Origin of the sequence: Ruminococcus sp. OA3, assembly GCF_022440845.1 — a bacterium.
In the GTDB taxonomy this organism is placed as follows: Bacteria; Bacillota; Clostridia; order Lachnospirales; family Lachnospiraceae; genus Ruminococcus_G.
Genome location: NZ_JAKNTO010000001.1, coordinates 1,843,608 through 2,304,980, shown reverse-complemented (window position 1 = coordinate 2,304,980; position 461,373 = coordinate 1,843,608). Strand labels below are relative to the sequence as shown.

The 461,373-nt window shown below is 45.9% G+C and carries 394 protein-coding genes, 3 tRNA genes, 6 rRNA genes, 2 pseudogenes, 3 riboswitches and 1 other annotated feature (2 of these 409 running past the window's edge); of the genes and pseudogenes, 46 read left to right on the top strand and 359 right to left on the bottom strand.

Features of this window, described 5'->3' with window-relative positions:
- The 11 genes from MCG98_RS10445 to MCG98_RS10395 all read right to left on the bottom strand — a co-directional run.
- A protein-coding gene (locus tag MCG98_RS10445; RefSeq protein WP_240301925.1) for an HD domain-containing phosphohydrolase crosses the window boundary here: on the bottom strand, positions 1-114 show its beginning. The gene continues 480 nt to the left of window position 1, outside the view; the window shows 114 of its 594 coding nt (coding positions 1-114); its start codon is at positions 112-114; its stop codon lies beyond the left edge, outside the window.
- A complete protein-coding gene (gene hemZ / locus MCG98_RS10440) occupies positions 102-1,574 on the bottom strand; it encodes a coproporphyrinogen dehydrogenase HemZ (protein ID WP_345891643.1) in 1,473 nt (490 codons plus the stop codon). Before hemZ ends, MCG98_RS10445 begins: the two co-directional genes overlap by 13 nt.
- Positions 1,567-2,193: an MBL fold metallo-hydrolase gene (locus MCG98_RS10435; protein ID WP_240301923.1), complete on the bottom strand. Its 627-nt coding sequence runs from the start codon at positions 2,191-2,193 to the stop codon at positions 1,567-1,569. Before MCG98_RS10435 ends, hemZ begins: the two co-directional genes overlap by 8 nt.
- A gap of 465 nt (positions 2,194-2,658) precedes the next feature.
- Positions 2,659-4,968: a bifunctional (p)ppGpp synthetase/guanosine-3',5'-bis(diphosphate) 3'-pyrophosphohydrolase gene (locus tag MCG98_RS10430; RefSeq protein ID WP_240301922.1), complete on the bottom strand. Its 2,310-nt coding sequence runs from the start codon at positions 4,966-4,968 to the stop codon at positions 2,659-2,661.
- Positions 4,969-4,987: 19 nt separating this feature from the next.
- Complete coding sequence (locus MCG98_RS10425) at positions 4,988-5,512, bottom strand: adenine phosphoribosyltransferase (RefSeq protein WP_240301921.1); 525 nt, start codon at positions 5,510-5,512, stop codon at positions 4,988-4,990.
- 89 nt (positions 5,513-5,601) lie between these two features.
- Complete coding sequence (gene recJ / locus MCG98_RS10420; RefSeq protein WP_345891642.1) at positions 5,602-7,344, bottom strand: single-stranded-DNA-specific exonuclease RecJ; 1,743 nt, start codon at positions 7,342-7,344, stop codon at positions 5,602-5,604.
- A gap of 20 nt (positions 7,345-7,364) precedes the next feature.
- Entirely contained in the window at positions 7,365-9,509 is a 2,145-nt protein-coding gene (gene secD / locus MCG98_RS10415; RefSeq protein WP_240301920.1) for a protein translocase subunit SecD, read from the bottom strand.
- Between the two features lie 20 nt (positions 9,510-9,529).
- Positions 9,530-10,888, bottom strand: a complete 1,359-nt coding sequence (scfB, locus tag MCG98_RS10410; RefSeq protein WP_240301919.1) for a thioether cross-link-forming SCIFF peptide maturase — start codon at positions 10,886-10,888, stop codon at positions 9,530-9,532.
- Positions 10,889-11,000: 112 nt separating this feature from the next.
- A complete protein-coding gene (scfA, locus tag MCG98_RS10405) occupies positions 11,001-11,144 on the bottom strand; it encodes a six-cysteine ranthipeptide SCIFF (protein WP_240301918.1) in 144 nt (47 codons plus the stop codon).
- Between the two features lie 70 nt (positions 11,145-11,214).
- A complete protein-coding gene (locus MCG98_RS10400) occupies positions 11,215-11,589 on the bottom strand; it encodes a TIGR04086 family membrane protein (protein ID WP_240301917.1) in 375 nt (124 codons plus the stop codon).
- 47 nt (positions 11,590-11,636) lie between these two features.
- Complete coding sequence (locus MCG98_RS10395) at positions 11,637-13,475, bottom strand: procyclic acidic repetitive family protein (protein ID WP_240301916.1); 1,839 nt, start codon at positions 13,473-13,475, stop codon at positions 11,637-11,639.
- 197 nt (positions 13,476-13,672) lie between these two features.
- Between MCG98_RS10395 and MCG98_RS10390 the strand changes: the two genes are divergently transcribed.
- On the top strand, positions 13,673-14,956 hold the full coding sequence (locus tag MCG98_RS10390; protein ID WP_240301915.1) for a hemolysin family protein: 1,284 nt from the start codon (positions 13,673-13,675) through the stop codon (positions 14,954-14,956).
- Between the two features lie 63 nt (positions 14,957-15,019).
- On the opposite strand, the gene MCG98_RS10385 is transcribed toward MCG98_RS10390, so the two are convergent.
- From MCG98_RS10385 to MCG98_RS10360, 6 genes are all read right to left on the bottom strand, one after another.
- A complete protein-coding gene (locus MCG98_RS10385) occupies positions 15,020-15,643 on the bottom strand; it encodes a YdcF family protein (protein WP_240301914.1) in 624 nt (207 codons plus the stop codon).
- 142 nt (positions 15,644-15,785) lie between these two features.
- Complete coding sequence (locus MCG98_RS10380) at positions 15,786-16,556, bottom strand: N-acetylmuramoyl-L-alanine amidase (RefSeq protein WP_345891641.1); 771 nt, start codon at positions 16,554-16,556, stop codon at positions 15,786-15,788.
- Positions 16,557-16,635: 79 nt separating this feature from the next.
- Entirely contained in the window at positions 16,636-16,881 is a 246-nt protein-coding gene (locus MCG98_RS10375) for a hypothetical protein (RefSeq protein ID WP_240301912.1), read from the bottom strand.
- A gap of 102 nt (positions 16,882-16,983) precedes the next feature.
- Positions 16,984-17,634, bottom strand: a complete 651-nt coding sequence (locus MCG98_RS10370; protein ID WP_044983567.1) for a TrkA family potassium uptake protein — start codon at positions 17,632-17,634, stop codon at positions 16,984-16,986.
- 25 nt (positions 17,635-17,659) lie between these two features.
- A complete protein-coding gene (locus tag MCG98_RS10365) occupies positions 17,660-19,018 on the bottom strand; it encodes a potassium transporter TrkG (RefSeq protein WP_240301911.1) in 1,359 nt (452 codons plus the stop codon).
- Positions 19,019-19,028: 10 nt separating this feature from the next.
- The gene (locus tag MCG98_RS10360; RefSeq protein WP_240301910.1) at positions 19,029-19,943 is read right to left on the bottom strand and encodes a DMT family transporter; all 915 of its coding nucleotides are present in this window, start codon (positions 19,941-19,943) and stop codon (positions 19,029-19,031) included.
- A 145-nt stretch (positions 19,944-20,088) separates the two neighbouring features.
- On the opposite strand from MCG98_RS10360, the gene MCG98_RS10355 reads away from it, so the two are divergent.
- Positions 20,089-21,798 carry an ABC-ATPase domain-containing protein gene (locus MCG98_RS10355; protein WP_240301909.1) on the top strand — a complete coding sequence of 570 codons (1,710 nt, stop codon included), beginning with the start codon at positions 20,089-20,091 and terminating at the stop codon, positions 21,796-21,798.
- A 25-nt stretch (positions 21,799-21,823) separates the two neighbouring features.
- Here MCG98_RS10355 and glgX read toward each other — a convergent pair whose 3' ends face one another.
- The 67 genes from glgX to MCG98_RS10020 all read right to left on the bottom strand — a co-directional run bounded on the left by glgX (position 21,824) and on the right by MCG98_RS10020 (position 92,046).
- Positions 21,824-23,929 carry a glycogen debranching protein GlgX gene (gene glgX / locus MCG98_RS10350; protein ID WP_240301908.1) on the bottom strand — a complete coding sequence of 702 codons (2,106 nt, stop codon included), beginning with the start codon at positions 23,927-23,929 and terminating at the stop codon, positions 21,824-21,826.
- Between the two features lie 3 nt (positions 23,930-23,932).
- Positions 23,933-25,057 (bottom strand): AI-2E family transporter, encoded by a 1,125-nt coding sequence (locus MCG98_RS10345; protein ID WP_240301907.1) that lies wholly within the window; start codon positions 25,055-25,057, stop codon positions 23,933-23,935.
- Between the two features lie 261 nt (positions 25,058-25,318).
- Positions 25,319-25,927 (bottom strand): LPXTG cell wall anchor domain-containing protein, encoded by a 609-nt coding sequence (locus MCG98_RS10340; RefSeq protein WP_240301906.1) that lies wholly within the window; start codon positions 25,925-25,927, stop codon positions 25,319-25,321.
- Between the two features lie 68 nt (positions 25,928-25,995).
- A complete protein-coding gene (locus MCG98_RS10335; protein WP_240301905.1) occupies positions 25,996-27,024 on the bottom strand; it encodes an LCP family protein in 1,029 nt (342 codons plus the stop codon).
- Positions 27,014-27,811 (bottom strand): class B sortase, encoded by a 798-nt coding sequence (gene srtB, locus MCG98_RS10330; RefSeq protein WP_240301904.1) that lies wholly within the window; start codon positions 27,809-27,811, stop codon positions 27,014-27,016. Before srtB ends, MCG98_RS10335 begins: the two co-directional genes overlap by 11 nt.
- Positions 27,801-28,547, bottom strand: a complete 747-nt coding sequence (locus tag MCG98_RS10325) for a Wzz/FepE/Etk N-terminal domain-containing protein (RefSeq protein WP_240301903.1) — start codon at positions 28,545-28,547, stop codon at positions 27,801-27,803. Before MCG98_RS10325 ends, srtB begins: the two co-directional genes overlap by 11 nt.
- 42 nt (positions 28,548-28,589) lie before the next feature.
- Positions 28,590-29,282, bottom strand: a complete 693-nt coding sequence (locus tag MCG98_RS10320) for a CpsD/CapB family tyrosine-protein kinase (protein ID WP_240301902.1) — start codon at positions 29,280-29,282, stop codon at positions 28,590-28,592.
- Positions 29,275-29,994 (bottom strand): CpsB/CapC family capsule biosynthesis tyrosine phosphatase, encoded by a 720-nt coding sequence (locus MCG98_RS10315; RefSeq protein ID WP_240301901.1) that lies wholly within the window; start codon positions 29,992-29,994, stop codon positions 29,275-29,277. Before MCG98_RS10315 ends, MCG98_RS10320 begins: the two co-directional genes overlap by 8 nt.
- 71 nt (positions 29,995-30,065) lie before the next feature.
- A complete protein-coding gene (locus MCG98_RS10310) occupies positions 30,066-30,839 on the bottom strand; it encodes an immunoglobulin-like domain-containing protein (RefSeq protein ID WP_240301900.1) in 774 nt (257 codons plus the stop codon).
- Positions 30,840-31,198: 359 nt separating this feature from the next.
- A complete protein-coding gene (rfbD, locus tag MCG98_RS10305) occupies positions 31,199-32,074 on the bottom strand; it encodes a dTDP-4-dehydrorhamnose reductase (RefSeq protein WP_240301899.1) in 876 nt (291 codons plus the stop codon).
- Between the two features lie 37 nt (positions 32,075-32,111).
- Complete coding sequence (gene rfbB, locus MCG98_RS10300; protein ID WP_240303414.1) at positions 32,112-33,131, bottom strand: dTDP-glucose 4,6-dehydratase; 1,020 nt, start codon at positions 33,129-33,131, stop codon at positions 32,112-32,114.
- Between the two features lie 45 nt (positions 33,132-33,176).
- The gene (rfbA, locus tag MCG98_RS10295; protein WP_240301898.1) at positions 33,177-34,073 is read right to left on the bottom strand and encodes a glucose-1-phosphate thymidylyltransferase RfbA; all 897 of its coding nucleotides are present in this window, start codon (positions 34,071-34,073) and stop codon (positions 33,177-33,179) included.
- A 79-nt stretch (positions 34,074-34,152) separates the two neighbouring features.
- Positions 34,153-35,349: a methyltransferase domain-containing protein gene (locus tag MCG98_RS10290; RefSeq protein ID WP_240301897.1), complete on the bottom strand. Its 1,197-nt coding sequence runs from the start codon at positions 35,347-35,349 to the stop codon at positions 34,153-34,155.
- Between the two features lie 14 nt (positions 35,350-35,363).
- Positions 35,364-35,906, bottom strand: a complete 543-nt coding sequence (locus tag MCG98_RS10285; protein ID WP_240301896.1) for a VanZ family protein — start codon at positions 35,904-35,906, stop codon at positions 35,364-35,366.
- A gap of 156 nt (positions 35,907-36,062) precedes the next feature.
- The gene (glmS, locus tag MCG98_RS10280) at positions 36,063-37,901 is read right to left on the bottom strand and encodes a glutamine--fructose-6-phosphate transaminase (isomerizing) (RefSeq protein WP_240301895.1); all 1,839 of its coding nucleotides are present in this window, start codon (positions 37,899-37,901) and stop codon (positions 36,063-36,065) included.
- A 3-nt stretch (positions 37,902-37,904) separates the two neighbouring features.
- A complete protein-coding gene (gene glmM / locus MCG98_RS10275; RefSeq protein ID WP_240301894.1) occupies positions 37,905-39,260 on the bottom strand; it encodes a phosphoglucosamine mutase in 1,356 nt (451 codons plus the stop codon).
- A 378-nt stretch (positions 39,261-39,638) separates the two neighbouring features.
- Positions 39,639-41,087: a lipopolysaccharide biosynthesis protein gene (locus MCG98_RS10270; RefSeq protein ID WP_240301893.1), complete on the bottom strand. Its 1,449-nt coding sequence runs from the start codon at positions 41,085-41,087 to the stop codon at positions 39,639-39,641.
- Positions 41,088-41,097: 10 nt separating this feature from the next.
- Positions 41,098-42,519: an O-antigen polysaccharide polymerase Wzy family protein gene (locus MCG98_RS10265; protein WP_240303413.1), complete on the bottom strand. Its 1,422-nt coding sequence runs from the start codon at positions 42,517-42,519 to the stop codon at positions 41,098-41,100.
- 11 nt (positions 42,520-42,530) lie between these two features.
- The gene (locus MCG98_RS10260) at positions 42,531-43,796 is read right to left on the bottom strand and encodes a glycosyltransferase (protein ID WP_240301892.1); all 1,266 of its coding nucleotides are present in this window, start codon (positions 43,794-43,796) and stop codon (positions 42,531-42,533) included.
- 31 nt (positions 43,797-43,827) lie between these two features.
- Positions 43,828-45,030: an ATP-grasp domain-containing protein gene (locus tag MCG98_RS10255; RefSeq protein WP_240301891.1), complete on the bottom strand. Its 1,203-nt coding sequence runs from the start codon at positions 45,028-45,030 to the stop codon at positions 43,828-43,830.
- A gap of 11 nt (positions 45,031-45,041) precedes the next feature.
- A complete protein-coding gene (locus tag MCG98_RS10250; RefSeq protein WP_240301890.1) occupies positions 45,042-45,659 on the bottom strand; it encodes a sugar transferase in 618 nt (205 codons plus the stop codon).
- A gap of 1 nt (position 45,660) precedes the next feature.
- Complete coding sequence (locus MCG98_RS10245; protein WP_240301889.1) at positions 45,661-46,851, bottom strand: ATP-grasp domain-containing protein; 1,191 nt, start codon at positions 46,849-46,851, stop codon at positions 45,661-45,663.
- Positions 46,852-46,858: 7 nt separating this feature from the next.
- The gene (locus tag MCG98_RS10240; protein ID WP_240301888.1) at positions 46,859-47,509 is read right to left on the bottom strand and encodes a PIG-L deacetylase family protein; all 651 of its coding nucleotides are present in this window, start codon (positions 47,507-47,509) and stop codon (positions 46,859-46,861) included.
- 20 nt (positions 47,510-47,529) lie between these two features.
- Complete coding sequence (locus MCG98_RS10235) at positions 47,530-48,291, bottom strand: UDP-3-O-(3-hydroxymyristoyl)glucosamine N-acyltransferase (RefSeq protein WP_240301887.1); 762 nt, start codon at positions 48,289-48,291, stop codon at positions 47,530-47,532.
- A gap of 163 nt (positions 48,292-48,454) precedes the next feature.
- Entirely contained in the window at positions 48,455-49,708 is a 1,254-nt protein-coding gene (locus MCG98_RS10230) for a DegT/DnrJ/EryC1/StrS family aminotransferase (RefSeq protein WP_240301886.1), read from the bottom strand.
- Between the two features lie 34 nt (positions 49,709-49,742).
- A complete protein-coding gene (locus MCG98_RS10225) occupies positions 49,743-50,249 on the bottom strand; it encodes a hypothetical protein (RefSeq protein ID WP_240301885.1) in 507 nt (168 codons plus the stop codon).
- 34 nt (positions 50,250-50,283) lie between these two features.
- On the bottom strand, positions 50,284-51,234 hold the full coding sequence (locus tag MCG98_RS10220; RefSeq protein ID WP_240301884.1) for a site-specific integrase: 951 nt from the start codon (positions 51,232-51,234) through the stop codon (positions 50,284-50,286).
- A gap of 439 nt (positions 51,235-51,673) precedes the next feature.
- A complete protein-coding gene (locus tag MCG98_RS10215) occupies positions 51,674-51,961 on the bottom strand; it encodes a hypothetical protein (RefSeq protein WP_240301883.1) in 288 nt (95 codons plus the stop codon).
- 223 nt (positions 51,962-52,184) lie between these two features.
- The gene (locus MCG98_RS10210; RefSeq protein ID WP_240301882.1) at positions 52,185-53,591 is read right to left on the bottom strand and encodes an oligosaccharide flippase family protein; all 1,407 of its coding nucleotides are present in this window, start codon (positions 53,589-53,591) and stop codon (positions 52,185-52,187) included.
- A gap of 59 nt (positions 53,592-53,650) precedes the next feature.
- Positions 53,651-54,829 carry a Coenzyme F420 hydrogenase/dehydrogenase, beta subunit C-terminal domain gene (locus MCG98_RS10205; RefSeq protein ID WP_275891322.1) on the bottom strand — a complete coding sequence of 393 codons (1,179 nt, stop codon included), beginning with the start codon at positions 54,827-54,829 and terminating at the stop codon, positions 53,651-53,653.
- A gap of 34 nt (positions 54,830-54,863) precedes the next feature.
- Positions 54,864-55,964 (bottom strand): polysaccharide pyruvyl transferase family protein, encoded by a 1,101-nt coding sequence (locus MCG98_RS10200; RefSeq protein ID WP_240301881.1) that lies wholly within the window; start codon positions 55,962-55,964, stop codon positions 54,864-54,866.
- Positions 55,930-57,171, bottom strand: coding sequence for an O-antigen ligase family protein (locus MCG98_RS10195; protein WP_240301880.1), 1,242 nt, complete (start codon positions 57,169-57,171; stop codon positions 55,930-55,932). Before MCG98_RS10195 ends, MCG98_RS10200 begins: the two co-directional genes overlap by 35 nt.
- A gap of 88 nt (positions 57,172-57,259) precedes the next feature.
- Positions 57,260-57,667 (bottom strand): adenylyltransferase/cytidyltransferase family protein, encoded by a 408-nt coding sequence (locus MCG98_RS10190; protein WP_240301879.1) that lies wholly within the window; start codon positions 57,665-57,667, stop codon positions 57,260-57,262.
- Between the two features lie 6 nt (positions 57,668-57,673).
- Complete coding sequence (locus MCG98_RS10185) at positions 57,674-58,741, bottom strand: glycosyltransferase family 2 protein (protein WP_240301878.1); 1,068 nt, start codon at positions 58,739-58,741, stop codon at positions 57,674-57,676.
- Positions 58,742-58,778: 37 nt separating this feature from the next.
- A complete protein-coding gene (locus tag MCG98_RS10180; protein WP_240301877.1) occupies positions 58,779-59,633 on the bottom strand; it encodes a hypothetical protein in 855 nt (284 codons plus the stop codon).
- Between the two features lie 12 nt (positions 59,634-59,645).
- Complete coding sequence (locus MCG98_RS10175) at positions 59,646-60,506, bottom strand: LicD family protein (protein ID WP_240301876.1); 861 nt, start codon at positions 60,504-60,506, stop codon at positions 59,646-59,648.
- A gap of 24 nt (positions 60,507-60,530) precedes the next feature.
- Positions 60,531-61,067, bottom strand: coding sequence for an acyltransferase (locus MCG98_RS10170; RefSeq protein ID WP_240301875.1), 537 nt, complete (start codon positions 61,065-61,067; stop codon positions 60,531-60,533).
- On the bottom strand, positions 61,067-61,837 hold the full coding sequence (locus tag MCG98_RS10165) for an SDR family oxidoreductase (protein WP_044983617.1): 771 nt from the start codon (positions 61,835-61,837) through the stop codon (positions 61,067-61,069). The genes MCG98_RS10170 and MCG98_RS10165 overlap by 1 nt, the downstream gene beginning before the upstream one ends.
- A 22-nt stretch (positions 61,838-61,859) precedes the next feature.
- A complete protein-coding gene (locus tag MCG98_RS10160; protein WP_240301874.1) occupies positions 61,860-63,152 on the bottom strand; it encodes a hypothetical protein in 1,293 nt (430 codons plus the stop codon).
- Between the two features lie 42 nt (positions 63,153-63,194).
- Positions 63,195-63,965 (bottom strand): MBL fold metallo-hydrolase, encoded by a 771-nt coding sequence (locus MCG98_RS10155; protein WP_240301873.1) that lies wholly within the window; start codon positions 63,963-63,965, stop codon positions 63,195-63,197.
- Between the two features lie 11 nt (positions 63,966-63,976).
- The gene (locus tag MCG98_RS10150) at positions 63,977-65,191 is read right to left on the bottom strand and encodes a glycosyltransferase family 2 protein (RefSeq protein WP_240301872.1); all 1,215 of its coding nucleotides are present in this window, start codon (positions 65,189-65,191) and stop codon (positions 63,977-63,979) included.
- Between the two features lie 9 nt (positions 65,192-65,200).
- Positions 65,201-65,965, bottom strand: a complete 765-nt coding sequence (locus MCG98_RS10145) for a sugar transferase (RefSeq protein WP_275891321.1) — start codon at positions 65,963-65,965, stop codon at positions 65,201-65,203.
- A 21-nt stretch (positions 65,966-65,986) separates the two neighbouring features.
- A complete protein-coding gene (locus tag MCG98_RS10140; protein ID WP_240301871.1) occupies positions 65,987-67,240 on the bottom strand; it encodes an aminotransferase class I/II-fold pyridoxal phosphate-dependent enzyme in 1,254 nt (417 codons plus the stop codon).
- 54 nt (positions 67,241-67,294) lie between these two features.
- On the bottom strand, positions 67,295-67,510 hold the full coding sequence (locus MCG98_RS10135) for a hypothetical protein (RefSeq protein ID WP_240301870.1): 216 nt from the start codon (positions 67,508-67,510) through the stop codon (positions 67,295-67,297).
- Positions 67,511-67,913: 403 nt separating this feature from the next.
- Complete coding sequence (locus MCG98_RS10130; RefSeq protein ID WP_240301869.1) at positions 67,914-69,038, bottom strand: site-specific integrase; 1,125 nt, start codon at positions 69,036-69,038, stop codon at positions 67,914-67,916.
- 937 nt (positions 69,039-69,975) lie between these two features.
- Positions 69,976-70,320, bottom strand: coding sequence for a holo-ACP synthase (locus tag MCG98_RS10125; protein WP_240301868.1), 345 nt, complete (start codon positions 70,318-70,320; stop codon positions 69,976-69,978).
- 368 nt (positions 70,321-70,688) lie between these two features.
- Entirely contained in the window at positions 70,689-70,934 is a 246-nt protein-coding gene (locus MCG98_RS10120; protein WP_345891716.1) for a hypothetical protein, read from the bottom strand.
- A 104-nt stretch (positions 70,935-71,038) separates the two neighbouring features.
- The gene (locus MCG98_RS10115) at positions 71,039-72,256 is read right to left on the bottom strand and encodes an acyl-CoA reductase (RefSeq protein ID WP_240301866.1); all 1,218 of its coding nucleotides are present in this window, start codon (positions 72,254-72,256) and stop codon (positions 71,039-71,041) included.
- A complete protein-coding gene (locus tag MCG98_RS10110) occupies positions 72,237-73,328 on the bottom strand; it encodes an acyl-protein synthetase (RefSeq protein ID WP_240301865.1) in 1,092 nt (363 codons plus the stop codon). Before MCG98_RS10110 ends, MCG98_RS10115 begins: the two co-directional genes overlap by 20 nt.
- Before the next feature lie 789 nt (positions 73,329-74,117).
- Complete coding sequence (locus MCG98_RS10105; protein WP_240303410.1) at positions 74,118-75,224, bottom strand: DegT/DnrJ/EryC1/StrS family aminotransferase; 1,107 nt, start codon at positions 75,222-75,224, stop codon at positions 74,118-74,120.
- Positions 75,225-75,390: 166 nt separating this feature from the next.
- Positions 75,391-76,098 (bottom strand): thioesterase domain-containing protein, encoded by a 708-nt coding sequence (locus MCG98_RS10100; protein ID WP_240301864.1) that lies wholly within the window; start codon positions 76,096-76,098, stop codon positions 75,391-75,393.
- Positions 76,091-77,521, bottom strand: coding sequence for an AMP-binding protein (locus MCG98_RS10095; protein WP_240301863.1), 1,431 nt, complete (start codon positions 77,519-77,521; stop codon positions 76,091-76,093). The genes MCG98_RS10100 and MCG98_RS10095 overlap by 8 nt, the downstream gene beginning before the upstream one ends.
- A gap of 25 nt (positions 77,522-77,546) precedes the next feature.
- Positions 77,547-77,786: an acyl carrier protein gene (locus MCG98_RS10090; protein ID WP_240301862.1), complete on the bottom strand. Its 240-nt coding sequence runs from the start codon at positions 77,784-77,786 to the stop codon at positions 77,547-77,549.
- Between the two features lie 61 nt (positions 77,787-77,847).
- Entirely contained in the window at positions 77,848-78,879 is a 1,032-nt protein-coding gene (locus MCG98_RS10085; RefSeq protein WP_240301861.1) for an N-acetylneuraminate synthase family protein, read from the bottom strand.
- Between the two features lie 39 nt (positions 78,880-78,918).
- Positions 78,919-79,479: an acyltransferase gene (locus MCG98_RS10080; protein ID WP_240301860.1), complete on the bottom strand. Its 561-nt coding sequence runs from the start codon at positions 79,477-79,479 to the stop codon at positions 78,919-78,921.
- 2 nt (positions 79,480-79,481) lie between these two features.
- Positions 79,482-80,945 carry a lipopolysaccharide biosynthesis protein gene (locus tag MCG98_RS10075; protein WP_240301859.1) on the bottom strand — a complete coding sequence of 488 codons (1,464 nt, stop codon included), beginning with the start codon at positions 80,943-80,945 and terminating at the stop codon, positions 79,482-79,484.
- Positions 80,923-82,050 (bottom strand): TDP-N-acetylfucosamine:lipid II N-acetylfucosaminyltransferase, encoded by a 1,128-nt coding sequence (locus MCG98_RS10070; RefSeq protein WP_240301858.1) that lies wholly within the window; start codon positions 82,048-82,050, stop codon positions 80,923-80,925. Before MCG98_RS10070 ends, MCG98_RS10075 begins: the two co-directional genes overlap by 23 nt.
- Positions 82,050-83,387 (bottom strand): O-antigen ligase family protein, encoded by a 1,338-nt coding sequence (locus MCG98_RS10065; RefSeq protein ID WP_240301857.1) that lies wholly within the window; start codon positions 83,385-83,387, stop codon positions 82,050-82,052. Before MCG98_RS10065 ends, MCG98_RS10070 begins: the two co-directional genes overlap by 1 nt.
- A 28-nt stretch (positions 83,388-83,415) precedes the next feature.
- Positions 83,416-84,087, bottom strand: a complete 672-nt coding sequence (locus tag MCG98_RS10060; protein WP_240301856.1) for a NeuD/PglB/VioB family sugar acetyltransferase — start codon at positions 84,085-84,087, stop codon at positions 83,416-83,418.
- Between the two features lies 1 nt (position 84,088).
- A complete protein-coding gene (locus MCG98_RS10055) occupies positions 84,089-84,835 on the bottom strand; it encodes an SDR family oxidoreductase (RefSeq protein ID WP_240301855.1) in 747 nt (248 codons plus the stop codon).
- Between the two features lie 53 nt (positions 84,836-84,888).
- Positions 84,889-85,587 (bottom strand): PIG-L deacetylase family protein, encoded by a 699-nt coding sequence (locus MCG98_RS10050; protein ID WP_240301854.1) that lies wholly within the window; start codon positions 85,585-85,587, stop codon positions 84,889-84,891.
- A 66-nt stretch (positions 85,588-85,653) separates the two neighbouring features.
- The gene (locus MCG98_RS10045) at positions 85,654-86,553 is read right to left on the bottom strand and encodes a methionyl-tRNA formyltransferase (RefSeq protein ID WP_240301853.1); all 900 of its coding nucleotides are present in this window, start codon (positions 86,551-86,553) and stop codon (positions 85,654-85,656) included.
- Positions 86,553-87,230 carry a sugar transferase gene (locus tag MCG98_RS10040; protein WP_240303409.1) on the bottom strand — a complete coding sequence of 226 codons (678 nt, stop codon included), beginning with the start codon at positions 87,228-87,230 and terminating at the stop codon, positions 86,553-86,555. The genes MCG98_RS10045 and MCG98_RS10040 overlap by 1 nt, the downstream gene beginning before the upstream one ends.
- Before the next feature lie 74 nt (positions 87,231-87,304).
- Positions 87,305-88,594, bottom strand: a complete 1,290-nt coding sequence (locus MCG98_RS10035; protein WP_240301852.1) for an aminotransferase class V-fold PLP-dependent enzyme — start codon at positions 88,592-88,594, stop codon at positions 87,305-87,307.
- A gap of 223 nt (positions 88,595-88,817) precedes the next feature.
- Positions 88,818-89,339, bottom strand: a complete 522-nt coding sequence (loaP, locus tag MCG98_RS10030; RefSeq protein WP_240301851.1) for an antiterminator LoaP — start codon at positions 89,337-89,339, stop codon at positions 88,818-88,820.
- A gap of 365 nt (positions 89,340-89,704) precedes the next feature.
- Positions 89,705-91,585, bottom strand: coding sequence for a nucleoside-diphosphate sugar epimerase/dehydratase (locus MCG98_RS10025; RefSeq protein WP_240301850.1), 1,881 nt, complete (start codon positions 91,583-91,585; stop codon positions 89,705-89,707).
- Positions 91,586-91,821: 236 nt separating this feature from the next.
- Positions 91,822-92,046, bottom strand: a complete 225-nt coding sequence (locus MCG98_RS10020; protein WP_240301849.1) for a hypothetical protein — start codon at positions 92,044-92,046, stop codon at positions 91,822-91,824.
- Positions 92,047-92,472: 426 nt separating this feature from the next.
- Here MCG98_RS10020 and MCG98_RS10015 point away from each other — a divergent pair, with 426 nt between their 5' ends.
- Positions 92,473-92,790: a helix-turn-helix transcriptional regulator gene (locus MCG98_RS10015; RefSeq protein ID WP_240301848.1), complete on the top strand. Its 318-nt coding sequence runs from the start codon at positions 92,473-92,475 to the stop codon at positions 92,788-92,790.
- Between the two features lie 164 nt (positions 92,791-92,954).
- Here the strand turns inward: MCG98_RS10015 and MCG98_RS10010 are convergent, their stop codons facing one another.
- Positions 92,955-94,406, bottom strand: coding sequence for an RNA-binding domain-containing protein (locus MCG98_RS10010; protein ID WP_240301847.1), 1,452 nt, complete (start codon positions 94,404-94,406; stop codon positions 92,955-92,957).
- Between the two features lie 180 nt (positions 94,407-94,586).
- Here MCG98_RS10010 and MCG98_RS10005 point away from each other — a divergent pair, with 180 nt between their 5' ends.
- Entirely contained in the window at positions 94,587-95,174 is a 588-nt protein-coding gene (locus MCG98_RS10005; RefSeq protein WP_345891640.1) for a recombinase family protein, read from the top strand.
- A gap of 219 nt (positions 95,175-95,393) precedes the next feature.
- Here the strand turns inward: MCG98_RS10005 and MCG98_RS10000 are convergent, their stop codons facing one another.
- The 10 genes from MCG98_RS10000 to MCG98_RS09955 form a co-directional block, all read right to left on the bottom strand.
- Entirely contained in the window at positions 95,394-96,269 is an 876-nt protein-coding gene (locus tag MCG98_RS10000; RefSeq protein WP_240301846.1) for a radical SAM protein, read from the bottom strand.
- Positions 96,270-96,590: 321 nt separating this feature from the next.
- On the bottom strand, positions 96,591-96,848 hold the full coding sequence (locus MCG98_RS09995; RefSeq protein WP_240301845.1) for a DUF4160 domain-containing protein: 258 nt from the start codon (positions 96,846-96,848) through the stop codon (positions 96,591-96,593).
- A complete protein-coding gene (locus MCG98_RS09990; protein WP_028530118.1) occupies positions 96,841-97,113 on the bottom strand; it encodes a hypothetical protein in 273 nt (90 codons plus the stop codon). Before MCG98_RS09990 ends, MCG98_RS09995 begins: the two co-directional genes overlap by 8 nt.
- Before the next feature lie 212 nt (positions 97,114-97,325).
- The gene (gene ppdK / locus MCG98_RS09985) at positions 97,326-99,950 is read right to left on the bottom strand and encodes a pyruvate, phosphate dikinase (protein WP_240301844.1); all 2,625 of its coding nucleotides are present in this window, start codon (positions 99,948-99,950) and stop codon (positions 97,326-97,328) included.
- Between the two features lie 239 nt (positions 99,951-100,189).
- Positions 100,190-101,443 (bottom strand): 6-phosphofructokinase, encoded by a 1,254-nt coding sequence (locus tag MCG98_RS09980; protein ID WP_345891715.1) that lies wholly within the window; start codon positions 101,441-101,443, stop codon positions 100,190-100,192.
- Positions 101,444-101,538: 95 nt separating this feature from the next.
- Positions 101,539-102,933, bottom strand: a complete 1,395-nt coding sequence (locus tag MCG98_RS09975) for a glycine--tRNA ligase (protein WP_028530298.1) — start codon at positions 102,931-102,933, stop codon at positions 101,539-101,541.
- 210 nt (positions 102,934-103,143) lie between these two features.
- Complete coding sequence (locus MCG98_RS09970) at positions 103,144-103,758, bottom strand: hypothetical protein (RefSeq protein ID WP_240301842.1); 615 nt, start codon at positions 103,756-103,758, stop codon at positions 103,144-103,146.
- Positions 103,759-103,821: 63 nt separating this feature from the next.
- On the bottom strand, positions 103,822-104,565 hold the full coding sequence (recO, locus tag MCG98_RS09965) for a DNA repair protein RecO (RefSeq protein WP_240301841.1): 744 nt from the start codon (positions 104,563-104,565) through the stop codon (positions 103,822-103,824).
- Between the two features lie 18 nt (positions 104,566-104,583).
- Positions 104,584-105,489: a GTPase Era gene (gene era, locus MCG98_RS09960; RefSeq protein ID WP_240301840.1), complete on the bottom strand. Its 906-nt coding sequence runs from the start codon at positions 105,487-105,489 to the stop codon at positions 104,584-104,586.
- Between the two features lie 29 nt (positions 105,490-105,518).
- On the bottom strand, positions 105,519-108,461 hold the full coding sequence (locus MCG98_RS09955; protein ID WP_240301839.1) for an insulinase family protein: 2,943 nt from the start codon (positions 108,459-108,461) through the stop codon (positions 105,519-105,521).
- Between the two features lie 149 nt (positions 108,462-108,610).
- Between MCG98_RS09955 and MCG98_RS09950 the strand changes: the two genes are divergently transcribed.
- Positions 108,611-109,315 (top strand): DUF4352 domain-containing protein, encoded by a 705-nt coding sequence (locus tag MCG98_RS09950; protein WP_240301838.1) that lies wholly within the window; start codon positions 108,611-108,613, stop codon positions 109,313-109,315.
- 54 nt (positions 109,316-109,369) lie between these two features.
- Here the strand turns inward: MCG98_RS09950 and MCG98_RS09945 are convergent, their stop codons facing one another.
- From MCG98_RS09945 to MCG98_RS09885, 13 genes are all read right to left on the bottom strand, one after another.
- Complete coding sequence (locus MCG98_RS09945) at positions 109,370-110,398, bottom strand: LacI family DNA-binding transcriptional regulator (RefSeq protein ID WP_240301837.1); 1,029 nt, start codon at positions 110,396-110,398, stop codon at positions 109,370-109,372.
- A 265-nt stretch (positions 110,399-110,663) separates the two neighbouring features.
- Positions 110,664-111,701: an alcohol dehydrogenase catalytic domain-containing protein gene (locus tag MCG98_RS09940; RefSeq protein ID WP_240301836.1), complete on the bottom strand. Its 1,038-nt coding sequence runs from the start codon at positions 111,699-111,701 to the stop codon at positions 110,664-110,666.
- Between the two features lie 14 nt (positions 111,702-111,715).
- Positions 111,716-112,537, bottom strand: a complete 822-nt coding sequence (locus MCG98_RS09935) for a sugar phosphate isomerase/epimerase family protein (RefSeq protein ID WP_240301835.1) — start codon at positions 112,535-112,537, stop codon at positions 111,716-111,718.
- Positions 112,538-112,591: 54 nt separating this feature from the next.
- Positions 112,592-113,629, bottom strand: coding sequence for a substrate-binding domain-containing protein (locus MCG98_RS09930; protein WP_240301834.1), 1,038 nt, complete (start codon positions 113,627-113,629; stop codon positions 112,592-112,594).
- 48 nt (positions 113,630-113,677) lie between these two features.
- Entirely contained in the window at positions 113,678-114,646 is a 969-nt protein-coding gene (locus MCG98_RS09925; protein ID WP_240301833.1) for an ABC transporter permease, read from the bottom strand.
- Between the two features lie 3 nt (positions 114,647-114,649).
- The gene (locus MCG98_RS09920) at positions 114,650-115,612 is read right to left on the bottom strand and encodes an ABC transporter permease (protein ID WP_240301832.1); all 963 of its coding nucleotides are present in this window, start codon (positions 115,610-115,612) and stop codon (positions 114,650-114,652) included.
- Positions 115,613-115,620: 8 nt separating this feature from the next.
- Positions 115,621-117,120, bottom strand: coding sequence for a sugar ABC transporter ATP-binding protein (locus tag MCG98_RS09915; RefSeq protein ID WP_240301831.1), 1,500 nt, complete (start codon positions 117,118-117,120; stop codon positions 115,621-115,623).
- A 319-nt stretch (positions 117,121-117,439) separates the two neighbouring features.
- On the bottom strand, positions 117,440-117,763 hold the full coding sequence (locus tag MCG98_RS09910) for a DUF1540 domain-containing protein (RefSeq protein WP_240301830.1): 324 nt from the start codon (positions 117,761-117,763) through the stop codon (positions 117,440-117,442).
- Positions 117,764-117,840: 77 nt separating this feature from the next.
- Positions 117,841-119,793, bottom strand: coding sequence for a threonine--tRNA ligase (gene thrS / locus MCG98_RS09905; protein WP_240301829.1), 1,953 nt, complete (start codon positions 119,791-119,793; stop codon positions 117,841-117,843).
- A 359-nt stretch (positions 119,794-120,152) separates the two neighbouring features.
- Positions 120,153-122,306, bottom strand: a complete 2,154-nt coding sequence (locus tag MCG98_RS09900; protein ID WP_240301828.1) for a DUF6449 domain-containing protein — start codon at positions 122,304-122,306, stop codon at positions 120,153-120,155.
- Complete coding sequence (locus MCG98_RS09895; RefSeq protein WP_240301827.1) at positions 122,281-123,183, bottom strand: ABC transporter ATP-binding protein; 903 nt, start codon at positions 123,181-123,183, stop codon at positions 122,281-122,283. Before MCG98_RS09895 ends, MCG98_RS09900 begins: the two co-directional genes overlap by 26 nt.
- Positions 123,180-123,551, bottom strand: a complete 372-nt coding sequence (locus MCG98_RS09890) for a GntR family transcriptional regulator (protein ID WP_240301826.1) — start codon at positions 123,549-123,551, stop codon at positions 123,180-123,182. The genes MCG98_RS09895 and MCG98_RS09890 overlap by 4 nt, the downstream gene beginning before the upstream one ends.
- A 164-nt stretch (positions 123,552-123,715) precedes the next feature.
- A complete protein-coding gene (locus MCG98_RS09885; RefSeq protein ID WP_240301825.1) occupies positions 123,716-124,216 on the bottom strand; it encodes an SEC-C metal-binding domain-containing protein in 501 nt (166 codons plus the stop codon).
- A 155-nt stretch (positions 124,217-124,371) separates the two neighbouring features.
- On the opposite strand from MCG98_RS09885, the gene MCG98_RS09880 reads away from it, so the two are divergent.
- Entirely contained in the window at positions 124,372-125,112 is a 741-nt protein-coding gene (locus MCG98_RS09880; protein ID WP_240301824.1) for a phosphatase, read from the top strand.
- Here the strand turns inward: MCG98_RS09880 and cytX are convergent.
- Genes cytX through thiM form a run of 5 tightly spaced genes read right to left on the bottom strand, consistent with a single transcriptional unit; the run spans position 125,053 to position 129,146 of the window.
- Positions 125,053-126,252, bottom strand: a complete 1,200-nt coding sequence (gene cytX, locus MCG98_RS09875) for a putative hydroxymethylpyrimidine transporter CytX (RefSeq protein WP_240301823.1) — start codon at positions 126,250-126,252, stop codon at positions 125,053-125,055. The genes MCG98_RS09880 and cytX overlap by 60 nt on opposite strands.
- Positions 126,253-126,272: 20 nt before the next feature.
- Entirely contained in the window at positions 126,273-127,052 is a 780-nt protein-coding gene (gene thiD, locus MCG98_RS09870; RefSeq protein WP_240301822.1) for a bifunctional hydroxymethylpyrimidine kinase/phosphomethylpyrimidine kinase, read from the bottom strand.
- On the bottom strand, positions 127,052-127,711 hold the full coding sequence (locus MCG98_RS09865; RefSeq protein WP_240301821.1) for an HAD family phosphatase: 660 nt from the start codon (positions 127,709-127,711) through the stop codon (positions 127,052-127,054). Before MCG98_RS09865 ends, thiD begins: the two co-directional genes overlap by 1 nt.
- A gap of 3 nt (positions 127,712-127,714) precedes the next feature.
- Complete coding sequence (thiE, locus tag MCG98_RS09860) at positions 127,715-128,344, bottom strand: thiamine phosphate synthase (protein ID WP_275891320.1); 630 nt, start codon at positions 128,342-128,344, stop codon at positions 127,715-127,717.
- Entirely contained in the window at positions 128,331-129,146 is an 816-nt protein-coding gene (thiM, locus tag MCG98_RS09855) for a hydroxyethylthiazole kinase (protein WP_240301820.1), read from the bottom strand. The genes thiE and thiM overlap by 14 nt, the downstream gene beginning before the upstream one ends.
- A 272-nt stretch (positions 129,147-129,418) precedes the next feature.
- A riboswitch (TPP riboswitch) is annotated at positions 129,419-129,531 on the bottom strand.
- Between the two features lie 161 nt (positions 129,532-129,692).
- Between thiM and MCG98_RS09850 the strand changes: the two genes are divergently transcribed.
- Positions 129,693-129,763 (top strand) — tRNA-Gly (locus MCG98_RS09850).
- Positions 129,764-129,860: 97 nt separating this feature from the next.
- Positions 129,861-131,201 (top strand): MATE family efflux transporter, encoded by a 1,341-nt coding sequence (locus tag MCG98_RS09845; protein WP_240301819.1) that lies wholly within the window; start codon positions 129,861-129,863, stop codon positions 131,199-131,201.
- A 132-nt stretch (positions 131,202-131,333) separates the two neighbouring features.
- Here the strand turns inward: MCG98_RS09845 and MCG98_RS09840 are convergent, their stop codons facing one another.
- The 13 genes and pseudogenes from MCG98_RS09840 to MCG98_RS09780 form a co-directional block, all read right to left on the bottom strand.
- On the bottom strand, positions 131,334-131,810 hold the full coding sequence (locus MCG98_RS09840) for a hypothetical protein (RefSeq protein ID WP_240301818.1): 477 nt from the start codon (positions 131,808-131,810) through the stop codon (positions 131,334-131,336).
- A gap of 127 nt (positions 131,811-131,937) precedes the next feature.
- Positions 131,938-132,621, bottom strand: coding sequence for an ABC transporter ATP-binding protein (locus tag MCG98_RS09835; protein WP_240301817.1), 684 nt, complete (start codon positions 132,619-132,621; stop codon positions 131,938-131,940).
- A 24-nt stretch (positions 132,622-132,645) separates the two neighbouring features.
- The gene (locus MCG98_RS09830; RefSeq protein ID WP_240301816.1) at positions 132,646-135,234 is read right to left on the bottom strand and encodes an ABC transporter permease; all 2,589 of its coding nucleotides are present in this window, start codon (positions 135,232-135,234) and stop codon (positions 132,646-132,648) included.
- A 145-nt stretch (positions 135,235-135,379) separates the two neighbouring features.
- Positions 135,380-136,048 carry an ABC transporter ATP-binding protein gene (locus MCG98_RS09825; protein ID WP_240301815.1) on the bottom strand — a complete coding sequence of 223 codons (669 nt, stop codon included), beginning with the start codon at positions 136,046-136,048 and terminating at the stop codon, positions 135,380-135,382.
- Positions 136,049-136,061: 13 nt separating this feature from the next.
- On the bottom strand, positions 136,062-137,084 hold the full coding sequence (locus MCG98_RS09820) for a HAMP domain-containing sensor histidine kinase (protein ID WP_240301814.1): 1,023 nt from the start codon (positions 137,082-137,084) through the stop codon (positions 136,062-136,064).
- Positions 137,081-137,767, bottom strand: coding sequence for a response regulator transcription factor (locus tag MCG98_RS09815; RefSeq protein WP_240301813.1), 687 nt, complete (start codon positions 137,765-137,767; stop codon positions 137,081-137,083). Before MCG98_RS09815 ends, MCG98_RS09820 begins: the two co-directional genes overlap by 4 nt.
- 217 nt (positions 137,768-137,984) lie before the next feature.
- Positions 137,985-138,326, bottom strand: coding sequence for a hypothetical protein (locus MCG98_RS09810; protein WP_240301812.1), 342 nt, complete (start codon positions 138,324-138,326; stop codon positions 137,985-137,987).
- A 50-nt stretch (positions 138,327-138,376) separates the two neighbouring features.
- A pseudogene (locus MCG98_RS09805) lies at positions 138,377-139,328 on the bottom strand (D-2-hydroxyacid dehydrogenase).
- A 15-nt stretch (positions 139,329-139,343) separates the two neighbouring features.
- The gene (locus MCG98_RS09800) at positions 139,344-139,916 is read right to left on the bottom strand and encodes an aldolase/citrate lyase family protein (RefSeq protein WP_345891714.1); all 573 of its coding nucleotides are present in this window, start codon (positions 139,914-139,916) and stop codon (positions 139,344-139,346) included.
- Between the two features lie 32 nt (positions 139,917-139,948).
- Positions 139,949-140,620 (bottom strand): annotated as a pseudogene (locus tag MCG98_RS09795) (NAD(P)-dependent oxidoreductase); the annotation flags it as partial.
- Positions 140,621-141,017: 397 nt separating this feature from the next.
- Positions 141,018-142,058, bottom strand: a complete 1,041-nt coding sequence (locus MCG98_RS09790; RefSeq protein WP_240301810.1) for a LacI family DNA-binding transcriptional regulator — start codon at positions 142,056-142,058, stop codon at positions 141,018-141,020.
- A 24-nt stretch (positions 142,059-142,082) separates the two neighbouring features.
- Positions 142,083-142,946 (bottom strand): NAD(P)-dependent oxidoreductase, encoded by an 864-nt coding sequence (locus MCG98_RS09785; protein ID WP_240303406.1) that lies wholly within the window; start codon positions 142,944-142,946, stop codon positions 142,083-142,085.
- Positions 142,947-143,206: 260 nt separating this feature from the next.
- On the bottom strand, positions 143,207-144,352 hold the full coding sequence (locus tag MCG98_RS09780) for a GntR family transcriptional regulator (protein WP_240301809.1): 1,146 nt from the start codon (positions 144,350-144,352) through the stop codon (positions 143,207-143,209).
- A gap of 231 nt (positions 144,353-144,583) precedes the next feature.
- Between MCG98_RS09780 and MCG98_RS09775 the strand changes: the two genes are divergently transcribed.
- Entirely contained in the window at positions 144,584-145,519 is a 936-nt protein-coding gene (locus MCG98_RS09775; protein ID WP_240286005.1) for a DDE-type integrase/transposase/recombinase, read from the top strand.
- A 78-nt stretch (positions 145,520-145,597) separates the two neighbouring features.
- Here MCG98_RS09775 and MCG98_RS09770 read toward each other — a convergent pair whose 3' ends face one another.
- From MCG98_RS09770 to MCG98_RS09725, 10 genes are all read right to left on the bottom strand, one after another.
- Entirely contained in the window at positions 145,598-146,848 is a 1,251-nt protein-coding gene (locus MCG98_RS09770; protein WP_240301808.1) for a substrate-binding domain-containing protein, read from the bottom strand.
- A 77-nt stretch (positions 146,849-146,925) separates the two neighbouring features.
- Positions 146,926-147,810 (bottom strand): radical SAM protein, encoded by an 885-nt coding sequence (locus tag MCG98_RS09765; RefSeq protein ID WP_240301807.1) that lies wholly within the window; start codon positions 147,808-147,810, stop codon positions 146,926-146,928.
- Between the two features lie 11 nt (positions 147,811-147,821).
- Positions 147,822-148,835, bottom strand: a complete 1,014-nt coding sequence (locus tag MCG98_RS09760; protein WP_240301806.1) for a Gfo/Idh/MocA family oxidoreductase — start codon at positions 148,833-148,835, stop codon at positions 147,822-147,824.
- A 23-nt stretch (positions 148,836-148,858) separates the two neighbouring features.
- Positions 148,859-149,905, bottom strand: coding sequence for an alcohol dehydrogenase catalytic domain-containing protein (locus MCG98_RS09755; protein ID WP_240301805.1), 1,047 nt, complete (start codon positions 149,903-149,905; stop codon positions 148,859-148,861).
- Positions 149,906-149,923: 18 nt separating this feature from the next.
- Positions 149,924-150,955, bottom strand: a complete 1,032-nt coding sequence (locus MCG98_RS09750) for an alcohol dehydrogenase catalytic domain-containing protein (protein ID WP_240301804.1) — start codon at positions 150,953-150,955, stop codon at positions 149,924-149,926.
- Positions 150,956-150,967: 12 nt separating this feature from the next.
- Positions 150,968-152,503 (bottom strand): type I 3-dehydroquinate dehydratase, encoded by a 1,536-nt coding sequence (locus MCG98_RS09745; RefSeq protein ID WP_240301803.1) that lies wholly within the window; start codon positions 152,501-152,503, stop codon positions 150,968-150,970.
- Positions 152,504-152,765: 262 nt separating this feature from the next.
- Positions 152,766-153,755, bottom strand: coding sequence for an ABC transporter permease (locus MCG98_RS09740; protein WP_240301802.1), 990 nt, complete (start codon positions 153,753-153,755; stop codon positions 152,766-152,768).
- A 10-nt stretch (positions 153,756-153,765) separates the two neighbouring features.
- Positions 153,766-155,262 (bottom strand): sugar ABC transporter ATP-binding protein, encoded by a 1,497-nt coding sequence (locus tag MCG98_RS09735; RefSeq protein WP_240301801.1) that lies wholly within the window; start codon positions 155,260-155,262, stop codon positions 153,766-153,768.
- Between the two features lie 28 nt (positions 155,263-155,290).
- Positions 155,291-156,262, bottom strand: coding sequence for an ABC transporter permease (locus MCG98_RS09730; protein WP_240301800.1), 972 nt, complete (start codon positions 156,260-156,262; stop codon positions 155,291-155,293).
- An 840-nt stretch (positions 156,263-157,102) separates the two neighbouring features.
- On the bottom strand, positions 157,103-157,321 hold the full coding sequence (locus tag MCG98_RS09725) for a helix-turn-helix transcriptional regulator (RefSeq protein ID WP_240301799.1): 219 nt from the start codon (positions 157,319-157,321) through the stop codon (positions 157,103-157,105).
- A gap of 93 nt (positions 157,322-157,414) precedes the next feature.
- On the opposite strand from MCG98_RS09725, the gene MCG98_RS09720 reads away from it, so the two are divergent.
- From MCG98_RS09720 to MCG98_RS09705, 4 genes are all read left to right on the top strand, one after another.
- Complete coding sequence (locus MCG98_RS09720; RefSeq protein ID WP_240301798.1) at positions 157,415-157,582, top strand: hypothetical protein; 168 nt, start codon at positions 157,415-157,417, stop codon at positions 157,580-157,582.
- 120 nt (positions 157,583-157,702) lie between these two features.
- Entirely contained in the window at positions 157,703-158,269 is a 567-nt protein-coding gene (locus tag MCG98_RS09715; protein ID WP_240301797.1) for a recombinase family protein, read from the top strand.
- A gap of 311 nt (positions 158,270-158,580) precedes the next feature.
- Complete coding sequence (locus tag MCG98_RS09710; protein ID WP_240301796.1) at positions 158,581-159,570, top strand: hypothetical protein; 990 nt, start codon at positions 158,581-158,583, stop codon at positions 159,568-159,570.
- 132 nt (positions 159,571-159,702) lie between these two features.
- Positions 159,703-160,860 (top strand): site-specific integrase, encoded by a 1,158-nt coding sequence (locus MCG98_RS09705; RefSeq protein ID WP_240301795.1) that lies wholly within the window; start codon positions 159,703-159,705, stop codon positions 160,858-160,860.
- Positions 160,861-161,139: 279 nt separating this feature from the next.
- Here MCG98_RS09705 and MCG98_RS09700 read toward each other — a convergent pair whose 3' ends face one another.
- From MCG98_RS09700 to MCG98_RS09680, 5 genes are all read right to left on the bottom strand, one after another.
- Positions 161,140-161,349 carry a hypothetical protein gene (locus MCG98_RS09700; RefSeq protein WP_240301794.1) on the bottom strand — a complete coding sequence of 70 codons (210 nt, stop codon included), beginning with the start codon at positions 161,347-161,349 and terminating at the stop codon, positions 161,140-161,142.
- A gap of 29 nt (positions 161,350-161,378) precedes the next feature.
- Complete coding sequence (locus MCG98_RS09695) at positions 161,379-161,999, bottom strand: J domain-containing protein (protein WP_240301793.1); 621 nt, start codon at positions 161,997-161,999, stop codon at positions 161,379-161,381.
- Entirely contained in the window at positions 161,999-162,829 is an 831-nt protein-coding gene (locus MCG98_RS09690) for a DUF5685 family protein (protein WP_240301792.1), read from the bottom strand. The genes MCG98_RS09695 and MCG98_RS09690 overlap by 1 nt, the downstream gene beginning before the upstream one ends.
- A 28-nt stretch (positions 162,830-162,857) precedes the next feature.
- On the bottom strand, positions 162,858-163,259 hold the full coding sequence (locus MCG98_RS09685) for a hypothetical protein (protein WP_240301791.1): 402 nt from the start codon (positions 163,257-163,259) through the stop codon (positions 162,858-162,860).
- A 157-nt stretch (positions 163,260-163,416) separates the two neighbouring features.
- A complete protein-coding gene (locus tag MCG98_RS09680; RefSeq protein ID WP_240301790.1) occupies positions 163,417-164,913 on the bottom strand; it encodes a Na+/H+ antiporter NhaC family protein in 1,497 nt (498 codons plus the stop codon).
- 281 nt (positions 164,914-165,194) lie between these two features.
- Between MCG98_RS09680 and MCG98_RS09675 the strand changes: the two genes are divergently transcribed.
- On the top strand, positions 165,195-165,416 hold the full coding sequence (locus MCG98_RS09675; protein ID WP_275891319.1) for a hypothetical protein: 222 nt from the start codon (positions 165,195-165,197) through the stop codon (positions 165,414-165,416).
- A 2-nt stretch (positions 165,417-165,418) separates the two neighbouring features.
- Here MCG98_RS09675 and MCG98_RS09670 read toward each other — a convergent pair whose 3' ends face one another.
- From MCG98_RS09670 to MCG98_RS09615, 12 genes are all read right to left on the bottom strand, one after another.
- Positions 165,419-167,167 carry a hypothetical protein gene (locus MCG98_RS09670; RefSeq protein WP_240301789.1) on the bottom strand — a complete coding sequence of 583 codons (1,749 nt, stop codon included), beginning with the start codon at positions 167,165-167,167 and terminating at the stop codon, positions 165,419-165,421.
- A gap of 167 nt (positions 167,168-167,334) precedes the next feature.
- Positions 167,335-168,609, bottom strand: a complete 1,275-nt coding sequence (locus MCG98_RS09665) for an adenylosuccinate synthase (RefSeq protein WP_240301788.1) — start codon at positions 168,607-168,609, stop codon at positions 167,335-167,337.
- A gap of 123 nt (positions 168,610-168,732) precedes the next feature.
- A complete protein-coding gene (locus MCG98_RS09660) occupies positions 168,733-170,040 on the bottom strand; it encodes a Na+/H+ antiporter NhaC family protein (protein WP_240301787.1) in 1,308 nt (435 codons plus the stop codon).
- A 101-nt stretch (positions 170,041-170,141) separates the two neighbouring features.
- Positions 170,142-171,575 carry an adenylosuccinate lyase gene (gene purB / locus MCG98_RS09655; RefSeq protein ID WP_240301786.1) on the bottom strand — a complete coding sequence of 478 codons (1,434 nt, stop codon included), beginning with the start codon at positions 171,573-171,575 and terminating at the stop codon, positions 170,142-170,144.
- A 33-nt stretch (positions 171,576-171,608) separates the two neighbouring features.
- Complete coding sequence (gene purF / locus MCG98_RS09650; RefSeq protein ID WP_345891713.1) at positions 171,609-173,054, bottom strand: amidophosphoribosyltransferase; 1,446 nt, start codon at positions 173,052-173,054, stop codon at positions 171,609-171,611.
- A 24-nt stretch (positions 173,055-173,078) separates the two neighbouring features.
- The gene (gene purC, locus MCG98_RS09645; RefSeq protein WP_240301784.1) at positions 173,079-173,786 is read right to left on the bottom strand and encodes a phosphoribosylaminoimidazolesuccinocarboxamide synthase; all 708 of its coding nucleotides are present in this window, start codon (positions 173,784-173,786) and stop codon (positions 173,079-173,081) included.
- A 239-nt stretch (positions 173,787-174,025) separates the two neighbouring features.
- Positions 174,026-174,787, bottom strand: coding sequence for an amino acid ABC transporter ATP-binding protein (locus MCG98_RS09640; RefSeq protein ID WP_240301783.1), 762 nt, complete (start codon positions 174,785-174,787; stop codon positions 174,026-174,028).
- 12 nt (positions 174,788-174,799) lie between these two features.
- Positions 174,800-175,450 carry an amino acid ABC transporter permease gene (locus MCG98_RS09635; protein ID WP_240301782.1) on the bottom strand — a complete coding sequence of 217 codons (651 nt, stop codon included), beginning with the start codon at positions 175,448-175,450 and terminating at the stop codon, positions 174,800-174,802.
- A gap of 86 nt (positions 175,451-175,536) precedes the next feature.
- Complete coding sequence (locus MCG98_RS09630) at positions 175,537-176,439, bottom strand: amino acid ABC transporter substrate-binding protein (RefSeq protein WP_345891639.1); 903 nt, start codon at positions 176,437-176,439, stop codon at positions 175,537-175,539.
- A gap of 115 nt (positions 176,440-176,554) precedes the next feature.
- On the bottom strand, positions 176,555-177,388 hold the full coding sequence (locus MCG98_RS09625; protein ID WP_240301781.1) for a tetratricopeptide repeat protein: 834 nt from the start codon (positions 177,386-177,388) through the stop codon (positions 176,555-176,557).
- Between the two features lie 13 nt (positions 177,389-177,401).
- A complete protein-coding gene (locus tag MCG98_RS09620; RefSeq protein ID WP_240301780.1) occupies positions 177,402-178,649 on the bottom strand; it encodes a DUF5716 family protein in 1,248 nt (415 codons plus the stop codon).
- Between the two features lie 31 nt (positions 178,650-178,680).
- Positions 178,681-182,226, bottom strand: a complete 3,546-nt coding sequence (locus tag MCG98_RS09615) for a DUF5717 family protein (RefSeq protein ID WP_240301779.1) — start codon at positions 182,224-182,226, stop codon at positions 178,681-178,683.
- 190 nt (positions 182,227-182,416) lie between these two features.
- Between MCG98_RS09615 and MCG98_RS09610 the strand changes: the two genes are divergently transcribed.
- On the top strand, positions 182,417-183,514 hold the full coding sequence (locus MCG98_RS09610) for a histidinol-phosphate transaminase (protein WP_240301778.1): 1,098 nt from the start codon (positions 182,417-182,419) through the stop codon (positions 183,512-183,514).
- 51 nt (positions 183,515-183,565) lie between these two features.
- On the opposite strand, the gene MCG98_RS09605 is transcribed toward MCG98_RS09610, so the two are convergent.
- The 6 genes from MCG98_RS09605 to thyA form a co-directional block, all read right to left on the bottom strand.
- On the bottom strand, positions 183,566-188,104 hold the full coding sequence (locus MCG98_RS09605; RefSeq protein ID WP_240301777.1) for a PolC-type DNA polymerase III: 4,539 nt from the start codon (positions 188,102-188,104) through the stop codon (positions 183,566-183,568).
- A 1-nt stretch (position 188,105) separates the two neighbouring features.
- Positions 188,106-189,161: a flavodoxin-dependent (E)-4-hydroxy-3-methylbut-2-enyl-diphosphate synthase gene (ispG, locus tag MCG98_RS09600; RefSeq protein WP_240301776.1), complete on the bottom strand. Its 1,056-nt coding sequence runs from the start codon at positions 189,159-189,161 to the stop codon at positions 188,106-188,108.
- Between the two features lie 62 nt (positions 189,162-189,223).
- Complete coding sequence (locus tag MCG98_RS09595) at positions 189,224-190,366, bottom strand: toxic anion resistance protein (protein ID WP_240301775.1); 1,143 nt, start codon at positions 190,364-190,366, stop codon at positions 189,224-189,226.
- Positions 190,367-190,380: 14 nt separating this feature from the next.
- Positions 190,381-191,625, bottom strand: coding sequence for a 5-bromo-4-chloroindolyl phosphate hydrolysis family protein (locus MCG98_RS09590; RefSeq protein WP_240301774.1), 1,245 nt, complete (start codon positions 191,623-191,625; stop codon positions 190,381-190,383).
- 25 nt (positions 191,626-191,650) lie between these two features.
- On the bottom strand, positions 191,651-192,151 hold the full coding sequence (locus tag MCG98_RS09585; RefSeq protein ID WP_240301773.1) for a dihydrofolate reductase: 501 nt from the start codon (positions 192,149-192,151) through the stop codon (positions 191,651-191,653).
- A gap of 24 nt (positions 192,152-192,175) precedes the next feature.
- The gene (thyA, locus tag MCG98_RS09580; protein WP_240303403.1) at positions 192,176-193,024 is read right to left on the bottom strand and encodes a thymidylate synthase; all 849 of its coding nucleotides are present in this window, start codon (positions 193,022-193,024) and stop codon (positions 192,176-192,178) included.
- A gap of 156 nt (positions 193,025-193,180) precedes the next feature.
- On the opposite strand from thyA, the gene MCG98_RS09575 reads away from it, so the two are divergent.
- Both MCG98_RS09575 and MCG98_RS09570 read left to right on the top strand, forming a co-directional pair.
- Positions 193,181-193,708, top strand: a complete 528-nt coding sequence (locus tag MCG98_RS09575; protein WP_240301772.1) for a VanZ family protein — start codon at positions 193,181-193,183, stop codon at positions 193,706-193,708.
- Positions 193,709-193,805: 97 nt separating this feature from the next.
- The gene (locus MCG98_RS09570; RefSeq protein WP_240301771.1) at positions 193,806-194,600 is read left to right on the top strand and encodes a 5-deoxy-glucuronate isomerase; all 795 of its coding nucleotides are present in this window, start codon (positions 193,806-193,808) and stop codon (positions 194,598-194,600) included.
- 282 nt (positions 194,601-194,882) lie between these two features.
- Here the strand turns inward: MCG98_RS09570 and MCG98_RS09565 are convergent, their stop codons facing one another.
- From MCG98_RS09565 to MCG98_RS09470, 20 genes are all read right to left on the bottom strand, one after another.
- The gene (locus MCG98_RS09565) at positions 194,883-195,245 is read right to left on the bottom strand and encodes a hypothetical protein (protein ID WP_240301770.1); all 363 of its coding nucleotides are present in this window, start codon (positions 195,243-195,245) and stop codon (positions 194,883-194,885) included.
- Between the two features lie 81 nt (positions 195,246-195,326).
- On the bottom strand, positions 195,327-196,097 hold the full coding sequence (phnX, locus tag MCG98_RS09560; protein WP_240301769.1) for a phosphonoacetaldehyde hydrolase: 771 nt from the start codon (positions 196,095-196,097) through the stop codon (positions 195,327-195,329).
- On the bottom strand, positions 196,087-197,190 hold the full coding sequence (gene phnW / locus MCG98_RS09555; RefSeq protein WP_240301768.1) for a 2-aminoethylphosphonate--pyruvate transaminase: 1,104 nt from the start codon (positions 197,188-197,190) through the stop codon (positions 196,087-196,089). The genes phnX and phnW overlap by 11 nt, the downstream gene beginning before the upstream one ends.
- Positions 197,191-197,210: 20 nt before the next feature.
- Positions 197,211-199,844, bottom strand: coding sequence for an extracellular solute-binding protein (locus MCG98_RS09550; protein WP_240301767.1), 2,634 nt, complete (start codon positions 199,842-199,844; stop codon positions 197,211-197,213).
- Between the two features lie 12 nt (positions 199,845-199,856).
- On the bottom strand, positions 199,857-200,624 hold the full coding sequence (locus tag MCG98_RS09545; protein WP_240301766.1) for an ABC transporter ATP-binding protein: 768 nt from the start codon (positions 200,622-200,624) through the stop codon (positions 199,857-199,859).
- A 272-nt stretch (positions 200,625-200,896) separates the two neighbouring features.
- Positions 200,897-201,445, bottom strand: coding sequence for a MurR/RpiR family transcriptional regulator (locus MCG98_RS09540; RefSeq protein ID WP_240301765.1), 549 nt, complete (start codon positions 201,443-201,445; stop codon positions 200,897-200,899).
- A gap of 266 nt (positions 201,446-201,711) precedes the next feature.
- The gene (locus MCG98_RS09535; RefSeq protein WP_240301764.1) at positions 201,712-203,451 is read right to left on the bottom strand and encodes an ABC transporter ATP-binding protein; all 1,740 of its coding nucleotides are present in this window, start codon (positions 203,449-203,451) and stop codon (positions 201,712-201,714) included.
- Positions 203,448-205,184 carry an ABC transporter ATP-binding protein gene (locus MCG98_RS09530; protein WP_240301763.1) on the bottom strand — a complete coding sequence of 579 codons (1,737 nt, stop codon included), beginning with the start codon at positions 205,182-205,184 and terminating at the stop codon, positions 203,448-203,450. Before MCG98_RS09530 ends, MCG98_RS09535 begins: the two co-directional genes overlap by 4 nt.
- Positions 205,185-205,201: 17 nt before the next feature.
- A complete protein-coding gene (gene malQ, locus MCG98_RS09525; RefSeq protein ID WP_240301762.1) occupies positions 205,202-206,677 on the bottom strand; it encodes a 4-alpha-glucanotransferase in 1,476 nt (491 codons plus the stop codon).
- Positions 206,674-207,612 carry an alpha/beta hydrolase gene (locus tag MCG98_RS09520; RefSeq protein WP_240301761.1) on the bottom strand — a complete coding sequence of 313 codons (939 nt, stop codon included), beginning with the start codon at positions 207,610-207,612 and terminating at the stop codon, positions 206,674-206,676. Before MCG98_RS09520 ends, malQ begins: the two co-directional genes overlap by 4 nt.
- Before the next feature lie 26 nt (positions 207,613-207,638).
- The gene (locus MCG98_RS09515; protein ID WP_240301760.1) at positions 207,639-208,463 is read right to left on the bottom strand and encodes a purine-nucleoside phosphorylase; all 825 of its coding nucleotides are present in this window, start codon (positions 208,461-208,463) and stop codon (positions 207,639-207,641) included.
- Positions 208,464-208,561: 98 nt separating this feature from the next.
- The gene (locus MCG98_RS09510; protein WP_240301759.1) at positions 208,562-208,873 is read right to left on the bottom strand and encodes a hypothetical protein; all 312 of its coding nucleotides are present in this window, start codon (positions 208,871-208,873) and stop codon (positions 208,562-208,564) included.
- A 63-nt stretch (positions 208,874-208,936) separates the two neighbouring features.
- Entirely contained in the window at positions 208,937-209,896 is a 960-nt protein-coding gene (locus MCG98_RS09505; RefSeq protein WP_240301758.1) for an SH3 domain-containing protein, read from the bottom strand.
- Positions 209,897-209,980: 84 nt separating this feature from the next.
- Positions 209,981-210,053 (bottom strand) — tRNA-Gly (locus MCG98_RS09500).
- Between the two features lie 56 nt (positions 210,054-210,109).
- Positions 210,110-210,874, bottom strand: a complete 765-nt coding sequence (locus tag MCG98_RS09495) for a nitroreductase family protein (protein ID WP_240301757.1) — start codon at positions 210,872-210,874, stop codon at positions 210,110-210,112.
- 95 nt (positions 210,875-210,969) lie between these two features.
- On the bottom strand, positions 210,970-211,353 hold the full coding sequence (locus tag MCG98_RS09490; RefSeq protein ID WP_240301756.1) for a transcriptional repressor: 384 nt from the start codon (positions 211,351-211,353) through the stop codon (positions 210,970-210,972).
- 20 nt (positions 211,354-211,373) lie between these two features.
- Complete coding sequence (locus MCG98_RS09485; RefSeq protein ID WP_240301755.1) at positions 211,374-211,550, bottom strand: FeoB-associated Cys-rich membrane protein; 177 nt, start codon at positions 211,548-211,550, stop codon at positions 211,374-211,376.
- 21 nt (positions 211,551-211,571) lie between these two features.
- Entirely contained in the window at positions 211,572-213,752 is a 2,181-nt protein-coding gene (gene feoB, locus MCG98_RS09480; protein WP_240301754.1) for a ferrous iron transport protein B, read from the bottom strand.
- A 119-nt stretch (positions 213,753-213,871) separates the two neighbouring features.
- Positions 213,872-214,093, bottom strand: coding sequence for a FeoA family protein (locus MCG98_RS09475; RefSeq protein WP_240301753.1), 222 nt, complete (start codon positions 214,091-214,093; stop codon positions 213,872-213,874).
- A 29-nt stretch (positions 214,094-214,122) separates the two neighbouring features.
- Positions 214,123-214,335, bottom strand: a complete 213-nt coding sequence (locus MCG98_RS09470; RefSeq protein WP_345891638.1) for a FeoA family protein — start codon at positions 214,333-214,335, stop codon at positions 214,123-214,125.
- 275 nt (positions 214,336-214,610) lie between these two features.
- Between MCG98_RS09470 and MCG98_RS09465 the strand changes: the two genes are divergently transcribed.
- Positions 214,611-214,991: a metal-dependent transcriptional regulator gene (locus tag MCG98_RS09465; RefSeq protein ID WP_240301752.1), complete on the top strand. Its 381-nt coding sequence runs from the start codon at positions 214,611-214,613 to the stop codon at positions 214,989-214,991.
- Positions 214,992-215,005: 14 nt separating this feature from the next.
- Here MCG98_RS09465 and MCG98_RS09460 read toward each other — a convergent pair whose 3' ends face one another.
- From MCG98_RS09460 to MCG98_RS09450, 3 genes are read right to left on the bottom strand one after another with little or no spacing between them, the layout of a single operon-like run.
- A complete protein-coding gene (locus MCG98_RS09460) occupies positions 215,006-215,287 on the bottom strand; it encodes a DUF2325 domain-containing protein (protein WP_028527326.1) in 282 nt (93 codons plus the stop codon).
- Positions 215,288-215,303: 16 nt separating this feature from the next.
- Entirely contained in the window at positions 215,304-215,750 is a 447-nt protein-coding gene (locus tag MCG98_RS09455; RefSeq protein ID WP_240301751.1) for a flavodoxin, read from the bottom strand.
- Between the two features lie 28 nt (positions 215,751-215,778).
- The gene (locus tag MCG98_RS09450; protein ID WP_240301750.1) at positions 215,779-216,357 is read right to left on the bottom strand and encodes a DUF3793 family protein; all 579 of its coding nucleotides are present in this window, start codon (positions 216,355-216,357) and stop codon (positions 215,779-215,781) included.
- Between the two features lie 183 nt (positions 216,358-216,540).
- Between MCG98_RS09450 and MCG98_RS09445 the strand changes: the two genes are divergently transcribed.
- Positions 216,541-218,742 carry a DNA topoisomerase III gene (locus tag MCG98_RS09445; RefSeq protein WP_240301749.1) on the top strand — a complete coding sequence of 734 codons (2,202 nt, stop codon included), beginning with the start codon at positions 216,541-216,543 and terminating at the stop codon, positions 218,740-218,742.
- A 91-nt stretch (positions 218,743-218,833) separates the two neighbouring features.
- Here the strand turns inward: MCG98_RS09445 and pepF are convergent, their stop codons facing one another.
- The 12 genes from pepF to MCG98_RS09385 all read right to left on the bottom strand — a co-directional run bounded on the left by pepF (position 218,834) and on the right by MCG98_RS09385 (position 233,647).
- Entirely contained in the window at positions 218,834-220,636 is a 1,803-nt protein-coding gene (gene pepF, locus MCG98_RS09440) for an oligoendopeptidase F (RefSeq protein WP_240301748.1), read from the bottom strand.
- Positions 220,637-220,715: 79 nt separating this feature from the next.
- Positions 220,716-221,894 carry a phosphoribosylaminoimidazolecarboxamide formyltransferase gene (locus tag MCG98_RS09435; protein WP_240301747.1) on the bottom strand — a complete coding sequence of 393 codons (1,179 nt, stop codon included), beginning with the start codon at positions 221,892-221,894 and terminating at the stop codon, positions 220,716-220,718.
- 22 nt (positions 221,895-221,916) lie between these two features.
- On the bottom strand, positions 221,917-222,630 hold the full coding sequence (locus MCG98_RS09430) for an IMP cyclohydrolase (protein WP_240301746.1): 714 nt from the start codon (positions 222,628-222,630) through the stop codon (positions 221,917-221,919).
- A gap of 174 nt (positions 222,631-222,804) precedes the next feature.
- Positions 222,805-223,209, bottom strand: coding sequence for a secondary thiamine-phosphate synthase enzyme YjbQ (locus MCG98_RS09425; protein WP_240301745.1), 405 nt, complete (start codon positions 223,207-223,209; stop codon positions 222,805-222,807).
- Complete coding sequence (locus tag MCG98_RS09420) at positions 223,196-223,909, bottom strand: peptidoglycan recognition family protein (protein ID WP_240301744.1); 714 nt, start codon at positions 223,907-223,909, stop codon at positions 223,196-223,198. Before MCG98_RS09420 ends, MCG98_RS09425 begins: the two co-directional genes overlap by 14 nt.
- A gap of 242 nt (positions 223,910-224,151) precedes the next feature.
- Positions 224,152-225,606, bottom strand: a complete 1,455-nt coding sequence (gene guaB / locus MCG98_RS09415) for an IMP dehydrogenase (protein WP_240301743.1) — start codon at positions 225,604-225,606, stop codon at positions 224,152-224,154.
- Positions 225,607-225,821: 215 nt separating this feature from the next.
- A complete protein-coding gene (gene groL / locus MCG98_RS09410) occupies positions 225,822-227,447 on the bottom strand; it encodes a chaperonin GroEL (protein WP_240301742.1) in 1,626 nt (541 codons plus the stop codon).
- Between the two features lie 23 nt (positions 227,448-227,470).
- A complete protein-coding gene (locus MCG98_RS09405) occupies positions 227,471-227,743 on the bottom strand; it encodes a co-chaperone GroES (protein WP_240301741.1) in 273 nt (90 codons plus the stop codon).
- Positions 227,744-228,037: 294 nt separating this feature from the next.
- Complete coding sequence (gene codY, locus MCG98_RS09400) at positions 228,038-228,841, bottom strand: GTP-sensing pleiotropic transcriptional regulator CodY (protein ID WP_240301740.1); 804 nt, start codon at positions 228,839-228,841, stop codon at positions 228,038-228,040.
- Positions 228,842-229,049: 208 nt separating this feature from the next.
- Complete coding sequence (gene topA / locus MCG98_RS09395; RefSeq protein ID WP_240301739.1) at positions 229,050-231,116, bottom strand: type I DNA topoisomerase; 2,067 nt, start codon at positions 231,114-231,116, stop codon at positions 229,050-229,052.
- Between the two features lie 124 nt (positions 231,117-231,240).
- Entirely contained in the window at positions 231,241-232,122 is an 882-nt protein-coding gene (dprA, locus tag MCG98_RS09390) for a DNA-processing protein DprA (protein WP_240301738.1), read from the bottom strand.
- Complete coding sequence (locus MCG98_RS09385) at positions 232,112-233,647, bottom strand: YifB family Mg chelatase-like AAA ATPase (protein WP_240301737.1); 1,536 nt, start codon at positions 233,645-233,647, stop codon at positions 232,112-232,114. The genes dprA and MCG98_RS09385 overlap by 11 nt, the downstream gene beginning before the upstream one ends.
- 181 nt (positions 233,648-233,828) lie before the next feature.
- On the opposite strand from MCG98_RS09385, the gene sigK reads away from it, so the two are divergent.
- Positions 233,829-234,455 (top strand): RNA polymerase sporulation sigma factor SigK, encoded by a 627-nt coding sequence (gene sigK / locus MCG98_RS09380; RefSeq protein WP_240301736.1) that lies wholly within the window; start codon positions 233,829-233,831, stop codon positions 234,453-234,455.
- Here the strand turns inward: sigK and MCG98_RS09375 are convergent.
- From MCG98_RS09375 to mtaB, 9 genes are all read right to left on the bottom strand, one after another.
- Positions 234,423-235,661 (bottom strand): U32 family peptidase, encoded by a 1,239-nt coding sequence (locus MCG98_RS09375; protein ID WP_240301735.1) that lies wholly within the window; start codon positions 235,659-235,661, stop codon positions 234,423-234,425. The two genes, sigK and MCG98_RS09375, sit on opposite strands and share 33 nt — an antisense overlap.
- Entirely contained in the window at positions 235,621-236,310 is a 690-nt protein-coding gene (locus MCG98_RS09370; RefSeq protein ID WP_240301734.1) for an O-methyltransferase, read from the bottom strand. Before MCG98_RS09370 ends, MCG98_RS09375 begins: the two co-directional genes overlap by 41 nt.
- Positions 236,307-236,711: an endolytic transglycosylase MltG gene (locus tag MCG98_RS09365; RefSeq protein ID WP_240301733.1), complete on the bottom strand. Its 405-nt coding sequence runs from the start codon at positions 236,709-236,711 to the stop codon at positions 236,307-236,309. The genes MCG98_RS09370 and MCG98_RS09365 overlap by 4 nt, the downstream gene beginning before the upstream one ends.
- A 21-nt stretch (positions 236,712-236,732) precedes the next feature.
- A complete protein-coding gene (locus MCG98_RS09360) occupies positions 236,733-237,071 on the bottom strand; it encodes a YlbF family regulator (RefSeq protein ID WP_028527346.1) in 339 nt (112 codons plus the stop codon).
- A gap of 6 nt (positions 237,072-237,077) precedes the next feature.
- Positions 237,078-238,742, bottom strand: a complete 1,665-nt coding sequence (locus MCG98_RS09355) for a ribonuclease J (protein WP_240301732.1) — start codon at positions 238,740-238,742, stop codon at positions 237,078-237,080.
- A gap of 29 nt (positions 238,743-238,771) precedes the next feature.
- Positions 238,772-239,032 (bottom strand): DUF1292 domain-containing protein, encoded by a 261-nt coding sequence (locus MCG98_RS09350; protein WP_028527348.1) that lies wholly within the window; start codon positions 239,030-239,032, stop codon positions 238,772-238,774.
- Between the two features lie 23 nt (positions 239,033-239,055).
- Complete coding sequence (gene ruvX, locus MCG98_RS09345) at positions 239,056-239,472, bottom strand: Holliday junction resolvase RuvX (protein ID WP_028527349.1); 417 nt, start codon at positions 239,470-239,472, stop codon at positions 239,056-239,058.
- Between the two features lie 4 nt (positions 239,473-239,476).
- Entirely contained in the window at positions 239,477-239,746 is a 270-nt protein-coding gene (locus MCG98_RS09340) for an IreB family regulatory phosphoprotein (protein ID WP_028527350.1), read from the bottom strand.
- Positions 239,747-239,828: 82 nt separating this feature from the next.
- Positions 239,829-241,142: a tRNA (N(6)-L-threonylcarbamoyladenosine(37)-C(2))-methylthiotransferase MtaB gene (gene mtaB / locus MCG98_RS09335; protein ID WP_345891637.1), complete on the bottom strand. Its 1,314-nt coding sequence runs from the start codon at positions 241,140-241,142 to the stop codon at positions 239,829-239,831.
- Positions 241,143-241,240: 98 nt separating this feature from the next.
- Here mtaB and MCG98_RS09330 point away from each other — a divergent pair, with 98 nt between their 5' ends.
- Positions 241,241-241,474 carry an HPr family phosphocarrier protein gene (locus tag MCG98_RS09330; RefSeq protein WP_240301731.1) on the top strand — a complete coding sequence of 78 codons (234 nt, stop codon included), beginning with the start codon at positions 241,241-241,243 and terminating at the stop codon, positions 241,472-241,474.
- A gap of 57 nt (positions 241,475-241,531) precedes the next feature.
- Here the strand turns inward: MCG98_RS09330 and thiI are convergent, their stop codons facing one another.
- The 13 genes from thiI to MCG98_RS09265 form a co-directional block, all read right to left on the bottom strand.
- The gene (thiI, locus tag MCG98_RS09325; protein WP_240301730.1) at positions 241,532-242,710 is read right to left on the bottom strand and encodes a tRNA uracil 4-sulfurtransferase ThiI; all 1,179 of its coding nucleotides are present in this window, start codon (positions 242,708-242,710) and stop codon (positions 241,532-241,534) included.
- A gap of 14 nt (positions 242,711-242,724) precedes the next feature.
- Positions 242,725-243,879: a cysteine desulfurase family protein gene (locus MCG98_RS09320; protein ID WP_240301729.1), complete on the bottom strand. Its 1,155-nt coding sequence runs from the start codon at positions 243,877-243,879 to the stop codon at positions 242,725-242,727.
- 9 nt (positions 243,880-243,888) lie between these two features.
- The gene (locus MCG98_RS09315; protein WP_240301728.1) at positions 243,889-244,626 is read right to left on the bottom strand and encodes a 16S rRNA (uracil(1498)-N(3))-methyltransferase; all 738 of its coding nucleotides are present in this window, start codon (positions 244,624-244,626) and stop codon (positions 243,889-243,891) included.
- An 8-nt stretch (positions 244,627-244,634) separates the two neighbouring features.
- Positions 244,635-245,588 (bottom strand): 50S ribosomal protein L11 methyltransferase, encoded by a 954-nt coding sequence (prmA, locus tag MCG98_RS09310; RefSeq protein WP_240301727.1) that lies wholly within the window; start codon positions 245,586-245,588, stop codon positions 244,635-244,637.
- 35 nt (positions 245,589-245,623) lie between these two features.
- Complete coding sequence (locus MCG98_RS09305) at positions 245,624-246,541, bottom strand: AEC family transporter (protein WP_240301726.1); 918 nt, start codon at positions 246,539-246,541, stop codon at positions 245,624-245,626.
- A gap of 112 nt (positions 246,542-246,653) precedes the next feature.
- Positions 246,654-247,829, bottom strand: coding sequence for a molecular chaperone DnaJ (gene dnaJ / locus MCG98_RS09300; RefSeq protein WP_240301725.1), 1,176 nt, complete (start codon positions 247,827-247,829; stop codon positions 246,654-246,656).
- 99 nt (positions 247,830-247,928) lie between these two features.
- Positions 247,929-249,800 carry a molecular chaperone DnaK gene (gene dnaK, locus MCG98_RS09295; protein ID WP_240301724.1) on the bottom strand — a complete coding sequence of 624 codons (1,872 nt, stop codon included), beginning with the start codon at positions 249,798-249,800 and terminating at the stop codon, positions 247,929-247,931.
- 417 nt (positions 249,801-250,217) lie between these two features.
- Positions 250,218-250,862: a nucleotide exchange factor GrpE gene (grpE, locus tag MCG98_RS09290; RefSeq protein ID WP_240301723.1), complete on the bottom strand. Its 645-nt coding sequence runs from the start codon at positions 250,860-250,862 to the stop codon at positions 250,218-250,220.
- Positions 250,863-250,899: 37 nt separating this feature from the next.
- Complete coding sequence (gene hrcA, locus MCG98_RS09285) at positions 250,900-251,943, bottom strand: heat-inducible transcriptional repressor HrcA (protein WP_240301722.1); 1,044 nt, start codon at positions 251,941-251,943, stop codon at positions 250,900-250,902.
- A gap of 216 nt (positions 251,944-252,159) precedes the next feature.
- Positions 252,160-253,176, bottom strand: coding sequence for an alcohol dehydrogenase catalytic domain-containing protein (locus MCG98_RS09280; protein ID WP_240301721.1), 1,017 nt, complete (start codon positions 253,174-253,176; stop codon positions 252,160-252,162).
- A 63-nt stretch (positions 253,177-253,239) separates the two neighbouring features.
- On the bottom strand, positions 253,240-254,244 hold the full coding sequence (locus tag MCG98_RS09275; RefSeq protein ID WP_240301720.1) for an ABC transporter permease: 1,005 nt from the start codon (positions 254,242-254,244) through the stop codon (positions 253,240-253,242).
- Complete coding sequence (locus tag MCG98_RS09270) at positions 254,237-255,745, bottom strand: sugar ABC transporter ATP-binding protein (protein ID WP_240301719.1); 1,509 nt, start codon at positions 255,743-255,745, stop codon at positions 254,237-254,239. Before MCG98_RS09270 ends, MCG98_RS09275 begins: the two co-directional genes overlap by 8 nt.
- A 149-nt stretch (positions 255,746-255,894) precedes the next feature.
- Positions 255,895-256,941, bottom strand: coding sequence for a sugar ABC transporter substrate-binding protein (locus MCG98_RS09265; RefSeq protein ID WP_240301718.1), 1,047 nt, complete (start codon positions 256,939-256,941; stop codon positions 255,895-255,897).
- Between the two features lie 381 nt (positions 256,942-257,322).
- Between MCG98_RS09265 and MCG98_RS09260 the strand changes: the two genes are divergently transcribed.
- Positions 257,323-258,381 carry a LacI family DNA-binding transcriptional regulator gene (locus tag MCG98_RS09260; RefSeq protein WP_240301717.1) on the top strand — a complete coding sequence of 353 codons (1,059 nt, stop codon included), beginning with the start codon at positions 257,323-257,325 and terminating at the stop codon, positions 258,379-258,381.
- A 77-nt stretch (positions 258,382-258,458) separates the two neighbouring features.
- Here MCG98_RS09260 and MCG98_RS09255 read toward each other — a convergent pair whose 3' ends face one another.
- The 21 genes from MCG98_RS09255 to MCG98_RS09155 form a co-directional block, all read right to left on the bottom strand.
- A complete protein-coding gene (locus MCG98_RS09255) occupies positions 258,459-259,418 on the bottom strand; it encodes a TIM barrel protein (protein ID WP_240301716.1) in 960 nt (319 codons plus the stop codon).
- Between the two features lie 87 nt (positions 259,419-259,505).
- On the bottom strand, positions 259,506-263,048 hold the full coding sequence (gene nifJ / locus MCG98_RS09250) for a pyruvate:ferredoxin (flavodoxin) oxidoreductase (RefSeq protein ID WP_240301715.1): 3,543 nt from the start codon (positions 263,046-263,048) through the stop codon (positions 259,506-259,508).
- 142 nt (positions 263,049-263,190) lie between these two features.
- On the bottom strand, positions 263,191-263,775 hold the full coding sequence (locus MCG98_RS09245; protein WP_240301714.1) for a biotin transporter BioY: 585 nt from the start codon (positions 263,773-263,775) through the stop codon (positions 263,191-263,193).
- A gap of 82 nt (positions 263,776-263,857) precedes the next feature.
- On the bottom strand, positions 263,858-264,655 hold the full coding sequence (gene trpA / locus MCG98_RS09240; RefSeq protein ID WP_240301713.1) for a tryptophan synthase subunit alpha: 798 nt from the start codon (positions 264,653-264,655) through the stop codon (positions 263,858-263,860).
- Positions 264,656-264,666: 11 nt separating this feature from the next.
- Positions 264,667-265,848, bottom strand: coding sequence for a tryptophan synthase subunit beta (gene trpB, locus MCG98_RS09235; RefSeq protein ID WP_240301712.1), 1,182 nt, complete (start codon positions 265,846-265,848; stop codon positions 264,667-264,669).
- A complete protein-coding gene (locus MCG98_RS09230; protein WP_240301711.1) occupies positions 265,841-266,455 on the bottom strand; it encodes a phosphoribosylanthranilate isomerase in 615 nt (204 codons plus the stop codon). The genes trpB and MCG98_RS09230 overlap by 8 nt, the downstream gene beginning before the upstream one ends.
- Positions 266,452-267,249: an indole-3-glycerol phosphate synthase TrpC gene (gene trpC, locus MCG98_RS09225; RefSeq protein ID WP_240301710.1), complete on the bottom strand. Its 798-nt coding sequence runs from the start codon at positions 267,247-267,249 to the stop codon at positions 266,452-266,454. Before trpC ends, MCG98_RS09230 begins: the two co-directional genes overlap by 4 nt.
- Positions 267,249-267,818, bottom strand: coding sequence for an aminodeoxychorismate/anthranilate synthase component II (locus tag MCG98_RS09220; RefSeq protein WP_240301709.1), 570 nt, complete (start codon positions 267,816-267,818; stop codon positions 267,249-267,251). Before MCG98_RS09220 ends, trpC begins: the two co-directional genes overlap by 1 nt.
- Positions 267,815-269,224, bottom strand: a complete 1,410-nt coding sequence (gene trpE, locus MCG98_RS09215) for an anthranilate synthase component I (protein ID WP_240301708.1) — start codon at positions 269,222-269,224, stop codon at positions 267,815-267,817. The genes MCG98_RS09220 and trpE overlap by 4 nt, the downstream gene beginning before the upstream one ends.
- 90 nt (positions 269,225-269,314) lie before the next feature.
- Positions 269,315-269,576: a binding site (T-box leader), on the bottom strand.
- 62 nt (positions 269,577-269,638) lie between these two features.
- Complete coding sequence (locus MCG98_RS09210) at positions 269,639-270,658, bottom strand: alcohol dehydrogenase catalytic domain-containing protein (protein WP_240301707.1); 1,020 nt, start codon at positions 270,656-270,658, stop codon at positions 269,639-269,641.
- A 165-nt stretch (positions 270,659-270,823) separates the two neighbouring features.
- Entirely contained in the window at positions 270,824-271,735 is a 912-nt protein-coding gene (locus MCG98_RS09205) for a sugar phosphate nucleotidyltransferase (RefSeq protein WP_240301706.1), read from the bottom strand.
- Positions 271,736-271,754: 19 nt separating this feature from the next.
- Positions 271,755-273,386: an ATP-binding cassette domain-containing protein gene (locus MCG98_RS09200; RefSeq protein ID WP_240301705.1), complete on the bottom strand. Its 1,632-nt coding sequence runs from the start codon at positions 273,384-273,386 to the stop codon at positions 271,755-271,757.
- Between the two features lie 148 nt (positions 273,387-273,534).
- The gene (locus tag MCG98_RS09195; RefSeq protein WP_240301704.1) at positions 273,535-274,677 is read right to left on the bottom strand and encodes a Gfo/Idh/MocA family oxidoreductase; all 1,143 of its coding nucleotides are present in this window, start codon (positions 274,675-274,677) and stop codon (positions 273,535-273,537) included.
- Between the two features lie 21 nt (positions 274,678-274,698).
- Complete coding sequence (locus tag MCG98_RS09190; RefSeq protein WP_240301703.1) at positions 274,699-275,832, bottom strand: Gfo/Idh/MocA family oxidoreductase; 1,134 nt, start codon at positions 275,830-275,832, stop codon at positions 274,699-274,701.
- A gap of 22 nt (positions 275,833-275,854) precedes the next feature.
- Complete coding sequence (locus MCG98_RS09185; RefSeq protein ID WP_240301702.1) at positions 275,855-276,874, bottom strand: alcohol dehydrogenase catalytic domain-containing protein; 1,020 nt, start codon at positions 276,872-276,874, stop codon at positions 275,855-275,857.
- A gap of 24 nt (positions 276,875-276,898) precedes the next feature.
- Positions 276,899-277,906 carry a Gfo/Idh/MocA family oxidoreductase gene (locus MCG98_RS09180; protein ID WP_240301701.1) on the bottom strand — a complete coding sequence of 336 codons (1,008 nt, stop codon included), beginning with the start codon at positions 277,904-277,906 and terminating at the stop codon, positions 276,899-276,901.
- Between the two features lie 17 nt (positions 277,907-277,923).
- Positions 277,924-279,441, bottom strand: a complete 1,518-nt coding sequence (locus tag MCG98_RS09175) for a sugar ABC transporter ATP-binding protein (RefSeq protein ID WP_240301700.1) — start codon at positions 279,439-279,441, stop codon at positions 277,924-277,926.
- A gap of 112 nt (positions 279,442-279,553) precedes the next feature.
- On the bottom strand, positions 279,554-280,540 hold the full coding sequence (locus tag MCG98_RS09170; RefSeq protein ID WP_240301699.1) for an ABC transporter permease: 987 nt from the start codon (positions 280,538-280,540) through the stop codon (positions 279,554-279,556).
- Between the two features lie 17 nt (positions 280,541-280,557).
- A complete protein-coding gene (locus MCG98_RS09165; protein WP_240301698.1) occupies positions 280,558-281,511 on the bottom strand; it encodes an ABC transporter permease in 954 nt (317 codons plus the stop codon).
- A 119-nt stretch (positions 281,512-281,630) separates the two neighbouring features.
- The gene (locus MCG98_RS09160; RefSeq protein WP_240301697.1) at positions 281,631-282,695 is read right to left on the bottom strand and encodes a sugar ABC transporter substrate-binding protein; all 1,065 of its coding nucleotides are present in this window, start codon (positions 282,693-282,695) and stop codon (positions 281,631-281,633) included.
- A 56-nt stretch (positions 282,696-282,751) separates the two neighbouring features.
- Positions 282,752-283,852, bottom strand: coding sequence for a uroporphyrinogen decarboxylase family protein (locus MCG98_RS09155; RefSeq protein WP_240301696.1), 1,101 nt, complete (start codon positions 283,850-283,852; stop codon positions 282,752-282,754).
- Between the two features lie 363 nt (positions 283,853-284,215).
- On the opposite strand from MCG98_RS09155, the gene MCG98_RS09150 reads away from it, so the two are divergent.
- Positions 284,216-285,289, top strand: a complete 1,074-nt coding sequence (locus MCG98_RS09150) for a GntR family transcriptional regulator (protein ID WP_240301695.1) — start codon at positions 284,216-284,218, stop codon at positions 285,287-285,289.
- Between the two features lie 15 nt (positions 285,290-285,304).
- Positions 285,305-286,147, top strand: a complete 843-nt coding sequence (locus MCG98_RS09145) for an AraC family transcriptional regulator (protein WP_240301694.1) — start codon at positions 285,305-285,307, stop codon at positions 286,145-286,147.
- 3 nt (positions 286,148-286,150) lie between these two features.
- Here MCG98_RS09145 and MCG98_RS09140 read toward each other — a convergent pair whose 3' ends face one another.
- The 3 genes from MCG98_RS09140 to MCG98_RS09130 are packed head-to-tail and all read right to left on the bottom strand — an operon-like array spanning position 286,151 to position 289,041.
- Positions 286,151-286,750: a TVP38/TMEM64 family protein gene (locus MCG98_RS09140; RefSeq protein WP_240301693.1), complete on the bottom strand. Its 600-nt coding sequence runs from the start codon at positions 286,748-286,750 to the stop codon at positions 286,151-286,153.
- Positions 286,751-286,780: 30 nt separating this feature from the next.
- Positions 286,781-287,830 carry a glycosyltransferase family 4 protein gene (locus MCG98_RS09135; RefSeq protein WP_240301692.1) on the bottom strand — a complete coding sequence of 350 codons (1,050 nt, stop codon included), beginning with the start codon at positions 287,828-287,830 and terminating at the stop codon, positions 286,781-286,783.
- A complete protein-coding gene (locus MCG98_RS09130; RefSeq protein WP_240301691.1) occupies positions 287,812-289,041 on the bottom strand; it encodes a glycosyltransferase family 4 protein in 1,230 nt (409 codons plus the stop codon). The genes MCG98_RS09135 and MCG98_RS09130 overlap by 19 nt, the downstream gene beginning before the upstream one ends.
- Before the next feature lie 240 nt (positions 289,042-289,281).
- Here MCG98_RS09130 and MCG98_RS09125 point away from each other — a divergent pair, with 240 nt between their 5' ends.
- The gene (locus MCG98_RS09125; RefSeq protein WP_240301690.1) at positions 289,282-289,815 is read left to right on the top strand and encodes an isochorismatase family cysteine hydrolase; all 534 of its coding nucleotides are present in this window, start codon (positions 289,282-289,284) and stop codon (positions 289,813-289,815) included.
- A 55-nt stretch (positions 289,816-289,870) separates the two neighbouring features.
- Here the strand turns inward: MCG98_RS09125 and MCG98_RS09120 are convergent, their stop codons facing one another.
- The 4 genes from MCG98_RS09120 to MCG98_RS09105 form a co-directional block, all read right to left on the bottom strand.
- The gene (locus MCG98_RS09120; RefSeq protein ID WP_240301689.1) at positions 289,871-290,917 is read right to left on the bottom strand and encodes an aldose epimerase family protein; all 1,047 of its coding nucleotides are present in this window, start codon (positions 290,915-290,917) and stop codon (positions 289,871-289,873) included.
- Between the two features lie 78 nt (positions 290,918-290,995).
- Positions 290,996-293,602, bottom strand: a complete 2,607-nt coding sequence (locus tag MCG98_RS09115; protein WP_345891636.1) for a cation-translocating P-type ATPase — start codon at positions 293,600-293,602, stop codon at positions 290,996-290,998.
- Positions 293,603-293,895: 293 nt separating this feature from the next.
- The gene (locus MCG98_RS09110; protein WP_240301688.1) at positions 293,896-294,207 is read right to left on the bottom strand and encodes an AzlD domain-containing protein; all 312 of its coding nucleotides are present in this window, start codon (positions 294,205-294,207) and stop codon (positions 293,896-293,898) included.
- Complete coding sequence (locus tag MCG98_RS09105) at positions 294,197-294,901, bottom strand: AzlC family ABC transporter permease (protein ID WP_240301687.1); 705 nt, start codon at positions 294,899-294,901, stop codon at positions 294,197-294,199. Before MCG98_RS09105 ends, MCG98_RS09110 begins: the two co-directional genes overlap by 11 nt.
- 221 nt (positions 294,902-295,122) lie before the next feature.
- Here MCG98_RS09105 and MCG98_RS09100 point away from each other — a divergent pair, with 221 nt between their 5' ends.
- Positions 295,123-298,323 carry an ATP-binding protein gene (locus tag MCG98_RS09100; protein ID WP_240301686.1) on the top strand — a complete coding sequence of 1,067 codons (3,201 nt, stop codon included), beginning with the start codon at positions 295,123-295,125 and terminating at the stop codon, positions 298,321-298,323.
- 48 nt (positions 298,324-298,371) lie between these two features.
- Here the strand turns inward: MCG98_RS09100 and MCG98_RS09095 are convergent, their stop codons facing one another.
- From MCG98_RS09095 to MCG98_RS09020, 16 genes are all read right to left on the bottom strand, one after another.
- On the bottom strand, positions 298,372-298,947 hold the full coding sequence (locus MCG98_RS09095; protein ID WP_240301685.1) for a zf-HC2 domain-containing protein: 576 nt from the start codon (positions 298,945-298,947) through the stop codon (positions 298,372-298,374).
- Complete coding sequence (locus MCG98_RS09090; RefSeq protein WP_240301684.1) at positions 298,937-299,425, bottom strand: sigma-70 family RNA polymerase sigma factor; 489 nt, start codon at positions 299,423-299,425, stop codon at positions 298,937-298,939. Before MCG98_RS09090 ends, MCG98_RS09095 begins: the two co-directional genes overlap by 11 nt.
- A 561-nt stretch (positions 299,426-299,986) precedes the next feature.
- Entirely contained in the window at positions 299,987-300,298 is a 312-nt protein-coding gene (locus MCG98_RS09085) for a type II toxin-antitoxin system RelE/ParE family toxin (protein WP_240301683.1), read from the bottom strand.
- Complete coding sequence (locus tag MCG98_RS09080; protein WP_240301682.1) at positions 300,295-300,573, bottom strand: type II toxin-antitoxin system Phd/YefM family antitoxin; 279 nt, start codon at positions 300,571-300,573, stop codon at positions 300,295-300,297. Before MCG98_RS09080 ends, MCG98_RS09085 begins: the two co-directional genes overlap by 4 nt.
- Before the next feature lie 1,092 nt (positions 300,574-301,665).
- Positions 301,666-303,084: a zinc ribbon domain-containing protein gene (locus MCG98_RS09075; RefSeq protein WP_240301681.1), complete on the bottom strand. Its 1,419-nt coding sequence runs from the start codon at positions 303,082-303,084 to the stop codon at positions 301,666-301,668.
- Positions 303,085-303,165: 81 nt separating this feature from the next.
- A complete protein-coding gene (locus tag MCG98_RS09070) occupies positions 303,166-306,057 on the bottom strand; it encodes a leucine-rich repeat protein (protein ID WP_240301680.1) in 2,892 nt (963 codons plus the stop codon).
- Between the two features lie 99 nt (positions 306,058-306,156).
- The gene (locus tag MCG98_RS09065) at positions 306,157-307,272 is read right to left on the bottom strand and encodes a YbjQ family protein (protein ID WP_240301679.1); all 1,116 of its coding nucleotides are present in this window, start codon (positions 307,270-307,272) and stop codon (positions 306,157-306,159) included.
- 68 nt (positions 307,273-307,340) lie between these two features.
- Positions 307,341-307,423, bottom strand: a riboswitch (cyclic di-GMP riboswitch).
- 287 nt (positions 307,424-307,710) lie between these two features.
- Positions 307,711-308,964: an AP2 domain-containing protein gene (locus tag MCG98_RS09060; protein WP_240301678.1), complete on the bottom strand. Its 1,254-nt coding sequence runs from the start codon at positions 308,962-308,964 to the stop codon at positions 307,711-307,713.
- A gap of 154 nt (positions 308,965-309,118) precedes the next feature.
- Entirely contained in the window at positions 309,119-309,361 is a 243-nt protein-coding gene (locus tag MCG98_RS09055; protein ID WP_240301677.1) for an HU family DNA-binding protein, read from the bottom strand.
- Positions 309,362-309,801: 440 nt separating this feature from the next.
- Positions 309,802-310,722, bottom strand: coding sequence for a homoserine O-succinyltransferase (gene metA / locus MCG98_RS09050; RefSeq protein ID WP_240301676.1), 921 nt, complete (start codon positions 310,720-310,722; stop codon positions 309,802-309,804).
- Between the two features lie 41 nt (positions 310,723-310,763).
- Positions 310,764-312,356, bottom strand: a complete 1,593-nt coding sequence (gene cls / locus MCG98_RS09045; RefSeq protein ID WP_240301675.1) for a cardiolipin synthase — start codon at positions 312,354-312,356, stop codon at positions 310,764-310,766.
- 91 nt (positions 312,357-312,447) lie between these two features.
- On the bottom strand, positions 312,448-314,397 hold the full coding sequence (gene ligA, locus MCG98_RS09040; protein ID WP_240301674.1) for an NAD-dependent DNA ligase LigA: 1,950 nt from the start codon (positions 314,395-314,397) through the stop codon (positions 312,448-312,450).
- A complete protein-coding gene (locus MCG98_RS09035) occupies positions 314,394-315,128 on the bottom strand; it encodes a pseudouridine synthase (protein WP_240301673.1) in 735 nt (244 codons plus the stop codon). The genes ligA and MCG98_RS09035 overlap by 4 nt, the downstream gene beginning before the upstream one ends.
- A gap of 163 nt (positions 315,129-315,291) precedes the next feature.
- Positions 315,292-316,455 carry an ABC transporter permease gene (locus MCG98_RS09030; RefSeq protein WP_240301672.1) on the bottom strand — a complete coding sequence of 388 codons (1,164 nt, stop codon included), beginning with the start codon at positions 316,453-316,455 and terminating at the stop codon, positions 315,292-315,294.
- On the bottom strand, positions 316,442-317,557 hold the full coding sequence (locus tag MCG98_RS09025) for an ABC transporter permease (RefSeq protein ID WP_240301671.1): 1,116 nt from the start codon (positions 317,555-317,557) through the stop codon (positions 316,442-316,444). Before MCG98_RS09025 ends, MCG98_RS09030 begins: the two co-directional genes overlap by 14 nt.
- Positions 317,558-317,569: 12 nt before the next feature.
- A complete protein-coding gene (locus tag MCG98_RS09020; RefSeq protein WP_345891635.1) occupies positions 317,570-318,502 on the bottom strand; it encodes an ABC transporter ATP-binding protein in 933 nt (310 codons plus the stop codon).
- A gap of 228 nt (positions 318,503-318,730) precedes the next feature.
- Here MCG98_RS09020 and MCG98_RS09015 point away from each other — a divergent pair, with 228 nt between their 5' ends.
- The 3 genes from MCG98_RS09015 to MCG98_RS09005 all read left to right on the top strand — a co-directional run bounded on the left by MCG98_RS09015 (position 318,731) and on the right by MCG98_RS09005 (position 322,014).
- Positions 318,731-319,792 (top strand): histidine kinase, encoded by a 1,062-nt coding sequence (locus tag MCG98_RS09015; RefSeq protein ID WP_240301670.1) that lies wholly within the window; start codon positions 318,731-318,733, stop codon positions 319,790-319,792.
- A 14-nt stretch (positions 319,793-319,806) separates the two neighbouring features.
- On the top strand, positions 319,807-320,427 hold the full coding sequence (locus tag MCG98_RS09010) for a response regulator transcription factor (RefSeq protein WP_240301669.1): 621 nt from the start codon (positions 319,807-319,809) through the stop codon (positions 320,425-320,427).
- 87 nt (positions 320,428-320,514) lie between these two features.
- Positions 320,515-322,014, top strand: a complete 1,500-nt coding sequence (locus MCG98_RS09005; protein WP_240301668.1) for a polysaccharide deacetylase family protein — start codon at positions 320,515-320,517, stop codon at positions 322,012-322,014.
- Positions 322,015-322,146: 132 nt separating this feature from the next.
- On the opposite strand, the gene MCG98_RS09000 is transcribed toward MCG98_RS09005, so the two are convergent.
- From MCG98_RS09000 to MCG98_RS08990, 3 genes are read right to left on the bottom strand one after another with little or no spacing between them, the layout of a single operon-like run.
- On the bottom strand, positions 322,147-323,493 hold the full coding sequence (locus tag MCG98_RS09000) for an ATP-binding protein (protein WP_240301667.1): 1,347 nt from the start codon (positions 323,491-323,493) through the stop codon (positions 322,147-322,149).
- A gap of 15 nt (positions 323,494-323,508) precedes the next feature.
- Positions 323,509-324,189: a response regulator transcription factor gene (locus MCG98_RS08995; protein WP_240301666.1), complete on the bottom strand. Its 681-nt coding sequence runs from the start codon at positions 324,187-324,189 to the stop codon at positions 323,509-323,511.
- A 31-nt stretch (positions 324,190-324,220) separates the two neighbouring features.
- The gene (locus tag MCG98_RS08990) at positions 324,221-325,990 is read right to left on the bottom strand and encodes a Na/Pi cotransporter family protein (RefSeq protein ID WP_240301665.1); all 1,770 of its coding nucleotides are present in this window, start codon (positions 325,988-325,990) and stop codon (positions 324,221-324,223) included.
- Between the two features lie 364 nt (positions 325,991-326,354).
- On the opposite strand from MCG98_RS08990, the gene MCG98_RS08985 reads away from it, so the two are divergent.
- Positions 326,355-326,540, top strand: coding sequence for a hypothetical protein (locus MCG98_RS08985; protein ID WP_240301664.1), 186 nt, complete (start codon positions 326,355-326,357; stop codon positions 326,538-326,540).
- 82 nt (positions 326,541-326,622) lie between these two features.
- Here MCG98_RS08985 and MCG98_RS08980 read toward each other — a convergent pair whose 3' ends face one another.
- The 9 genes from MCG98_RS08980 to MCG98_RS08940 all read right to left on the bottom strand — a co-directional run bounded on the left by MCG98_RS08980 (position 326,623) and on the right by MCG98_RS08940 (position 337,062).
- Entirely contained in the window at positions 326,623-327,543 is a 921-nt protein-coding gene (locus tag MCG98_RS08980; protein WP_240301663.1) for an ABC transporter ATP-binding protein, read from the bottom strand.
- Positions 327,543-328,487 carry an ABC transporter ATP-binding protein gene (locus tag MCG98_RS08975; protein WP_240301662.1) on the bottom strand — a complete coding sequence of 315 codons (945 nt, stop codon included), beginning with the start codon at positions 328,485-328,487 and terminating at the stop codon, positions 327,543-327,545. Before MCG98_RS08975 ends, MCG98_RS08980 begins: the two co-directional genes overlap by 1 nt.
- Before the next feature lie 12 nt (positions 328,488-328,499).
- Positions 328,500-330,083 (bottom strand): ABC transporter substrate-binding protein, encoded by a 1,584-nt coding sequence (locus MCG98_RS08970; RefSeq protein ID WP_240301661.1) that lies wholly within the window; start codon positions 330,081-330,083, stop codon positions 328,500-328,502.
- A 45-nt stretch (positions 330,084-330,128) separates the two neighbouring features.
- Positions 330,129-330,959, bottom strand: coding sequence for an ABC transporter permease (locus MCG98_RS08965; RefSeq protein WP_240301660.1), 831 nt, complete (start codon positions 330,957-330,959; stop codon positions 330,129-330,131).
- Positions 330,956-331,918: an ABC transporter permease gene (locus MCG98_RS08960; RefSeq protein WP_240301659.1), complete on the bottom strand. Its 963-nt coding sequence runs from the start codon at positions 331,916-331,918 to the stop codon at positions 330,956-330,958. The genes MCG98_RS08965 and MCG98_RS08960 overlap by 4 nt, the downstream gene beginning before the upstream one ends.
- 13 nt (positions 331,919-331,931) lie before the next feature.
- On the bottom strand, positions 331,932-332,666 hold the full coding sequence (locus MCG98_RS08955; protein ID WP_028527423.1) for a class I SAM-dependent methyltransferase: 735 nt from the start codon (positions 332,664-332,666) through the stop codon (positions 331,932-331,934).
- Between the two features lie 95 nt (positions 332,667-332,761).
- Positions 332,762-334,630, bottom strand: coding sequence for a cation-translocating P-type ATPase (locus tag MCG98_RS08950; RefSeq protein WP_240301658.1), 1,869 nt, complete (start codon positions 334,628-334,630; stop codon positions 332,762-332,764).
- A gap of 163 nt (positions 334,631-334,793) precedes the next feature.
- Positions 334,794-336,386, bottom strand: a complete 1,593-nt coding sequence (gene hcp, locus MCG98_RS08945; RefSeq protein WP_240301657.1) for a hydroxylamine reductase — start codon at positions 336,384-336,386, stop codon at positions 334,794-334,796.
- A 40-nt stretch (positions 336,387-336,426) separates the two neighbouring features.
- On the bottom strand, positions 336,427-337,062 hold the full coding sequence (locus MCG98_RS08940) for a 4Fe-4S binding protein (protein WP_240301656.1): 636 nt from the start codon (positions 337,060-337,062) through the stop codon (positions 336,427-336,429).
- 96 nt (positions 337,063-337,158) lie between these two features.
- Between MCG98_RS08940 and MCG98_RS08935 the strand changes: the two genes are divergently transcribed.
- Positions 337,159-337,839: a Crp/Fnr family transcriptional regulator gene (locus MCG98_RS08935; protein ID WP_240301655.1), complete on the top strand. Its 681-nt coding sequence runs from the start codon at positions 337,159-337,161 to the stop codon at positions 337,837-337,839.
- Positions 337,840-337,892: 53 nt separating this feature from the next.
- Here MCG98_RS08935 and MCG98_RS08930 read toward each other — a convergent pair whose 3' ends face one another.
- From MCG98_RS08930 to MCG98_RS08920, 3 genes are all read right to left on the bottom strand, one after another.
- On the bottom strand, positions 337,893-338,552 hold the full coding sequence (locus tag MCG98_RS08930) for an energy-coupled thiamine transporter ThiT (protein WP_240301654.1): 660 nt from the start codon (positions 338,550-338,552) through the stop codon (positions 337,893-337,895).
- A gap of 38 nt (positions 338,553-338,590) precedes the next feature.
- A riboswitch (TPP riboswitch) is annotated at positions 338,591-338,691 on the bottom strand.
- Positions 338,692-338,754: 63 nt separating this feature from the next.
- Positions 338,755-339,003 carry a DUF3781 domain-containing protein gene (locus tag MCG98_RS08925; RefSeq protein ID WP_240301653.1) on the bottom strand — a complete coding sequence of 83 codons (249 nt, stop codon included), beginning with the start codon at positions 339,001-339,003 and terminating at the stop codon, positions 338,755-338,757.
- A 50-nt stretch (positions 339,004-339,053) separates the two neighbouring features.
- The gene (locus tag MCG98_RS08920; protein ID WP_240301652.1) at positions 339,054-341,297 is read right to left on the bottom strand and encodes an excinuclease ABC subunit UvrA; all 2,244 of its coding nucleotides are present in this window, start codon (positions 341,295-341,297) and stop codon (positions 339,054-339,056) included.
- Between the two features lie 138 nt (positions 341,298-341,435).
- On the opposite strand from MCG98_RS08920, the gene MCG98_RS08915 reads away from it, so the two are divergent.
- On the top strand, positions 341,436-342,299 hold the full coding sequence (locus MCG98_RS08915) for an AraC family transcriptional regulator (RefSeq protein WP_240301651.1): 864 nt from the start codon (positions 341,436-341,438) through the stop codon (positions 342,297-342,299).
- Between the two features lie 26 nt (positions 342,300-342,325).
- Here the strand turns inward: MCG98_RS08915 and MCG98_RS08910 are convergent, their stop codons facing one another.
- The 9 genes from MCG98_RS08910 to MCG98_RS08870 all read right to left on the bottom strand — a co-directional run bounded on the left by MCG98_RS08910 (position 342,326) and on the right by MCG98_RS08870 (position 353,965).
- A complete protein-coding gene (locus tag MCG98_RS08910) occupies positions 342,326-343,687 on the bottom strand; it encodes an ATP-binding cassette domain-containing protein (protein WP_240301650.1) in 1,362 nt (453 codons plus the stop codon).
- The gene (locus MCG98_RS08905; protein ID WP_240301649.1) at positions 343,638-344,684 is read right to left on the bottom strand and encodes a histidine kinase; all 1,047 of its coding nucleotides are present in this window, start codon (positions 344,682-344,684) and stop codon (positions 343,638-343,640) included. Before MCG98_RS08905 ends, MCG98_RS08910 begins: the two co-directional genes overlap by 50 nt.
- An 8-nt stretch (positions 344,685-344,692) precedes the next feature.
- On the bottom strand, positions 344,693-346,270 hold the full coding sequence (locus MCG98_RS08900) for a response regulator (RefSeq protein ID WP_240301648.1): 1,578 nt from the start codon (positions 346,268-346,270) through the stop codon (positions 344,693-344,695).
- Positions 346,271-346,292: 22 nt separating this feature from the next.
- Positions 346,293-346,706, bottom strand: a complete 414-nt coding sequence (locus tag MCG98_RS08895) for a hypothetical protein (RefSeq protein WP_240301647.1) — start codon at positions 346,704-346,706, stop codon at positions 346,293-346,295.
- A 42-nt stretch (positions 346,707-346,748) separates the two neighbouring features.
- Complete coding sequence (locus MCG98_RS08890; protein WP_240301646.1) at positions 346,749-348,536, bottom strand: PHB depolymerase family esterase; 1,788 nt, start codon at positions 348,534-348,536, stop codon at positions 346,749-346,751.
- Between the two features lie 18 nt (positions 348,537-348,554).
- Positions 348,555-350,303 (bottom strand): PHB depolymerase family esterase, encoded by a 1,749-nt coding sequence (locus MCG98_RS08885; protein WP_240301645.1) that lies wholly within the window; start codon positions 350,301-350,303, stop codon positions 348,555-348,557.
- 69 nt (positions 350,304-350,372) lie between these two features.
- Positions 350,373-351,386 (bottom strand): sugar ABC transporter substrate-binding protein, encoded by a 1,014-nt coding sequence (locus MCG98_RS08880; protein WP_240301644.1) that lies wholly within the window; start codon positions 351,384-351,386, stop codon positions 350,373-350,375.
- Positions 351,387-351,447: 61 nt separating this feature from the next.
- A complete protein-coding gene (locus MCG98_RS08875) occupies positions 351,448-352,446 on the bottom strand; it encodes an ABC transporter permease (protein ID WP_240301643.1) in 999 nt (332 codons plus the stop codon).
- A gap of 25 nt (positions 352,447-352,471) precedes the next feature.
- Positions 352,472-353,965, bottom strand: coding sequence for a sugar ABC transporter ATP-binding protein (locus MCG98_RS08870; protein WP_240301642.1), 1,494 nt, complete (start codon positions 353,963-353,965; stop codon positions 352,472-352,474).
- A gap of 302 nt (positions 353,966-354,267) precedes the next feature.
- On the opposite strand from MCG98_RS08870, the gene MCG98_RS08865 reads away from it, so the two are divergent.
- A complete protein-coding gene (locus MCG98_RS08865) occupies positions 354,268-354,735 on the top strand; it encodes a hypothetical protein (RefSeq protein WP_240301641.1) in 468 nt (155 codons plus the stop codon).
- 80 nt (positions 354,736-354,815) lie between these two features.
- Here the strand turns inward: MCG98_RS08865 and MCG98_RS08860 are convergent, their stop codons facing one another.
- The gene (locus MCG98_RS08860) at positions 354,816-355,916 is read right to left on the bottom strand and encodes a Gfo/Idh/MocA family oxidoreductase (RefSeq protein WP_240301640.1); all 1,101 of its coding nucleotides are present in this window, start codon (positions 355,914-355,916) and stop codon (positions 354,816-354,818) included.
- Between the two features lie 179 nt (positions 355,917-356,095).
- Here MCG98_RS08860 and MCG98_RS08855 point away from each other — a divergent pair, with 179 nt between their 5' ends.
- Positions 356,096-356,953 (top strand): AraC family transcriptional regulator, encoded by an 858-nt coding sequence (locus MCG98_RS08855; RefSeq protein ID WP_240301639.1) that lies wholly within the window; start codon positions 356,096-356,098, stop codon positions 356,951-356,953.
- A gap of 91 nt (positions 356,954-357,044) precedes the next feature.
- Positions 357,045-357,902: an AraC family transcriptional regulator gene (locus MCG98_RS08850; protein WP_240301638.1), complete on the top strand. Its 858-nt coding sequence runs from the start codon at positions 357,045-357,047 to the stop codon at positions 357,900-357,902.
- A gap of 65 nt (positions 357,903-357,967) precedes the next feature.
- Here the strand turns inward: MCG98_RS08850 and MCG98_RS08845 are convergent, their stop codons facing one another.
- The 4 genes from MCG98_RS08845 to MCG98_RS08830 form a co-directional block, all read right to left on the bottom strand.
- Positions 357,968-359,005 (bottom strand): sugar ABC transporter substrate-binding protein, encoded by a 1,038-nt coding sequence (locus MCG98_RS08845; RefSeq protein ID WP_240301637.1) that lies wholly within the window; start codon positions 359,003-359,005, stop codon positions 357,968-357,970.
- Between the two features lie 66 nt (positions 359,006-359,071).
- On the bottom strand, positions 359,072-360,034 hold the full coding sequence (locus tag MCG98_RS08840) for an ABC transporter permease (protein WP_240301636.1): 963 nt from the start codon (positions 360,032-360,034) through the stop codon (positions 359,072-359,074).
- Positions 360,031-361,557: a sugar ABC transporter ATP-binding protein gene (locus MCG98_RS08835; protein ID WP_240301635.1), complete on the bottom strand. Its 1,527-nt coding sequence runs from the start codon at positions 361,555-361,557 to the stop codon at positions 360,031-360,033. Before MCG98_RS08835 ends, MCG98_RS08840 begins: the two co-directional genes overlap by 4 nt.
- Positions 361,558-361,581: 24 nt before the next feature.
- Positions 361,582-362,679, bottom strand: coding sequence for a uroporphyrinogen decarboxylase family protein (locus MCG98_RS08830; protein ID WP_240301634.1), 1,098 nt, complete (start codon positions 362,677-362,679; stop codon positions 361,582-361,584).
- Between the two features lie 678 nt (positions 362,680-363,357).
- Between MCG98_RS08830 and MCG98_RS08820 the strand changes: the two genes are divergently transcribed.
- Positions 363,358-363,585: a hypothetical protein gene (locus MCG98_RS08820; RefSeq protein ID WP_240301632.1), complete on the top strand. Its 228-nt coding sequence runs from the start codon at positions 363,358-363,360 to the stop codon at positions 363,583-363,585.
- 195 nt (positions 363,586-363,780) lie between these two features.
- Here the strand turns inward: MCG98_RS08820 and MCG98_RS08815 are convergent, their stop codons facing one another.
- The 10 genes from MCG98_RS08815 to MCG98_RS08770 form a co-directional block, all read right to left on the bottom strand.
- Positions 363,781-364,917, bottom strand: a complete 1,137-nt coding sequence (locus tag MCG98_RS08815; protein ID WP_240301631.1) for a Gfo/Idh/MocA family oxidoreductase — start codon at positions 364,915-364,917, stop codon at positions 363,781-363,783.
- An 18-nt stretch (positions 364,918-364,935) separates the two neighbouring features.
- Entirely contained in the window at positions 364,936-365,955 is a 1,020-nt protein-coding gene (gene iolG, locus MCG98_RS08810; protein WP_240301630.1) for an inositol 2-dehydrogenase, read from the bottom strand.
- A gap of 233 nt (positions 365,956-366,188) precedes the next feature.
- Positions 366,189-366,731, bottom strand: a complete 543-nt coding sequence (gene rbr / locus MCG98_RS08805) for a rubrerythrin (protein ID WP_240301629.1) — start codon at positions 366,729-366,731, stop codon at positions 366,189-366,191.
- Positions 366,732-366,796: 65 nt separating this feature from the next.
- Complete coding sequence (locus MCG98_RS08800; RefSeq protein WP_240301628.1) at positions 366,797-367,441, bottom strand: flavin reductase; 645 nt, start codon at positions 367,439-367,441, stop codon at positions 366,797-366,799.
- Positions 367,442-367,638: 197 nt separating this feature from the next.
- Positions 367,639-367,869 carry an acyl carrier protein gene (locus MCG98_RS08795; RefSeq protein ID WP_028527464.1) on the bottom strand — a complete coding sequence of 77 codons (231 nt, stop codon included), beginning with the start codon at positions 367,867-367,869 and terminating at the stop codon, positions 367,639-367,641.
- A 13-nt stretch (positions 367,870-367,882) separates the two neighbouring features.
- Positions 367,883-369,529, bottom strand: a complete 1,647-nt coding sequence (locus MCG98_RS08790; protein ID WP_240301627.1) for an AMP-binding protein — start codon at positions 369,527-369,529, stop codon at positions 367,883-367,885.
- 3 nt (positions 369,530-369,532) lie between these two features.
- Positions 369,533-371,023, bottom strand: coding sequence for an HD domain-containing response regulator (locus MCG98_RS08785; RefSeq protein WP_240301626.1), 1,491 nt, complete (start codon positions 371,021-371,023; stop codon positions 369,533-369,535).
- A complete protein-coding gene (locus MCG98_RS08780; protein ID WP_240301625.1) occupies positions 371,010-372,896 on the bottom strand; it encodes a histidine kinase N-terminal 7TM domain-containing protein in 1,887 nt (628 codons plus the stop codon). The genes MCG98_RS08785 and MCG98_RS08780 overlap by 14 nt, the downstream gene beginning before the upstream one ends.
- Positions 372,897-372,914: 18 nt before the next feature.
- Positions 372,915-380,267, bottom strand: coding sequence for a non-ribosomal peptide synthetase (locus MCG98_RS08775; RefSeq protein WP_240301624.1), 7,353 nt, complete (start codon positions 380,265-380,267; stop codon positions 372,915-372,917).
- A gap of 249 nt (positions 380,268-380,516) precedes the next feature.
- On the bottom strand, positions 380,517-380,792 hold the full coding sequence (locus tag MCG98_RS08770; RefSeq protein ID WP_240286136.1) for a DUF1294 domain-containing protein: 276 nt from the start codon (positions 380,790-380,792) through the stop codon (positions 380,517-380,519).
- An 83-nt stretch (positions 380,793-380,875) separates the two neighbouring features.
- On the opposite strand from MCG98_RS08770, the gene MCG98_RS08765 reads away from it, so the two are divergent.
- From MCG98_RS08765 to MCG98_RS08755, 3 genes are read left to right on the top strand one after another with little or no spacing between them, the layout of a single operon-like run.
- Positions 380,876-381,796 carry a diacylglycerol kinase family protein gene (locus tag MCG98_RS08765; RefSeq protein ID WP_240286138.1) on the top strand — a complete coding sequence of 307 codons (921 nt, stop codon included), beginning with the start codon at positions 380,876-380,878 and terminating at the stop codon, positions 381,794-381,796.
- 18 nt (positions 381,797-381,814) lie between these two features.
- On the top strand, positions 381,815-382,669 hold the full coding sequence (locus tag MCG98_RS08760) for a glycerophosphodiester phosphodiesterase (protein ID WP_240286140.1): 855 nt from the start codon (positions 381,815-381,817) through the stop codon (positions 382,667-382,669).
- Positions 382,670-382,674: 5 nt separating this feature from the next.
- A complete protein-coding gene (locus tag MCG98_RS08755; protein WP_263858358.1) occupies positions 382,675-383,316 on the top strand; it encodes a phosphatase PAP2 family protein in 642 nt (213 codons plus the stop codon).
- Here MCG98_RS08755 and MCG98_RS08750 read toward each other — a convergent pair.
- Positions 383,309-384,325 carry a glycosyltransferase family 2 protein gene (locus MCG98_RS08750; protein ID WP_240286144.1) on the bottom strand — a complete coding sequence of 339 codons (1,017 nt, stop codon included), beginning with the start codon at positions 384,323-384,325 and terminating at the stop codon, positions 383,309-383,311. The genes MCG98_RS08755 and MCG98_RS08750 overlap by 8 nt on opposite strands.
- On the bottom strand, positions 384,322-385,428 hold the full coding sequence (gene mutY, locus MCG98_RS08745) for an A/G-specific adenine glycosylase (protein ID WP_240286146.1): 1,107 nt from the start codon (positions 385,426-385,428) through the stop codon (positions 384,322-384,324). Before mutY ends, MCG98_RS08750 begins: the two co-directional genes overlap by 4 nt.
- A gap of 202 nt (positions 385,429-385,630) precedes the next feature.
- Here mutY and MCG98_RS08740 point away from each other — a divergent pair, with 202 nt between their 5' ends.
- The 3 genes from MCG98_RS08740 (at position 385,631) to MCG98_RS08730 (ending at position 388,755) form a co-directional block, all read left to right on the top strand.
- A complete protein-coding gene (locus tag MCG98_RS08740; protein ID WP_240286148.1) occupies positions 385,631-386,257 on the top strand; it encodes an HAD family hydrolase in 627 nt (208 codons plus the stop codon).
- A 22-nt stretch (positions 386,258-386,279) separates the two neighbouring features.
- Positions 386,280-386,846 (top strand): TetR/AcrR family transcriptional regulator, encoded by a 567-nt coding sequence (locus MCG98_RS08735; protein WP_240286150.1) that lies wholly within the window; start codon positions 386,280-386,282, stop codon positions 386,844-386,846.
- 139 nt (positions 386,847-386,985) lie between these two features.
- Positions 386,986-388,755, top strand: a complete 1,770-nt coding sequence (locus MCG98_RS08730; RefSeq protein WP_240286152.1) for an oleate hydratase — start codon at positions 386,986-386,988, stop codon at positions 388,753-388,755.
- A gap of 32 nt (positions 388,756-388,787) precedes the next feature.
- Here MCG98_RS08730 and MCG98_RS08725 read toward each other — a convergent pair whose 3' ends face one another.
- The 5 genes from MCG98_RS08725 to MCG98_RS08705 form a co-directional block, all read right to left on the bottom strand.
- Positions 388,788-389,660: a phosphatidylserine decarboxylase gene (locus MCG98_RS08725; protein WP_240286154.1), complete on the bottom strand. Its 873-nt coding sequence runs from the start codon at positions 389,658-389,660 to the stop codon at positions 388,788-388,790.
- Positions 389,661-389,680: 20 nt separating this feature from the next.
- Positions 389,681-390,358, bottom strand: coding sequence for a CDP-alcohol phosphatidyltransferase family protein (locus MCG98_RS08720; protein ID WP_240286170.1), 678 nt, complete (start codon positions 390,356-390,358; stop codon positions 389,681-389,683).
- A gap of 18 nt (positions 390,359-390,376) precedes the next feature.
- On the bottom strand, positions 390,377-391,411 hold the full coding sequence (locus MCG98_RS08715; RefSeq protein WP_240286157.1) for a lysylphosphatidylglycerol synthase transmembrane domain-containing protein: 1,035 nt from the start codon (positions 391,409-391,411) through the stop codon (positions 390,377-390,379).
- Positions 391,408-392,121, bottom strand: coding sequence for a phosphatase PAP2 family protein (locus tag MCG98_RS08710; protein WP_240286158.1), 714 nt, complete (start codon positions 392,119-392,121; stop codon positions 391,408-391,410). The genes MCG98_RS08715 and MCG98_RS08710 overlap by 4 nt, the downstream gene beginning before the upstream one ends.
- Before the next feature lie 208 nt (positions 392,122-392,329).
- Positions 392,330-394,024 carry a L,D-transpeptidase family protein gene (locus tag MCG98_RS08705; protein WP_240286160.1) on the bottom strand — a complete coding sequence of 565 codons (1,695 nt, stop codon included), beginning with the start codon at positions 394,022-394,024 and terminating at the stop codon, positions 392,330-392,332.
- 713 nt (positions 394,025-394,737) lie between these two features.
- On the opposite strand from MCG98_RS08705, the gene MCG98_RS08700 reads away from it, so the two are divergent.
- Positions 394,738-394,938: a cold-shock protein gene (locus MCG98_RS08700; RefSeq protein ID WP_240286162.1), complete on the top strand. Its 201-nt coding sequence runs from the start codon at positions 394,738-394,740 to the stop codon at positions 394,936-394,938.
- Positions 394,939-395,057: 119 nt separating this feature from the next.
- Here MCG98_RS08700 and MCG98_RS08695 read toward each other — a convergent pair whose 3' ends face one another.
- Together MCG98_RS08695 and MCG98_RS08690 are read right to left on the bottom strand one after the other, a co-directional pair.
- Positions 395,058-396,398, bottom strand: coding sequence for a glycosyltransferase (locus MCG98_RS08695; RefSeq protein WP_240286165.1), 1,341 nt, complete (start codon positions 396,396-396,398; stop codon positions 395,058-395,060).
- 43 nt (positions 396,399-396,441) lie between these two features.
- Entirely contained in the window at positions 396,442-398,238 is a 1,797-nt protein-coding gene (locus tag MCG98_RS08690; protein ID WP_240301623.1) for a glycerophosphodiester phosphodiesterase family protein, read from the bottom strand.
- Positions 398,239-398,612: 374 nt separating this feature from the next.
- Between MCG98_RS08690 and MCG98_RS08685 the strand changes: the two genes are divergently transcribed.
- A complete protein-coding gene (locus tag MCG98_RS08685) occupies positions 398,613-399,434 on the top strand; it encodes an AraC family transcriptional regulator (protein ID WP_240301622.1) in 822 nt (273 codons plus the stop codon).
- A gap of 835 nt (positions 399,435-400,269) precedes the next feature.
- Complete coding sequence (locus MCG98_RS08680) at positions 400,270-400,818, top strand: hypothetical protein (protein WP_240301621.1); 549 nt, start codon at positions 400,270-400,272, stop codon at positions 400,816-400,818.
- A gap of 283 nt (positions 400,819-401,101) precedes the next feature.
- Here MCG98_RS08680 and MCG98_RS08675 read toward each other — a convergent pair whose 3' ends face one another.
- From MCG98_RS08675 to MCG98_RS08540, 28 genes are all read right to left on the bottom strand, one after another.
- Positions 401,102-401,266 carry a hypothetical protein gene (locus tag MCG98_RS08675; RefSeq protein WP_240301620.1) on the bottom strand — a complete coding sequence of 55 codons (165 nt, stop codon included), beginning with the start codon at positions 401,264-401,266 and terminating at the stop codon, positions 401,102-401,104.
- A gap of 290 nt (positions 401,267-401,556) precedes the next feature.
- Positions 401,557-402,393 carry an ADP-ribosylglycohydrolase family protein gene (locus MCG98_RS08670; RefSeq protein ID WP_240301619.1) on the bottom strand — a complete coding sequence of 279 codons (837 nt, stop codon included), beginning with the start codon at positions 402,391-402,393 and terminating at the stop codon, positions 401,557-401,559.
- Between the two features lie 267 nt (positions 402,394-402,660).
- Positions 402,661-402,731 (bottom strand) — tRNA-Trp (locus tag MCG98_RS08665).
- Between the two features lie 221 nt (positions 402,732-402,952).
- Positions 402,953-405,846: ribosomal RNA gene (locus tag MCG98_RS08660) — 23S ribosomal RNA — on the bottom strand.
- A gap of 536 nt (positions 405,847-406,382) precedes the next feature.
- Positions 406,383-406,500: ribosomal RNA gene (gene rrf / locus MCG98_RS08655) — 5S ribosomal RNA — on the bottom strand.
- Positions 406,501-406,789: 289 nt separating this feature from the next.
- A 16S ribosomal RNA gene (locus MCG98_RS08650) occupies positions 406,790-408,323 on the bottom strand.
- Together the 16S, 23S and 5S rRNA genes with 1 tRNA gene alongside form the textbook arrangement of a ribosomal RNA operon.
- Before the next feature lie 525 nt (positions 408,324-408,848).
- Positions 408,849-409,544 (bottom strand): L-ribulose-5-phosphate 4-epimerase, encoded by a 696-nt coding sequence (locus tag MCG98_RS08645; protein WP_240301618.1) that lies wholly within the window; start codon positions 409,542-409,544, stop codon positions 408,849-408,851.
- 25 nt (positions 409,545-409,569) lie between these two features.
- Entirely contained in the window at positions 409,570-411,150 is a 1,581-nt protein-coding gene (locus MCG98_RS08640; protein ID WP_240301617.1) for an FGGY-family carbohydrate kinase, read from the bottom strand.
- A gap of 75 nt (positions 411,151-411,225) precedes the next feature.
- The gene (ugpC, locus tag MCG98_RS08635) at positions 411,226-412,320 is read right to left on the bottom strand and encodes a sn-glycerol-3-phosphate ABC transporter ATP-binding protein UgpC (protein ID WP_240301616.1); all 1,095 of its coding nucleotides are present in this window, start codon (positions 412,318-412,320) and stop codon (positions 411,226-411,228) included.
- A 12-nt stretch (positions 412,321-412,332) separates the two neighbouring features.
- Positions 412,333-414,270 (bottom strand): beta-L-arabinofuranosidase domain-containing protein, encoded by a 1,938-nt coding sequence (locus MCG98_RS08630; protein ID WP_240301615.1) that lies wholly within the window; start codon positions 414,268-414,270, stop codon positions 412,333-412,335.
- Between the two features lie 35 nt (positions 414,271-414,305).
- A complete protein-coding gene (locus MCG98_RS08625) occupies positions 414,306-416,318 on the bottom strand; it encodes a TIM-barrel domain-containing protein (RefSeq protein ID WP_240301614.1) in 2,013 nt (670 codons plus the stop codon).
- A 25-nt stretch (positions 416,319-416,343) separates the two neighbouring features.
- The gene (locus MCG98_RS08620; protein ID WP_240301613.1) at positions 416,344-417,186 is read right to left on the bottom strand and encodes a carbohydrate ABC transporter permease; all 843 of its coding nucleotides are present in this window, start codon (positions 417,184-417,186) and stop codon (positions 416,344-416,346) included.
- A 4-nt stretch (positions 417,187-417,190) separates the two neighbouring features.
- Entirely contained in the window at positions 417,191-418,102 is a 912-nt protein-coding gene (locus MCG98_RS08615) for a sugar ABC transporter permease (protein WP_240301612.1), read from the bottom strand.
- Positions 418,103-418,174: 72 nt separating this feature from the next.
- Positions 418,175-419,467, bottom strand: a complete 1,293-nt coding sequence (locus MCG98_RS08610; RefSeq protein WP_240301611.1) for a sugar ABC transporter substrate-binding protein — start codon at positions 419,465-419,467, stop codon at positions 418,175-418,177.
- A gap of 143 nt (positions 419,468-419,610) precedes the next feature.
- A complete protein-coding gene (locus MCG98_RS08605) occupies positions 419,611-420,348 on the bottom strand; it encodes a response regulator (RefSeq protein ID WP_240301610.1) in 738 nt (245 codons plus the stop codon).
- Between the two features lie 3 nt (positions 420,349-420,351).
- Entirely contained in the window at positions 420,352-422,109 is a 1,758-nt protein-coding gene (locus MCG98_RS08600) for a histidine kinase (RefSeq protein ID WP_240301609.1), read from the bottom strand.
- A 162-nt stretch (positions 422,110-422,271) separates the two neighbouring features.
- Positions 422,272-423,015, bottom strand: a complete 744-nt coding sequence (locus MCG98_RS08595; protein WP_240301608.1) for an ABC transporter permease — start codon at positions 423,013-423,015, stop codon at positions 422,272-422,274.
- A complete protein-coding gene (locus MCG98_RS08590; protein ID WP_240301607.1) occupies positions 423,002-423,736 on the bottom strand; it encodes an ABC transporter ATP-binding protein in 735 nt (244 codons plus the stop codon). The genes MCG98_RS08595 and MCG98_RS08590 overlap by 14 nt, the downstream gene beginning before the upstream one ends.
- 71 nt (positions 423,737-423,807) lie before the next feature.
- Complete coding sequence (locus MCG98_RS08585; RefSeq protein WP_240301606.1) at positions 423,808-424,551, bottom strand: MerR family transcriptional regulator; 744 nt, start codon at positions 424,549-424,551, stop codon at positions 423,808-423,810.
- 257 nt (positions 424,552-424,808) lie between these two features.
- On the bottom strand, positions 424,809-425,804 hold the full coding sequence (locus tag MCG98_RS08580) for an ABC transporter permease (RefSeq protein ID WP_240301605.1): 996 nt from the start codon (positions 425,802-425,804) through the stop codon (positions 424,809-424,811).
- Positions 425,804-427,303 (bottom strand): sugar ABC transporter ATP-binding protein, encoded by a 1,500-nt coding sequence (locus MCG98_RS08575; RefSeq protein ID WP_240301604.1) that lies wholly within the window; start codon positions 427,301-427,303, stop codon positions 425,804-425,806. Before MCG98_RS08575 ends, MCG98_RS08580 begins: the two co-directional genes overlap by 1 nt.
- Positions 427,304-427,478: 175 nt before the next feature.
- Positions 427,479-428,546, bottom strand: coding sequence for a sugar ABC transporter substrate-binding protein (locus MCG98_RS08570; RefSeq protein ID WP_240301603.1), 1,068 nt, complete (start codon positions 428,544-428,546; stop codon positions 427,479-427,481).
- A gap of 275 nt (positions 428,547-428,821) precedes the next feature.
- The gene (locus tag MCG98_RS08565; protein WP_240301602.1) at positions 428,822-429,670 is read right to left on the bottom strand and encodes an AraC family transcriptional regulator; all 849 of its coding nucleotides are present in this window, start codon (positions 429,668-429,670) and stop codon (positions 428,822-428,824) included.
- A 1,235-nt stretch (positions 429,671-430,905) separates the two neighbouring features.
- A complete protein-coding gene (locus tag MCG98_RS08560) occupies positions 430,906-431,271 on the bottom strand; it encodes an SdpI family protein (protein ID WP_240301601.1) in 366 nt (121 codons plus the stop codon).
- Positions 431,272-431,855: 584 nt separating this feature from the next.
- Positions 431,856-434,749, bottom strand: a 23S ribosomal RNA gene (locus MCG98_RS08555).
- 532 nt (positions 434,750-435,281) lie between these two features.
- Positions 435,282-435,399, bottom strand: a 5S ribosomal RNA gene (gene rrf / locus MCG98_RS08550).
- 292 nt (positions 435,400-435,691) lie between these two features.
- Positions 435,692-437,323, bottom strand: a 16S ribosomal RNA gene (locus MCG98_RS08545).
- Positions 437,324-437,705: 382 nt separating this feature from the next.
- Entirely contained in the window at positions 437,706-438,788 is a 1,083-nt protein-coding gene (locus MCG98_RS08540) for an NlpC/P60 family protein (protein WP_240301600.1), read from the bottom strand.
- A 537-nt stretch (positions 438,789-439,325) separates the two neighbouring features.
- Between MCG98_RS08540 and MCG98_RS08535 the strand changes: the two genes are divergently transcribed.
- Positions 439,326-439,532, top strand: a complete 207-nt coding sequence (locus tag MCG98_RS08535) for a hypothetical protein (protein ID WP_240301599.1) — start codon at positions 439,326-439,328, stop codon at positions 439,530-439,532.
- Positions 439,533-439,599: 67 nt separating this feature from the next.
- On the opposite strand, the gene MCG98_RS08530 is transcribed toward MCG98_RS08535, so the two are convergent.
- From MCG98_RS08530 to MCG98_RS08420, 23 genes are all read right to left on the bottom strand, one after another.
- Positions 439,600-440,820, bottom strand: coding sequence for an FAD-dependent oxidoreductase (locus tag MCG98_RS08530; protein WP_240301598.1), 1,221 nt, complete (start codon positions 440,818-440,820; stop codon positions 439,600-439,602).
- Positions 440,817-441,269 (bottom strand): 4Fe-4S dicluster domain-containing protein, encoded by a 453-nt coding sequence (locus MCG98_RS08525; RefSeq protein WP_240301597.1) that lies wholly within the window; start codon positions 441,267-441,269, stop codon positions 440,817-440,819. The genes MCG98_RS08530 and MCG98_RS08525 overlap by 4 nt, the downstream gene beginning before the upstream one ends.
- Before the next feature lie 12 nt (positions 441,270-441,281).
- Positions 441,282-443,165, bottom strand: a complete 1,884-nt coding sequence (gene cooS, locus MCG98_RS08520) for an anaerobic carbon-monoxide dehydrogenase catalytic subunit (RefSeq protein ID WP_240301596.1) — start codon at positions 443,163-443,165, stop codon at positions 441,282-441,284.
- 107 nt (positions 443,166-443,272) lie between these two features.
- Positions 443,273-444,634 carry a DNA repair protein RadA gene (gene radA / locus MCG98_RS08515; RefSeq protein ID WP_240301595.1) on the bottom strand — a complete coding sequence of 454 codons (1,362 nt, stop codon included), beginning with the start codon at positions 444,632-444,634 and terminating at the stop codon, positions 443,273-443,275.
- An 82-nt stretch (positions 444,635-444,716) separates the two neighbouring features.
- On the bottom strand, positions 444,717-445,130 hold the full coding sequence (locus MCG98_RS08510; protein ID WP_240301594.1) for an endosialidase: 414 nt from the start codon (positions 445,128-445,130) through the stop codon (positions 444,717-444,719).
- Positions 445,131-445,234: 104 nt separating this feature from the next.
- Positions 445,235-447,688: an ATP-dependent Clp protease ATP-binding subunit gene (locus MCG98_RS08505; RefSeq protein WP_240301593.1), complete on the bottom strand. Its 2,454-nt coding sequence runs from the start codon at positions 447,686-447,688 to the stop codon at positions 445,235-445,237.
- A 14-nt stretch (positions 447,689-447,702) separates the two neighbouring features.
- The gene (locus MCG98_RS08500) at positions 447,703-448,080 is read right to left on the bottom strand and encodes a GntR family transcriptional regulator (RefSeq protein WP_240301592.1); all 378 of its coding nucleotides are present in this window, start codon (positions 448,078-448,080) and stop codon (positions 447,703-447,705) included.
- Positions 448,081-448,279: 199 nt separating this feature from the next.
- Positions 448,280-449,212, bottom strand: coding sequence for a cysteine synthase A (gene cysK, locus MCG98_RS08495; RefSeq protein ID WP_240301591.1), 933 nt, complete (start codon positions 449,210-449,212; stop codon positions 448,280-448,282).
- A gap of 87 nt (positions 449,213-449,299) precedes the next feature.
- Positions 449,300-450,571, bottom strand: coding sequence for a phosphoribosylamine--glycine ligase (gene purD, locus MCG98_RS08490; RefSeq protein ID WP_240301590.1), 1,272 nt, complete (start codon positions 450,569-450,571; stop codon positions 449,300-449,302).
- The gene (gene purN, locus MCG98_RS08485; RefSeq protein ID WP_240301589.1) at positions 450,568-451,236 is read right to left on the bottom strand and encodes a phosphoribosylglycinamide formyltransferase; all 669 of its coding nucleotides are present in this window, start codon (positions 451,234-451,236) and stop codon (positions 450,568-450,570) included. The genes purD and purN overlap by 4 nt, the downstream gene beginning before the upstream one ends.
- The gene (purM, locus tag MCG98_RS08480) at positions 451,230-452,255 is read right to left on the bottom strand and encodes a phosphoribosylformylglycinamidine cyclo-ligase (RefSeq protein WP_345891712.1); all 1,026 of its coding nucleotides are present in this window, start codon (positions 452,253-452,255) and stop codon (positions 451,230-451,232) included. Before purM ends, purN begins: the two co-directional genes overlap by 7 nt.
- A 25-nt stretch (positions 452,256-452,280) precedes the next feature.
- Entirely contained in the window at positions 452,281-452,445 is a 165-nt protein-coding gene (locus MCG98_RS08475; protein ID WP_240301587.1) for a hypothetical protein, read from the bottom strand.
- A 43-nt stretch (positions 452,446-452,488) separates the two neighbouring features.
- A complete protein-coding gene (purE, locus tag MCG98_RS08470; protein ID WP_240301586.1) occupies positions 452,489-452,995 on the bottom strand; it encodes a 5-(carboxyamino)imidazole ribonucleotide mutase in 507 nt (168 codons plus the stop codon).
- A gap of 57 nt (positions 452,996-453,052) precedes the next feature.
- The gene (locus MCG98_RS08465) at positions 453,053-455,140 is read right to left on the bottom strand and encodes an aminopeptidase (protein WP_240301585.1); all 2,088 of its coding nucleotides are present in this window, start codon (positions 455,138-455,140) and stop codon (positions 453,053-453,055) included.
- Entirely contained in the window at positions 455,133-455,723 is a 591-nt protein-coding gene (locus MCG98_RS08460; protein ID WP_240301584.1) for an HD domain-containing protein, read from the bottom strand. The genes MCG98_RS08465 and MCG98_RS08460 overlap by 8 nt, the downstream gene beginning before the upstream one ends.
- 2 nt (positions 455,724-455,725) lie before the next feature.
- Entirely contained in the window at positions 455,726-456,043 is a 318-nt protein-coding gene (locus tag MCG98_RS08455) for a hypothetical protein (protein WP_240301583.1), read from the bottom strand.
- Positions 456,027-456,500 (bottom strand): VanZ family protein, encoded by a 474-nt coding sequence (locus tag MCG98_RS08450; RefSeq protein ID WP_240301582.1) that lies wholly within the window; start codon positions 456,498-456,500, stop codon positions 456,027-456,029. Before MCG98_RS08450 ends, MCG98_RS08455 begins: the two co-directional genes overlap by 17 nt.
- Positions 456,501-456,559: 59 nt before the next feature.
- The gene (locus MCG98_RS08445; protein ID WP_240301581.1) at positions 456,560-456,712 is read right to left on the bottom strand and encodes a hypothetical protein; all 153 of its coding nucleotides are present in this window, start codon (positions 456,710-456,712) and stop codon (positions 456,560-456,562) included.
- A 14-nt stretch (positions 456,713-456,726) separates the two neighbouring features.
- Positions 456,727-457,404, bottom strand: coding sequence for an orotate phosphoribosyltransferase (gene pyrE, locus MCG98_RS08440; protein ID WP_240301580.1), 678 nt, complete (start codon positions 457,402-457,404; stop codon positions 456,727-456,729).
- A 347-nt stretch (positions 457,405-457,751) separates the two neighbouring features.
- Positions 457,752-458,654 carry a dihydroorotate dehydrogenase gene (locus MCG98_RS08435; protein WP_240301579.1) on the bottom strand — a complete coding sequence of 301 codons (903 nt, stop codon included), beginning with the start codon at positions 458,652-458,654 and terminating at the stop codon, positions 457,752-457,754.
- Positions 458,651-459,424 carry a dihydroorotate dehydrogenase electron transfer subunit gene (locus tag MCG98_RS08430; protein WP_240301578.1) on the bottom strand — a complete coding sequence of 258 codons (774 nt, stop codon included), beginning with the start codon at positions 459,422-459,424 and terminating at the stop codon, positions 458,651-458,653. The genes MCG98_RS08435 and MCG98_RS08430 overlap by 4 nt, the downstream gene beginning before the upstream one ends.
- A 6-nt stretch (positions 459,425-459,430) precedes the next feature.
- The gene (gene pyrF / locus MCG98_RS08425) at positions 459,431-460,363 is read right to left on the bottom strand and encodes an orotidine-5'-phosphate decarboxylase (RefSeq protein ID WP_240301577.1); all 933 of its coding nucleotides are present in this window, start codon (positions 460,361-460,363) and stop codon (positions 459,431-459,433) included.
- An 11-nt stretch (positions 460,364-460,374) separates the two neighbouring features.
- A protein-coding gene (locus tag MCG98_RS08420) for a dihydroorotase (protein WP_240301576.1) crosses the window boundary here: on the bottom strand, positions 460,375-461,373 show its 3' portion. 282 nt of this gene lie beyond the right edge of the window; 999 of the gene's 1,281 nt are visible here — the last part of the coding sequence; its start codon lies beyond the right edge, outside the window; its stop codon occupies positions 460,375-460,377.

Sequence of the window (461,373 nt, the reverse complement as noted above, 5' to 3'; positions counted from 1 at the left end):
TACCGAATACGAAAGGTTGCTGACGAGCATGGCGTGCACGATCTGATCATCCAGCGTATACGTCAGAAGATGTTTCTCATTGATATACTTTTTAGTCTTATCTATTTCAACCACTTTTCTATTCCTGTTTTCTTTCGTTCAATCATCTCATCGATACGAGAAATGTAATGGGTGACATCCTTCACATTTTCCACACGTTCAATCCGGCTGCCATGATCAAAGACCAGCTTCGTTGAGGCGCCTGCGCCCACAGCCAGGATTGATTGTTTCTCTTCCATAATCAGTATATTGTAAATTCCCGCTTTGTCAACCTTTGCATACCCTACATTTTCAAAATTTCCGGCAATATTTTTCTGACGATACAGATAATAGGGGTGCATGTCAAGTCTCATTGCAGATTTTTCCGCCATTTCCATGATTTCCTGGCTGTTCTCGAAAGATATCTCCTCATATTGATCCTTAAACAAATGCAGCCTGGTGGCTCTCTTCAGCGAGAGGGAATGCACGGTGATGCTGTCCGGATGCAGTGCCTCGATCTCACGGAGCGTCTCCTCTACTTCCGCCTTTCCCTCGCCCGGCAGTCCAATGATCAGATCCATATTAATATTGTCGAAGGACAGTTTCCTGGCAAGCACAAACGCGTCCCTGACCTGTTCCACTGTATGCCCTCTCCCGATAAGATCAAGCGTTTTCTGATGCATCGTCTGTGGGTTAATGGAAATACGATTTACCGGAAATTCCTTAAGCAGCATCAGCTTTTCTTCTGTTATACTGTCCGGGCGCCCGGCTTCCACTGTAAATTCCTGCAGTTCCTGAAAATCAAAACATCCTGTAATATGGCGCAGCAGTCTTCTCATCTGTTCCGGCTCCAGCGTCGTCGGTGTACCCCCGCCGATATAGACCGTATTGAGCTTTTTATCCCGAAATTCCCGGCTTACAAAAGTAATCTCTTTCATCAGCGCATCCAGGTATTCTTCCATCCTGTCTCTCCACTTTGCAAGCGGATGAGAACCAAATGAGCAATACAGGCAGATGCTCGGACAGAAAGGAATTCCTACATACAGACTGTAGCCATTTTCATAGTCAATGTCTTTTAGGATTGCCCGTTCTCTGTTTGCGATCGCGATCGCCAGCGCCGTTTTTTCATTTCCTGCGTAATAAGTGCTGCGCATGTATTCCGCGATCTGCGGGTTTTTCCATCCTTCTTCCAGAAGATGCATGGGAATCTTCGTAGGACGTATCCCCGTAAGTGTCCCCCACGGAAGTGTCCTTTGGCTTACCTCGGACAAGCCGCGGTAGACCAGCTGCTTCAGCCGATTCTTTGTCTCCGGCCGTTCCTTATAAAAATCGATGTCCTCCTTACCGCAGAATTTCTCTTCTCCGCTCATGTAAATCCTGCAGTCAATCCCGTCCCCGCGGTATCCCAGGGCAAGCAGACATTCAAATTCCCCGGCCGGTTCCTCTTCTCCCAGCACGTACATATGTACATTACTCGCCGGGTAAAAGGCGCGGACCAGGGAATAGACATCATATTCGAAATTTCTTTCCGAGAATTGTATACCTATGTTAAGCAAAGGGATTATACCTCTTTTCATGTCCGATCGTTGTACTCTGTTCATGCCCCGGCCAGACCTCAACATCCTCCGGAAGCTTAAGAAGCCGCTTGATACTGGCGCTCATATCCGCAGCGCTGGACGTTGGAAAATCCATCCTTCCGACAGACCCTGCAAACAATGTATCACCGCTCACCAGAACCTTTTCTTTTTCCAGATAATAACAGCAGCTGCCATGCGTATGTCCCGGTGTATAAAGTACGGTAATCTCAAACCCTGCCAGTATCAGTTTCTCATGATCCTTTACATACACATCAGCTTTCGTCGTAAACGCATGATCCCAGGCGGCAGAAAGATTCAGCAGAGAATCTTCCAGTACATCCTGCTCCTTTTCATAAGCATAGACAGGTATTTCATACAGATCCCGAAGATCATCCACAGCCAGAATATGATCGAAATGACCGTGCGTCAGCAGCACCGCTACCGGCTTCCCGTTCAGCTTTGTCACTGCCTGTGAAATAGTCCCCGCGTTGTCTGCAGGATCTACGATCAGCATCTCCCCTGTCTCACTGTTCTTTATCAGCAGGCAGTTCGTTCCCACCTGACCCAGGACCAGATTTTGTATTACTGCTTTGTTCATATTTTTTCCTCCACTGAGTTGGTTTAATGATAATATAGGTATCATCCCTCAACTAAACTCGTGCTTCGCACTCGTTAAGGTTCGGGATGGGCCTCGCACTAAGTTCAGCTTTCGCCTTCGGCTCGGCTTCACTAAGTTGCTTCAAATCGGATTCATCCCTCAACTAAGTTCGCGCCTGCTGCGCTCTCTAAGGTTCGGGATGGGCCTCGCACTAAGCTCACGCTTCGCCTTCGGCTCGCGTTCACTAAGTTGCTTTCGGCCTCAACTAAGTTCGCGCCTGCTGCGCTCTCTAAGGTTCGGGATGGGCCTCGCACTAAGCTCACGCTTCGCCTTCGGCTCGCGTTCACTAAGTTGCTTTCGGCCTCAACTAAGTTCGCGCCTGCTGCGCTCTCTAAGGTTCGGGATGGGCCTCGCACTAAGTTCACGCTTCGCCTGTGGCTCGCGTTCACTAAGTTGCTTTCGGCCTCATCCGGTTGTTCGTTCTATGTCAAGTACGCTTTCTACCTGCTGCAGTTTATTCACGAGCTGGTTCAGTTCCTCGATACTGTGTACGTCAAACGACATGGAAATAGTGGCAGTCCCCTGCTTGCTGGTCCTCACATTGATTGATGCAATATCGATCTTCCGCTCGGTGAACAGTTTCGAGATATCCACCAGAAGTCCCGTTCTGTTGTTTGCATAGACATTGATCTCCGCCGTAAATAACTGATCCGGAATTTCACTGCCCTGCCACTCCGCATCGATCAGACGGATCCTCTCAGTCTCATCCATATGGATAATATTGACACAGTCCGTGCGGTGTATCGTAACGCCCCGGCCCCGTGTCACATAACCAACAATCTCATCTCCCGGAATCGGATTGCAGCACTTTGCAAAACGGACCGCCACATCGTGAATACCCTTGACGATAATACTTCCCTGCGGGGATTTCCCCACATGAAGTTTATCTTTTGCCTCCGCTTTTGCCTCAAGTATCGTCTTGTCTGTAATCTCCGATTTGTGTGCCTTGTCATAGCACTCTACCAGTTTATTCAGTACCTGGCCTTCCTTCAGGCCGCCGTGGCCGATCGCGGCAAGCACAGAATCCCAGTCTCGGAAACCGTACTTGCGCATCACCGGTTCCTGATACTCCATCTTCAGATAGCTGGAAAGTGTCTTGTTCTTCTCCTTCGCATACTGCGCCAGCATATCTTTCCCCTTCAGAATATTATCTTCCTTCAGTTCCTGACGGAACCACTGATTGATCTTATTCTTCGCCTGGGTACTCTTAACGATCTTCAGCCAGTCACGGCTGGGGCCCTTTGAGTTCTGTGAGGTGATAATCTCCACACGGTCACCATTCTGGATGACATACTCGATCGGCACAAGCTTTCCATTTACTCTCGCACCCACCATCTTATTGCCGACGGCGCTGTGCACACTGTATGCAAAGTCGATCGGTGTGGAACCTGCCGGAAGCGTTTTGACGTCTCCTGCCGGACTAAAACAGTAGACATTGTCCGCGAAAAGATCCAGGTCACTTTTCAGCAGACTCATGAACTCTTTGTTGTCTGACATATCCCGCTGCCACTCCAGAATCTGGCGCAGCCAGCTCAGCTTTTCTTCCTCTTTCTGTGCATCCGTCTTCTTGCCGTCAGATGCCTCCTTATATTTCCAATGAGCAGCAATCCCGTATTCTGCTGTCTTATGCATCTCAAATGTACGGATCTGAATCTCAAACGGCTGTCCCTGAGGTCCGATCAGCGTCGTATGCAGAGACTGATACATATTGGGCTTCGGCATTGCGATATAGTCTTTGAAACGCCCCGGTATCGGCTTATACATCTCGTGAATGATACCGAGCGCCGCATAGCAGTCTTTCACCGTATCTACGATAATACGAACTGCAAACAGATCATATATCTGATCCAGTGTTTTTCCCTGGTTCACCATCTTTTTATAGATACTGAAGAAATGTTTCACCCTGCCATCCACTTCAGCGGTAATGTTCGACTTTTCCATATGAGACTGTACTTCCGATACGATTTTTGATACAAATGCCTCCCGCTCACTCTTGCGGACGGCAATCTTGTCAACAAGATCGTAATAAACCTCCGGCTGGAGATATTTCAGCGACAGGTCATCAAGCTCTATTTTAATCTTCGAAATGCCGAGGCGCTGAGCAATGGGTGCATAGATATCCATCGTCTCCCGCGCCTTATCTTTCTGCTTCTTCTCCGGCATGTATTTCAATGTCCGCATGTTATGCAGACGGTCCGCCAGTTTGATCAGTATCACACGAATATCTTTCGCCATGGCAAGAAACATTTTCCTGAGATTTTCTGCCTGTACCTCCAGCTTATCCTTTGAATAATTCAGCTGCCCCAGCTTTGTAACGCCGTCCACGAGAAGTGCCACTTCCGAACCGAAGATTTCTTCCAGTTCTTTGTAAGTCATAACCGTATCTTCCAGCACATCATGCAGGATTCCGGAAATGATCGTTTCTTTATCAAGCTCCAGATCAGCCAGTATGATCGCAACACACAGCGGATGGATAATATACGGTTCGCCTGATTTCCGGACCTGTCCGTTATGTGCTTTGTCAGCAATCTGATAAGCTTTTTCAATCATGTGAACGCTGTCGGACGGATGATATTTTTTCACACTCGAAATAAGCTCTTCATAGAGTATCGAAGGGCTTGTAAAATCATCCATGGCTTTCACACTTTTTTCAACCTCACGGATGTTCTGTATTTTTGCATGTGCATCCTGAACCTGTGCGTTTTCTCCACCCATATCTATCCCTCTTTACCTGTTATTTTCCATCATAGCAGATTATGGATTCCACATCATATTCCTTCAGACGTTCTCTGCCTTTTAGTCCTGCCAGTTCCATAAGAAATACGATCTTCTCCACGTGGCCGCCCAGCGATTCGATCATCCTGGCACATGCCTCAACAGTACCTCCTGTCGCGATCAGGTCATCGATGATCACGACACGCTGTCCCGGCAAAATGGAATCTCTGTGCATCTCTATTACCGCGCTTCCGTATTCCAGTTCATAGCTCTGCTCAATTGTCTCACGCGGAAGCTTTCCTTTTTTCCTGACCGGAATAAACGGTTTATGCAGATTATACGCAATCGGCACGCCAAAGATAAAACCTCTGGACTCTGTGCCCGCTACAATATCAAAATCAAGTCCACTGATACACTCCTGCATGGAATCGATCGCCAGATGCAGTCCGTCAGCATCCTGCAGTATGCTGGTGACATCCCGGAAAATAATTCCCGGTTCCGGAAAATCAGGTATGTTTCGGACATAATCTTCTATTTTCTTCATTCTTGCGTTCCTCCATCCGCTATTTCTCGACATTTATGACAATAAGTATATCACCATTCCAATGCATTTGTAAATATATTCCGATGCATTCACTGGTAATGTGTGATAACAACCTGCAGATTTTCCTTTCCACGGTAAGAATTGACGGATGGGTAATAAACGACGTTCAATCTTCCTTTGTCTTTTACATCATTTACAAAGCTGTCCCCATCGCCAAAATATACACCGTCAATGGAATACCCCTGATCATCCATCACTTTCATTTTGACCACATTTCTATTCTTCCCAAAAATTCTGCATTCCAACATCCTGACCTGCCTCAGTGCGAACAATGGTCTGGTATTTCCTTTTCCAAAAGGCTCCAGAAGCTCGAATTCCTGCACCAGGTCTTTGCGTATGTATCCGATCGGCATCGCAGCATCTATGACAACTTTTTCTGCAAGATCTTCTTCCCGGAGAGTACAGAGCTCATTCAGCCGTTTTCGAAATCCCGGCACATTCGCCTCCTCCAGCGAAAGCCCTGCTGCCATCGGGTGTCCTCCAAACTTTATCAGAAGATCTTTTACCTTAACCAGTTCCTCATACATGGAATACGCCTCAATCGACCTCCCGGAGCCCTTGACTCCCTCCTGCGTCCGTGTGAGGACAATCGACGGCTTGTGGTACCGTTCACGCAGTCGTCCCGCAATGATGCCTGCCAGACTCTCATGACATTCCGGAAGGTAGACCACAAGCACCCGGTCCCCGCTCAGCGAACTGTTTTCCACCATCTCGACTGCCCGGGCGACGCCCTGCTCCGTCAGGTCTTTTCGTTCATCGTTCAGCGCCTTCAGGTCTGCCGCCAGCCTCACCGCCTCCTCCTGCGTTTCTGCATTCAGCAGTGCCAGTGATCGCCTGGCCGTATCCAGCCTGCCCCCAGCATTCAGGCATGGCCCGATGACAAATCCAATGTGATACGGCGACAGTTGTTCCGGTACCAGTCCATTTGCCTCAATCAGGGCCAGCAGCCCCATGTTCTTTGTGTGCCTCAGCCGATTCATTCCCTCTTTTACCAGGATCCTGTTATCCCCTGCCAGATCCATCACGTCCCCGATCGTTGCTATCGCAGCAAACTCCAGGAATTCTTCTATTTCTTTTTCATCGATCCCGAAACCGTCGTACAGCCCGGACACCAGCTGCATTCCGACACAGGCTCCGCACAGTTGTTTGAACGGATAATCACACCCCTCCTGCCGTGGATTGATGACGACATCAGCAGGCGGCAGAATAAACACTTTACCGTTTTCTCGCTCAATATACGGCACTTCATGATGATCCGTCACGATTACTGTCAGTCCGAGATCCTTTGCCGTCTGAATCTGTGCCGCAGCTGCAATACCATTATCACAGGTCACGATCGTATCAATGCCGTCCTGTGCGGCATCCGCGATCAGAGACTCATTGATACCATATCCGTCTGTGATCCGATCCGGAATCACCACATCTGCTCTTGCCCCGACTCTCTTAAGGCCGTTCTGAAGAATATAGGATGCCGTCACACCGTCAATATCATAATCCCCGATAATGCGCACCCGCCGTCCCATCCTGATCTTATCTTTCAGGATATCGACCGCCTCCGCGATCCCCTTCATCGACTTCCATGATGGCAGTTCGCTGATGTTTCCGTGGAGATAACGCCTGATGGCCTCCTCCCCGACCACATCCCGGTTTCTGATCAGACGAGCCGTCACCTGATCGATATGAAATAATTCAGCTGTCTTTTTAAAATCTGCTTTCTTTGCAGCAATTACCCACTTTTCCATAAGAATCTTAAAAGGGACGCCGTCCGGCATCCCCTTTGCTCCTTCTGATTTTATTGTTTTGCTTTTCTGACACGTGATTTCATCACATACCACAGGGCACCTGTGATGCATACGGAGGAATATGCTCCGCATACGATACCAACCATAATCGGAAGTGCAAAATCACGGATTGACGAAACCCCAAGGATGTAGAGTACTGCAACCATGATAAATGTCGTCAGTGATGTATAGATACTTCTCGTCAGTGTCTGTGTGATACTGCGGTTAACAACCTCTGCGAGTTCTTCTTTCTTCTTCACGCCACGCATATTCTCTCGGATTCGGTCGAAGATGACGATCGTCGCATTGATCGAGTAACCCACGATTGTCAGCATACATGCGATAAAAGTACTTCCCACAGATACACGGAACAGGGCATAAAATGCCAGTACTACCAGAACATCATGAACCAGTGCAAGTACCGCACTGGAAGCAAAACGGATATCCTTAAATCTCAGCCAGATATAGATCAGCATGAAAATTGTCGCCACTACAACGGCTATGAAGGCATCCATACGCATCTCTTTGCTGACCGTCGATGAAATCGTCTCCGCGGAAATATGATTCTCATCCACTTCAAACTCTTCCTTCAACTTCTGATTGAAAGTCTCGCGCTCATCAACATCCAGGCTGCGCGTCTTGATGATAACCTGGCTGCTTCCTACTACCTGCTGGAACTGGACATTGCTGTCCCCGGTTACCTCCTCGATGACCGGTCTCACATCTTCTTCCAGTTCATTCAATGTAAATTCCTCATTGAAAGTAACTGTCGTCGACGTACCTCCGATAAATTCAAGGCTGTAGTTCAGAGCCTTGCCGTCTTTGGCAGAGAAAATCCCCATGCCGATCGGCGCCAGAAGTACCAGTACAATGGATATTGCAAAAAATATTTTTCTCTTTCCCACAAAGTCAATGACTTTGCGTTCTTTCTGCTGTCCGTAAAGCTTCGGATCCTGAAGTCCCACCGTATATAAGGCATTGATCAGAAGCCGTGAGATCACGAGTGCTGTGAACATGGACAGAACAATACCGAGTGCGAGCGTCATGGCAAAACCTTTGACACTTCCGCTTCCCAGCAGTCCAAGAACTGCAGCTGCAATCAGCGTCGTGATATTACCGTCCAGGATCGCTGACAGGGCTTTCTGAAATCCAGATTTAATTGCATTTCTGACACTTTTTCCTACCGCAATTTCTTCTCTGATACGGGCATAAATGATAACATTGGCGTCTACAGCCATACCGATGGAAAGTACGATACCGGCAATTCCTGGAAGCGTCAATGTCAGGTCAAATGCATTCAGCATTACAAGCATCAGGCCTGTATAGATCAACAGTGACAGTGCTGCGACCACTCCCGGGAGCAGATACACCACGATCATGAACACCATGACGATTGCCATGCCGATTGCCGCAGCGATCAGACTCGTCTTAATCGCTTCCTGTCCGAGCTGTGCGCCGACTACGTTGGAACGCATTTCCTCAAGCTCCAGAGACAGGGATCCGATACGGATCGTCGATGCCAGTTCTCTTGCATCTTCAATGGAACTCATTCCTGTGATCTGGGCTTTTCCGTCTGATATCACAGACTGAACAGTCGGTGCGCTGATAGTCTCGCCGTCATAGATGATGGCTATCTGTTTTCCCAGATTCTCTTCTGTCGCTTCTGCGAATTTCTTCGTTCCCTCTGCCGTCAGCTGAAGCGATACTACATACTGGTTGTTTCCCGTGTCATCCTGTGTGATCCCGCCCTCAGCAGTTTCCACGTCGGTACCGTCAAGTACGGTATTCCCCTCTGCATCTGTAAATTCCAGCGAACCCGGTTTACCAAGCTCTTCCAGAATCGCATTTGCATCGGATACACCTGGAATTTCAATGTTGATCCGGTTGCTGCCTTCCTGATACACCTGAGCTTCTTCACTGTAATTCTCCACACGTTTCTGGAGTTTATAAATCGTATCCGACATATCTTCCGATGAAGGATTATCATCCTTCGCCTGATACGTGATACTGACACCTCCTGCCAGATCCAGACCCGTCTTAATGTTTTTAGCCGATCCTGTCCCCGTTGGCCCGAATCCTGCCGCCGTCGTGAAAATCAACAGTCCTATCAGGACGGCCGCCAGGATAATGACGACAACGCCTTGCTTTTTCTTCATGTTTACCTCCCGTTGTTGTTTTATTCTTCCGCCTGCGCTGCTTTAATCATCAGCGCGCATTCGACACGTTTTCTCTGCAGTTCGCAACCAATCTCGTAGACGTCATCTATCCTGCCCGTGAAATTGAAAGAATTCGCCGCACAGCCGCCACTGCAGTAGAACCTTGCAAAACAATCCCGGCACTTCTCTTTCGCATAGACATTGCAGCCTTTGAACTCGCTGCAGATCTCCTGCCGGGTAATGCCCTCATCCACATTTCCCATCAAAAATCTGTCTTCACCGACAAACTGATGGCATGGATAGAGATCTCCCCACGGCGTCACAGCCAGGTATTCCGTACCCGAACCGCAGCCTGAGAGTCTTTTATATACACAGGGACCGCCTGTCAGGTCGATCATAAAATGAAAGAAATTAAATCCCCGTCCCTCTTTTTCCCTTTTTATCATTTCTCTCGCCAGGATATCATACTGTTCACATATCTTCGGGATATCCTCCTCGCGCAGCGCATAATCCTCTTTTGGATCAGCGACCACCGGCTCTACGGAAATCTGTTTAAAGCCCAGATCAGCCAGATGCAGCACATCTGAGGCAAAATCCATATTATACCGGGTAAATGTTCCCCTGACATAATACCTGTCCTGATTTCGGCTTTCAGCAAATTTCTGGAATTTCGGCACAATCAGGTCATAACTTCCCGCCCCTTTACAAAACGGCCGCATATGATCATGCACCTCTTTCCTGCCGTCTATACTCAGCACTACATTTCCCATCTCACGATTCGCAAACTCCATCACCTCATCGTCAAGCAGTACGCCATTCGTTGTCAGTGTAAATCGGAAATTTTTATCATGGATTTTCTCCTGCTCTCTTCCGTATGCCACCAGGTCTTTTACCACCTGCCAGTTCATCAGAGGTTCTCCTCCGAAAAAATCCACTTCCAGGTTTCTTCTGCTTCCTGAATTTGCGATCAGAAAATCAAGCGCTTTTTTCCCCACCTCAAAGGACATCAGCGCCCTGCGTCCATGATATTCTCCTTCCTCCGCAAAGCAGTACCGACAGGCCAGATTGCAGTCATGGGCGATGTGCAGACATAGTGCTTTTACTACTGTCTGGCGGTCTTTAAAATGCTCAATGGCATCACGATAGATATCTTCGGTGAAAAGCATCCCCTGCTCTTCCAACTGTCTGCATTCTGAAAGTGCTGACTCAATATCTTCCTGGACATACGTTCCGCCAAGCTCATCTTTTATGACCCCGGCATCTTTTTTTTCTGACAGCAGACTGATACAGTCATAGACTACGTCATCCACGACATGGACAGAACCGCTGTTGATATCCAGAACAATATTATATCCATTGTTCCTGTACTGATGTATCACTGATATTCTCCCTTCCGCCTTCTCTCTTTTGTGCTCATAGAGGGGCTGCTGCAAAGTAATTTCTCACTTTGCAACAGCCCCTTCTACCTTGTGCAGCTACCTTAAAAGGTAATTATTTTTCATTTTCACAGCTCTGGTTTCCTACTGTACAGGAAGTTTTACAGGCTGACTGACAGGAAGTCTGGCATTCACCACATCCGCCTTTTTTCACTGTGTTCTGAAGTCCTTTTGTATTTAAAGTTTTGATATGCTTCATGGTATTGTCCTCCTCTTTTATCACTATGCCACATTATAGCATAGAATCTTCAGTTTTTAAAGAGTTTTTTTCAGGACAGCATCCCGCCCAGCATTCCTCCTCCGACGCAGAGCAGGACTGTCGTTACGATGTAGTCTCCTCCCGTCATTGCACCCGGCGATAGAATTGCCGATACACCGAGAAGCATCAGAAAATAACAGCCCCCTACGCATAAGCCCCACAGGAATTTTCTTTCCCTGATGCTCTTTCCCGCTGAAAACCCCCCTATAAAACAGGAGATTATGTAGATGGCCGCAATGCCTGCCGTTACCATTCCCTCCTTCAGTTCCAGCTTATAGAGAAGCAGCGCCAGAAGAAGCAGCAGCAATGCAGTAACTACAAAAGAAAAAATGAGTGCCTTCAGCATGGACATTATCTTTGGTGAGGATACTTCTGTCTTAGCCATAAAACAACCCTCCCATATAGTACTATATGGAAGGGTTGTACGTCCTATCACTCTTTATCGTTGTTTTTTTTGTTTTTTATTCTTCCGACAATGATCAGTATGATGATCAGAACCGCAGCCACACCGGCTACAACAAAATAAGGAATCAGGTTCGTCGTATCACCTGTATTCACAGCTTTCTTCACCATGATCCTGCTGCTGTTCTGACTGCTCGTCGAAGAGGAGGTCACTTTCTGCGATGCATTTCCCTGAGATGAACTTCCGGAAGTTCCCGAAGAACTGTTGTCTGAGATCGAACTGCCAGTGGAATTATTTCCCGTACTGCTGCCGCCTGTTGCCGAATTGTTGTTGTAAACAGCATCACCAGGTCCCACGATCACCTGACTTCCGGCTATATACCCTGAAGCCTGGCCCGAGATCGTATAAGGACTGAAGGATGAGGTCGTAAACCGGATGGCATTCCCCAGAATCTCCGGATATAACTCTTCATACGATCCGTCGCTGAAATAATGCAGGACAGAAACCTTTTCATAATCCGAAGCGTTCTTCACAGGAACGGTCACCGTTACTCTTCCGCCATTCAGACTGTACGGTGAATCATCCAGAAGGTTCCACAGCGACATCTCATAAGAACCCAGAAGTTCCCCGAGATCAAAATTAGCCGCATCCGCAATGCTTCCCCTGGATACCCTGAACTGTACATACCATGGAATGTCACCTTCCACTGTGATGCCGCTGCTCGTGTGATTGTACAGTTTACATACAGTCTGTGCTTTTTTCAGGCGGATCACAAGTTCATTCGGAACATTCATCTTCTCTTCTTCCGTGCATCCTTCATACCAGCGGAATGCATCGATCACTGCATCCACATCAGCCTGATTCTCCACTGTCACTTTCAGGTTCTGCAGTTTTGTCAGCATATCCCGGTCTTTGTCTTTACCCGGAACATTCTCCTGTACATCTTTATCAGGTGTCTCTGTTGCCTCCGGTTCTTTCGTCGGTTCCGGTGTCTCTGCTGCTTCCGGTTCCTTTGTTGGTTCCGGCGTCTCTGTTTCCTCCGGTTCCTTCGTCGGTTCCGGCGTCTCTGTTGCCTCCGGGTCCTTCGTCGGCTCCGGTGTCTCTGTTGCTTCCGGCTCCTTCGTCGGCTCCGGTGTCTCTGTTGCCTCCGGTTCTTTCGTCGGCTCCGGTGTCTCTGTTTCCTCCGGCTCCTTCGTCGGCTCCGGCGTCTCTGTTTCCTCCGGCTCCTTCGTCGGCTCCGGCGTCTCTGTTGCTTCCGGCTCTTTCGTCGGCTCCGGCGTCTCTGTTTCCTCCGGCTCCTTCGTCGGCTCCGGCGTCTCTGCTGCCTCCGGTTCTTTCGTCGGCTCCGGCGTCTCTGCTGCCTCCGGTTCTTTGGTCGGCTCCGGTGTTGCTGTTGCTTCCGGTTCTTTCGTCGGTTCCGGATCTTTTTTATTATTTTCTTTTCCGGCTATGGTACCGGATCCGCTGATATCAGAAGCAGATAAAGAAATATTATTTAACGTCAGCGTACCGGAAATATTTACGATGGCTCCGGAAAACCCTGAAGCACGCTTCAGGCTCACGCCGCCTGGCAGTGACCATGTCGTATCACCGGAAACGGAAACTGTTCCACACACCAGGATCTCACCGTCACTTCCCGCAAGCTCCTTGGCTTTTCCAAATGAACCAACGGCATCAGACTGGCTGGTCCCGCCGGCAGAATCACTTCCGCCGCTTCCGTTCAGATAAACACTCCTGCCGCCCGCTTCCGCATCCAGCGGCGGCTGTACCACCGCCGCTGATATTGCAAGCGTTACCACGATCAAAAGGCTCAGCGCCTTAAAAAAACCATGTTTGATACGTTCTTTTTTTCTCTTTACTGCTCTCATAATAAATCTCCTGTCTATGTAAAGCGGAAATACTTATCCACCAGTTTACTACGGGTGTTATTATATCATAAGTCTTCTTTTTTCGACACCCCTAAACGCAGTTTTTTTACATTTTTTGTAATACTTGCATTTCTGCTCAAAATCATGTATATTTCATAGTAAAACTATACGTAAAAGTAAGAAGGAGTTGACTGTACTTGGATTCAAGTGACGCCATACAATTCGCAGTCCTGTTTATACTGATCGGGCTCTCTGCATTTTTTTCATCCGCCGAGACCTCCCTCACTACGGTAAACAAGCTGCGCATCAAAACTTTACACGATGAGGGAAACAGAAGAGCCGGTAAACTGCTGAAGGTTGTTGAAAACCCCGGCAAGCTGCTGAGTACCATATTAATTGGTAATAACATTGTAAATATATCTGCCTCTTCGCTGGCAACCTCCCTTGCCATTCATCTGCTCGGCAATGCGGGAGTCGGAATTGCAACCGGTGTTATCACCCTGCTCGTCCTGATCTTCGGTGAGATCACCCCAAAGACCATGGCTGCTCTGTATGCAGAAAAGCTGTCCCTGTCTTATGCACCGGTCATCTATATACTGATGATACTGCTGACACCGGTCATTTTCATTGTAAATAAACTGTCTTACGCTATTCTGCTGCTGCTTCGCGTTGATCCGAATGGAAAGACGCAGCCGATGACAGAGAACGAACTGCGCACCATCGTAGATGTAAGTCATGAGGACGGCGTCATTGAGACGGAAGAACGTCAGATGATCTATAACGTATTTGATTTCGGAGATTCCGAGGCAAAGGATATTATGGTCCCCCGGATCGATATGACTTTTGTCCATGTGGACACTTCGTATGAAGATTTAATTCAGCTTTTCAAAGAAGAAACTTATACCCGATATCCGGTATATGAAGAAACAACAGACTCTATACTTGGGACTATCAATGTCAAAGATCTGATTGGTCTTGACAATACAGAACATTTTTCCATCCGCAGCATTCTCCGTGAACCATACTTCACGTATGAGCACAAATCTACCTCTTCTCTGCTTCTGGAGATGCGTGAGCAGTCCATCAACTTTGCAATCGTGCTGGACGAGTACGGTGCAACGGCTGGTCTTATCACACTGGAGGATTTACTGGAGGAGATTGTCGGAGAGATCCGAGATGAATACGATGAAGGTGAGGAAGAAATGCTGACTGCCATTATACCTGATCAGGAATATCTGGTACTGGGTTCTGCCAAACTTGAAGATCTGGACGAGGCCCTTGGTCTAGACCTTGAGTCTGAAGAGTATGATTCCATCGGCGGATATATCATCGAGCAGCTGGACCGCATCCCGGAACCTGGCGAGAGCCTTCAGCTGGAAAATGGCATTCGCCTTGTAGTGGACCAGCTGCAGAAAAACCGGATCGAACTGGTGCACCTCTATTTGCCGGAAAAAGATAGCACCGCAGAACATCAAATGTAATTACATGCGGGCGGGACAGGCTGCTTTCAGTTCTGTCCCGCCCGCTTTTGACGCTGTCATGTTTTAATTGGCATCTTCCCCCGTCATACTCCTCCTCATCTCCCGCAAAATCTCATGAAACTGACTTCCGCAGCGCTCCATTTCCCCCAACACCAGTTCTATGCCCGCCTCCGACAAATACCAGTTATCCCTGCGGATCCCCTGAATCTCCACTGCACATATCTGAAATTCAGTCTCCGGGTACAGCAGCTGATAATACATCAGACATCGCCGCGCATGGTAAGATTTGCAGCAGATAATGGCGCTGTGCACATCGATCCCGGCAGCATCCGTAACCCTGCGTGAATAAATTGCATTTTCGTAAGTGAACGTAGCCTGGTTTTCCTTTAGAACCGCTCGCTTTGGCACTGCACATCTTAGCAGTACATCATGAAGGAAATCCCATTCTGTATCGTACGCTCCGTCATATAACTCCTGTTTATCCTGCACACCCTCAAAGACGCCGCGCAGTCTGCCATACTTTCCGGAAGGCAGTATCAATGGTGCATGTCCCTCGTGATAAAGCTTCGCCGCGCGCTCCGCCATCTGCGGATACCCATTGCCCGGGACCATGATCATGTCTGCCCCGCCCGGTATGTCATTTACAAAAATAAAATCTGTAATCTGATCGAGAAATCTCTGGTTCATGTTATCCTCCGTAATTCTTTTCCCCATTGTATCATATATTGCCGGCATTGTAAGCACTGACTCTGACCCGGAGGCAGAATCATGGGCGCACATTCTTTTTTTCAAAGCTGTGCTGCCCGCTCTGCCATCTGCGGTGCGTTTCCTACGTTGTGATCATCGTACTGTATCCATCCTCGCGCAGTCTGCGCTCCATTGTAACCGCGTTGCCAAGCTGCTGAAATGCACCCACCTGCACTTTAAACAGTCCATCCTGGCTCAGGATAAACGCCGGATATCCTTTTTCCAGAAGCTCATACAGCTGATTATCCGCATATTGCCGTACACGGTATGCACCCACCTGCACACGGTAATATGTCGGATCCGTCACGGTCTCCTCATTTAATGTGCCGAGTATCGCATCTGCGATAGCCTGCGCGATTTCGTCAAATTTTGAATCAAACAGCTCATTGTCAGCATCACTGTTGATAAACCCAACTTCGACCAGAACCGCCGGCATATTTGTCCTTCTAAGTACCACAAGCCCCGGCCGCTCTTTTACGCCAAGGTCCTTGAACCCTACTTCACCGAGTGCACCGTTAATATTTTCCGCCAGCTGAAGTTTAATGCCGGACTTATCATAGATAAGGCTTTCCACTCCGGAATACTGATTTGGCCGCGGACTGGAATTGCGGTGTATGGAGATAAAAAAATCCGCACCCGACTGGTTCGCGATCTGCGCCTTTTCAAAAGGCGTCTGATAGACGTCCGTCGTCCTCGTATACTCAACGTCGACCCCATTATTCTCCAGAATCTGTCCGATTGCCAGTACGAGACGGAGCGTGTCGTCTTTTTCGTTTCGTCCCTGGTAGGTTGCTCCCGGGTCTCCCCCGCCGTGCCCTGCATCGAGCATAATTTTATACGGCAAAAAAAACACCTCTTTTACATATCTTTCATAATTAAGATATGCAAAGAAGTGCCTCCATGCCTCTTTATTTTATTGTAAGATGCCATGTCTACAGTTTTCTCATCAGATAGACGATGCCTCCCAGGAGACCAACAAATGCTCCGGAATATCCGGCAATGCAAACCATCAGCACATTTCTCTCCTCACCGCGCAGACCGAAGACCAGGCAGACCAGAAAACCAATCATGCCTGCAGACAGAGTCCAGAAAACTGTATGAAAAAACAAAAAAAGATATCCTTTATTTTCCCTGTTCTGCCTTATCAGCCGATTCGTAAGATTCCAAATACACGTCATATCATCGCCTCCTATTCCATCTTTACTTCTTTATATACAGAATAGTACAGCGATGTAAAATTGGTAACCGTATCTTTGTAAAACCGAAGTAAAATTATTCCGCTATTTCGTGAGGGGCTTGATATCCGCCGGACTTCCCATCACCATCAGGCTCTCACCTTCTGAAAACACGTGATCCGGATGCGGCAGCGGATAGATCTTACCGTTACGTTTTGTAGCCAGGATACTGACATGATACCTGGTGCGCACAGACTTCTCGACAATACTCTTGCCCAGCCACGAGTGCGGAACCTCAATCTCATAAATCGCATATTCAGGTGTCAGCTCGATGTAGTCAAATATATGCGGTGAACCATATTTAATAGCGAGGCGTTCTGCCATCTCACGCTCCGCATACACCACATGGTCTGCCCCGTTTCTGAGCAGCAGTTTCTTATGAACATCCCGCGTCGCGCGCGCCAGAACATATTTTGCTCCCATGTCTTTCAACAACACCGTCACTTCCAGCGCCGTCTGAAAGTTATCACCGATCGCAACCACGCAGAGATCAAAATTAGCGATCCCAAGAGACGAGATGAAATCTTCATTTGCAGCATCCCCAATGCGGATGTTCTGCACCAGATTCACCACACTGTCTGCACGCTCCTCGCTTTTTTCTATCGCCAGCACACTGTTCCCACACTCGATGAATTTTCTCGCGATATGCCTTCCGAACCTCCCCAGTCCAACCACCAATATTGATTTTGCAGCCATTTGAAATCTCCTTTTTCTCCTTCATTTATCCTATTTGTATCTCTTCCTTTGCCAGTTTCGACGCGATCGGCGTTCTGCCGGATGCAAATGCCAGCAGGATGGTAATGGATCCCACACGCCCAAACAGCATCAGAAGTGTCAGCAGTATCTCAGATATGGTGCCGAGTAAAGGTGTGACCCCGAATGACAGACCGACTGTCGCGATCGCAGACACACTCTCAAACATCGCTGTCAGGATCGGAATATGTTCCACACTCGATATCACCATTGTCACGGTCATAGACAGCAGCAGGTACAGCATGAACACACAGCTTGCCCTGCGCACTACGCCTTCTTCCAGTCTGCGGCCGAACACCTCAATGGATTTCCTCCTCCTGAACGTCGTAAAAATGCTGATGCACAGCACGGCAAATGTGGTCGTCTTGATCCCCCCTGCTGTTGAACCGGTTGAACCGCCGATCAGCATCAGGCAGATCATCAGAAACTGGCTCGACTGCGTCATTGCCCCGATATCCACTGTATTGAATCCCGCTGTCCTGACCGTCACCGACTGAAACATGGACGCCAGCAACTGCTCGGGGAGTGTCTTCCCATTGTAAGCCTGTCCGCCCTGTTCAAACAGGAAAATAGCCGCTGTGCCCGCCAGGATCAACGTTATGCTGATCGCGATCACCAGTCTGGAATGCACTCTCAGTTTTTTAAAATGAAATCGGTTGCGGAAAATATCGCTCCACACGAAGAAACCGAAACCGCCCATTACAATCAATGCCATAATGATAAGATTGACATACCAGTTTCCGGCAGCACCCGTAAGTGATGAAAATTCCGCCTCCGTTCCCATCAGATCAAATCCCGCATTGCAGAACGCTGAAACGGAATGAAATACAGAATAGTAAATTCCCTTACCAAGCCCCAGTTTCGGGCAAAAGTAAAATGCCAGCAGCAGCGCACCGGCTGTTTCCGTGAGGGCTGTTCCTATCAGGATTCCCCGCGTCATACGTACGATTCCGCCCATCTGCGGTGCCGCAATGGACTCCTGCATGATCATACGGCTTGCCAGTCCGATTTTCCGTTTTGTCAGACTGATTCCATAGATGGCCACGGTCATAAATCCCATTCCGCCTGTCTGTATCAGCGCCAGGATCACAAGCTGGCCGAACGTCGACCAGTACGTGTAGGTGTCGAACCGTACCAGCCCGGTCACACAGGTCGCGGAGGTCGCCGTAAAAAGTGCATCCAGAAATGGAGTCACTTTTCCCTCTCCTGTAGCCGCAGGGAGCATAAGCAGCGCGCTGCCTGCAAGAATGATCAGACAGTATCCCCAAAATATTATCTTCATCGGTGAAAGCTGCAGCAGCTTTCGTTTTATCTCTTCAATCTCCATATTACTCCTATTATGAACTGTATGCCGACTCCTCATTCCCGGCTTCCTGCAGTGTTTTTTTCTTTTTTTCCGGAATCTGCGCCAGAATGATCGCACCAAACATCAGAACGCATCCGGACAGTTCACGCACCGAGAGTTTCTCTCCGAGGATTATGAAGCCCGCCAGCACCGAAATGCAGGATTCCAGACTCAGGATCAGCGATGCGACCGCCGGGTTGACATTTTTCTGTCCCAGGATCTGCAGTGTGTAGGCAACCCCGCACGACAGCACACCGGCATACAGAATCGGCAGCCATGACTGCATAATACCGGAAACCTTCGGAGTCTCCAGCAGAAACATTGGAGCGGCTGAGAGTATGCCGCATACAAAGAACTGAATGCACGCCAACCGGACCCCATCCGCACGCGGTGAAAAATAATCAATCACCAGAATATGCAGGGCAAAAAGTACCGCGCCCAGGAACAGATACACGTCCCCTTTTCCCACTGTGAATTTTTCTGTCATACACAGAAAGTAAAGTCCCGCAAGAGCAATCACGACGGCGGCCCAGACTTTCAGGCCCGTCTTCTTCTTCAGCAGAATCCCGAACACCGGGACCAGCACGATATAACAGGCCGTGATAAATCCCGCCTTGCCCGCAGCTGTATACTGAATCCCAATCTGCTGCAGACTGCTGGCGGCAAACAGAAGTGTCCCGCAGCACAGGCCGCCGAGCCACAGTGTCCGGCTTCGCGGCGCCTTTTTTCCGTCTTCTTTTGTTCTGGACAGCGCGATAAACGGCAACAGTGTGATCCCTCCGATCAGACTGCGGACGGCATTAAACGTAAACGGACCCAGATAATCCATGCCGACACTCTGCGCCACAAAGGCAAATCCCCAGATAGCGGCTGTCAAAAGAAGCATACATGCATTTTTCGTTTTCATATCACTTTTTCTCCCGGTCTCCCCTCATATCAGTATCCACTATTGTACTCCCATACCCATCTGCGGGCAAGTGAAATTTTGCTGAATTCTGTCTTATTTTTTATGGTATAATGATAAGCAAATAAATGACAGTGAGGTAAGCATTATGAAAACTTCTGACCAGTTAAAGCAGCTTCTGTTATCGATCAATCACAGAAGCTATCCCGCCTATAAAGACACCAGGGGCAGCTACCGTTTTGACGGCTACCAGCTGAACATCGACCATGTACAGGGCGACCCTTTTGCCGCCCCTTCAAAAGTCAGTATCCTTGTGCCGGGCAGACAGGCCGCCTTTCCGGAAAAATACTATGATCTGCCCCACAGGCGCACCGCACTTGAAGATCACCTGACACGGCTGTTTGCTCACGAAACAGAGCAGTTTAATTTTAAAGCCAAAGGTTCCGGGAAAAGCGGACTGATCTCCACCAGCCGCTGCGGCCAGGAGATCCTGTCACGTACCGCGTGTACTGTTTTTCCTGAATCCGGAGACGTGGTTGTACGGATGGAAATCGGATTTCCGGCAAACGGACGCAGTATCAATTCCCCGGAGCTCATCAAAATCCTCTTTGATTTTCTTCCGCTGTGTGTCAGGCACACTCTTTACTGCAAATCCCTGGACGCAGGGAAACTGGCATCCGTTATCGAACTTGCCGAAGACCAGTATGCAGTCCGTAAGCTGCTGCCCAAACTGGGGCTTGTCGCTTTCATCGCAAACGGTTCTGTTCTCCCAAGGGAAAGCGGTGTATCCCAGAGACCAATGCGGGGCGCCACGCCGTTTCGCTCCCCGGCTTCCATGGAAATTACGCTCACCCTGCCCAACAGAGGCAACATCACCGGAATGGGAATCCGCCATGGCATTACGCTGATCATCGGCGGCGGATACCATGGCAAATCTACACTCCTGAAAGCACTGGAGCTCGGAGTGTACGATCATATCGCCGGTGATGGAAGAGAATTTGTCATAACAGACGAAACCGCAGTTAAAATCCGTGCCGAGGACGGACGCAGTATCCGCAGCACAGATATTTCCATGTTCATCAGTAACCTGCCCAATAAAAAAGACACCCGCCGTTTCAGCTCGGAAGATGCCAGCGGCAGTACCTCGCAGGCTGCCAATGTCATCGAAGCCATCGAGGCGGGTACTTCTCTGCTGCTCATCGATGAGGACACGTGTGCGACCAACTTTATGATCCGGGACGAACTGATGCAGCGTGTCGTACACAAGGACAAGGAACCCATCACACCGTTCATTGACCGGGTGCAAAGTCTCTACGAACAGAACGGAATTTCCTCTGTCATGGTAGCAGGAAGCTCCGGATCATATTTCCACGTGGCAGACCGTATCATCCAGATGGATTGCTACGTGCCGGCTGATATCACAGACTTTGCCCGGGAACAGGCAGCAAAATTCCCCATCCAGGAGAATATGGCAGGAACAGTCCCGCTTCCGGATTTTTCACGTGTGCCGAAACCTTCCCGGGATTTTCGGTCAGATAACCGAATTAAGATGAAGACTCTCGGACGCGATGCATTTTCCATCAACCGTGAGACCGTTGACCTGCGCTACGTGGAGCAGCTGGCCGACAGTGAGCAGACGACAGCTCTTTCCTATCTGCTCAAATACGCGATGACTCACCTGTGTGACGGAAAGAAGAACCTGCGCACTATTGTGGATGAGCTCGTCTCACTGACGCAAAAACAGGGCCTCGCCGCTGTCTGCGACAGCTCATGGCTGCCTGCAGGTCTGGCAATGCCCCGCCCTCAGGAAATCTATGCATGTTTTAACCGCTTCCGCGGACTGACACTGCAGAAATAATTTGTCGCTGCCGGCGCCTGTGTCTTCACTCGCCGGCAGTAAATATCATCACGCTTCGTCCGCTGATCGAGACTGCATCTGTCTGATTGAAATACGTATCTCTGATACTGTTCTCTTTCCCCGTATCCACATTAAGCTTCCAGCGGAATCTTCCTGCCGGAGGATACGGCAGCTGAAATTCCAGGGATTCCCAGTAGGCATTGACCGCAACAAACACGAGATCATCCCTGCTGTCAGACTCATCTCTTCCCGCATACAGGATACCGAGCAGCCTGGTATTTTCATCAAACTGATCGTTCCAAGGAATGCCTGAGTGGAAGCTGACATCAGGAAGCCCGCACAACGCACATTTTGTCTTTCTGCGCAGTACCGGATGACGCATCCGAAACGCATTCATCCAGCAGCAGAATGAGAACATATCCTGCTCGGTTTTCAAATTGTCCCAGTCCAGCCAGGAAATCTCATTATCCTGACAGTACGCATTGTTGTTTCCGTACTGTGTATTTCCGAACTCATCTCCCGCCCGCACCATCACAGCGCCGCGGCTGCACATCAGGACGGCGTACGCATTTTTCCGCAGCCGTTTTCTCAGTCTGAGGATTTCAGGGTCTTTGGTCTCACCTTCTGCTCCACAGTTCCAGCTGCGGTTATCCGCGTCACCATCCGTATTATTCCATCCATTTTTTTCATTATGCTTTTCATTGTATGCATAAAGGTCATACAGTGTAAACCCGTCATGGCAGGTGATAAAATTCACAGAAGCCTGATCTTCCCGCTCCGGAGCATGATAGAGATCCGGAGAGCCTATCATCCGCTGCGCCGCATTTGCAGCCATTCCACTGTCTCCTTTTAAAAAGGAGCGGATGTCATCTCTGTATTTCCCGTTCCATTCCGCCCACCGCCCAAATGACGGAAAGCTTCCGACCTGATAAAGCCCCGCCGCATCCCAGGCTTCAGCGATCAGCTTCACTTTGCTCAAAATAGGATCAGCACTCAGGCTCTCCAGAAGAGGGGGCTGCCGAAGCGGTGTCCCGTCTTCGCTCCGCCCCAGAATGGATGCCAGATCAAACCGAAATCCTGATACATGGTATTCGATCACCCAGTACCGCAGACAATCCAGTATCATCTGCCGCACCACAGGATGGTTGCAGTTGAGTGTATTGCCGCAGCCGCTGAAATTGTAGTAGTCCCCGTCCGGTGTCAGCATATAGTACACATTGTTGTCAATTCCTTTCAGTGAGAAGCACGGCCCGTACTGGTTTCCTTCCGCGGTATGATTGAACACAACATCCAATATAACCTCAATTCCGTTCTCATTCAGTTCGCGGATCAGTGTTTTCAGTTCACGGCCTTCCCGGTTATACTCAACAGCTGAGGTATAGCTGGTGTTAGGCGCAAAGAAACAGACTGGATTATAGCCCCAGTAATTATAAAGCGTCTCTCCATCCACGACCCGCATCTCTTCCATCTCGTCAAATTCAAAGATCGGCATCAGTTCCACCGCATTGACACCCAGCTGCTTCAGATACGGAATCTTTTCCCGCAGCCCCTCAAAGGTTCCGGGACATTTCACGCCGGAAGACGGATGTTTCGTAAATCCCCGCACATGCAGCTCATAGATGATCAGATCCGTAAACGGAATATCCAGACTGGAGGATTTTCCCCACGAAAACCGTTCTTCCACCACACGAGCCCTGTATGTCGGATAGTTCTCTGTTTTCTCCCCCCATTTGCTCTGTCCGACAACAGCCCGCGCATAAGGGTCCAGCAGATACTTTTCCTTATCGAACAGCAGGCCCTTCTTCGGGTCGTACGGACCGTCAAATCGAAATGCATATTCGGTTTCCTCTATATCCAGACCGAAAACAATCATGGAATATGTATTTCCGATACGATACTCCCCGGGAAACGGTATGACCGTATACGGCTCTTCCTGTCCCCTGTGGAACAGAGCAAGTTCACAGGAATATGCACCCAGCGAGTGTATTGTAAAGCTAACTCCACCCGGTAGAGCCAGCGCTCCCTGAACCAGGTACATTCCGGGGCGGATACCATATCCGCCCACCTGGTCAAGCGGTTTTAAAAGTCTTCTTAAGCTCTCAACACGTTTATCAACCAGCTTCTCAACCATAATCTACTCCCTTTCCAGCCTGTGCTCCCGCCTCAGCACATCATTTTTCAAAAAAATATACAGAACGGTCGTGACCGGAACGCCGATCAGCATACCCACAATTCCAAACATTCCGCCGCCGACCGTGATTCCAAGCAATACCCAAAGACCCGACAGGCCGATCTTATTTCCCACAACTCTTGGGTAGATCGCACTGTTCTCGACCTGCTGAAGGATCACCAGGAAAACCAGGAAAACTAATGCCTGCTTCGGCTCCACGAACAGCAAAAGCAGGACCGCCACTCCGCCTCCGATATACGCTCCCCAGATGGGAACCAGTGCAGTTACAGCGATGATGATGCTGATCAGTCCCGCATAACCGATGCCCAGAATAATCATCCCGATAAAGCAAAGACTGCCCAGAATCAGTGCCTCTGTCAGCTGGCCTACGACGTAATTGTCGAATACAACATTGATCGTACAGCAGACATTTTTTACTTTATGGCAGGCTTTATCCGGACAATACGTACGCAGCACTCTCTTACACTGACTGAGCAGCTTTTCTTTTCCGCTCATCAGATAAATGGACAGCACCAGAGAGATGATAATCTGGGCAAGCCCGGATATGGCGTTCGAAGTAATCTTCCAAATCTGTGGAAGCGTTCCCTCAAGTACCTGATCCAGTTTTCCCAGATAGCTGTTGATGGAGGCGATCACTTCAGACATATCAATCTGATTGATTCCCATCCTGTCCATAAACTGATTGAGTTCCTTCTGAATCATTGCGACATACTGATCCGCGCTGCTCACGAATGTTGATATATTCTCCGCGATCTGGGGAACCATAAAACGCACCAGCAGTACAATACCACCGATAACTGCCAGATAAACAGTCAGAATTGCAAGTACTTTTGCCGCACCCGGACGGTTTCCCATCTTCTTCCCATAGAGTACACGCAGTTTTTCATATGGCCTGTTCAGCACAAACGCGATCGCGATACCGATATAAAGCGGCTTTAAGTAGCCCATAAACGTCCAGATACCTTTTAAGATATCACGAAAATTAATGACGACCAGAACCAGAATCACTGCATACGTAATGACTACTATCCATTGTTTTACCCGGGAATCTTCCAAATTCAGTAACACACTCCTTATCATTTACTTACTGTATTATCAAGAGTATTCCTATCGTAGCACACTTTATACAAAAAAGATACTCGGTTCAGCAGTAATACACATCCGGGCACCCCCTCTTAGTTATCGTCGACATAAGGTACTTTCAGCTCGTACGTTTCCAGATACCCTGTAATTAAACTGTACGCTTTTATGAAACAGCCTCCTGCGCAAGATAAGAAAAGGTCCGGACTCTTTCGAATCCGAACCTTTCCGTATGTAATCATTTGTTAATTAAGCTGCTTTTCTTTTTTTATAGTAAGTAACACCCATACCAAGAGCTGCAACTACAGCGATCAGTCCAGCGTATGCTGCTGTTGCTGTCTCACCGGTTTTTGGTGATGTACTTGTTGTAACAGTTTTTGCTGCATCACCGTCAACTACGAATGCTACCGGTGACAGAGAATCGAAAGTTGCTTCAATTGTGCCTGCACCAGCTTTAGCTGTAACAACTTCCCATGCTTTCTTCTCTGTATCATAGTGAAGAACTGCTACTTTACTGTCTGCTTTTACGCCAGATACGTTAAAAGTAATTTTCAACGGGAATTTTGCACCTTCCGGAGCAACAACGTCTTTTACATCCACAACCTGCATGCCTTCTACAAAAGCATCTCCCAGCAGCTCTTTGACTTTATCAATATTCTTGATCTCATCTGCCGCTGCTTTGTACTCTGCCGGAATGTCTTTGATCGTTACATTAACTGCGTTTCCGTCAGCATCAGTTGCACTGTTTACCTTGGTTACAACGCCTGTCACCGACGGGCTTGGTGCTGCGAGTACGGTAGCAGCTGTTCCCAATGTCATCAGCGCTGCACATACTACTGCAATTACTTTTTTCATCATAAAAAAGTCCTCCTGTTTCTTATTCTTTTTCAAGAATAGTTGTTATTTCATTTTCTCTTATTCTACCATCAATTCTTCCGTTTGTAAAATGTTTTTAGCAATAAATCGTATAAATTTTCCTCATCCACATAAAATTCGTCATGTTCAGCGCCCTTCCGGACCTCTCCCGGCAGATATTGTGTCTCTTCCGACTTAAAATCATAGTTTGCAAAACTGTCAATCTGCTGTGCATTCATGTCAGTCACCATATATGGCTTCAGAAATGACGAAAAACGCTCATAATAACTGCCCTCTGCGCCGGCAGTACTCTTCAGTGCCTGTACAAGCGCCGTGATATACTGAACCTGGCGCTGCATCCTGCCGTTATTGCTCCCGGTCACATTCGTATCACGATAGCGGACATACCGTTCCGCCTGCTCGCCGGTCATCGTGACCACGGTCCCCTGTACAAACGCCGGATCAACCTCTGTATAATCCTCGGGAATCGTAAGTGTCACTCCTCCAACAGCATCATTCAAAGTACTGATTGAATCAATATTCAGAGAAATGTAAGCATCAATGGGCAATTCATATAACAGCTCCGATACGGTCTTCTCCATCGCCCAGCAGCTGCTCTTCTCACCGTTTCCATAGGCGTACTGTGTCGCGATCTGTGCCTCAACACTCGTATAGAAATTTCCATTCACATCGTAGATATCCACATCCGTCATGGTATCTCTGGAAATCTGCAGTACTTTTCCCGTCTGTGTCTTTTCATCCAGTGAAAGGATCATGATGCAGTCAGCCTGTCCCGCCGTTCCGGGAGTGTCCTGCAGAGTAACTTCTTCTTTCTTATCCACACCCATAAAAAGGATATTCGTAAGCTCCCTGTTGTATTCATATGTCTGTCCATGATATGTCACCGTCTGCGCATTACTGCTCTGTGTGACCTGTTCTTCCTGAACTTTGGCTTCCGCCACTTCCTGCCGGTGTTCCAGCAGGAGTTTTCCCGCCAGGATACCGAGCCCCCCGATAATTACCACCACACAGCCCACAAGGATCATGCTGCTGATACTCATAGCAGGGCTTTGGTGCTTATGTTTTTTCTCATTTTTCATCGATCAATACCGCCTCTACCAGAAAACGCTGTTCGCTGTTTCCGTTACATGTTGACAACGTGATGATCCGGTCATCCACCGTCGCCGTTGTTTCTGAGCTGAAATGACTGGCAATATTTCGCACCGACATCACAGAATCCAGAAATGCCTGAAACTGTGATTCATCATTACAGTCATACTGACCCAGAATATGCCGGTTATCGTACGTGACTGCCGCAAACACACGGTATGTATAAATGTGTTCCGGCGTATAAATGTAAATATCCGGATGTGCCTCCATGTATGCCGGATCCACGTACTGGTGAAGTCCTCCAAACATCGAACCGTCATTCATGTTATGCCCGTAGATCACCGTGTTTTTATCGGTAAAATCTATCCTGTTGATATTTTCTGTGTAGATAGAGCCGGGCAGCCCTTCCGCACCGTCCACCGTATGATCCAGATAATACATATTATCTGATGCGCTCTGCAGTACCGGATAGTCAACAATGGTATCCGGTATCTGTATCCACGCGTAAATGTCCGCATTGCGCTGTTGAAGTTTTTCAAAATCAACCGGAATTATTACTTCCGGTGTCGGTTCCGGAGTTACCTCCTCCGTCGCTTCCGGCGTTTTCGTCGGTTCAGCAGTCGGATCAGGCTCCGGTGTCGCTTTTACTTCCTCTGCCAGTTCCTCATATACCTGTTCCTTCTGTTTCTGTGTCGTATAATAGTAAACACAAAACCCTGCCGCAGCAAGAAAAACAATCAGGAATACACCAAATAAAATCTTATATCTATTTTTCATGTTCTTTCTTCATCTCTTTAAGTTCTTTCCTCTTGTCTGGTTTGCCTTTCTCCAAAGGAATGACAGCAAGAGTGCTCAGGCCCAGATATTTTTCAACGTCTTCCTGTGTCTTGATGTTGTCATTACGGATAAACTGGATCACCAGGTAAAGACCTACCAGCAGGATACCTGCCAGGATACCGATCACCGTGTTCTTCGTAACACTCGGGCTGATTGGTTCCACAGACACTTCCGCCTCCTCTACCGTTGTCGGAGGGTCAGATTTCATGATATATGCCATCTGGTCTGCCGTCTCTGAAGCCACGGCGTTCGCAACAATACAGGCACGCGTGGGATCTGCGTCCTGAGCTGTAATCACAAGGATACGCGTGTCGGACGTGTTCGAAACTGAAATCATCTCCTGAATCTCTTTTCTCGTCAGCGTGATCCCGTCTTCCTCCTGAATCTTTTCGATCGCTCCGTCGATAACCGGCATACTCGTCGCAATTACCTCAAAATCGGCGGTCAGCCCTGAACTGAGCTGCAGATCGGCAAATGATGTAACGCTGGTCGTCTTGGACAAAATGTACAGCATGGACTTCGACTCATACTGCGGTGTCAGCAGCACCAGCGTGACAATAATCGCGATCAGCCCTGCGATAACCCCACCTGCCACGAACATCCACCACTTCTGAAGCAGAGCCCGGATCAGGCTGCCCAGGTCTATTTCAATTTCATCATTCTCAAATCTTTCCATTGTTCACTCCTCTTTCACTTCCCTATATGATTCTGAAATTGCTTACGCATCATAACTGTAATAGCTGTCGTATCCGCCATAACGTCTTCCATAATAGCTGCCACGGCGGACATCAACTTTATTCAGAACAACTCCCAGCAGATTATTGTTTGCCGAACGGAGCTGCTCTGTTACAGTTTTTGCTACAACGCGCGATGAATTGTCTGCCGCCAGAACCAGAAGCGAAGCATCACACTCCTTAGCCACGACTGCCGCATCGATCACGTTGGAAAGCGGCGGTGTATCGATCAGTACGTAATCAAAAGTCTTCTTCAGAATAGGAAGCATCTGGGCAAAGCGCTCGTTTCCCAGAAGCTCTGTCGGATTCGTCGGAAACAGTCCGGATGGAAGCAGGAAAAGGTTCTTTCTGTTTGTGGAACAGATCACGTCCCCGATATTCTCCTGTCCCGACAGGTAATGGCTCAGCCCTTTCACAGAATCCTGAACCTGAAGCCGGTGAAACAATACGGACTTTCTCAGATCCGCATCTACCAGCAATGTTTTCTTTCCGCCATCCGCAAATGCACAGGCCAGATTATAAGAAACTGTCGTTTTTCCGTCATTCGGGGTACAGCTCGTGATCGCGATGGCCCGGTTTTCCACGCCTGTGAACTCGATATTTGTTCTCAGTGTCCGGTAGACCTCCTTCTCACGGTTTGTCCGGCTGGACTCCTCCCCGATGGTTATTCTATTCATCTATGTATTCCCTCCTGATAATTTTCCTTGCGTTCTCCCGGCATATCTGCCTTCTATATGTTTTATCTGTCTTTTTCTCAATATATGCCGCACACTTTTTCATCAATGGCCTGCGGTGTGCACTTCCGTGCGCATCCGTTCCGATAAAATGAATGTACCGTTTTTTCAGCAGCTGCAACAGGTATTTCTTGATATCCCGTCCTTCTCTCCCGATCACACTGCCGGCATTTACCTGAATGTAAGCCCCCATTCTGACCAGCTCTTCCACATTTTCTTCGATCAGAAGAGCGTCATATCGTTCTATATGAGCCAGAATCGGAAGATATCCATTATACTGCAGCGTCTGCACCGCCCGCCGGATATACGTAAATTCCACATAAGTGGCAAACTCGATCAGCACGTATTTACTGGCGTTCAGGGTCCATACATCCCCCATCATCAGGTCATCCACCGCTTCCTGGCTGTAATAAATCTCCGCCCCGGAAACAATATACAGATCAGGTGCAATGTCCTTTGCCATCGCAATCGTGGATGCCAGTGCAGCTCTTCTTTTTTTCCAGACCTCCGGTTTCATTCCACCGTGATAATGAGGCGTCGCAATGATACAGCGAATCCCCTCATTATAGGCGATCCGCAGCATTTTTTCTGTCTCCTGTGTATCCTTTGCCCCGTCATCCACACCGGGCAGTATATGGCAATGTATATCAATCAATTTTTTTCTCTCCATTTCGACAAAACCTGTTCATGCCATATTCTACACGATATTCGTCCATTTGAAAAGTGTTAATTAACGGTAACCGTCAGAATCTCGCGGTTTGAGCGGTTGCCATCGCTGTCTGCGGCATAATATGCCAGCTCGTACGTTCCGGGTTCATTTCTGTTCACATCACCTTCCACGCGGATGTCACGGAACAGACGGGATCTGTCATCCTTATCATCCGTAATGTCTTCCACCCAGGAGAGTTTATTGAACTCTTCACCGACATTGATCGTCACATAGTGCTGTTTCAGATAAAAACGCGGTGCACCTGGGGACAATGCCGCGATCGCCGCATCCCGCTGTGCCTGGGCCTGCTGTTCCAGTTCCTCCGGAGTCTGGGCCGCGGCATCTGTCTCTGCTGTCTGTTCTTCTGCAATGTCTCCCGCTTCCGTATCCTCCTGCGTATTTGCTTCAGCATCCGGCTGTCCTTCGGTCTGCTGTTCTGCTTCACCGGATGTATCTCCACCGGTGTCAGAATATCCGACTTTTCTGGTCGCTTTCGTTACATTGTGGCTGCTGTCCTTTGCCACATAAGTCACGACAGCCTCATCTCCCGTCGGCTGCGGCTTAATGGATTCTACGATCAAAGTATCTGTCACATCGCCGTCTTTATCATCCACCGCAGTCACTCCCTGAAGCAGGTCTGTCTTCTCCATATCGGTATGCCAGGAAATCTGCTGCGTCTCATCTATCGTAATTACCGGTCCCTCGCGATCCTGTGTAACAACTACCCATACGGCTCCCGCAGCCAGCAGTATCGCGACGACTGCAACGCCAACAAGGTAAAGTTTTCTCATGGAATCTCCTCCTCTTTCTCGAAAAATCATATACATCTCATAATAGCACAATTTCCCCCTGCTGTTCAATCCTATAATTGTATATAATAAGAAATAATAGAAAATTCCACATGGACAAACGGCTGAACACATAACCTGTTCTCCGGTTTTATCTCTTCCTATATTAATATTCCTACCTGGGGCTGTCGCACTAAGCAATTAGTGCGCAGCTCCTTTTCCGTGAAAAAAACGACTGCCAGACCTCGAAAGAATCCAGCAGTTGGTGTAAAATATAAGTATGCAAAAACCTGTTCCTTTACAAAAGAATTATACGAAAAATCAGAATGCATATCAATGAAAACTTCCATTTAATCTTGAAGCTAAAACTCAATCTCTTTCAGATAACGCGCCACCGCATCCTGCCATGACGGCAGCCTCTCAAAACCGTTCTCCGTCAGTTTCTCTTTGCTCATCCGGCTGTTGGAAGGTCGTTTCGCCTTAGAAGGGTAATGATCGGCAGTGACCGGCTCAACCGTCAGATGTTCTGGGTCATACTCACTGCGTCCCATCGCAGCTGCCTGGCGGAAGATCTCACAGGCAAATTCATACCAGGAGCAGATGCCCTCGTTTGTCGCATGATAGCGCCCGTATTTATCCGTCTCGATCATGTCCGCCAGTAAACGTGCCAGGTCATACGTATAAGTGGGACTTCCGATCTGATCGCAGACAACCGTCAGCTTATCATGATTTTTTCCCAGATTCAGCATCGTCTTGATAAAATTCTTACCGTTTACACCAAATACCCAGGCGATACGGACGATAAAATACTTGTCCAGCAGGTTTTCAATCGCGATCTCCCCCTCATATTTCGTCTGTCCGTACACGTTGAGCGGCTGACGATCCAGGTCGTCCGGTTCCCAGAAATTCGTTCCGGTTCCACTGAACACATAATCCGTGCTGATATACATCATTTTAATGTCCAGTTCCCTGCACAGTTTTGCCACATGTTCCGTGCCGGCTGCATTCACCATCCGTACTTTATCGACGCAGTCCTCCGCCGCATCGACTGCCGTCCATGCAGCACAGTGTACGACCGCATCCGGATTCACATCTTTTATTGTCTTCTCCACGGAAGCCAGATCGGTGATATCCATCTCCTCGATATCCACACCGACAGCCTCGTGCTGCCGTTTTGTGAGTTCGTCTACCACATCATGTCCAAGCTGTCCCTTAACACCGGTTACTAATACTTTCATTCTAACTCCTTTCCGTCAGATACTAAAACTGTCAGACCTATCGGTTCCCGTACATCGTCTCATAGTAATTCTGGTATTCCCCGGATATGATCGTCTCCCACCATTCCCTGTGTTCCAGATACCACCGGATTGTCTTCTTAATGCCCTCAGCAAACATAGTCTCCGGCAGCCAGCCGAGTTCCGTATGAATCTTTGCCGGATCGATCGCATAGCGCATATCATGGCCCTTTCGGTCCGTCACATACGTGATCAGGCTTTCCGGTTTTCCAAGTTCTTTACAGATCATCTTCACAATATCAATGTTTTTCATCTCATTGTGTCCGCCGATATTATAGACCTCGCCGGCACGTCCTTTATGAATAATCAGATCAATGGCTTTGCAGTGGTCCAGGACGTACAGCCAGTCGCGTACATTTTCGCCTTTTCCGTAGACTGGCAGCGGACGGTCGTTCAGCGCATTGGCGATCATCAGCGGGATCAGCTTTTCCGGGAAATGATACGGACCGTAATTGTTGGAGCAGCGGCTGATGGTCACCGGCAGTCCATACGTGCGGTGATATGCAAGCACCAGCAAATCCGCGCCCGCTTTGGAAGAACTGTAAGGACTGCTCGTATGAATCGGCGTCTCCTCCGTAAAGAACAGATCCGGCCGGTCCAGGGGCAGGTCGCCGTACACTTCATCTGTGGAAACCTGATGGTATCTCTGAATTCCGTATTTCCGGCAGGCATCCATGAGCACCGCCGTTCCCTTGATGTTGGTATCTAAAAATACTTCCGGATTCTCGATAGAACGGTCGACATGACTCTCTGCCGCAAAATTCACCACCATATCCGGATGTTCTTCTTCAAATAACCGATACACCGCCTCTCTGTCCGTAATGCTCTTTTTTACAAAGCGGAAATTCGGATTTTCCATCACCGGGGCGAGAGTCGAGAGATTCCCGGCGTAAGTCAGGCAGTCCAGACATACGATCCGGTAATCAGGATACTTTTCGAGCATATGAAAAATAAAGTTACTTCCGATAAAACCGGCACCGCCGGTCACGATAATCGTCATCATAATTTTCTTCCTTTTCTTATATTATGAGGTTTGAAGCAGCAGTTAATGCAGCACATCCAGATATTTTCCATCCAGAACGTCTTTCAGATACTGTCCATACTGATTCTTTTTCAGAACCTCATAGACTTTCCAGACTTCCTCTTTCGTAATCCAGCCGTTCAGGTATGCGATCTCTTCAAGGCAGGCGACCTTGCGGTGTTGATGCTGTTCCACCGTCTTTACGAAATTCGTCGCCTCCACGAGACTCTCATGCGTCCCTGTATCCAGCCAGGTAAAACCCTGCCCGAGCAGTTCCACATTCAGGTTCCCATTTTCCAGATAAATACGGTTCAGATCTGTGATTTCCAGCTCTCCGCGGGCACTCGGCTTCAGGTCTTTTGCATATTTCACAACATCGTTGTCGTAAAAATACAGACCGGTCACACAGTAATTACTTTTCGGATGTTCCGGTTTTTCTTCGATGGACACCGCTCTTCCCGCACTGTTAAATTCCACGATCCCGAAACGCTCCGGATCGTCCACGTAGTAGCCGAAAACGGTCGCACCTTTCCCCTGCTTTGCATTTTCCACCGCAGCTGTCAGCCGCTCTTTCAGGCCGTGTCCCGCGAATATATTATCGCCCAGGACCATCGCCGCCGTATCATTTCCAATAAAGTCACTTCCAATGATAAAGGCCTGCGCAAGCCCGTCCGGACTCGGCTGTACGGCATAGGAAAGACTGACCCCAAACTGGTGCCCGTCTCCTAAAAGCCTCTCAAACTGCGGAGTATCCTGCGGAGTCGAAATAATCAGTATGTCACGGATTCCGGCATTCATCAACACCGACATGGGATAATAGATCATCGGTTTGTCGTAAATGGGCAGCAGCTGTTTCGAAGTTACCATCGTCAGCGGGTAAAGCCTTGTTCCAGAACCGCCTGCTAAAATAATTCCCTTCAAATGTAATGCCTCCTGTCTTTTGTTTTAATCGAAACAATAAGTGTCTAACGACATTATAAAAGGTGACCTTAGGTCACCTTCAAGTGTTTTTTGATATAAACTTACAACTAAAAATCCCCGCCTCTTTCGTAATACGAAATCCCTTCCTTGTCTTTTTCTCCACAAAGAGACGGAATTCCTTATAGCGGTCCAGAATGTACTGATTCTGGTTTCCATGGCAGGACAGGATATACTCGATCAGCGGTTCCGGCGTATCCACCAATAAAGAATCTTCATATATTAATGTCTGGACATCGTCAAAATACGATTGAAGCAGTTTCCCACCGTTTTCCAGCCCAAACTGTTCATACAGCCGGTCCGCTGACAACGTAATCCTGTCATCAAATCTTCGCACCAGCTCATTGATTTCTTTCATATGATTCGCACTGTAAGTACTGCAGACCAGTCTGCCGCCGGACTTCAGTACACGTGCAATGCCGGAACACGCTTTTGGAACATCCTCACAATAGAACAGCAGATGATTGGCGATGACCAGATCAAAACTGGCATCCGGATAAGGAATCTGCTGACAGTCAAATACCTCAAATGTAAAACGTCTGTCCCCGGGACCAATCGCCCGCCTCGCATCACGGATCATCCCCTCCGAAATATCAGACAGGATCACCTCGATACCAGCGGGTATGGACTTCAGATTCTCCGTCCATAAGGCTCCATTGCCGCATCCAAGCTCGAGCACACGCATCCCCGGCCGCAGATTACACTGCGCAAAGATCCACGGGAACCATCCCTGTTTGTTCCGGGTATACAGCGTATGCAGGTTAATCCGCGCAGATATGTTTGTGGCGTTCTGATACTGGCTTTTGAGGCTTTTTTCCATGTTTGTCAGATGGATCAGCTCCAGCATCTGACTCCAGTCGATATAATGATCCGTCTCGATCACAGAAGTCGTATCCTGTATCGCCTTCTCCACCATCTGCAGTTGCTCGATCCGGTCGCGGATCAGTTTCAGCTGCAGGTTAAGCGAATTGATAAGAATATGAGAATCCGAATCATTGATCGTCATATTCCGGATATCGTCCAGTGAAAATCCAAGATATTTGAGCAGAAGAATCTGCTGAAGTCTTGCAAGATCCGAATCTGTATAGAAACGCTTGCCATAATCATTGACATAGGACGGTTTAAGCACATTCTGTTTGTCATAAAAACGGATCGTACGCACAGATACCCGTGCCATCCGGGCAAATTCACCGGATGTATAGTATTTTGACTGCTCCATGCCTCACCTTCCTCCTAATTCTTCCTGCCCGCTATATAGCGGCATGCTCTTCTGGCTATCACATAGCCGACCACACATCCAAGCGTATTGTGTATGATATCGTCCCACTCAAACAGTCCCCGGTGAAACACAAGCTGGCAGACTTCGATACAGGATGATACCACCAGTCCTGTCAGGCAGGCGAACCACACGCTCACCGGCTTGCCCAGCGCAAAAGGCAGCAGCACCCCGAGCGGCATCAGCAATACGCAGTTGAGCAGAATCTCTTCCAGCATTCCCACACTGTTGTTTTCCAGCACATATCGGTACGACCAGAATAACTGCAGATTATAGTTTGCCTCCGAAGTCGGAACCCTCGTAAATACCGTCGATGCGAACACAACAAACAGAAAGATATAAATCAGTAAAATCGCGGTCCCCTGCACACCCTTCAATTTTCTCTTTCGTATCAGCACAGCCACGGTTATAAAAAGCAGGCATAATAAAACTGCAAAACAAACGGTCTCCCTGGATGACCAGGGTGGGTTCTGGTGTATCAATATTTCATATAAGTCCATGGACAGCTCCTATCGTAAACTCAATACTATGATATCAAGCTTTTCCCTTATCACACAACTCCATGCAAAAAAGACTTCGCCCCGAAGCAATCTCCTGTGTAACAGAAAAGAACAGACCCGATCACACACACATCATCAAGTCTGCTCTCCTTTACGCTATTCCACTGTAACCGATTTTGCAAGGTTCCGTGGTTTATCCACATCCAGCCCTTTCGCGAGTGACACATAATATGCCAGCAGCTGCAGCGGGATCACCGCCAGGCTGTTTGCAAAACATTCCGCTGTTTTCGGCACATAGATGGTAAAATCCGCCGTATCTTCAATGGAATAGTTTCCATAAGAAGTCAGACCCATCACATAGGCACCGCGGCTCTTCACCTCAACCATGTTGCTGACTACTTTTTCAAATAATTCAGACTGCGTCGCAACGCCAACGACAAGCGTTCCGTTCTCGATCAAAGAGATCGTACCGTGTTTCAGTTCGCCTGCAGCATAAGCCTCAGAATGGATATAGGAAATCTCTTTCAGCTTCAGTGATCCTTCCATTGAAATTGCATAATCCAGTCCCCGGCCAATGAAGAAAATATCATGGCTGTGGGAAAACTTATTCGCAAACCACTGAATCCGCTCTTTCTCATCCAGTATCCTCTTGATTTTATCCGGAAGTTTCTGAAGCTCTTTCAGATAAGCCGCATAATCGTCCTCCGGCACCACGCCCCGGACCATCCCAAAGTGAATACCGATCAGATACATTGCTGCCAGCTGTGTGCTGTATGCCTTCGTCGTTGCCACCGATATCTCCGGACCAGCCCAGGTGTAGAATACACTGTCTGCCTCCCTTGCAATGGAGCTGCCGACTACATTTACGATCCCCAGCACCTTAAACCCACGTTTGTGGGCTTCCCTCAGCGCTGCCAGAGAATCTGCCGTCTCCCCGGACTGGCTGACTACGATGACAAGTGTGTTCTCTTCCATCACCGGTTTGCGGTACCGGAATTCACTTGCCAGATCCACATCCACTGCAATCTGCGTCATCTGCTCGAGAACGTATTTGGCACTCATGCAGACATGGTAAGCCGAACCGCAGGCTACCATCTGGATTCTGCGGATATCCTTAATCTCTTCCTCCGTCATCTCCAGTTCTTCAATGACGATCCGGTTATTCTTAATTCTCGGACTGATGGTGTCTGCAACAGCTTTCGGCTGTTCATAGATCTCTTTGAGCATAAAATGCGCAAATCCACCTTTTTCTGCTGCTTTGGCATCCCATTCAATCCTGCTGAAATCTTTATTGATCTCCTCCTGGTCAATATCGTAGAATTTAACGCCATCCGCTGTCAGCTTCGCAATCTCCATGTTCTGGATAAAACATACATCTTTCGTATATTTCAGAATCGCCGGCACATCAGATGCGATGAAGTTTCCTTCTGCGCTGCTTCCGATGATCATCGGACTGTCTTTTCTGACGGCATAGATCGTTCCCGGGAAATCCTGAAACAATACCCCCAATGCATAGGAACCACGGATACGTACCATAACCTTGGCAATCGCCTCCAGCGGGTTCCCATCATAATAGTAGTCCAGCAAATGTGCAAGAACCTCTGTATCTGTCTGAGAGACAAACTCATATCCCTTCTTCTCCAGATTTTCCCGCAGTTCCTGATAGTTTTCAATGATACCGTTATGCACGATAACAATCCGCTTATCCTTCGTAAAATGCGGATGGGCGTTCACGACAGAAGGTTCCCCATGTGTCGCCCACCTGGTGTGTCCAATCCCACAATTCCCGTTTACCGCCTTGCCGTTGTCTGTCATTTCACACAATGCCATCAGCGGACCCTTTGCCTTGATCACGTCGATAACATGCTGATCCTGTTTCGTACCGTCCACTGCAATTCCTGATGAATCATAGCCGCGGTACTCCAGTTTCGACAGACCATCCAACAGGATGGGGGCTGCTGCCTGGTGTCCTGTATACCCTACAATGCCGCACATAGATTAATCCTCCCTGTAGCCATTCTTGATAATGACATCCAGCACCTGGTCTACAAGCCTCTCACACTGCTCATATTCCGGCGCTTCCACCATCACTCGGACAACCGGCTCCGTTCCGCTCTCACGCACGAGGATACGGCCGTCATTGCCGAGCTCATCAGCTGCACTCTTCACCGCAGCCTGCACTGCAGTATCCGCCTGTGCCTGCGACTTGTCTGTCACCCTGATATTCTTCAGTACCTGAGGATAAATCGTAACCGGGGAAGCCAGAACACTGAGCGGTTTTTTCTTTTCCAGTATGACTTCCATCATCTTGAGCGCCGTCAGAATACCGTCACCCGTGGTCGCATATTTCCGGAAAATAATATGACCGGACTGCTCTCCGCCGATGCGATATCCGTTTTCCGCCATATTCTCATAGACATATTTATCACCGACAGCAGTCTTTTCATACTCAATCCCGGCCTCGTCAAGCGCCTTATAAAGACCAAAGTTCGACATTACCGTTGTCACGACTTTGTTGCCCACCAGTTTTCCGCGGTCCTTCATATAGCATCCATAGATATAGATGATCAGATCTCCATTGACAACATCTCCGTTTTCATCCACGCAGAGACAGCGGTCAGCATCCCCGTCAAATGCAAAGCCGACATCCAGCTTCTTCTCTTTCACGAGCTGCTGCAGTCCTTCCATATGAGTCGATCCGCACCCCATATTAATGTTGGTGCCGTCAGGTTCATTATTGATCACGTAAGTTTTGGCTCCAAGCGCATCAAATACGCTCTTGGCAATCATCCACGCACTGCCGTTCGCACAGTCAAGTCCAACGCGCATGTTCTTATAAGAACGTGTAGCCAGAGAGATCAGATATCCCACATAACGGTTTCTGCCTGCGGAATAATCCACGGTGCGTCCGATAATCTCCTTCGTAGCCAGCGGAATCTCTCCCGCAATGCCGTCTATGTAAGCCTCGACTTTCAGAATGGTCCCCTCATCCATCTTCTCGCCGTTGCTGTTGATCAGCTTTATTCCATTGTCATAGTACGGATTGTGGCTCGCCGAAATCATAATACCACAGTCAAAATCTTCCGTCCGTGCCACATAAGAGACACTTGGAGTCGTCGTCACATGCAGCAGATACGCATCCGCACCGGAAGCTGTCAGTCCCGCTGCCAGAGCATATTCAAACATATAGGAGGATCTTCTTGTGTCCTTGCCGATCACCGCCTTGCAGCGCTCATCTTTTTTATTTCTGCCGTAATACCAGCCCAGAAACCGGCCGATCTTGTATGCGTGCTCCACTGTCAAATTCACATTGGCCTCACCGCGGAAGCCGTCTGTTCCGAAATATTTTCCCATTTTACCTCCCCTGCCGCACTTGCTGCGGCTCAAATCAGGGATGGGTGAAAGTTTTCTTTCAACCTTATCCCCTTCTTTCCGTGTAAATAACCCTTGTTTCAAAGGCAATCAACTTAAAATCCCGGATATATTAATTTCATTTTATCCATTTTACACTATAGTGGAAAATAAGTGGCATGTCAAGAAATGGAACGGATAATTTTGCAGATTGGGGTTTAATTATGCAGTATAACATACATAGCTACGCAAATTAAACCTCACATGAAAATTTCAATCCGGCATTCATAACCTCAAATGGAATCTCATCGGGATTGCAGAGCTGAATTTTGTGAAGAAAATGATTTGTTGACCGTGATGAATACTTAAACTGACATTCATTTATTTCAAATTGTTATCTCTCATACCGCTGATACTCCTGGTTATCTGCCGCCTTGCAAAAATTGCGAGAAACGCAGTGTAAATTATCGTGCAAATGAAGATCGCAATTATATCGCCCGGTGTTCCCCTCAAAAATGTCTTCATGAAAACTGAACCTATGACCATACAGCCCGTTGCCAGACATGGCGTAATAAATGTTACGAAAAATTTATTGAGTGCCATCCCTATATACTTTTTCATGAAGATTACGCTTATAAACACCTGCCACAGAACACACAGGCACCTTGCATAGACCATGATCCAAAAGCCATACCCTGCACTCACGATACAGACTGGAATCAGTATGACCAGGTAAAGCATTTGAAACAAAAATAATACCTGGGGTATTCCTTTGGATTTATACAGTTCAGCCGGAAAACTGTAAAACGTTACGCTGCACAGCATCATTAATCCCCATGCTCCCACTATATTGGCTGCTTCCGACCATTGACTGCCGAACAAGAGAAGTGTTGCAGTATCTCTATATAGGAAAAGGCCTGCTCCCATAGGCAATATAAGATAGAGTATCAGATTGTAAATATTGAGAAACGCATCACTGTATTTTTCTTTTGAATTTTTCAGACGCGACAATGTGGACAGCAGAACAGGGCTCATGGATGCAGATATCATTCCCATAATAGACTGAACCATGTTGGTGGAATTTTTATAGAGCCCTAGCTGGTATTCTGAAAACACACTCCCGACAATGAACGTATCCACCCAGAAAATCGTCCAGTTTGCAAGCGCTTCACATAAGGACCAGAAACTATAATTAAACATTCTTTTTAGAATCGTTACCTTGTAAAAAAAACCTGGCCTCCATTTAGAAAACGCTGTCAGCACCATCGCATTCACCAATGCACCAGAAATATTTCCGATGATCAGTGCCCAAAACGAGCGCAATATGAGTGCCAGTGGCACTGTAATCATTAAAGGGGCTGCCGCAACTGAAATCCTGGCGACAAATAACTTTTTAAACTCAAATTCTCTCCTGAAAATCGCCGTTTGAATGCTGGAGACCGATGTAATTATCAATTGTACACTGGCTATTGCTATAACGTTGCCGTAATCTCTATGTCCCAAAAATGAAGCGATCGGGAACCGGAACAGAATAATCAGCACTGTCATCAGTACAGAGATGCCAAGATTGGTCCAAAATGATACGTCTGCATACTGACCTTTTTCTTCTTCACTTTCAAAATCATGCTGTACAAGGTACTTGCCAAAACCGGCATCTGTAATTAAGTCGACAAAGCTAACCAGCATATTGCAGACTGCTACCACACCGAATGCATCCGGAGTGAGCACCCGAGCCAGAATCATGTTTGTTACCGGAACAACAAATTTAACAGCCACCTCTGAAGAAAGAGACCAACCCATTGACTTTTGAATCGTATTATCTTTTGTCATTCATGATACCTCACGCCCCAGGTGTCAAACCTTTTAGTTTTTTATTTAACAGAAGCTGTGCTGAAACAAACACAAAAATAATAGTAACTAAAGTTGTGGGTGCAAAAAGCTGTGTGATAAATCCAGTGTAACTGCCTCGTATAGCCCACAGTAATTGAGTGATGATTATGAAACGAATAGCGGTCGATAACACCCTCTCATCCTTATTTCTGTTTGCAATCCTTGCAATCAAAAGAGAATAGAGAACATTTCCCAGTATAATACCTGTATAACCAAAATCCTGATATAACTCAGCAATATAACAGCTGCCCGTCCCCCTGCCTGATAAATACGCATCTCCCATCACGGTATAACCCAGCGCATGCGTAAAGCTTCCTCCGTATAATGCATGTTCAACCGTATTTCCGTGATACACTTTGATACCAAACAGCCGCGCAAAAATTCCGCTGTGCAGGAACTCCAAAATATATGTCTGATCTGACGGAATTTTATCACTGTACATGTAAGCTCTCTTCATGACATTGCCGGTAACACCCTGATCGTAAAAGAAGTTGATAAATCCATCCATAAATCTGATTCCGGATATCTCCCCTCCTTCACGCCAGATGCTATAGCCCGATGCAAATACCGCTAATAGTGGAACAGCTATGACTCCGGTTATCACCATTTTTTTTGTGATCCAGGACTCATCTGGATTAAGCCCCTGGCGATATACAAAATACACAAACAAAAACAGAATTCCCAGCATCGCTGTAGAGCGCTGTCCGCTGCCCAGGGATATCACGAGATAAACTACATAGAAGATGAGCGGACACTTTATCTGCTTTTTATTTGGCCGTGTTGCAAGATAGATATTCCACGCAACGGGCATAATCAATTCAATTTTACTGATAACATATAATATGGTGTTTCCGGTCAGATACTCGGAAAAATCCGTATAATAATCCGTAACCCCTCTTGCAGCTACAAAACTTCCAACTGCAATCTCAGATACGACTGCAAACACCCACGAAAAATAATAAACATACAGACTTATTTTTTTTATTAACGCAACCTTCTCAGTATTATTCACATAATCTACGTTTCGCTTTCTGCGTTTTTTTCCATATTTGGTGAATATATGATAACCTAAACCAAGAGTCAGTAACGTTACAAAATAGGAAATGTAAGCATGTGCCTGCACATCCTCTGGAAAACTTTCTGTTTTATAATCTATGAATTGCTGCAGAAAATCCCTTCCCAACAGAAAAACAAAAAAAGCAATTAAGAAAACAAACAGCATACTCCGGTCTTTGATATGATGATATGCATAGAACAGTAAAAACAGCCAGGCAGACAAAACAAGCAAAAACCAGCCTTCGACATTTGTCAGCAAACCGGCAATCAACATCACAGCTATTGCCAATAGTCCATATAACGATTTGATATTCACACGCAAACCTTTCACCTCTTACTATCGATCTGTTTGTTACTCCCCTGCCAGAATAATTCGTTGGTAAACCTCAGATAATTCTTCTCTGCATTATACTTATCATCCCACAATCTTCTTGCCTCTTTGCGGAATCGCAGATACTGATACCTGTCCAGCCTGCAAAACCTCGTAATCCGATCCGCCAGTTCCTGGTCCGAAACATCCGCACTTAAAAGAATACCATTGACACCATCAGTAATTATTTCTCTGGTCCCGCCGACATCAGTGGCAATACACGGTATGCCCACTGAAGATGATTCCATGATTGATACGGGAATACCCTCTGATGAACTGACGTTTAAGAACAAATAATAATTTTCTGTCATATAATCTTCAAGCAGTGCCGTATTATCGACATTTCCCTTAAATTCATATGTAACGTTAGCGCCAAGCATTTTTTCTGCAAGCGCTTTGATATCCTCCATTAGCAGTCCATCTCCATAATGAGTCCATTTAATTTCCACATCTCTGATCAAAGACATGGCGCGGATTAACTTATCCAGACGTTTTACCTTTACCACATTGGAGCAGGTTACAATCTCATATGGAAAATCTTTCCACTCATATTCCTTTATACCGCGGTCCAATGTACCCAGAAATTTTGTAGCCACCTTGTTTTTATATTCGGGATAACCATTTAGAATATAATCAGTTCCATCATCAGAACAGGGGTATACAAAATCTATCTCATCAAGGATTTCTTGTCGCATTGGGATATATGCACCGCGGTGTTCTTCTTCATATAGATCATATCTGTGTGCCCTGGCGACAATCCTGCAGTTCAAGTTCCACTTTTTTCTCAGAATCATTGCTACGTACGGCTGATATTCAAACCTGTAGGAATAAAAAACAACCTCTCCAACCAGTTTTTGATTTTTCATTTTCTTTTCAATAATACCTGCTTCATAATACGCCCGGCTAAAGAAAACAAACAGATTGATTAAATTCCTGATACAAAAACGCCTGCGTTTAACAAGACGCAGGAATTCTTTATAAAAGTCAGCGTCAAATACCGCTCGCAGCGCATTTATCAGATATGTGAGCCTGGAGGCATACCATACCGGAATAACACTCACGTTTTTTCCCACAGATCTCCTGACATTTTTATGTTCTTCGCGAATCTGCAATGCAAAAATCCATACTTTATCAAACTCATTATAAAATTTTATTTCTGTTTCCAGATAAGGTTCCCAGTTTCCATATGGAAAGGCATTCGTAAACAGGCATAACGTTTTCAATTATTTCTCCTTCTGAGACTGAACTCTAAATTCAGACATCTATCCTTATTTTTTCAATAATCTCATTTGATTTTCTTTTACAGTCATTCATCGTTTTGCCTTTCACAATAATCTGTCCTACACAATCATTGGAATTTTCAAACACCCGGATATCATCCCCCGGCTTCCTGAAGAAAGTTATCTCTACAATGTCATCACTCATCTGGCCTGTATAACAGATGTCCTTTAAAGTCCCCTTCTTTTCAGTGGAAAACAGCATTTTTGCAAGCCCTGCGGTTCTCACAGGGTTTCTCATTTCCCAGTATTCTAATGGATCAGCCCCAACGGCCATAGCAGCAATCATCTTATAGTATTCAACACCGTAATTGATCTCAACAAGCTCCGGCAGACAGTTCGCACCCACCCGTCCTGTAAGCTCGATCATATATACTTTGTTGTCCTTCAATATCAGATCCACATTGACCGCACAGTTGTTCAGACCAATTGCCCTGATCGCCTTCCTGACCACATCCTCTGTCTGCCTGTAAACATTCTCGTCGCATTCAAGTGGAACATAATGTCCAACCGGAACAGCTGTATGGCTCATGAATGTCTCATCTCCGTGGGGCATTACAAACAGTACCTCCCCCTGGTAAACAAACGCCTGTGCACCAAACTCCCAGCCTTCAATGAATTCTTCAACGATACAGTATGAACGTTTCGTCAATTTCATCGCGGAATGAAATCCCTCTAAAGCCGCTTCCCTTGTTTTGGAAATATAGATGCCGTTGCTCCCCTGAAGATCTGTCGCCTTGATAATAACAGGAAGATGAATTTTTTTCAGAGCATCTTCCAGTTCCTGATCACTGGAAATTTCAAAATACTGTGCCGTGCTGACTCCGTTTTCCATAAAAGCCTTCTTCATCTTAGATTTGTCATTGCACATGATCGCAGCATTTTCCCCAATGCCCGTCAGATTTAATGTGTCACAGGTTTTTCCCAGAGCAGAAATACCGGTATCCAGACAACAGGTTGCAACACCGTCTAACTCAAGCTCCCTGGCTTTTTCCACAACCTCATCCGGTTCAGCGATATTCATATATTTGATTTCGTCGGCCCGAAAAATACCCGGAAGATTGTCACCTGGCATTGTCCCTGCTATGGCTGTAATTCCCATCTCCCTTGCCGCCTTATAAAGTCCCACCTGTCCACGGCCTGCACCCAGGATCAGCAGCCTCTTACCTGCTACATTCATACTCTTTCTCCTTAAGTTCTCCATTGCTTTGGATCGTCAACGTTCATATAAATATTTTTTCTCAGTAAAACTGTCTCAACTGTTTTGATTAGTATTTTCACATCACCAATAAACGTGACCCGCCTGGCATAATCGGCATCTTTTTGTAATTTCTCTTCCTGAGAAACAGAATTTCGAAAATATGCCTGTGTATACCCCGTTATCCCCGGTCTGACGGTAAGTCTCACCCGTCTCTTTTCATCATAATCCGAAAGCGGTCTGTCCGTGGTCACCGGGCGAGGCCCGACAACGCTCATATTGCCTTTTAAGACATTTAAAAACTGAGGTATCTCATCGATGGATGTCTTGCGCAGAACGCTTCCTACTTTTGTTATTCTCGGGTCCTTTGGCGAATTGTAAGTGGAATTGTCTTTGTTTCGTATGTCAGGGGCGTTCATTTTCATGGATCTGTATTTATACATTACGAAAACTCTTCCGTTAAGCCCTCTTCTTTTTGCTCTGTAAAAAACACATCCTCGGTCTTCCAGGTATATGAATGGCGCCACAATTATCGTAATTACACATACAAACGGAAATGCAGCAATACCAATAATGATGTCAAACAACCGCTTCAAATAACGTTGGTACACGTCAGAGTTCCTCCCCCACAATAAACTTGATTTTTTTAACCGCCTGATCGCACAGTGTCTCTGCCTGTTCCGGGTTGTCCGCCTGAGCGATCACGTAGCCCGCCCTGTCCAGACTGCTGGTCAGCGGAGGGATTCTGTCACCAATAGTCCGCAGACATTCAACCTTCATGATGCCGGGAATCTTCGCGGCTTCGTCCATGCCCTCGATACCCCTGATGATTCCCTCCCCGGCAGGAATGAACCGAATCGCACTTCCCCTGTGGAATTTAGGCGTCATATCGGGTCTCTCTCCGCAGGCCACCTGAATCACCGCTTTCAGAAAATCAACTCCCGTAGCCAGCGGAACCAGGTCTGTGGTAATAAAATCCCCGCCGAGCCGTGCTCCCAGCTCCACCACCTTTGCTCCCTTCGATGTCACGATGATCTCGACATGTCCCGGGCCTTCAGCTGCCCCAACGGCAAGCATTGCCTGTTTTGCCAGTCTTTTTATTTTCTCAGTGATCTCAGCGCCGAGCCGTGACTGTTCACTGTGCCCCATCTCTATAAAATGCGGCGCACCTGTTGTCAGCTTATCCGTCACAGCCAGCACATTTGCCTCTCCCGAAAGCATCATCACCTCGACGCTCACTTCAGGCCCTGTCATATATTCTTCGACTATGATCCTTCCGTTCCGGGAATGACTGCGTGCATACGCAATTGCCCCCAGAGCATCTTGGCCGTTCTCTGCAAGCGATACCCCTCTGCTTCCGGAATTATCTGCCGGTTTCACAACACATGGATACTGTATCTTTCCCAATATGAATGCATCCGTATCATCGGGGGCAAACGCGTAGAACCACGGACTGCTCACGCCGGCCCTTTTGAACGCCTCCATCATTTTTTCCTTATCCGTTGCGTTCAAAGCTGCCTCCGGGGATATTCCGGGGATATGGAGTTCTCTGCAGGCTTCTGCCACAGCTCGCATCGGCATATCCGTCTGAACCGTGGTAATACCGTCCGGTTTATAATCTTTTGCCGCCCTCACGACCGCATCCGTATCAATCGTACTTGCGTGGTAGAATTTATCTGCATAAGGAATACCGACGGCCCTGTCATTGTAATCTACGACCGCCAGTTCATATCCCAGCTCCTTCACTTTTCTGATCATCGGCATCTGACCCGCAGAAGCTCCGAGTATCATAACTTTTTTCATAACAGCTTCACCTCTTAACACTTCTCACCGTCATAAACGCCTCAGCCGCTTCCATGGAGCACTGGTTCCCCCAGAAGTGTGCCGCATGCTCCAACGCTTTTGCAGACCTGGGATGCGGATATTCTCTCACCTCGCTGTGATAACTCAGGAATGCCGCAATCTTTTTTTCCAGTGTATCCGTGATGTCAATCCAGGTGTCCGGCGTAAAGGTCCTGGGAAATCCCCACTCTGTGCTGCTCGCCGTATAAAAAGCATATACGTCCTCGATCCAGCCGTCCAGAGGCCGAAAGGCCACATTTGCCGCCTGAAAAAGCAGCTGATGATCCATATTAATGTCTCCGCCATACTGGCAGTACACAATATTCGGCTTGAACTTATCGGAGATCTTTTCCAGCGGAGTAATGATCTCGGTCAGTGTAACGGTATCTAACCGCTGGTCGGGAAAACCTATCTGTCGTATCTCTTTGACGCCGAGGATCTTTCCCGCCTGGCTGATCGCCGTCTTCTGTCCCATATCTTTTTTGTAGCGCAGGGACTCGCCCTCGCACATGATGACAGACATGACTTCATCACCCTGACTGACGTGCCTTGCGACAGTTCCACCCACTCCAAGCAGCTCATCGTCCGGATGAGCAGCAACTACTAAAACCTTTTTCATAACAGTATCCTCCAGTCAGCTCATCTCGCCGGATTGCCTTTTACAACGGCACCATCCGGGACTGGTTTTACAACGACGGCGCCCATGCCAACCAGCGCTTTTTCTCCTATCCTTATACCGTCACGCACGCAGCAATTGCCGGAAATATATGCCTGTTTCCCTGTCGTGGCGCTTCCGAACACGATACTTTCCCCCACAACAAATGTATCTTCACCCAGAATCACGTTATGGGAAATGAAGCAACTGTTATCTATTTTGCTGCCTCTCTTCAGTACCGTATCATCGATTGCACCTCTTGCAACCACTGTCAGGGCGCCAATCTGCACGTCATCCTCGATAACCACACCGCCAAACTGAGGCATCGTGACTGCACGTCCCTCTTCGTCCCGGTTCGTCGATAATCCGTCTGCGCCGATAACGGCATTTTCGCGAATGACAACATGATTTCCGACCTTTATCCTGCCGACCAGCCTGGCTCCACTGCCCACATACACGTGATCCCCCAGTCTGACCTCACCCCCGATATAAGCACCCGGAAAAATCCTGCACTCTGATCCAATCACAGCTTTTGGAGAAATACAGGCCCCATTCACCAGATTGTATTCTTCGACTTCCGGATAATATGTAATCTCATTGTCTCTGTAAAACCTGCAGTATTCGGTTCTGGGATCTGCACTCGCTGCGACGGCATGTCTCTCATTGATCTCCGGTGGGACTTCAACTTCTTCCGGCCAGAAAACCAGGCAGTTTGTGCAGGTTTCCAGCGCGTTTACTAATCCCATGTATTCTCTCGTTATGAACATAACCGCATTGTCTTTCGGAAAATACAAAGACGCCGGCCTGAAAACGTCAAATGATCTGCAGGGAACATATTTTTTTACATTTATCTCAAAATACTTCATTCCATTTCTCTCATTTCTTCTGTGCAAAACATATGTGCAGCTTCTACAGTAACTCCGCGGAAACTCTCTTCACTGCCCATACCAGATAGTCTATATCCTCATCACTCAGGCTCGTATGCATCGGCAGCGTAATCTCATTCCTGAACTGCTCATACGCATTGGGGTAATCCCTGATATCGAATCCAAGCGCCTGATATCCCGTATGCATCGGCAGCGGCTTGTAATGAACATTTGTCGCCACACCCAGCTGCGCCATCCTGACAATAAAATCATTGCGGATTTCCGGTTCTATGGCAGCCTGCCCCTTAAAGAGACGCAGGATATAAAGATGCCCGGATGACTGCCATTCTTCTGTATAGTGCTTCACAGGTTCTGTCCCGCTACCACAAAACGCTCTATCCAGTCTCCCAATCATATTCTTCCTTCGGTTCAGCATGCTGTCATAACGCTTCATCTGACCGAGACCGATTCCGGCATGAACATCCGTCATATTACACTTAAACCAGAGTCCTGCGATGTCGTATTCCCAGGCGCCCGGTTTCGTCTTTGCCAGCGCGTCCCTGCTTTGGCCGTGAAGGCTCATCAGCATATAGGTGTGATAGAGCTCCTCATGATCAATTCCCGGAATGTCTCTCCACACAACTGCGCCGCCTTCCGAAGTCGTCAGATTTTTTACGGCATGGAACGAAAAGCAGGTGAAGTCTGCAAGGCTTCCCACAGGCATTCCTTTGTATGCCGCGCCAAAAGAATGGGCCGCATCCGCCATAACAATGATGCGGCCCATCGCCTGTTGGATCCTGTTATCGGACGGCTGAAATAAATGTTTCTTCCGCTCCACAATCTCGCAAATCCTGTCATACTCACAGGGAATACCAAAAAGATCCACGGGAACGATGACTTTTGTGTTTTCTGTAATAGAATCCTCCAGCTTTTCATAATCCATCGTGAATTTTCCGGGTTCGCAGTCGACCATCACGATCCTGGCGCCCACATGGTCCACCACAGATGCAGTAGCCGTGTACGTATAAGCCGGGACGATCACTTCGTCTCCCGGGCCAATGCCCAGGATACGAAGAGTCATCTCAGAGCAGGCCGTATTGGAGTTCAGACAGACTGCCCTCGAGGTCCCACACCGTTTCGCCGTCAGTCTTTCTAATTCTTTCGTCTTAGGTCCTGTGGTTATCCACCCTGAACGAAGCGTGTCCACCACCTCATTTATCTCATCCTCCGTAATATCCGGGGGACTAAACGGAATATCACGCTTTACAAACTTATTTTTCATCGCCGTACTTTCCATTCTCCTGTCCTCTTGCTGCCTGTCTGTCACATTTTTAGCTCTTGTAGAAAATTTCCAAACCCGCCCACATCGTATTATTTACATAATGCAACGGAACTTCCAGCCGCGCCATCCGTTTATGGCGGTCAATTTTTCTGATATAACACTCTAGTCCCCGAAGCGGTCCCTCGTCGATATGTGTTATCCCATCACAAATATATCCTCTGGATAACTTAAGGTGATGGGAAGAGTCACACAGCGAACGCAAAAATCTCTCTTCCTCCGGCAGCACCTTAAACAGTGTATTTGGAACATCCTCCGCTTTCACGAAATCCCAGCACTGCTTTAATTCATCAGAGTTGATGTCTTCATCTTTTGATTCCAGAAATATGTAATTGGGAAACATGAGAGCATTTTCTATATGCCACTGTCCCTGATAGCGTTTCATGCGATCAAATGTGAAGGTAAATATGTCCTGTATTTTCCCTTTTGTTATAAACCTTCGACTGAGCTGCAAAATATCAACCGCTTCACCAGAAGAACACCTGAGCGCATACCACATGAACAACACCTCCCTTTTCGCAGAATACCGAATTCTATGAAAGTGCAGTCAGAAGGTTCATCTGTTTTTTCTTAAATTCCAGCGAGGAATGAAAATAGTATTCCAGCGTTATTTTAATATCGGAATGCCCCAGAATCTCACTCAATGTTTTGGGATCCATCCCCGCCATGATGCACCGTGTGGCAAACGTATGGCGCAGCGTATGGAAATTCAGGTACCTTATATCCGCCTCCTGCAGACATTTTTTATAGCGGTACTGCATCGTGCGGGGTTCCATGGGAGACTGGCTGCCGGTGAGGACGTAATCGGGGTCCGTATAATTTCTCGCCAGCGTCTGTATAGATCCGTACAAAAACTCCGGTATGGGAATCATCCTTATGGAAAACGCACTCTTCGGTTCTGAGATAATCAGGTTTGTCTTTTTTTCAGATCTCAGGTTTTCCAGCGGCAGCCGCTGAACCGTGTGCTGTATATGAATGTAACTGCCTTCCAGGTCTATATCACACCAGCGCAAAGAACATACTTCTCCCAGCCGAAGCCCCGTATACAGGCACAGATAGATGCCAAACGTTGATAAATTCATGTTTTTCTTAATATAATTTTCCAGTTTGACCTGCTCCTCGTGGAGAAATACCCTGGCCACATTCTTTGCTTTTCCCAGTCTCAGAGACAGCGTGAGCGGCACGGAAATCAGATTCTTACTGTGCGCCAGCTGTAGCGTATGATTCATGATCATGATGATGCACCGGAGGTTTCCCGGAGAAACTGCCGGGCCTTGGGTACATCCGTCTTTTAATAAATGAAGACGAAAACATTCCAACATCCGGGGTGTTATCTGTGTAATTTCGATTCCTAAAAAAAACGGGAAAATATGGTTCTGACTCAGCTGCCTGTACTTCACATATGTGGACAATGCATTCCTGTCCTTTACACTCTGAAGCCAATAATGAACCACATCATTAAAATAAATTTCTTCTGTCGTCATAACTAGTTGTATGCCCCTTTCGCTTTTGGTTAGTATGGTAGATTGTATTACTGTAGTATTCTTATTATTATACATTTTTTCAAAAATACTGGGGAAAATTCAGAAATTTTATATTGATTTGATCATTTAGCATTTGCAATCTTTCTGTTGCATTCTTATTTCATCTGAGGTATAATGATTTAGATTTCATAGAATTCGGTATTCTGCGAAAAAAATGATATTGACGGAAAATAGAGATGAGTATTGACAGAAAAACAAAAAGGTCATAGAAACCAATGGCGTAATGACGTGGTTTCTATGACTTTTTTGTTTTATTTACATTTTCATGATATTGGTGAGTATTCTGCGACGCCGTAATATTCAAGGATTGCTCTCTGAAGCAGAAATACCTGCTCTGAAACTTAGGATTTAGGTGCTCCGAATTTCCGAAAAGAGTGCACTATTCAAACGGAATACTCCCCCCTTTTCGCCAGTTCACGGTGAATCCAAGCACAATCCGGTTCCAGATAAACGTTTGCTTTTTTCTGCCGTTCCGGATAAAGCAGATATAAAGCTGTGGATTAGTCATCTCCTCTCCGAGCGGCCATCGGATTCTTTTTTCATCTGCAAGCCTTTCCACTTCCCTAACGGTGTTGCGAGAGCTGTGCAGCGATCCGGCGATCTGTGAGATGTTGTGTCCAATGCTCTGAAGCCTCAGGATTTCACGATAATCTACCTTGATCATCATCCTCCTTAAATGATAGTCACACGAGAGTGTGCCATAATCATTATAAGAATGACTTTGGTCATCGTCTATCCCTCTTCGAGATCAGTGATCTAAATCTCCGTCAAAGGTGGTCAGTTTGGCCATGAAGGATGGTCAGCTTATCTGAAATATACAAGGAACCATTTTCACCGTAATATACATAATGACTTAGTTATCAATTACCATTCCCGATGACCCAGTTTAACTATCGCATTATTTTGGCTCTCATTGTTTTGATAATTTTCCAAACAATTTCTTTATTATTAAAATATCCCCAAACACAGACCAAAATTAGCACAAACAACATCAATATATGATTGTTAACAAAATAAACCACTCCAACGATAGTAAACATAACCAGTAATTGAAGTGTGAACCTTAATGGCAATCTTATTTTGACCATTCGTTCCGATACTTTCATTCGTGCGAAGAGTATTACTAAATATGATACAAGTGTAGAAACCGATGCCGCATATAAACCAATAACATTGATTAAACACAAATTTACAATTAAGTTTACAACTGCACCCAAAATGGTAGTAATACCCGTTGTTTTTGAATCCTTGAATCCAATAAATATTCCTCCATACATTGAGCACATTGAGTTAAAAAATACAGCAAGCAATAAGATAAAAATATGAGGATAGGCATCCCTATAATTTATACCTATTAAAATTTCAAACAGTAATGATGAACAACAAATTATTCCCAATACAAGAAAAGAAAAGAATCTGTATGATGATCCCATCATTCTATTCAAATAGCCATCTCTATCTTTATCTTTCATTGAAATAGTAACATTTTCTGTCCAAGCCAAGTTGAAAATTGTATAAATAGTTGTATAAATTGCAGGCAACTTATTTGCAGCAGCATAAATACCATTAAATGTACTACCAAGAAACACTAGTATCAAAACCCTGTCAGACATATTAGCAACCCACCATGAAACAGCGGTAGGCACAAGCGGAATTGAATAAGAGAGCATTTCCTTTAAATTGCTGATATCAACGGAATTAAACTGTATTTTTTTCCAGAGTTTCTCATATAAAAATACACTGATGCCACCAAAAAGATTCGAAACAAACAGCGCAATAAGAATAGCTTCTCCACCAAAATGAAATATTAAAATAAGTAAAATATTCGTAATCAATGCCACCACTGTAATTGCCGTGCTTACTATCGAATACATGCCATTATGACCATATCCGCGAAGTACGTTAAGCATAATATTGGTGAACGAATTCACCCAATATGCTGCAATAAGCAATATCACATGTGGTATTGGCCAAAATATATTTAAAATAACAATAGCAATGGTAAAAACTACAGATCCTGCCAAATAAACTAACATACCAGAGGACAAATATTCAATCTGTTTTTTTTCAACATTTCTATATTCAATTAAATACCGAAATATTGCAGCATCAACTTGTAATGTGACAATATATAGCGATAACGAAATTACTGTTTGCAAGACATCTATCGTTCCGTAGTCCTCGGGAAGTAAAACAGATGTATACAAAGGCAATAATAAAAACGTGAATAATTTAGCACTTAATTTACCTATTGCCAGTATGCCTGTGTTTTTTACAAGTTCTTTTTCTCTACTCATTATAAAAAAATCTTTCTGTTATTTTGAAATAATAATACATTTTACGCAATTACCATTACTTATCTATGACGTAATTTCCAAATTAAATTGTAAATAGGTATATATACTCCCAATTTGTAAAGTATTTTTTTGATTCTGCCATGTGAAATTTCAGGCATATTTGCCGACAAATTTTCTGAAATATTTAAAGTGTGCAAAGAATTAAAAAAAGAATCCCTTTTATTATTTCTCTTATGTTTTTCAACTAAAGGTGGATTCACTGTTATAACATTGTCTAAATTTTCCATCTCCCAATTGAATAATGATTCGATATCTGAAAATATTTTTTTCCCATTCAAAGTCAGTGGAATAACGACTGAGGCTCCCTTATTTTTACATCCCTTCATCATTTTTTTATTAATTCCCCAATGATCTCCTATAATGATATCGGTATTTAAAGAATTAATCTTAAAAGAGCATTCAAAACATGCCCCACAAATTGTCAAGCCCTTTACGTAATTTGCACCATAAATATTCTGCATAATAACTTCATGTATACTATTACCACTTTGGAAATCAAACTGCATATTAGCTACAAGCCACCCTTTAGATTTGCTGCGGTGATTAATATAAGTAATTTTACTTTGTTCTCTTTTTTCCAAATCCTCTTTATATAAACGCCAAACCTCCGGCGAAGGACATCCTCCGCATATTAGAGAAATGCTTAAAATATTATCTGTATCTTTTATACTATTTTTCAGTGCTGTAACTTGACAAGGCAGGCCACAAAACAATACTTTTCTTGTTTTTGAAATATTTTTGACTTCTTTTAAGCAATTACCAAGATCACTTTGGACATATTTCGAACCACGCATTTTTTCGACAATATTTAAATCATCTGTACAAACATGCTTTGCAACAAAATCTTTATCCCAAATACACCCGCAAACTGCACCTCCATCATGTATAATCCTCTTTGCCAGTTCATAAAAAACACCTCCAGAGGTGCTTTTCATCCTACTCTCTTCATCTAAAGTATAAGTTGCATAGCATTTTACCCCAGATAAATCTCTATCTATTGTGGATTTATTTAAAACTGGACATATTTTTTCACACAATCCACATTGTGTACATTTCTCAGTGTCAATAAAAGAAATATAAAATCCTTTTTCAGATTGTTTCATTTTTACGGCTCCATGTGAACATGTTGAATAACACGCCGTACACCCCATACACAGATTTTTATCAAAATCAAGCATAGCAGTACTCCTACATTCGTTTGTATATTGCCCATTATCCTATAATTGCATTTTTTAGCCACTGAAACGATTTATCTCTAAGCTGCTGCATTCTGAAATTAACTTGATCGTAATCTATCATATTCATTACCTCTTTCGGCTCCACATTTATAAGTTGTTCCAACCCCAAATTATCTAGGAGATTCTTTACTCTCTCTGGATTTTTCATATTAAGAATCGGGATAAATTTTTTATTTAAATTTAAAGAAAAGGCAACTCCATGAAATGAGTTTGTAATAATAAGTTCTGCATTATCCAAAAGGCTAAGGAATTCTCCAACTGTAGGTGCTTGAATTACTTGATCGACACCATTTGTCCTCTTAGAATGAGACTGAATATTCCAAATAGGCAAATTAAGTTCTTTAGCATATTTTTTAACCTCCTCCATATATAATGAAATACCACTCCAAACAAAAAAACATAAAATGTATTTCTGACTGTCCTTTTTCTTATAACTGAGCTCATCAGGAAAACACGCTTCCCAATCACCCCGATTTAATAACAGTGTCGGGTCACTGACAACTTGGATCTTTTTGTCCGTTAGACTTTGCAATTGTCTTTTAGCATGTTCCTCTCTAACACTAATTGCAGTAAAATTTTTTAAATAACTAGATAAAAGAATCTTCTCTCTATCGTTTATTTCATAGCTTCCCATACTTGCTGCGTAGGATATCCTTCTTTTCGCCTTACCGAAATCCAGCAAGAAAAATGGATCTATTTCTCCCATAATTTCCGGATTCCAAATTTGATCGCTTCCGCATACCAAAACATCATACTGTAAGTCCTTCAATTCAAAAACAGAATGATACTTTTTTGTAACGCATCCGTATAAAGAATCTAATTTTGATGAATCTCGATACGGATTTTTTCTCATATCATATAAATACATTCTGGCATAGAAATTAGCGCACTGCTTTATCTTTTTTATAAAGGAAACATTTTTGGTTTTCAGTTCTGTTTGCTCATAAATGTTTTCATAATTTATTATTTCTACTCTGTCACTGAAGTTTTGACACAGCTTAACCATCGCCACTGCCTGAAGGCATGCCCCATAACTGAATTTAGCATGATGAATTGTTGCTATGCCTATCTTCATAATACATTCTCCTCCCACGGTTATCTTGCTTATATAACAACGTTAGTATGTCATTTGTCTCTCTGCATTTTTTATAAACATATCTACATATTATCATCGGCATCCAAAATGTGGCGCACTCATAACCATTAACAAAAAATAGTGGCACAAAAAAGCAAATCATAAATCCGGCCATAAACACACCATTCCCCCTATTCACTTTTCTGTGTTCCCAAAAAATCCACAGAACAATAAAAGCTCCGATCAATCCCTGTCCAACTAAAATATCAATAAAACAATTATGTGTTTTCCATTGAGTATCCAACAGAGAATAATAAGACCCCGATTCAATCCCGCTTCCAATGACCGGTTTTGCAAAAAATCCATTCATTGCATACGTCCATATCGTAACCCTGGAGTTACTTGTATAATTATCAAAATCCATAGTTCTTGCAAAAATGGCACTTTTTGACACTATTACATAAAGAACTATCCCACCAATAATCAGAGCAGCTATAATTAATGGTTTGTTCATTTTATGCTCAGAATCAAAAACCATTTTAATAAATATAATACTCATGGTAAGCATCATTGCCATGAAGCATGCCCGTGAACCAGCAATGAACATAGCAACAAAGATAATTGCTGCCTTCATTAATAAACTTCTGCGTCTTGCAAATAGTCCTACATACAAATGATAAGCGAATGTCGGGAGTATAAATGCAGATAAATAATTTACATCTTTTGCAATTCCAAAATACTGAATAGTAACTCTTATATTACTGGCATTAAACACCTGTATTCCAACAGAAAATATGTAATTAAATATAAGCACCACACATAATAAAAAACCGAAATTCACATAAAACTTCAGAATCATATTAAACGTGTCATCCGACAAAACAACATTTGAGATAATCACGTAGGAAAGTATACAAAACTCTAAATTTATAAATGTTGATTGATTTAATTCAATTTTAGAAAGATATGTGGATAACGCCGCTGAAATCCCAAGAAAAACCACTAATAAATTTAACTTCCCTTGAAAGTGCTTTTTCATAAAAAAACTTGCACCAAGCAAAAGGAAACTTGGAAACCAAACAAAGGAAAGTCCGGCTAAATATATATTTCCATTGAATACCGTCATGATAATCATCAAATAAATACTTACCAGAAACAATGTTTCATTGGCCGTTCTTCTTTTAATTGTTAACCATGAATGATTCATTCCTGTACTCCTAAATACCCGTCTAATACATTCCTATTGTGCATATAAATTATCTCCTCAATATCATCTTAATTCTCTATAAATAATATTATTTTAAACTTTGTAACTGTTTCTTAATTTGTGAAGAGCAAATTCCTGGTGTCCTGGGCAGACGAATAACTCCCTTTCTATTTTTTTGACACCACTTTACTGCTCGCTGGAATCCTATATGATTTTGATCCTCGCCAATTGCAAAAACATCAAAGTCAACATCTGGCAATGTTTTATCAACATCTTCATAAATTATTACTTCATCTACAACTTTTAAAGCGCTTACCATATGCACTCTCTGCTCAGTAGTATACAAAACATTGGCATCAGGTTTTGTCTTCAAAATACAATCGCCATCTTGAACAGCAACAATCAGATAATCACCTAATTTTTTAGCATTCTCAAATACTCTTAGATGGCCAAGGTGAAAATAATCAAACACTCCTACGGTAATAACCTTTTTCATATTATTTTACTTCCTCTCACACATTTTTTTCCCATGCTTCCTGTTATATATATTTCTTGAAAAGTTCATAAGACCATAAAGCTTAAATCTCAACAGCCAAAATTTAATCTTACTATTTCTGTTTAAGTCGCCAGACTTAATATGCCTGTATATGTCTTTATATGGTGATTTTTTAAAGAAATCTATATTATCTTTCCACCGTTTAAATAGCCCATCCGGATTCTTGTCATTAAAGAATTTCTGACTTACACATCTTTGCATTGCTATAAATACCCTTAAATACAGAGTATCTATAAATGATTCCTTTTTTTGATGTTTTTTAGCAAACTGAAATATCTCTTTAACATATATATCCTGTTCATAGTCAGCATTTTTTCTAAACCCGTTAACCATACCTCCTTCTGTATCGCGGTAATGATATACTGGCCGTGAAACATATTCAACTATGTCGGCTTGTTCTACTGCGTATAAAAAATAAATACTATCTTCACCATATGGAACAATAGTAAAATAAAGATCATTTAAACGTATAAAATCTATATCAAATACCTTTGCCCATCCGGAGCCAATAAAAAGCTGATCACCATTGTTACGAGTTGGAACAAGACAGCACTCTTTCTGCAATTCCTCACGTTCTGCATAGGAAACGAATCTTTTTCCATCCTCATAATAGGGAGTACAGGCAACCTGCTGCTGCGCATAATTTCTATATCCATTATAAATATAAAAATCCGCTAGTTCTTTTTGGCTTTCAATTCTTCTCAAAAAAGATTCTGCGAAGTTTTTATCTACCCAATCATCGCCATCTACATAAGTAATCCATTTAGACTGGCATGCTTTCGTTCCCGCATTTCTAGCATCAGATAAACCACCGTTCTTTTTGTGGATCACTTTTATCCGTTCATCCTTTAGAGCATTTTCATCGCACAGTTTCCCACAATCATCAGGTGAACCATCATCAACAAGAATAAGCTCAATATTTTTATGCGTCTGTCCGATAATACTGTCTATACAATTTTGAAGCAAATCATATGGTACCTTATATACCGGCACAACAAAGCAAAAATCCATCATTTTAAACTCCTCTTACTCACTTCTATACATTTAAATATCAACGATACCTTAATTTGATATACACTTTTATAAATATTCTTTTAAGATAAGACATCATATAAAGTGGATACTGGTATATAATCCTGCCACCATCATACCTCTGAGCAATAATGTTGACACTCACACCTGCTCTTTTCAGTCTCATATCAAGCGTGTTATCTTTTGTCCTTGAGAAAACTGTTATTCCATTTTTTGAAAAATTTTCTATCTCCCCGGGATGCTTTAATGTACAGTACCAAGGATAAGAAATAAACCGAATATTTTTTTCCAACAACTCCTGAGGTGTTATTGTAGTCTTATCATCCTCATTCTTCTCAAATCGCACACATGCTATAATATTGGCCCTCGCCGTCACATTTTGAATGCCCATGACCATTTCCTTGTTATACGATTCAATCAAAAGTCTATCCCAGATTTCCACATTATTGCCAATATATTGCGATAAATTTTCTACAAACATAGCTGTCTCTTCACTCGTAAAGAGCCCAAACAAATCCAGCATCACAATCATATCGTTATATTTAATTAACAACTCAATAATAAGTCCCATAGATAATGGCTTTAATCCTTTTGTAGATATTGAAAATAACTTGTGTCCCATAAACCATTTAGAAGTACAATTCTCTGGCAAATCAAAAATTTCCAACCTTCGCAAATCTTTTTTGTTAAGATGATGGGCCACAGCTACATACTCACTATCAGACGTCTTAGCCATATCAATCTCAAAAATCCGGACACCTTTTCGGTACCAATAGATCAATGCATCTTCTGTATTCGTCTGTCGAAGTCCTTTATATGCACCATTTCCGTGCATAGCATACTGATATGTATCTTTTATCTTTAATAAATTCATAGTCTAGTCTCTCTAGTTGTACCACTTTATACAACTATCTGGAGAATCCATCATATTAACAGGATGCTCCGGCTTTCTTTTTCCCTCTGGCAATAACTTATTGTAGTCTCCATACATTTCTTTTAGAAATGTATGGGCATTCTTAATTGCCATTAACCTTTCACCACGAAAAAGTACATCTACATATCCGGAGTTATAACTTTCAATATTAAATCTTCTACTTGTTTCATACATCCTAGATGTATATCTAGTATACAGTCCTGATGATTGATGACTCTTAATGGCTACAGTCTTATCATTTAATTCAAAAACATCTCGCTTTCCAATCACAAGTATTGCAATCACTCTTAACACCGATTCCGCAATTTGTCGTAATATTCTATAGAATCTGTTGAACTTATCATGCCTGACATTTCTAACATTACTATTATTAAAGTATATACGTAGAAATTGCGTCTTAAACTTTTTCCACATAAATACAATAGAACTTTTAGGCATATCTTCATTGATGAACAAATCAATGTACACCTTTTTAATATCAAATCCTGGTGCGGTAATCCGATCTAAAAAATGAATCTTTAATAAGCGCACTGAGGAATCTTGTTGTATCGCTTTACGAATTTTATCATATTCCCCTCGAGTTACCATTACATCTGCATCGTCATCCCAAGGAATAAAATCCCCATGTCTGAAAGCTCCTAACAGAGTCCCATCAGCAAGAGAATAATAAATTTTATTTTTTCTGCAAAATGTATCAAAGATAAGCAATAATTCTAGCATTTCATCATGCGTTTCTTTTAACCTAAATTTTTCCTCATAATCCCCCATCTCACTATAAGGGTGTGGAATATTTATATTAGCCACCGCAGACATTTCGTATTCTCCTCATTAATAAATTTAGTCCGTATACTTTTTCTGAAATTCTTCCCATGCCTTTTCACAAGATGTGTATTTTCTGACCCTTTTCCGTTTTGCAACTAAATCATCAAAAGTTCCTATTATTTTTGCCGGACTTCCTGCAAAAACAGTTCCTCCCGGAATGTCCTTGGTAACCAGACTATTAGCCCCTATCACAACATTTGAACCTATTTTGACATTTCCAAGTATAATTGTTCCTGTGCCAATAAACACATTGTCCATAATCTCAATACAACCAAACTGTTCCGTGTACTCTTTACTCTCCTTAATTCCATGATATTTAAAATTCAATACCCCGTGAATGGCATCATGCACTACGAATTTAACACCCGATGCAACTTCAATATTATTATGAAACGAAATCAATTCTGCATGTAACGGTACAAGCATTGCAGGCAAACGTACATTTTTTCCCACATGATGAAATATTTTCTTTTTTCTGGCATAATTAGCTCTTTTCATTTGATCAAAAAACATAAAAAAACGTATTGATCTGACCATTCTGCTTATGTTCATTAGATATACTCTCCCGCTGTTACCCTAAATGTACTTCCGGTCATCATTGCACTCGCATCACTTAACATATAAATAATGGCTTCTACATAATCATTTCTTTCACACATACGTCCCAATGGGAGGATAGCAGCTGCTCTTTTTCGCAGTTCTGCTTCACTTTCACCCAGTCTTTTTCGTAGCTCCACCTCCCCTTCTGTAGGCGTCCATCCCAACGTCAGGTAATTACACCTTATCTGCTCTACCGCATAATTATGAGCAATGTGCTCCATTAGTGTACGTAACACACCCTTCGAGCACGCATATGCCGCTCTGTCTTTTTGTCCTCCCCATGCATGCGCGGAACCGGTAAGAACGATGCTACCACCGCCAGTCTTTCTCATATATTTGATTGCCTGCTGACAACAGAAGAAACATGATTTAAAATTCACATCCATAATCCAGTCAAATGTTTCCTCACTGCAGGAATCCAAAGGACTAACTGGAGTTACCCCTGCATAGTTAAAAAAACCATCAATTTTCCCATATGTTTCATATGCTTTATCAAATAGCTTCATGCAATCTTCAACCTTCAATAAATCTGTATGTACAAAAATCCCTTCCGAACCGAAAATTTTTACATTTCTTAATGCTTCTTTTGCTGCTTTTTCGTCTCTTCCGCCTATAACAACCTTTGCGCCTTCCCTTCCACAAACCTCCGCCATTGTTTTTCCGACACCTTTTGTTCCGCCTGAGATCACAATAACCTTGTCTTTTAATCTATGCAATTCCATGATTTCTCCCTATGAATTATGCTTACTTCAATTCCAACGCAATATCTACATCAAAACCATTAAGGACCATGTTGTTTCCGTTGACATCATAAACTTTCACTTTGTCCTGATACTCTTTTAAGCATTCTGCCAGTTCTTCTTTCGTATCGCATACCAGATACATCCTGGTCAATACCTGCTTCTCGTTTCCAATCCATTCTGGTACAACGACATCTCCTGCGTAAAGTCTTTGAATATTTGCCACAACTCTCTCGTCACCCTTGATATTGTCCAGACCTTCAATCTTAGCTATCCTTCCCTGCTTTAGCAGAAACCATAGCGTACTTGCCCATTTACCACGAAGCCTGGCCATATCATCTGTTTCCAGATCAATATTGCCTTCTGATCCGGTCAATGCAAAACAAATCAACATTTCTCTCTGGTCAAATCCATGAATTGCTTTCATGAGAAGATGCGGTGCTTCCCCCTGCAAACGAAATCCTGTATCATATACGTAAAACTCTCCGTTTTCATAAAATCCGGAAAGCATTAATACGCCATTCTTAATTCCAATTTCTTTAAACATCCGAACTGCATTTTCATGCATACGTAAAAAGTATTCATCAAGATGTTTAGAAGGATACGTGCCTCCCAAGCACACACGGCTCAATCCCGGCTGCTCATCTGTCGTATATCGGTCATAAATACAGGAAGCACTGCAGTAACCATCCTTAAACGTATAATACATTCCCATATCATCACAAAGCATATACTTTTCAACAATAAAACGCTTTTTGTTAGAGGCATCCAGAGCCTTTTTTACACCCTCTTTAAGTTCAGCTTCATTATATGCGACTGTCATCCCGACACCCCCACCATTATCAACCGGCTTTATCATGACCGGATATCTGATTTTATCCAAATCCTCCCTTTTCATCTCTGGATCCAGATAATATTCCGGAATACCATGCACTCCATATCTTTCACAGGTTGTTTTAAATACATCTTTAAATGCAAACACATCCACAATTTGCTGTGTTGCATAACATGGAAGTTCCAACGCATTACATACTTTGCAATAAGAAGGGACAAGCACGTCGGCAACACCTACAAGCACCCCATCTATCTGTTCATCTCTTGCCAGTGCAATCAGTCCCGGAACATCCATTCCATCCACATCATAGGATTTCCATGCTGCTTTTTTTGCCGGATCGGTATGTCTTCCACTAGATACGATTGTTTTAATTCCCATGCTATTCGCTATTTCCACAAGGGGAGTTGTCTCCGGATTTCCTCCAAGAATTAATAGTTTTTTTCCTTCAAATGCTTTATCCATACCGCTCTTCTCCTTTAAATCTATATTTTCTAATTTTACGGCTTATATTTCAACGCATTCTCCTTGCATCATAATCAGAAATTTGTTTAGTGTATATTCTTCCTTCATAATGTTAAAAAACATTCCGGGATCCCCTCCGTGTGATGCAAACATTCCATAATGGCATGGAACCAAAAACTTCGGCTTTAAAATATCCGCAAGCTGAGCACATTCCCGTTCATTTAAGTTTCCAAAAGCACCGTTGATTGGAGCTATCATTACATCAAACGGCCCCTCACTAAGATACTCGTCTTTTCTGTCAAGCCGCAAACAAGTATCTCCCACTTCCAGGATTTTTTTTCCATCAACCGTAACAACAACACCAACTGCATCCGGTACATCGACTCCGTGATCGCAATTTATAAAATGCAAAGAAAAATCTCCATTCACATAACTTTCACCCGATACCACGTACTGAATTCTTTCATCACTCATTTCTAATCTTCGGATATCTTTTTTACAATCTGCCGCTGCGTATAACTGTGTCCTTCTGTTTGCCATTAATAGTGGAATTGCATCAGAATCAAAATGATCTCTGTGTGAATGCGTTGTGATAATAACATCAAACTCCAATTCTGATGGGAATAAAATCTTAGGAAGCATTCTTTTGTATCCCATATGGCCTTCTACTCTTTCTACACAGTCTGTTAAGTACATATCAATTCCCAAAAGCTGCCCGCTGCTGCTTTTCACAATATATCCTGCCTGTCCTACAGAAAAAAGCCATGTTTTTCCCAAAGCTGCTGCAGATATCCTTCCTGCAAATTCATTCATCTCTCTCACCATCAATCCTTTAAATACTGTTTTATCAGCTCTTCTCTCTCATTTTCAGGACATTCCACAGTGAGAATCCTTTTTCTGGAAATACCATAATCAAGCAATCGTTTTGCTATTTTTTCTCCAACAATGTTATCTACCGTTGCAATCAAAACATAATCAAACGACCTCTGCGTGATACTCTCTACCGAATCCACATCCATACAGCAACGCCGGTATTCCCGATAATCATCATCTATCCAACCGATGACATTACAGTGTTTACTCTCCTTAAAACGATTTACAAGCTGCTGTCCAAATGTACCTGCACTGTAAACAACAACATTTTTACCATAGTAAGTATTGTCATATGTAGAGAAAGCATCAATGCATCGATCGACAGGAAGACCTCCGCCAGACCTCATAATACAGATTCCTAATACATAATCATTAATCTGTTCCTGTAATCTATAAACCTTATCATACTGGGCTGCAAAAGAACTCATAAATGCATATAAATGTTTCAGTTTCCGAGCCTCTGTCTCAAATCCCGCATTTTGTTTCAGCATGGAATCTTCTCTCTGACGGTAATGATACGCTACATTATCTGTGATACAGAGTCTTTCACATTTCATAAGAGCCGGATATGTCACTGCCGCGTCTTCACCTATTGATATTCTGTCGTCTACTTTCATCTGTACATCACATAAAATGTTTCGTTTGAATAGCTTGTTCCACACATATGTCATAATACCCGGTCTATAAAAATCACTATATGAAATCATTGTCTTTCTTACATCATCTAATCGGCTGCCTTCATAGACTCCAGCAGGAATACAATTATAAAAATGTTCGCTTTTTTCAAATAAATCCCTACTATGCCCCGCAGCTGTCAGATCCGCTTCTGATGCTATCATTTCCGTATATAGCATCTCATAAAAACCGGGACCTACCCAGTCATCTCCATCCACATAACCTATATATTCTCCAGTTGATGCTTCCAAACCAGCTTTTCTGGCAGATACTAAACCACCGTTCTCTTTGTGAACAACCTTTATACGCGAATCTTTTTTAGCATACAAATCGCATATTTCCGGACACCTGTCGGACGAACCGTCATCCACCAAAATAATTTCGAGATTTTCATATGTTTGATCAATCAAGCTCTCTATACATCTGCCAATATATCTATCAATTTTGTATATTGGAACAATTACACTAATCAAGGATTCTTCTTTGTGCATTTTTACTCCTTACACCTCCACATTATTCCTCATGTGCTTTATCTTTACATAATCTGCAAAATCTTCCATGGTAGCTGAAGTAGCCGATGAAATTCCTTCGCGCTTCAACACAGTTTTCACTGTCTGAAAGATAATTTTCCAATCTCCTAAAAAAGAAATATTGTCAACATAATGTACATCCATATCAAATTTTTCTTCCCATGTAACCGCATTTCTACCATGCACCTGTGCATATCCAGTAAATCCAGGTTTTACTTCATGCCTTCTTGCCTGTAATGAATTATAATAAGGAAGATATTTTATCAAGAGTGGCCTTGGACCAACAACCGCCATGTCGCCTTTGAGGATATTGATCAATTCCGGCAGCTCATCAAGAGATGTGGAACGGAGCCATTTTCCAAAAGAAGTGAGTCTGACTTCGTCCGATTGCAGTTCGCCGCTTTCATCTCTCTCATCCGTCATGGTACGGAACTTATATAAGGTAAAAATTTCTCCATGCAGCCCCGGACGCTTTTGTCTGAAGATCACCGGTGACCCTAATTTAATGCGGACCAGCATTGCGGTAACTGCCATTACCGGTGACAGAATAAGTACAGCAAGTAACGCGCAGCAAAAATCCTGCGACCGTTTTATGTGTTTTTCATAAAAGCTCTTTTTATGTGAGATCTCCTGCTCTTTCTTCTGTTTGTTTTTTGCGTTCTTTCTAATGAGATAAGCAACGCTTCCGACACCCGATCCAATAACAGCAGCGATTGCTGCGCTTTTCTTATTCATATCATTACTCCAACACGGATTTTACTCAAAACAACGCTTAACAATCTCACTCACCACATCCTGCTGCTCCGCCGTCATCTTATTATCACTCGGCAGACACAATCCCCTGTGGAAAATATCCATCCCCACATCCAGCGGCAATCCATCAGCCCCAACGCTCCCGCCACCAATATAAGCATTCGTCTTAGCCCTTCCATCGCCATCACGGGTGACAAATCCGTTGCTTCTGTAAATCGGCTGCATATGCATCGGTTTCCATACAGGCCTTCCCTCCGCGTTATATTTCGCCAGAGTTTCCAGAATCTCCGTCGGGCAGCTCTTTCCGGGTTCACTCACATAGAGTACCTCCTGTTCTCCACGCACCTGCTTACACATCGCTTCCGGGATAATTAACAGACAGGACAGCCAATAATTAGGCTCCGAATTTTCATCATCAAATGGATTCATCATCACCGGTAAATCTCTGAATCCTTCCTTATATCGCTCATAAATCACCTTTTTCTGCGCGATGTGTTCATCCAGATAAGGAAACTGTCCCCTCACCACCCCCGCGATCACATTGCTCATGCGGTAGTTATAACCCAGCTCCTCATGCTGGTACCACGGCGCCTGTTCCCTCGCCTGAGTGGACCATTTCCTGACCTTGTCCGCCGCCTCCTGATCATCGGTAAGCAGCATACCGCCGGCCGATCCCGTGATGATTTTATTTCCATTAAATGAGATCGCGTTATAAGATCCAAATGTCCCCGTCTGCACGCCTTTATATGTGGCTCCCAGAGATTCCGCCGCGTCTTCGATGATCACTGCATTATGTTTTGCACAAATATCTCTGATCTCATCAACCTTGCCGGGAGTTCCGTACAGATGTGCAAATACCACGACTCGCACGTCCGGATAAAGTTCAAATGCTTTCTCCAAAGCATTTGGATCCATGTTCCAGGTGTCATACTCAGTATCGATAAAGATCGGTACTCCGCCCTCATACACCACCGGATTGACCGTGGCGTCAAACGTCATATCCGAGCAGAACACCCTATCCCCCGGCTTCACGTCCGCCAGCTTCACAGCCATATGCAGAGCAGCAGTTCCTGAAGATAACGCAACACTGTATTTACATCCTGTTTTTTCGCAGGCAATCCGTTCCAGTTCATTGATATTTGCGCCCACCGTAGACATCCAGTTCGTCTCATATGCCTCCGTAACATATTTGAGCTCCGGTCCGTGCATAGTGGGTGAACTAAGCCAAACTTTTTCCGAAAATCCAGCAAATTTCATCTGTTTATCTCCTTGTGTTTCACCTTATTTGTTAATGGCATATTCCTTTATTCCTTAACTTTTCAAAATAATCTCCAGGCCAGCCTTAATTTCCTTCTCATGATTGGACACTCCCTCACCCAGCCTGGCAATTCTCTTATGACGGTCTATTTTCCGAATCATATTTTCCCTGCCCATCAGTGGACCCTCCGTCACATAGGTGATACCTTCCCTGATGACTCCTCTCGACATCGCCAGATGATGTTCCGGACCATACAACTTCTTCAGCAACTCTTCTTCCTCCGGTTTTAACACCATAAGCTCCGCTTCACTATCCAATCCTGCACATATATATGGATGATTTTCTATGCATGAGATCAATTTTTTAGGCATATTGCTTTCGAGAAATACATATCCTGGAAATAGAGGCAGTCGTTCCAGATGCCATTGTCCTTCATACTTTTTCAGACATTCATAGGAAAGCACGAATACATCCTGTAAAATCGATTGATCTATATTTTCCCTGAGACGACGGATATATTCCTCCTGGTTTTTCTCAGGGCATGAAATACCTAGCCAGATAATGCCACCTTCTTTCTTAGAGTAGAGTACTCAAAGAAAAAGGGCCGGAAATACTGAGTTTCTCAGCACTTCCGGCCCTGTTCTGACCAGTTTCCTGACGGAAAACAAAAATTTATAAATTTAGTTTTTTCATATTTCTGCGTTTCTGTTCTAACGATGTGTGTACATAACGGTTCAGCGTAATATTTACGCTGGAATGTCCCAGAATTTCACTCAAGGCTTTTATATCAAAGTTATTTTCAATGCATCTTGTCGCAAAAGTATGCCGAAGAACATGAAAATTTACATCGGGAATGTTTAAAATTTTTAATATATTTTTTAATTGATTACTCATGCAACGCGGTTCTACGTATTGTTCACTGCCTGTCAAAAAAAAGCAGCTTGGTGCAGGACCTGAAATATCCTTTATGTGTTTTTTTAAAAAATCGGGCAGCGGAATATCTCTATTTGAACATTTACTCTTAGGCGTAGAAATCAGAATTTTCGTTCTGGGTCCAGCAGTTTCCGGCTCATCCAAAGATTGTATCCTCTGCATCGTACAGCGTATTTGAATAATACCATCTTCACAGAGAATATTTCCCCATCTAAGAGCACACAGCTCCCCGATTCGTATACCAGAATACAGGCTTAGTAAAATACCATCGCAAACACGGTTGTCCTGGCTCAACAGATACCGTTCCAAGCGTTTTTGATCAGGCAAATTTAAGATGGTAATATCCTTTACTTCGGACTTTATCCTGATATTCTGAACCCGGCACGGCAGATGACAGTTTCTTCTTATTCCAAACTCCTGCACTAGTTTCACCACTGCCAAAATATCTTTTACAGATTTCGGAGCCATATTACCATGTCCGTTCTTTTTCCCATATTCAAACAGATATCTTACATAATCCTCTAATTTAGAATTTGTTATTTCTGCAACAGTAAGATTCCCCAGATCAGGACGTATGTGATTTTTTATAATGTTGTAGTATTTAATATAAGAAGAGTCTTTAATCTGAGGCTTTATATTCAACAACCACTGATCTAACATTTCGCTGAAACGTATCTCTGTTATCAGGTCTTTGTATTTGTTTTTTTCAAATTTCACCGTATGTAACTTACTTTTTACTTCCATGTAGGTTTTAGCATAAAGATATCCGTATCGTGCTTTCCCGGATAAATCATAATCTCTAATGTATCTCCCTTCCCATCTCCCATCTTTGCGTTTATAAATGTTTTCTCCTCTTCTCGGCATATGATTCTCCCTCTCTTTGACTAGGATTTGACGATGAATACAACTATTTTGTTCATCATAATTGAGAATATCATAATATAAAAATAAGTTTTTAGATAAATCGATCTGTTTTTGTTTGGATTTGCAAAAACCAAGATAGCAATTATATGAAATTAGTATTGAAATCTATTGAAAATAGGTTATAATAGATGAGTAGTGTATATTAATCGACATTATTTTCATGTTTAGAGTACTCTACTCTAAGAATTGTTTATGTGATAAACGAAAAAAAGACATTTATTTTGTGTACCCGGCATCAGAGCCTGAGTTGCAAAATAAATGTCTTTTTGTAATCATATACGGTAAACTTGTTCAGAAATCTGCTGGAATTCCTCTTGTGAGCGTGGTCATTGAAACCGATCGTTTTTCAGGCATTTATAATAGAAGGACAAATCCATCACCTTCCCAGTACAGTGCATTCAATCGGTTGCATTTACGTCCGCATAGAAGAACAGACTCTTTGGAACCGGAATTTCGATGACTGCGTTACCTATATAAATTGTAATCAAAACTAATTTGTAAGAATGATTTCTTTCCATAGAAATTTCAGCAAATGCCATTGGCATTGAAGCTGATTATTGCGGACTGCAGTGTTGATAAAACAGATGATTTTCTTGTAATATTTTCAATTTCCAGTTTTCGAATTTCTGAAAGCCAGTAGTAATAGCTTTTAAGTTGAATACCATTATCTTCGCATCATCGACAGTTGGAAAGTCCGCTGTCCCGGCAAAGATGGATGATATCCAGCCATTTCAGAATGTTCAATTGAGTTTTCAGGGATAATTCGTTCATAAGATTAGGCCTCTTATTTTACAGTTACTTATAAGAAAACCGAGAACTAAGAAAGACGCCCTAATACTTGGCACCTACAAATTATACTTTGAACTACTTAATTCAATTATTCTATTATACAAAAGGCAATTGCCATATTTACTTCAGTTGTAATACTTATATTGATTATATTCACCCCTGCTCTTTTCATCTGATCAGTTATTGTTACAACTGGTGCTCCATTTTCAAGGCTTAACGTTTCTATTGTTCTTAAATCAATCCTCATCAAACCAGATAAAGCTTTGAATACAGCCTCCTTACATGCGAATCTCCCTGCATAGTATTCATTGACATTACCGTGTTCATTTTTTATCTCATTATCCGTATAGATTGAATATTTAAAATGCTTTCGCTTCAATGCTTTTTCAATTCTTGAAATTTCGCATGCATCGACACCTACGCCTTTTACCATAACCAAACCTACTCCTCATTTTCATCTAAGGAAACCAGAACATTATGTACACTTCATACTGCATAAAGATACCTATATATCCACCTCTCACATCATATTCTTCCATCAACCTTGAAGAAACAGATGCGATAGTCGGTTTCATATTCAGCACTACATCTGAAATCAAACAGACACAGGTTAGGATACCATAATGTGTTTAACCTTTAGCATTAAGTATTACCTGCAATGCAACAAATAACTCTAGAAATTTCATGCATATAACCTGATTCAAACACCATACCATTTAGAAAACCCTTCCATTCATCAACTTTAAGAGTAATTATATCAACCTGATTAGAAATTGTAAGTATTGTATCCCTTGTACAATATTATTTGATAAAATCTTCAACTATTTTTGTAATCTTCACTTTTTCTTTCTTCAAATCTAATCCGGCTTCTCCCGGTTTTCTACCTCTTTCGGCAGTAATAATAATTAAATCACACTCTGTACAGTCTGTGCAATCGCCTGCGTAAAGATCTGTGGCGTCTATGATTACCAGGCCTTGTCTGATATTCATCACTTCACCATCAGCTTTTTTAAGATTTATATCATCCAGTGCAATTTCTGTTACTATATGATGAATTGCAGGGCATAAGCTATTGGAAAATCATCAAAATCTGCTCTTATGATTGTAACTTTACTATTTCCAACAATTACTTCTTTTCTAACCGGTTTCCTTTATTTCAAGACGATGTTTCTCGTCATACTTTCATACAAGTTATAACCATCCCATATTAAATCAAAGTCCATGGTTTTACCCATTGGTACAACTCTGTCAATACCAACAATTCCACTCATTACAAGAGGCTTAACAATCTCCTTATCTCCGATATACGATAATGTCTGACATCTTGTATCATTGCAAAAGTCTCTGATTTCCATAATATTACTGCAGTCATACTCAAAAAAATAACCAGAATTATCTTTAAGTTCCATAAGATCAGCGGTCAACGCAGGCACGCTCATTCTGATAATCAAGTTATCTTTAGATATAATCTTCTTTACACCATCTTTTACTGCAGCTAATATATATCCGCTAGTAAGCTTATTTATTGCTTGAACGCCTGAAATAATATACTTGCCATCAATAAAAGTATGAAGCTCGTTCCAGAACACTTCCTTAGCTTCAACAATCCTACTTCCCATCCAAACAACAGCTCTAGAAGATGTACATGCATTTTGATCTGTCAGATATGTATCGTTATAGAAATCCTGTGCAACCTTTGACTTATTATCAATAGTTAAATACGCATCAGAATCGATTACTGCTAACGAGTATCTATCTGCAAATGTAACTTCTACTGCTCTTGGTTTCATTTTAGATTTACGAAGTTCACTAATGGTGTTATCTCCTCCCCAAACAACCCTAACATCTGCAATTGCAGACATAGCATCATTAATTGTAGATTCATGACCATATTTCACAAGACAAATATATGGTTTCATTTCTGGCATATCAGTCAAGACTTTATTGAATGCTTTATTAATTATTCTTACCTGGTCAAACTCTTTAGATGGAATACGTACAACATTTTTATTCCCGCAAAGAAGCCCAGTAATAAGCGAATACGCATAGTTTACAGGAACATTAGATGGTGCAATGTGAAAAGCAACACCCCTTCCAAGTTTCATTATAGATTTATCTGAATGGGTAAATCTTTTCTTTAACTCTTCAATAGAAGCCTTTCTCATCCAAAATCCCAGTGTTACTACATCAGGATATCTTTTTGCTTCTCTATCCGATAAAAGTACTTTTGCTACTGCATTTAAAAATTCAACAACCGACTCGGCAAATGGAACCTTTGCCGGAGCACTTTGCATTTCACTCATGATGGGACCACTACCAACAGAATACTGAATATTTAGTTTGCTAAAATCATTTAAACTTTGCTGCATAAGTATCACTACACCCCCTTACCTCGGCATTCCTAAGTCTTCCCAAAATCTTAAAGTATTTACCTTTTCTTCCACAAGGACAATCATCCTCACCAAGAATAAATCCCTCATCCTCTGTCAGAAGTGAATGTCCTGGGTAAGATTCAGGAATCGCCGATACGACCTGAATAATTCCTGTTTCTCCTTCCTCACAAATGGAAAAGTCTTTTGGATTTCTGATAATTACATCAGAGAAGATACTTGCGTGTAAATGACCACATTCGCACTGCATATAGATACATCCAGTTTGTTCAACCATTCCATAATAATCGTGGATTGAATTAAGTCCACAGACATCTTTCAGCCTCTGATGGAATTCCTCTGGAGTAACCGCCTCACTAACAAGTTTCTTCCAACCACCACCATGAATCAAAATTCCCTTTGATAGATCAAACTTAATTCCTTCATCGGTCAATCGTACAAGTTCTTGATAAAAATGCTGCCATACCATAAATGTAAAGCCAAACATGAAAATCTTTTTGCCTTCATGTTTCTTAAGAAACGCCTGAATACTCTCGATGTCTAACTGCATATCATCATTTAGTGCATATGCTTTATCAGAGCCAAACATAGAAAATCCAAGAATTCCGGCTCCTCTTGCGGAAAACATCATTCTGTTTTTAACAACAGAGGGGCAGTCAATAATCAACATCGGCATTCTTCCTGCACCTGTAAAATCAGACACTATCTTTACCATGGTCTTCTGCTGATTACTAGCAGTTGTTCTATCTAGATAAATCTTTGATACTGCCTGCCCAGACGTTCCAGATGAAGTCAATGTTTTAAAGATTTTTTCCTGAGGAACACTTTTAAGCTCCATTTCCTTGAACAAACGAACCGGAATAAATGGATAGTCCTCAAATCCATTTGCCTTTTCTGGAACAAAATCGATGCTTTCCATCATTTTTCTGTAAGCCTCACAGTTTTCCATATGCTTTACTGTCAGATCTTTGATTCTCTCCGTAAGCATCTTCATTTTGTCTTTCTTATCCAACGAATATGGAGCAATGGAAAGGATTTTACTGTAATCCATAACCTTAACCTCCTTACATAATTGTTATTTACATTTTTCACCTTTTCTATATGAATGAAAACTACCCTATATAATGAAAACAAACATCATTTCAATTAAAAAACAGCCGATCTTTTATTTGTCCGCATACCTGCCCCGTTCCAGCTATATTATGATACATTCAAAAACCGAATCGCTTCTACAGAGAAAAATAAATATTCATTCACATTCAAAATAATTCTTAATAATCCACTTAACATATTCACCACCTGTGATCTCCTCTGCCCATTTTTAATCAAAGTCTGAAAGATACCAAGCAATTTTAAATTCTATACCTTCAGCAAACATCGTTGTAGGATTCCAACCAAGCTCTGCATTAGCTTGTGAAGAGTCAATTGGATATCTTAAATCATGACTAAGTCTATCTACTGCGTGTCCCAAGTTCTGAAAGAATAATTTTACTATTTCAACATAGCCGCCAAGATTCTTAATCTCACCATTTTTCCTCTTTTAAGAACTGCAAGTATTCCACGACAGTGATCTTTAACATATAAACAATCTCTTAAGTTCAAGCCTTCACAATAAACAAGAAGTACTTTTGCATATTTTTAGGAGAATTATGCAAGAATGCTTTGCACTTACAGGATCCTCAGCCAAAGTTTATATAATACAAAATATAACCTTATAGATAAGGCTGCAAACTCTAACGATGCTATTTAAAGTAACGTGGGTACACAAAAGAAAACGTCTTGTATTTCTATAGTTGCCTTTCAGATCACCCATCTTGCTCTTTCATCCTCTCTGTTTCCTTTAATTTAGAATACTTTCGCAAATTGTGTCAACAACATCCATTGATAAATCCGCATACAACGGAAGAGTCAATACTCTTAACGCTAAGTGCTGTGCTACAGGAGTTTTTTCTACTCCAGCAGTAGGATATGTACGGTAACACTCAAAACTGTTTGTAAGTGGATAAAAATATTTTCTTGTCATTATTCCTTGTTCATTGAGCATTTCAAAAACTTCGTTGCGAGTATACTTGTACCCATCAAAAACGACTGGAAAATATGCATAATTAGATTCTACATTCTCCTGCACTGGACAAAATTTAATGCCTTCGATTCCACTCAAGTTTTGCTTATATCTTTCAACTACTGACTTTCTCTTCTGTATTTCTTTGTCTAAATGTCTTAAATTGCATATACCCATCGCAGCATGAAATTCACTCATCTTAGCATTGCCACCAACATAAGATACCTCTTCCTGTCCACGAATACCAAAATTTTTCATGTCATTAAGAAGCTGAACCCAGCTATCATTCTTAAAGCAAACCGCTCCACCTTCAACTGTATTAAATACCTTTGTAGCATGAAAACTGAACATTGATGCATCGCCACAGTTGGCAATAGACACTCCTTTATACTTTACAGCAAACGCATGCGCTGCATCATAAATTACTTTTAATCCATATTTTTTTGCAATTCTATCTATTTCATCAACATTACAAATATTTCCATACACATGAACAGGAACAATCGCAACGGTTCTATCTGTAATTAAACTCTCCAGTATACACGTATCAATTGTAAAATCTTTATCATTTATATCACAAAACACAGGAACCAAACCATTTCTGACGATTGCATGAGCAGTTGATGCGAAAGTGAAAGGAGTTGTAATTACTTCTCCACCTTTTGGAAGATTAAATGCTGCAATTGCATTTTCTAATGCAAGGTGGCCATTGGTATAAAGAGTCACATGTGGCATCTCAAGATAAGTTTCTAATTCAGACTGAAGTTCCTTATGCTTCACTCCCATATTGGTAAGCCAGTGGCTATCCCATAATTCTTTTATTTCTTCAAAGTATTCTTCCATTTCAGGCATAGAAGAACGTGTGACTAATACTTTATTCTCCATATACACAATCCTTTCATTAGTCATTAAATACAAAATATTATTTTTAAGCAGTTCCATTATGTATCGGATACTTTTAAATAGATCTAAAAAATTTACATTTAATATATCCATTCCAGTCCGTTTTGAATATGAAATCATAACACCGGAACTAACAAACAGAATAAAGCTATTTGTTCCCAATACAAGAATTGACAATATCAGCAACCTCTTGCCAGTGGTCATTAATAAAGAAATGTGTACTTCCTAATTCAAAGTAATCAACATTTCCATTTACAATACACTTCCAGTCTTCCACTCCAGCCGATAATTTATCTTGAGGGCTATAGATTATCGTTGTATCACATGGGATTTTTCCTTCAACATATTTATATTCACCCCAAATTATGTAATCCGCTCTTACCTCTCTTAAAAAAATGCTCAAAAATCTTTTATTACTATAAATCCTTTCATCAATCCCACCTAATTCCTTCATACGATCAGCAAATTGTTCATCTGATAATTCTCTAAATTCTTGACTTTCTGTGTAGCGAAACAAACTACCTCTTGCACACGCAAATGCATGTGTGGGAAATCCTGATATCTTTTTCTGTGATAGAAGGTCATACATTACTGCACTACCTAAACTATATCCAAATAATGCATAGTTAACATCCTGATTTCGTTGTTCATTAATTACGTCAGAAACATCTTCAAGAAATTCATTATAATCTGTAATAAAATTTTCGCCTTTCCGTGTCCCTCTTCCAGCATATTCAATAGTGTGAAATTCGATACTTGGAGACAAACGCTTTTCGAGCTTCCTGAATGATGTTGAGTTTCCACCCGCAAAAGGCAATAGAAACAACTGTATTCTTTTACTATTTACATTAAACATAATACTTAGATAAATCCTTATATATTGTCTTTCCACTTTCGTTATGCGGAATACTGTCAACTTTTATCGTCTTAAAAGCAACCGCATTCAAACCCGTTTTTGCAACCAGAAACTTCTTCATAAGAGGAAGATTTCTTTCCTCAATGCCAAAAATGTATAGTTTATCATCCACACCACCGCAAGCTAAGTCTTCGTGAAATTCTTCTTTCAACATTCTCTCACAGTCATCCAAATTCACACGATTACCGTATATTTTCAGGAAACGCTTCTTCCTTCCAACAATATAGTAGAAACCTTCCTCATCCTTCATTGCCATATCTCCAGTTACATACTTTCCAAAACGCTCATCTGGTTTTTGCAAGTCTGAAGCGGATGTTGCATAGCCCAAAGTTACATTGTTTCCATAGTAAACAAGCTCTCCCACCTGATTCGGTATATCGAATACTTGATTATTTGTATCTATCAACTCAAATCTGCCCCCAGGGATTGCAATTCCCATTGACCCCTGCTTATCCAAAGCCTTTTGCGGGGGCAACCAGCCCATTCTCGCCGTTGCTTCACAAGCTCCGTACATAACAACAAACTCCTTATTATTAGTCTGAGCATACTCCGCAAATTCTTTATGCAATTCAGGTAATAGTTTTCCTCCCGCCTGTGTCATTGTTCTAAGGCTTGGCAAATCCATCCGCATGAATCTTAGGCGTTTCAACATTTCATATGTATAAGGAACTCCACCGAATGAAGTGGCACCTTCCCTTTTGAAAAAATCCCAAAATTCCCTCTGCATCAAGGTTTTATCTGTAAGTAGAATTGTAGCTCCCACATCTAAGTGTGTGTTTATAATGCTAATACCATATGTATAGTTCATTGGCAAAGTTGTAATAGGGCGTTCTGTTTCATCAAGATGCAAATACTCAACAATAGAATCTATATTTGCTCTGATGTTAGAATATGATTGGCGAACAAATTTAGGTGAACCTGTTGATCCTGAGGTCGTAAGCAATAACCCAAGGTCATCAGACAATTGTGCTTTCTTGTCAAAGGGTGTTTTTAGTAACACATAATCAAAGGCTTCATAAACTACTTTTAATCCACTAAATAACCGCCCGTATAAATCAGCTTTAGGAGCCCAGACATAAGCTGGCATATACTCTGTATACAAATCAATCAATAAATCCTCGTCAAGATCATGTTTGAGCATTACTGGAACTACAGTTCCGTTTAAGAATGAAACATAGCCGACTATAGATCCCATCACATTGTCACACATATTGAAGACGAGGCACCGTGCTTCATCCTTATTTTCTTCCGCAATTTCTCCACAAAGTATATTCCCTATTTTATCCAGTTCTTCGTATGATAACGAATTCCCACAATCATCGAGGATTGCTATTTTTTGTCCAAATTCACAAAAGTTCCACATGACTAAGCTCCTTTTTAAATTAAGATTAAATATCAATGCTATAATTATTTGCCAATAATTCTTTTCCCTTCTCAAACGAATCAAAATCAATGATATCATCTGTATCCATCATTATATCAAATGCATCTTCAATACCAGAAATTAAACTCATATGACCTACTGAATCCCAGGCCTCAATATCCTGATAATGTAATTTTTCTGCTGTTGTCGCATCTACTTCAAATAATTCGATAAAAAGATTTGTGTATTTTTCAAGATTGTTCATTTTTTCTCTCCTTTATTAACCAATGTTTTTTGAAAGTAATTATTTTTCGACGCAAAGAATTTTATTCAAAATCCTCTGGCATAAGCAATGTATCTGCTTCAATATCACGAGTTGTTTTCTTTCCTATAAGAATAGCTATTTTATCTGGGCAAATACCAGTGCCAGGTCTCTTAGCATAAAGATCCTCTTCTTTAATTACTGTACCCTTAGGCAGATCTCTAACTGCAATAATGCTACGCCTCATATTAGTACGCTGTTGGATTTCAGTTTCAGAAACAATACGCTCCTTAGTTCCCATTGCAATCTGAATTTCTCTGCACTTATTGACAAGTTCTTTGAAAGGTGTTGGTTCTGTAGCCATTCCATTGTCCATGCCGACTTTACTATGGTCCAATGTCAAATGTTTTTCTATTAATGCCGCACCTAATGCAGTAGCAGCAACCGCTGCAGCATCACCTTCGGTATGATCGGAAAATCCGATTGGAAACTCAGAAAATGCTTCACGCAATCCAATAATGTTATTCAAGTTAACAGTTGTAAGATCTGTTGGATAAATAGATACACAATGCAGAATCGTCATTTGAGTTGCTCCCGAATCTTTTAAATTCTTGACACCTCTCTGAATTTCTTCAATATCGCTCATACCTGTTGACAAAACAATCGGAACATTTTTACCCCCAATATAGCGTAAAAATTTAGGATTATTTAATTCCATAGAGGCGATTTTTATATAAGGAACATCACATTCATCAACAAGAAAATCAACTTCCTCCTCGGAATATGGTGTGGAAGAAAACTGAATCCCCTTAACTTTACAGTAATTGGCAAGCTCCTTCAATTGTTCAGGTCTTAATGAAAACTTTGTTACAAACCTCTTTGAAATAGGATTTAAATCATAGTATGTTTTAGAATATAAGCTTTCCACAGACCAAGACTGGAATTTAACACAATCGGCACCTATTTCAACAGCTGAATCAATCATTGCTTTAGCAACATCCATTTTTCCATTGTGACTACTATTCACCTCAGCAACAATATAAGGTCTCCCAAAGTCTGACACAACAGTACCATCCCTGAATATACAATTACTCATTTTTCATCTCCTTAACTAAATCTTATATGTATTTTTGTACTAAATATTAGCATTTCTGTAATTATTCTCAAAAATCTTCCAAGCTTTTTCTATTTCCTCCTTTGATATATTTTGATTTACTTTTACATACGTGTACTTATTACCTCGGCGTCGATTATATAACTCGTCAAATTTTCCACATTTCTTAGCTGGCATTCCCGCATATATACCGCCTGAAGGTAAATCTTTATTAACTACTGAATTAGCCCCAATAATTACATTGTTTCCTATTTTTACATTTGGTAGAATTGTTGCTCCATTTCCAATAAAAACATTATCTCCTATTTCTATACAGCCAATATATTCCATAAATTGTTCATTATTTATATTACTAAAAATGTAATGAATAGCATCATGTGTAATAAAACGGACATTAGAGCCAATCATAATATTATTTCCAAATTTTATCAATTTGGAATATAATGGAACAACTCTTGGTTGATAATAAAAGTGCTCTCCAACTGAAAGAAAAAGATTTTTATTTTTCAAGTATTCCCCTCTTGCAGTTGCCCCACCTCTTAAAAACAATCCTATTGTTAGTTTAATTCTAGTCCAATTCATTTTCATCTCCTCAATACGTTATTAAGCGTTTCTTTCACATATCTATAACATTCTAATTTTAGAACTTTAGCTATGGATACATATATCAATAATCCCAAAGGAATCTGAATAGAAAGCTTAATATAATCGGAAATATCCAATAAGTTAATTAGATATACACATAGTCCCATAAAAATACTAAGTAATGCACTAGGGATAATATCTCGAATCTGATCTAAAATACTATAGTCCAATAGTTTTCTATTTGGAATTGCATTTAAAAGCGATGCAATTACCGTATTAATGCAACGGCCAACCATCATCACCGTTAATCCGTATCTAATTGTTAGGATTAATGTAAGAATTCCTAATGTTTTTTTAATTATTTCCAACTTCAGATATACATCACTTCTTCCAATTGCACTGATTGCCTGCAAGTTAGAGGTATGAATTGGCCAAAATGCATAAATGAAACAGCAGAACTGAAGGAACGTAACTGATGGTAGCCACTTTTCCGTAAGCAATACTACAGTCAATGGCTTCGCAACTGCCGCCATTCCAGCCATACATGGAAAAATCACAAATGTACTTACACTTATTGATCGTCTCATCATCAATCGCACTTTTTCAAGATCACTTTGACTTCTTGAATATGCCGCAAACATGACAGACTGAATAGAAGAATTGATATTTGTAATTACCAATTGTGGAGTGTTCTTTCCTCTATTGTAGTATCCAAGTTCTTCTGCAGAATAAGCCTTTCCAATAGTCAGCGAATAAATATTATTATAAATCGTATCAATTAAGCTAGAACACAGTAACTTCCATCCGAAAGAAAAAAGAACCTTCAATCGCTCAATAGATATTGCTTTGCTCGGCCTCCATTTAATGGTAAACCAAAGTACTAAAGTATCAATTGTCTGATTGGTTAGCTGCTGAATAACCAAAGCCCACAAACCTGCTCCTGCCAAAGCTGAAGCAATTCCTGTAAAACCAGAAATAATAGTACCTATGAGTGTTGCAAAGAAGAATTTTTTAAAAATCATCTTTCTTGAAACGTAAGCCTGTTGGACACTATTTATTCCGGCTAAAAACAAACTTAATGATAATACTCGAACAACTGGAGTCAACTGTCCATCGGCTGCATAGTAACTATCAATCCAAGGTGCAACAAAAACCAGAAGAACACATAAAAAAGTACTGAATGCCAAATTGAAAAAGAAAACTGATGAAAAGTCTACTTGATCTGCATTCTTTTTTTGTATTAATGCGTTACCAAAACCACTTTGCACAAAAACTGTTATCACTGAAATAAAGACTGTAACTAATCCAACAAGGCCGTAATCAGAAGGACTTAAAATACGTGCAATGACAATAGTTACAATAAACTGAATACCTTGTGCACATACTCGTTCACCCAAACGCCAAATCAAACCACTCAAAACATTCCTTTTACTAATACTGTTACTCATATCTTTTTCTTCCACTCATTCCTTCGAAAATATTTCCCCATCTTTTTGTGTTTATTTCGACACTAGTATTCTCATATATAATTTGATAATTACATTCACGATCATTAACTGTTTGAAAAATAAATTCATCAAAGGAACTATCGCTAATACTATAGATATCATTTACGACATTGTTTCGGTCAACATAAGTGCTCCACATTGTCGTATCTTTACGTAAGAAAACCTTTGCGCCAGAAGCCATAAGAATTGCAATATTTCCCATTGCCTGCTGCCTGTTACAATTAAAAATACCAATATCCATTGTAGACAGTAGCTTTGAATAATCAGTGCCATCCATTTTGTTGTAAATGGGAACTATTTTTTCCTCACCAAAAAGATCAACAGCATATTCAACAACTTTTTTTCTATACTCCAAATAGTTTGTAATCAAACCATAACTTAAGGGAATATATATCTTAATATCTTCTCCCTTATATTTTTTTAATAAATCTAACGCTTCAAAATGCTGATTTGTCTCAGTTGCACTATTCCCAATAACGATATTCACGGGAAATTTTATTCCTTTATTTCTCTCATTTTTCTTTTCACATAATGCATCCAAAACTCCGACTCTAGTCAACGGAGTAGGATATTTAGTAAGAAATTTATGCCCTTTGAACCCATACCACTCTTTAAAAAGATCATAATCTTTTATAGTCAAAGTAGTAACGTAACCAATATTTTTTCCAATACAGATTTTTAAACGTTCTCTGACTTTTTCTTTCAACGACTTTTTTTCGGAGAGATGAGTATATATATCTCCCCCCCATACGACCCAATTACATTTTTTCAGCAACAATGGATTCAGTACAAGAAATGCTGTATACCAAATGTTAAACAATCCATGAATTATAATCCCATCACACGTATACACCTGACGCAAAAACTCGAAGGAGAGTGGACTATGCACCGGAATAAAAGAATCTGTTTGGGCTTTCTCATCATAAAAATTTTTTTTAAATTCTTCCGAACCGATTTTTACATAACTAAATATCACATGTTCATTAGAATTAAAATTGTTATTCAAAAAAGTGTAATAATCACGTGAATATATACTAGGTGCTAATAGATGTACTATCATTAGTAATCCCTCCTATATACCATATCGTCGACACTAATAATTGCCTGTTCTTTTTTAAGTTCTCTATACCTGCAAAAAGTAATTGCCAACAATCCCCAAAAAAACTTATCCCCCCAGAAAGTGCCGGAAAGAAACAATCTCCCACTCATTGATAAAAAAATTAACATTATTAAGAAATTTAATTTGCTGGATGAATTAAAAAGTCTCTTAATGGTAGTAATAAACAATACTATCAGCATAATTGCTCCTGGATATTTACCAAATGTAGCTTGGAACTCCAGAAAAATATTATGAACGTATCCCCAATAATAAACTTCTCCTGCATAGGGTCTGTCACCGTAAAATCCATGTCCCCAGAAAGATCCTTCATTAATTGCAGTTGATACTGCCTCAATTAAAAGACTCCTTCCAGAATCAGAAAACAGCTCTCCAGCTGCAAACATCTTAATTATACGTGAAGTAGAATTCGAATTAATAGCATATGTTGTCAATAATTTCATTAATGGGTCAAATCCGAATATCAAAATACAGGAGATTAAAACAAGTAAAATAATATATTGCAATTTTCTTTTTGAATTAGACATCCAAATTTTTCTAGCAAAATAGAAGGTTAGATAGATAACTATAACTAACATGGGGCCTCTAGATCCCCCTAGCAAAGTCATGACTAGTGTAATTACAACAGGTAAAAGATATACCTTACGCTTTTCCAATAAAAAACAGGTCAGGAAAATAATAAACACAAATACCGCCATATAGCCAAAGTCCAAACTGTAGTCTATCTGACCCAATTCACCGGTACTAGTCATGCCAACCCAATAGCCTAAACGTCGTGCATTGAAAAACTGATAGCTAACCAAGATAAAGTCGAAAATGCCAATCCATTTTAAGGAGTAATATAATCTCTCTTTGTTTATCAGAAGAGAGATCAAAAGATACGCATAAATTCCCCCTTGGTCAAGCCTGAATACCGTATCCCAAGCTCCATAGATTTCTCGATCAACCCAATACTGCAAATTTGAATTAGCTAATACTGAAAAATATACAAAAAAACATACTGCCACAAATAGTGCCAGAAACGACACGTTGAATCTGGTTTTTGATACGACATATTTTATAATCACCAATAAGACTGGAACAAAGACTAACACTGCAACAATAAAATTTTGTAAAGAATCTGTTGCAAGTGCTCCTAACAACTTTGATATGAGTAAACGAAAAAAGGATGACGAAAAAAAGACAATTATAGAAAAGCTTAATAAAGTCTGTGAATTCACTTTTATTGATGTTTTTATTTTACTAAACGAGTTTCTTTTTTGGTTTACTCTTATTTCCATTATAATATCACTCTCATTCCTTAATCACTTATTTCTTTGTAGAACTAAATACCGATGATTTGCCATTATTTTTTGCAATTACTCTTGCAGGGTTTCCCATCACAGTAACATCACTTTCCACATTTTTTAACACAACAGCGCCTGCAGAAATGACTGCATTATCGCCAATAATTAACTGTTCTCTTATTGGGCAATTTAACCCAACATATACACATTCTCCAAGTTGTGTTCCGCCTCCGATAACAGAATGCGTTGCAACCTGACAATGTTTACCTATTTTTACATTGTGACCAACAGCAACATATGCCTGTAATGTTGTATTATCTTGAACCATTGCTTCAGGGCTAATTAAAACTCCTCTTTTGACAATTAATCCTTTTCCAAGATTAGCATAAGAACTAATCTGACTTTCCGGACAAATTACATTTCCAAAGTTGAACCCCTTTTTCTGTATCATTTCAAAAATTTTCTTTTTCGTCGATGGCTCGCCTAATGCAATAACAAATTCAACATCTGTTTTAGAATACTCTTTTTCAACAGTATTAAAATGCAACCTTCTGATACCCATAAGCTGTCCTTCTGGACAATAATCATCGATAAAAATTATTTCGTTCCATTTTCCATTTATTTTATTGTCAAGTTCAGCAATTTCTTTTACTTCTTTTCCTTGACCACCAGCACCAAAAATACATAAAATCATATTACATTCTTCCTCCATCAACACTAATAATCTGGCCCGAAATATAGGATGACTTATCCGAAATCAAAAATGATACCACATTCGCAATCTCTTCTGGTCTAGCTGGTCTCTTAATATTGTTTATTTGAACATATCTCTGAACAGATTCTTCTGACCTTCTCAAAGTGCCCATTTTTGTCTCAGTTAATCCTGGAGCAATACCATTTACTCGGATATTGTATGCAGCCAATTCCTTTGCTGTTGCACGTGTTCCCCATGCAAGAGCAGCTTTACTGGAACCATACGCGTATGTACCTGAACGCACTTCCATTGCAGCACGAGAAATAATATTGACAATATATCCTTTTCTGTTTTTAATCATTACTCTTGAAACCAATTGTATGATATACGATGGAATCACGAAGTTAACTCGGAGCGTCTTTTCAAGATCTACCATTGAAGTCAAACTCAATGTTTTGTCGTACGGCATACCAGCATTGTTAACCAATACGCTGATATTTTTATCACTCTTAATAATTGCCTTAATTGCATCACTGATTAAATCCATATTCAGAAATTCAACTTCAACAATTTCAATTTCCACTTCATTTTTCTTTGCAACCTGATCAAATGTTTTTTCGATTTCCTCATTTTTATGATGCACTAAGGCCCAAACATTATACTTTTCACTTGCGAGTTGTTCTACGATTGCACATCCAATACCACCAGATGCACCTGTAACAACTGCGCTTTCTCTATTATCATTCATACAACTATCCTCCTTTAATAATAAGCACTCAGATAATACTGAATAATTAGATCTCAATTTATTTCTCTCACCAAGGAAAACGCCTCAGCTGCGTGCAGACGCATAGTCGCACCTCTATACAAAGCCAATGCTTTAACTGCTTCCAATGATCGAGAATTTGGAAAACTCTCCATCTGCATATTAAAATACGACAAAGCATGTAGCTTATGATCCAAAAAATACGAGATATCTTCATATGTATTCGGTATAAACTCATTTGTGGTATTTGGTATATCCCATCCTGTCTCCGAAAGAGTCTCATACATCAAAATCTTTTTAACAACATGATCATGTTTAGGTCTCAATGCAACCATTGCTGCATCAACGACTAGTTTGTGGTCTAGTTGCATATCGCCACGATGTGGTAGAAACACAATATCAGGATTAATTCTTTGAATCAAAGTATCAAACGCCGAATTAAACTGATATCGCGGTACGGTTTCTATCATCGATGCAGGGAAATCCATAAAAATTGTTTCTTTAACACCTAACATCGCATCTGCATCCTTACAATACTGTCTTGTTATCTCAGTACGTTCTTCAGAAAAAATAGGTTTCATCCCTTTTGTGACAATCGCGACAAATACCTCTGCACCTTGCTTTGCATATTTTGCGATTGTCCCCCCACATCCTAATACTTCATCATCTGGGTGGGGTGCAATTACTAATACTTTCATTTTTAAATAATGAGAACCATTAAAAAAATTTCTCATTTCCCCCTCTTATTATCTTCTTTATTAAATTCCATAGACAACTAAATGCAATAAAAAGCAAAAACTTTACCAGAATTTATGTCCTACTAATAGTTTGACGTCATCTGTGTTTTCCCAGTCCGTAATTCTCAATAAACCATCATTACACACAACATCTATATGCTTTGAATCTATCTGTGCGATCTGTCCTGGAAAGCCAATGTATTGTTCGTTTTTGTGCATCTCAGCTCTCCAAATAATCACTTTATGCCTGCCATCATAGTTTGAAAAAGCTCCGGGATAAGGTTTCGATATTGCACGAATCAAAAGATGAATTTTCTGAATGCTTTCAGACCAATTAATTCTCCCATCTTCAGGACTTCTTTTTAAGCAATATGTGGCCTTTGATTCATCCTGCTTCATTGCAACTAGCGAACCATCCATAATCTGATTTAATACTCTCTCTGCCAATACTTTTTCAGCATCTTTTATCTTTTTCCCAATATCACATTGATAGTCGGTTTCTTCAAAGGTATACTCTTCTTGTCCAAGAATATCACCTGAATCGATACCTTTATCAATGAAAAACATTGATACTTTTGATTTTTTTTCACCAAGAATCATTTGCCAAACATTAGCGGATCTTCCACGGTACTTAGGTAAAGGTGCCGGATGAAAACCAATAACACCAATTTTTGCAGAAGTAATAATATCTTTCTTTACTAACTGAGACAGGCCAATTACAAATATATAATCAGGTTCAATACTTTTAATCAAACGAACGTTTTGCTCATCATTTATATTTCTAAATTTTCTGTAATCAATGCCGTACTTTTGTGCCGTTTCGTGTATTGGATAATATCCAGATACATTCTCCAAGCCAGTATCATCTAACGAAAAAACACAATTTAACGGAAATCCAATTTTGACCATTGTCTCAAGCATTACATTGCTTGATCCAACTGCACCAATTAAAACTGACTTCATTATTTCTCATCCCCCATAAATTCACTATTCGTTGCGGATGTACCTCCTGTTTCATTGATTCCTTCCCTCTTTAGAACAATTTTTATTGTCCAAAGAATAATCTTAACATCTAATAAAAACGAAACATTATCAACATATTTTGTATCAAGTTCAAACTTCTTATTCCAACCAGCACTATTTCTAACACGTGACATCGCTAGCCCAGTCAAACCCGGCCGAACTTCATTTCTTCTGCGTTGCTCATCTGAATACCGGTCCAAATATCTAACCAAGAGAGGTCTTGGTCCTACAATCGCCATATCTCCTTTAACTATATTGAACAACTCAGGTAACTCATCTAATGATGTAGATCTTAAAAATTTACCAAATGCCGTCAAACGATAAATATCCTTTAACAAATTTCCATTTTCATCCCTTTTATCATTCATTGTTCTAAACTTATAAATCTTAAATATTCTATTGTCTAAACCGGGACGATCTTGCGTAAATAACACAGGTTTTCCTAATCTGGTTCTTACTGCAACTCCAGTTAACAAAATGATTGGTGATAAAGCAATCAAAGCACTTAGCGAAAGTATAAAATCTAAAGGTCTCTTAAAATACTTTTCATAAAAACCTTTTTTATGTGGAAATATTTCACTTCTTTTTCTGTAGAGACTATCATCATTTTTTATCATGGCTAAAACTACAAGAATAATGATTATGACTACGCATCCTAATCCAAAATACACCATACCCATCACGACTCCTATTATTTGAAGCAAGCATTTACCACTTCAATAATCCTATCCTGTTGTTTTTCTGTCATCTTGTTATCAGACGGCAAACACAACCCTCTGTGGAATATATCCATTCCCACATCCAAAGGTCTACCATCCACTCCCCCTAAACTAACATTTATGTAGGCATTGGTCTTAGCCCAACCATTGCCCTCTCTAGTGACAAACTCATTCATTCGATAAATCGGCTGCATATGCATTGGCTTCCAAATAGGTCTGCCCTCAGCATTGATACCACTGAGTGCTTCCAAAATCTCTGTCGGACAGCTCTTTCCATGCTCAGGATTATACAGTGCTTCGCACTCACCTCTGACCTGCTTACACATGGCATCTTCTTCAATGATCAAGCAGCTCAGCCAGAAGTTCGGCTCAGACTTCTCCGCATCATAAGGATTCATCTTCACCGGAATTCCTTTGAATCCTTCTTTATATCTCTCATATATAGTTTTTTTCTGTCCGATATGTTCCTCTAGATGCGGCATCTGTCCTCTTACCACCCCGGCAATCAAATTACTCATGCGATAGTTATAACCAAGCTCCTCGTGCTGATACCACGGAGCATTCTCCCGAGACTGTGTAGACCATTTTCTGACCTTATTCGCTGCCTCTTCATCATCAGTCAACAGCATACCGCCGGATGAACCAGAAATTATTTTATTCCCATTAAATGATATTGCATTATATGTTCCAAAACTACCTGTCTGTGTATCTACACCATGTGTACAAATACCTTGATATGTAGCACCAAAAGATTCCGCAGCATCTTCTACAATCACTGCACCATGTTTATCACAAATAGCCTTAATCTCGTCTATTTTTCCGGGAGTACCATAAAGATGTGCAACCACTACAACCCTTACATCAGGATAAATTTCAAACGCTTTCTCAATTGCCATTGGATCCATATTCCAGGTATCATATTCTGTATCAATAAATATCGGCACACCGCCTTCATAAACAACAGGATTGACCGTTGCATCAAAAGTCATATCGGAACAGAAAACCTTATCTCCCCGTTTCACACCCGCTAATTTCACTGCCATATGTAATGCTGCAGTTCCACAGGATAGTGCAACAGCGTATTTACAACCAACCTTTTCGCAAGCCATCTTCTCTACTTCACTGATGTTTTTTCCAACAGTACTCATCCAGTTAGTCTTGTAAGCCTCCATCACATAATCCATTGAATCCGGATACATGGTGGGTGAACTTAACCATACTTTCTTTTCAAATGGTTTATATTTTCCATCATTCCGATACATTTCTTTTTCTCCCTTTGATTGTCTCACTTGATTTTCTGATTATCTAAATTCTAGTCTTATTGTATCTAAATTGTAATGCCGTTAATAAAGCAATGCCACCTACCTGGACATCTAGTTTATCTTATATGCTTCCGTCACATATCCAAGCTCCGGTCCATGCATCGCCGGAGAACTGAGCCAAACCTTTGATTCAAATGGCTTAAACTTTTTATTGTCCTGATAATTATTCATTTACCTGCTGCTTCTTCTCCACAATCTCCAACCCAACCTGAGTCTCCACCAGCCGTCCCATCATCTCAATCCCCAGATATGCAACTCGCTTATGCCGGTCAATCTTTTTAATACAGCCTTCCAGTCCCTGCAGCGGTCCCCTGGTAACCACCACGTTCCCGCCTTCCATCACGCCTTCTGACACCTGAAGCACCTGCTCATCACAACCCAGTTGTCTCAGAAACTCAACTTCTTCCTGACTCAGAGGGATCACTTCATTCCCGGCACCGAGTATCTTCGTCAGGCCGATTACATTTTTCAGTTCAAAATAAAGCTCCTCAACCTCATCACTCACCATAAACACGTATCCCGGGAATAAAATTTTCTTTTCTTTATTCCACTTTCCCTGATACCGTTTCAATTGTTCGTAATAAGGAATAAAACATTTCTCAAGCACCGGAGATGAAATCGTACTCTGGCACTGCTGCCTGATATTTTCTTCCGTACCGCCCTTGACCTGAATCACATACCACACAGTTGCCACCTCCTGTTAGTAAAATAATGATCTATTGCAAAAATTTTGCACTAAAAAAAGAGCCTGACCACTCAGACTCTTTTCAACATTCCCAAATTAATATTCTATCATACACCGGATTTTATGCTTTCTTAAAAAATTTCCCGGCATAACCACAAAAGGGTATGCTTCGCCATTTCACCCATATTTCGACCGAATATGACATCTCATATCCAACGAAACTGCGTAAACAGCAACACAATATGACCTCCTGCATTTTTAAACGCGGCAATGCGACGATTTAAGCCTGCAATCGTTTTACTTCATTGATTCTAACACTTAACTTCTAATTTGTCTATTTTGTATTGATGATAATATTTGCTAAATTATGTTTCCCGATGATAAGTGGGCACAATCTCCGCCACGATCTCTTTTATATTATCGGCTTCGCGATAACTCGCTTCATCCAGCTGGCGCAGCTTTGTTTTGAACCACTCATCGTCCATATCGATTGGCTGACCGATATGGATCAGTTTGTTTTCTGTCTCCTGAAGACCTTCCTCATCCATCAGAAGTTCCTCATAGAGCTTCTCACCCGGACGGAGGCCGGTATATTCAATTTTGATATCCACATCGGGAACGTATCCCGAAAGACGGATCAGATTCTTCGCCATATCATCGATTTTTACAGGATCTCCCATATCCAGAACAAAGATTTCTCCACCCTTTGCATAGTAGGATGCCTGCAGCACCAGGGACACAGCTTCAGGTATTGTCATAAAATACCGGATGATTCGCGGATCGGTAACAGTCACCGGACCACCGTCGGCGATCTGCTTTTTGAACAGCGGAATCACACTTCCGTTGCTGCCCAGAACGTTGCCGAAGCGGACCGCCACAAAGTCTGTCTGTTCCGTCTTTCGGTTCATCATCTGTACGACCATCTCGCACAGACGCTTGGAAGCCCCCATGATATTCGTAGGGTTCACAGCTTTGTCTGTGGAAATCAATACGAAATTCTTAACACCGTATCGGGCGGCAGCTATCGCCGTCTTATATGTACCCAGTACATTGTTTTTGATCGCCTCGTTCGGACTGTCTTCCATCAGCGGCACGTGTTTGTGGGCCGCGGCGTGAAAGACAACATCCGGCCGGTATTTTTCCATCACACTGTTGATTCGGTTGGAATTTCTAACAGAACCGATCAGTGTTACCAGATGCAGCTGCGGATAGGTGCGGAGCAGTTCCTGCTGAATGTCGTAGGCGTTGTTCTCATAGATTTCGAAGATGATCAGCTGCTTCGGATCTGCGGATGCGATCTGCCGGCATAATTCACTGCCGATGGAACCTCCGCCTCCCGTGACAAGAACAGTCTTGCCTCCGATGACATTCAGGATCTCATCATTGTTGACCTTCAGCTGTTCCCTTCCAAGCAGGTCTGTGATCTCCACACTTCTCAGCTTGCTGACGCTCACTTCCTCATTCACCAGCTGGTAGATGCCCGGCACCGTCTGCAGCTTACAGTTACATTCCTTACAGATATTCAGGACTTCCTTTCGGTCCTGAACGCTGGCCGTCGGTATTGCGAAGATAATCCGGTCGATCTCGTGTTTTTTCACCAGATACGGAATATCATGGCGGTCACCCTCGATCAGGATGCCGTCCAGGATCTTTCCTCTCTTATAAGGGTTATCATCCACTACACAGCATACTTTAGAGTGCAGCTGACTGCTGCTCTGCAGTTCACGGATCAGAATCTGACCCGCAGCACCGGCGCCGATGATCATGATATGCTCCATTCGAATCCCTTCGACCCGCTGTCTGTGTCTGCTGGTATAGCTTCTCAGAAAGCGGTATGAAAACCGAATGGCGGTTGTCAGTCCATAGCTCAGCACACAGCCGATAAAATAATAAGACCGTGGCATGTGCAGGTTCATAATCAGAGAGCCAATGACATATAACGGCACCAGAACCAGATATGCCATCGTCATCCGAATTAATTCCGAGACACCTGCAAAGCTCCAGACGCTGTGATACAGCCGGAATGCATAGTAGATGACAACGGTAATGATAATCCAGTATGGAAGCGACCACACATAACCCTGGATATATTGTTCTGGTATGTGAGAATACGAAAAATCAAAACGCAGCAGCAGGGCCATGAAATATGAGCCCGCAATCAGGATGACATCCAGCAGCGCCAGTATCATTGCCCTGGCCCACCATTGTGCCGCGATATCTCTTTTTCTGGATTTATGTTTTTCCATGTTTCGTTCCTTATCCTAATATGTATTTTACTATGAAAGCCCCTGATAAGCGTCCATAAATGAACCATGCTTGCCAGCAAATTCATGGATTTTAAAGGGCAAGACGGTATGAGCAGGCAGCGCGAGAGCGTGCATAGCGAATATCGGCGGCGATTGCGGAAATTCGAAGGATGGAGCAATCGACTTTCATTTACAGTGGTAACACCGTCGGGCGTCATATCCATTTCGTTATGTATTTAAGATATACGAATCTTTCTTCCTGTCTTCCAGTTGCGCACAGCATACAGCAGAATACCGACCAATGCAGCCGAAAGCGCCGCTGCGGTTGCCATCACAGGATTGACACTGTCCGTCGTCCTCGCCAGTCCACTCACATGTTCAGCCATGAGAAGTACCGCTGTACATGCGGCCACACTCAAAAATATCACGGATATCAATGCCCGCTTTACATGTTTTTTCATCTCTTTTTCCTCCCCGCACCTTTTGGAACATATCTCCATATTATAAGAAGTTTCTCTATTGCCTTAAGCGTATAAAAAGACCAGCATTTGTTTCTTCACACGCCAGTCATTCTCCTTATCAGTTTACGATATGCAGTTTATATAATGTTAATTTGATTTTCTTCACTTTTTGCCCCTCTTAGTTCCTTATATATGATACCATATTATCAGGTTATGTCAACACGATACATCTTAAAAAGATGATTTTACGACTTTTTCGCACTATTATGACATAGTTTTCCAGTATAAGATCATTGATGAAATATCACAATTAATATAAGAACATTTTTGTTTATTTTCAGAACTTTTATTTCATCTTCTGACCCCTGTCAGTTCATTTCGACTTTTTCCGATACTTTGTATCATGTAGAATGGAGGTGTTATATAATGATAGACTTGGTTGAACTTGGAAATCGTATAAAGAAACAACGTGAATTGCTTGGTTACACGCGGGAGCATCTTGCCGAATTAGTAAATGTTACACCTCGGTTCTGTTATGACCTCGAACTCGGACTAAAAGGAATGTCACTGGAAACTTTATGCAACTTGAGCAGCGCTTTAAATATTTCGACCGATTATCTGCTCTTCGGTCCAAAAAAGGACGAAAACCTTACTTCGATCAACGCGTTGATTGCAACGTGTCCGCCTGAAAAACGGCCTCTGCTGGACGGCATCGTCAGCAACTTTATTCAGGCAGTGCGATAAACTACAAGTTTGCACGTGTATATTTATACCACATTTTCGACACAAATGCAACATCCACCAGGCAGCATTCACTACCTTAAATGCTGTCCTTTTGTTGTGAATGTATTTTTTCTTTCAAAAAAATACATATATTGCAGCATATCTGACATACCATGCCGTCTGTATCAGGATTTCAGACGGCATGTTGTTTTTCCGTGGATCTTTTCTGTCACCAGAATCTGTTCTTCGCACAGTTCCTGGATCAGCTGTAGGGCACCATCAGCCCTTATCATAAGCAGCTCTGCGATATCATCGGCTGTGGCCGTGATATTACGTGTAACGTAGTCGATGATCGCATCTTTTCTCATTTTGCGCAGTGTCATTTTACGTCTCCGGTCCCACTTCGGCGGATCCGGCTTCATATTCAGATTATTTTCATCAAACGTAAGTATCAGCGTGATACGCTCCGGATGGAAACTTTCACGGATTACGGGCTGCGGCCATTCCTTCTTTTGCCAAGTGTTGAAGATCCTGACCAGACCACCTCCGAGCCCTTCACACAATCCGATCAGCTTGAACAGACGGTTCATGATTGTATTTCTCGGATCTGAGACTCCTGCGCCTTTTGCTTTCTCCACATCCATTCGAAAACTCCCAGGATTGGAAAATACCAATGCCGTCGGCCTCTTCATCACGACAATACCGCCCTGACCATTGTAATCCGCATTGACAATGCAGTTGGCAAGCGCTTCTTTGAGCGCCATCGCCACCTCTGCCTCCTCCGGTGTATGCCGGAACTGGTACGTGAATAATTCCGACAGCCTGTAACAGACTTTAAAATAAAAATCATAAATGTTGCCGCTCCAGCCCCCTTCATCTGATGTAAAGCGGTAGGAAACCTCGTGTTCATAATCCAGCTCTCTGTATTCCAGATGATAATCCGGAAAGGCACTGCGGATCGCCTGTTCATTCCCAAACATTAACAGGCCTGCCTCCGTAGGGTGCAGCTCTCCGTCCTCACCCGGTTTCAGAACGCCTGCCCTTGTCAGAAATTCATCGTCTTCCAGACCTTCCCATAAGTGATTTGGCCGGCTGCACATCATCACAAACCGAAAGTGGTCGACTGCATCACGTTCCATGATACTCGACGGAAGGCTGCTGATGACCCGGCTGTCCGTATCTGTTTTTCCGGCATCGCGCAGCATCCGCTCAATCTCTTCCCGCGTACAGTGGTAATCCCCTTCGCCGTCTCTGCGGTAAGTTCCTGTATTCATATCACCGTCTACAAATACCGGACGGTCCCGGCGGTCTGCTCTGGGCACATCGATGGAAATGATTCGTTTGCCGTTTAACTTATGTATTTCTATGTCTCTTCTGGACAACACGTTGACACTCGCTTTGTTCACATCGTTCACAAGCTTCCAGAACTCATGGATCAGTCCGTCAGGGTCCGGAAGGTCGATCGCCTTCAGACTTTTGTCCGGCATCTCTTCCACACCGAGCAATATCATACCACCGATCGTATTTGCAAATGCAGAATACGTCTCCCAGATACTTTTCGGTAGTCCACCCAGGGCTCGCTTGGCTTCTATCCTGTTATTTTCCTGGTAATTTTCAAGATTTTTCAGGTCTATCATAGCATCTCTTCTCCACCTACCATTGCCGACGCATGGTTTATATACGCCTATCATATCACCAGTTGGAAATTTATGCCATGTTTTCCTTTTATTAAAATTTTCTTCCAGAATATACCATGTCATTTTTTCGATTTTTTCCTTACAATGATAATAAAAATATAATATCAGGAGGATCTGCTTATGACTTATGGATATATCCGTGTCTCTTCAAAAGACCAGAATGAAGAGCGACAGCTGATTGCAATGCGGGAATTTGGCGTCCCTCCGGAAAATATTTTTCTGGACAAGCAATCCGGCAAAGACTTTAACCGTCCGCAGTATCAACGTCTGCTGAACTCTCTGCGTGCAGACGATCTTCTTGTGGTCAAAAGCATCGACCGTCTTGGACGGAATTACGATGAAATCCTGCTGCAGTGGCGCGTAATCACCAAAGAGAAACTGACCTCGGTCGTTGTCCTTGATATGCCCCTTCTGGATACCCGCAGAGGACGTGATCTCACAGGAACACTGATCGCGGACATTGTGCTTCAGCTTCTCAGCTATATTGCAGAGACAGAACGCGACAACATCCGCCAGCGTCAGGCCGAAGGCATTGCCGCAGCCAAGTCCAGGGGTGTTCACCTGGGACGTCCGCGAATCGCGGTACCAGACTCTTTTGACATGGTAAAGCATGACTATCTCTCCGGAAAGATCACCTGCCGTCATGCTGCCAGACTGCTCAGCACCTCGCCTTCTACCTTTTTACGCTGGCTGAAAAGATCTTCTTAGCCGGTTTCCATTTTGTTCCAGAACGTACACCTTTTGGTACAAGCAAAATACGAGTCAAAATCTGCCTTCAGGCGGATTTTTTTTTGCTTTACAAGCAAAATGCGGTTGTTTTTTTAGGTGTACCTTTTGGTACAACATAAAATTCTTTTTAATTATATACCATTTTCTGGAAAAATGCAAATTGTTATTCTTTTCTTTTATAATAGGTAAAAACACATATTATAGATCAAATATCGACAGCTGTCTCCCCGCATATTTTTCCTCAAAGGTATTCAGATAAGCAAATATCTGAGCATTGTCGTGAAGCATTTCATTCTGCCTGCAGATTTCGTGAAACAAAGCCATCAGCTTCCGGCTGTTTGGACTCTCTATCATATATTGATCGCCGTATTTCCGAATATATTTTTCTTTCATACCCGGAAAGCTCCTGTCCAGTTGTCTGTAGAAGTATTCTCTGTTTCCATCGCGCAGCGTCAGTCCCATACCGAAACAGATGACGCCGTATACCTCTGCTCTGGCACAGTAATCCAGGATCCCCAGAATATTTTCCTCCGTATCGTTGATAAACGGCAGGATGGGACTGAGCCACACAACCGCTGGTATTCCGGCGCCGTGCAGCTCCTTCAGGACTTCAAACCGCTCCCGTGTCGTACTCACGTTGGGTTCAATCTTTCGGCACAGCTCTTCGTCATAGGTTGTCATCGTCATCTGGACCACGCATTTGGTGGTGTCGTTTATTTTCTTCAGAAGATCGATGTCCCTCAGAATGCGACTGGACTTTGTGATCACCGTAAACCCGTGGCCGTACTCGCAGACCAGCGCCATTGCCTTTCTGATATGTCCAAGTTCCATCTCCAGCGGAATGTAGGGGTCTGTCATGGCCCCCGTGCCGATCATACATTTCTTCCGTTTATGTTTCAGTGCAATCTCCAGAAGTTCAATAGCATTCTCCTTAATCTCAATATCCTCAAATTCGTGTTCCATATGGTAGCATTTACTCCTGGAATCACAGTAAATGCACCCGTGGGAACAGCCGCGGTAGAGATTCATCCCATTTTTTGCTGACAGGATTCCTTTTGCTTTCACGTAATGCATGTTCTGTCTCCTCTCATTTTTATGAATGGTACCATATGAACAAATAATTTTAAACATGCCAAACTTATAAATATTCTAACCATTAGAAAAAACGGCATCAGCTTCACGCCAATGCCTCTCTTTACCTAATTGTTCTGTTATAAAACCCCTGCTTTTTTAAGGCGACCCGCTGTGTCTTAGCAGACCGTTGTTCTCTCGTTCCCTCCTCATGGCAATTATTCGGATACTTTATGCCATCCTTCAATATCTGATATATAGATTGCCCTTTCAATTCTTCGATTGCCACTTTTAATTCAGATCTTATGTCACTCGTGTACATTATCAGGACCCAAAATACTCATACCATCGATTAACAATAATAGCTCTATTCGCACAAATATATTTCTGAATCTTTTTCAAGTCACTTTTAGGAATATTACCCCTGTTATGTTCCAATATAACACCATCTCTCTTTATCCAAAATTTTGTAGAACTTTCAGACGGTTTTCCTTTAGCTACATGAATATGAATAGGCTCTCCATTCTCATTTGAGTAAAAATAAAATGTATACCACAAAAAATCAAGTAACGCTTTAGGCACTTTGCTTGTCTCCTTTTTCGCTTGCAATCTCCCAAATAAGGAAGCTGTTATTTTTTAAATATTCCTGCATCTGCATCAGCTCATCTTCGGAAAATCCATAAGTTTTATAAATCTGGTTTTCCGGCAAAACCCCCTCAGCAAAGTCAAAGCCATTGTCATTAGTACGTTCAAAGCGAAATGTGATAGAGTCAAATCCATTTTTATCTTCTTCTACATCTGAAAATGTAAGTACAATATTGTCAATCGTGCTATAATAATTTTTCATATCATCTCACCGCCTTCTAAAAAGTATAATTACTATTTTATGACTATATTATATCATCAATTATTGTAGTTGTCATGTTGTTTCTTTGGGGCAGCATTCCTATACAAAAGTGCAGGAAAGACCTCAAGCCAAAAGATATCTCTAATGACTCAAGGTCTGTTTCTTATTTACTCAATCTGCTCTGTTTGCTTCAAAATCACACAAAGGTTCGGCTACCTCTGTTTTATCACTGCCTGTGCCGCCGCAAGCCGTGCGATCGGCACACGGTACGGGCTGCAGGATACATAGTCAAGCCCTACCTTCTGGCAGAACTCTACCGAGCTCGGGTCGCCCCCGTGCTCCCCGCAGATGCCCAGCTTGATGCCCGGGCGGCTCTTCCGCCCCTTCTCTGCCGCCATCTCCACCAGCTGCCCTACCCCGTTTAAGTCCAGGCGGGCGAACGGGTCGGATTCGTAGATTTTTGCCTTATAGTAGGCGTCCAGGAACTTCCCGGCGTCATCCCTCGAGAAGCCGAACGTCATCTGTGTCAGGTCGTTCGTACCGAACGAGAAGAACTCCGCTTCCTCCGCGATCTCATCCGCCAGCAGCGCCGCTCGCGGAATCTCGATCATCGTCCCGATATGGTACCCGATGTCCGAGCCTTTCTCCTCCTTCACTTTCTCCGCCGTCTCCACCACGATGTCCCTGACGAACTTCAGCTCCTTCTTCTCCCCCACCAGCGGGATCATGATCTCCGGCACGATGTCATAGCCCTGTTCCTCCTTCACCTCGATGGCAGCCTCCATCACCGCGCGTGTCTGCATCCGGGCGATCTCCGGGTATGTCACCGGCAGCCGGCAGCCCCGGTGCCCCATCATCGGGTTGAACTCATGCAGGTCCTCGCATTTCCCACGCACCTCTTCCTCCGTCAGACCCATCTCCTCTGCCAGCGCCCGGATATCCTCCTCCGACGTCGGCACAAACTCATGCAGCGGCGGGTCCAGGTAACGCACCGTCATCGGGCGCCCCGCAAGTGCCTCGTACATCGCCTTGAAGTCCCCTTTCTGGAACGGGATCAGCTCTGAGAGCGCCGCTTCCCTCGCCTCCGCCGTGCCGGACAGGATCATCTTGCGGATCTTCGGGATCCGCTCCGGCTCGAAGAACATGTGCTCCGTCCGGCACAGGCCGATGCCCTCCGCACCCAGTTCCACGGCTTTCCTGGTATCCGACGGGGTGTCCGCGTTCGTGCGCACCTTCATCTGGCGGTACTTGTCCGCCCAGTCCATGATCCGCTGGAAGTTCCCACCGATCTCGGCCTCCTTCGTCCGGATATCGCCCAGGTAGATCCTGCCGGTCGTCCCGTCCAGGGAAATGTAATCGCCCTCTTTGACCGTCTCGCCCCCCAGCTCGAAGTACCGCTCGTCTTCATTCATCCGGATCTCGCCGCAGCCGGAGACGCAGCAGGTTCCCATGCCCCTTGCGACCACCGCCGCATGGGAGGTCATGCCCCCGCGTGCCGTCAGGATGCCCTCCGCCGCGTGCATCCCCTCGATATCCTCCGGGGATGTCTCCAGGCGCACCAGGACCACGCGCTCGCCACGCTCATGTGCCAGCTTCGCCTCATCCGCCGTGAAATACACTTTTCCCGCGGCCGCACCCGGGGATGCCGGCAGCGCGCTGCCGATCACCTTCCCGGCTTTTAACGCCTCCGCGTCAAACGTCGGGTGCAGCAGCTGGTCCAGGGACTTCGCCTCGATGCGCAGCACCGCTTCCTCCTCCGTGATCTTCCCTTCGTCCACCAGTTCACAGGCGATCCGCAGCGCCGCCGGGGCTGTCCGCTTCCCGTTCCTCGTCTGCAGGAAGTACAGCTTCCCTTCCTGGATCGTAAATTCCATATCCTGCATATCCCGGTAGTGCTCCTCCAGCTTCATCGCAAGCTTCATAAACCCCGCATAGCACTCCGGCATGTCTTCTTCCAGTTTCGTAATCGGCTGCGGCGTGCGCACGCCGGCCACCACGTCTTCCCCCTGTGCGTTGATCAGGTATTCCCCGTAGATCCCCTTTTCCCCCGTCGACGGGTTCCTCGTAAAGGCAACTCCCGTTCCGGAAGTGTCCCCCATGTTCCCGAACACCATCGCCTGCACGTTCACCGCGGTCCCCCAGTCCCCCGGGATGTCGTTCATCCGGCGGTACACGATCGCACGCGGGTTGTCCCAAGAGCGGAACACCGCCTGCACCGCGCCCATCAGCTGCTCGCGCGGCTCCTGCGGGAATTCCTCCCCGCCCATCGCCTCTTTGTACACGGCTTTGAATCTGCCCACCAGTACTTTCAGGTCCTCCACCGTCAGTTCCGTATCGTAATGGACGCCTTTTTCCTCTTTGACCTCATCGATGATCTTCTCGAAGAAGGATTTCGGCACCTCCATCACCACGTCTGAATACATCTGGATGAACCGGCGGTAGGAGTCGTAGGCAAAACGGGGGTTCCCCGTCTTCTTCGCGAACCCTTCCACCGCCTCATCGTTCAGCCCCAGGTTCAGGATCGTGTCCATCATGCCCGGCATGGATGCGCGCGCACCGGAGCGCACGGATACCAGCAGCGGGTCGCCGACATCACCAAACGTCTTCCCCTGGAGCTGCTCCAGCTTTCCGAGCGCCCCAAAGATCTGCTGCCGGATCTCTTCCGAGATCTGTTTCCCGTTCTCATAGTAGTTGGTGCACGCTTCCGTCGTCACCGTGAACCCCTGCGGGATGGGAAGGCCGAGGTTTGTCATCTCTGCCAGGTTGGCGCCCTTGCCGCCCAGCAGGTCCCTCATGTCTGCATTTCCTTCCGTGAACATATAAACCCATTTCGCCATCGTATTTCCTCCTACTACCTTTTTAGTGGTATCATCGGGCAAAATACCTTTTGCCCCCTTCCATCATAATATCATCTTAACATATATGCCATTCTAGTCAAGAATATTTTTGGATTATTTGTGCAATTTACACAATTATTTCCATGCAGAAAAAAGACGCTTTCCGGCAATGTCTGCCGAAAAGCGTCGGTATAATAAGTCTTATGCAGTTTTATGATGCACAGGCATCTGAAACAACCTTATTTTCTGTAAGTAGATTTGTTTAAAACAAGGTGTCTTGGAAGACCTTCCACCATCATTGGTGTCAGCTCGCCCATGATCAGCGGACGCGCATATTTCACATATTCCTCGCTTACATCCGTACCATTGTTTACGATCCACTCAGCCGGTACCGGTCTCTCTACGTTTGCAATCGCATGGATATCGTAGATATTGTAAGCTACTTCATATGGGTCACGGTTTACAACTTCGATTGTCACCATCATGCCCGTCTTGCCTTCATCAGCTGCCTTGCATGCCAGGTATCCAACGGTAAATGCTTCGTTGATATCTGTCAGGGATGCCAGATGAGTAGCTGCTCTCTGCAGTGTTGAGTATTCGATGGCACGAGATTTCAGGCCCAGTTCAGACTGGATCTTATTTGTCAGCACAACTGCACATCCGGACAGCTGTTTATGTCCAAACGCATCCACATAGTCAGATGCGGAACCAAGTTCGCATACGAAACGTCCGTCAGCCAGTTTGATACCTTCGGATACAGCAATCACAACAGAACTCTTCTCTTCAGAGAGTTTTTTCACTCTTGCCATGAAATCATCCAGGTCAAAATCTGCTTCCGGAAGGTAGATCATATCAGGTCCTTCACAGTCTTCTCCTCTTGAAAGAGCAGCTGCAGCTGTCAGCCATCCCGCATGTCGTCCCATGATCTCAACTACAACCACAGTTGGTTTTTCGATACCGAAGCTGGAATTGTCACGGATCACTTCTTTTAAGGAAGCTGCGATATATTTAGCTGCGGAACCGTATCCCGGTGTATGGTCAGTGATCGGCAAATCATTGTCGATCGTCTTCGGAACACCCATGAATCTCTGCTTTTTGCCTTTTAATTCCGCATAGTCAGACAGCATTTTGATCGTATCCATGGAATCATTTCCGCCAATGTAGAACAGACATTCAATTTCATTTTTTTCCATGATCTCAAAAATCTTGTCATAGATTTCTTCATTTCCTTCAATTTTCGGAAGCTTGAAACGGCAGGATCCGAGGAATGCGGAAGGTGTTCTCTTCAGAAGCTCAATGTCATTTTTATCTTTTACATATTCAGAGATATCAACCAGATCTTCGTTCAGGAATCCCTGGATTCCGTGATGCATACCATAGATTTTGTCATAACCAAGATCTTTGGCAGCCGCAACTACACCTGCAAGACTGGAATTGATAACAGCAGTCGGTCCGCCGGACTGACCTACAACGATATTTCTCTGTGCCATAATAATTTCCTCCTAATTGTTAAAATCATCTATTTTCGATTATAGCAAAAACATTCGCCTTCGACAACTGTTTTTCAGCATTTCGCAAAAAGGCAGTATTAAAAACGGAACTTCTCCGCCATATAGCGCTCCAGATCTTCGATCTTCACGCGTTCCTGTTCCATTGTATCACGGTCGCGGACGGTTACCGCCCCGTCTTCCTCAGAATCGAAATCGTATGTCACGCAGAACGGAGTTCCGATCTCATCCTGGCGGCGGTAGCGTTTTCCGATATTCCCGCGGTCATCGAATTCACAGTTATATTCTCTCGACAGCATCTCAAATACCTTCAGTGCGCCGTCATTTAACTTTTTGGACAGCGGGAGCACACCGATCTTCACAGGCGCCAGCGCCGGGTGGAAATGAAGCACCGTGCGCACGTCGTTTTTCTCAGCATCCAGAACTTCCTCATCGTACGCGCTGCAGAGGAAGGCCAGTACCATGCGGTCCGCGCCGAGCGACGGCTCGATCACGTATGGGACGTATTTGATCTTCTTCTCATCATCAAAGTACGTCATATCCTGTCCGGATGTGTTCTGGTGCTGTGTCAGGTCATAGTCGGTACGGTCTGCGATTCCCCACAGTTCGCCCCAGCCGAACGGGAACATAAACTCCACGTCCGTCGTCGCCTTGCTGTAGAAGCTGAGCTCTTCCTTGTCATGGTCTCTGACGCGGATCTCCTCTTCTTTCAGCCCCAGCTCTTTCAGCCAGTCGAGGCAGAACTGTTTCCAGTAGGCGAACCATTCCAGATCGGTATCCGGTTCGCAGAAGAATTCCAGCTCCATCTGTTCGAACTCGCGGGTACGGAAGGTAAAGTTGCCCGGTGTGATCTCATTTCGGAAGGATTTTCCGATCTGGCCGATTCCGAACGGAATCTTCTTTCTCGAGGTGCGCTGTACATTTTTAAAGTTTACAAAGATGCCCTGCGCCGTCTCCGGTCTCAGATAAACGGTATTCTTGGCATCCTCTGTCACTCCCTGGAATGTCTTGAACATCAGGTTGAACTGACGGATATCTGTAAAGTTATGCTTGCCGCACGTCGGACATGGAATCTGGTGCTCGTCGATGAATGTGCGCATCTCCTCCTGTGACCACGCGTCAACGGAAGTCTTCAGCTCGATTCCGTGTTCGGCGCTGAAGTTCTCGATGATCTGGTCTGCACGGAAACGCTCATGGCATTCACGGCAGTCCATCAGCGGATCAGAGAAACCGCCCAGATGTCCTGATGCCACCCATGTCTGCGGATTCATCAGGATCGCACAGTCAACACCGACATTGTATGGGTTTTCCATGATGAATTTTTTCCACCACGCCCGCTTCACATTGTTTTTCAGTTCCACACCGAGATTTCCATAATCCCAGGTATTGGCAAGTCCTCCATAGATCTCGGATCCCGGATAGACGAATCCTCTCGACTTTGCCAGAGCAACGATTTTGTCCATTGTTTTTTCCATCATATTTCTCCTCTTTATATTCATGATGTTGGGGGCAAAAGCTTTTTTGACCCCATAATACCACGGATTGTTCCGCACTATGTGCTCCCCCAATCCTGAAAACATTCGAAATCCGCCCTGCTCGGGCTGCTTTCTCATGTTTTGCGGGTCCCAAAGTCATGCTTTTTCATGCAAGCATGAAACGCACGACCTTTTGACCCTGGTATCTATTCATTGATAGACGATATAAGCATAGCCCGCTATACTGGTCTGCGCATTTTCATTATCCTGGTTTTCCCCAGCTTCAACCCGGGCCTTTTTCTCACCCAGAATCTTTACATTTTCACTGACGCACAGAATTTTCCCGCGTGTCACCACATCCACAGGCTCATTCGTCACGGTCACACGCGCCTCAGGGTACTGGGTTCTGACTGCAGCGATATCTGTTTCATTTCCGCCTGCATCAAGAAATTTCCCCTCAAAATCATACGTCTCCCCGGCCTGTGTTATCGTCCCGTCAAACAGTGTTACCTGGTTGAATGCTTCATAATCGCTGCAGGAAGCGTATTCCATTTCCAGACGAATCTCCTGCTGCTTTTTGTCATACCTGCACTGTTTCATCGATACCTTCTCCGCATCCTGCTCTTTGTTGTAAGCAGCAACGGCTTTTTCCACCGTGCTTTCCAGCTTCTCCGTATCGTAATAGGACCTGTCAAAGCTGTCCACGATCACAGAGGTCACTCTCCCCTTTTTGTCGATCGTGACCGTGCTGTTGTCTGCCGCAGCCCCACAGCCCGTGAGCAATATGAACAGTATACCGGCCAAAAGCACTATGTATTTTTTCAACTTTTCTGCCTCCTGTGCCAGTTTTACTTCAAGTTTCAATTATAACCTCTGGAGCCCATATTTTCAACACATCATTTTCAGTATTTCAAGACTTTTAAACTTTTTATCCGTATAGAGCTCAACATACCGGTCCATCAGCCGTTCAAATTCCCGCAGGACCTCATCCGTCACGGTAAAACTGTACAGTTTACCGATGGGCGAAGCGATCACATACTGCATCGTATACAGGAGCGATGCGCTCACCGGCACGCCTGCCTTGTCTTCCCGGCAGCATTCCGTGCAGAGCACTCCGCTCTTCCCTAAGCTGAATGTCGCAAGATCTTCCTTACTCCCGCAGCGAACACACTCAAAAACCTGCGGATACTCACCGTTCAGGGTCATCAGCTTCAGCTCAAAAACCCGCCTCACCAGCGGGTTCGGTATCTTCGGATTTTCAAGGCTGCGAAGCGCAGCGTACAGCAGATTCACCATCGCGGCAGCGTCAACACCCTCGCGACCGTAATAATCCAGAAACTCAAGAAAATAGAATCCATAATACACACCCGGCTGTTCCCTGGCCAGCTCCGTGAAATGGTGTGAAACCTCAGCCGCAACCAGGCTGTATGCACTGCGCCCTTCATATACGCTGAACGCAGCAAATACAAATGGATTGGCCGCTGCCAGAAGTGCACTGGTGCTTTTCCGCGCCCCGCGTGCAAATGCTGTGATCTTTCCGCGCTCCCTGGTCAGCAGCACAACTCGCTTATCATATTCCCCCACCGGCGCTGCCAGGAGGACAACGCCGTTCACAGTTACCGGTCCGCTCATTTTTATTTATACTTCTTTCTATCGTTCTTTTTTATCGTATCCGAAATTCTTCATCAGAAAATCACTGTCACGCCAGTCTTTTTTCACTTTCACCCACAGCTTCAGATTGACTTTTCCTTCGATCATCTGCTCAATCTCGTAACGTGCATTCGTACCGATCTTCTTGAGCATCGCCCCCTGCTTTCCGATGATGATGCCCTTGTGCGATTCACGCTCACAGACGATCGTCGCTTCAATATCTGTGATATTCCCTTTCCTGCGTTCCTTCATCAGATCAATGGAGACCGCGATCCCGTGCGGTATCTCTTCGTCCAATGCATGCAGCGCTTTCTCACGTATAACCTCTGCTACGATCTGGCGCATCGGCTGGTCTGTCACCACGTCCTCGTCAAAATACTGTGGTCCGTACGGCAGATATTTGAATATGCTGTCGATGATATCACCCGTATTCTGTCCGCGCAGCGCGGAAGCCGGAATGATCTCGTCAAATTCATACAGCTTCCGATAAGCATCGATGAACAGAAGCACCTCTTCCTTCGGCACCGTGTCCACCTTATTGATCACCAGGATCACCGGAAGATTCAGCCCCGCAAGCTGCGCGGCGATATGCTTTTCCCCCGCTCCGATGAACGTCGACGGCTCCACGAGCCAGAGGATTACATCCACTTCTTTCAGCGTGCGCTGTGCCACATTGACCATATATTCACCCAGTTTGTTCTTCGCCTTGTGGATCCCCGGTGTGTCCAGGAACACGATCTGTCCCTGCTCGCAGCTGTAGACCGTCTGGATGCGGTTGCGGGTGGTCTGCGGCTTCTTGGATGTAATTGCAATCTTCTGCCCGATCAGCTGATTCATCAGCGTTGACTTGCCGACATTCGGTCGCCCGATAATCGCCACAAAACCGGATTTGTAATGTTCGTTCATATATCCTCCCGTTTTTCTCTCATTTATCTTTATGTTGTCTCTGCTGTGTTATCTCCGATCAAATGCCTGGTCACAAAGAATTTATTCTCATTTTCATCAATCGCCGCTTCACTTCCGATCACACAGATATTATTCTGTGAGAGCACAGACTCCACAATTTCTGCCAGGTTCCGAATATCCTGGACCCCCGCACTCAGTATCTCATCTCTTTCTTTCTGCAGATCTTCTTCAGTGATTCCCGAGAAAAACGCATTGAAGGACAGCATTCCTTTTCCCTGCGGCGTGAGCGGCGTATCCAGCCCGCTGATCGTCCCAATGATATACTTAGTCATCTCGTGTTCATCCGCGGTAAAGCTTTTCAGATACTCTGGCGTTCCATCAAAGACGGACAGGGTCTTGTCCAGATTCGGATCCCGGTAAGATACAAAATAGCTTTCCCCTGTTCGCTTGAAAGCGCTCATACAGCCGTACGCGCCGCCTTTCACACGGATATTCGTCCACAGATAATCATAACTCAGGATCAGCTTCAGAATCTGCAGGCTCCCCGTATAGGAGTAACCGTCTTTTCTGAAATTTCCGCCCTTCGCCACATACTGCACCTGTCCGGAAGTCTTAAAGCCTTCATTGCTCTGGTGTGGTGTAAAGGTAAACGGATCTTCAGCGACCGGATCCGTACACAGTATCTGTGAGAAATCCGGTACAGACTGTTCCAGCATCTGATAACCCTCTTCATCTGCCGTATAATTAATCATCATATTCTCCGGGCGGAACAGAAATTTCATCAGTTCTTTCAGGTTTGTGATAACAGTATCTTTTAGCGTCTCAAACTGCGCTTCCAGTCCTTCAATAAATTTATAATATCCGATGCCGCTGATCTCCTCCTGCATGCAGCCACTCGCCGAGTAATAGGATGTCACACGCGATACCGCAGATGCATGTCCGGAACTTGGAATCGACATCTGCATCCTCGATTTCTGCTGCGCGATGATCTCGTACAGCCGTTTCTCATCATCCAGTTTCGACGAAGTCAAAATTTCTGCAATCATTTCAAACACAAATCCCAACTGTGAATAGAGGCATTTTGCCTTGACGCCGAACAGTCCGATACAGGACTGAATATCATCCGCTTTCGTCAGAATATGGATCCCGCACAGAATCCCGCCGGAGTTGGCGTTGATCTCATTAAATAATTCCGCATAAGAAAACTGTTTCGTATCGACATATCCCAGCACGGACTTCAGCAGTCCCATATAGGGAACGAGCCTGCGCGGAACCCCTTTTGTGTCAAATAACAGGGTCAGATAACCGATCTGGTTGGTCGGAAGATTATGGAACAGCACCGGCATTCCGGAAAGTGTGCGCAGCTCATTGTACAGCTTCGCTGCCTCCCGCCCGATATCACTGCGTGTAAGCATCGGGATCGCAGCCAGTGCCTCCGCCGTCTCTTCCGCCGACTGATATTCTTCCAGCGCTTCTGTCCGGCTGATCAGCTCCTGTATCTCCTGTGCGGACAGCGACGCCTTATGGGCAGCCAGCCTCTCTGTTGTCTTCTGTTCCATTTCCTTTGCCAGTCCCTTTTTCGGCTCAACGACAACGATCGCTGAATGCGGATTTTCCAGAAGATATTCCCTGAGCAGACTTTCAAAATAACCGGTTTTTATTTTTTCTTTCAGAGATGCAAAAACATTCAGCTGATGCAGATAGGCAAATGGTTTTTCATCATCATAGAGCCAGCTGTCAAACACATCAAGACCATACATCAGTCCTTTTGGATAGGATGCATAATCCGCCTCCCGAAAGCGGAATTCAAAGTAATTGATCCCCGCTTCCAGTGCCTTTCGGTTGATCCCCTCATCTGCCAGCTGCCGAAGCGTTGTGCGGATGAGCTCAAGAAACCGCTCACGGTCTTCCGTCCTGGCGTTCTTTGCAACGACGGAAAAAAATGGCTGTAGGATTCCGTCTTCATAGGAACCCATGATATCTTTCCCGATCTTCGCGTCCAGCAGCGCCTGCCGGAGCGGAGCTCCCGGAGCCGAGAGCAGCGCATATTCCAGAATCTGAAACGCCATGTTCAGCTCCACATCCAGACTGTCGCCGACCACCACATTCCAGGTCAGGTAGGCATTTTCCTCCTCCGATTCATGATCCGCGATCGGATAATACAGTCTGCGCTCCACCGGCGCGTCAAATGCCTTCTGATACTGGACGGCAGAATCCGGCACAGACGCCTCAAAGGCACTCAGGTACTCCCTGTCCAGCCACTCCAGGCGTTCAGCCATATCCATATCACCGTACAGATAGATATAACTGTTTGACGGATGATAGTATTTTCTGTGAAAGTCCAGAAACTGTTCGTACGTCAGCTCCGGAATGTGTTCCGGATCCCCGCCTGATTCTACCCCGTAAGCTGTATCAGGAAACAGCGTATTGAAAATCTCACGGTCCATCATCTCCTCTGGTGAAGAAAACGCACCTTTCATCTCATTATATACAACACCGTTGTAGCACAGCGGGCTTTCTTCGTCCCGCAGCTCATAGTGCCAGCCCTCCTGGCGGAAAATCTCTTCTTTCTCATAAATGTTTGGATAAAAAACGGCATCCAGATACACGTGCATCAGGTTTTTAAAATCCTGATCATTGCAGCTGGCTACCGGGTACATCGTTTTATCCGGATATGTCATGGCATTTAAAAAGGTATTCAAAGAACCCTTGACCAACTCGACAAACGGGTCCTTCAGCGGAAATTGCCTTGAACCGCACAGTACGCTGTGCTCCAGAATGTGTGCCACGCCGGTGCTGTCTGCCGGAGGTGTGCGAAATGCAATATTAAATACTTTGTTATCATCTTCATTTTCAAGAAGCATCACCCGGGCCTGGCTTTTATTATGCACCAGAAGGTAACCTCTGGAGCCTATATCCTGAATGTCTTCCTCGGACAGTACGGTATATGCCTTTAATTCCTCAAATTTCATATAAGTCCTCCAATTCGTTCTTGCGTATAAACGTAGTATATCACATTTTGTTTATTTTTTTCACAATTTCTTTAGTTGTACTGCAGATTTATATCTGCTACAATAAATAAAACGGATATAAGGGAATCCGGGGAAGGATGTAAAGAGTTATGAGGAGAAAAAAATTATTATTAACAGTCTCACTCGCTGGTCTTCTGATGTTCGCGGCATATGGCTGCAGTTCAAAAGAAAATGCAGATGAGTCAAAAGAAAATACACCGGCGGCAGAGGCGACCAGTGAAGCTGATCCGACGAAAGCCCCCGAAAAAGAGGGAAAAGACGATGCTGCTGATCTAAAAGATACCGGAGACAGCACCGATGCGAAAGATGCCCCCGGTGATGACAGCGTCGATCAGACACCCGTCGAAGAGATCCAGGGAGAGGGAATGACCGATACGACAGTTCCTGATCTGGATTCCATAGAGTCAGCACCGACCGAACGGGAGTATTCCGTCACCGGCCAGTCCGGAGCCGAGCAGTATACACTGAGAATTGACGGTATATCTACAACGGATGAACGCGACTCCAACAACCCGAGCAATCCGGAAAATGTTGCAGTCATCGATTATACTTATAAAAACAGCTCTTCAGAAGCACTTCTGGTCGACGATATGAGCTTCAAATTGGTGGTTGGCGATACAGTATGTACTCCGTACTACTCCGGCTCTCTTGACTCTGCCGAACTGGTTGATGAAGGGGAATCCTGCTCCGCTCAGATCGCCTTTGAAGTCGGAAAAGATTTCAGGGAAGGTTCTCTGGTGTACACGGATGCCCAGACCCAGGAAGAGATTCAGTTTGACATTAAATTAAAATGAGGAAACGCAGGACAGTGGAACTCAGACGAAATCAATCGTCTGGGTTCCACTGTTTCATTTTACATTCTCTGCCGGTCCGGCAGTCTCTCTATGGATCAGCTTTGTCCCCACTGTCACTTTCAATATTTCCTGCCGGTCCTGTCCCGGTATCATCATCTGCAGCCGTTCGACGGCCAGCTCGCCCATCCGTTCCAGATCCGCATGGATCGTCGTCAGACCCGGGACGATCATATCGCAGATTCCGGAATCATCGAATCCGATCACCGAAATATCCTGCGGAACGCGGTATCCGAACCGCTGAAAGATCCCGATCGCGGCGATCGCCATCACATCGTTGCAGGCCAGAAATGCCGTCGGAAGTTCGGACTGATTTCTGATATAAGATTCCAGGCTTTTTTCCGCCTCTTCCCGCAGCATGTTCAGATACACCACATACTCCGGTTTTACTTCCAGCCCCAGCCGCTCCATGGCCTCGAAAAAGCTTCGCTTTCTGTGCTCCAGCGCTCCGGATTCCAGATCGCTTGTCAGGTATCCGATCCTCCGGTGTCCAAGCTGCATCAGATAACGGATCGCGGCGTGCAGGCTTCCGAGGTTGTCGATATTGACCGTATTGATCGGTTCCTCCTCAAAATAGCGGTCAATGCACACAAAGGGTACATCTTTGGGAACCATGATCTTATCCGCACGATGTGCAAACTCAGTTCCCAGGAAGATGATCCCGTCCGACTGCTCCCTTTTAATCTCCCTCAGCACCCTGCTCACATTGTCATAATTAGCGTTGATAATGGATATGGAACAATTGTATCTGGAGCATGCCCGCTCAACGCCGTCCAGGACCCTGATCAGAAAGTTGTCTTTCCGGTTTGCGATCCAGTTTGTACTTTTGTAATAGACAAAACATATATTTCTCTTATCAGGAGAACGCTCCGGCTGATTTTTCAGCGTATATCCGTTTTCCAGCAGCAGATGTTCGATCTGTTTCCGCATTTCCATACGTACTCCTGGTTTGCTGTTCAGTACCAGGGAGACGGATGACGGGGATGTGCCTGCCATTTTTGCAATGTCTCTTATCGTGACCTTCATTCTTTTCACCTCAGCAGTTATGATATGATGCCAGGGTAAAAGGTCATACAATGCTTGCATGCAATTGGATGACTTTGGGACCCGTAAAACATGAGAAATTAGCCCGATCAGGGCGGTTTTCGAATGTTTTAGGATTTCGGGAGCACGAAGTGCGGAGAAATCCGTAGGCATCAGGGGTCAAAATACCTTTTGACCCCAACATCATGATATAAGAATAAATGATTTTCACTGCAATTGCAAGCGCCCCATACATCCAAAATACAATTTATACGATGCCGTTCGGATAAATGACCACCCGGCACGCCTTCTGCTCGCGCAGAAGCTGTATGCCCGTCAGAATATCCTTTAACTCCAGCTTATGACTTACGATCTCCTCCAGCCCCAGCCTTTTGTCCTGAAGCAGGTCGATCGCATGCGGAAACGTATTGTGCGCACAGTACGTTCCCATCACGGTCAGCTCATTGCGCGTGATCACCGCGGGAGGTACCTGTGAGACCGCATTCGCGTTCTGGCCGAAGATCAGCAGTTTTCCTCCGGCATTCAGAAGCCGGACCGCCTCACCGAAGACCGCTCCGGCACCCACCGCATCGATCACGATGTCAAACAGGCCGCCCCATTTCCTCATCACCGTCTCGCCGACTGGTTTCCCGGACGGGTCGATCACCAGATCGGCTCCGCATTTTTGGGCCCACGCCCTCCGCTCTTCTGCCATCTCGCAGACCGCCAGCTGTTTTACGCCGTACAGTTTCAATACTTTGATAAACGTCAGGCCAATCGGTCCTGCACCGTACAGCAGCACGCGCTGTGACGGCATGGGATTTATTTTTCTCATGCCGTTCATGACACACGACAGCGGTTCGGTCTGCGCCGCCAGCTCCGGCTGCACCGATGCAGGCATATGAAACAGCTGAGCCTGTGGAATGACGGCATACTGCGCGAATCCCCCCGGCTTCGTCTGACCGTAAATTTCGGCATCCGGACACAGATTATCCATTCCCCGCCTGCAGTAATCACAGACATGACATTTTTCAATATTATCTACCACGACCGTGTCACCCGGCGCAAACTGCGTGACTTCATCGCCGATGGCATCCACGACTCCATAGAATTCATGCCCCATCACAGTCCCGGGCTTCGCGTACTGTGCCGGGGGAACATGCAGCACGTGCAGATCACTGCCGCAGATTCCCGCCGCCGTCACTTTCACTCGCACATCCGTGGGCTTTTCGATCTTTGGCATCTTACGTTCCTCCAGCTCAAGCACACCGTTTCCCTTAAATACCGCCGCCAACATCTTATCCATAGAGTCCTCCTTCATCACAATTCAAATATTCGTTTTACAATCTCCATATCTTTTTTCACAATTTCAAACTGATCCGCATCCAGCCGGCTCAAAGGCTCCTGATTGTAATAATTCTCCAGAAGCAGCCATTCACTGCACGCTGTCTCCCGGATCACCGCCGCCGTCTCCATAAATCCGCTCTCACCTGTCCCGAGAAGCGCACTGCTCAGCTTGCGGTGGTATCCGTCTTTCAGATGAATCTGCACCACATAGGGGGCCAGTTCCCTCAGATACTCTGCCGTGTCGGATACCCCGGCAAGAAAATAATTCTGTGTGTCAAACATCATCTTAAAGCCACTGCAGTTTACTTCCTCCATCATCCGCAGGCTGTCGCCAATGGAGAGTGCGTTTTCTGTCGCAAGGATAACCCCCGCACCCTCCGCATATTCGCACAGCAGCCGGATCTTTTCGCATGTGTTCAGAAATCCCTCCTCGTCCAGGATCGCCCCGTCGTTGAAACTGGGAAGCTGGACCACAGGAACCTCCATCTGCGCCGCCGCATCGATCGCACGCTGACACCCCTCCATGGCGATCATTCCCTTTCTGGTGTCCAGTGGATTGGTGAGGCCGTAACAGTTTAGAAGCTCAACCGCGATCGATGTGATCGCAATCCCAAAATCCCGGCTCACGTTCCGGTATTCATTTTGAATCCGTGGATTCGACAGCGGGTATCCGTTCTCATACGGTCCCAGATCGATCTCCGCGCCCGCAAATCCTATTTCCGCCGCCATCCGCACTCCGGTCGGTCCCTGCATAGGAAACCCCCACATGCAGATTCCCAGTTGAAATCCATTCATTTTACACACTCCTGTCACTGATCACAGCCGGCGGCGGCTTACCGCCGCCGTCGCTTATTCGTATTCAGCCGCATTGTCTTTGTCAATGATCCACTGATCCGTATAGATAATCTTCGTGGCCTCATCGTCATAGCCCGGAGCCTCCCCGTCCAGATTTTTCAGGAACACCTCCACAGACCCCGATCCCATGCCGTACGGATCCTGTGCAACCGTGCCGAGCACCGTACCGTTTTTGATCGGCTCGAATACGTTGGTCTGTGCATCATATCCAATAATATGTACATCCTCACCCGGTACGAGACCTGCATCGGCGACCGCCTGCGATGCCGAGATCGCCATCGGGTCATTGCTGCAGAATACGATCTCCACATCCGGATTTGCTGTAATGATATCCTGCATACAGGAATATGCGATATCCGGCTCTGACTGTCCGGACAGCTCTGCCACTACCTGCCATCCTGCCGCTTCCACAGTGTCTTTGAATCCGTCACTCCGCACAATATTTGTGTTGGACGGGTCCACGGTGATCATCGCCGCTTTCTTAGAATCATCCGTATCCGCCAGTTTTTCCACCGCATACTTTCCAGCCAGTACGCCTCCGTCATAATTATCTGATTTCAGACATGCCAGGTATCCCTGCGCCTCGGTACTGATATCTGCCAGCACGACCGGAATTCCCTTTTCTTCAGCGATCTTATAAATATTTGCAGCCGCCTCGGGTTTGCAGGGAGTCAGCACAAGACATGCGATGTTTTGATTGAGAAGGTCTGTACATCCCTGGATCATAATGCTCTGATCACTCTGCTGGTCATGCTCCACATAATCATACCCGGCTGCCTCCGCCGCCTCCTTTACGCCCTTTGCCAGCGTCACGTAATACTCCCAGCTCATGTTATAGCAGGAATACGCGATCACTCCCTTAGAATCCCCGCCGGCATCTTCTCCGCTCCCACCGTTGGCCGGCTTTGCTGTATCAGCCTGAGCGCTGTCACTCGCCTGTTCCTCCTGTTTTGACGGGGAACCACATCCGATGAGCCAAATCGCCAGGATCGTTATCAGGATTACCGCCAGCATTTTTTTAATTTTTTTCATATTCTTCTCCTTTGCTCGTCTTTCACTGTGTTTTTGCCTGCATTTGTGTCATGCACTCTGTGCTGTTTTTTTCTGAGAGTTTTCCCGCAGTCTGCTGACCGTACGCTGGATGAAATCAAAGGAGAATGCCAGCAGCAGGATGATTCCCATGCAGATTCTCTGCCATTTTGCATCCACGTGATACAGATTCAGGCAATTAGCCACACTCGCGTACAGGATCGCTGCGATCACTGTGTTAAAAATACTACCCTCCCCTCCTGTCAGTTTTGTTCCTCCCAGTACCACAACGGTTATCGCATCGAAATGAAAATTGGTCGCCACATCCGGGCTGGCACATGCCTGTCTCGCCGTCACAATCATCGTGGCTGCCGCTGTGCAAAATCCCATCAGCATGAACGCCAGTGTCTTTACCCTCTTCGTGTTGATCCCGCTGATTCTGCACGCCTCCATCGAATTTCCCAGAGCACGGACATTTCTGCCGTATACTGTCCGGTTTAGGATGACCGCTCCTGTCACAGCAAGCACGAGCAGCATGATAAACGGGATTGGTATGATGCCTATGCTTCCATTTCCAATCTGAAGAAATGAGGGTTTTGTGCACATGATCGTATTGGCATTATTCAGGATGTACGCCAGCGCCCGGAAACTGTAATACGTTCCCAGGGTTGTGATAAATGCCGGCACATTAAAATACGAAACGATCACTCCGTTGAGCAGCCCGCATATCACCCCGGCGATACACACAAGTATAAGAGACGGACCCATTCCGACAGAATTCATGGTGCCCGCCATCACGATGCCGAGGAAAGCCAGCATGGAACCGATGGACAGGTCAAAATCTCCCATGATAATGATAAATGTCATTCCAAGCGCCGCAATTCCCGTGGAAGACGCCTCCCTGAGAATACTTGCGAGATTATCTCCCATACGGAAGTTCCCGTTCAGTGCAAACATGATGATCCAGAAAACCGCCAGGATCAGCACAACGACGTGTTTTCCAACACTCACTTTTTTCATCTCCTAACCCTCCCTCCTGATCTGTTTTTCGTTCTTCATTGTCTTGACCCCGTTTACCACCAGCGCAAAGATCAGGATCACGCCGATCACAAGCTGCTGATAATAGGAATTCACATTATTGATGTTCAGTCCGTTCTTGATCACTGCGATCAGTATTGAAGCGATCAGAGTTCCTGTCAGGTTTCCTTTTCCCCCCGTGATGAGGGTCCCCCCGAGAATAACGGTCGTCATGACATCCAGCGCAAAGTCTTCCCCGATCGTCGCCTTTCCGAACATGACCTGCGCAGTCTTTATAAGACTCGAGAAGACTGCCGTCACTGCCGTCAGCACGAATGCCGCGATGATCATCCTGTTTGTATTGATGCCTGAAATACGCGATGCATCGGCGTTGGAACCGACACTCCGTATCTTCATCCCAAATGCCGTGGCATGGTAAATGAAGCAGGCACATCCATAGACGATTACGGTCAGCAGTATCGGAAACGGGATCCCGGCGACACTTCCCGATGAGATAAATTTGACGCTTGTCATGGAATAGAGCGGAACATCCGCGCCGTTTGCCAGAAGCACCGCGATCCCCCTAATCAGAATCATCGTTACGAGCGTCGCGGCAAACGCCTGAATCTGCAGCTTTGTCACAATCAAGCCATTGATGATTCCGACCGTCACGGCGATCACAAAAGCCGCCATTATCGCCGGAAACAGTCCTGCCGCGGTGGCAACTTTTGCCACCACCACGCTCACCAGAGCCAGGATCGATCCGATGGACATATCAAATACGCCCGCCGTGTAAGCAAACGTCATGCCCGCAGCGGCGATAGCCGTCAGCGAAACCTGAACCAGAATATTTTTAATATTGAATGCCGTCATCATGTTCGGCTGCATCACAGAGAATATGGCGAGCAGCACGATGATCACAATTCCCAGGCTGATGTTTTCGCTATGTCTGGATATGATTTTTTTCATCTTCCCGCTCACGCCTCCTTTCCTGATGCAAACGTCAGAATCCGTTCTTTGTTGAATTCGTCTCTCGTCAGGCCCCCCGTCACCCTCCCGTCGCAGAATACAATCACGCGGTCACAGACCTTGATCAGCTCATTCATATCAGAAAACACTGCGATGATTCCCATTCCGTTTCGTGCAAGCTCGGACAGCAGGTTGTAGATCTCTTCTTTCGCCCCGACGTCGATACCGCGGGTCGGCTCCAGCATGATGAACACTCTGTTGTCCAGCAGCAGGTCTCGCCCCAGAAGCGCCTTCTGCTGATTTCCTCCGCTCAGGTAGGAGATCTTTTGCTTTGCATTTGCGTATTTGATCGCCATAAAGTCCGTCATATTCCGAAGCTGTTCCTGCTCGCTTTTCGGATCGATATAAAAGCCAAATTTCTTCTTCAGGCTGCGTATGGAGATCAGGGTCACATTCTCCTCAACCGACATCATCGGAAGGATTCCCTTGTCCTTCCGGTCGTCCGTCAGGAAACAGACGCCGTGTTCGATGGCATCCTGCGGATTCTTAAACCGCACTTCTCTCCCGTCCAGGAACACCTGTCCGCTGTCATACTGGAACAGTCCGTAGATCGCAGACAGTACCTCTTCCCTTCCGCATCCCATCAGGCCGGCTGCACCCAGTATTTCCCCCTGATGGAGACAAAACGAAACGTCTTCAAATACATTTTTCAGAGTCAGTCCCCTGACCTCCAGCAGTACATGGTCCGTTGCATGGCAGGGGCGCACCTCACCATGATCGATCTCATGGCCTACCATCAGTTTGATGATATCCGCCTCCGTCAGTTTGCTGATCGGTTTCGTATCCACATACTCGCCGTTTCGCAGAACCGTGACGGTATCTGCCATATCAAACACCTCTTTCAGCCTGTGTGATATGTACAGGATCGTCTTGCCCTCATTCCTGAGCATATGCACGACCTCTTCCAGTTTTTCGACCTCCTCCTCATTCAGGGCTGCCGTCGGCTCGTCCATGATGATGATATCCGAATTCCTTGATATCGATTTTGCAATCTCCACCATCTGTTTTTCTGACACCGAAAGGTCTTTCACATACTCGTCAGGACCTACATTGATCTCCAGAAAATCCAGCAGTTCTTTTGCCTTTGCAGATCGCTTTTTCTTCTCCACGATTCCAAAAAAAGTCTTTTTCGGTATATCCGAGATAAAGATATTCTCCGCCACCGTCAGTTCGGGCACCAGATTAAATTCCTGGTAAATAACACTGATTCCGCACTCATCCGCATCCCTGACATTTTTGATGCTCCGCTCTCTGCCGCCAATACTGATCGTACCGCCGTCCGCCTGGTATGCCCCGCCCAGAATCTTCATCAGCGTACTTTTCCCCGCACCGTTCTCTCCCATGATGGCGTGGACACTGCCCTGTTCAATATCGAAGCTGATATCCCTCAGTGCGTACACACCGTAAAACTGTTTGCAGACATTGCGAATCTGAATATATGCCCCCACGCTTCCCCCTCCTTTAGTTTTATTTTTTGTTTTATGTTTTATCATTTGTTTTACTTTTTAACATTATGCATTATTCCACTTTTTTTGTCAATATTATCGGATTAATTTTTTATTTAATGGCATTTTTACCATATTTAAGCGTTATTTTATATATATATTTACAATTTACCGATTATTGTTTTTTGTTTATCATCGCATTTGTTTTATGTATTATAAAATATTTTTAATTCTGCATAAGAAAAACTTGAAATAAAAAATCCCGTCTATGATACGTGTGTCATAGACGGGATTTTTTATCATTTAAACAATACTTCTGTTATCAGCAATTTTCACAGCGAAAGCTTCCGCATTCTGTCTCTTCACATGAACAGGCATTGGAACCTTCGATTCCGATTTCTCTTGCTGTACATTTTTCATGGTCATTAAATGTACATTTACATGCCTCACAGCAGATATCGATGGTTGTACATCCGCAGCCGCCGTCAGCGCTGTTGCTCATGGAATCACTGCGCTCCACGAAACTTGCACAGCAGGTATCGTCCGGATGACGTGCATCGTCACCTGCGACTTTGATCTCTCCTTTTGAGCAGAGTTCGTCTTTGTTGTAAATGCATGTTGTTGCTGCACAACTTAATACTGGCATACATACTACCTCCTTTTCATTTTGGGATAGTATGTGCGCTTCCGTGCTTTTTATACATATTAAAATGCCATGTTTTTTTAATTTTCAACTTCAATTTTACGAATTTCTTTTGTTCGGATTTCGCGGCAGATGTCATCAATAAAAGTATCCAGTGTTTTCTGCCCCTCGTCTCCGAGATAACGGCTTCTGACAGAAACCACCCCCTCTTCCTCTTCCTGGGCGCCTGCGACCAGCATATACGGAACTTTCTGCAGTCTCGCTTCCCTGATCTTATAACCGATTTTTTCACTCCGGTTATCCAGAGAGCAGCGTATACCGTTTTCTTTCAGCTGTGCCTCCACTTTTACCGCATAATCCTGATATTTTTCAGAAATCGGAAGTACACGCACCTGTTCCGGACATAACCACGTCGGGAACAGACCGGCATATTTTTCAATCAGCCATGCCAGTGTTCTCTCATAGCATCCCATCGCCGTGCGGTGGATAATATACGGACGCTTCTTCTCTCCGTCTTTGTCCACAAAACTCATGTCAAAACGTTCTGCCAGGAACATATCCAGCTGAATCGTGATCATGGTATCTTCCTTGCCGTATACATTTTTCGCCTGAATATCCAGCTTGGGTCCATAGAACGCCGCTTCCCCTTCCGCCTCTGTGAAATCAATGCCGATATGACCCAGGATCTGGCGCATCGTATCCTGCACTTCATTCCACATCTCTTCTGTTCCCAGGTATTTTTCCTGATTCCTGGGATCCCAGAGTGAGAGGCGGTAAGTCACATCGTCCTGAAGTCCCAGGGTTGTCATGCAGTATTTAGCCAGATCCACACAGCCTTTAAACTCCTCCTCAACCTGATCAGGGCGAATGATCAGATGCCCCTCCGAGATCGTAAACTGACGGACACGCGTCAGTCCGTGCATCTCACCGGAATCCTCATTTCTGAAGAGCGTGGACGTCTCACCATATCGCAGCGGCAGTTCACGGTAGCTGTGCTGTTTTGCCTTGTATACATAGTACTGGAACGGACACGTCATCGGACGGAGTGCATAGACTTCCTCGTCTTTTTCTTCATCCCCCAGTACGAACATACCTTCTTTATAATGATTCCAGTGATCTGATATTACATACAGGTCTTTCTTTGCCATCAGAGGAGTTTTCGTCCTGATATAACCACGCTTTTCTTCCTCGTCCTCGATCCAGCGCTGCAGCGTCTGAATGATCGTCACACCATTGGGCATGATCAGCGGCAGACCCTGTCCAACTACATCAACAGTCGTAAAGATCTCCATCTCGCGCCCCAGCTTGTTGTGGTCTCTTTTTTTGGCCTCCTCCAGCTGATGCAGATACTCTTTCAGCTCCTCTTTTTTTGCAAATGCCGTTCCATAGATACGGGTCAGCATCTTATTTTTTTCACTGCCTCTCCAGTACGCGCCTGAGGAGGAGATCAGTTTAAATGCCTTTATTGATCTGGTGCTCATCAGATGCGGTCCGGCACAGAGGTCAACAAAGTCTCCCTGCGAATAGAAAGAAATCACTGCATCCTCCGGCAGGTCTTCTATCAGTTCAACCTTATACGGTTCATCTTTCTCCCGCATAAAAGCGATCGCTTCCGCTCTCGGCATTGTATAGCGCTCCAGCTTCGCACCTTCTTTGATGATCTTCTTCATTTCTTTTTCGATCGCATCCAGATCCTCTCTTGTAAAAGACTGACTGTCAAAATCGTAGTAAAATCCGGTGTCAATCGACGGTCCGATCGCCAGTTTTGCTTCCGGATACAGGCGCTTCACCGCTTCAGCCAGGACATGGGAAGTCGTATGACGAAGCGCCGCCAGACCTTCCGGCTCATTAGCCGTCAGAATGCTGAGAGTACAATCTGAATCCACAACCGTCCTCAGGTCCACAACCTCACCATTCACCAAGCCAGCCGTCGCAACACGCGCCAGTCCTTCACTGATATCAAGAGCTATGTCATAAACTGACATCGCCTGCCCATATTCCTTCACTGTTCCATCTTTCAATGTAATCTGCATTATAATTCTCCTCATTCCAATTGACTTTTTTTCCAACCTGACAGTAATTCATACCTGCCTGCCGCAATACGCTGTGACACATATCACAGCTAAAAAATCGCCCCGGTCTGCTCTCACAGACAGGGACGACTTACGCGCGGTTCCACCCTGATTGTACTGACGTCACTGCCAGTACCACTCAGCTGATGATAACGGAATCACCGGACCGGATCAGGGTCACTCAGAGTCAGTTTTCAAATGTTTCCCCATGAGATGCTTCCAGCATTTTGCATCTTTCTCTGAATGGTTGCCACATTTTACTCTTCTCTTCACTGTGATGACATAATAGTAATGTCATTATAGCATCCTGCATCTTTTTGTCAACCTTTGCCGGCCAATTTTTCTACTTCCTCCGCCACTCTGTCGAACGCCTCCGTCACACAGTCAGGAACCATGCCTCTCTTGAACGAATAGTACGACATCATTTTATTTCCGCTCTCATCAGTCCGTTCCATAACCATACTGATATTGTAACCCATTTCCTCGTAAAGGCTGCTGTTTCTGTTTATAATAGAATTATCCAGAATCTCCTGAATATCATTCGTCTCAGTGAACGTCACCGACCCGTCCTCATTTACCATCGCGATGGACGAATAGTCAGCCGTATCCATTGAGTAATCTTCTGTATAATTATAGATGGTGATCTGGTCCACTTCCGACACTTCCGGTTTACCCTGCATATCGTATCCCAATTCACTCAGCAGACTGCGTGTCTCTTCAAAGCTCTCATATACACTGCATGCTGTCGCAAGCTCCTCATAGGAATCTTTATAAAAATCCAAAACCCCGATGACCGCTTCCGGTTTTAAATCTTCATCAGATGCCTCCCTCAACTCATCCTGGTACACAGCAAGAAGCTTCTGCGCATCCTCTTTCGTGATACTCATAATCTCATTTGCATGATAGGCATCACTCAGTTCTACCTGTTTGATCTCAGGATTCTGTATATTCATGTTCAGAAGCGGATATTCTCCACCTTTAAATCCAGGCGTATTATACAGGGATGGGATTATTGATTCCAGATCTTCATCCCTCATGTGATAACTGCGGTACTTAACACCGCCTCCCTTCAGATAGAACTTCACACTCACCAGAGTCCAGTTTTCGCCTTTTGAATCCTTGTAGCCCTGCACTTTTTCATTCTCAACACCCTGTCTGACAAGCGCATAAGCGGCCTTGATGTCTTCCATCTTTCCGTATTTAAAGCGATACTCATCCATCGAATAGGAGTACAGCTGTTCTTCATCTGTCTGAACAGAATAGTTAATATAATCATCCAGTCCGCTTACAGACACAGCCATTGCCTCAACTTTATTCTCCTGTGGTATCCGCGTATCATAGCCAAAAATATCAAAACGGAATACAGCTGCAAACAACAGAACTACGCCAAGCGAGATGAAAAATGTAATCTTCTGAGACAGCACCTTTTTAAATTCATAGGAGTAGATCACTTCTACAATGCAGTGCAGAATAACTGCTCCGAATACAATCCCGAATACAGCCCAGAAATCCACTGCCTCCATTGCCATGCCAGCAAAAAACAGGCCGCATGCCGCAGAAAGAACTGTCAGCAGCAGAACTTTGATCACCGGTTTTGATTTCGGAAACACCATGGAGTGCAGTGCTGCTTCCGACGGACGCTTCTTATACAGCCAAAGCGCGACAACCAGCAATATCGCAGCAATCCCAATGACTGCAGCCAGCATGAACCAGTTTTCCAGCAAAACAGAGATACTGTTCTGTTCCTTTTCGTAAAAAACTGTCATATGGTTGATGTACATGGTGGCCGGTGATAAATACCCCAGTATCTTATGGAACAGACTGTTACCGGACATATAAAACGTATCAAAATACGTCTGATAATACCCGCATACGACTGCCTGCAGCACAGGAGCATAACCGAAAAACACAATGGTCCCGAACACACTGACCAGGATTCTCCCCGTCATCAGAATAGCAATGATCACCACATGGTAAAACAGCAGAAAATAGAACAGCTGAATGAAAATACCCACAATGAAACTGTTCATCACTGCAGCCGTGCAGACAGTACGTGTGATACACACGATCAGCATCAGCAGGATATTGACACCGTAAGGAATCAAAAAAATGAAAAGCCCGCTGACATACTGCATCCCAAACATCGTCTCACGCTTCACAGGAATACTGTGAAACAGATCCAGTTTATTCTTTGACTGCAGGTAGGAAAAACCAGTAAATGCAGCCAGTACCGCACTCACTACAATCCCTGCCGCAACCAGATAGTTATCCGCACTGACGTAACGCGCCGTCATCTCAAACAGATCCGCCGCCTTGATCCCGCCGTCTGCGAGCATCCTCTGGTAATTACCAACTTTCAGCATGCAGCCGAGAGGCAGCACGATAAAGAAGCCCAGGAACAAAAGTGCCATGACCCATATCCTTCGCTTCATATCACTTCGAACCATTTTAAAAAATGAGATTTTTGATGTCATATCCTGCCACCTCCGTTTCACTGATAAAGATCTCTTCCAGGGTCAGAGGAAGTATTTCGCAGAACAGTGGATTTTTGCGTTCCACCCGTTCCAGAATCTCACATTTTGACCCTCTTGCAGTAATCGTCAGCAGAGAACCGCTCCTTATACACTGCAGCACATCCAGCTCCTTGAGCAGCTGCTCCTCGTCAGCCGTGACCGGGATGACACACTGAACTTTATGAATCATGCATTTCATCTCTTCCAGGTCTCTTGAAAACAGGATTCCTCCCTGATGAAGAAGTCCGACATGATCACAGATATCTTCCAGCTCCCGAAGGTTGTGGGACGCTATCACCGGTGTAAAATCCCTGCCCATGATCTCTGACACAAACATGCTCTTTACTGCCTGGCGCATTACCGGATCAAGTCCGTCAAAGGTCTCATCACACAGCAGATACTTCGTATTGGCACATATTCCGAGCAATACTGATACCTGCCGTTTCATTCCTTTCGAAAATGTATTAATCTTTCTTTCCATATCCAGCCCGAATTTTTCAAGATACTCTTTGAACTTTCTTTTGTCAAAGTCCTGATAGATCATCGCATAATATTCCATCATATCTTTCGCAGAAGCATTCGGAAAATAATACTGGTCATCAGAAATGAAAAACAGTTTTTCCTTAGCAACCCTGTTCTCATATACAGGCGTTCCATCGATCAGCACTTCTCCGGTATCTGGTTTCAAAATACCGCTGACAATTCTCAGAAATGTACTTTTCCCGGCTCCGTTCGTTCCGACCAGTCCAAAAACTGCCCCCTCGCGAATATCTGCGCTCATATCATGAATCGCCTGTACATCGCCGAACTGCTTGCGGATATTCTTTATTTCAATCATCGGCTCCCCTCCTTATAGATTGTATCTACATGAGAATACATGTCTGTCTTTTCAATTCCCAAATCATATCCCTGCGCAAGCAGCATATCCAGGTCATCAAAGAAGCAGCGTCTTCTCTCGGTAATAAAACTCGTTCTGGAAGAAACAAAGTTCCCCCGTCCTTTAATGGGATAGATATATCCCTGCTGCTCAAGAAGCCCGTATGCCCTCTGGATAGTGTTTGGATTGATTGACAATTCCATGGCCAGATTTCTGACAGACGGCATCTGTTCGTTTTCTTTTAAAACCCCTTTAATGATTAACATCTGCAGTTTCTCGGTAATCTGTTCGTAAAGCGGCCTGCGGTCCTGATAATCCAACACAATCATGAATGCCTCCTTCCACCACTTGTGTATCAAGTGTACTAATGGTATTAATACACTTATACTATATAAAAACCCTGACACATTCGTCAAGGCTTTTATGATTTTTTTATATTTACTATGAAAGTTCCGGACAGCGTCTGTGCATCTGTGCAAGCAGACATGTCCGTTTACTTACCGCAGCATTTTTTATATTTTTTACCGCTTCCGCATGGACATGGATCGTTTCTTCCGACTTTGTGTCCCTTTACAATCGTACCGGATTTCTTCTGTTCCAGATACAGCTCTTTCATGTGCTCCGGTGTAAAGATATCATTCCATGCCGGGAGCTCATAAAGCCAGTCAGCTTTCGCATCAACCATGTTTTTATACAGCAGCTCTTTATCAAATCCCAGATTGACCGTGGTATCCTCATCCATCTCTTCGATTGGATTCGCTTCCTTCAGGCTGTCATTGATGCCGTCCAGAAAACCGACCATCGTCATCACATCGATCTCATATTTTTCGGCCAGCTCTTTTACCGTTCCGGTCACAACCTCATCCGGATCTGCAAGCAGCTGTTCATAGATTCCTTTTTCAACCAGAAAATATTCTGCCCAGAATTTCTGAAGTTTCCCCTTATCTGCGTTCTGATCATACGCAATTTTTCTCCACTGTTCTAATAAACTCATTTATACGTCCCTTCTTTCACTTCGTACTTCCACCACGCCCGTGATGCTAACAGATATAGTATATATGATACAGACTTTTTTTTCAACTGCTTTTATTTTATCTGATTTTCATTATAATAAGTGTAGATGCCCAACATCACAGGAGGAGAATAATCATGAAAGACGTATTAGACGCGCACACACACACCATCGTCAGCGGACACGCATACAACACCATGACAGAGATGATGCAGGCAGCTGCCGAAAAGAATCTCGAACTGCTTGCGATCACCGATCACGCCCCGGCAATGCCCGGCAGTACCCATCCGTATTATTTCAGTAATTCCGATATGATCGACCGGGAGTATTACCATGAAAAATTCGGCAAAATCACCCGGTACTTAATCGGCGTTGAGTTGAATATCCTGCCGGGAGGCGACATCGACCTCGGTCCAAAAGAACTGGCTAAAATGGATGTTGCCATCGCCAGTATCCACCCGCCATGCTATCCGTGTGGTGATATTGTCGAGAACACCCGCGCTTACCTGCGTGTAATGGAGCATCCATACATCAATATCATCGGTCATCCGGATGACGGCCGTTTTCCTGTACACATGGAAGCGCTGGTAGAGGGTGCCAGAAAACACGGCAAGGTTCTGGAGCTGAACAATCACTCCCTGGATTCAAGAACCACCCGCCGCGGCGCCCGTGATATCGACCGCGGGATGCTGCTGCTCTGCAAAAAATACGGCCAGCCGGTCATCGTCAACAGTGACGCCCATACGGATACTGAGATCGGCAATCACGCAGCTGCTTTTCAGCTGATTGAAGAAACCGGCTTTCCGGCAGATCTGGTATTAAACACATCCGTCAGTCTTTTTCTGAAATACACCAACCTTTCGCACAAGAACGCTTAACACGATGATGATCAGCATGACAGGAAGCGTCTGCCCGACCGGTGTGTCAATTTTCATAAACATCCGGTAGCCCAGAAAGCCTGTACCCCAGAGGATCAGATTCACCCAATCTGCACTGCAATCATCACGCTTACGTTTCAGGATAAAAAAATCTGCAATCTGGATTGCTATCATAGGCGCGAAGACAGATCCGATCAAATAAAGAAAACCCTCGAAGCTTTGAATCGGAGTAAAGACTGCGAGCAATATACCGATCACCGCCACACCGATCGCCATCGGCTTTTCCTTTAGTCTCCGCGAAATACTCTCTGCGCTCACACCTGCAGAAAATGCATCGAGATACGTCGTAGTCACCGTTGACACCACAAGAATGACAACACCTGCAATTCCGAGCCCCGCCTGGAGTAAAATCTTCGATATGTCTGTCTCCCCCGTAAAAATAGCGGCTCCCATTCCTATGGCGTACATCCAGCAGCTCCCCGCAAAATAAATAAGCGTACTGACCACGGTAGCCTGCCGTGGTTTTTTTGCATCCCGCGTATAATCCGATATAAGGGGCAGCCAGGACAGCGGCATCGCCGCACTCAGTTCTACAGCCGCACCGAAACTCAGGCTTTCCTCTGTGGATACTGCTGGTGTACCTTTGAATACGACCGTGCTTAAAATGACAGTCAGTATAAACAATGCTCCCATGGCAATATAGTTCAGCTTACTGATATTTTTAATGCCCACGGCGATCCACAGGATAATCAATGCGCCGATTGCCAGACACCATATCCATGCCTGGTCGATTCCCCACAGCTTGCCTGTGATAACAGTCGTCGCCAGTGCTCCGTTGATGATCATGATGGCAGTCCATCCCACCAGCTGCAGCACATTCAGTACAGCAAACAGCAGCGCCCCTCTGTTCCCGAACGACATTTTCACAGTCTCCATCGCACTTTTTCCCGTCCGGCCTCCGATGAGTCCGGCAAGGAAGAACAACAGACACCCGATCACATGTCCGAGCAGGATAGCTGCTGTTCCCTTCTGCATGCCCAGCGGTGCAATATAGGTACCCGTCAATATTTCAGCGATCGACACCGCAGCACCGAACCAGATCAGCCCATTGCCAAGCGTCGATGTTTTCTTTTCCTCCACTTCACGATTCCCCCTTTATATCAGATTTTAAACATGTGATTGAGCGGACCGCTGCCGCGCCCCAGGTTGAGATTGGCGCGCAATGCCCCCGATATATATGTCTTGGCAGATTTTACACTGTCAGTCAGCGTGTCCCCTTTTGCCAGACCGCACGCAATCGCAGAGGACAGTGTACACCCTGTTCCATGGGTGTTTGGATTGCTGATGCGCTCACCATTCAGCCATTCAAAACTGCCGTCCGCATACAGCAGGTCATTGGCATCATTCAGGTCATGACCGCCTTTTATCAGCACTGCTCCCTTTGTGAAATCTGCTATTTTCACAGCCGCTTTCTCCATATCTGCCGCTGATTTTATTTCCATCCCGCAGAGTACCTCCGCCTCCGGTATATTCGGTGTAATCACCTCTGCAAGCGGTATCAGCGTATGAATCAAAGTCTCGGAGGCATCCTCAGCCAGCAGCCGGCTTCCACTCGTTGATACCATCACGGGATCCGCCACAATATGGTGTGCCCTGTATTCGTTTAATTTATCTGCAATCACCTCGATCAGGGCCGCCGAAGATACCATCCCGATCTTTACGGCATCCGGATAAATATCTTTAAAAATACAGTCCAGCTGATTAGCCAGAAATTCCGGCGTCACTTCCATTATGCCATAGACTCCCGTAGTATTCTGTGCCGTCAGCGCCGTGATCGCACTCATGGCATACAGTCCGTGCGCCGTAACTGTCTTGATATCCGCCTGAATACCGGCGCCTCCGCTCGAATCACTGCCCGCAATCGTCAATACTGTTTTCATCAGATTTTATGTTCTCCTTCCATCATTTCCCCAAAGTCATAGATATACCGGTCAGCAAGCGCTATCATGGCATCCTTTTCGTATTCTGAGTACCGGTCATATACTCCGACTGCAAAAAATCCGCCCGCCCTGGCACCTTCGATTCCTTTTAAAATATCCTCAAACACGGCACATTCCTCCGGTTTTACATCCAGTCTAAAAGCTGCCTCCTCATATATATCCGGATAACCCTTTCCCCGTTTTACATCCCGGACCGTAACGATGTGTTCAAAGTACCCGTCAATTCCATTATTGAGAAGTGCCGGTCCAAACAGCTCATTATCCGACGATGTCGCCGCCGCGATCCGAATCCCCCTTTCTTTCAGCACCCTGAGATATTCCCGGACATACGGCTTCAACCCAACGGTATTTCGGTAGGCATCCTTCGCCATGGAGTACCACTCCTGTATGATCGCTTCCGGCTCTTCCTTTAATCCGAAACGTTTCACCGTATAATCGGCGGCCGCCTCAAATCCCATGGGTGTGATCGTTTCCAGGTAATCCCCAGGCAGGGAGAGATTCCGTTTTCCTAAAAATTCGATATCAACCGTTTCCCAGACCCCCATTGAATCCAGAAGTGTTCCGTCCAGGTCAAATATTGCCGCTTTAAACTCTTTCATCTTCTACTCCCTGAACATCGACACCATGTCTCTGGCAGCCTGTTCTATATCTTCTGCAGCGATAATAGCAGATACGACCGCCAGTCCGTTGATTCCGGTACCTTTAAAATGATGCACGGTTTTCTGATTGATCCCCCCGATGACAACAATCGGCAAGTCAACGGCACCGCGGATGCTCCTCAGTTCTTCCATCGTAACAGGACGTGCATCTGTCTTGGTATCCGTAGGATACATTGCTCCCACACCCAGGTAATCTGCACCGTCTCTCACAGCCTGTTCCGCTTCAGAGAGCCTGGCGGCGGATACGCCGACAATCTTATCCTCACCGATGATACTGCGCACAACCCTGGCAGGAAGGTCACTCTGTCCGACATGTACGCCGTCTGCATCGACAGCCAGCGCAATGTCCACACGGTCATTGATGATCAGCGGTACCTGATATCTTCTGGTGATCTCACGGATGTTCATTGCCGTCCGGTAAAACTCCATGGATGAACAATCCTTTTCCCTGAGCTGAATCACGGTGCATCCGCCTTTTATCGCTTTCTCCACCGCCTCTTCCAGCGTTTCCGTACTCATCAGTTCCCGATCTGTACACAGGTACAAAGTATAATCAATATTATGCTTCCTCAATTTTTCCCATCTCCTCTATCATCTGTTCATTCAGTATGGACAGCGCATCAATCAGTGCCACGTGAAAGCTGCCGGTTCCCGTGTGTCCTGCTTTTTCATATGCGATTTCTCCGGCAATTCCCATAGACATCACGCCTGCCGCTGCCGCTGTAAATGCATCCTGTCTCATTCCCGCATAACCGCCGGTAATTGCGCTCGCCATACATCCGGTTCCCGTAATCTTTGAAAGCATTGGATGTCCGTTAAAAATCCTGACAGCGCGGCTTGCGTCCGTTACGACATCAACGGCACCTGTGACGGCAACTGTGCAGGAGAGCTTCTCAGCCGCCGATTTTGCTACCGCCAGTGCGTCTTTATCGCTGTCCTCCTCTGATGTGTCTACCCCCTTGGTGGATGCTGACAGACCCGCAACAAAAGACACCTCCGAGAGGTTCCCACGCAAAATGCTGATCTCAACCTGCTCCAGAATTCTCTGTGTCGTCTCATTTCTAAGTTTTGACGCTCCCGCTCCCACCGGATCAAAGACAACGGGAATCCCCAGTTCATTCGCCTTTTTTCCCGCAAGGATCATGGACTCTATGGTTCTCTGATTCAGTGTTCCAATATTGATGACCAGCGCTGAGGAAATGGACGTGATATCGGCGGCTTCCAGAATATCATCCGCCATAATTGGAGAAGCTCCTATGGCAAGCAGGGCGTTCGCACAGTCATTGACTGTCACATAATTTGTAATGTTGTGGACAAGGGGGGCCGTATTTCTCATCCCGGTGTTCAGTTTTGCTGCTTCCTGTTTTACACTCATTTTTTTCTCTCCTTTTTCTCTTGAATTATAATTGCAAACGTAACAAAGTGAACAAGTCCACTTCAACTCCCTAAATCCCTCACTCATGAGGGACTTGTACACTTTGTGCGCCAATGTGCAGCTGCAAAGCAGCCTTCCTATGCACATTGTGTGCATCCCCCGGAGGGTTTTTGTATACCAGGAAAGTTATAGCTTTGCGCATAGAACAAATTGGAGTACTTTCCTGGTATATAAAAAAATGCCCGGGTGCAAATCCCCAGGCATTCTATTCCATACTGTGTTTGTTTGCTCCCTACGACGGTATTAACCGACAGGTTCAAAGGGTCAGGTGCGCCACTTGCTGTGCGCTGCCTTCTCAACTGCATCAGTTCCCCTGCAATTATAAAATTTTAATTGTATTATAGCAACATTGTCTTCTGTTTGCAAGCTTTGCAGAACATCTGAAAGGCAATGGTGTTGTTATTTCAGGAATAAATTCATTTTTTAAAATTCAAATCCTGCCTAAACACTTGATTTTTCAGGAAAAACTGTTATAATAAATGACATGCAGATATAGTTTATCGGTAGAATGCTAGCTTCCCAAGCTGGAGAGGGGGGTTCGATTCCCCTTATCTGCTGTCAGTTTGAAAGCGGAATAGCTTTCCTTTTTGGAGAGCTATTCCTTTTTACGTTATGCGTCAATTAGGATATGCAGTGAATCATGGGGAGGGTAGGATGACAAAAGAAAAGAACAGTGAAATTACATTTACGGAAGGTTCCGTTTTTCAGGCTATTGTACGGTTTGCTCTGCCTGTGTTGGGTGCACTGGTGCTTCAGGCAGCATACGGCGCGGTAGATTTGCTGGTAGTAGGCCAGTTTGGCGATGCGAGCAGCATATCTGCAGTCGGAACCGGAAGTGCATTCATGCAGATGGTAACTTTCATTATAACCAGTCTTGCCATGGGTGCAACGGTAGTGATCGGTCAGCATATCGGCGAAAAAAAACCAGAAGAAGCCGGTAATACGGTCGGTACCTCCATTGTACTGTTTGTGGTCATCGGTATTATAGCAACTATACTGCTGGAAGTATTCGCAGGGAACATTGCACACCTCCTGCAGGTACCGGCGGAATCGTTTGACAAAGCCGTCACCTATATCCGTATCTGCTCCGGCGGTATTCTGATCATTATCGCCTATAATGTCATCAGCAGTATCCTTCGCGGTGTCGGGAATGCCAATCTTCCTTTCCTGTTCGTCGGTATCGCATGCATCGTTAATATTATTGGAGACCTGTTGCTTGTCGGAGTTTTCAAGATGGACGTGGCAGGTGCTGCGCTGGCCACAATCGCCGCCCAGGGAGTGTCCGTGGCGGCTTCCCTGATCGTACTGAGACGTCAGGATCTTCCCATCTCGTTTTCCTTCAGACAGTGCAGGATAATCTCAAGGGAACTGCGGCTGATCCTGAAAATAGGGGTTCCCATCGCTCTTCAGGAAACCATGGTACAGATTTCCTTTCTGGTCATCAATTCCATCATCAATGGTATGGGACTGCAGCCTTCTGCCGGATATGGAGTTGCACAGAAAATCGTAACTTTTATCATGCTGGTTCCTTCTTCTGTCATGCAGAGTGTCTCCGCCTTTGTCGCACAAAATGTGGGCGCCGGAAAGATGGACCGCGCGAAAAAGGGATTCTATACTGCCATGCTTTCGGGGATAGCGGTTGGAATCGTGATGTTTATAGCCGGTTTCTTCGGCGGTGCCGGGCTGTCCACAGTTTTCACGTCCGACCAGGCGGTGATCGCACAGAGTGCCAGCTACCTGAGGGGCTTTTCGGCAGACTGTATTCTCACATGTATACTGTTCAGCAGCATCGGATATTTTAACGGCTGCGGCAAAAGCATTCCCGTTATGCTGCAGGGAATCACTTCCGCATTCTGTATCCGTATCCCGGTGTCCATTCTGATGTCCCGGCTTCCGGGCGCATCTCTGATGCTGGTTGGCCTCGCCACACCGATCACGACAGTATACGGCATCGTGTTTTTCCTGATTTGTTTCAAGCGGCTGAAACAAAAATAACCGTACCTGTCAAATGAGCCTGAATTACAGAAAGTCCGATTTCCGGTTACGGGGATTCTCCCTCTGAGGAAATCGGACTTTCTGTTACTCACTGTAACCCATGATACACCCCCTGCATTGCAATCATACTGTTCAGGCTACCCGGCACCTCAACATTCTCACTTCATGTTCCAGTACATTCAGCCTGATATTCTGCAGTTCCTCAGTTGCCCTGATGTCATTTGAGATCCGGATCGTCTCATTCAGATTTCGGCACAGGTCCAGGTGCCCCTCCGCGATAATCTTAACATTTCTGCAGATTTCATTCTCCAGCTTCAGTTCCATCCGGCTCATCCTGCTCTCAATACCATCCAGCCGGTAATTGATCGGGTCCAGTTTTGCGTCAAAATTTGTCTCAAGCTTCTCAAGTTTCTCATCAAACTTTGCTTCCAGCTCCTCAAATCTCCCGTCAAACTTTGCTTCCAGCTCCTCAAATCTCCCGTCAAACTTTGCTTCCAGTCTCTCAAGTTTCTCATCCAGCTTCACGTCCAGTTTTTCGTCTAATTTTTCCTCCAGCGCCGAATCAACAATCTGTGCGATCGCCTGCAGATCTTCTTTTGTCAGTGACATATGCATTCTCCTTCCTTTGGTATATGCATATTATATCATTGCATTTGCAGTCTGAAAAGCTTCATTTTGTTGCCCTGCCTGTCCTGAACGTTAAAACTTTTCCCAGTGTATGTTATTCAGTGACAGATCAGATAACATGATTTTCATTCACGATCTTCCCGTCCTCAATCCTCACGACCCGGTCTGCCATCTGTGCGATCTCTGGATTGTGTGTGATCATGACAATGGTCTGATGAAATTCCCTGCTCGTCATTTTCAGGAGCCCGATCACGTCGTCGCTGGTCCTGGTATCAAGATTGCCTGTCGGCTCATCCGCCAGAATGATCGACGGTTTGGAAGCCAATGCACGGGCAATCGCCACACGTTGCTGCTGACCGCCGGACAGATTGTTCGGCAGGCTGTCAAGCTTACGCTCAAGCCCCAGCAGCTGTACTACCTTCATAATGAATTTTTTATCCGGCTTCTGCCCGTCCATCGAGATCGGAAATACAATATTTTCCCATACACTAAGCACAGGTACAAGATTAAAGTTCTGAAAAACAAATCCAATCTGTTTTCGCCGAAAGACTGTAGCCTGTTCGCCGTCTAATTTTGACAGTTCTGTTGTCCCTATCTTAACACTTCCCGCTGTGGGGATATCCAGCCCGCCCAGCATATTCAGAAGTGTGGACTTTCCGCTTCCTGAGGTCCCGATGACCGCAGTGAATTTTCCTCTCTCGATTTCCAGATCTACACCGTCCAGCGCCCTGACCATCGTATCGCCTGTTCCGTAATACTTTTTTAAACCGGTTGTCTTTAAAATACATTCCATAAAATGATCCTCCATCTATCTGATTTAATCTGTCACACGCAGCTGTTCTACAATACTTCCTCTGTTAAATACCTTCAGTGCCAGAACCGGGACGATTACTGATACTATCAGCAACACGCCAGAAGTCAGCATTGCGGGCAGCAATGTAAAACGGAAGGTAAAATACCAGATTCCTCCTGTGATACTGCGCACCAGCGTCAGGTTTAAAATTACTGAAGCGATTACACCCAGACTGCAGGCGCCCAGCGCATAATAAACTCCCTCAAACATCATCATTTTTCTGAGCTGCCGACTCGTCATTCCGATGCTCTGCATGGTTGCAAATTCATGACGGCGGGTAAGTACCGTTGTAATCAGTGTATTCATAAGGTTCAACACCCCTGCAATTCCAAAGATGATGCCAACCAGGCCTCCCACGAAGTTGATCATATCCCGTGTCCCCTCAGCATTTGCACGCGCTGAATCAGCAGACAGGAACGTGATACTGTTATCCACGTTCTCCATGTAATCATTCAGAAAAGCTGTCACATCCTCTCTCTGATTCGGCTCTGCATTAAAAGAGTATTTATATACTGACGGCTGGTCGTACAGCTCGCGGTAAACACTAGCCGGAAGATAAAGGTAGACGCCATCTCCGCCCACTTTCATGGAACCTCCCACGGTAAAGCCGATCTCTTCATCATCGCCGTTCGTTGCCGCTTTTGCCAGCACCGGAAGGTTCATCACCGGCTGACCATTTTTATATACTTTGATCTCATCGCCGATATTCAGGAAATCAAATGTTTCATCTATCTTCATCGTCTGCCGGTCTGCCTGAATACCCAGCAGAACCCCTTCTCCATGTTTCATTTTTTCATAGAGGACCCGGACATCCGTTTCGCCTTCCTGAATATCCATACGGGCAATCGACGCTTCCTCCATACCATATACGTTGCAGATGGGTTTGCCGTCATCTCCAAGACCGAACCAGAAACCATCTTCGGTGATCCCCCTGTTCAGCCCCGTCTCAGTATCGGTACTGAAATTTGCGAAAGAAATACCGAAATCATAAGTGACATCTGTGTCTTCGAGCGTATTTTTGTAGACAGGATTTCCTTCTGTTACCCCGGGCCGGGCTGCAATATCCTTCATGGTCTTCTGTTTTAGTGCCTGCTCCCGGTTTGTAAAACCTTTCATGCCATCACTGGTGGCGGTATTGACCACGGCAAAGTCCGTGCGAATCATATAAGCCACCTGCTTTTCGATATCCAGACTGCTCGCTGCTGTACCGACACAGTTGAGCAGCACGACACACAGCATCAGAGATACGATAATAAAAACACTGCGCCGTCTGCTGCGTCCGAGATTCGACCACGCCAGCCGCGGCAGACTGGCGCTGATACTGCTCCTCTTTACTTTCTTTTTTCCTGTACTGCTCTCCACGTAGCGGAATGCCTCGAGTGGAGGTGTATTTGCGGCAACTCTGACTGGTTTGCGGGTGCTGAGATAAACGGTAAAAAATGTGAGCGCCGCCGCTCCCAGGAATATAACAGGGGAAGGTGAAACATCCACTGCAATGTTGCGGTATTCGACAGATAATGTAGACATAACGACAGGCAGGGCCGCACGGCCAATAAAGAACCCGCCGATCAGTCCGGCGGGAACCCCCAGACAGGAAAGCAGGAGTGCCTGCCGGTTGATAAGTTTTTTGACCTGGCCTCTGCTCATGCCGATGGTACGGTAAAGACCATAGCGTCGGATTTCACGCATGACCGCAATGTCAAACACGTTATAGATCAGCAGATATCCGCAGAGTATGAACAATACCACAAATGCTGCACCGGCCGCCATCATTTTAGGATCCGGTGCCGGATTCGTCATCGTATTGATGATGCCGGGAAGATAATGATCCGACTGCAAATCATCCGGATCACCGCCAACGCTCCGGGAAAACTCATCCATCTTTTCCTGCAGTCCCACGGTGCTGTCCGCCACAAAATCCGACCAGTAAGTTCCTGCGATTTCGCGGTCACTGTCATAGGTATATTGAAATATGTCCGGATATTCTCTGCAAAAAGCAGTGCCTGCAGCCATCATACTCGTCTGATCATTAGCTGCCTCATACCATCCCGACACGACCATCGGCAGACGGTACTCCTGTCCGTGAACAGTAAATTCGATCGTGACCTGTGCTCCGATCTCCGGCTCTGCCCCCAATTCGCGCAGCGCACGGTCGGAGGCGACAATCTCATTTGGCGCATCCGGCATTATGCCGTGACTGGGATTGCAGAACGTCAGCTCTGCCTGCACCTCATCCAGCACATCAAACTCGATGTTATGACGGTTCGTGTTGGTCAGGAATCCGACCGGCATCCGCTGACCTGCCTGCCTGATAAAGTCCGCCTGTTTCAGGGACTCAAACTGTCCGGCAGTCATATTTCGGAAATCTCCGTCAGACTTACTCCCTTTTTGCAGCTGCATCGTAAGTGTCATGGATTCCATGGTTCCCATGGCGATCGTAGTGACGGATGTAAATAAAATACCTGTGAGAGCAATAGCCAGAACGGCGATCAGATTGCGCACCTTACTGGCTGCAAAGCTGCGCTTCACAAGTGTATTCAGCATATCTTTCATGCGTGGTTCCTCCCTTGTTTTCTATCTGATATCAGCATATCACCTCTGTGTTACAGTAAAGGTACCGTAAAGGTACATTTTTGTACCATACAATCTTTTTCAGAAAGAAAACGCCCCGCTGTTATCGGGCGGGGCGCAAAAAATATTACGATTCCATTATCCGGCCATCCTGCAGGCGTACCACACGATCTGCAAGCTGTGCAAGTTCCAGGTCATGCGTGATCATAATCAGCGTCTGGTGAAAAACCGCACTTGTCATTTTCAAAAGCCCGGCAACATTTTGACTTGATCTGGCATCCAGGTTTCCGGTCGGCTCATCTGCCAGAACGATGACAGGTTTCGTAATCAGGGCACGGGCAATCGCCGCACATTGCTGTTCTCCCCCCGAGAGCATGTAGGGATACGCACTGAGCTTTTCCTCTAGCCCTAACATTTCTGCAATATCGGCAAAAAAACACTCATCTGGTCTGGAATCGTCCAGCGCCAGCGGGAACAGGATATTTTCCCGTATCGTCAGATCAGGCACCAGGTTATATCCCTGAAAGATAAACCCGACCTTCCTGCGCCGGAACACCGTAAGCTGTTCTTCCGTCAGATCTGCCAGATTCACCCCGTCGACGCTGACCGTTCCCCCTGTTGGTTTATACAGGCCTCCAATCAGATGAAGCAGCGTGGTCTTACCTGACCCGGATGCTCCTACGATTGCCGTAAATCTGCCTTTTTCAATGCCAAGGCTGACATCATCCAAAGCCTTCACCTGATGTGTCCTTTTTCCAAAATATTTCTTTAAATGATCTGTTGTTACGATATCCATAGATGTCTTCTCCTCAACTCGGCAGATAAACAGAAAATGTGCTGCCTCTGCCGATACAGGATGTTACGCTGATGTAACCCTTCTGCCGGGTAATAATACCACGGGCAAGGTACAATCCCAGGCCGACACCCTCCTGCGGCGCGGCCTCCTGCGCTCTGTAAAAACGCTGAAATACGTCATGATAGTGTTCTTTTGAAATGCCCATTCCGGTATCCGTAATGTCCACACGGGTGTAAAACTGCCAAGGGCGGACCGTCACATGGATATCCCCGCCCCGCGGGGTATACTTCACCGCATTATCGAGAATATTTCCCAGGGCTTCGGCAGTCCATTTTTCATCATGTCTCACAAGTACACAGCTGTCACATTCCACGTCAATCTGAATGTTTTTTCGCTCAGCCTTTGCCCAGACTGCGCCGACGGCTTCCGCAATTGTGGTGTACAGGTTCTTCTCTTCCATATGCAGCACAAATGTCCCTGTCTCCAGACGGGACATTTTAATCAGCGACTGCATCAGAAACTCCAGCTTATTGATCTGCCCCTCCATCATACCCAGAAATTCCATCCGTTTTTCGTCTGTCAGCCGGTGCTGCTGCAGAATGCCGGTAAACATCCTGATACTGGCAATGGGCGTTTTCACCTGATGCGAGATGTCACTGACCAGTTCCTGAATCGTCTGTTTATCCTGCACGCTCTGAAGCCGGCCGTCTTTCATCTTTTCATAGTACTGCAACAGTTTGCCCTGCACCTTAGAGACCGCTGAATCTTCATACGGCTGATAATTCTCCGGCTCACGTTCATCCATCAGTGCATCAAGCGTCTCGCAGATGTCATTTGCAAAATCAGACATTTGCCTCTTCTGATCCCAGTTCCACAAAGCGGCAAGAATCAAAACAGCGGCACCGGATGCAGGTATAAAATACCGTGCACCTTCAGCGGGAAGGTAATTCCACATGATCCCCCATAAGCAGAGCATCAGGCTGATGATGGTAAGAAGTGTTTTGACGGGCATACTTCTTCTGCGTGTTCTCATCATTTTCCTCCCATCCAGATATACCCCATTCCCCGCACGGTTTTGATATAGGTATGTGCTTCATCTTCTATTTTCGCACGCAGCCTGTTGATCGTCACAGTGAGCGTATGATCATCGATGTAATTGCCTTCGCAGTCCCACAGCTTCTCCAGCAGAACCTGACGCGTCACAATGTTTCCGGAACTGGCAGTCAGCACACGCAGCAGCTTATATTCATTCGGTGTGATCGACAGCTTATCACCGTTCCGGACAGCCGCCAGGGAGTCATAATCCAACTGCAGGTATCCATCATCATACCGGTTACAGGAGCTCTTTCCAGCCGTTTGGCTCCGTCTGAGCGCGACTTCTACTCTTCGTTTTAAAATCTGGATATTGAATGGTTTGGTGATATAGTCATCCGCACCCATGTCAAACCCGTTTAAAACATCCCGTTCCAGATCATTTGCCGTGAGAAAGATCACCTGCATATCCGGCAGCTCTGACTTAATTTCCCTGCAAAGCTCAAAGCCATTGCCGTCGGGAAGGTTCACATCCAGAACTGCCAGATCAAAGTGTTCACTGCCAAGCAGCAGGCGCGCCTTGCGGCAATTGTAGGCAGCCGCCGTCATATAACCGTTCGAATCTAATTCAAAGCAAAGCCCTGCACTCAATGCCAGGTCATCCTCAACCACTAAAATTTTTACCATTTTTCTGTCACCTCTGTATTTGCATATACTTTAAGATTATATCTTATCTTAAGTTGTCACGCAATTAAAAACCAAAACAAATACCCCGCGGCTGTGATAGTCACAGTTGCGGGGATTCATGCAAAACACAGATGAGCATATCATCCGATCACTTTTCTCATAATGGCAGACCACTCTGTCAGACGCCCCGGCTGATAGCAGACAGTCGAAATATCTTTTAATCGACCTCCAGGCCGTAGTGAAACCCGTGGATCACCTTTGGAATATAGAGGAACGGTTCATACACCCAGTCGTCCTGAATATGCTTATTTCTGTACAGGAGTCTTCTCAGGGTTGTCTCCATGTCCTGATAGAAGGGCTCCTCACAGCGCAATGTCAGTTCATCGTCGATGTTCATTTCATTCCAGGGGAATTCACCCAGCAAAAACATGGGCTTATCCACCTTACGGGCATTCAGGTGATACCACTGTTGTTTCTTCTCCTGTTGAACCGGAAGTGCGGAAAGCTCCGCCAGTTCCTCAGCCAAACCGCGCAGCACTTCTATATCTTTTTTTGGCATCTGTCTTTCCTTTCTTACACAATGTAATCTTTTGCATCTTTGTGCTCCTGTCAATTTACTACATTAACAGGGGTCCCCTTCAGAAACTGAGCCAGATTACCAGCCGCGATGTCCATCAGCCTCTGACGGCTCTCTCGGTGCCCAGGAAATATGCGGGGTGATCAGACAGTTCCTTGCCTTCAGAAGCGGATTATCTCCTCGTATTGGCTCTGTGCTTACAACATCCAGACCTGCCGCATATACCTTCCCACTGTTCAGTGCATCTGCCAGGTCCTGTTCAGCGATCAGCGGACCGCGGCTGTTATTCAGGATGATCACACCATTTTTCATCCGGGCAATCGTATCTCTGTTGATGATTTCTCTCGTCTCAGGGAACAGCGGACAGTGAAACGATATCACATCAGAAGACTCCAGGAGCGTATTGAATCCTACATACGTTCCGATCTTCCGGCCTGCCTCGTTCTCAAAACTGTCATAAGCCAGAACCTTCATTCCCAGCGCCCTGGCGATCCGCCCTGTCACTTGTCCGATCCGCCCAAAACCAATGATGCCCATGGTCTTCCCCGCCAGCTCGATCAGCGGATAATCCCAGAAACAGAAATCCGGGCAATCCTCCCATCTACCTTCCCGTACCGCCTGGCTGTGGTGTCCGATATGATGGCATATCTCCAGCAGCATCGAGATGGCAAACTGTCCCACCGCATCTGTGCCATATGTCGGAATGTTCGTTACCGGTATGCCCTTTTCTCTGGCATACTCATAATCGACCACATTATAACCTGTTGCCAGGACGCCGATATATCTGATACCCGGGCAGGCATCAATCGTCTCCCGGGTGACGGGTGTTTTATTCGTATAAATAATCTGGGCATCACCGATTCGCTCCGCCTCCAGCCCCGATGGCGTGCGGTCATACACTCTCAGCTCCCCAAGGGCATCAAATCCCTCCCAGGACAGGTCACCGGGATTTTCTGTATATCCATCAAGAATTACAATTTTCATATGCAAACTCCTCACTTATCTCACAAGAGCACTGACTTCACTGTATGCAGCGGCAGCTCCCGACATCGCATAGGAGACATCAGAGCCCACGAAGATATAATCAGCCCCCCGGTCAACCCACTGTTTCAGGTTTCCTCCGCCGGAACCGACATTGTATCCGGTGGATACGCCAAAGGGAACGCCTGCTTTCTTCGCCGCTTTCGCCACAGTGTCAAAGCACTTCACAACCTCCGGATGGTCTGTCTGTCCGAGAACTCCGAGAGAACCTGAAAGATCATTCGGACCCAGTACAATTCCGCTTAAATATTTTACCTTCAGGATCTCATCGATACAGCTGACGGCATCCACATGCTCAATCTGAACGACCCGGAATGTATCTTCGATATAGCTGTCAAAATATTCCTGGTTTCCCATCATGCCGTACCGGTTGGCGCGGATCGGACCGAATCCGCGGCATCCGCAGGGCGGATAAATACAGCTTTCCATCGCCCGCTGCACATCTTCCGCGGAACGGACATACGGAAAAATGATGCCGTCCGCACCCATCTCCAGTACCGGTTTTGCCAGCACCGGATCATTCCACGGAATTCTGACAATGGCAGCTGTGCCATTACGATATCTCCGCGGCTGGTATTGATCAGAAAGGCGGTCGGCTTCATCATTGCTAACAGACGTTTATTCCACATCCCGACGGTCTCGGGCGTTTTCGGCGTGTGCAGACTGACAAAGTCTGATTCTGCTGCAATCTCCTCGATCGTCGCCTGCTCGACGCCCAGCTTCCCTGCCGCCTCCCTGTCAAAACAAATGTCATACGCCAGGATACGGCAATGAAACCCCGAGAGATATTCCGCCAGCTTCTTCGCAATAGCTCCGAACCCTACCAACCCTACCGTTTTTCCATCGAGGCTGCCTTTCGCAGGTCCTGTAAACCATCCGTCTTCCCGCAGCTTTCTGTCGCAGAAGGCTATGCTTCTGGCTGTCGACAGAATCAGCGTCATCGTCAGTTCCGCTACCGGCATGGACATCGTTCCCGCCGTGTTCGTAACGGCGATCCCGAATTCACTTGCAGCTTCCAGGTCCACCTTGTCAAACCCGACACCAAACCTGGCGATAATCTTCAGTCTCCCGGCCTTTGCCAGTTCACTCAGAACATGCCGGTTATATTCGTCTCCTCCGGCAATCACTGCATCACAGTCTTTCAGCTTTTCAATCACCTCCCCGTCTGTCGAAAGGTGGTCATAAAAAACAGGCTCAAACCCGTGGTCACGAATCAGCTGTTGAAGTCTCAGCATCTCATAGCCCTCTCTCGCTTCCAGTGTCATCGCAATTTTGCGGCTCATACTTTTCCTCCTTCTTTCATTAAATCGTTTTTCTTACACAAATAATACCCCCGGCCCGGCGCAAAGTCAACATTAAATCGTTTTACTTATCGATTTTCTACAATTTGTCAAATTATTATTATATTTTTTTGTTAAATACGACAGCGTTTTTCTTGTTTTTACTGGATATACAATACATTAATATCAATTTCCAACGGTATTCATTGTTTTTTAATGGAATTTGCATAAATTAAATCGATTGTCTAATAACCCACAGAATCCCACCGGCAGGACTCCAAAAATATTTTCTATGAAGTAAAAGGAGAAGCGGCAAGTCACATACGACTCGCCGCTTCTCTGCAATCACTTTTTACTCTTTGACTCTTCCCGTGCTCTCACGCACAATAAAACGTGGTTCAATCTTAATATCACATTCAGGCTCACCGCGTTCACCGGCGTTTTCTTTCCCCTCAATGGCATCGATCAGCATCTTTGCCGCCAGTTCCCCCATATCTTTCATCCGGCTGTCAACCGTCGTCAGCCTTGGATATGTGTGTTCTGAGAGAATAGTATTATCATGTCCTACCACTGAAATATCATCCGGAATGCGAAGCCCCCTGTCCCGTATGGCACTCATGGCACCGAACGCCACCGTATCATTAAATGCAAACACGGCAGTGGGTGGTTCTTCAAGATTCAGCAGACGCATCATCGCGTCATAACTGCCCTTCTCTGTCTGATCTGACTCCTGTACATATTCCACCCGGTAGGGAATTCCATTCTCATATAAACCTTTTCTGTAACCTTCAAACCGTTTCAGTCCTGAACGTGAAAACAATTCGCCTGAGATATGGGCGATCTTCTGATGACCCAGTCCGATCAGATGTTCCATCACCATGGATACGCCGGCCAGTTCATCTGCCAGCATCCCCATCACACCGAATTCTCTGGAACTTCTGCGCAGCATAACCATCGGCACACTGGAATATTTCAGCTGCTGCAGAGTTTCTTCCCCAATGTAGGAGGAAGCCAGAATCGCTCCATCCATACCGTATTCATAAACCGTTTCGATACATTTGCTGCCTTTTTTTCTGTCCTCTTCCGTTGAAAAAACAGAGATAATATATCCTCTCTCCTCTGCTACCCATACGATTCCTTCCAGAATGGCTGTAAAATAAAGGTCACTGAATTTTGATATCAACACAGCAATCATCTTCGACTTTTTTGTGCGCAGCATCTTTGCCGTCCTGTTCGGACGGTAGTTCAGCTTAGCCGCTGCTTCCCATACCCGTTCTCTCGTCTCCTCCCGGACTTTTAACGTCAAATCTTTATTGAGTACCCGAGAAACAACGGATGGATTCACATCCGCTTCCCGGGCGACATCTTTTATCGTTATTTTCGTCTTTGGCATACACCTAATTCCTCTATTAAAGTTTTACTCTGTATAATACCTGATCAGCGCCTGTGTACCCAGGTCGCCTAAACCAGCTTCCTGCAGTGTTTCATAGCTGGCAAGTACCGTACTGAGCATCTGCAGATGCAGCCCCTTCTCCTCGGCCTGCTCCAGTGCAATTTTCATATCCTTGATAAAATGCTTCATATAAAATCCCGGCTCATAATCCCCCGCAAGAATCTTCTCGCCAAAGGCATCCAGCTGACTGCTTCCCGCCGCACCGGAGGACACTGATCTCAAAACCGCCGGGAGGTCAAGACCTCTGCTTTTGGCATACGCGAATGCCTCACAGATACCTGACATAGTTCCGGCGATCATAATCTGGTTCACCATCTTTGCATGTTGTCCGCTCCCTGCAGGTCCCTGATAATTGATATTTGTCCCCATCGTTTCAAAAACAGGACGGCAGATCTCATAATCTTCCCTGTCGCCCCCCACAAGGATCGACAGTGTACCGGATTTCGCACCGCTGTCACCTCCTGTGACCGGTGCATCCATCACATGAAGCCCCCGCATTTTTCCTTCACGGTAAATCTTCTCCGACAGCAGCGGACTTGTCGTCGTCATATCAATCAGATACATTCCTTTATCCGCACTATCCATAATATTTCCCTGTTCAAAATAGACCTCTTCCACATCTGCCGGAAATCCCACCATCGTGATCAGAACCTCACCGGCAGCCACACAGTCCGCTATTGATTCATGGAACACCGCCCCCTCTCGGATCACATCTTCAGCCTTTGCCCTCACTCTCGCATAAATATGAAGCTCATATCCTGCTTTCATGAGATTTCTTACCATAGATTTTCCCATAATGCCAACACCGATAAAACTAATCTTATTCATCATGCCACTTATTTCCTTTCCAGCTGTTATCAACATTATAATTGATATTCCGGAAAAATTCCAGAAGTAAATCGATTTAATTTGCAAGGAGCATATATCCTCCATAATTTTCCCGCCTTACAATGCAGGAATCGGCATAAATCATTGATGGCGGCGTCTTATACTTTAATTAAAAATGCCCTTATCTTATGGAAGACCAGTTGTTAAAAGAAACGGACCTCCCTAAGAATCGGGCATTTATTATACGATATAAAAAATAATTAATCCAATGATACTGCAGGAGGCGGTCCGGCAGAATCACGAATCACTAACTCCGGCTCAACAGAATAATGAGAAAAATCAACGCTTTCCGATGAATAAATCATCTGCAGCAATGCATCCGCCGCCATCTTTCCATATTCCGTTCCCGGATGTGTCACCGTAGTAATGGCAACACCCAATTGGGAATACAGACTGTTATCATACCCGACAACCGAAATATCTTCCGGTACACGAACCTGTTTTTTCTTAAGGTAACCAATCAATTTGCTTGCCACACGATCATCGTGACACATGATTGCAGTAACCTCTTTACGCATACGCTCCAGCGCAATGCATCCGTCCGCTTTAAAAAGATCGTTCATCCGTTCATGGAACATCCACACATTATCTTCCGGTATATGACGCAACTCATGTTCCCGCAGCGCATCCAAAAATCCTCTGTATCGGTTCTGTCCCGTATATTCATCAAACGCATACACCGTTCCGATTCTTTTATGACCCAGCGTAATCAAATAGTTGGCAAGCATTTTGGATCCCTGCCGATCATTAAGTGCTATAAACGGGAACTGCGGCACGGAGTCCATATGAATCATAAGTGCCGGAATTCTGGAAAACACTTCCTTGCAGAGCGGATAATTAACAGAAAGGAGTCCCGAACACACCGGTTCAAAGAGCAGTCCCGCCGGAGGATTCTGCAGCATATTTTCCAGGATCAGCTGCTCCTTATCATAGTCACCATCCGTGATCACAATATTCAGAATATAACCGTTCGCCGTCAGAACCTCCGATATTCCCTGCATGATATCCAAAAAGACATAACTCTTCCCGTTCATCATCACCAGGGTAATCGTACGATTCTCCCCTTCTGCCGCCGGAACTCTCACCGCATATTCCGGTGTATCTTTCCGAAGCTCTCCACTGGGGCATTCTTCTCGTTCACAAACATACGTACCACTTCCCTGAACCCGCCTCAGATATCCGGCCTCTTCCATCAGCGCTACCGCCTTGCGGAGTGTCTGTCTCCCCACATTGAACTGCTCACAAAGTTCAGGCTCTGTGGGAATTCGCTCACCGGGTTTAAATGTGCCTTCTCCAATGCAGACCCTCAGCTTATCTGCCACCTGTTTATATTTAAAATCAGCCATCCTGCTCCCTGCCTTAGGTTTTTAAAGTATGCCGCCTGTCTGGCGACATGATCTGAGTTAAATATTAAATGAAACCGCACTAAAAGTCAAGGAATCCTGCTCCAGGCGCCTGCACCCGGTTGTAGGATTACAATACATATGTTACAACTGAATAATTAAAATGCAGGGATCTCTCCTTTGTGTTATATTTTAGTCACCACAACCACAACATAAACAAAGGAGTTCCCTGCTATGGCTAGTATAACACAAGATATGAGATACCGTCTATCCCTGATCCGTTACGCTGAGAAGTATGGCGTTACCAAAGCTGCCGTTAAATATAAAACCAATCGGCAGTATATCTATCGCTGGAAACGTCGCTTTGACGGCTCTATGGAGTCCCTCCGTGAACGCTCCAGACGCCCACACAGCCATCCCAATCAGCATACGCCTCAGGAGATCAAAATGATTACCGATATGCGCAGACGTAATCCTGAGGCTGGTTTAGTCATCTTTTGGGTAAAACTTATGCAGCGCGGTTATTCCCGTTCTATTCCCGGGCTTTACCGTTTCCTTAGAAAACAGGGGATTATGGCTGTTCATCCTCCGAATCCCAAGTACATCCCTAAGCCTTATGAGCAGATGGCCTATCCCGGACAGCGGATTCAGATTGACGTGAAATTTGTCCCTTCTGCCTGTCTCATGAATGAAGCCAAAGACCAACGGTTTTATCAGTACACCGCCATTGATGAGTACTCCAGATGGCGGTTTGTGGAAGCATTTGAAGAACACAGCTCCTATTCCGCTGCCTTGTTCCTTGAGCATCTTATCAAAGCGTTTCCCTGCCCTGTCGAATGTGTCCAGACTGATAATGGTCAGGAATTTACCAAACGCTTCAGCTCTTACGGCGGTTCGGATAAACCTACCATCTTTCAAGTCCGGCTTAAGGAATACGGCATCAGGCACAAGCTGATACGTCCATTTACTCCAAGGCATAATGGCAAAGTGGAGCGAAGCCACAGGAAAGACAATGAGCGTTTCTATGCTGTCCACAGTTTTTACTCTTTTGAAGACTTCAGCAAACAGTTAAAACTCTATAACCGCAGAGATTATAATAACTTTCCTATGCGCCCACTTGGATGGAAAACCCCAAAACAGGTACTGGATAATTATCTGATGTCACTGTAACATATGTTTGACAAACCTACATCCTGCTCCAGGCGCCTGCACCCGGTAACTTCGGGTGCAGGCAGATGCCGGCAGCGTCTAGTCGTAAAGGTTCGGGGCAATCAACGGATCATCCATGTTCTCTGCATTATACCAGTACGCAGGAATGGGCAGATCGCCTGCCTCGTCACCATTATTATTTGCTACCAGTGTAGCAATAGAATAATACCCCATGGCGTATGGCATCTGTGTGACACATCCGTACAGTGTACCATTGGCAACGTTTTCCTTGATCGTAGCACCTGCGTCGAATCCGGTTCCGATGATGGATGTTTCCGGGTCAGCTCCCAACATCTGCAGGTTGTTGTTCGCCATGATGATTCCCTCTGTGACGGTCTGGTTCGTTCCGAATACTGCAACCGTATCTGTTTTATTACAGACCGCAGATACTTCACTTGCACAAAAATCCACCAGCGCCGTCGCGGGCACTCGGCACTCTACGATGATATCTGCCGTGCTTTCCTCCCCGACGTCAGAGCAATTCTTTGTAAACCATTCGTTTCCAATAACTGCGACACGGTATCCGTCCGCTTTTCCAAGCTCAACGATACCGTCTACAAATCCGAGACCACGCAGCGTATTGCTCGCAGATGTACTGTCATTTGCCACCATACCGATACGGATCGGACCATCGCTTACTTTATAAGAAACTGCTTTGTAAACGTTTTCCGCTCCGATACGGCCTGCTGCCACACTGTCTGTTGCCACCGTTCCCAGGACGGAGCCTTCCGGTGCATTTTCCACACCGCTGTCAAATAACACAACCGGAACACCTTTTTCTTTTGCCGTTTTCAGGGAGTCAAGAACCGCTGAGGCATCTGAAGGCGCAATTGCGACACCGTCCAGTCCGTTCAGGATTGCCGTATTGAACATATTCACCTGATCTGCGATATCTGACTCTGTATTTGGTCCATTGCAGGTAAGTTCAACACCCAGCTCTTCGGCCGCCGCTTCGGCTCCTTCTGCAACCGCCGTGAAAAAGCTCGCTGAGAAAGACTTTACAATCAGCTGATAACTGTATGCTTCATTTGCCGTCAGGCCTTCAAACGGGGAACCTGCCAGCATATCGTCCATGTTCATTACCCAGGCCTCGGCGTCACCTACCGTGGTCACTTCGGAGCCTTCTGCCTCATCGCTGCTCTCTTCTGTTGTTTCTTTTGCTGTTCCCTTTGCTGTTTCCTCTGCTGCGGCTTTATCTGCCGAAGCTGCTCCTTCTTCTTTTCCCCCGCATCCGAAAAGCGACAATGTCATAGCGAAGATAAGTCCCAGTGCCAATACTTTTTTTCTCATAAGATGTTTTCCTTTCTCTTACCTGTCCCCCTATGTCCTATGACTTTGAGGGTTCCCCTTGGTGATCCAATCCGTTTCTATACGCTTCTTCCGCTGCTCCTTTGCTTTGCAATCTGCTCTTCCTGATTCTCATCAAGCCCATCCACATACTTTCTCATAAAGGCAAGAAGTTCTTGCTTTTGCGGCTGCAAATCCACAAAGAAGGAAAAGGGCGTTGTGTTCGGTGCCGCAAAAATCGCGATCTCATGTTCCATGTCCTCCAGCATCGTGATGAACTCCAATACGAGCTCCCGCTCTCCCGCTTCCTGGAAAATGCCGCTTTCACGGTCTTCGTACAATTTTGTTCCCGGCAGTATCGATACGGAATTCAAATACATCAGATACGGATTCAGCTGATTCAGCAGACGCGCTGTCTTTTTTGCGGACGTTTCACATTTTCCTTTTCCAGCCAAACCGCCCAGAAAAATCAACCGATAATCAACTCCCGCTTCCTCTAATTTTTTACAGCCTGACAGGACGTCCGCTGATGTGTATCCCTTATTTACGTATGCAAGCGCCTCATCATCGCCCGTCTCAAAGCCTACAACCAAATCCTCGAATCCACATGTTCTCAGCAGTTTCATCTCTTCCACACTCTTTCGTGTAAGATCCGTAACTCTGGCATAAGCAGATATGCGGCTTTCCGGAAAATATGTTTTGATCAAATTTCCGATTCTGGCCAGTCTTTCTGTGCCGAGCGCATATGGATTTCCTCCGTTGGCCCAGATTTTTTTCGCCGCGGGGTATCTTCGGCTCGCCTCGATCAAATCCTCTTCAATCTGTTGCATTGATGCGACAGAAAAAGGATAGCCTTCATAAAAATTACAAAAACTGCATTGATTGTGAGTACAGCCCACGGTCACTTCAATAAAAATACTGTCTGCATCCGTCTGCGGCCGTACGATCGGTCCATTGTAATGCATAGCGTCTCCTTTTAGTTATAAAATTCCGGTTTTTCCGGAAGGACGATTTCCTTTGATGTTCCGCCTTCCTCGCGGCACTGTCCCAATATATTGGATGTCACACAGGCCACATAGCCGTCCCATGCAGAGGCGCCGACGAGCGGCTGCGCATTTTTCACGCGGTCAACCCAGTCCTGCATCTCAATGTTATATGCCTCGACAAAACGTGTTTCCCATCCCGGCATGATGCCTGCTGCACGGCTGCAATCCGTCTTCGTGATCACTCCTGGCGGATCCGGCAGCCTTGCTGTTCCCAGATCACCCACAACTTCACACTGAATATCATATCCGTATCCGGAACTCTGACTGATCTCCACGTCAATACAGATCCCTTGCTTCGTTCTCAGCATCATGATCTGCGGATCCTGTAGTCCCTCTTTGGCCGAAATGCGGCTCTGCCGCGGAAGAACGACCTGCCCTGATACATACTCATCATCCAGAAGCCAGCGCAGAACATCGATTTCATGAACGCCGGAGTTTTTGATGGACATCTCCGATGTCATCGTCGCCGCATGGGTCATATTTCTGTGACATGCATGGACGATCAGGGGCTGACCGATTTTTCCTTCCCCGATCGTTTTCTTCAGTTCCGTATAGCCCGGATCATAGCGGCGCATAAACCCGACCTGAACGATTTTTTTGCCGAATGCCTGCTCCGCCGCAAGAATCTTTTCACACTCTGCAGCCTCCGTTGCCAGCGGCTTCTCGCAGAACACATATTTTCCGGCCTTGATACTTGCCAGTACATACTGCGCATGAGCCGGATCCCATGTGGTAACCACCACCGCCTGAACTTCGGGGCTGTTGATCAATTCCTCCCCGTCCGCATAAAATTTTGCGCCGTACTGCTTTGCAACCCTGCGTCCGACTTCCTCATTTACTTCGGAAACAGCAACCACTTTACAGCCGGTGATCCGTTCATCAAAACGTTTGACATGATCTCTGCCGATCGCGCCGAGTCCCACTACTCCAATCGCTAATTCCATTTTTTCTCCTCTCCTGCTGTCCGCTACGCTTCCCCGGGGAGACCCCACGGGTACAGTATGACTTCCAGCGCCGTTCCGTTTCGCATCGCTTCCAGCCCTTCGTCAAACTGGTCAAATGTCAGTTTATGCGTGATCATATATTCGAAATCCAGCATCCCACTGTTCAGTCCGTTGGCAACCGCCTGAAGCACATTATTTCCGATGAAGCTGCCGATCACATTCACTCCCTTACGCGCGATGATGTGCTGGCTGATACTCTGATACTCATTTTCGCTCAATCCTTCCACGAGCACCGTTCCTCCCGGCCTGCAGCAATCGACACACGGACCAATCATGGTGCCGACACACTCAATCACAAGATCTGCACCGAGCGGCATCTCCTCATGCACCGCCGTCAGCAGATCTTCTTCCCGCGTATTGATGATGCGGTCTGCACCGCTCATTTCCAGATACTTTCTGCGGGACGGGGATCTCCCGGTCACAAGAACCTTGCCGGCTCCCATCTGCTTACACAGCTTTACAAAATACATGCCGATCGGACCGCCGCCGACGATCACCACATTGTCCCCCGGCATCATCTTTACTTTCTTCAGACCGCCGAATGCCACATTCAGCGGCTCTGCAAAGATTGCCCGCTCAAGCGGCACATCTTTGTTGATCTTTGCCAGGTTACTGTCCGGCGCCACACAGTACTGTGCAAACGTTCCGTCGATCTCCATGCCGATGGATTTCATATTCGGACAGACATTATAGTCTCCGAGCCTGCAGATCTCACACGTCCCACAGGCAATATTATTATCCATGATCACACGGTCGCCAGCCTGAAATTCGGTCACTTCGCTTCCGCATTCCACGACCTCACCCACCATCTCGTGACCGATGATCTTACCGGGCGTCGCCGGATACAGAGGCGGTGTTGCCAGAATATGTACATCAGTACCGCAGATGCTTGTGGCAAGTATCCTGATCAGTACATCGTGATTCTTTTCAATTTTCGGAATCGGTCTTTCCACATGTGCATACTTGCCTGTGCTGATAAAAGCAATTCCTTTCATCATTCCTTCTTTCATGGTCATCTCCCTTTCCGATCAGTCATTCCTGGGCAGCCCGTTCGGGTAGACCAATACGCGGCACGCCTTCTTATTTCGCATCAGCTCGATTCCTTTGTGAATATCTTCCAGTGTGAATCTATGGGTAATAAATTTTTCAAGTCCGAGTTCTTCATTTTGAAGCAATTCCAGAGCGCCCGGGAAATCCTTGCCAAGCGCGCCGACGATCATGATCTCGTCCAGTACGATTGCGCCCGGTGCAATTTCAGAGCGGGCGTTATTGTCCAGTCCAAAGAGAAGGATACGTCCCTGCGGGTTGATCAGTCTCATCGCCTCCGGAAGAACAGCGCCTCTTCCCACCGCATCGATGATCACGTCTGCTTTGAACGGCCAGTTTGCCTTTACAACGTCCTCAATATTTTCTTTTTCTACATCCACAACGATCTCTGCGCCGCATGCTTTTGCCTCCGCCACACGATCCTCACCCTTTGCCGTCATGATAAGGTTCTTCACGCCAAATGCTTTCAGTGTGCGCAGGAACGTCAGGCCGATGGGACCCGCACCGTATAGAATCACATAATCCATCGGTGTCGGATTTACTTTTTTAATCGAACTGACAACACATGCCAGCGGTTCTGTCTGGGCCGCAAGATCCGGGCTGACGCCGTCCGCCACATGATAGAGCTGTTTCGCGCTTGTCAGTGCATATTCTGCAAATCCGCCGTCCGCGAGCTGTCCGTAATGGTCAGAATTGGAACAGAGATCACCTCTTCCATGAGTGCACTCGTAGCAGCTTCCGCAGCGGACGCGCGGGTTGACAGCCACTCTGTCCCCAACTGCAAAACCCTTCACCTCAGCGCCGACCTCGGCAACCACACCGCTGAACTCGTGTCCGTAAATGATGCCGGGCTTCATGTACTGTCCCGGAGGCACTGCCAGTCCGTGAATATCGCTGCCGCAGATGCTGGCTGCCTCCACTTTAATAATGACATCGTCCGGCTTTGTGATCTTCGGCACCGGAATCTCTTTTACGGTAAGCGTACCTTCGCCTTCAAATATTGCTGCTTTCATTCTATATCCTCCTTAATATCCAAAAATTTCTGCCAGCTGATCAACGTAGCGGACGTCTTCTTCTTCTCCGCCTTTGATGCCGGTAACATCGATGAACTCGAAGTCAGCGCCCATGCAGCCACCAAGAGTCCTGGTGATCAATCCGGTATCTCCCATCGCACAGATAATGATCGGCATGTCCAGTTCTTCTTCTCTGAGTTTTTTCGTCACGACAGAGGTCCTGACTGCATCGTCATAGTTCGTCGCCATCAAATAGAATTTCGGAAGGTCCGCGCCCTTTTCAACACATTCTCTGAAGGTTGCAGCAATTTCCTCATTGCCCGGTGTTTCTGTCCATTTGTGCTGTGATACAACAAATTTTGTATTTGATTTCACACAGGCATCTTTCAGTGTGTTGATATAATCGATGTCATTGTCGATCTCACAGTCACAGTATTCAACCAATCCTGTACTTACCAGTGCGCAAGCCATTTTCAGACGAAGTGCGTCCGGATACCATGTCTTTCCACCCTCTTTTTTAACGCGGAAAGTCATAAGCATCGGTACATCCGGCAGGATTTCCTTGATCTCTTTCAGGGCATTTTTCCAATAATCTTCTGTAAATTTGCTGTTGTCCATCGGCAGACAGTAATCCACACGCCATTCAACCATCTCCGGATTGTAACGCGCCACATTTCTTGCCGCTTCCAGGATATCGTCCTTTGTTCTCTCTTTCAGCATAAAACAGCGAATGAAGCGTTCGCCGCCCATGATGTGTTTCTCACCCATGTTGAACTGAACTTTGCTCTGTATTTTTTTACAGCCGCCGTAAATCTCATACATTGCCCGATACTGTGCATAGCTTTCGAACAGGCCGTCTTCCGGCTCGGCGAGATGATAGAAACCAAAGTTATTTCCGCACCGCTCCGATAAGATCCGTGTCTGGAATCCGACTTCTCCCATCGGAAATACACAAGTCGGCACGCTGACCAGATTGTCCGCCGCGATTTTCTTTGCCGCGTAGCCCAGCACGATCACATCCGGGTCATCCTTTGCCATATACGCAAGGTAAATCATATCGGCACCTTTCGTCTGGGCAGCCTTTGCCGTATGTATGATTTCATCTTCCGCTGCAATTCCGTCAAAATTGATATAAGAAAGCATCAGTTTCACGCCGCCTTCCACCGTAATCTTCTTCATTGCCGCAACATATGTCTCAGATGCAAATGCCTCAGCACCGATGATATCAACGCTGCCTGCCTTTGCGGCTTCCTCTGCCGCCTGCAATTTCTCATCATCCGATGCTGCCGCATCGTAGCCTGTTGTATCCAGGTTAAGGATCACTGCCTGTCCTGCCATGTCATCTTTACATTCTTTTAAAACAGTAAGTGCGTCACCTATATTCGTGAGATTTCCAACTTTAATCTCAATCCCTGCTTCTCCTAATGCTGCCGCCTCTTTCATCTGGCATTTCATTTCTTCTGCACTTGATGGTGCGATTGTTATAAATCTTGTATAATCACTCCCACCTACGACTGTGTTTTTTACCTGTACCATTTTCTTTGTCAAAATCATTTTTGCTCCTTTCTGTTTGATCCCCCTGGTGATCAAAATTTTTAACATTTGATATCCAGATGAATACATTCCTGAAATACATTATTCATTCCTATGCATTTCTCTGTTTGACTGTTTTATAGTATGAATATACACTAATTCATTCTGTTTTTCAAGCATCTTTTTTATTTTCATGTGCTTTCTTCCTTTTGCACAATAAAATACATTCGTTATTGTGCAAAAGGTTCTATTTTTATACGAATGAATACCATGAGAACTAATGTGCCTTTGCAGCCCTTCTCTGTTTCACGATATCGATCAATACCGCCGCCAGCAACACAAGCCCCGTAATGATCTGCTGCCAGTTTGCATTCAGACCGACAAACGGCAGACCGACCTTTAACACCAGTATGACGCAGGTGCCTACCAATATACCGGGAATCGTCCCGTATCCGCCTGCTGCCGATACGCCGCCGACAATCGCACCGCCAATGGCATCCATCTCCATACCGGCGCCCTGACCCGGCTGAATGGTAGGCGTGGCAGCTGCGTACGCAAGAGCAGCAACACCGGTGAATAACCCGCAGACTGTATAAACCATTACATGGTAGAACCTGACATTGACACCGGACAGCATCGTTGCTTCCCGGTTGGATCCGATGGCAATCAGATAACGTCCGAATTTTGTACTGTTCAGCACGTAACGCAGAACAAACACCAGAATTAAAATCCAGATAAACCCGATCGGAATCAGGGTACCGGTTTCTGTTTTAATTTTGAACATATTATGAAACCATCCGCCCGGCTGAGATATCATCGGCCACGGAATCGCATAGTTGTTTGCCACAAGAGATCCCGCCCCGCGAACAATCATGCTGGTACACAGCGTTACCAGAAACGGCGGCAGATTCATAACACCCACCATAATGCCATTGGCAAGACCGAAAATCCCCGCTGCAAAGAGCGTTACCAGCATTCCCACGATCACCGGCGCCCCCAGAAACCGCATGACAGCTCCGCCGATCGCCGCGTAAGCTACCAACCCGGTACCGATAGAGAGATCAACACCTCCCGTAATCAACGTAAGCCCCACACCGAATGCCATCAGCATATAGAAACTCGCATAGTCTGACATGGTAACCAGCGTTGTATACCGTGCAAACTGCGGATTCACAGCACTGAATCCCACATACAACAAAATCAGTATGATAAATACAATGAATTCCTGGCTCGCCGCCAGCTTTTGAAATTTGCTTTTTTTGTTCATAACGCCCCTCCTAAGAAATATTTCTCGTCGCTTTGTCCATGATATTCTCCTGGGTAGCTTCCGAAATATCAAGTTCTCCCTTGATTTCACCCTCACACATCACGACAATCCGGTCACTCATACGGAGGATCTCTGTCATTTCCGAGGAAATCATAATGATTGATTTTCCTTCCGCAGCCAGCTGATTCATCAGCTTATAGATCTCATTTTTCGCGCCTACATCAATCCCTCTCGTCGGCTCGTCGAAAATAAGAATATCGCAGTCGCGGGTCAGCCATTTCGCGATAACGACTTTCTGCTGATTGCCTCCGGAGAGATTCACGACCAGTTCCTCTGAATTCGGCGTTTTCGTCGCCAGTCTCTCAATATAATCATCGGACGCTTTGTTTTCCGCTTTTTTATTGATCAAAAAACCGTTCAGGTAGTTTTCAAGACATGCCATCGTCGTATTTTCCGCAACAGATCTTCCTACGACGACGCCGTAGCGCTTTCTGTCTTCTGAAAGATAACCGATTCCGTGTCTGACGGCATCCTGCGGAGATTTAATCTCCACTTTTTCACCACCTATATAAATATTGCCGCTCTGTTTCGGATCTGCACCGAACAATGCCCGCGCCATCTCTGTGCGGCCCGCACCCATCAGCCCGGAAAATCCCAGTATTTCACCTTGATGCAGCTCAAAATTCACATTTTTTACCATCTTCCCGGCATTCAGATTCTCAACTTTCAGGACCACCGGTGCATCCGCCGGGCAGGCACTTTGCTGTTTCGGGTCTTCATAGATGATGCGTCCCACCATCATGTTGATGATGTCATCCTTCGTACTCTCCTTCGTAATCAGTGTTCCGACATATGTACCATCACGCATGACCGTCACTCTGTCCGTAATGACCTTAATCTCATCCATGCGGTGGGATATATAGACGATGCCAAGCTGGTCCTTACGCAGATCACAAATAATAGCAAACAAATCTTCAATCTCTTTTTCCGTGAGCGCCGCAGACGGTTCATCAAATATAATCACCTTCGCTTTATGGGAAATCGCCTTTGCAATTTCACACATCTGCTGTTTTCCCACGGTAAGATTACTCATTTTTGCCGCCGGATCAATATCGATTTTCAAGCGTTCAAAAAGCTCTCTCGAGTCTTTGATCATCTTTCTGTCATCGACACCGAATCCTTTTTTCGGTTCCCGTCCAAGGAAAATATTCTGTGCAACCGTAAGATCGCCCACCATGTTGAGCTCCTGATGCACGATAATGACGCCTGCATTCTGCGCTTCTCTTGCGCTGCGAAATTCAATCTCTTTTCCTTCATACACGATAGAACCGGAATCCTTCGTATAAATTCCTGTCAGAACTTTCATCAGTGTCGATTTACCGGCTCCGTTTTCTCCCATCAGCGCATGTACTTCTCCCCGTCTCACATCGAAGTCAACATGATCCAATGCATGAACGCCGGGAAACGATTTGTCAATTTGCTTCATTTCCAAAATTACTTCGCCCATTCTCTTCTCCTTTACCGTTGCCAGTCCATCAGTTCTTTCTGCGCCTTGCGGTAACATCAACGTAAACTGCCGCAATAACGATAATCGCCGTGATAATCAGCTGAATATCCTTGGTAAATTTCATCGCCAGGATACCCTCCTGAATCAGCGCAATGATCAGCGCCCCGATGACCGTACCTCCGATGGAAGCCAGCCCTCCAATCATGGATGTTCCGCCCATCACACATGCGGCAATTGCCTCGTTGTTATACTGGTCGCCGTATCCCGGCTGAACCGTCGAATACGCCGCTGCAAAGAAAATAGCAGCAATACCTGCCAAAGTACCGCAGATAATAAATGCGATCATCTCCCATTTCTTTGTATTAACCCCCGAAAGACGGACAGCTTCACGGTTGCTCCCCAGCCCGAGAATGTATCGCCCCGGTCTTGTGTTGTTCAGGATAACCGAACAAATCACTGCTGCAATCAGAAAGACCAGAAGTCCCACCGGGATATCTCCCACCTTCAAAAGGCTGCGGAACCATCCCCCCGGATCCGTACTCTGCGGCCAGCTCACAGTCGTTGTTTTTGTACAGACCGATGCAAGTCCTTTCGCAATATTCATGGATGCCATAGAAATAATGAATGGGGGCACCCTCCAATATGCAACCATATAACCGTTAAATACACCAAACAGCATTCCGACGAGAATACACATGACCAACGCCCCCGCCATCGGCAGTCCATACTGATTCATCGCATAACCGGAAACCAGCGCACAGCAGAACATGACCGGTCCGATGCTGAAATCAATACCTCCCGTTGCAATTACGAATGTTACCCCCAATGCCAGAAACCCAAGAAAACACGCATAATTCAGCATGCTCATCACATGGGACGGGCCGAAGAAATTAGGAATCAATACGCAGAAAATAACGTAGATTAAAACCATAACCAGAAATAACATGATTCTGTTGAACCCCAGTTTCTTGACAATTGGACTTTGTTTCATCTTTCTCATTGCTTAACCTCCTTGTACAATGCTTTTCAGGATGAATAAAAGTACTTTTTATTATATTCATTCTATTCTTCCTCCATTTTTAACATCTTTATAGTATGAATATATAACTATTCATACTTGTTTTCAAGCAGTTTTTGCACTTTTCATACCATTTCTACAAATCCCACAATTGAATCCCATCGTTATTGTGCAAATGGTCTGCTTTTGTTCATGTTGTATATTGCATCGTATCATTTATTTATGGTATGATTTTCAATAATCATATGAGGAGTAATGTGCGAATGCAGAAAAAAACTGAGAAACGGCATATTCTCACGAAACAAGACGCGTGAGCCGAAAAGAACTGTTAGATATCTGACAGCAGTTTGACAACACTTTGACAACACTTTGACAACACTTTTTCGGTACTTATCTTCTCAAAAACATTAAGAAACCCCCGAAAACTGCGGGTTTCCGCAGCCACGGGGGTTAAAGGGGAGGATAAGTATGTGCGGTATTTGACGCAAAAACTCCGAAAATACAAGGTTTTTTCTCACTAAAAATGCAACTGACAACAAGTTGACAGCACACTATGGAACGCATCTCTCTTATCTAGTCCCGATAGTTTACATCTATATCACTTATCCTGAAGTTACAATATCGTCTATGTGACACTCACAGACGTTATACATAAAATACATTACCGAACATGTTTTCGAACCATACTCATTTATGCTCAATCAAAAAAGCCTTGCTGCATAAGGCTTTATCGGATAACCAAATTTTTTATCACAAGTATAATACCCTCTGAAAACCGCTTGAAACGGGTGTTTTCCCGAACTTTCCCGACTGTTATCAGAATCATAGCTTTTGATCTTTATCCGATGGTATATACTCCATGATATTTTCCACCTTACAATGCAGAATTCGGCACAAATCATTGACTGTGGTGGTATTCAATGGCTTGTCCTTTCGAAGCTTGTCAATTGTAGAACTGGAAATATTGTGCATATGAATCAATGTATACGTTGTCTCACTGGATTCACTCAATGTAGCCCAAAATGGTTGATATGAAATCATATTTTCCCTCCATGTATATTATCATCATATGATGTAGTCTTATACTTGACTATAGTCGCTATCGAGACTATACTTGTGTCAGGAGGTGGACGCATGGAAAAAGAATGCTTCTTGTACGTAATATATGATGTACTCAATTGCAGCAGAAAAATAAAACTTGTGACTTTGGTCGTCGATGAAGCGACCTGCTCATTGAAACTGCAAACGATATGCGGTGATAAATATTGTCTGTCTCTCACGACCACAGATGAACAGCTTTAAAGCCTCATTTTGCATAAGCGGTGTCATAACTCAGAAGAATTGGCACAGTAATTGAGGAAACCATAAAACAGTACTTTACGCGGTATCATTACTTATATTCAAAAATCAAGGAGGAAAAGTATGATTTACGGCTACGCAAGAGTATCAACCAAACAACAGGCAAAGGACGGCAACAGCCTTGAAGCACAGGAACAAAAGCTAAGAGAACATGGAGCGGTAAAATTATTTGTCGACAGCTTTACAGGAACAAAGATGGAACGTCCAGAATTTAATCGTATGATGCTGGAATTGAAATCGGGGGATGCACTAATCGTCACTAAGCTCGACCGCTTTGCGAGAAGCGTTACACAGGCAAGTGATTTGATAACAACACTGATTGACAGAGGAATAACGGTACACGTACTGAATCTGGGTATATTGGACAATACCTCAGTGAGTACTTTGATGCGTAACATCCTGCTGAGCTTTGCACAGTTTGAACGGGATATGATCGTGGAACGTACACAGGAGGGAAAAGCAATCGCAAAACTGAAGCCCTCTTTCACAGAAGGGAGACCCAGAAAATACAAGAGGGAGCAGGTGAAACATGCTCTCCAACTGCTAAGCGATCATTCCTACAAGCAGGTGGAAGCCATGACCGGCATCAGCAAAAGTACTTTAATTCGGGCAAAACGTGATTATGCGTGACAAATCACTGTAAAAACTATACAAATATTTTTACATAAAAGCATCTGGCGGACAGCTGGGTGCTTTTATTGTGCAATATTTTCTACGATAAATCACATATATGCATAAAGCAAAGTAGTATTTTTCACGATTTTCAACATTCTTTTTAGTGTATATTGTCCAAAACAAATGTTTGTGTTTTTAATTATTTTCGTGCATTATGTATAGACAAACTAATTTTTTTATGTTATATTGTACATGTTGAGCATGTTTTACCAATTCCATGCTATAACAAGTAACTATTAACGATGTAATACACAGGAGGCAATTTATTGAACAAAAGTAACATGAACGATTATCATTTAAGAGGCAGTATCCACACACTGACCATCAAAAGCAACGGTATCGTCACAAATGTAGATGATGCGGTAAAACGATGCATCACAAGCATAACCACCACAAACAACGGACTTCGAACCAGCAGTAAGCTAAACCTGAACAATCTGACAGGTGATATCAATACATACCCTGATTTCCTCACAGCACTTGACACTGTGACCGCCGGGGCTGGAATCCATCAATACGATTTAGTACGAGTCGATATGCGTTTTGATTCATCCGATGATGACCATTATATAAAGTATGCGAAACTGAATCGTCTGCTAATCAGCATGCTGGCTTGTGCGTATCATGTACGCAACTGCTACAAGACGGTAGATTTATTTACGGAACAACAGCTAAGTGTTGCCATCAAAAACGATGACTTCGAAGTGGAGAACTATGATAAGCGTGCAGAAAGTGGGGGAACAGATACCGCCAAGAGTCGCTTGGAAATCCGCTCAAAACGAATGCGCGGACAAGATATCTCCTATGAATTCACCGTCAACTGGAACCGTCGCTGGGAAAAAGCACTACAACACTTCAGCACCATGCAACAGCGGTATAATGATGGACTGGAAAGAATCTATCACCAGAGCATCAATGCATATCCAAAAAAGTTCAAAAATATCACAGATTTTCTCATGCAGTATCAAAACTGTATTTTCTGTAAAGAGCAGATGATCGATTTGCTCCAACGTCTGAATACTAAAAATCCCGAAACTAAATTTCAAAATTACAAATCAAGATATGGCATTGACTTATTCACAATAACAGATGCCCGTCATGCAATCGGTGAAATACAGCGTGCGACCCGAACGTTTTTCGAACCATCAGAATTGATTGCAAAAAATAATTCGCTTATGCCAACAAAGTCAGATACCATGTTATCTATCGAACACCCTGAAACATCCTCATCACATAATATACATGTGACAGTATAACATCACAGGGGGGGAACACAGATTACGGATACAAATGCTCCACTAGATTCCGTATTGAATTCCCTCCTCCTTGATGGTACTATAACAGTAGATGAGATGCGTTCCCTCATTACGAAAGTAGGGATGGGAATCATGAGGATGCCAAAGGCAACCTACAGAGAGGGGGAAAATCGGTGGATGATGTATATTCCCGCCCCCCTCTCCGATACTGGAAAACGTAAACCTGTATACGGAAGTACTCAGGAGGAGGTTTTACGGAATTATCTATTAAAAGTTGAATTCAAAAAATCAGGCAACATACCCACGTTAGCGGAATTCACAGATGAAGTACTCAAGAATTTCGTCTGGGGAATCAAAGAAGACACCACATATGACAGATACGAAACGGTTTACCGGAATCATATTCAGGACAGTGAGATTGGCAAAAAACCGATAAACACGATCACTGACAGCGACCTGTCCAAATTTTTCAAGAAACAGATTGATGCAGGCTATGCAAAATCCTCTGTCAAATCATTACATACTATCCTGAACAAAGTATTCCTGAGGGCAGAGCAACGCAAGTACATCGATGCCAACGTCCTCAACTATGTGGAGATTCCTTATAAGCGATGCAAAAAGGCAGAAGAATCCAAGCAGGTATTCACTTTAGACGAACTGCAAAAGCTGGAACGTGCCGTCTACGATGCGTGGGAACAGGGACACCTCTTTATGTACAGTCCCATATTTTTAATCATGGCATTTACCGGGATGCGTCTGGGTGAAGCTATGGCGTTGAAATGGACAGATATCAATTTTAAACAGCACACCATATCCATTACCAAGCAGATAGCAGAAGGATATTCACGCGATGAGAACGGCAACAGGGCTGGGAAACAGCAATATGAAAAGCCCCCGAAATCGGATTCATCACACCGTATCATACCTATATCTGAACCTGTAGAAAAATGGATAAAGGAATTAAAACGCCGTTACCTCTCAACTGGCATCCTGTGTGATCTGGTGGTCTGCAACAGAAACAAACACATCCCTACAAAGTCAAATATCTATGATACATGGTCACGCTTAACCACATATGCAGGGATTGACTACGCCACCAGCCACAAACTCAGAAAGACCTTCGCGAGCGGTGCCATAACAGCCGGAGTAGATATCAGCATCGTGTCCGAAGCTCTGGGACACAGAGATGTCGGAATCACAATGGCGGTGTATTACAAATCACTTTCAAAGAATAATGATGAGCTGCGCAGCACCATGTCAACCATCTACAATAACAGCCACATTATCTGACCGTACCTTGACAATATCTGACAGCAGTTTGACAGCAATTTGACAGCAGATTTTCAATACTTATCTTCTCGAAAACATTAAGAAACCCCCGAAAACTGCGGGTTTCCGCAGCCACGGGGGTTAAAGGGGAGGATAAGTATTTCTTTTTGTCTTTCGTCACTCACCATTGGAGGGGGATTCCAATGTGATTCCTGGTAATCTACAAAGAAACGTCACGCCGTTGTGATCATCCCTCTGTAGATATTTATAGTATGACCGCAACGGCGTTTCTTATACACTTTATTTTCTTTTTTTTAAATTCTTTCGTTTTAACCGGTATTTTGCCTTCGTGTAGCGTACAGCTTCTTTTTCTTCCTGACGCTGAACTTTTCTGGCACGTTTTCTTTTTTCACTGATGTCCTGCCAGAATGTGAACAGAACGTAGACCAAAACCAGGACTGCCTGTACGGCAAACACAATTTTTCCCGCCCATTTCTCAGGAATTTTCATATCCTTATCCCTCTTTCATATGCCGGTCATCAGCACGGACGACCGCAGCAGCAGTTGCAGAACAGATTGACGGCAAGACACTGCCAGCAGCAGTTCCCCATTCCCGTCTGAGGACGCTCGTATCCGTAACCGGTGCCCATATTCTCATACCACTGGCCTCCGGACTGCAGCTGATTGACCAGCATCTGATATTTCATATTGTTCGGGTCGATGCGAAGAGCTTCTCTTGCGTCTTCCAGCGCGCTCACATTGTTTCCAAGTCCGGCATTCGCAACAGCATGAAGGTAAAACCAGTCTCCGCTGCGCCCTGTGATACCGTTCAGTACATTCATGGCTTCTCGAAAGTGCTGACTGTTGATGTAATTGGCTGCCGCCTGCATCTTGATCGTCTCCTCATCGCTGCCGTATGATGTCCTCTGCGTATCTCTGCCGTACCAGGAGTCATAATCACTGCTCCCACGCTCCCGCTCATTAAGAATCTGATTGTACGCTTCCTGTACCTGTTTGAATTTTTCTTCCGCCTGTTCCTTATTCGGATTATTTACATTGGCATCCGGATGATACGTGCGGCTTAACTTTCGGTACGCTTTCTTTATATCATCCATGCTGGCATTTGACGGAACTCCCAGCACGCTATATGGATCTAACATCAATGATTCTCCTTGGCTTTCTTCTTCAACATATCATATTTTGTCCAAATACCAGAATACAGGATATTTCGTAAAATGTCCACATTTTCTATAATCGGAAGTTTTTCAAATTCCCTGGCACATCCGCTCATCATCATGGTCAGAATCTGTTCACTCTCTGTGAGAAAGTCTTCCCGTTCACTCAGCTTCATCCACGGGTTGTAATTTCCTGTCTTCTTATCCTTCTCCACATCATCGTACGCATCCATAAGGTAGATGAATTTACCCAGGTAGAACCCGAGCTTGCGCAGTATGGTTGCCCATATATCCTCTTCATATACAAGTATCTCACCGAACAGATCCCCGGTAAGTCCTGCGCCCAGGTCCAGATTCTGACTGTTCTTCCGTTCGCATTCTCCCAGACGTTTCATATAGTGACGAATCGCCCGTGCCTGCCTTGGATATTGGCTGCAGACTTTCCTGAATTCAGAACGCACCAGTTTTGCAACCGTATATGGAATCAGTTTTTTCTCATCCAGCCAGTCATCCATCAGATTATAATAGCAAAGCAGCAGATTCATATCCGCTGCATAGCTTGTATAGGTGTTGCGAAGGCACCAGTGCTTTTTCACCGGATGTACGATACACCTGCACTGCTCATCTATGACCGGGCCCTCATACAGCCCGGTAAGAAGCACTGCCAGAAATGTCATATCATACGTCAGCGTAGACTGTGCCGCCATGCCGTGCCGGTCCTTCAGGTCCTGGCAGACTCCGCAGTAGTACGCCTGGTATCTCCGCACATCTTTGATTTTTAACTCGTCTTTATTGATCGTAACATATCCAAACATCGTTTTCTTTTACGATTTCCATCCTGCACTATGTACGTTTAATGAATTCCGCATGACATTTCGGACAACGGATGGAAATCTTTCCTTTCCCCTTCGGAACCCGGACTTTCTGTTTACATGCCGGGCATTTAAAATAACGGTGGTCTTTATCCTGCCCCTGATTTTTAAGTGCCGAAAACCTACCGCTTATCTTATGCTGCAAATTCAGGAATTTTCTGTTTTCCTCATAACGTTTGGAAACGTTTTTTGAAAATATGCGGAAGTATGCATAGATCAGGGCGGCGATAGCCAGAATGTATACAATCCGATACCGTATGAACATAGATAAGATCAGCAGGATCAATGATGCATAGACCAACACCCTTCCCAGATTATCCACGCCGTACCGTCCGATCATAAACCGTGCAAATTTGTCTCGTAATTTTCCCATTCTTTCCTCCCACGACGCATCTGCTGCGTCTTCGCTCAGGGATGGGTGAAAGTTTTCTTTCAGACTTTCACTCTTTTCCTCTTAGTATAGAATACTACTACTGTATTCCTTTTTATGCATAATATCAACCGGATATTCTATAAATTTTTTCTAAAAACTATGAACTTTTGGTGTTCTTTTCGTTTACCGTGATCACTGCAAGGATCACTGCAAGGCAGATAAGTCCTACAGCAAGCCCTGCCCATCCGTTTCCTGCAATCCCTGCCGTCAGGTAACCTGCAAAACAGCACGCCGCTACCAGGAGGGCATACGGTATCTGCGTGGAAACGTGGTTAATGTGATTACACTGAGCCCCCGCAGAGGCAAGAATCGTTGTATCCGAAATCGGTGAAATATGATCTCCGCAGACTGCCCCTGCCAGAATTGCTGCGACCGTGACAGACAGCGATGAGACATCACCCGTACCCAGTATTGCAAGTGCAATCGGTATTAAAATACCGAAGGTTCCCCAGGATGTTCCCGTAGAGAATGCCAGTCCTGTTGCGATCAGGAAGAACAGACACGGAAGCAGAATGCCGACCAGCGAACTCCCCGCTACCAGATTTCCTACGTAACCGCCAATATTCATATAGTCCGCACTGCAGACTCCTGACAGTGTCCATGCCAGACAAAGGATCATGATGGGCGGCGTCATCGAACGAAAACCCTGGACAAAGCTCTCGCAGAATGCTTCAAATGTCAGGATTTTTCTTCCCAGATAAAGGACAAAAGTAAATACCAGTGCAAAAAATGATCCCAATACCAGACTTAATGAAGAGTCACAGTTGGCAAATGCTGTAACAACATCTGCTCCTTCCAGTATACCTCCCGTATAAAGCATTGCGGAAATACACAGAATGACCAGTACCACGATCGGCAGGATCAGATCTTTCACCTTTCCTCTTCCCATGATCGGAAGTTCATCGGACCCGACTGTCGTCTCCTCTCCGTCCGCCAGTACTTTATCGTTATATCTCTTCATCGCGGCAAAATCAACCTTCCGGATGATCAGAAACAGCATGAAGATGATCGTGAGCAGAGCATACAGGTTAAACGGTATGGTACGCAGGAACAGGTTAAACCCGTCAATCCCGCTGTTCTCCGGAAGTGATGAACCTACCGCTGCTGCCCAGCTTGAAATCGGTGCGATGATACAGATCGGTGCAGCCGTGGCATCGATGATGTACGCAAGCTTCGCCCGGCTGATCTTATATTTATCCGTAACGGGACGCATCACGGTGCCAACTGTGAGGCAGTTAAAATAATCGTCGACAAAAATAAGCATCCCGAGAGCCGTCGTTGCAAGAAGAGCCCCGCGCTCTCCTTTTATCCTTGCAGTCGCCCATTCACCATAGGCTTTCGATGCACCTGATTTCGTGATCAGTGCGACCAGTATTCCCAGAAGCACAAGGAAAATCAGGATGTTGACATTGTCTCCGATCTTCATTCCCATGATTTCGACGGTTGTCTCCACCGCCGTCAGCACATGAAACTGAGTGAAAAGCAGTGAACCTGTCAGAATTCCAACCAGCAGCGAGAGGTAAACCTCTTTTGTGATAAGTGCAAGTGCTATTGCCACGATCGGCGGCAATAATGACCATATTGTTGCTGACATTTGTATCCCCCTTCATTTTTCTTATGTATCGTTCAGACAGCGCATCTTCTTGCCCGGCATATGCCGGACAAGAAGCATCGGATGAACTGTTACTTTTTATTATAGCATACCCCGAAATGACTATGCAATTACATAAGAAAGATGTATAATAAGAATTATTGTAACAAGTTCAGGACGGCGGGGGAATTGGTGCAAAAAGCTGCGTCAAGCTTGCTTGTAAGTCGCTTTCTGCACCAATTTCCACTACGAATTATTGTATTTTCTGAAGGAGGATAATCTGTATGAAACGAATTCTTGCGGTCATCGGTGTTGTTCTGATACTGTCCATGTATGGAGCTACCATGTTTTTTGCAGTCACAGACAGTCCGAACTCCGCCGGATGGTTCAAGGCATCTGTTTTCTGTACGGTTGCTGTTCCGGTACTGCTGTATGGATATACTCTTGTCTACCGTTACCTGAAAAACAGCAGAGACGGCTCTGACAAAAAGGAACACGACGAATAATTTTATTCGGCGGCAGGGGTCAGGCTTCCGCCGCCTGAAAGTTCAATCGTGCTGCCGCTTAGCCATGCATTCCCTTCTTCCGATGCATCATAATAAATCGTATGTCCATTTGACTCAATATTAGATAAGGAAGTGTTGTCATCTGTAATGACCGAGACATATGAATCGCCCGCTACATTCCATGTGCTTCCCGCATCCATGGAAATCTGTACATTCCCCGTATTATCGGCATCAATGCTTCCTGCAAATCTGGTATTGTCACTGAGCTTCATACTGACTGTACTGATCCCATCGCACAAAACACTCCCGTTCAGGATCTGATTTGCTGCCCTAAATGTCAGATCTCCCCCGTTATTTCCCGGTGTGCCCCAGTTGTTTGTCTCGTTCCCAGACACATTAATCAAAACACCGGAGCTGTAATTCAGACTCACATTGTTCAGATCAACCTGTGCCTCGGTGTTGGTGACATAAAACATCGGGCCATCAGAACTTGTTGTGAGCGAACTGTCTTTTACAGTCAGCACACCGGTCCCCTCTGCCGCATCACCGGAAGTACTCTGATAAAGCATTACGCCGTTCTCTCCGGCTCCACTCAGATCACATCCTGTGATCGTTATGGAATTCTTTCCCTCAATCACCATTGTCTGTGCTCCGGCAGCCTTCCCGGTAATATTCTCTGCGCTGATGTCACCCGTGGAGTAGATACAGGGAGAGCCCTCTCCTGATGTGCTGATTGTTCCATTGACTGCCTTTATCGTCCCCTCCCCCCGGTCCGTTGCCAGCCCCGCAGAGTGAGCTCCTTCCGTTGTGATATCAATGTTTTCAGCGGTTACCGTTCCCCCATATGTCGCATCCAGTCCTCTCGACGAATCCGCCATTGTATGAATGGTAATATGGTCGGCCCTGACCACCGCATTGCTGCCTGTGGCAAAAACTGCATTGGCACCTTCCGCATCGGAAATGATCTCTGTATCACTGACAGTGATCGTACTGTCTGCTGTCGCTGCTACAACAGCATTGACCGCGTAAAAATTACTCTCATCATCGCTTGTCGTATCACCGGTTTTGCTGAGTTTTGCTCCGCTCATCGTCAGGCTTCCGCCATTTTTCACAAGCACTGTGTTTTCGTTCGCATCTTCAGATGAATACGACTGATCTTCGGAGGACGCCACATCTCCGTCAACAGTATAGACACCGGCCAGTGTAATGCTTCCGGTCGATGAGCTGTTCATCTCCTGGCCCATTCTCTGACCCAGATCATCTGAACGAACCGTGATCTTAACCGCATTGCCATCTGTATCCAGAGTAATGGCAACCGTATCACCCTCCTTGATATCCTTCCATGTAATATCTTCTTCCCGCATCTCTCCTGCCGGCGGTTCACCCGGAACTTCCCCGTCTTCTGGCCTTTCTCCTGCGTCATCCGAACTCTCATCTCCTTCTGGTTTTTCAGGGGCTTCTTGTTCATCCATTTTACCTGGCCCCTGGCTTCTCACAATCTGTGTATTTTCGGTTATAGCGGCTGTCTGCTCCTGGCTGGAATCATCTTTTTCTCCTGCTGATTCCGGATCAGTCAGTCTGACCGTAATACTCTCTTTGTCTGTCGATATGACTTCACCCGTGATGCTCTCTTCCTGTTTATCTTCTTCCGCCTGAACTGTCTGTTTTCCCGCTTCCGTATTATCTGAACATCCTGTCACCGCAATTCCCAGCATGATACCGAGAATGAGTGCTGCATATTTTTTCTTCATTTTAAATATCCTTTCCACATCATTCTATTCTTGATTATGACAGGATATTGTGTTATTTATATGAATTTTCCGTGGTAAATTTGTCAAATATCGCCAAAGCAAAACAGAGCTGCCGCCGCACATCAAACGATGTACAGCAACAGCCCTGTAAAAATTCATTTTAGCCCTTAACGGTAGATGATATCATTTCTTCCCGGTCCATTGGAGATCATGGTAATCGGAAATTCAATTTTTTCTTCCACAAATTCAATGTATTTCCGGCAGTTTTCCGGAAGTTCTTCATACTTTTTGATGCCGCGGATATCGCATTTCCACCCCGGAAGCACCTCGATCACCGGTTTTGCCTTCTCCAGTTTTGAGGTCGTCGGGAAATCAGTCGTTACTTTTCCGTCGATCTCATAACCGACACATACCGGGATCTCCTCGAGATAGCCAAGAACATCGAGCACTGTGAAAGCCACGTCGGTGGTTCCCTGGATTCTGCAGCCATATTTGGATGCAACACAGTCGAACCATCCCATACGCCTCGGACGTCCTGTCGTAGCGCCGTACTCTCCGCCGTCACCTCCCCGTCTTCTGAGTTCATCTGCCTCTTCTCCGAAAATCTCGGAGACAAATGCACCTGCGCCTACGGCGCTTGAATATGCCTTGCAGACGGTAATGATCTTTTTAATCTCATACGGAGGAATACCTGCACCAATCGCGCCGTACGCTGCGAGTGTTGAGGAAGATGTCACCATCGGATAAATGCCGTGGTCCGGATCTTTCAGTGAACCGAGCTGGCCTTCCAGTAAAATCTCTTTTCCTTCTTTGATCGCATCCCATAAAAATGCTGAGACGTCACAGACATACGGCGCGATCATCTCTTTATAGTTCATAAGCTCCTTAAAAATATCCTCCGGTTTGATCGGATCTTTATGGTACAGATGCTCCAGAACGACATTCTTAGTCTCACAGATACGCCCCACTTTTTCTCTGAGTGTTACTTCGTCGAACAGTTCACTCACCTGAAATCCGATCTTCGCATACTTATCTGAGTAAAATGGTGCAATCCCTGATTTCGTGGATCCAAAAGATTTTCCCGCCAGGCGTTCTTCTTCGTACTGGTCAAACAGAATATGGTAAGACATCACCATCTGCACACGGTCAGAAACTTTGATTTTAGGCATCGGAACCCCCTGGTCCACAATCCCCTTGATTTCCTCCATCAATGTCGGAATATTTAATGCCACACCATTTCCAATGACACTCGTTGTGTGGTCATAGAATACTCCGGATGGCAAAGTATGCAGTGCAAATTTGCCGTAATCATTTACAATCGTATGACCTGCATTGGCTCCGCCCTGGAATCTTACGATAATGTCAGCTTCTTTCCCCAGCATATCGGTGATCTTGCCTTTTCCCTCGTCACCCCAGTTTGCTCCAACGACAGCTTTTACCATATTCGTTCCCTCCTGAATCATTTCCATAGCTCGTATTTTTAATCATTATATTTCTGCGGCAACATAACCGCTACCCTATTGAGTATACTACATTCTTTTTCATAAGTAAAACCTATATTTCTCTTAATTAGAAGAAATTTTTACATCTGTCTCCCTTTTTCGAAATAAAATAAAAAGCAGCGCGCTGACAGCCATCAGCACAGGATAAAACATATAGGGAAGTATATGAAACGGTGTCAGCTTCGTAAGCGCTGCAGCTGACAGGAGCTGTGCCCCATAAGGGATCAACCCCTGACCGACCGAAGCAAAGATGTCAAGCAGTGAAGCGCTTCTCCTGGGTGATATTCCGTATTCCTGACTGATTTCTTTGGCGATGGGTCCCGTCATGACAATCGCCACCGTATTGTTAGCTGTACAGCAGTCTACCAGCAGCACCAGCAGTGCAATCCCCAGTTCAGCACCGCGTTTGCCCCGCACACGCCGCTTGATCTTCGACAGTATAAATGTGATTCCGCCATTCGCTCTGACAAGCGCGACAATAAACGCGACGACGAGAGAGATCACCGTGATATCGTACATGGAAGTCACTCCATCGCCCAGCACCTGGAAAATCGCTGCAGGTTCTATGGAACCAGTTGCTACACCGACGATCAGCGACAGCAGAATCCCTGCCAGCAGTACCAGAAATACATTAAATCCAATGATCGCTCCAATCAAAACCACAAGATAAGGCACCACTTTCAGCAGGTTATAATCCAGATCGTCAAATGACGGAGCAGCTCCCCTCCCCGATACAAAAAAGAAAAGGACCGCAGTGATGATGGCTGCCGGAAGCACGATCAGGAAGTTTTCCCGAAACTTATCTTTCATCTCACATCCCTGCGTACGCACAGCAGCGATCGTCGTATCGGAGATCATCGACAGATTATCCCCGAACATGGCTCCGCACATGACTGCACCCACACAGATCGGCAGTGCGATACCGGCCTTTGTACTGATTCCTGCGGCGATGGGCGCCATTGCTGCAATAGTCCCCATCGATGTTCCCATCGACACGGAGATAAAGCAGCTGATCACAAACAGACCGACGACTGCCACATTTGCCGGCATGATGGACAGTCCGAGATGGACCGCACTCTCGGCGCCTCCCGCCATATCAACAGCCTTTGAAAATGCACCTGCGACGAGAAAGATCAGGCACATGGTCACGATATTCTCATCCGCGATTCCGTCCGTGATCAGTTTTATCTTTTTCTGAAAATCCACCTTCCTGTTCTGGAGAAATCCGACCAGCAGGGCGATCAGAAATCCCACAATCGCCGGCGTACTGTAAAAATCTCCGGTAATACACCCAAACCCCAGAAATATCAGCAAAAAAACTCCAATGGGCAGCAGCGCCCATACATTTCCCTGTTCTGTTTTCTTTTCCATCCCGAAAAACACCCCTCTCATACTGTAAAAGGGGATGAAGCGGCACCGCTCATCCCCTTTCTAACTGCATCGTTCCCCGATTTCAATCATCTATACAGAACTTATACATTAATCTCCGCTTTTACGCCCAGCAATTCCCCGTTCTGCTCCAATATCGGTCTGACAACCTTTATGAGGAACGAGTCCACCTGCTCTTTTGCCCTTCCGGTATATTTGGACGGATCCATCGTCTTCTGAAGATCTTCCAATGTCAGGTTAAATGCAGGATCCGCTGCAATCAGTTCCAGCAGATTGTTATCTTTTCCCTCGACCTTCACGTTTTTTCCGGCTTCCATGGAAAGCTCACGGATTCTCTCATGAAGTTCCTGACGGTCACCACCGGCTTTCACTGCATCCATCATGATGTTTTCTGTGGCCATGAACGGAAGTTCTGACATCAGACGCTTTTCGATGACTTTCGGATATACAACGAGTCCGTCAACAACATTCAGGCAGAGGTCCAGAATACCGTCTACAGAAAGGAATCCTTCCGGAATACTCAGCCGCTTATTGGCCGAATCGTCCAGAGTTCTCTCAAACCACTGTGTCGCAGATGTGATCGCCGGGTTGAGCGCATCTGCCATGACAAATCTGGAGAGTGAAGCAATGCGTTCACTTCTCATCGGATTTCTCTTATATGCCATTGCAGAAGAACCGATCTGGCTCTTTTCAAACGGCTCTTCCACTTCTTTTAAATGCTGAAGCAGACGAATATCATTAGAGAACTTATGTGCACTCGCCGCAATCCCTGCCAGAACGTTAACCACTCTGGTGTCCACTTTACGTGAATACGTCTGTCCCGACACAGGATAACAGTCTTTAAATCCCATTTTCTCAGCAATCATCGGATCGATCCGGTCAATTTTTTCATGGTCTCCGTCAAACAGCTCCAGGAAACTTGCCTGTGTGCCTGTCGTTCCTTTGGAACCAAGCAGCTTCATGCCGTTAAGCACGTAATCAACATCTTCCAGATCCAGCAGGAATTCCTGAATCCAGAGTGTGGCACGCTTTCCGACAGTCGTCGGCTGTGCCGGCTGAAAATGTGTAAAAGCCAGCGTCGGTTGTGCTTTATACTCATTCGCAAATTTAGCAAGCTCTGCGATCACATTCACCAGTTTTTTCTTTACCAGCTTAAGTCCCTCTGTCATAACAATAATATCTGTATTATCGCCCACATAACAGGAAGTCGCGCCCAGGTGAATGATTCCCTTTGCCTTCGGACACTGTACACCGTATGCATAGACATGTGACATCACATCATGGCGGACTTCTTTCTCTCTCGCCCTGGCAACGTCATAATTGATATCGTCAGCATATTCCTTCAGTTCATCTATCTGTTCCTGTGTAATATTCAGGCCAAGCTCTTTCTCCGTCTCAGCCAGAGCAATCCAGAGTTTTCTCCAGGTACGGAATTTCATGTCCGGTGAGAAGATATACTGCATTTCTTTGCTTGCATATCGTTCTGACAGCGGACTTTGGTATCTGTTTGTACTCATAAATTATAATCCTTTCTCTGCGGCACGTTTGTATCAGCGCTCGTATTCCCCGCGGATATCCTCCCTGGGAGGTTCCATCGGATATTTTCCATTAAAACACCCCGTACAGATCGGCAGGCCTTCTGCAATCCCGCTCAGTCGGTCAAGACCGAGATATGCCAGGGAATCAGCCCCGATGATCTGACGAATTTCATCAATCGAACGATTATAGGCGATCAGCTGCTCACGCGCCGGAACGTCTGTCCCAAAATAACACGGCCATAAAAATGGCGGCGAACTGACTCTCATATGGACTTCTGTCGCCCCCGCTTCTTTCAGCATGCTGACGATACGGTCACTTGTTGTTCCCCGCACGATCGAATCATCAATCATGACCACGCGTTTTCCGCACACAGCTTCTTTCAGCACATTCAGCTTCACCCGGACACTGGACTCCCTGCTGCTCTGTTTCGGTTTGATGAAGGTTCTTCCCACATACCCGTTCTTTACAAACGCAGTCCCGTATGGAATACCGGATTCCATGGAAAATCCGAGCGCAGCGGCATTTCCTGACTCCGGAACACCAACCACCAGATCAGCTTCCACCGGTGAATCCATTGCCAGAAATCTTCCGGCTTTGATGCGTGATCCATAGACACTGACGCCGTCAATATGGCTGTCAGGCCTTGAAAAATAGATATACTCAAAAATGCATCTTGCCTGTTCATCTCTGGACAGGCACATGCTGGTATCAGACGTTATTCCGTCTTTTGTAATTGTAACGATTTCTCCCGGTTCTACATCCCGGACAAATTCAGCCCCCAGAGTCTCAAGTGCGCATGTCTCAGAAGTGATCATATACGCATTGTCGCGCCTGCCGATACACAGCGGCTTAAACCCATAAGGGTCCCTGGCCCCTATCAGCTTGCGCGGCGACATGGCGATCAGTGAGTAGGCACCTTTCATTTTTTTCATCGCATTTCCGACAGCCTCCTGAACAGTTGCTGTATTGACACGTTCCCGTGCAATGTGGTAGGCGATGACTTCCGAATCTATGGTCGTCTGAAAGATTGCTCCTCCGTATTCCAGCTCTTTTCTCAGCTCCAGCGCATTGATCAGATTTCCATTATGTGCGAGAGCAAGTGTTCCCTTGATGTAGTTTAGCACGAGCGGCTGCGCATTTTCGCGCGTGCTCGCCCCGGCCGTTGAATAACGCACATGGCCGACCCCAATGTCGCCATGCAGATTATCCAGTGAGCCAGGCAGAAAAACTTCATTGACAAGCCCCATTCCCTTATAGGAACTCACCTTGCCTTTCGGTCCGTTTGTATCGCTGACTGCAATCCCGCAGCTCTCCTGGCCGCGGTGCTGCAGCGCAAATAACCCATAATAAATTGAAGAGGCAACGTCGCTGCCATTCAAGTCGTAGATGCCAAATACCCCACATTCTTCCCTGAGCTTATCTGTCACTTCCGTCTGTTTGTGTATCTTGTTATGCATCATGGATTTCGCCTCTTTCACGGATTAAAGTCCGAGACGGTTAAATACTTCGTTGTATGCTTCTTCCACATTTCCAAGATCTCTGCGGAAGCGGTCTTTATCCAGTTTTTCGTTGGTCTTGACATCCCACAGACGGCAGGTATCCGGTGATACCTCATCAGCCAGAATGATTGTCCCGTCCGGAAGCTTGCCAAATTCAATTTTAAAGTCGATCAGTTTCATTCCCGCATTCAGGAAATATTTTTTCATGATCTCATTGATCTTACGTGTATATGCTTTGATCGTATCGATCTCTTCCTGTGTTGCCAGTCCCAGTGCGAGTGCATAGTCATCATTGATGAAAGGGTCTCCCAGATCATCATCTTTATAACTGAATTCAATGATCGGACAAAGCAGTTCCTTGCCTTCTTCAATACCCATTCTCTTTGAAAAGCTTCCTGCTGCCACGTTGCGCACGATAACCTCAAGCGGAACAATATCAACTTTCTTCACTGCCGTCTCACGATCGCTTAATTCTTCAACCAGATGTGTCGGAACGCCTTCCTCCTCCATCAGTTTAAAAACACGATTCGTCATGCGGTTATTGATCACGCCTTTTCCAACGATTGTTCCTTTTTTTTCGCCATTGAACGCTGTAGCATCGTCTTTATAGTCCACGATAACGATCCCATCAACATCCGTTGCAAAAACCTTCTTCGCTTTTCCTTCGTATAACTGTTCTAACTTTTTCATGAGTCTGACGCCTTTCCTTATCCACATAGTATTTTACAAAGTTATCTGTATAATCGGTTTAGACGGCTATCTTCTTGCCATGCGTATGCCGGGCAAAAAGCATCGGATGTTTATCCGATGTGAAAATACAGAGAGAATCCGGCTTATAAGCAAGCTTAACGCCTGCTTCTCTCTGTATTTTTCCGCCGTCTGAACTGTTACGTCTAATTATATCTTACATGTTTTCCAAAAGCAATACCTTATCTCTGGTTGAATTTCCCCAGAAACTCTTTCATTCTTGTGTGTTCCGATGAAAAAACGGCAGCAGGAGTTCCCTCCAGTGCGATCACTCCTTTATCCATAAACACGATACGGTCTGAAATGTCTCTGGCAAATGCCATCTCATGCGTGACAATCACCATCGTAATGTCGAGATCCGCAAGTGAACGGATGACTTTGAGCACCTCACCAGTCAGTTCCGGGTCAAGCGCAGAAGTCGGCTCGTCAAAAAACAGGATTTTGGGGTTCAGTGCGAGTGCCCTCGCGATCGCCACGCGCTGGCACTGCCCGCCTGATAGCTGGCAGGGATACGCATCCTCTTTATCGGACAGTCCCATCTTCGCAAGAAGCTCTCTTGCTTCCTGATATACCTCGTCTTTATTCCGTTTCTGGTTGTTAATCGGAGCTTCTGTCAGGTTTTTCATCACAGAATAATGAGGAAACAGATTAAAGTTCTGAAACACAAGGCCAAAATAAGAGTGAATCCGCTTCATATCCTCTTTCTTCGGGTGGCATGCCTCCCCAAGGTCCCCTATCCAGGCAGCTTTCTCACCCATATAGGATATCTCCCCGCCATTGATCTCCTCGAGCATCGTCGCACATCTCAGCAACGTCGATTTTCCGGAACCGGAAGGTCCGATGATCGAAAGGATCTCCCCCTCTTTCACAGACAGGGAGATATCTTTGATGACTTCAAGGTTGTCAAATTTTTTATTAATATGGTTCATTTCCAACAGGTTCATTAAAAATCCTCCCTAGTGATAATAATTCAGCTTTTTCTCAAGACCTTCCATCACAACTGCTACCACCAGATTAAACACATAGTAGAAAACTGCCGCCACGATAAACGGGACAAAGGTTGTGTTCGCTGCCGCAATCTGTTTGGCAATGGTGAACATCTCCATGTAGGCAAGTGCAAATGCAAGGGAAGTATCCTTAACCAGCGTGATCACTTCATTGGTGACTGCCGGAAGGATCCTTTTGATCACCTGCGGAAGAATAATCTTCACGAACGTCTGCTGTTTGCTGTATCCAAGCACCTTTGCCGCCTCATACTGTCCCTTTGGCATGGATTCGATGCCTGAGCGGTAAATTTCCGCAAAATAGGCAGCATAGTTCAGTGAAAATCCGATGATGATCGCGATAAACCGATACGCCCCTCCGATTGACATCTGGAACAGGTAGAACGGTCCGAAATAAACCACCAGAAGCTGCAGCATCAGAGGCGTTCCGCGCATGAGTGAAATATATACCTTAAAAATTGTGCTGACCACTTTACTGCGGGACATCCTCCCAAAACAGATCAAAAGCCCCAGCGGCAGCGAAAACAACAGCGTCAGCACGAAAATTCCGATGGATTTAACCATTCCTCCTGCCAACTGTTGCAGCATCATTGAAAACTCCATATTTTTCTCTTCCTCCTGTAGTAAAAGCCAGGGAACCCCCGTGACCAGCCGCCAAAGCAGCAGATCCGGGGGTTATACGCTCCTGACTATTTTGCCTGCAGGCATACCATGTCTGACAGTTCGTATTTCTCTGCCAGTTCATCAAAAGTACCGTCCGCCAGCAGTTTCTGAAGATCTGCGTTCACTTTATCTCTCAGTTCTTCGTTGCCCTTTTTGAATCCGATCGCATACTGCTCGGTATTCAGTTTTTCATCCATGATCATGAATCCTTCGCCTCTGGACTTGATCTGGTACTGAGCTACTCCAATGTCCATTGCGATTGCATCGATGGAACCTGCCTGCAGTTCCACGAATGCACTGTTATAATCCGCAAATTCCTGAAGCTGTCCAAAGGTATCTGCCAGTTCCTTCTGCCCTTCCTCATCCTGAAGAAGCGTCAGTGCCGCGGATGCCGCCTGTACTCCGACAATTTTTCCTGACAGATCAGAAAGTGCTGCAATTCCTGCACTTTCAGATACCACCATAACCTGACTGTTGTCTACGTATGGATCTGACCACGTATAATCATCTACACGTCCGTTCATGGTAAATCCATTCCAGATACAGTCGATGGATCCGGAATTCAGTTCCATATCCTTGGAATCCCATGCAATCGGTGTTTTTACAAGTTCCCAGCCCTCCAGATCACAGACAGCCTGTGCCAGTTCCAGGTCAAATCCTGTGTATTCACCGTTTTCATCCATATATCCATACGGCGGGTATTCAGCATCAAATCCTACCGTAAATGTCGTTTTGTCACCTGACACAGCCTTATCTTCCCCCGCATCCCCGGCAGGTTCCTCTGCGGCGTCTTCTGCAGCGCCGTCCGCCTTATCCTCTGTCTTCGGCTCCTGGCTCTCCTGTGCCGCATCTTTCTTCGATCCGCAGCCTGCCAGCAGCGTCACAGCCATTGCGCAGGACAGCATCAAACATAACACTTTCTTTTTCACCTTTTCAATCCTCCTGATCTTTTTCGTTCATTAGCTCACTAGCACTCTACTAGGCTAAAACCATACGCATAATACTAGCATATCTGCCAATCTGTGTCAACCGATTCGGCAGTTTCTAAAACCCTGTATTTTTATGGTATTCCTCCGTCATTTCTTCCAGTATTTCATCCATTGTCCGGAGGTAGGTTTCCATATCCTGTGCCTCCCTGTTTTCCATTGCTCTCATGAAAGCTTCCTGCTTCCGCCCTTCTTTCGGCTTTTCCACGGTAATCTCCGTCTCAAGCTCTTTCAAAGTCGTACTGTCCACACCGAGCGCGGCCCCTTTCTGTAAAAAAGCTTCTCTGGATTCGCCAAGATAAATGCAGCTGAGATAACTCTTCAGCACCGTTTTCGTATGCATCATGGAATAAGCCTTCTCAAAACATTCCGATGCTTCACCCAGCTGAAACATTCTGGCATATGCGCAGCCCAGATTATGCCATACACTGCCTGTGAACTGCTCCCCAAGCGCTTTGTCAGGTTTCCCCGCCAGTACTTTTTCGTATACTTTGATCGCATTCCCGTATTTTCCGTATGCGACCAGTGCATCGCCCTTTTTTTTGGCGAGCGCCAGCAGCGGTTGTTCCTCCATACTTTTCACCTGAACAAGCAGTTCTTTGCTCTCTGCCTGTGACAGGTAATGGATCTCTCTGAATATGGGCATGACCAGTTCACTGACCGGTGACTGTTCCTCAAGCATTTTAAGAAAACGCTGCCCCAGTGCGGCAAGTCCCAGCTCTTTCACGATCCATTCCCCAAGCTCTTTATTCAAAATCGTCTCATCCAGCAAATACAGATTATTACTCATATAAAAACAAAGCTCTTCCATGGAAAAGATGCCTGTACTGATATTTTCAATATAGTACGGATGTTTTGCTCTTTTTTGCTGGCATAGTCGATATCCCGCCATTTGTTAGCCTCCTTTATCCTGTCACCACTTCGTTCCATTCCATCCCGCTTGCCGGAAACAGTTCGCCCAGTCCCAGATCTGTTACCCGGATCGTACACTGTTTTGGTGATTCATACTCCAGATGAAGCTTCAGCCTCGTAGCCTTCCTGGGTCTGTCCGGCAATCCCGGAAGCTTCATACAGTAACGCTTCATCTCATTCGTCTTCATCTTACCGACCAGAAAGATCAGTTCCCTGGCATCCTCCAGAAGGATTTCACAATCCTTCACAGCTTCGTACCAGTGAACGCCCGGTTCAACAAGAGGATAATAAGACTGAACCCCGGACACCAGCAGTTCCATTCCAATCCCTGTCAATACAAGATCATCCCCCAGATAGAGATAATCTTTGAGCCTGCGTTCCTCCACCTTCTCCAGCGCCGCATAGCAGGCGCCTTTGCTGTACAGATTATTTCCATAAAACACGTGCCGCTGATTCTTGCAGAGCAGAGGGACAGACCGCACCGCCCATTCCTTATCAAATCCGTTTCCGATCAGAAAAATGCTGGAATAGATATCATTTCCCAGTGATTCCTGTATCAATTCATAAAATTGAATATCCCGCTGTTCAGGCGCGGAATCAAGCGCGATCCGCTTTCCCCTCTGTATGGACGCCATCGCAGGCTTCGGCTGTCTGTCGATGGAAAGAGACTGAAAGTCAACCTCCTCCCTGTCGAAAGAAAACAATCCTACCTTACGGCTCCAGAAATCTGGTTTCTGCGACATCGCATAATAGTAAAAGCTCTCATCATAGTCCTGCAGAAAGCAGCGCCCTGCGGGGAAGCCCAGCATGGAAAAGGCAGTTCGCATGTTGTCGACAAATGCTTTGTTGAGTCTCGGAACAGTTACCATGATCCCGGAAATATTCTTAATGGGATTGTTGATTCCCAGCATCGAAAGCGCCTGCCGGAAAAATTCCGTCAGCAGGCGAGCCGGTTCCACCATCTGATCGTCCACCTCCAGTTCTCGTGTCAAAAGGCAGCACTCATACAGATTTTCAATCAGGATCTCATCGTGGTGTGAGGCAAAATACTCTGCCTCCATCCCATAATGATAAATCTCTTCTCCCGGTTTTTTGCTCAGATACGTCGGAAATGTATGCTGGCTGGTCCCGGCTTTCACGGCAAGGGATACCGGCTCCTTTTCACTCCGGTCATAATAGCAGAGCTGTGAAGTCGTTTCTCCAAGCTCAAATCCTACGATAATATTTCTGACTTCGTTCATATATCTATGCCTCCACTCATTCCCCGGGGAATCATTCTATAATCGTAAACAGCTGGCCGGTCTTTTGTTCCATCCAGAGATAGTCCTTCATCACCCGGACCAGATCCTGATCTTTGCCAAGCTTTTTGTCTGCCAGCATCTGATTAATGCGCTCATATTTCGTCGCTCCGTCAGTAGCGGGCGCCTCCGGCATCACGGTAACCGGTTCTGTCTGCCAGCTGTTCTGTCCTTCGTTCACCGTCAGGTAATACGTCAGCCGTTCCCCGTAGAACAGCAAAAATTCTCTTGAAAAAATCCCGTGAAATCTGTTCTTCATCGGCTCGCTGTGGAACACAGGCTCCTCCTCATTCGCATTCTGAAGTGCGTAATACAATGTCACCTGTGCACTTGGCGATACCTGCGTTTCAACAAAGATCTTATCCTCCAGCTGATAGCCGCGGATCAGCTCTGGCGGCAGTTCTTTAAGGAAGGCAAACCGCAGGTCCTTCTCCCGGCAGTGCTTCAGGATACTGCGCACATTTTTCTGCTGATAGCCGGTCAGCTTCTTACAGAAACGGTAACGCTTCAGCAGTGCAAGCTCGCAGATGATATCCAGCTCCCAGCCTCTTTCATAGACACTCTCCAGTCCTTTGAATACGAACATGTCAATTCTAAAATCCTGAAGAAAATATCCATAAGAGAGGAACGTAAACACTGCTGCTATCACAACTTCTTTCCCATGACTGCGGATATAACTCTCCAGAACCTTTGACAGTTTCGGAATATTGGTCCGCGTGTACATCGCGATGAGCAGGATTTCCTCCTCCAGCGTATAAGAATCCATCTGAAAACCGCGCAGCTTCTCCCAGAGCTTTATCATCTCCGCTGCCGGACCCATATAATTGTCTCTCAGGTATCCAAGAAGAACTTCGTCGTATTTTCCCTGCTCCACCACATACCAGGACAGATAGATCAGTTCTTCATGCTCCGTAAATTCCATATCCAGAATCATGCGCCGGCAGAGTTTAAACAGGTTTGCCGTATCGATCCCTTCATAACCGTACTGGAGGATCAGCTCAAATGCTTCTTTATAAAATCCATGGCGGATCAGTACATCCTGAAGCAGCAGGTAATCCACTTTATAAAATTCCTGATAATCCAGTCTGCCCAGATATTCGTTCAGGGTATCATCCCCTGCGTTTTGATCATAGTATTCCAGCAGCCTGCGCCGAATCATGCACCGGTACGAATCCTCAAACGCATCAGAGTCAGCAGCCAGCTGAAAACAGCCGAGGTTTTTCACCGTCACGCGTGCATGAAGCGGTTCATCCCCACACACGTACAGCAGCAGACCCGGATGCGCGATATTCATCGTCATACACTGGTACGCCAGCTCTTTACCGTCAAGCAGTTTCTGCAGATTATAATCAACTGTCGTCAGATATCTTCTGCGTTTTGAATCCTCAAAAATGATCTGGGATTCCTTCGAATACAGATTGATGTATGCCACCCCGTCGATGCATGGATAAGCCTCTTCCTGCTTCAGTGCACTGTGGCAAACGATGACATTTCGGACTTTCGGATCGTCACTGTAAAGGCGGTGCGTGAAAATCACATGCGCAGCAGCGTCTCCCTGCTTTTCATCCCTGATCTCCTCGACGAACTCCTGATACAGGACCGCATAGTCTTCATTGTTTTTTCCGTCCATAAGACTCTGCTCCGCAAACTTCTGCATTGCATCCCGGTACATCCGGTAAGTGTCCGGATCCTGCTCCTTATTATGAATAACTTTGGCATAAATAAATGCTTTCCGGCTGTTGCTCAGTGTATTGTTATATGAAAAATACAGCCGTACAGCTTTTGGGAGCATTTCCTGATAATTACGGCTCATCGTCTCTATATAAAATTCATATAACCTGGTAATGCGGATATCCTGTTCTACTGCCAGCGCATACCATTTGAAATACTCTTTTCTGCCTGGCTGTCCCAGCATGATCATTTTGCAGACAGCCTCAAGTGCATCCTTTCCGGGATACACCTCGTAGGCATCACAGAGGAGCCGGTATACACTGTTTCTGAACTCTTTTTCATGACGCGCCAGATAAGCGATCCGCATCCCCAGCTCTTTCGTCAAAAGCTTCCGTTTTCCGGCAAATGCCATCACCTGAATCATAAAAGGAGAAAGCTTTTTAAACTGGTTCTCATCTTTTCGTATGATCTCATATGCCTCCAGATACAAAAACGGGCTTCTGCAGCCAAGTTCATACTGCTGTTCCATGAGATGCAGCTGCTTAACCGGAGAGTTTTTGATCTCTTCATCCTCATGCAGCAGGATCGTGAGCAGTACCAGGCTTTCCGGGTTTCTGCGGTACAATGATCGTATCCGCTCACTGATATTGCTGAGTGCATCGGGGAGCAATCCTGTCTTCTTCATCAGATATAGATGCATCCCTTCTTCCTGTGTCTCCTCAGCCGAAAACTTCCGGTCTTCCAGCACCTTAAGCGCCGCCCGTGCATGTCCGATATCGTCATCTTCCAGATAGATACCCGCTTCATATAACTGCATCATCGCATCGTAATCACCGGCGTTTTTCAGCTCCTGCAGGCTGCTGACCGCCTTTTCCTTCCAGGTCCGGTAGTCCCAGACTCCGGTCCTTAGGTTCAGATACCCCTGAGTCAGATCCCGCTTCATCCGGCTTTCAAACGCGTGCATGCTGATCTGGTAATCCCGTTCGGCTGATGCCAGTATCTCAAAGTTCAGTACCCCATAAACACTTTTGATCTGGATACGTCCTCTGTGTCTGCCGCTTCCAAGCCTGTCTCTCAGGATGATATATTCCAGCCCGTAGACACTGCCGATAAAATCTTCCGAGGTGATAATCTTTTTGTCAACCTCCAGAAAGTCACCTTCAACTTCCACCTCCATACGGGTGTATCCCCAGGTGCTCCTGTAAATATAGACAGAATCTTTCATGGAACCACCGAGGCGGAATGCCTCTTTTCGCTCTTTATCAAGTGAAAGCTCTACAGGCTCTTTCTTACCGGCGCCAATGAGGAATTCTTCCATGTTCTGGTATGTCACCGGATTATGTGCCATCCCTTTGTATAACCCGATATATGCCCGTCTATCCTCTCCCAGAAAGTCTGAAAATTTTTCACTTGTAAACATACGGAATGCTTCCCGGTAGTCTGCTTTGGCAAGCGCTGCGAAATCATCCAGATTGTGAAGCTCTCCAAGCGAGGACTTTACCTGCCCCTTTTGTATCACGAACTGAATCCTGATCCGGTATTCCCCCAGATTGCTCAGAATGATGATCTCGGCTGCTTCCTCATTTCCAGCTTTCAGACCATTTGTGTCAATCCCATATGCGATATGTATGGTATCCCCTGCAAACCTGTCTTCCGATAACAGCACCCTGCGGTTGGAGGCCGTCAGCATTCCTTTGATCCTGCTGTTATCCTCCGCCGCGAAAAAGAACTCTCCGCGGTAAGCTTCGCCCTCCTGCAGCTGCAGACTGACAGCAGTTTCAGACAGGATAAGTTTCGGTGCCTTATATTCAAATGTTCCGCTGACTAACTCTTCTACTCTTTTTTTCATTCTATCTACCTGTACTATTTCCTTGACTATTCTTTGGCAAACGCTATAATAAATATACGTAAACTGTTTAAAACGGCGGGCTCAAAAGGTATTTTGACCTTTTGACCTGCATCTTACAATTATACACTACCAGACAATCTGATGCAAGAAAGGCCGAAAAGAATCTGATATTCCGGCGGAAAGGAAAAATATGTTAAAGCACAAAGACCACTTTCACGGAAGTGACCTGGAAAAAATCGAATCCATTTACCATATAAAAAGAGAGGATATCATAAGCTTCAGCGCCAATGTCAATCCTCTGGGGATTTCTTATCACTTAAAGAACACACTTGCCAACCAGCTGGACGCTATCACCAGCTATCCGGACCGTGAATATACAAAGCTGCGCCGCTGTATTGCCGAATATGCAGACAGCCAGCTGGAAAATATCATTGTAGGCAATGGTTCCACAGAGCTGATCTCCCTGTTTATCCAGACACAGCATCCCAAAAAAGCCATGATCCTCGGCCCTACTTATTCAGAGTATGAGCGTGAGATTACACTCGGCGGCGGCACAACGAATTACTACCCCCTGAGAGAGTGTGACAGTTTCCATCTCGACGCAGGCGACTTCTGCCGTCATCTGAACGATTCCATTGACCTTCTGGTGCTGTGCAATCCGAACAATCCGACCTCTACCTCCATCAACAGAGATGAGATGCGTCTGATCCTGGACACCTGCCTGCAGTACGGTATTTTTGTGATGGTGGACGAGACGTATGTGGAATTTGCACCGAAAGAAGCTCGCGTGAGCGCAGTCCCGCTGACGAACTACTATAACAATCTGATCATTCTGCGCGGCACTTCTAAATTTTTTGCAGCTCCCGGACTGCGTCTCGGCTATGCCGTCACAGGCAATCAGGATGTCTGCAAAGCGATCAACACCCGAAAAAACCCGTGGACGATCAACTCACTCGCTGAGATCGCCGGACGGCTGATGTTCTGCGACAACGAATATGTCCTGCAGACCCAGCAGCTGATCTCATCTGAGCGGACACGGCTGTTTGAAGAGCTGTCCTCCTGGGATACGGTAAAAGTCTATCAGCCTTCAGCAAATTTCATGCTCATGCAGATTTTAAAAGATGGCGTGACCTCCGATGAGCTCTTTGACCACTGTATCCGTAAATGTATGATGATACGGGATTGCTCCACCTTTCCCTTCCTGAATGACAAGTACGTCCGATTCTGTATCATGCATCCGGAGCAGAACGACCGTCTGCTCGAAGCGTTCTGTGAGATTTTGCAGTAATAGAAACTGCCGCACATTCCTCATTGACTGAGAAATGTGCGGCAGCTTTTATCAGCCCGTCTTAAAATCAAAAATAGAAATCTGATTGGAATCCGGAATATCTCCAAACAGATTCAGATCATCCATCAGGTCAATGACCGTCTTACTCACTTTCGTCCGGTTTCGGAAATCATCCTTAGACAGGAATTTTCCGTCTCGTGCAGCCAAAACCACGGCATCCGCAGCCTTGTCCCCCAGACCTTCAATTGTATCAAGTGCCGGCATCAGCTTGCCTTCTACGATCTGGAACCGGTGCGCCTGCGCCGTGTACAGATCGACCGGTATGAATTCAAATCCGCGTGCATACATTTCCTGCACAATCTTCATATCCTTGACTGTATCCTGCTCTTTATTGGTCAGTATATCACTGCGTTTTTTATAATCCGCCATATGATATTCCAGACGCTCTTTTCCAAGACACATCAGTTCATAAGAAAATGCTGAGGCGCGGATACTGAAATATGCCGCATAATACGCAAGCGGATGAAAGATCTTATAATAGGCGATGCGGTACGCCATCATAACATAAGCTGCCGCATGCGCCTTCGGAAACATATACTTGATTTTCTTGCACGACCAGATATACCAGTCCGGCACATCGTGTGCTTTCATATCCTCTTCCCAGTCGGGCCTGAGGCCTTTTCCCTTCCGCACGCTCTCCATGATCGTAAACGCCTGTTCGCTCTCGACTCCCTGGCGGATCAGATATGTCATGATATCATCACGCGTACAGATGGCGGTCGAGATCGTCGCCTTTCCCTCTTCGATCAAGGTCTGCGCATTTCCCAGCCATACGTCGGTGCCGTGTGACAGTCCCGAGATACGAACCAGATCGGAAAATGACTGCGGTTTCGTATCCTGAAGCATCTGGATCACGAACTCCGTTCCGAATTCCGGAATTCCCAGACAGCCCAGCGGACATCCGCCGATATCTTCCGGCGTGATGCCGAGCTCCTGTGTCCCTTTGAACAGGCTCATGACCTCCTGATTATCCAGCGGAATCTTCTGTGCATCCAGTCCCGTCAGGTCTTCCAGCATACGGATCATGGTCGGATCATCGTGTCCCAGTATATCGAGCTTCAGCAGATTCTCATCGATGGAGTGATAGTCAAAATGAGTCGTTACAATGTCCGTCGTCATATCATTCGCCGGATGCTGGACCGGCGTAAATGCATTGATATCCTCACCGATCGGAAGAACGATGATTCCTCCCGGATGCTGCCCTGTCGTTCTCCGGATCCCCGTACATCCTTCCACGATACGTTCAATCTCACAGTTTCGTTTATGAACGCCGTGTTCCTCATAGTACTTTTTCACATACCCAAACGCCGTCTTTGCAGCCAGCGTACCGATCGTCCCGGCGCGAAACGTCTGTCCTGCACCGAAGATAACTTCCGTGTACTTATGTGCCTTTCCCTGATAATCTCCGGAAAAGTTCAGGTCGATATCCGGTTCCTTGTTCCCCTTGAATCCCAGAAACGTCTCAAATGGTATATCAAACCCTTCCTTTCTGAGCGGTGCACCGCATTTCGGGCATACCGCATCCGGCATGTCACATCCGGCCATACCGGTATAGGCCCGCACGGCTTCGGAATCAAAGTCGTAATAATGACACTTTTCACAGTAATAGTGCGGACTTAATGGATTCACTTCCGTGATCCCTGCCATCGTCGCAACAAAAGACGAGCCAACCGAACCACGGGAGCCCACAAGGTATCCGTCCTCATTCGACTTCCAGACAAGTTTCTGTGCAATGATATACATGACGGCATAACCGTTGGAAATAATAGAGTTCAATTCTCGTTCCAGACGTTCCTCAACGATCTTGGGAAGGTTTTCTCCATAGATCTCATGGGCACGGTTATAACAGATCTGCCGCAGCATCTCATCGGATTTCTCAATGATCGGCGGGAATTTCCCGGCACGTATGGGAGAGATCTTCTCGCACATATCACATATAAGCTGCGTGTTCCTGATCACAACTTCCTCCGCCTTATCACCTCCAAGATACGAGAATTCCGTAAGCATTTCCTCTGTTGTACGCAGATAAAGCGGTGCCTGGTCATCCGCATCCGAGAATCCTTTTCCCGTCATGATGATTCGTCGGTACACCTCATCCTGCGGATCGATAAAATGTACATCACACGTCGCCACAACAGGCTTTTTGAACTGTTCTCCCAGCTTTACGATCTTCCGGTTTATATTTTTCAGATCTTCCTCCGAGCGGATGTCATCACGGTCTTCCCTGAGCATAAATGCATTATTCCCGAGCGGCTGTATCTCCAGATAGTCATAGAAGTCCACGAGACGTGCGATCTCATGTTCCGGGGCTCCCCCGAGCAGTGCCTGGTAGAGCTCTCCTGCCTCACAGGCAGAGCCGATGATCAGACCTTCCCGGTACTTCAGATAGAGACTTTTTGGAAGACGCGGCCTTCTGTTATAATACTCCAGATGTGACTGAGAAATCAGCCGGTACAGGTTCACACGTCCGGTCTCATTCTTCGCAAGCACGATTGCGTGGTACGTCGGCAGCTTCTTTAACGTGTTCGGCGAGAGCTGACCGCTTTCGTTCAGCGTGTTTAGATCTTCGATCTCCTTCTCCTCCAGCATCGCAAGAAACTTCAGAAAAATCTCAGCAGTGCAGGCTGCATCGTCCACGGCACGGTGATGGTTCAGGAGCGGCACATGAAGCGCCTTCGCCACCGTGTCCAGCTTGAACCGGTTCAGTCCGGGCAGCAGAAAGCGTGCCATGCCAACTGTATCCACCGATGTGAACTCACGCGCGATTCCCAGATTCTCACAGTTTTTTTCAATAAAGCTCATGTCAAATCCGGCATTATGAGCCACCATGACAGCCCCCTGGCAGAACTCCAGGAAATCCGGAAGCACCGTTTCAATTGTCGGAGCATCCAGGACCATATTATCATTGATTCCCGTCAGATTCTCAATACGGAACGAGATCGGCACCTGCGGATTGACAAAACTTGAAAAGCGTCCGGTTATTTTTCCATGTTCCACGCGGACGGCTCCAATCTCAATGATCTTATTCGTAAGCGGGCTGAATCCAGTGGTCTCAAGGTCAAATACCACAAAATCCCCGTCCAGTCTCTGTCCCCTGGGATTTGTGACCATTCCCTTCAGATCATCTACCAGATATGCCTCGACACCGTATATCACTTTGAAGGGGCTCGCTATCTTTTTCAGCTCCTGCTTTGATACATCCGGGTGCTCTTTCGCATACTGATCGCGATAAGCCCTGTCAATGTCCTCCATGGCGTGATTTGCCTCAGGAAATGCCTGCACAACGCCGTGATCTGTAATAGCAATCGCCGGATGTCCCCATGCATGCGCCCGCTTGACCAGCACCGCGGCGTCAGTCACCCCGTCCATATCGCTCATTTTCGTGTGGCAGTGCAGTTCCACCCGTTTTTCCGGACTGGTGTCCATTCTCGAGGACGTAAAATCTGCGATCTTTTTCACTCCGATCACAGAGCCGATCGTCAGCTCATGGTCAAATTTGTCAACGATTGTAACTCCTTTGATCTTGATAAACGCGCCTTTCTTTATGTTCTGCATCACATCCGGCACCTGCTCGTTGTGCAGAAACATTTTAACCGTGATTGTATCCGTAAAATCAGTAACATTAAACATGAGAATCGTCTTCTCGTTCCGAATTTCCCGGGAATCAAGCGACAAAATCTTTCCGCGGATCACAACATCTCCCATCTCACCAGCTATGCCGTCAATGGTGACAGCATCTTCGTCAAAATCTTTTCCGTACAATACATCCGGATTATCTGACTTTTTAATTCCAGGTCGGTAATCCCGCTTCTGGAAGTCCCGTTTCGTCCGCCTGCCGTTTTCCTGTCTGGCACTCCTGCTGTCACCGGATGATTTTTCTTTTCCGGAAGCGCCGTTCGCTGCCGTTTCCTGATCAGGTTCCACGTGAGCAGGCTTCCTGGCATGTGCCAGCGCGGAACGTTCCAGCACGTGTCGGGCTTCTTCCTGTATCTTCTGCTCACTGTTTCTGCGCGCTTTGCTCTCCCCGGCTTCCACATACTCCGGTACGATCTGAAGGCACAGTCCGCTGCGTTCACAGAAAATCTTGTCCAGGATGTCAATCAGCTCCTTGCCGCGTTCTTTTGAGATCACATTGTCCGGCATTGTGATCTCCAGCACATCTTCCTGCGGAAAGACAAGTTTGGCGCTGACAAAAAGGTTATACGTCAGCGCACTGTAGTTTTTTAATTCCAGCATGATACTGTCACGATAGACATCAAGGAATTTTTCCGGCGTATACTGCCGGGACAGTTCAAATTTTTCCATGATCTTTATCTCCATCGGCAGCCCCGCAAAAAACTGCTCCCGGATGGCCTGTTCCAAAAAATAGATATGTTTTTTATGTATCCACTGTTCACTGCGCAGGTAGACGCGCAGACGGGTCTTCTCCGGATTTGAAGATACCCGTGTCACTTTTGCATCCTCAATGAGTTCCCGCAGTTCTTCCTCTATTAACAGTTTAGGAAATACTTCAAAAAACTTTTTTTCCATATTATGACTTCCAATTCTCCAATTCTTCCCTCAGGCATGCCAGCAGTTCTGTCTCAGGTACTTTTCTGATGATTTCTCCCTTTTTGATCAGCAGACCTTCCCCTTTTCCGCCGGCAATCCCGATATCCGCCTCTTTTGCCTCACCAGGACCATTCACCACACATCCCATCACTGCAACCTTAATGTCCAGCGGAATATCCTGAACCATGCTTTCAACGGCGTTGGCAAGTCCGATCAGATCAATCCGGGTTCTTCCGCAGGTGGGACACGATACAACTTCGATTCCGCCTTTTCTGAGTCCCAGTGTTTTTAAGATACATTTTGCCGATTTAATTTCCTCCAGAGGATCTCCCGTAAGCGAGACACGGACCGTATCTCCGATTCCCTTCGACAGAATGATCGCAAGCCCTGCTGCTGACTTGATATTGCCTGAAAACAGCGTACCTGCCTCGGTGATCCCCACATGCAGCGGGTATCTCATCTTCTGTACAATCAGTTCGTGTGCTCTTGCACACATCATCACATCGGATGATTTAATGCTCACTACAAGATTGTCATATCCCAGTTCTTCTATCATATAAATCTTATCAAGTGCACTCTCTACCAGACCCTCAGCCGTCACACCCTGATATTTATCAACCAGTTCTTTTTCCAGGGAACCGCTGTTTACACCGACCCGGATGGGAATACTGCGTTCTCTGGCAGCGTTGACGACTTCACGGATCTTATTTCTGCCTCCGATGTTCCCCGGGTTGATCCGGATCTTATCAGCCCCGTTTTCTATCGCCGCGATTGCCAGTTTATAATCGAAATGTATATCAGCCACAAGCGGGATCTCGATTTCTTTTTTTATTTCCGCAAGGGCTTTCGCCGCCTCCATCGTCGGAACAGCACTGCGGATGATCTCGCAGCCCGCAGCCGTCAGTGCCCGTATCTGCTCCACTGTCGCTTTTACATCCTCTGTCTTTGTATTTGTCATGGACTGTATCAGGACCGTATTTCCGCCGCCGATAAAACGGTTTCCGATCTGTATTATCTTGGTTCTCTGCCGATACATGTTCTTCCCTCCTGCTAAAACAAGAGGATGCCGCATTTACTGACAACATCCTCTTTTGTCGCCTACTGCCTGATTTCCAGCAGTTTGCTCTTCAACTGGTTTTCCATACTCTGAAGCTCAGCTTCCGCTGCCCTGCGCTTTTCCCTTCCCTCAGTCTGAATCTTCATCACCTCATCCAGCGTCGAGATCAGAGACTCATTCGTATGTTTTAAGGTCTCAATATCCACAATGCCGCGCTCAGCCGCTTTTGCACTCTCAATCGTCGCCGTTTTCAGTGTATCTGCATTCCGTCTCAGAAGTTCATTCGTCATATTCGTCACTTCCTGCTGTGCTTTCGCCGCCTGCGTTGAATGTGCCACGCCGAGTGCGATCACCATCTGGCTTTTCCACAGCGGAATCGTATTCACAACCGTCGACTGAATCTTCTCCACCATCACAGTGTCACTGCTCTGTACAAGCCGGATCTGGGGCGCTGTCTGAATGGAGATCATACGTGTCAGTTCCAGGTCATGTATTTTCTTCTCAAAACGTCCGCACAGGGATTCCATGTCCTTCGCTGCCTGTGCGTCCTCCGGCAGCCCGCTCTGTTTTGCCTTCGCCATCAGCAGCGGCAGTTCTTCCCTCTGTACTTTCTGCAGTTTCTTTTTTCCTGCAAGAATGTACATGGAAAGTTCTTTAAAATATGTCAGGTTCAGATCGTACATTTTATCCAGAATCGCGATATCTTTCATCAGCTGAATCTGATGATCTTCCAGCACCTGACAGATTTTATTGACATTGACCTCTGCCTTGTCATACTTCACTTTCATCGCCGAAATTTTATTGGAAGTTTTTTTGAACAGACCGAGAAATCCTTTTTCCTCCTCCTGTACATCAAAACTTTTAAGCTCTGTCACTACGTTGGTGAGAAGGTCTCCCACTTCGCCAAGGTCCTTTGTTTTTACATTTTCCAGCGCCGTCTCAGAGAAGTCTGCCATTTTTTTCTGAGTTGCCGCTCCATACTGGAGGATCGCATTGGAATTATTCAGGTCAATCTTCTCTGAAAATTCCTCTACCATTTTCCGTTCTTCTTCGGTCAGGACACTGTCATCGAGTGGTTTCTCCTCCTGTACCTGCGATGCCTGTACGGCAGTTTCCTGCGGATCCGCCGGCACGTCAAAAGTCAGTGTCGGCGTTGTTGTAAATTCTTTAAATTCGTCACTCATTGCTGTTTTATTTCCTATCCTTTCGTCGAAGTCGGCATTTTCAGTCCTTCGTCAACCAGTCCTTCCTGCGCCAGCATGGACTTCATCACAGAGATATCCGATGAAATATCCCAGGCCGTATCCTGGAAAAAACGGTCGAGCAGTTTTTCAAACGCCTCGTTGATGGTGTCGAGTGTATCTTCAATTTCTTTTTTCGTCCCGGCAATATTTGCCCCTTCCACAGGCTGTTCATCCAGCTCCTGATAAGCATCGATCAGCTTCGTTGTGGTTGGAAGGTAATAGTTCATAAATTTATGCATCTCCGGTGCGATATCAGGATCTTTCTCCACCTGTGAGAAGATTTTCGTCATGATCAGCTCCAGCCTTGACAGCTTTTCCGACATCATATCATCCAGGATCGCATCATTTGCCTGATGAATACGTCGGATGTACCGCTGCCCCTCATCTAGGATCGTATCACATTCTTCAGACAGCTTTCTGTTTTCCGGAGTCTCCTTCCGCTCTGCGGCGGCCGTCTGCCGGCGCTCCAGCTCCTGCTGACTTGACAGATACTGCTCATAATCCTGTTGGGTCACGATCAGACATGTCTGCTGTTTATCAATATGGCCCTGCAGGAACATCCCCCTCTGAATCATTGCTTTAACATCTTTTTTTACAAATTCTTTTGATTTTCCAACCGCAGAACTCAGCTCCTGAAACGAACAGTATCCCCGGTCTCCCAGCTGGCGGATATATTTCTTAAACCGCCGGACTCTTCCGTACGCAGAAGCACCGACACTTCCAACGATCATGCCGGCGATCCCGAGCACAGTAAAAATCCCTCCGGTAAGTGTGATGCCAAAAGCTCCCGTGACAAGTCCCGTTGCCAGGAATGCCAGTGCCATCACGATAAAGATCCCGCCAAATGAAAATCCTGTCGCCGCCATGACCGGTCCTGCAATCCTGCCTTTTGGCGAGCGCGTAAACAACGCTGTATTGTAAGGTACGCCGCGTACAAGCTGCGTACTGTAATTCGCATTCCGGAAATTCCCCCTGACTTCTTTATTCGGGTACCGCTCATAATTCCGGGAATTCTGCGCCTCATATGCGTCCGATGCCTTCTTCATCCCCTGTCTGACACCGTCAACCGCGGAATCCACCGCTTTATTGATCGTGCTGCTGACTGTCTTATTCAGTTGGCTGAAGTCCTTGGAATCCACAGCAGACTGTACCATATCACGGATCTGCTCCCCCAGTTCATACCATTCATTGCTTTTCATGTATTAGCCTCTCATCGCCTGTCTTTCAGACTGTTTCCTTTTTCCGCTCGTATTTTACAAATGTAAATTCCAGATCAAAATACGTCTGTTCGTCACTTGTAGCCGTAACTTCCCATTCCGGCATGTCATCCAGATTCGGGAAATGCGTGTCCGCCTCATATGCAAAATTGATTTTGGTCACATGCACGGTATCGCAGTACGGAAGCATCATCCGATAGATACTCTCTCCCCCGATCACATAAATCTCATCATCCCGGTATTTCTTGAGCTCCTCCATCAGTTCTTCCCGGCTGCGGACAACAACAGCTCCTTTCACCTGAAAATCCGGATTCTGCGTCAGCACAATATTCGTTCGGTTTGCAAGCGGCATACCGTTCGGAAAGCTCTCCAGCGTCTTTCTGCCCATCACAACTACTTTTCCGGTCGTCTCCTCACGAAAAAACTTCATATCAGAGGGGATTGAAACAAGCAGTTTATTATTGCACCCGATCCCCCAGTTTAAGTCCGCCGACAATATCATATTCATAAGATTTCCCGTCCCTTTCTTTTTCTAAACCGCAATCGGAATATTCTTTATCTGTGGTCCCGCTTCATAACCCTCCACGTGAAGATCATCTACGGTAAAATCATAAAAATCCTTCACCTCAGGATTCAGCCATACTTTCGGTGCATCGTAAAACGGACGCGCAATCAGTTCTTTTACAAGCGGTATGTGGCGGTCATAAATATGTGCATCTGCGATCACATGCAGCAGTTCTCCCACCTTCATACCGCAGACCTGTGCAATCATCATCATGAGAAGTGAATACTGGCATACATTCCAGTTGTTGGCAGTCAGAACATCCTGTGAGCGTTGATTTAAAACTGCGTTCAGCGTCAGTCTGCTGCTTCCCTTTTCCTGCGTCACATTGAATGTCATCGAATATGCGCATGGATAAAGATTCATCTCATGCAGATCCTGATGCACATAGATGTTCGTCATAATACGCCGGCTGAAAGGATTGTTTTTCAGATCAAACAGGACGCGGTCCACCTGATCCATCCAGCCTTCTTTATATTCATGTTTTACGCCGAGCTGATATCCGTACGCCTTCCCAATGGACCCCTGTTCATCCGCCCAGCTATCCCAGATATGGCTGTTCAGCTCCTTAATATTGTTTGATTTTTTTTGCCAGATCCAGAGAATCTCATCAAACGCACTCTTCAATGCCGTCTTCCGCAGTGTGAGTGCCGGAAACTCTTTCGACAGATCGTACCTGTTTACCACGCCAAACCGTTTGACAGTGTAAGCCGAAGCTCCGTCCTCCCAAACGGGACGTACTTTTTCCCCCTCCGTACTAAAGCCGTTCTCTATAATATCCGTACACATGTCCGTGAATAAATGATCTGCTAAACTCATCATACCGCCCTTTCTGTGTTTCCATTCTTCTTTGATTATAATATACCCCCTGCCTGAATTCAAGTAAAAGGAATCTAAATGAATTTTTGCCTGATTTTTGACATCCGACCGCAGTCGTGCTATAGTGAAGGGCATAATTTTGGAGGAATTGAATTTATGAAGCGTTTTATATTATTTTTATTGAAACCCCTTTCTTTTCTCCCCGCCATTATCATGATGTATATCATTTTTACTTTTTCTGCAATGCCGGGGGAGGAGTCCAGCCAGCTTAGTTATAAAGTCAGCTATCAGATTGTAACAGTGGGAGCAAAGATTCTGGATAAGGACCTTTCCGCCAATGGTGTGGACTATTATATTGACAAGATTCACGTTTACGTCCGGAAGCTCGCACACATGGCAGTATATTTCTGTCTGGCAGTCGCGATTTCCTTTCCGCTTTACGTGTACGGACTGCGGGGATTTCCGCTGCTTGTAGTGGCGGGACTTATCTGTTTCGGCTTCGCATGCACCGACGAGTATCACCAGAGTCTGGTAGAGGGCAGAGGTCCGTCAAAGCGGGACGTCGCCATCGACTGTGTCGGCGCATTCTTCGGGATCACACTGGTCCGTATCGTCTGTTACACCGCACTGCTGGGCAGCAGTGACGGTAAAAAGAAAAAACACCGGAAAAAGAAGAAGCACTGACCGATTTACTCTTGACGTTCCTTTTATTCTCTGTCAAAATGTTACTAGTACATATATTTAGTACCAATCATATTTTAAGGAAAGGGAGGTATACATAATGTATATTTCAAAAGATCCTGTACGTGGTTATAATGAATATCTGCGTCTCGACGAAGGCGAAGGAATCAAGGCAATGATGGATGTAGCTCTCCTGCTTATGGAAGAGGGAGATACCTACACATTCCAGGAAACAGAAAAGGAAATGGCATGGATTATGTTTGAGGGAAAAGCCAAAGTGGAATTTGGCGGCAAGACGGTGGAGATGGACCGTCCAAACCCATTTGATTACAACCCTTACTGCCTGCACCTTTGCAAAGGCGATACCTGTACGATCACTGCTCATGCCAGCAGCGTATTCTATGTACAGAAAACTTTAAATGACCGGACATTCGAAGCTAAAATGTACATGCCGGAAGATACGGATACCTGGGCACGCGGTGTGGATGAACTGCAGGGAACAACAAGAAGAAATGTAAGAACCTGCTTCGACTATGAAAACGCTCCATACTCCAACATGGTGCTCGGCGAAGTTGTGAACCTGCCTGGACGCTGGTCAAGCTATCCGCCTCACTGGCATCCACAACCGGAAGTTTATTTCTTCCGTTTTGACAAACCACAGGGCTACGGGGCTGGCTGGGTAAACGGCGATGTTGTGGAGATCGGCCACAACGGACTGGCTGTCATCACAGAAAAACCGCATCCAATGGTTGCATGCCCTGGATACGCACTGTGCTATACCTGGGGAATTCGTCATATCGATGGTAATCCATGGGTAAAAACCCGTATCGATGACGAAACTCATGCATGGATGCTCGACCCGAACGCTGAGATCTGGGACGGCTCCAATATGTAATTAGTTCAGGACGGCGGGGAAATTGGTGCAGAAAGCTGCGTCAAGCTTGCTTGTTAGTCGCTTTCTGCACCAATTTCCACATCGGATGAACATCCGATGCTTCTTGACCGGCTTTTTCGGTCAAGAAAGATGCGCCGTCCTGAAGCTTTTTCGCTCAAGAAGATGCGCCGTCCTGAAGCTACATTCAATGTAAATAATACAGCCGCAGCACATAACTGTTTTTAGTTATGCCGCTGCGGCTTTTCATTGCAACGGACCGGTATGACCGGCCCGCAAACAGACTTATTGTTCAGTTTTTTCCTTATCCACATCTGACTGTTCTTCTACAACCTCCGCTGCCGAATCTTCCGGTACTTCCGCTGTCTGTTCTTCAATACCTTCCACAGTCTCTTCTCCCTGCTCTTCTTCTGCCTGGGCGGCCTCCTCGGCCTGCTGCTTACTGACCATCTTCATGCCGCGGACACCCCATACCATCAGAATTACTCCAATTATGATAAAAGCGACTGCACAAACTGACACCAGTACGCTGTGCCCCCCCGTTTCTCCATTCATTACAGCGCGCAGAATACTGTAAGACAGGTAACACAAATATGCCCCCGCCACCGTACGCAGAATGTAAGAAAATTTCTCATTACCACCTTGCATAATGTACCTTCCTTTGTAATTAGTCGATGGTAATCATTATACCTGTTTTCCTGAAGTTTGTAAATCTCTATTTGCGCATCATTAAATCAGATCCAGGAGCTCTTCCAGATGCAGGATCACCTGATCGGCACCGGCCGACAGAAATGTCTCACGGACTTTTTCTTCACGCTGTCTGCGCTCCTCTGAATCCAATGTCTCATACTCCTGCCGCGTAAGTCCCATCTCGGAACTGCCGCTGATCACGCCAACTGTCCATACACCGGCATGCTTTCCCTCTTTGATGTCGGATACGGTATCTCCGACCTTTATGACATTTCTGACATCCGTAAGGCCGAGTGCCTCCATATTCCGAAAGATCATATAGGGATATGGGCGCCCTTTCTGACCTGTAGAATCCGGAGTAAACCATACATCCGGCTCGTATCCTCTGCTCTGCGCAGCCGGTGCGACCACCTTCATCATCTCATCCGTATAGCCGGTTGTAGACCCGATGGCAATTCCCCGTGCGCGCAGTTCCTCCGTCAGCTGTGTAACGCCCGGCTTGGGCTCTGCAAAATCTTGCAGAATCCCAAACAGCTTTTCCTCAAACATTCCATACATGGCCTGCGCATGCCCGTCATCAGGAACGCTCCCATACTTCTGTACCCACTCCCGCCTGATTCTGGGCATCGAGAGCATTGTGCGTATATGATCGATCTTCAGCATGCCCATCGGCCTGCGCACCTCATCCATCGTCGGTTCCACCCCGTAATGTCTGAAAACTTCCACGAACGCCTGGACAGGTGCAAAGCATCCATAGTCAACCGTCGTTCCTGCCCAGTCAAAAATAATTCCTTCCAGTTTACCGTTCATTCCTTTTCTCCTCCAGAAATTCTTTTATAATACTGCACAGGCTTTCAATATCCGCCCTGTAAATCTCACCGATGTTTCCGATGCGGAATGTATCCGCCTCTGTCACCTTGCCCGGGTAAATGGCGTATCCCCGTTCTTTTACATAATGGTACATTTCCAAAAAGGAGAAGTTACAGTCTTTTGGATAAAAGAACGTGGTGATGATGGGCCCCTGATACTGATTTCTGATATACGGTTCAAATCCCATCTCCTTCATTTTTTCAATGAGCAGCCAGTTATTGTCCGCATACCGCCTGTTCCTCGCCGGTATACCGCCTTCGGCCTCCAGCTCTTCCATCGCCCTTGCAAACGCCAGCACCGTATGTGTCGGTGAAGTAAACCTCCATTTGCCGTCCACAGCCATTGTCTTCCACTGGTCATAGAGATCAAGAGAAAGACTCCTGGCTTTTCCTGCGCTTTCTTTCAGCAGGTCCAGCCTTGCTATGATAAATGAAAATCCCGGTACTCCCTGGATACATTTATTTGCACTGCTGATCAAAAAATCGATCCCCCATGCTTCCACCGGTATATCCACTCCGCCGAAGCTGCTCATAGCGTCTGCAATCATGACCTTTCCCGCTTCTTTTACGACTTTTGCGACCTCCTCGATATTGTTCAGGATCCCGGAAGTCGTCTCGCTGTGCACCATGGCAACGTGTGTCAGCTCTGGATGATCTGCAAGGATCTTTCTGACTTTACCCGCATCCGGAATACGGTTATACTCTTCCCTATAGACCTCATGCCGGATCCCTGCGTGTGAGGCAATGTCTGCCATACGTTCCCCGTACGCTCCGTTGGCCACCACCAGCAGTTTTTCATCTGCTCCAATGACACTCGTCAGCACGGATTCCACGCCGAAGCTTCCGCTGCCCTGCATCAGCACCGCCGTATACGTTTCCGGCGAAACGTGCGCCAGCTTCAACAGTCCGCTTCTGATCTTCTGCGTGATCTGTTTATAGTCATCATCCCAGGTACAATGATCAAACATCATTTCTTTTTTAACGGTCCCGGTTGTTGTCAGCGGTCCCGGTGTTAGTAACTTGTAATTTTTCATCAACATTCTCCCCGTATTGTCTATTTGCAGCTCTCTGATAATTCCTGATGCTCTTTCAGGAGAGCAACTGTCAGCTTCTCGTCGAATACCTTCGGATTGCCTGACTTGTTCTGGCTGTCTGTCGTCTCGCCTTCATAAATAGCGATCGGATAATATGTGATCAGCTCTTCTCTGGCATTTTTAATAATACACTCCGCCATCTCCATCGCTTTTGGATTCGTCTTATCGCCTTTGTCCACGACCGCCACTGACTCTGTCAGTGAGAAGTTTCCTTCTTTCGGATCTACAAAATCAATCGGAAGTCCCTCTTCTTTGTCGGCAACCGCCTGCTGTCTCAGTCCGAAACCAATAGCAACCTCTCCCGCACGTACTTTTTTCAGCGGTCCCGATCCCGATTCTTCTATATGCGGACCGGCGTTGTCATAAATGCCTGTCAGAACTTCTTTTGCCCCATCCTCGCCGTACTCCGATACCAGCGCCTGGATCAGCAGCCAGGCTGTCGATGAGGATGAGATATCCGTTACAGAGATCATATCCTTATACTCCGGTTTGGCAAGGTCTTTGATCGACTCCGGCACTGCCAGATCATTCTCCTCCATCATCTCCGTGTTGAGAATGATCGTGCCTTCCTGCGCAGTGATCGGAGCACAGTATGTCGGATATTCCTCCAGTGTCCCCACATCAAAGGTCAGGTCCATAAACATCTGATTCTGTTCACTCGCACTGTCGATATAGAATGTACTCATGGTTACAAGATCAGACTCAATGTCTGTCCCCTCCGCCAGCAGTTTTCCTCCCAGCTCCGAGGTCCCGAATGTCTGCAGGATATATTGCCCCTCATATCCATTTTTGTCCAGCGCATGTTTCATACACTCTACCGCTTCGTCGTCCGCATTGGAATAGATGACCACCTGATCATCATCGGACCTCCCGCAGCCCGTCATCGACAGTACTGATACGCCAAGTACCAGTGTGAGCATTCCCGCCATAGCCTTTTTCCGTCTCGTAAATTTAAACATTTTCAGATTCTCCTTATTTTCTGTGGATTTTGCAAGTCTGCCGAACAGCCATTTGCCGGCGGCATTAGTCAGCAGTATCAGCAGTGACAGCACAAATATCTCGTTGAATTTATTGTAATACTGCAGTTCTTTGATTTTCGTTGTGATGACCATGGTTCTGGCTCCCGCGATAAAGATCACAGCACTGATCGTCACCATTGCATTGACAAAGTAATAGCTGAAGACCTCCAGCAGTGTAGACAGAGCATTCGGCGTCACCACCCTCACTACTGTTTTGGTCCAGCTGTCCCCCATCAGCATCGCTGTCGTCTCCCAGGATGCATTCATTTTCACCAGCGAATTCTTCATCATCAGATACGGTGTCGAGAAAAAATGTACCACGTTGCATACAATGAGAATTCCAAAAGTATTCTGCATAAAACTTCCTGAGAAGCTAAACAGATAAGCGAGCCCCAGAACCATGCCCGGAATGGTATTTGTCACCAGTGCGATACCCTCGATGATGCCTTTCGTCTTTTTACCCAGTGTGCTTCTGGCCGTGATGAGCGCCGCCCCGTAAGATATCAGCGTCCCCGCTGCCGCAGTGATCAAGGCTACCACAACAGAGTTTGTATATACACCTGACAGCGCACTGTCTGAGAATACTGTTTTAAAATGTTCCAGCGTAAAATTCGTATAATACGGCCAGTCTTCCACGAACGGTATCACAAAAATAACCGCAAAGACCGATAGTACGCTGAGCATGATGACCGCACTCACAGCTGCAAATACTGTATCTCTGATCCCGCTTCGTTTGAGTTCAATTTCGGATATTCTGTTGTAACGGATATTGTACTTTTCAAGGAAACGCAGCACCGCAATGCTTACGACAGATGGTATCAGCATCACCAGTGCAACCACCGCGCCTCTGCCAAAATCCGGCACACTTCCCAGCATTTCGCTGTACAGTACACTTGAAATTACGTGAAATTCGCCGCCTACAGATGCCGGAATCCCAAAATCCGTAAAGCACAGAAAAAAGGTCTGTATAAAAGATGCCGCCAATGTCCCGAGCATCGGACGCAGGACGGTGACACTGAACGTCCGAAACGCCGAATCATTCATGATTCTGGAAACAACCATAAATTTTTTGTCGATATACCCCATCGTGTTATTAAGGAGCATAAAAGAAATTGGCAAAGTATAGATGACGTAGCCCAGCAGAAGTCCGTTAAATCCGTAGATCTCAAACAACTGTCTCCCGAACAGACGGCTTAACAGCCCCTGCTTTCCAAAAGAATAGATGATAGCGAAACCATATGTGATGGTGGGCAGCAGCATCGGCAGCACTGCAACCCGTTCGATCAGTTTTTTATATCTTCTGCCCAGATTGGTATAATGCACCGTGTAGGCAAGGATAAAGGCAAGCCCCGTCGTCAGCACCGCACTCACGGAAGACACCAGAAAACTGTTTCCGAGTGCCGTCAAAAAGCCTTTCTTCATTAACACCGATTGATAGTTGCTGACCCCCACTCCCGAATCCGCCAGAAATGATTTCAGCAGAAGCCTTGCAATCGGCACTGCCAGAAAAACCAGAAAGATAACCGTCAGCACCGTAAAAATAATTTTCAGTTCCCGTCTCTTTGTTTTCTGCATGACGTTCCCCCGCTAAAAAGCCTGCGCAGGATTGCTCTGGACAGAAAACAGGGAATAAATATTGTTTTTTTTGATCTCGAGCTGATTCAGGATAAAGGTCTTTACAAAACTGTTTTTCGGCGCCTTAATGATCTCTTCCGGTTTTCCGTACTGGGAGATCGCTCCCTCATTGACAATCATCACACGGTCAGACAGCGTCAGCGCTTCCTCCGGGTCATGCGTCACAATAATGGTCGTCAGGTCAAATTCTTTGGCAATCATCCTGATCCTGTCCTTGATGGATTCCTTGATCACACCGTCCAGCGCGCTCAAAGGCTCATCCATCAGCAGGATCTTCGGCTTCATCACCATCGTCCGTGCGAGTGCTACCCTCTGTTTCTGGCCGCCCGACAGCTGATCGATCTTCTTTCCCAGATGTTCTCCCAGCTCCAGCAGGGAAATCAGTTCATCTACCTCTTCTTTCGTAGATACATTTGGTTTGTTTCTCAGTCCGTATGTAATGTTTTTGTATACATTGTAATTCGGAAACAATGCATAATCCTGAAATACAATATTAAAACCGCGCTGCTCCATGGGAACATGTGTGATATCTTCTCCATTAAACAAAAGCGTTCCTTCATCTGCATCTGTGATACCGAGAATCAGATTTAACAGTGTCGTCTTTCCGCACCCCGACGGTCCCAGAATCGATACGATCTCACCGTCTGCAACCTCCATGCTGATATCTTCCAATATGGTCACCTTATCATAAGATTTTTTTACATGTTTTAATTCGAGCATACCTGAATCATTCTCCTTTTCTTTCCACTCATTCTTCAACTGGAATGCCGTCATTATATCAGCATGGATTTTCGCTGACTATCAAGTTCAGCTCAATTCTTTGTAAAGAAAATGTAAATGCAATAAAAAAAATTGTGTAGTATTTCTACACAACTTCTACTGTTTCAATTTTCCACTTCCCTGTTTATATGCCTTGCCCCGTATGATTTTGCTGCTGCGGTCCAGCTGCCTGACATACTTTTTATAGTCAGCTGCTATGATGCCCATATAGATCATATCCACAACCAGCAGCGTAGATAATTATCATCAAAGTGCCTGCAGTTCAGCCCCAGATACAAAAGCTTCGTCATCAGATCATTTGCTGTCGTATTCGAGTTTTCTACACTGTAGATATCGATTATCCTCGCATTTATGATAGCCTCCACCGCCTTTTGAAAAGTCTTTACCGAAATGCATTTAAGATTCCGCTCAATTATACCGGAAGTGGTTGCGACAATCTTTTCCGGGATATCCGCCGTACCGTCATGTTCAGAAATATGGTATCCGTATATAGCCTGAACAGTGTTTTCTTCGTTTTCCACACCGGCCATCCCCTCCACAATGTCATATTGGAATGCTTTGTATCCCTCATATCCCAGAGCCTTTAACATTCTGAGAATGGTAGGCTGACTTACTTTACAGCTCTTTGCCAGTTTATCCAGCGACAGTTTCCGGACTTCTTCCAGATGATCCGTTATATAATCTGCCGCCTTTTTTTCTGACGGACGCAAATCCTGGTACCCTTTTTCGATACTGTGCAGCACATGATTTTTCGTCTTCATTTTTTATGTATATCTCCCTGTAATTTTTCTACATATATGCCGTTTTTTTCATTATATCAATTCTCTCATTTTGCTGTTACCATCCTGCGTAAAATCTTTGTAAAGTTTATCTATTCATCGCCAGTCTCTTTTAATAACCGCATAAAATGTGAAAACAGGAAATCGATTCGGATAGCAAAAGTCTCATGGGGGATTGGGTTCCAGTTTTATGAGGATTGAAAAACGCCGTGCAGGATTTACAAATCACTGCACGGCGTTTTTCAGTTTCAGGAGCCCGCAAACTGACTCCTGTACAACTTCGCATAGCTCCCGGCTTTCTCCAGCAGTGTCTCATGATCCCCTGTCTCGATGATTTTACCGTCCTTCATCACGAGTATCATATCTGCCGTCTTGATTGTCGAGAGCCGGTGTGCCACGATAAAACTGGTACGTCCCTTCATCAGCTCCTCGAACGCCTTCTGAATCCGGATCTCTGTCATTGTGTCAATCGATGAGGTGGCTTCATCTAAAATCAGCATGGTCGGGTCCATCAGCATGACGCGTGCTATGCACAACAGCTGCTTCTGTCCCTGCGAGATGCTGCCTCCCTCCTCCGTCACATAGGTGTCATATCCGTCTTTCATTCTTTTTATGAAACTATGTGCATGTGCCCGTTTCGCCGCCTCTATCACCTGTGCTCTCGTCGCTTCAGGTTTTCCGTATGCAATATTTTCCAGAATCGTACCGGACTTCAGCCAGGTATCCTGCAGCACCATTCCAAAATTACTGCGCAGGCTGCCGCGGGTGATTTCATTGATCGGGTATCCGCTGACTCTGAGTTCCCCGCCCTGAATGTCATAAAAACGCATCAGAAGATTTATCAGCGTCGTCTTCCCGCATCCAGTCGGTCCGACGATGGCGATCCGTTGCCCCGGACGTACAGACAGGTTCAAGTCCGTGATCAGAGGTACATCCGGCCGGTATGAGAAGGCCGCATGTTCAAATACAACCGTACCGTCTGCCGGATCAAGCACCGCAGCATCCGGCGCGTCCGGCGCCTCGGCCGGCTCATCCATCAGTTCAAAAATCCGCCGTGCCGATGCGAGTGCGTTCTGAAGCTCTGTGATCACACCGGAAATCTCATTGAACGGCTTCGTATACTGGTTGGCATAGTTTAGAAAGCAGGACAACTGTCCGACGGACAGATTCCCTTTAATCGCCGATAGCGCGCCGAAGATCCCGACTCCCGTATAGACAAGGCTGTTGATAAATCTGGTTGAAGGATTCGTGATGGATGAAAAAAAGGTTGCTCTCACCCCGCACCTGTTCAGATGCTGATTGATTTTGTCAAACCGTTCCTCCGCACGTTCCTCGTAAGAAAATGCCTTTACCACTTTCTGATTGCCGACCATTTCCTCCACCAGCGACGTGAGGGTTCCCCGCGCCTCCGATTGTTCACGAAACATGGCAAATGTTCTTTTTGCGATAAAATTTGCCACAAAAAATGAAAGCGGTGTGATCACAACGACAACGGCCGTTATCTTAACATTGATCGAAAGCATAAAGCCAAAGGTTGCGATGATCGTCATAACACCAGTAAACAACTGTGTAAATCCCATCAAAAGTCCGTCCGCGAACTGGTCTACATCTGTGGAGATGCGGCTGATCATGTCTCCCGGCTGATTCCGGTCGAGATATGCAAAAGGAAGCTTCTGCATATGGACGAATGCATCATCGCGAAGCCCCTGTACGATCTCATATGTGATGTGATTTGTCACCAGTCCCATCAGCCACTGCGAAAGTGCAGTCACCGCCACAATGACAGCCAGTTTTACCACGATGGCTGTCAGGCCGGAAAACACTACATTGTCTTTTCCGATCAGATAATCCACTCCGTTTCCGATCAGAACAGGCGCATAAAGCGTTGTCATCACAGTCACGGTCGCCAGTATCAGTGTCAGGACAATCCAGGCCCCATACGGCCGGATCAGTGCCAGGACTCTTTTCGCCGTTTCTCTGCTCGTCATAACCCTGCCACCTCCTCCTTTGAAAACTGTGACAGACAAATCTCCCGGTAGACATCACACGTTTTTAACAGCTCCTGATGTTTCCCCTTTCCAACCATTTTTCCGTCATCCAGTACCAGGATACAGTCCGCATTCTTAACGGTGGCAGCTCTCTGCGATACCAGAAAAACCGTGGCATTCCCCGTATCCCGGCGGATGGCACTCCGAAGCGCCGCATCTGTAGCAAAATCAAGCGCCGATGCGCTGTCATCCAGTATCAGAATACCGGGCTTTCCGACGAATGCTCTGGCGATCGTAAGCCGCTGCCTCTGACCACCGGAAAAATTTCTGCCGCCCGCTGCCACCACAGTATCCAGCCCTTCCGGTTTTCCATAGACAAATTCTTTTGCCTGTGCTGTTTCCAGTGCATCATCCATCTCCTGCTGCGTGGCATCTTCTTTTCCCCAGCTCAGGTTCTCCCGAATCGTCCCCGCAAAAAGCATGGCCCGCTGTGGCACGATACCGATTTTTTTCCTGAGCTGAGAGAACGGATATTTTTTCACATCAATGCCGTCCACCAGCACGCTGCCTTCCCCGCAGTCATAAAATCTCGGAATCAGCTGAACCAGTGTTGATTTTCCGGAACCAGTACCTCCGATGATCCCAATGGTCTCACCTTTTTCGGCCTCAAATGAAATATCCATGAGCGACGGCTCTTTTGCATGGTGGTACGTAAAGGTCACGTGATCAAATACAACCCGGGGACCGTCTGTTTTCCCGGTCTGCTTTTTATTTTCTGAATCCGTCATGGTCGCGCTGAATGCAAACACTTCATTCACGCGCACAGCACTCGCACTGGCCCTCATTACGGTTACGATCAGATTTGCCAGTGCAACAAGTGCCAGCAGTATCTGCATCATGTAATTTACCAGCGCGATCACCTCGCCCTGTGTGATGCTTCCTCTGTACACTTCCCGGCTTCCAGCCAGCAGAATACATAGGATCGCAAGATTGACCAGCACATAAGTTGCGGGGTTCATCATTGCCGAGATGCGTCCTGCCGTAAGCTGCGTTTTTTTCAGATGTTCCGTCGTTCCCTGAAACTGCCGGACCTCCTCATCCTGTCTTGAAAAAGCGCGCACCACACGTGAACCCACATAGTTTTCCCTTGTCAGGAGCACAACCCGATCCAGTATATTCTGTGCCTTCCGGTATATCGGAATCGTCAGCCTGACGGCCAGAAATATGGCAAATCCGATCAGTGGGATCGCTGCCAGAAAAATCAGCGTCAGGCGCGGACTGATTGTAAATGCCATAACGACTGCACCAATGACGATAAACGGCGCACGCGAAAACAGACGCAGAAGCAGATTTACTCCATTCTGCACCTGATTCACATCACTTGTCATTCTCGTGATCAAAGTCGAGGTTCCGATCGCATCCAGTTCCTGGTAGGAAAAACGGTTGATATGGGCAAACAGATCTGTGCGCAGTTCTGTAGCAAATCCAAGAGCTGCCTTTGCCGCAAAATACTGTGCTGTCAGGGAACAGGTCAGCCCCAGCGCTCCCAGTCCTACCAGCACCAGACACATCTTCCAGATGTACCCCTGATTTCCCGTCTTGATACCGATGTCAATGATACCTGCCATCACAACCGGTACGACCAGCTCAAAACTGGCCTCCAGCATCTTAAAAAGCGGACCCACGATCGCCTGCAGTTTATAATGCCTCAGGTATTTTACTAACTTTCCCATAGCTGTCATCCTATTCTTTACAGTCTTCCATATACGGCGCTGACACTGCGGATCTTATCAGCCAGTTCATCTGTAAACTGCTCTTTTTGCAGTCTCCACTTCCAGTTGTTCCCCAGTGTGGACGGCACATTGATCCTGGCCTCTGTTCCCAGACAGAGATAATCCTGCATTGGAATGACTGCTCTCTCGGCAACACTGCCGAGAGCCAGGCGAATCAGCGCCCAGACCATTTTTTCAGTATCATCATCTTCCAGATCCAGATACGCCTTCGTATAGTTTCTGGTATGCTCTCCCATAGAAGCGATCCATCCTGCAAGCGTATCATTATCATGCGTTCCCGTATACACGATGCTGTTCTGTATAAAATTATGCGGCAGATAAAGACAGTCCGCCCCGTCATCAAAAGCAAACTCCAGCACCTTCATTCCCGGGTAACCGGTATCCTTGACAAGCTGCAGGACACTGTCTGTCAAAAATCCCAGATCTTCTGCGATGACACTCAGATTTTCCACTTTTTCCCTGAGTGCATGGAACAGTTCCAGACCTGGACCTTTTTCCCAGTGTCCGAATTCTGCTGTCTCATTTCCAAAGGGGACAGAATAATATTCGTCAAAACCGCGGAAATGATCGACACGGACCACATCATACAGGCGCAGACTGTGCTGCATCCGCTGTACCCACCAGCTGTATCCTGTCTCCCTGTGATATTCCCAGCTGTACAGCGGGTTACCCCAGAGCTGTCCTTTCGGAGCAAAATAATCCGGCGGACAGCCTGCTACAGCTACCGGCTGATTGTGCTCATCAAACTGAAACAAAAGGGGATTCGCCCATGCATCTGAGCTGTCAAAAGCTACATAGATCGGCATATCTCCAATGATCTGAATACCTTTATTATTAGCATATCGTTTTAGCTTATCCCACTGCGTATAAAATTTATACTGTTTGAACCGATAATACTGTATTTCAAATGCAAGCTCTTCACGTATTGCCTGAATCGCACTCGGCTGGCGATCCCTCAGTTCTTCCTCCCATTCCGTCCAGCTCCTGCCATCGCGGCTGTCTTTGATCGCCATGTACAGCGCATAATCTTCCAGCCAATATCCATTGCTCCTCGTAAACTCACCGAAATTATCATCCGGAACAAAACGCTCATACGCTTTACGCAGCAGAACATTGCGTGCATCAAACACTTTGTCATAGTCTATATATGCCGGATGGGTTCCATAGGTAAACGCATCACACTCCTCATCCGTCAGAAGCCCTTCCTCGATCAGTGTCTCGAGATTGATAAAATACGGGTTGCCGGCGTACGTAGAAAAAGACTGATACGGAGAATCCCCGTACCCTGTCGGTCCGAGCGGCAGGATCTGCCAGATTTTCTGTCCTGCCCTCTCAAGCTGATCTACAAATTCATACGCTTCCTTCGAAAAACTGCCGATGCCGTATTTCGACGGCAAAGATGCAACCGGCAGCAAAATACCACTACTTCTCATCTGTTTTCTCCATTCCGCAACTGTTTTTTCATGTATTTGCAGACGTCCGAAAAGACTTTCTGCTTATTTCCTTCATTTAAAATTTCATGGCGCATCCCCGGATATAATTTTCCCTTCACATTCCGGTATCCCGCCAGGCGCATCGACATCAGAGCTTTTTTAAATTTCCTGACATTCCCAATGCATGGATCATCCGCCCCTCCGATAAAAAGGATCGGCAGATCCGGCTTCCTGCAATTCCAGCCTTTTTCAGAATACACTTCACTCATCAGTTCAAACAGTGCAAGATATGCATCATCTGTAAATACAAATCCACACTCCGGAGAACGTTCATATTCCAGATAAACGTCTTTATCAGAACAGATCCACGCATACCTGTTCTTTTCCCCCGCAAACCGTCCTGCAAACCCCCCGAAAGAAAGAAATTCGATCAGACGGCTCTTATGACGGTCTCCAAATATAAACTTTTCTGCGTGAGCCACGCATTTTCCCAGACCCAGTGCCGAATTTGCTGAAGGCGACCCTGAGAGGATCAGCATATCCAGCTCAATGTCGTACTGTTTGGTATACGCGCGCGCTACCAGCGAACCCATGCTGTGTCCGAACAGGACCAATGGAAGACCCGGATATCTTTTTTTGCAGAGCGCCGTAATCTGATACGCATCTTCAGCCAGCGCCCGTCCCCCGCTCCCGTACATATAGCCGAGGTCCTCTTTCCGTTTCACACTGTTTCCGTGTCCGCGGTGGTCATGTATCACTGCAATAAATCCCTGATGATTCAGATATTCCATAAAAGGAAGGTAACGCTCCTTGTGCTCACTCATTCCGTGACATATCTGCACAATCCCCTGCGGTATTCCGGAGGGTTCGCCTATCAGCACATCCAGCAAAAGTCCGTCTGTCCCTGACCGTACTTTTCGTACTTCCATTCCCATGACTCATTCTCCCTTCGTTATCTCCATCATCCCAGTCGTTCCAGTACAGTACGCACCAGCTTCTGAAATGTATCGGTAACACGTCCAGATACCTCCTGCACCTCCTGATGGGAGAGCGGCCTGTCTGTCAAGCCGCATGCAAGATTCGTAATACAGGAAATCCCGCAGATTTTCATCCCCATATGGTTGGCGGCGACAGCTTCACATGCCGTACTCATACCAACTGCATCCGCACCCAGAAGCCTGCACATCTTCACTTCCTGCGGGGACTCATAGTTTGGCCCCGGAAGCTGAATATAGACCCCTTCCTTCAGCGCAATTCCCAGCTCATCAGCGCATTCTTTTACCAGATTTCCCAATGTCCTGTCATATATTTCACTCATATCCGGAAAACGCTCTCCGAGTTCTTCTATATTTTCTCCCCGCAGTACAGATGGTACAAAGGACGCGATCTGATCCGTGATCAGCATCAGGTTGCCGCCTTCGTACTCCGTGTTCAGTCCGCCCGCCGCGTTGGTGAGCAGCAGGGTATCTGCACCCAGAAGCTTCATCACACGGATTGGCAGCACCACATCCTGAATCGAATATCCCTCATAATAGTGTACCCTTCCCTGCATCACAACCACAGGAAGACTGCCCACATATCCGAACACAAACCGTCCCGCATGTCCCGGTACGCTCGATGTTGGAAAACCGGGAATATCGCAGTACGGTAAAACTGCACATACATCGATCGCCTCCGCAAAGCTGCCAAGACCGCTACCCAGAACAACCGCCGCTTTCGGTTTGAAATCCACCTGTTTTTGTATGAATTCCACACATTGTCTTAAACGCTCATACTCCTTTTGCATCGCTGCCTCCTCCACTTGAATACGCCGGGGCGTATTTGAAATTACAGATAAAATCAGGGACAGAGGAAATTAACTTTCCCACTATCCCCGGATTTCTTTTATCCATTATTCTTAAAAAATTTCACCAGTATGATCATAGAAATTACAATTACTACGATATAAATGATACTGGCAATTGCAGAATTACCGAAAAACAACAGCAGGAATTCGGCCAGCAGCCAGATTCCGGTCACATAACTCAGCTGTCTTCCCATCTTCTTTTCTTCTTCCGGAGTTCTGGTCTTCGTTGAGTTCCTGGACTTCAGCATAAATGATCCATTTCCTGTAAACAGCAATACTGTAATGACAGCCAGTGCAACAATCAGGAAAATTTCAAATGACCTGCTGAATAATATAGAAGTTGCTACCATCGTACGTCTCCTTTGTAATGTATATATATATTTCTTAAATATAGCACAATTTTATTTTTCTGTCTACTGCATATAGTCTTTACAGATGTACGCCGTAGATCCCTGATAAGAAATCTGATACCAGTTTCTGATTTCACCGGTGATGGTAACGGTATCCCCCTGCTCCAGACTGCCCAGAATCGCGCTCGCCGTATTCGGTCCGGTCCTCACATAGGCAGGTGAACTGCACACGCCGTCCCTGCTGAGCGCTGTCACATCTTCCGGCGAAACAGGCGCGGGCTCCGGTGTTGCTTCCTGCGGCGCTTCCTGCGTCGGCTCCGGCGTTGCCTCAGGTGTCGGTACCGGTGTTGTCTCCGGCGTTGCCTCAGGTGTCGGCTCAGATGTAGCTTCCGGCGTTATTTCTTTTGTCACCTCCGGTGTCACAATCTCATCATCTGCCGCCTTTGTCTCCTCAGGCTGCACCACCTCATCCGGTGTCCATTCGAAACCATATACAGCCTTTTTGATCCCCTCCAGGGTCGGTTTGTCATCACTGAGAACCATGGCACTCGCGAGATAGACATCGTCTCCCAGAATCGTTCCATAGAGCACACCGTACGTATAAGTCGATTTTTTATCCGTATAACGGATCACCGCTTTATAAGATTTCATGGAAGAAATCTGATTTTTTTCAAATTCTTCCACCTCATATCCTTCACTTATATATCCTTCCGCATCCAGAATTTTTTTCAGGTCCTGTTCTTCTTCCGGGAACATCTCCTCCCCTGCATTCGCCGTATGTGAAATCATGATCAGCCCGTCCACAGAAGTAAAAATATGCAGGTCACTGCTCTCTTCGTCTGTCGACCAGGTATCATCCGGCAGATAGATCACCATATTTTCATCTTTGGATACATATTTCTGAGGTTCCGCCGTTGTAACAGAAGCTGTGCCTTCCTCTTTATCCTTACAGCCGGTAACGAATGCAGCCATGCATCCAATCATCAGGACTGCCAACAGAAAATTCCTACTTCGTCTCATCATAAATACTCTCCTCTCTACTGCTATAATTAAAAACAAAAAGCCCTGAAATCCGCAACCTGCGTATTCCAAGACTCTCAACGTAAGAGCGCGAGACGGGACTCGAACCCGCGGCCTCGACCTTGGCAAGGTCGCGCTCCACCAACTGAGCCACTCGCGCCTGTCATTTACTGACCGATTTATAATATACTATAAATCCCATTACTTGTCAACACTTTATGCCCTTAAAATTACACTTAAAACATACTGACTGTTCGGAAATGTTTTCTGGCTGATTCCCTCCAGCCGGATCAGATCGACATCAAGCCAGAGTTCTTCCGCCACCGCCATCATATTGCTGAACAGAATACCAAAATTCAGCTCTGTATATTTTCCCAGCTGATTTGACTTATGCCGTTTAGAAAAAACATGGATCCTGTTATCATACACGACAAATCTCCACGGCTGTGAATTCATACTGGACGGCGCAAGCCTCCCTGCCTCCAGCAGCTGATTCATCCAAAGCCTTGGCTTCTCCTTATAGACGCAGAGCTCTTTCAGTTCCAGCCTTTTCGCTTCCGATATTTTGCGCGTATATCCCCCTTTGCTCTTTCCGAACGCCACAAGGCAGACAAGTGACTTATCATTTTTCTTTCTCATGGACGGCTTCATAACCTTCATGCCGACGTAGCAGCTCCCCAGCCCATGACTACAGAGGTAAAGAACCATCTGCTGCATAATATATCCGGCATTCATCATACATTTTTCCTGCTCTGTCGTATATAAAGCAAGATAGTAGGGGGCCCTGACACTCGCCAGGCCGATACCGCTTTTATTGTCTTTCCGCTTATCTACGATAACCAGATCGGTCTCGATACCGGTAAATAAACCCTCTACTTCCTGGTAAAATTTTTTAATTCCATCCAGCACTTTTGCGCTGACTACGTCCTGTGCAAAGCTGCGCACAGATTTTCTGGCATATACTGCCTCATATAAATTCATAATATCACCCTTATTATTTTGTAATATTATTGTAACATATCTTTCATTTATTTCAAGATGATATTTATGAATTTTTTCACAACAAACAATAAAATTTATGATTCAACACGAATGACTATACTAAACTCCTGGTCTTCCAGGCAGCCATTTTCCCGCAGAACACTTTCTATCTTCTGGCAGAGATCTTTGTTTTTCTCATCTGTTTTCCCCGGATGAAGTATGATGGAAACAGGTTCCTTATCCTCATTCACCATCTGATAGCTTCTGCGGTCGACCGCGCCGATCTCCTCCAGCACGTTTAGCATCCGGTAAACAGTCGCCATGCCAATGTTCTGCCCCTGTCGAACGGCCTCATAGTAAATTTCTTTGCTGGAAGTCCAGTCTGTTTCCAGAATAATTTCAATCAGTTCCCGGCGCTGCTGAGTCACCCGTTTTCCCCGCTTATGCAGTTCCTGAATGATTTCTTCCTGTGTCCACATTGTCTTCCCGCCTTCCTGTTTTACCTGACCTTTTTATTCGAGTGACATATCGATGCGCCTGAACACCCTTTGCAGCTACCGCAGGATTTGCCAGCCTTTTTATCCCTGCGGATGCTGCGCACGACCAACAGGATAATGCCCAGTAAGATAAGTCCTATGATGATTGTTGCCAGGTTATTTGTGATAAATCCGAGCATATTACCCCTTCTTTCTTAAACTCAGGCTTTTGCCTTCTTCATACCTTTCAAAGATATGTTCAATGTCTTGCTCTCTTTATACGGTCTGAAAAGCAGGTAGATAAATCCGATGATGAGCAGGATCGCAACTGCCGTTCCAATGGTAAATCCCCCTCCCGCAATACAGTTCCAGATCTGGTATACGCACAGAGATACCGCATATGCGAAAATTGTCTGATAGCCGATCGCAAACCAGGTCCATTTCGCACTGTTCATCTCACGTTTGATCGCTCCGATCGCTGCAAAACAAGGCGCACACAGAAGGTTGAATACCAGGAAAGAATACGCTGCGGCCGCAGTAAAGCTTGCTGAGAGTGTTCCCCAGACTTCCGCACCGTCCTCCGCTACTTCTGCAAAACCGTACAGAATGCCAAACGTACCGACAACATTCTCTTTGGCAACAAGACCCGTGATCGCTGCAACAGCCGCCTGCCAGTTGCCCCATCCCAGAGGTTTAAACAGCCATGCAAATACCGAACCAATCGCAGCCAGAAAACCGTCGCTTAAGTCTTCAACCATTCCCAGTTTACCATCTACGATTCCGAAATTGGAAGTAAACCAGATAAAGATTGTCGATAACAGAATAATCGTTCCCGCCTTTTTAATGAAAGACCATCCGCGCTCCCACATGCTGCGCAATACATTCCCAACAGTCGGCAGATGATATGCAGGAAGCTCCATAACGAACGGTGCAGGATCACCTACAAACATTTTTGTCTTCTTTAAAATAATTCCAGAACAGATGATTGCCGCTATGCCCACAAAGTAAGCGCTCGGTGCCACCCAGGAAGCTCCTCCGAACAGTGCACCAGCGATCAATGCGATGATCGGCAGCTTTGCACCACACGGAATAAATGTCGTTGTCATAATCGTCATCTTTCTGTCACGGTCATTTTCAATTGTTCTGGAAGCCATGACACCCGGAACACCGCAGCCGGTTCCGATCAGCATCGGAATAAACGATTTTCCGGAAAGTCCGAATCTGCGGAAGATACGGTCCATGATAAATGCGATACGCGCCATGTATCCGCATGCCTCCAGGAATGCCAGGAAGATAAACAGTACCAGCATCTGCGGAACAAAACCAAGCACCGCTCCGACACCGCCGATGATTCCGTCTACGATCAGTCCCTGCAGCCAGTCTGCACAGCCAATGGATGTCAGCAGATCACTCACAACGCCTGGTATACCCGGAATCTGAAGTCCAAATAAACTCCAGCCTTCGCCAAACACTCCGTCATTTGCCCAGTCAGTCGCCCAGGTTCCCACTGTCGTAACAGATACAAAATAGACGAGATACATGACCACCGCAAAGATCGGAATCGCCAGGAAACGATTTGTGACAATCCGGTCAATCTTATCCGACATCGTCAGTTTTTCTCTGTTCTTTTTTACATAACACTTTTTAATTACAGATGCAATATATATGTAACGTTCATTCGTAATGATACTCTCTGCATCATCCTCCATCACACGTTCCGTATCGAGGATGATATTTTCGACATCCGGCACATTTGACATTTGTTCCGTTATCTTATCATCCCGTTCAAACAGTTTCACCGCGTAAAAACGTTTCTGTTCAGCGGGAATGTCAGAGCCGAGCCGTGTCTGAATCTCTTCCAGCGCCGTCTCTGTCTCTTCTCCAAATGTGTGAATGGGCGGTTTGGCATTTTGGTCCTGCGCGAGACGCACTGCCTTTTCAGCCGCATTTTTCACACCGTCACCTTTCAGTGCAGAAATCTCTACGACCTCACATCCCAGTTCATTTGAAAGTTTTCGGATATCGATCTGATCTCCCTTTTTGCGCACCACATCGATCATGTTGATTGCCATAATTACCGGTATTCCCAGTTCCATGAGCTGTGTTGTGAGATAGAGATTTCTCTCCAGATTTGTTCCATCCACAATATTTAATATTGCATCCGGACGCTCTCCGATCAGATAGTTTCTTGCAACCACTTCTTCCAGCGTATACGGCGACAGGGAGTAGATTCCCGGAAGGTCCATAATCACAACATCTTTTTGACCCTTTAATTTTCCTTCCTTTTTCTCTACTGTTACGCCAGGCCAGTTTCCCACGAATTGATTCGATCCGGTCAACGCATTAAACAGTGTTGTTTTACCGCTGTTCGGGTTTCCCGCAAGCGCTATTTTAACTGACATATGCTGTTCTCCTCCTTAATATTTATTAGTCTTTCCTAACTTCTCGTCTTTAAAAATAGTTAGACAGATCTAACTATTTATCTTAAAAAAATACAGAGTTCACTCTGCCGCATCACGTCTTACTGCACTTCAATCATCTGTGCATCCGCTTTCCGCAGTGACAGTTCATACCCGCGCACATTGACTTCCACCGGGTCACCCAGCGGGGCTACCTTCCGAACAAATACCTCTGTTCCTTTTGTAATGCCCATATCCATGATCCGGCGTTTGACGGCGCCTTCACCATGGAGCCTTACAACGGAAACCGTCTGCCCGCATTTTACATCTTTTAATGTGTTCATAACCTATGATGTCTCCTTTCCCACTCATTTTATATCATAATCTTATTTGCCATTTCCCGACTGATCGCGACACGGGACTCTTTCACATTCACAATCACATTCCCGTTGTTCTCCGACACCACAGTTACAGAACTGCCTACTACGAACCCGAGATTCTCGAGAAAACGTTTTACCTCGTCTTTTCCGCCAATACGCTTGATGGAATTAATTTCGCCTGTTTTCGCCAATGTTAAAGGCATCATCTTCACTCCTTTTCCTAACGATAATATAATTCATCCATGTCAGGAAAGATTCTCAGTAAGCCGAGAAACTTTCTCGATAGTTAGCATTTTCTAACCACTTAAAGATTAGCACCAACTAACTAAAATGTCAATACCCTATTTCCAACTTTTTCTTTTTTTAAAAGGCAATCCCCCGCTTATCCTTTGATATTTTTTTGTTTCTATGTTATGCTATATACAACTGTAATTAAAGACCATAATTCAATTATTAGTAAAGGTAGCAAGGAGAGATTGAAGTGAAAATACAGGAATCTGCAGAGAATTATCTGGAAACTATTTATATGCTGAGCAGACAAAAACCGGAAGTGCGTTCGATCGATATCGTAAATGAGCTTCATTATTCAAAACCCAGTATCAGTGTGGCTATGAAAAACCTGCGGGAAAATGGTTATATTGAAATGGATAAAGACGGCTTTATCACTTTGACTGATGCAGGACGTGAGATTGCCACCACAATGTATGAGCGTCATACCATGCTGTCGGATTGGCTGGTACACCTTGGCGTATCCAAAGAGACTGCAATAGATGATGCATGCCGTATCGAGCATGTTATCAGCGCAGAGAGTTTTGAGGCCATCAAGACTCATGCGATACACGGTTTAAAAAAAGGGGAATGATCCCCTTTTTCGTTTTATACGCACTGCTTTTCCAGAATGTCTGTCAGCGCCGCTTTACTGCTTGTGTGGCAGCGAACTACCGGGATCTCATTTCTTTTCGCCTCCTCCATCGCACACTTCACCATCTTATGCGATACTGTATTCGTAAACAGCACCAGCAGATCCGGCGTGCCGATCTTTTTATTCAGATCTGCCGGCATCTGAGTAAATACTTTTGCTTTGCACCGATACTGTTTACAGATTTTTTTGTAATAGCAGACCATACGGTCATGACCGCCCACGATCACAACACTCATAGTTATTCCCTCCGTATTATGCTGCCTTTCCCACAAGACCGGCAAGCTGTCTTCCCAGATTCAGGCACATCTCTTTTGCCTGGTCGTCCGGCGCCTCCACGCAGATCGCATCCTCTCCTCCGTATACCGATGCCCCTGCATTCTCCATCCGCGTAACCCAATTGCGCATCCATTCACCATCACCCCATCCATAAGAGCCGAACAATGCGATCTTTTTGCCTCCTGCAAATCCTTCAACCTCATCTACAAAAGGTTCCATGATGGTTTCTTCCAGTTCCTCCGCACCCATCGACGGGCAGCCAAGTGCGAAGACCTGGTATTCTTTCAAATCTGCGGCTTTCATCTCTTCCACAGGTATCACACTCACGGACTGTCCTGCATCACGCACTCCCTGTCCGATCAGCTCTGCCATCTCCTGTGTGTTTCCTGTTCCGCTCCAATATGCTACAACTACCTGATTCATGATATGTTCCTCCTTATTTCTTTCAATTTTACACTGCCATTGCGGCATGATTCGGTATCATTTGCCATACATGTTTTCCCTGATACAGTTCTCTCAGCATCTGCTGTTTTACACTCGTATACACAGAAAACAGTTTGCGTGCCTCTGCTTCATTCTCGTAGACTTTCCAGTACCCGCAGTACAGAAAATCCCGGCCGCGATGCCGGATAAAGCCTTTGACATCGCCAAGAGGATATCCCAGGAAGATTCCCATCTCATGCGGAAATTCCATGCTTTTCTGTTTGTAGGACTGAAATCGTCGCCCGAGCAGCCAGAGTGCTTCCTCCACATCCTGGTACCGATATCCGAAACACCTCAGAAATTCCATCTTTGGTTTATCTGTCAATATCTTCTCCAGACTTTCTCTGCGATATAAAAGCCATACAGAATTTCCTCCCCCGCCTGACAACAGGCGGCAGCCCACCGGTGTTCCATCCAGCATCCGGGTGATTTCAGCAATATTACCGTCTTCAAGGATCAGAATATTGGATGGTTTCACGCCTGCCAGAACCGGAGCGCACTGCCTTGCGATCTGAATCTCAATACTCTCTGTCATCCAGTTATGCATGATATGTTACCTCCTGGCAATTCCATTAGTTAGCTTCAACTAACTTATGGATATCATAACCGCTTATACACCATATGTCAATATTTCTTATTGATAAAAAACACCGTATAGCGATTGCCAGTCTGTGCAAAGTATGCTATGTTAATCCTTGTATGAATAACGCAGCACTTTATGGAGGAATCAATGAAATCATTAGTAATAGCAGAAAAACCTTCGGTGGCAAGAGACATCGCACGTGTCCTTCACTGCCAGAAAAAGTTAAACGGTGCGCTGGAAGGCTCCCGGTATATCGTAACCTGGGCCCTTGGGCATCTTGTCACGCTCGCTGATCCGGAGGATTATGATAAGAAATATAAGGAATGGAAACTGGACGCGCTTCCCATGATGCCAAAGAAGATGGAGCTGGTCGTCATCAGGCAGACTGCCAAACAGTACAACGCTGTGAAAACTCTGTTGTTCCGCCAGGATGTGAATGATATCATCATCGCCACAGATGCCGGACGGGAGGGGGAACTCGTCGCCAGATGGATTCTGGAGAAATCCGGCTGCCGCAAACCCATCAAACGACTCTGGATATCCTCAGTCACAGACAAGGCGATCAGAGACGGCTTCGCCCACCTGAAAGACGGGAGGGAGTATGACAATCTGTACGCCGCTGCTGTCAGCCGTGCTGAAGCCGACTGGCTTGTCGGAATCAACGCAACCAGGGCACTCACCTGCAAATATAACGCCCAGCTCTCCTGCGGCCGTGTCCAGACCCCGACTCTCGCAATGATCGCAAAGAGGGAGGAAGAAATACGCAGCTTTAAACCCGAAGAATACTATTGTCTCAGTCTGTTGTCCGGCAAGGTGAAATGGTCATGGCAGGATATGAAAAGCGGAAGTTTCCGGACGTTCTCCAAAGAACGGATTGATACGATCGCCCAAAAAATCAAGGAGGGTAAGCTGACGGTAACTTCTGTTGAAAAGTCCGCCAAAAAAACGTATGCACCCGGTCTGTATGATCTGACGGAACTGCAGCGTGATGCCAACCGCCAGTTTGGATTCTCCGCCAAAGAGACTCTGAACATCATGCAGCGCCTGTATGAAAACCACAAGGTACTGACATATCCGAGGACAGATTCCCGCTATATCGGCACCGACGTGGTCGGTACCCTGAAAGACCGCCTGCGGGCATGCTCTGTAGGCCCGTACAAAAAGCTGGCCGGCAGTCTGATCATGAAACCGCTTGCCACAAATGCTTCCTTTGTCAATGACAAAAAAGTAAGCGACCATCACGCCATTATACCGACCGAGCAGTTTGTTCAGATGGAACATATGACGAATGAAGAGAAGAAAATATATAATCTTGTAGTGCGCCGTTTCCTGGCAGTACTCTATCCGCCTTTTGAATTCGAGCAGACAACTCTGTCAGCAGAAGCCTGCGGAGAACATTTCACAGCAAAAGGAAAAATAGTAATATCATCCGGCTGGAAGGCAGTCTACGAAAATCAGTTTAACGAGGAAGACGAGGATGAGGCACCGGAATCAGTTTTAACAGATCAGACTCTTCCCTCCCTTACAAAAGGAGAAGTTTATCCCATCCAGAATATTTCAGTGACTTCTGGAAAAACGAAGCCCCCGGCACCGTTCAACGAAGCCACTCTGCTGTCCGCAATGGAAAATCCTGTGAAGTATATGGAAAGCCGGGATGCGAAAGCGGCGAAAACACTGGGCGAGACGGGCGGACTCGGGACAGTTGCCACCCGTGCCGACATTATCGATAAACTGTTCAACAGTTTCCTGATGGAAAAGAGAGGTAAAGATATCTTTGTCACCTCCAAAGCCAGGCAGCTGCTGAAATTGGTACCGGAGGACCTGAAAAAACCGGAGCTGACAGCCGACTGGGAGATGCGCCTTTCCCGGATCGCCAAAGGCAGTCTGAAGAAAGAAACTTTTTTAAACGACATCAATGCTTACACGGTAGATATCATTCAGGAGATCAAGGCCGCCGACGGAACCTTCCGGCATGATAACCTGACGAATACAAAATGCCCTGAATGCGGAAAACGCATGCTGGCAGTCAACGGCAAGAACAGCCGGATGCTGGTCTGCCAGGACAGGGAATGCGGTCACCGGGAGACGATCTCACGCACCAGCAACGCGCGCTGTCCGAAATGTCATAAGAAGATGGAGCTCTACGTAAAGAGCGGTGAGGACACTTTCATCTGTCCGTGCGGTTACAGGGAAAAGCTGTCCGCGTTCAAAAACCGCCGGGAAAAAGAAGGCGCCGGCGTCAACAAAAAAGACGTCCAGCGCTATCTGAAACAGCAACAGAAAGAAGCGGAAGTTCCGATCAACAATCCTTTCGCATCTGCCTTTGCAAATCTGAAGATCGATGAGTAATCTGTGAAATTCATGGCGGCGGAAGTGAATTCCGCCTCCGTGATCTTAATCGAGAACTCTTTGTTCCCGAACCCTCCGCTGAGCAGCAGCCTTATACAAGTCCGGCGAATTCATCAAGATATTTCCTGAATACTTTCAGCGCCTCTTCTACCGGCTGGGAGCTGGTCATGTCTACTCCACAGATCTTCAGCAGATCGATCGGATCCTTTGAACTGCCGCCGCTTAAAAATTCTTTGTATTTTTCTACAATACCAGGTTCTTTCTTTATAATTTTACTGCTGATGGCAATCGCAGCAGAAAAGCCAGTCGCATACTGATAGACGTAAAACGGTGTGTAAAAATGAGGAATCCGCGCCCATTCCATAGCAATCTGTGGATCAATTACCATATCCTCCCCAAAATATTGACGGTTCAGTTCCAGATAATGTTCGCAGAGCACATCTGCCGTCAGGCTCTGTCCCTCCTGTCCCAGTCGATGAACCTTCTGTTCGAATTCAGCAAACATGGTCTGGCGGTAAAGCGTACCCTTGAACTGGTCCAGGAAATAATTGATCAGATATCTCTTTTCCTCTGCATCAGAAGCATGCTCCAGCAGATCGTGGATCAGCAGTGCTTCATTGCAGGTGGAAGCTACTTCTGCGACAAAAATGCGGTATCCGGCATATGGATACGGCTGTACCTGATCAGAGTAATGGCTGTGGATTGCATGCCCCATCTCATGCGCCAGTGTAAATACGTGATTCAGGCTTCCATTATAATTCAGCAGTACATACGGATGTGTTCCGTACGCTCCCCAGGAATACGCACCGCTTCTCTTTCCCTGATTTTCGTATACATCGATCCATCCATGTCCGAATCCCTCCTTCAGAAGGCTCAGATAATCTTCACCCAGCGGGGCAAGTCCCCTGAGTACGATCTGCTTCGCCTCCTCAAAAGTATACCGTTTATCCTTCTGAGCTACCAGCGGCACATAGACATCATACATGTGCAGTTCATCCACACCCATGATCTCTTTGCGCAGTGCTACGTAGCGGTGCATGATATCCATATGTTTATGAACCGCTTCGATCAGTTTTTCATACACGGAAACCGGAATATTGCCCCCGTCGAGTTCCATTTCCATTGAGGAACTGTAATTGCGCATCTCAGCAAAAAAACGTTCCTGCTGAACGTTTGCGTCAAATGCGGCAGCCAGCGTGTTCCTGAACTGTTCATATGAAGCATATATTCTTTCAAATGCCTCCTGGCGCACTCTCACGTCCTGGCTCTCCAGAAACTGTACATAACGGCTGTGCGTCAGCTGAACAGTCTTTCCGTCCTCATCTGTCACAGTGCCAAAATCCAGATCAGCATTGTTAAATACCTGAAAAATATTCTGGGGAGCTTTCCCCATATTTGCCGCCTTCGCGAGTACCCCTTCCATTTCTCTCGAAAGTACGTGCTCCCGCATCCTGCGCTTTTCCTGCAGATATCGTCTGTACAGATGCAATGGCTCATACTCAGCAAGAAAGCGCTCCATCACCTCATCCGGTATCCCCAGAATCTCCGGTTCCATAAATGAAAGTGCTTCCCCCACACGGCTCATCAATACCTGGGAACGCATCACAAGCTGCTGATACCTGCCATCCCCCATATCCTCATGATTTTTCTGTCCCGCATATACATAGACTTTTTCCAGAAGCATGGAGATCTCATCCTGCTCCTTCAATGCGTCGTACAACTGCCCGGCACTCTGTGACAGCTTACCCTCATGTCTTCCAAACTGAGATGCAAGCTTTTCCAGTTTTGAAAAATCCGCCTCCCAGTCAGCATCTGACGCATACAGATCCTCTATTTTCCACTTATCCTGCAAAGCGACCTCATCACGCTTTGGCAGCTGTTTTGTTTCTGGCATATTATCAGCCTCTCTTTCCTTTTAATCAGATCAGAGAGCCGTTGTAAATACACAACAGCTCTCTGATAGTTTGCTCTTATTAATGATGGAATAAACGGATTCCGGTAAATGCCATCACCATCTGATATTTATTGCAGCACTCGATCACCAGATCGTCTCTCACAGAGCCTCCCGGCTGTGCCACATATTTTACCCCGCTCTTTTTCGCACGTTCGATATTATCTGCAAACGGGAAGAACGCATCTGACCCGAGTGTTACACCGTTCATCTGATCCAGCCATGCACGCTTCTCTTCACGTGTAAATACCTCGGGTTTTACTTTGAAGATCTTTTCCCATGTGCCGTCTGCCAGTACATCCCTATATTCATCGCCAATATAGACATCGATCGCATTGTCGCGTTCCGGGCGGCTGATCGTATCTACAAACTGAAGGTTCAAAACATTCGGGCTCTGACGAAGCAGCCAGTTGTCCGCCTTCTGTCCAGCGAGTCGTGTGCAGTGCACGCGTGACTGCTGTCCCGCACCGATTCCAATCGCCTGGCCGCCTTTTACGTAACACACGGAGTTAGACTGTGTATATTTGAGCGTAATCAGCGCAATCTTCATATCTCTCAGCGCCTCTTTTGGTATCTCTTTGTTTTCTGTTACAATGTTGGAGAGAAGTGCATCATCGATCGGAAGTTCCTGACGTCCCTGCTCAAATGTAATGCCGTATACTTCTTTATGTTCCAGCGGAGCCGGGCAGTAACCTGTGTCAATCTGGATAATATTGTAATTTCCTTTTTTCTTTTCTTTCAGGATGGAAAGTGCCTCATCCGTATATCCGGGTGCGATCACACCGTCGGAAACTTCATGACGGATCAGTCCCGCAGTTTCTTTGTCACAGGTGTCTGACAACGCGATAAAATCACCGAAAGAGGACATTCTGTCCGCACCTCTGGCTCTCGCATACGCACAGGCAAGCGGTGTCAGCTCCTCTTTGTTTTCTACCCAGTAAATTGCTGCCATCGTATCATCCAGCGGAAGACCAACCGCTGCACCTGCCGGTGATACATGTTTAAAAGAAGTCGCTGCCGGAAGTCCTGTCGCCTCCTTCAGCTCTTTGACCAGCTGCCAGCCATTAAACGCATCCAGGAAGTTGATATATCCCGGTTTGCCGTTCAGTACGGTGATCGGAAGCTCGGAACCGTCTGCCATATAGATCTTAGACGGTTTCTGATTCGGGTTGCATCCATATTTTAATTCTAATTCTTTCATCTTCCATTCTCTCCTGTATCGACTACTGATTCTTGTTCATGATTTTTGTTTCATACGTTCCCGTTGCGATATCAATATAACGCACAAACAGTGACACCTTGTTATCCTCATTCAGACTGCTCCAGAGCATGTCAGTAAACGCATCCATATCATCCATGATCTCTACAGTCTTTGGCTCTCCCTCAAAACTTGGAAGAGGATTGCCGTCACACATGTACGTGTGAATAAAATGGCCTTCGCCAGCTGCCGGATTTTCATATGAAAAGGTGAATCTGCTGCAGCTGTCGGGACATCCATTGTTGCTTTTCAGAATAGACATCTCATAGCTGTATGCGCCGTCTTTCACATGCATCACACCCGAAATACGAGGTGTATAGTTCGGCGCATCCGGTTCAAACTCCCTGCTTCTCAGCGACTGTTCAAACGTCAGCCCCTTCTCCATTCCCTCATAAACGGTATCTGTCTGGTCTCCGTTTGTCACGATCGTCTTTTCATCCAGTACACGTACCGGTGCATAAATGATCAGACTTGGGTCTGTCAGTCTGGACGGGTCAAATGCCTGCGTCCGGATTCCTTTTCCTTCTTCAGCAAAAATACGGTTCCTGCTGTTTTCACTTCTTCCCATGATAAAATACGCCGTGACAGCTTTCGTTCCGTCTTTTGATCTTCCGATAACAATCCCCCTGCCCGGGTATACATTTCCTTTTAATTCCTTTTCCAATGAAATCATCTGCATGTTTTATCCTTTCTCCCTTGTGATAATATGCTGTTATATTCAAGTACGCGCTGGCGGACCTTCCATGACTTTGCTGCATAATTCGCCATTATGCGACCAATAATCTCATGTTACAGCAAAAACAGCGTTTTTGCAATAATATTACTCAAATCCATAAATCCATTACCTATTTTCTTAACCCTCTACAATTTTCACATAGAATTTGCGGTATCTGGGACCATCATACTCACAGAAATAGAGATCCTGCCATGTTCCGAGTATCAGTTTTCCTTCTTCCACAATGACCGTGGCAGACGCTCCCATTGCAGATGATTTCATATGAGCATGGCTGTTTCCTTCAAAATGACGGTAATTTCCATCCTGGCTCGGAAATACCTTTTCATACCCATACAGCAGATCACGCTGAACATCTGGATCTGCATTCTCATTGATCGTAATTCCCGCGGTCGTATGCGGACAAAAAATCACTGCGATCCCCGATGCGATTCCCGATTTTTTCAGGTCCTCACGCACATATTTTGTGATCTTCACCATCGTCTGCGGTGAAGCCACGTTAATTTCATGTTTAAACAGATTCATTCTTCCTGCTCTCCTCCACATCTTTCCGGAATTGTTTCCACGCGTCTTCATTCTCAACAAAGTATTTTGGACAGTCCTTTCCCGTCACATCATAGTGACGAATGACTTCATCCATCGGAACATCAAAACGGTTGCACAGCCAGGCTGTAAGTTTAACCAGAGAACTGTAGGTTTCATCCGTAAATTTTCCGGTCTCGTCAGGATGACAGCACTCGATAGACAGTGTGTCACCATTGCGGTCATTTGATGCATAGGAGATCTCCGTACTGGGAATGCACTGGATGATCTCCCCATCCAGGCCTATGACGAAATGACTGCTGACCTTTGTCGTATGTTCATCTTTCAGGCCCTCAAAGTAATTACGGTTCGCCTGTGCCGTACTGCCGGGATTTGCAGTATAATGAACAACGATCCCCTTCACCTTCTCAAGCGGTATTCCGGGTCTCGAATATTCATTGACCGTGAGAAGCTGCACATCCAGAGGAGGCGCTCCTTCCCAGTCTTCCTCACTCAGTATATCCGCTGATGCGCCCTGCGCCTCACCTTTCTTTGAAAATAACAGCCGATAACCGGCCATAACCACAATAATGACCGCCAGAGCTGAAAGTATCAACAGTAAGATCGCTCTGTTCCTCTGCCGTATTCTCTGTTGTCTCGTCATTCTCCGCCCCTGGTTCGTATACCCTCGTCCTTTGCTCATGCGTTTTCCTCTTTATGTCAGTCACGTAAAACGGCGACAACAATCTTTTCTTCAGATTCCCGTCGCCATTTTTATTCCATAATTGTAACTGTTCAGGACGGCGCATCTTCCTGACCAAAAAAATGGTCAGGAAGCATCGGATGTCCATCCGATGTAGAAATTGGTATAGAAAGCGACTTACAAGCAAGCCTGACGTTGCTCTCTACACCAATTTCCTCGCCGCCCTGAACTGTTACCCTTAATTATTCATCTACACTGTAGTTCGGAGCCTCTTTTGTAATATGAATATCATGCGGATGAGATTCTTTCAATGAAGCTGCTGAAATCTTAATAAATTTACCTGTCTCGATCATTGCCTGGATCGTCGGAGCTCCACAGTACCCCATACCGGAGCGCAGTCCGCCGATCAGCTGGAACACGGTATCTTCCACATGACCCTTATAGGCAACCCGTCCCTCGACGCCTTCCGGTACCAGTTTCTTTGCGTCTGTCTGAAAGTAACGGTCCTTACTTCCATTTTCCATGGCTGCTATAGATCCCATACCACGATATACCTTATATTTTCTTCCCTGATAGAGTTCAAATTCTCCAGGGCTTTCATCACATCCTGCAAAAATGCTTCCCATCATGCAAACGTTCGCACCTGCCGCAATCGCTTTCGTAATATCCCCTGAGTATTTGATACCTCCATCAGCGATGATCGGAATCCCGAACTCAGAAGCAGCTTTATAACAATCCATAACAGCTGTGATCTGAGGCACACCGATTCCCGCCACCACACGAGTCGTACAGATGGATCCGGGTCCGATTCCCACCTTGACACCATCAACGCCGGCTTTGATCAAATCTCTTGTCGCCTCTTCCGTAGCTACATTTCCGGCAATTACCTGAAGTTCCGGATATTTTTCCTTGATTTCACGCACTGTCTTCAAAATATTTGCAGAATGCCCATGTGCAGAATCAATTACGATAACATCAACTCTGGCATTCACGAGTGCATCCACACGCTCCATGAAATTGGAAGTGATTCCGACAGCCGCCCCGCAGAGAAGGCGTCCCTGCTCATCTTTTGCCGACAGCGGATATTTAATCTGCTTCTCGATATCTTTGATCGTAATAAGACCTTTCAGATTAAAATCTTTGTCTACGATCGGAAGCTTTTCTTTTCTCGCTTTGGCAAGGATTCTTTTGGCCTCATCCAGAGTAATACCCTCCAAAGCTGTGATCAGTCCGTCAGATGTCATGGATTCTTTGATCTTCTTTGAAAAATCCTCCTCAAATTTCAGATCCCGGTTTGTTATAATTCCTACTAGTTTGCGGCCCTCTGTTATTGGAACGCCGGAAATTCTGAATTTTGCCATCAGATTGTTAGCGTCCTCCAGTGTATGTTCGGGTGAAAGGAAAAATGGGTCTGTGATTACTCCGTTCTCAGAACGTTTTACTTTGTCTACCTCATCTGCCTGCTGTTCTATGGACATGTTTTTATGAATAATCCCAATACCGCCCTGTCTCGCCATCGCGATCGCCATACGATGCTCCGTAACGGTGTCCATCCCCGCACTCATCATCGGAATATTCAGCTTTACTTTTTTTGTCAGCCAGGTTGATAAATCTACCAGATTGGGAGTCACTTCTGAATATGCAGGCACCAGCAGCACATCATCAAAAGTAATTCCTTCCCCAATAATCTTTCCCATTTTTCATTCCTCCGTTTCTTACTTGTTCACTCGTGTTTTTACTGATTGTCCCTTAGTGTAACAAAAATCGAGTCCTGTGTCAATTGCCTTTCTATGCAGTATAACACAAAAAACATAAAGAATAAACCGGGACTCAAAAATCCTGTATCGGAACGCCCTACATGACTGATTCCGATACAGGATTCAATTTTAAACTTCTTTTGCCGCGGTAAGGATTACATCATACCCATTCCCTGTCCGCCGCCTGCCGGCATCGGAGGAACATCCTCTTTAATGATAGATACGACAGATTCAGTTGTCAGCAGAGTAGCAGCAACACTTGTTGCATTCTGCAGAGCACTTCTTGTTACTTTTACAGGATCCAGGATTCCGGCTTTCACCATATCCACGTATTCTTCGTTGTATGCGTCAAATCCGATGCCTGCTTCTGCTTCTTTTACTTTGTTAACGATGACAGATCCGTCAAGCCCCGCATTTGCTGCAATGTGATACAGTGGAGAAGTCAGTGCTTTTACGATGATCATAGCGCCGGTTTTCTCATCTCCGTCCAGCTCCTCAGCCAGTTTTGTAACTTCAGCCGTTGCGTGTACATAAGCAGATCCGCCGCCTGCAATGATGCCTTCCTCTACAGCTGCTCTTGTAGCTGCCAGAGCATCTTCCATACGCAGTTTCGCTTCTTTCATCTCTGTCTCTGTGGCAGCACCTACGCGGATAACTGCGACACCGCCTGCCAGTTTCGCAAGACGTTCCTGTAATTTTTCTTTGTCAAAGGAAGATGTCGTTGTCTCGATCTCGCCCTTGATCTGATTGACTCTTGCTTTGATCGCATCTTTATCGCCTGCGCCGTCAACGATGATGGTGCTCTCTTTTTTAACTTTAACGGATTTTGCCTGTCCCAGATCATCCATAGTGATTTCCTTCAGATCCAGTCCGACTTCTTCAGAGATCACTTTTCCGCCTGTCAGAATTGCAATGTCTTCGAGCATTGCTTTTCTTCTGTCACCGTAACCCGGAGCCTTCACTGCAGCTACTGCGAAAGTGCCTCTCAGTTTATTAACAATCAGAGTTGTCAGTGCTTCGCCTTCCACGTCTTCTGCGATAATCAGCAGTTTGTTTCCGGATTTAACGATCTGTTCCAGAATCGGGAGCAGGTCCTGAATGTTGGAGATTTTCTTGTCTGTGATCAGGATGTATGGATTATCCAGTACAGCTTCCATCTTATCCATATCTGTTGACATATATGCGGACAGGTAACCTCTGTCAAACTGCATTCCTTCAACCAGATCCAGTTCCGTCTGCATGGTTTTGGATTCTTCAATCGTGATAACACCGTCGTTTGATACTTTTTCCATTGCATCAGAAACAAGCTCTCCAACCTGGTCATCCCCGGAAGAAACAGCCGCTACTCTTGCGATCTGTTTTTTACCGTCAACTTTTTTGCCCATGGCAGCGATCACTTCCACCGCCTTATCTGTTGCTTTTTTCATACCCTTTCTCAGAACGATCGGGTTTGCGCCTGCTGCCAGGTTTTTGATTCCTTCGTTGATCATTGCCTGTGCAAGTACAGTTGCTGTAGTTGTACCATCACCTGCTACATCATTTGTTTTAGATGCAACTTCGCGGATGAGCTGTGCGCCCATGTTTTCAAAGCCGTCTTCCAGTTCGATTTCTTTAGCGATCGTAACACCATCGTTTGTGATAAGCGGATTGCCATAGGATTTATCAAGTACTACGTTTCTACCTTTCGGTCCCAGTGTCACCCTTACTGTATTTGCTAACTGATTAACGCCACTTTCCAGTGCTGCTCTCGCTTCTGCTCCAAATTTAATTGCTTTTGCCATAATTATCTGTTCCTCCAGTCTTCTTATTTAACTACAGCCAGGATATCCTGCTGTTTAATGATGATCAGTTCTTCTCCATCGATTTTCACTTCAGTTCCAGCATATTTTGAAAATACAACCTGATCGTCTACAGCCACTTCCATTTTCACATCTTCAGTTCCAGGTCCTACTGCAACTACAGCTGCCATCTGAGGTTTTTCCTGTGCCTGTCCCGGCAGCACGATTCCTGATGCTGTGGTCTCTTCTGCTACTAACTGTTTTAATACAACTCTGTCTCCTAATGGTACTAATTTCATTCTATATTGCCTCCTTTTTTAAATCTTTTTATTTTATTAGCACTCACTTGATTTGAGTGCTACTTGATAAATCATATATTAGTGAACCTGCGGATTTTTAGCAACTTTGTCTTTTGTCATAAATCAGAGTATAATCATTAATTAACTCTTCTATACTCTTTTTATCTCTTTTTTTCTCACTTTTACATTTTTTACGTTTTTTTCGGGAACATTCTATAGTATGAGCACTTTTTCAAAAAAAGAATACCGCCTCCGTAAATCTTAGTTACAGAGGCGGTATATTACCGGTTCATCTTATATCGTTTTTTCTCCATGCTTTCCGTTTTTGCTGTTTTTAAGTTCATCCAGCTCATCGAATATCACATCGTTCAGGACCTTAATATAAGTACCCTTCATTCCGCTGGATCTGGATTCTATCACACCTGCACTTTCGAATTTGCGAAGTGCATTGACGATGACAGAACGGGTGATCCCGACCCTGTCGGCAATTTTGCTTGCAACCAGAATTCCTTCATTTCCATCCAGCTCATCAAAAATATGAATAATTGCTTCCATCTCGGAAAAGGACAGTGTATTAAATGCCGACTTTACAACCTGTACTTTTCTGGCTTCCTCTGCGTTCTCCTCGTTAACAGAACGCATCATCTCCAACCCTACAACAGTAGTACCGTATTCACTCACTATAATGTCTTCAATATCATACGGCGCATTGCTCCGGTACATAAACACTGTTCCCAGGCGTTCGCCTGCGATATCGATCGGTGTGATGATCGCCTGATAACGGCTGACGTTATTGCTGATGAATCCAAGTGTCTCAAGATTGACATTTTCCTTGGTCGACAGAACACTTAAAAATCTGTCATTCAGCAGAGAATCAACGTATCCTCCCACACTGTCATCGATCAGCTCTGTAATCTCTTCCACACCCGGGCAAAGGCTGACTCCCAGTACCTTTCCTTTCCGGCTGATAACCAGAATATTGGAATCCAGGGTTTCCATCATAACCTTACAGATATCATTAAAGACTACTTTAGTAGAGTTGTTATTGTGTAATAGCTTATTAATTTTTCGAGTTTTATCTAGTAATTGTACACTCATTAGCGCTCCTTTCCTGCACCAGCATCTTATATTATTTATACTTTATCATATATTAAATGTAAAATCAATAATATTTCTTATATATTTTCATATTATTAAGTAATTTCTGACAATTGATATTGCATGTATGATATCGGCTGTTTTTTAAACATATCAACAGCTTTCATGGCAGAAAGAGCCGCCAGGCAACAGCTCTGACGGCTCTTTTTCATTTTTTCGTCACATAGCCACACTGTTCGTTATGGCATACCAGCTTATTGCCTTTTTCAACCATATAACCGCCGCATTCCGGACACGGCTGGTCAGATGGTTTCTGCCAGGACATAAATTCACACTCCGGATTATCCTCACATCCATAATACTTTCTTCCTTTTTTCGTTTTGCGCAGTACTACTTCCTTTCCGCAAACCGGACATTTCACACCAATCTTTTCCAGATATGGCTTCGTATTGCGGCATTCCGGAAATCCCGGGCACGCCAGAAATCTTCCGTGAGGACCGTATTTGATCACCATATTGCGTCCGCACTCCTCGCAGATGACCTCCGTCACCTCATCCTCTATCTTATATTCCTCCAGCTCCTTTTCCGCCTCGTCTACAGCCTGAGCAAGATCCGGATAGAAATTCCTGACGATTGTCTTCCAGAAGATGCTTCCATCCTCTACACCGTCAAGAAGTGCTTCCATATTAGCTGTAAAGTTCACGTCGACAATACTGGGGAACGCTTCCTTCATCATATTGTTGACCACTTCCCCAAGTTCTGTCATATAGAGATTTTTGTTCTCTTTTACCAGATATCTTCTGCCTAACAGTGTCGTGATCGTCGGTGCATACGTACTTGGTCTTCCGATACCGAGTTCCTCCATCACCTTGACAAGAGATGCTTCCGTATAATGTGCCGGAGGCTGAGTAAAATGTTGCTGGCTTATAAATTCTTCAAAATTCAGTTTTGTGTCTTCACCGATGCTGCGCACAAGTGCATTATTCTCTTCTTTTTCTTCATCACTCTGTACATAGACGGACATAAAACCATCAAATTTTATTCTGGATGCAGCAACTGTAAAATAATATTCACCGCCTGCAATCTTTACAGATACCGTCTCGTAAACTGCCGGCGTCATCCGGCTGGCGGTAAAACGTTTCCAGATCAGCTGATACAGGCGAAACTGGTCTCTTGTGAGAGACTCTTTTAACATAGCCGGAAGCCTTGTGACATCTGTCGGTCTTATGGCTTCATGCGCATCCTGCACATTGCTCTTTTCCTTCTGTGCCTGCTGCCCGGCATCCGCCGCATATTCTTTTCCATACTGCTCACTGATGTATTCGTAGGCCATTGCCTTCGCTTCCTCAGAAACTCTTGTTGAATCAGTACGCAGATAAGAGATAACACCGACGGTCCCGTTTCCTTTGATATCGATCCCTTCATATAACTGCTGTGCAAGTCTCATCGTCTTCTGAGTAGAGAAATTGAGTGTCTTTGCCGCTTCCTGCTGCAGTGTACTCGTGGTAAACGGCAGCGGGGCCTTTTTTACACGTTCACCCTTTTTTACCTCTGCCACATGATACGACACACCTTTTAAATGTCTCTGGATCTCTTCCAGCTCTTCCCTGGAGTTGATCGCAATTTTTTCCTTTTCTTTTCCATAAAACTTGGCTATCAGCGGTTTTTTTGCGCCGTCGACCTGAAACTGGGCATCCATACTCCAGTACTCCTGAGGGATAAATGCATTGATCTCATCCTCACGGTCCCCGATAATGCGCAGCGCAACGGACTGAACACGACCGGCACTAAGTCCGCGTTTGATCTTTGCCCAGAGCAGCGGGCTGATGCGATAACCCACCATACGGTCCAGCACACGTCTTGCCTGCTGTGCATCTACAAGTTTCATATCGATATCTCTCGCATGCTTGATAGATTCTTTAACGGCTGACTTTGTGATCTCGTTAAACGTAATCCTGCGCATTTTCTGGTCCTCCAGCTTCAATGCCTTGGACAGATGCCAGGAGATGGCTTCCCCTTCGCGGTCAGGGTCAGTCGCCAGATATACTTTGTCGGCCTTTTTGGCCGCTTTGCGAAGACCTGCCAGCAGCTCCCCTTTTCCTCTGATCGTTATATATTTCGGTTCGTAATCATTTTCTATATCAATACCGAGCTGACTTTTCGGTAAATCTCTTACATGTCCAAATGAAGCAGCAACTTCATAATTCGTTCCCAGGAACTTCTTCACTGTTTTTACTTTCGCTGGTGATTCTACAATCACAAGATATTTTGCCACAACAGCCTCCTATATCATATATTTATTATGAAAGTCCCGGACGGCGGCCATGTGAATGGGCAAGCTTGTTTGCAGCTTCACATTGGCACGGAGCAGCCGACCTTCATTCATAGTGAGGTCCACGTCAGCGGACGTCACCGTTTACTTTCACATACCAATTTCGGAATGGCTCGGATATTTTCCCCTCCAACCGCAGTTTCAACAAAATTTCCATCGTTTTTTCTGCTGAAAACGGCACTTCCTCTAAAATTGTATGTAAATCTTTCGGTTGTAAATCTACACAACTATACACCAAATCCAAATCTCTTGCAAGTCCCAATACTGTATTTTTCTCAGTACGCATGCGGTTTTCCTGCAAAATCCCAAATTGCTCAAGCAGCATCCCGGGACTGCATGCAATTCCCGCTCCCTGTGCGATCAGCCTGTTGCATCCAGCACTCAAGGCATCTCCAACTCGGCCCGGGACGGCAAATACATCCTTCCCCTGTTCCAGGGCGAAGTCAGCGGTGATGAGGGAACCGCTCTTTTCTTTCGCTTCTATCACCAGTACAATGTCTGCCAGTGCACTGATAATCCGGTTTCTCATGGGAAAATGACATCGAAGCGGTTTTGTACCCTCCGGAAATTCTGATATCAGTCCCCCTGCTTTCGGCATTTTTTCATACAGGTGGCGGTTGCATGCCGGGTAGCAGATATCGAGTCCGCATCCAAGCACAGCGTAAGTCGGGCCTCCTGCTTCCAGGGCTCCGTAGTGTGCACTCCCGTCTATCCCCTGCGCCATTCCGCTGATGACAGCCAAACCGTGAAGCGACAGTACACGCGCGAATTCCTGTGCCTGGATTCTTCCATACTGACTGCACATCCTTGCCCCCACAATAGCCACGGCAGGCTCCCGACCCGGTAACTCTCCTCTCACATAAAGTTCTTTGGGCATGCCTCTGTATTGCATCAGTTTATCCGGATACCCTGTTTTTCCCCTCTGCACGCAGCGGATCTTATCTTTCACTTTCGTACCCTCCTGACTTTTCGTCGAGACTCCTGTAGCATACAGCCTCACTGATGTGTGTTTTTCTTATGATATGACTTTCCTCCAGATCGGCCGCAGTTCTCGCGACCTTTATAATTTGATGATATGCTCTTACACTGAGCCTCATACATTGAAATGCCTGTCCCAGTAGCATTTCTGCTTCCTCATCCATAGGACAGAATTTACGGATTCCGGCCGCATCCAGATGAGCATTAAAACGGATCTTGTTGTTTTGATACCGTTTTCTCTGAATCTCGTGGACACGTATGACGTCCCTGCGCATTTCGGCAGACCCAAGACCTGACCTTTCACTCTTAAGCGCAACGTACGATACCAGTGGTACTTCCGCACACAGATCAATACGTTCCAACAGCGGCTGGCTGATCCTGCTTCTGTATCTGTGAATTTCCGCGTCCGTGCAGCTGCATCGGTTCATGTCAGGATAGCAGCCGCACGGACAGGGATTCATCGCGGCAAGAAAAAGAAAAGATGCCGGATATCTGAAAGTCCCGTTCAGCCTGGCAATGGTGATTTCATGTTCTTCAAGGGGCTGGCGCAGAATTTCAATACTTCTTCTGGACATTTCCGCCAGTTCATCCAGAAACAATACGCCGTGATGGGCAAGCGTTACTTCCCCCGGCTTCGGGACTCTTCCTCCTCCTGCGAGTGCCTGAGGGGATGCCGTATGATGCGGCGCACGGAACGGACGCTTCTGCAGGATTCCTCCACTCGGCAAAATGCCTGCAATACTGTGGATTTTCATAACCTCCAGACTCTCCTCCCTGCTCATCGGCGGAAGAATGGATGGCATCCTTTTTGCTATCATCGTCTTCCCTGAACCTGGCTGTCCACACAGAAGCAGGTTGTGAAAACCGGCTGCTGCCAGCAAAACAGCATGTTTCACTTCCTCCTGGCCGCTGATCTGTGCGTAATCGAGTTCCTCAGCCTCATCTTCCTGTATCTGCTGACAGCCCACACTGTGGACGGGCAGTATTCCGTGACAGGCAAAAGTGAGAAATTCCGCCAGACTGGAAATTCCGATTACCCGCATGCCCTCCACAAGGTTTCCCTCCGACTGATTCACAGCGGGAACAAGACACGTATGACACCCCTCTTTTCTGGCGGTGAGCACTGCCGGTAAAATACCGCTCACACCCCGGATGCAGCCATCCAGTCCCAGTTCGCCCATCACCATCACACCTTTCATCGAGGCCGGCGGAATTCTTCCGACTGCAAGCAATATTGCCGCTGCCACCGGCAGATCAAAACCACTCCCTTCTTTTCTCAAGTCTGCTGGTGCGAGATTGATTGTGACACGCTTCGGCGGAATAACAATGCCTGCATTACGCAGAGCCGTGCGGACACGCTCCTGGGCTTCTTTGACCTGCGCAGATGCATACCCTACAATCGTAAAACACGGAAGCCCGTTACTTACATCAGCCTCCACATAAACTTTCCGTGCCTCTACGCCCCATATAGCAGCCGATATTATGCTACTGAACATAGACGTCCTCCTGAATTATGTTGTAAAAAATGGGATCATCGTGCCGGAACCGGCAGATTCAGAATTATTGGTAGTTGGATTTTATCATACTGCCTGTCAAATTGCAACCGAAAACAGGTGGAAAAGCACGAAAAGGCTTTTCGCGACATAAGATAAAATAAATCCTTTCGAGGTGCTGTTTTTGAAAACATTTCAAAAGCCACTGACTATTGAGGAGGAACGACAATATTTCCAAAAATACAAACAGGGCGACATGGATGCTAAAAACATCCTGATCGAGCGCAACCTGCGGCTGGTTGCACATATTGTCAAAAAATACCAGGGAACAGACACCGACACGGATGATCTGATCTCCATCGGTACGATTGGCCTGATCAAAGCCATTTCCACGTTCGACAGCGACAAGGGGAACCGGCTTGCTACATACGCAGCACGTTGTATAGAGAATGAACTTCTCATGATGTTCAGGGGCAAAAAAAAGACCTCCAGGGAGGTCTCTCTTTATGAACCGATCGGTACTGACAAGGAGGGGAATGAAATTCACCTCCTGGATATCATTGAAAGCGGTAGCGCTGATGCAGCCGATACCTGCGCACTGAAAGAAGATATCGCAAAACTCTATGCACTGATGGACTCAGCCCTGTCCGAACAGGAATACTTTGTCCTGAAACTCCGCTATGGCCTGTACGGCGAATCAGAATACACGCAAAAAAAAATAGCAGAGAAGATGGGAATCAGCCGCTCTTATGTTTCCCGCATCGAAAAAAATGCGCTGTTAAAACTCAGGCGCTGCTTCCTGTCTCCTTAGAATATCGTAGCGTTCAAGCCTGATTCCGATATCGATCCATAAGCTTTGCTGAGGATGGGGTGCACTTTCCATCGCATTGCCTTCCTCATCAAAGATGGCCCGGACTGTAGCCGGAATATTTTCACCGTCCGGTTTCATCACTTCTATAAGTTCGCCGACGGAAAATTTATTTCTCTGAGAGATATGGAACTGGCCGCGTTCATTTTGTTCCCCTGCAATTCCCAGATACGTATACTCTTTTACATAAGTATTATTGTCATATATCTGCGCAGACTCATCCGGCTTGCCATAGAAAAATCCGGTAGTAAACTGCCGGTATGTGCAGTTCGAAATCTGATCCCGATACCAGTCCATATTCGCTTCATATAATGCGGGATCCTTTAGATAATCATCGATCGCCCTGCGGTATGTCCGTGCCACGGTGGCAACATACAACGCCGTTTTCATCCTGCCCTCTATTTTGAAGCTGTCGATACCGGCTTCGATCAGTTCAGGAATATGTTCAATCATGCAAAGGTCTTTGGAATTAAAGATATACGTACCGCGCTCATTTTCGTAGACGGGCAGATATTCTCCCGGGCGCTGCTCTTCCATCACATAGTATTTCCACCGGCAGGGATGTGTGCACGCTCCCTGATTCGCATCCCTGCCGGTAAAATAATTACTGAGCAGACAGCGCCCTGAATAAGATATACACATCGCTCCGTGCACAAATGTCTCAATCTCCATATCTTCCGGTATATTTCCACGAATTTCCCGGATCTCCTCAAGGGAAAGTTCACGTGCAGATACGACGCGCTTTGCCCCCAGTCCATACCAGAACTGATATGTTCCGTAATTCGTATTATTCGCCTGCGTACTGATATGAAGCTCCATTTCAGGACAAACCTCTTTTGCAATCATAAAAACGGCTGGATCCGCAATGATCAAACCGTCTGGTCCAAATTCTTTAAGCTCTTCAAAATACCTGCGCACACCCGGCAGATCCCTGTTATGTGCGAGGATATTCGCAGTCACATAGACTCTTACTCCATGCTCATGCGCAAACGCAATACCTTCCCGCATATCCTCCATGGAAAAATTCTTAGCTTTCGCCCGGAGGCCGAATGCCTCACCGCCGATATAGACAGCATCGGCGCCGAATACCACGGCAACTTTTAATACCTCAAGGCTGCTGGCAGGCACCAGCAATTCCGGTTTTCTCATCCTCGGTCCCCTTTCGCACACTGACTGTCACGCCATCTCCCAACGGGAGCACAGAAGTCACCAGCTCTTCACGGTGTTTCAATGCATACAGATATTCTCTCATGCGTCTATGAATGGTACGATTACGCCTCTCAACTGCAAAACGCGATTCGATAATATCCCCGTCCTGAAGCACATTGTCCGAGACGAGCAGTGCTTCCGGTGCCATCAGACGCAGGATCTGAGGCAAGAAATGAAGATACTGACCCTTTGCCGCATCCATGAAGATGAAGTCAAAAGGGCCATTCAGTGTCTCTAAAATTTCTGCTGCATCTCCCTGTATCAGGGTGATACAGTTCTCCCGCCCGGCACGCCGGAAATTCTCGCGTGCCAGCGGAATTCTTTTCTCATAATTTTCTATTGTTGTAATATGACATCTCTCCGGATTATACTCACACATAAGAAGCGCAGAAAATCCGACAGCAGTTCCCACTTCAAGGATCCGCGCAGGCCGTTTCAGTGCCAGCAATACTTTAAGAAAACTCTGCATCTCCCTTCTGATCACCGGAACATGATCCCGGCGTGCCTGACGCTCCAGCGTTTCCAGAAAAGGGGTGTTTCCGGTATCCAGCGAATTGATATATGTCGTCATTCTTTCATCCACAATCACTCTTCGCTTTCCTCCTCTTGTGCAGACATGATTTCGATCATCTCATCCGGTGTCTGTGCAGTGCTGAGCGTGTACCGGCCCGTCTTTATCTTACCACGGTAATCAGAAAGCTGCTCCTGTACCCAGAAGATCACCGGATCTTCGATCAGTCCCTTACTCTCCAGGAGTTTTCCGATCTGATATACAGACATGCCCTCCTGTACGATGACTTCTATCTCCTTTGCCCTCGCCTCCGAGGTCATGGGTTCCTGGTCAAAGACAGCGTATCCAAAACTGTATGCAGTTTTCCCGAGCAGCGCGATTGCCACGATCACCAGTACATAGATCAGAATACGTATCGTTTTCCCCGCATTTTTGACCGCAGAATGATGTCCGGCATTGCGCTTCTTCTTTTTTGCCATACTTTCTCCTGTCTCCTGGGTTTACAGCTCTGGGATCTGTACGTCGATCGCCATATTGATCATATCTTCCGTAGATTTCAGAAGTTTACACAGCTCATACTCAGCATCCAGAAAAGCATTTACTTCCGGTATTCTCCGAAGCTCTCTGTGTTCTCTTTCTATTTTATCTGTTTCATCATATAAATCCACTTCATCCAATTCATTATACATCCGGAACGTACGCGCACGGAATTCATCAAGCCTTCCTTTTACCTCCGGCTGTCTCACAACTTTCTCCAGGCTGTCCTCAAACGTCTTATAGTATTCGCTGTCTTTGATTGTCTGAATCAATTCATACGTTTTCTGCTCGATCGCATTCATGGTACCTTACGCCTCCATTATTATCGGAAGAATCATTGGACGTCTCTTTGTTCTCTTCCATACAAATTCACTCAACCCATCTTTAATGACGGTCTTTATTTTTCCCCAGTCAGAAACCTGTTTTTCAAGGCATCCATCCAGCGCGTCCTCCACTACAACTCTGGCTTCACCCATCAGATCTTCTGACTCCCGTACATATACAAATCCACGTGATACAATATCCGGACCGGCCAGCAGCTGGTTGCTGAATTTTTCCAGCGTGAGCACTACGATGATAATGCCATCCTCCGCCAGATGCTGGCGGTCACGAAGGACAATATTCCCGACATCTCCGACACCGAGCCCGTCTACCAGAATTGCACCCGTATGCACTTTTCCAACAATTTTTGCCTGTTCCTGGCTCATCTCCATGACTTCACCTGAAGTCATGATAAATACATTTTCTTTCGGCAGTCCCAGATTCTGTGCAATCTGTGCGTGTGCCTTCAGGTGACGGTATTCTCCATGCACCGGAATCGCATATTTCGGCCTTACAAGGGAGTAGATCAGCTTAATCTCCTCCTGGCAGGCATGCCCTGATACGTGTGCATCCTGGAATATAACGTCTGCCCCTTTCGCCGAAAGTTCATTGATCACCTTTGACACCGCTTTTTCATTCCCCGGGATCGGGTTGGAACTGAAAATAATCGTATCATTGGGTTTGATCGTAACTTTTCTGTGGATATCCGCTGCCATCCTGGACAGCGCCGCCATGGACTCACCCTGGCTTCCCGTCGTAATGAGTACCATCTGTTCATCCGGATAATTTTTCATCCGGTCAATATCAATTAAGGTTTTATCCGGGATATTCAGATATCCCAGTTCTGAGGCTGTTGAAATGACATTTACCATACTCCGCCCTTCCACAACAACCTTGCGTCCATATTTATATGCAGAATTGATGATCTGCTGTACGCGGTCAACATTCGAAGCAAATGTAGCGATGATGATCCGCGTATTTTTGTGTTCGGCAAATATATTATCAAATGTTTTTCCAACTGTGCGTTCTGACATAGTAAAACCGGGGCGTTCCGCGTTCGTACTGTCACACATCAGGGCCAGCACACCCTTTTTTCCAATCTCCGCAAAGCGCTGAAGATCGATCGCATCGCCGAAAACAGGCGTATAATCCACTTTAAAGTCTCCTGTATGAACAACGATTCCCGCCGGTGAATAGATCGCCAGGGCAGAAGCGTCTGCGATACTGTGGTTTGTTTTAATAAATTCGATACGGAAACAGCCAAGATTAATTGACTGGCCATGCTTTACGGTTTTTCTTTTGGTAGTTCGAAGAAGATTGTGTTCCTTTAATTTATTTTCAATTAATCCCTGCGTCAGTTTCGTCGCATAGATCGGTGCATTTAATTGTTTCAGCACATAAGGAAGCGCACCAATATGATCCTCATGTCCATGTGTGATGACAAAGCCTTTTACTTTATCTGCATTGTCTTTCAGATAAGTCACATCCGGGATCACCAGGTCAATGCCCAGCATATCGTCTTCCGGAAATGACAGCCCGCAGTCCACGACAACAATACTGTCTTCGCACTCAAAGGCAGTAATATTCATTCCAATCTGCTCCAGGCCGCCCAGCGGAATGATTTTCAATTTTGAATTATTAATTTTTTTCAAGAGTACCTCCACTCACTAATTTATATTTCTTATTCCAATTCGATGTCCACGTCCTCTAACATGTCCGCAAACAGACGTGATATCGTCTCCAGTTCCAGATCGTCTTCTACCATTACATATCTGGAATCCTGGTCTGTATCTTCGGATAAATCTTTCAGAATATAAGCACATGCCTCATCATCCAGAGATTCTGTCACCAGCAGGTAATTACATCCGTTCATCCTTGTCTGTTCTTCTACGTAAAATTCTGTTTCCGTTCCGTCTTCTTCTAAAAATATGATTTTTTCCATACCGTTTACCTTTTCTAAATGAATTACAGACTGTCGAGATAGTTCTGAAGAATCAGAACCGCAGCCAGTTCATCCACGCGCTCCTTGCGGTGTTCCCGCCGTACGCCCCCTTCCATCAGTACGCGCTCTGCTGCAACTGTCGTCAGCCGTTCATCCCACATGACAACGTCCAGACCTGTCCGTCTTTTTAAAGTCTGCTGAAACTCTAAAGACATGGCAGCCCTGTCCCCTATCGTGTTATTCATATTTTTGGGAAACCCAAGAACAATTTTTTCAACCTGGTATTCCCTTATCAGTTCCTCAATCCGTGCCAGTGTCTGACGCAGTTTGTTCTCAGACTTCCGCCAGATCGTCTCAACGCCCTGAGCAGTAATTCCGAGAGGATCGCTGACAGCCACCCCTACAGTTTTGGATCCATAATCCAGTCCCATTATCCGCATGAAATCAGTCTCTCTTCCAGGATTGATTCTCGATATAAGCTTTTAACAGCTCCTCTACCAGTTCATCCCGTTCTACTTTCATAATCATGCTTCTTGCGCCCTTGTAACTCGTAATGTAAGTCGGATCGCCGGACATAATATAGCCCACAATCTGATTGACCGGGTTATATCCTTTTTCAGCCATCGCGTTATACACCAGATCAAGCACATCCTTCACCTGTATTTCTGGTTCTGTTTTCACTTTAAAATACTGTGTATTACTAATATTTGCCATATTTTCACGCCCTTAATTTTGATATCTATCTTATTTTAATACAAAATCTCCAAAAATACAATGAAGAATTTATGAAGATTTCTCATGACACAGAAACAGCCAGCAGTATCTCATCTTCCAGCAGCCTGCAGGCCCTTATCAAAACCAACGTGTTTCTCGGGTTTCCCGGAAGCCTGACTGCTGCTTTCAGGTATTGTGGTGTATAACCCACCCAGTAGTTTTCCCCATCGATCACAGCCTGTTCTTCTATCAGAATTTCCAGGGTCTGTCCCAGAAACTGCTCCATATAGGCTTTCTTTTTTTCTTTTCCCATCTGAATCATGATATTACTTCGCAGCGTTTTATCCGCGTCAGAAACCTGATGTTCCATATCCGCCGCCTTTGTGCCTTCCCGCCTGGAATATTTAAAAATATGAGTTTCATAAAATGAGATTTCCTCCACAAATTTCCGGGATTCTTCAAATTCTTCAGGCGTCTCGCCCGGAAATCCTACGATCACATCCGTCGTCAGCGCCGGTTGTTTAAAGTATCTGCGCAGTACGGCACATTTGGTCTGATACTCTTTGGCATCGTACCTTCTGTTCATCCTCTTTAAGGTCCTGTCGCACCCGCTCTGCAAAGACAGGTGGAAATGCGGGCAGATCTTTGGCATCGCAGAGAGTGCTTCTGCAAATTCTTCCGTGATGATTCCCGGCTCCAGCGATCCCAGCCGAATGCGTTCGATCCCGCTTTCCTGATGTACAGTCCGTATCAGATCAAGCAGATCGCCGTCCTGAAGGTCCGTGCCGTAAGAGCTCAGATGAATGCCGGTCAGCACGATCTCCCTGCAGCCGGCCGCAGACAGACGACGCACCTCTCGCAGAACATCTTCTTTATGCCGGCTTCTGACTCTGCCTCTCGCATACGGAATAATGCAGTACGTGCAGAATTGATTGCAGCCGTCCTGAACCTTGATATAGGCCCTCGTATGTTCTGTCATATGTGATACGTAAAGCTCCTCATATTCTTTTGTATGACTGATATCGATCACACTATTCCTGTTTTCCAGTTTTTTCTCATGTTCCTTTAGAATGTAAATCAGGTCTTTCTTCTTATTATTCCCAATTATAATATCAATCGACGCATCTTTTTCTAATTTTTCTTTTCCTGCCTGTACGTAACAGCCGGCCGCGACGACCAGCGCCCGGGGATTCATCTTTTTGGCCTTGTGAATCATCTGGCGGGATTTTCTGTCTGCGATATTCGTCACCGTACAGGTGTTGATGATATAGATATCTGCACCCGGCGCAAAATCTACAATTTCATACCCGTTCTCCTGCAGAAGCTGCTGCATGGCCTCCGTCTCATACGCATTCACTTTACATCCCAGGTTATGCAGTGCCGCTTTTTTACCCACGTTTTACCTCCGTTTTATGTGTTTGCCCTTGACTTTCCCATCCATAAAATGTAAGATGTTCATATCATCATTAATAAATTAAGGGAGGGAACATTATTATGAAAAAAGTTCAGATTTCTTTAAACTCCATCGATAAAGTAAAATCCTTTGTAAATGAAATCTCCAAATTTGATTTTGACTTCGATCTCGTCTCCGGAAGGTATGTTATCGACGCCAAATCCATCATGGGAATCTTCAGCCTGGATCTTGCAAAACCGATCAACCTGAACATCCACGCCGAAGGCGAAGCTCTGGAAGAAGTATTAAAGAGCCTGGAACCATATATTATCTAAGATTATCAAAGGCTTCGCATTTAAGCAAAGCCTTTTTTATTTTCTCAAATGCACGTCCTAGAAAACAGTGATCACTTCTGCGGTGCCAATCGCCGTCTCCAGCATTTCATCAATTTTTTCCTGCAGCTTCATCTCCGAACGTTTGATCACATTCAGATTCGGTTTTGTCACCGGATGTTTTGCCACAAAAATCGTACAGCAGTCTTCAAACGGCTGAATCGATGTTTCATACGTATCGATCTTCAGCGCCACATCCACAATTTCCTGTTTATCAAATCCGATCACCGGGCGGAACACCGGCATGGTGCATACCTCATTCGTCGCAGCAAGGCTCTGAATGGTCTGACTTGCGACCTGCCCGATACTCTCTCCCGTAATCAGACCCAGGCAGCCTGTCTCTCTCCCAATGCGTTCCGCGATCTTCATCATATAACGGCGCATGATAATCGTAAGCTCATCATGCGGACACTGGTCGTAGATGTAAAGCTGTATGTCTGTAAAATTGACAATATGCAGTTTGATGGGGCCGCTGTAGCGTGACACCAGCCGTGCAAGATCCACCACTTTCTGTTTTGCACGCTCACTCGTATATGGAGGGGCATGAAAATAAACAGCTTCAATCTGAACACCGCGCTTCGCTATCATATAACCTGCCACAGGGCTGTCAATCCCTCCGGAGAGCAGAAGCATCGCCTTTCCGTTTGTTCCCACCGGCATCCCTCCGGGACCGGGAATGATATCAGAATAAATATAGATTCGATTCCGTATCTCTACATTGAGCATGATATCCGGCTTGTGTACATCCACTTTCAGTTCCGGAAATGCATCCAGTAATCTTCCGCCAAGCTCACTGTTGGCTTCCATGGAACTCATGGGATATGATTTCCGGGCACGTCTGACGTTCACTTTAAATGTCATGTTTTTATCCGGATACTGGCTGTCCATATACGCAGTGACGTCCTGTGCCAGCTTTTCAAATCCCTCATCCTCCACGATGACGACCGGGCATATGCCGGAGATTCCGAACACCCGTTTCAACGCCTCCACCGCCTCGTCGAAATCAAATGCACTCCCGGCATTGACATAGATCCGGCCCTGCTCCCTCGTCACATCAAATTCTCCTTCAACAGGCTTTAACGCAAACCGAATCTGCCTTACCAGCGCATCTTCAAACAGATACCTGTTCTTTCCTTTGATCCCGATCTCGGCATATTTTATTAAAAATGCTGTAAACATATTATTTTCTCCTTCTAACGTCTCATATACCGCCGCAGCATTGGCAGCAGCCCTTCGAGAACTTCCAGTGTATAGGTGATCTCCTCCGGCGTCGTCTCCTCCGAAAAGCTGAACCGTACCGCAGACTCCATTTCCTTGGCATCGGCACCGATGGCCGACAGCGTCGGGCTTTTACTTTTCCTGTGCGTTGAACATGCAGATCCGGCCGATACAAAGATTCCCTTCTCTTCGAGCGAATGCAGCAGCACTTCACTGCGCACGCCCAGAAAAGAAGCGTTCACAATATGCGGAGCTCCGTCAGATGTCTCCATTCCGTGAATCACCACATCTTCCATGCTGTTCAGGCCACCTGCAAGCTGCTGTTTCAGACCGTACATATATTCCACATTTTTTTCCAGTCCATTGCAGCATATCTCAGCCGCACATCCAAGTCCGGCGATTCCCGGCACATTATCCGTCCCGGAACGCATCCCATTCTGCTGGCCGCCCCCGTGGATGACCGGAAGAAGTTTTACGTTATTTCTCACATACAGAAATCCGACCCCCTTTGGCCCGTGAATCTTATGGCCGCTGACAGACAGCAGGTCAATTCCCATGCGTTCCGGATAGATCCGGTATTTCCCATACGCCTGGATCGCATCCACATGATAAACGACCTCAGGGTGCTGCGCTTTCAAGAAGGCTCCTATGGCCTCCACCGGCTGTACGGAACCGATCTCATTATTGACATACATCGTCGACACAAGGATCGTATCCTCCCGAACCGTCTCCCTGAGATCATCCAGAGAAATACAGCCCTGACTGTCTGCCGGCAGCCTTGTCACCTCAAACCCCTGCTCCTTGAGAAATGATGCCGGAGCCGAGACCGCCGGATGCTCGATATCCGTTGTGATGATATGCCTGCCGCGTCTTTTATGGGCTTCTGCCGTTCCGATCAGAGCCCAGTTGTCCGATTCCGTCCCGCCCGATGTAAAGTAGATCTCCTTTTCAGACGCCTTTAAAGTCACTGCAATCCGGGACGCTGCCTCTTTTACGTAGCGCTCCGCCTCCACGCCTTTTAAATGCATGGAAGATGGATTTCCAAAATCCTCGTACATCGTGCGGCTGACCATCTCACACACTTCCCAGTAGCACCGCGTGGTCGCCGAATTATCCAAATAAGCTTCCATATTCTATCCTTAATCCTCCAATAAAAACATCAGGATTGACAGCGTCGTCATTCCTGCTGTCTCCGTTCTTAAAATTCTCTTTCCCAGCGTGATGAGTTCCATCCCGCTCCCACGCGCAAGCTCTGCTTCCTCCCCGGCAAATCCACCCTCAGGTCCGATAAAGACCGCGATAGACTGTCCTTTGCTGATACCTGTCAGCAGCTCTTTTGTTTCTTTCATGCCGCTGGCCATTTCGTAAGGCATTAGTCTGACGTCACAGTCTGCCGCATATTCCAGAGCCTTCTCAAAGGTCAGTACCGGTCTTACTTCCGGGACGATCATACGCCCCGCCTGCTTTGCGGCACTCTCTGAAATGCTGTTCCAGCGCTTTCTTCTGCTCTCCTCTTTCTTCTGATCCAGCCTGACCACGCAGCGCTTCATCGCCACGGGGATAATCTGATATACGCCCAGTTCAACAGCCTTCTGGACAATGGTATCCATCTTATCACTTTTGGGGAGTCCCTGGAAGAGGTAAATACGCGATCCAAGTTCCAGCTTTTCTTCCTGCATATACTGTACTTCAAGCAGCACTTCACCTTCAGAAAATCCCAGAATACCACAGTGATATTCCATCTTTCCTCCATCCGAGACGCATACCTCATCTCCCGGTTTCAGCCGCAGTACATTTCTGATATGGTTCACGTCTCCTCCTGTGATATGAACCCTGTTTTCCCTGATCTGATTTTCATCCACAAAAAAACGATACATATCCGCTCCTACCGTTTCCGCGCTGTCACTGACACCCATTCTCCCTGATACGTCACTTCCTCTACAGTAAGCCCCGCATGGGATATTGCGTCTCTGACAACCCCTTCCTTTTCAGCCAGAATCCCTGATGTAATATAAATGCCTCCCGGTTTCATCTGTTTCACGATAACGGGCGTCAGCATAACCAGAACATCCGCCAGGATATTGGCTACTACAATGTCATATTTCTCATATCCGACCGCATCCTGCGTCTCTTTATTGTCGATAAGATTTCCGATCATCATGGTGAATGCGTCTCTGTCAATGCCATTAGCCGCCTTGTTCTCCTCAACCGCCGGAACCGCACAGACATCCAGGTCAGTCCCTACCGCATGGTGTGCGCCCAGCTTCAGCGCAACGATGGACAGAATTCCGCTTCCTGTCCCCACATCCAGCAATTCTGTCGCCGGAGTCACATACTTTTTCAGCTGGCGGATGCAAAGCTGCGTCGTCTCATGCATACCGGTGCCGAACGCTGTTCCCGGGTCAATGTGAATAATCAGTTTTCCCTTATCCTCCTCTTTGACCTCTTCCCAGGACGGAATGATCAGGATATCATCCACATAGAACTGGCGGAAATATTCCTTCCAGTTATTGATCCAGTCCTTGTCCTCTGTCTGAGATTCCTGGATGGTTGCCTCTCCGATGTCGATAAACATCCGCAGCTCCTCGAGTGCCTCTCTGACATTTGCCAGAATGCTCTCCTTGTCTTCCTTCTCATCCAGATAAAAATTCAGATAGGCGATCCCGTCATCCGCAGGAAAATCCGGCAGGATATCCACAAACATCTGCTGCTTGTCCGCCTCCGTGAGCGGCTGCCGGTCCTCAATCTCCACCCCCTGTATCCCCGCCTCAGCCAGTGTGGAAATTACAATGTCTTCCGCTTCCGTTCTTGTCTTCAATGTAAATTTATTCCATTTCATATTCTCTTCTCCTTTTTCCATCGTCTGATAACCGCTCAGATAAAGCCGGCGGACAGTGTAACACTGAAAATTGAAAGCAGTGTGGTCAAAATGATGCCTCTCGCCAATAACTTTGTATCCGTATTATATTCCTGTGCCAGCATCAGCGGCATATTTGCAACCGGAAGCGCCAGACAGAACACGGTAATCCCCCGTATCATATCATTTGCAATCAGTGGTTTCAGTATCACAGCAACCGCGATCGGTACCAGAAAAAATCGTATAACGGTAAAGAGGTACAGCTTCTTATCCCCAAACACTTCCCACACTGACATATTCGCAATCGAACCTCCCAAAACCAGCATTGACAAAAATGTGGTACATCCCCCAATATAGGAGATACTGTCAGAGAGTACCTGATGCACCGGCGGTTCTATCACGAAAATGAGTATCGTCAGAACTCCGGATATCGTTCCCACATTTATCATGCGCTTCCACTGAAAGCCGCTCCCCTGAGCCTCCGACGTTATCACCTGAATCCCATGTGTATAGATCAGAATATTAAACATCAGGATAAATACCGACAGGTAAATGAGCGCGGAACTCCCCAGAACAGCCGAGACAAGTGGAATTCCAATAAAACCGATATTGCCGTAAACCGTCATCATACTGTAAAACTTCTGTTCTGATCCCGCAATACACAAAATACGCGGCAGAATCCATCCCATCACCAGAAGCACCACATACATGACCGCCGCAACCAGGGCAGCTGTCATCACATCTTTCGCTGTAGCCTCCGCATTGTCACCGAATGCACTTCCTATCATAATCGCAGGATTACATACATTGGTGATCAGTCCCGAGAGGTCTTTCGAAGCCATACGCGAAAAACGGCCGGAGCGGAACATAAAAAAACCGACCGTAATCAAAATAAACACAACCAGCATTTGCTGGAATACAATCCATGTACTCATAATAAGTTTTGCTCCTGTCACTTAACATATCATACACGAAAAGAAAAAAAACCGCAATACCGTATGAAACACAGATTTGTCCAAAACGGAATTGCAGTTTTTCAGTTGTTAATCAGTCCTCAAATGTCTCTTTCAGCTTATCCATGAAGCTTTTCTTCTTCTCTGTATTCTTGGAATGCACCGGAGCCGGAGAATTTCCACAGGCTGCATCAAACTGGCGCAATGCCTCCCTGGCTTCTTCGTTCAGCTTGGTCGGTACCTGCACGACCAGGGTCACATAATGATCCCCGCGAACACTCTTATTGCGCAGTGACGGAATACCTTTTCCTTTCAGCCGGATTTTCGTATCTGTCTGTGTTCCGGGCTTCACCGTATACATCACGTCGCCGTCCACTGTACTGATCTTCACATCCCCGCCCAGCGCTGCCTGTGCATATGTGATCGGCGCAGTCGAGAATATATTCATATCCTGCCGCTGGAAGATCGGATGACGAGCAACCTGAACCTCTACCAGCAGATCACCCCGCGGACCGCCATTTCTACCCGGTTCTCCTTTTTCACGGATACGAATGCTCTGACCGTCATCGATACCTGCCGGCACCGTAACTTTAATCTTCTTTCGGTTTGTGTTATATCCCGTTCCGCGGCAGGATGTACATTTCTCCTTGATCACCTTACCTGTTCCGTTACACTCCGGACATGTCTGTACATTTCTCACCATTCCAAACATGGACTGCTGCGTATATACAACCTGGCCTTCACCGTTACATTTCGGGCATGTCTGCGGTTCTGTACCTGGTTTCGCACCCGTACCGTGACATGTTTCACATTCATCTTTCAGGTTGATTTCCAGCTCTTTTTCACATCCAAACACTGCCTCCTGGAATGTGATATGGATAACGGCGCGCAGATTTGCCCCCTTCATAGGACCGTTGTTCGCTCTCCTCCTGGAACCGCCTCCAAACAGATCACCGAACAGGTCACCGAAAATATCTCCCATATCCTGACCACTGAAATCAAAGCCGCCGAATCCACCGAATCCACCGCCTCCTGCACCGCCCTCAAATGCCGCATGACCGAATTGATCATACTGCTTTCTCTTCTCGGGATCACTCAATACTCCATACGCTTCTGTCGCTTCCTTGAATTTCTTCTCTGCCGCCTCATCTCCCGGGTTCATATCCGGATGATACTGTTTTGCGAGTTTTCGATATGCTTTTTTTAAAGTGGCGTCATCCGCACCACGGTCTACGCCCAGAACCTCATAGTAATCTCTCTTTTCTGCCATGATGTTCACCTTTCATTTTACGATTTTTAAGTACGCGTAACTGCAACTCACGAATACCTGCTGTATCCGTGAGTCGCTTTCGTCACTTACGCTTTTATTTTACACTTCTTTGTAATCAGCATCAACAACATCATCCGAATCGTATCCGGCTTCGGAACCTGCACCGGCTCCGGCGCCTCCCATGTTCGGGTCTGCACCTGCAGCCCCCTGTGTCTGCTCATACATTTTTGCAAACAGCTTCTGTGCACTCTGCATCAGTTTTTCCTGTGCTGCCTTAATTTCTGCAACCTGTGCTTCCGTAGCCTCTTCCGGTGTGGATTTTGCAAGAATTTCCTTCAGTGCTGTCAGATCAGCTTCCACTGCTGTTTTATCATTTGCATCAATCTTATCGCCCGCTTCTTCCAGTGCCTTTTCAGTCTGGAATACAAACGCATCTGCATCATTGCGAGCATCGATTGCTTCTTTACGTTTCTTATCCTGAGCCTCGAATTCAGCTGCCTCCCTCACTGCCTTATCAATATCGTCATCAGACATGTTGGAGCCAGCAGTGATCGTAATATGCTGCTCTTTACCTGTTCCAAGATCTTTCGCTGACACATTTACGATACCGTTTGCATCGATGTCAAATGTAACTTCAATCTGCGGCACGCCTCTTCTTGCAGGCGGGATGCCATCCAGACGGAACTGTCCAAGGGACTTATTGTCTTTCGCAAACTGTCTTTCACCCTGAACGACATTGATGTCAACGGCTGTCTGGTTATCTGCTGCCGTAGAGAAGATCTGACTCTTTTTGGTTGGGATCGTTGTATTTCTTTCTATCAGTCTCGTTGCCACACCACCCATGGTCTCAATTGACAGGGAAAGTGGTGTTACATCCAGAAGGAGAATGTCGCCTGCTCCTGCATCACCTGCAAGTTTTCCACCCTGAACGGAAGCTCCCAGTGCAACACATTCATCCGGATTCAGAGTCTTGCTCGGCTCATGTCCTGTCAGCTGTTTTACTTTATCCTGAACAGCCGGGATACGTGTGGAACCGCCTACCAGAAGAACCTTGCCCAGTTCAGATGCCGAGATACCTGCATCTGAGAGCGCACGTTTTACCGGCTCTGCTGTTTTCTCTACCAGATCATGTGTCAGTTCATCGAATTTTGCCTTAGTCAGGTTCATATCAAAGTGTTTCGGACCATCTGCTGTTGCTGTGATGAACGGCAGGTTGATATTCGTTGTTGTTGCGGAAGACAGTTCTTTTTTTGCTTTCTCTGCCGCTTCTTTCAGTCTCTGCAGCGCCATCTTGTCGTTTGACAGATCTACGCCTTCCTGTTTTTTAAATTCTGCGAGCATATAATCTGTGATCTTTGCATCAAAGTCATCTCCGCCCAGCTTGTTGTTTCCGGCTGTAGAGAGAACCTCGATTACACCGTCACCGATCTCAATGATGGAAACATCGAATGTACCGCCGCCAAGGTCGTAAACCATGATCTTCTGCTCTTTTTCATTGTCCAGACCGTATGCCAGTGCTGCAGCTGTCGGCTCGTTGATAATACGTTTTACTTCGAGTCCGGCAATCTTTCCGGCATCTTTTGTTGCCTGACGCTGAGCATCGTTAAAGTAAGCCGGCACTGTGATAACTGCTTCTGCCACTTTTTCTCCAAGGTATGCTTCTGCGTCCGCTTTCAGTTTCTGCAGGATCATTGCAGAGATTTCCTGAGGAGAATATTTTTTGCCATCGATCGTAACCCGGTAGTCCGTACCCATATGTCTTTTAATGGATGAAATCGTTTTGTCTGCATTCGTTACAGCCTGACGTTTCGCCGGCTCACCAACCAGTCTCTCACCGGTCTTTGTAAATGCCACAACAGATGGTGTTGTTCTTGCGCCTTCTGTATTCGCGATGACGGTCGGCTGACCGCCTTCCATTACAGCTACACAGCTGTTTGTTGTTCCAAGGTCGATACCAATAATTTTACTCATAATAAATTACCTCCTGATTATGATTTCTATTTATAGTTTTTGTACTGCTTTCTAATCATCACTCAACTAAACTTTAAGGTTGTCAGTTTTCCCCAGCCCTATCTTCTTGACTTTCAGTCAAGAAGCATCCTTCGCTTTGCTCAGTCAGCTCACGCTTCGCCTGCGGCTCGCGTTCACTAAGTTGCTTTAAATCGGATTCATCACTCAACTAAATTCGCGCCTGCTGCGCTCATTAAGGTTCGGGATGGACCTCGCACTAAGCTCACTCTTCGCCTGCGGCTCGCGTTCACTAAGTTGCTTTAAATCGGATTCATCCCTCAACTAAATTCGCGCCTGCTGCGCTCATTAAGGTTCGGGATGGACCTCGCACTAAGCTCACGCTTCGCCTGAGGCTCGCGTTCACTAAGTTGCTTTCGGTCAGTTCGCTACTTTTACCATGCTGTGTCTGACAACGAAATCTTTATACAGATATCCCTTCTGGAATTCCTCCACGATAATATTCTCACCGGCTTCTTCGTCTTCCACATGCATTACTGCATTGTGCAGGTCCGGGTTAAATTCCTGCCCGACCGCCTCAATCACTTTAACACCCATCTCTTCCAGTGCAGTCATCAGCTGCCTGTATATCTTATCCATGCCGTCCACGAAGGGATCTTCCTTCTGGTCATCCGGCACACTTGAAAGGCCGCGTTCAAAATTATCCACGATCGGAAGGATCTTTTCTACGATCTCTTTTGCCCCGATCACATACATGCTCGCCTTTTCTTTTTCTGTGCGTTTCCGGTAATTATCGAATTCCGCCATCTGGCGCTTCAGCTGATCTGTCAGCTCCTCGATCTTTTCATCCTTTTTGTCTTTCTTATCTTTCTTTTTTCCGAAGCGTTTCTTCGTCTCAGCCTCCTGCGGTTCTTGTTCTGCAGTGGCTTGCGAATCAGTTTCTGCACTGTTCTCGTTTTCAGGAGCGCTCTCCGTTTCCTGTGGCTCCGCCGATACCGCCTCTTCTTCCTGTGTCTCAGCCGTTTCTGCTGTATCCACCGCTTCTTTTTTTATCTCTTCTGCCATTCTCATTCCACCCTTCTGACAGCCACCTTACCGGCTGCTACTCTTTCTTAAATATCGAATCCAGCTGCGCTTTCAGCGTTTTCAGATTGTCTACTACGTTTTCATAATCCATCCGCTTCGGACCGATAATACCTATCGTGCCCTTCATGCCTTCTCCCAATTCATACGTAGCTGTCACGACACTGCAGTCCTTCATCGTCTGAACGGGTGATTCGCTTCCTATATATACCTGAATTCCAGTATTCTCCGCATCCTCATCTCCTACTGTCTCTTTCAGCATTTCAACCAGCTGCTCCTTCTCCTCAAAAGCAGAGATCAGTTCACTGGCTTTGCTGCTGTCAGAAAGCTCCGGATATCTGAAGATATTGGTAGCTCCGCTGGTAAAAACCGGGAACTCTTCATCGGTACTGGAGATCGTTTCCTCAAGTCCATCCAGCACACCACTCACAACTGCACTGTGTATACCTGCCTGCTCTTTGAGCGCCTTGATCATGCCAAGACTGATCTCCTCGATCGTCAGACCATTAAGCTGTGTATTCAGCAGCAGATTCAGTTTAAGTATCGTCTCATCATCCATAGGCTCTTCCAGATTGATGATCTGATTTTTCACCATATTGCCTTCCACAACAATCACGGCCAGAATCTGATCTTCCCGCAGCTTAGAAAGCTGAATGAATTTCACCTTCGTCCTGTGATAGGACGGACCGGTTATCAGGGTCGCATAGTTTGTATTTGAAGCGAGCATCTTCACCACCTGCTTCAGTACTTTTTCCATGCGGTCTGTTTTCTCGATCATAAGTTCTTTAATTTCTGATACTTCCTGATCTTTTTCTTTCATCATTTCATCAACATAAAGACGATATCCCTTATCAGAAGGGATCCTGCCTGCTGATGTATGCGGCTGAACAATATATCCCAGATCTTCCAGGTCAGACATTTCATTTCGGATCGTCGCCGAGCTCAGATTTAAATCGGTATATTTTGAAATCGTCCGGGAGCCCACTGGTTCGCCTGTTTCCAGGTATGTCTGGATTATAGCTTTCAAAATCTTATGTTTTCGTTCATCTAAGCGTTCTTCCATACATAGCCCCTTTCCGATTTTTTGTTAGCACTCATTTAGGTGGAGTGCTAACATCTAACGCTAATATACACCCAGCCTCTATCTTTGTCAAGAGTCTGGGTGTACTTTTTTTGATTTTTTTCAGTTAATATCAACATTTCCTTTCTGCATAATCTGCAGCCGGAAAATGAAATCATTTTAGTTATTTCCTATTAATAATGCGAAACACAAGAACACTTAACACCTTCCACCATTCGGATACAGGATAACTTCCAGCGCACTGCCATCTTTCATCGCGTCATAACCAACCGCAAAATCTTCCAGCGTCAGCCGATGCGTGATCATTTTTTCCAGCTGCATAGGGTCATGTTCCAACAGCCTGATCGTATCATGCCACGAATAACTGCCGATATAACTACCGGTCACGGTAAGCTCTTTTCTGGTGATAACGCTCTGGCAGATCTCCTGAGTTCTGGCAAAATTCTGCCCAAACAGCAGAACTCTCCCCGAACTCCTGACCCAGTCAAGAGCATCTTTGATACAGATGCCCACCGCATCCACAACGATGTCCGCTCCCACTGCAGCGATCTGTGGAAGTTTCTCTGCTTCAGCCGGTGAAACAACAATATCCGCCCCTACTTCTTTTGCCATCCTCCTGCGGAATTCGCTTGGCTCAGCTGCAATAACAGTTCCGGCTCCATTTTTCTTCAGCAGCTGAATGAAATACAGGCCGATGGGGCCTGCCCCGACCACCACCACAGTCTCACCCGGTATCATTCTGAGTTTATCCATGGCTCCCATCACACAATTCAACGGTTCTGCAAAGATCGCGATATCAAGAGGCAGATCCGGGCTGATTGCATAAGCGGAAGTATCCGGGATTAGTGCATACTGGGCAAAGAATCCGTCGCCGTTTACCCCGAGACACCTCACATGTTCACACATGTTGGCATGACCGCTGCGGCAGTAATAACACTGCCCGCAGGGTATATTATTGTCGCACACAATCCTGTCTCCAACAGCGAATGCCGTCACCTCACTGCCCATCCCGACAATCGTTCCCACCATTTCATGTCCTATCGTTGTGCCGGGCTTTGCCGGGTATCCCGGCGGATCACTCAGAATATGCATATCCGATCCGCAGATACTGCAGGCCTCAACTTTCACCAGCAGTTCATTCGCCTTTTTTATTTCGGGAACGGGCTTTTCCACGACCGCATATTTTCCTGTTTCTTTAAATATAACAGCTTTCATCCTATTTCTCTCCTTGACACTGCACGTTTCCTCTGCGCACAGCCTTATTTGCCCGGACTGGGATCACGCATTTTCACTGCTGGCCTGGGCCAGACGGCGTTTTTTCTCACTCTGCTGTGTTCTGGTCACATCCACAAGCACTGCCAGTATAATAACGATGCCGAGCACTACTTTCTGAACATCCTGAGAAGCTCCCAGCAGGTTCAGCCCATTGTTGACAACCGCGATAATCAATGCACCTACCAGTGTTCCGCCGACAGTTCCCTTTCCGCCGCTGAACGAAGCACCTCCGATCACACAGGCTGCAACCGCATCCATCTCATAGCCCTCACCTGCAAGCGGATAAGTGGATCCAACACGCCCTACCAGCACAATCGCTGCCAGTCCGCACATCAGTCCGGAAAGCGCATAAGTGGTCGTCAGCGTAAAGTCAACTTTAATCCCCGCGAGACGTGCCGCTTCCAGGTTTCCGCCTACCGAATAGATCTGCCGCCCCATGGGTGTCTTATTTAAAAAGATGCTGACAATTACTACGACGACAATGACCAGCAGAAAGCATACCGGAATACGAAAAATCGATGCAGATCCAACCCAGAGCACTGGTTTTGCAAATCCTGACACCGGCTTGGACTGTGTGATGATAAGCGTCACTCCTCGCAGCACCTGCATCATACCGAGTGTTGATACAAAGGGATGCGGCAGATGTAATTTCGTGAATACAAGACCGTTGATCAGGCCGCAGAGTGTTCCCACCACGATCGGCAGGACGATCATTAAAAATGAATTTTCAATACCATTCAAATATAAGAACGTGATGATTCCCATTGAAAAACCGACGATCGAACCCTGCGACAGGTCAATTCCGCCTGTCAGCAGGACAAACAGCATACCGAACGCGACCAGTGAATTTACCGATGTCTGCCTCATGATATTGAGAATGTTGTTCATCGTCAGAAACTTACTGGTTACAACAGACAGTACGATGGACAGCAAGATGACTGCCAGAATCGGCCCCCAAAGCGTGGAATGTTTCTTTTGTTTTCTATTTTTCACAATACTCTTACTCATGATCAATCTTCCCTCCCCATGCGGCTTTCATAATATCTTCCTGATTAAAGTACGTTTCTTTCCGGTCAATCTCACCCATTACGCTTCCCGTTCTCATTACGATCACACGGTCGCACATGCCCAGTATCTCCGGCAGCTCCGAGGAAATCATGATCACACAGTTGCCTTCCGCGGCCAGCCGGTTCATCACATGGTACACCTCCAGTTTTGCCCCTACGTCAATTCCGCGGGTCGGTTCATCAAAGATAAAGATATTGGAGTCTGTGTTCAGCCATTTTCCGATGACTACCTTCTGCTGATTGCCTCCCGAGAGGTTGATGACCTGTGCTTCGATGGAAGGTGTTTTGATCTTCAGCGCATCCACTGTCGTCTCCGCCTGCTCCTTCACACCTCTGTCATTGATCAGCAGGCTCTTCGCAAACTTTTTCAGATTAACCAGTGAGAGGTTGCGGGCCACCGATTCTTCCAGCACCAGCCCCTGGCCTTTCCGGTCTTCCGATACATACGCCATCCCCAGTCTGATGGCATCGCGTGTACCGCGGATATGTACTTTTTTGCCGTTCACATAGATCTCTCCGCTGTCCGGCGGGTCAACCCCGAACACACAGCGAAACACTTCCGTTCTCCCCGCTCCGACTAAACCGGAAAATCCCAGAATCTCTCCTTTTTTAGCTGTAAAACTTATATTTTCAAAGGAACCGTAACGTGTCAGATTCCTGACCTCAAGAGCCACCTCCCCCGGATTCGAAGTCTTCTCCGGATACATATTGCTCATTGTCCTTCCGACCATGTGCATGATCAGGGTATCTTTTGTCATATCCGATATCGGTGCCGTAATGATATGCTCTGCATCCCGCATCACCGTCACCACATCACAGAGTTCAAACAGCTCCTCCAGTTTATGTGATACGAAAAGTATCGCGATTCCTTTTTTCTTCAGTACCCGGATCGTTTTGAAAAGTTCCTGCACCTCTTTCTCACCCAGGCTGGAGGTCGGTTCGTCCAGGATCAGCACCTGTGCGTCCAGCAGAATGGCCTTTCCGATCTCGATCATCTGCCGCTGTCCCATGCCCAGCTCTGCACAGATTGTCTCCGGATCCACATCCTGATTCATATCCTGCATGATCTCGCGCACTCTTTTGTCCATAAAGGCATAGTCCAGAAAGCGTTTTCCCTTTGTCACATAATTCCCCATGAACATGTTGTCTGTCACGGACAGTTCTGAGACAATATTTAATTCCTGGTACACACAGGAAATCCCTTTTGCTTTGGCTTCATTCGGATTCCCAAATTTCACAGCCTCGCCCCCGACGATGATTTCTCCGCCGTCAGGCTTATAGACACCGGTCAGTACTTTTATCAGAGTCGATTTTCCTGCCCCGTTTTCTCCAATCAGTCCATGTACTTCCCCTTTTTTCAGCTGAATGCTCATATTCTTAAGCGCTGTCACGCCGGGGAAAAATTTCTTGATATCTCTTAATTCAACAACAACATCACTCACTGCAGATTCCACCCTCTTTCACGGACTGTTTTGATTTCAACGGGAAGAGGAAGCGGTTCAGAACTATTTTCCATTCTTCTGCGCCTCCTCTTTCCCTTTTATCCAGCTTCCATCAACAGTCCTCTATTATGAATTATATATAATTTTCATCAGAAACCTTTAAAATCCTTATAGTTTTCTGTCGTGATAAGGTCTGTGCCAACGTCGATAAAGTGTTCTTTCGGCTCTTCCCCTTTCGTCAGGATATTCACTGCATTCTCTACCGCCTGATATCCACAGTCATACGGATGCATACCTACAGTCATAGACATCTTGCCTTCTGCTATTGCGTCCAGGGCAACCTGGAACCCGCCGTATCCCATTATCTTCACGTTGTCGATCATTCCTGCCTGCTCCAGTGCCGTGATTGCTCCAAGTCCCATATCATCGGACGGAACCAGAACACCCTTAATATCATCTCCCTTGGAAGTAATAAAGTCCTCCATAGCCGCAGTTGTTTTGGCTGCTGTCCAGTCTGTGTACTGTGTGCCCAGCACTTCCATGCCATTCGCTTCACACGCCTCTGTCATACCTTTCAGACGATTTTCCCCATTTGTATCACCCTGATTTCCAGCGATAATGATAACGCCGTCCCCTTTCTCAAGGTAATCCTGACAGAATTTCTCGGCGCCTTCATAGGATGCCGTGTATTCATCCAGACCAATGGAACAGTTTGTAACATCGTTCAGCCCGCCTACGGAATCCACATCGATCACCACAACGCCTTCATCTTTTGCATTCTGCAGAGCCTGTTTAACAACATCCGATGAAATCGGATCGATAATGATAACATCCGCATCAAGAGACATAAAATCTTCAATCGCCTGTACCTGAGACTCCGCATTTTCCTGTGAATCAGCGTATACTACGGTTGGATCCGGCAGTCCCAGATCTTTACATGCCTCTTTCACACCGATACTCTGCTGTTCCAGCCATGCATTCTGTCCTTTATTTGAGAAACAGACTACAATGTCTTCCGCTTTCTTCAGCTCCCCATCTCCTGCGCTTTCCGCAGAATCTGTTTCCGCATCGTCCTTACTTTCGACCGCCTCTGTGCCGGAGGTCTCTTTGCTTTCTGCCGTATCGCCGCCTCCGCAGCCAATCATCGAAACTACCATAACGATTCCAACCAACAGTCCCAACACTTTTTTCTTCATACTTTCCTTCCTTTCTTCTTGCTTGCTTTTTATCTTGCACCAGCCACAGTGGTCACACTGTATACTGAATACTTTCATTTTATTTTGCTTTACATTTCAATTTACATTATGAGTAGTAATTTCTTCTTTTGATTTAGACTCATTTTATAATTATTGGTTTATTATGTCAATAAACAGTCGTATCTCTGGTTATTATTTATTTATTCTGCCATATTTTTCATTGTGTTCTCGTGAACGCATAATTTTATTCTGTGTATTTTTACGTTCATTTGAATAGAAACGAAACCAAGGTTACATTTTTAATTGACATTTAATTTCTTTGTATATACAATCATTATAAGTGATCAATCGCTAATCCAGGCAGATCAAGGAGGATACTATATGAAAATCACCACCCAGGCTATAGCAGAACTCGCCGGTGTATCTCGCGCAACGGTAGATAAAGTCATACATAACCGCCCCGGCGTGAGCGATGCGGTCCGCGAAAAAATAAAAACGATTATTATTGAGACAAATTACCAGCCTGTACATCTCAGAAAATATATGCAGGAGGAAAAGAAGCAGGTACGCATAGCTGTCATCATACCAGAACTCGTAGATGTCTTTATGAATTCACTCAAAGCAGGAATGGACACCTGTTACCTGGAGTATAAGCCTTACGGACTTCAGGTGGATTATTATCAATGCGCCAACTATGAACCACAGCAGCTGATTGCTATCTTAAAACATTTAAAAGAGCAGCCTATAGATGGCATCGCCCTGCGAGGCATACGAAACAAGCACATTACAGATCTTATCTCAGATTTTGCTGACAGAAATATTCCAATTTTTACTTACGATGCGGATCTGCCCAATAGCCGGCGTGTCAGTTTTATCGGCGAAGATCTGTACCGCACCGGACAGATTTCAGCTTCTCTGCTGTGCAAATCGATCGGCTACGAGGGGGAAATCGCGCTTCTGACCGGTTCCATGAACGTAAACTCCTGTATTAAAAGAATTGAAGGATTTACCGAATATCTGAAAGAGCGCGCTCCTTCAGTCCGTATCGTAGCCGTTGAAGAGACATTAAGCCAGCAAGTAATCACCTATCAGAAGACCGCATCGATTTTGAAAGCCCATCCTGATCTGAAAGGAATGTGGAATTGTGTCAGCTTTTCCGAAGATATGGCACAGGCGGTCATTGACGCCGGAAAGCAGGGAAAAGTAAAACTGGTCTCCCTGATTTTCGCACCAAAAGTCATGCATTATGTAAGAGAAGGTGTGATCGATTATACCATCGGACTGACGCCCTATAAATTGGGGAAAATCGTCATCAAATCACTTTATGAATATCTGATTTCCAACATTGCGCCACCGCCTGTCAACATCAGAACACCGATTTACATCGGAACCGATGCAAACATCGATATGTTTGAAGACGAACATATGAAAGAATTTTAGACACAAAAAAGCAGCAGACTTCTCTATTATTATTTAAAGAGAAATCTGCTGTTCTTTTATACCAGACGCTGCCGCCGCTATATCACGTTCTGCTGGCAGTCAATCATACGCCCCAGTTCATCAGGATCTCTGCTGATCAGCTCATGCGTCAGATACTCCGGCGCAATGTACTGAATAAGCTCATGCACTCCGGAATCAGAAAATGCCTGATGCTGATCCATCTGAAAAATATGAGAAAACACCTGACACCAGCGATCCCAGTATTTTTCCGCCAGAACAGGTTCTTTTCCCAGCACGCCTTCCACGTATTCACCCGAGAGTGAAGCGTTAAGATGCACTCCGCGGATGCAGGGCAGAAACTCTTCCTGCATCTTCAGAATCTGATAAATATACTGCACGGCCTGCTCCTGTGTGCGAAGAGCTGTATTACAGTTCATCAGATGCCCGGTGTCCAGCATCAGACCTTTTCTTTCATATCTGACGCCATCAAGCAGTCTCTTTACCATTTCCGGACGCTGATAGTTGAGCCCGGGCCACCAGAGATTTTCCATCAGGAATTCAAAGGATGCTTTTCTTCCTTCCATCAACATATTGATCAGTTCGCAGGAAGCATCGATAACTTCTTCATCAATATAGGCAAACCTTCGGTGATATGACTGAGGAATCGTAATTTCCGACACATGAAACACCACATATTTCGCCCCCAGCTCCTGCGCGATATTCAGCTCCCTGTCCAGTTTTTGAACCATGGCCTCCCGTGATGTTCCGCCGTAATACTCCTCCACGGTCTTCATGTCTCCGAATTCTTCCAACAATCCACTTTCATTTCCAAGCCACAGATCCATCCAGTTATTCCAGAAAGATAAATGAATTCCCTTCACCAGATTTTTGTCCATCCAGGTTTCCCGGGGATCCTGATACATTTGAAGTTCAATCCCAGAACAGCCATGTGCCAGTGCGAACCGACTCATATCCTCTGCTCCCCCAAACCGTTCAAGTTCATCATCGATGTTGGTAAAATTAAATATGTGTATCATAGGCTTCCTTTCGCTCATAAACACAAAAAGCGACCGCTATGACTTTTGAAAAATCACAGGCGGCCGCCTTTTTATTGTTTTACACTATTACTTCTCAGTTCCGTACAGAGTCGTCAGCTTCTTAAGATAATCATATCTCTCTTTCGCTTCTTCCTCAGATTTTGCAAACAGTTTTGCTGCTTTTTCAGGATTTGCACGCTTCAGTGAATTGTAACGTACCTCTCCGTCCAGGAAGTCCTGGTAGCTTTCTGTCGGCTCTTTGGAATCCAGGATAAATGCATCTTTCCCCTCTGCCTTAAGCGCCGGGTTAAAACGGAAGTTATGCCAGTAACCGGACTTAACTGCCAGCTCTTCTTCTGTCTGGGCTTTGCTCATACCCTTCTTGATACCATGGTTGATACATGGAGCATAAGCGATGATCAGGGATGGTCCCGGATATGCTTCAGCTTCTGCGATCGCCTTAACAGTCTGATTAAAGTCTGCTCCCATGGAGATCTGAGCAACATATACATAGCCATAGCTCATTGCGATGCTGGCCATATCTTTTTTCTTCACATCTTTACCACCGGCAGCAAACTGTGCGATCGCACCTGTCGGAGTGGATTTGGATGCCTGTCCGCCGGTATTTGAATATACCTCAGTGTCAAATACCATGACGTTGATATCTTTGCCGCTTGCCAGAACGTGATCAACGCCGCCAAATCCGATATCATAAGCCCATCCGTCACCGCCGAAAATCCACTGGGACTTCTTAGCCATAAAGTCTTTTTTCTTCAGCAGTTCTTTTGAGGTATCACATCCGCATGCTTCCAGAGCAGCAATCAGTTTATCTGTGGCTGCTCCGTTGGTTGCCCCACAGCTGTATGTCTCCAGCCATTCTTTGCCGGCTGCTTTCACATCTTCGTTCTGTCCATTCTCAACGACCTCTTCGATCTTCGCCTTAATTCCTTCGCGGATCGCATTCTGAGCCAGCAGCATACCGTATCCAAACTCAGCATTATCTTCAAACAGAGAGTTTGACCATGCCGGACCTTTTCCTGCCGCATTTACCGTATATGGTGTGGACGGTGAGGAGTTACCCCAGATCGAAGAACATCCGGTTGCGTTTGCTATATACATTCTGTCACCAAACAGCTGCGTGATCAGTTTTGCATATGGTGTCTCACCGCATCCTGCGCATGCTCCGGAGAACTCAAGCAGAGGAGTCTTAAACTGACTTCCCTTAACAGTAGCTTCTTTAAATTTGGCAATCACATCTTCTTTTTCCGGAAGTGTTACTGTGTAATCGAAGTATTTCTGTACTCCGGCATTTGCCTCCATGTTTTCCATGGCAAGTGCTTTCGCACCTTTTTTGCCCGGGCATACATTTACACAGGATCCACATCCCGTACAGTCCAGGGCAGAGACAGACATCGTAAAGCTGTATCCGTCCATACCGGTAAGCGGCAGTGTCTGGAGCCCTTCCGGAGCGTTTGCAACCTCATCCGCTGTCATAGCTGCCGGACGGATAACTGCGTGCGGACATACATAAGCACAGCGGTTACACTGAATACAGTTTTCCGGATTCCACATTGGGATATCAACTGCGATACCACGTTTTTCATATGCGGATGACCCTGAAGGGGTTGTACCGTCTACATAGTCTTTAAATGCAGATACAGGCAGGGAATTACCTTCCTGAGCGTTTACTTTCGCCTGGATATTGTTAACAAAATCAACAACATCTTTTCTTCCGCCTTCTGCATGTGTCATGGCAAGTCCTTCGTCTGCCGCATTCTTCCAGCTTTCCGGAACCTGAATCTCTACCACCTGTTTCGCACCGGCGTCGATCGCATCGTAATTCATCTGTACAATCGCATCACCTTTTCTTCCGTAAGTGGCTTTTGCAGCTGCTTTCATCAGGCTGATCGCCTCTTCTTCCGGAATGATATTCGCAAGTTTGAAGAATGCTGACTGAAGTACCGTATTGATACGTCCGCCAAGTCCGATCTCTTTACCGATCTTGATACCATCGATCACATAGAACTTGATATTATGGTTTGCCATGTAACTCTTAACCTGTCCCGGCAGATGTTTCTCAATTCCTTCCATATCCCATGGGCAGTTCAGAAGGAAAGTACCTCCGTCAACCAGTTCCTGAACCATATTGTATTTATCAATATAGGACGGATTGTGACATGCAACAAAGTTTGCCTGTCTGATCAGGTATGTAGATTTGATCGCCTTTTTACCAAAACGAAGGTGAGACATCGTAACACCGCCGGATTTCTTTGAATCATAGTCAAAGTATGCCTGTGCGTACATATCTGTGTTATCACCAATGATCTTGATCGAGTTTTTATTGGCACCTACGGTACCGTCTGCACCGAGTCCCCAGAACTTACAGTTGATCGTCCCTTCCGGAGTGGTGACAAGCGGAGCTCCCAGTTTCAGTGACAGGTTTGTCACATCATCTTCGATACCGATTGTAAACATTTTCTTTTCAGTATTCTCAAATACTGCAACGATCTGTGCAGGAGTTGTATCTTTGGAACCAAGCCCATAACGACCGGACAGTACCGGAACCGCATCAAATTTGGATCCTTTCAGTGCTGCCACAACATCCAGATACAGTGGCTCGCCAAGTGCACCCGGCTCTTTTGTTCTGTCAAGAACTGAAATCTGTTTTACAGAATCCGGAATGGCATCGATCAGTGCCTGTGCGCTGAATGGTCTGTAAAGACGTACTTTTACGACACCGACTTTTTTGCCTGCTGCCAGCATATAGTCAATCGTCTCTTCGATTGTATCGCAGGCAGAACCCATAGCAATAATTACGTGTTCAGCATCAGCTGCACCGTAGTAATTGAACAGTTTATAATCTGTACCAATCTTTTCATTTACTTTATCCATGTACTCCTGTACGATCGCCGGAAGCGCATCGTAATACGAGTTACATGCTTCTCTTGCCTGGAAGAAAATGTCAGGATTCTGTGCAGAACCTCTCTGACATGGGTGATTAGGATTCAGTGCATTCATGCGGAATGCATCGATTGCATCCATATCCACCATATCCTTCAGGTCTTCATAATCCCATGTTTCAATTTTCTGAATCTCGTGAGATGTACGGAAACCGTCGAAGAAGTTGATAAACGGAACTTTCCCCTTCAATGCTGCACAGTGTGCAACCGGAGTCAGGTCCATGACTTCCTGTACGCTGGATTCACAAAGCATTGCACAGCCTGTCTGACGACATGCGTATACATCGGAATGATCTCCGAAAATAGACAGTGCATGGCTTGCAAGTGCACGCGCGGATACGTTGAACACGCCTGGAAGCTGCTCGCCGGCAATTTTATAAAGGTTCGGTATCATCAGAAGTAATCCCTGAGATGCCGTATATGTAGTCGTGAGGGCACCTGCTGACAGAGAGCCGTGTACTGCACCTGCAGCACCCGCTTCAGACTGCATTTCTGTAACCTGTACTTCCTGTCCGAAAATGTTCTTTCTTCCCTGGGTTGCCCATTCGTCTGTCGCTTCAGCCATAACAGATGATGGTGTGATCGGGTAAATCGCTGCCACATCAGAGTACGCATAGGATGCATGAGCGGCTGCATGATTACCATCCATGGTTTTCATCTTTCTTGCCATTGCTTATATTTCCTCCTTATTTGGTATGAACAGACTGTAATTGCCTGTCATAGTCACTTTGTGCTTTATTATACCACCAAATATTCGCAATGTCCATTTGCTTGGGCAATTTATTCGTCATGTTTCCTGAAAAAAACAAACCTCACTCCTTATTCTTATTCAATATGCCTTTCCCCCGCATACGATCCCAAAAGCCCGCTTTATACAGCCTTTTTCTCAGCAGTCCTGCCGCCAGATGCGCTCCCGCCACTGACAGCATGTCTTTGATCAGATACGGAGCACTGACCAGTAAAAAAGATTCCGTTATCCTCTGCTTCATAAGAAAAGAAAACCATAACACACCTAAAAAATGGCAAACGGCAAGTCCCGCTATTCCAATCCCCATGCCGGCAGCCTTCCGCCTGATCAGAGATGCAGCTCCGCAGAGAACCGCCAGACCGAGAAAACCGATAATGAACCCTCCGGTAGGTCCCAGCAGTACACCAAATCCGCCCTTCATCCCGGAAAACACGGGTACTCCGGTAAGGCCCAGGATTATGTAGAGCAGTATGACCATAAAGCCACGCTTTGTTCCCAGAACGTACCCGGATAGCGCAACCACAAATGTCTGAAGTGTAAACGGTACACCCGACGGCGCGGGTATCTGCAGCACAGACAGCACCGCAAGGATTGCCGTAAACATCCCGACCATTACCATATCTCCAGTTGTAAATATCTTTTTTTCCATTGATTGTAAACTCCTTTTCATTTGTTAACCATTTTATACTATCAGTTTACAATCTTTTTGTCAACCCTCCAAACGCGTAGGTTTACAATCTGTTCAACTCTTTTTTAAAGGTGCGGATATACTGTTTCACAGCGTCAATATCATATTGGCTGTCTTCCAGCAGCCTGATAAAATGTGAACCGACGATAGCTCCATCGATCGTATCCGAAACCATTTTCACATCAGACGCTTCCCGAATACCAAATCCCATCATCACCGGAATACTGGATACGCGTTTTACTTCTTTTAAGTATTCTGCAACTTTTGAATAAAATGCCGCTTCCTGACCCGTCACTCCCATTGAGGAAACACAGTACACAAATCCCCGTGCCTCTTCCAGGATCATGGGGATCCTCTGTCCGGAAAGCGGTGACACGAGCTGTATGATCACAGGAGCTCCTTCCACCTCCATCAGTGCACATTTCAGCGGTCCCTGTTCCTCATACGGCAAATCCGGGATGATCAGACCGTCGACTCCGATTTCGGCACATCGCGCGGCAAAATTTTCCAGCCCATAATACAGGATGGTATTATAATACATCATAAATACGATCGGCACACGCAGACCTTCCCCACGCGCCTCACCGACGGCCTGAAATACGGATGTCAGATTCGTTCCATTTAGAATAGATCTGTACGAGGCCTCCTGAATCACAGGACCGTCCGCGACAGGATCGGAAAATGGAATACCCAGTTCGATAATATCAATGCCTGCTTCTTCCTGCGCCCGCATAATGTCCTTCATCCCCTGCATATCCGGGAGGCCTGCCGTCATATATGTGATAAACGCTTTCTCACCTTTTTCGTTCAGTTTCTGTAAATGATTTTCTATTCTGTTCATCGCTGACCTCCTTAGTATAAATACTCTTTGCCTTCCAGATAATCCGAAATTGTATGCACATCCTTGTCTCCGCGCCCGGACAGACACACGATGATGCTCTCATCCTTCGACATGTTTTTTGAAACTTTGAATACATGGGCAAGCGCATGTGCACTCTCGATCGCCGGAATAATTCCTTCCAGCCTGCACAGCTCCATCAGCGCATCCATCGCCTCCTGATCAGTCACGGACACATATTCCACTCTTTTCGTATCTTTCAGATATGCATGCTCAGGACCGACACCCGGGTAATCAAGACCGGCAGAAATGGAATGTGCCAGCTGCACGTTACCATTCTCATCCTGAAGAAGATATGACAGCATTCCATGCAGTGTCCCGGGCTTTCCAAGCGCCATCGCACTCGCGTGCCTGCCCGTCTCAATGCCGAGTCCCGCTGCTTCCACCCCGATCAGTTTCACATCCTGATCTTTGAGAAATTCTGCAAACATTCCGATGGAATTGGAGCCGCCTCCGACACATGCCATAACCATATTCGGAAGCTTCCCTTCTCTTTCCAGAAACTGCCGCTTTGCTTCCCGGCTGATAACACTCTGAAATGTTTTCACCATCCGGGGATACGGATGCGGTCCAACCGCTGATCCGATCACGTAAAAAGTATCCTCAGCCCTCTTTGCCCAGCTGCGGATTGCCTCATTCGTAGCATCCTTGAGCGTATTGCTCCCGGAGGTCACACTGACTACTTTGGCTCCGAGCATTTCCATGCGAAGGACATTCAGTTTCTGGCGCTCGATATCCTCCGCTCCCATATAAACCGTACACTCCATGCCGAACAGCGCCGCACCGGTGGCAGTTGCCACGCCGTGCTGACCCGCTCCCGTCTCAGCAATCACCTTTTTCTTTCCCATACGTCTGGCGAGCAGTATCTGCCCGATCACATTGTTGATCTTATGTGCTCCCGTATGATTCAGGTCCTCCCGTTTCAGATATATTTTAGGCCCGTATTTTTCCGTCAGGCGCTGTGCAAAATACAGCGGCGTTTCTCTTCCCACATACTCTTTCAGATAATACTCATACTCTTTCAAAAATTTCGGATCACTGATCGCCTCCTCAAACGCGTGTTCAAGCTCTGCAAGTGTATTCATCAGCGTCTCAGATACAAACTGTCCTCCGTACTGTCCGTAATACTTATCCATTCTTCCGCACCCTTTCCACAAAATTCCTGATTTTATCTTCGTCTTTTCCTTCTCCGTTTTTTCGTTCTACGTAAGAACTGACATCCACAATGTCCGGATCCATCGCTATGATCCCCTCCCTGACATTATCAGCAGTCAGTCCTCCTGCAAGCATCAGTTTTTTCCCGCCTCTGTCAAAGTTCTTCATCTCATTCCATTCAAACTTCTCACCGCTGCCGGCCACCGCCCCATCCAGCACATAGCCAATGATCTTATCGCTGTGCTCCGGCTGCACCTCATCCGGGTTGTGAACATTATAAGCCCGAAATACAGGCAGCCTTGTTGTGCTCAGCACTTCCCGGTTCAGCTCCCCGTGCACCTGGAGGATATCATACCCCATGTGCTCGATCATCTGCACCTGCTCTCTGGTCGGAGAGTCACAGACCGCAACCTTCTGAATCTGACTGCCGAGGGCAGCCGCCAGTTTCCAGGCGTTTTCCAGTGTATTATTTCTCCTGCTCTTATCACAAAACATCACGACACCGGCATAATCCACCTTGTATTTCAATACCAGCCTCACATCTCTCATCGTAGTCAGTCCGCATATTTTAATTTCCGGTATATTCATGTATCAGCAAACAACTCCTTCCATCTTCTTCCCAGCTCTTTCGGATGCCCGGACTCCATAAAAGCCCGCCCGATCAGCAGTGCGTCCACCTGACAGTCCTTCAGATACAGAATATCCGCCTCTTTCGACACGCCGCTCTCTGAAACAAAAATCCGGTCCTGAGGTACCATATCTGACAGACGTTTTGTCGTCTCCAGCCGGATGGTAAAGTCCTTCAGGTTTCTGTTATTAACGCCTATCACTCTTGTTCCGAGATTTAAAGCCCTCTGCATTTCATGTTCATCATGAACTTCCAGCAGAACATCAAGGGCGAGGCTTTCAGCAAGTTTATACAGTTCTTTCATCATATCATCATCCAGAATTGCAGCGATCAGCAGCACTGCGTCCGCACCGATGACCTTTGCCTCATATATCTGATACGGTTCAATGATAAAGTCTTTCCGTATCATCGGCAATTCACTCATCGATCTGACTTTCCGGAAGATTTCTGCACTGCCGTGAAAATAATCCTCCTCAGTCAGGCAGGAGATCGCATCCATCGCATCATTATACTGATCGATTCTGTCCAGCAGGTCGATCTTACTGTCGATAACCCCCATACTTGGCGAAGCCTTCTTGAACTCACCGATAATAGAAAGTCCCGGCCTGGCAAGGGCCTGATAAAAGAGATGTTCCTTTCGCTCTCCCTCTTCCACCAGCTTATGCGCCATCTGCCGCATCGTATCCTCATCTGTTTTCCTCTTTTGTTGTTTAAGCCGTAGCCGTTTCGCCTCAACAATTTCATCCAGTATCATCAGATCACCCCATTCACAAAATTTTCAATCAGTCGTTTTCCATGTTCTGTGTAAATTGATTCCGGGTGGAACTGCAGGCCCACCACAGCATGTTCTCTGTGTTTCATCGCCATGATCTCCCCATCATCTGCTGCAGCCAGTACCTTCAGACAGTCCGGAAGATTTTCCCCCAGTACTGCAAGTGAGTGATAACGTGCCACTTTAATCGGTGAATTGATTCCGGTAAAGATACTGCTCGCATCATGTGTGATCAGTGACTGTTTTCCATGGAACAGATTTTTAGCGTAAGAGACCGTCCCTCCGAGCGCCTCGCCAATGCACTGATGCCCCAGGCAGATGCCGAGTATCGGTTTTTTCCCCGTATACTCTCTGACTACATCCATACAGATTCCTGCCTCTTTTGGGTTCTTGGGACCGGGCGAAAGCACGATTTTTTCCGGATCCATAGATGCAATTTCCTGCAGTGTAATTTTATCATTTCTTACAACTTTAATATCCGGTGCGAAGATTCCCATATACTGATAAAGATTATACGTAAATGAGTCATAATTATCAATCAATAGTATCATAGGTGTTCCTCCTTTACCAATGTCTTCGCAAGTGCCATCACCTTGTTGCAGCATTCCGTATACTCCGATTCCGGAACAGAATCTGCTACGATTCCTGCCCCTGCCTGAAGATAGACTTTTTTCCCTTTTTTTATCATCGTCCGGATCGTGATACAGAAATCCATATTCCCGTTAAAATCAATGTAACCGACAGCACCGCCATAAAGGCCGCGCCTGGAATTCTCCAGCTCATCGATGATCTCCATCGCACGAATCTTAGGTGCGCCGCTCAAAGTACCTGCCGGAAGGAACGACGACGCCAGATCAAGCGGATGGTATTCTCCGTTTTTCTTCCCTTCAACCAGCGAAACCATATGCATTACATGCGAATAGTTCTGAACCTCCATAAACTGTGTCACCCTGACAGTCCCGAACTGCGCGATCCGTCCCATATCATTTCTGGCCAGATCCACAAGCATCACATGCTCTGCCTTTTCCTTCTCGTCTGCAAGCAGATTTTCTTTCAGTCGCTCATCCTCAGCCTCATCCTTTCCTCTCGGACGCGTGCCGGCGATCGGACAGGTATACACTTTATTATCCGTCTGCTTTACAAGCATCTCCGGTGAACTTCCGATTATCTCAAATTCGCCAAAATTAAAGTAATAAAGATACGGTGACGGGTTCAGGATCCGCAGTTCTTTATACAGATCCAGTCCGCTCCGCTTCGTCTCAATCGTCCAACGCTGCGAAAGTACCGTCTGAAAAATATGTCCTTCACGAATGTACTCTTTGATCTTTTCTACTTTTTCAGCATACTGCTTTCGTGAATCCGATTTTTTCTCCAGTACCCCGCTGTGATCATACGTGCACGGCACCTCTTTCATCTTCGCTCTTGCATCCGCCACGAGATTCTCGGCTTCCCGTTCTCCTTCCGTGCGTCCCTGCGCAGTGTCCTCCCTCAGGCAGACTCCTGTCAGAGTCTCCGCCACATGGTCGATCACAATATATTTCGTAGTCACCATGAACTGTACGGTCTCAATCCCGATCTCATCCGGATTTTCGTCCGGCAGTTCTTCTGAATATCTCACAAAGTCGTATCCCAGTGCCCCCACAAGTCCTCCGGTAAATGACAGTTCCCCATCATCTTTCGTGACCTGAAACTGATCATAATATGCCTTCAGCAGTTCAAGTGGATTTCCCTGCTGTGCGCTTGTGCTTCCGTCCCTGTATTCGATGACAATGCCGTCCTTGTCTGAACGGATGATTTCTTCCGGGTCCACTCCTATAAATGTATACCTGTCATAATTTTTGTCATAACTTTCGAGTAAAAATGCCTTTTTCCCTGCTGAAAGTCCCTCAAACAATGCGACACTGGATTCATTTACGATACTGACTGTTTTTCTGTACGCTCTCAATACTCGTTTCATTCTTTATTTCCTCCTGCTCTTAACATTCGGTCCGGGGGTGTTGTCGTGAGATGTCCTCTGTATATATAACAAAAAACGCCCCTGGCAAAAGCCAGGGACGACATATGCAAATACGCGTGGTACCACCCTAATTCAAGAATCCTTTGCCTTCCGGCAAAGACTCTCCTCTGACTCAGATACGGAAGTCCCCTTCGATATCCTTCCCCTGTAACGTGAGGACACGGCGTCAGCTACTGTAATTCACCTTGCATCTCCCAAACCCATTCCAGACATTTCCCCATGCCGGCTTCCACCATTACCGGCTCTCTGCAATGCTTCTGTTGTCTGTACTCTCTTTGTTCCTTGATTTTATCTTCTAATTTGTCTTAGTTTAGCACTTTACTGTAATACTGTCAATAGATCTTTTGTAAATCATTACGGATAGACGATCACCCTCGAAGCTTCCCTGCTGCGCATCAGCGCTATCCCTTCATTGATCTCCGAAAGCGGCAGTCTGTGGCTCACCAGCTCATCCAGGTCAAGTCTCCCCTCTGACAGCAATGAAAGTGCCGCCGGAAAATCTTTGCTTCTGGATCCCACAACCTGTATTTCTTTCACACAGAAATCTGCCGGCGCGATCTTTGATCTGGCCGACTTGTTAAATCCAAACAAAAGAATGCGGCCACCGCTGTTGATCATCTCCACCGCCTCTGGAAATATGGTTCCTGCACCGACAGCATCGATCACGGCATCCGGCTTCTGTCCCCATCTCTTCATCAGGATTTCCAGTATGCCTCCCTTTTGCGAATCTATCACGATTTCAGCCCCAAAATGCCTGGCCTCCTGTATTCGTCTTTCTCCCTTTGCACATACCGCAATATGTCTGATGCCAAGAGCCGCCAAAACCTTAATATACATCAGTCCAATCGGTCCGGCTCCGTACAGCAGAATATGTTCATCTGGCTTCGGCTGCAGTTTCGTGATACCGCCCATGATACAGGCCAGCGGTTCTGTCTGGGCCGCGGCATCCGCCGTAATCCCGTCAGGTACTTTATAAAGCTGGCTGCTCTCCACTACAAGATATTCTGCAAACCCTCCGTCACATGTCTGTCCGTAATGCGTGTTATGGTCACAGATTCCTTTATGTCCGTGTGTACATGCAAAACACGTTCCGCACGGTATGGCGGGATTGACCACGACAAGATCTCCGGTGACAAATCCACCCGCATTCTCACCGCATTCAATAATCTCACCGAAGAATTCATGGCCCATCACGATCCCCACCGGCAGATATTGAGCCGGAGGCACCATAAGTCCATGGAGATCACTGCCGCAGATGCTCGCCGCCTTGATTTTCACAAGGACCTGTGTCGGATATTTTATCACAGGGACAGGGATATCCTCTACGCTGAGGATTCCATTTCCTTTAAATACTGCTGCACGCATTGTTTTCATGTCACACTTCCTCCCGTTTTCTTTATATTGTAGCACGAAACAACTTATTTTTCTTTTGATTTCGTGTACAATACCGGACTTAAAAAAGGGACGGCTGGAATCAGATATTTTCCGATTCCGGCCGTCTGCCAGTTCTATTTCCGTTCTCTATAGCCCATCCGGTACCTAAATACCATCATAAAGTCCGCTCGCCTCAAGCTTTCGGATCGCCTCCACAACAACAGGCTTGTCTTCTTTATAAGTGACCCCGTACCATTTATCCGGTGATTTCAGTACCTGAACGGTCGCAGCCCTTTCTTTCAGAAGCTCACCTACTACGGAAGGGAGAAAATATTCTCCTTTCATGGGATTTTCTTTCAATGTGTTTTCCAGAAATTTTGGAAAACGCCTGCGCAGTTCAATCAGAAAACTCTCTGTAAATCCCCAGAGGTTCATGGATACTGTCGCATCATTCGCAAGTTCTGTCCAGGTCTCCCCGTCATCCTCCGTATATGCCGCACCGTCGCCGTGTTTTTCAATCCTGGTCCGTTCCTGTATGCCGGTAAGAAATCCGCTCTCGTCGGTCTCACATACGCCGCGTGCCACATGCCCGTTTTCAGTCAGAGTATTCTCCAGATGGTAACCGACCATGGCATACCGGTATGTCCCGTTGTCATCATGCGTCGTCAGATATTTATAAATCATGGAGAACGCCTTGCTTCCGTAATAATCATCAGCATTGATCACAGCAAACGGCCCGTTGATCTCATTTGCAGCGCTCAAAACCGCGTGTCCGGTTCCCCAGGGTTTCACGCGTCCTTTGGGAACCTGTATTCCGTCCGGGAGATTCGTCAGCTCCTGATAAACGTATGCCACTTTCATTTTCTTTGCCACACGGTCACCGATCGTCTCCCTGAAATCTGTTTCATTCTCTTTTTTAATAATAAAAATTACTTTTTCAAATCCGGCTTTTCTCGCATCGTGAATCGAAAAATCCATAATGATATGTCCCCGGTCATCGACCGGATCAATCTGTTTCAGCCCGCCATATCGGCTGCCCATTCCGGCTGCCATAATTACCAGTACCGGTTTCTTCATACGTCCATCCTCCGAAAATTCAATTATCCTCTTCCTGCATCGTGTAAATCTGACGTTTTCTAGCCATCTCGTCACTTGCAAGATATTCATCGTAAGTCGTAATCTTGTCGATCAGAACGCCACCCGGTACAATCTCCATGATACGGTTTGCCGTTGTCTCCACAAACTGATGGTCATGTGATGCAAAAAGGATAACTCCCGGGAACTTGATCAGCCCGTTATTCAGTGCCGTGATTGCCTCCATATCCAGATGGTTCGTCGGTTCATCCAAAATCAGTACATTGGAGCCTGAGATCATCATCTTGGAAAGCAGGCATCTGACTTTCTCTCCTCCGGACAGAACCTTAACTTTTTTCACCCCGTCTTCGCCCGCGAACAGCATACGTCCGAGAAAGCCGCGCACATACGTTGCATCCTTGATCTCCGAATACTGTGTCAGCCAGTCTGCGATCGTCAGATCATTGTCAAATTCCTGTGTGCTGTCTTTCGGAAAATACGCCTGACTGGTGGTAACACCCCATTTGTACGTCCCCTCATCCGGCTCGATTTCTCCCATCAGTATGCGAAACAGTGTTGTCTTGGCCAGCTCATTGCCGCCGACAAATGCCACTTTATCATTGCGCCCCAGAGTAAAAGTGATATTATCCAGTATCTTCTCTCCGTCGAGCGTTTTTGACAGTCCTTCCACCATCAGAACCTCATTTCCGATCTCACGGTTCGGGCGGAAATCAATATACGGGTATTTACGGCTGGACGGACGGATATCATCCAGCTGAATTTTTTCCAGCGCACGTTTACGTGAAGTCGCCTGTTTTGACTTGGATGCGTTTGCAGAGAACCTGGAGATAAATTCCTGCAGCTCCTTGATCTTCTCTTCCTTCTTTTTGTTGGCCTCCTTCATCTGTTTTACCAGCAGCTGGCTGGACTCGAACCAGAAATCATAATTTCCGGCATACAGCTGGATCTTGCCATAGTCAATGTCTGCCGTATGTGTGCAGACCTTATTCAGGAAATAACGGTCATGGGAGACCACGATAACCGTATTGTTAAAATTGATCAGGAACTCCTCCAGCCATGCGATAGCATCCAGATCCAGATGGTTCGTCGGCTCATCGAGCAGAAGGATATCTGGATTTCCAAATAATGCCTGTGCAAGCAGTACCTTGACTTTCTGGCTTCCCGTCAGGTCTGACATCATCGAATCATGCAATTCTGTCTCAATGCCAAGCCCATTCAGCAGCTGAGCCGCGTCGGATTCAGCCTCCCAGCCGTCCATCTCCGCAAACTCACCTTCCAGCTCGCTTGCACGGATTCCGTCCTCGTCCGTAAAATCCTCTTTGGCGTAGATCGCTTCTTTTTCTTTCATGATTTCATACAGACGGGCATTTCCCATAATGACGGTATCCAGTACCGGATAGGCATCGTATTTAAAATGATCCTGCTGCAGGAAAGAGAGACGCTGTCCCGGCGTGATGGTGATATCCCCCTTTGTCGTCTCCAGCTGACCGGAAAGAATCTTCAAAAATGTCGATTTTCCGGCACCGTTGGCTCCAATCAGCCCATAACAATTGCCTTCTGTGAATTTGATATTCACATCTTCAAAAAGCGCTTTCTTTCCTATTCTAAGAGTTACATTACTTGCTGCTATCATGTTCGTATTTACCTCATTTTTCTAAACTGACTAAATTTTTTCCAATGAATGTATTCTGACACAGCAAAAACAGGTTGTCAAGCATTTAGGCAACCTGCTTTGCTTATATTTTTATTTGGGTGGGTCCTGATTTTATATGCCGGTGCTGTTACCGGTCAATTTCTACCCAGATATTTCCCTTCCGATCACTCTCAACACACGCCTCTACAAACCGAAGTCCCTCCACACCGTCTTTCACATCAGCATATGTATATCGCGGATCTGGTTTTTCACCATTGTATCTGGCGATCAATGTCTGGCAGTACCCGCGATACATATTTGCAAACGCCTCATAATAACCTTCGATCACGCCCGCGCAGATTCTGGATTGTGCCTGCGCCGAGTCATACAGAAAGCTCCTTTGTGTCGTGTACAGCTGCGGCGGTTCATCCAGCTTCGTCACCCGTAGTGTGGAGGGCATATCATGATTCCATTCGATTGATCCTTTATCTCCGTAAATCCTTATCAGCACTGCACACTCACGCCCGATTGCTATCTGCGACGTCCAGAAGAATCCTTTTACACCGTTTTCATACTCCAGCATAATCTGCGAATCGTTGTCAATCTGCATCGTCTCCGGTATCTTGTTCAGCCGTGCAAGCACTTTTTGAATCTTCAGCCCGGTCATTTTATACACCGCATATTCCAGATGTGAACCGATGTCCGCTGTGGCGCCCGAGATGCCGGAGATTTTCGGATCCGTCCGCCACATCGCCTGGTCGGAATCTTCGCCGGCGAGCGCCACAGCCAGCCAGTCCTGCGGATACTCCGCCATGATCAGTTTCACATCACCGATCTCACCATTTGCTATCATCTGTCTCGCCTGTTCGATGATCGTATAATACCCATAGGTGAACGTCACGCCAAACTGAAGATTCTTTTCCCGCGCCAGACGCTTTAATTCCTGTCCCTCCTGCGAACTCATCGCAAGTGGCTTGTCGCACATCACATGGAATCCATGTTCCAGAAAACATTTTGCAATCGCATAATGTGTATTGTTCGGCGTCGCAATCGTGACGAAATCAATCCGGTCTTCCCGTCTGCTCTCTTCCTCCGCCATCGTCAGGTAATCCGGATAAATCCTGTCCCGGCTGACGCCCCATTTTTGCCCGCATTTTCTGTTTTCACTCTCGTTTCTGGTGAAACAGCCAGCCTTCAATTCGGCCAGATCATCAAACTCGGCGCCGTGACGGTGCACGTCACCGATAAAGGCTCCGTTCCCGCCGCCGATTATTCCGAATTTCAGTTTCATTGCACACCCCTTTTCCTCCTCTTACCGTTCAAGGTCTACCCACGCGTTGTTGTTTTCATTGCTCTTAACACATGCCTCGATAAACCTCATGCTGAGCAATCCGTCTTCGATCGTCGGAAAATGCAGTTCCTCCGGTCTTCTGCCTTCCTTTAACAACTTCAAATCTCCGCAGAAGTTTTGGAAAATATTTGCAAACGCCTCGTAGAATCCCTCCGGATGTCCTGCCGGAAGCCTGGCAAGTCTTCCCGCCTCTTCTCCCAGATAATTCCTTCCGCAGACCAACGTCTGCGACGGCTGGTTCAGAGGGTGGTAAATCAAACGGCTCGGATTCAAATGGCTCCACTCCAGAGACCCTCTGCTGCCAAACACCCGCAGTGCGATTCCGCAGTCGTTCCCTGCCGCCGCGATCGATGCCCACATCAGCCCCTGAATCTGATTTTCATAGTCGATCATCACCTGTGACTCCGTCTCCAGCGGAAGATTTCTCGGATACGTCTGAAAGCGTGCCAGTATCCTGCGCGGCTTCGCGCCCGTCACATACCGCATCAGATATTCCAGGTGTGTGCCGATATGTGCCGTACATCCCGCTTTCCCTGTTTTTTCCGGGTCCATCAGCCAGTCACTCATCACATCCGTGTCATCCGGCGTCAGGATCCAGTCCTGGGGATATTCTGCAACAATACTGAAGAGTTCTCCCAGCATACCCTCCCGGATCATTCTCCTTGCCTCCTGCAGGATGGCATAGTTTGCATACGTATAGCAGACACCGAACAGCAGTCCCCGTTCTTCCGCCAGACTGCAGAGTTCCTCCGCCTGTACGCTGTCCAGCGCCACAGGTTTATCACAGATCACATGAATGCCATGTTCCAGAAATGTCCTTGCAATCTCATAATGGGTAACGTTCGGCGTCGCGATGGATATAAAATCCACACCGTCCTCTCGATTTCCTTCTGCCTCCGCCATCTCCTGGAAAGATGAATACGTCCGCTCCGGCGTCACCCCCCACAGGGCGCCCGTCTGCCGATTGGCTTCCTGTTTTCTGGAAAAACATCCGGCACTCAGTTCGCAGGCAAAATCAAAGTCTGCCGCTCTTCTGTGCACCCCGCCGATAAATCCTCCGTTCCCTCCCCCGATCAGTCCGTATCTAAGCTTCATTTTCCACCTCCTTTTCTCTCCTTCATTCCGGATAGACAATGATTTTCGTCGCCTCTTTGCTTCTCATCATGTCAATCCCTTTTTCGATATCTGCCAGACGTATCTCATGCGAAATGATGTCCTCCAGTCTCAACGCCGGATGCTTCATCATCTCAAGTGCCGGCGGAAAACTGTTTTTCGTACTCAAAGTCGCACAGACCGTCAGTTCCTTCTGATTGATATCACCCGGCCGTATGGTAGATTTCTGCGTCATATTCTGGCCGAAGATAAGAATCCTTCCACCGCATTTCATGACGTCCACTGCCTGTTCCAGCACCGCACCGGCGCCCACAGCGTCGACCGCCAGGTCACAGTACTCCCCCCATGTTTCCACCATCCAGTCGCACAGGGAAATCTCAGCCGGATTCAACACATGATCCGCCCCACACTTTATCGCTTCCCTCTGTCGGTTCTCATCCATTTCACAGACTGCGACATTCATGACACCAAAGCATTTCAGCAGTTTAATAAAAATCAGCCCGATCGCACCGGCACCAAATACCATCACCTTTTCATGTGGCATCGGATTAGCCCGCATCATGCCGTTCATCACACACGCAAGCGGTTCGGCAAGTGCCGCCACCCGGTCTGAAATACCTTCCGGCACCCTATGCAGCTGACTTTGCGGGGCCACACAGTATTCAGCAAATCCGCCATTCTTCCACTGCCCCATATTCTGGGCATTCCTGCAGAGATTCTCTCTCCCGCTCCTGCATTCCGGGCAGATACCGCAGCGGATATTTGGTTCGATCACGACACGCATTCCCACATCAAACTGTATAACCGCTTCACCGATTTCCACAATTTCCGCCACAAACTCATGTCCCATGACTGTGCCCGGATCGCCCCGCTGACCGGGAGGTACACTCAAAATATGCAGATCACTCCCGCAGATGCTTGCCGCCTTCACTCTCACCAGAACCTCGTTGGGATATCTGATCTCAGGAGTCTGTACCTCCTCCACGGACAAGATTCCATTGCCTTTAAAAACTGCAGCTTTCATCACCTGTTCTCCCCTTTGTCTTTTTTAGTTATAGAAATCCGGTTTCTCGATCATATCAATCTTTACAACGCTGTCAGTCAGCCGGGCCTTTGTGCACGCTTCGGCAACAATAGCCGTAACATAACCATCCCATGCAGTCGGACAGCCGCTTAAATCATCCTTTAACACACAGCTAACCCATTCCTTCATCTCCGTCTCATATGCTTCCTCGAAGCGTTTTGCCCAGCCGGAACAGATCTCATAAGTGCGCCCGCCGTTTTTTCGGAAAATGGCGTTTGCCGGATCCGGCAACCGTACAGTCCCCTCCTCACCGACCACCTCACACTGAATATCATATCCGTAGCGGCAGTTCATATAGATTTCCAGATCAATATGGATTCCGGATCTTGTTTTCAAAATCACCATCTGCGGATCGACCAGATCCTCATCCGCATGTTTCGTACTCTTCGGACAGATCAGCTGTGCTGTCTCGTACTCATCATTCACCAGCCATCTTGTAATGTCAAATTCGTGTACCAGCGCGCCGTTTACCGACATTTCAGTGGTATGTTTCTCACCGGTAGGCGCAGCATTGCGGTGCTGTGCATGGACAAGCAGTGGTTCTCCAAGTTCTCTGTCCTCAATGGCTGCTTTCATCTGCCGGTAGCCTTTGTCATATCTCCTCATAAAACCTACCATCAGCAGCTTTTTCCCGCCTGCAATTTCTGCATCCATAATATTTTTACAGCCCTGTGATGTATTTGACAGCGGCTTCTCACAGAATACGTGTTTTCCTGCCCTGATCGCAGACACCACAAATTCTTCGTGTGTCCTGTCCCATGTCGTTACGATAACGGCATCCACATCCTGCGCGTTGATCAGTGCATGTGGATCCTTCTCACAGCGGACCCCATACAGCTGTGCCACCGCAAACGCCGACTCATCAGAAATATCATTAACGGCAACCACCTTTGCATCCGGGATGCAGGTTGCAATCCGCTCCACATGCGCCCGGCCGATTCCGCCGGTCCCTATCACTCCAACTCTGAGCATCGTACCATCTCCTTTTTCTATCCCAGTGTATTTGCCAGGATTCTCTCCTGCGTCATCATCTCTTTCTGCGTGATCTCCAAGGAAACGCAGCCTTTTCTCATAACGTAGATTCTGTCACTCATTCCAATTAGTTCCGGCAGCTCCGATGAAATCATCAGGATTGCCACACCCTGCCTGGCTATATTATCAATGATCTGATAGATCTCCGCTTTCGCATTGACATCGATCCCCCTGGTCGGTTCATCCAGCATCAGAAGATCCGGTTTACTGGTCAGCCACTTGGAAAACAATACTTTCTGCTGGTTTCCGCCGCTGAGTGTGCTCACAAGCTGATCCATACTGCGGCATATGACATTCAGTTCCTTGATTCCGGCTGCTGCTATCTCTTTTTCCATCTTCACATTGATGACATGATTTTTAAACAGCTGCGGCAGTGATGCAAGTGTGATGTTTTCCTTAATATTTTTGTCTGTGATCAGCCCGTCAATTTTCCGGTCCTCCGACAGATAAGCCATCCCCATCTCAATTGATTTAGACGGTGAAGCATTCGTATAATCTTTGCCCTTATAGATCACACGGCCGCCAAAGACCGGGCGGTCGCCAAATACACTCCTGGCCAGTTCGCTTCTGCCCGATCCCACCAGACCTCCAAGACCTACGATCTCCCCCCGGTTTACGACCAGATCCACTGGTTTGGTATTTGGTGAAATTTTTACACCTTCCAGCCTCAGGACTTCCTGATCCGTGACCTGATGAGTACAGTCAAACATATTTCCGATCGTACGGCCAACCATCAGTTTTACAATATTATCATAGTCAAAATCATCCATGGAGAGCGTCTTAACAGACTTCCCGTCTCGCAGCACCGTGATACGGTCCCCGATCTCCCTCAGTTCGTCAAAGCGATGTGAGATATAGATGATGCTGATCCCATCTCTCTTCATCTGCCTGATCAATTTAAACAGATGGTCGATCTCTTTCTGGGTAAGACTGGCTGTCGGCTCATCCATGATAATAATCTTCGACTTATAAGACATCGCCTTGACGATCTCCACCACCTGCTGACGCGCCGTGGACAGATCACGGATCATGGTCCTGGGATCAATGTCTTCGTATCCGAAGAAATCCAGGTACTCTCTGCTCTTTTGGTAAATCGTCTGATGGTCAACGAGACCGTTTTTTACGGGTTCTCTGCCCAGAAAAATGTTATGTGCTATATCCAGATTCAGACAGAGATTTAACTCCTGATGGATAAATGCAACTCCCTTTTCCCGTGCCTCTTTCGGGCCCCTCACTTCATACTTTTCATCGTTCAGCATTACAGTGCCCTCATCTGGAGGAATGATGCCTCCGATCACTTTCATCAGAGTCGACTTCCCGGCACCATTTTCTCCAACGATCACATGCACCTCGCCTTCCTGCAGGTCAAAATCTACATCCTCCAGAATTTTGACAGATGTATTCCGGATCGCTTTTCCATATTCATCGAAGATATATTTCGTGATGCCCTCCATCTTCAAAATTGTTTTTCCCATTTATTACCTTACCTCCTGTGCCGCACTCGCTGCGGCTTAATTCAGGGATGGGTGAAAGTTTTCTTTCAACCTTACCTCCTGTACCGCACTCGCTGCGGCTTAATTCAGGTTCCTACTGCAGAATCCGGTTTTTCAGATTTTCAAAAACAATTGCTGCAAGGATAATAATACTTAAGATCGCCGTATACATATAGTAGTTGACTCCCAGCAGACCCAGGCAGTTTTCAACAATATAGATGGTCATCACACCGAGTACAGAGCCCCAGGCGCTTCCCACTCCCCCGAACAGACTTGCTCCTCCCAGAATCGCCGCCGTTATCACCTGAAATGTAAACTCTGTTCCTCCCAGCGTCGGAACACAGTTGTTGACCCTGGTCGCCATAAGCACCGCCGCAAGTGCGGAACAGACTCCGCATGTTACATAAGCCATTACCGTCACATATCCTGCCTTAATACCGCTCAGCCGGCTTGCCTTAATATTGAGTCCGACGGACATCAGAGTCCGTCCATATGTAGATTTATGAAGCACAAACCAGCATATTAATACTACTGCAGCCGCGATGTAGACCATGCTGGAAATACCCAGAAATTTTGCCCTGGCAATCGCCAGTACATTTTCCGGCAGATTAGTGATCGCACTGCCGTTGCTGATGATCTGTGCAATACCAAAAATAATATATCCAGTTCCCAATGTCACGATAAATGCAGGAATCTTTACAATCTGAACAAGCAATCCATTAACCAGTCCGCATATGCCACCGATGATCAGAGTCAGTATAAGAGCCACAATAACCGGAAGCTGCATCTTGATCGCAAACATGCCGAACATGTAACTGCAGAATCCCAGAGTATACCCTACAGAAAGGTCGATCCCCCCCGTCATCAGTACAAACGTCATACCGAGACAGGAGATTGCCGGAATGGCCGACTGTGTCACGATATTCAGATTGTTGTCCAGATTTGCAAAATTCTTTACAAAGATCATGCCTGCCAGCCATATGAACAGGAAGATGATCACATTCCCTCTGTTTTTCACAAACTCTCTGATTATTTTGTTTTTTTCGGGTGCAGCATTTGCACCACCAGCTGTATCGGTCATATGATGTCACCTCCTGTTTAAAATACCTTTGCTGCTTCAAGTTCTTTGTTACGGTTATAGACACTGATTCCGACAACGATGATGATCGCTGCACCGATCGCCAGGTTCTGGAAATAAGGATGGATTCCCAGCATATCCAGCGCATTTCTGAGAAAACCAATGATCAGAGCCCCCAGCACCGACATCCAGGCTTTTCCCTCACCGCCCAGCATACTGACTCCACCGATCACCGACGCGGCAACCGCATCCAGCTGATAGGTGGACCCCTGTGTGGGGTGCACGGTATTCATCTGCGCACTCAGCAGAATGCCCGCAAGCGCGGCATACAGGCCGCAAAGCGCAAACGAAAAAACCTTTACTTTATCCACATTGACGCCTTCCATCTTCAGCGTCGTCTCATTGCCGCCCAGCGCATAAATATGTTTTCCCATTCTGGTGTTTTTGAGGATGACTGTTGTTACGCCGAGGAAGACAAGCATAATATAGGTGTTTACCGGTATCCCCAGTATCAGAGTATTTCCGATCGCCTGATAGGAGGCCGGCATACCGCTGATGGAACGCCCCTGTCCGATCACGAGTGCCATCCCCAGAGTGATCTGGCCTGTTACATATGTGGCGATAAATGCCGGTATTTTTATCTTTGAAACCAGCAGCCCGTTCAGCACACCGATTACCAGACCGACAGCCATTCCGATCAGGATCGCCAGCAGAACAGGAAAGCCCGAAAGCATGAGCATGCCGCTGATCATGGCGCAGAATGCCATCACGCCTCCCGTTCCCAGGTCAATTCCCTTGATGATCAATACCAGTGTCATTGCCAGTGCACAGATTGCAATGGTCGAGCTCTGCCGCGTCACATTCATAATATTATTGAAGGTAAAATAGTTAGGGATAAAACTTCCTGCAATAATAAACGCCGCCACCACAACCAGGATAAAAATATACTTTTTCTTAAACCTTACTTTTTTCACGGTGAGCCTCCTGCCTTTTCTGATTCAATGCCTTTTAAAACGTTCGAGCCATAGAGGCTATGGCTCGAAATACGATACCACGGATTGTTCCTCACAATGTGCTCACACAATCCAATGCTTTAATAAGCGATCTCTCTGGACTCTTCAATATTATCAGGATTCATAAAGAAGTATCCTGAATCAATAAATTTATCAAGAGATTCCGGATCCGTCTCCCCGCTCAGGATACTGAGCAGAGTTTCCGCAGATTTTTGTCCGATCACGCCCGGATACTGCGCTACAACGCCGTAGCAGGTACCCGCTTCGATTGCATCAAGGGCAGAGATATTGCCGTCTACAGAGATCACGCAGACATCATCCCCTGTTTTCCCTTTGTTCTGATATGCGCTGATCACGCCTGAGAGCATACCGTCCGAGCACAGGAATATGCCTTTTGTATCCGGGTTGGCAGTCAGCATGTTTTCTGTTACCTGCATAGCCACATCACTCTGCCATTCGCCGCTCTGCTCATTAACCAGAGTTACCGGACTTCCATCCAGGCCGTCTGTGAATCCCTGTGCACGGAGTTCTCCTCCCATCGCACCGGATGCACCTCGCACCATCACGACCTCACCTTCACCTATTTTATCGATCATCTGCTTTGCTGCTTCCTGACCGATCTTATAGTTGTCGGATCCAACGTAAGTAGCATACAGATCCTCATGCCCTTCATCGATTGCCGCATCCGCGATAATGACAGGAATCCCGGCGGCCTTAGCTTTCTCTAATGCCGGAATCACTGCACTTCCGTCCATCGGTGCCACGATCAGTCCATCAACATTTTTATTGATCGCATTCTCAATATTCTCCACCTGTTTGGCAACCGCAAGCTCGTCCCCTGAGAGGATCAGTTCAAAATGATAGCCTGCCGCCTCCACGGCTTTCTGTGCCTCTTCCGCCATAACCCGCTGGAATTCATTGTTGGTGATCGTCTTCGTACTGAATACAATCGTACCTTTGGAGCTTCCGGCGTCACCGGATTTCTCCCCTGCATTGTCAGACGCCGCCTTGTCTGCCGGTGCTTCCGCACTGTTTCCGGAATCCCCCAAGCCGCTGTCACCTGCCGGTGAACTCTGCTGTGTGGTACACGCCATCAGTCCAACCGCCATAGCCCCCGCCAATAAAACCGCCAACATCTTTTTCATTTTCAAATCTCCTTTCTCTCCTGTTTTGTTTTATCTTCTTATAATGAACAGGTTCTTCAGTTTCTGCCCTTGACCCGGTTGATTGCGTTCAGCATCGCAATAATATTTTCAACCGGTACGTTCGGCATCAGTTCCTGGGATGGTGCAATGATCAGTCCGCCGTCTTTTCCCAGAACATCAATGACACGAAGTGTCTCATCATACACTTTCTCCGGCCGTTCGAAAGTCAGCAGCTGCTGTGTATCGATTCCGCCATAGAAGCAGAGATCCTTTCCATATTCTCTCTGCAGAAATTCAAAGTCCATACATGCCTGTACCGGTTCCAGAACATCGAGCCCGATATCGATCAGATCCGGTATGTAGTCTGTCACATTTCCACAGGTATGCATCTGTATCGGAAGCCCTGCGTCTTTGTAAACAGCAAACAGCCTCTTCAGATGTGGTTTGATCATCTTCTGAAACATGGGGACGGATAAAAACGTTGTGATCTGTGTCCCCAGATCATCTCCGTGGTGTGCCATCTCAAATCCCCGCTTCACACACTCCTTTGCAATCTCAACTTTATAATCGGTGATCTTTTCCATCAATGCATATGCCAGGTCCGGCTCAGTCACCAGCAATGCCATAAAATCTTCGAACCCCACCAGATTAAAAGAACGCTCGAATATCCCGCAGTACCCGTTTACGAATACGAGATAATCTTTACCGTACTGATCTTTCTCTTCCATTGCAAACCCGAAAAGGTTGTCCATGTCATCCAGCGACGGGGGACTCCATCTTTCCAGCATCTCCTCATCCAGATCGGCCAGAGGATGTCCGTAATTGAAAAATCCACTCGGTGCATAGATATCAAATTCCATCTCCCAACGGTCCCAGACACGGTTTGTCTTCCAGTCAATTCTGGCACATCCGTGCTTCGCAGCCAGTTTTGTTTTATCCACATCTCCGCAATACCAGCAGACAACATCGTCCATCTGACACGTCATATGATAATGATTATCAAGATATTCATCAAACTCATCCCATGTCTGAAATCCCATGGCATCCACAACTTTTTGTTTGCCCGTTCCCGTTGCAAAAGCTATCTGGCTCGGCAGATATGAGATGTCTTTTCTTTTGATCACATCCAGGGTCCGCTCTGCTTTCGTTTTTCCCATTTGTCAATCCTCCCTTGACCGTTTTAATTTGTACCCTTTTTAGATTTGTATTATATGTTGTCCGTTTTGTATTTTGCTTTTTATCTTTTCTGTTTTTAATTGTATTTTATTTGTATATTTTTGTCAACATTTTTATCTGTTTTTGCACTTTTTTGTATATATTCTATAAGCTTTATTTTGTAATTTTGTATATTTTTTTGAGTTTTTTTATTATTATTAGATTTATGCCGGGATTTTTTGTATTTAAGATTTTTTGCTTGTATTTAATTTGTATTTATTTTGTACTCTTATTGATTTTTTTACGTACCAATTGTATAATAAAGTAGAAAATATATGTATATTAATTAAGAACAGAGGTGTGTGATGGCAAAATATTTGCAGGTCTCGGATTGGATCTTATCCAATATTACCGAAAACAATTTAAAACAGGGAGATAATATTCCCCCGGAGCTTCAGCTCTCTCAGACGCTTCACGTCAGCCGCCAGACTGTGCGGAAGGCTATTGAACATCTGGCCTCCAAAGGTATACTGACAACGATCCAGGGAAGCGGGACTTATGTAGCACATCCGCCGAAAATCCATACTGTCCCCGTCTCCTCACAGAATATCGCAGTTATTACAACATACCTGGATTCCTATATTTTTCCACAGAAAATCAGCGCTATCTATGACGCTCTTGCCAGGGCCGGATTCCTTATGAATCTCCTGGGCACCAACAACAGCGCGGAGACAGAACATTACGTTCTTTCCTCACTGCTGGACAAGGATTTTGCAGGGATCATACTGGAGCCGAGCAGAACGACCCTTCCAAGAATCCAGCCGGAATTATACCGGCAGCTGAAGGAAACCTTTCCTATCGTATTGATCGACTGTAATTACAGTGACATCAATCTGCCGCGTATCGCACTGGATGACAGGGAGGGAGGATATCTTGCCACAAAGCATTTGCTGGAACACGGGCACCATGATATTATGCATATAGGAAAACTTGACGATCTTCAGGGTATTTACCGCTACCAGGGGTATCTGCGTGCGCTTCAGGAATACCAGATGATTCCCCGCGAAACTAATGTGCTCTGGTATACCAACGAAACTTCCCCTTCCATGTTTCTTGATGTACAGGAAGAGCGGGTTTTGGCATGCCTTGAAAATCACTCAGCCATCTTCTGCTATAATGACCTTATGGCATCCGCACTGCTGGCCTTTCTTCAGGATCACGGTATCCGGGTCCCGGATGATATGTCGGTTATCGGATACGATGACTCTCCGCTGGCACGACAGGGAACTCAGCTTACCACCATTGTGCATCCGAGCGTGGAGATTGGGCTGAAAACGGCAGAAAATCTTGTAAAATTGATACACGATCCTACTTTTGACGCAAATTATACGTTTACCCCAAAACTGGTGGAACGTGATACCGTAAAAGACCACATTTAAACTGGAGGCGATACCATGAAACCTATCGGAGAAGCCGGAATCCTGGACCCATCGGATCTTTATATTAATTTTCCATCAGCATTTGCCAGAAAAAACCTCTTTTTCCTGGACAGATGCGGACATTATTTTTTAAACAGGCACTATCTTATTTCACGCAGTGCGCCGACAGAAATACGTTTTCTCATACTCTATGTAGTAAAAGGCAGCCTGTCTCTGATCGTGGGCTCCAAAGATTATACGATCACTGAAAATGAAATTGCTGTTGTTGACACACGGAAATATCATATCTATGCATCTAACGAACTTACGGAAATGTACTGGATCGGATTCGACGGCTGCTCTTCTGATGAACTGGTGACAGAAATCTGCCGTTACGGACATGTCTATGTTCCCATTAATCTGACACGCACATATGACCTGCTCCGCGAAATCCTGAATGGCTTTCGGGATCAGGCTCCTCTGTGTGAGGAGCTGACTTCCAGTTATATCCACATGATTCTGTCCGATATTCTGATGCGGACAAAAATGAAAAAAAATGCCAGAGAATCCATTATTAGTGAGATCATGAATTATATCCAGATTCACTATCAGGAGTCTCTGACATTGACCGGGCTGGCCGATATCGCCTGCCTGAATCCCAGTTATTTTTCCACAAAATTCAAGGAGGAGACCGGAATCTCCCCCAAAGAATATATTTTGAACACCCGTCTGAATGCCGCTAAAATCCTGCTGTCGGACACAGGTCTCACGATCCGCCAGGTTGCCGTCAGTACCGGATTTCAAAATGACGCTTATTTTTCTTATTATTTTCGCAAAAAGCTGGGAATGTCCCCCAGCGAGTACCGCCAGGCGCATTGAACATTATGCCGCACACAGCATTGAAATCCCCTGCATGATACCGGTCAGGCCAAGGCTGTACAGAAAGATGGAGAACGGCTTGCCCAGAAGTATGATAAGCACAAATTTGCCCAGCCTCATCTCTGTGAGTCCAGCCAGATAACAAAGCAGATCGTCCGGAGCCACAGGGAAGAAAATAGCTGCCGCAAATGCCTTATCGAATTTCTTCCCTTTCTCGAGCCATCCGATATATTTATCATACGTTTTTTCTTTAAAGACCGTCATGATCATCGGTTTCCCATATCGTTTCGATAACAGGAAAACAATGATGGAACCAATGCAGATTCCCGTATAATTATAGACAAACCCCCAGAAAGGGCCAAACATCAGTACGCCTCCCAGACATCCGATTGCTCCCGGAAGGATCGGCACTACAACCTGAACGACCTGTATCGCCGTGAATATGATCGGCGCAAAAATTCCAAATCCGTCCAGAAACATCTGCAGTGACTCCTCGGATGTGAAAATCCGCCTGTCAATGCCATATATGATAAATGCGGCGGTCCCGATCAGTCCCAGGACCACAACTGCATTCATGCAGTATGCCGTATATTTTTTCTCCATTGTTTCCTCCAATACCGCACCTGCTGCGACTCAGTTCAGAGATGCTTTTTTCTCCGCTTTTCCTGCAATGAGACTCAGATAATACTGTCTCCATAACTGCGCTACATGTTCTCTGCTGTAGAACTTGTGCCCGGCAAACGACTGGTGTGCAGCCTCCATGTAAAATCCCGGCTCCATGCTCAGACGTTTCAACAGAATTTTAAACTCTCTGTCAGTATTTCCTTTTAACACATAATCAAACAGGATTGGCTGATAAATTTCAAGATCCCTCACCACAATCGGAAGACCGCAGTTCATAGCCTCCAGAATCGTCATCGGAAATAATTCTTCATAGGAAGCCAAAAACATGACATCAGCCATATTGTAAATATCGTTCATACGCTCCCGCTCCACCATCCCAAGAAACCTGACATTATCCGGCAGGCTTTTCAGCGCTTTATTGATCTCATCATACCCGTCTGAAATTTTCCCAAAGGAAAAGCCTCCTGCCCATACAAACTGGATTTCGGGCATACTCTGCGCAATGCGGATAAAATCCATGACTCCCTTTCTTTTCTGAAGCTGGCCTGCACTCAAAACTGTGAATCTTTCTTCATCAAGCCCATATGCCCTGCGCACCTCACGGCGTCTTTGCATCGGCAGCGGGCAAAATCTCTCCTCCGACACCACGTTCGGTATATATGTTATCTTTTCCCTCGGCACACCATACTTTTGAAGTGCATCAATAAAATAAGGATTGACTGTCACCAGATGGTCCATACGCTTATAAAATGCGATCATATACCTATAGAACAGTTTTCTGACAAGTCCGGGAAGACGTATACTGTTTTCCACAGTCTCAGGAAGAAAATGAACGTATCCCACGGTCGTACCCTTCTTCTTATGAAAGGGAACCGCCGCCAGAAATTCCGGATTAATGGAATGATAATGCGTGATATCGCTTGTCTCCCTCGCATTTTCCACCACCTCAAAACTATCGCCAAGCATATCCCTGACAAGAGAGACCTGTTCATCATGCGCGGACAGTACACCGTGTCCTTTTGCCGCATCTGCCTTTGACATCATATTGATTTTGTACATTTTCTTCCTCCTCTCACTGTTCTGAACGTCACCACACGGTATAACTCCCGTCCCAGCCCTGCGGTCGTCTGCCCGACAGTATGTTTGTAAATCTGTTCTATGCTGTCTCCAAAGTTTTCTGTGGAATAACGCTTTGCAGATTTCACCGCACACAGAGCCATCTCTTTCCGATGTTCATCGTCGTCCAGAAGACATTCAAGATATTTCTCAAATTCCTCATAATCCTGATACTGATATCCATTGCAGCCATTCTCTATCACCTGTGTCAGACATTCATCTTTTCTGCAGAGCGCGGGAATTGCATTGGCAAGCGCCTCAATATACGTAAGCCCCTGCGTCTCACTGTTGGAGGCGCTGACAAAAACGTCGCCCAGCCTGTAATAATCGCCCACCTCCTGAGGCTTTACCATGCCTGCGAACACCACCTGCTCCTGCATTTTAAGACGCGCCGTCTCATGTTCCAGTTCTTCGCGGCACGGTCCGTCTCCCACGATAAGATACGTTATATCACTGCGGTCCGTTTTTTTGATATACTGCAAGATCTCCTTAATATTTTTTTCACGTGCAAGTCTTCCGACACTCACGATCACTTTATTCTCCTTAGGTATTCCAAGCTGTTTTCTCAGCTGTTCCTGACGCACTTTGTCCGGCACGGCCTGGTATTTTCTGATGTTAATCCCGGTCGGCACAACCGAGACCGGCGTTTCCACTCCGTACGTCTTCAACAGACTGCGGACTTTTTCAGTCGGTGCCACTACCGCGTCAACCTTCGAGAGCAGCCGGCGGCTCCATACGGAAATCACCTTTCTCCCAACTGTCACTGACGGTGAAAAATAATGGGTGTAATCTTCATACACCGTGTGATACGTGTGAACGATCGGGCATCTGCAGTTTCTGGAAATCTTCAGGGCACATAAAAATGTCGTAAATTCACACTGCGTATGTATGATATCCGGTCTCCACTGAATCAGTTCTTTTAAATATTGATTCCTCGATGATATGGATGCCCTTGCATCGGGATAAATCTTTCCGATTCCAAATGATCTCAGATAATATACGTTTTCACGTCTGCGCTGCTTACCGTCTTTTGCCAGTGTCAGTACCCGTACTTCATGTCCTCGTTCTTCCATCTCCTTCTTCAGATTCAAAACGGAAGTCACCACTCCGTTAACCGCCGGTGCATACCAGTCTGTCGTAATCAGTATTTTCATCGGATTCCCTCCTGTCCGCATATTTATCTTTCTGTTATAACTAAAGTCTAACATTCCTCTGCTCTGCCAGCCATCGATTTACCTGACATTAATCTTACATTTTTGTAATATCTCCGTGTTTCTTTTCTCTTTCAGAATAATATGGCCCACTTAAGAAATAACACCGAAATTTCTTAAGTTTTCTTTAAAACGATTATCTGTTAAAATAAAGTATCAGAACAATAAGGAGTGAAGAATCTTATGAATAAATTACTGATTGTAGTGGATATGCAGAATGATTTCATCACCGGCTCTCTCGGAACTCCCGAGGCCGTTGCCATTGTACCAGGTGTACAAGAAAAAATCAGACAGTACCAGGCCGAAGATGCCGCTGTCATTCTGACGATGGACACGCACGCGGAGAATTATGCGGATACTCAGGAAGGCAGAAATCTTCCGGTAAAACACTGTATCAAAGGCACACCGGGCTGGGAACTGCACAGCAGCATCGCCGGACTCATCTCTGATTATCCGCACACCGTCTATGAAAAAGTGACCTTTGGCTCATCCTCATTTGCCACAGACTTATCCTGTGGAAAGTATCAGGCCTATACGGATATTGAACTGATCGGTCTGTGTACCGATATCTGTGTGATCTCAAACGCCCTGCTGGTGAAAACATTTCTGCCGGAAGCTCACATCCGTGTTGATTCATCCTGCTGTGCGGGTGTAACACCCGAGAGCCATGAAAATGCACTGCGCGCAATGAAAATGTGCCAGATAGAAATTGTTTAAAAAGGTACCGGCCGTCCAGAAAAGACAGCCGGTACCTTTATATAAATGATAACTGCTAGAACTTAAATTGATAGATCGTCGTTGAATCGTAATTCTGACCCTTTTTCAAAACCGGGCTGTCGAAAGCCGGCTCATTTACAGAATTCGGAAAATACTGAGTCTCCAGACAGAGCCCCTGCCGCGGATGATACGGTATCTTACCTTTCCCTGCAGGCCCTTTGATAAAGTTGCCGATGTAAAACTGAATGCCCGGCGTGTCAGTCAGGACCTCCATGGATATCCCGCTCTTTGGGCTGCTCACCTTTGCTGCGGGACGGACCTTTTTGTCATATTGGTTGAGCACATAATTGTGGTCATAACCACCTGTAAATTTCAGCTGCTCAAACTCCATATCCATATTAGCAGCGATTTCTCTGGCCTCCGTAAAATCCATCGGCGTTCCTTTTACAGCCTGAATGATTCCTGCTGGAATCGCCTTCTCATCTTTTACCGGTGTAAAACTGTCCGCATTTATCCACACCTTGTGGTCCATAATGGACGGATCCTCGTGACCGCTCAGATTAAAATACGAATGGTTTGTCATATTGACAACCGTATCCTCATCTGCAATACCGGTGTAACGCAGAATCACCGCGTTCTCATCGGTAAGTTCATATGTCACGGAAATTTCCAGATTTCCCGGAAACCCCTGATCCATCGCCGGACTCTGCAGTGTAAAGGTCACATACTGTTCGGCGCTTCCGGTCACCTTCCACATACGGTGCTCGTACAGATCCGGCCCGCTGTGAAGATTGTTTCCATTGTTATTTTTCCCAAGCTGATACACTGCATCATTCAACTTAAAAGTTCCATTTTCAATGCGGTTCGCACCGCGTCCGATAACCGCTCCGAAATGAGGCGGATTGTCCTCGTATCCTTCCATGCTGTCGTATCCAAGCACCACATCCTTCACATTTCCATTTCCATCCGGTATCAAAACAGAAACCAATATGGCTCCGTAATCGATAAGACGGACGAGCATTCCATTCTTATTGCTGATCTCATACTGGGTGACGGTTTCCCCCGATGTGGTTTTTCCAAAAACACTCTGTTTCATACTCATGGTCCTTTCTTTTGAATCTGTCAATATGTGTCGTTACCATGATTATAACTGATTTTTTCTACATCTGCATCAGGATTTTCATCGGCGGCTCACTGCCCCTTTCATAACCTTGACAAGCTGGATCAGCACCGTCGGTACAACTGCCAGCAGATATACCATACCTATCTGATGCCCAGTCAGAGTTGCGACGGAGAATACCCTTTTCAGGAATGGAACGAACATGACCAGGCTGAGCATGACAACCCCTGCGGCAAATGCTCCCAGGCTGTACCAGTTGCGCCTGAAACCGATTTTAAATATCGACTGATCACTTCTGCAGTTAAACCCATGGAACAGCCTGGCCAGTGTCAGCGTACAGAAAGCCATTGTGCTGGCTACTGCAGCATTGCCGCCTCTCAGGCCGATGGTAAACGCTGCCATTGTACAGACAGCGATCAAACCGCCCTGAACAAGAAGCGCAAGCATAAAATTTTTCGTCAGAATCCCTGTCTTCGGATCCCTTGGTTTCTGAGAGAGCAGGTTCTTCTCCGCCGGTTCCATACCGATCGCAATCGCCGGCATGGAATCCGTCAGCAGATTGATAAACAGCAGATGCACCGGTGCAAAAGGAACCGGAAGCCCCATCACAGAAGTATACAAAACAGACAGAATCCCTGCCATGTTCCCTGAGAGCAGAAATTTAATCGCATTTTTAATATTCCGGTAGACATTTCTTCCATTTGCAACCGCCTTGATGATCGTCGCAAAATTATCATCTGTCAGGATCATCGATGCCGCATCTTTTGAAACTTCTGTACCGGTTATTCCCATAGCCACACCGATATCCGCCTTTTTAAGCGCCGGGGCATCATTAACGCCGTCTCCTGTCATGGATACGATATTTCCTTTTCGCTGCCATGCATCCACAATCCGTATCTTATTTTCCGGGGATACTCTGGCATACACGGATATTTTTTCTATATCGCGATCCAGTTCTTCTTCCGTCATCGCATCCAGTTCTGTTCCGGTAACAGCCAGATCGCCCTTTTCAAAAATCCCAATCTGTCTTGCGATGGCCGCTGCGGTTACTTTGTGATCGCCGGTGATCATGACAGTTCGGATCCCGGCGCGTTTCGCATCCGCAACTGCCCGGACGGATTCTGTTCTCGGGGGATCTACCATGGATATCAGCCCCAGGAAAGTATAACCATTTTCTGATTCCAGAGAGAGGACATGATCTTCTTCCACTTCCTTGTATCCAAATGCCAGTACACGCAGACCCTGTGAGGAAAACTCCATGTTCTGTTCTGTGATCCTGACACGGTCAGCATCTGTCATCTCGATGATACCATCCGTCGTTCTGATATGTGTTGTCCTCGGCAGAAGTACATCAACAGCCCCCTTCGTAAGAATTGTAGGAACCTGGTGCAGTGCATATTTGGTGCTCATCAGTTTTCTCTCTGAGTCAAACGGGATCTCTTCCATACGCTCCATCATATCACGCATGATTTCATCATTCACGCTTGTCTTCCTGGCCATCTCAAGCAGCGCGAATTCTGTTGGATCCCCGATTCCTTTTCCGTCAACGATGGCGGAATCATTCGTCAGGATCGCATTATATAAGAGATAACGGTGCAGCTGGTTATGCAGATCCAGTTGTTCCGGGTTCAGGATCTGTCCGTCAATATAGATTTTCTGGACTGTCATTTTATTCTGAGTCAGGGTACCTGTTTTATCCGAGCAGATGACTGAGACACATCCCAGGCTTTCCACTGCCTTAAGTTCTTTGATGACAGCGTTTTCCCTTGCCATCTTCTGTGTCCCCATTGCCTGCACGATCGTGACAATGGAACTTAATGCCTCCGGTATTGCAGCTACAGCAAGTGCCACTGCAAACATCAGGGAGTCCAGAACCGGCATCTTTCGGTAAAGGCTCAGCACAAATACAGCCGCACAGATAATCATGATGACTATGGCAAGCTTACTGCTGAAATTGTCAAGGCTCACCTGCAGCGGTGTCTTTTTCTCCTGCGTCGCATTCATGAGGCTGGCGATTTTCCCCATCTCGGTATCCATACCCGTCTCCGTCACAACCGCTTTTGCACGGCCATACGTGACAAGACTTCCGGAGTAGATCATGTTGACCCGGTCACCGAGGGGCAGCTCTCCCTCCAGAATCCCCTCTGTCTTTTCCACATTGGTCGATTCTCCTGTCAGCGAACTTTCGTTGACCTGCAGCGAATAATTGTGCAGTATACGGCCATCCGCTACCACCATATCTCCGGCCTCAAGCAGCAGGATATCCCCCGGTACAACTTCCCTGGAATCAATCTCGATCTTCTGTCCCCCGCGGATGACTTTTGCACTCGGTGAAGACAGTGATTTAAGACTTTCCAGAGATTTCTGTGCCTTTTCATGCTGTACTGTTCCCAGAATAGCATTCAGTATAATGACCGCTACGATAACGATCGTACTTTCCACATTTCCTGAAAACATGGAGATGACCGCTGCCGCGATCAGGATCACTACCAGAAGGTCTTTGAACTGTTCAAAGAACACCTGAATGGCACTTTTTTTCTTACCTTCCAGCAGGACATTTTCTCCCTTTTCTCTCAGGATTTCTGACGCCTTTTCGGCAGTCAGTCCCTCACACGATACCCCCAGCTCCTTCAGCACCTGATCTTGTTTTTTCTGGTACCACATCATAATTCTTTCCTCCATTCATTTTAACTGCCTTGACTGTGCTATCAGGCACACGGGCGCATTTTTGTACAGGGGACGAAGTTTCCTATACAATAAAAAAGACCTTTAATGTACTTGTGGAATTTCGCATATTCCATAAGTACATTAAAAGTCTTGTAACCCTTCATTCAAGGCATGCATCACCAGACTGCATCCCGCAGCCGCGTTTGTTGACAATGCATTTAAACTACTCCCTCTTAATGCAATTCGATTGTTTTCAAGTATAGCTTTTTTCCCTCTCAGTGTCAACCGTTTTTTTAAATTCTCATAGCAAGCTGGACTACAAATACTACCACACATGCACCTGCCGCTACCGGAAGCAGGCCCTTTCCCCTGTATGCCAGAAACAGTGCCGCAGCAAATCCACAGACAGCCGACACCATGTCTCCGGTTGAATACAAGATTGCCGGAAACGTCATCGCTGCAAGCGTTGCATATGGAACGTAATATAAAAACGACTGGATATACCGGTTCGTGATTTTTTTCCGTATCAGTGTCAGCGGCAGCGCGCGGACTGCATATGTCACAGCTGCCATGACCAGTATGTAAATGTAGATATTACCCTGCATTTTCCGTCTCCTTTCGTGGGAACAGCCATGCCGCGGCCCCCGCAACTATCAATATTATGATAATGATCTGCATTCCGGAAGAGATTTCCCGAAGAAATGGAGTGTAGCGCATGACACAACCGAGGAGCATCGCGCAAATCACCACCCCTGCCACAGCCTTGTCCTTTTTCGCGGCCGGCAGGATCACTGCAAGGAACATACCGTATATTGCTATGCCAAGAGCATTGATAATGGTCACCGGAAGCACTTTTCCGCAGATAACGCCAACCAGTGTTCCAAGCCCCCATCCGGGAACGGCTGCCGACATCAGTCCGTAAAAATACCAGGGACGTAAAGTCCCGGGTCTGCACACACTCACTCCAAAGATCTCATCCGTCACCCCGTATGCCATGAAAAACCGGTGAATCGGATTCAAGTCATATGATAATTTCTGAGACAGCGAACAAGACATCAAAAAATATCTCATATTGATCACCAGCTGCAGAAAAGCCATCTCAAAATACGTGGCGGATGCCGCGATCGTATCAAGCGAAGCAAACTGCCCGGCTGACGTGAGGTTTGTCACCGACATGAGCACCGCCTGAAACGCAGTCATCCCAACCGACCGCGCCTGTATGCCGAACGCAAAGGACACTGCAAAATATCCAAAACAAATAGGAAGCCCGTCGCGCACTCCCCTCTGCCATTCTTTCATCCATATTACCCCCTGATGCAAAATGTAAGCCCATCGTCAGCCCGAACGTCTCGGGGTGTCAATGGACTCCTTAAAGTACGTGAATATTCTACCACAATTTTTTCCATTTCTCAATTATAGAATACGTTTTCTGAACTTTTTCATCAGGAAACTTGCAACAACACCGGGAATAGCATAAAATGGAAGAATCATATAGTTTGAGAGAAAGGAGTTCCTGTTATATGCCCGACTATTTTAACGATATAAAAAAAATACAGGAAGTACTGCACGAAGGGCGGACAGGCCTGTGGGTCATTGAATTGGAGGAAAACAAAAAACCCCGGATGTATGTTGACGGCGCGATGCTTGAATTACTGGGGCTTCAGGAAGAACTCCCTCCCGAAAACTGTTATCAGTTCTGGTATGAACGGATAGAGCCGGATTATTATCCGCTTGTGGAATCCGCCGTTAAAAAGCTTTGCGCAAATGAGCGCTCTGAGGTGCAGTATCCTTGGGTTCACCCCACATATGGAAGAATCTATATCCGCTGCGGAGGCATTCGTGACTGGAATTATACTGAAGGTGTCTGTCTGCGAGGCTATCACCAGAATATTACTGACACCACTGTGATGAAGCATGAATTCGATACCGTCATACAGACTCTTGGTGAGAATTATACCGGCATTTTGCTGTGCAATGTGGCCGATCAGAGCTTCAAGGTTATGAAGCTTCCGGAAAAATTCCAGCGGCAGTCAGCAACGTATTCCAATTTTCAAACATTTTTTCAAAATTATGTAAATGCTGAGGCTGCACCGGAATACAGAGAACTGCTGCTCGAGCTTACCGATGTCCAAAATATCCTGGAGCATCTCAGCCTGGGGGAAACCCGCTTTGAGACCCTTTACCGGAACAGCTGCGGAAACTGGCGACGGCTCCTGATAGTTCCTTCCATGCATTATTCCTGTGAATACCCATGGGTGATCGCTGCATTTGATGAGCAGGACAGGGAAATTGAAAGGCGGATTGACGATGCTGCGTCCCAGACAGCATTTTCTCAGATTTATAAGCTTGCGCTGAACATCAATACGGAAAAGGCAGAATACCACTGCATCCACTACTCCGGAAGACTTCTGCATCTGTCTCAGTATGGGAGATTCGATGATTTTTACCGGCAGCTCCTTCCGTTAATGCCTATGGAAGACCGGCAGGAATTTGAACGTATTTTAAGTCCCTCCAGTTATCAGACGTGCGGCTATATGGAAGGTTCTCTTCGTCTGTATGATGAAAATGGCATTTTGCATTACTACCGCTATTATTCATCCCGGATTCTTCAGGATATGGAGGAACGGATACTTTTCACCCTGAGGAATGCAGACAACAGACAGGAAGCCGAACAGCGGGAGCAAGTACTGTCGAATCTGTGCCAGTGTTATTACTCGATCTATATCTTTGACCTTGTAAACGATATGGAAAAGCCTATTTGGCAGGAGTCCGCCATCATCGAGGAAAACGCCTTTCCCATGGGAAGCCTCTCCGCTTATTATGAAAAATTTGTACAGCAGCATGTTTTTTCTGATGATCAGGAAAAAATGCGCAGAGCCGGCAGTCCGGAATTTCTCAGGCAGGTCCTGTCACCGGAACAGCCTGTATATGATATCGACTTCAGGCGAATTTATTCCCACGGCGTAGAGTGGGTGCGCTCACGTTTCAGCATCTCTGAAATGATCGACGGACAGGTCACAAAAGTCATCTTTGCAAATATGAATATCACTGAACAGAAGCTGGAGGAGCTGGAGGAGAACCGGCGAAAGAAGCTCTATTTTGAATATCAGAATATCATCAGAGGCCTTTCTTCTTTCTATCACTCTGTCTTTTATGTTGACCTCGAAAATGACACCTTTCAGTCATTTGCGCTTTCAGAGGATCTGAAAGAATACATCGATACTTCAGACAGCTACGCTTATTTGAAAAACGTTTACACAGAACGTGCCATTTACAGGGATGATCAGCAGAAATTTGCAAAGGATCTGTCCACACGTGAAATCATCCGCAGGATCAATGCCGGTGAAACCATTTATGCACTGGAATTCAGACGGAACTATGGCGGTTATTTCGGCTGGATGAGAGTACATATCATTCTTGCGGAAAGCCGCAGCGGCATTCCAACCCGGATCATTCTGGCAGCACACAGTGTAGAAGAGGAAAAGGAGCTGGAAGAGCAGAACCGCAAGGCTTTGCTGGCAGCATACGAGACAGCCAAGCAGGCAAATGAAGCAAAAAGCAGTTTTCTGGCTCAGATGTCCCATGACATCCGTACCCCATTGAATGCCATAATCGGTATGACCTCCATTGCATTCTCACAGGTCAATGACACTGATAAGGTAAAGGAATGCCTGGATAAAATCCAGTTTTCCAGCCGCCATCTTCTGCATCTGATCAATGAGATTCTGGATATGTCAAAGATTGAGAAGGGTAAGCTGGAACTGATGGAAGAACCATTTTCCCTGAACGAACTGATACAGGAAGTTTACGCTATGATCCGTACAGATGCCATCAGCAAAAAACAGCATATAACTTTTAATACCCTGGACGTCAGTCATGATCATCTGCTCGGCGACAGCAGCCGTATCCGCCAGCTTCTGATCAACCTCGGTGACAATGCCGTCAAGTACACTCCAAAAGGAGGGCAGATCAGCCTGACTGTGCAGGAAGTATCCAGCCAGTCACAATCAGCGGGATGTTTTGTCTTTACGGTAGAAGATAACGGGATCGGAATTGACAGGGAATTTCTGGATTATATCTTCGCACCCTTTTCCCGCGCTGAAAACGCTAAATCACAGCATATTCAGGGTACCGGTCTCGGAATGTCCATCGCGCAGGGAATTGTATCTGCCATGCAGGGAGATATCCGCGTCGAAAGCGAACCGGGTGTCGGAAGCCGATTTGTCGTGACTTTAAATCTGAATATTGCCATGCCCGCAGACTCCTCCCCTGAAGAATTTAAAAATTTTGATACACCCGGATGTCCTGCCCCAGCACTGACGGATACCTGCCTGACCGGCAGGCGCATCCTTCTGGTCGAAGATAATGCGCTGAATATGGAAATCGCCCAGACCATTCTTTCTCAGGCCGGTATGGTTGTATCCACCGCCGAAAATGGACTGGAGGCATTGAATATGTTTACCGCATCTGAACCGGGAACATATCAGGTAATCCTGATGGACCTGCAGATGCCCGTCATGGACGGCTACACTGCAGCACGCGGCATCCGAAGCAGCACTCACCCACAGGCCGCCGCAATCCCGATCATCGCACTGACTGCCAATGCCTTCCCCGAGGACATCAACAGGTCCCTTGCCGCCGGTATGAACGACCACATATCAAAACCGATTGATTATCAGAAACTTCTTGAGAGACTTGAGAAGGCTTTCCGGAAGATATAGCAGAAGAATCAGCGAAAAACTCTGTATGAAAACAGGGTTTTTCGCTTTCTACTTATCTTTTTCTTCAACCAGTTCCCCGTTTTCAAACACAACAATCTTATCCGAGAATTCAATCGTCCATCTGCATGGCTCATCTTCCGGCCCAATCTCTTCTTCCCATCCCATGCTGCCTTTTCCCATATCAAAAGATTTCTCTACGGATAATACTTTTAAATATGAATTTGCTCCGGTAAACACAATATCATATCCCGGCTTCGTCTCCATCGTCAGATACGCGACATCGCCTCTTGTTCCATACGTCAGCGTAACATCTTCATATCGGGCCTTACTGTATGTCCTCGGTTGCATCAGCGCCAGAACCATAATCAGTGCAGCCGCAGCGATGATCCCTCCGGCGATTCCCATCCGGCGCTTTCTTTTCTTTATCTTTTTCAGCAGCTCCACATCATGGATCTCTTCATCGCTGATGACCACCGGCTCATTGATTTCACCCTTCATCTCCTGGCAGCATTCTCTGCACTCTTTACATGTCTTCAGATGTTTTTCTATTTCCTTATTGCTCTCCTCACTCGTCAGACCATCAATATATAATGGCAGCAAATCCTGAATCATCTTACACTTCATGACGGCTCTCCTTTCGTATTCTCTGTTTACCACGGTAAAATGTCACTCTCGCCCAATTCTCATCCTTATCCAGAATCTCTCCAATTTCTTTAAAACTGAAATTGCCCGTCAGCCGAAGATACATGACTTCCCTCAAGGGTTCCTCCAGTGCATGCAGCAGCTTATACAGCTCAAGAACCTCAATTTTCTCTATGGCGGACCGTTCCGGCTCCGGTCCTGCATCCGGAATTTCTTCCGTTAGCTCAGACCGCTTTTCTTTTGACTTTTTCTTTAATTCTCTGCACCACAGATTCCTGGCGATCTGGCACAGCCATACGTAAAGTTTACAGTCCCCCCGGAAACTGTCAATCGACTTCATTGCCTGAAAAAAAGTCTCCTGCGTCAGCTCCTCGGTCAGATGAGTATCATGGCAGAGACTGAACAGATACTTGTATACCTGTGGCATATATTTTTCATAAATCTGCTCCATATCCTGCATGATTTTCCTCCTTTGTATATAAGTGTCCGCAGTGTAAGTTTCGTTACAACATTCAGATATTATTTTACTCACAGCAAAAAAAGAGTCACCGTTTTTATAGAACAAGGATTAGAACCAGACACCGCGCATGATGAATCAGAAAAAATATTATTTGAGCACAAATTTTAAACATTACTCAGAAAACAAGATTTAACCGAACATGATGTTGAATGTCTAGCACCTTACGATATTGAATTTCAAAAAAACCTAAAAAAATTAAATGATATTCTTTCAAGCATAAATGATCGACAACCTGATTTTTTAAATAATATTCTTAAACCTTTCATCAACAATATTATACAAGAACAAGAACCTGTCTTGACTTTTTCACTGATTGAAAAGGATATTTCTTCTCTGCATAAAATGACTAATGAAAATAAGAAGAATTTTATTCAGGATTTTAAGGCCTTAATTTCAGAATATAAAACTAATTCCGTCCGAGATAATACTAAAATAGAAACTTTTTAACTCGTTTAATTATAGAAGAGCCTCACGGATCTGCTCCGCAAGGCTCTTACTTATTTAGATCAGGTTTTTATACTCTCGTCTTCCATCTACAATAGCATATATAGTAACAATTTTATTTTCTTCATGGACTTTGTAAAATATCAAATGCCGCTCCACGATTAAAACTCTGTAACCCTGCCTGCGCAATATAGAGTACCCTGGCACACTTCCAAAATAAGGAAACTCTTCCAAACGACAGATGGCAGTCTCTATTTTTTCCAAATAATTTAAGGCAATTTCCACGCTTCCTGAATCGTCCGCAATGTAAAAAATAATGTCTTTTAACTGCTCATCGGCTTTATCTGTTCTCACGATCTGATACTTCATCCGTTTTCCCTCGCCAACAGAGATTTTCTGATATCATCAAATGTATTCTTCATTGGCGCGACCCTTCCATTTCTTACATCGTCTTCAGCATCCGCAAGTGTACGCAGCAATTCAAGTTCTGCCTGCATTTGATAGTATTCCTGCAATCCAAGTACCGCTGTATCCCCACGTCCATTTACAGTAATAATAACTGGATTTCTATTCTCTCGGCATTGCTTTGAAATCTCGTTGTAATGATTCCTTAAATCGGATGATGGTCTGATTATTGCTCCCATAATGATACCTCCTAGATATTTCATAGTCATATTGTATCATGTTTTGACTATATTGACAATCTATTTTTAGAAACCATTTCATATTATAAATCCACTTCGCACCATTCGGATTTTGCACAAAACTGTGAAAAACCTCTATATTATTCGTCCGTATGTTTGATGCATCCAATTTTGGCGATATGTTCAACTATTAAAAGCCTCGTTTCATTACTTTGTTATAATGAGCAACGATTCCGGTTCCAACTCCGGCTTTTTTAGCTACTTTGTTATCGGTAGAGAGAGAACGATCGCGTTCTTTACCTCAGTCATGGCAAGTTTTTCGGAAAACAAAATAGCAGCTGGCGATTTCCCTTTGAAAGGAAGCTGTTTTTTACCGCCAACTGCTATTGATGGTCATCATTCAGTTTGCTTTACAATTTTAACATCATACCCCAACGCATTTACCATACTACAAAATAGTTTGAGAGACGGGCTGTGTTCTTATTTTCTATGCGTGATATCGCTTGCTGCCTGTTTCCGGTCAGATCTGCTAATTTGTTTTGGGATATCTTCTGCTCTTTTCTCAGATCTACAATCTCATCAATCAGAGCTTTTTCTTTATCAGAGACAACGAATGTTGGGGCTGGCATATTTTCTTTTTTTCAAGGGAGATTTCTCCTTTATCAATATTTTTTTCTGTCTGGGCGCCAATTCATCTGTGTGCGAAATCATTGTTTTATAGACACTATTCGCCAGATCTGTCCAAAACAGATGTGATTATATATGTTATGTAAACAACGTTACAAATTTCGCAATTTTGAAGAAAAAAATAGGCTAAAAGCTTTTACGCTCTCAGCCCATTTTAATGATTTACAGGTTATTCGTACACGTTTTAAGGTGCATTTTTAGATTATCCGGAGTCGAATGCAGACTTGTTCGGCGCGGTTATTCTAAAGCCGAATTTGGTGTGATTATAGCATGTATTTGTAGAATTTCCGGGGCAGTCGGTACATACCACCCCGGGGTAGTTTACATCATCGAAATCATTGGTTAGTCTACTCTACCGCCCATGTGATCAAAATAACCGTCACTCGTTAATTTCAAGTCCGGACCTCATTGCGCTACAAAATAATTGGGGTGAAATTGCAACGAACTTCCCTGCAATCCCGTGTATACTTCTAATTGTGCCTTTTGCCCCGGAACAAAATTTTTTATTTCTCCCGTATATCCGGTATAAACAATCGTACCATTTTCATCCAACAAATCCACTGCACAACCAAAGTATTCAAATGTTACTTCTGTAGTATTTTCCATATTAATCACATAATAAATACTGCCATATCCTTTGTCTGTTACTTCGTATGTAAAATTAGCCACCATCTCATTTATAGCTTGTTCCAATGCCTTTTGCTCGTCCACAACTCCAGCATCCTTAATAAAACTGTCTAAAGTCTTTTGATGTTCTTCATCAACTTTCAAGTTGTATTCATTTACAAATTTGCGGATAAGCACCGAGCGTCTTGCATATAAATCATTCCACATCGTATTATATTTAGTATAATCCATTGTATAATACTCAACAGCCTTTAAAGACTTATCAATAATATTAATGTAATCTTTTGCATCTTTCTCAAACTGCTCATTAGTAAATGTTTTGTCTGCAAAGCTTTTTACGTTATCCTGCTCAAATCCAATACATTTTCTAATATATTCTGTATATTCTGCGCTATTCATCTTGTCAAATTCTTTATCGTTATCTGCTTTATATCCCTCATCCGAATAATCCCATCTGCCTATCAGACCTTTTGTCAAAGCTCTCATAAATTGTCCATCTACGGTCTGCTGATACTCACAGTCTTTCAAGAGTTTACTCGCATCTTGATATTCACCAATGCTCTTATAGATTTCAGCAGCATCTGCAAACTGCTCCTTCCCATACAGAAGCTTCGCGATCTGATACTGGCATTCTTTATACCGTGTTTCTGCGTCACTATAGCTCGAAATTTCATTAAATATTTTGGCAGCATCTTCGTAACTTTTATCCTCCATTAATCCCGCCGCTATATAGTATTTACACTCCGCAATTTTGTCCGCAGAATCTTTATACCCCTCAATTTCCGAATAAAGCTTTACTGCTTCAGAACATGATTGAGCTTCCATTAATCCAGTAGCTTTATTATATGCTCTCATATCTTTTGTCAGGACAACTGCCAGTACTACCGCAACTACCACAACAGCAGCTACCGCACCAATAATTATTTTGGTTTTTTTCGAGATTGCTTTTTTTACAGGTGCCTCTTCTTCTGTCTTAGCCTCGCTCTCTTCTGATATCACCGTTTTCTCAATCGCTTCTTCAGTACTTGATTCTTCTTTATTGGTGTTCTCTAGCGGACTGTCTTCCCGCAAATTATGTTTCGATACGTCACTTACGCTTTGTTCTGCCTGTTGCTCTACCGGACAACCACAATTTGGACACGCAGCCGCCTTATCACTGATCTCTTTTCCGCATTCCGAGCATTTGATTAATGCCATTTTTATTTCCCCCTCATTAGAATATCTTTAGTTTTTAAAAACAAATTTACCAAACAAATAATACTTAATAACGTTGAAAAATTACTCTTCCATAATGATTGAGCTTCCGTAGCATGCACTACTATCTACCATATAAACTTTACTATTATATGATATCCTGTATAAAACACTAGTATATCGGTCATACCATGTGGGTGATGACGTATAGAAGGTAATAATTTCTGACTCACCAGGATCTATTTCCACATATCTAAGTTCTACAATGTTATTGTTACGAACTGTCGCCAATTTCAACTTTCGATTATATCTATCGAAATCTCTATCAATAGACCTCGCCCCATTTCCTAAAATCCGTATTGGTTTCGTTCCCGTATTGGTAATGCTCACCAACATCCAGTGCGTAGATCTTTCTGTCTTTTCTATCATAACTGTATAAAACTTTGGTTTTTCAAATACAGTTTTTTTTGCACTCCATGAAGAGTAATAAACAGTACTGTAAACCTTTTTATAGGTACGTACCCGAACGTAATATGTTTTTCCTTTAGTCAGATTCGATACCGATGTACTTACTGCGCTGTTTTTTGCTACCGTAATTGTCTTTGCTCCTGAAAATGAGGAATTCGTTGCATACTGGACTTGATATCCGGTAACCGTTGTATTTTTATTCCATTTTACAGTCATTTTGCCTGCGGATGCACTAGTCACACTCGAAATATACGTCGCTTTCGGATTGACTGTCACGGTAATCGCTTTTGTTGCTTTATTATAATTTTTTGTCGCCGCAGTAGTGATCGTGATAGTTGTCTTCCCAATACCTTTGATCGTAATCTTTCCCATACCTGAGACCGTCGCGATCTTCGTATTGCTGGAGGTAAAGCTTAATTTCCCGTCACCTTTTGTCCTCTTAATTCCTGTAAAAAATGGTGCATTTCCAAAAACTTTCGTATGGTTGGACGCAGTCAACACTTGGGCTGCTTTATTGATCGTAAAGCTCCTGGTGACTTTGCCGCTGTAATTGCCTTTGAAAGTTATAACCACATTATATTTTCCAACATTTTTGCATCCAGCTGAATACGTAACACTATAGTTTGCAGGATGGATTACCTCTCCATCTGCGCCCTTTACGGTGACGGTCGGTTTCATTGCCTTTCCGTTATAAGTATATTTCGTAGCCGAAAGCGTGATCGTTTTCGGATAAGAAAGGATTTGCGTTGCTGATTTACCACAGGCTGTACATTTTCTTATGATTTTACCATTTGCAGTGAGCGTTGCTTTTGTGAGCTTGTCGAACTTGTAGGTATGGCTGGCTACAGGAATCTCCTTCTGCTCCTTTATTACTGTATTACAAACGGAACAGTGACTCCCCTCTGTTTTTCCTGTTTTTGTACAGGTCGGAGAGACTGCTTTCTCAATTACTATCGTATGCTCGGTTGCTGGTACTATCTCCTGCGTTTTGATTACTTCCCCACAAACAGAACAATGACTGCCTTCTGTCAGTCCAGCTATTGAACATGTTGCTTTGACCGCTTCGTCTTTTTCTTCAGTGTGTCCTAATGCAGGAACTGTTTCCTGTATCTTGATCACTTCATTGCAAATGGAGCAATGTGTTCCTTCTGTCAGTCCTGACTCAGTACACGTTGAAGCAATAGCATCATCAATTACTTCTATGTGCCCAGTCGCTGGAATAGAAACTTGCTCTTCAATAGTTGCCCCGCACACAGAACAATGCTTACCATCCGTTTTGCCATCTGCTGTACAGGTTGCAGGAATTCCCTCATCTATTATTTCGGTATGACCAGACGCAGGAATATCAATCACATAACAATCCCCACATATCGTACAGGTGTAAACTTCTGTTCCATCTTCCGTACAAGTTGGTTCTGTAGTTGTACAGGTATAATTATGGTCTTTTATAAAAGTTCTGTTATATTTATTGGCATATCTCTGGGCACTTGAATTTTCATAACCATATATAGTTCTTGCAGGAATCGTACTACTCGAGTCAAAGATAAGGCAGTTTTCATTCAATACAGTGAAACTTTGCAATGACCTGCATCCTGTAAATGCGTCTTCACTTATAGCCTTTACACTATTATGAATTACTACATTTCCAGAAAATCCGCTTCCCCACATAAATGCACCGCTTCCAATATTTTCAAGTGTTTCTGGAAGATTAAGATTCCCCTGAAATGAACAGCTTGAAAACGCTTTTGTTCCAATGTTCTTTAAATGACTTGATAGTACCAGTTCGCCACTTAATCCAGAGCACCCTAAAAACGCCTCTTCCCCGACGCTTTCTACAGAGTCTGGAATAATCAAATTCCCGATTAACCCAGTACAAAACCAAAAAGCTTTATCTCCAATGATTCTAACACTTTCAGGGATTACAAGTTCGCCGCTCAATTTCTCATAGTGCCAAAAAGCCATATTCCCAATTTTTGTGATACCATTTTCCAAAATTAATTTTTTGATCGTGTCATCATATTTGCTCCAACCTGGCTTATCAAGGATTGTATAATCTTTCATTACTCCTCTTCCAGTTATCACCAATGTATACCCTGATACGCCATTATATACTGTCCATGTTAAATTACTGCCATTCGCACCACAATCTCCACTCTCGATCACCGTCCCATATTCTGACGTTACGTTTCCCCTACGACTATCCAAAGCCGGATCTGATGGAGCTTCCGGAACTTCCTCCACATCACTTTCCGGAATCCCTTCTTCCTCCTCAGCAGCCTCCAGCTCTTCTGACTGAGTATTCTCCTCAACCTCAGCCTCCGGAAGTGCAGTACCAAGCACATCTTCAGATTCAGGAACTTCTATAATTTCTTTATCTTCCTCCTGTTCCAAAACAATTTCATCCTCTTGCATAACGTTCTCACTGGCTCCTGATACATCTATCGGCAAAGCAGTAACCAACATTAGCATAGTCAATAGCACCGCTAAACTCCTCATTTTCTTTTTCATGTGCGTTCTCCCTTATCACTTTTCATAAAATACTGTATACTATAAAAACAACTTAAAAAATTACATTTGCGTCAACATCTTCTGTCACATACGTGTAAATTAATTATGCTCTCCAAAATAATCCCTTACTTTTTCAAGGCATGCCTTTTTCTGACTTCCGCCATAAAACTTTTCCAATGTTACATATTTATTAACGATATCAAGCAATTCTTGAGAAAAGTTCTCATTCTGTTCTTTAATACAGTTACTTATATACTCAAACATTTCACGCGCATTCTCCAGGGTTTCTATTTTTCTTATAAAATTAGAATTTTTATCATCCGGCGAATCCTGAGTCTCATAAGAATTTTTTACACGTCCGCATAATAAACAGTTTGAAGAATCTAACGGGTTTTCTTTACCGCAAAGGCATATCCACCCAGTGTCTGACAGTGAGTAATCACATACAACGTCTTTCCCATATAATTTTTGTAACTTATCTAATTCATCCGGCAGAGTCATTATATTATATACAGGCTCCTGTGCCACGACCGCCATATTATCAAGTACACAACGCAGTATTTTAATTTTTAATGATTTCGTGCACCTTATAATGTCATCGTCAAAATAATACGAAAGATATTCAGTGGTGCATAAACGCCCATCATGATTAAAATCAATAAAATTATAATTACCAAGATCAACTATCTCATCAAATATTGTATTTGCGCAAATATTTAATTGGACGGCTGATAAAGAATCTTTTTTATAAGAAAAACCATGAACACGTAAGGTTTTATCAGACGAATTTATTTCAGCCTGATATGGGCGATACGGAATTTCCGTACCATAATTGCCTACCGGTATTACCGTTATTTCCTGTTCAATTTTCTTTGATGCAGTGGACATGATTTTTTCCAGTTTCACAGCAGTTCCGCTCACAATCGCTCCCATGATATCTGCCGAAAAAGAAGCATAGTCAATGTCTACGCCTATGATACCATCAGCTCCAGCTCTTGAAGCATTGTCCAGCATGACTTTCATTGCAATGTTTTTTGCGTTTTGTAATTTATTTGAATACATACTGCTATTGGAACCCAGAATGTCTGCAAAACCAGCTCCCAGGGAGCTAAGAAACCCTGTTCCAAGAGCAGCTTCTCCAGTATATATCCCTAGATATTTAGTTATTCGATACCCTTCGATATTAAATCCTGAAGTAATCAAAATATTATCCATAAAATGCATCCTCCCTCACATTTTCGCCCAAACAAAAAAGCACCCTCCATCAGAGAATGCTCACCTCATGCTGCAACTGGCTGTCGTATTTAATCGCTTAGACCCTGTAGTTTTGCGTCACAGGCTTTCACCTGTTTTTCTATTATAACCTACGTATCTTCGTCATTATTTTTTGATACGTGCTTGTTTTTAATGATTTTATTATATCATCTTTTGGTAAATTTGTCATAAATTCTGGAAATATTTTCATAAAAGCTATCAATTTCTTCCGCTATTGGTAATGAAATATTTTATACAAAACTCTATACCATTCATTCCCCTAAAACATCTATAATATTTTCTGAGCAATCAATTGTTTCTTGACGAAATAAATAGCAGTGTGGCAGCTGGAGCAAAAAAAACAGGCATACCAGATATCTATATCCGATATGCCCATCATCAATCAGTAATCTCAACTTTCCACTCCATCATCGCCTGATACACCTTATCCGGTATATCTCCTTTGTATTGTTCCGCTAAATCCTGAATTAGATCTTCCTTGTATTCTTTGTATCTGGCAAATGCCTTTTCCGCAGAATCAAACCTTCCCAGTTTTATACTTTGTCCCATAAATGCAACACAAGCCCGATATTTCTTTTTCTCTCTGTCGTAGCTAACCCCAATTGGCAAATCACCTCTGGCAGATTTCCCGTTGATAAATACCGTATTGATAATATGCGGCACAAAGCAGCAGGTCTCCGGGCTATACACCGTATTGCCTTTAAACAAAATATCTTTGTCCAAATCCAGTTGCTCATCGCCATATTTATGTTTCTCATGCCAACATTTAAAGTTGCTGAAATTCTTCCATTCCTCGCAGACCGTGCAACCTTTATACTGTGGTTGCCGTTGATGGAATTTTTCATTATAACAGCGGCTTAACATGTCATGCCACCGATGATACGCCTCAGAATCGCAGTCAACATTGTTACTTCCACGATAACCAATCCCACACATCACCGGTTCCATACATTTTTTACTCCATGTGTCCGGCTTGAATTTGATATCATTCATGACTTTGATAATAAACTCTTCTGAGTCCTCGCCATATTGATTGTAATGATTCTTTACGCTCCTGTACTGTTCCTTATTCAGCGGATACAGATTTTTATAGTAATTATTCACTTTGTCAAATCCTCGGTGCCATACGTAAACATTATTTTCAATATCCGGATTTACGACGAATTCCTGCACGACTGCTTTCGGTGCATATAAAATTTCCCTTTGGGTAGTCCATTTGCCGCCTGAAAACACATTTTTTCTGACCCCATATTTCAATACCTGATATTTATCATAGCTTCCCGGCAGTAACACATATTTTCCCTCATTCCTGAAATGAATACATCGCCCGTAATTGGACAGCCAATACCCGGGATAATCCATCAGCTTCACAAAGACCTCATCTTCACCAATCGGAACAATATCTGTTATGGTTAAATCCAATATTCGTTCTGGTTTTATTTCCTTATACTGCCTGTGTATGATAATATCAATGTTGTCGCTTAATTTGTTTTTGTTCATCGCCCGTTTTTCGTACCGGCATTTTCTGCATGTAGAGATACGATATGGCTTCCCATCCTTTGGTTTTATCAGCTCAAATCGATCAATCGGCAATTCCCTGTCACATGCCTTACATATTTTTGTTTCATCCATTTTGTTGATACATCTCCTTAATTTTTGCACAAAAAAAGAGGCAGCAGCAATCATGTACATACCGTCTCTGGTTCCCTGTTACGATTTAAAATACACCCCTGTATCAAATAAACAAAGGTATCAAAATTTAATATACCTTATTCCTCCTCATCATCTACCGGATCAAACTCTTCTCCGTCATTGATATGCTCAATAAAATGCTTTGTAAATTTAAACTTGTACGTCGTATGCTCCGGGATACGAATTCCCGCAGATATATCCGATTCCCTTTTTGCAACTCAGCTCTGATCACCTTCAAAAATGCTTTTAGGATCGGCTTAATATCTTGTTTATAATATCCGCTTTCCTTTTTTACCATATTGATTAAATCACCGAATACCGTTTTATTTTCCATCATGATGCCTCCTCTCATTTTGTCATGAAATCGTGTTTTCATTTTTACTGTATTTGTCGTCACAGAATCCCCCTGTGACCTCGTATTTGTCCCGTAGAACCATTTAAATGCAGCGGGTGCAACCCTTTTTCAGACATTAAAGTAAGTCCACTATCTGCTCAATTAAGAGTCAATAATGGACTTATGCTAATATCTAAATATTCAGTTTTTGATATCATATCAAAACTATTTTCAAAGGGAAAAATAAATAAAGTCAAAACACTCGTTTACCCATGACTTGCTGTTGATCGAACACTTTTACACTCTTTATCCCAGCCTATATTTACTACACCATTTTCTGGTGTCACCCACACCATTTTTCGTAAAAATTTATAAGAAATTACGTGAAATTCAATGCATAGTAACAGCTTTCAGAATCCCTTAAAAAGCCGGAAATCCGCTGTTTAAAACGGCGTGCCGTACAGATCAAACGGCGTGCTCTGATACACGTAGTAATTCAACCAGTTCGTATACAGATTGTTGGCTGTCGCCCGCCACTTCAAATCCGGTTTGTTATCAGGATTATCATCCTCATAATAATTTTTCGGAATATCAATCGGAAGTCCTTTGGACAGATCTCTCTTGTACTCCGTATCAAGCGTTACCCTGTCGTACTCCGGATGACCCATCACAAAAATCTGGCGTCCTTCCCTGGCCATCGCCATGAAGATTCCGGCTTCTTCAGATTCTGCCAGGACCGTCAGAGCTTCACAGGCATGTATCTTGTCGATCGGTACATCCGTATGCCTGGAATGCGGCGCCAAAAATACGTCATCAAATCCGCGCACCAGCGGGATTTTTCTGTTTTTCACCCGGTGCCAGAACAGCCCGAACAGCTTTTTATCCAGCTGCACCTTTGGCAATCCGTAAAAATAGTACAGTGCCGCCTGCGCTCCCCAGCATAGAAAGATCGTCGAAGTCACGTTCTGCTGGCTCCAGTCCATAATCTTTGTCATCTCATCCCAGTAATCCACCTCTTCGAACTCCATCTTCTCAACTGGAGCCCCCGTCACGATCATGCCGTCAAACTTCTGCTCCTTAAGTTCGTCAAATGTCTGATAAAATTTATTCAGATGACTCAGCGATGTATTTTTTGACTCATGTGAACTCACTTTCATAAACGTAACATCCACCTGCAGTGGAGTGTTTGACAGTGATCGCAGCAGCTGCAGCTCCGTCTCCTCCTTAAGCGGCATCAGATTCAGAATCAGTATCTGAATCGGTCGAATGTCCTGATGCATGGCACGATGCTCATCCATCACAAATATATTTTCTTTTTCCAGTATTTCTTTTACCGGCAGATCACTCTGTATTTTAATCGGCATATTCGTTACCCTCTTTCCTTGAAATTTTCGATGATATCAGTTTACATCAGCGGTGCAAACAGTCTCAGGATCCTGCCCGCCGCCTTCACACTCAGCTTTTCCCGTCTGCAGTCTTCAACCGTGATTCTCTGGCATTTCTCCAGGGTTTCCTGGTAATCTCTCTCAATATCAGCAATGCATGGCACCTTATACATGAAAGCAGCACATTCAAAGTGAAGATAAAGGCTTCTGAAATCCAGATTGATGGTCCCCACAACGGCCTGTTCATCATCGGCCACAAAACTTTTTGCATGGATAAAGCCAGGTGTGTACTCGTAAATCTTTACGCCTGTCTTTAAGAGCTCCTGATAGTACGTCTTGGCGACAACAAACGCATACCATTTGTCCGGGATATGCGGCATGATAATCTTCACGTCAACACCGCGCTTTGCCGCAAACTGAAGAGCCTGCAATGTCTCATGATCCAGTATCAGGTATGGTGTCATAATGTGCAGATAGTCTTTTGCCCCATAGATCATATCCAGATAAACCTGCTGCCCTACCGGTTCATTATCCAGCGGACTGTCCCCGTACGGAATCACAAAGCCCGGTGCACCATATGCCGGCATGTAACTCGGTACATCCAGATACCTGGAATAACTTTCTTTTTTCACATCGATGTCCCACATCTGCAGGAACATCAGGGTAAAACTGCGCACCGCATCTCCCTGTACCATGATTCCAGTATCTTTCCAATGTCCGAAACGGACTTTCTTATTGATATATTCATCCGCCAGATTAATACCTCCGGTAAATGCTGTCTCACCGTCAATGACCAGTATCTTTCTGTGATCCCGGTTATTCTGAGATGTTGAGAGCGCAGGCCGGATCGGCGCAAACACCTTACAGTTAATGCCAAGCTTCTCCATCTGCTTCGGATATTGGGACGGGAGCAGAGCAAGTGTACAGGTGCCGTCATACATAAGCCTTACCTCAACCCCCTCCTGTACCTTCTCCTTTAAAATATCCAGTACGGTATCCCACATCTCCCCTTCCTGGATAATGAAATATTCCAGAAAGATAAAATGTTTCGCACGCTTTAACTGTATCTTCAGCTCCTCAAACTTATCCTCTCCAAGCGGAAAATATTTTACTGTCGTATTCCGGTATACAGGAAAAGACGCTGTTTCACTCAGATATCTGGCAAGACTCACCACCTGGCGGTGTTCATCTTCCAGATGAAGCATCGTCTCCATATCCTGTTTTGAATATATTTTTGTCTCTTCTGCCAGTTTATATAGCCGCTTATTGAGCATTCTGCTCCCAAGCTGCAGCTTTATAAAGACGTAAAATAGAGCCCCTGAGACCGGCAGCACAAGGATCGGAACAATCCACGCCAGTTTAAACGCAGGGTTGCCCTGCTGATTGATGATCCACAGGACCAGCACCGCCATAAACACCTGGTAAACGGCATAGAAGTACACCATGTCAATATATTGCCTCAGATACTGAAATCCCACAAACAGAACAAAAAGCTGCACCAGCAGTAACGCAATAATGATCGCTGTCCTGCCGAAAATCACCTTCAGCACACCGCGTTTTCCTCGCTCCACTGACAGTTTCTTCTCTGTTAATTGTATTCCTTCATTTTCCAAACGTCATTCCTCATTTCGTATCCCCAGTCTGTCAATCTTCATGTTAAGTGCCATTGTAACCAAGATAAGAAAAAATGTCAATCTGTTCCTTTTACTGCAGCATCCGGAGAAACCCTTCCTCGGAAATCACCGGAACCCCCAGCTGTGCCGCTTTTTTATTCTTTGAGGATGCGGAACCGACATCATTGTTGATCAGATAATCTGTTTTGGAGGACACGCTTCCGGTCACCTTGCCGCCCCGCTTCTCTATTTCTTCCTTCAGTTCGCTGCGGTTTGCAAAATGTACAACACTTCCTGTGATCACAAAATTCTTGCCCTCAAATATCTGCACCTCCTCTTCCTGCTGCTCCTCGAACTCCACATGCCCGAGCAGATGATCCAGTTTCTTCTGATTCTCTTCTTTCCTGAAATATTCTGCAAATGTCCGTGCAATTACGGCTCCCACGCCTTCGATATCCTGCAGCTCTTCTTCCGTCGCATTGCGGATTTTCTCCAGATTATTCTGAAAGCTTCTGCATATCATCTTCGCATTTGCCACACCGATATTGGGAATCCCCAATGCATATAAAAGACGCGGAAGTGTGGTATGTCGCGCCCGTTCAATACTCTGTATCAGATTTTCGTATGATTTTTCTCCAAAGCCTTCCATGGATGTGATTTCTTCCTCATACCTGGAGATTTCAAAGATATCCCCAAAATCTTTCAAAAATCCTCTGGCTATCCACTTTTCCAGAGTTGCTTCTGACAATCCGTCAATATTCATCGCATCTCTGCTGACAAACAACGTAAAGGCCTTGATCGCTTTCGCCGGACATTCAGAGTTCGTACACATCAGTACCTCCACCTCGCTGTCCTGCTGTACATGTGTCTGTTCCCCGCATGCAGGACATGTCTCCGGCATATCTTTAAAGCCACTTTTTGTAAGATTTTCAGCAATCTGAGGAATGATCATATTTGCCTTGTAGACGGTGATCTCATCCCCTTCTCCCAGCTCCAGAGCTTTCAGAATGCTGAGATTGTGTACGCTTGCACGGCTGACCGTCGTCCCCTCAAGTTCCACGGGATCAAATACAGCGATCGGATTGATCAGGCCTGTCCGCGACGGACTCCACTCGATCTTTATCAGATGCGTCTGTCTCGTCTCATCCGCCCATTTAAACGCATAGGAATTCCGCGGAAACTTTGCCGTGCTCCCCAGTGATTCCCCATATGCAATGTCGTCATACACAGCAACCAGCCCATCTGACGGAAAATCATTCTTTTCTATATGTTTTGAAAACCATTCGATTTCCTCCTCCACATTATCAGCGTCTACCATGCGGTATTCCACCGTCTCAAATCCCTGTTCTTTAAGCCATTCCATCTGAGACTCGCGGGAATTCTGAAAATCAACGCCATCCGCCTTCACAAGCCCAAACGCAAAAAAACGGACGTTTCGCCCGGCTGTCACCTTGTTATCCAGCTGGCGGACAGAACCGCTGCAAAGGTTACGGGGATTCTTATAACGGGCATCAACATCCGGTATCATCCTGTTGATCTTTTCAAAATCAGAATACGTAATGATGGCTTCCCCTCTCAGGACCAGTTCCCCGCGATAGGGGATCTTAAGAGGAATATTCTGAAACACTTTCGCATTGTTGGTAATCACCTCTCCGATCACACCGTTTCCTCTTGTGACTGCTTTCAGTAATTCACCGTCCCGATATGTGAGAACAATCGTTAGTCCGTCCAGTTTCCAGGACAGCAGCGTCTTATTTGCGCCGATGAATTTCTTAAGTGCTTCTATATCTTTCGTCTTGTCCAGTGACAACATCGGACGTTCATGCTCTTCTTTCGGCAGTTCGTCGAGTGATGCATATCCAACGGATACCGTCGGGCTGTTCGCCAGAACAACTCCCGTCTCTTCCTCAAGTTTTTCCAGCTCATCATAGAGTCTGTCATATTCAAAGTTGCTCATCACTTCTCTGTTTTCCTGATAATAAGCCCTGGAAGCCTCGTTCAGCTTCCCGACAAGTTCCTTCATATATTCCTGCTGGTTCATAATTTCTCCTTCCAAGGCAGCGATGTAGAATCTTTTAAAAGCTTCTGCAGTTTTCTGTACTCCTGATCTGTGATTTTCCGGTATTCCCCCGTATCAATTCCATCCAGCCTGAGATTCATGATCCGGACGCGCACAAGTCTTTCCACACGGTATCCCAGATATTCACACATTCGTCTGATCTGCCGGTTTAATCCCTGTGTCAAAATAATACTAAACGTATTTTTCCCTGTTTTCCTAACTTTACACGGTCTTGTCACAGTATCCAAAATCGGTACGCCATCACTCATTCTTCTGATGAATTCCTGATCGATCGGCCGGTTCACCCAAACATGGTACTCTTTCTCATGAAAGTTGCCTGCCCTCATGATCCTGTTCACAAGATCTCCGTTATTAGTCAGCAGCAGCAGGCCTTCTGACTCCTTATCAAGCCGTCCGACCGGATAGACTCTTACCGGATAATTCAGATATTCAATGATATTCGGCTTTTCCCTGGTCTGCGCCGTACAGATGATTCCTCTTGGTTTATTCATCAGTAAAAGTACCATTTCTTCTTTTTTCCTGATTTTCTTCCCCCTGACGAGCACTGTATCTTCTTCAGAGACCCGCATGCCTGTCTCAGCAGGCTCACCATTCACTGTCACTGCACCTGCCATGATCATACGATCTGCTTCTCTCCGTGAGCATATGCCAGCTTCACTTAAAAATTTATTCAAACGTTCTTTTTCCTGCATTGTCTTCCCACCATTTTTTTGACATACTGCTATTCTACCACATACCCCAAAAACAGTTCAAACCCTTTAAACAAGAATGTGAAATGAATGACAGAAAAAAAGGTCCGGTTTCCATGTACGGGACTTTGGGTCCCGGGAAACCGGACTTTCCTGTAAAGTGATCTCAGCTGTGGACGGTCTGCCCCTTATACTTGTCAAGCATTACTGCGATACACAGGAATGCCACGGCAAATGCCAGCTGTATTCCCATGCTTTTTAAAATATCAGCTTTCATGGCTTCGTCAAGCACGGCATGGGAACTAATGATCTGATGTATATATTCATACCAGTAGACCGGAAGAAACTGTGCTACGCGGCGGACCTGCGATCCGATGATCTGAAGCGGTACGAATACGCCGCACAGAAAACTCATTCCCAGTGCCGCTACATTCACTACAGCATTGACTGTGATATCATTTTTGCAGCAGGTACCCAGAAGATATGCCATTGACAGGGCAACCAGCATCAGCAGAAAACTGTTAAGTATATACAGCAAAGCATGAGCATCCCTCAGAAAATCCACACCGTTTAATATTAGTGTCATCAGAAGACACACACCCCAGAAAGCAATCCCAAAAAGTGTCGTCCCCAGTATCATCTGCAAATTCTGACTGCGGACACTGACTGCCGAACAGAGCATTCTGCTGCGGACTTCTTTTTTTCTGAATGCGATCAGAACATAACTCATACAGTAACAAAGCACCGCCAGCATAATATAAGGCATATACTGAAACATAAAGGCGTACGACGGTGTCTGCCCGCCATGTCCGTCCTGATCGAGCATCGTCACCTGAGCTTTCTCACCGGAAATTTTCAGAATTTCCTCTGCCGCTTCCTCTGCGCTGAATCCTGAGTCTGTCATCACCCGCATATCATTTAAAAACGTATTGATCTGTTGATCTGCGTAAAAAGCCTTGTTGGAGTCTGGCAGACTGATTGTTTCCAAACGTTCCTGCCGCACAAAACACTTCTCCACAAAGTTTTCAGGAATGACTGCCACATAGTCGATATTGCGGTTAAACATCTCCTCCTGGATCATATCTCTGTCATTCGGGATCTCTTTGACGTTGTGATGCTGAGCCAGATACTCTGTAAATTTACCCGCTACTTTACCGCCGTCTTTATCTATCACCGCCACTTCAAGCCTTGACGCCTCAAAACCTTCCTGCTGAGCTTCTCCCAGAAACTTTTGTGTCATAACAGAGATTGTCATAAAGATCACAACATACATAATAATGATGTGAAGATTGCTCTTAATGATCTTCAAAAATCCTTTAAATACTGTCATATCGTTCCCTCCTGATTCCAAGAAATGCAATCGTTACAAACAATGCGGCCATGATCACCATCGTAATGATGTTTCGCAGGAAACGTTCCGGATTATCGTATACCGCCATACAGTAAAATGCATCGGACAGGACTGCCGCCGGATTCAGGCGGTTCACAACAGGGCAGCTGCGCTCTATAATATCTTTCATATTTCCCACCATCATGCCTGCAAGGAAACTGAAGAACAGGCTGCTTCCCACAACAATCCCAATTTTTACTCCTTTGTCTACCTTCTTCAGGCATCCGATCATGATACCGTAAGCCACGCCGATCATGCTTCCCAGCAGACACACGCCCAGCAGAACTGCGATGTTATCACCCAGATTGATCTTCAGTACAAATCGCAGATACGCAACGACCAGGAGTATATTGACATAATGAATCAGAAACACGACGATCAGATCACACAGGATCAGCTTCAGACGGTGCGTCGGTGTAATGCTCTGTCTCGCCCCCAGCGCCGAGAGATTCGGCTTCAGGTCATAGATCGACTGAAGGCCCAGAAACGCCCCGAACAGACACGCCATACCGATCAGCGTGAAGAAGTACATGACATTATTATCATAAGTCTTCCCGCCCGGGGATATCTCTTTCGTCATCGTCCGGTATTCACCGAGAGACTGCAGCGCATCCTGCATGCGTTTGGGCTGCTCTGCGGCGATCCTTTCCATCATGGCGGCATTTTTCTGATAAGTATCAAGCAGTGATTTCAGAATACTCTCACTGATTCCTGATGATCCCACTGTAAGAGAAGGTTTTTCACCGGCATAAAAAATCCCTGCGACCTTTCCGCCTTTAAGAGCAGTCCTCGCCTCATCCTCCGTCATCACACTTACTTTCAGGATGTCACCGTCCATTTCATCCAGAAAAGTCATAAAAACCTGTGCGTTTGCCTCCTCGACAACCGCAGTGGGTATGGCCTCCATATCTTCTCCCATATCCCCTCTCCCAAACGAGAAATAGAAGAACGTTCCCAGCACAATGGGAAACATCAGCGCCCAGAACATATTTTCTTTTACCCGGACAGTCTGTATAAGCAGATATTTCATTAAATGCATCATTGCTCTCCCCCCTTAATCCCGAAGCTGTTTTCCGGTGATCTCAAGAAATACATCGTTCAATGTAGGAAGTTCCGAAAACACTCTGCCGAATGCAATATCCTGTTCCTGCAGAAAATTCAGAACCCGGATCAGATTATGTTTTCCCCTGCTGCAGCGAATCTTCAGAATCTGCTCCTCATAGTGTATATCAAACACATGCGGAAGCTGCCGCAGCTCTTCGATCTGTGTCTCCTGTAAGATCACCGCTTCGATCGTGATCGTCTCCCCTGTTTTGATCATACTCTTCAGAGACTCTTTCGTACCTGTTGCGAGTACTCTTCCGTGATCGATGATGGCGATCCGGGAACAAATCTGTTCCACCTCTTCCATGTAGTGTGACGTATAGATGATCGTAGATCCCTGACGGTTCAGTTCCATGATCCCTTCCAGGATCTTATTGCGGCTCTGCGGGTCAACCGCGACAGTAGGCTCATCCATGAATATAAGCCTGGGTTTATGTGCGATGCCGCATGCGATGTTCAGTCTTCGCAGCAGTCCCCCGGAAAGCTTTTTGGGCTTCATTTTCAAAAAATCTTCCAGGCCTACGAAAACGATCGCCTCCTCCACCAGCCGTTTCCGCTTCGTCTTGTCCGGAACATACAGCCCGCAGAAATAATCTATGTTTTCGTACACTGTCATCTGCTCGAATACCGCTACGTTCTGTAGGACAACCCCGATCTCTTTCTTAATCTCATAACTGTCCGGTTTCATCACCTGTCCCCGGATACGGATCATTCCCTTATCATACTTTAAAAGGGCCAGCATGCAGTTGATCGCCGTCGTTTTTCCGGACCCGTTGGGTCCCAGAAGTCCAAATATCTCGCCCTCCTTAATCTCCAGATTCAGATGGTCAAGCGCCACCAGATCACCATATCGCTTCACTAGATTTTCTATCGTAATCATCATACACTCCTCCTGTCATTCTTTATGATGATGCCAGGATCAGAAGTTCATACAAGACATGCAATTGAATGACTTCGGGAACCTGCATCTTATGATTACAGTATACCGGATGCGGCAGCCAAAACGTAGTGAACTGCGTCAGAACAGAGCATGACAAATGTCATGAATTTCTCCTCCAGTTGCCAAGAACTCACCTGTGAGATATAATCTAACCAGAAGGAGGGACTGTCCATGAGATCGATCGCCAGTATTTTTCTGTTATTCGCATACAGTATGTTTACGGTGCAGTTTACAGAAATCACTCCCGTTTTCATCCTGTCATTTTTGATCTGTATCTCCGTTGTCTGCTCCTGCTCTTTCATGGGGAAAAAGAGCCGGCTGATCATTCTTCTGATCTACAGCGCAGCATCCTGGTTTATACCCCAGCTGCTGCTGTTTTTACCTGCTGTTACTTATGCATTGGCAGGTGCCCGGCATTATTCTGCCGCCGTCCTGTGTGCCTTTTCTCTGTTCCGCTACTGCATTCCCGGTCAGATCGTTCTCTTACTCTTCATCCTTCTCGGATGTATGACCTCCATGCTTTTGTTCTGGCTGAATCACGCATACCAGTGCCTGGATCTGCAGTTTAAGCGCACCAGAGACGATACCACAGAGCTAAACCTTCTGCTGCAGCAGAAAAACCAGTCGCTGCGTGATAAACAGGATTATGAAATCTACACCGCCACCTTAAGAGAGCGAAACAGAATCGCACGTGAAATCCATGACAACGTAGGACACCTGCTGACGCGTTCTATTCTGATGACCGGCGCACTGAAAGCGATCAGCAGGGAGCCTGTACTCACCCCCTCTCTGGATCAGCTGGAAGATACCCTTTCATCCGCCATGGACAACATCCGCTCCAGCGTTCATGATCTCCATGACGAATCCATTAATATGGAGGAAGCCGTCAAAAGCCTGATCGCAGAGTTTTCCTTCTGCCCGGTCAGACTGGACTACGATATCACCGAGGCTGTCCCCAGAGACCTCAAATACGGTTTTATTTCTATTTTAAAAGAAGCACTGGCAAATATCATGAAGCACAGCAATGCAACGTCAGCCCACATTATTCTGCGGGAGCACCCTGCACTGTATCAGCTTCTGATCGAGGATAACGGGGCCTCCGGAAAGCCGCTGGCAGAATCCGGCATCGGACTCATTAATATGAGAGACCGGATTTGGAGTTTAAATGGCAATATCCAGATCAGCAACGATAATGGTTTCCGTATTTTCATCACGGTTCCCAAACAGATTTAAAGGAGGACAAGAACATGAATATTGTGATCATTGACGATGACTGCCTCGTCTCCGGCGCTTTAAAAAATATACTGGAGACTGATCCGGAAATAAGAGTCACAGCCACAGGAACCGACGGCGCTGAGGCACTTCCCCTATATGAAGAATTTCGTCCGGACGTACTGCTGATGGATATCCGGATGCAAAATACAGACGGTCTGGACGGTGCAGTACAGATCCTTTCAAAACATCCCGGGGCTAAAATTCTGCTGCTGACTACGTTTTCCGACGATGAATATATTGTCAAAGCCCTGAGGGCTGGTGTCAAGGGTTATCTGCTCAAGCAGGATTACCAGAGCATCATTCCTGCCATAAAGTCAGTACATACCGGTCAGACCGTATTCGGTGATACGATCACCGCAAAAATACCCGATCTTCTCCAGACCTCCTCAGATTTTGACTATGAAGCTCATAACATCAACAGCCGTGAGTTTGAGGTCATTAAACTGGTAGCAGACGGAAAAAGCAACAAAGAGATTGCAGAGTACCTGTTTCTGAGCGAAGGTACTGTAAGAAACTACCTCAGTCTGATACTGGAGAAGCTGTCACTGAGAGACCGGACACAGCTGGCTATCTTTTATTACCAGCATCTGTAGTATTCTGCATTCAGGATTTTTCTTGCAAATTATGTCGAATCCGCTTATCATATAGACATGGGAAAATATGATTAAGGGGAGTTTTTTATGAAAAAGCTGAAGATAACAGCCATTTTTATCGGAATTCTTTTCATTGTAACCTGCCTGCTGTTCGGCCGGGAGATTATGGCATATGTGCAGGAAGAGATTGCCCTCGCCAAATGGGAGCCAACTCCTTCTGAAGGTTCAGACAAGCCGCTCTCCCACTGGGAACTCGATGAAAAAGGCTGGCAGTATATTGAAAACACCGGAACACCTGTCAAAGATACCTGGTTCTCCATCGACGGGAACTCTTATTTCTTTGACAAAGACGGTTACATGAAAACGGGGTGGATCGAACAGAGCGATACCTGGTATTACCTTGACTATGCCGGAGAACGTGAAACCGGATGGCTGGAAGATCAGGGCAAGCATTATTATCTGGATGATAACGGCGCCATGGTGACCGGATGGTATACAATCGATGGTACGAAATACCATTTTGATGACAGCGGAAGTCTCTCGACAGGATGGATCCTGACCGACGATCAGTACTATTATATCGACGAGGATGGTACCCGTCATACCGGATGGCTCATCGAAAATGACAAATATTACTTTTTGAATGAAGAGGGAGTCATGCAGACCGGATGGCTCATGGACAGCGGCGTATGGTACTATCTGGGAAGCGACGGCGCCATGGTAAACGGATGGCAGACTATCAACGACAAAACTTACTTCTTCGAAGAGGCAGGATCGATGAGGACCGGATGGCTGGATACAGGGGACGCCTGGTATTATTTCAGCACAGATGGAGATATGCAGACCGGATGGCTGGAACTGGCTGATGGTACTTATTACCTGAACAGCGACGGGAAGATGCGCACAGGTTGGCTTGTGGACAATCAGAAAGCCTACTACTTTAACAGTAACGGACGTTATAACCCGGATGCCGGAAAGGTTGCTGCCGGAACAAAGATCGCTCTTACTTTCGATGACGGTCCCGGTGCATATACAGATCGGCTGCTCGACTGCCTGAGTGCTAACGGTGCATCCGCCACTTTCTTCCTTCTTGGCAATCAGGTGGACGGTTACGGAGATACCGTCAAGCGGATGTTTGATATGAAATGCCAGGTAGGAAACCACTCCTACGATCACTCGTCACTGACTTCGCTGGAGAAAAAGGATGCCAGGGAGCAGATCACCTCGACTGCCAAAAAGATCCGGGAGATCACAGGGAAAGACCCATCGTGGGCGGTACGCCCGCCGGGTGGAAATTATGACGAAGAAACCGCAAAAATCATTGGGCAGCCGCTGATCCTGTGGTCTATCGACACACTGGACTGGAAGACCAAAGATGTACAGACGACTGTTGAAACAGTGCTGAACAGCGTACAGGCGGGAGATATCGTACTGATGCATGATATCCACAGAACCTCAGTGGAGGCGGCCGAAGTTTTGATTCCAACGCTCAAATCTCTGGGATACGATCTGGTGACAGTCAACGAACTTGCCGCTGCAAATGGTGTAAAACTTAATGGCGGCAAAGCATATTCTTCATTCAAATGATAAAATCTGAAAATGCGCCCCCTGCGGCAGATAACTGTCTGCCGCAGGGGGCGCATTTCAAAAAACACTTTTTAATTTTCCGTACTTATTTTCACATTAACATCAAGAGGCCAAAACAACAGATCTCTTTCATCATGTCTTTTTCCAGTCAGGCTCCTGTTTATTTGGAAAATATACGCGTATCTCCGTTCCGGCTCCATATTCACTGTCCAGTTCCATCCGCGCATGATGCTGAGCCACAATATGTTTGACAATGGCAAGCCCGAGTCCTGTCCCTCCTGTAGATTTCGAACGGCTCTTATCAACGCGGTAAAACCTCTCAAAAACCCGTTCCTGATGCTGTATCGGAATTCCGATTCCGGTATCCTTAACAGACAGCATCGTCTCTTCCACATCTTTTTTCAGTCTGACAACCACACTCCCGCCGGGATTGTTATATCGGATGGCATTGTCACACAGATTATAGATCAGTTCATCCAGCATCTGGCGGTTGGCACAGATCGTACACGGACCGCCCTCCAGTTTCAGAGTGACATCATGCTGCTTCGCATTCAGCTGCAGCATACTGATACACGCCTCTGCCAGCTGATAGAGATTTACCATGGTAAATGCGACACTCATATCCTCGACATCCAGCTCCGACAGCCGGATGATATCATCAATCAGAGTCAAAAGCCGTGATGAATTGCGGTGAATCTCCCTCGCGAAACGTCTTACGTCTTCTTCGGATGCCATCCCGGTCTCAATCAATTCCGAGTATCCGGAGATCGAAGTCAGCGGTGTTTTCAGCTCATGTGAAACATTAGCCGTGAATTCCTGGCGCATCTTTGCATTTTTCATGATATCTTTATGCTGGCTATGTATCATGGCGATAAACGGCGTCAGCTCAGGATACGTTTTGATCTCATCCATGTTTTCTATATCATCCGCCATCTGCTCGATCGGTCTCACCAGGCTTTTTGTCAGGACACGGGCAAGAACCACACAGATGGCAAAGATCAGCAGGGCAATCATCGCGATCACAGGAAGCGCGCTCCAGAAAATACTCCAGATACTTCCCGCCTCCTTGGCCACCCGAAGCACCTGTCCGGTCTTAAGTTTTACCGCATAATAAAATGTATTTTTATCAAGAGTCTCCGATTTACGTATCGCCTCACCGATCCCATCTTCAAAAGCCTCGGTAACTTCCGGTCTTCCTCGATGATTTTCCATCACATGGGTATTTGCATTGCTGTCAAACTCCACTGAGCCATCCGGGTTGATCAGGGTAACACGCATATCATCGATCTCGTATGCGACTGCCTCCTTATCGATTTCCTGCTGTGTCATAATACCCTTCATTACATTCGCATAAGATTTGAGATCTTCCAGCACCTGTTTTTGAAACAGGTCATAAAAGACTGCTACCGATAAAATCAGTGTTGCTATGACGGCAATTGCAGCAATCCCTATAAACTGGACATGAATCTTCTTTTTCAATATCTGCCCCCTCACTCATTGCTCATTGCTCATAATGTAGCCGACATTTCTCACTGTTTTGATAAATTTTCCTGCCGTCTTCAGTTTCTGCCGCAATGTTTTAATGTGCATATCCAGTGTTCTGGATTCTCCTTCAAAGTCTGTTCCCCATACCCTGTCCAGGATCGTATCTCTCGGTGTTACGATTCCGGCATTCATCAGCAGGAGCTTTAGCAGCTCATACTCCTTATATGTCAGATCACACGGTTCATCATCCACGAACACCATGCGGCGCTCATTGTCGAGGAAGAGGTTACCCATGGACAGGAATTTTTCCTCCTCCGCATCCATACTGCGGCGCAGCAGGGCTTTCACCCGTGAGATCAGTTCCATGACACCAAACGGCTTCGTCATATAATCATCGGCTCCCATATCCAGACCTTTGACTTTGTCTATCTCCGTCGTCTTGGCGGTCACCATGATAATGGGAATTTTCCTGGTCTCCGAACGCGACCGAAGATTCTTAAGAATCGTAAGTCCGTCCTCATCCGGCAGCATAATATCGAGTATTATCAAGGTCGGAGTCCTGTGCTGCAGCCGCTCATAAAAGGTCTTTGCACAGTCAAAATCCTCCACATCATATCCGACATTCTTCAGCGCAAACGTCTCTATTTCCCGAATATTCAGATCATCTTCCACAATATATATTGCTGCCATTCGTTACCTCCGTTCTCTGTATCCATCTATTTTACGGCAAAGCATATTTTTTTGCAAACTGTACAACCTGTTTTTTGAAATTTTCGTCCTCTGACTGACGCAGTACGTCCAGGTATTCATGTACATCCATTCCGTCATCCTGTAATTCAAGAAGACAGACACCAACATTTGAACAATGGTCCGCCACACGCTCAAAGTTCGTCGTGAGATCCGCCAGCACAAACCCCATCTCTATCGTACAGGTGCCTTTTCGGAGGCGTTTGATGTGACGCTTTTTCAGCTCTTCCTGCATGCCGTCAATGACTTCCTCAAGCGGCTCAATATTTTCCGCCATCTCCTGGTCCTCTGCTCTGAATACCTGAATCGCAGTATCCACGATCTCACAGACGGCATTCATATAGATATTCAGCTCATGCTCTGCCTTCTCAGAAAAGAACAGTTCCTTCTCATGCATCTCTTTTGCCGCTTCCATGATATTCACCGCATGATCTGAGATTCTCTCAAAATCTCCAATACAGTGAAGCAGCAGCGACAACGTATGACTGTCTTTCTGTGACAGGTCACGGCTGCTGAGTTTTACGAGATACGTTCCCAGCTGGTCCTCATAGTGGTCCACATTGTTTTCCAGTGCGACCACCATGTCTGCCTTTTCCTTCTGATAATTATTGATCAAAGTCATCGCTGTGTAAAGGCCCTTCTGTGCCATTTCAGCCATATGAATGGCAACCGTTTTACACTGACCGATCGCAAATGCCGGCTGATCGAGGAATCTGGCATCCAGAAACTGAAGATCTGCCGTCTCTTCTGCTGGAAGTTCGGTTTCCTCATCCGCTTTGATTGTGAGATAAGCCAGTTTCTCCAGCCTCTTTGAAAATGGCAAGAGGACAGCTGTCGCAGATATGTTGAAAATACTGTGTATCACGGCAATGCCTGCCGGGCTGGCCGCATCGCCCAGGAATGCAAAACCTACGACTGCATTCAAAATATAAAATGCCGCCATGAAGATCACGGTTCCTATAATATTAAAGTAAAGATGAACAAGAGCCGCTCTTCTTGCATTTTTACTCGCTCCAATACCGGAGATCATCGCTGTAACACAGGTACCGATATTCTGTCCCATGATAATAGGAAGTGCCGCACCGTATGTCACTGAACCAGTCACACACAATGCCTGCAGGATACCGATCGATGCCGACGAGCTTTGAATGACTGCCGTCAGAACCGCACCGGCGACAACACCCAGAACCGGATTCGAGAACATCAGCAGTATGTTCGTAAATTCCGGAACATCCGCAAGCGGTTTGACCGCAGAACTCATCGTATCCATCCCAAACATCAGAATAGCAAATCCTACCAGTATCATCGCAATATTTTTCTTCTTCTCACTCTTTGAGAACATGAAAATAGCTACACCGATGACTGCCATGATCGGTGAAAATGAAGTAGGCTTTAACAGCTGAATAAAAAAATTGCCGCTTTCAATTCCGGTAAGACTTAAGATCCAGGACGTGACAGTCGTACCGATATTAGCACCCATGATAATTCCGACCGCCTGTGAAAGCTTCATAATACCAGAGTTTACAAATCCCACGACCATTACCGTTGTAGCTGATGACGACTGGATAACCGCTGTCACACCTGCTCCGAGCAGAACCGCCTTAATAGGATTTGACGTCAGCTTCTCCAGGATTTTTTCCATTCTTCCGCCTGACGCTTTTGAAAGGCCGTCCCCCAGAAGAGACATGCCATACAGGAATAATGCAAGTCCCCCGACCATTGTCAATACATCAAATAAATCCATACTTTTCTCCTTATTTTCTCTTATCGTTTTTCCAGGATCACTCGCAGTGACCCCAGTATCAATTTTCATTTTATACGATTCAGGTAAATTTCATAGGCATAGCCGTGTAAAATCTGAGTAAAATTTTCTATACATTGAATTTAACTGATCTGCAAAAGCGTATATTTTATTGTTTTGAAAAAAATAAGACGGCATAGCATTTAGCTATACCGCCCTGCAATAAACACTTTGAGTTCTAAATCGTTCTTCATCTCCTTTTGCAGCTGTACCCGCAAACGCAATACATCGCTATGACCAATCGGTCCACCACATGTTTACTCAAACAATTTTCTATCTTATCTTACACCTTCTCTGTAGGAGGTCTATGACTTCCGGTTTTTCAGGCGCTCCAGGAGAACAGCCTGTCGAGGCTATGGCTGAGGCTGCCGTCAATGCATTGCTTCATAAGATCAATCATCCGAATTCAGCTGACACCCAGACGGTTTTCAAGCCAAAGCTGGCGATTCGGCAGTCTACAGATCCCAATGCACCGTCCACACTCAGTATCTGAAAATTTAAATACGCCAGAGACTTTGTCGTTAAATGTCTCTGGCGTTTCTTAGATTAGCAGAGGATTATCCGGAAATTGGATCCTATAGACAATGGCATCTCATCTCTCTCCCCCGATATTCCCTGGGCCCCGGCACCTTTTTCGCACATATATCTGCCGCTATGTTGCAGAAATCATAATACTCACATCCTGATGCCTCAGTTTCCCGCAGCCGTTCCATCACTGGAAACCGATAAGAACCATCCGCAGTGACTGGCAGCACAGATGCAAGCAACTGCCTGGTATAAGGATGTACCGGTTGATCCAGAATCTCTTTTGTGCCGCCCACTTCTACAATTCTCCCGGCATACATTACTGCTATGCGATCACAGATTGATGCAGTCAATGCCAGATCATGAGTAATAAACAGAAACGAAACGTTCCTTTCCCGTTTTAAACGACGTAGCAGCTGTATCACCTGCGCCTGTAATGAGACATCCAGGGCACTGGTCGCCTCATCGAAGATAATCAGCCTGGGATCACAGAGCAGCGCCCGGGCAATGGCTGCCCTCTGACACTCGCCGCCGCTCAGATTCATAACCGGAACATCGGCATACGCGGTTTTCAGTCCTACAAATTCGATCAGCTCCAGTGACTTTTTTTCAAGCTCTTTTCTTCCCCAAAGGTGATAGGAATCCGCCCCCATCATCACCGACTGAAGCACTGTATACCTGGGATCAAAGGAATCCTTCGGCGACTGAAAAACCATCTGAAGATCCCTTCCGGCACATGTCAGCCTTCTTCCTGCATTTAGCTTTTTTCCGTTGAAATAAATCTCGCCCTCATCCTCGCGTATCAGACGGGCAACCATATAAGCGGTCGTGCTTTTTCCGCATCCGCTTTCTCCGACCAGTCCCAGGCACTCGCCTTCAGCAATCGTAAGATCTATCCCCTTCACCGCCGGAAAAACAGCTTTTTTCTCAACAAAACTCTTCTTTAGTCCCTTTACTTCCAGTAGATTCATCACATACCCTCTTCCGTGACGGCGCAGGCCGTCCAATGCGTCTCAGAGGCCTTCTGCATCGCGGGTATCGTTTCCCGGCAGGAAGCCCTGGCCTGACTGCATCTGTCCGCGAAAATGCAGCCCTTTATTTCCTTTCCGAATTCCGGCGGCACGCCCCCGATACCTTTCGGTACCGCTCCGTTCATCCTGGGAACTGCCTTCAGCAGTGACTGTGTATACGGATGTGCAGGGTTCTGAATAACCTCAGCCGTTGATCCCAATTCTATGATCCGACCGCCGTACATCACGGCTACTCTGTCGGTCAGCTGTGCGACCACGCCCATGTTATGGGTTACGACCAGCATGGAGGTCCCGAAATCGTCCCGTAAAAGACGCATCAGACGGATCACTTCTGCCTGTGCCGTCACATCCAGGGCACTGGTGGGCTCATCCGCAAGGATCAGTTTCGGGCGGTTCATCATTGCAGCAGCAATCGCGATCCTCTGACACATTCCCCCCGACAGCTCGAAAGGATAAGATTTCAGTATCCTTCCGGTATCCTGCAGCCGCATTCTCTCCATCAGGCTTTTAGCCTGCGCAAAACAAGCATCCTTCTTCATTTCCGGATGGTGCATGCGCACAGTCTCATAAAACAGATGGCCGATCGTCTTCATCGGATCCATAGACATCGCCGCATTCTGAAAGATCATTGCGATATCATTTCCTCTGACAGTTCGTAGTTCCTTCTTTTCCATGACTGTTATATCTTTTCCCTCAAAGATGATGCTCCCGCCCGTAACCGATGCAGCCGGGTCCAGGAGCAGAACGGACGCAAGAGCGGTGCTTTTTCCGCTCCCGCTCTCTCCGACGATTCCCACGATCTCTCCCTTTTTCACTTCCAGGCTGACATCCTGTACGATCGTAACATCTCCATATGAAACATATAGATTTTCTAATGATAGCACGCAGTAATCCTCTTATGATTCTTCAATTGTTGTGTTGGCATCCAGCAGATAGTATTCTGAGGGGTTTGTCTTAAGGCCTTTAACAGAACTTCCCATGACATAGATATATTTAGAGTGCCCCACGACAATGTATCCCGCATCCTCAAGAATCAGTCTCTGCACTTCTTTTGCAAGCTCCACCCGTTTGTCAGCATCAAATTCCCGGTTCATCTGTTCGATCACAGCATCAACCCCGGCATTTGAGTAATGGCCATAATTGCTGCTTCCGTCAGTCTTAAAGGCAATATTTGCAAAATACAGCGGATCGCCGGTCGGTGTCATGGTAAAGCTAATCATCATCAGATCAAAATCTCCATTCTCCTGCTGTTCAGCAACTGACTCATAGATTTCCACCTGCAGGTCAATGCCGATTTCTTTCAGTTTGGACGCCATTTCTTCACAGTACATGCCAAGTTCCGCCTTGGTACTGTAAGTAACGATCCGAAGAGAAAGCGGTTTCCCGTCTTTTTCCAGAATCCCGTCCCCGTCGGTATCCCTGTATCCGGCTTCATCCAGCAGTTTCCCGGCCCCCTCCAGGTCATAGTCATAGCCTTCCCCGTCATCCGCACCGAAAGCCATAAAATCAGGATACAGTCCCTTTGTTGGAACAGAAGCTCCCTTATTTAACACACTTGCATAGCTCTCTTTATCAATACTCATGCTCAGTGCCTTACGGACATTGATGTCTTTGAGAAATTCATTTTCATAGTTCATGAAAATGACTTGTCCCCGTGACCCAGGCACGCCGTCCACATGATACCTGGACGTATCGGAAAACAGCTCCAGGCTCGTCCCGGGAATGCTGACTGACAGATCATTCTCTCCCGTCTGCTGCGCCATTGCCAGTGAATTCGTATCGGCGATCACGTTGAATGTCACTTCCTTAAGCTTTGGTTCACCACCCCAGTACCCATCGTATCGCACTACCTTCGCCTGTTTCTTCACTTCATAACTCACTGCTTTGAAAGGTCCCGTGCCAATCGGCTGCTGTGCGATGGTATCCGGTTCGGTGACATCATAGATGCCAGTCAACGGTTCCGAAAGTCCGTTTACAAATGCCGGGACTGGCTCCGACGTCCTGACTGTCAGAATCTGCCCATCCGCCGTCATGGAATCAATGAAGAGCAGTTCATTCATACGGGCATTTACATCCATTGTCCTTTCCCAGCATGCTTTGACGGACTTGGCTGTCACAGGCTTTCCGTTCTGATACGTTACATCATCCCGGAGTGTGATCACCCAGGTGGTCTCATCTTTCATTTCACATGACTGCGCAAGAAAAGGCTGCGCTTCCAGATTTTCATCCAGCTTATACAGCGTCTCTGTGATTCCGTATCTGGACGTATACCAGCTGTTCCAGCTCTCCGCAGGATCAAGGCTGGTCGGACACTGGGTATCTGCAAATACTGCACTCTCCCGGTCCCCTCTTTTAGCATCCTGGGATTCTTCGACTGTGTCTGTCCCTTCTTTCTTATCTTCCGATGCAAAATTTCCGCATCCTGCCAACATCATAAAACCCATAACTGCTGCCAATACTCTCACTGTACTTTTTTTCATCATCTTCTCCTCATGTTCTTTCTTACATCGCAGTAAACTATCTCATTACACTCTTGTCGAACGGTCCAATATATCTCTCTGCTTGTCTCCGAAAAGATTAAACAGCACCGCCGTCAAAAAGATTGCTGCTCCCGGGATCAGTACGAGACTGATATTTGTCTGCATATAATCCTTGCCGGTGTTCATCATGGCACCCCATTCCGCCATCGGTGATTTCACCCCGACTCCCAGATATGACAGGGCCGCCACTTCCATGATCATGACCGAAATACCGAGGCTGGCGTTGACAATCAGCGGCGGGATAATATTGGGAATAATATGCCGGACCATAATCTTCATCCTGCCCTCTCCGCATACTCTTGCCGCCCGGATATAGGTTCGTCCCCTGACGCCCAGTGTCAGGCTGCGGGCCAGTCTGGCATATTCCGCCCACTCAACCAGGCATAACGCAAGAATCGTATTCCGGATGCCTATTCCCATGACTCCTGCGATGGCAATCGCCAGAATAAACTTTGGAAATGCCTGCATAATCGTAATAATTTTAGTCAGAATCCGATCTACAATGCCTCCCGAATATCCGGAAATCACACCGATCCCCGTGCCTATTACAAATACGATACAAATAATAATCAAACTGCTGAAAATAGAAATTCGCGCCCCAAATAGGATTCTAGACAGCATACAGCGTCCCATAGGATCTGTTCCCAGCGGATACTTACGGCTCGGCCCCTGCAGTGCATCACTTAACTCTGTGTGATACGGATCGTTCGGTGCAAGTATGGGCGCCGCAAGCGCAATTACAAACAGAAGAAGGATCAAAACTGCCATTACATAAAAAGAAGCAGGATTCCGCCTGATTTTCTCCCTTCTTTTCATCGTACTCCTCCTTTTATCCTGGGGTCAATGACCGTACTGAGCAGATCCACCGCAAAATTCACGAGTAAAAATATCACAGCCACCCATAACACAAATCCCTGGATCATAAAGTAATCCAGCCGACTCACCGATTCAATGGCAAGCTTTCCGATGCCGTCCCATGAAAATATCGTTTCTATGACGGCTGCTCCTCCCAGCATGATTCCAAAATAAATACTGCACCACGTCAAAATCGGAACCAGTGCATTTTTCAGCACATGGGAAAATAAAATCGTCCTTTCGTCCACACCACGGGCAACCGCCCCTTTTACGTAGTCCTGATTCAGCTGTTCCAGGACAACCGCTCTCACCTGCCGTGTCAGCTTGGAGGAACATTGGATCACCAGCACCGCCGCCGGCAGGACCATCCCCTTCCAGTCATTCGACGCTATGACAGGAAAAACCTGCAGCTTCAGGCAGAAAATCCACAGCAGGATCAGTGAGATAAAAAAGGAAGGCATGGATATTCCGAGAAATGAAAACATCCGGACAATATTGTCCGGCAGCCGATCCTTGTAAACCGCACAGTAAATTCCCAGCGGAACGGATATCAGTACAGTTAAAACAAGCGACACCAGCGTCAGGCTCAGTGTCGGAATGATATGTTTCGCCAGTTCTTTGGCGACCGGTGCCGACGTCGTCATGGACTTGCCCAGATCCCCCTGAAAAACCTTACTCAGCCATGTCCCATACTGTACAAGAAACGGCTTATCAAGCCCCATCTTTTCTTCCTGCTCTCTGATCGCCTCCTCAGAAATCTGCCCCACATTGGCATCGCCTCCCGTAAGCCAGATCTCAGCCGGGTTACCGGGAGCCAGGTACAGTATCAGGAATGTTACAAATGTAATGCCTATCAGTACCAGAATCGTCTGCAGAAGACTGGATACCACTTTCTTACCTGTATTTTTCCACTTATTCATCGTATGCCCTTTTCTACTTCTGCACACATACCAGGAACTCCGGCGTTTTTGCATACTGCAGCTGTTCGATCTCTGAATATACGATCGGATTCAGTTCCGTCTTACAGGACACCTGTCTTGGATTCAGTGATTTCCAGAACTCTCCGTCCCATTTCGGACGTTCCTGATATGTAAGCGGAAATTCTGCCGCAAGGCGTTCCATCTCATTCGCTTTTTCATATACAAATCCGGACTGTTCTTTCACATACCGGCGAAATGACCGATACTCCTGTGCCTGTCTTTCATCTCTCAGATAACCATACCACTCCGCATCAAAATAAAGCAGGCATCCGTCCTTTTTCAATATCCGGTACCAGGATTCCAGCACCTTTTCCGGTTCCAGCTGCATCCACGTCACATCCCTGGCAACGATCATATCCATGCTGCCGTCCGCGAACGGAAGCTCATCCCCCGTCTGCAGAAAACAGATATCAACTCCGGCCTGTCTGGCATTTTCCTGGGCGCACCGCAGCATCTCGGCATTCTGGTCCACCGCTGTCACCTGATATCCCTCCTTCGCGAGCAAGATCGCAAAAAATCCAGGTCCCGTGCCAACATCCAGAATCTTTGTATTCTTTCTGTCGGGTGCATACTGCAAAAGCAGGGATTTCCATTTGTCATAACAGCTGGTGAGCTGAAACTGATTCTGCTGACTGTAGCTCTCGGCCCTGTCGCTCCAGTAATCGGTAATTTTTTCCTTTATGTACATACTTTTTCACACTCTCTTCTACAAAATATGACAGCTTTCTGTTTTATCTTACAAAAAAGAGGAGTCCCCCACAAGCCCCGTGGGGGGTTCCTCTTTCATCTTTTTTTCCATGTCAGCAGAACTGCTGAATTTAAAATGACTACCACTGAACCTGCATTGTGCACCAGCGCGCCGACGACCGGATTTAGTATCCCGCTGATCGCCAGAACAATTGCAATAAAGTTCAGAATCAGTGAAAACGTGAGATTACACTTAATCGTGATCATCATCCGCTTTGCAAGATAAAACAGATATGGGATCTCCCTGATATCATCATTGACCAGTACGATATCAGCAGCATCCACCGCGATGTCACTTCCCACACCGCCCATGGCGATTCCAACACATGCTTTTTTCAGAGCCGGCGCATCATTGATGCCATCCCCGATCATACACACCTGCTTTTCCTGTTTTTGATAACTGTCTATCCATATCAGCTTATCTTCCGGCAGGCAGTTCGCCCTGATTTCATCGATATGCAGCTGGCCGCCGATGTGTCTTGCAGCATTTTCATTATCTCCGGTCAGGAGAACCGGTGTCACTCCCGCCTGCTTCACGCCCAGAATGGTCCGCGCAGCACTATCACGCAGTGTGTCCGCCAGTGCAATAAAACCTGCCAGCTCCTCGTCGACGGCAAGCATGGTCACAGTACATCCGTCATCCAGATACTGTTTCATTTCATGTTTCGCAGACTCTGGTATCAAAATCTGGCTTCCTGAAAGTAATTCCAGGTTTCCGGCAATAATTTGTCTTCCGCTTTGCATTGCCTTTACCCCGCGTCCCGGAAGCATCTGGAACTGTTCAGGCTCTGGAATTTCCGCTTTTATATTTTCCTTAAAGCAGCGTACGATCGCTTTTCCCAGAGGATGCTCAGAACGCATTTCAGCAGTTGCCGCATACGTATAAAGTTCATGTTCCGTGAGTTCTTCTTTGAAACTGTGAACTGCCACTACCTGAGGTGTCCCGTATGTCAGTGTCCCCGTTTTATCAAACGTAATATACCCTGCCGATGCGAGCCGTTCCAACGCGTCTCCCTCCCGTACAAGAAAGCCGTGCCGTGTAGCATTTCCGATAGCCGCCATGATCGCAGTTGGCGTTGCAAGCACCATTGCACACGGGCAGAAAACAACAAGAATCGTTACTGCACGGATCAACTCACCTGATATCATCCAGGTAAGAGCCGCGGCAGTCAGTGCAATTACCACGATCCAGGTCGCAAAGCGGTCGGCGATCCCGACAATCTTTGCCTTTCCCGCATCTGCCGACTGGACCAGCCGGATCATGCGCTGAATCGAACTGTCTTCTTCTGCTTTTGTTGCCTCCATGTCAAAAGAGCCAAACTGATTGACGGTACCGCTGGCAACCTCGTCACCGGCTGCCTTGTCTACCGGCAGTGATTCGCCGGTCATAATCGCCTGATTGACAGAAGTCTGTCCAGCTTTAATAACGCCGTCAACCGGAATCGTCTCACCCGGCAGTACCCGCAGGATATCACCAGCCTGCACCTCTTCCGCCGGTATTATAATTTCCTGTGTTCCCAGTATCCTCCTGGCTGTCCGGGGAGTCAAATGTACAAGTTTCTCAATTCCCGCACGGGCTCTGGCTACTGTCAAATCCTCCAGCAGAGCTCCGAGCTGCATAATGAATGCAATCTCACCTGCTGCGAAGTCTTCCCCGATGATCACCGAAGCCACCAGCGCAATGGAAACCAGGACATCAGCCTTGATATCAAATGCGCTCACAAGACCGATCACCGCTTCTAAAATAATGGGAACGCCACATAAGATAACTGCGACCCATGCCATATCAAAAGTAAACGGATGAAACTCAAAGAGACTTGCAAGCAATGCTGCGGCAGAAATCAAGAGACAGGTGATGTCTTTTTTTGTTCCTCCCCATTCCAATAGTTCCTCTAATTTTTTCATAGCATCCCCCTTCCACAATACCCATACGGGTATATGCACATTATACCTATAGGGGTATATGATGTCAAGAGGATTTACAAAAAAATCCATATCGGGTACCATCCTTCAAATGTATAAGAGGCATGGCTTAATGCCATGCCTCTGTATCATCGTTCTTCTGTTCTTAAGCAAGGATTTCTTCCAGATCTTTTTCCGGTGTCGTAATCGGAGCAATATTATAATTCTCCACAAGGAAGTTCAATACATTCGGTGATACAAACGCCGGCAATGTCGGACCCAGTTTGATGTTCTTGATCCCCAGATGAAGCAGTGTCAGCAGAATACAGACTGCTTTCTGCTCATACCATGAAAGTACCATAGACAATGGAAGTTCATTGACTCCGCAATCAAATGCTTCCGCAAGTGCGACAGCTACTTTGATCGCACTGTATGCGTCATTGCACTGCCCCATATCCATAAGGCGAGGCAGACCGCCAATTGTCCCGAGATCCAGATCGTTGAAACGGTACTTGCCGCATGCCAGTGTCAGCACTACCGTATCAGACGGGGTCTGACGCACAAACTCTGTGTAATAATTCCGTCCTGTACGGGCTCCGTCACAGCCTCCCACCAGGAAGAAATGCCTGATCGCACCACTTTTTACCGCCTCGATCACCTGATCAGCAACTCCCAGCACAGTACCATGGCCAAATCCAGTCATGACAGTTTTTCCGCCGTTGATACCGGTAAACACTTTATCTTCAGCAAATCCCCCCAGTTCCAGTGCCTTTTCAATCACAGGAGTAAAGTCCTTATCTTCTCCGATGTGAACCATCTCCGGATAAGATACCATCTCAGTCGTGAACACCCGGTCGGCATAGCTGTCTTTCACCGGCATCAGGCAGTTTGTTGTAAACAGAACCGGGGCAGGCAGATCTGAAAATTCTTTCTGCTGATTCTGCCATGCCGTACCGAAGTTTCCTTTTAGATGAGAATACTTCTTAAGTTCGGGATACGCATGAGCAGGCAGCATCTCACCATGCGTATATACATTGATACCTTTCCCCTCCGTCTGCTCAAGCAGCAGCTTCAGATCATAAAGATCATGGCCGGTGATCACAATGAACGGCCCTTTTTCTACAGATAATGACACTTCGGCGGGAGCAGGTGTTCCAAAAGTTTCTGTATTTGCACGGTCAAGCAGTTCCATGCAGCTTAAATTCACCTTACCTGTTTCCATCACAACAGGAAGCAGTTCTTCCATTCCCCAGTCCTCTGAGATAGCGGAAAGCGCCTTATAAAAAAAGTTATTGACTGCTTCGTCTTTGTAACCCAGAACTGCTGCGTGGTAAGCGTATGCAGCCACACCACGGATACCGAACAGAATCAGTGATTTCAGGGAACGGATATCTTCATCGTCATTCCACAGTTTAGACATATCATAATTTTCCGTATTTTCACACTGGGATCCGCATGCGCTGCATCCAGGCACAACGATTGTTTTCTCACCATTCACACGTCCGATCAGGTTTCTAATCGTTTCATCATTGAAGTTTACATTGGTAAGTGTCGCAAACAACCCATCGATGATGATCTGATCCGTGTTTTTTGTTTTGGGGTTGTTGCCGCAGGCGCGGGCCAGGCCAATCAGCGCACCAGTGAGCTCATCCTGCAGTTTCGCCGTATCTGCAGATTTACCGCAGACACCCGCATTTCCTGTACAGCCGGAACATCCCGCTGTTTGTTCACACTGAAAACAAAACATTTTTTGACTCATAGTAGAATCTCCTCTCTTCTTCTTTTACTATAATTGCAATTTATTCTAAGACACGCCCATTTTTAGAAATGGTAACTGTCTGCCATGGAATACGTTTTCCGCTGTTTTCAAGCGCTGTCATCGCCGCATGTTCAATACCGGCGCAACAGGGGACTTCCATCCGGACCACCGTCACGCTCCTGATATGATTCTGTCTGATGATCTGAGTCAGCTTTTCACTGTAATCGCCGTCGTCCAGTTTCGGACATCCGACCAGTGTCACTCTGCCGTGCATAAACTCCTGATGGAAATTTCCATAAGCATACGCCGTGCAGTCGGCAGCGATCAGCAGATCCGCCCCTTCGAGAAAAGGAGCATTTACAGCCACCAGCTTTATCTGCACCGGCCATTGCCTCAGCTGGGACGATGCCACGGGCACAGGCTGCACCGGTCCGGCTTTTTTCTTCTGATTGGCGGCGACAGCCTCTCTGTCATAGTCGGCCGCTTCACGTTCTACGAAATGAATCGCATCGACTGGACATGCGGGGAGACAATCACCCAGACCGTCACAGTAGTCATCCCGCAGCAGCTTCGCCTTGCCGCCTGTCACCCCTATCGCACCCTCATGACAGGCATTTGCACACAGGCCGCATCCATTGCATTTTTCTTCATCTATCTGGATAATTCTTCGAACCATTTTTGTTTTCCTCCTGTCTGTTTTCTTGACTTTATGGGTACAGTATAATAGAATCATTCCAACAAGTATGTTGTTATAACAACAAAGGAGCAAAAAATGGATTATATTTTTTTATCAAAGACTTTACTGTTCCGAGGGGATTCTCCTGAAGAAATTGAAATCATGTTGAACTGCCTGGGATGTGAACGGAAAACGTTTAAAAGAGGGGAAGTAATCTATCACGCCGGTGACATTGTCCAGTCTCTTGGCATCGTCATGTCAGGTCGGGCGCAAATTGAAAATGATGATCTGTGGGGGAATAAAAGTGTACTGGACAGTCTGGGACCAGGTCAGGTCTTTGCAGAGACGTACGCCTGTGTTCCGGGCGAACCTCTGATGGTGAGTGTTACAGCGACCGAGGCGTCTGAGATCTTATTTTTAAATATCGGGCGGGTACTGAAGACCTGCCCCAATGCCTGCCAGCACCACAGCAGGCTGGTCAGCAATCTGCTCACCATCTCTGCTCAGAAAAATCTGAACCTGTCCCGGCGGATCTTCCACACATCATCGAAATCTATCCGGGGAAGGCTGATGTCGTATCTGTCATTTCAGGCTGCCCGTCAGGGGTGTTATGAATTTACCATACCGTTTAACCGTCAGCAGCTTGCAGACTATCTGAGCGTGGACCGCAGTGCCATGTCAAATGAACTGAGTAAAATGCAGAGAGAGGGATTATTGTCTGTTGACAGGAATCATTTCTGCCTCAAAGAAGACATGGCAGATTTTGGAGGTGAATAAGCGAAGTCAGAAACACCTGCAGTGTATGGACAGGGAAAGTTCTGAGTTCTATATTAATTGATCGCCATCTCTTTTACCCGTGCCAGGGCTTTGCTGACAGACGGAATCATCAGAATCACGATTGTCAGTATCCCCTCAGCAAAAATATACGCTGCATTATATGCAAGTGAGTACGACAGTGCCCCCCATCCTGCCCACGCATATTCCCCGAAAAACAGCCATCCGGAGAGAACCGAGAATACGTAGCGTCCCAGGATACCGATGATGTACCCCTTCAGCAGCCCTCGCCTGGACTTTGCAAAGAGTCCGGAGAGTCCAAATGCGCCGAAAGCAAGCAGATAGTCGACGATGATCTGTATCGGAAACAGAATATACGGCCCCAGCAGAAACTGCAGCACGCCATAGGCTGTCGCGCTTAAAAGACCCGCCCCCAGACCGTAAAAATATCCCGGCAGGCAGATAAACAGCATGCTGCAAAGCGTGACCGCACCGCCGAACGGAAATTCATAGACCTTCAGCATGGACAACACGGATGCCAGAGCAACCGACATGGCACAGAACACCAGCTGCCGTGCATTCATGTGTTTTCTTTTTCCTCTGCCAGCAATAACCGAAGCCAGGATCAGCAAAGCCGCCAGCAATATCCCCACAGCCGCGTATCCCCCTGACGTGAGCGCATATCCATCCTCCGAAGCCTTAACAAAAAATGACATCAAAAAAACCTCCTTAGACAGAATTCAGGAGGGTTCTACTGATAATTACACTGCTTCCTTACGCCGGCATGATCCGGATCAAGTAGTGAGGGTCAACACATATGGTTCTCTCAGCCCGAAGGCTCCCCTAGCTGAATACTGTATGTTATTCTTTCCTGATTATAGCATTTGACCGGAGAATGTCAATAGAAGATGTATCTTTTCATTTCGCAGCATGTGCCGTGATAATGGTATAACTATATGCATTTACCGTAATGATGCAGGCATCCGTTCTCACATACCAGTTTTTCCCGTTTCTTGTGATAACAGCATTGGGAGAATTGATTTTTATTTTGCACCATTCGACCACATCATCTGTATCTAAAGACAAATTTCTTTTTATTCTCACCACACCCAGTTTCGTTGTATGCAGTCTGTCCAGTTTTTTCAGCAATTCATGATCTTCATTCATTCTTAACCTACCGCCATTCCTTTGTTGAAATTCTGTTTTTCTTTGCTGTCTCACCGTTCACACGAGGCCCGCAGGCTATCGGCGGTCAGCGTGTTTGCGTTCCTCAGCATATCCACCGGCGTTCCTGCGAATACCACCTCGCCCCCATTTTTGCCTCCATCCGGTCCGATGTCGATAATCCAATCCGCCCGTTTCATCACATCAAGATTGTGTTCGATCACCACCAGGGTGTTATCACGGGACACGATCATATCGAACAGCTCCATCAGATTCTGGATATCAGACATGTGCAGGCCGGTGGTTGGCTCGTCCATCACAATAATTTTGCCCCTCTTCCCCAGTTTCTTCGCCAGCTTGATCCTCTGGCGTTCGCCGCCGGACAGTGTCCCAAGCGGCTGTCCCAGCGTCAGATAGGATAGCCCCACCTGCTTCATCACCTTCAGCCGTCTTCTGATTCCGGCATCCTCGAACACTTCCAGCGCCTGTGAAGCAGTCAGGCTCAAAATCTCCACAATATTTTTCCCTTTATAGGTACAGGCGAGTGCCTCCTGATTATAACGCAGCCCTCCGCAGGCCTCGCACTCTGTCACAATCGGATCCATGAAAGCAAGTTCTGTCACGATAACCCCCTTGCCGCCGCACACCGGACATGCACCTGTGGAATTGAAGCTGAACAGGCCGTCCGGCTTTCCGCTCTCCCGCGCCAGCAGCTTCCGTATTTCATCGAAAAAGCCGAGGTAGGAGGCAGGCGTGGAGCGGTTCGTCGCCGTGATGGGGCCCTGGTCCACCATCACAATATCGCTTTCATACTGGCTGGCAAACACTTTGGAGATCAGCGTGCTCTTTCCGGAACCGGCCACACCGGTCACAACGGTCATAATCCCAAGTGGGATGTCCACATCTACATGTTTCAGGTTATGGAGGCAGGCATTCCGGACGGGCAGCATGCCCGCCGGCTGTCGGGGATTTGGCTTCAATGGCATTTTCTGCCGCATTGCCCTGCCTGTAAGGGTATCGGCTTTCAGTAGCTTTTGATAACTGCCCGCAAACACGATCTCCCCGCCGCTCTGCCCCGCCAGCGGCCCCACATCAATTACATAGTCAGCGATAGAGATGACATCTTTGTCGTGCTCCACCACAAGTACCGTATTGCCCTTGTCACGGAGCTGTCTGAGCAGATTATTCATGCGATAGACATCACGTGGATGCATACCGGCGCTGGGTTCATCAAAGATATAGGTCAGCCCTGTCAAACTGCTGCCCATGTACCGGACCAGCTTCAGACGCTGTGCCTCACCGCCGGACAGTGAAGGAGTTTCCCGGTTGAGATGCAGATACGGCAGGCCGATCTCTATCATCCTGTCCACCCCCTCTATCATCGTCTGTATCAGAACCCCCACCGTCTGATCTGATATCTGTGACAGAACTTCACGAAGCTGGGTCAGCTCCATTCCGCACATATCCGCGATGGAATATCCTCCAATCCTGCAGTTCAATACCGTATCATTCAGGCGCTTTCCGCGGCAGTCGGTACACTCGATCTCTGAAATCAGATTTTGTGACTTATCCTGAGTATGCCTGCTTTTGCTGCTGATATCACGGTTCAGAAGCGTTTTCGTATATTTATGAAACAGACCGGTCACTTTCGGATTTTCCGGCTCACCCCTGCCGTCACGCGAACCATACAGAAGCAGATTGTATTCCTCCCCGGTATACTCCCGGACCGGCTTGTCCAGGTCGAACAGCCCGGACCCGGCATACTGCTTCCAGTACCAGGAACCGGGCCGGAACAGGGAATCCTTCACGCAGCCTTCCTTCCAGGACTTATCTGGTTCTATGATGGCTTCCACGTCTACTTTAACAATCTTCCCAAGACCGGAACATGTTTTGCACATCCCCGCCGGGTCATTAAAGGAAAAGCAGGATGCCGTCCCCACATACGGCCGTCCGATCCTGGAAAACAAAAGCCGCAGGCTGGAATACAGACCGCTGATCGTTCCCACTGTGGAACGGGAGTTGCCTCCCAGAGGAGACTGGTCCACCACGACGGACGCCGTCAGATTGTCAATACGCTCGGCGGCGGGCTTAGGATATTTGGGCAGCCTGGCCCGTACGAACGCCGGATAGGTGGCATTCATCTGCCGCTGTGACTCGGCGGCAATGGTATCAAATACAATACTGGATTTACCGGAACCAGACACGCCGGTAAACACTGTAATTTTTTCCCTGGGGATCCTGAAACTGACGTGCTTTAAATTATTTTGAGTCAGTCCCTGCACCAGAATATCTGCCATCTGTTATACCTCATTTCGTTTGCTGTTCCTATCATACCACATGCTAATGTGCCATTCATGATAGTTTTTGCTTTTTTTGGATATGGAGATATAAAATGCACTATGTTATAATGAGAAAACCGCAAAGGAGGTGCCGGCTTGATACCATTATCCCCATTAGAGAGGGCAATCAAATACATTGAAGAACATTTAGATGAAAATATCGGCCTGACTGATGTGTCCAGGGAGACTGGCTACTCCTACTGCCATATGACGCGGCTGTTTTCTTCCGTATTAGGGGAATCGGTCGGCCGCTACATTCATCGGCGGAAGCTGTATCATGCTTCCGAAAAACTTATTTATTCTGACGATCGGATCATAGATATTGCTCTTGACAGCGGATTCCAATCATCGGAGGCGTTCAGCAGAGCATTTAAGTCTGTCTTTGGCGTCAGCCCGGTTCATTACCGGAAGGAGGGCGTTGACCTTGTAGTGAACGCCAAGAGAGAACTTACACCTCAGGATGTCAGTCACATCGCGAATAATATTTCACATTCACCTGAGATCGTCATGATGAGGGAAACAAAGGTAGCCGGCATTCGGGGAACTACATCCCTCCTGGATAACCGGCTTCCCGGATTGTGGGATGAGTTTCTGCATCTTCATGCAGGTGTTTTTGCTGATGCCGGCGTGGGATACCGCATCTGTGAAACGCAGCGGACCAGCTATACAGAAGACGGCGACGTATCATTTTCAGCCATGGTTGGCAGCCCGGTGTATGATTTTGACAAGCTTCCGGAATCACTTGCCGCAAAGACACTGCGTGGGGGAAGATATGCCGTTTTCACTCACCGCGGCACTTTCTCAAATCTGTTCAAAACTTATCAGTATATCTTCGGAACATGGCTGCCCTCATCGAAAGAGGTTCTCGACGACAGGGAAGATTTTGAAGTCTATGAGCACAAGGTAGTATCTTTTGACGATCCGGACAATGAAGTTAAAATTTTTATTCCTGTTAAATAGGAACTGTTACACAGATATAGCCGAGATTACTTTTGCGGCAGTCCCTGAGTCAAAACAATAACTGCAATTCCCTTCCTGGACATTTCCATGATCATCTCAACCGCATTTTTCTCAAGATACACGTCCACGCTTTTAAACGGTTCCACACAGACAACAATCTCCGGCGAATACAACAACCACCGGAGATAGAGTAATTTCTGTGCTTCTATCATGGTTAGCTCGGATACTTTTTTATGGATGAGGTCTTCTCCCATGTGTTTACCGCAATATTTCTGAATGCTGTTTTTTATTGATTTGTCATACCAGAAGCCGCGCATCCTCAGTCCGCGACTGATACACAAATTGTCATAAAAACTTAAATTAGAAAGAAGCTGACTTTTTGCCGGCTGTTCAATGACAACCATCGAGTACCGCTGCAGCATCCGATTTTTTTTCATCGGTTTATATTTTCTCTGGTTAATATAGATTTCTCCCTTATGCGGACGCAGCTCTCCCTTTAGAATCATTTCGATCTCCTTGACAGTGCTCCACTGGTCGGATGATATAGTGACAACCTCACCTGCATGAACTGCGAAATTGAGTCCCTCAAGACTGCCTGCAGATACATCTGAAAACCTGAGTACTTCTTTCACACCGCCGCGTGTATACTTCTTATTCAGCGAATCAAGATTAAGGCTGAAGTTCTTTTCTATTTCCAGATATCTGCTCTCGGATTTATCAGTTTCAATCAACACCTTTCCGTCAGACATGAAAACCAGTTTGTCCGCCAAGTCAGTAATCCTGTTAGGCTGATTAGCGAAAATTACAACCACGCAGTCTCCTGAGTCTCCCAATAGTTTTAGAAACTGATACAGTTCTTTTTTCTCCGGAACAGACAGATAAAGATTTCTCATATCTATCATAAAGATTTTTTTTCCGTGGATTTTTGCCTTCAGCATCTCTATTTGAATTCTCTGTATTACATTCAGCTTTTTTACCGGAGTGTCAACTGACAGTTTTATGTGAAATGCATCCATCATTTTTCTCAGTTCAAATTCCGAATTCTTTTTTCGAAAAAAGAATGGTGTCGTCTCCTGCAGGGCGAATACATTTTCGGCGAGCGTCAAAGTTTTAATAAACGAAGAATGATCATTGATCAACGTATAATTAGACTTAAATGCCCCCGTCTTTCCACTGTTGCTGATCAGTCGTCCCTCATAATACAGGAATCCTGAATCAAAATCCAGTTGCCCGCACAGACATTTCAAAAGATACTCAATCACATAACTCCTGTCAGATGTGATTCCTACAATATCCCCGCAAAAAACACGAATAAAAACAGAATATAAAATTGCATGCTTATTTTGAAGAACCATCCCATTCTCTATTCGCAGTAATTCCTTCTTCATTCCATTTATTCCTTTCCACCAACGGAATATTGATCTGTACGGTAGTTCCTATGTTTTTACACGAGAATACAGTGACACCATATTCAGCGCCAAATATAAGCTTAATCCTGCTGTTGATATTAGCCAGCGCTATTCCTCCCCGTCCTTCTTTCCTCATATTACAGGCGTTGGAGTTGTGCAGCGTCCCGTTGATACTGTCAACTTCACTTTTCTCCATCCCGATACCGTCATCAATCACTTTGATGATCAGCTCATACTGCGAACGCACTATATGGATACTTACCGTTCCCTTTTTCTCTTTACACTCCAGTCCATGCGAGATAGCATTTTCCACAAGCGGCTGCAGCGTCATTCTGGGTATACAATATCTGGAAGCAGTGGAAAATCCCTCCTCACTGTCTATCTCAAGTTTCAGATTTTTACCAAATCTAAACTGCTGAATTTTGAAATATTCTTTAACATTCTCCAATTCCTGAGCCAGCGTTGTCAAATGATCGAGGTCCGAAATGGAATAATAGAAAAAAGAGGCCAACGCCTCTGTTATGGATGCTATCTCATTTAAACCGGCGTCCAGCGCATCTCCTCTTATCGCATCCAGCGTATTGTACAGAAAGTGCGGATTAATCTGATTTTGCAAAGCAATCAGTTTTGCCTGTTCAACAGAGTATTTCAGCATTTCCTTCTTATTATCTGTTAACATCAAATATTGTAAAAACCTGTCACAGGCCGGGGTGATCGGGCGCTCTTCACATAGTTGTTCCAGTCCGATTCTTCCGGAAACATAGTCATCCATCGCTTTTTCTGTCTTTCCAAGCGGTCTGATCACATAGAGCTTAACAACGAACGCCGCCACTGCAAAGAAGCCTGCCCGGAGCAAAATAAAAGCCATCATATATATGCGATTTGACCTTGCCGGGAACAGCAGAATACTGTCCAGGATATAAAAGAACAAAACAAAAAGCAGTATTTTATTGATTCTGTTACTGATCGTATTCATAAAACTCCTCAGCCGTATAACTTTCTGTATTTAGCACATGTAATACCGGCTTCTCTTTTAAAGACTTTCATAAAGTATTTCTCATCCTGATAGCCTACCTTCCACGCGATCTCAGATATATTATAATCCGATTCAATTAACAGCTTTTTTGCGTGCTCAAGACGAACCTCCGTGAGATATTCCACAAAGTTTTTTCCCGTCTCTCTTTTAAACATCGTTGAAAAATAAACAGAATTCAACTTTACGACCGTACTTATATTTTCCAAGGACAGATTTTCACTGTAATGTTCATTGATATATGTAATCGCTGTTCGTATTGGCCTTTTCTCTAAGTTCTCCTCCAGCTTTTTAATTCGAAACAGTATTTCTTCTATCACTGTCCTGATGAATCTTATCATCTCAGAGGACTCAGCGCACATCCGCAATTCCAGAAGTTTGCCTTCTGCATATTCCGTGAGTTCCCTTTCCGAGTCAACTTTCTTCAGGATACCCACCATATGTTCCAGAAGTGTTCTGTACGCATCATAGATCTGCCATCCTGAAATGTTATGATTATCACTTTTGAAACCGTCTTCAAGCCTTGTCACAATCTCCATGATCCCACTGTAATTCAGGCTTTCGACGCAGCTTTTCAGCGAAGTTCTAAGAGCATCAGAAAAAATAATGTTTTCTTCATTTTCTCTTTCATGATAAACCAGAATCTTCTTATTCCCTCCGGATAACTTATCCCAAACGGCATATTGCGCCAGATCCATAAGTGCACTTAATTCTGATATATCCCCTGTTCCACCGATTCCAATGCAGGAACTTACTTTAATTACTTTATCCTCTACCAGCCTGATTTCCTTGAGTATTTTTTTCAGACTCTCAAAAAACGCCTGCTGTTCCAGTACATCTGTCTCAACAATCACCGGAATCATATCATGATATATCGCAGCGTAAACAGCGTATCCTTCTTTCTCCATCTGTTGAATCAAAAGGTGCAGAACATGCTCTGCAATTACATTTAAATTTTCACCTATCTTGATGTTCCCATGCAGATCAATTTTTAAAATAAAAACAGTTACTTCATTGCATTTAATATTTAAATTATAATGGCAGTTAATATCCTGGCAGGAGTGACAGGCTTCCACCTTTTCAGGGGACTGCATGAGATCGTAGATAATCTCTTTCTGCTTGTACTCTCGGTTCTCTGATTCTAATTTGAGTGTTTTATTTTTCTTCTCCACGATTCTTTTCAATGCATTATTAATATCATTCTGCCTGATCGGCTTTACAATGTAGTCGTCCGCCCCGTTTTTCAACGCTCCATATGCATAATCAAAAACTCTGTAACCGCTGATTACCAGAAAACTTATTTCCTTATTGAGGCGCTTCACTTCTTTGATCAAATCGATACCGCTCAGAGCCGGCATACGTATATCTGTAATGATAATATCCGGCTGCAGCTCTCTGTATGCCTCCAGCGCCGCATTTCCGGAATGAACCACAGAAACAAGCCGAAGTCCTAATTCTTCCCACTTTATAAGCTTTTCGATCAACTTACAAACGTGTTCTTCATCATCCGCGATCAATACTTTCAACATCAAACTACCTCCCCCCGATAGTTTATTTTGAATCGGGTCCTTTTCTCATCTGTGTTTTAATAACCTTCTCCAATTCCTCTGCATTTTCTGCATAAAAGGTCTTTTTTCTGTCAGTTTTCAGTATAACTTGTCCTTTCAAGGCATTGCAACTGAGAATTTTTTCATATAAAAACCGTCCTTCCATCGTTTCAAAATACCCATTATACAAGTGAATCCAGTTCTGACTGTCCCTTTTTATTTTAATCAGATAATAAATCAGCATAATAATAAATGCACATAAGATCATGATTTGTATCGGATTAAAAATGTGGCTGAAAAAAACAATCGCTTGAAAGACCAACACAACCATCGCTGTGGCAGCCAGTGACAGATATATCCTTCTGACATTTCCCTTCTCTGATTTGCACAGCAGCCGGGATTCCTTTATTTTTTCCATTCTCCGTGACCCTCCTCGTATATTCAACTAACCGGACAGCAGTTAATACTGTCCGGTTTTCCCATCTGAATCCCGGTAATACCCGGAAAAAAACTCTTCCCATATCCGGAACGACATTTCCGGCATCGTCGCATGAGGGAGATGTCTGATCCATGTATAGCGTACAAGGTCGCATACTCCCTTTTTGAAACAATAATCATGCCACAGCTGACTGTGAATCTGACTTTCTGCAAACTCCCCGGGGACCGACTCATAATCGTTCAGCCGGCACCAGAAGCGAATCGATTCGGCGGTTATATTATCCCCCGCAGGCACCGCGGGCAACAGCCATTCTTCTCTCTCACCCCCGAACATCCACACCGGCATTTCAACATCCGGCCGTTCCCTGAAATAGTCCTGCATCTGAAAATGATCCAGCGCATCTAAAAACAGCACGCCTGAGCATGGGGCTACCGCTGCAAACCAATGAGGTCTGGCAATCGCCAGCATCTGCACCATCAGCGAACCCATCGAATGCCCTGTCGCATAGACACGACCTTCGTCGATACAATAGGTATGCATCAAATCATCCAGCAGATATTCAAAAAAGTTAAGCTCATCGGGAAACTCCGGATTTGAGTAGATATTCCACGCCGGCAGAACCGTGATATCCCTGCTTATGGCACGATTTTCCTCCTTCACCGCAAAACAGCCGTGAACCGCTGATGGGAACACCACAATAAATCCGTATTCGTCAGCAACCTGATGCCAGCCTGAATTTCCGCTGTAGATTTCACCTGAACACGTATATCCATGCATAGCCAGGACAAGCGGTACTTTCCTGTCTGGATTTGCCTTTACGCTTTCCGGCACATAGACATACCATTCACGCATCCATCCGTCAACTTCCCTGTAATAATACTCCATATGCAAATCATCAATCAACGCACGCGTCATCCGCAGATCTCCGCCCGGCTGCGACATCCATCTGCGCACCGGATATAAAAATTTCTTCCAGATACGCCGATTCAGGAGGTTTCCATGATCCTTTGCAGGATTCTCAATCCTGCTCACCCATAGCCGATAGGCCTCTTTGTGTTGATTAAGAGGCGACAGCGTCTCTTTTGTCCGGATATGCTGTACCGTATCCGGATAAAGCATACTGCATTTGTCAGCTGCAAGCGCCCTTTTCCAATACGCTGTTTCACTATCATATGTATCATCACAGTTCCTGTCCAGAATGATCCATACGGGAACCGGAATTTCCCCTTTTTTCATTCCCAATCCTGTGGCATCCTCAAACCCATTCAAGCGGAAACAAACTTGTGCGCCTGCTTCTTTCATAAATTGTTCCGGTACAGGTTTTGGTGAGACGGCGGCAATGCCGGCATATACCGCGGGGTCATACATAGCCGCCATCTGTGCAATCGTTGCCCCGCTCCCGTAACCTGCCATATAGAATTTAGATTCATGAACGCAGAACAGATCCCGGCGGGCAAAACGATCATATGCCATTTTCACATACTCCACATCTCCGCCGTCTTCCCCGTATGGTTCCTTAATATTCCAATGTCCATGCCGCGGCTCCAGAAACATCAACGTTATTTTTTCTTTTTCTTCCTCTGTATCGGCTATCTCACGCCAGTTGCTCTTTTCCAGCATCTCCGCCGCAGATATCCCATCGTCCGGCAGTATCATGATACCGGCATTGGACGCCCGCGCCCCTTCAGGAATATACATGATCACGCGACGCATCACACCGCAGACCTCGATTTCATCCTCAAAAACGCCCACATGACTGGGCAGATAGGGATCTAACGGATCAATTTTTTGCCTGATTTTGCTCATCATTCACTGACCTCCGTGATCTCATCCAAGATATTCAACAGAACCATCTCTTTTTCGTTTAAATTTACAAAAATACTCGTCCCAGGTCATCCAGGCATTCTCCGGCGTATAAGCATGCGGAAAACCTTTCAGGGCACTGAATCTGACAACAGGTACTCTCTGTTTATCATACCACACATAGTTTTTATAGATACCATTCTGGTAAATTTTCGGTGACCGGTAATCAGCCCCGTTTTGCTCACAGAGCCTGCCGAGTACACATGCATTTGCTGATCCCTCCGTCAGATCAGCCTTGCTTCCAATATCTCTGTCCCCCTTAAACAGCCACGTTGGGCACACAACAGAATGTTCATATGAATTTAACCTGCATTCCTTTGCGATATCGCCCTCCGCGTATCCGTTTGGTCCGAATGCCGCAAAATATGCAGGCATTTTTTCGATTAATCTCTGTGTCATCGCGGAACCATTGGAGTGTCCGGCAACATAGATGCGCTCACTGTCAATCACATACTCTTCGCACATCTTTTCAATCATTGCCTTAAAAAATGGCAGGTCATCATGACCGTCAGACAGCGTCATCCCCGATCCCGACCACGCAGGTGTCGCGCACATACACGCTCCGTATATATGCATATACGCCGTTGGGTATACCATAATAAAATCTCTGGCTTCCGCCACACGATGCCACTCGGTGTTCTGCGCCCAGAACTCCCCGGTTCCGCACAGTCCGTGCAATCCGATCACCATCGGCAGCTTCTGCGTCTTGTCCCTTCTGTATGCGGAGGGTTCATAGACATACCAGTATCGTTTTTTTCCGTCAGCAATTATCTCCTTTTTGACAAGACCGATATCATCAGCTGTTATCGTTCTTCTCAGCTTACGTTTTCCCGTTCCTGCCCATCTTTTGAAACGAAGAAGAAATCTGGCGGCCTCGTCAAAAAAACATTCGCTCTCCCAGCCGGCAGTCTCTTCCGGTGTACTGACCCATACCTCAGCGACCGCCTGCTCATCAACCAGGCTTAAGACAGGATCTGGTTTCGGCATATACTTCCTGGCAAAATTTCCAACACTGTATCCTTCTTCGGTACGGCATGCGCTGCGATAGTATCTGACGGACCTTTCATCCTCTCCAATCAGCCAGACCGGAATCGGATTGTCGGATTTTCGGATATCCCTGTTTCCATCAGACGGCAGTGTTTTCACGATGTCAAGAAACTCCTCTGAGACGGAAGAATCCCCGCGCAGCACTGACGCGGCAAGAATGCTGCTGTACATCATGGTAAATACGTTTGCCGCATAGGCGCCGTCTTCCATGCCTAATACATAATAAGACGCCTCATTCCAGGTATAGAGATCCCTCAGGCTCATGTCCAGAAAGGCGCTTCTGGCATACGCAAGAATGTTTTCAACGCTTCTTTCTTTCCATAAAGTATCGGGGGACTGCAGGATAAGAAGAACCATGCAGTGTTCATCCGCCATTTTCCGGATACCGCTATGCTGTATATAGTCTTCTGCTGATATTTTTCCAGGTGCAAACACAAAGATTCCATCCCCGAATGGCGGAAAGTCTTCCGGTATATAGACCGCGTACGTTTCCTTATTATCACCGGTCTCAATACACCGCTGAAATATTCCGATGTGTGAGGACCTGTAGGGATCTGCCGGATCTACGGGCTTCTGAACAATATCACTCTTTCCGGATATACATAAAATATCAACATCCGTCCTGTCAAAATCAGGATCAAACTCATAGCCAGAATAATTTTCCATATGTTTTCCTCCTATTTCCCAAAAGCGGGCTGCCCTCTAGCATGACATCCCGCTTTTGACCCTCGTTTATTATTTTACAAATTCAGCCACATTGTCTGAAGTAATTGTCTGGACAGGTGTCTCAATCACAGGTTCAACTTCTTTCCCGTCAAACGTATCACAGATCGCCTGATACAGCGCCTCTGCCTGGGCATCCGGGTCCTGGCGGACAGTCATCGACATCTCACCGCTTGAGATGTAATTGAGCGCATCGTCAATCGCGTCAATCCCACAGACCATCACACCATCCAGCCGATTGGCGGCCTTCAGTGCCTCAATGGCTCCGCAGGCTCCCTGGTCATTGACCGTGACCACACAGTCGAAGTCATCATATGCCTGGATATAGTCTTCCATAATCGTCATGCCCTCTTCACGTGTATACATATATTCCTGCTGAGCGATTATTTCAACATCCCCGCCATTCTCGGCAAGACGATCACCCAAGCCGTCTTTCAGACCATTTTCCCTGTCAATGGAAATCTGATAGCCCATATTTCCGGCAAGATAGATGATTTTTGCATTTTCGGGAAGATTTTCATGCAGCCATTCTCCCTGACAATATCCACAGTCGTAATTAGAAACTCCTACATACACCTGATCACCGCCGGATGCCTGCGTTGAAAATGTAAATACCGGTATTCCTGATTTGTTGGCCTGCTCAATCTGAGGCACAAGGCTTTCCTGATCATTCGGGCACAACACAAGAGCATCCACATCCATCACAAGAAAATTGTCAACCTGCTCCACCTGTTTCTGGCTGTCATTGTTGGCATCTGCCCGTACTACTTCAAATCGTCCGTCCGCCTCACATGCGGCTACAAACTTGTCCTCCAGTGTTTTTAAAAACACATCGGATGCCAGACGGTTCGTAAAACCGATCGTGTAAGTCTCTTTCTCCTCACTGTCAGCACTGCTCTGTGAATCTTCTTTGTTCCCCGCATCATCGGAAGATCCGCCCCCAGATGAACAACCTGTTATCACTGTACACACCATCGCAAACCCGGCAATCAATGCCATCATCTTTTTCAGTTTACCTCGTTTCATATCGTTTCTCCTTTTTTCGTGTATTCTAAAAGCATTCCTTGCCTTTAGTTTCAGGTTTTCACTAAGCTGCCTTCTCCGTTCTGTCAGCCATCGCATTCTTGATTGCATTTGCGGAGGCACGTTTCGTCATGACATCCATCAGCACTGCCAGAAGGATAACAATGCCGGAAACGATATTCTGCCAATAACTGGTGACATTCAGAAGATTCATCAGATTATTGAGAATACCTACGATGGCAGCTCCGACAATTGTTCCTATCACATTACCGGAGCCCCCGTAGATCGAAACACCGCCTACGACAACAGCTGTAATCGCATCAAATGCATATCCCACGCCTGCGGACGGCTGACCGGAGGATAGCCGCGACATAAAGATAATCGCTGCAATGGCCGTCATGATGCCATCGTATATGTAAACTAATATAATGACTCTGTCCACATTGATGCCGGAGGCAATCGCCGCCTGCTTATTTCCGCCGACCGCCATAACCTGTCTTCCAAAGCAGGTCATGTTGAGCAAAACGTAGCTTACGGCCAAAACACCAAACATAATGATAACAGAGATCGGTACGAATCCTATATACCCCTGCCCGATCACTGTAAATTTCCCCAGACCGGAAATCGGATTTCCGTTCGTCGCCAGAAGGATGGCTCCCGACGCTATCGTATCGATCGCCAGACCGACAATAAATCCAGGCATTGACAATTTCGCCACGCAAAATCCGTAAAACAGTCCGATCACTGCCCCCAGTGCGATTCCGACAATCACTGCCAGAAAGACGCTACCAGTATGAATCATTACCAGACATGACGTACATCCCACACAGGCGATCAGTGAGTCATAGGCGATATTAATCTGTGCGGTGATCAACACAAAACAGGCTCCGCATCCAATTACGGTAACAACCACGATCTGCCGCAAAACATTTGTAAGGTTAGCCGGTTTCAGGAAGTTTCCCGAAAGCAAAGACGCAATCACAAATACCACGATCAGAATGGTGACAACGCCAAATTTGCTGTAAAATTCTGCAAAACTAAATTTCTTTTTTGTTTTCCTCATCTCTTCGATACCTCTCTTTTCCGAATCAGGTTGCTAATTTCATAATCGCTTCCTGCGATGCCTCTTCGCGTGTAAGTTCAGCAGCTATCCGCCCTTCCCTCATGACCATAACCCGGTCACTCATACCCAGGATCTCCGGCAACTCAGAAGATATCATGATAATTGCAATTCCCTTTTTCGCATAATCACACATAAGCTTATGAATCTCTGCCTTGGAGCCAACATCGATTCCTCTCGTCGGCTCATCCAGGATCAGGACTTTAATATCCCCCAGAAGCCATTTCGCGAGAATTGCCTTTTGCTGATTTCCTCCGGAAAGTGTCCGTATTTCCTGTTCTGGATTGGAAACCTTAATGTCGAAGGTATCAATCATATCATTGACCGCTTTTTTCTCTTCTTTTTTATTGACGATTTTTGCCTGCCTTTTAAATTGCCGGATAAAAGCCAGAGAAATATTTTCTCTTACTGATCTCACCGGAACAATACCCTCCGCCCGGCGGTCCTCCGATGCCATTGCAATCCCGTTGGCAATGGCATCTTCTGTACTTTTTATTTTCAGCTCTCTGCCATTCAGCATAATCTTGCCGGAGTCATAAGGATCCAATCCAAAAATGGCGCGCATCACTTCGGAACGTCCCGCGCCAACCAGACCTGAGAATCCCAGGATCTCTCCTGCACGGACCTTAAAATCAATTTCTCTGAAGACTCCTCTGCTGGTCAGGCCTTTCACTTCCATCACAACATCACCGATCAGTACTTCTTCTTTTGGGAAAATGTTTGAGATTTTCCGTCCTACCATGAGTGATATAATATCATCCTCTTTATACTTTTCAATTGGACCGGAGCTCACCCATGACCCGTCCCGGATGATCGTGATTTCATCCGCGATCCTCCTGATTTCGTCCATCTTATGAGTAATATAAATGATCGCAACGCCTTTCTCTTTTAATCTTTGAATCTGTCTGAACAACATATTGACTTCTGTGTCTGATATTGCCGAAGTAGGTTCATCCATGATAATGACAGATGCGTTCGTACTCATAGCTTTTGCAATTTCTATCTGCTGCTGTGCCGCAATACTCATCGTCTCCAGCTTCTGCGTCGCCTTATAGGGAATTTCCAACTCCTGAAGAAGCTCATTTGTCCTGTCATTTAATATTTTAAAATCCACAAATCCCTTTACTTTCTGTGGTTCCCGACCCAGATAAATGTTCTCCGCAACAGTCATCTGTCTGATTGGGTTCATTTCCTGTCTGATCATGGAGATTCCCATCTGGATCGTCTCCATGATCGTCCTTTTGCCAAGCTTTTGCCCCTTATAGATGACTTCACCTTCTTCAGCAACGTAATCTCCGTTTATGACCTTCATAAGCGTTGATTTTCCGGCTCCGTTTTCTCCGGCTATCACATGGACTTTGCCCGGTCGGATTTTCAGGTCCATCCCATCCAGTGCACGTACGCCCGGAAAGAGTTTCACGATATTCTTCATTTCGAGAATATATTCACCCGTGTATTCCATCCTTTATCTCGCCTCCTCTTTTTTATCATGTTAATTTTTTTTGACTTTTCTGTAAACTGACAAATTAAAGAAAAAGTGCATTATATTAATTTCATTGTGAATTTCATATATATTGCATGAATTTTCAATTTATGTTTTGTTGATTTTAGTTAACTACCGTATTCAAGAACTGATTTCAAGTACTTTCCTGTCTATGAAAGATTATTGTCGTCTTCAAAAATACATGCGACACTACTATTAGTACGGAGGCGCAAATGGCTGTGAAACATGGAGATACAGGCAATATGGGAGTGCTCTGATGAATGAGTGGTATCGTACAGGGGAATTATGCGAAAGCAATTGAAGTGCTGGAAGAAAGCAAACTGCTTGATGGTGAACATGCCGGACTGATGTCAGAATACAGCTGCCAGTTAATGAACCTTTATGAAAAGACAAATCAAAAAGAGAATTATAGGAAGGAAGTTATTGATCAAGTGTTTCAATGCAGACAGTACAATCTGGAATACATACAGAAACTAAAGAAAATCTGTGACGTGGCAGAATGGGAAGACTTCCGCGAACGGCTGTTAACTTCCCCAAATACATATTCAGTTAAATATGACTTTCTGAAGGAGGAGGGATTGTTTGAACGGCTCTTACTGGAAATAGAGAACAGCATATCTGTATATGCATTAGACCAGTATGAAGCAGTATTAAAAAACATTTTCCTGAGGAAGTCCGGGATCTGTCTATCAGGTATGTGCAAAAAGAAGAAGTGCGATGATGGATGAACTAAAAAAAGCAGGATTCTGACAGTCTTTAAGAAACCTTACATGCGAATGCAATATTCGCATGTAAGGTATTTTCATTTTTACAGCAACTCCCTCAAATAGACCGTCCGTTCCTCCCGAATAGACTTGTAACATGCCTCCACACATGCCATGGTGACGAGATTATCTTCTACGCTGATCTCGGGTTCCCTGTCTTCTTCCAACGCGCACATCAGGTCTGCCATCGTTCCCGTGAAGGCGTCCGGAAACCAGGCAGTCTTCCAGGATGGTGTCAGCCACTTGTCCGGAATTCTTGTACTCGCCAGCCTGAATGTACTGGGAGTGATCTCGGGAAATCTGTGCCAACCGATGGTGCCCAAAGCAATTCCCTCAGTACCCTCCACTCTCCAGTTGATATACCGCTCACTGGCACACGGCTCATCCGGTCCCGCGTACCCATCGTCAATGCTGTTGGCGATCAGGCCGTTTTTGTACTGCAGGATATATTCTGAAAGGCCATCTCTGTGCTCAAATGGAGTCCTCGGATCGGGTCTGCAGACGGCGATCACTTTTTCAGGATCGCCGAACAGATAACGAAAGCAATCCAGGTGATGGATCGCCAGATCCAGAATCTCAAATTTTCCATATGCTCTGAAGAAAGGCTGAACACCCGCGAGTGCCCGCAGGTCAATCGACGCAAGCACCGGATCACCCAGGTATCCCTCTTCCAGTGCATATTTCAGCGCCCGGATCGACTGATCATAGCGCATGTTCTGATTTACCGCCACTTTAATGCCCGCATTTTTACACATCCTCGATATTTCTTTCATATCATTCATATTGACCGCCAGAGGTTTTTGGCACAGAATCCCCTTGATATGATCCTGCTCACAGCAGAGCCGTACGATATCCTTCTGCACATGTGGAGGCAGCGCAATGTCAACGATCTCAATCTCCGAATCTGCGATCAGTTCTTGGATCGTCTGATAAACGTTTGGAATTTGATACCGCTCCCCAACTATTTTTGCATTTTCGTAAGTTCTCGAGGCAATTCCATATACACAGAATCCACTTTTTCTGTAAGCGCTCAGCTGGCATTCCGCCATGATAAAACCGGAGCCGATGCAGCCGATTTTCATTGTCTTATTCTTCGGCAGCCTGGGGAGTGTGGCCTGTGTAAATTCTTCGCATAAGTTTTCCATGTTGTGTCCTTTCCATACTTATAAGCCGATGCAATAGTTTCTGTTACACTGTTTTTCATATTTTCATTATAGAAGAAAGTGCACGTATATTCAATCATATTGCTGTGATATTCATCCCCCATTACATTTTGCATTTTCTTTTTATCTGTGCTATCTTTAGATTGAGGAGGAAATTCATCATGAGAATACCAGCGCGCGGCCTGGAGCCCGGAGTTCTTCCAAGTTCCAGGAATTTTTTCTTCGCATCGCCACTTACCGAACAGGAATGCAATCTGTTCTATTATATTCCCTGGTGCGGTCATTTTATCTGTACGGAAAAATATTTTCATAAACGTGATTACTTTCCTTACTGTTTATTGATGTATGTACAGCAGGGATTGTTTCATATCGAATATCGTGGAAAGGTCTTTGATGCCCAGGCAGGAGACGTTATTTTACTGGATCTGACAGAACCACATTTTTATTCTGCCTATGACGGTCTTGAATTTTTGTATTTTTGCTTTAATGGTTCCAATTCCCATGAACTATGTCAGTATTACCTGAAAAACGACGGGCCTTTGATCCGTACCGATAAAAATTTTCTGATTCGCAACTATCTCGCTAACACGATTGCTTTTTATGATACAAACCCTTACGAAAGCATACCGGATACATCCATGCGGGTCTATAAATGTATCAACCTGCTGTTTACTCAAGAACATGAGTATTCTATTTCCAGTGATAATGCAATCGAACACGCACTCCGCCATATTCATGAAAACATTCATAAGAAATTGACACTGCAGGAGCTTGCTGGTCTGGTGCATTTGAACCCCTGCTATTTTTCACACCTGTTCAAACGAAAGACTGGTCTTTCTCCCATCGAATACGTGATCAATGTCCGCATGAATCAGGCGAAACTGATGTTGATAACAACCGATAAAACAATCATCGACATCGCCTACGAGGTAGGATATTCCAGCGGTGCCAGTTTTACCAATGTTTTCACGGACAGAATCGGCTGTTCACCAAGGCAGTTTCGAAAGCTTATGCGCTAAGCGTTTATTCGCTTATTTATTACAAGGAATTATGCTATCTTTGAGTTACATAAATAATTAATCATTATAAGGTGGTTTAAAAGGTGATATTATGAGAATACCAGCGCGCGGCCTGGAGCCCGGAGTTCTTCCCCAGTCCAAAAACTTTTTCTTTGCCTCTCCGCTCACCGAGCAGGAATGCAGATTATTTTATTATATTCCCTGGTGCGGCCATTTTTTCTGCACGGAAAAATATTATCACAAGAGGGATCAGTATCCCTATTGCATTTTAATGTACATTCAACAGGGTTTATTTCACATTGAATACCGCGGCATTACGTTTGACGCACAGGCCGGGGATGTTATTTTGCTGGATTTATCAGAACCTCACTGCTATTCCGCTTACGACGGACTGGAATTTCTGTACCTGCATTTCAGCGGAGCCAATGCCCGCGAGCTATGCCAGTATTATCTGAGCAAGTCACCGCCCCTGATCCGTTCCAAGAAGAATCAGCTGATTCGGAATTTTCTTGTGAATACGATTGCATTTTACGACATGAATAAGTATGAAAGTATCATTGATACTTCAATGCGCGTGTACAAATGTATTCAGCTGCTGTTTGCCAATGATGAGATGTATGCCTCAGAAAACAACGCCTCTGTGGAAACAGCTCTCCTTTATATTCATGAGCATATGACGGAAAAGCTGTCACTTCAGGATCTCGCTGACCTGCTGCATTTAAGTCCTTATTATTTCTCTCATCTGTTCAAAAAAGAAACCGGATTATCTCCGATTGAGTATGTGATCAATGTGCGGATGAACCAGGCCAAGCTTCTTCTGATCACGACTAATAAGTCAGTATCTGACATTGCTTTTGAAGTCGGATATTTGAGCGGCGCCAGCTTCACTAATGTCTTTACCGATAAGATCGGTTGTTCACCGAAGCAATTTCGGAAACTTATGCAATAGGCATACAAGCCGGGAATACTGGCAACGTACTCCCGGCCCTGCCGGCCTTTTTTACAGTTCTGATATTATTCCAGAGTATCCACATTATCAGGTGTGATAACCTGTACTTCCGTGTATACATTCTCTTCCACCGTCTCGCCTTTTACAAGCGAGAGTGCCGTATCAAATGCCAGCGCAGCCCATTCCTGCGTAGGATAACGCAGCGTCGCACACAGCTTGCCGTCTTTGATGGCCTGTACATCATCCGCCTCGCAGTCAAAGTCATAGACATCAATTTTGTCTGCCATGCCCATATCCTCAATTGCCTGAATGGCTCCCATACCCATGGTGCTGCTGACCGCCCAGACGATGGAAATGTCCGGATTTGCCGTCAGGATATTCTGCATAACATCGTATGCCTGGTTCTTATCCCAGTCAGCCGGCTGTGATGCCACAACTTCAAATTCATCCGTAAGAGCCGACTTAAACCCTTCCACGCGTTCTGTTGATGCCACGATTCCAGACATTCCCTCGATGATAGCGACTTTTCCCGGTTCGGAATTCTCAACACAGTATTCTCCCACCTGCTTTGCTGCCTCCGTAGAGTTCAATCCTACGTAAGAATCAATATGTCCTCCCAGCGCTTCCAGGTCATCCATATCAACCGTATCATTGAACAATACAACCGGTATTCCCGCATCATTCGCTTTTTTAATGGAAGAATTCAGCGCTGCGTTGTCGGAACAATCGATAATGATTGCATCCACGCCTTTGATAATACTGTCTTCCATCAGCTGTACTTCTCCCTCGATATCAGCCTGACCACCGGCCGGTGCCAGATAGTTGATATTCACCCCGAGCTCACTGGCTCTCGCCTCCGCACCTTCTTTGGCATCCGTAAAGAACTGATTTTCCAGAGATTTCACAATAAACGCTATGGTGATATCTCCGTCGTCTTTAGCTACCGCTTCCTCTTCTGCCGCATCATTGCTGCTGCCTGTGCCGGTGCTTTTGGTGTCAGCGTCCGCCTTGCCTCCGGAAGTTTCGCTCGACTCCTGGCCTCCGCATCCGGCCATTGATACCAACATTCCCATCGCCAATAAAACCCCCAATACTTTTTTCATCCTTTCCTCTCCTTTCATTTTACTTTCACACTGTTCTATCACTAACGGTCTCCAGCCGTTTCATGATCACTGTTTTCTCTTACTTCCGATCGCCTTGTTCTTAAACGTGTCAACCAGTACTGCCACAATCACGATGATACCGGTCACTACCTGCTGCAGATAGGATGAGACGTTTAACAGGTTTAATCCGTTTTTAATGACGCCGATGATCATGGCGCCCATCAATGTCCCCCAGATGCTTCCCACACCGCCGGTGAGACTGATACCTCCGATGACACTGGATGCGACGGCATCGAGCTCATATCCTTCCCCCGCTGTCGGAACTGCAGAGTTCAGTTTTGCCGTCATGACAATGGCAGCGATCGCAGCGGTGACACCCGACAATACATATGCCAGTATCTTATAACGATCCACATTGACACCGGACAGTCTGGTCGCCTCCTCATTTCCGCCGATGGAATAGATGAATCTTCCAAACTTCCGATACCGCAGCAGATAGAAAACCAATATGTACAGGGCGATCATCAGCACGATCTGAACCGGTATCGTTGTACCGGGAACTGTGGCAACGCCTATGCTCCTGAAAAACGGCTTGAATCCGCTGACGGTTCTGCCCTGTGCGATCGTCAGATCAAGGCCTCTGGCCACCTGCATAATTCCCAGAGTTGCAATCATCGGCTGAAGCTTGCATTTTGCGATCAGAAAACCGTTGACCGCTCCGCACACTGCACCGATGAGGATTCCGGCAGCGATCGCAAGTCCTGAATTCATATTTCCTTCCACCATCATCTTCGCCATCACGATGCCGGACAGTGCAATGATAGAACCAACAGACAGGTCAATGCCTCCTGTCAGGATGACCACGGTCATACCAATGGCGACAATCGCATTTACCGTTACCTGCTGCATCACATTGATGAGATTCGCCGACTTTAAAAATGCGGGCGACAGAATGGACAGTACAATCAGCAGCACGAGCAGTACGATGAATGTCGCAATATTATTCATGTTGACCTTGAACTTCTTCATTTCGTTTCTCCCTCCTTCATGCCGGCAGCCGAGCCTGTCGCATACTTGATGATGTCTTCTTCCGTCACCCCACGTATCTCCTCCGTTCCAATACAGCCGGTGATCTTCCCTTCATGCATCACATAGAGACGGTCGCTGATGCCCATACATTCGGTCAGCTCTGATGACACCATGATCACTGCCTTGCCCTCCTGTTTTAATGCGTTCATGATCTTATAGATTTCCACCTTGGATCCGACATCGATTCCCCTTGTCGGCTCGTCAAAGATGATAACAGACGACTCTGAATTCAGCCATTTTGCAATAACCACCTTCTGCTGATTGCCGCCGCTTAAGTTTTTTACCACCTGTCTGAGGGAAGGTGTTTTTACATTGACCCGCTCCACCAGCTCCTGATTATTCTTTATCTCCCGCTTCCGGCTAATCCCAAACCCATTCATGATCTTCGGCAGGTTGGTGATTGAGATATTTTCATTTAAGTCGAAATCAAGAATCAGTCCCTGATGCTTCCTGTCTTCTGTGAGAAGCGCGATTCCGCAGCTCTTTGCCTGCCGGCAGCTGTGTATCCTTTTTTTCTGTCCGTCAACGTAGATCTCTCCGCCGTCGATGGGGTCTGCTCCGAATACCGCACGCATCAGCTCCGTTCTTCCCGCTCCCATCAGACCGTAGAATCCGGTGATCTCTCCGGCTCTTGCGTAAAACGACAGGTCCTTTAACACATTTCCCTGACTGAATGACTTTACTTCCAGGCGTTTTTCGCCGGGCGCCATCTCGATTCTGGGATAATAATCCTGAAGCTCACGCCCGACCATCAAAGTAATGATCTCTTCAATCGAAGTCTCTTCCCGCTTTTTCGTAGTGATATATTTTCCGTCACGGAATATGGTGATCCTGTCACTGATCTTCATGATCTCTTCCATCCTGTGCGAAATGTAGACGATCGCCACATCTTTTTTCTTCAGCTCGTCTATGATCGCAAACAGATTGTCAACTTCTTTTTCTGTCAGCGCAGAAGTCGGTTCATCCATGATAATGATGTCAGACTCAAAGGACAACGCCTTTGCGATCTCTACCATCTGCATCTGTCCAACACTCAATGTGCTGACAAGTGCTTTTTCTGAAATGTCCGCACCTATGGAATCCAGAAGGTCTCTCGCCCCCCTCATCATCCTTTTCCAGTCCACGTTTCCCGCTTTCGTAACCGGGCGCTGTGACATGAAAATATTTTCAGCCACCGACAGGTTCCTGAGAAGGTTCATTTCCTGGAAGATCATGCTGATTCCCCGTTTTTTCTGTTCCTGAATATCACGGCATGTAATTTCTTCTCCCTTGTAGACGACCTTGCCGGAATAGTCGGTATTGATGCCGGCAAGGATTTTCATGATGGTTGATTTCCCGGCTCCATTTTCCCCCAGCAGAACGTGCACTTCTCCCCGGTCCAGATCAAACCGTGCATGATCCAGCGCCAATACTCCGGGAAACTGGATGGAGATATCTTCCATTTCCAAAATACGTTTCTGCATTCCACTCTCATCTCCTTTTTTGGTCTATGCCTCTCCTCTTGCTTCTTTTACCGCTTTCATAAAGGCCAGTACATTTTCCACCGGCACATTATTCATAACCTCCTGCGACGGCGCAATGATCAGACCGCCGTCTTTTCCCAGAACATCAATCGTCCGGAGTGTTTCATTATACACATTTTCCGCGGTATCAAACGTCAGAAGCTGCTGCGTATCCACACCTCCGTAGAATGTCAGGTCTTTGCCAAACTCATTTTTCAGGTACTGGATATCCATACAGGTCTGTACCGGCTCCAGCACATCCAGCCCCGCATCAATCAGATGCGGAATAAATGGTGTGATCTTACCGCAGGAATGCATCTGTACCGGAAGCCCCGCATCCTTGAATACGCGGAAGACTTTCCGTATCCTCGGCAGGAAGTAATTGACAAACATCTCCTCCGACACGAAGGTACTGATCTGGGTACCCAGATCATCGCCGTAATGTCCGATCGGGAAGCCGCGCTTCACTGTCTCTCTGGCGATCTCCACTTTATATTCGCAGATCACATCCATCAGATAACACGCTTTCTCCGGTTCCACTGCCAGCAGATACATGAACTGCTCGATCTCCGTCAGCTGATACGCCTTCTCCCAGATTCCATTGTAACCGCTTAGTTCTACCAGAAAATCATCGCCGTATTTCTTTAAATCCTCTTCAGCGATTGAAAACAGCATATCCATATCTGAAATGTCAGGAGCCCTGTAATCATAAATCAGCGAGTCATCGTCGTCGCATCCCTGCAGCGGATGACAGTAATTAAAATAGCCTCCGTCATTGACGTTGTACTGCATTCCCCAGAGGTCATAGATCATGCCCTCCTCGCCCGGCACATCCAGATAACGCCCGGCATCCCTGGCCGCTTTCATCCTGTGTGGATCCAGTTTATCGATCTGAACGATATCATCCAGCACTCCCGTGAATTTGATATGGTTGCCCAGAAACACATCCACTTCCTCCTCTGTCAGTCCCAGGTATCCGGCAACCTCCATTTTTTTTGCTCTGGATGCAAAGGTACACTGGCTCGGCAGATACGTTGTGTTTTTTTTGCTGATGACGTCCAGCACTAACTGTGATTTTGTCATGTTTTTGTCTCCTTTCTCACTCTTCATAGAATTTTCTGCGGCAAGCGCATTGATATTTCCCAAATATTTATTATATTTAGTTGGTTTTTTTTAAATACTTATTTTATTTTTTTGATTTTTTATATTTTATCACTTACTGTCCGAAAACGACCATACACATTTTTGCTTTAAACTTCATCTATATTGCTGTATGGCGGACGATTACACTGTAAAGCCTAAGATACCTCCTGCAAAGAACAGGGACTTCTTCATTTCGGTTTGACCAGAATCTATTTGATTATAGTCATTATTTTTATATGCCTTTCATGAATCTGCCTGGAAATCATTATTTAGGTTCAGAATACTCCGCAACGGAAGCACGTATCTTCTATGAAATATATGAAAACGAAGGATGTAATGCAGCTCATATTGCACAGATTATGAATATAGACAAGAGTTATTTAAGCCGCATTATCAAGAACCACGAAAAACAAGGGTATATTCAGAGAAGGCGTTCCGATGTGGATGGGCGTTCATATTCGTTGTTTTTGACAATGAAAGGTAAAGAAAGAACAAAAGAGTTTATAAGCGAGTCAGACTAAGAAATCGAACATACTCTTCAAGAACTGTCTGACGAAGATGAATTGCATTTGATAAATGCAATAGACACAATTCTGAAAGTGCTGAGGAAAGAGTAAGGTGGAAATCCGTAATGAAAATTTTGTTCTTGAAGATGAAGACAAACGAGAAATAGAAAACATAGAGCCATATATTGAAAACGGCGGACAAATCTTTTTTGCACTAAATGATGATGAACAGGTGATGGCGTGCTGCATGATTGCGCCCCGTGAAGATGGTGATTGGGAAATTATGAAATTTGCAGCGAAAGGAATATACACCGGAACGGGGCGGGCAGCGCTTGCCTAAAAGCCTGTATTGCTTATGCTAAAGAAAAACAGTTAAAAAAAATAATCTTTGAGTTATATTTAAATTAAGGTGCACAAACTCAGGGAAGATTCCACTGACAGGAGGCTTTCCCTGTTTTTTATCAGTACATAGAACAAAGGTGCCACTCAATCATGAAATATCATGATTTTGCGGCACCCTCCGGCTCCTGATCTCTCAGACTTCTACCCACACATTCCCGTTTCCATTGCTCTCCACACAGGCTTTCACAAACCGAAGTCCTTTCACGCCATCCTCTACCGTTGGATACGTATAAGTTTCCGGCTCCCTTTCCTCCAGACGTGCGATCAGATGTTCACAGAACGCATGGTACAGATTTCCAAACGCCTCAAAATATCCTTCCGGATGCCCTGCAGCGATACGACTGATACGGCGGCTTTCCGGATACATATAATCCCTGTTCGCTGACATGATCTGTGTTGGCTGATTAACCCTGGTATATTTCAGAATTCCGGGATTTTCATGACACCATTCCAGGGAGCCCTTCGTTCCGAAGACACGGATCTTCACACCGCACTCGTAACCGGCTGCAATCTGAGAGGCCCAGAGCGTACCTGTAATCTGGTCTCCGAAGTCCAGCATGACTGTCGTATTGGTTTCCAGCAAAAGATCTCTCGGATAAGTGTCAAAACGTGCCAGCACACGTTTGATCTCAAGCCCCGTCATCTGCACGATAAGCTGTTCCAGATGTGTTCCGATATCTGCCGTACACAGAGACTCTCCGGAAATCTCCGGATCCAGACGCCACATGGCCTGGTCAGAATTTTCACTGTTAAAAGCCGAAATCACCCAGTCCTGAGGATATTCTGTTACCACATGCAGAATGTCTCCGATCTCACCGTTCTTAATCATCTCTCTCGCCTGTCGGATCACTCCATATGCCGTATATGTATATGTCAGGCCAAATAGCATATTGCGCTCTTTCGCAATCCTCTCAAGCTCCATTCCCTGCTCCAGATTAAAGGCAAGCGGCTTATCACACATCACATGGATGCCGTGCTCCATAAAGCATTTTGCGATCTCATAATGACTGACATTTGGTGTCGTGATCGCTACAAACTGGATACCATCTTCCCGTTTTGACTCGCACTCTGCCATTTCTCTGTAATCTTTGTAAATTCTGTCCTCATCATAGATGTGCCACTTTCTCCCCGTTGCCAGATTTTTTTCCTGATTTCTGGAAAAGCAGCCGCATTTCAGTACTGCCATATCATCCATCAGTGCTCCCTGCCGATGTACATTCCCGATAAAAGATCCAAGTGCCCCTCCAACAATACCAAATCTAAGTTCCATCTCATTTCTCCTTTTCTGTCACACTGTGATTCTCTCAACCTTTTCCATTTTTCCGCTTTTTGCAGACTTCGCCGCAGCCTCCGCGATCAGCACGGACTGCAGTCCGTCGAATCCGGACACCACAGGCTGTGTGCGCTCCAGCACCGCCCGCACAAACTCGCGAAGTTCCGTAAAATAAGCGCCCTCATAACGTTCAATGAAATGCCACGGCAGCTTATCCCCGCAGGAGCCGACATTATTATAATAGACAACATTAGATTCCGGTTCATTGCTGTCCATCAGGCATCCTTTTGATCCCAGTATTTCAATGCGCTGGTCATGTCCAAATCCGGAACGTCTGCTGTTGTCAATTACACCGATTGCCCCATTCTCAAATTTCAGAGTTACGATAGCACTGTCAACATCCCCATATTCTGCAATCTCCGGCTTGCACAGGGCTGCGCCTGCGGCAAATACTTCAGTCACTTCACTGCCCACAACAAAACGTGCCATATCAAAATCGTGTATCATCATGTCCACATAAATCCCACCGGAATCCTTAATATAATTCACCGGAGGCAGATCAGGATCACGTGACGTGATCTTGAGCATCTCAACCTCTCCAACCCTGCCTTCAGCAACCATTTTCTGAAGCTTTCCGTGATTTCTGTCAAAGCGCCTCATAAAGCCCACCTGAAGGATAACTCCTGCGTTTTGTACTGCCCGCAGCGCTTCTAAAATACGGTCAACATTGTGATCGATCGGCTTCTCGCAGAAAATATCTTTTCCTGCATTTGCTGCACGGATGATAAAGTCGGAATGTGTTTCCGTAATAGAACAGATAATCACAGCATCAATTTCCGGATCTGCAAACACATCTTCCGGATCTTTTGAGCACTTCGGCACCCCCATCTCTTTCATTTCCTGCTCCAGGGCTTCCGTCAGAAATGGATCAACCCCCATGACCACCTCAAACTCTTTCATTGTCAGGATATTTCTCGCATGCATCTTTCCAATGCGGCCCAGTCCCAGGATACCTACACGTATCTTTTTTGCCATTTTAGTCCTCCTGTCATTATATTCGTTTCTGCTGTTGTGAGTACATGTACTGCACACTCTAACTATACCTGTATTTTCAGGCAATGTAAATAATCATTCTTTCTCATTTTTTTATCATTCTTGCTTATTATTTTAGCCGCCGGATCTGTCCGTTTTCAGACAAAAAAAACCATATGCAGGAATTTCTGCCAGCATATGGCCTTCGTTTTCATATAACAGTTTATCAGTGCAGATTAATAATTTTCGGCTTTTAATTGGAAATAGGCCTTCGGGTGAGCACATACGGGGCACACATCCGGGGCTTCTTTTCCAAAATGGATATGTCCGCAGTTGGAACAGTGCCACATCTTATCCCCGTCTCTTGAGAACACAATACCTCCGTCGATATTGGCAAGAAGTTTGCGATATCTTTCCTCATGCTCTTTTTCAACGGCCGCCACACCTTCAAACAGAGCAGCGATCTGATCGAATCCCTCTTCTTTTGCCTCTTTTGCAAATGTCGCATACATATCGGTCCATTCGTAGTTCTCTCCTGCTGCTGCATCCTTCAGGTTCTCTGTTGTTGGTCCTACTTTACCGCCATGAAGCAGTTTAAACCAGATTTTTGCATGCTCTTTTTCGTTATTTGCGGTCTCTTCAAAGATTGATGCAATCTGTACATAGCCGTCCTTTTTAGCCTGTGATGCATAGTATCTGTACTTGTTGGTCGCCTGTGATTCACCTGCAAATGCTGTCTGAAGATTTGCCTCAGTTTTACTTCCTTTTAAATCAGCCATAATATGTAATACTCCTTTCATATGTTAAAAATCTACCGGTGCGGGTTTAAAACCGCACCAGCTTTTTATGTTACCTTTTTAAATTTATCTGCCCCGACTTTGCATACCGGACATATATAATCTTCCGGCAGACTTTCACCCTCATAGATATAACCGCAGACTTCGCAGACATATCTGGATACCTGCTTTTCTTCGGACTTCTGCTCGTTTTCCTGCAGATAGGTCGGTGCATTCTTCGGACTCTTTCCTTTGATCACATTGTGGTAATATGCATAAGACATCGCCTGACGTCCCTCTCCCAGAGTATCTGCATCCACAACTTCCCCAAGGAATACCGTGTGAGTTGACGTCTCCATCTTGTCGATCACTTTACAGACAACATAGCCGCAGGAATCTGAAACAACCGGGGCTCCTTCTTTCATCTCGTGCGAAATATCCTGAAACTTATCGGTGTCCTTGCCGGAACGAAATCCAAAAGTCCCGATAATAGAAGATTCCGAATCCTCCGCCAGAATTGAAAACGAGAAAACTCCGCTTTTTTCTATACACTGCTGTGTATAATTGTCATGGTTCATGCTGACTGCAACTGTCGCCGGAGATGATGTGATCTGCATCACGCTGTTGGCAATACATCCTGTTGGACGGTCCCCGTCCATTGTTCCAACGACGTAAACACCATAGGACATATCCCTGAAAATATTAGTATTCAATTTTATTTCTCCTCTTTTTAAACACATCTTAATTTTTTTGCTTTAAATTTCCGACATCCATAGTATACCATTTTATTCCACTTAAAGCAATGTCTTTTTCTTATCTTTCCACAGTTCTTTAAATTTATGCGATATTTTTATAACAAAATGAGCTGTACCGTCTTGTGGCAGTTCCACAGACAGTACAGCCCTTCTGATCAGATTTCTGTCAGTCCGCGCCGCTGCATATAAGCGATCACATCTTTTACCTGATGAAGCTGCCAGACATCTCTGTTCGGTATCTCAGTGTCAAAATAATCCTCAAACGCGCAGACAATATTCATAATGTCAAAAGAATTCAGTCCCAGATCCTGCACGAAGTCGGTATCATATGTAAGTTTATCCTTCCCCGTGACCTGAAACACGATATTTCTTATAAATTCCAGCATCTTTACTCACCCCTTAAACCAGATGCCTCTTAATTTTCTGAGACGCAGTTTTGGAAAATTCCTGCTCACGGATATTTACCATCTGTATCTGTTGATAAAGAGGAAGCTGTGCATTGATTTTATTGATCTCTTCCTGAAGCTGTTCCAATATCTCATACGATGAAAGCCCTTCCGCTCTGGCTGGTTCCGGATAGATACTGGCTGCCAGCTTTACATCATCTGCCGAAGCACCGCTGACGGCTCCATAGACCAGCACATCCTTTACCAGCGGTATATTTCCGATTTTCTCCTCCAGCTTCTCAGGAGATACTTTCTTCCCGTTTTTAAACACTACCAGGTTTTTCTTACGCCCTGTGATATACAGGAAACCTTCTTTATCCAGATATCCGAGGTCTCCCGTTTTAAACCATTCACCTTCCATGACCTCATCTGTAAGTTCCTGAGATTTATAGTAACCGTTCATAACGCCCACTCCGCTTACCCATATCTCCTCATCCATGATCTTTACGTCTGTCTCCGGAAGAACATAGCCGACAGAGTCCAGTTGATAGGAATGATTGCTGTTGACCGATACCAGCGGTGAACACTCTGTGATCCCGTATCCCTGCAGGACGGTAACACCCAGCAGCTGAAATTCTTCCGCTATCTCTTTACTCAGATGTGCACCTCCGCAGATGATAATATGCAGACTCCCCACACACTTTTCACGTATTTCCTCCAGTATCTTATTCTGTTTCGTAATTCCAAGTTTTCTGCAGATTCCCTGCATTTTCATCAGCTTCTTCAACCCTTTGGCTTTTCCCTCTTTTTCCGCATTCAGCCATAGCTGGTTGTGAATAGCCTCCACCATCAGGGGAACGGTCAGCATAGAATCAGGCCGCGAGAGGTGAAGGTCCCTCATTGCAGTCTTCAGATTACCATTGATGAACAGGTGTGCTCCGCGCACCAGTGTTGCCAGCACCGCACATGTCATTCCATACGTATGATAAAACGGAAGAGAGGTAAAGACACGTTCTTCCGCAGATACGTATACGCTCGACGAACTGGCATTGTGAAGAATTGCCTGATGGCTGAGCATCACCGGTTTTGATATGCTGGTTGTTCCTGATGTAAACACAATCGCTGCTGTCTGGCGGGGTGTAATCTCGGAGTACTTTCCCTCCGGAAGTTTCATCCCCTCCTGACATAACTGCAGTACATTCTCAGTCTGATCACGGCGCTTGTCACTGAGCAGTACAAACAGTCTGATTTTAGACTTTTCTTTCGGCATGGCTTCACAGATCGGCATACACGGCTCTGATGCAAAAACGGCTTCGACATCGGCCATCTCAAGCATCTGCCAGATACTCTCATCCGACTGTTCAGCATCGATGCAGACAGCGGTTCCGCCACAGGATGCAGCTGCCAGATACGTTACAATCCAACTGTAATTATTTTCTCCAACGATCGCAATATGACCGCCCGCAAGTCCTCTGTCACACAGCACGTTTCGCAGCGCAAGCACATCGAGTGTCAGCTCTCTGAATGTTTTATTTTTTTCTTCCTGTTTCCTGGTAAACCATGTTACAGCCGGAAGTTCGCTGAAATTCTCCGCTATGCCGGTTATAAACGCGTCAAAAGTATCATAATACGTTCTTTCATTTAAAGGGAATTTTTTCATATTTTATAACCTCTCCTCCTTAACTGCATACATGTCAAAAAATTTGTCCTGTCCACATTCCTCACATAGCTGTAAAAATGCTTCCACTACCTCTGGTGCAAACTGAGTTCCGCTGCCCTTTTTCAATTCTTCTATCGCCTGCCCCAATGTCATATTGCTTCGGTACTGCCGATGCGATGTCATCGCGTCAAATGAATCAGCCACTGCGATGATCTTCGATTCATCCGGAATCTCATCTCCTTTCAGACCGTCCGGATATCCCTTTCCGTCTATGCGTTCATGATGTGCATGCACGATGGGGACAATATCTGAAAACAGCGTGATAGCGGCAAGGATTTTCGCTCCTTTGTCAGAATGCTTTTTAATATCCGCATATTCTTCAAAACTGAGCTTTTCAGGCTTCAGCAAAATGCGGTCTGAAATTCCAACCTTACCAATATCATGGAACAGTCCTGCCAACTTGACCCGCTCAATAAATTTTTTATCTTTTCCCATCTGTCGTGCAAGCGCCTCTGCAAGGCAGGACACCCGGTCTGAATGACCTCTTGTATAAATATCCCGCTCATCAACGATCGTCCGCATCGCACCGATAATCTCCATATAACTCTCATTCAGCTGCGCATACGCCCTTGTCAGTTCCTTATTCTGTTCACTGACCAGCAAATGAAGCTGATTGTTATGAAGAGCAGAAGAAATCTGACGTGCAAATATTTCCATCAGCTGCACCTGCACATATTCCGTTTTATTTTTAAGGCCAATCCCCAGAATGCCAATTGCCTGATGCTTCTCATTTTCAATCGCTGCGAGCAGATATTCTCCTTTCTGCAATGTCAGTTTTTCACCAAACTCTGCATCCCGGATGATTTCTGTGATCTCTGCATCTGAGATTGTTCCTGTTGTTTTCTGTATGTTTCCCTCTACGACTCTGTACGGCATTTCATTTAGAACAATAAAACTGCTCTCAGCCTGAAAAATCCGCATTGCGGCTTCCAGAATACTGCCGAACACAGACTGTGTGGCATCCAGATCGTAAATCTGCGGAAGTACATCCATCATCAGTGAAAGCCCGTTTTTATAGTTCTGTATCGTTCTCATCTGCAGAATGGATTTAACACAGGATTCCACCAGAAGTTCCAGCTGATCGAAACGGTCACTTTTTTCATAATACCCCTGAATTTCAAGTTCACGTATCGTCTTAAGCGGAGGCGCCATGCTTTTGTGCCCCGTCAGAAGAATGATGTAAATATCCCGGTTAAATGACCTGATCTGTTCCACAACCTGATCCCCGCAGACAGGAGACATAAGAAAATCCAGCAGAAGAATATCATACTCCCCGTCCCTTACCCTTTCTATCGCACGGTACGGATCGTTTTCCACATCCACATCATACCCTGAGCGTTGAAAATAAGCCTGCAGAGTAGATGTCATGATCGCATCGTCGTCAAGCGTTAAAATTGAAATGTTTTTATGTACGGTGCCTCTACTGCGCCTCATGTTTCATGCCTCCTTTTGTACCTTCATCATTGCTGTCTTCCGTCATATCAAACGGTATTGTAAATCCAACGACCGCCCCGCCTCCCGTATTGTCTTCTACCCAGACGGAACCGCCGAATTTCCCCCGGACCACCGCATCCGATATATACAGCCCAAGCCCGGTCCCATGAGCCCCTTTGCTTGTCACCATCTCTTTAAACAGCCGTTTTCTGACTCCCGGTGCGAATCCGGGGCCGGTATCCTTTACAAATATTTTCAGCCGTTCTTTATCCGCATCCACTCCAATTGTGATATCACCACCGCCAACCTGTTTCTGCGCATACACAGCATTGGACAACAGATTATTCAGCACTTGCACCAGATTGTTGATATCTCCACGGATCGTGTATGCTCTGCCGCCATTCTCGAACACCACCCGGCAGTTGCTGGACGTCAGCTCATGCCGCATCAGCAGCATGCTTCTCTTGATCAGATCTTCCGTCGTAAACGATGCCTCATCAGATGCATTGACACTGGCCGCCTGTCCTTTTATGGCTGTGATGATATCAGACATATAGGAGGAAGACTCCCTCATTTTGTCAAACCACTCTGACATCTCGTTGTAGATCTCCCTGTAGTCCTCCTCAGTTACACCTGGATCATCCAGACTCTCCACACACTCCTCGACCAGCGTTTCCACTGCCGATATACATCCAGAAATACTCATGATGGGGGTTTTCAGGTTATGTGCCAGTCCCCCGATCATCTGTCCCAGAGAGGCCAGTCGTTCCTGTTCCATCATTCTCGCCTGGCTGTCCTGCACTTGCTGCATACTTTTTTTCAGCTGAGTGACATCTTTAAAAATTGCAACAAACCCGGACAGTTTGTCCTTGATATGCAGCGCAGTCACATCAACGACATAATAGATCTTATGCACCCCCGAATCACGTTTTACCGTCATTGCCTGTTCATAAGAAATGTTGGACCCTCCGTTCCTGCATGATTCAATGGCTGTCATCAGATTGTAAATGGCCGTCTTCTTAAAAACATCTTCCTCTTTCACACAGTCACTCAGATAGCTGTTTTCAACGATCCCGTAGCGTGATGCCAGAATACGTTCAAACGGCTGGTTATAGCTGATGACCACACCTTTGTCACTCAGCACGAGATAGCAGTCGGATATCCAGTCAAGTACCCTCTGTGCGGCAATTGGTTTAATATCCAGTATGTGCAGCTGGTATATGGCAATCCCGTTCAGCACGATGGTCGGTATAAAGCTGAGGGGAGTTGCGGCAATCGACGCGTTCGATGTTGTCGTTGCAAAAATGCTTACAATCAGCGGACACGCGCATCCGCATGAGAACATCAGGCACTGCATCAGATACAGTCTGCTGCGGTTGCGGAATGCAAAATTGATCATGAATACCAGAGATACAACCTGACACATCCAGCTGTAAAGTCCTGTAACCACAATATACGGGCCGAAGACGATCTCACTGCGTATCACGGAAAACACCTGGTACTGCAGGTGATGGATCGGATTGGTACACACGATGATACTGGTAATCACCGGTACGGCAAACAGCCACCAGGCGCTCCTGGGCATCTGTTCCCATCCTTTTACAAAGATCAGTGCAATGCACAGGCAAAACACGGGCATAAAAGCGCCCATAATATTCGTCCACGCATCCCAGAATATAAGCGCCGGTTCATTATCCGGGCTCGTCATCTTCATGCCTATCAGTGCAATCACACACAGACCGTAAGAGCCAGCCAGCATCAGATAAAATTTATGGATCAGCTGAAGGTTTTTCACCTTGTAGCTCCATATGAAGAATATGATAATGGCTATCAGAGCCGTTATGAAAATTGTCGCTGAAAAATCTGATATCATGACCTCCACCCCTCATATTCAATCGTCAAAATTTGTTGCTAATCCGGTAAGCAGTTTCTCATATGCCGGAATCATTTCCGTGAATCCTGCATCTGTCAGCGCTCTCCGGGTCTCAGTACATACCACACGTATCATATTTTTTGACCCTTTCATACGATTCCAGAAATCCAACAGAGGTGCCAGTATCTCACGGTTGGCCTCATCCATTCCATCTGCCAGAATCTGATCAAACTGCTCATCCGGTGCAACCGACAGTTCGGGTACCAGTATCCGTGCCGTCTGCAGCATCGTAGGCGGGTTACTGTTCAGAAGATGGCACGCCGTTAATTTCATCTGACAAAGTGCAAGCACTGCCCTTGCACACCAGTCCACCGGAGTCAGATCAACCGGTATATCCTGCATGGATACAGGAATGCAGCCCAGTTTTTTCACTGCCCGCATCAGAAGAAATGCCGCGTTACTCTGTGGATTTCTCTGAAATACACCGTCCCCCGAACGATTTATGAGCCTGCCAAGTCTGTAGACTCTTGCCTGAAGTCCTTTTTCCACCGCCCTGTACACTTCATGCTCCGCCAGGAATTTGCTCTTGAGATAGATATTATCTTCCCAGTTCTGACCGATATAAAAATCCTGCTCCGAAAAGACAGCTGTCTTATCCGGCTGTTCTTTCAGGTATTCTCCGCTGATACTCGCTGTCGACATATGGTGAAGCACAGCATTGGAACATCTGGCAAGTTCAATGACCGTCCTGGTCCCGCCTACATTTCTTTCCAGAAACTCTGATTCATCTGCAGCATAATGGCGTACATCCGCAGCACAGTGGTAGATCACGCCGATATAATCCGCCAGATTCCGAAATGCATCTTCCGTCATTCCGAAATGCGGCTGTTCCAGATCACCAAAGACAACCCGTATCCGGTCACCTGCACGTAAAACAAATCCTGCGCCAAAATACCAGGTCAGTGCATCGGACAATCTTTTTTTGTCGGCTCCCCTGACCAGACAGAGAACCTGACGGGCACCGCTGCTGATCAGTTCATATAAAAGATGTGCCCCGAAAAATCCGGTCGCGCCTGTCACAAAGATTGCTTTCTGTTCCGGTTTTGGAAGGGGCCCGGCTTTGGGAACCACAGCCGGATAGCACACGTTTTCCTTCCGTCTTGAAACGTGTTCTGTTCCCCGAAACAGTTCCGCCTGCCCGCGCGCCGTCGGATTTTCATAGAACTGAGCCATCGTCATCTCCAGTCCCTCGTTGAAAAAACGGCTCAGAACATTTAAAGCCCCAAGCGAAGTTCCCCCCTGCTCAAAAAATGACCGTTCCGATGACAGGTTTACGCATCCCAGAACTTCACTCCAGATGTGCAGGACTTTTTCCGTCATCCGGTCGTCCTCTCCCGGCTGCTCCATTTCATTCAGTCCCACTGTTTCTTCTTTCAGCCTCTGTTTCAGCGTCAGAATATCTATCTTCCCATTGTCCGTGACAGGAAGTACATCGGCTGTATGAATTCTGGAAGGAACCATATAGGCAGGGACAGACGCACGGAGCCAGTTTTCCATCTGTGCCTCTGAGTGTTCTGCACCTGCTGAGGGAACATAATATGCGCAGAGCTGTGATGACCCATCCGGCTTCTCTGCCGGAAATACCACTGCTGACTCCGTCAGTTTAGATTCCAGCATGACACTCATAATTTCTGTAAGCTCCACTCTCTGCCCGTTGATTTTTACCTGATCATCCTGCCTGCCGAGGAACTCAATGCTTCCATCCGCCCGCATCCGTCCCATATCACCGCTCTTATACATTTTCTGGTCTGCAAAATAAAGGTCCTTAAAAAATGCCTGTTCTGTCAATTCCGGATGCCCGACGTATCCTTCAGAAATCCCTTCTCCCGCAAGATATAACTCACCGTATGCTGTCGGCAGCACCGGCTGCTGTTCCTCATCCAAAAGATATACCCGGTAATTGGGAAGAGGTCTGCCTATGGTTATCGGTTGTCCCGGACGGATCTCTGCCATAGTTGTGCACACGGTCGCTTCCGTTGGCCCGTACATGTTGACCAGCCTGCCATTTGAGCATTCCCGGAATATTTCCACAAATCCCGGATTGAGACTCTCTCCGCCTGCAATCACCAGTTTCAGTTCCTGTGCCGCCTCACGGAATGCCTTGTTGCCAAAACACAGCGCCAGCCTGGAAGCCGTCATCTGAAGAAATTGTACCTGAGCGCATTTCACAAGATCGGCCAGTTTCCATGGAAGCAGCATCTCTTCTTCATCCGCAAGGACGACGTGATTTCCCATTGCAAGCGGAAACAGGCTCTCCACTATGAAAATGTCAAACATCACATTCGCCGTACACAAGACTGCGCCGTCGATGTCTTTCATCACGTGCTTCATATCCTGATATAGATTAGAAACACTGCGGTGACGGATCATGACACCCTTGGGGCGTCCTGTGGAGCCTGAGGTAAAGATCACATGTATCAGGTCCTCACCTGTCACCGGCACATGAATTTCCTGTGGATTCTCTTTAAAATCTTCTGCTTCAAGGCATACGATCCCCGGTACCTCCGAAATCATTTCTCTGCTTTTTTTGTCACACAGAATCCTCCGGACACCCGCAGTTTCTGCCATATAACAGATTCTTTTCTGCGGTAGAGTGGCCTGCACGGGGACGTACGCGCCTCCCGCCATCAAGATTCCCAGCATCCCTGCAAACAGTGCCGGCGTTCTGGCAAACGCAAGACCGATGCGTTCTCCTTTTTCTGCACCTGCAGCCAGCAGTCCTGATGCGATCCTTGCAGCCTGGCTCATCAGCTGCTCATATGTCGTCGTTTTTCCGTGCCAGATCACGGCCGCATGATCCGGCTGAATCTTTGCCATTCCCTGAATGATCTGATGAACAGGCAGATTTGCAAACGGCTGGAACTGATAATTCGGCATTTCCAGCAGCGAGATTCTGTCATTTACCATAAGGAGCGGCAGTTCGCTGATTCTCTCTGCTTTTCCTTTCACAAGCCCTTCGACGATACTCTCCATACATCTGCCATACAGGGCGATCGTTTCTTCTAAAAAGTAAGAAGAAGCGTATTCAAAATGAAGCTCATACTGATCCTGTTCTTTTACGAGTTCGATAAACAGCTCTGTTTTCGTTGTTCCCGTATGAACAGGAAGATAAGTTGCCTCTCCTCCCGCCAGGATCAGTTGTCCCGCATCAAACGGCCGCATGGAAAATGCCGCCTGGTATAGTGGGTTACCCGAAAACGTTCTGGGAAGGTTCAGCGCCGAAATAATGTCCTCGAGGGAGCAGTTCTGATGCTCCAGCATATGATTTACTTCTTCTTTTACTCCCTGGAGATATTTTGCGGGATTCATCGCTTTATGCGGCTCCAGACGCAGCGGCAGTGTGTTGATAAACGGCCCGCAGATTTCTTTCAGCTGCCGATGCAGCCTCATGGAAACCGGAGTCCCGATTATCATCTCGCGCTTTCCGGATATTGCCGAGAGCAGTATTCCATATACTGCCAGAAAAAGCATATAAGGTGAGATTCCCTGCTCCGCACAGAATTCACTGCATTTACCTGAAAGTCCGCTCTGGATCCGGTGAACATAGTACCCCCCTTTAAAATCAAACGCCTTCCGACGTGGAAAATCAGTGGGCAGCATAATCTGCTCCGGCAGCGGTGTCAGGTGTTCCTTCCAGTATGCTTTATCGGCATCCAGGTTCCTGTCTTTCTCCGCAGAAACTGCATATGCAAAATCAAGATAGCTTAATTCACATCTCTTCTGCTCACCCCCCTGATAATACCGTTCCAGCCGCGACATCATGAGCGGTGTACTCATTCCATCTCCAATGATATGGTGGACATCAATCAATAAGATGTTTTCTCCTGCATTATCTTTCAATATCCCGGCTCTCAGGAGCGGCGCCTTTGCCAGGTCAAACGGAACGACAAAAGAACTGCTCACCTCAGTCAGATCTGTACCGCTCAGTATCTGCAGTGAAAATTCCACCTGATCTCTGACACGAGCAAAAACTCCATCCTGGTCCTGTACAAATTCTGTACGGAATAACGGATCCTCTGTGATCAGCCGCTCAAACGCATGTTCCAGTCTGTCGGTATCCACATCTTCCCGTAGCCGGAAAGCGCCCGGCATATGATAGGACAATCCGCCCTCATCCATACGTGTCTGTATATAGATGCCCTGCTGTATCGGCGACAGCGGATAACGTTCCATGGAAGGCGCCGGTTTCAGATGTTCCTGCTGTACCTGGTTCAGGTTTCCCGCGTTTTCTTCTTTGCTTATATACTGTGCCAGTCTCCGTGCCGTTCTGCAGGCATAGAGATCTGATACCCGGAATAACTGTCCGGTCTGCTCTTCGAGCTCACCCAGTACTTCCATGGCATTTAAAGAATTTCCGCCATAAAGAAAATAGTCACTGTCTGCTTTGATCTCCGGCCGTTTTAATACCCTGGAAAACATGGCGGTGATCTGTCTGATCAGTGCGCTGCCCTGCTCGCTTTCAATGCTGTTCCCCATAACCGGTACCGGAAGCCGGCTTTCATCTGTTTTACCGCTTGAAAGCAGCGGCAGCTTTTCCATCCTCACAACAACCGCCGGTATCATATATCTCGGCAGGTAGGACGCTGCAAAAGTCAAAAGTTCAACCTCCGGTATTTCAACATCTGCACAGTAATAAGCTGCCAGCACCATCTGTCCATTTAGATCACATACTTTTGCCGCCGCTTCTTTGACCCCCGGATAGGATGCAATACAGTCTGCAATCTCCTGTGGCTCCACTCTGAGCCCGCGGAGCTTAACCTGACGGTCAAACCTGCCGGCCAGCAGGATTTCTCCATCCTGAGTCCAGCAGGCAGCATCTCCCGTCGCATACATGATTTCCCCTGTCTCAAATGGATTCTCTATAAATTTTTCTCTTGTGAGCTGCTCATCCCCACGGTACCCTCTGCCAACACACAGACCGCCGATATACAGCTCTCCGTATACCCCCGCCGGCAGCGGATTCATCCACGGATCCAGTATATACATCCTGCAGTTGGGCATTGGTTTTCCGATCGTGATCGCCGAAGCGTTTCCCAGCTCTTTGACCGTCACACCCACTGTCGTCTCCGACGGTCCGTACTGGTTATAGATACGGGCACCCGTACAGGTCCTGAGCTGTTTCAAAAGTTCCCCTGGAAAAGCTTCGCCGCCGCACACAATACTTTCCATTGTCCGCATCGCGCAGCAAAACGCCGGTTCTTTTAAAAATGCCGTAAGCCGTGACGGAGTAATGGAAAGGAATCCGACTGCGTACCCACGAATAAGTTCAGCGAGCCTGCGGGGGGATTCCTGTTCCATATCTTTTGGAAGAACTACCGTCCGGCCGTTCAGCAGCGCCGCAGTGCTTTCAATCGTAAATGCGTCAAATCCAGTATTGCATACGGAAAGTACCGCCCCCCGCCCATAGACCGGTGTCATGGCACGGCAGAAATTCAACAGATTCTTCTGAGTGATCTCCACTCCTTTTGGTTCACCTGTGCTTCCTGATGTATAAACAATATACGCAAGATCATCCATCACGGCCTTCCTGCTGTCCGCAGGATGATCCGCCACATTTACCTCATCCGCAAAAATCACCGGGATTTTAACTACATCCGTCATCTGCTCATATATGGCGCGCTGTGTGACAAGAACCCCTGCATCACTTTTCTCCAGAATCATTCGTATCCGCCCTGCAGGGAGTTCGGCAGACAGCAATAAATACGCATTTCCCGAATGCAGGACTCCTGTCAGCGCCGTAAAAAGTGAAAAATCTCTCGGAAGCAGCAGCACCGCAACACCCGCACCTCCTTTAAAAATCTTCTGCAGTTTCGCTGAAAGAACTGCGCCGTGATGATCCAGTTCCTCATAAGTCATTCTTTCACCGCCGCAGATGACTGCTACCCGCTTCGGATAGTCTCTGACATTTTCACTGAACACATCATACAGGCATTTTTCTTCCAGCGTCCTGCCCGTATGATTGAATGTATAAAGTACACGCTCTCTCTCTTCTTTTGAGAGGACCGCAAGCTGATAGATCGGTTTTGACGGACTGCCAAGCGCTTCCTGAAGAATATTTTCCAGATTTTCATGAAGCCGGTAGATCTCGTCCTCTGAAAACAACTGTGTCAGATAATCATAGTCAACCGAATACTGCCTGTGGTCTTCCATATTGCTCAGATGAATGCAGAGCTGCTCCGCCTGATATCCGCTGTAATGCCATCTTCCCTGAAAAGTAACGGAAGCATCCGGGCTTTCATATACCTTGCTGTCCTGGTAAGAGAGCGCGATATGGAACAGCCTGCTGTCTTCTCTTCCATATCTGTCTGCAAGCTCTGCAATATGAGAAAACGGAAATCTCTGATGGCGAAGCATCTCATACCACTGATCCATCAAGGCCTCGTTGAACTGGTCAAGGTTCCAGTCATCGTTGATTTCATTATAAAAGGGTAAGGTATTGACAAACATTCCGGTGCTTTGTTTGTCGATAAAATTAATCCGGTTTACGATCGGTGTACCGATCGTAAACCGGATTGCTCCTCCGATTCTCCGAAAATAAATCGCCAGTGCCATATAAAACACTGCAAATGGCGCCACACGATTCTTGATACAGTATGAGTAGATTGCATGATTCAGTGTCTGCGGCAGCTGAAAACTAAGCCTGCGTCCTACCGGACTGACAGCTGCACTTTTTACAGATTTGATGACCGACGGCTCTCCCGATTGTCTGACTACCTGCTCCCAGTATTCTCTGTCCCGGCTGTATGTTCTGGAAGCCAGATATTTTTCTTCTTCCTCCACATGCTGACGGTAGTCCGGGGCAAATTCAATCTGAGGCTCTCTTTCAGCCAAAAGTTCCAGGTAATACTGCGCGATACGGTTGCACAACAGCATCTGCGACCAGCCATCTGATATGATATGGTGAACCTTAATAAAGACTCCGCCCTCGTTTTCTCCCGAGCGAAATAGAACAAAACGATACAAAGGCATATCAAGCAGAGGAAGTACTTCACGGCTCACCGTAGCCTCCCAGCTTTCAATTCCTTTATCGTTTGTGTGTGTAAAATCGTATATCTCAAAAGCCTGCTCCCTGTAAGGAACGTGATACTGCATCGGCATATCATCCCGCATCGTCAACTGCGTGCGAAGTGATATATCCGCTTCAAGAACCATCTCAATACTTTTCTGCAGAAGCACAAAGTCTACCCGTCCGTGGATACGGACTGTAGTACTGATATTGTTTATCGATGTACCCGCAAACGTGCGCTCCAGATTCCAGATGTTCTGCTGGCTTTGAGAAAGTGGAAATACCAGAATCTTTTCTTCACTCACTGATTGTCCCGCCCTTTTTTCTGTCTAGATTATTATGTCAGAGTAAGTATACCCATGTATTATAGTTATACCTTCTTTTCGTGTTAAAATCAATAAAATTGTCAGAATCTGTCGTTGTTTTTCATAATGCAGCATTCAACTGACTTTTTTATGTCTTTTCAAGCAATTTTGCGTTCAATATCAGCATTTCACGATTTTTTTAACTTCCTCATCACCCAGTTTTCGTTCCTCTTACAGTACATACAACGGTCAGTTGTAAAACTCCATGAAAAAATATACCATCAGCGCTACATGGCAAACCAAAAACACAGGAACGAGTACCGTAAACTTTTTATGCTTCGTCTTATGGCGAAAACCATAAATTCCCAGAAGCGCACCGGCTGATCCCCCGATCACTGCCAGCAGCAGAAGCGTATTTTCTTTCACACGCCACAAACCTTGCCGTGCACGGTGTTTATCCATCCCGTAGGCAAAAAGTGTTATCAGATTTATAATAAGCAGATAGACTGCCAGATATCGAAACATATATTCATCCTTCCATTTTTATAATTAATTCACTTGTCGATTATAGCAGCAGCTGTTAAAATACTTAGAGAGGAGGAACAGCCTTGTACTATTTTATCATTAATCCAAAATCCCGTTCAGACCTGGGCGCGAAAATCTGGAATCAGGTAGAACAGGAATTACAGAAGCGCCGCATAGTCTATCAGGCGTTTCTGACAAAATACCGTGGTCACGCCAAAAAACTGGCACGAGTGCTTTCCGGAACACTGACACCGGACGATATCCTGGCGGCGATCGGCGGGGACGGCACGATCAATGAGATCGTGAGCGGACTGACGCACCCGGAGCAGGTGATCTTTGGATATATTCCCACCGGTTCAGGCAATGATTTTGCGCGTGGTATGGGGCTGGCAAAAGACGTATCCACCGCCCTGCAGGCGATTCTGAAACCACGGGTTATCCGGACAATTGATATTGGCGTCTGTCAGGCATCCGGTAAGGAGCGCCGTTTTGTCATCAGCAGCGGCATTGGCTTTGATGCAGGTATCTGCCATGAAGCGCTGGCTTCCCCGATTAAAGATTTTTTGAACAGATTCGGGCTCGGCAAACTTACATATGCGTCCATTGCACTCAGACATCTGCTGTTTTTTAAGCGATTTGATCTGAAGCTTTCTATGGACGGCGACCGCAGTGTCTCCTTTTACAACGTCTGGTTTCTGGCTGCAATGAATCTGAAATATGAGGGCGGAGGGTTTAAATTCTGTCCTTCTGCCGATTCAGCGGATGGATGCCTGGATCTTATGGTGGTATCAGATATATCGAGGCTTAAGGTACTTCTAATGCTGCCAGCTGCATTTTTCGGAAAGCATATTCACCTCAAAGGGGTGCGTTTTCTAAGATGCCGCAATGCACATATCAGCACCAGTATCAAACGGCCGGTACACCTGGACGGTGAGTCCGGAGGCAGCCTGGACAGCCTGGATATCAGTTGTATCCGTAGGCAGCTAAACGTCATTATCAAATAATCAGGAGGCGGTATTACCATGTTTTTATATTTGCTTCTGCTGTTGTCGGTGTTATCTGTACTGTTGATCCTGTTGCTGGCTTTGATGCCCCGCACAGCCATGCAGCAACAATGCAGTGAATTCTGCGGACTGCTGTTTGCCCACCGCGGGTTATGGTCTGCCGAAGAGGGTATTCCAGAGAACTCACTGGCCGCCTTTTCACGTGCTGTGAACGCGGGTTTTGCTATCGAACTGGATGTACAGCTCACAAAGGATAACAAAGCTGTTGTCTTTCATGACAACTCACTGCGCCGAATGTGCGGCACAGACGGCAGAATTCGTGACTTTACGCATGAACAGCTAAGATCGCTGCGCCTGAACGGCAGCGCTGAGACGATTCCCAGTTTAAGTGAAGTCCTCACTTTGGTGGCAGGTCAGGTTCCCCTGCTCATAGAATTAAAATCTCACCATACCGATACCCAAATCTGCAGCATCGTTACGGAACTCCTGCAGGACTACAGAGGGAAATACTGCATCGAATCATTCAGTCCCTTTATTCTGCACTGGTACAAAAAGAATCGTCCGGGTGTCGTGCGGGGTCAGCTTTCCTGCCGTTTTGATCCTGGCGAAGAACCTCCCGGACCCCTGCTGTTCCTGAGTGAATACCTGATGTTCAACTGGTATGGACGCCCCGACTTTATCGCCTATGAATTTAGCCGCGGCACCCGTCTGTTTGTTCTGAAATTTCTGCGCAAATGCTTTGGCACTCCGGCATTTGCGTGGACGATTCACTCGGAAGCTACTCTTATGAAAAGCCGGAAATATTTTGACTCCGTAATTTTCGACCGCTTTATCCCGGACTGCCCTACACAAAAACTAACGACTAAGGAGTGATTTTCTTGCGTCTGATACGCAAATACAAACACGGCTTTACCATATTGATTTTTGGCATCGTTTACATGTTTTGCTTTGCACAGCTGGAAAAGAGGTCGGTAGAGGATCTTCATATTATCTGCGCACCTCTGAACGATGTGATTCCTTTCTGTGAATATTTTGTCGTCCCGTACATTTTCTGGTTCGTCTATATGTTTGTTGCCATTTTATTTTTTATTTTTGTCAATCCGGACAAACGGGAATACTATCAGATGTTTTTCAGCCTTGCCAGCGGCATGACGCTGTTCCTGATCGTCTCTTACGTTTATCCAAACGGTTTGAATATCAGGCCTGCAGAATTTGCCAATGACAACATCTTCACTGACATTGTACAGCTGCTTTACAGGCATGATACCCCCACAAATGTGCTGCCGAGTATCCATGTTTTCAACTCACTGTGCATCCATCTGGCTCTGGCAAATTCAAAAATGCTGCGGCAGGACCGCTGGCTGAAATGGGCATCCCTGATTCTGACACTCGCCATTATTGCCTCAACGCTATTCCTGAAACAGCATTCTCTCATTGATGTAATTACCGGAATTATCCTGTGTATGATTACATATTTCATTTTCTACAAGAGCAGTCTTGTATCTCGGCTTCCTAGTTGAAGCCGTAGATACGCTGCACGATCTTATAAGCCGTAATCGAAAACCTGCGGCCGCTTTTTCCAGGAAGATTCATCGTCCTTCCGAGCAGCCCATAGCGCAGTTTAAAATATGTTTTTCCATCCGCCGCCTTCAGATACTTCCACAGTTCATTTTTCTTTTCCAGATTTTCTTCTGTTCCCGACCGCAGCAGAATAACAGACGAAACCGTCATAATGATAGACAGCGCATGCATCATATAACTCCTCGCATGTTTATTCAACGACTTCTGCTGCGCCATGCAGTCGATCATCATCCGGTTGACCATCAGCTGCTGATCTACCCTTTTGATCATCACTGACTCATTGACTGACTGGTCTATTCTTCCGATATAGTAACGGTAAAAGTTTACATCTGCATAATACATGTGTTTCACATAGGGAAATGGTATAAACGCAACTAGATTGTCCACATAAAAAGTGTGTTTCGGCAGTTTCAGTCCACATTCGCGCAGCAGCTCCGTCCGGTAGATCAGCGAATGCATCAGGAGATAATGGCTCTTGCCCAAAGGCTTTACTTCATCCCATCCAAATATCCTGCCCTGAGGCAGCGCATTCGGATAACGCATTACCCTCTTATGTTTGGCGCCCACCTTCTCATACACATAATTGCTTATCAGCATATCCAGTGTCTCCGGACCGCCAAGACATCTTTTTAATGCTTCCAGAATCGCTTTATATGCGGATTCACTCACCCAGTCATCACTGTCCACTACTTTAAAATACAGACCTCCTGCATTTGCAAGTCCTGTATTGACAGCCTCTCCGTGACCGCCGTTTTCCTGATGGATCACTTTTATGATGGTGGGATATTTTCTGGCATACTCATCTGCAATTTTCGGCGTATCATCTGTAGAGCCATCATCTACAATGACGATTTCTACCTCATCTCCTCCTTTCAGCAATGATTCTATGCAGGTGCTCATGTACTCCTGTGAGTTATAGCAGGGCACTGTCACTGTCAGCAGTTTCATAGTTTTCCTCCTGTATATTTTCCCTGGCCCAGTCGCATATTCATATATGCCGCGTATGCACCAAATGCGGCGGGCACAGGATATTTTTCTTCAGCATGGCGGATATCCACGAACAACATATCATTATTCTCATCGCCCTCCAATGCGGCAACTTTTACGATGTATCCGATCATCCTCCACTCCACATGCGAAAAGATGTGTTTGGATTGTTCAACGGGAAGGATCCGGAGTGTTGTAAGCTGATATCCTTTCATTCTCTCCAGAACTTCTTCCTCACTAAGATGCCCGTCAAAATTCACGAGTTCATACAGACCCGCCAAGAGTCCTTTGGACGGACGTTTTCTTATCGCAACTTTATCTCCGTCCTGAATGATCAAGACGGTTTTTTCTTCAAGCCGGCGTTCCTTTGCCTTTTTCCTGACTGGAATTTCACCCTGGCGGTTATGGAGCCTGGCACCACACAGCTTTGCGATCGGACATGCCTCACACTTTGCCATTCCATTCGGCACACATACAGTCGCCCCGAGTTCCATCAATGCCTGATTGAATTCTCCGGGGACATCCACCGGCATAATCTTCAAAAGCTCAGACCGGATCTGGTTCTTCACTTTCTGCTTTAAAATATCCTCTACGTTTTCAGTCAGCCGTGATACCACCCGAAGGACATTGCCATCCACAGCTGGAACCGGTATATTATATGCAATTGATGCCACTGCTCCTGCCGTATAATCACCAATTCCAGGAAGTCCCAGCAATTCGTCATAGTCTGCAGGAAGTTTCCCATCATAGAGCTCCACAACCCTCTGTGCAGCTTTCTGTATATTCCGAACGCGGTTATAATACCCCAGACCTTCCCATAATTTTAACAGTTTTGCCTCGTCGCAGCAGGCAACATCCTCAACAGTCGGAAGTGCTGAGATAAATCGCTGAAAATACGGCTTAACCGCCTCTACCCTGGTCTGCTGCAGCATAATTTCTGAAATCCATATATAATATGGGTTTTTCTGTTCCCTCCACGGAAGCACTCGTTTATTTTCCAGGTACCATTCAATCAGGGGCTCAACAATACCCTTTAGTTTTTCTGCATTGTCGTACTCTTTCACAACTGTTCTCCGTCTTCTTTTGATTCAAACACTTTGCGTTCTCATTATAACATGGAGGCTCTGAAAAGGAAAGTCAAATACCCCCGCAGCAGTCGCCAGATGGATATGCAGGCATGCCCGGCTGGCTTGTTGCCCACGGAAATAAAGATTGCAATTTCCATTGATTCTCTTTAAAATAGAATCCAGAATGGGAGGAGAAATTATGACTGACAGCATTATATTAGATGTAGACGGAACGCTATGGGATTCCACGGAAATTGTCGCCAGGGCATGGATGGAAGTGCTGGCAAAAAATACATCTTTAAATCTTACGATCACCCCGGATCTTCTGAAATCTGTGTTTGGCAGAACACTTCCTGATATTGCGGGCATTATATTTTCTGAAGAAACACGTGAACGCCAGCTCGAGCTGATCGACATGTGCTGCAAATACGAACATGAACTGCTCAGAAAATACGGCGCGCCGCTGTATCCCGCCTGGCCCCAGGTCCTAAAGATATTATCCGCACGCTACCCACTGTTTCTTGTCAGTAACTGCGAGGCCGGCTATATCGAAACCTTTCTGGAATGTACCGGTTTCGGCTGCTATATCAAAGACCATTTATGTCCGGGTGATACCGGAAATGCAAAAGCCGACAATATCCGTGAGATCATCCACAGGCATGACTTAAAGTCCCCCGTCTATGTCGGCGATACAGCGGGTGATTACAAGGCTGTAAAAGAGGCAGGTCCGCAGATACCATTTGTGTTTGCCTCCTATGGATTTGGTAAGGTCGAAAATCCGGATTACATCATTCAAAGTCCACTGGACTTAACACACCTTTTTTAACAGGATAACAGGAGGAACGGCAATGTCTCAGACTACGAAAAGGGCTCTTGCGGCATCTCTCAGGAAACTCCTTTCCCTGAAGCCGCTTGATAAGATCACCGTCACAGATATCGCAGAAGACTGCGAAGTCAATCGCCAGACGTTTTACTATCATTTTCAGGATATTTATGATCTGCTCGACTGGTTTTTCCTGAATGAGGCATCCGATGCCCTGGAAGGAAAAAAGACTTATGATACCTGGCAGCAGGGATTTCTGCAGATTTATGAATACGTGCTGGATAATCGCATACTGATCAACCACGTATATAATTCTATAAGCAGGGAGCAGGTGGAACGTTACCTGTACGAAGTCACATACCACCTCCTGATCGATGTGGTGGAAGAAAAATCAGACGGTCTTCCGGTGCGCGAAGAGGATAAGAAGTTCATCGCTGACTTTTATAAATATGCATTCGTTGGCCTGATGCTGGATTGGATCCGCACAGGGATGAAAGACAGTCCTGAGGTCATCATCGGCCGTCTCAGTACTCTGATCCAGGGGGATATTTCAGCTGCACTCAATCGATTCAGCACAAACAGCCGCCTTTAGACATTGATCATTAACTGTATGGTTTTACGACATTAACGCCGCTATGTCAAAAAGTCTGACAAAGCGGCGTTAATGTCTATCGTAATCCTCTGTACACTGTTGTATGATACGCTCATCAACAAAAACGGAGGTATCATTTATGTATTATTCAAACGGCAATTATGAAGCATTTGCCCATCCGGTAAAACCTGATGGTGTAGACAAGAAAAGTGCCTATCTCGTAGGAAGCGGTCTCGCCTCCCTCTCTGCTGCCTGCTTTCTGGTACGTGACGGCCAGATGAAAGGGGAACACATTCATATCCTGGAAGAGCTTTCCCTTCCCGGCGGAGCATGTGACGGTATCAATGATCCCCAGAAAGGATTTGTGATCCGCGGAGGACGCGAGATGGAAAATCATTTCGAATGCCTGTGGGATTTATTCCGTTCCATCCCCTCCATTGAGACAGACGGAATATCCGTACTCGATGAATACTATTGGCTGAACAAGCGTGATCCCAATTACTCTCTGGTACGCGCCACTGTAAACCGCGGGGAAGACGCGCATACCGACGGCAAATTTGCACTGTCAGAAAAGGCATCCATGGAAATCGTCCGTCTGTTCATGACCAGGGATGAGGACCTCTATGATAAAACAATCAACGATGTCTTTGATGAGGAATTCTATTCCTCCAATTTCTGGCTGTACTGGCAGACAATGTTTGCGTTTGAAAAATGGCACAGTGCCCTTGAGATGAAACTTTATATTCAGAGATTCATACATCATATTGGCGGGCTTCCGGATTTTTCAGCACTGAAATTTACAAAATACAACCAGTATGAATCTCTGATTCTTCCAATGATACATTACCTTGAAAAACACAATGTACAGTTCCAGTATGACACGCGCGTAACGAATGTACGGTTTGAATTCAAAGACGGTAAAAAAATAGCTTCCAAAATCCTGTGCATCCACAACGGGGCAGAAGAATGTATTGACTTGATCGAAGACGACCTGGTCTTCGTCACCAACGGCAGCTGCACTGAGAATTCTTCTCTGGGAGATCACGACCATGTACCTGTGATGAATACGGAAAGTGGAGGATGCTGGGAACTCTGGAGAAATATCGCCAGCCAGGACCCTTCTTTTGGAAATCCTGATAAGTTTTGTACAGACACGGAAGCTACAAACTGGGAAAGTGCCACGATTACTACACTGGATGCAAAGATCCCGGAATACATCAAGAAGGTCTGCAAACGTGATCCCTTTTCTGGAAAAGCCGTAACCGGTGGTATTATCACCGTCAAGGATTCTTCCTGGCTTATGAGTTATACGCTGAACAGACAGCCTCATTTTAAAGAACAGCCAAAAGATCAGCTTGTCGTCTGGGTTTACGGTCTTTACACGGATGTCCCGGGCGATTATATCAAAAAGCCACTCAGAGAATGCACCGGTTTCGAAATTACCCAGGAATGGCTTTTCCATCTCGGCGTACCTGTTGAAGATATTCCGGGGCTGGCAAGGGAATCAGCTCGCTGCATTCCCTGCATGATGCCGTATATCACCGCATTCTTCATGCCGCGAACTAAAGGTGACAGGCCCAAAGTAGTTCCTGACGGCTGTGTAAATTTTGCATTCATCGGACAGTTTGCCGATACCGTCCGTGATACTGTATTTACAACGGAATACTCCGTAAGAACCGCAATGGAAGCAGTCTATACGCTGCTCGATGTGGACCGGGGCGTACCGGAAGTTTTTAACTCCTGTTATGATATCCGCATCCTGCTTGATTCTACTTCCAAAATGATGGATGGTAAAAAACTGACCGACCTCACTCTGCCATTCGGTGCACATTTTGTGGAGCGAAGGCTGAGAAAGAAAATATCCGGCACAATCATTGAGGAGCTGTTGGAACGGTATCATTTGATTTAAAGAAAAAAATCCCGGAACCGGGATTTTTTTCTTTATGCCTCTCCTATCCTCTCCCCCATTCTCACGATGGTTTCATAACCTTTTTCGGTATTTTGTATCAGGCGTTCATCAATCTGTACTCCGCCTTTCTGAAACAGAAGAATAATCGTTGAACCGCCAAATTCAAACCTTCCTTTTTCCTGTCCCCGCTTCACCTGACATGCTTCATGATAATTCGTGATCCGCCCGACCATCAGTGCTCCTACCTCCATCATGACAACCGTTCTAAAATGCCGGCTTTTTAAAAGAGAGAATTCCCTGGTGTTCTCTTTATAGATCGGCAGCACATCCCCCGCTGCCGGGTTTACCGTATGAAAGGCACCTGGAATTCTGTAATTTATTGATTTTTGCCCGTCATCAACATAGCAGTAGCGGTGATAATCGTCCACCGTCAGACGAAATACGCAGACCCATCCCCCCTCATAATATTCAGCCAGTCTTTTTGACTGCAGCAGAGAGCTTACCGTATAAAAAGTATTTTTAATGCAGAATCTGCTCTCTTTATTACCCTTTGGCGAGATTGGATACACACTCAGTTTTCCATCGCAAGGACATACCAGTGTTTTCTCAGTTCCCTCTATCGGGCGGTATTCCGGTTTGATTCTCCTGGTAAAAAAATCATTGTAGGAACGATATTGCTGATCCTGGTAGCAGCTCATGTTAATCTGATTCTTTTTGATAAATGGTGTAATCAGGACTTTAGACCACGGCTGTTCAAGAAACCAGCCGCCTGCCTTTGTGATTCCCGGCTGCACCAGAAACTTCAGAATTGCTCTTCCTGTACGGTGCGAATAGATCCACTCCAGCAGCCTGTCCTGTGCAGTTTCTTCGATCTTTACTCTGCCTTTATTATCAATATACTTCATAGATTCACCTCACATCCCTGCTACACGGGATACCTCCTGCACAGCCATGGCCAGCCTGCATGAAGCCTGACCCGATAGTTCGTAAAAATAATCATGATCAGCACTGCGATCCCTACCACAGATACCAGAATTGCCAGTGTGCTGTTCTTAGGTTTCCTGAGCCTGAAATTTACGACAAACAACACCCCAACACCAAGGAGTGCCAGATGCAGGCATATTCTGAAGACCCAGTCCGGTACAAAAAACTGGATCATAAATACCAGTGGAAGAACTACCGCCATAGAAGTAATGGGAAGTCCCCGGTAAAATTTTTCTCCATCTGCTGTCACCAGTGCATCCTTCATCTCCATAACATTAAAATATGCCAGTCTGATCACAGAATTCACACAGTAAAGTATGATGACTGCAATACCTATGGGTCCGCGAACCCCCAGCAGATAACAGATCAATGCAGGAAATGCGCCAAAACAGACAACATCGCACAACGAATCAATCTGTATGCCAAATGCCTTTTCATCTTCTGTCCGGTCTTTCTTGGTACGGGCAATCTTCCCGTCAAACATGTCACACAGTCCGGATATCGCCAGACAGAGAATTGCAGTCTTAAATCGCCCATGAATGGCCTGCGTCATTCCAAATACAGATGATACAAGACTTATGTATGTTAAAACTACTGTATAATTATAGAATCCTATCATTTTTTTCTTTTTCCCCAATCACGTTTTATCTAAAGTCTCCCGCCCAATTGTCAAATGGGCAAATAAGGTCATACCTGCACTGAGCAGCAGCTGTACATAATATGCAATCCCTCTGCTCAAAACCATTCCCGGCAGCAGCAGTCCTGCTGCAAAAATTGTTTTGAAGATAATAAGAAACAGGTTTTCACTGATCCCCATTCCACCAGGCAAAGGCAGCATATCCACTGAGACGGATATCACAGCCTGGAGCATTACAACATCATAAATATGTGCCCCATGAAGCCCCATTGCCTTATATACAAACCATGTGACAAAAAATAATGCAAACCTCTGCAGAAAAGTAATCACCAGCACATTAACAATTACCCTCATATGGCTTCTCAGATACGATGCCGTCGCGTTATACTGATCCATGGAAGCTTCCATTCTCTGTGTACGCTCCGGTCTGCGTTTAAGAATATGAGCACGCTCCAGCATGCCAAGGCATTTCATCACAATATATTTTGCCAGCACCGGATGAAACGCCAGAATGGACATGGCAATGCAGCAAATCACATTAAGAAACACCCCCAGATAAAAGACGGGCAAAATCCCTTCCAGATACCGGTGGACAAATCCTCTCTGAAAGAATGCCACAAAAAGTCCCACCCCCACCAAAACCAGCTTATAGGTTATCGTAACGATCATCAGAACCAGTGTGGAAATCGGAACCGGTATTTTATGCTTCCGCATATAATAGATCTGCATGGGTTGTCCGCCGCTCGCAGACGGCGTTATGGCACTGAAAAAGAATCCCACACATGAATACTGAAAACAGATCCATTTTTTCTCATGAATGTCCAGTGTCCCGAACAGATAATGAATAATAATAGACTCACCCCAGATGAAAAACACGACACCAAACACTCCCGGAAGCAGATACCATGGATTCACCCGCATGATCTCCTTCATCACTTCGTGCAGATCCTCACCCCTGAATACGCTGTAAACCGTCAGTAAAAATACAAGCAGGAGAAATACAGTGTTTATAATCTTTTTCTTTCTGCTTGTCACGATTCACCTTCCTTCCCACAGGTTCTTCTCTGTCTGTATAAATGTTTTTGACTGACCGTATCAAATATCTTCTCCGGATATTTGTAAAGCTGTGTATGGAATGCCAGCCAATAAGTTCCCTCTGCCAGTAAAATCCCGCCCAGTACATCCACGATATAGTGCTGCTTTGTCAGCTGTGTAGAGATGCAGACTGCAACCGCAAAGATACAGGAAAATATACGGTAGCCTCTGTGTATGTTCTTTTGGCCGCGAATCCCGATATAGCAAAACCAGCTCACCAGACAGTGAATCGATGGAAAAAGCCTGGTCGGCTGATCGGCCTGATATATCATCTGAAGAACAGTTACCCATAATCCATCCCCGGTAAGAACCGGTCTTACATTTGTCGTCGGCAGCACCAGATAGATAAGACCGCATACTATTCTGGACATCATATCTGCTGTTGCGAAACGCATACAATGCTCTTTACTCTGTCTCACAATCAGGATGTAATTCGCAATCCAAAATACGTAACACCCCAGATAAATCGCAGCAAATTCCGGCACCACCGGCACTGCCCGGTCCACTGGAAGTGTCAGGTCATAATGTTTCCGTCCCTCAGTCAGATAGTTGACCCCCAGATAAACGGTAAAGTTTACCGCCACACAGGACAACAGAGGCAGAATGGCATAGGACGGCAATATTGATTTTTTTGTCTTGATGTTTTCCATGATGACTTCCCCTTAGCTGTTTATGGTCCATTATAGCAAACTTTTTATCAGTTGTACGGTTTATCCCAGTTTCTTAATGAAATCCTAATAATTTCTTTAGTATTGCTCCATATCCTGCATGATTTTCTGAATTCTCCCAATGCGTTATTTTACTGTAAATCAAAAACCGGCTCTCACAGCGAGAACCGGCTCTTTTCATCCTGTATGCCTATCTTAATGAATACTGTTCTGTATAAAAGCATATGATCGGCACATCTTTCGTTATAATATTGTATATAGCCTGAGCCTTGGAATATGGGAGGTTAATACAGCCATGCGATCCGCCGTTTTTATAGATGGTTCCTCCGAATGAACTCCTCCAGGACGCATCATGAAGACCTATACCTCCATTAAAGGGCATCCAGAAATTAACCGGCGACTCATATGAATAACTTCCGTCCGGCAGTTTATCGCCCCGCAGCACCCTGTCTTTCTGTTTATAAGTCAGGGTAAAGATTCCCGGCGGTGTATATCTGTCTCTTGTCATCTTTCCGGAAACAAATGAACTCTGAACGACGATCTGACCATCCTGGTAATAGTACAGTTCCTGATCTGTCATATTCAGTTCAATATAAGTATTGCCAAATCCGTTATTTTCTGTAGAAACTTCACGGCTTGTATAAACGGGTTCTCTTGCAATCTGATCATTATTAGCTATATTTCGCGTCAGCTCGGCAATTTCCTCAGCCTGATTGATTTTCCAGCCGTAATCTCCCCCTCCTACAGTAATCTCAAGACCACTGGTAGTCGTAAACGGCCGTTCCTTTCCGGCAGTGTCAACCCTGGAGGCCATATCCGCGACATACTCTGCAATCTTCTGCTGCATAACCGCTTCATCTTTATAATAATGACCGTTTTCGTCGATGGAAAGCCAGTCACGTATTGTATTTCCATTCAGCACTTCTTCGCCAGTCGGAAGCTGATAAATAATGCTGGCTGTGGTAAGCGAGTTGAGCTCTTCCACTTGCCTGTTCAGTGTCTCATCATTGCTTCGAACTCCCGGCTGTGCATAGACACCCTGCTCCTCCGCAGAAAGCTCCGTTATGCTTTGAGATACCGCCTCTTTAACCGCGTTAAAAAATGCCTCGGTATCGATGGTGGTTCCTTCCACTTCCGGAACAATTTCAAAATGTCCATTCTGGAATGCAATGTATGCATCCACCGGAGCCTGCATCGCTTCAGCCTGCATACAATCCAGCGCCATCACCTGCTCTCTGAGTGCATTTTCATCATATGTGATATTTTCTGCCACCTTATAATGATCCGGCTCAAAATAACCTTTGATCCACAGCAGTGGATTCTGCTCTTTTTGTGCCTTGTCAACACTTCCATCCGGTGCGTATGAATAGGCTATAGTCTGACCTTCAAAATTCTTTGTCTCATCGCCTCTGAACTTCAGGTCAATTCGGTAATCTTCCACTTTTTTCTTGATAAGCTCCTCTGCCTGGTCCGCAGTCAGCCCTTCACAGTTAATATTGTTGATCGTCGTTCCCGGAAAAAACTTATCACTGTAATTATGGGCATAATACCCATAGACACCGATTCCCGACAGTAACGCCAAAACAAAGAGAACGAGAATGATCTTTCCGGCAATTCCTTTTTTCTTTTTAGGCATATCTTCCTCTTCCTCAAGTGGACCCAAAGATCCAGCATACACCGGAGGCACTTTTATTTCCGGTTTCACTTCCTTTTTCTTTGACTCTTTCACCTTTGGCTCTTTTTTATTCTTCTTTTTTGTCTCTGGATTATCTATCTGTTCCGACACCGGAATATGACCAATGGTGTCCTGAATAATCTTGTCCATCGCCAGATCAATTCTGGATTCCAGGTCGGGTGATGTTTTTTTATCTTCTGCTTCGTTCATCGACATTTTTACTCCAATTTCTCTAAAATTCAATAGATTTTATTATAACATATAATCTGCTTATCTTAAGCATGAATACAAATTCTTTATAATAATTTATATTTCTGTAAAAAAATATCTCTTTTGCCCTACACATATTAGAGACCACATCTCTTCTTTTGGTTGCATTATTTTTAAAAACATCAGGTATCGCTGGAATTTTTGATTTTTTCATATTATAATAGTGATATATCACTAATACAGAAATGAGGTACATAATGGATTACACAAAAACTTATGATTACAAATGCCCAACAGACGCCAGTAAAGTGACTCATACTGTGACGTTTACCAAAAGTACCTGCGACCGCTTTGACGACTCTGTAACTCGCTTTAAGTGCAGCCGTGACTCAAAATGTGCGAAATGTGCGGAAAACTATCGTTAAATCCTCTTACTAATATTTCCTGTTGGCTTATTCCGTATACATTCTGACAGGCTTCATTTTCTGAACAGAAATTTCCGGTGTTTTTATGATACAGATAAATGTAAATGCGTACAATCATATTTCATTTCGTTCTTGACTTCTTTTTATTTCCGTGATATAGTATAGAAGTATTTTTAATAAGTTTTGATTTCGCATATTTTTGTAAGTCATTATTCTATTAATGATTTACAGGGTTATGCGTTTTTTTATTTAATGAAAAATGCAATTATATTTAAGGAGGTATCTTTCATGAATAAAGGTACAGTAAAATGGTTTAATGCAGAAAAAGGTTATGGTTTTATCACAGGAGAAGACGGATCTGACGTATTTGTTCATTTTTCCGGTCTTGCAATGGATGGCTACAAAACATTAGAAGACGGACAGTCAGTTGTTTTCGAAACTACACAGGGAAATCGCGGTTTACAGGCTGTCAATGTACAGGTTGCCTAACGCTTGAAATACTGATGTTTGAATAGCCTGCCATACCGGCAGAGCTTGTGAAGTGAAATAGGCTCTCTGTATAGTAAACAGATTATGTGATAAGCTGTTTCTATGATAGAGAGTCTATTTTATTTCCAAAGATAATCTACGATATTACCCAGATGCATTTTCTGCCACTCATACATGGCTGCAATTTTCTCCTTCGACGATTTCTGCAATTCCCTCAATGTCTCAATTCTCTTCATGGCATTCCCTGTGACAGAGAGCATATCATCTGAAAAACACTTCTGGCCAGTATACTCCTTTCTGGCATATTTCTCTTTTATAACCTCATATCGCTCAACAGCTTTAGCTACGCTATCCTCCCAGGAAAGGTAAAGCATATCCATTGCACATCGACCTGCCCGACTCGTTACTTCTGGATTTTCCTGTATCTTTTTTAATAAAAAATACATTCCCTCTGCATTTTCCTCACACAGAAATCCATTTTTTCCATCTGATATTCCCTCTCCTGCGCAGCTTCCTTTAATCAGTACACTGGCAAGTCCACACGCGGCTGCCTCACGCACTACCAGACCATTTGTATCATAGCTGGAAGGAAATAAGAACAGGTCAGCACGGCAGTACCATGCCCTCAAAACCTCTCTGTCGTAGATTGCCCCCGTAAAATTACATTTATTACCAATTCCTGCTTCCTCTGTATAACGCTCCATTTCTTCTTTATCATTTCCTTCTCCGATCATGATCAACCGAAAATCTTTTCCGCCATCCTGAAGCATACACAGACTGTCGAAGATAATCTTAAGTCCCTTATACCACATCATACGCCCCACAAAAAGATAAACGGGCACATTGGGGGGCAGATCTGCCCCTTCTGTGGCTTTGCTTATACTCTCTTTTGATACGCGTCCCCTTGGAAAATCAACCCCATTTCGCATGATAATGTAATCCCCTTTATAACCCAGAGAACGCAAATTTTCCCCTGCCCCCTCACTGACTGTCCAGACCTCATCACATGCATTAATATTATCCAGAATGAGATTCACAGCCTGCTTCTGTAAAATTTTTGAAGAAACTGTTTTTGCAATATCTACATCAAATTTAGTATGGTATGTAAATACCAACGGCACATCTACACACCTGCGCAGTATACGGGCTAAAACAGTTGACATAAACGGACAGTGACTGTGAATGAGACTCAAATCAGCCTCCTTCAACGCTTTCATTGCACTTACCGAAAAAGGATATCCTGCGCGGTAATTTAACAGTTCAGTAGTATCAAAACTCCGGTAACGAATTACGGGAAACGGAAAATTCCCATCATCAGCATCCGGGTGGTATGGCACCGCAACGTATGCTTTTCCAAAGTTTTTCTGATAACAGGCGGCATAGTTTGTCACTGCATTGGCTACCCCGTCAATCAATGGAGAAAACGAGTCATTCATTAAGCATATGGTACTCTCATTCATCAGGAGTCCTCCTTTATAGTGAGTATTATCAGAATTTATTAATCTAAAAAAATATATCTGCAACTTCATCCATCAGAATATTCTCCTCTGACGTATCTATGATATATCGTACCAGAAGGGGATTATCCGTGATAACACCGTCAGCATCACAACTGAGTACTTTTTTAATACTGTCATTACTGCTGGCCGTCCACCCATACACCATTTTCCCCTGAGCATGTGCCGAAGACACTAATTCTCTCGATAAAAAAGTTGTTTCTACACTATAGCAGTCAATCTGTTTCAGATCGTAGGATTTAGACACAAGCAAAACTGAGATGTACGTTGCTTTTAATTCAGTATTCAATGATTTTACCTGCTGTAGCAAATTAAAGTCCATCGATGCGATGTTACACTGTTTTTCCATATCATATTTCTCAATAAGTTCGAGTGTATCCTCAACAAGGCTTTTCTCATGTCCCGTGACTTTAAGTTCTATCATAAGGTCAATTTTCCCTTTGGCGGCCTTCAGCATATCTTCCAGAGCAGGCACTGGCTCTCCTGCAAATTGGTGGGAATAACAGCTTCCCGCATCCATCTCCTCTACTTGTGTATATTCAGCATCCCAGACATTTAAATCCACCCCGGTAGTTCTTTTAAAATTCGTGTCATGCAGAACGATAAGTGTACCATCATTTAATTGCTGAACATCAATTTCTGCCATATTTGCCCCATCCTCAATAGCCTCATTTAATGCAGCAACCGTATTTTCAGGTGCAAAAGCTGCTCCTGCACGATGTGCAATTACTGCTGCCTTTGAACTATCTGAATAAAAAAACTGTCTCCCCAGTTCCGTATCTCCCATAAAAACAAGCATAACAATTACAGTCAGAACTACCACGGTACGAATCATCAGCCTCTTTATCGTCCATGGCTTCTTTACGGCTCTCGGACGGCTTTCACCTTTGTAACAGTGATATAAAACAATTGTTATTGCACAAAAAAATACAGAAGCAATCGCACCCGTCACAATATTCCAGATACCCGCAAAGGTATTATAATACAATCCAAAATACCATCTACCCTCATTTTCGCCATGAAAATACCTGGCAAGTCCGGCAAGCACACTTACCGCAATCCCCCACGCTACACAGAGCACCGACAAATAAGCAAGAATATATGAAAAAAGTTTTCCAACCGTACGTACCTTTCTTCGTTTTAACAGGTCCAGACTCTTTTTCCATGAACTGCAGAATGTTGAGTTTGTCAGAAGAAGGACAGGAATCCCAAACAGATAAAGAAAAAACAGATAATTGACTAAAATAACTGCCGCCACCAGCAAACATACAGATAACGCGTTATCAGTCATTGCAGTCATTATGAACTCAGGAATCTTGAATTTCCTTAAAAAGACACTTGCAGTCCCCAAAAACGAAAAGGGCATAAAAAATAGCAGAAGAAAGAATGCAACGCGTTTTATCGTAAATATACCCAGGACTTTTATGAATGACGTACGAATCAGATCCCAGACAGTTATCGCTTCTCTATTCCAGCCTCTTTCACAGTATAATGTTAACGCGATTATCTCCACATACAAATATGCTCCCAGAATGAGTCCGACACACGCCAGTATCAAAATTGCAGTCGGGCTGCTGAATAATTCTCCAAAATTCTCCTGACTGAGATGGCTTTCATTGATCAGACCAGGCAGAAAGTAAGTGACTGACCCAAGAAACGGAAAAAAAAAGCTAATCCCCACTATCTTATAAATCAGTTCAAAAGATATCAGCGTACTCCAGTTTTGTACAATAACAGAAAAGACCGTCCGCACTCCCATGTATCTGATTTTACTTTTTGTCATATCCAGCCCTCATACTTTCATACTAAAAAGAGTATTCCTTTATTTATATCTTATCATACTATCCTACCGTGATATCTTTATTTACCTTTAATAACTCTTCTGAAAATAAATCCTCATATCGTGAATCAGTCAAAACCATCGGTTTATACCATTCCGATTCAGGAAGTTTATACCTTCCACTACAGAACTGTCGTTTTGGATTTGTACCGTAGACGCATAGCTCTGCATAGAAAACCTGCATATATATCTATAAACTGATGAAATACAAAAAACAGAAATATGATAATAGATTTTTGCGTCTGTCCTTATCGCAAAGCAACTTTGGAAAAGCAGAACTTACAGATTTATGTTATGGTTACATTGGAGGTGAGATAATGAGCTATCAACTGGACATGGAACGGTGCCTGGCATATATCGAGACAAAGGTGACAGAACCTTTGCCTGTTTCAGCACTTGCCAGCATGTTTGGATATTCCCTTTACCACTTTTGTCATGCGTTCAAAAGCATATATGGTCTTTCGGCCGGGGCCTATATTCGGCAACGCAGACTGGCACATGCTGCTATTGCCCTGTGTAAAGGGTACAGCGTTACCTACGTTGCTCTAACATATGGCTTTGAAACAGTATCTGGCTTTAATAAGGCATTTCGGAAACAGTACGCGCTCACTCCCACCGAATATATGATAAAAGGAGGTACAGAAGCGATGATGACACCAGCAATCAAGAAATTGCAGGCCTTTTCTGCGATCGGCTACTGCCTGGCTCCACCACAAGGGGAATTGGATGTTCTGGACAACGGCGCATATTGGCTGGGAAAGGATTTTTCCAGCGTTAGTTTAGAAGAGTATCAGAAACTGACCTATCCAGGTTACGCCGAAATCGGCGCATGGACACATCCTGACGCCGAATCGGGTGAGTTACATTATTTCTTTGGACCAATTGTGAAAAGCAAAGATTTCGTTCCCCATGGGATGGAAGTTCTCGATGTTCCAGCGGCTGAGTATGCAGTATTTTTAGTTCCCTCTGCAAAGGATATAGCCGAGCTGAACATGAACATCCGCAAAATGTGGAAGGACATTTTTTCTAAATGGCTCGATTCCAGTCAATACAAATTTATGGATGGGAAATTGAGCTTTGAATATTACTGTGGTGAAAAAACCTGGGTTTATATCCCGGTAACTTACAAACATGTATGATAACAAAAAGCCCTGTAAATTCAACATTTACAGGGCTTTTATTAACAGGGGATGAGAGATTTGAACCCCCATCGACGGTTTTGGAGTTTACCGTTAATATTTTCATAGCATAGTTTATCTATTCGTAATTCCCAAAAGACCGCTTATTTACGCTGTATCCAATACCAAATATACTTTCTACAGAACCATATTTGGTTGCGTGTACCGGCAATTGTAGCCCATTGACGCGTAGCCATTTATCGGTTCTATTTTTTAAGGCAAATAAAAATAGCCTCCGGGAGGAAAACCGGAGGCTCATAGCGCTATGTACAATTTATTAGTAATCGTTCCTATATATAAAGATTCGATATTCTTCTTTTTCGGCCTCTTTTACTGTGCAACCCAAACGGCTGGTCCGTAGCTGACACTCTTCTCTTTTGACGTATCTACTACGCCATATTTCCATTCATAATGAGGAAATATGAAATATCCTTGTTAATTATTATAGCCCTCAAATGCTGTTACACTAAATTTCATATTAGGAATATCTCTAGTCAAATACGAATAAATAAGAATTAATTTCTTCAGATGTAACGGCCGCATCAGCATTTACATCCTTGGACGAAAGCGCAAAAAAAATTAAAATGACTAAAATAATGAGCAAAAACTCTTAGCTTTTTGTAAAAACAGTTCCTTTTTTCATATCCTACATTGAAATCCCTCCCATAACAAAAAAACCACTCAGATTCACACGAAATACCTGATTAATGCTTATATACATACCAAAACAAATTTGCAAAAACAGATTGTATCCTAAACATATAAACAATTATATTCTTAATCAGGGGGAAAAAATATGAATACACAAAACACAGAAAAATCTTCAAGTGCTGCTTTTGGATCCGTATTATGTTTTTCCGCAGCCTTTTTACCCATCAGCAAAACACAAACTTACACCGGTGTAACAGCCGCTTTGCAGGGGGGGGCCATTACCCCTAATATGATTATTGGGTTTTCCAAGTTTGGTGTAGCCTATATCGTCATGGCAGTTATTACGTTATATTTGATTGTAAAATCCAATTCGTTTTCAAAATTTATGGCTGTTGTAACGAGTGCTTATGGTTTGTTTCTGCTAAAAGCTCTCTGTTATCAAAGTAATACCGCATTTTATACGACAAAAATGGCATGGGGGAGTTACGTACTTATTGGCGGTGTAATCTTAATGCTTGGCGGTCTATTTAGGGGTTCTAAAACAAGGGTTGATCCTGTAACGAATACTACTAAAAATGCAAAAACACTCTTAACATGTCCATACTGCTCAAAAAGAATGAATGTGCCTTCAGGTCGTGGAAATATTGAAGTAACTTGTGCTTATTGCAGTCAGAAATTCAATGTTAGAACCTGATGTGGCCCATTTTAAAGATATCCCTCCGGCATAGCACAGCCGGGGGTTTTTATGAGATGGGACGATCCCCATACTCTCGAATAAAAAAATAATTGATATCATTCTCTATTTCATAATTCCTTAATTTTCTAATAAACGTCAATTATTAATTAATTCCCCTGCCTAGTTTCGCATAACAAAATACCGGATTTCATTGCCGCTGTTGCACCGGATACCGCAGTGTCAATCTGGAACTGCTTTTCGTAGCAAGGATATACTCCCGTTTTTGCTGCACCTGCCATATTTATTCACCTTTTTCTTTCTCATAAACAACAGCCGGCTCAATGACCATTTCATAGTATAACACCCCGACAGACCGTTCCTGCTTATCAGGCAGTTTCCCCATATCCACATGATCAGCAAGCTCCTGTGAAGCGATATAGTCCTCCCTTACATCTGATAACATCATAATCCGCCAAGCTGTATTGTTCTTTATAAGCCTTAATCGCAAAGTTTGACTTGCTGCCTCTTAGTAGCCAATCCTCAAACCATTTCCCTTTTGCTCCCGGATTTTCTTTTGTGCTGAAATGATACTCCGGATGAAAATACAATCGGTGCGCGTATGGTCAGGAATGCACCAGGCTTTCGGAATTTCATATCTGCTGTCCAGTCCCGAAACTTAGTCAATACTTTTACCCTTATAGCTTCTCTTTTCCGTTGGTATAAGAAAAACCACCGGCCATTTGACTGGCTGATGGTTTACATAAATAACGTTTGCTCAATGGCCTCTATATTTCTGAGTATCGCGATCCAGTTCCTGGGAATATTGTCATATCCATATATAATACCTGACAGTCCCCCGGCCACTGCGGCTGTCGTGTCAGTATCATCACCAAGGTTTACCGCTTTCAGCACGCATTGTTCAAATGTGCTGGTATTTACAACGCACCATAAGGCAGCTTCCAGCGTATGTACAACATATCCTGATGACTGTATGGCAGCCTCTGGAAGAGTCTCCAAACGCTGCAGGCGATTAAAAGGTGCCTGATAGAATAATGACGACATAATATTTCTAAATGATTCTCCTTTTAAGAGTCTCTTAGCAATATCCACATAAATGCAACATGCTTTCTGTGATATCTCATGTGCATGTGTCAGCTTTGACACATTACAGACCTCTTCTTTTGTACTGTCCATAAAAGCCAGCGGCAAGATACGCATCAAAGAGCCATTGCCGTTAGCACTAACAGAACTTATGCCGCATCTGATAGGCATTTCACCATTACGATACTTATTAATCGCCTGAAAGGTCGTATTCCCAATATCAAAAACAGTACCATCTGCAGTATAAGCACCAGTATTATACCAATCATGGAAGCATTGCATCAGATCATAATAATCAATGCAGCCTTTCCGCTTGATGGATGCACAAGTTGCAATCGTCATACTGGTATCATCTGACCATGTTCCTGGCAGTTGATCGTGTGTCCCATACCCTTGCATATCTTTCACAGTAAAGCTTCCTCTGCTCTGAAACTCTACAGGCACACCAAGCGCGTCACCAATGGCAAAACCAATAATCGCATCTTTTAACATTACGCATCCTCCCTTTTTTCATTGTATCAGATATCCTTTGCCTTATCCGTCTCTTTTACATCCTTTTTCATAGTGCCATCCCCTCTGAAATAGATACAGTATTTTTGTATATAAACAAATCACGGAACTTGTTCGATTAGGAGCAAAATCAAATCTGTACAGGATATCTATAGCCATCTTCTCAAAGATTCTGATCACGAGGCAAGCGATGCATATGTATAATGACAAAAAGCCCTGTAAACGTTGAATTTACAGGGCTTTTATTAACAGGGGATGAGGGATTCGAACCCCCATCGACGGTTTTGGAGACCGGTGCTCTACCATTGAACTAATCCCCTATAACCATATATGTTTTGATATACCTTCAAAACCGCATACACTATTACATCCATCCACGCTTCTACCGTCTTCTTTCGGGTCATTCGATCTCCGCTTCTCTTGCTTCCTTCTGCTTATGCAGGGGAAGTTCGATCCCGCTTCTCTTACTTCCTTCTGCTTATGCAGGGGAAGTTCGATCTCGCTTTGCTCTATCGAACGACCTTCGCACGCTTCGCGTGCTCAGGTCAAACCCTCGACCGATTAGTAGCAGTCAGCTCCATACATTGCTGCACTTCCACCTCTGCCCTATCTACCTCGTCGTCTTCAAGGGGTCTTACTACTTTACGTATGGGATATCTCATCTTGAGGGGGGCTTCACGCTTAGATGCCTTCAGCGTTTATCCCTTCCCGACTTGGCTACCCGGCCATGCTCCTGGCGGAACAACCGGTACACCAGTGGTCAGTCCAACCCGGTCCTCTCGTACTAAGGTCAGCTCCTCTCAAATATCCTACGCCCACGCCGGATAGGGACCGAACTGTCTCACGACGTTCTGAACCCAGCTCGCGTACCGCTTTAATGGGCGAACAGCCCAACCCTTGGGACCTACTACAGCCCCAGGATGCGATGAGCCGACATCGAGGTGCCAAACCACTCCGTCGATGTGAACTCTTGGGAGTGATAAGCCTGTTATCCCCAGGGTAGCTTTTATCCGTTGAGCGATGGCATTCCCACTTAAAACCACCGGATCACTAAGTCCTACTTTCGTACCTGCTCCACCCGTCGGTGTCGCAGTCAAGCTCCCTTCTGCCTTTGCACTCTGCGAATGGTTTCCAACCATTCTGAGGGAACCTTTGAGCGCCTCCGATACCCTTTCGGAGGCGACCGCCCCAGTCAAACTCCCCACCTGACATTGTCCCCCAGCCGGGTCACGGCTGTTGGTTAGAAATCCAATACTGCAAGGGTGGTATCCCAACATTGACTCCACACAAACTGGCGTTCGTGCTTCTTCGTCTCCCACCTATCCTGTACATGCAATACCGAATCCCAGTATCAAGCTGGAGTAAAGCTCCATGGGGTCTTTCCGTCCTGGCGCAGGTAACCAGCATCTTCACTGGTACTTCAATTTCACCGGATGCATTGTCGAGACAGTGCTCAAATCATTACGCCTTTCGTGCGGGTCGGAACTTACCCGACAAGGAATTTCGCTACCTTAGGACCGTTATAGTTACGGCCGCCGTTTACTGGGGCTTAAATTCAAAGCTTCGCCTTGCGGCTAACCTCTCCTCTTAACCTTCCAGCACCGGGCAGGCGTCAGCCCATATACCTCACCTTTCGGTTTTGCATAGACCTGTGTTTTTGCTAAACAGTTGCTTGAGCCTATTCTCTGCGGCCATCTTTCGATGGCACCCCTTCTCCCGAAGTTACGGGGTCATTTTGCCGAGTTCCTTAACAATGCTTCTTCCGTCGGCCTTAGGATTCTCTCCTCATCCACCTGTGTCGGTTTACGGTACGGGTACACGGTAAACAATAGCGGCTTTTCTTGATACATGGCTCATGCACTTCCCTACTTTATTTCGGTCCGCATCACGCCTTCGGATTGTAAGGCGGATTTGCCTGCCTTACTCCTACCTCGCTTGCCCCTGGATTCCATTCCAGGGTTGCACTTTCCACATATGTCCCCACAGTTCTGTTACCTTGCAGTACAGGAATCTCAACCTGTTGTCCATCGACTACGGCTTTCGCCCTCGCCTTAGGCCCCGACTTACCCAGAGCAGATCAGCTTTACTCTGGAAACCTTGGATATTCGGCCGAGAGGATTCTCACCTCTCTCTCGCTACTCATTCCGGCATTCTCTCTTCAAGACTCTCCACGGCTCCTTACGGTACCGCTTCTTCGCGTCTTCAATGCTCCTCTACCGATGGTATTGCTACCATCCCACGGCTTCGGTGTTGTGTTTCAGCCCCGGACATTTTCGGCGCAGGACCTCTCGACTAGTGAGCTATTACGCACTCTTTGAATGTATGGCTGCTTCTGAGCCAACATCCTAGTTGTCTTCGAAATCCCACATCCTTTTCCACTTAACACACACTTTGGGACCTTAGCCGGTGGTCTGGGCTCTTTCCCTTTTGACTATCCAACTTATCTCGTATAGTCTGACTCCCATGAATCATCTTACTGGCATTCGGAGTTTGATATTCTTCGGTAAGCTTTGACGCCCCCTAGGAAATTCAGTGCTCTACCTCCAAAAGACTCTCATGAGGCTAGCCCTAAAGCTATTTCGAGGAGAACCAGCTATCTCCGGGTTCGATTGGAATTTCTCCCCTATCCACACCTCATCGCCACCCTTTTCAACGGATGTGCGTTCGGTCCTCCATTGCCTTTTACGGCAACTTCAACCTGGACATGGATAGATCACCCGGTTTCGGGTCTACTCTGACTGACTTAATCGCCCTATTAAGACTTGGTTTCCCTTCGGCTCCACACCTTGAAGTGCTTAACCTTGCCAGCCAGCGTAACTCGCCGGACCGTTCTACAAAAAGTACGCGGTTCCACCTGTAAAGTGGTTCCACAGTTTGTAAACACAGGGTTTCAGGTTCTCTTTCACTCCCCTCCCGGGGTCCTTTTCACCTTTCCTTCACAGTACTATGCGCTATCGGTCACTAAGGAGTATTTAGCCTTGGGGGGTGGTCCCCCCGACTTCCCGCAAGGTTTCTCGTGTCTCGCGGTACTTTGGATCCTGCTCGCTCTCGCCTGCTTTCGTATACGGGGCTTTCACCCTCTCTGGCTGGCTTTCCCAAAACCATTCTACTAGCATTGAAGTCACTTTCTGCAGTCCGTAACCCCAGCATGCACGCATGCTGGTTTAGGCTCCTTCCATTTCGCTCGCCGCTACTTTGGAAATCGATGTTTCTTTCTTTTCCTCCGGGTACTTAGATGTTTCAGTTCCCCGGGTTCCCCTCCATACGTTATGAATTGGCGTATGGATACATACCGTTTGGGTATGCAGGTTTCCCCATTCAGAGATCTCCGGATCGTAGGATATTTGCTCCTCCCCGAAGCTTTTCGCAGCTTATCACGTCTTTCATCGGCTCTTAGTGCCAAGGCATCCACCCTGCGCTCTTTCTTGTTTGACCTTCCTGCTCCAATAGCGTTTGGAACAGTCGGTACTTGCGATGCTTTCGCATCGAGCGTTTCGTTTCATTGCGTTTACAATGTTTGATTCACCACATGCATCTCTGCCTGTGGTTCCTCGGATGTCTTTTCCTATCTCTAACGTTTCTTGCTTATCAGCTTCGCTGATAAGAGATGTTATCAATATAGATATTTTCGTATATGCGGTTTTCAAGGTACATACGCGAAACACTTCCCTGATGGGAACACAGGAAACAAGGTTTGTGCGGTCAGGTTCGCCTGTCCGTGCAAAGATTCTTTCATGTATTGGCATGTAATGTCACGACTGAGGGATCTTTGATCCCGATGTCCGCTCACATCGTCCGCCTTCGTCTCGCCGGCTGTTTTATCAGCCATCAGAAACAACAAACTTCTTTGTTCTCTCTGATCACTGGTAAAACCAGTTATGTAAAACAACACTTCCCTGCTGTTGTAGGTTGGCACGCTTCTGTGGGTGCCCGTTTTATCTCAAAAAGCGTTTCCCACACTTTTTAAAGGGTTCTGGCAGCCACCTACTCTCCCACACCGTCACCAGTGCAGTACCATCGGCCGCTTAAGTCTTAACCATCGTGTTCGGGATGGGTACGGGTGTTTCCCCTAAGCGCATCGCCACCAGAAGCTTTGAACACTTAGCGAGGCCCTTTTGAGCTTAGTGTGAAAGCTGTTCCACGTCAGTGGAACTTCCTCTGCTTACGTTGTGTAGTAAGCTGCTCTTTTTTTCCTCACCAGTGCGTTATCTCTTCGATAACTCAACAGTAAAACACATCTCTTCACCGTGGTCACTAACCTTATGCTTCGCTTTCGCTCGCATTCGCTAAGTGTCCAGGCGGGCTTTCGCACTAGATTCGACCTTCGCCTTCCGGCTCGTTCTCATCAAATGCTCAATGCCTACTTCTTCTTCCTTAGAAAGGAGGTGATCCAGCCGCACCTTCCGATACGGCTACCTTGTTACGACTTCACCCCAGTTATCGGCTCCACCTTCGACTGCTCCCTCCTTACGGTTGGGTCACAGGCTTCGGGCATATCCGACTCCCATGGTGTGACGGGCGGTGTGTACAAGACCCGGGAACGTATTCACCGCGACATTCTGATTCGCGATTACTAGCGATTCCAGCTTCATGTAGTCGAGTTGCAGACTACAATCCGAACTGAGACGTTATTTTTGGGATTTGCTGACACTCGCGTGATCGCTTCCCTTTGTTTACGCCATTGTAGCACGTGTGTAGCCCAAATCATAAGGGGCATGATGATTTGACGTCATCCCCACCTTCCTCCAGGTTATCCCTGGCAGTCTCCCTAGAGTGCCCAACTTCACTTGCTGGCTACTAAGGATAAGGGTTGCGCTCGTTGCGGGACTTAACCCAACATCTCACGACACGAGCTGACGACAACCATGCACCACCTGTCTTAACTGCCCCGTAGGGAAGGCCCCGTTACGGACCGGTCAGTTAGATGTCAAGACTTGGTAAGGTTCTTCGCGTTGCTTCGAATTAAACCACATGCTCCACCGCTTGTGCGGGTCCCCGTCAATTCCTTTGAGTTTCATTCTTGCGAACGTACTCCCCAGGTGGTATACTTATTGCGTTTGCTGCGGCACCGAAGGGCTTTGCCCCCCGACACCTAGTATACATCGTTTACGGCGTGGACTACCAGGGTATCTAATCCTGTTTGCTCCCCACGCTTTCGAGCCTCAACGTCAGTGATCGTCCAGTAAGCCGCCTTCGCCACTGGTGTTCCTCCTAATATCTACGCATTTCACCGCTACACTAGGAATTCCACTTACCTCTCCGACACTCCAGCTTAATAGTTTCCAATGCAGTCCAGGGGTTGAGCCCCCGCCTTTCACATCAGACTTACTATGCCGTCTACGCTCCCTTTACACCCAGTAAATCCGGATAACGCTTGCCCCCTACGTATTACCGCGGCTGCTGGCACGTAGTTAGCCGGGGCTTCTTAGTCAGGTACCGTCATTTTCTTCCCTGCTGATAGAGCTTTACATACCGAAATACTTCTTCGCTCACGCGGCGTCGCTGCATCAGGGTTTCCCCCATTGTGCAATATTCCCCACTGCTGCCTCCCGTAGGAGTTTGGGCCGTGTCTCAGTCCCAATGTGGCCGGTCACCCTCTCAGGTCGGCTACTGATCGCGGGCTTGGTGGGCCGTTACCCCACCAACTACCTAATCAGACGCGGGTCCATCGTATACCACCGGAGTTTTTCACACCGAGTCATGCGACTCTGTGCGCTTATGCGGTATTAGCAGTCATTTCTAACTGTTATCCCCCTGTATACGGCAGGTTACCCACGCGTTACTCACCCGTCCGCCACTCAGTCACATAATACTTCTTTCCGAAGATGTCCGTTTTATGTGCTTCGTTCGACTTGCATGTGTTAAGCACGCCGCCAGCGTTCATCCTGAGCCAGGATCAAACTCTCAAATTAAGTGTTCGTTCCAGTTCAAGATAACTCTTGGCTATCTTATCCCTTTTACTGTTGGTTTTGACTTTTCGTCAATTTAATGAAATTCTTTTTTTAGAATTTTCAAGGATGTGTTTTACTGTTCAGTTATCAAAGTTCGTTGTTTGCTGTGCTTGTCTGTATCAGCGACAGCTATATTAGAATAGCACGGGTCCCCCCATAAGTCAACTCTTTTTTCCATTTTTTTTATTTATTTTTTTAATCCGACAAATGTATCCGTAATTTCCTGTTCGCCTGCCCCATTATATCCCTTATTTTTAACAATTCTTTATACCGGATTGACTCACAGTTATCATGTTTCCAATATGTTTCCCGAAAGAAAAACGACTGACACCTCTGTATATTACTTTTGCCCCCAAACAATGTCTGTACTGTGCTTAAGGTCCGTTCATTTCAAAATAAAATCATATTAATTTCTCTCTCTGGTGTCATTTGAAAGAAAAAGTCAGTGTGCAAGAATATCTTTCGCACCTGACTTTTTAACTGATGTTATACTGTTTGTCCATAGTAAGCATTTTGTCCATGCTTACGCAAGTAGTGCCGATCCAGCAGCTCTTTTTGAATCGGTCGTACCGTATTGTTGGAAACCAGCAGATCCTGCCAGGCCATTCCTGCACATTCTTCCAGAACAACTGCATATTCCACCGCTTTTTCCGGACTCTCCCCCCATGTGAAGGGACCATGACTGTGTACCACAACTGCAGGAATCGTCTGTGGGTCCAGATCCCGAAATGTTTCTATAATTACTTTACCGGTCTCTTTTTCATATTCCCCGTTTATTTCCTCAGGAGTCATAGTACGCGTACAGGGAACCGCTCCATAAAAATAATCACTGTGCGTCGTTCCAAGCGGAGGAATTTCCAGGCCTGCCTGCGCAAATGTCGTCGCCCATCTCGAATGTGTATGAACCACACCGCCGATATCGCAGAAATTCTTATACAATTCCAGGTGGGTCGGCGTATCTGAGGACGGTTTCCATTTTCCTTCTAAAACTGTGCCTTCAAGGTCCACAACAACCATGTCCTCCGGTTTCATATTCTCATACGCCACACCGGATGGTTTAATTACAACCAGTCCCCTGCTACGGTCAATCCCGGAAACATTCCCCCATGTAAACGTGATCAGCGCATATTTCGGCAAAAGCATATTTGCTTCCCACACTTTTTCTTTTAGTTCTTCCAGCATATCCAATCTCCTTAACTGCTGAAAACTACCGGTGCCCTTCATACAGTTCTTCTATGGCCACCCGCTCTATGTTCAGCAGATTATCGTATTGTTTCATGTAAATATCAAAGCATCTCTGTTCCTCTTCCTTTGCACAGATGGTTGTCCGGTGTGTATCACGAAAGACACATTGGCTCAGGAAATCATCCAGGGAGCCATCCATTCCCTGTCTGAGACGATAAGCTGCCAGAAGTGCAATGCCCCACGCACCTCCCTCTCCGGCATGGTCCATTGTACATACGGGAACCTTCAATGCTTCCGATAAAATTCTCTGTCCGACTTCCGGCGTTTTAAACAGTCCGCCGTGCCCGGTGAGATAGTCGACGCGGATCCCTTCCTTTCTGATGATATCAAATCCGATCTTCAGCGTTGCCACCGCTGCATACAGCTGAGCCCTCATGAAATTCCCCAGACTCAGATGCCCCTCTGTCCGATGTATGAGCATCGGCAGTCCCTCTTCCATCTTCACAATCGGCTCACCGGAATGATAGTTGCAGCATAACACACCGCCGCAGTCACCGTCGCTGATGGCAGCACTTTCAAACAGGAGCTGATACAGTTGGGCGTCTGTTTTTTCCACACCCATCCCCCGCAGCAATTCCTGAAATAAAGACGCCCATTCATTGATCTCAGACGTACAGTTATTACAGTGTACCATCGCTACCTGTGATCCCTCCGGCGTCGTGACAATGTCGATCTCCGGATGCACCTCCGCAAGCGGTTTTTCCAAGACGACCATGGCAAAGATGGACGTGCCCGCGGAGACATTTCCGGTGCAGGGGCGCACGGCATTTGCCGCAACCATACCGGTTCCCGCATCTCCCTCCGGAGGACACAATACACTGCCGGCCTTCAGATTCCCTGTCACGTCCAGCATCCCTGCCCCCTCCTCGGTCAAATGCCCTGCATCCTCACCTGCTTTGCATACATCAGGGAGAATGTCCCTGCATCTCCACGGGAACTTCTCATCTACTATACGCTCATCAAAAGCTGCGAGCATCGCCTCGTCATAGGTTGCAGTTTCTCTGTTAATTGGAAACATTCCAGACGCATCTCCTACTCCGAGAACCCTTTTTCCCGTTAGTTTCCAGTGCACATAACCTGACAAAGTCGTCATGTAGCGCACTGCTTTCACATGTGGTTCCTGATTCAGGATTGCCTGGTATAGATGTGCAATGCTCCATCGCTGCGGAACAGGAAAGGAAAACAGTTTCGTCAGTTCATCTGCCGCCTGCCCGGTATTCGTATTCCGCCATGTGCGAAACGGCGTCAGCAGGTTTCCCGCCTCGTCAAAAACGAGATAACCGTGCATCATGCCGCTGAGACCGATGGCCGAAATTTCCGTCAGTGCTTCTCCAAACCTGCGTTCGTAATCTTCTGCCATGTTTTTATAGCAGCACTGCAGTCCCTCCCATATTTCCGCCTCTGCGTATGTCCACAGGCCATTTTCATAATGGTTTTCCCATTGATGGCTTCCGGACGCAATCTCCTGATAGTTCACATCCGTCAGCACTGCCTTTATACGGGTGGATCCAAGCTCGATCCCCAATATATGTTCGTGTTTCATTTTCTCCTCTCATGCCGCACTTGTTGCGGCTCAAATCAGGGATGGGTGAAAGTTTTCTTTCAACCTTATCCCTCATCAGTGGCAGATCGCCAGTTGCGTACCTTTGTCAAACACATGAATCTTGTCCGCTTTCACCGCCAGCGTACATTCTGTTTCCTCTTTTACCTGATATTCTCCCGGCATGCGGACCACCATCTTCTTCTCATCGCACTGCAGATACAGGTTCATCTCTGCACCCATCGGTTCCACCAGATCCACATATGCGGTAATCGTCCCCGCCTCTTTGCCGCCCGCCGGCAGGAAATCCTCGGGGCGAATGCCTAAAATCACTGTCTTCCCAATATAGTCCCGCAGCTTTTCTGATTTTTCCCGGGTCATTGGCAGTGCCGTTCCTGCAAACTTTGCATAGAGTTTCCCGTTTTCTTCCGCGATCTGTGCTTCCATAAAATTCATTTGCGGAGACCCAATAAATCCGGCGACAAACAGGTTACACGGTGCGCTGTACAGCACCTGCGGTATGTCAAATTGCTGAATGATACCATCCTTCATCACACAGATGCGGTCTCCCATCGTCATTGCCTCTGTCTGATCGTGAGTGACATACACAAAAGTCGTGTCTAACCGCTTATGCAGCTTGCTGATTTCGGATCGCATGGAAGTACGCAATTTTGCATCCAGGTTGGAAAGCGGTTCATCCAGCAAAAATACCGAAGGCTTGCGAACCATCGCGCGTCCCAGTGCTACCCTCTGCCGCTGTCCGCCCGAGAGTGCTTTCGGCTTACGGTTCAGTAACGGCTCCAGATCCAGAATCTTAGCCACTTCATGTACTTTCTGATCAATCTCCTCTTTTGGTGTCTTCCTCAGTTTCAGACCAAATGCAATATTTTTATATACCGTCATGTGCGGATACAGCGCATAATTCTGAAATACCATCGCGATATCCCTGTTCTTCGGCGGAACGTTATTTACCACGCGGTCACCGATATACAGCTCGCCGTCTGTGATCTCCTCCAGCCCTGCGATCATCCGCAATGTTGTCGACTTTCCGCATCCTGACGGCCCGACAAGCACGATAAACTCCTTGTCTTTAATCTCCAGATTCAGATCCGGGACAACCGCCACGTTACCCGGATACACTTTTTTCACGTGTTTAAATGTTATACCTGCCATATTTCCCTCCTGTCATCTTCTGTGAATCCATATCAGCATTTCACCGATTCCCCGGTTGTTCCACAGGCAATACGGAATCGCGCGAATCCTGCAGGATATCGTCTCATCCTCTGAACATTGCTGATACAGCCTGTCTTCCCATATGTCTTCGCGGATGCGCCTGGCGTTTGCCGTAATCGTCATCACACCGTCAAATAAATCCGGTAAATACTCCAGATTCAATTCTGCATTTCCGGAAATCACAATTGCCCCCAGGTTATCTCCGTTGTCAATTTCTTCCAGACAATATACCAGCGGCCCTCTCACAATCGCGGCCTTTCCCACATTCTGGCGCACCCGGGGATGCGCCTGAACCAGCATGGGTTTCATATCCAGCCCGATTTGAAAGACGCTCTGGTCCAAAATCTGTTCTTCCACGAAGCAAAATCCCTTTTCCAATCGAGTTTTTTGCTCCCTGCCATTTTGAGTAATCGAGATGTCCTGACTCCAGCCGGGTTTTCGTATGGCCAGTTTAAACCGGGCGTTATACGGATTCTTCACCCGGATAACAATGGTATCCCCATAGGGATAGGTCGTCTCCATGGCAATCGTCACCCGTTTTCCGCCAAAGGTAAACTGTACTTCATTTGAAATAAACATCTGAATATAGACTGTTTCCTCGTCAGCGCCGTAGATATATTGTCCCAGTGACATCAGCGTTCTCGCAATATTAGGCGGACAGCATGCCACTCCCAGCCACGGACGCCGCTTGGGCAGTACATGACGCAGCGTACGGTTGGTGCGCAGATGCTCCGGCACTGCCTCCTGCGGATTCACATAAAAAAACTCCTTACTACTCAGTGCCATTCCACCGAGTACGGTATTATACAAAGCCCTTTCAACAGTATCCGCATATTTCCCGTCCCGATCGATCTGCAGCATCCTCAGCGAAAACATGGCAAGCCCGATTGATGCACATGTCTCTGAATAATTGTAATTATTCGGCAGATCATAGTCGCAGGTAAAGCACTCTCCATCCGCCGCTGCCCCGATGGAACCTGTCAGGAACATCTGTCTGTTTGTGATATTGTCATACAACGTCCGGCAGGCCTTAAGCAGACTCGAATCTTCGCATTCACAGCCCAGATCTGCCATTGCAGCATACAGGTAGACGGCGCGGACGGCATGTCCATCCGCAGTCTTTTGTTCCCGAACCGGAAGATGCGCCTGTGCATTGTTATATCCCAGGTGTTCAAATTCCGGGAAGATATGATGAAACCCAGGACTCTTTGCTTCCCGGTCAAAACAATTGGGGGAGCCGTGACGCGCATCCACAAAGTATTTTGCCAGCTTCAGATAACGGGGTTCATCTGTCACGTGATACAGCCTGATGAGCGCAAGTTCGATCTCCGGATGCCCCGGAAATCCGTCGATCTTCCCTTTCCCGAAAACCTCATCGATCAAGTCCGCAGTCCTGCACATGATCTTAAGAAACTTTTGTTTTCCCGTCGCCTGATAATACGCGACGGCCGCCTCGATCAGATGACCGGCCGTATAGAGCTCATGACCCTCCCGCAGGTTCGTCCAGCGCATCCCCGGTTCTTTAATCGTATAATAGGTATCCAGATATCCATCCTCCTGCTGCGCCCTGCCAATCAAATCGATCGCCGAATCTGCCAGCCTTTCCAGTTCTTCGTCCGGCCGAAGTGCAAGGCTGTATGCCACCGCCTCCAGCCACTTTGCCAAATCTGTATCCTGAAATACAGCTCCATAGTATTCCCCTTCGCTCTCGCCCGCTGCTATTTTAAAGTTCTCTATACAGTGGCTGGGAACTGCATGTTCAATCTGATCATTCAGTATTTTCCACTGATATGGAATCATAATGTCACGTACACGGGAAATATAAGGCGACCAGAAATCATCTGCTATTTTCACCTCCGCTAAGCGTGGAGCTTTCAGTCTGTTCTTCATCCTTTATCACCTGCTCTTCCTGATTGTCGTCGTTTCTACGCCTTTATCACTTCATACAGACCGGAGCCTTTTCTCAGGAAACACGGTATGACAGAGAGAGGTGTCTGACAGCAGATCCTCTGTCCGCCCTCATATTCGCCTCCTGAATAATAGTCAATCCAGCAGTCTCCCTTCGGCAGATACACTTCCCGTTCCCGCATCCCTTCATACAGGACCGGCGCTGCCAGCAGGTCAGAACCCAGCATCAGCTGATCCTCGATTTCCCAGCATGTTTCATCCTGTGGATAATTGTAGAACAGCGTCCGCAGAGCAGGGGAGCCATTCAGAGATGCTTCCTCCATTAAGCCCTCCACATAAGGGCGAAGTCGTTCTCTTAAAAACAGAAGCCCTTTTAAGATTTCATAATTCTCTTCCCCATAACTCCAGATCTCATTTGGTCCGCATGTCGTAAAATCAAACATGCCGCTGTCTTCGATTTCCGGAAGCGTACCGGATGGCTTCCTGTGTCCATGCAGACGGCATACCGGCGAAAACACACCGAACTGGAACCAGCGGACCAGCAATTCCCGGAACGCAGGATCTTTCGGATCGCCGCCCCAGAATCCGCCGATGTCACTCGTCCACCAGGGAATACCGGAAAGCCCGGCGGAAAGTCCGGCCTTCATCTGCATGCGGAAGGAACGAAAAGAGGAATAGATATCTCCTGACCAGACGAGCGCGTTGTACCTCTGACTCCCCGCCCATGCACTGCGTGTCAGATTGATCGGTCCCTCGACACCGTCTTTCACCTGTCCGTCGTAAAGAGCCCTTATATAGCAGATCGGATAAATACCGGCGACCTCCTGTGCCGCTCCCATTCGGAAACGGTAATTATCAAAATCATAATGCTGAAATTCCGGCTCTGCTTCATCCAGCCAGAATACCTCGATCCCATACTGACCGTAATTTTTTTTCAGCTTTTCATACATATAGTTCTGAGCTTCCTCCGTCGTCGGATCATAGAAGACCTGCGCTCCCAGACAGTGATACTGTGTTCTGACACCACGGTTGACCTGTGTGAGATACCCCTTTTGTTTCATCTCGGCATAATTTTCACTGAACGGGTCGACCGTCGGCCACACGGATACCATCAGTTTGATGCCCATGCGTTCCAGTTCTTCCACCATTGCCTTCGGATCCGGAAAATACTCGGGATCAAAACTCCAGTCCCCCTGGTGTTTCCAGTGGAAAAAGTCTATGACGATCACCGAAATCGGGAGTCCGCGTCTTTTATACTCCCGGGCTGCTTCCAACACCTGTTCCTGTGTCCGGTAGCGAAGCTTGGACTGCCAGAAGCCGGAAGCAAAATGCGGAAAATGACCGGAGCGTCCGGTGACTTCTGTATAGTTTTCGATCAGTTTCGCCGGAGTTTCTCCTGCGGTCACCCAGTAATCAATCGCTTTGGTCGCTTTTGCCGTCCACCTGGTCAGGTTTTTTGCAAAATATACCGTTCCCACGGCAGGGTTGTTCCACAAAAAACCGTATCCTTTATTCGAGATGTAAAAGGGAATGGATGACTGTGAATTCTTATGGCACAGCTCCAGCTCGGCACCCTTTAATTCCAGAAATGAGAGCTGCCGCTGCCCCATACCAAAAATCTTTTCTCCCTCATTTGCCTCAAAGGTCATGGCTGCTTCCGGTATGGATCCCCCAAAGCTCTTCATAACTCTCGCATAATTATCCGTCGCCATCATATCAACGTCCACTGCACGGTCTTCCCAGCGTTCCTTTAACAGAACTTCCCCTTTTTCATTGGTAAAGGCCAGCCTGCCCAAATCATTGCATACGGCGGTAATGTTTCCATTCGTTATCGTCGCGGCATCTTCTGTAATTTCAATAATCGCCTCCGTCTCTTCCACAGGCAGCAGCGCCCAGTCCTGCCCGGGCATCTCGTAGAGATGCGTTACGCGCACACGCAGACTGTCTCTTCCCCACGGTTCAATCCAGAGCATCTCATCATCATATTTCCAAACGAGTCGGTTTCCTTCCTGATATACAATACCTTTCATTTTATTCGTCTCCTGTTTTGTTTTTTTAGCCTTTTACGGCTCCTCCTGCCAGTCCGCCTACGATATGCTTCTGCAGGAAAATAAAAATAACAACGATTGGCAATACCGTGACCACGCCGTATGCCATGATCATATTCCACTGCGTGCCATAGGCATCCATGAACTGATAAATACCGGAAGTCATTGGCAGCAGCTCCGCTTTGTTATTAAAGGTGATGGAATAGATCAGATCATTCCATGCAAAGATAAAGGAAAATGCTGCGGCTGTGATGATCCCGCTCTTGCAGACCGGCAGTGTCACACGCAGAAAAGCCGTAAAATGATTACAGCCGTCAATACGCGCAGCCTCCTCTATTTCATATGGACATGCGAGAAATATCGGTCGCAGTACCATGATGACAAACGGTATCGATATGGTCGAAGTAGCCAGAATCGGCCCCAGATAGGAATTCAGAATTCCTATTTTGCTGAATATCAGAAACAGCGGCGTCAGTATCAGAGATGCCGGCAGCATCTGCGTAACCAGAAACATCATCAGCATCACCTTTTTCCCCGGCAGGCGAAATCTTGAGAGACCATAACTTGCAGGTATCGAGAGCACCAGAGAGAGTACCATCGAACTAAGTGCAATGATCCAGCTGTTTTTAAACTGCGTCATGATATTTGCCGTTCCCGTCTTATTCTGGAACTGGTTCACATAGTTTTCCAGATGCATTTCCCTGGGCCACCACGTCTGATCATTTGCAAATATTTCCGCATCACTTTTTAAAGAGGAAATAAAAATCCAGTAGATCGGAAAAAGAAATATCATGGCAATCACAATCGCAATCAGCGTATTCACCATGTTGCGTGTTCGTTCTTTCCTCATCAATTTAATTCACCTCTTCCTTTCCAATCACCTTCAGATAGATCAGCGCCACCACAAACAGGCATATAAACAGCACATTGGCTACCGCCGCACCCTGTCCAAAATAATAGGTCTTAAATGACAGATTATAGGAATACGTGGACAGGACTTCCGAGGCATCGACCGGGCCTCCGCCTGTCGCCACATACACAAGATCAAACACCTTGAACGTATAGACAAATCCCAGAAGCAGTACTGAGAAAATCGACTGTTTGATCATCGGTATGGTAATGTTAAAAAACCTCTGGATGGGATTCGCCCCGTCTATATTGGCGCTTTCATAGATCTCTTCCGGCACATTATCGAGCCCTGTGGAGAGCAGCAGCATATTAAACGGAATACCGACCCATGTATTTACAATGATCAGCCCCCACATTACCGTGTTGCCGTCCATCAGCCATTCGAGAGGCTGCCCGATGATATGTAAATTCACTAAAATTGTATTGATGATACCGTTGGACGGACTGAGCATAAATTTCCAAAGCAGTGCCACAACCGTCATCGGCATCATATAACCGATCACCAGCAGGCCTTTTATATATCTCGCCGCCTTAAATTTCTGGCTGAAGAAAACTGCAAATGCGAATCCGATGACAAACTGAAAAAAAATACAGCACACGGTAAAGAAAAATGTGTTGAACAGCGCTTTTTTCATCGTTGGATCCTGAAAAATCCTGATGTAATTCTCAAGGCCGATAAAGGCCGAATGCCCCTGTCCTACGCTCTGGGCTGTCATATCAAAAAAACTGATATAAATATTATAAAAAATGGGATACCCGATCAGGGCAATCATAAAAATCAATGCGGGCAGTATATAGCAGTTTCCGAAGAGAATTCCTCTTTTCCGCTCGTCGAGGCATAACCTTCTTTTTTTCATACATCTCACACCCTTTCTCTTTAAAAAACCTGTCACAAACTCTTGGAAAAGACATGTGACAGGTTGTTACTGCTATTGTAATGTTTCGTCAATTGCTTTAATGGTCGCCGCAGCATCCTTTCCTGCCTGTTCCGCTGTCTTGGAACCTGTCAGAACACTCTGGCACGCCTCTATGATCGCGTTGTCAACCTCTGTCCATTTTGGATAAGGACCACGTGGCCTTGTATATTCAAGCCCGTCTGCAAATACCTTCATCTCCGCATCGTCTCCCCACTCTGTCTCATTATCAATGTCCGCACGCGGAGAGAATTTTGTGATACTCTTGGCAAATCCCGGATTTACCTCCGGTCCTACGAAATACTCGATAAATTCCATACATGCCTCTGCATCGGCATCCTTGGTAATACAGATCGCTTCGCCACCCAGACAGGAAGCATTGACTTTGTCAACGGGAATCGGCACAACACCCCAGTTCACATCTGCATAATCATTGCGCAATGTACCAACATTCCAGGATCCATTGATCATCATCGCACAGTTACCAGACCCAAACTGCTTACATACGTCCGCCTGTGACCAGTTCAAAACTTCTTTATTGGTGTATCCTTCTTTCACAAAGTTTGCGTAGTAATCCAGTGCACGGATACTGTTTTCAGAATCCATCTCGGTCCAGTCGCCTTCTGCTGACCAGAGGAACGGCATAAACTGGAAGGTACACTCGGCATTCTTGATTGCCGAATATGCCAGACCATAAACATTGTCTTTTGTTGTCGCTTTTGCAGCTTCCATAAGCTCATCCCATGTTTTTGGCGGCTCTACGCCGGCTTCTGCCAACATATCTTTATTGTAGAACAGCGCCAGATTGTTGCAGATATATGGTACTCCATACATCTTCCCGTCATATACGCAGGAATTTTGAATCAGATCCAGCAGCTGATTGTCCTCCCACTTGTCGTACAGTCCGCTGATATCCTGGAAGACACCCATCTCTCCATAGTTGATAACTTCCGGGTTATCGACGTACACCATGTCCGGAAGCTCTCCCGCCATATTGCCGATTGTGAGCTGTTTCGTCTGTTCTTCCCTCGGAACCCACTCTGTCACCACTTCCACGGTGTCACTCTGTGCATTAAATTCTGCCAGCATTTTCTCGAAAGGCTCCACCTCCGGTGAGACGTTGCTGTGCCAGAGAACAACCTGTTTCTTCTCCGTGGCGCCTTTTGTTTCTGTCTCTGACGGGTTGCTTTCTGTCGTCTGATCCGTACCGCCATCCTGGGGTTTGGCGTCTTCAGTCTTGCCGCAGCCCGCCAAACCGGTAACAACCATTGAAAATGCCAATACACCTGCTGCTATTTTTTTCTTCATTCGTTACCTCCTTCTTGCACCTATGTGCTTTCGATAATTGTATTATAGTTTCTTGTTTCGCAGCATAAAATATGACTTTTTTAAGAAAGGTGGAGATTTTTACAATAAAAAACGGAGTGCCCATTGGTCACTCCGTCATTTTGCTATTTATGACATTGCCTTACATATTCTTTTGGAGATATGCCGGTTGTATTTTTAAATATACGGCAAAAGTACTTCACGTCCGGATATCCCACTTCAAATGCGATTTCATATATTTTCTTTTTACTGGTGCACAATAGCTCTTTTGCATGTGCCATACGTATTTCCTTCAGATACCGTACAAAGGTACAGCCGATCTGCCTGGAAAACAGAGAGCTTAGATACTCCGGTGTGACAGCATAAGTATGTGCGAATTCTTCCAGGGTCAGCTTTTCCCCGTAATGTTTCTTCATCTCATTGACAATCTCCCGGATCATCGGCGTATATGGCACTTCTTCTGTCTCCGCCTCCACACTGTCACCCGGTTCGTTGATCTCCCTCTCTATCTTTTCCAGCAGTTCTCTCATCGCAGAGATGGTAATTGGCTTCAGCAGATAATCGATAACGCCAAGCCTGATTCCCTGTTGTGCATATTCAAAATCCGCGTAACCGGAAATGATAACGAAACGATAATCATTACCGGTGCCCTGCAGATTCCGAATCATATCCAGCCCACTGACCCTGGGCATCTGAATATCAGCAAAGATAACATCCGGTTTTAAGTCCCGTGCAAGCAGCATGCCCTCATACCCGTTTTCGGCGCTCCCCAGCACCCTGTAATTCTCTCCCAGATTCTCGATCATTTTCACCAATCCGGTACGTGCTCTGTACTCATCTTCCACCACAATTGCACTTATCATACCTTATGTTTCCTCCCGAATCGCTGGAATTTTAAGCGTGACAATCGTACCCCCACCCGAATTTTTTTCAAATTGTATACCGGCACGGGTATCGTAATAGCTTTTAATCCTGTCCATTACATTTCCTATTCCGATATGGGATCTGCCGTCATTTTTCTGTCCCCCGTCGTCTGTTTGATCGATTCCAACACCATTGTCAATGACCTGAATCGTCAAAATTTCTCCCTCCAGAGAGAACGTGATCTCAATATGTCCATCCTTCACACCGGCAACACCATGAATGATCGCATTCTCCACGATCGGCTGCAGAATCATTTTCCTAAGCAGCAGATCCTCCACATCCTGCGGTATCGTAATCGTGTACGAAAAGCTGCTGTTAAATCGCTGCTGTTGCAGAAACAAATACTTTTCCAGCCATTCCGCCTCAGCCCATACAGGAACCACCATGTCGATATGGGATATGCTGTATCGGAAAATACTGGCCAGGCTGGACAGCATCTCACTGATCTTATACTGTTCATTCTCGATTGCGATCCAGTTGATCGCATCCAGTGTATTATACAGAAAGTGAGGATTGATCTGCATTTCAACTGCACGCAGCTCCGCTTTCCTCTGCCTTCTGATTGCATCAATCGTCTTTTCTTCCTGCAGTTTCCGCTCTTCCAACAGATGCTGGATGCTTGTACTCATCTCGTTAAACTGCACAACAACCGGATAAAATTCATCTTCGATGACGGACGGCAGCTGCATCCCGATCTTGCCTTCCCCAAACTGCCTCAATCCATCTGCCAGCATTTTCAGATTTTTTGTAAAATAGCGGCTGACCAGATAACCTCCCGCTACAGAGAGCACCATGCTGATCACCAGCAGACCGATTACAAGCAGCATAAATCGGTCGATGTCATTCATTACAAGCTTTCGGTCGATCACGGAACATAGATGCCATGGCATGGTCGACAACTCCCTCGTGTTGATCAGGGTATTCTTCGTCGTGTCGTTCTTTTCCTGCATCCACTCTTCATACTGACAGTCTATAGCCGATTCGTCGTTGGAATATACGATATGCCCGCTGGAATCAATAACCCCTATCATCCCGTCGAACAGCGCATCCCACTTACTTCCTTTTTCCAGGCAGTCAAAGAAATTCTGGTTGAGTCCCAGTGCCAGTACACCGATATCTTCATCCGCAACATAGTCCCGCAGGGTTATCGTGATATAATAGATACGGGGGCCTATATTTCCGGTCTTTTTTTCAAAATTCACCGGGACAAACTGCATTTCATACTTCTTAAGACTGTTCTGCAAAATATAAGTTCTGAACGTATCATCTGCCCATACAGATTCTCCCTGTGCCGCATTATAAGTTTCGTATGTATAGAATTCGTCATGCATTCCAATATACGTGGCGCTTATCAGATAGTTGTCCATCTGGACAAATGATAAGAAACGTTCCCGCATATTGCTTTTCGCCAGCTCCACATCATGCTCATTATACATCGCATCACAACTGCGGAGCAGCTGTTTGTCCGTCATCATATGGTACAAAATGTCATAGATATTATCCAGCTGGTTTTCCAGAAACACAGAACTTTCTTCCAGCTTATACTCTACCAGTGTTTCCGTCTGCTCCTGCATATTATTTAACGCCATATTTGCCAAAATAGCTGTTAAAGCAAGAAATGGAATCAATATCACACATATCAAAATCAAAGTAGTTCTGGCAACCCAGCTTAATCTTTTCCTTCCTGTATTCCTCCGCATATCATGCCTCCCATACCGAATTGCATCAATACATTCACGAGTTTTCATCGTCCGTTATTCTTATGTATATCATAGCAGAAAAAATCTGTATTGCAAATTATACAGTAAGACGCCGCAGGACTTCTTGCTCTTCCTGCAGCGCGCTGTATACTTTGCGGTCTCCTAATCCCATTTAAAAAACCTGAGAGACAGTAAAATACATAATAAGGCTATCGCCGATGTAACAATAATGGAAAGCAGTACCCCTTTAACTTCCAGCCCCAGAGAAGCCGCTTTTAACAATTTTATTCCCTGTGTCAATGGCATAATGTCTGCAACTTTCTGCAGCGATGCCGGCATGATTTCATAAGGCAGCGTTGCACCTGAAAATATTAACATGGGAAAATATAAGATGCTGGCTATCACACCAGCTGTTTTTGTATTTGGTGCAATTCCCCCAACAAACATTCCAATACTGAACATGGAAATCATCACAAGAACAAACCCGCCAAGAAACTTTGGCAAGCTCCCACGGATCTGATATCCAAATAAGACGGATGCAATGGCATACAACAGTATCAACGACACCACCGCATAAATTGTGTAGATGGCAACCTGGGCGAGCAAAATCATAAGCGGGCTGACGGGTGTCACTTTAAAACGTTTTAAAATATGTCTGCTCCTGTAATCCGATATGACGAGCGGAAGTCCCATGACACCGCCTGCACAGACTGAGATTGTTGTCAGTGCGGCAAACGACTGTTCCAGAAAAGAATAGTCTGCGCCCTCAAATGCCGGTTTATTTCCATAAATAAATCCCAGAATTAGTAATACAGCCACCGGCATGCAAATCGCGAATATAATCATGTCCATTCCGCGGAATGAAAGTTTCATTTCTGTTTTAAATATCACTTTAAAAGTTTTCATCTGCTGTGCCCTCCATGTCAGTGTACCAGAGATAAGCGTCCTCTAATTTATTGCAGGGACTGTTTCTAATCGCATCATCGACAGCTCCATAAAACACAGTTTCTCCCTGCTTTAAAATACAGATTTCATCGCACAGCGCTTCTACCTCCTCCATAAAATGCGATGTCATCAGGATCGTCAATCCCTTTTCTTTAAGTTCCGAAAGAGTTTTCCAGACGGCTCTTCGTGCCTTCGTGTCCAGACCAGTTGTCAATTCATCCAGGAAGACAACTTCCGGTTCAGGCAGAAGTGCGAGCACAACTGACAACCTCTGTTTTTGTCCTCCTGACAGTTCCTCAACCGGGCTCTTCAGCTTATCCAGAATTCCAAACTTCTCCAAAAGATACTCTGGTTCTGCTGTTTTTCGATATAGTGATGCAGTGACTTCACACAGTTCTGTAACGATAATCTTCTCCTGGTAATTGTTCTCCTGAAACTGAACACCAACTTTTTCAAACAAAGTTTTGCGGTCAGCTGCGGGATCATAGCCTAACACTGATACGTTTCCGCTGTCAGCTCTTTTCGTTCCCAGAATGCATTCAATTGCGGTGCTCTTTCCAGCACCGTTCTCTCCGAGCAGTGCAAATGCAGTTCCACGGTTTACGGACAGATTCATATTACTCACCGCTTTTCGTGACCCGTATGTTTTTGTCAGTTTCTCAACCTTAATTATTTCTTCCATGTACATCCTCCTTTATGGTCTTTTGCAAGAGCATACCACCTCTGAAAACATTGGTGGTAAAGTGGAGGGTTTTACAAAAATCTGTTTTTCATGCTCTGAAGTTTACAGATCACTTTCTGTGCATTATAGTCAGCCTCTCTCAGAGAAGTAATCAATTTATCACACACAGCAATAATATCGGTATCCTCCTGCGGCGTATCCAACACCCGTTTTATATCTACATTCTGATTTTTAGACATCTGATTCAGCATGCGAAGAATTGCCTCCAGTGAATAATTTGCACATCTGAGGGAGCGAATAATCTTTAATCGCTTAACGTCATCCTCCGTATAGATACGATAACCATTCTGTTTCCGTCTGACCGTCAGCAATCCGTTCATCTCCCAGTTACGCAATGCATCCATCGAAATATTCAGATAATCAGAAACCTCTTTACGTTTAAAAACGCGTTGACTTTCCTGTACGGCACCAGATAAAATCTGTGTTACTATCTTAATTGCCTCTTCCGCATTCACCTGTTCCTGCCTCAGCCGTTTCAAATATTCCTGCGCAATCTCAATCGCTGCATCGAAATCACCTGTTGCCGACACTTTCACCATCTCAACTACCTTCCTGCGTAAGCCGTTTTGCAAAACTTCGATCTGAAACGCAAGGCGCACAAGCTTTAACTGTTCAATGTGAAGTTCTGTAAATATGCGGTATCCATTTTCCATTCTCTCAGGTTTTGGTATTAGTTTTAAATCTTCATATAAGCGGACAGTATTGGGGTGAATACCTATTATGTGCGCAACCTCTGCAGTTTTATATGTTCTCATAAAATCACCTCATGCCTTCATCATAATGTGACTATAAAGTCTGGTGTTATAATGGAGGGTTATTTTAACGTATCTGTGACAAATAATCAAGGACCTGCAGCGCTGGTAATTCATAGATTAATGCAGACTCCGCTGTGTTTTTTGTCACTGCTTCTATGGGATTTTTATGTGAAAACAAAAATTAATAAGAGTCCACAGGCCACCTGAATACCGGTGTTCTGCGAACCCTTATGTAAAAAGAATCGGAGTTATTTCATTTAATTTTTAGCCGCTGCAGCTGCCGCCGCCAGACGACGTGATCTTGCAGCCATCTGCTCACGCATAACATCGAGAAGTACCGCCAGGATGATAACAAGGCCCAGTACCATGTTCTGGATTGCTGAATCGATAGAAAGCAGTGTGAATCCATTACGAAGTGTTGAGATGATCAGCGCACCAATCATCGTTCCGATCATGGTTCCTTTTCCACCCATAAAGGATGCGCCGCCAAGCACACAGGATGCAATGGCATCCGTATCGTATGGCTGAATAGCATTCGTACCGTTGCAGATACCGGACCGTCCGATGGAAACGATTCCTGCAAGTGCTGCCATAAAGCCGGAAAGCACATAACAGGCTGTCAGCACATTTGCTGAGTTAATGCCGGAAAGACGTGTCGCCTCCATATTTCCCCCGGCGCAATATACAGAACGGCCGAATGCAGTACGTGTCAGAACAACGTGTAGAATTATGTAAAGAATGACTACCACGATAAAGCTCACAGGGAAACCACCAACCGTTGCAGATCCGAGAGCCATGACGCCATTCGGGAATCCACCGATCATCTGCGATCCTGTAACGAGGAGTGCTGCTCCCCAGAGAAAGTTTTTCATACCGAGTGTTGACACAAAAGGATGCGGCAGGTGCAGACGTGTCAGTAAAGTACCGTTGATAAGACCGATCACAGTTCCTGCTGCAAGTCCTGCGATAATCAATATTATGGAGTTTGTAACTCCCTTCTGAACCAGCATACCCATGAGGCATGCACAGAAGGTGGCATTCGCACCAACAGAAAGGTCAATACCTGCTGTAATCAGACAGAACAACATACCAATTGCCAACAGTGCATTAAATGGTGTCTGTTTTAAAATCGACATAAAGTTAGAATAACTTACAAATTTATCACTTGCAATGGCCAGAATCACACACAAGATAAGGAATGCGGCTATAATACCAACCATTGATCCCAAACCACTAGATTTTTTTGCTTTCATCAGATCTTACCTCCCCAAGCCGCTTTCATCAGGCTTTCTTGATTAAAGTTATCTGTATCACGTTCAACCTCGCCCATAATTTTTCCTCCGCGCATAACGATAACACGATCGCTCATGCCAAGGATCTCAGGCAATTCTGATGATACCATGATTACACATTTACCTTCTTTTACCAGACGGTTCATAACATTATATACTTCTATTTTCGCACCAACATCGATACCACGGGTAGGCTCATCAAAGATAAAAATGTCTGCATCTGTATTGACCCACTTACCGATAACTACCTTCTGCTGGTTACCACCGGAAAGCTGTCCAACGATCTCGTCCGCAGACGGAGTTTTGATGCGCAGTGAATCAATATTATCCTGACTGGATTCCTCAATCTTTTTCTTATTCAGAAAAAGACCGGAGGTAAAACCTTTCAGATTTGCGAGAATCAGATTATTTTTGATCGCCTCCTGCAAAACCAGACCCTGCCCTTTACGGTCCTCTGTCAGAAATGCGATGCCCGCCTTTATAGCCTGTGATGGGCTTTTGATCTTCACTTCTTTTCCGTGAACGAGAACCTGGCCACCATCAATGGGATCCGCGCCAAAGATCGCGCGCATTGTCTCTGTCCGTCCCGCTCCGACCAGTCCTGCAAATCCCAGCACCTCCCCATTGTAAGCCTTGAAGCTTACATCGTGTAAGATACCGCCCTCCTCCAGGTTCTTAACTTCCAGCGCAACATCGCCTTTCGTTCCGAACTCTTTCGGAAACAGGTTGTCCAGAGTACGTCCTACCATCGCAGCGATCAGAGAATCATTGTCCCACTCGCCAATGTCACGGGTGTCAATATACTGTCCGTCGCGAATCACCGTAACCCGGTCACACAATTCAAACAGCTCTTCCAGTTTGTGTGATACAAAAACAATGCCGATGCCGCGCGCTCTTAACTCACGGCATGTTTTCATCAGCTGCGCCACTTCTTTTTCACCAAGGGATGAAGTCGGTTCATCCATAATGATCATCTTCGCATCAATTAAAACTGCTTTTGCAATTTCTATCATCTGCTGTACACCCATGCCAAATGTTCCTGCCGGTTTTTCCGGATCAATATCCTGTCCCAGAGAAGCCATGACTTCCCTGGCCTTTTTATGCATGGTTTTATAATCCAGCAGACCGCCCGGTCCTTTGATCCACTTGTTGATAAAAATATTATCTGTGATGCTTAACAATTTCTCGATATTCAGCTCCTGATAAACGCAGGCAATACCGGCTGCAGCAGATTCATTTGGATTTCGGAATGTCTTCTGGTCTCCATTTACATAAATCTCACCTTTATCCGGTTTGTGAACTCCGGTCAGTACTTTAATCAGTGTTGACTTTCCCGCACCATTCTCGCCAATCAGGCCGAGAATCTCACCGGGTTTCACTGCAAGCTGCATTTCGTCGAGAGCTATTACACCCGGGAATGTTTTGGTACAGTCCCTTAACTCTACAACATATTCACTCATAGACATTTCACCTTTTCTCCGAGAGAATTTCCGATAGCCTAAAACGCATAATTCATGATCCTGTTCTCGGTACAAAATCAATACAGCCGAAAGAAAATACCCTTACCGCTATGAAATACATCAGGTCGCCGATAAGGGTATTTAACTTTTTGTTCAGCTATCAGGCCTTAAACGACTACTCTCCAAGATATCCTTTCAGAGTATCCAGACGTTCCTGTGCATTGTCTTTTGTAACAACATCACATCCTGAATCTGTAAACTCTTCAAGTTCTTCACCATTCAGAGCTTTTACTGCCTCTTCCACTGCCATGTATCCCATATTATATGCTTCCTGCGCTACAGACATGGTAAGTTCATCATTCAGAATTGCTTCACAAGCAGTTTTATCACCGTTGAATCCTAAAAAGATCGTATTGGCATACGCTTCATTTGCAGCTGCTGCACGTGCTGCCGCTACTGCCATATCATCATTATTGCAGCAAATGATTGCAACACCTTCAGGATGGTTCTGCATGATCGCTTCCATACTGTTAACAGCCTTGTCCGCTACAGCATCAGCGTACTGGGTTTCATCTGCAAGATATGTACCGCCTGCTTCTTCAATGCCCTTCTGGTAACCGGTCATACGCGCTGTTGCTGTGGAATCACCCTGGACACCAGTGATACAGATTGCATTAACCTCTTCCCATCCTGCTGCTTTTGCCGCCTCAACGGCTGCTTTTCCACCCATCGCTGCAGCATTTTCATTACCTGTTCCAACAAATGTTCTGATTTCCGGAGCTTCAATTAATGTATCAAGCGCAATGACAGGTTTCTCTTCACCTGCAATCAGCGTTGTTACCATATCAGCCTGAAGCGGAGAGATTACAAATGCATCATATGCCCCGGAGCTCAGATCCGTCTCGATCATATTCTGCTGCTCATCAAATGCGGTTTCAGATGTAGGTCCCTTTACATCAACTGTGATGCCAGGATTCTCTGCCGCATAAGCATCACATCCTGCTTTTACAAAGTTCCAGTACTCTGCAGACAAAGTCTTCAAAATAACACTGATGTTATATTCTCCTGAAGCGCTATCTCCGCCGGCATTCTCAGCCTCTGCATCTGCACCATCTGTGCTGGCTGTTTCGCTGTCTGTGCTTGCCGGTTCACTGGTACTGCCGCTGTCACTTCCGCCGCCGCATGCCATCAAAGACATTGCCATCATCGCACCCATTACAACTGCCAAAACTCGTTTCTTCATTTCTTTTACCTCCCTTTAATTATTCGAGGCACGGTCATCGTCAATTTTAACAATTACCTGCTTTATTTCCCCGAATTTATGTAAACATTTTACCATTAAGATTTCTGCCATTTAATAAGAAATCTTATCATATGCATGTGATTTTTTACTGTTTAATTTCCTTTTTCCTTTAAAATACGCGTTTTATTCGTGTGCAGGTGCACACTTCTATTGCAAAAAACTGCCCCGCATATAGCTGAATAGTATTATATGCAGAACAGTTCTTTATTTTATCGCTACCATTTATATTTTCGAAAATTAATCGGTGATATTCCGATCCGCTGGGTAAAAGAATTGCAAAAATTAGATTCGCTGTGATACCCTACTTCATATGCAATTTCCTTGATTGGCATGTCCGTAGTTTTGAGCAAATGTTTCGCCTTGTTTATTCTAACAAGAATAATATATTCATAAGGAGAATAACTTGTTTCTTTCTTAAAAATTCTGGAAAAGTGACTGGCACTTAAGCCTACATGATTTGCTACAAGATCGAGCGTGAGACCCTCCTTTATATTCTCACGAATATACTCTTTAGCCTTGTTTATAACATTGCCGCTCGCTTCATGTCCATGATCTTCGGCCTCTGAAAACAGCAGTACGCACAGACATTCATATATATTTCTGGAATTTTCCTCTTCTTTTATAGTCAAATCGTTCTGATAACAAGATATGATAGATGACATGCTTTTATAGATTTGTTCCGCTGAACTTCCCTTAAATACAATTCCTTTTTTCTTTTCCCTATACTGAAGATAGAATTCTCTGGTATTGGAACCGTCAAAGTGAATCCAGGAAAACGCTACGAATCCTTTGGCATAATATGTATGGTGGACGTGACAATTAAAGAATGCCGCCTGGCCTTCCTGAATCAGATAGGTACTTCCCTCCGCAGACACTGCCAGCACCCCTCTTGTAACATACAGCAGCATATAATTTCCGTAATTTTCACGCTCTATCCGGTATCCATATTCGCAAAAATAAACACCACAGTCTGTTACATAATATAAAAGCTTCTCCGCCATCTCTGAGATATCTGGATGAAATGCTTCTGATCCGCTGATGATTCCTTTGCCCTGTACGAGCATGCTGACAACTCCTTCATTTTTTCAGGTTACCCCAAAAACAATAATATGCTGGAAATATATCATTTTATGTCAACAAGCTCCATACAAAATCCTATCATCTTTTTGCTAATTTATGTCATTTTCTTGCTGAATCCTACTATAAGAAGTCACGCCTGTCCTCTTTTTATCATCTACGTATTCTGCCGGGTACGTTTGCTTTATCTGAGACAAATGTATGATATAAGCATTTTCAATCAGCCATCATCCTTTTAGATACTATAGCAGCCACCCTATTGTTTCCCTGCGCCTTTCCCCTGCTAACCCACAGCGATTGAGGATACGTTGCGTCGCCAATCCGCCAACGTCAGTTTCTGCTAAAATGTGGGATACGTCTTCTTTTTCCATAGCCCACGAATACATCACCAGTACCGCTTCCGTCATGCAGCCAGGCAGCGGTGTCGCTTCGAGACGTTCCTTTCCAGGGTCATCTATTTATCTCTTCTTTTTCTGATACTCCACATGACCGTAAGTATTACAGCAGCTATAACAACTGTAAATACGGCTCCTATCTCAATACTTAAATACCAGGGAGCAGACTGCCATACGTATCGATCCGGATTTGTTTTATAGTCATAGTATTGGTAAATACTGAGCCCGATAAAAGCTGCCGGTAAACACCATAACAGCCCTTTCAATATATTATATAATTTATTCATTACTTCCCCACGGAATTTTTATATTTCGGTCTATTCGTCCGATAATACTGCCCCTGAATGCATTTTAAGAAAAATTTTATCTTTTAACTGGACACCAGTTTCAGATATATGTGGTATGCCATAGTGACCTAAAAAATAACTATAAACATTTTCTTTGCTGCTACTTTAAGTTTTCCCGTATAAAAACCAGCCAGTAAAATATTCGATTATTGCCAGCACAGCCAAACTGAAGAAAATGAGTTCTTTTAAACTACAAATCAAGAACCACTTCACATCATTGCGAACAAAAAAACCAGTCCAAGTGCAAAAAGCCGAGGTACTGATTCTCTGTAATTCTAAACCACTTAACCATAATTTCTATTCCCAGCACTCTAAAATTCGCTGGTCCCATTTCACCTTTTCCATTCAGTATATGCAACTTTTATTTTTATTAAAATAGAATTGATGATTTCCCGAATAAGCACCACATTTATCAGAAATCATTAAGTCATAGATCCTACAATTAAATTACGGGTTGTAGATAAAACGGAGATTGTAATTCTATTTTCGTTGTCCTGTTTTTGTAAAAACTTTTTTTAATTGAATCTCCGTAGGAATAACTGTAAGTGCCAGAATAACAATTTGGGTAAAGACCCAATAGGTAACTAATGTCTCAAAATTCGAATAGTTTCTAATATAAATTAAAAATGCAATAGTTCCAATAATCAGTATTATTCCTATGACAAAACACATTCTCCCCCAAATTTTATGTGCATAACACCAGGTATCCTGATTTAGCTTTGCCATAGCTGTACGATAGCCAGATAACCCCTGTATATCTGCCGGCGGCTTTTCACTCCATCTCTTGCCCAATAAAGTCATAGATAGCGGAACCAGCAAGGAACATATAAATAAAAATGCAAACATCTGTATCCCTCCTCGCTGTTTTTAAAATCTAAATGGAATAACATCTCTGCACCATAGCCTATCGAATCTGTGGCATAATTTTTGTTTTCTCTTTACAAAAAAACAGCGATAATTCTTTCTGACATTTGATATCGTAAAGTTAGTACACAAAACAACTCAATACAGAAAAACACCATTGCCTATAAAAAGAATACCATCTAACCACTTTTCTGACAAGCGTTTTTATGATGCTAATCCCTCCAAAGGGATTCCAGATTACATAGGATAAACGGAGGTGTTACTCCTGGAGCCATCAGTCCACTCTAAGTTTCTTATAATTAAAAAAGCAATAGCCAACATCTGTCTACAGACTTTGCTATCGCTCTAATTCATTATGTTTTGATATACCTTCAAAACCGCATACACTATTACATCCATCCACGCTTCTACCGTCTTCTTTCGGGTCATTCGATCTCCGCTTCTCTTGCTTCCTTCTGCTTATGCAGGGGAAGTTCGATCCCGCTTCTCTTACTTCCTTCTGCTTATGCAGGGGAAGTTCGATCTCGCTTTGCTCTATCGAACGACCTTCGCACGCTTCGCGTGCTCAGGTCAAACCCTCGACCGATTAGTAGCAGTCAGCTCCATACATTGCTGCACTTCCACCTCTGCCCTATCTACCTCGTCGTCTTCAAGGGGTCTTACTACTTTACGTATGGGATATCTCATCTTGAGGGGGGCTTCACGCTTAGATGCCTTCAGCGTTTATCCCTTCCCGACTTGGCTACCCGGCCATGCTCCTGGCGGAACAACCGGTACACCAGTGGTCAGTCCAACCCGGTCCTCTCGTACTAAGGTCAGCTCCTCTCAAATATCCTACGCCCACGCCGGATAGGGACCGAACTGTCTCACGACGTTCTGAACCCAGCTCGCGTACCGCTTTAATGGGCGAACAGCCCAACCCTTGGGACCTACTACAGCCCCAGGATGCGATGAGCCGACATCGAGGTGCCAAACCACTCCGTCGATGTGAACTCTTGGGAGTGATAAGCCTGTTATCCCCAGGGTAGCTTTTATCCGTTGAGCGATGGCATTCCCACTTAAAACCACCGGATCACTAAGTCCTACTTTCGTACCTGCTCCACCCGTCGGTGTCGCAGTCAAGCTCCCTTCTGCCTTTGCACTCTGCGAATGGTTTCCAACCATTCTGAGGGAACCTTTGAGCGCCTCCGATACCCTTTCGGAGGCGACCGCCCCAGTCAAACTCCCCACCTGACATTGTCCCCCAGCCGGGTCACGGCTGTTGGTTAGAAATCCAATACTGCAAGGGTGGTATCCCAACATTGACTCCACACAAACTGGCGTTCGTGCTTCTTCGTCTCCCACCTATCCTGTACATGCAATACCGAATCCCAGTATCAAGCTGGAGTAAAGCTCCATGGGGTCTTTCCGTCCTGGCGCAGGTAACCAGCATCTTCACTGGTACTTCAATTTCACCGGATGCATTGTCGAGACAGTGCTCAAATCATTACGCCTTTCGTGCGGGTCGGAACTTACCCGACAAGGAATTTCGCTACCTTAGGACCGTTATAGTTACGGCCGCCGTTTACTGGGGCTTAAATTCAAAGCTTCGCCTTGCGGCTAACCTCTCCTCTTAACCTTCCAGCACCGGGCAGGCGTCAGCCCATATACCTCACCTTTCGGTTTTGCATAGACCTGTGTTTTTGCTAAACAGTTGCTTGAGCCTATTCTCTGCGGCCATCTTTCGATGGCACCCCTTCTCCCGAAGTTACGGGGTCATTTTGCCGAGTTCCTTAACAATGCTTCTTCCGTCGGCCTTAGGATTCTCTCCTCATCCACCTGTGTCGGTTTACGGTACGGGTACACGGTAAACAATAGCGGCTTTTCTTGATACATGGCTCATGCACTTCCCTACTTTATTTCGGTCCGCATCACGCCTTCGGATTGTAAGGCGGATTTGCCTGCCTTACTCCTACCTCGCTTGCCCCTGGATTCCATTCCAGGGTTGCACTTTCCACATATGTCCCCACAGTTCTGTTACCTTGCAGTACAGGAATCTCAACCTGTTGTCCATCGACTACGGCTTTCGCCCTCGCCTTAGGCCCCGACTTACCCAGAGCAGATCAGCTTTACTCTGGAAACCTTGGATATTCGGCCGAGAGGATTCTCACCTCTCTCTCGCTACTCATTCCGGCATTCTCTCTTCAAGACTCTCCACGGCTCCTTACGGTACCGCTTCTTCGCGTCTTCAATGCTCCTCTACCGATGGTATTGCTACCATCCCACGGCTTCGGTGTTGTGTTTCAGCCCCGGACATTTTCGGCGCAGGACCTCTCGACTAGTGAGCTATTACGCACTCTTTGAATGTATGGCTGCTTCTGAGCCAACATCCTAGTTGTCTTCGAAATCCCACATCCTTTTCCACTTAACACACACTTTGGGACCTTAGCCGGTGGTCTGGGCTCTTTCCCTTTTGACTATCCAACTTATCTCGTATAGTCTGACTCCCATGAATCATCTTACTGGCATTCGGAGTTTGATATTCTTCGGTAAGCTTTGACGCCCCCTAGGAAATTCAGTGCTCTACCTCCAAAAGACTCTCATGAGGCTAGCCCTAAAGCTATTTCGAGGAGAACCAGCTATCTCCGGGTTCGATTGGAATTTCTCCCCTATCCACACCTCATCGCCACCCTTTTCAACGGATGTGCGTTCGGTCCTCCATTGCCTTTTACGGCAACTTCAACCTGGACATGGATAGATCACCCGGTTTCGGGTCTACTCTGACTGACTTAATCGCCCTATTAAGACTTGGTTTCCCTTCGGCTCCACACCTTGAAGTGCTTAACCTTGCCAGCCAGCGTAACTCGCCGGACCGTTCTACAAAAAGTACGCGGTTCCACCTGTAAAGTGGTTCCACAGTTTGTAAACACAGGGTTTCAGGTTCTCTTTCACTCCCCTCCCGGGGTCCTTTTCACCTTTCCTTCACAGTACTATGCGCTATCGGTCACTAAGGAGTATTTAGCCTTGGGGGGTGGTCCCCCCGACTTCCCGCAAGGTTTCTCGTGTCTCGCGGTACTTTGGATCCTGCTCGCTCTCGCCTGCTTTCGTATACGGGGCTTTCACCCTCTCTGGCTGGCTTTCCCAAAACCATTCTACTAGCATTGAAGTCACTTTCTGCAGTCCGTAACCCCAGCATGCACGCATGCTGGTTTAGGCTCCTTCCATTTCGCTCGCCGCTACTTTGGAAATCGATGTTTCTTTCTTTTCCTCCGGGTACTTAGATGTTTCAGTTCCCCGGGTTCCCCTCCATACGTTATGAATTGGCGTATGGATACATACCGTTTGGGTATGCAGGTTTCCCCATTCAGAGATCTCCGGATCGTAGGATATTTGCTCCTCCCCGAAGCTTTTCGCAGCTTATCACGTCTTTCATCGGCTCTTAGTGCCAAGGCATCCACCCTGCGCTCTTTCTTGTTTGACCTTCCTGCTCCAATAGCGTTTGGAACAGTCGGTACTTGCGATGCTTTCGCATCGAGCGTTTCGTTTCATTGCGTTTACAATGTTTGATTCACCACATGCATCTCTGCCTGTGGTTCCTCGGATGTCTTTTCCTATCTCTAACGTTTCTTGCTTATCAGCTTCGCTGATAAGAGATGTTATCAATATAGATATTTTCGTATATGCGGTTTTCAAGGTACATACGCGAAACACTTCCCTGATGGGAACACAGGAAACAAGGTTTGTGCGGTCAGGTTCGCCTGTCCGTGCAAAGATTCTTTCATGTATTGGCATGTAATGTCACGACTGAGGGATCTTTGATCCCGATGTCCGCTCACATCGTCCGCCTTCGTCTCGCCGGCTGTTTTATCAGCCATCAGAAACAACAAACTTCTTTGTTCTCTCTGATCACTGGTAAAACCAGTTATCGGAAGTTCGCTTCACTTTGCTCAGCGAACGACCCAAAAAACTAAATTCATCCTTCGCTCTCGCTCGGATTCATTAACTTTTTTATGGTCTGGCAGCCACCTACTCTCCCACACCGTCACCAGTGCAGTACCATCGGCCGCTTAAGTCTTAACCATCGTGTTCGGGATGGGTACGGGTGTTTCCCCCAAGCGCATCGCCACCAGAAGCTTTGAACACTTAGCGAGGCCCTTTCGAGCTTAGTGTGAAAGCTGTTCCACGTCAGTGGAACTTCTTCTGCTTACGTTGTGTAGTAAGCTGCTCTTTTTTTTCCTCACCAGTGCGTTATCTTCGGAAGTTCGATTCACTAAATTCGGTCTTCGCCTCACGGCTCGCCCTCATTCAGTTCCTTCGAACTAAGTTCGCACGAAACTCATGCTTCCCTTCGGTCGCATTCCTTAAGTGCTCTACTTACGATAACTCAACAGTAAAACACATCTCTCTACTTCTTCTTCCTTAGAAAGGAGGTGATCCAGCCGCACCTTCCGATACGGCTACCTTGTTACGACTTCACCCCAGTTATCGGCTCCACCTTCGACTGCTCCCTCCCTCATCACTAAGCACGATCCGCTACGTTTTCTTAAAACGAATATTAGCTTGCTTCGCAATCTAATCTTCGTACATAGCTCCTCTCTCATGCTTACTGATGAGGGTTGGGTCACAGGCTTCGGGCATATCCGACTCCCATGGTGTGACGGGCGGTGTGTACAAGACCCGGGAACGTATTCACCGCGACATTCTGATTCGCGATTACTAGCGATTCCAGCTTCATGTAGTCGAGTTGCAGACTACAATCCGAACTGAGACGTTATTTTTGGGATTTGCTGACACTCGCGTGATCGCTTCCCTTTGTTTACGCCATTGTAGCACGTGTGTAGCCCAAATCATAAGGGGCATGATGATTTGACGTCATCCCCACCTTCCTCCAGGTTATCCCTGGCAGTCTCCCTAGAGTGCCCAACTTCACTTGCTGGCTACTAAGGATAAGGGTTGCGCTCGTTGCGGGACTTAACCCAACATCTCACGACACGAGCTGACGACAACCATGCACCACCTGTCTTAACTGCCCCGTAGGGAAGGCCCCGTTACGGACCGGTCAGTTAGATGTCAAGACTTGGTAAGGTTCTTCGCGTTGCTTCGAATTAAACCACATGCTCCACCGCTTGTGCGGGTCCCCGTCAATTCCTTTGAGTTTCATTCTTGCGAACGTACTCCCCAGGTGGTATACTTATTGCGTTTGCTGCGGCACCGAAGGGCTTTGCCCCCCGACACCTAGTATACATCGTTTACGGCGTGGACTACCAGGGTATCTAATCCTGTTTGCTCCCCACGCTTTCGAGCCTCAACGTCAGTGATCGTCCAGTAAGCCGCCTTCGCCACTGGTGTTCCTCCTAATATCTACGCATTTCACCGCTACACTAGGAATTCCACTTACCTCTCCGACACTCCAGCTTAATAGTTTCCAATGCAGTCCAGGGGTTGAGCCCCCGCCTTTCACATCAGACTTACTATGCCGTCTACGCTCCCTTTACACCCAGTAAATCCGGATAACGCTTGCCCCCTACGTATTACCGCGGCTGCTGGCACGTAGTTAGCCGGGGCTTCTTAGTCAGGTACCGTCATTTTCTTCCCTGCTGATAGAGCTTTACATACCGAAATACTTCTTCGCTCACGCGGCGTCGCTGCATCAGGGTTTCCCCCATTGTGCAATATTCCCCACTGCTGCCTCCCGTAGGAGTTTGGGCCGTGTCTCAGTCCCAATGTGGCCGGTCACCCTCTCAGGTCGGCTACTGATCGCGGGCTTGGTGGGCCGTTACCCCACCAACTACCTAATCAGACGCGGGTCCATCGTATACCACCGGAGTTTTTCACACCGAGTCATGCGACTCTGTGCGCTTATGCGGTATTAGCAGTCATTTCTAACTGTTATCCCCCTGTATACGGCAGGTTACCCACGCGTTACTCACCCGTCCGCCACTCAGTCACATAATACTTCTTTCCGAAGATGTCCGTTTTATGTGCTTCGTTCGACTTGCATGTGTTAAGCACGCCGCCAGCGTTCATCCTGAGCCAGGATCAAACTCTCAAATTAAGTGTTCGTTCCAGTTCAAGATAACTCTTGGCTATCTTATCCCTTTTACTGTTGGTTTTGACTTTTCGTCAATTTAATGAAATTCTTTTTTTAGAATTTTCAAGGATGTGTTTTACTGTTCAGTTATCAAAGTTCGTTGTTTGCTGTGCTTGTCTGTATCAGCGACAGCTATATTAGAATAGCACGGGTCCCCCCATAAGTCAACTCTTTTTTCCATTTTTTTCAAAATTTTTTAATTTTCAAAAATTCATCAACAATTTATTTATTTTAGCACAATTTGCTCTGTGAATACGTTCACCGGAATTGCAGTAACTTTACCGGATATGTGCAGCAAAAACCGCGGGCCGACAAAGACCATTTCCCTGTCAGCCCGCAGTATTTATCATAGTGCATAGCTGCTCATCCGGACAAACTTTGCATCAAGTAAATCACTTTCATTCAGTGCACGTTTTACAACCCCGCAGTTACACACGGTACCTCTTTCGTGCTGATTACATTCAAGTTTTGCTGTACACACTGTCGGGCCCCCGCACTCTGAGGCAACCACCATATCATTTCCAAGATACAGCAGAATATGCTGATACTTCCCATTACCATAAACACAGCAGATAGCGTCACCCGGCCTAAGCTCCTCTCTGCTGATCTCCTGTCCATAGGCTGCAAACTTATCCGCACTTAGATCTGCCCCAAAGTCATAGCCATTTTGGGTATAAGCATACATCAGAAGCCCGGAACAGTCCACACCACCATCCTCCGGTCCGTTGCCTCCCCAGATATACTGTCCCCCAAGCAAAGAGAGCGCACTCTGGCATACTGGCTGGTCATACACAGTCACACTGCACTGTTCTATATTCTGGCCGACACGGGCTGTGATCACCGCTGTCCCCTCTGCATGTGCCATTACTTTCCCCTTAGACACTGTTACAACGGCAGGGTCAGAACTCTTCCAGCCGATAAGTTTAGAGTCCGTCGTATCAGCAGGGCTACAGGTGACATACAGATTCGCAGTGCTGTCTTTGAGCAATACCAGCTCTGTTTTCGAGAGGGTAATAGAATTTATCGGATTCTTCTTACTATATTTAACGGATACGTCTTTTTTTCCCGTTTCATCAACCCAAGCCTTTCCAGCCCAGGTTGCTGTAAGCATCCTCCCATCAGACCCCACATAGTAGCCATCCACCCAGGTATTGGCTTTTAAACTGCCGTCATTATCTTTTCCAAAATAATACCAGCCGCCATCTATCTGCTGCCAGCCTGACACACGATAACCTTCGCCGTTAAAATAATACCATTTATTATCGACTTCTCTCCATTCATTGACCGGCCATCCGCTGTTCACATTTTGATACCACCATCCTGCATCATTCTGCTGCCAGCCTGCACCCTGCACTGGAATCCCTGCAGTTACTGCCGCAGTAAAAGTGAGCATTAAAGTCAGCATCACGGTTCTTGCTCGTTTTCCCATGCATCAATCTCCTTTTCTTTTGCGTCTATCATCTCACGATTTCCTGGAAAGCGCAAGGATAATGCCTGGATCTTTCTTCCGATAGCCAAAACACAAACCAACTGACAAAAGAGCAAAAACGTCTCACAATGCAGTCGAAGTTGCTCTTTTATTTAGGAATAAATTTCGTATATAATTTAAGATTATCCGCATAAACACAATTTTTTCAAGGAATTTGAAGTTGCAAAAATCATTCATTTTACAACGAATTTACCACGATTGAACAACTGTGTATCTCCCGTTTTCATTCACATACCTTGCTTACTTTATTAGGACGTTGATTTCAGGTATGAAGTCGTCAATATCAATCATCAGATATTAAAGAGCAGGGAACAAGGCTATTATATCGAAACGCCTAAGATGAAAAACGGAAAACGGGATAAGTCAGGTCAGGTATTTTAGAGAGTTACCAAAAACCAGTCAAAGACTAAACCATTTGAGATAGACGGATACAGAATGAGACGCTCCAAGTGATTGAACATTCCACAGAAGGATAATATGCAGGAGCTTGATATGGAGCTTGTCTCCATGCCTGGCTATGTAGAACCAGAGGCACAGAAAAGAAGAGAAAGTGATATCATCTTAAACCATCTGAAAATCCAGCCTTGTAACTATCAGAAGATTGCTTTAGACGGTGGATATGAAAAGGCTGGTAAAAGCAGCGTGAAAGCACTGGATTCTGCCAGCCTTTTGTCTCTGTCCTAAATGATGCTATTTTCGTTCCTAAATTACGGATTTGTCAACAGGTCCAACTTGAAACAGACTCTTGTCGTCAGGATGCATAAATATATTGCCCGTCTTCCATAACACCATAAAAATCTGCAAAGTCAAGCTGAAAAACATCTTTCCCTTCAGGAAGTAAAACCTCATTTTTAATCAAATACTGATAAATACCCGAATAGTCAATATTCCCCTGCAGCAAAATGCTTTTCAGTCTGCCGTCACGGACAATGGCTTTCTTATATCCCTTGCTGTCCTCACTGACCAAAATCTCATCACCGTCCTCAGCAATGCCATTGCCGATCGACAACGTGACCAGTCCGAAGAAATTCATCGTATTTTTCATCGCATACCGGTCAACATAATACGTCGTCTTACCACACATGTTATACGCCGCCGTCTGTCCCTGCTTCATGGCATTTGGCCAGATTCCGGAAAGGCCTGCCACATCGCCTGCTGCATAAATATCACTGCACGAGGTTTTCAGACATCCGTCGACTGTTACCGCTCTTTCCACCTGAATCCCACTGTCCGTAAGAAATCTGACCGCCGCACGGACGCCAGCTGCTACGATTACCAGATCACAGCATATTTCCGTTCCATCATCCAGCAGGACACTGGTAATACGGCAGTTTTCATCCATCTTCGTCTCTGACGCCCTTCTGCCCAGAATAAAACGGCACCCTGCTGACTCAAACAGTTCACGATAAGCCTTTCCGGCGGTCTCGTCCAGTTGGAGCGGCAAAATTCGATCTGCCATCTCTACCACATTCACCTTTATTCCCTGTTCTAAAAATGCATAGGCCGCATCCATCCCTACAAGTCCGGAACCAACGATCAGAATTTCTTTTGCTCCTCTGGCGCAGTTGTCAATGTCCTGTGCATCTTTTAAATCCCTGAGTCCAAAGACATTGGTAGCATTGCGGAAGTCCCCAACAGGCGGAATAAAACTCTTTGCCCCTGTAGCAATCAACAGACGGTCATAGGATACCTGGCCTCCATTGTTAAGATAAAGTGTCTTGCTTTCCGGTACGATTTTCTCCACGCTGCATCCCTTTACCCATGTAATATCCTGGCTGTCAAAAAAATCCGCGGGCATAAAGTTCAATGTATCTTCATCACGTTCATGACTCAGATACTTGTGCAGCATACATCTTGAATGTACATGTTCATCCTCTGAGATCACGACGATCTCCCCATTCGGTTCACATTCCCGTATTGTCCTGGCCGCCGTCATTCCTGCAGCCCCTGCTCCGATAATAACATATCTCATTCTTTCACCTCCCTGACATAGATTGCCTGTGTCGGACAGGCTTTTACGCAGCTTGGTTCTTCCCCGTGATCTGCACAAAAATCACACTTCAAAATCCTGGATTTCGTTTTTGTATCCGGCTTCAGTACCCCATACGGACAATTCATAACACACATAAAACAGGAGCCACACTTTTGCTCATCATATTGAACGTAGCCGCTCTTCGGATTTTTAGAAAGTGCACCGCTCATACATGACATTACGCATTCCGGCTGATCACAGTGCCGGCAGAAGATAGGTTGATATCTACCGACCGCCTCCATCACAACATGATTGCGTGATTCATTTTCCACATCTGTAAGTTTCAGGTCATAAACCGTTCCGGAGTCTTTTCGATGTGCCTGCATGCATGCAGTCGTACAATTGAGACATCCATCACACTTATCCGCATCAATAAAAATTCTTCTCATAACCATCCCCTCCTAAATATTCAGGGCGGTACGTCTCTCCTGAATAATCTCGTCGAGAATCTCTGCACTCTGTGCCGCATCAGAATTGATGATCACCTGTCCGCCGGTCAGCTGCTTCATATCCTCTGTCAAAACCTTAACCGCCACTTCACTTCCGGTGACAAACGGAGGAAGTCCCAAATGGAGCGGCAGGCCGAGCGCAAGACCGAATGAGCCGTCTGCCAGTGCCTGTTCTTCCAGCCACTGTGGTGCCGAGAGCACAAGCGGAAGCTGTGGAAGATCTACACCGAGTTCAGCTGCGATCTCAGTTGCAACGATCTCCAGACGACCAATTGCCAGACATGGGCCGAAATTGAGAACCGGGGGAATCCCGAGTTTCTTACAGACTGCTCTCAGTTTCGGTCCTGCAAGTTCGGCTGCTTCCGGTGTCATCAGGCCACAGTTCTCGATCCCCCCCGATGAACATCCTGCTGTCAGGACAATAATGTCTTTTGCAATCAATTCTTTCGTGAGCTCCACGCTCAGTACATCATGACCACCGGCTGTCAGATTCGAGCATCCCACAACGCCTGCGATCCCTTTGATATCGCCCGATACAATCAGATCGATCAAAGGTTTCCAGGTTCCTCCCAGAAATCCTTTCAGTGAACCCTCACTAACACCGGTAAGAGAATGATCATTTCCATGATCTTTCATCAGATCAAGTTTCACGCCTGCCCGACGCTCTTTGTACGCATCCACAATCTTATCAATGATCGTGTCACTTAAGTTCTCTCTGTTTTCAAAATCAAACGGTATGTATTCTGCATTCGCCTTTTTCGCCACGTCATCCAGGCAGATCTGTTTGATCTTCAGTTCTTCGCAAATTGGCTCGATGCCTGGAAGTGTACAGTTAAATTCAGACAACACCGCATCGATCGCTCCAGTTGCCAATACCGCTTCGCTCGTATAATTATTTCCTGCATGACCGTCAAACACTTCTGTATAATGACTCCCGCGAAGCTGCAGATCCTGACCCACACAGGTACATCCAACCAGCTTAAATCCTTTCGCACCGGCAGCCTGCGCTTTTGCAACGGCTTCTTTGCTCGTCAGACGTTCCTGCAGATCCACGAACATTGTATGCTGATGCCCCGTGATCATAATATTGATATAATCCGGATCAATCACACGCAGTCCAACGGGCGCCATACGCAGCTCCGGTTCACCAAGCAGCACATCGTTCAGAAGGTTTGTCAGGGTAAGTCCATAGATACCTGTGGATATCCCAAGCTTCAGACAATCAACCAGCATGTCAACCGGGTCGGAATTCAGGTTAGTTGAAGTCTTCACCACGCCATGGAACACCTCAGATTTTGCTCCTCCAGGCATGATGCCAAGCTCTTTCCAGCGCTCAACACGCGGCTTATATGCAACCTTTTCAACGAGTTCCATCTTCTCATATTCCGGTTTATAGAGATCTGTCAGAACAGCATCCGCAACTGCCTGTGCTTTCTCATAATTGTCATTTCCTGTTATTCCGAACAGTTCACAGAGCCGGTTCAGTGCATGTAACCCCTTTAATTCACCCTTCGCCTGTGCAGTCTTTTTCAAATTCAATGCTGTATTTTCAATCACATGGATATAACACCCTGATCCTGCTGCGACGGCCCTGAGAAAATTCCTTGTCACGATCGTATCAGCATTTGCTCCGCAGATTCCCCGCGGTGATTTCGGTGTGATGCGGCACGGACCATTGGAACACAGACGGCAACAGACACCCTGAAGCCCAAAATTACATTTTGTTTTCTGTGTATCCACACGGTGATGAGAGGTTTCCATTGGCAAGCTGCGGATAAATTCCTCTAACGGTTTATCTGCGCTTTTACAAGTATTACATCCAAAGCACTGATTCATTTTAATTCCTCCTGTTTCTTAACTTTTTTTGTCCACTTTCAATTCAAAAAATAACTGCTAGTCAGCTGATGTTTGTATTTTACCATTCTTAACCTTTTTAGTCAAGTTTATTTTATGGCAGATATTGCATCTTTTATATTCTCCACAAAGATCAGGCGTAACCCTGATACTTCTTTCACTGCCGCCCTGCACACTTTGGGCAGGATTACCGTCTCAAATCCAAGTTTTTTAGCCTCCTGTACTCTCTGTGGCGCCATGCTGACAGCGCGGACTTCCCCACTCAGTCCTACCTCACCAAAAGCAACTACGCTTTCCGGAATCACAATGTCACGATAACTCGAAGCAATCGCAAGAAGAATTCCAAGATCGATCGCCGGCTCTGTCATCTTGATCCCTCCGGCTATATTGACATATGCATCACTGTCAGAAAGGTTCATGCCGCCCCGCTTTTCCAGAACAGCCATCAAAAGGTTCACGCGGTTAAAATCCGTTCCCGCAGCTGTCCTTCTTGGTATTCCAAAATTACTCCTGCAAACCAGTGCCTGAACTTCAATCAGTATCGGTCTGGTCCCCTCCATGGAACATGCTACTACAGACCCCGATGCTCCCTCAGGTTTCCCGTTCAGCATGAACTCCGAAGGATTTTTCACCTCTGCGAGACCTGTCGAACACATCTCAAATACTCCGATTTCATTCGTTGAACCAAAACGGTTTTTCACACTGCGCAAAATACGGTAGGAAGCGTGGCGGTCACCTTCAAAATATAAGACAGTATCAACCATATGTTCCAGCACCCTCGGACCAGCCACATTTCCATCCTTCGTCACATGCCCGACGATAAAAACAGAAACACCCATCCCTTTCGCGATCTGCATCAGTGCAGCCGTCGATTCACGAACCTGTGAAACACTGCCCGGAGCTGAACTCACCTCCTCATCGTACATTGTCTGAATGGAGTCAATAATCAGTACATCCGGTTTCTGCTGTTCCACAGTGCTCCTGATATCCGTCAGGTTTGTCTCACACAGCAGAAGCATATATTCATTAAAGCTGCCGATTCTCTGTGCACGCAGTTTAATCTGTGCCAGAGACTCCTCACCCGAAATGTACAATACTTTCTTTTGCTGTTCAGCAATCTGCCTGCATACCTGAAGGAGCAGTGTTGACTTGCCGATTCCCGGGTCTCCGCCCACAAGCGTCATCGAGCCCTGTACGATTCCTCCTCCGAGAACCCTGTCCAGCTCTCCGATTTTAGTGTGAAGGCGTTCTTCCGTTTCTGTCTGAATCCGTGACAGCTGTACCGGCTCCACATGATTCCTTCTGCCAGCCGTTTTTCCGGAGGTCCGTTCCGCCACCGGTTCTTCCACTAATGTATTCCACTCCCTGCACCCGGGACACTGTCCCATCCATTTCGCGGATTCATATCCACAGTTTTGACAGAAAAATATTGTCTTTCTCGCTTTCGCCATACCCTTTCCTCTCCGTTTCCATATCGCTCCAAAAAGGGCTGTTGCATTCACAACAGCCCCGTAACCCTCTTTTATTTATTGATCATACCTTTTCAATCTTCACCGATACTCTGTCAACCTCTGCAAGTTCCACACTGAAGGAAAGTTTTCCGCCAAGGTTCGTCTTAATCCGGTCGATTTCTTTGCCGTCCAGAATGATACCATATTCCGTATCAGCCTCCATCTCAACCGTGATCTGTGCGTCTTCCGCCCCTTCCACAAAAAACTCCATGCCGTTTTCCTGCAACATCAGATTCGTCACTGTCGTTCCCGGAACTGACTCATATACGAATATCCCGTTTCTTTCCATTTTCGTAATTTCTGAAAAGGTTTTTACCTTATATACATCTCCATTACACTCAAAATCGGAAACCTTTGATTTCGTATCCAGTTCATAATTACCGAAACTGATCGTACCGTTTTCCTCTGCGCGAATTAATTCTTTAATTGTTGACATAATATGTCCTCCTGGAATCTAGTCTGTAGTGTCTTTTTAGGAATATTTCATCTGATTGTTCTCTTTTTATCCCCTTTCATTATATAATAAAAGGCCTGTTTATGCTAGTCAGTAACATAAAATTTAATTTCTTTTTTCTGTACGCCTACGCTTACCGTATCTCCGGCTTTGATACGCCCGTTCAATATCTCCTCCGCCATCGTATCCTCTATTTTATTCTGAATCGCCCGCTTCAGCGGTCTGGCTCCGTACTTACTGTCAAATCCCTCCTCCGCAAGATAATCTTTGACAGACGAACGAACTTTCAGCGTGATATTCATCTGTATCTGACAGCGTTCCTGAAGATTTTTCAGCAGAATGCTGACGATTCTCTTTATGTGCTCCCTGTTCAGCGCGTGGAATACAATAATCTCGTCAATTCGATTCAGGAATTCCGGCTTGAACATCCGGCGCACTTCTTCCATAACACCACTCTTCATATATTCATAATCTTTCTTCTCGTCATCACCCGACGTAAAACCGAGTTTCTTTGGTTCCATGATCGCCTGTGCTCCGGCGTTTGATGTCATGATGATACAAGTCTGTTTAAAGTCCACTTTACGTCCCTGTGCATCCGTAATGTGCCCATCATCCAGAACCTGCAGCAGAATGTTAAAGACATCTGGATGGGCTTTTTCGATCTCATCAAACAGAATCACGCTGTATGGATTCCTGCGTACTTTTTCACTCAGCTGCCCTCCCTCTTCGTATCCGACGTAGCCTGGAGGAGAGCCGATCAGCTTTGATACACTGTGTTTTTCCATGTACTCAGACATATCCACACGTATCATTGCCTGCTCACTGCCAAAAACCGCCTCCGCAAGTGCTTTGGAGAGTTCGGTCTTACCGACTCCTGTAGGTCCCAGAAACAGGAAGGATCCGATTGGCCTGTTCGGATCCTTCAGGCCGACTCTGCCCCTTTTAATAGCCTTAGCCACTGCAGACACCGCCTCCTCCTGTCCGATCACACGTTTGTGGAGAATCGTTTCAAGCTTTGCAAGCCTTTTTGTCTCCTCCTCCTGCAGCTGCTGAACCGGTATTTTAGTCCACCCCGATACAATATCTGCAACAGACTCCGCACAAACCTGCTGCGGTTTACTTTTCATATTTTTTCTAAGACGTCCTTCCGCTGCTTTTTTCTTCTTCTCCAGCGCCGCCTGTACTTTCTGCAGTTCTTTTGCAAGCTCAAAATCTCCCTGCTTCACTGCCTCTTCTTTCTTCATCTGTATCTCATCCAGCCGCCTGTCAGCGTCTGCACTCTTTTTAGATGTTCCAAATCCCGCCAGCTGTACCTTCGAAGCGGCCTCGTCTATGAGATCTATCGCTTTATCCGGCAGAAACCGGTCATTAATATAGCGCACTGACATACTGACAGCCGCCTCCAGCGCCTCATCCGAGATTTCCACTCCGTGATGTGCTTCATAATATGGGCGAAGTCCTTTCAGAATCTCCAGTGTCTCCTCCGCTGTCGGTTCTTCAACCATGACCGGCTGGAACCTTCTTTCCAAAGCCGCGTCTTTTTCAATATACTTTCTATATTCCTCTATCGTGGTAGCACCTATCATCTGAATCTCACCGCGTGACAGAGACGGTTTCAGGATGTTCGATGCATCCAGCGCACCTTCCGCCCCACCGGCACCGATGATCGTATGAAGTTCATCAATAAACAGCAGAATATCCCGGTTTCCGGCTACTTCTTTCACCACATTTTTTATACGCTCCTCAAACTCACCGCGATATTTTGATCCTGCTACCATACCGGATAAATCCAGTACAACAACACGCTTGTTCAGCATCGCCTCCGGCACATCGCCGTCTACAACTCTCTGCGCAAGACCTTCTGCTATCGCTGTCTTGCCCACTCCCGGTTCCCCGATCAGGCAGGGGTTATTCTTTGTCCGCCTGCTCAAAATCTGAATCACCCGGTCCATCTCGTGCTGACGTCCCACAACCGGATCCAGTTCCCTGCGGCGTGCCATCTCCGTCAGATCCCTGCTGTACTGATCCAGTGTCGGCGTCACCGCCGCCTGGCCTTCTCTGGAAGATTTAGCATTAGCCATCTCCTCTTTGATCTGCGCAGGATTTTCTCCCATCGCGATCAATAGTTCCATATACAGTTTCTGAATGCTGATTCCCATGGTATGGAGCAGCCGTGTAGCGACACAATCTGTTTCCTTTATCATCGAGATTAAAATGTGCTCCGTTCCGGTCTTTTCTGACTGGAAAGATACCGCCTCCCGGCCGGCTCCTTCCAGAACCTGTTCTGCGCGTTTTGAATATTCCACAGAGGAATCCAGCATTACACTTCCCGGTGTGGAGATAAACCGCTCAATATAACCTCTGAGGTTCTTTTCTTCCACTCCCATATCAGCAAGTACTCTGCCGGCTGTTCCTTCTTTCTCCATCACCAATCCAAGCAGCAGGTGCTCTGTCCCGATATAATTCTGCTGACACTCACGTGATGCTTTGCGCGCACACTGCAGTGCGCTGTGCGCCTGTTCCGTATACTGTTCTCTCATGTAGGCCCTCCTGCTTATTTATATTCTTCAAATATCTCATCAATCAATGCATGCACTTCTTCTTTTGATATATTTTTACACCAGCCCTTTGCCAGTGCAACTATAAGCTCATCTTTCAGTTCCTCCAGTGCTATGATCTTGTCTGTATCGATACTGACAACCGCACCCTTTCTTCTGTCTATACTCACAAATCCTTCCTGCTTTAGGACAGTATAAGCTTTATTTACCGTGTGCATATTGATTCCGATTCCATCTGCCAGCTGCCGGACGGACGGAAGTGTCTCTCCCTCGTGTATCCTCGATGTTGCAATCCCCAGGATAATCTGATTCCGTAGCTGCATATAAATGGCTTCTTCACTGCTAAAATCAATATGGATCATCTCTATAAGCATCGTATCACCCTGCTTTCTTTCTCTCCTATACATTACACTTGTCAGCTTTTGTTATAGAAATAATATAACAATTGCCACTAAATTTCAAGTCCCAAAAGCTGGGCAAGTAAGATTACGTCCCGGCACAATTTCCTGTCAATCAACAAAATGGGGGTATCGCCGAGTGTTTATTGACGCTATCCCCATTGTATCTGTACTCTTATTCATTTTCAAACAGAGGCGTGGAAAAATACCGTTCAGCCGTATCCGGCAGTACCGTTACAACCGTTTTCCCTTTCCCCAGTTTTTTTGCAAGTTTCAGCGCTGCTGCAACATTTGTACCGCTGGAAATCCCACACATTAGTCCTTCTTTTCTGGCAAGGTCTTTTGCTGTCTGAATCGCTTCTTCATCTGTAACGACATATATATCATCATAAATCTGCTGATTGAGGATTGCAGGTATCAGTCCGTCACCAATTCCCATCTGCAGATGTGTTCCGATCGTTCCTCCTGCCAGTATTGCGGCATTCTCAGGCTCTACTGCCCATATCGTAATATTCGGGTTCAACGCCTTCAGAACTTCTCCGATGCCGGTTATCGTCCCTCCGGTTCCAATCCCTGAACAGAACCCGTGTATCGGCCCGGCAACCTGTTCCAGTATCTCCAGCCCCGTATGATGGCGGTGCACCATAGGATTTGCCGGATTCTCAAACTGCTGCGGCACGAATACATTCGGATCTTCCTTCGCCATGTTAAGCGCTGTCTGAAGGCATTCGTCGATACATTCTCCAATATTCCCAGCATCATGGACCAGTTTTACCTCGGCTCCGTAATGCTGAACCAGCTTCCTGCGCTCTTCGCTGACAGAATCCGGCATGATGATGATCGTCCGATACCCCTTTACTGCACCGATCAGAGAAAGTCCAATGCCCTGGTTTCCGCTTGTCGGTTCCACAATAATGGTATCCTTTGTCAGAAGTCCCTGCTTTTCTGCCTCTTCAATCATGTTGAAAGCCGTACGGGTTTTGATAGATCCTCCCACATTCAGTCCCTCAAATTTTACCAGAACCTCTGCATTTTCAGGGCTGTTCATGTGGTTCAGCCTGATCATCGGAGTATGCCCGATCGCTTCTAATACATTGTTGTATATCATCTTCGTAGTCCCTTCTGCCTGTGCGGCAGTTTTATTATATTTAATTCGCCTTCCGGCAAATTGGTGCGAGTTTGCACCGAACGTACATTACGCCTCGTCAATCGCCTTTCCGATATCATTGCGGTAATATTTATTTTCAAATTCCACAAGTTTTATGGCTTCATAAGCATTCGCACGGGCATCTTTCAGATCTTTTCCCTTCGCTGTGACCCCGAGTACCCTTCCCCCGTTCGTCACAATGCCCTTCTTGGTCCTCTTTGTTCCGGCATGGAATACGTAATAGCCTTCTTTGTCTTTAAACCTTTCCAGTCCGCTGATCACAAATCCCTTTTCATAAGCAACGGGATATCCCTCAGATGCCAGCACAACACAGACGGCTGCATTGTCTTCAAACTGCAGGTCAACCTGATCCAGAGTACCGTCAACACACGCCTCCACAACCTCAATGATATCATTTTTCATACGCGGAAGTACAACCTGAGCTTCCGGGTCGCCAAAACGAGCGTTGTATTCCAGAACCTTCGGTCCCTCCTCAGTCAGCATCAGCCCAAAGAAAATGATTCCCTTAAATTCTCTTCCTTCCGAAGCCATCGCATCAACCGTTGCCTGGTAAATATATTTATTACAAAATTCATCCACTTCATCCGTGTAGAAAGGACTTGGAGAAAATGTACCCATTCCACCGGTATTAAGACCCTGGTCACCGTCTTTTGCACGTTTGTGATCCTGTGCGGATGTCATCGTCCTGATCGTCTTTCCATCGACAAAAGAAAGAACCGAAACCTCACGCCCGGTCATAAATTCTTCAATGACCATAGTATTTCCGGCAGTACCGAACTTTTTGTCCAGCATGATGGATTTCACGCCGTCCCTGGCCTCCTGAAGTGTATTACAGATCAGCACACCTTTGCCGAGTGCCAGTCCGTCTGCCTTCAGGACGATCGGGAATTTTGCCGTTTCCAGATAGGCCAGTGCCTGTTCGGGATCCTCAAAATTCTCATACGCTGCTGTCGGTATATTATATTTCTTCATCAGATCTTTCGAAAAAGCCTTGGAACCTTCCAGGACCGCTGCATTCTTTCTCGGTCCGAACACACGCAGACCTTCTGCTTCAAATACATCTACAATACCGCCCACAAGCGGATCATCCATTCCAACAATCGTAAGGTCTATCTCCTCTTCTTTTGCAAATGCTGCCAGTTTCTCAAATTCCATAGCTCCGATATCCACACAGCTCGCATACTCTTCAATGCCGGCATTGCCCGGAGCACAGTAAATTTTATCCACGCCGGGACTCATCGACACCTTCCATGCAATCGCATGTTCTCTTCCGCCGCTTCCAATTATAAGAACCTTCATCTATCCGTCTCCTTCATACTTTCCTCTACAGTACCCGCTGCAGCTTTCATGCGAACAATTCCATTTTTGATTTCCAGCTTATCATTTGCAATCAGGTCAATGGCCCTGGGCATGATCATCCATTCAGCTTCTTCCATCACACGTCTCTGCAGAACTTCCGGCGTATCGCCGTCTCGCACTTCAACAGCCTTCTGAAGAATGATGGGTCCTGTATCTGTACCTTCATCTACAAAATGTACCGTGGCACCCGTCACCTTAACTCCGCGTGCAAGCACACCCTCATGAACCTTAAGCCCATAATACCCTGTACCGCAGAATGACGGAATCAGCGCCGGATGAATATTAATGATTTTGTTCGGAAACGCGCGCACGATGCTCTGTGGTATCACTATCAGGCAGCCCGCAAGTACGATCAGGTCGGCATTTTGCTTCTGCAAGGTCTGAAGCAGTGCATCATGAAACGCTTCCCTTGAATCATAATCTTTTGGTGAAACACAGATTGCGCGGATTCCGTGCTGCCTTGCCCTCTCAAGCGCATAGGCGTCCGCGTTGTTGCTGATCACAGCTTCAATTTCTGTATTGGTGATCGTCTCATTAGCGATCCCATCGATAATGGCCTGCAGATTGGTACCCCCTCCGGATACCAGAACTGCTAATCTCAGCATAATGACACTCCTTTTTCCCCGGGTTCAATCCGTCCGATCTGATACGGCTCTTCCCCTGCAGCTCTCATTGCTTCCATCGCCTTAGCAACATCTGCAGGATCAACTGCCACGATCATGCCAATCCCCATATTGTAGGTGTTATACATCATCTTCTCCTCGATCTGGCCTTTGTCTGCCAGCATTTTGAAGATTGGAGGAACAGGATAACTGTCTTTTTCGATAACCGCACATACATCATCTTTCAGCATACGCGGAACATTCTCATAAAATCCGCCGCCTGTAATGTGGCTACACGCTTTTATTCTCACTCCGGCTTTCTTGATTTCCTTGAGTGCCTTTACATAAATCTTGGTCGGGGCAAGAAGAGCCTCTCCCAGAGTTTTACCAAGCTCTTCATGATAGGTTTCCAGAGACTCCTTCGTAATTTCGAAAACTTTTCTGACCAGTGAGAAACCATTGCTGTGTACCCCGGAAGATGCCATTCCAATCAGAACATCGCCTGCTTTCAGTTCTTTTCCTGTAATAAGATCCTTTTCATCTACGACGCCCACTGCAAATCCCGCAAGATCATATTCGTCTTCCGGATAAAATCCCGGCATCTCTGCAGTCTCCCCTCCGATCAGTGCTGCCTCAGACTGTTCACATCCGCTGGCAACTCCTTTGACGATCTGGGCAATTTTCTCAGGAACATTCTTCCCGCATGCAATATAATCCAGGAAGAACAGCGGTTCACCGCCGGCACACGCAATGTCATTCACACACATCGCAACGCAGTCTATTCCAACCGTATCATGTCTGTCCATCACAAACGCCAGTTTCAGTTTTGTTCCGACACCGTCTGTCCCGGACACAAGAGTTGGTTTTTCCATATTTTTGAACGCACTCATGGAAAAAGCACCGGAAAACCCTCCAATATTTGTCAGTACTTCCGGGCGCATCGTTTTCTTTATATGTTCTTTCATGAGCTCTACAGATTTATATCCGGCTTCAATGTCCACACCCGCTTTTTTATAATCCATCATTTGTTTACCGTCCTTTTCTCATTTACTGTGAAAGTCCCGGACAACAGCCATAGCCGACGTGTGCCTGCACACGCAATGTCATGGATATTGGCCGGGCAAGCCGGTATGAGTAAGCAGGGCTGCTGCCCGGATTACAGATGCCGGCGGCAGTTGCGGGAGCGCACAGCGCGGAGCAACCGACTTTCATTTATTGTGGTCTGCGCCAGCAGACATGTCCGTCTGGTCAGACTTTATTTGGTGTAATTCTTATATCCCACTTCCTGCAGTTTCGCATCTTTTGCCACAACCTGATCTTTCAGTTCAGCAGAGTACGCTTTCACTTTTGCAAGCAGTTCCGGATCAGATGTTCCAAGAATCTTTGCAGCAAGGATTCCGGCATTTGCTCCGCCGCCTATCGCTACCGTTGCCACCGGAATCCCGGACGGCATCTGTACGATCGAATACAGAGAATCTCTTCCGCCGAGAGAGGTCGTATGCATCGGGATACCGATAACCGGCATCGGGAAAATAGCCGCACACATCCCCGGGAGATGAGCTGCCATACCTGCCCCCGCGATGATCACCTTAAAACCTTTTTCTTCTGCAGTTTTCGCATATTCAAAAAACACATCCGGTTCTCTGTGCGCAGAAATAATCGTCATTTCATAATCAATCCCAAATTTCTCCAGCATATCTGCTGCTTTCGCCATGATCGGCATATCTGAGTCACTTCCCATTACAATTCCTACTCTAGCCATTTTGTTCTCCTTTTCCTTTGCATAGACGCTGTTTATTTAATATTCTACTAGACCCGTTTAATGGTTGTCAACCGCTAAAAACGGAAGGTTCAGTTCCGTGGTCCCCGGCAGGGTAAAACGCCCGTTCTCAATTACCGGAACCGGTGCCTTTCCTTCTGACATTATGTGTATGAATTCCAGTTCTTCGTACGGTATTGTGATGTCTGTGTGACACCCGAAATACGCATCCCCCGGATTCTCCTTCCGTTTGCTGGAGACTTCGTTATCCCGGGCAGCGATCTCTTTGCCGTCCGGATTATATACCGGCGTATCCTCTGACCAGCTGTAACACGTATCACCTACAGCAAAATGCGGTCCCATCTTCTCCGCGATCAATATCGGCAGTTTATCCGCAATGCCGTATTTCTCCGCCATAACATATGCCGTAGTATTGGTACCGATCGCAAATTCTCCCATTGGCAGACTTTTGTGCTGATACAGTATATTCTCGCGGATCAGTGTCCTGCCGGCCTCTTCATTGTCAAAATTTCCGCAGCCATAATCCTCAATCATGCCATCCTTAAATACAAACCACAGATCCCTGTACTCCAGTCCATTCAGGAACACACGGGTTACGTGAAGCAGGCCATTGGTTCCCTCAAGCACAGGAGATGTGAATACCTCTCCAACCGGTATATTTACATCCGCTACACAATTCTCAAAAATGGTCTGCTTTGCGGGATCGGCAAGCCGGTACAGCTGGACAGTAAGATTGGTCCTGTTCCCATTTCTTCCCCTGATATGCACAAAGCTTCCTGCATCCAGTGCATCGATCAGGGTCTGCTGAATCCGCTGGTACTGCTTATAATCCAGCGTATTGATCTTTACTGTCTCCCTGAAAATCTCCTCGTAATCTTTGCCGATTTCAGGAACCGGGTAGGCAATGATAGTAAAACTGCGTTCTTCACCTATAATGTAACGGTTTGTAATCTGCGCCGACTCCATATCAAAACGCACTTTCAGGTTCTGCTGCTTCTCGGTGAGTGTATAGCAGCTTTCCTTACTTACCGGTGAAAACGGCTCTTCTCCGAAGACTTCTATGACCGCAGGACCGGCATGCGTATTCGCCAGCTTCTTATTGGCCTCAAAAGAACTCTGAAGCGCCCGCAGCTTCTTCTGCACCATTTCATCGGTCAGATAAAGGGCTGCATCATTTCTATGATCATATTCATACTGCTGATTCGGAATTCCTCCGTAATAACCAATGCGCAGATGCTGCCTTTTATTAATAAGGTGTACTGCACTCCTGTAGATCACAGGCTTTAACCCCATCTCCGAAAACTGAAGGATCGCCGCACGGACCATACGCTCAAATCCCAGGCAATACCGAATGTTTACCGTCTTCTTTTTAGAAAGATCAATTCCGCTGTTTACGAAACCGATCCGGTACCCCTCTGTAAATGTCCGCGCCATCTGATCAATTTCCTGCTGCGGCAGCGTATTCAGAAACTCTGCCGTTCGCTTCTCATTTTCAGAAATATACTCTCCGAACAGATAAAGATATCTCAGGTCCGTAAGGTCAGATTTCATAATGATCTCAGCAGCAAAATTCAGGCTGGGATCTACCATCTCACGCACTCTGTAGTCCATCATGTCATCACAGTAATCTCTGATAAAACTGTAGATGATCGCGCGGATTGCCTCGGCAGCCGGCAGCTCCTCATCTGAAAATGCAGTATAAACTTCCAAAAATAATTCACAGAGAATGGTGATGTCATACACACGTTCCTCGAAAGCTAACACGATACAGCCTCTCATCTGGCTGTACAGGGCACACAGCTCTCGCCCGTACTCTGTCCCGAGACTGGCGGCTGCATAGTCCGGATTCGCATAGGACACATCATAATTGCCCGGAAGGATATCCTCATACAGAACATGGTTCCATTCTCCCAGCGCTTCCATGGTCATCCTTTTCAACGCACCATTTTCCTTCAGTTCAAGCAGTCCAAAGATCTGCTGCATGACTGCTGCTGTTTTGATAAAGTAGTTTCTGTACGGAACAGGGACAACACTTTCTGAAGGAATCTGTTCAATCCTGTCTTTGGCAAGTTCCCATCTTTCTATTAAAATCTCATCCAAATCTGTCACCTCAGTCATCTTACTCATCGATGATCGCTCCCGCTTCCACATTGCGCTCAATCATCTGTTTCATATATTTCCAAATTCCAGCAGACCCCTGCTCAGTTTTTTCATTGCGTTTTAGAATCTGAGACTTTTTCACCTGATGTTCTTTCCAGTCGTTTCCTCCATTCGCATCATTTAAAGTCAATGGCTGAAAATTGTCAAGTACATGGGCAAATAATGCTTCCGGGGTCTCGTATGCTTCAAATTCTTCCCACAGTTCCCGAAGCTCCCGTTCCTGGTCTTCGGGAAGAAGTCCAAAAATGCGGTCTGCTGCTTTTTCCTCGCGCTGACGCTTTGTCTCATTTCCGGCATCATCATATGCATAGGTATCTCCGGCATCAATTTCAACCAGGTCATGGATCAGCAGCATTTTGATCACTCTCAGCTGGTCTACTTCCTGATTTGCATGCTCGCTGAGCAGAAATGCCATTAATGCCATATGCCAGGAGTGTTCCGCATCATTCTCATTTCTTCCATGACCGGACAGATGTGTCTGACGAAAAATATTTTTTGCCTTATCTGCTTCCAGCATAAATGCTGCCTGTTTTTCTAATCGTTCATTCATATTCAGGATACTCCTATCAGAAACAGTGCCAGCCATAATACCGCCAGTACACCGTTTATCAACGACCCGGCCGTGCTTGACCGGTGATTCTTATGCTTCTCTTTGAAACTGCCAAGTCCTGTGATGAACCCGGCAGCCGCCATCAGGATTCCTGTCAGCCCAAGGGTGCCTACATAAATCCCGGCTTTTCCTGCAAGCACAAATGATATCAGCACCGCAGCCAGGAAAAGCAGTCCGGATATAGCAGCCATCCACAGAGCAGCCCGTCCACCCTCGGCTTCTTCCTCAAGGGCAAGTTTATATCTATAGCGTTTTGCCATACTTCCATCTCCTTATCGCATTGCAGATTGAAAACAGCAGGTAACCCAGAACTGCTCCGGCTGTATTCAATAATAAATCATCCACATCAAAACTCCCGACTTTTCCGATCAGCTGCAGAGTTTCCACAGACAGGCTCAGCAAAAATCCCATAACGCCTGTCAGCAACAGGTTAGGACGCTTTTTGCTTAGAATCGGCAGGATAAATCCAAAGGGCAGAAACCCTACTACGTTTCCCACCAGATTCAGCAGTACTGCCTGCATGCCCAGCTGCTCCCTGTAAATCCAGAAACGTTTGATTTCCTTAAACAGGATCAGATTGTACCGGTAATCCTCTTCTATCCAGTTTTTACGTCCATACCATTCCGAAAAAAACAGAAAGTACAGCAGCAGGATCAGATAAAGGATAAAAAGAATCCAGCCTGCTGTCCGGATCCGCCGCTTGGTCTTTGTTTTCACACCCGCTCCTCAACATATGAAACTGCCTCAATCGCAATTGAGACAGTTCATGAATTTCATTATATGGTTACCTTATACTTCTCTTTTAAAAGCCGGGCGCCGCCAACAATCATTAGAATTCCAGTAACGACACCTGTGACCACCACGATGATCCCAAGGGCGATACTGCCGCCTCCGACACGTGACATGGTCCTGTATGTCTTTTCGTTCATCCGTATCCCTCCGTCTATTCCAGTACTCCATATTGCTCATAATATGCATCAATTGCTGTCTTTAATGAGTCATCAATGATAATTTTGCCGTTATACTCACGATTATACAGATGTTCCGTAACTTCTTCCATTGTTACGATCGCAGTAGTCTTAAGTTCATATTTTTCTTCAATTTCTCTAAGTGCGCTTTTTGTACCCTTTCCGCGTTCCATTCGATCCACTGATACTACAAGCCCAACTGGGTCAACGTCCCCCTGCGCCCTGATGATCGGCAGGGTTTCTTCAATCGATGTCCCGGCTGTCGTTACGTCTTCAATGATCACCACACGATCCCCATCCTGAATCGGACTTCCGAGCAGAATTCCAGTGTCTCCGTGATCTTTCACCTCTTTCCGGTTGGAACAGTACCGGATATCTTTATCATAAAGTTCGCTGATCGCCATAGATGTGGCAACTGACAGCGGGATCCCTTTGTAAGCCGGTCCAAACAGCACATCAAAATCCAATCCAAAACTTTCTTTCACCGCTCTCGCATAATATCCGCCCAGTCTCCGCAGCTGTGCTCCTGTTCTGTAAAATCCGGTGTTCACAAAAAACGGAGTCTTTCTTCCGCTTTTGGTTACAAAATCTCCGAACTTCAAAACGCCGCAGTCTACCATAAACTCAATAAACTCTCTCTTATAATTCTCCATGGGCTCAATTTCTCCTTATTCATTTCCTGCCATTAGGTAATTGCCAAATATCTTTCCCATTTTATCACATATCACCCGCGTTTTCAATCAATCGCGATACTTAATTGGCAGAACTCTTACTGATTTGCTTCCCCGTGATCGTTGGGCCCTCATGCCTTGCTGACAGACGACTTTCTACATACTATAGTGAAAACGAAGACTTGTTATCACATCCCTGCAGTTTTACCTGAGCATGTGCGGCAACTCTTCAAGAAAAGACGTGGAACCGGCACCGGAAAAACACGACCTCCTCACACAAATATGGAAGCAGCCGGACACACGCAAATTCCGGCTGCTTTTTCTTCCGCTTATCTCACTGCACCAATCAATTCCCTGATATCCTTTATTTTGTGTTTCTCCATGTATGCTTCCAGCCCGTCTATAATCTCTGTTGTCGCATATGGGTTCGTGAAATTGGCTGTTCCTACGGACACGGCAGTGGCACCCGCCAGAATAAATTCGAGCGCATCCTCTGCTGTTACTATACCGCCCATACCAATAATGGGAACCTTCACCACATTCGCCACCTGATAGACCATCCGCACTGCGACTGGTTTGATGGCAGGACCGGAGAGCCCGCCCGTTTTATTCGCGATCGCAAATGTCCTTCTGTTTACATCTATTTTCATGCCGGTCAGTGTATTGATCAGAGAAAGTACATCGGCACCGCCCGCCTCCGCAGCCCTTGCCATCTCCGTAATGTCCGTCACATTCGGACTCAATTTCATGATGACAGGATGCCTCGCACGTTTTTTCACTTCAGCAGTGATCGCTTCCACTGCTTTGGGGTCCTGACCGAAGGCGATACCGCCTTCCTTGACATTCGGGCATGAGATATTGATCTCCATCATATCAATCTTTTCATCCGACAGACGCTCCACAACCTCACAGTAGTCTTCGGTCGTCTTTCCACAGACATTTACGATGATTCGTGTGTCAAACTGACTGAGAAATGGCAGGTCACGTTCGCAGAAGACATCGATACCCGGATTCTGAAGACCGATCGCATTCAGCATTCCTCCGCATGTCTCGGCTATCCTGGGAGTCGGATTCCCGGACCACGGGGTATTTGCAACTCCCTTCGTCACAACCGCACCCAGCCGGTTCAGGTCAACAAATTCGCTGTATTCCGTGCCAGACCCGAAAGTTCCTGACGCCGTCATAACCGGATTTAACAGCTCTACACCTGCCAGATTTACCCTCATACTCATAATTCCACCTCCGAAGCCAGGAAGACCGGTCCGTCTTTACAGATCCGTTTATTGTGAACGCGAGAATGCCCGTCCACTTCTTTCGACTGACAGACACACGCAAGGCATGCCCCCACGCCGCAGGCCATCTTCTCTTCCATCGAAATCCAGCATGGTATATTCTGTTCAGCTGCATACTGCTTGACAGCTCTGAGCATAGGTGTCGGTCCGCAGGCAAAAACCAGATCTGCCGTGAGCCCCTGTTCACGCACCGCATCCAGAACGGTACCTTTTGTCCCTGCACTTCCGTCTTCTGTCGCAATATATACCTCACAGAGCCCTTTAAGTTCTTCCTGCAGAAATAAAACATCGCGGTACCCTGCAACTGCTACTGTCCCGCTGGATTCCAGCTCTCTCGCAGTCTGAACCATCGGAGGGATGCCAATACCCCCGCCCATCAGCATCACGCGTTTGCCTCGGGCTTCGTCAACAGGAAACCCATTGCCGAGCGGTCCAAGTACGGGAATCACGTCCCCCTCCCTCAGCAGTGAAAATTCTCTGGTTCCTTCGCCCGCGATCCTGTATACCAGCCGCAGTCTTCCCTGCGATCTGTCAATCTCACATATACTGATCGGTCTTGGCAGCATTCGGCTTTTATCTTTGCTGTAGAGCGACACAAACTGTCCGGCAGCAGCTGCCCCTGCTATCCTGTCAGTCTGAATCCACATGCTGAAAATATTGGGCGCAATCTCTTTCTGCTCCACAATCGTACAATTTTCTTTTCTCTTCATCTGTTGTTATCTCCCGCTGTTTTTTAACGCACCGTCGATATCCGCAGCCATATCATTTACCGCGCACCGCGCAGCATCCGCAAAATTTTCAGCTCCCAGATGCTTATACACTTCCTGCTTATATGCCGCAATGATCCCCCGGGAAGAATTCACGATCGCCCCCAGTCCGTCCTCATTAAAGAAATGGACGAGGTCAGCACCTTTTCCACCCTGAGCGCCATACCCGGGCACCAGAATAAAGGTCTTCGGCATCAGTTTACGCAGGACTTTACCCATTTCCGGATAAGTAGCCCCGACAACCGCACCGACATAACTGTACGTATCACCCATACAGGAGGCTCCCCACTGCGCGACCTTCTCTCCGACCAGCTCATAGAGCGGCCGGCCATCTACAAGCTGATCCTGGAACTCTCCGCTAGACGGATTGGAGGTCTTCACCAGTATAAACAGCCCCTTCTTTTCTTCCTGACACACCTTAATAAACGGTTTTACACCGTCAGACCCCAGATAGGGATTTACCGTTGCGAAATCCTCGTCAAAACCATAATACGACTTTCTGCCTATCTGCACCTTCCCAAGATGTCCCACCGCATACGCTTCAGAAGTAGAACCGATATCCCCTCTCTTGATATCGCCGATGACGACCAGGTCTTTTCCATGACAGTAGTCCACTGTTTTCTTAAACGCAGTCAGTCCCGGAAGCCCAAACTGTTCATACATGGCGATCTGCGGCTTCACAGCCGGAATCAGATCATACGTTGCGTCAACGATTGCCTTGTTGAACTGCCATACTGCTTCCGCAGCACCTTCCAGAGTTTCTCCGTATTCTGCATACGCTTTCTGCTGGATGTGTTCCGGAATATAAGAAAGCATCGGGTCAAGACCTACAACAATCGGTGCATTCGTTTTCTTTATTTTATCTATCAGTTTATTTATCATATATTCCTCCGCTATTTTGCCTCATATACTATTTTTCCGCCGCAGATCGTATATCTGACCTCGCCGTTTACTTTTCGTCCGTGAAATGGTGTATTTTTGCTCTTTGACACAAATGTGCATGCATCTATGATATATTCCGCATTTGGATCGATGATTACCACATCTGCTTCTTTTCCCACCGCAAGCGATCCCCTGTTTTCCAGCTTCAGAATCCTGGCAGGATTGTAACTCATCTTCTCTGCCATCTGCATCGGCGTGATGACACCCGGTTTTACAAGTTCGGAGATCGTCAGCGCAACACACGTCTCCAGTCCCACGATGCCGAACGGCGCATCCCGCATGCTTCCACTCTTTTCTGCATGTCTGTGCGGAGCATGATCCGTACTGATCACATCAAATACATCGTCTTTCAGCCCCTGCTTCAGTGCATCCACATCCTCTTTTGTACGCAAAGGAGGATTCATCTTATAATTGCTGTTTCCCTCTTTAATATCCTCTGAAGTCAGGGTAAAATGATGCGGACATACTTCGGCAGTCACTTTCTGACCGTCTTCCTTCGCATTACGCATCATCAATTCACTGTTCTTCGTAGAACAGTGGCACAGATGCAGCCTGCAGCCCGTATCAAATGACATAAAGATATCTCTGGCGATGATGACATCCTCCACTGAGTTGCTGATGCCCGGCAGCCCTAACTTCTTTGCCACCTCATCATCATTCAGACAGCCGCCATTCGCCATATTAATATCCTCGCAGTGTGCGAGTATCGGAATATCATACTGTGCAGCAATTTTCATTGCCTCCAGATACAGGTGGGAATTCATTACTGTTTTCCCATCCTCACTCAGAGCCGGTATCCCCACTCTGATCATTCCCTCCAGATCTGCCAGTTCCTCGCCCTTCTGTCCTTTTGTGATCGCTCCCGTCTGAAGCACGTGGATCGGCGAGCACTGCAGCGCTTTATTGATCACGTAACTGACCCTCGTCGGTTCATCTATCACAGGCTTCGT

Bases quoted from the DNA above. Each gene is read 5' to 3' on its own strand.
- MCG98_RS08685 (WP_240301622.1), top strand. From the start codon at position 398,613: ATGAGCTATCAACTGGACATGGAACGGTGCCTGGCATATATCGAGACA.
- MCG98_RS09675 (WP_275891319.1), top strand. From the start codon at position 165,195: ATGAAACGAATTCTTGCGGTCATCGGTGTTGTTCTGATACTGTCCATG.
- scfA (WP_240301918.1), bottom strand. From the start codon at position 11,144: ATGAAGCATATCAAAACTTTAAATACAAAAGGACTTCAGAACACAGTG.
- MCG98_RS08960 (WP_240301659.1), bottom strand. From the start codon at position 331,918: ATGAATAAGTGGAAAAATACAGGTAAGAAAGTGGTATCCAGTCTTCTG.
- MCG98_RS09010 (WP_240301669.1), top strand. From the start codon at position 319,807: ATGAATATTGTGATCATTGACGATGACTGCCTCGTCTCCGGCGCTTTA.
- glmM (WP_240301894.1), bottom strand. From the start codon at position 39,260: ATGGGAAAATATTTCGGAACAGACGGCTTCCGCGGTGAGGCCAATGTG.
- MCG98_RS09845 (WP_240301819.1), top strand. From the start codon at position 129,861: ATGACAAAAGAAAAGAACAGTGAAATTACATTTACGGAAGGTTCCGTT.
- MCG98_RS08475 (WP_240301587.1), bottom strand. From the start codon at position 452,445: ATGAAAGTCGGTTGCTCCGCGCTGTGCGCTCCCGCAACTGCCGCCGGC.
- MCG98_RS09825 (WP_240301815.1), bottom strand. From the start codon at position 136,048: ATGGATATCGTAACAACAGATCATTTAAAGAAATATTTTGGAAAAAGG.
- MCG98_RS08460 (WP_240301584.1), bottom strand. From the start codon at position 455,723: ATGAATGAACGATTAGAAAAACAGGCAGCATTTATGCTGGAAGCAGAT.
- thrS (WP_240301829.1), bottom strand. From the start codon at position 119,793: ATGCAGATTACATTGAAAGATGGAACAGTGAAGGAATATGGGCAGGCG.
- MCG98_RS09060 (WP_240301678.1), bottom strand. From the start codon at position 308,964: ATGGATGAAACAAAAATATGTAAGGCATGTGACAGGGAATTGCCGATT.
- MCG98_RS09435 (WP_240301747.1), bottom strand. From the start codon at position 221,894: ATGAAAGAATTAGAATTAAAATATGGATGCAACCCGAATCAGAAACCG.
- MCG98_RS10050 (WP_240301854.1), bottom strand. From the start codon at position 85,587: ATGAGAAATTTTTTTAATGGTTCTCATTATTTAAAAATGAAAGTATTA.
- MCG98_RS10010 (WP_240301847.1), bottom strand. From the start codon at position 94,406: ATGATAGACCTGAAAAATCTTGAAAATTACCAGGAAAATAACAGGATA.
- MCG98_RS08630 (WP_240301615.1), bottom strand. From the start codon at position 414,270: ATGAAGAACAGACTGAAAGCTCCACGCTTAGCGGAGGTGAAAATAGCA.
- MCG98_RS09065 (WP_240301679.1), bottom strand. From the start codon at position 307,272: ATGGATAATATTTTGATTACTTCAGGATTTAATATCGAAGGGTATCGA.
- MCG98_RS09540 (WP_240301765.1), bottom strand. From the start codon at position 201,445: ATGAAGACGAAAAATCATGTGCTGCACAGTATCGAAAAAGGGTACCAG.
- trpE (WP_240301708.1), bottom strand. From the start codon at position 269,224: ATGAAACGAGTATTGAGAGCGTACAGAAAAACAGTCAGTATCGTAAAT.
- MCG98_RS10375 (WP_240301912.1), bottom strand. From the start codon at position 16,881: ATGACGTGTATTTGGAATCTTACGAATCGGCTGATAAGGCAGAACAGG.
- MCG98_RS08845 (WP_240301637.1), bottom strand. From the start codon at position 359,005: ATGAAAAAAGTATTGGGGGTTTTATTGGCGATGGGAATGTTGGTATCA.
- MCG98_RS10115 (WP_240301866.1), bottom strand. From the start codon at position 72,256: ATGCAGCAAAGTTTAAATGATTTTAGCAAACTAAATATTCAGTATTCT.
- MCG98_RS10125 (WP_240301868.1), bottom strand. From the start codon at position 70,320: ATGGTAAAAGGCGTAGGTGTCGATGCATGCGAAATTTCAAGAATTGAA.
- glgX (WP_240301908.1), bottom strand. From the start codon at position 23,929: ATGGTTGAGAAGCTGGTTGATAAACGTGTTGAGAGCTTAAGAAGACTT.
- MCG98_RS08985 (WP_240301664.1), top strand. From the start codon at position 326,355: ATGACTTCCGGTTTTTCAGGCGCTCCAGGAGAACAGCCTGTCGAGGCT.
- MCG98_RS08510 (WP_240301594.1), bottom strand. From the start codon at position 445,130: ATGTCAACAATTAAAGAATTAATTCGCGCAGAGGAAAACGGTACGATC.
- MCG98_RS09085 (WP_240301683.1), bottom strand. From the start codon at position 300,298: ATGAAGTATCAGATCGTGAGAACAGATAAAGCCGATGAGCAGTTAAAA.
- MCG98_RS09505 (WP_240301758.1), bottom strand. From the start codon at position 209,896: ATGATGAGACGAAGTAGGAATTTTCTGTTGGCAGTCCTGATGATTGGA.
- thiM (WP_240301820.1), bottom strand. From the start codon at position 129,146: ATGAGTGTAAAACAGGAAGCAGCAAAACTGAACACCGGGATGAGAAAT.
- MCG98_RS09665 (WP_240301788.1), bottom strand. From the start codon at position 168,609: ATGGTAAAAGCTGTCGTTGGAGCAAACTGGGGTGACGAGGGAAAAGGC.
- MCG98_RS08505 (WP_240301593.1), bottom strand. From the start codon at position 447,688: ATGAGAGAACAGTATACGGAACAGGCGCACAGCGCACTGCAGTGTGCG.
- MCG98_RS09775 (WP_240286005.1), top strand. From the start codon at position 144,584: ATGGCTAGTATAACACAAGATATGAGATACCGTCTATCCCTGATCCGT.
- thiI (WP_240301730.1), bottom strand. From the start codon at position 242,710: ATGTTTACAGCATTTTTAATAAAATATGCCGAGATCGGGATCAAAGGA.
- MCG98_RS10040 (WP_240303409.1), bottom strand. From the start codon at position 87,230: ATGATAAAAAATGATGATAGTCTCTACAGAAAAAGAAGTGAAATATTT.
- trpC (WP_240301710.1), bottom strand. From the start codon at position 267,249: ATGATACTGGATGAAATTGTTGAGGCGAAACGGCTACGGCTTAAACAA.
- MCG98_RS09130 (WP_240301691.1), bottom strand. From the start codon at position 289,041: ATGAAAATACTGATTACGACAGACTGGTATGCACCGGCGGTTAACGGA.
- MCG98_RS09340 (WP_028527350.1), bottom strand. From the start codon at position 239,746: ATGGCAAATATTAGTAATACACAGTATTTTAAAGTGAAAACAGAACCA.
- MCG98_RS10225 (WP_240301885.1), bottom strand. From the start codon at position 50,249: ATGTGGTATGCGCTCAGGTGTTCTTCTGGTGAAGCGGTTGATATTTTG.
- MCG98_RS10095 (WP_240301863.1), bottom strand. From the start codon at position 77,521: ATGTGGAACTTTTGTGAATTTGGACAAAAAATAGCAATCCTCGATGAT.
- MCG98_RS09670 (WP_240301789.1), bottom strand. From the start codon at position 167,167: ATGAAGAAAAAATATGCAGCACTCATTCTCGGTATCATGCTGGGAATT.
- MCG98_RS08600 (WP_240301609.1), bottom strand. From the start codon at position 422,109: ATGCGGAGGAATACAGGAAGGAAAAGATTAAGCTGGGTTGCCAGAACT.
- MCG98_RS10190 (WP_240301879.1), bottom strand. From the start codon at position 57,667: ATGAAAAAGGTTATTACCGTAGGAGTGTTTGATTATTTTCACCTTGGC.
- MCG98_RS09895 (WP_240301827.1), bottom strand. From the start codon at position 123,183: ATGATTGAAATAAAGAATATCCGCAAGCAGTTCGGCGATGTACAGGCG.
- purN (WP_240301589.1), bottom strand. From the start codon at position 451,236: ATGCTGAGATTAGCAGTTCTGGTATCCGGAGGGGGTACCAATCTGCAG.
- MCG98_RS09925 (WP_240301833.1), bottom strand. From the start codon at position 114,646: ATGAAAAAAGTGAGTGTTGGAAAACACGTCGTTGTGCTGATCCTGGCG.
- MCG98_RS08645 (WP_240301618.1), bottom strand. From the start codon at position 409,544: ATGCTGGAAGAACTAAAAGAAAAAGTGTGGGAAGCAAATATGCTTTTG.
- recJ (WP_345891642.1), bottom strand. From the start codon at position 7,344: ATGCCGGACGGCGTCCCTTTTAAGATTCTTATGGAAAAGTGGGTAATT.
- MCG98_RS09940 (WP_240301836.1), bottom strand. From the start codon at position 111,701: ATGGATAAGATGTTGGCGGCGGTATTTAAGGGAAACGGTGTGCTTGAG.
- MCG98_RS08780 (WP_240301625.1), bottom strand. From the start codon at position 372,896: ATGATATCAGATTTTTCAGCGACAATTTTCATAACGGCTCTGATAGCC.
- MCG98_RS09840 (WP_240301818.1), bottom strand. From the start codon at position 131,810: ATGTCACTGACAAAAGAAGATCTGCAGGCGATCGCACAGATTGTTGAT.
- cooS (WP_240301596.1), bottom strand. From the start codon at position 443,165: ATGAATCAGTGCTTTGGATGTAATACTTGTAAAAGCGCAGATAAACCG.
- MCG98_RS09785 (WP_240303406.1), bottom strand. From the start codon at position 142,946: ATGAATAAGATTAGTTTTATCGGTGTTGGCATTATGGGAAAATCTATG.
- MCG98_RS10285 (WP_240301896.1), bottom strand. From the start codon at position 35,906: ATGGACTTATATGAAATATTGATACACCAGAACCCACCCTGGTCATCC.
- MCG98_RS08720 (WP_240286170.1), bottom strand. From the start codon at position 390,358: ATGATAGGATTCTATAATTATACAGTAGTTTTAACATACATAAGTCTT.
- dnaK (WP_240301724.1), bottom strand. From the start codon at position 249,800: ATGAGTAAAATTATTGGTATCGACCTTGGAACAACAAACAGCTGTGTA.
- MCG98_RS10430 (WP_240301922.1), bottom strand. From the start codon at position 4,968: ATGGGTGGAGAAAACGCACAGGTTCAGGATGCACATGCAAAAATACAG.
- MCG98_RS10310 (WP_240301900.1), bottom strand. From the start codon at position 30,839: ATGAGAAAACTTTACCTTGTTGGCGTTGCAGTCGTCGCGATACTGCTG.
- MCG98_RS08735 (WP_240286150.1), top strand. From the start codon at position 386,280: ATGTCTCAGACTACGAAAAGGGCTCTTGCGGCATCTCTCAGGAAACTC.
- MCG98_RS08900 (WP_240301648.1), bottom strand. From the start codon at position 346,270: ATGTTGAAAGTATTGATCGCGGATGATGAAGAACACGTTTGTAAGTTG.
- MCG98_RS08530 (WP_240301598.1), bottom strand. From the start codon at position 440,820: ATGAGATATGTTATTATCGGAGCAGGGGCTGCAGGAATGACGGCGGCC.
- glmS (WP_240301895.1), bottom strand. From the start codon at position 37,901: ATGTGCGGCATTGTAGGGTATACAGGACACCAGGCAGCAGCCCCCATC.
- MCG98_RS09590 (WP_240301774.1), bottom strand. From the start codon at position 191,625: ATGAAAAGCAATGAATGGTATGAACTGGGGGAGCAGATCCGTGATATG.
- MCG98_RS09565 (WP_240301770.1), bottom strand. From the start codon at position 195,245: ATGCAAGGTGGTAATGAGAAATTTTCTTACATTCTGCGTACGGTGGCG.
- MCG98_RS10165 (WP_044983617.1), bottom strand. From the start codon at position 61,837: ATGGAATTGCATAGATTAAAAGACAAGGTTATTGTGATCTCAGGCGGA.
- MCG98_RS09765 (WP_240301807.1), bottom strand. From the start codon at position 147,810: ATGCATTACAATGGACCGATCGTACGGCCGCAGACGGATGCAGACAGT.
- trpB (WP_240301712.1), bottom strand. From the start codon at position 265,848: ATGGATAAGTATTACGGACAGTACGGAGGACAGTTTGTATCTGAGACG.
- MCG98_RS09730 (WP_240301800.1), bottom strand. From the start codon at position 156,262: ATGAGAAAGATGAAACAAAGTCCAATTGTCAAGAAACTGGGGTTCAAC.
- MCG98_RS09140 (WP_240301693.1), bottom strand. From the start codon at position 286,750: ATGGAGAAAAAATATACGGCATACTGCATGAATGCAGTTGTGGTCCTG.
- ispG (WP_240301776.1), bottom strand. From the start codon at position 189,161: ATGTATCGGCAGAGAACCAAGATAATACAGATCGGAAACCGTTTTATC.
- MCG98_RS08795 (WP_028527464.1), bottom strand. From the start codon at position 367,869: ATGCTGGAATTTATAAGAAATATCGTGTTTCAGGTCACGGGGAAGGAT.
- MCG98_RS09890 (WP_240301826.1), bottom strand. From the start codon at position 123,551: ATGATTGTGTTGGATTATCAGGACCGCAGGCCGCTTTACGAACAGATT.
- MCG98_RS09280 (WP_240301721.1), bottom strand. From the start codon at position 253,176: ATGAAAGCTGTTATATTTAAAGAAACAGGAAAATATGCGGTCGTGGAA.
- MCG98_RS10365 (WP_240301911.1), bottom strand. From the start codon at position 19,018: ATGGAGATTGAAGAGATAAAACGAAAGCTGCTGCAGCTTTCACCGATG.
- MCG98_RS10140 (WP_240301871.1), bottom strand. From the start codon at position 67,240: ATGAAATTTGCTGGATTTTCGGAAAAAGTTTGGCTTAGTTCACCCACT.
- MCG98_RS08865 (WP_240301641.1), top strand. From the start codon at position 354,268: ATGAGTGGTATCGTACAGGGGAATTATGCGAAAGCAATTGAAGTGCTG.
- MCG98_RS09275 (WP_240301720.1), bottom strand. From the start codon at position 254,244: ATGAGTAAGAGTATTGTGAAAAATAGAAAACAAAAGAAACATTCCACG.
- MCG98_RS09110 (WP_240301688.1), bottom strand. From the start codon at position 294,207: ATGCAGGGTAATATCTACATTTACATACTGGTCATGGCAGCTGTGACA.
- MCG98_RS08525 (WP_240301597.1), bottom strand. From the start codon at position 441,269: ATGAGAAGAATTTTTATTGATGCGGATAAGTGTGATGGATGTCTCAAT.
- MCG98_RS09595 (WP_240301775.1), bottom strand. From the start codon at position 190,366: ATGAGTGACGAATTTAAAGAATTTACAACAACGCCGACACTGACTTTT.
- MCG98_RS10150 (WP_240301872.1), bottom strand. From the start codon at position 65,191: ATGCACAAAGAAGAATCCTTGATTAGTGTAATTGTTCCAATATACAAA.
- metA (WP_240301676.1), bottom strand. From the start codon at position 310,722: ATGCCGATTAAAATACAGAGTGATCTGCCGGTAAAAGAAATACTGGAA.
- MCG98_RS08670 (WP_240301619.1), bottom strand. From the start codon at position 402,393: ATGTTAAAAGATGCGATTATTGGTTTTGCCATTGGTGACGCGCTTGGT.
- MCG98_RS10080 (WP_240301860.1), bottom strand. From the start codon at position 79,479: ATGAATTGGACTAGAATTAAACTAACAATAGGATTGTTTTTAAGAGGT.
- MCG98_RS09955 (WP_240301839.1), bottom strand. From the start codon at position 108,461: ATGAAATTTGAGGAATTAAAGGCATATACCGTACTGTCCGAGGAAGAC.
- MCG98_RS10035 (WP_240301852.1), bottom strand. From the start codon at position 88,594: ATGTATCGGAATGATGGAAAATATAAACCATTTGAAAAGAAAGTATGG.
- hrcA (WP_240301722.1), bottom strand. From the start codon at position 251,943: ATGGAAGAACGCTTAGATGAACGAAAACATAAGATTTTGAAAGCTATA.
- MCG98_RS08760 (WP_240286140.1), top strand. From the start codon at position 381,815: ATGTTTTTATATTTGCTTCTGCTGTTGTCGGTGTTATCTGTACTGTTG.
- purC (WP_240301784.1), bottom strand. From the start codon at position 173,786: ATGAAAAAGTTAGAACAGTTATACGAAGGAAAAGCGAAGAAGGTTTTT.
- MCG98_RS10020 (WP_240301849.1), bottom strand. From the start codon at position 92,046: ATGAAAAAACATGTAAAGCGGGCATTGATATCCGTGATATTTTTGAGT.
- MCG98_RS09920 (WP_240301832.1), bottom strand. From the start codon at position 115,612: ATGAAAAAAATCATATCCAGACATAGCGAAAACATCAGCCTGGGAATT.
- MCG98_RS08455 (WP_240301583.1), bottom strand. From the start codon at position 456,043: ATGGCAAAACGCTATAGATATAAACTTGCCCTTGAGGAAGAAGCCGAG.
- MCG98_RS08990 (WP_240301665.1), bottom strand. From the start codon at position 325,990: ATGGATTTATTTGATGTATTGACAATGGTCGGGGGACTTGCATTATTC.
- MCG98_RS08835 (WP_240301635.1), bottom strand. From the start codon at position 361,557: ATGCAGAAACGTATTTTGGAAATGGAAGATATCTCCATCCAGTTTCCC.
- ppdK (WP_240301844.1), bottom strand. From the start codon at position 99,950: ATGGCGAAATGGGTTTATATGTTCACGGAAGGAAATGCAGACATGAGG.
- MCG98_RS09950 (WP_240301838.1), top strand. From the start codon at position 108,611: ATGAGGAGAAAAAAATTATTATTAACAGTCTCACTCGCTGGTCTTCTG.
- MCG98_RS10155 (WP_240301873.1), bottom strand. From the start codon at position 63,965: ATGAATGAATTTGCAGGAAGGATATCTGCAGCAGCTTTGGGAAAAACA.
- MCG98_RS09990 (WP_028530118.1), bottom strand. From the start codon at position 97,113: ATGAAAAATTATTATAGCACGATTGACAATATTGTACTTACATTTTCA.
- MCG98_RS10100 (WP_240301864.1), bottom strand. From the start codon at position 76,098: ATGTTTAATGTAAATAGTAAAAGAATACAGTTGTTTCTATTGCCTTTT.
- MCG98_RS09245 (WP_240301714.1), bottom strand. From the start codon at position 263,775: ATGGAAAAAAAGATATTTACAACTGGAGATATGGTAATGGTCGGGATG.
- MCG98_RS09615 (WP_240301779.1), bottom strand. From the start codon at position 182,226: ATGAAAAAAAGAGTAGAAGAGTTAGTCAGCGGAACATTTGAATATAAG.
- MCG98_RS10320 (WP_240301902.1), bottom strand. From the start codon at position 29,282: ATGAATAGAATAACCATCGGGGAGGAGTCCAGCCGGACAAACCGTGAG.
- MCG98_RS08730 (WP_240286152.1), top strand. From the start codon at position 386,986: ATGTATTATTCAAACGGCAATTATGAAGCATTTGCCCATCCGGTAAAA.
- MCG98_RS10160 (WP_240301874.1), bottom strand. From the start codon at position 63,152: ATGGATAAAGCATTTGAAGGAAAAAAACTATTAATTCTTGGAGGAAAT.
- trpA (WP_240301713.1), bottom strand. From the start codon at position 264,655: ATGAACAGAATAGAAAATCATTTACAGAAACTGAACGAAAAAGGTGAG.
- MCG98_RS09620 (WP_240301780.1), bottom strand. From the start codon at position 178,649: ATGAACGAAGTCAGAAATATTATCGTAGGATTTGAGCTTGGAGAAACG.
- MCG98_RS09195 (WP_240301704.1), bottom strand. From the start codon at position 274,677: ATGAAACTGAAATTCGGAATAATCGGCGGCGGGAACGGAGCCTTTATC.
- MCG98_RS10230 (WP_240301886.1), bottom strand. From the start codon at position 49,708: ATGGAAAGTACGGCGATGAAAAATAAGTTTGTAAAGCGTGATATTCCG.
- MCG98_RS08710 (WP_240286158.1), bottom strand. From the start codon at position 392,121: ATGGAAAACATCAAGACAAAAAAATCAATATTGCCGTCCTATGCCATT.
- MCG98_RS10425 (WP_240301921.1), bottom strand. From the start codon at position 5,512: ATGAAGAAAATAGAAGATTATGTCCGAAACATACCTGATTTTCCGGAA.
- MCG98_RS09910 (WP_240301830.1), bottom strand. From the start codon at position 117,763: ATGCCAGTATTAAGTTGTGCAGCAACAACATGCATTTACAACAAAGAC.
- MCG98_RS09760 (WP_240301806.1), bottom strand. From the start codon at position 148,835: ATGGAATTAGCGATTGGAGTAGTGGGACTCGGCGCGATCGGCAGAGAT.
- MCG98_RS09545 (WP_240301766.1), bottom strand. From the start codon at position 200,624: ATGCTCGAATTAAAACATGTAAAAAAATCTTATGATAAGGTGACCATA.
- MCG98_RS09770 (WP_240301808.1), bottom strand. From the start codon at position 146,848: ATGAGAAAAAAAGTATTGGCACTGGGACTTATCTTCGCTATGACATTG.
- MCG98_RS08770 (WP_240286136.1), bottom strand. From the start codon at position 380,792: ATGTTTCGATATCTGGCAGTCTATCTGCTTATTATAAATCTGATAACA.
- MCG98_RS08620 (WP_240301613.1), bottom strand. From the start codon at position 417,186: ATGAGGAAAGAACGAACACGCAACATGGTGAATACGCTGATTGCGATT.
- MCG98_RS08560 (WP_240301601.1), bottom strand. From the start codon at position 431,271: ATGTTTGCATTTTTATTTATATGTTCCTTGCTGGTTCCGCTATCTATG.
- MCG98_RS08870 (WP_240301642.1), bottom strand. From the start codon at position 353,965: ATGGAATACACGGGTGAATATATTCTCGAAATGAAGAATATCGTGAAA.
- MCG98_RS08750 (WP_240286144.1), bottom strand. From the start codon at position 384,325: ATGAAACTGCTGACAGTGACAGTGCCCTGCTATAACTCACAGGAGTAC.
- MCG98_RS09735 (WP_240301801.1), bottom strand. From the start codon at position 155,262: ATGGGCGAAGTAATTTTGGAAATGAAGCAAATTGACAAATCGTTTCCC.
- rfbB (WP_240303414.1), bottom strand. From the start codon at position 33,131: ATGACGATTATCGTGACCGGCGGTGCCGGTTTTATCGGAAGTAACTTT.
- MCG98_RS09075 (WP_240301681.1), bottom strand. From the start codon at position 303,084: ATGGCATTAATCAAATGCTCGGAATGCGGAAAAGAGATCAGTGATAAG.
- MCG98_RS09095 (WP_240301685.1), bottom strand. From the start codon at position 298,947: ATGAAGTGTAAGATGATTCAGGATTTGCTGCCATTATATATTGATGGT.
- MCG98_RS10045 (WP_240301853.1), bottom strand. From the start codon at position 86,553: ATGAAGTCAGTTTTAATTGGTGCAGTTGGATCAAGCAATGTAATGCTT.
- MCG98_RS08785 (WP_240301626.1), bottom strand. From the start codon at position 371,023: ATGAGGCGCAGTAGAGGCACCGTACATAAAAACATTTCAATTTTAACG.
- MCG98_RS08605 (WP_240301610.1), bottom strand. From the start codon at position 420,348: ATGATAAGTGCAATTGTGGTGGAAGATGAGTACAGAGCACGTACCGGA.
- MCG98_RS09510 (WP_240301759.1), bottom strand. From the start codon at position 208,873: ATGGTAGCAACTTCTATATTATTCAGCAGGTCATTTGAAATTTTCCTG.
- MCG98_RS09305 (WP_240301726.1), bottom strand. From the start codon at position 246,541: ATGAGTACATGGATTGTATTCCAGCAAATGCTGGTTGTGTTTATTTTG.
- MCG98_RS10325 (WP_240301903.1), bottom strand. From the start codon at position 28,547: ATGGAAAGATTTGAGAATGATGAAATTGAAATAGACCTGGGCAGCCTG.
- MCG98_RS09685 (WP_240301791.1), bottom strand. From the start codon at position 163,259: ATGGGAAAATTACGAGACAAATTTGCACGGTTTATGATCGGACGGTAC.
- MCG98_RS08675 (WP_240301620.1), bottom strand. From the start codon at position 401,266: ATGATGTTATCAGATGTAAGGGAGGACTATATCGCTTCACAGGAGCTT.
- MCG98_RS08950 (WP_240301658.1), bottom strand. From the start codon at position 334,630: ATGAAAAAATTAGAGGAACTATTGGAATGGGGAGGAACAAAAAAAGAC.
- MCG98_RS09750 (WP_240301804.1), bottom strand. From the start codon at position 150,955: ATGAAAGCAGCAATATTTGAAGGCGAAGGTACGCTTACCGTAAAAGAG.
- MCG98_RS10370 (WP_044983567.1), bottom strand. From the start codon at position 17,634: ATGGCTGCAAAATCAATATTGGTGGTTGGACTGGGGAGGTTCGGAAGG.
- MCG98_RS09020 (WP_345891635.1), bottom strand. From the start codon at position 318,502: ATGATGATTACGATAGAAAATCTAGTGAAGCGATATGGTGATCTGGTG.
- MCG98_RS08590 (WP_240301607.1), bottom strand. From the start codon at position 423,736: ATGGAAGAAATAATTAAGGTTGAGAAACTGACAAAAACATACGGGTCA.
- MCG98_RS09585 (WP_240301773.1), bottom strand. From the start codon at position 192,151: ATGAATATGATATTGTCGGCGGACTTAAACTGGGGGATCGGGTGCAAT.
- MCG98_RS09220 (WP_240301709.1), bottom strand. From the start codon at position 267,818: ATGATACTATTGATTGATAATTATGACTCATTTACGTATAATCTTTAT.
- MCG98_RS09720 (WP_240301798.1), top strand. From the start codon at position 157,415: ATGGAAAAAGAATGCTTCTTGTACGTAATATATGATGTACTCAATTGC.
- MCG98_RS08445 (WP_240301581.1), bottom strand. From the start codon at position 456,712: ATGAACGAAAAGACATACAGGACCATGTCACGTGTCGGAGGCGGCAGT.
- srtB (WP_240301904.1), bottom strand. From the start codon at position 27,811: ATGAAAAATAGATATAAGATTTTATTTGGTGTATTCCTGATTGTTTTT.
- era (WP_240301840.1), bottom strand. From the start codon at position 105,489: ATGAACGAACATTACAAATCCGGTTTTGTGGCGATTATCGGGCGACCG.
- MCG98_RS09815 (WP_240301813.1), bottom strand. From the start codon at position 137,767: ATGGTAAAAATTTTAGTGGTTGAGGATGACCTGGCATTGAGTGCAGGG.
- MCG98_RS09930 (WP_240301834.1), bottom strand. From the start codon at position 113,629: ATGAAAAAAATTAAAAAAATGCTGGCGGTAATCCTGATAACGATCCTG.
- MCG98_RS09210 (WP_240301707.1), bottom strand. From the start codon at position 270,658: ATGAAAACAATGCGTGCAGCAGTATTTAAAGGAAATGGAATCCTCAGC.
- MCG98_RS10070 (WP_240301858.1), bottom strand. From the start codon at position 82,050: ATGATAGTACATCTATTAGCACCTAGTATATATTCACGTGATTATTAC.
- MCG98_RS10085 (WP_240301861.1), bottom strand. From the start codon at position 78,879: ATGAGTAATTGTATATTCAGGGATGGTACTGTTGTGTCAGACTTTGGG.
- feoB (WP_240301754.1), bottom strand. From the start codon at position 213,752: ATGTCAGTTAAAATAGCGCTTGCGGGAAACCCGAACAGCGGTAAAACA.
- MCG98_RS09100 (WP_240301686.1), top strand. From the start codon at position 295,123: ATGCCCGACTATTTTAACGATATAAAAAAAATACAGGAAGTACTGCAC.
- MCG98_RS08930 (WP_240301654.1), bottom strand. From the start codon at position 338,552: ATGTCATTTTTTGTTAAGGCTTCGGAGGATGGATATGCGCTCACGTCA.
- MCG98_RS09725 (WP_240301799.1), bottom strand. From the start codon at position 157,321: ATGATTTCATATCAACCATTTTGGGCTACATTGAGTGAATCCAGTGAG.
- MCG98_RS09180 (WP_240301701.1), bottom strand. From the start codon at position 277,906: ATGCTCAGAGTTGGAGTGATAGGGACCGGCGGAATCGGCCGGGCGCAT.
- MCG98_RS10210 (WP_240301882.1), bottom strand. From the start codon at position 53,591: ATGAGTAGAGAAAAAGAACTTGTAAAAAACACAGGCATACTGGCAATA.
- MCG98_RS10290 (WP_240301897.1), bottom strand. From the start codon at position 35,349: ATGGAGCAGTCAAAATACTATACATCCGGTGAATTTGCCCGGATGGCA.
- MCG98_RS09350 (WP_028527348.1), bottom strand. From the start codon at position 239,032: ATGGAAAAAATCATATTTTTAGAAGAAGACGGAACGGAAACAGAATTT.
- MCG98_RS09530 (WP_240301763.1), bottom strand. From the start codon at position 205,184: ATGGGAAAGTTAGTAAAATACCTGAGGCATTATAAACTGCAGGCGATC.
- MCG98_RS09155 (WP_240301696.1), bottom strand. From the start codon at position 283,852: ATGGGAAAAACGAAAGCAGAGCGGACCCTGGATGTGATCAAAAGAAAA.
- MCG98_RS10245 (WP_240301889.1), bottom strand. From the start codon at position 46,851: ATGAAAAAAGTTATGATACTCGGAGCTTCTGCGGGTCAGATGCCGATG.
- pyrF (WP_240301577.1), bottom strand. From the start codon at position 460,363: ATGATAAATAAACTGATAGATAAAATAAAGAAAACGAATGCACCGATT.
- pepF (WP_240301748.1), bottom strand. From the start codon at position 220,636: ATGCCAGAAACAAAACAGCTGCCAAAGCGTGATGAGGTCGCTTTGCAG.
- MCG98_RS09190 (WP_240301703.1), bottom strand. From the start codon at position 275,832: ATGAAGCTTAGATACGGACTGATCGGGGGAGGGAACGGAGGATTTATC.
- MCG98_RS09780 (WP_240301809.1), bottom strand. From the start codon at position 144,352: ATGGCTGATTTTAAATATAAACAGGTGGCAGATAAGCTGAGGGTCTGC.
- MCG98_RS08880 (WP_240301644.1), bottom strand. From the start codon at position 351,386: ATGAAACGAGGTAAACTGAAAAAGATGATGGCATTGATTGCCGGGTTT.
- MCG98_RS08790 (WP_240301627.1), bottom strand. From the start codon at position 369,529: ATGAAAAAATTCCCTTTAAATGAAAGAACGTATTATGATACTTTTGAC.
- MCG98_RS08725 (WP_240286154.1), bottom strand. From the start codon at position 389,660: ATGAAGTATATTGATAATAAAGGCAGAGTAAAGATCGAAGAAACTGCA.
- MCG98_RS09160 (WP_240301697.1), bottom strand. From the start codon at position 282,695: ATGAAAAAGATGTTGGCGGTTTTATTGGCGGGGGCTATGGCGGTTGGA.
- MCG98_RS09230 (WP_240301711.1), bottom strand. From the start codon at position 266,455: ATGAATATACCGGAAATTAAAATATGCGGACTGACTACGATGAGAGAT.
- MCG98_RS09420 (WP_240301744.1), bottom strand. From the start codon at position 223,909: ATGAGCAAAGGACGAGGGTATACGAACCAGGGGCGGAGAATGACGAGA.
- MCG98_RS08995 (WP_240301666.1), bottom strand. From the start codon at position 324,189: ATGGCAGCAATATATATTGTGGAAGATGATCTGAATATTCGGGAAATA.
- cysK (WP_240301591.1), bottom strand. From the start codon at position 449,212: ATGATATACAACAATGTATTAGAAGCGATCGGGCATACTCCGATGATC.
- MCG98_RS08465 (WP_240301585.1), bottom strand. From the start codon at position 455,140: ATGAGTAAGATGACTGAGGTGACAGATTTGGATGAGATTTTAATAGAA.
- MCG98_RS08840 (WP_240301636.1), bottom strand. From the start codon at position 360,034: ATGAAGAAGTTCAAGGTCAACATGAATAATATTGCGACATTCATCGTA.
- MCG98_RS10055 (WP_240301855.1), bottom strand. From the start codon at position 84,835: ATGAATGATAATAGAGAAAGCGCAGTTGTTACAGGTGCATCTGGTGGT.
- MCG98_RS08690 (WP_240301623.1), bottom strand. From the start codon at position 398,238: ATGACAAAAAGTAAAATCAGATACATGGGAGTGCGGACGGTCTTTTCT.
- MCG98_RS10090 (WP_240301862.1), bottom strand. From the start codon at position 77,786: ATGAACAATCTTGAAAAATACACAAATCTTTTTATCGAATTATTTGAA.
- MCG98_RS09430 (WP_240301746.1), bottom strand. From the start codon at position 222,630: ATGCAGATGATTTCATTGGAAAAGGAATTAAAAGGAAATGTATACCCG.
- grpE (WP_240301723.1), bottom strand. From the start codon at position 250,862: ATGGCAGAAGAGATAAAAAAAGAAGCGGTGGATACAGCAGAAACGGCT.
- MCG98_RS09935 (WP_240301835.1), bottom strand. From the start codon at position 112,537: ATGAATGGATTTCAACTGGGAATCTGCATGTGGGGGTTTCCTATGCAG.
- MCG98_RS08430 (WP_240301578.1), bottom strand. From the start codon at position 459,424: ATGAAGAGAAAAGAAAATTGTACGATTGTGGAGCAGAAAGAGATTGCG.
- MCG98_RS09570 (WP_240301771.1), top strand. From the start codon at position 193,806: ATGTATATTTCAAAAGATCCTGTACGTGGTTATAATGAATATCTGCGT.
- MCG98_RS09090 (WP_240301684.1), bottom strand. From the start codon at position 299,425: ATGCAGGATATGGAGCAGATTTATGAAAAATATATGCCACAGGTATAC.
- MCG98_RS09330 (WP_240301731.1), top strand. From the start codon at position 241,241: ATGAAAAAAGTTCAGATTTCTTTAAACTCCATCGATAAAGTAAAATCC.
- MCG98_RS08570 (WP_240301603.1), bottom strand. From the start codon at position 428,546: ATGAAGAAACGAGTTTTGGCAGTTGTAATGGGTGCGATGATGGCAATG.
- MCG98_RS08890 (WP_240301646.1), bottom strand. From the start codon at position 348,536: ATGATGAGCAAAATCAGGCAAAAAATTGATCCGTTAGATCCCTATCTG.
- groL (WP_240301742.1), bottom strand. From the start codon at position 227,447: ATGGCAAAAGCAATTAAATTTGGAGCAGAAGCGAGAGCAGCACTGGAA.
- MCG98_RS09885 (WP_240301825.1), bottom strand. From the start codon at position 124,216: ATGAGTTTATTAGAACAGTGGAGAAAAATTGCGTATGATCAGAACGCA.
- MCG98_RS09810 (WP_240301812.1), bottom strand. From the start codon at position 138,326: ATGCCAAAAAAAGATATAGAAGTGCTGCGCGGTTTGGCTGAGGAACTG.
- MCG98_RS09945 (WP_240301837.1), bottom strand. From the start codon at position 110,398: ATGAAGGTCACGATAAGAGACATTGCAAAAATGGCAGGCACATCCCCG.
- MCG98_RS08920 (WP_240301652.1), bottom strand. From the start codon at position 341,297: ATGGCAGATATTCTGGTGCAGGGACTGACTCAAAATAATTTAAAGCAC.
- MCG98_RS09490 (WP_240301756.1), bottom strand. From the start codon at position 211,353: ATGTGGACACAGGAAGAAATCATTCAGGAACTGCATAAGCGGGGAAAA.
- MCG98_RS08905 (WP_240301649.1), bottom strand. From the start codon at position 344,684: ATGAATACGATCAGTAACAGAATCAATAAAATACTGCTTTTTGTTTTG.
- MCG98_RS09610 (WP_240301778.1), top strand. From the start codon at position 182,417: ATGTTAAAGCACAAAGACCACTTTCACGGAAGTGACCTGGAAAAAATC.
- MCG98_RS09485 (WP_240301755.1), bottom strand. From the start codon at position 211,550: ATGCTCGGATTTATCACAAATAACCTGGCAACAATCATCATAGGACTT.
- MCG98_RS09320 (WP_240301729.1), bottom strand. From the start codon at position 243,879: ATGGAAGCTTATTTGGATAATTCGGCGACCACGCGGTGCTACTGGGAA.
- radA (WP_240301595.1), bottom strand. From the start codon at position 444,634: ATGGCGAAAGCGAGAAAGACAATATTTTTCTGTCAAAACTGTGGATAT.
- MCG98_RS09900 (WP_240301828.1), bottom strand. From the start codon at position 122,306: ATGACATCAAAAATCTCATTTTTTAAAATGGTTCGAAGTGATATGAAG.
- MCG98_RS08850 (WP_240301638.1), top strand. From the start codon at position 357,045: ATGAGAATACCAGCGCGCGGCCTGGAGCCCGGAGTTCTTCCCCAGTCC.
- MCG98_RS09150 (WP_240301695.1), top strand. From the start codon at position 284,216: ATGGCAAAATATTTGCAGGTCTCGGATTGGATCTTATCCAATATTACC.
- MCG98_RS09145 (WP_240301694.1), top strand. From the start codon at position 285,305: ATGAAACCTATCGGAGAAGCCGGAATCCTGGACCCATCGGATCTTTAT.
- nifJ (WP_240301715.1), bottom strand. From the start codon at position 263,048: ATGGCAAGAAAGATGAAAACCATGGATGGTAATCATGCAGCCGCTCAT.
- MCG98_RS09880 (WP_240301824.1), top strand. From the start codon at position 124,372: ATGAAAGACGTATTAGACGCGCACACACACACCATCGTCAGCGGACAC.
- MCG98_RS09640 (WP_240301783.1), bottom strand. From the start codon at position 174,787: ATGAACCTGTTGGAAATGAACCATATTAATAAAAAATTTGACAACCTT.
- MCG98_RS10215 (WP_240301883.1), bottom strand. From the start codon at position 51,961: ATGATGATCAAGGTAGATTATCGTGAAATCCTGAGGCTTCAGAGCATT.
- MCG98_RS10400 (WP_240301917.1), bottom strand. From the start codon at position 11,589: ATGGCTAAGACAGAAGTATCCTCACCAAAGATAATGTCCATGCTGAAG.
- MCG98_RS08955 (WP_028527423.1), bottom strand. From the start codon at position 332,666: ATGTACATAAAGGAAAAAATTACCGATTACTGGAGCGACAGGGCCGAG.
- MCG98_RS08830 (WP_240301634.1), bottom strand. From the start codon at position 362,679: ATGACAAAATCACAGTTAGTGCTGGACGTCATCAGCAAAAAAAACACA.
- MCG98_RS08695 (WP_240286165.1), bottom strand. From the start codon at position 396,398: ATGAATGAGAGTACCATATGCTTAATGAATGACTCGTTTTCTCCATTG.
- MCG98_RS10340 (WP_240301906.1), bottom strand. From the start codon at position 25,927: ATGATGAAAAAAGTAATTGCAGTAGTATGTGCAGCGCTGATGACATTG.
- ligA (WP_240301674.1), bottom strand. From the start codon at position 314,397: ATGAACCAGCAGGAATATATGAAGGAACTTGTCGGGAAGCTGAACGAG.
- MCG98_RS09025 (WP_240301671.1), bottom strand. From the start codon at position 317,557: ATGATGCATTTAATGAAATATCTGCTTATACAGACTGTCCGGGTAAAA.
- MCG98_RS08910 (WP_240301650.1), bottom strand. From the start codon at position 343,687: ATGAAGAAGGAATTACTGCGAATAGAGAATGGGATGGTTCTTCAAAAT.
- MCG98_RS09115 (WP_345891636.1), bottom strand. From the start codon at position 293,602: ATGATGTGGTACCAGAAAAAACAAGATCAGGTGCTGAAGGAGCTGGGG.
- MCG98_RS08565 (WP_240301602.1), bottom strand. From the start codon at position 429,670: ATGCTCGTACAGGGCAAAGGAATCATCAGCGGATCAGAAGCATTTCAT.
- MCG98_RS09680 (WP_240301790.1), bottom strand. From the start codon at position 164,913: ATGTCAGCAACAATATGGTCATTATTGCCGCCGATCGTGGCAATAGCA.
- MCG98_RS08855 (WP_240301639.1), top strand. From the start codon at position 356,096: ATGAGAATACCAGCGCGCGGCCTGGAGCCCGGAGTTCTTCCAAGTTCC.
- MCG98_RS10235 (WP_240301887.1), bottom strand. From the start codon at position 48,291: ATGGGATTAGTAAACGCGCTGGAAACCTGCACAAACTGCCTGGTTTTC.
- MCG98_RS09385 (WP_240301737.1), bottom strand. From the start codon at position 233,647: ATGTTCAGTAGCATAATATCGGCTGCTATATGGGGCGTAGAGGCACGG.
- MCG98_RS09185 (WP_240301702.1), bottom strand. From the start codon at position 276,874: ATGAAAGCTGCAGTTTTTAAAGGCAATGGAATCTTGTCCGTGGAGGAG.
- thyA (WP_240303403.1), bottom strand. From the start codon at position 193,024: ATGAGTTTAGCAGATCATTTATTCACGGACATGTGTACGGATATTATA.
- MCG98_RS09635 (WP_240301782.1), bottom strand. From the start codon at position 175,450: ATGGAGTTTTCAATGATGCTGCAACAGTTGGCAGGAGGAATGGTTAAA.
- MCG98_RS09205 (WP_240301706.1), bottom strand. From the start codon at position 271,735: ATGAAGAAACCGGTACTGGTAATTATGGCAGCCGGAATGGGCAGCCGA.
- MCG98_RS09125 (WP_240301690.1), top strand. From the start codon at position 289,282: ATGAATAAATTACTGATTGTAGTGGATATGCAGAATGATTTCATCACC.
- MCG98_RS09265 (WP_240301718.1), bottom strand. From the start codon at position 256,941: ATGAAGAAAAAAGTGTTGGGACTGTTGGTTGGAATCGTTATGGTAGTT.
- MCG98_RS09005 (WP_240301668.1), top strand. From the start codon at position 320,515: ATGAAAAAGCTGAAGATAACAGCCATTTTTATCGGAATTCTTTTCATT.
- prmA (WP_240301727.1), bottom strand. From the start codon at position 245,588: ATGAAATGGAATAAATTTACATTGAAGACAAGAACGGAAGCGGAAGAC.
- MCG98_RS09690 (WP_240301792.1), bottom strand. From the start codon at position 162,829: ATGTTTGGATATGTTACGATCAATAAAGACGAGTTAAAAATCAAAGAT.
- MCG98_RS10130 (WP_240301869.1), bottom strand. From the start codon at position 69,038: ATGCCGAGAAGAGGAGAAAACATTTATAAACGCAAAGATGGGAGATGG.
- MCG98_RS09755 (WP_240301805.1), bottom strand. From the start codon at position 149,905: ATGAAAGAAGGAATGATGAAAGGAATTGCTTTTATCAGCACAGGCAAG.
- thiD (WP_240301822.1), bottom strand. From the start codon at position 127,052: ATGAAAACAGTATTGACGATTGCGGGCAGTGATTCGAGCGGAGGCGCC.
- MCG98_RS10000 (WP_240301846.1), bottom strand. From the start codon at position 96,269: ATGCATTACGTGAAAGCAAAAGGAATCCTGTCAGCAAAAAATGGGATG.
- MCG98_RS08580 (WP_240301605.1), bottom strand. From the start codon at position 425,804: ATGAAAGCAAAAAAATCTAGTGGTTTGGGATCAATGGTTGGTATTATA.
- MCG98_RS09550 (WP_240301767.1), bottom strand. From the start codon at position 199,844: ATGCAGAAAACAAAGAGACGGGAACTGAAAATTATTTTTACGGTGCTG.
- MCG98_RS10185 (WP_240301878.1), bottom strand. From the start codon at position 58,741: ATGATGGATTTTTGCTTTGTTGTGCCGGTATATAAGGTACCATATGAT.
- MCG98_RS10255 (WP_240301891.1), bottom strand. From the start codon at position 45,030: ATGAATGTAGCAGGTAAGAGGCTGCTGATCCTGGGTGCAGGCCGTGGA.
- purB (WP_240301786.1), bottom strand. From the start codon at position 171,575: ATGAGTACAAACAGATACCAAAGTCCGCTGTCAGAACGATATGCAAGC.
- purM (WP_345891712.1), bottom strand. From the start codon at position 452,255: ATGGATTATAAAAAAGCGGGTGTGGACATTGAAGCCGGATATAAATCT.
- secD (WP_240301920.1), bottom strand. From the start codon at position 9,509: ATGAAGAAAAAGCAAGGCGTTGTCGTCATTATCCTGGCGGCCGTCCTG.
- MCG98_RS08575 (WP_240301604.1), bottom strand. From the start codon at position 427,303: ATGAGTGAATATGTTGTAGAGTTAAGGGACTGTACCAAAACATTCCCG.
- MCG98_RS09255 (WP_240301716.1), bottom strand. From the start codon at position 259,418: ATGATACACATATTTAATTTTACCAACATCGATGATGAACTTGAACGG.
- MCG98_RS08740 (WP_240286148.1), top strand. From the start codon at position 385,631: ATGACTGACAGCATTATATTAGATGTAGACGGAACGCTATGGGATTCC.
- MCG98_RS08980 (WP_240301663.1), bottom strand. From the start codon at position 327,543: ATGAATCTACTGGAAGTAAAGGGACTAAAGAAGAGTTTTGTTGAGAAA.
- MCG98_RS09975 (WP_028530298.1), bottom strand. From the start codon at position 102,933: ATGGAAAAAACAATGGACAAAATCGTTGCTCTGGCAAAGTCGAGAGGA.
- phnW (WP_240301768.1), bottom strand. From the start codon at position 197,190: ATGAAAAATTACAAGTTACTAACACCGGGACCGCTGACAACAACCGGG.
- MCG98_RS09315 (WP_240301728.1), bottom strand. From the start codon at position 244,626: ATGTATCGTTTTTTTGTGGATGAAAATCAGATCAGGGAAAACAGGGTT.
- purF (WP_345891713.1), bottom strand. From the start codon at position 173,054: ATGCATAACAAGATACACAAACAGACGGAAGTGACAGATAAGCTCAGG.
- MCG98_RS09460 (WP_028527326.1), bottom strand. From the start codon at position 215,287: ATGAGTGTTGTGATCGTGGGCGGTCATGACCGTATGGTCTGCTATTAC.
- MCG98_RS10355 (WP_240301909.1), top strand. From the start codon at position 20,089: ATGAAAACTTCTGACCAGTTAAAGCAGCTTCTGTTATCGATCAATCAC.
- MCG98_RS09405 (WP_240301741.1), bottom strand. From the start codon at position 227,743: ATGAAATTAGTACCATTAGGAGACAGAGTTGTATTAAAACAGTTAGTA.
- ruvX (WP_028527349.1), bottom strand. From the start codon at position 239,472: ATGCGGATAATGGGACTGGATTATGGATCCAAAACTGTAGGGGTGGCT.
- MCG98_RS10005 (WP_345891640.1), top strand. From the start codon at position 94,587: ATGACTTATGGATATATCCGTGTCTCTTCAAAAGACCAGAATGAAGAG.
- malQ (WP_240301762.1), bottom strand. From the start codon at position 206,677: ATGAGAAGTAGTGGTATTTTGCTGCCGGTTGCATCTTTGCCGTCGAAA.
- iolG (WP_240301630.1), bottom strand. From the start codon at position 365,955: ATGGCAAAAAAGATACGTGTAGGTATCCTGGGACTGGGCCGCATTGGA.
- MCG98_RS09450 (WP_240301750.1), bottom strand. From the start codon at position 216,357: ATGCATAACTGGATGACAGAGAGTATTGAGATTCAGATCGCAAGGCAG.
- purE (WP_240301586.1), bottom strand. From the start codon at position 452,995: ATGGCTAGAGTAGGAATTGTAATGGGAAGTGACTCAGATATGCCGATC.
- MCG98_RS10240 (WP_240301888.1), bottom strand. From the start codon at position 47,509: ATGAAAAAGGTTTTAGTAGTTGCTGCTCATCCGGACGATGAGCTGCTT.
- MCG98_RS08680 (WP_240301621.1), top strand. From the start codon at position 400,270: ATGAATACACAAAACACAGAAAAATCTTCAAGTGCTGCTTTTGGATCC.
- MCG98_RS09260 (WP_240301717.1), top strand. From the start codon at position 257,323: ATGAAAATCACCACCCAGGCTATAGCAGAACTCGCCGGTGTATCTCGC.
- MCG98_RS08965 (WP_240301660.1), bottom strand. From the start codon at position 330,959: ATGAAAAGAAGGGAGAAAATCAGGCGGAATCCTGCTTCTTTTTATGTA.
- MCG98_RS09070 (WP_240301680.1), bottom strand. From the start codon at position 306,057: ATGAAAAAGAAAATGAGGAGTTTAGCGGTGCTATTGACTATGCTAATG.
- MCG98_RS10180 (WP_240301877.1), bottom strand. From the start codon at position 59,633: ATGAATTTATTAAAGATAAAAGATACATATCAGTATGCTATGCACGGA.
- MCG98_RS10170 (WP_240301875.1), bottom strand. From the start codon at position 61,067: ATGAACATAAGCAGAATGGTCAGATCAATACGTTTTTTTATGTTTTTT.
- phnX (WP_240301769.1), bottom strand. From the start codon at position 196,097: ATGAACGGTAAACTGGAAGGAATTATTTTTGACTGGGCAGGAACGACG.
- guaB (WP_240301743.1), bottom strand. From the start codon at position 225,606: ATGGGAAAGATTATTGGGGAAGGAATTACTTTTGATGATGTGCTGCTG.
- MCG98_RS10220 (WP_240301884.1), bottom strand. From the start codon at position 51,234: ATGACGACAGAAGAAATTTATTTTAATGATGTGGTTCATTATTGGCTT.
- ugpC (WP_240301616.1), bottom strand. From the start codon at position 412,320: ATGGCAGGTATAACATTTAAACACGTGAAAAAAGTGTATCCGGGTAAC.
- MCG98_RS09035 (WP_240301673.1), bottom strand. From the start codon at position 315,128: ATGCAGGAAAAAGAACGTTTGAATAAATTTTTAAGTGAAGCTGGCATA.
- MCG98_RS09700 (WP_240301794.1), bottom strand. From the start codon at position 161,349: ATGAAAATTCCTGAGAAATGGGCGGGAAAAATTGTGTTTGCCGTACAG.
- MCG98_RS08875 (WP_240301643.1), bottom strand. From the start codon at position 352,446: ATGAGGAAAACAAAAAAGAAATTTAGTTTTGCAGAATTTTACAGCAAA.
- MCG98_RS09830 (WP_240301816.1), bottom strand. From the start codon at position 135,234: ATGAAAGATATGCTGAATACACTTGTGAAGCGCAGCTTTGCAGCCAGT.
- MCG98_RS09135 (WP_240301692.1), bottom strand. From the start codon at position 287,830: ATGTACAAAATCAATATGATGTCAAAGGCAGATGCGGCAAAAGGACAC.
- MCG98_RS10385 (WP_240301914.1), bottom strand. From the start codon at position 15,643: ATGAACCAGAGATTTCTCGATCAGATTACAGATTTTATTTTTGTAAAT.
- MCG98_RS10145 (WP_275891321.1), bottom strand. From the start codon at position 65,965: ATGAATAAGAAAAGCGCAGCAATCGCTGCTGTTATTGGATCGGGTGTC.
- hcp (WP_240301657.1), bottom strand. From the start codon at position 336,386: ATGAGTCAAAAAATGTTTTGTTTTCAGTGTGAACAAACAGCGGGATGT.
- MCG98_RS09475 (WP_240301753.1), bottom strand. From the start codon at position 214,093: ATGAACACATTAAAAGATGTAAAATGCGGGCAGACGGTTTCCGTTGTA.
- MCG98_RS09535 (WP_240301764.1), bottom strand. From the start codon at position 203,451: ATGACGAGCAGAGAAACGGCGAAAAGAGTCCTGGCACTGATCCGGCCG.
- MCG98_RS08705 (WP_240286160.1), bottom strand. From the start codon at position 394,024: ATGAACGAAGCAGAAGATAAAAAAACATCACCCGACCTGGAATCCAGA.
- MCG98_RS10435 (WP_240301923.1), bottom strand. From the start codon at position 2,193: ATGAACAAAGCAGTAATACAAAATCTGGTCCTGGGTCAGGTGGGAACG.
- MCG98_RS08625 (WP_240301614.1), bottom strand. From the start codon at position 416,318: ATGAAAGGTATTGTATATCAGGAAGGAAACCGACTCGTTTGGAAATAT.
- MCG98_RS09575 (WP_240301772.1), top strand. From the start codon at position 193,181: ATGAAGCGTTTTATATTATTTTTATTGAAACCCCTTTCTTTTCTCCCC.
- MCG98_RS09360 (WP_028527346.1), bottom strand. From the start codon at position 237,071: ATGAATGCGATCGAGCAGAAAACGTATGAATTGATTCAGACAATCAAA.
- MCG98_RS08885 (WP_240301645.1), bottom strand. From the start codon at position 350,303: ATGGAAAATTATTCTGGCTATGAGTTTGATCCTGATTTTGACAGGACG.
- MCG98_RS09625 (WP_240301781.1), bottom strand. From the start codon at position 177,388: ATGGCGGGATATCGACTATGCCAGCAAAAAAGAGCAAAACATCCGTAC.
- MCG98_RS10270 (WP_240301893.1), bottom strand. From the start codon at position 41,087: ATGACAAAAGATAATACGATTCAAAAGTCAATGGGTTGGTCTCTTTCT.
- MCG98_RS09455 (WP_240301751.1), bottom strand. From the start codon at position 215,750: ATGAATCAGGTAGTTGTAGCATATTGGAGCGGAACAGGAAACACACAG.
- MCG98_RS09055 (WP_240301677.1), bottom strand. From the start codon at position 309,361: ATGATGGAAAATAAAACGGTATTCGGTGATTTAATCAATATGGTAAAA.
- MCG98_RS08970 (WP_240301661.1), bottom strand. From the start codon at position 330,083: ATGAAAAAAAGTACAGTGAGAGTATTGGCAGCAGTTATGGGTTTTATG.
- MCG98_RS09705 (WP_240301795.1), top strand. From the start codon at position 159,703: ATGAGGATGCCAAAGGCAACCTACAGAGAGGGGGAAAATCGGTGGATG.
- MCG98_RS10065 (WP_240301857.1), bottom strand. From the start codon at position 83,387: ATGGAAATAAGAGTAAACCAAAAAAGAAACTCGTTTAGTAAAATAAAA.
- MCG98_RS10395 (WP_240301916.1), bottom strand. From the start codon at position 13,475: ATGAGAGCAGTAAAGAGAAAAAAAGAACGTATCAAACATGGTTTTTTT.
- codY (WP_240301740.1), bottom strand. From the start codon at position 228,841: ATGAGTGTACAATTACTAGATAAAACTCGAAAAATTAATAAGCTATTA.
- MCG98_RS08935 (WP_240301655.1), top strand. From the start codon at position 337,159: ATGGATTATATTTTTTTATCAAAGACTTTACTGTTCCGAGGGGATTCT.
- MCG98_RS10360 (WP_240301910.1), bottom strand. From the start codon at position 19,943: ATGAAAACGAAAAATGCATGTATGCTTCTTTTGACAGCCGCTATCTGG.
- MCG98_RS08700 (WP_240286162.1), top strand. From the start codon at position 394,738: ATGAATAAAGGTACAGTAAAATGGTTTAATGCAGAAAAAGGTTATGGT.
- purD (WP_240301590.1), bottom strand. From the start codon at position 450,571: ATGAAGGTTCTTATAATTGGAAGCGGCGGAAGAGAACATGCGATTGCA.
- MCG98_RS10335 (WP_240301905.1), bottom strand. From the start codon at position 27,024: ATGAAAAATGAGAAAAAACATAAGCACCAAAGCCCTGCTATGAGTATC.
- MCG98_RS08815 (WP_240301631.1), bottom strand. From the start codon at position 364,917: ATGGAACTTAGATTTGGTATTGTTGGAGGGGCACTTGGATCTTTTATC.
- rfbD (WP_240301899.1), bottom strand. From the start codon at position 32,074: ATGAAAGTATTAGTAACCGGTGTTAAGGGACAGCTTGGACATGATGTG.
- MCG98_RS10015 (WP_240301848.1), top strand. From the start codon at position 92,473: ATGATAGACTTGGTTGAACTTGGAAATCGTATAAAGAAACAACGTGAA.
- MCG98_RS08500 (WP_240301592.1), bottom strand. From the start codon at position 448,080: ATGCTTATAGAGATGATCCATATTGATTTTAGCAGTGAAGAAGCCATT.
- MCG98_RS08860 (WP_240301640.1), bottom strand. From the start codon at position 355,916: ATGGAAAACTTATGCGAAGAATTTACACAGGCCACACTCCCCAGGCTG.
- MCG98_RS10105 (WP_240303410.1), bottom strand. From the start codon at position 75,224: ATGGAGAATAAAGTATTAGTCACACGTTCTTCTATGCCTGAAATGGAA.
- MCG98_RS08895 (WP_240301647.1), bottom strand. From the start codon at position 346,706: ATGGAAAAAATAAAGGAATCCCGGCTGCTGTGCAAATCAGAGAAGGGA.
- MCG98_RS08435 (WP_240301579.1), bottom strand. From the start codon at position 458,654: ATGAGTATGAGGGTAAATCTGGCAGGTGTAGAGCTGTTAAATCCGGTT.
- MCG98_RS08595 (WP_240301608.1), bottom strand. From the start codon at position 423,015: ATGAAAACTTTTAAAGTGATATTTAAAACAGAAATGAAACTTTCATTC.
- recO (WP_240301841.1), bottom strand. From the start codon at position 104,565: ATGAGCGGACCGGTAACTGTGAACGGCGTTGTCCTCCTGGCAGCGCCG.
- MCG98_RS08940 (WP_240301656.1), bottom strand. From the start codon at position 337,062: ATGGTTCGAAGAATTATCCAGATAGATGAAGAAAAATGCAATGGATGC.
- MCG98_RS08640 (WP_240301617.1), bottom strand. From the start codon at position 411,150: ATGAAACACGAACATATATTGGGGATCGAGCTTGGATCCACCCGTATA.
- dnaJ (WP_240301725.1), bottom strand. From the start codon at position 247,829: ATGGCAGAAAAGAGAGATTACTATGAGGTTCTGGGCGTAGACCGTGGT.
- MCG98_RS10025 (WP_240301850.1), bottom strand. From the start codon at position 91,585: ATGGAAAAACATAAATCCAGAAAAAGAGATATCGCGGCACAATGGTGG.
- MCG98_RS09175 (WP_240301700.1), bottom strand. From the start codon at position 279,441: ATGGGAAAAACAATTTTGAAGATGGAGGGCATCACGAAATATATCTTC.
- MCG98_RS08610 (WP_240301611.1), bottom strand. From the start codon at position 419,467: ATGAAGAAAAAAATAGCAGCAGGTGTATTGGCATTTTCAATGGTTGTT.
- MCG98_RS09740 (WP_240301802.1), bottom strand. From the start codon at position 153,755: ATGAACAAAAAAAGCAAATTTCAAAAGCTGGCGGCGAGCCAGGAATTC.
- MCG98_RS10200 (WP_240301881.1), bottom strand. From the start codon at position 55,964: ATGAAGATAGGCATAGCAACAATTCATCATGCTAAATTCAGTTATGGG.
- MCG98_RS08925 (WP_240301653.1), bottom strand. From the start codon at position 339,003: ATGAATGAAGATCATGAATTGCTGAAAAAACTGGACAGACTGCATACA.
- MCG98_RS09445 (WP_240301749.1), top strand. From the start codon at position 216,541: ATGAAATCATTAGTAATAGCAGAAAAACCTTCGGTGGCAAGAGACATC.
- MCG98_RS09820 (WP_240301814.1), bottom strand. From the start codon at position 137,084: ATGATGAGAACACGCAGAAGAAGTATGCCCGTCAAAACACTTCTTACC.
- MCG98_RS09790 (WP_240301810.1), bottom strand. From the start codon at position 142,058: ATGCCAAAGACGAAAATAACGATAAAAGATGTCGCCCGGGAAGCGGAT.
- MCG98_RS09105 (WP_240301687.1), bottom strand. From the start codon at position 294,901: ATGAAAGAATGGCAGAGGGGAGTGCGCGACGGGCTTCCTATTTGTTTT.
- MCG98_RS10110 (WP_240301865.1), bottom strand. From the start codon at position 73,328: ATGGATTACAGTAAAATCCTTTCCATTGCTCCATATTCGTTGGATAAG.
- MCG98_RS09695 (WP_240301793.1), bottom strand. From the start codon at position 161,999: ATGTTAGATCCATATAGCGTGCTGGGAGTTCCGTCAAATGCCAGCATG.
- MCG98_RS09715 (WP_240301797.1), top strand. From the start codon at position 157,703: ATGATTTACGGCTACGCAAGAGTATCAACCAAACAACAGGCAAAGGAC.
- MCG98_RS10175 (WP_240301876.1), bottom strand. From the start codon at position 60,506: ATGTCTGCGGTGGCTAATATAAATATTCCACACCCTTATAGTGAGATG.
- MCG98_RS09030 (WP_240301672.1), bottom strand. From the start codon at position 316,455: ATGACAGTATTTAAAGGATTTTTGAAGATCATTAAGAGCAATCTTCAC.
- MCG98_RS09495 (WP_240301757.1), bottom strand. From the start codon at position 210,874: ATGAATTTATATGAGGCAGTATATGCCAGAAAATCTGTGCGCAGCTTT.
- MCG98_RS10195 (WP_240301880.1), bottom strand. From the start codon at position 57,171: ATGAATCATTCATGGTTAACAATTAAAAGAAGAACGGCCAATGAAACA.
- MCG98_RS09835 (WP_240301817.1), bottom strand. From the start codon at position 132,621: ATGGAATGTATTTTAAAGACAACCGGTTTAAAAAAGTATTACGGAACA.
- MCG98_RS09865 (WP_240301821.1), bottom strand. From the start codon at position 127,711: ATGAAAGAGTTTAAAGCGGCAATATTTGACCTGGACGGAACACTTCTG.
- rbr (WP_240301629.1), bottom strand. From the start codon at position 366,731: ATGGCTGATTTAAAAGGAAGTAAAACTGAGGCAAATCTTCAGACAGCA.
- MCG98_RS09425 (WP_240301745.1), bottom strand. From the start codon at position 223,209: ATGAATCTGTTTAAACATGAAATTAACGTGGCTTCACCGCAGACGATG.
- MCG98_RS09660 (WP_240301787.1), bottom strand. From the start codon at position 170,040: ATGGAAAAGAAAACAGAACAGGGAAATGTATGGGCGCTGCTGCCCATT.
- MCG98_RS09470 (WP_345891638.1), bottom strand. From the start codon at position 214,335: ATGATGCCTTTAACATTGGCGAAAACAGGCGAAATTAATTCCATCAAG.
- MCG98_RS09515 (WP_240301760.1), bottom strand. From the start codon at position 208,463: ATGCAAAAGGAGTATGAGCGTTTAAGACAATGTGTGGAATTCATACAA.
- MCG98_RS09170 (WP_240301699.1), bottom strand. From the start codon at position 280,540: ATGACCGATACAGCTGGTGGTGCAAATGCTGCACCCGAAAAAAACAAA.
- MCG98_RS08585 (WP_240301606.1), bottom strand. From the start codon at position 424,551: ATGAGAACATATAAAACTGCAGAGGTTGCGCACATAATAGGTATTCAC.
- pyrE (WP_240301580.1), bottom strand. From the start codon at position 457,404: ATGGAGAATTATAAGAGAGAGTTTATTGAGTTTATGGTAGACTGCGGC.
- MCG98_RS09015 (WP_240301670.1), top strand. From the start codon at position 318,731: ATGAGATCGATCGCCAGTATTTTTCTGTTATTCGCATACAGTATGTTT.
- MCG98_RS08615 (WP_240301612.1), bottom strand. From the start codon at position 418,102: ATGAAAAAAAGAAGGTTATGCCTCGACGAGCGGAAAAGAGGAATTCTC.
- MCG98_RS09120 (WP_240301689.1), bottom strand. From the start codon at position 290,917: ATGAGTATGAAACAGAGTGTTTTTGGAAAAACCACATCGGGGGAAACC.
- MCG98_RS09520 (WP_240301761.1), bottom strand. From the start codon at position 207,612: ATGGGAATGGAAGTACGAAAAGTACGGTCAGGGACAGACGGACTTTTG.
- MCG98_RS09375 (WP_240301735.1), bottom strand. From the start codon at position 235,661: ATGAGAAAACCGGAATTGCTGGTGCCTGCCAGCAGCCTTGAGGTATTA.
- MCG98_RS08540 (WP_240301600.1), bottom strand. From the start codon at position 438,788: ATGGGAAAACGAGCAAGAACCGTGATGCTGACTTTAATGCTCACTTTT.
- MCG98_RS10205 (WP_275891322.1), bottom strand. From the start codon at position 54,829: ATGCTTGATTTTGATAAAAATCTGTGTATGGGGTGTACGGCGTGTTAT.
- MCG98_RS09365 (WP_240301733.1), bottom strand. From the start codon at position 236,711: ATGGCAAAAAAGAAGAAGCGCAATGCCGGACATCATTCTGCGGTCAAA.
- MCG98_RS09200 (WP_240301705.1), bottom strand. From the start codon at position 273,386: ATGATAGCAGCAAGTAATGTAACTCTTAGAATAGGAAAGAAAGCGCTT.
- MCG98_RS09605 (WP_240301777.1), bottom strand. From the start codon at position 188,104: ATGGAAAAAAAGTTTTTTGAAGTATTTCCTAAACTGTTAATAGAGGAA.
- MCG98_RS09080 (WP_240301682.1), bottom strand. From the start codon at position 300,573: ATGGGAGCAATAATCAGACCATCATCCGATTTAAGGAATCATTACAAC.
- MCG98_RS10060 (WP_240301856.1), bottom strand. From the start codon at position 84,087: ATGATTTTATGTATTTTTGGTGCTGGTGGTCAAGGAAAAGAAGTAAAA.
- MCG98_RS08535 (WP_240301599.1), top strand. From the start codon at position 439,326: ATGCAGGAGCTTGATATGGAGCTTGTCTCCATGCCTGGCTATGTAGAA.